This is a genomic window from Pseudomonas sp. LBUM1670, assembly GCF_059695695.1.
Genome location: NZ_CP166783.1, coordinates 666,545 through 1,127,917 on the forward strand (window position 1 = coordinate 666,545; position 461,373 = coordinate 1,127,917).

The following is a 461,373-nucleotide window of genomic DNA, read 5'->3' on the forward strand; positions in this document are numbered from 1 at the left end:
ACTTCGCGGCCACAAGGCCTGTACCGGGTGAGGTCGACCGGTTTGATCTCAGAACCATTCTGGATACCGACGACCGCGGAAATTATGTCCATCCCCAGGGCTATACCTGCGTTGCGAATGTCCATAGCCATCCACCGGCACACGATAAAGTCCGCGAAGCCAATCCGCGCATGGATGAATTCACTGTCCTGCTTTTCATCAATTTCTTCTCCGATCTGGATGTCATCGCCGATGTTTCGGAACGTACGTTTTTTAGCAGCGCCTATCTCTCCGGGCCGGACGGGTTACTGTTGAAGTATTCGCCCAGCGGTTCGAAGGAAGAGTTCAGCTATTACCTCTGGCTTGTCGCGGGGGCACCGCCTGGCAATCCTGTCGGTGTCTATGGCGTGGCGAATATCATCCGAAAGGTTGCATCGATCGGCGAGCTGAAAGTCATTGTGTCCAATGCGGACTGGAGCGGCTCCGTCGGCAAGGTGCCGTCGGACTGGCAGCCAGGCAAACCCTTTTCCAAGGGGGTGGTTACAGCGTTGCCATTGATGACGCGCATTTGCGCCAGCGCCGAACGGGCCGTGCTTGCGGCCTTGAAAACCGCAAGCGCACAGACTTCGGGGCTGGTGCTGAAAAGCAGCGTGGCCAAGGACTATGTAGCGACACAGGCGCGCCCCGCCGGGGTGGCATCGTGGGATCCAGTCTCTTTTTTTCCGCGAGGTGACGACGGCAAGCTGAAATGGCCCGACGGCTATGAGCTGGAAGGATTCTATTACGCCTCCCGACCTGATCCTGCCAATTTCCCTCGACATCAGCACTGGCTTTACGAGAACTTCTTTACACCGGATGAAATGGCGCTCGCTGTTGCATGCCATGCCAGGAGCAAACCGCTGCTCACCGCCGGCAGACCCTTGTCGTTGTACATGCAGGCCATGGATTCCGCGATGTTGAAGTACAGCTTCAGCGGCTCTCAGCTTGAAGCGGCCCTGAGCGTCACACACCCTGACGGAACAATTGACGCCGGAGGCCTTCAGTCCAGAGTGCAGGCCGGGCTGGTTCGACCCCGTGAGTTCGTTTCGGCGGTGTTGCTGGCCGGCCGGCTTGACGTCGTGCGGGGAAGCGCGTTGTGGAAGCGGCTCGGGGCCGTCGGGCTCGACTGGATACCCTACGCCGACTTTTCATGGCCGATGTTGAGTCCGGCATTTTTATCGGCCGATGATGCGGCGCGTTATGTTCATGCAAACATCGACAGCCGGCGCGACCGGCAATATGCAGGCTACATTTTTCAGCGTGCCGACAAGCGTTTCATCGCCACCGAACCGCGGGAGGGTGGGATTGATTCGATCAGTCGCGGGTTGTTTTTTCCCTACGACAACGCAGGGCGTTCCGTTTTCCCCGACGAACACGTTTTGCAGGGGCATTATGTTTCTCACGAAGAGCTTTCGCGGCTTGATCCCCTGAAAGTGGACAGGGTGAAGTGGTCTCATCAGGAAGCTGCTCTGAGCATGCAAACGTTCAGTGTCGAAGAGATGAGGCAGGTTTTGCTTGATGAGATCCCGCTGTTCCTGTCAGGTGCTCGAAACAGTCTTGTCAGGTTTGAACCTCTTGAAACGCCCGCTGCGCGTCACCTAGAAAGTCGTCTGGGTACCCACAAACACGCCGGTCCGCTGGCGGTCGCGCTGGATACGGGAACCACTCGACCCGGGGACTTCATCAGGGAGCAAGCAGCGGCTGGTCGATTGACCGTTTTGGTGCACAATGAATTGTGGGGCGCGCGCGGGCAGGTATCGGCTTCATGGAGCGTCCCCTCTGAACCGTCGAAATGGATACGCCCGGAGCAAGCGGCGCTCGGGGCGATTTATTCCTCGGCAGATGAAGCCGCACAGGATCGATTTTCCCGTGACGCGCGCCTGAATGATGAAGAACAAGCGTGGTTCGGTTTCATCCTCAAACACCAGGACCGGGAAGAGTATGTCTCGACCGAGCTGGTTCCGGTCGACAGCGAGCGGAACACGGTGTTCCAGCAGCAAAGTGTGTTCGGTGTTTCCAGAACACCTCCGTGGTATCTGCTCCCTGAAGGTTTCATCCGGCATGCCTTCTTCTATTCGCGCCAGCGCGTGAAGCTTGCGTCGCCGGAGGCTGGATCCTGGCTTGAGCAATACTTCATCATGCCTGACGACCTTCACATCGCGATTCGTTACTCCCGGCGTCGGCCGGTCATGGAACCGCATGAGCCCATACCTCTTTACATTTCTACCCGGGACGGAGCACTGCTCAAATACGTCAATCGCGGGGGGAGCACACTGTTTGACGACGGCACACCCCACATGGGGCTGGAGGACATCAAGAACAATCTGGCCAGCGGAAAGTTGCTGCCTGCGGATTTCGTCAAGGTGGTTGCCAACAGTGGTGAGCTGAGCGTGATGCGAACGAGCTTGTGCTGGGACAGGGCATGGCCCGTCGATCTGAAGTGGCGCCCCTATATGAACCTGGAGCGTCGCTGGCTGAGCCCGGCCTTTTACGATCCGGACGATGCGGTGATACACGCCCGTTCCCGGTTGCCCGTTGATGCGAAAAAACGCTTTGGTGGGGTGGTTTTGACGCGTGCGGATGGCCTGTACGTGGCCACCGATCCGATCGAAGTTTCGCGGGAAGATTTCAATATCAATGAGATCTATCCCGATGAAAGCGTGATCACCGGACTGTTCCCTGCCGGGTGTCGGGTTGCCGGACGCTATCGGTCGAGGGTGGTGAAAGAACTGCCGCTGGTGTTATCTGAAATCGAGAAGCAGATATACCTCAACATGTTGTCGGTCGATACCGTGTACACGGCGTTTACTCGTCCGTCTGCAACGGCACTCGATGAATACCTGTTCGGACCTGACGGTTCGGTGATTCGCTACCGAACGGGGCTTTTGAGCCGTCTGCATGCCGCGAAAACGCTGATTGATTTTGGCAGTTTGCCGCCGGATCTTGATGGTAAAAAAATCAAACAGAAAATATACGACGGTGCATTGAAACCCAGTGTGTGGGTCGATTTTTTGAGCAAGGCAGATTACCTGCAGGTCGTCACAGGCAGTCGGTTGTGGGGCGCGCGCGGCCCGTTGACCGGGTGGGAGCCTTATCCTGCGATTCTGCCTTCCGTATCGGACTACACCAAGGCAGTCACCGCTCCAGCCTGCAGCCCGGTTTTCGTTCAGGACGACGCCGTTGCGCGCCATGTTCATGACGCCTCAGGCAGCCGAGTGGCCCTGACATTCGGTTTCATTTTGTGGGCTGACCGAGACGGCGTTTTCTTTGCCAGTATGCCGATAGAAGCCCAGCGCTCACAGATGGCGCTTGATCGTGTATTTCTCGACGGAGCGCTACCTGCCCGGTGCGCCCTGCATGCCCTGTATTTCAGCGCGCAACGCGCGCCGGAAGGTGAGCTGGACGATGACTCCCGACAGTTTTTCTTCTCGCCGATCGACGTTCATCAGATGTGCGCAGCGGCTGACACTCCGCAGGGGTACAGGCCGATTTACTTCTCCTGTGCCGATGGTGCGCTGTTGCGGTTCGACATGGCCGCCTTTGAACCCGGAGAATTTTACGATGAGTATGGTCAGGCAGAGATCAGGCCAAACCTGTTCGCCTCATTGGAACAGGCCACTGGTGATGAGCGCGACCTTTTGCAAGGCACGATCAATTTGTCGGACTACATCCATCGCATGGCAAAGGCCGGAAAACTTGAAGTCATAGTGACCAGCGATTATTGGTCACGTCACGGAGTGGTTGGCGAGGACTGGCAGCCACGCATGCCGGATGCCTCCAGTGACGAATACTGGGCAGCCAGGCCAGTGCCGGCACTGGGGCCGGTCTTTGATCATGCCGACGATGCTGCCCGTTACGCACAACAGCGAGCGGGTAGCGGCATCGACAGACTTGATGCCGGTTATGAGGGCGCGATACTGGCCGGGGTGACTTCTCGTCGTTTCGTCCCGCTCGAACCGGTGGCGTTTTCCGCTTATGGAGAAAACCCCTTCACCCGGATATTCCGCACCGCGAAGGAGCCTTCCACGACCTGGCGCAACCCATCGCCACGATACCCTGACGGCTACACGCTCGTGGCCAGTCACCAGTTCTATTTATCAGGCAATACGACATTTGCGCCTGACACCGAGGAGGTCTATGCAAATTTTGCAGCACCGAGCCTGGTTTACGCGCATACCCATGACCTCAGGGACAAAGGGTTCCAGATCAAGGACTACTACTATTCAAGTCCTCACGGCGTATTGCTCAGATATACCCCCGGCTACACACGCGCCGAAAAAGACCTGCTGTTGACGAAGCCAGTGGATTTTACAGGCGGGAAGTGGATCGAGCGTCTTTCCCCGGCAACGTTTATCTCCCGTCTGGTGGACCTTGGTGACTTCAGAGTGCTGGTAGCCGGGCATTACTGGAGACAAACCGGTCGCATGGGCACAAAGTGGCGCGAGCGCCGGAAGCAGTCATCCAGCCTTGGAATGACCTGGAGTCGAGACGAACTGTGATGATCAGGAGCGCGGAGGCGTGGTTGTCGGCGACGTAATCGGGCAGACGCCAATCATCTTTTGCGCATCAGGCCAATGAAAAAAAGCCCACCGATGGCCGCGGTGGTAATGCCGATGGGCAAGTCTTCCGGGGCAATCATGGTTCGAGCTGCGACGTCGACCCACACCAGAAAAAAGCTGCCGATCAGCACGCACACCGGCAACAGCCGACGATGCTCGGCGCCAACCAGGCGCCGGGCAATGTGCGGGACCATCAGCCCGACAAAGCCGATCGAGCCGCTGATCGACACAAGCACCCCGGTCATCAGCGAAGCGATCACGAATACCCGCAGTCGAACCGCCTGGGCATTGAGCCCTAGGGTAACCGCGGTCTGTTCACCCGCCATCAACGCATTTAACGGTCGCGCCATGCCCAGCAACAAAACCAGCCCGAGCAATACGCTGACGGCCGGCACCGCCAGCAATTCCCAGCGCGCCAGCCCGAGGCCGCCAAGCATCCAGAACATCACCGTCGAACTCGCACGGTGATCGCCGAGAAACAGCAACAGATTAGCGATCGCCATCATCACGAAGGACACCGCCACACCGCACAACAGCAGCCGGTCACTGTCCAGCCGACCATGACGGTTGGCGATCATCAGCACGATCAGCATGCTCAGTAGCGCGCCGATAAACGCCGCGATGGGCAAGGTCAGCAGGCCGACGATTTCGCCGACATGCAGCACCACGATCACTGCGCCAAGCGTCGCGCCGGACGTCACACCGAGCAAATGCGGATCGGCCAACGGATTGCGCGTCACCGCCTGCAGCACTGCGCCGATCAACGCCAGGCCAGTGCCCACCAATGCACCGAGCAACATGCGCGGCACGCGGATCAACCACACGATATGTTCCTGTCCGGCCGTCCAGCTCACGTCGCCGAAACCGAACGCCTTGTGCAGCAGAATCTTCCACACCACGTCCACCGGCACCCGCGCCGGGCCGAAGCCCAGCGACACCACGCACGACACCAGCAACAGCGCGCCGAGGACCGTTAGCAACAAGGCGTAGCGACGATCCATCATTCGCCGTGGAAACCTTTGGCCAGGGTTTCAACCGCCAGCACGTTGTCGATGCCCGGCGTGGCCTGCACATACGGGATCACAATGAAGCGCTGGTTCTTGATCGCGTCCACCGATTGCAACGCCTTGTTGTTCAGCAGGAATTGCTCCTTCTGCTCAGCGGTGACCTCGCCGTAATCGACGATCACAATCACCTGCGGATTGCGCTCGACGACGTTTTCCCAATTCACGCGGGTCCAGCTCGCGTCGACGTCATCCAGAATATTGCGCCCGCCCGCCGCATCGATCAGCGCTTGCGGCATGCCGAGGCGACCGGAGGTCATGGCGCGGTCTTCGCCGCTGTCATAGAGGAACACGCGCGGTTTGTCGGCGGGCGGATCCTTGCGCACCTCGGCGACTTGCGCCTGCATCTGCGCGATCAAGGCGTTAGCACGATCCTGCACGTCGAAGATTTTGCCGAGGTTGCGCAAGTCGTTGTAAGTGTCTTCCAGGCTGGCCGCCGGGCGCTTCATCACGAAGGCGCAAGACTCGGTCAGCTCGTAGACGTTGATGCCCAGCGGTTGCAGCGTCTGCGGCGTGAGATCACCGCCGACGCGCATGCCGTAGTCCCAACCGGCGAAGAAGAAATCGACGTTGGCATTGAGCAGGGTTTCCACCGACGGGTACTTGGCCGCCAGCTCCGGCAAGCCATCAAGGATGCTGTGCATTTCGGGCGTGACCGACTTCCACCCGGTGACGCCGCTGTAGCCGGCCATGCTCGGTTTGAGGCCGAGGGCGAGCATCATCCGGGTCATGTTGATGTCGTGACTGACCGCGTGTTTCGGGGCTTGCTTGAACGTCACTTCGCGGTTGCAGCTCTGGATCTTCAGCGGATGTTTCGTGGACTCGGCAAACGCTTGGGCACTGCCCAGCGACAGAGCGACGCACAGCAGGGAACGCAACGTCATGGTTGGGTTATCCAGGTGATTCGTGGGTAGCCGTGCAGGGGGTGTTCGTCGATCAGCGCTTCGACGCCGAATACATCGCGCAGCAGTGGGGCGGTGAGGACTTCTTTGGGGATGCCGCTGGCAACGATGCGGCCGTGATTGATCACGTACAGCCGGTCGCAGAAAGCGGCGGCGAGATTGAGGTCGTGGATGCTCGCCAGCGTGCCGATCTTCAGGCGCTTGACCAGCTTCAGTAACTCAAGCTGATAGCGTGGGTCGAGGTGGTTTGTGGGCTCGTCGAGGATCAGCACTTGCGGTTGCTGGGCCAGGGCGCGGGCGAGAATCCCCCGTTGTTTTTCACCGCCGGAGAGGGTGGCGAAAGCGTGGTCTTCGAAACCTTTGAGGCCGACGGATTCCAGTGCTTGAGTCGCGAGGTTCCGGTCTTCGAGGGTGTCGCCGTCGAACAGGCCTTTGTGCGGTGTACGGCCCATGGCGACCACTTCGTCAACCGTCAGGCCGAAGGCGTCGGGGAATTCCTGCAACACCACGGCGATGCGTTGCGCGCACCAGCGTGAGGATTGGTTCCAGACGTTGTGGCGGTCGAGCCTGACCTCACCACTCTCCGGTTTGCTGAAGCGATAAGCACAGCGCAGCAGGCTGGTCTTGCCGCTGCCGTTGGGGCCGATCAACCCGACAAACTCACCGGCGGCCACGTGCAGGGAGGCGTCACGCAGCTGGAACTGGTGATGACAGTGGCCGTGACCCAGGGGTGTCCAGGCGAGGTGGGTGAGGTTCAGCGAGGTCATGCATTTACTCGAAGATTTGCGGTGATGCTGATGACGCTTTCGCGAGCAAGTCGAATCGTCGCACCGCCGCTCCCACATTGGAATGCGATCAAATGTGGGAGCGGGCTTGCTCGCGAAGGGGGCGACACGGTTTAAAACTGATAATCAGCGGTGACAAAGGCCCTTGAATCAAAAGGTGTAATCCACCATGACACTTCCAAAGAAAACCCGCAGCCATGGCTGCGGGTCAGGCGGTGCATTTGCATTATGCAGCAACACTGAAAATGACCGTGCGACAAGCGCCAGAAGTCTACACATCCCTCTAAAACGCGCATCTCAGCTGTTTCATGATGAAGATGAGGCCGATTCAGTTTCTCGGGTGAATCGTGAAAACAGTACTCGATCCAGCAACCAGACCACCACCAGCGAAGCGCCCACCAACGGAAACGCCACAGCCAGCAAAAGCATGATCGCCACTCCGGTTTTCCATGTCGGCAGATCATGGCGCAGCGGTGGAACACCGAACTTGCCTTGCGGGCGGCGCTTCCACCAGATCACCACGCCGCTGACGGCGCTGAGCAGAATCATCAGGCAGATCAGCAGCACGATGATCTGGTTGAGCACGCCGAACATCTTGCCTTCGTGGAGCATCACGCCGATTTCCGTGGCGCGGGCGACGGTGCCGTATTGCTCGAAGCGCACATCGGCGAGGACGTTTGCGGTGTACTGATCGACATGCAGGGTGGCGTCGTTGCGCGGGTCGTCGGCGAACACAGCGATGGTGAATACGCCGGTGGCCGTGGTCGGGAACGTGATGCTGTAACCCGGCTCGACCTTGCGCTGTTCGGCGATGTTCTGCACGTCTTGCAGGCTGATGGTCGGTGCGGCAGGGCCGGCTTGCGGGGCGCCGTGGGTCATGTGTTCGGCGTGGTCACCGGACATCGGCATCGGCGTGTTTTCCATCGCCCATGGCACGGTCTGGCGCGTGGCGGTGTTGAGGCTGCGGGCCTCGACGTCGGACTTGGGCACGTTGTCCCACATCGCGGCCGGAAACACGTTCCACACTTGCGCATATTTCTGGCCCCAGAACCCGGTCCAGGTCATGCCGCTGAGCAGCATCACCAGCAGCAGCGCGGCGCCCCAGAATCCGGTGACGGCATGCAGGTCGCGCCACAGCGCGCGACCGCGATAGCTCAGGCGCGGCCAAAGAATTCCCGCTGCCTGACCGCGTGGCCACCAGAGGAAAACTCCCGATACCACCAGCACCACACCCCAACCAGCGGCGAGTTCGACCAGTCGATCACCGACCGTGCCGATCATCAGTTCGCCGTGAATCGCGCGCGCAACGGCTTGCAGATTCTTCTTGGCGTTTTGCTCGCCGAGGATGTCGCCGTGATACGGATCGACGAAAACATTCAACTCATTGCCGGCATTGAGCACGACAAACTGCGCGCTGCGTTCGGCGTTGATCGGCGGCAGGTACTGCTTGATCGTTGCTTGTGGGTAAGCATCTTTAACCCGCTTGAGCAGGTCGTCGGCCGGGACGCTGTGGTGACCGGCCGGGACGTTCATCAGGCTACCGTACATCAACGGATCGAGTTGCGGCTTGAACAGGTAAATGACGCCGGTCAGGGCCAGCATCACCATGAATGGCGCGACGAACAGACCGGCATAAAAATGCCAGCGCCAGGCCAGGTTGTAGAAGTTCACTTTAGGCTGTTTCATCGGTTGTGCTCCGCTTGGCTTGGGTCTTTTTAGTTGTTGATAGGCGGGTTCTTGTAGGAGCGAGCTTGCTCGCCAAGAACTCGAAGACACCGCGTTCATCCAGAAAGGTCGCGTCATCGTTCACGACCATCGCGAGCTCGCTCCTACAGGGCGAATCTCTTAAAAGCTCATATCCACCTTGGTCCAGAGCGTTCGCCCCGGTTCTTTAATGGCCTGCGGGTCATTGGCCGGATAGCCAAAACCGGCGTTGCCGGCCAGGTTCAAATGCTCGGCGTAAGCCTTGCCGAACAGGTTGTCCACACCGCTGCTGACCTTCCAGTGCTTGTTGATCCGGTACGCGCCGTTGAGCGAGAACACACCAAACCCCGAGGTCTTGTCGAAGTCCTTGCCGACCACGTTGCCCTTGTTCCGGTCGATACGGTTTTGCGCCGCGACCACTCTCCACAGTGCGCCGGCGCTCCAGTTGTCTTCGCTGTAGGTCAGGCCGAAACGCGCATCCAGCGGCGGCATTTGCGGCAAAGCGTTGCCGTCGCTGCTGTTCTTGCCCCAGGCGTAGGCCAGGGTCGCATCGGTCTTCCAGTTCGACGTCAGCTTGTAAGCCGCCCCGAGTTCACCGCCCATGATCCGCGCGTCGATGTTCTCGGCTTGCGAGGTCATGCCCATCATTCCGGGCGTGTAGTTGAACAGGATGTAATCGCGCACCTGCCCGACGTAACCCGAGGCCCAGGCTTCGAGGTCTTCGGTCTTGTATTGCAGGCCGAAGTCGAGCTGGGTGGTTTTCTCGGGCTTGATCGAATCGAAGGCGTTCACCGAACCGACAGGCCCCGAGTTGGGCGAAAACAGCTCCCAGTAATCCGGGAACCGCTGGGTGTGACCGAGACCGGCGTACAGCGTGGTCGGGCTGTCGGCCAGATCATGCTCGTAACGGATGAAGCCGCTCGGCAGGGTGTCGGCGCGGGTGTCGTCGCCAGTCGGGTTGGGTCGGGTCATCATTCCGGAGCCGGTGGTCTGGCGGAAATCCCTGGCCGAAGCGCGGTCCAGTCGCGCGCCGGTAATCAGTCGATCACGGTCAGCGGCGTACCAGGTCAGTTCGCTGAACACGCCGTAATTGTGGAAGTCGGCATCCTTGTCGCGCGGCATATCCTTATAGGTGTCGATGCCCATGGCGCTGCGCTTGCGGTGTTCGTTGGTCTGCGCGTCGATGCCACTGATCAACTGCACATCGGCCCAGCGCCAGGTGCCTTTGATCCGCGCGCCGAGGGTTCGGCGATCGACACTGGAGGCCATCGGGCCGGCCATCATCCCGGTGCCGGACGGTGTGCGCAGGGTGTAGTTGTCCATCACGTGGTCGGCGTAGTTGTAGTAGATCTGCGCTTCAACCTTGTCCAGCACGTCGCCGATACTGGATTTCTCGAAACGCAGGCCCAGGCTTTCGCGCTTGAACTGCGCACCGTCCATACCGCGTCCGGCGTAACGGGCTTCGCCATCGCCCTTGCCGGCGGTGAGTTCCAGAAACGTGTCGGCGTCCGGGGTCAAGCCAACGGCGACATCACCGTTCCACTTGTCGTAGCGCGAGGCCACGGTGTCGTTGTTGCCATCCCGGTAGTCGTCGGAATGCGCGGTGTTGCCGATCACTCGCACGTAACCCAACGGACCGCCGGCGGCAGCATCCACCACTTTGTCGAAGCGGCCGTTGGAGCCTGCCAATACGCTGGCGTTCACCCGTGTGCCGAGTTCGCCGAAGCTTTCCGGCTCACGGTCGAACAGGATGGTGCCGGCCGATGCGCCCGGTCCCCACAATACGGTTTGCGGGCCTTTGATGACGGTGAGTTTGTCGTAGGTTTCCGGGGAGATGTAGGAGGTCGGTGCGTCCATCCGGCCTGGGCAGGCGCCGAGCATCTGGCCGCCGTTGCTGAGGATGTTCAGCCGTGAGCCGAACATGCCGCGCAGCACCGGGTCACCGTTGGTGCCGCCATTGCGTACCAGGGCGAAGCCGGGAATGGTCTTCAGGTAATCGCCGCCGTCACTGGCCGGCACCGGTTGGCGCGGGTCCTTGGGGTTGGTGACGATGGTCAGCGGCGAGCTCGGCGCGATGGCGGTAATCACCGTCGGGCTCAGTTCCTCATTGTGGCCGGCGTGCTCGTCGGCCAGCACTATCGGGGTCAGCAGTGCGCCGCAAATAACGGCAGTAGCGTGCCTGAAACGAACGCGCGTTTCGTTCAGGGCAAAAGAAGCCTGGGCAGCGCTCAAGCGTGTGTCAGCAGAAAACCTGGACATGACAATTTCCATCGAACAGTCGTAAACGACACGGGCGGCAGCCTGCGCAATCCCTTGTGGGAGCGGGCTTGCTCGCGAAAGCGGTGTGCCAGACGACATTAATGCTGAATGACACTCTCTCTTCGCGAGCAAGCCCGCTCCCACAGGTTGCCTTGGCTGTCTTCAGGACCGTGTGAGATCGGGTTAGGTGTTTACGCGACGATGGGCGGTGCGCGGGTGCGGGCGCCGGGGAAGAAGGTTTGCCGGGCGTGGCCCAGGCGTGTGGCAGATGTGGTGAAGGTGGTAGCTGTTGGCGTATCGAATGCAATGAAGGACTGGCCACCCGTCAGCGCCGGGCAATTGAACAGCAGGCTGCAATAGCCGCACTTTTCCCAGATGGCGTGATGAGGCGTCTTGGGTGGGCAGTGCTCGGCAGCGGCTTGCACGTCGTGGGCGCCGTGCTCCATGGCCGGCATGTCCATGGGCATGTCCATCGACATGCTCATGGATACTTGCATCAGAGCGGAGGCGCGCTGATCCATCGGCATCGACTGAGAAATCAGCGGACCGATGAAGATCATAAACATGGCGAACAGGCTGATCCAACTGCCGCGGGTCAGGCTCAAGGGCTGACGGCGGGAGGCGGGTGACCTGCTGCTAAACGGGCGCATGGGCGTATTCAGCTCTGGCGATTACGGGTTGTGCGCGTGCGCTTGCAGGCCGTTCGGTGCCATTTTCTGCACCGCGACTTCGACGGTCACGTCACCGGATTTCTCGAAGTGCAGCGTCAGCGGGAAACGCCTGCCATCGCTCAGCAGGCTGCGGTCTTTCAGTTCCAGCAGCATGACGTGGTAGGCCATCGGTGCAAAAGTGACGTCGCCACCGGCCGGGACTTCGACGGTGGGCACCTGCTGCATTTTCATCAAATCGTTCTGCATCACGTGCTCATGCAATTGGGCAATGCCTGCAATCGGCGAGTCGACGCTGAGCAGTTTGTCAGCCGTCTTGCCGTTGTTTTGAATCACAAAGTAAGCCGCAACGGTCGGCGCATTCGGTGGCAATTCTTGCGACCACGGATGAGCGATTTCCAGTGCGCCAGCTTTGTACTCATGGGCATTGGCAAAGCAGGCAGGCAGCAGCAACGCAGCCAGAACGATGAGTTTGTTCAACATGGCAGTTCTCCGGAACAATTCAAGACGCAGGTCAATTGCGAGAAAGAATCACACCAGAGGGGAAGCGCGGGGGTTGAGGCTCGGCCATTGCTGGCGTGGAGTGGGCGTGTCGAGAGTGGCGGCGGGCAGGCTTCGATTGGCATCGAAACGCGCGAAGTACAACTGCGGCACATGCCCGGGCAACGCCACCAGAGGCGCTGAACCGGAGCAGCACCAGCAATGCTGCATGTTGGAATGATCGTCGTTCTGCGGGGCTTTCTGCTCAAGTGTCCCCAGGGAAATCGCCACCATCTTCGTGCCAGTGGACGAACAGAAACTGCCCCACAACACCTGCTCGGCCGGCGATTTCGCCGTCTGCGCCATCGCTCCGGTCATCGGCATGGCGAGCATGTTGAACAGCACTGCGAAGCAGGCGATCCAGGCAATTGCGAGCCGTTGTCGGGACATGGGACAGATCCGGTTGGGTGGGCGTTCAGGCGCGGCTATTTAGCCTGATCAGTGCCGATAAGTAAAAACGCGGCGTGCGGTTTGGTGTCGCAGCGTATTTCAAATGAGTGTAGCGGTTTCAATTCAAAATGCCGGGAGGAGTTGTGGCTGGCCTACAACCTGTGGCGAGGGAGCTTGCTCCCGTTGGACTGCGCAGCAGGCCTTTTTTTGGGGCTGCTTCGCAGCTCAGCGGGAGCAAGCTCCCTCGCCACAAATACTTACGCGTCCGTCAGATTGCAATCCGTCAGTGCGGCCAGGACTTCACCCACATCCCCAAACTCCCGATCCACCCCCGGCAACACCGGCCTTTTCAACACCAGCACCGGCACCCCCCGCTCCCGCGCCACTTCCAGTTTCGGCTGGGTGGCGGTACTGCCGCTGTTTTTGCTGATCAGCACATCAAATTGCCGGCGTTCAAACAGCTCACGTTCATCGTCGATCAGAAACGGCCCGCGTGCACCAATCACTTCGCAGCGTTCATTACTCGGATAAACGTCCAGTGCGCGCAACGTCCAGAATTGCTCCGGCGGAATTTCATGCAGATGTTGCAAGGGCTCACGTCCGAGGGTGAACAGCGGTCGACGGAAGGGTTGCAGAGCGTCGATCAACTCGGCCCAGTCGCTGACGTCGCGCCAGTCATCCCCGGCCTGTGGTTGCCAGGCCGGACGCCTGAGTGCCCAGCAGGGAATGCCGGCCAGCTGCGCGGCAGTCGCGGCGTTCTGGCTGATTTGCGCCGCATAGGGATGAGTCGCATCCAGCAGCAGATCGACCCCTTCATCGCAGATGAACTGCGCCAGACCTTCAGCACCGCCATAGCCGCCGACGCGAACCTGGCAATTTAGATCGGTCGGTACACGACCGACGCCGGCCAGGCTGTAAATATGTTCCGGTCCCAGCGTACGGGCGATCGCCAGTGCTTCCGTCACGCCGCCGAGCAGCAAGATGCGCTTCATTGAAACTCTCCCGCATGGCCGACGATCCCGCCCTGGCGATCGATGGCAAACACTTCAACCTGAACCTGCGCCGGCACCACACTGCGCGCAAACGCCAGCGCGTGCCCGCACACCGCATCGCCGAGTGCGATGCCGGCCGCGCTCGCCATCGCCAGCGCTTGCTGACTGGTATTGGCTTCGCGAATCGCTTGCTGCAACGCTTCATCCGCGCCGACCGCTGCGGCCCATTCGGCCAGTTGCGGCAGGTCGATGCTCGAATGCCGACTGTGCAGATCCATGTGCCCGGCCGCCAGTTTGCTGATCTTGCCGAAGCCGCCGCACAGGGTGAGTTTATCCACAGGCACTTTGCGCAGATGTTTGAGTACGGCGCCGACGAAGTCGCCCATCTCGATCAGGGCGATTTCCGGCAAGTCGTAGACCCGGCGCATGGTGTCTTCGCTGGCGTTGCCGGTACACGCGGCGATGTGCAGGTATCCATTGGTTTTCGCCACATCGATGCCCTGATGGATCGAGGCGATGTAAGCCGCGCAGGAAAACGGCCGGACGATGCCGCTGGTGCCGAGTATCGATAAACCACCGAGAATGCCCAGCCGTGGGTTCATGGTTTTCAACGCCAGCGCCTCGCCGCCTTCGACGTTTACCGTGACCTCGAAACCGCCGTGATAGCCGAGTTCCTCAGCGAGCAAGTTCAAGTGGTCGGAGATCATCTTGCGCGGTACCGGGTTGATTGCCGGTTCGCCAACACCCAACACCAGCCCTGGCCGGGTGACCGTGCCCACGCCACGGCCGGCACTGAAACGAATGCCCGGTTCGGCGTTCAATCGCACGTGGGAAAACAGCAGCGCGCCGTGAGTCACGTCCGGGTCGTCGCCGGCATCTTTGATGGTGCCGGCTTCGGCGCCGTCTTCCAGAAGTCGACAGAACTCCAGACGCATCTGCACGTGCTTGCCTTTGGGCAGGACGATGTCCACGGCGTCCGCGCGCTCGCCGCCGAGTAGCAAGCGAGCGGCGGCGAGGCTGGTCGCGGTGGCGCAACTGCCCGTCGTGAGACCGCTGCGCAGCGGTGCGGGTTGTTCGGCGGTTTCGTCACGCATCGAAAGGTTTGACCACGTCCAGCAAGGTAATCGGCAGCGCCTGGCGCCAGGTGTCGAAGTCGCCCAGCGGCTGCGCCTGGGCGATGTGAACGCGCGTCAGCTCGCCACCGTGCTGCTCTCGCAAGGCCATCAGGGTCATTTCACTTTGCAGTGTGACGGCATTGGCGATCAGGCGACCACCGGGTTTCAGCTGAGCCCAGCAGGTGTCCAGCACACCCTCGCGAGTAACGCCGCCACCAATGAAAATCGCATCCGGGCGCTCAAGTCCGGCGAGGGCTTGCGGCGCCTTGCCGCGTATCAGTTGCAGACCGGGTACGCCAAGCGCGTCGCGGTTTTGCTCGATCAACAGTTGCCGTCCTTCATCGGCTTCGATGGCCAGTGCCCGGCAACTCGGGTGGGCACGCATCCATTCGATGCCGATCGAGCCGCTGCCGGCGCCGACATCCCACAACAATTCACCGGGGACCGGGGCCAATCGAGCGAGGGTGATTGCGCGTACATCGCGTTTGGTCAGTTGGCCGTCGTGCTTGAACGCCGAATCCGGGAGGCCGGCCAGTCCCGACAGACGTGGCGCATTGGGTTCAGCGATGCATTCGATGGCGACCAGATTCAGATCGGCGATAAGTGGATCGGCCCAGTCGCTGGCGACGCCGTCGATGCGCCGTTCGGCTTCACCGCCCACATGTTCCAGCACGGTAAGGCGACTCGACCCGAACCCGCGCTCGCGCAACAACGCAGCAATCGCCGCAGGGCTTTGACCGTCGTTGCTGAGCACCAGCAGGCGAACGCCGCTGAACAACTGCGCGTTGAGCGCTGAAATAGGTCGGGCGACGACCGACAGCGTGACGACGTCCTGCAATGGCCAGCCCAATCGCGCGGCGGCAAGCGAGCAGGAGGAGGGCGCCGGCAGGATCAGCATTTCTTCGCTGGGCAGTTGCCGGGCGAGGCTGGCACCGACGCCGAAGAACATCGGGTCGCCGCTGGCCAGTACGCAGACTGGTTCACCGCGCAGGGCCAGCAACGCATCGAGTGAGAATGGACTCGGCCACAATCGGCGTTCGCCACGGATACAGGCCGGGAGAAGATCCAATTGCCGTTGGCTACCGAAGATCTTCGAAGCGGCCAGCAACGCATGCCGGGCATTCTTGCCCAGACCTTTGAAGCCATCCTCACCAATGCCTGTCACGGTCAGCCAGCGTGCCATGTGTGTGCTCTGTTCATCTGTATAAAGCGGCACATGATACGCGTCGGAGTGAATGCGAGTAATAGAATGTTTTAAGTTGGCTGTTCCGGGCGGTGGATGGTGGTTTCGAAGTTGTATAGTCTGAACTTTCTTACTTGACTTGTTTAATGGTTTAAAAGGAATTAACTATGGATTTGAAAAAAGCGGGATACCTGGACTTGACGGCCTATTCCGAAGCGTTCGAACGTGACTTTTCGGCAAAGAAGACAAACTCTGTTCAGAGCGTTGCAACGTTGGATTCGCCAGGGGCTGCCGGATCGTTGTTGGGAGGTAATCTGATCAGCACCGCAAAGGGCGTATCTCGTCAGGACAAACGAGACGTCAACGCCAGCGTACGGTATGCGCAGTGGCATGCGAGTCAGGAGCGCGATCGTCAAACAGATCCCCAGGGCTGGTTTTCCCTGTTTGCCATCACGCTTTTTAGTATGGGCTGGGAATACGAAGATGAAAGAGTTGTCGAGAAATATTACAGGAACTTCTCCGGCCAACTAAGTCAGGCTTATTTGAATGCGATATCTGCTGTGAACAGTCCCATGGCGAAAGTTACCAGAGATATGTTTAATGCGTTATCGGCTAATACATCAGCCCTTTGGTCATTGTCCAAAGGAAGCCTGCGTGGCAAGGAGTTTGCGATTGCACCCGCTCAATATGACAGTCAGGGGCGATTGTCATTGGGTTTGAATGATTACTCGTTGTGGGCGCGAGTCCAGCGCGAAGAGTTTCTCTTTTGGGACTGGAACGAGGGCAACGTAACGCTCACGCATCGCGCCGTGCCATTCACTCTGAACAGAGCGAGGTTTGATGAGGTCCGTCCAACGTTAAATGACCGACTCGACATTATCGCTGACGCCATATTCGAGTTTTATTCGGAACGTCTGTGAGGGAGGCCGCATGATTGATTGAGGGAGGAAGCGTTTGCGACACGCGGTCTTAGGATGCCGTACAGCAAAGCAGGCATAATACCGCTCGCTTCCATCCGGAGGCGCTTCCACTTTTGATCGGTCATCCCTTTGAACAAACACCCTGTGCCCCTCGCTTTACGCCCCTCGGCTTGTCCCGGGCTGCTGCGTATCGTCCAGGCCAGGGATGGGGGAATCTGCCGAATAAAACTCGCAGGTGGCGTTGTAAGTGCTGCGCAAGCCTATGCCATTGCCGACGGCGCGCAGCGTTACGGCAGTTCAGTGATCGAGGCGACTAACCGGGCCAACCTGCAGATTCGTGGCATCGAACATGAGCAGGCCGCGCTGATTGAAAACCTGCTCGCCGCCGGCCTCGGTCCTTCGAATGCGGCGGGCGACGATGTACGCAATCTGATGCTGAGCCCAAGCGCAGGAATCGATCGACAGATGCTGCTCGACACCCGCGACCTGGCCCAGCAGATCCTCGCGACCCTGCAAGAGCACGAACCCTTCCACAACCTCAGCGCCAAATTCGCCGTGCAGCTTGATGGGGGTGAAGGGGTGGCGATGCTCGAACACCCCCATGATCTGTGGTTGTCCGCTGTCGAACGAGAGGGCGAACGGCGGTTGGCTTTCGGTTTGGCGGGGTGTCCCACCGACGGGCCGGCAGGTTCCGTTCCGCTGGAAGATGGCCACGCGCTGGTGGTCGCTGTGCTTGAGTTGTTCCTGGAACTGGCGGAGCCCGATCAAACGCGAATGCGCCATTTGCTGAGCGAAATGACGGCCTCCGGGTTCCTTGCCCGGTTGGCCGAGCGTGTGCCATTCGAGTCCATTGCAGCCCGACAGCGTTCATTGACTTCAAACGTGCTGCACATTGGCGCCCATCCGCAGGCGCAAGCCGGGTATGTCTACATTGGCGCCGTGCCGCCGCTGGGACGGCTCGATTGCACCATGCTCCGGGGCGTCGCTCGATTGGCGCAGGAATTCGGCGATGCGACGCTGCGGTTCACCCCGTGGCAAAGCCTGCTGTTGCCGAACATTCGCCACGGCAATGCGGATGAAGTCATCCGGCGCCTGGATCGGTTGGGCCTGTTGTGCGACGCCGATCAGCCCTTGTCACGGTTGATCGCCTGCACCGGTTCCAGTGGCTGCGGCAAAGGCCTCGCCGACACCAAGGGCGACGCTCTGCAACTGGCCGCGCTGCTGCAGCGTCATGGTCAGGTACTGAACGTGCATCTGTCCGGCTGCTCGCGTTCCTGCGCCGCCGCGCATATCGCGCCAGTCACTTTGTTGGCGATCAGCCCCGGTCATTACGACCTCTATTTTCGCGAAGCGGGGCAGCCGGGTTTCGGCGCCCTGCACGCACGCAACCTTACTATTGAAGCGGTCGCAGCCTTGCTCGACGCCCGCTCACGGAGCCCCCTTGATGCTTGATTACATTCGCGACGGTCAGGAGATCTATCGCAACTCCTTCGCGATCATTCGCGCCGAGGCCAACCTCGAGCGAATCCCTGCCGATCTGGAAAAACTCGCGGTCCGCGTGATTCACGCCTGCGGCATGGTCGATGCGATTGACGGTCTGCAGTTCTCCGATGGCGCGGGCAAGGCTGGCCGCGATGCGCTGGCCGCCGGTGCGCCGATTCTGTGCGATGCGCGGATGGTGTCCGAAGGCGTGACCCGCGCGCGTCTGCCGGCGAACAATCAGGTCATCTGCACGCTGCGTGATGAGAATGTTCCCGAGTTGGCCCGTGAGCTGGGCAATACCCGTTCCGCTGCCGCGCTGGAACTGTGGCGCCCGCATCTGGAAGGAAGCGTCGTCGTGATCGGCAATGCGCCGACCGCCTTGTTTTATCTGCTGGAAATGCTCGACGCGGGCGCACCGAAACCGGCGCTGATTCTCGGCTTCCCGGTGGGCTTCGTCGGCGCCGCCGAATCCAAGGCCGCACTCGCGGCGGACAGCCGTGGCGTGCCGTTTGTCATCATGCAAGGCAGGCTGGGCGGTAGCGCCATGGCCGCCGCCGCCGTCAATGCCCTCGCCACGGAGATCGAATGATGCAGCAACCTGGACGTTTGATCGGCGTCGGCGTCGGCCCCGGTGATCCTGAACTGATTACCGTCAAGGCCCTGCGCCTGCTGCGCGAATCGCCGGTGGTGGCGTACTTCGTCGCCAAAGGGAAAAAGGGCAATGCCTTTGGCATTATCGAAGCGCATTTGCAGGACGCACAAACCTTGCTGCCGCTGGTGTATCCGGTGACCACCGAAGCGTTGCCGGCGCCGCTGTCCTATGAACAGGTGATCAGTGATTTCTACGATGCGGCCGGCGAAGAGCTCGCTGCGCATCTCGATGCCGGACGTGACGTGGCGGTGATCTGTGAAGGTGATCCGTTTTTCTACGGCTCCTACATGTACTTGCACGATCGTCTCGCCGAACGCTATGAGGCCGAAGTCGTGCCCGGTGTCTGCTCGATGCTCGGCGGCGCTTCGGTACTCGGTGCGCCGCTGGTGTACCGCAATCAGAGCTTGTCGGTGTTGTCTGGCGTGCTGCCTCACGACGATCTCAAGCGCCGGTTGGCCGACGCCGATGCGGCGGTGATCATGAAGCTGGGGCGTAACTTCCCCAAGGTCCGTCAGGTGCTCGAAGAGCTCGGTCTGGCGGAGCGCGCGCTTTACGTCGAACGCGCGACTATGGCCAATCAGAAGATCGTGCCGCTGGATCAGGTTGAGCCGATGTCCTCGCCGTACTTCTCGCTGATCATCGTTCCGGGTGAAAGGTGGCAAGGCTGATGACTCGTCCAGCTCCCGCGATTGTCATTCTCGGTAATGGCAGCCTCGCGACCGCGCGCAAGATTCAGCAGGTGTACCCCGGTGCATTGATCCATGGGTTGGCCGAACGGGTTGAAGGCGCGGACCGCATCTATCACGAATTCGGCGCAACCCTGCGCGAACTTTATCAGCAGGACACGCCGATCATTGCCCTGTGCGCGGCCGGTATCGTGATCCGGACCCTAGCGCCATTGCTGCTGGAAAAAGGCGCCGAGCCGCCGGTGCTGGCGGTGGCCGAAGATGGTAGCGCAGTGGTTCCGCTGCTGGGCGGTCTGGGTGGCGTGAACGTGCTGGCGCGGGAGATTGCCACTGCGCTGGAGGTGGCCGCGGCGATCACTACCAGTGGTGAACTGCGCTTCGGTACTTGCCTGCTCAACCCGCCAAATGGCTACGCACTCGGCGATCTGGAACTGGGCAAGCGTTTCGTTTCCGATTTGCTGGCCGGTGAAACGGTGCGCATTGAAGGTTCGGCGCCGTGGTTGGCACACGCGCAGTTACCGGAAAACCCGCAAGCGCGACTGGCCGTCCATGTCGGGCATGCCGAGCGTACGCCGGCGGTCAATGAGCTGCTGATCTATCCGCGCAACGTGTTGGTGGCGGTCAGTGCCAGCGTGACGAACTTGCCGCTGTCGATTCGTGACGCGTTGCATCAGGCAAAAATCGCTGTGCAATCAGTGGCGTTACTGTTGGCTGCCGACAGCGAAATGGCTAACCCGACGTTGCGTGAAGCGGCACTTGAGTTGGGCGTGCCGTTGCGCTTTGTCAACGATGCGGGTGCGCTCAGCGAACTGGCGCGCAATGCCGCCGGCCAGCCCGTTTCGATCTTTGGCGATGACGCCATTGCCATCGCGGTTGCGGAACAGCCTTTGGACACCATGTCGATTGGCCGTCCTCGTGGCCGTCTGGCGGTGATTGGTCTGGGCCCCGGCGCTGCCGAACTGATGGTGCCGGCGGTGAAGGCTGAACTGGCACGCGCCAACGATGTGCTCGGCTACGAAACCTATGTGCGCATGGCCGGCCCGTTCCGCGCCGATCAAGTGATGCATTGCACCGACAACCGCGAAGAGATGCAGCGCGCGCGTCACGCTTTCGAGCTGGCGGCGCAAGGGCGTTCGGTGGTAGTGGTTTCGTCGGGCGATCCGGGCGTTTTCGCCATGGCCGCTGCAGTGCTGGAAGCGCTCCACGAATCCACCGATGCTGCCTGGCACAACGTTGATCTGGAAATTTTGCCGGGTGTTTCTGCGTCCCTGGCGACGGCCGCTCAGGCCGGTGCGCCGTTGGGGCATGACTTTTGTGTGTTGTCACTGTCGGACAACCTCAAGCCTTGGGACATTATCGAGAAGCGCCTCGATCTTGCGTCACAGGCCGATCTTGCTCTGGCGTTCTACAACCCGATCTCGCGCTCCCGTCCCTGGCAGCTCGGCCGAGCGCTGGAAATCGTCGCTCGACACCGTACGTCTCAAACGCCAGTCGTTTTGGGGCGCGACATCGGCCGCCCAGGTCAGACGTTGCGAGTGACAACCCTCGGACAGTTGACCCCGGACCAGGTGGATATGCGCACCATGGTTCTGGTGGGATCGTCCACGACCTGCGTGTTTTCGCGGGCAGGTGGTGGTGATTGGGTATACACCCCACGCTGGTACGGAGAAAAACCCTCCTCCTGAGGATTTGCTCTTTGTTAAAAAGCCATGGCAGTCGAGTGAACCCTCGAGTTGCCGTGGCTTTTTTCATTCTGGTCGGTAAAAAAGCGCGTTGGAGGATGTAGGTTAACTCCTGTCTGAGTAGCGAAACGTTACTTGTGGATGAACCTGGTGAGTGGGATTGTTTACTTTTTTGTATAGGTTTAGTTTCCACTTTATTGGCGAGAGTTGCTGAAGTGTGCGTATTCATTTGGGTTTAAGTTGGTCGTCTTCTATTTGTTTTGTTGTGTGTTTTTGTAGTGGGGTTGTTGTTTGTTAGTGTGAGTTTCTTTTTTGGTTTTTTAAGGGTGTTGAAAGACTTTGTTTGGTGCGATAGGTTTTAGTGAGTGATCCGGTTCGGGTCGCTTTATATTTAAATTAAATGGATGTTTATATGACTAAAGTGAATGAAGTTGAGTTGAGTGCCTATTTCGATCAGTGCCTTGAAGAGTGCCAGGCTAAACTAAACCTGAACGGTCCAAAGATTCGGGCAAAACGTTCGGCCGCTCCGCTAGCGGAGTTACCGATTGATAAGGATGAATTGAACGCCGCGATCATGGGCAGCGGTATCGTTGGCTTTCTGGAGGGGATGACGCGCCGTAACAAGCGCATCGTAAAAAATACATACGCTTACGCCGATATTGCTTCAAGGATTTTGTTTCCAGGTAAAACAGAGAAAGTCGCCCGCTACGAATGCTTCAAAAAACTGATGTTCGCCATGGGCTGGACCGAGTATCACAGTGCCTTTACTCACTACCAGTCCTCTACCTCCAAGTTGACGATGGATAATGTAGCGCTGGATATTGTGTACTCTGCTGTCGGTGGCGTGGCGGGTCCCGCTGGGAGTGCGTTGAAAGTTGTTGCGGAAAAAACCATTGAGGCGCTAAAGAAACAACCCGATGCGGTAAAACTGTTCGAGCGTCATGCAATTGAAGCCAGTGGCGCAAATTTTGGTATTTCCGTTTGCAAGCAAGATGATGAAGCTGAAGTCACGATGGCAGTAGGTACGATGCGCTACGACACATCGGCCAACAATACAAAAGTTATTTTTGTCGAATGGAACAGTTCTGATGTCGAGATCTATCGCGGTAAAGCACACTTTACTATTCACGAAGAGGACTTGAGGCAGGAGGAGAAGTGCATCAAGTTCCTCGACGACCTCAGAGAAGCTATCTTTATGGAGTTTTCGCCGGTTTAAATCATTTTGATTGCCAGAGGCTTCACGCCTCTGGCTTTTAGTCGTGTCTGCCGCTACGGCACCAGATACCCTTTCACCCCAGTGAAAATGATCTGTGCCGCCAGTGCACACACAAACAACCCCATCAACCGGCTGACAATCTGCAAACCCTGGTCACCGAGAATGCGTTCGATGCGGTTCGACAGATAAAGCACTACACCCACCGTGAAACTGGCCAGGGCGATGCTGAGGATGGCGGTGAGTTTGTCGTCCCAGTGCGGCTGGCTCACACCCATCACCAGCAACGCGCCGATGGTGCCGGGGCCGACGGTCAGGGGGATGGTCAGCGGCACGATGGTGACGTCCTGCTGCACGTTGTCAGTCTGGACCGCTGATCTGCCTTGGGCCATGCCCAGCGCCGAGATGAACAGCACGCTGCCGGCGCCGATGCGGAACGCGTCCACCGTGATGCCGAACACGTTGAAAATGACCCGCCCGAACAGGTACAGCAGGACGCTGGACACCAGCGTGGCAGTCGCCACTTTCCACGCCAGACGACGTTGTTCCTTGCGTGAATAACCGCGGGTCAGGCTGATGAAGCAGGACAACACGAAGAACGGGCTGTAGAGCACCAGCATCTTCAGGTAAACGCTGAACAACACATGGAGCATGGTGCAAGCTCACTGGAGAGGGAAGTCGTGGGGGAGTCTATCAGGCGTCGCCGGGTCTGTCGGTCAGGACGTTTGAGCTGTCGCCCGGTTCTGCTGATCGCGCTGGGCTACCCAATGCTCGATCAGTTCGCGCAACTGCGACAGCTCGACCGGTTTGGCCATGTGCCCGTCCATGCCGGCCTGACGCGCACGCTCTTTATGTTCGGCGAGGATATGCGCGGTCAACGCCACGACAGGGGTGCGAATCCGCTGGTTGCCGACTTCCCAGGCACGCAATTGCTGGGTGGCCGAGAAACCGTCGAGGATCGGCATTTCGCAATCCATCAAAACCAGGTCGTAATGCTGAGCTTTCATTGCCTGCAAGGCCTCTTCTCCATTGCTGGCGGTGTCCGGTTGCAGGTTGAGTTTGCCCAGCATGCCGCGAATGACCTTGGTCGAAATGCTGTTGTCTTCGGCGACCAGAATGCGGAAATCGCTGGGCACCTTGACCGGCAGGGTCGGGCCCGTGGGCAGGTGCGGAAAAACGGCGAGGCCCTTGTTGCGCTGGTTCAGTTCATCCGCCAGCGTGGTCTTGAGGGTGTAGCCGGCCACCGGTTTGGCGAGGATGCGCTTGATCCCGGAATTGCGCGCGATGATCTTGCTCGGCGCATTGCTGATGCCGGTGAGCATGACCAGCAGAATGTCGTGGTTAAGGCTTGGGTCTTCCTTGATCTTGGCCGCCAGTTGCATGCCGGTCATGCCGGGCATGTTCTGGTCCAGCAGGACCACGTCGAAGTAATCGCGCAGGTGCGCCTTGGTACGCAGCAGTGCCAACGCTTCCTTGCCGGACGGGACGGCACTGACATTCAGCCCCCAGGCGCTGCACTGTTGCACCAGCACTTTGCGGCAGGTGTCGTTGTCGTCCACCACCAGCACCCGTGCACCTTGCAGCGGGCCATCGAGGTCGGAGGTCGGGTGTTCGAGGCGGTCAGGGTCCAGAGGCAAGGTCAGCCACAAGGTGCTGCCCTGGTTGGCGCCGCTCTTGACGCCGAATTCGCCTTGCATCAAACGAATCAGCTGGCGGGCAATCACCAACCCGAGGTTGCCGCCCAGCCGGGTCGCCGAGAGGAAGTTTTTGCTGTGCAGTTCGGCGTGCATCAGCGCGTCGCGTTCTTCGGCGTCCATTGGCTCGCCGCTGTCCTGCACGGCGATGCGCAGGCGCGGTTTGGCGCTGCGCTCATCGAGGGCGACGACGATCAGGATCTCGCCTTCGTCGGTTTTCTTCAGGGCGTTTTCCAGCAGGCTCAGCAGGGTCTGGCGCAGGCGTGTCGGGTCGCCGCTGATGACCCGCGGCACTTGCGGCTGGATAAAGCTGATCAGTTCGACGTTCTGCTGTTCGGCCTTGGCGCGGAAGATACTCAGGCAATCTTCGATCAGCGCATTGAGATCGAACTGCACGTCGTCCAGTTCGATCTGCCCGGACTCGAGTTTGGAGATGTCGAGAATCTCGTTGATCAGGGTCAGCAGTTCGTTACCGGCACTGTGGATGGTTTGCACGTAGTCGCGCTGCTTGACCGACAGCGGCGTGCCCAGCAGCAGCTCGGTCATGCCCAGTACGCCATTCATCGGGGTGCGGATTTCGTGGCTGATCTTCGCCAGGAATTCGGCCTTGGCGTTGATCTCGGCGTTGCTGGCGGCGAGGTCGCGGCTGACACTGAAACGGTCTTCGGTGATGCTGCGCTGGCGTTCACTGAGCGCAATACTCATCAACAGGCCGCTGATGCAGACGAACACCAGGAGGGCGATGATCAGGTCTTGCGGTTCAATCAGCGTCAGCCCCAGCAGGGCTGGCAGGATGATCAGCGCGCCGACGTTGAACACCACCATGGATGCCACGAACAGCCGCGCCGGGCGATAGCCTTTTTGCCAGTGCCAGGCGCTGATGAACAACATCGTCAGACCGGCCAGGGCGACCAGCGTATAGGTGATGATGTTCAGCGGCAGCGTATTGACGAACAGCAGCAACAGGCCGCAGACGGTGATGAGCAGGATTTCGCCGAGCAGCAGTTTGTTCAGCGGATGCGGGCCGAGCGGGGCGAAGAAGCGGTAGGCAAACATCAGCCCGCACGGTGCGGTCAGCAGCAAGGCGAGGTAGGCGCCCGGTGTTTGCACCGCGTGCCAGTCCGGTAACCACGGTCCCGCGAGGTTCAGCAGCAGCGCCAGGCTGAACATCAACAACGCTTCACAACCCGCCAGCCACAGGCTGCTGCGCGACCGGGTGTAGGCGTATCGAATCAGGTTATGCAGGACCAGCATGCCGATGCAGCCGAACAGCAGGCCGTAAATCAACGTCTGAGTCTGATTGGCCGCGGTCATGATTGCTGATTGCAGGGTGACGTAAGGCCGCAACTGGTGTTCGGAAACCAGGCGCAGGTAAACATCGAGGGGGTTGTCGCTTTGCGGCAACGGCAACATGAAGTCGCTGTTGGGTAGTGGCCGTTCACTCTGAGGCTGTTCGGTGCCGGTGTTCAACTGATCGATCAGCTTGTCGCCGTCCAGCACATACAGATTGAGGTGCGACAGGTCGGGTGCAAACACCCGCAGTAACTGCTCGTGCTTGCCAGGAGCCAGCCTGAAGCGCAGCCAGAGCGCACCGCCGGGCTCGGCCGCGGTGAGGCGATCGAGTTCGGTGGGGCTGAATTGGTTGGTGTAGCGAGCGGAGCGGATGTCGCTCAGTTGCAGGTCGCCCTGTTCGTCGAGCAATACCGCCCAACCACTGCCTTGCGCGGCCTGGGCCGGGAGCATGCAGAGCAAAGTCAGCAACGTGACAGTGAATCCTATGGCAATCCTGAGCCAGCGCACGGCGAAATCCCTTCGTAGGTTGATGCCAGAATATAACTATGCGCGGCGCTGGAATAGTCCGGCAAGGGCCTGAAACCCAAGCCCTGCCGAATGGATCGCTTATTCCTGATTTTCGCCACGCTCGCGGGCAATGGCGCGGTAGCCAATGTCCTTGCGATAGAAACAGCCTTCCCAGTCAATCTTCGCCGCCAGCTTGTAAGCCTGCTGCTGAGCAGCATCGACGCTGGCGCCCATGGCGGTGGCGCAGAGCACCCGACCACCGGCCGTCACCACTTGACCGTCCTTGAGCGCAGTACCGGCGTGGAAGACTTTGCCTTCCAGCGCGGCGGCTGCATCCAGACCGTTGATGGCCACGCCTTTAGCGTAGTCGCCAGGGTAACCACCTGCCGCCAGCACGATGCCGACGCTCGGACGTGGATCCCATTGCGCTTCGACCTTGTCCAGCGCTTGCGCCAGGGCGGCTTCGACCAGCAACACCAGGCTCGACTGCAAACGCAGCATAACCGGTTGGGTCTCAGGGTCGCCGAAACGGCAGTTGAATTCGATGACTTTTGGGTTACCAGCCTTGTCGATCATCAAGCCAGCATAGAGGAAACCGGTGTAAACGTTGCCTTCCTCGGCCATGCCGCGCACGGTTGGCCAGATCACCAGGTCCATGACGCGCTTGTGCACTTCGCTGGTGACCACTGGCGCAGGGGAGTAAGCACCCATGCCACCGGTGTTCGGACCGGTGTCGCCGTCGCCGACGCGTTTGTGGTCCTGGCTGGTGGCCATCGGCAGTACATTCTTGCCGTCGACCATGACGATGAAGCTGGCTTCTTCGCCGTCCAGGAACTCTTCGATGACCACGCGCGAACCGGCGTCGCCGAAGGCGTTGCCTGCTAGCATGTCGCGCACGGCGTCTTCGGCTTCGGCCAGTGTCATGGCAACGATCACGCCTTTACCGGCGGCCAGGCCATCGGCCTTGATCACGATGGGTGCGCCTTTTTCACGCAGATAAGCCAGCGCTGGCTCGATCTCGGTGAAGTTCTGGTAGTCGGCGGTCGGAATCTTGTGACGTGCCAGGAAATCCTTGGTGAACGCTTTCGAACCTTCCAGCTGGGCAGCGCCCGCGGTCGGGCCGAAGCAGTCCAGGCCACGGGAGCGGAACAGATCAACGACGCCAGCCACCAGTGGCACTTCCGGGCCGACGATGGTTAGGGAAACGTTCTTCTCGGCGAAGTCGGCCAGCTGTTCGAGGGCCAGCACGTCGATAGCGACGTTCTCGCACTTGGCTTCAATGGCGGTGCCGGCATTGCCCGGTGCCACGAAAACCTTCTGTACGCGCGGATCCTGAGCCACTTTCCAGGCCAGGGCGTGTTCACGGCCACCGCTGCCAATGATCAAAACATTCATTTCAAAAACCTCGGATGACGCTAATTCTTGATAGCACCGCTGGGGTGCTTTTTTGTGGGAGCGGGCTTGCTCGCGAAGGCGGTGTGTCAGTCAGCACTACTGCCGCTGAAAGATTGCATTCGCGAGCAAGCCCGCTCCCACAGTTGATCGAGTTAATCAGTGACGGAAGTGGCGCATGCCGGTGAAGACCATGGCGATACCGGCTTCATCAGCCGCAGCAATCACTTCGTTGTCACGCATCGAGCCACCTGGCTGGATCACTGCGGTGATGCCGACCTTGGCCGCGTTGTCGATGCCGTCGCGGAACGGGAAGAATGCGTCCGATGCCATGACCGCACCCTGCACCTGCAAACCGGCATGTTCAGCCTTGATCGCAGCGATACGGGCCGAGTTCACGCGGCTCATCTGGCCAGCGCCGACACCGATGGTCTGGCGGTTCTTGGCGTAGACGATGGCGTTGGACTTGACGTACTTGGCGACTTTCCAGGCGAAGATCAGGTCGTGGATTTCCTGTTCGGTCGGTGCACGCTTGGTCACGACTTTCAGGTCATCGGCGCCGATCATGCCGATATCACGGCTCTGCACCAGCAAACCGCCGTTGACGCGTTTGTAGTCCCAGGCAGCGGCGCGATCAGCCGACCACTCGCCGCAGGCCAGCAGACGCACGTTGGCTTTTGCCGCGACGATGGCGCGGGCTTCTTCGCTGACGCTTGGGGCGATGATCACTTCGACGAACTGACGCTCGACGATGGCCTTGGCGGTTTCAGCATCCAACTCGCGGTTGAACGCGATGATGCCGCCGAATGCCGATTCAGTGTCGGTAGCGTAGGCCAGTTCGTAAGCCTGACGGATGCCGCCTTCGGCGTCCGGGCTCACAGCAACGCCGCACGGGTTGGCGTGCTTGACGATCACGCAGGCCGGCTTGACGAAGCTCTTCACGCATTCCAGCGCGGCGTCGGTGTCGGCCACGTTGTTGTACGACAGCTCTTTGCCTTGCAGTTGGGTCGCGGTGGCGATGCCGACTTCGGCAGGCTTGGCTTCAACGTAGAACGCCGCGCTCTGGTGCGGGTTCTCGCCGTAGCGCATCTCCTGAGCCTTGATGAACTGGCTGTTGAAGGTGCGCGGGAATTCGCTGCGACCTTCGGTGCTGAGGGTGTCAGCGGCCTGGTTCACGGTGCCCATGTAGTTGGCGATCATGCCGTCGTAGGCGGCGGTGTGTTCGAACGCCTTGAGCATCAGGTCGAAACGCTGAGCGTAGGTCAGGCCACCGGCCTTGAGGCCTTCAAGAACACTGGCGTAGTCGCTGGCATTCACGACGATGGCCACGTCTTTGTGGTTTTTGGCGGCGGAACGGACCATGGTCGGGCCGCCGATGTCGATGTTCTCGATGGCGGTCGGCAGGTCGCAGCCGGGCTTGTTGATGGTGGCTTCGAACGGGTACAGGTTGACCGCCACCAGATCGATCGGCTTGATGCCGTGCTCGTTCATGATGGCGTCGTCGATACCGCGACGACCGAGGATCCCGCCGTGGATTTTCGGGTGCAGGGTTTTCACCCGACCGTCCATCATTTCTGCGAAACCGGTGTAATCCGCGACTTCCACTGCGGCAACACCGTTGTCCTGCAGCAACTTGAACGTTCCGCCGGTGGAGAGGATCTCGACGCCCAGGGCTTCAAGCTCTTTGGCGAATTCGAGGATCCCGGTCTTGTCGGAAACGCTGATCAAGGCGCGGCGGATCGGCAGGCGGGTAGTCTGGTCGGTCATTTCAATTTCCATCAAAAGCAAAGGAGTCAGCAAAAAAGGCGACCGTTTTTACGCGGGCGCCTTTCTGGTTTGATTGAATGCTTACAGCAAATCGTACTGCTTGAGTTTTTTGCGCAGGGTGCCTCGGTTCAATCCGAGCAGCTCGCTGGCCTTGGTCTGGTTGCCCTTGACGTAGTTCATCACGCACTCGAGCAGGGGCGCCTCGACTTCGGAGAGCACCAGGTTGTACACATCCGTGACGGCAGCGCCCTCAAGGTGGGCGAAATAATTGTGCAGCGCCTTCTCGACACTCCCGCGAAGGGTCTGACCTTCTTCGCTCGGCGTGTTGAGGTGCTGTTTCAAATTCACGTTGTCGCTCACGGGTGTTGTTCCACTCACTAAAGTCTCGGTCATCATCGTCATGCGGCCACCCCTTCTCCGTCCCCTGTCAGGCTCTTATAACGTTCTGCGAAGAAGCCCTGAACGTTGGCGCATTGTGCTTCCGTATCTTCCAAACGATTGAAGTGGGCGCGAAACTCCCTGGCGCCCGGCAAGGTTGCGAGATACCAGCCCACATGCTTTCGAGCGATCCGGACACCCATGACGTCTCCATAGAAGACGTGCAGTGCAGCCAGATGCTCTAGCAGAATGCGTTCCACCTCGATCAGTTCCAGCGCCGGGAGTTTCTCGCCGGTACGCAGGAAATGGTCGATCTCGCGAAAAATCCATGGCCGCCCCTGGGCAGCCCGTCCAACCAACAGTCCATCGGCACCGGTCGCGTCGAGCACGTAGCGGGCCTTCTCCGGCGAATCGATGTCGCCATTGGCGAAGACCGGCATCGACACCGCCCGCTTGATCGCGGCAATGGTGTCGTACTCGGCTTCACCGGTGTACAGGTCGGCACGGGTGCGGCCATGGACCGCCAACGCCGTAATGCCCGCCTGCTCGGCGATCTTCGCCACCGTCAGACCGTTCTTGTTGTCCCGGTCCCAGCCGGTACGGATCTTCAGGGTGACCGGCACATCAACCGCAGCCACCACGGCCTGCAGGATCTCGGTCACCAATGCTTCATCCTTCAACAGCGCGGAACCGGCAGCCTTGTTGCAGACCTTCTTCGCCGGACAGCCCATGTTGATATCAATAATCTGTGCGCCCAGTTCGACGTTGGCCCGGGCCGCATCCGCCAGCATCTGCGCATCACCACCGGCAATCTGCACCGAGCGTGGCTCGGGATCGCCTTCGTGGATCATGCGCATGCGCGATTTGCGGGTGTTCCACAAACTCATGTCGCTGGTGACCATTTCCGAAACTACAAGTCCTGCGCCCAGTCGCTTGCACAGCTGACGAAAGGGTTGGTCGGTGACACCCGCCATAGGGGCGAGAATCAAGCCGTTGTGCAATGTGTATGGACCGATGCGTACCGCCGACATAGGACTTTCCAGTTGTGGGGCCGGATCATGAGAGTTCGAAAAAGGGTTGGCATGATACCCGCTCTCGATGACTGGATAAAGGCTGAATTGAACAAAATCTGAACAGTTATTCTGTTATCGCCAGCAGTTCGGTATGAGCGGTCGCTGTCAGAAATGTGCCGTCAAACGCGTAACACTGAACCGTTTCACTCGGGTGAGTGGAAGCTCAGGCTGTAGTTCACGGCTTTGGCGCCTGGGTCGAGAATATCCAGGGCGATATGGATCGGCGTTTGCGGCGGCATTTCCGCCATGCCTTCGAGATCGCCGTTGAGGTACTCGCCGGGCTTGAAGCGACGGCTGGCGATCAGGTGACCGTTGAGGTCGGCAAAGCGCAACTCCAGCAGCGGGAACGGCTGGGAGAACGGCGCACGGTTGTAGATGATCGCGTCGACCACCAGCGCGCCATTGAAATCCGGATGGCTGCGCACCACCAGGTTGCTGCTCTTGATTTTCGCGATGTCGACTTTGGACGGCACGGTGCAGCCGATTTGCGGGCACAACTGCTGGAACCAAGGACGGTACTGATCCTGGCGCGCCAGCTCATCGAAGTGATAGGCGACGTACTGGCCGACGAGAGCGGCGGCACCGAGCAGAATCAGCAGCAACCAGAGAAACCGTCGACCCCAGGGTGATCGGCGTTTCTGCCAATCGAGTTGCAGCGGGTCGTCGGTCAGGTCCTGCAGCACCTCGGCGCGCACTGCCGGTTCGCTGCGTTCGCGACGTTTGCGCAGGGGTTCGATTGAAGGCAGATCATCGTCGAGTTCGTCAGTGGCGTCGGTCGCCGACAGGCGTTCGTGATGAAGCGGGGCGTCGAGCGGGTCGTTGAGGCGCAGCTGTGCCGGCTCTTCGTCGTCCAGCCCTGTTGGTTCCAGGGACAGCGAAGGTTCGGTGCGCGCGAGTATGCCCGTCTCGATCATCGGTTCTGGTGTGACAGGGGGGGCGGTCTTCTGCGCGCGATCGGCGGCCGATTCGCTGAAGAGACTGTCGGACCATGGCTCTTCATTGTGCTCGGCGGTATCGCGGCGGGCGCTCAGGCTGTCTTCGCGGTGCCGGCCGAATTCCGTGGTCGGCTGGATTTCCCGCTGTTCGAGACGGGCGAGTTCCTCGTCCAGGTCGAGGCTGTCCAGATCCAGTTCGGCGGCGGTCCACTGCTTTTGGCTGATCGCCCGTGGTTCCGGTTCCGGTTCCGGCGACGCGACGCTGGCCGGGACAACCGGCGTGACCGCTTCCTTGCCTGCCTGCTCAAGCAACTGCTTGGCGGCGTTGAACACTTGCAGGCACGAGCCGCAACGAACCACCCCACGGGCCACGCTCAACTGAGCATGGCTGACGCGGAAACTGGTTTGGCAATGCGGGCACTGAGTGACGAAGCTGTCGGTCATGCGGCGATCCGGATTATGCAGGCGCTCATTCTAGCGCCGACGGCCAGTGATGCGCACCCAGCCATCGCGATTGGCGATCGGGTCCAGATCGAAGTCCTGGGCGTAGGCTTTGGCAACCTCGTCGCCTTGTTCGGCAAGGATGCCCGACAGTGCCAGGCGGCCACCCGGCTTGACCAGGCTGGACAGCTGCGGCGCCAGGGACACCAGCGGGCCGGCGAGGATGTTGGCCACCAGCACGTCGGCCTGAACCTGCGGCAGGTCTTCCGGCAGATACAGCGGGAAGAGCTCTTCGGCGATGTTGTTGCGCCCGGCGTTGTCACGCGAGGCTTCCAGCGCCTGCACGTCGATGTCGGTGCCGACGGCTTCCTTGGCGCCCAGCAGCAGGGCGGCAATCGCCAGAATCCCCGAGCCGCAACCGAAATCCAGTACGTTGCAGTCTTTCAGGTCCTGACCGTCGAGCCATTCCAGGCATAGCGCGGTGGTCGGGTGCGTGCCGGTGCCGAATGCGAGGCCCGGATCGAGCAGCAGATTAACGGCGTCCGGTTCAGGCGCGGCGTGCCAGCTGGGCACGATCCACAGGCGCTGGCCGAAACGCATTGGCTGGAAGCCGTCCATCCAGCTGCGCTCCCAGTCCTGGTCTTCGATGACTTCGCTGTGATGCTCGGGCAGCGGGCTGCCGGTCAGCAACTCCAGGTGCGCCAGTACGCTGGCAGCTTCGGTGCCACCTTCGAACAGGGCCAGCAGGTGCGTATGCGACCACAGCGGGGTGGTGTTGAGTTCCGGCTCGAAGATCGGCTGATCTTCAGCGTCCATGAAGGTCACCGACACGGCGCCTACTTCAAGGAAAGCGTCTTCGTAGGTTTCGGCTTGTTCTGGGCTGATGGCGAGACGGACTTGCAGCCAAGGCATGGCGGGCACCTTTGAAAAATATTGATTGCAGCCTAGCGGGCTGCGAGAAGCGCGCAAGTTTACGCGAGCGCGGAGGTTTTGTGGGAGTCCACTGTACTTGTGGGAGCGGGCTTGCTCGCGAAGGCGGTGTGTCAGTCATATCAGTGTTGGATGGGGCACCGCTTTCGCGAGCAAGCCCGCTCCCACAAAGAGGCCTGACAGTGTCGGTTGAAATCTCCAGAAACAACAAAGCCGCTCGAAAGCGGCTTTGTTGATCCGGATTACAGACTAGTGCTTGTCGCCAGCCAGCTTGTGTTCCAGGTAGTGGATGTTGATTCCACCTTTGCAGAAGCCTTCATCGCGGACCAGATCGCGGTGCAGCGGGATGTTGGTCTTGATCCCGTCGACAACGATTTCGTCCAGCGCATTGCGCATGCGCGCCAAGGCTTCGTCACGGGTTGCGCCGTAGGTGATCAGCTTGCCGATCAACGAATCGTAGTTCGGCGGAACGGCATAACCGCTGTACAGGTGCGAATCGACGCGAACGCCGTTGCCGCCTGGAGCGTGGAAATGCTTGACCGTGCCTGGGCTTGGCATGAAGGTTTTCGGGTCTTCGGCGTTGATCCGGCATTCCAGCGCGTGACCGCGGATGACCACGTCATCCTGGGTGTACGACAGCTTGTTGCCGGCGGCGATGCTGAGCATCTCCTTGACGATGTCGATGCCGGTGACCATTTCCGAAACCGGGTGCTCGACCTGTACGCGGGTGTTCATTTCGATGAAATAGAACGCGCCGTTCTCGTACAGGAACTCGAAAGTACCCGCTCCACGGTAGTTGATGTCGATGCACGCCTTGACGCAGCGAGCGAGGACTTCAGCACGCGCTTTCTCGTCGATGCCCGGTGCCGGCGCTTCTTCAAGAACCTTCTGGTGGCGGCGTTGCAGCGAGCAATCGCGGTCGCCCAGATGGATGGCGTGGCCCTGACCGTCGGAAAGTACCTGGACTTCCACGTGACGTGGGTTGGTCAGGAATTTTTCCAGATAGACCATCGGGTTGCCGAACGCCGCGCCTGCTTCGGTGCGGGTCAGTTTGGCGAAGGAGATCAGGTCTTCTTCTTTATGCACAACGCGCATGCCGCGACCACCGCCGCCGCCAGCGGCTTTGATGATCACCGGGTAACCGACTTCGCGACCGATGCGCAGCGCGGTTTCTTCGTCTTCCGGCAGCGGGCCGTCGGACCCCGGAACGGTTGGAACACCGGCAGCGATCATGGCGTGCTTGGCCGAAACCTTGTCGCCCATCAGGCGAATGGTGTCGGCTTTCGGGCCAATGAAGGCGAAGCCGGAGTTCTCGACCTGTTCAGCGAAATCAGCGTTTTCCGCAAGGAAACCGTAGCCTGGGTGAATGGCGGTAGCGCCGGTCACTTCAGCCGCGGCGATGATTGCCGGGATGTGCAGGTAAGAGTGGGCGGCCGAGGCCGGACCGATGCAGACGGATTCGTCTGCCAGGCCCAGGTGCATCAGCTCTTTGTCGGCCTTGGAGTAAACGGCGACGGTCTTGATGCCCATCTCTTTGCAGGCACGCAGAATCCGCAGTGCGATCTCACCGCGGTTGGCGATCAGAACTTTTTCCAACTTCGCAGTCATCAAAGTTTCTCCTCGGTTCAAACGATGGTGAACAGCGGTTGGTCGTACTCAACCGGCTGGCCGTCTTCGACGAGGATGGATTCGATCACACCGCTGGTTTCAGCTTCGATGTGGTTCATCATCTTCATGGCTTCGACGATGCACAGGGTGTCGCCTTTCTTCACGGTCTGACCGACTTCAACGAAGGACGGCGAGCTTGGCGAAGACTTGCGATAGAAGGTGCCGACCATAGGCGAACGGGCAACGGTACCGTTCAGGACAGGCGCGGCCGGAGCAGCTGGCGCTGCAGCGGCAACCGGGGCAGCAGCAACAGGCGCTGGAGCCGGAGCGTGCATTGGAGCCGGTGCGTAGTACTGCTGAGCCGGGGTCTTGCTATGGCGGCTGATGCGTACGGACTCTTCGCCTTCCTTGATCTCGAGCTCGTCGATGCCGGACTCTTCCAGCAATTCGATCAGTTTCTTAACTTTACGGATATCCATGAATCATCAACTCCCAAGGGTCGGTCAGGGGCGTTACGCTTGTTGTTCAAGCTGTTGCCGGTCTTTCAAGCTGTTCTAGGGCGGCCTCCAGGGCCAGTCGATAACCGCTGGCGCCAAGGCCGCAGATCACTCCCACCGCAACATCGGAGAAGTAAGAGTGATGGCGGAAAGGTTCGCGTTTGTGCACGTTAGACAAATGCACTTCGATGAATGGGATGCTCACCGCCAGCAGCGCGTCACGTAATGCGACACTTGTGTGCGTAAAAGCTGCCGGGTTGATCAGAATGAAGTCCACACCTTCGCCGCGGGCAGCGTGGATGCGGTCGATCAATTCGTACTCGGCGTTGCTTTGCAGGTGCAGCAAATGATGGCCGGCTTCACGAGCGCGGCGTTCCAGGTCCTGGTTGATCTGCGCCAGTGTCGTAGCGCCGTAGGTGCCCGGTTCACGAGTGCCGAGCATGTTCAGGTTGGGGCCGTGCAGAACCAATAGCGTCGCCATCTGCTGTTCCTTGTTATCCGTGTGCATTTGTCAGAACCCGGCGACTATGCCGCAAAGCCTTTGTGACTGTCCAGTTCTATGCAATAGCCAGCACGATGGCCGATGTTTGCGCGAAATATGTGACCGGCTGATTAAATCCGGTCATTTGCATTCGATACACGTTCGGCGAAGTCCGTGGCGCTGATCTCGCCGATCACTCGCACATCGGCGCGTTCGACGCCGTCCTTGCCGAAAAACATCAGTGCCGGAGGGCCGAACAGTTTGTAACGGTCGAGCAGCGCTCGTTGTTCGGCGTTGCTGGCGGTGATGTCGAAGCGGACCAGACGATAGCCCTGCAGTTTTTCGATCACTTTGGCGTCGTTGAGCACTTCGCGTTCGATGACTTTGCAACTGATGCACCAGTCGGCGTACCAGTCGAGCAGCAGGGGAGTGCCGGAGGATTTGGCTTCACTGAGAACGCGATCCAGCTCGGCGGGGGTGGTGATGGTTTGCCAGCCGCTGCTGTTTTGCGGTTGCGCGTTACCACTAACGATGCGCGGCTGGCCGATAGGATTGAACGGATCGGTCTGGCCGCTGAAAGCGCCATACCAACAGGCCAGCGCATAGAACAGCAGGAACATTCCGAGCAACTGGCCCACACGTTTTCGCGGAGGTTTGTAGACGAACTCCAGCGCGCCCATGAACAAACCGACGCCACCGGCCAGCAAGCCGATCAGCAGCAAGGTGATCTGCCCCGGCAAAACCCGACTGAGCAGACCGATCGCCAGCCCCAGCAACAAAACTCCAATCGCGTTTTTCACGTAGACCAGCCACGGCCCGCTTTTCGGCAGCCAGGCTGCGCCGCCGGTGGCCACCAACAACAGCGGGGCGCCCATGCCGAGGCCGAGCATGAACAGCTTCAGCCCGCCGCCCAGCGCATCGCCGCTGGCGCTGATGTATAGCAATGCTCCCGCCAGCGGTGCCGAGACGCAAGGCGAAACCAACAGGCTGGAAACCACGCCCAGCACCGCCGCGCCCCACAACGAGCCGCCTTCGGTGCGACCCGCGATGCGGTCCAGTCGGCTGCTGATCGCCTGCGGCAGCTTGAGTTCGAAGACGCCGAACATCGCCAGGGCAAACACCGCAAAAAACATCGCGAACGGCACCAGCACCCAGGCCGATTGAAGCCGCGCCTGAAGATTGAGCTGCGCGCCGAACATCCCCATCAGCGCGCCGAGCAGGGCGAAACACACGGCCATTGGCAGCACATAAGCGAGAGACAGATTGAAGCCGCGCAAGCCACCGACCTGGCCGCGCAAGACCACGCCGGACAGGATCGGCAACATGGGCAGCACGCAAGGGGTGAACGTCAGGCCCAGGCCCGCGAGGAAGAACAGCGCCAGCTCCCGCCAGCTCCAACCTGTGGTTGTGCCGCTGCTGCCATCGATACTCAGGCGTTCGGTTTCAGGCGGATAGCACAGGCCTTTGTCGGCGCAGCCCTGATAGGTCACGGCCAGCGTGAAGGCGCGTTGATCGGTGCGCGGTAGCTCGACATCGAGAATGCCGTGGTAAACCTCGACATCGCCAAAGTATTCATCGTGCTTTTGTTCACCCTTGGGCAATTGCGCCGTGCCGAGCGCCACATCGGCCGGATCGGCGCGAAACTGAAAGCGATGGCGGTAGAGGTAGTAACCCTCGGTGGCGACAAAGCGCAGCTTGATTGATTGTGGTGTGCTTTCTACCAGACTGAGCTGAAAGGCTTCGCGCACCGGCAGGAAGTCTGCGCTGTTGTTGATCGAGCCCAGCGTGGCGCTTGGCCGACTCTCCAGCAAACCGGTGGCGCTGGCCGGCAGGGCGAGGACTAAAAGCAGCAGGCAAAGCAAACGGCGCATGACAATCTCGCGTATCGAAGGTGAGGGCATGATAGCGGACGGCGGTCGGGTGTGCAGGGCGGTAGGTTTTGTGGTGATTGTCCTGGCGCCTTCGCGAGCAAGCCCGCTCCCACAGGGGGTACGCATTCCTATGTGGGAGCGGGCTTGCTCGCGAAGGCGGTTTCTCAGACGCGAAAGGCTTGAACGGCTGTATGCAGTCGTCCACCCAACACCAACAAATGCTCCCCCTGCTCACGCCCCTCACCAATACGCAGCAAGTTATCCCCACCCAACTGGTGAATCCTCTCGCTGTGATCACGGATCTCGCTCACAGCGCCGCTCTGCTGAGCAGTGACATCGGCGATGCGCACGGCGGTGTCGGAAATGGTCTGGATCGCCCCGACGATTTTATCCAGCGCGCCGTCAGCGGCCTGGGCCTGATTGGCGGTCGCTTCAGCATGCTCAACCTGCGCGCGCATACCTTGCACCGATTGCTGTGCCGCCGTTTGCAATCCGGCAATCAAGGTCTGAATTTCGGCCGTGGCGCCCGCTGTGCGTTGCGCCAGTGAGCGAACCTCTTCGGCCACGACGGCAAAACCGCGACCCATTTCCCCGGCGCGGGCCGCTTCAATAGCCGCGTTCAGCGCCAGCAGGTTGGTTTGGTCGGCAATCGAGCGAATCACCGTCAACACGCCGCCGATGGTGGCCGATTCCGAGGCCAGGTGTTCGATCATCTGTGCATTGCCTTGCACTTCGTCGACCAGTGCGTGCAGCCCGGTGAGGCTCAAACCGATGACTTTCTGCCCATGCTCCACCGCCAGTCCGGCATGGCGACTGGCGTCGGCGGCCTGGCTGGCGTCACCGGCAACTTGTTGAATGGTCGCTTCCAGTTCACCGAGAGAATCACGGATGAGCGCCGTGTCACCCGCCTGATGCTCGGCGCCGCTGTGCAGGTCATTGCTCAATTCGGCCAGGGTGCGACTGCTGCCGGCAACCTGTTCGGCGTTGAGGCGGATGGTTCCGACCAGATCGACGAGATAGGCGCGCAAGCGATTGAGCGAGGCTTGAATGTCATGCAGCTCGCGATTGGTTTTGCCCAATTCAATGTCCCGGCTGAAGTCCCCTTCGGCCCAGGTTGAAAGAGCCGGCGCGAGGTTGGTCAGTGTTCGGGCGAGGCGTCGTTGCAGGGTGTCGATGAGCAACGCGATCAGCAGGATAAGGCCGATCATCACACCTTGCATCAGCCGCACTTCGCTCTGGATTTGCCCGTGCTGCGCGCGAACCACCGGTTCCAGCCCGGCGATGGCCTGTTGCACCGCAGCGATTTTCAGGTGAGTCGCGGTGCTGAGATCGGCACGTTTCTGGATCTGCCCGCGGGTGCGCGCAAGCTCCGCGGGATAACGGGTCAGCAGGCTGTTGAGTTCGCGTTTGAGCCCCACGCCAGCATCCTCGGCCACGGTTTTTTCGGTGTTCTCCAGGCCCATCATCGCGGCGAAATCGTCGGTGCCCGATTCACTTTGACTCGTCACACCGAGTAGCGGCAGGGCATTCAGAAGTTCAGCTTGAGCGCGGATGTGGGTGACTTCACGTTCAACATCCGCCGCCAGTTCACTGCGACCGCTGCTGACCAGTTTGTCCCGGGCCAGTGACAGTTTGCCCAAGTGTTGGGATGCGGTGAGTAAAGGCGTCAGATAAGTCGCGTTACTGCTGGCGTACTGACTGAGCTGATCGAGACTGGCACCGAGCTCGCGTTCGGCCTGCAACAACAGTGCTTGCGGGTCGCCCGCGAGTTTGCCGGCGGCCAGCAGGTCGGTTTTGCTGAACTCATCCAGGTTCGAAAGGCTGGGGCGCAAGGTGTCGGCCAATACCGGCGGCAATTCACCGAGGTCCTTCTGCAACGCATCAATGGCCTGGCTGGCGCTGCTCAGGCGCAAAGCGTCACCGCTGGCGAGATAATCCTCAACGTTGCGCGCCACTTCATTTTGAAATTGCTGAGACAGCCCCAGGTAGCGCTCCATCAGCAAATACGGGCGTTCCAGGGCTTTTTGCGACCACCAGAGCGTGGCGCCGAGGGCCACGCACACGGCGACTAAAAGGAGGGTGTTGAGATTGGTCAACAGCTTCAGGCGCATCGCGGACTACCAACGAAGGGTACGCACCTGAAGTTATTGCGTTTCCGTTACAAAATTATGACCGACTGGGTTGATTCCGATGAAAAGGTGGCACTTTGCTGTGATGCCCGAGCCGCCTGTACGCGGTTGCGCCCGGCGTGCTTGGCGCGATACAGCGCCTCGTCAGCCTGGCTGGCCATCATCAGGCTGTCGGAGTTTTCGCGCAGCTCGACCACCCCGGCGCTGAAGGTGCACGAGAGATCCTGAGGCTGGGCGGGGTAATGAATTTCCGCAAAGCGCTTACGGATTTCATCGAGGACGTTGTAGGCCGCTTCAATATCGGTGTCGGGCATGACAATGGCGAACTCTTCGCCACCGTAACGGCCAATGAAGTCAGTCTTGCGCAGGCGTTGCTTGAGAAACAGCGCCAGGCTCTTGATCACGCGGTCGCCCATTGGGTGGCCGTGACTGTCATTGACCCGCTTGAAGTGGTCAATGTCGAGCATCGCAAAGCTCAGCGGCTTGCTCTCGCGGCGGGCGCGAAACGAGCAATCTTCGAGCAATTGCAGAATGTGCGTGTGGTTGTACAGCCCGGTGAGGCTGTCGCGGACCATCCGTGCCTTGAGGTTGCGCGCGCGCGCCGCGCGGTTGCGCACGGTGGTGATCAGGTGGCGCGGCTTGATCGGTTTGGTCAGGAAGTCGTCGCCGCCCTCGCTCATGGCGTCGAGCTGCTTGTCCAGATCGTCTTCGGCGGACAGGTAAATGATCGGCACGCTGACGTAGCGGTCGTTGTGGCGAATCACCTTGGCCAGTTCAGTACCGGTGCAGGTCGGCATGTACATGTCGAGGATGATCAGGTCGGGCTGGAAGTCCGCCAGTTCAGCCATGGCCTGGATCGGCTCGATCAAGGTCCGCGTGACGATCCCGGCGCTGTTGAGCAGGCGCTCGGTGTGCAAGGCCTGGGCGCGGGAGTCGTCGATGATCAGCACTTTATAAGGTTCGTATTGCGCAACGCAGGTCAGGACTTCGATTTTCTCCATCAGGCTCGAGGCTTCGAGAGTGCCGGTGAGAAACTCCTGACCGCCGGCGCGCACCGCTGCGAGGCGGGTGGGGGTGTCGGTTTCGAGCAGGCTGAAAAACAGCAGCGGCAACGGTTCATCCAGACCGATCTGGGCTTCGGCGGCCAGCTTCAGGCCAATGCCGGGACCGCTGAAGTCCACGTCCATGACGATCGCGGCGGGCAAGCGTTCGACCATCGACGAGCGAAATGCCATCACGCTGTCGAGGGACTGGGCGCTGAGCCCGAAGAATTCCAGCTGCTTGGTCAGGCGCTCGGCACGATCGTGATCCTGCAGCATCACGTAGATCGGCTTGCGCAGCGGCGGCAGGAAAGTCTGTTCGAGTTGATCGCCATGCCGCAGGCCGGTGCGCGACAGGCGCTGCATCAGGCGATTGAGATCAGTGATCAGGCCGCTGCTCAGGCGTCCGCGATTGGCATCAACGGCTTCCAGCGATTGGCCGATGTGGCGCGCGAGCTGGATGTGTTCCGGTTGTTCGAAACGCTCGGCGAAACGCAGCAGGCGCAGGTTGGCCTCGCTCAGTTCCGATAAATCGGTGGCGGACCACTCGCTGTGTTGCAGGCGTTGCCAGATCTCAAGAATTTGACGTGCCTGATGAATTACCCGCTGGGCAAAGTGGTGCTTGAGGCGCTCACGGCTGGGGTCTTCTGGCTCGGTCATATCCTGACTACTAGTTAGGGTGCATGCTGAGATCGACTAATGGCTCTATGCTAGCACCTCTTTTCGATTGTATGAGTGTCGTATGTCAATAATCTGCACAGTAGTCCAATTCAGTTTGTGACTGATTGGTCTGTAAATGTGGTCTGTGGTTTGAAGTGCCCGTGGCATGGGCGTTTCAGGTCTTTTCCGGTCTGTTTTTCGGAAGTATCCGCAGCCTCGGCGAGCCTTGCCTGTCAGGGATTTCTGATTTTTCGCCTGCTCGATTCGGGCGGTGATTTTGGCTGATAGGGTTCAGGGATTCCCCTAAAAGCCATCCGCCAATCATGACCCAGTGTTTCAAAGAACAACCCTGCGATGAGCAACGCCTGAACCACAACAGCACCCCCGTGGCTGACTGTGAATGCGAAGAGGTGGAGCTTTATGGCAGCAGGACGCTTGTTACCGAGGTGCCGATTCTTACTTGCGCATGCCTGTGGCGGCATTACCAGCGCGAGGCGGAAGAAATCGTTGCTCCCGGCGGAGTTCTGATCGCTGATCCGGTGGAGCGCAATCGTGCGATCAATGCCGCGTACGCCCGGCTGTGGCTGCATGACCCCAGGTTTCAATGGGCTGGCTTGGCTGCATTTGCTTCCAAGCAGGTCGGTTGCGGGTTGCTCCACGCGGCGGACAGCATCGAACTGATCCGAGAAGAGCATGAATCGCGGCAGCGTATGCGTGACAGCCGTCAAGAGCACGGTTTGCTGACGCCGGACAGGATGGTCGAGCAGGCGGAAGAGTTGCGTGACTATAAGGAAGCGGATGCGCGCAATCCGGTGCCCTCTTTGGATTTTCGTTCAGCGGGTGAGGATTTGTCGCTGGTGCAGCAACAGTTCCGGCATGTGCACGACATGATGGCGCTGGGGAATACCACGCTGTTTCTGGATGTTTTTCCGTTGCATGAGTTTTATGCGAAGCGTGGGTTGAGGGAGTTGAAGAAGTGTTTGAGAGAGCGGACGCGGATTCATGGGCATCCGAAGTTTCCGGTGCTTTGGCCGGTAGGGAAGGAAAAGCTCGAATTCGGGCAGGTTTACACCGAAATTTTGCTGGGCTTTGAGGCGATAGAGGACGGAGACATCGCCGCAAGTGTTGAGCATTTGGCGCGGCATGAGCAGAACAATATCCTCCAGCCGACGATTTACCAGGACCGTCAATTGGTGGCTTTGCTGCGAGCCAACCACGCATCCTACGTCACGGGGTTTCCTTCCGGCGTTGCCCAGGCGATTGAGTTGACGCTTACCAGCCAATGTCAACGCGTCGAGGATGGGCGCACCATCGATTTTGGCGACAACCCATTGGCGGACTTGTCCGACATCAAGCAGCGAATGGCATTCGTGCTTCAGGCCGCCGCACGTTTTGATCAGATGCTCGGTGACCACAACCGTTATGCGTTAGAACGGTCGATCAATGAAATCGCATTGAGCGGTCTCGGGCTATGACTCTGCGACCACGATCGTTCGGCTGGCGCTGCTGTGCCTGCCCTCTACTTCTAGTTGCCTTGATATGGGCTGCCATACATCAGTTGAGGCAACCGTTGTGGGATGAGCCTGAAATCGTTCTGGAAATAGGCGGGACGTATGAAGATCTGCACAGAAATTCTTCAGCCCCCTTTAGTCCGCAGATACGCGGACATATCTGGTCCGGTATCCCCATGACCGATGCGAGATTGCGATTCGTCGACCCGCAATTCGGGTTCACCACTCCCGCCGCGCGCTTTTTTAGTGTCGGATTTGACGACAACGTCATTTTCAGCCTCCGCATGTCTCCGCAGATAGAGCCGCTCCTGATCGATGATGCCCTCAAGGTAGTTCTCGATCTGCAAGACCAATGGCGCGCCAAAGGTTGGGTAGCCAAGGGCGTACGAGATGATCCTACGATTGCCGATACCCCTGAATGGCGAGAATGGCTACGCAAAGGAATTCTTTCCGGGCGGTCCTTTTGGCAGGCAAGCGATAAGTATCAGGCCATGCTGATATTGGGGCGCTTCGAGGATTACCGAAACCCCACCGAAGAGCGCTACCTCATCACCCTTGCGCTCGCCAAACCCTGGGTGCCCTTCGACGAAATCGAAGACATGTACGACGAGCCCAGTCACTTCCCCGCCCCACAACCCAAATAAAAAAGGAGACCCACCATGCCAACTCCCGCCTTCATGACCCTCCGCGGCGAACGACAAGGCCTGATCAGCGAAGGTGCATTCACCGAGGCGTCGGTGGGTAACACTTATCAAAAGGGACGTGAGGACCAGATCATGATCCAGGCCCTGAGCCACGGCATTTTCGTGCCGAAAGGGTCGGGAAGCGGGCGTCGAATGCACAAACCCTTGATCATCACCAAGACTATCGACAAGGCGTCGCCGCTGATCAATAACGCTTTGTGTTCGGGAGAATTGCTCACCCAGTGCCGCGTAGAGTGGTATCGGACCTCGGCTCAGGGGATCCAGGAGCATTTCTACACGATGGAGCTGGAAGATGCGCTGATCGTCGGTTCTGAAGTGCTTATGCCGCATTGCCAGGATCCCGACACTGCCCACGTCACTCAACTGGAGAAGGTCCACTTCAGTTATCGCCGAATTAATTGGCGGCATGAAATCAGCCGAACCTTGGGCTCCGATGAGTGGAACACCGAGGTGCAGGGATGAGGTTGGTCAATGAAGTCCTTTTGTCCGATTGGGAGCGCCAACACACCTTTTCCAGCGAGCAAGCGTTGGATCTGGTGCGCCAGGCATTGCTTGACCGGCAACCCATTGAAGGCCTGGACCAGTTGCGCGCAGGCCTGCTGATCGATATCGACAGCGAGGTGCTTGATCCGATTGAACGGCGAGAGTGGAGGTTAGTCAGGCCTGAAGCCGACTACGCTGACTGGACAATGCCGGATCGTACCTTTGATCCAAAAGTAATGGAGCTGATGCAAAATCCGCCCGTCCAGCCCACAAGATCGCCAAGAGTCTTCCGGCTCGTAGACAGCGTAACGGGTGAGCCTCTGGCGCAGCGCCATTACCTCGCGACCATGGATGGAGACACTTCACCGCGCAGAACCGACGGAGAGGGCATCGCTCATCTGTTTACATCAACCGGGGTGCAGCGGATTTCAATGAAGGTCATAGGCGTTTAACTCGGGTATGGCCACTTGAGCTCATAGACAACCGGTTGTCACATCCACAGACGCTAATTTTCCGGATAACCCCGACGGCGGGTGCCGGGCAAAGGCACGTTGTTGTATGGTTGTGGTCGAACCGATGAACTCAAGTGATTGAAAGGATATCGCCATGCTGGACTGGAAGAACCGCGCGGGCAGCGCGCCTGAACGTGCCGCTGAACCGAAATCGGCCACCCGCAGTTACATCGGCGGCCTGTTGTTCAGCCGGGCGCTGGCCACGTTGATCGGCCTCTACCTGATTGTGGCCATTGCGCTTGGCTGGTACTGGAGCCAGGAGCCGGCGCTGTTCCCGGTTCAACAGAATGCCCAGATGGCGGCCGAGAAAGAAGGCAAGCAGATGGTCATCGGCTACACCACGGTGGAAACCCTCAAGACCGTTGCCAACACCTTGCTGACCAAACCGGGCGGCTATATTTCCAACGATCGTTTCCCGCCGGGCCTGTGGATGGATAACACGCCGAGCTGGGAATACGGTGTGCTGGTCCAGGTCCGCGACTTGACGCGTGCGCTGCGCAAAGACTTCGCCCGTTCGCAATCGCAATCGGCCGAAGACTCCGATCTGGCCAAGGCCGAACCGCGTTTCAACTTCGACAACAAGAGCTGGGTGTTGCCGTCCAGTGAGTCCGAGTATCAGGAAGGCCTCAATTCCCTGAGCCGCTATCAGGCGCGCCTGTCCGACCCTTCGCAGAAAAATGCACTGTTTTATGCCCGCGCCGACAACCTGAACAACTGGCTGGGCGATGTGGGCACCCGTTTGGGATCGCTGTCGCAACGTCTGTCGGCCAGCGTTGGCCGGGTCAAACTGAACACTGCGCTGAAAACCGAAGTGGTCGCGCCGGGTCAGGTGCCACAGGTTGACGAAGAAATCGTCGAAACCCCGTGGATGCAGATCGACAACGTGTTCTACGAGGCTCGCGGTCAGGCCTGGGCGCTGTCCCACCTGCTGCGCGCCATCGAGGTCGACTTCGCCGATGTGCTGGCGAAGAAGAACGCGACGGTCAGCGTGCGCCAGATCATTCGTGAGCTGGAAGCCTCGCAAGAGCCGGTCTGGAGCCCGATGATCCTCAACGGCAGCGGCTTCGGCGTGCTGGCCAACCACTCGCTGGTCATGGCCAACTACATCTCCCGCGCCAACGCCGCAGTGATCGATCTGCGTCAACTGCTCAATCAGGGCTAAGTCATGGTCGATAGCGCCAAAGAGGCCGCCCATCGTGCGGCCTCGGATGCAGAACAGATCGCCTGGGTCGACGAGCAGGACAACCTGCTCGGCGCACTGGTCCGCTCCGACCTGCGCGAGCGCGGGCTGATCGGGCGCGGCACGTACATCATGCTGTTCAATTCCGCCGGTGAACTCTGCGTGCATCGGCGCACCTTGAGCAAGGCGATTTATCCCGGATACTGGGACGTGGCGGCAGGGGGCATGGTGCTGGCCACCGAAACCTACGCCGAATCGGCAGCCCGTGAGCTGGAAGAAGAGCTCGGTGTGAGTGGTGTGGAACTGACCGCCCATGACCATTTTTTCTTCGAAGACACTGGCAATCGGCTCTGGTGTTCGGCGTTTTCGGCGGTGTGGGACGGTCCGCTGATCCTGCAACCGGAGGAAGTGCTGGAAGCGCGCTTTATTCCCGTCGATCAGGTCATGCAGGAAATCCAGCAAAAGCCTTATTGCCCGGACTCTCTGGCTGCATTGAAGCGCTATCTGAGAGCGCTTGGCGAGGACGTCGCAAAAGAGGCATAAATTGGCGCCGATTGGCTCTTAGCAATCGGCGTTTTTGCCGTTACACTGCGCGACCTTTTCAAACTGAACCGGTATTGCTTTCTGTAGGAGCGAGCTTGCTCGCGATGGACGTTAACGATAACGCGTGCGTTCAGAATGAATGCGTCGTCCTTGCGTTCTTCGCGAGCAAGCTCGCTCCTACAGGGTTGTACCGTTTCAGTAGCGCTGCCCCTGCCTGAGTGGGGCTTCGCGGTCGATGGCACCTGCCCAGGTTGCCGCGACCAGTCTTTGTCCTCCCAAGAGGATTGCCGGTGGCCAAAAAAGCCGCATCCTTCGCCGCCCTTGGTGGCCTGGTATTTTCCACCGACGCAGGTCGTCATTGCCCGGATTGCAGTAAACCGGTGGACGCCTGCATCTGCAAACAGACCGTTATCCCGGCCGGCGACGGCATCGCTCGCGTGCGTCGCGAAAGCAAGGGCCGTGGCGGCAAGACGGTGACCACCATCACCGGCGTGCCGTTGGCTGAAGACGCGCTCAAGGACCTGGCCACGACGTTGAAGAAACGCTGTGGCACCGGTGGGGCGTTGAAAGACGGAATCATTGAAATCCAGGGCGATCATGTCGAGCTACTGTTGGCCGAACTGATCAAACTCGGTTTCAAGGCAAAGAAGTCCGGCGGCTAGCAGCCTCTGTGAAAACCACCCCCGGCTTGACCGGCCCTGATTCAACCCGGGTCAGGCGTCGCCTACATGGTTTTCACAGAGCCTGTTCTGACCGGTTTCTAAACTCACTGCGGTCAGCGAGGTCTATCCCCTCGTTGACGAACCGTCATTTTCATCCTTTAGACTGCGCCGGCCTGAACCCAGGCGACGCTCTATGACTTCTTTATAGGGGACTTCAATGTCCGTACGACGCACACGCAAAGACGATGGCAGCCAATGGACAGTTGCGGACAGCCGCAGTGTTTACGGGATTCGCCATTGGGGGGCCGGGTATTTCGCGATCAATGACGCCGGTCGCGTCGAAGTTCGCCCGAACGGCCCGACCAGTTCGCCTATCGACCTGTTCGAACAAGTCGACCAGCTGCGCAAAAGCGGCCTGTCCTTGCCGCTGCTGGTGCGTTTCCCGGACATTCTGCAAGACCGCGTGCGTCAGCTGACCGGCGCGTTCGACGCCAACATCGAGCGCCTGGAATACCAGAGCAAATACACCGCGCTGTACCCGATCAAAGTGAACCAGCAAGAAGCGGTGATCGAAAACATCATCGCCACCCAGGACGTGTCCATCGGTCTGGAAGCCGGTTCCAAGCCTGAGCTGCTGGCGGTACTGGCGCTGGCGCCGAAGGGCGGCACCATCGTCTGCAACGGTTACAAGGACCGCGAGTTCATCCGACTAGCGCTGATGGGCCAGAAGCTCGGCCACAACGTGTTCATCGTGATCGAGAAAGAATCCGAAGTGGAGCTGGTGATCGAAGAAGCCGCCTCGTTGAAGGTCAAGCCTCAGGTCGGCCTGCGAGTGCGCCTGTCGTCCCTGGCGTCGAGCAAGTGGGCGGACACCGGCGGCGAGAAATCCAAGTTCGGTCTGTCGGCGGCGCAACTGCTGTCGGTGGTCGAGCGTTTCCGCGCGGCGGGCCTGGACCAGGGCATTCGCCTGCTGCACTTCCACATGGGTTCGCAGATCGCCAACCTGGCGGACTACCAGCACGGCTTCAAGGAAGCGATTCGTTACTACGGCGAACTGCGCAACCTCGGCCTGCCGGTGGACCACATCGACGTGGGTGGCGGTCTGGGCGTCGACTACGACGGCACGCACTCGCGTAACGCCAGCTCGATCAACTACGACATGGACGATTACGCCGGTGTCGTGGTCGGGATGCTCAAGGAGTTCTGCGACGCGCAGAGCCTGCCGCACCCGAACATTTTCTCCGAAAGCGGCCGCTCCCTGACCGCGCACCATGCCATGCTGGTGGTGCAAGTCACCGACGTCGAAAAACACAACGACGACGTGCCGCAGATCGATAACAAGGAAACGCTGCCGGAAACCGTGCAGTGGCTGGTTGACCTGCTCGGCCCGACCGACATCGAAATGGTCACCGAAACCTACTGGCGCGCCACGCACTACATGAGCGACGTGGCCACCCAGTACGCCGACGGCAAGCTGACCCTGGCCGAAAAAGCCCTGGCCGAGCAATGCTACTTCGCCGTGTGCCGTCGCCTGCACAACTCGTTGAAGGCGCGTCAGCGTTCCCACCGTCAGGTGCTCGACGAACTCAACGACAAGCTGGCCGACAAATACATCTGCAACTTCTCGGTGTTCCAGAGCCTGCCGGACACCTGGGCCATCGGCCAGGTCCTGCCGATCCTCCCGTTGCACCGTCTCGACGAAGAACCGCTGCGTCGCGCCGTATTGCAGGATCTGACCTGCGACTCCGACGGCAAGATCAAGCAATACGTCGACGAGCAGAGCATCGAAACCAGCCTGCCGGTGCACGCACTGAACGAAGGTGAAGACTACTTGCTGGGCATCTTCCTGGTCGGTGCCTACCAGGAAATTCTCGGCGACATGCACAACCTGTTCGGTGACACCGACTCGGTGAACATCTACCAGAATGCCGACGGCAGTGTGTACCACGCGGGTATCGAAACCCACGACACCATCGAAGACATGCTGCGTTACGTGCATTTGTCGCCGGAAGAGCTGATGACCCACTACCGCGACAAGTGCGCCAGTGCGCGCATCACCGCCGCCGAACGCACCCAGTTCCTCGACGCATTGCGTCTGGGCCTGACCCGTTCGTCTTACCTGTCTTCTTGAGGTAAGTCGCCGCTCTCATCAGGTTGTCTGAAAATGTTCCGCGGGCTGCGGAAATTTCAGATGACCTGGTGCGGCGGTTCTCTATTTCCCCGCGAAATTGCCCACATTCCCGGCTATCAAAGCCATATGGTCTTCTTTTCACGTAGGCCATTTCCTAAGTTGTACTTCGGCACTCTACTCAGCCATGGGTCTCGGCGAGAATCCCTGACCGCCCCTCCTGTAGAGAATCGCCGATGTTCGATCCAGTCAACGAGCCTTCATTTCGTCTGGACGTAGCCGGTCTGCCCGACCCTTTCGAAGTCCTGGCCTTTACCGGTAGAGAAGCGATCAGCGAGCCCTTTGTGTTCGACGTGGACCTGCTGATCGATGACCCGACGCTCGACCTTGCAAGCTTGCTGTACCGTCCGGCCGTTTTGCATTTCGGGCCTGAGGGCAGTGCTTTTCACGGCCAACTGCATGAACTGGTCCAGCGTGACCATGGCCCGTGCGTCAGGCTTTGCCATGTGCGTTTTGGGCCCAGGCTGGCTTGCCTTTCCCAGCGATTCAGTCAGCGAATTTTCAGCGACGTCTCGGTGCCCGAGATCCTCCGCCAGGTGCTCAGGGAACACGGCATCGTGGGCGAGGATCGACGCTTCGAACTGAGTGGTGATTATCCGCCCCGTGATTTCTGCACGCAGTATCGAGAATCGGATTTGCAGTTTCTCCAGCGCCTGTGCGCGCAGGAATGCCTGCATTATCACTTCGAGCACAACGCGCACGGGCACTGCGTGGTGTTTGGTGATCGCCGCGGCCATTTCCGTCTCGGCGCGAGCGCGCAATTTCAGGTCGATAACGGGCAACCGGCGGTGCGGCAGTTTCAGCTCCTGGCGGGGCAGCGTACTGCGCCAAGTGCCGAAGGTCGTACAGACCTGCCGACGTTGCGCAGTGGTCAGTTGATGCCCTTGTCTGGTCACCCGGTCACCGACTGGAATCATTTGTGGCTGCTGACCCATGTCGAACATCAGGGCAGCCAGGATCCACTGGCACCTTACAGTAACCAGATCCGCGCGATTCATTGGGAGGCACCCCTCGTCCTGCCCCCTTGTGCGGTGAAACCGCGGATGCTCAGCCTGCAACGAGCGTGGGTGGTCGATGTCGATGAACCTCGACCGGATCCTTCCCGGCCGGTGGCCGTGCAGTTCGACTGGCTCTATCAGGGCGAAGGCGCGACCCCCAGTCATTGTTGGCTACCGCTGGCCGCTGAGCTGGAAGATCCGGGCGTCTCGTCGCTGAGCGAGGGCACCGAGGTGGTGGTGAGCTTCATCGAGGGCGATCCGGATCAGCCGTTGATCTGCGGGTTTCTGCCCACGCCGTCGACGGTCGAAGAGACGGAGGTTCCCGGCCCGACAGAAAACAGCTTGCCCGAGGCAGGGTTGCTGGAACTCCTGCGCTCGGGCGAGCCATTGGTGCTGTTGTGTCTGTTGCCCGGCGGCGGCAGTTTCAGCCATTGCCCACAGGCGCTGTGCACCTGTCGGGCGGTGACGGGGTTTGGCCAGAGCGGTGCGGCATGATCGGCGCGACCCCGCAATGGCTGTTGCTGGATGTACCGAGCTCGCCTCAGGCGAGGGCATTGCTGCAACAGGCATCCGCGCAGGCCCGATGGTTCTGGTTGTTCGAGGACACGGAATTGCATGCGTTACGCAAACACGGTCCGGCCCTGATCGACCTTCGGACCTGCCCGGCGCTGGCCGAGTCGTGCTACAGCCAAACGCAGGTCTGGCGTGGTCTGCTGGTGGTCAGCGAGGCGTCGTCGTCGCAGTTGCTGGAGCATTTGCGACGCATGCTCACTGTCACCTTCGGGCTGCATCACCGGGCCTTGTTGAGTTATTACAACCCCAACACGGCCAGTTACTTTTTTGATGCCTGCGATGCCCGGGAACTGAGTCGCTGGCTGGGCCCCATCAGCCAGTTGCACTGGTTCGGCGGGACCTGGGCCGACCGCGCGATCGGCAGTCAGGGTTGGCAGCAGTTGCTCAACCCGGGGCTCGCCGTCAGCCCGTTGGCGGTCGAAGAAAGCCTCAGCCCTCGTCAGCGGGAAACCCTGCAAACTTGCCTGCTGGAGCAGCATGCCTGGCACTGGAGCCAATCCACCGGAACCGATTACCAGCGTTTGTGGGCTCATGTGCAGGAAGGTCTGGCACTGGGTTTCAGCGAGCGGCCGGTACTCGATGGCTGGTTATGGCTACGCTTGCAGTACCCCCACGCTTCGCTGGTGCCGCCGTTGTCCGGGCTGACCCAGCAGGAGCGCCTCGATAGCCTGCGCAATAGGTGGCAGAAAGATCAACCCTGAACATGAGGTTCTGCATCGATGGCGAGCACTCTCCGGCGACTGTTCAGCCTGGCAATCGGCGGGTGTTTGTTGCTCGCGCTGACGGCGTGCTCGCCGCTGAAATTGCTGAATGCCCTGACTCCCGACGGGAGTTTCGACAAGACCGAGGGCATCGCCTACGGTGCTGATCCGCGGCAAAAACTCGATGTGTATGTGCCGCGTCATCCCATGGCAAACGCGCCCGTGGTGGTGTTTTTCTATGGCGGCAGTTGGAACAGCGGTTCCCGCAGCGATTACGGGTTTGTCGGTGAGGCCCTGGCGTCTCGGGGGATTGTCGCGGTGCTGGCGGACTATCGGTTGTATCCGCAGGTGCGTTATCCACTGTTTCTGGAGGATGGCGCACAAGCGGTCGCCTGGACACACGAACACATTCGGCAGTTTTCCGGGAATCCGCAGCGATTGTTCTTGATGGGTCACAGTTCCGGGGCCTACAACGCGGCGATGCTGGCGCTGGACCCCGGTTTGCTCGGCGCCGTGGGCCTGTCGCCGCACAACCTGAGCGGCTGGATCGGTCTGGCCGGGCCGTATGATTTTTTGCCGATCGAAAATCCGGACGTGCGTCCGGTGTTTTTCTGGCCGGATTCACCGCCGCAGTCGCAGCCGATCAACCACGTCAGTCGCGGTGCGCCGCCGGCCTTGTTGATGGCGGCGACGGACGATGATCTGGTCAACCCGACCCGCAACACCGGCGGGCTGGCACGCAAGCTGCGCGAGGCGGGTGTGCCGGTGCAGGACCTGTACTTTACGCGCCCCGGCCACGCCACGTTGGTGGCAACGCTGTCACGACCGATGCGCGGTCTGGCGCCGGTGCTGCAGCAGATTACGGCGTTCGTAAAGGCGACGCCGGGTCAGTGAACCCGACCGCTGAACCAGTCGTCGTTGTTGCGCAAAAACCACGCAATAGCCCCGAGTGTCAGACTGCGCAGCACCATGAACAACAGAAACGTTATCCACAGCCCGTGGTTGCCCATACCTTGCAGCGCCCATCCAAATGGCAAGAGCAGCAGTACCGTCAGCAGCATACCGTTGCGCATTTCCCGGGCGCGGGTCGCGCCGATGAACAGCCCGTCGAGCAGGTAGCTCCAGACCGCGATCAACGGCAGAGCGGCGAGGTAGGGCAGGTAGATGAACGCGGTATCGCGCACACTCTGAATGTCGGTTTGCATCTCGATGAACAAGTGCCCGGCGAACAGGAACAGCACGGCAAACCCCACGCTCGCCAACAACGACCATCCGCAGGCGACGACCAATGAGCGGCGCAGGGCGTCCCGGTCACGAGCGCCAATTGCATGCCCGCAAAGCGCTTCCACGGCGTGGGCCAGGCCATCGAGCGCATGGGCGGTCAGCAGCAACCCGTTGAGCAGCAAGGCGTTGGCGGCGACGGTAGCATCACCCAGACGCGCGCCTTGCACCGTAATCAGAAAAAACACCGATTGCAGCAGCAGGCTGCGGATGAAGATGTCGCGGTTGACTGCCAGTAACGGTCGCCAACTCTGCCACAGCGCCAACGCGGCCCAGGCAATGTGGCCGGGGTAGGCGCGCAAGGCTTTGCGGGTCATCAGCAGGCCGATCAGCGCGCCGGTCCATTCGGCGATCACTGAGGCCCGGGCCGCGCCGACCACGCCCCACTCCAGACCGAGGACAAACCACAGGTTCAGCGCAATGTTGACCAGATTGGTGCTCAGCAAAATCGCCAGTGGCGCCCGGGCGTTTTGAGTACCGAGGAACCAGCCGACCAGCGCATAACTGGCCAGCGCAGCCGGCAGGCCGAACAGGCGCGTGTGAAAGAATTCGCGGGTCAGTTGATCCAGTTCTGCCGAGGGTTGCATGAAGTGCAGCGCGACGCCGCTCAACGGGATGCCCAGCGCGCCCAACGCAATGGCCAGCCCCATGGCCAGCAACAGCCCCTGCAACAGAATCTGCCGCAATGCCGCGCCATCTCCGCGTCCGGCGGCCTGGGCGGCAAAGCCGGTGGAGCCCATGCGCAGAAAGCCCATGGCCCAGGCGAGAAAGGTATACAGGCTGGCCCCGACCGCGACGGCGCCCAGTTGATGGGCGTGAGGCAAGTGGCCGATGACCGTACTGTCGACCAGCGCCACCAGCGGCACGGAAATGTTCGAGAGGATCATGGGCGCGGCCAGCGCCCAGACCCGGCGATGGGTCGGGCGGTCGCGCCAGTCGGCAATCAGGTTGGACATGCAGGCTCCTTGGGGAGCGGGCATTGTAGCGATACATGCGAATCCGCTGCGATTCATTGTGGGAGCGGGCTTGCTCGCGAAGGCGGCGGGTCAGTAACACTGGTATCGACTGACACGCCGCCTTCGCGAGCAAGCCCGCTCCCACAGGGGATTGGTGGTGTTAATGGATTATCCAGCTAAGCAACCACAACCCCAGCAGCAACCAGATGATCCCCATGATGATCGACGCATTCATGAACGCCCGGATCGCCGACCACAACAGCATCAGTCCCAGGATCAACGCGATGATGCTGATGATCGACGTGTCCATGCCCAGGGCGCGGGACAACCCTTCGACAAAATTGCTGCCGGCGTGGCTCAACAGATTGAACAGGCCGCTGAGAGCGTCGACGATAAAGCGGATGACCGAACCGAGCGCCTGGCCGAGCCATTCGAAAAAACTTTCTACCTGCATGTCGTTAACGTCCTGATGTAAGTGGTTGAGCCTTGGGCCAGTAATCGCAGCGCCGAGTTCCCTGTAGGAGCGAGCTTGCTCGCGAAAAACGTCCAGACAATGCGGGCATCCAGACAGCCCGCGTTATCGTTGACGTCCATCGCCAGCAAGCCGGCTCCTACAGGAGCCGGGCGGTGGTACATCCTACATAAAATGGCGCCTGTTACACCGCCATCGCGAGCAAGCTTGATCCGGCAGGGGGTAATCCCGCTTGCCATCCCCGGTCATCCCCCCGAAGCTATACGCCTTGAGGAGAGCCCGATGAACCTTGTAGAACTGACCGAACGCCTGCACGCCATCCGTGACCGCAATGACTGGCGGCAATTTCACAGCCCGAAAAACCTGGCCATGGCCGCGAGCGTGGAAATGTCCGAACTGGTGGAGATTTTCCAGTGGTTGAGCGAAGACCAGTCACGCCAGTTGCCGGCGGACAAACTGGCCCATGCCGGGCAGGAAGTCGGCGACATCGTGCTCTATCTACTGATGCTGTGCAGCGAGTTGGGGCTGGACATGAATGAAGTGGTGCGCAGCAAACTCGCGGACAGTGAACGGAGGTTCAGCTGATGAGCGACCGTCATTTCGATCAACTGGCGACCCGTTTCGCCGAAAAGATCTACGGGGGCGCCAAAGGAGCGATCCGCCTGGCAGTGCTTCAGGCCGACCTCGCCGAAACCCTGCCGGACCGCCCGCTGCGTGTACTCGACATCGGCGCCGGCCTGGGCCACATGTCGTTGTGGCTGGCCCAGCGCGGGCATGACGTGACGCTGGCCGAGCCCGCCGAACCGATGCTGGAAGGCGCTCGCCAGCGTTTTGCCGATGCTGGCCAGACGGCCACTTTTATTCAGGCCCCGTGGCAGGACCTGCTTGGCCAGCTCACCGAGCCCTACGATCTGGTGCTGTGCCACGCGGTGCTGGAATGGCTGGCGGAACCCCATGCGATCCTGCCGGTGCTGCATCAATTGACCAAACAGGACGGCTGGTTGTCCCTGGCTTTCTACAACCGCGATGCGCTGATCTACCGCAACCTGCTCAAGGGCCACTTCCGCAAAATGCGCAAGAACGACATGGCCGGCGAAAAGCAGAGCCTGACCCCGCAGCAGCCGCTTGATCCGCGTGAACTGGCAGCGCAACTTGAAGGCCTGTGGCAGGTCGAAACCCAGAGCGGGGTGCGTGTTTTTCACGACTACATGCCGGTGGAATTCCAGGCCCGCGCCGAACTGGTGGACTTGCTGGAAATGGAGCTGGCCCACCGGCGTCACCCAAGCTTTGCCGGACTTGGGCGCTACTTGCACTGGATCTGTCGGCCGGTCTGATCGGAGCGCGAAATGAAAAGTCGTTCAGGGTTGCTGGTGATCTGTCTGGGGTTGGCCGCCTGCCAGGGCACCAATCCGTACGTGGCAAGTTCCAAACCCTTGCCGCCGGCACCGCCCGAGGCGGCCAACACCTTTGATCGCAGCGCCTACCCGGCGGCGCCGCGTGACTACGGTCGCTACCGCAGCTGGGCCTGGCTCAACGGGCGTCTGCCTCCGGGGTCGGCCTGGGCGGATTCGGCGCAAGTCGCCGAGGCCGTGAGCAATGCCCTCGATCAGCGCGGCTTGCGGCCGCTGCATGACAATCGCCCGGCGGACCTGTTCGTCACTGCCAATCTGCATCTGGAAACCCGCTTGCGTCAGGTTCAGGACGACTATGGTTATTACGGCGGCGGTTATGGCGGGTACAACCATTACGGTAGCGGATATGGCATGTACAACACGGTGCCGATCGTCCGGACTTATTCGGAACAGGTTGTGGTGGTGCGGGTAGAGATGTTCGATGCTCAAAGCGGCCAACCCGTCTGGAGTTCGAGCGCCGAAACCAGCAACAAGGGCAGCCAAAGTGCACGAGCCGATGCGATTCGGGAGGCTGTGGAAAAGGCCATGGCGGCGTATCCTCCCAGTTAGCTTCTGCTATCAGGAAGCGCTCCGCAGGTTCATGTCTTCAACCGGAGAATCATCATGTTCCGCCGTCTCGCTTTACTGGCAGTGGCCGCGCTCCTGACAGCCTGCGCCGCCAACCAGGTCAATCATGACTTCGACGCCAGTCGCGACTTCGCCGCCTATCGCAGCTGGAGCTGGAAAGACCCCGCCCTGCAATATCGCCCCGATGACCCGCGGATCAAGAGCGACCTGACCGAACAGCGCATCCGCCAATCGGTGGCCGATCAGCTGGATCAGCGTGGCCTGCGCCCGGCCGCTGCGGGCAAAAAGGGCGATGTGAGCGTGCAAACCTACCTGATCGTCGAAGACCGTCAGCAACAAGTGACCACCCACTATGGCGGTGGTTGGGGTAACCCGTGGAATGGCTACTGGGGCGGGCCGATGTACAACGAAACCCGCAACATCAGCTACAAAGTGGCGACCATCCAGATCGACATGCTCGACGGCGAGGACGGCAAACTGGTGTGGCGCGGCAGTGACGAACAAATCCTCAGCCGCACACCGAACCCGTCGGATCGCAGCACGGCGATACGCGAAACGGTCGGGCGCATCCTCGCCAATTACCCACCCAGATAAACACCGTTGACTCTGTAGGAGCCGAGCTTGCTCGCGATGGTCGTCAACGATAACGCTGGCTGCCTGACACTCCGCAGCGCTCTCGGGTTCATCGCGAGCAAGCTCGGCTCCTACAGGGTTAGGGTTGGACAGAAAGGCAAAGCCTATCCGGTGATCTGATCGTCCACGACAATCGGCAACTCGATACAGAACCGTGCGCCCTCGGCCGAGTTGCTCGCTCGCAGTGTTCCACCCATGTTCTCGACGATGCCATAGCTCACCGACAACCCCAGCCCGGTGCCCACGCCCACCGGTTTGGTGGTGAAAAACGGTTCAAAGATCCGCTCCAGCAACCGCGGATCAATACCGCCTCCGTTGTCCTCGACCCACAGTCGCACTGAATGTTCGTCACGCTCGACCTGCACCGAAATCCATGGCTTGAAATCCCCATCCGCTTCCAGCTTGCTCAGCAGTGCGTCCCGGGCGTTGACCATCAGGTTGATCAGCACCTGTTCCAACTGATCGACATAACCGCGCACCTGCACCTCGAAACCGCTCTCGCTGACCCTGAGCTCGACACCTTTGTCCCGCAAGCCGTCGGCCAGCAGCGACAGCGTGCCCTCGATGGCGTCAATCGGATTGAACGGATGTTGCTCGACCTCCGAGCGGCGGCCGAACACCCGCATGTGATCCACCACCCGCGCTGCACGCTGGATCTGGGCATCGATGCGGTTGAGTGTGTCGGTCAGGTAGTCGATCTGCACATCACCGTTGCTCAGGCGCTTGAGCACACTGACGATGGCCATGTGCATCACGTTCAGCGGCTGATTGATTTCATGGGCCAGGCCCGTGGCCATTTCGCCGAGTGTGGCCATTTTCGCGCTCTGGGCCAGTTGCTGCTGAGAGCGGCGGACTTCGGTGTTGTCGCGTCCCACGGCCTGAATCTCGATCAAGCGGCCTTGCTCATCAAACACTCCACGATCCGACCAGACCCACCACGCGTGCTCCCGTCCCGGCAGTTGCAGGTTGATCTGCGCCGTGCTGACCGGAAATTCCAGGCTCAGTTGGCTGATCCGCTGGAGAAAGGATTCGCGCTGCTCGTGCGACATCCAGCTACCCAGATTCACCCCCGGCAGGTGCTCGGGCTTGCACTCCAGATACGTCGCCAGCGCTCGGTTGCCGAAAGTGAGGGTCAGGTCCGGGCGATAACGGCAGATCATCGCCGGGGAGTCCTCGACCAGAATTCGATAGCGTTCTTCGCTTCGCCTGACCTGTTCGGCGGCCAGAGTCGCTTCGGTCACGTCCAGCCACAGACCAACGGCTTCGACCGGCAGGCCAAGCTCGTCGTGCAGAAGCCTGGCCTCGTCAAGCAGCCAGCGGTAATCGCCGCGACTGTCGCGCAGCCGATAGCGCACACGCACCGAGCCTTCGCGGAGCAGTTGCCGGGTGCGCTCGAAATAGCGGTCGCGGTCCTCGGGGTGAACCCGTGTCGCCAGTGCTTCCGCGGTGCAATCGGCAAGGGTCAAGCCCAGCAGCGGCAACAGGCTGTCGCTGAAGAAAGTCGGCAGCAGCGCGCCTCCGACATAGCGCTGCACGTAGATCACCGCCGGTGAGCTGGCGATCAGGTTGTTCAGTCGCGCATGGGCCGCCTCGGCGTTCTGTTGCTGGTTTTTGATGTCGCTGATGTCGAGCATGAAGCCCACCAACCGCCGGTCTTTGCCTGCGCCCTTGGCTTGGCCTTGCAGGCGATACCAGGTCGGCGTGTCGGGGTGATGCAGGCGCACGCAGAGCAATAAAGGTATGCCGTCATCCTGCAAGTCTTGCAGGCGATTGCGCAGCTTTTCGCGATCGGCGGGATGGATCTGCTCAAGCCAGTTGTGCAGGGGCATGCGTGTGCGGGTCAGGTTCAGGGTGCTGGCCAGCGACGACGCCAACTGCACCTCGGCACTGTCGCTGAAGACTTCCCACCATCCGGTGCCGAGCAGGGCTTGCAGCGATTCCAGGCGCTCCAGTTGCAAATGGTGCTGATGCTCACGCAAGCGCTCCAGCAGCGGCCCGGCGAGCGCCGCGGCGAGCTGCAACCAATCGCGCTCACCGACGTCGGGTGCACGTTTCTGCACGGGGTAAAATCCAAAGAGCAACCACGCGACCACGCCTTGAGCATCGTGGTAAGGCACCGCGAACCCTTCGGCATTTCCGAAGATGCTGTGCAGGCGCGGGTGCGCGCCGAGGGTCAAGTGCTGCGGGGCGGAGCCGTTCAAACTGTCGAGCGCGGTGCCCAGGTGTTGACCGTTTTGCCACAGTCGGGGTGCATCGAAGGCCGCGTAATGTTGGTGGATCTGCCAGCCGTCTTCCTGTTCATCCAGCAACGCCACGGCCATGCACGGAATTTGAAAACGCTGCGCCAGATGTTGCAGTTGTTCCCCCAGTACGTCGGTCAGGCGCGCCAGGCTGCACAGGCGCAACTGGTCGCCGATCTGTGTCGCGAGCAACTGGCAGAGTTCGCGGCTGCGCGCTTGCCGGCGGTCGTACAACAAGTCGCCGATGTCCAGCAACTGCAACAGCCAGGTATCGCCCAATGGCTGCACCCAGCCGCGCAGGTGCAGGGGTTGCCCGCTAAGGCTGTAAAAGTCCAGATCCAGACTTTGTCCTTGCCAGTCAGTCGGCGTGCCTTCGACGGTGAGGGCGCTGTGAGGCATCAGGAAATCGAGTAGCAGCGGCGCCTGTGCGGCGGGTGTCTGCTGGGCCAGGCGGTGGCGTAGTGGGCCGGCCAGATGAGTCACCCGGCCTTCGGCGTCCAGACGCATCTGCAAACCGACGCCTGGTATGCTTCGGGCGCTGGGAGTTTCCAGTGGCGGTGTTGGATGGCGGTTGAGCAGACGCCCGAACAGCTTGTCCCCGGAACTCAAAATGGCAGACCCGAACGGGCGGTGAGGGTCGCCCGCGATTTGGGGACCTCCAATATCCAGCCCACGCAAGTGGCGCGGGCGTCGGTGACGACATGGGAATTCAGTGCGGCGGGAATCCAGGCCAGATACCGGCTCCGCTCCTTGGTGACCATGGCATTTTTTCGCTTGCGGGGGAGGTTTGTTTTCATGAGTGCGTCTACCCTGACTATCACTGTGTAATGTCAGCATAGAATCATTCAGCCAAAACGGACGTTTTTTACCGGCGGCAGAGCTTTGTCTTGCTGATCTGGCGGATGCCGAACGCTCAGACAACCGGTCGCCAATGCCCGACCATATGCTCCAGATCCCCGGCACCCAGCTGAAAATCCCCACTGGAACCCGCCGCACTGGCGAGCAACGTCACCTCGCCGGGCAACCGCACCGGTTTTCGAAATTGCACGGCAATCTCGACGTTGGCGGTCGGTAAATGATCGCTTAGCGCCGCGAGTGTCCGCGCCTTGTTCCACAACCCATGGGCAATGGCGGTCGGGAAGCCGAAGAGTCTGGCGCTCACCGCACTCAGGTGAATCGGGTTGTAGTCCCCGGACACTTTGGCGTATTGCCGGCCAATGTCCGCCGGTGCTTTCCAGCGGGTGACTTCGGTCAGCGGCAATGTCGAGGTCAGCACTTCCTCGACCGGTTCGCCTTCGAGTTTGACCCCGCGACAGAGCATCTGGCTTTCTGCTTCCCACAACGGCCCCAACTGATCGTCGAGCGTCGTCACCAGATCGAAAGTCGCACCCTTGGCGTGCGGTTGCAGGTTCTGCACCTGCACGCTGACCCGCACGCGATTCACGCCGCCCATGGGCCTGAAGACGCGAATGCGGTTGCTCAGGTGAATCAACCCCAGCAGTGGAAACGGAAAATCCTTGGCCGTGAGCAATTGCATCTGCAACGCAAACGCCAGGATGTGTGGATAAGTCGGCGGCAACAAACCGTTGTCGGTAAACCCGCAGACATCGCGGTAGGCTGCCAAACGTTTTGGATCGACATCGACCCAGCAACGCAAACCCGAATCGGGCAGCGTGGTGCCGGTGATCTTGCGGCGCGTCGCGGCCTGCACATACAACCCTGGCAGGCTCGGTTCGCGGTTGAGTGTGTGCCAATCGGTGATCATCACTAAGCCCCCAAAACACTTTGTCCACAGACCCGCAGCGCTTGCCCGGTGAACGCACCGGTGCCGGGTTGTGCCAGCCAGGCCACCGCTTCGGCGACGTCCTGCGGCAAGCCGCCCTGACCCAGCGAACTCATGCGCCGGCCCGCTTCACGCAAACCGAACGGAAGGTGCGCGGTCATTTGCGTCTCGATGAACCCCGGCGCCACCGCGTTGATGCTGATGCCGCGCTCATTGAGCAGTGGCGCCCAGGCCTGGGCGAGGCCGATCAATCCGGCCTTGCTCGCCGCGTAGTTGGTTTGCCCGCGATTGCCGGCGATGCCGCTGATGGACGCCAGCAGAATCACCCGGCCATTATCCTGCAAGGTGCCGCTGTCGAGCAGTGCCTTGGTCAGCACTTGTGGCGCATTGAGATTGACCGCGAGCACTGCATCCCAGAATTCCGGGGTCATGTTGGCCAGGGTTTTATCCCGCGTGATGCCGGCGTTGTGCACCACGATGTCGACCCCGTCAGGCAGCTGTTCGACCAACTGCGTGGCGGCGTCTTCCGCGCAAATATCCAGGGTAATGCTGCGCCCGCCAAGGCGTGCGGCAAGGGCGTCAAGATCGGTTTTGGCCGGTGGCACATCGAGCAGAATTACCTCGGCACCGTCCCGGGCCAGGGTTTCGGCGATTGATGCGCCGATGCCGCGCGCCGCGCCGGTGATCAGCGCCTTGCGCCCCGACAGCGGGCGCGTCCAGTCCGTCACCGGCGTGTCGCAGGCGTTCAAGCGGATCACTTGCCCGGACACGAACGCACTTTTTGGCGAGAGGAAAAACCGCAGCGGGCCTTCCAGTTGATCCTCGGCGCCTTCGCCGACCTGGATCAATTGCAAGGTGCCGCCGCTGCGCAGTTCCTTGGCCAGCGAACGGCTGAAACCTTCGATGGCGCGTTGGGCGCTGGCAGCGAACGGATCGCTCAAGGTCTGCGGCGCGCGCCCGAGAATCACCAGGTGCGCACAGTGATCGAGGTTTTTTATCAGTGGCTGAAAGAACTCGCGCAGCTGCTTGAGCTGATCGGTTTGCACCAGGTCGCTGGCGTCGAACACCACCGCTTTGAGTTTCGGGCCGTGGCCGGGAATCCATGCCGTGGCCATGGAGGGGGCGGTGCCGTAGCTGTAAATCGCATCGGTCAGGCGATTGGCGAAGGCACCGACTTTTTCCGCCAGCGGTCCGCCGCCGATCAGCAGCGCGCCTTCGACCGGACGCAGCCGGCCCGCTTGCCAGCGTTCCAGCCGCACCGGCGTCGGCAGACCCAGGGCCCCGACCAGACGATGGCCGAGGGACGAATTGGCGAAGTCGATATAGCGGTCAGACATGGAACGCGCTCCAGCAGCTGGGGTTCAAAGTGTGGACCATGAATGGCAATCAGTCGTTCGATTCACGAGAGAAGGCCTACGCTTGAACATTGCGGATTGGTTGAAGCTTGGGTTTAGCAGAACTTGTAGGCGAATGCAGAACCTGTGGGAGCGGGCTTGCTCGCGAAGAGGCTGGCACATTCGACATCATTGTTGACTGGCACTCCGCTTTCGCGAGCAAGCCCGCTCCCACAGTAGACCGCGTTCTAATTTGGATTTTTTATCAGGAGCTTTTCATGACCCAGCTGCGCCGCGTCGCGATCATCGGCGGTAACCGGATTCCCTTCGCCCGCTCCAACGGACCGTACTCCACCGCGAGTAACCAGGCGATGCTCACCGCAGCGCTTGAAGGCCTGATCGAGCGTTTCAACCTGCACGGTTTGCGCATGGGCGAAGTGGCGGCGGGTGCGGTGCTCAAGCATTCCCGGGACTTCAACCTGACCCGCGAATGCGTGCTCGGCTCGCGGCTCTCGCCGACCACCCCGGCGTATGACATTCAGCAGGCCTGCGGCACCGGCCTGGAAGCGGCGTTGCAGGTGGCGAACAAAATCGCCCTGGGCCAAATTGAGTGCGGCATCGCTGGTGGCGTCGACACCACGTCCGACGCGCCGATCGGCATCAACGAAGGCCTGCGCAAAATTCTATTGGAGGCCAATCGCGCCAAGACCACCGCCGATAAACTGAAAACGTTTCTGCAACTGCGACCGGGTCATCTCGTCCCGGAATTTCCTCGCAACGGCGAGCCACGCACCGGCCTGTCGATGGGTGAACATTGCGAATTGATGGCGCAGACGTGGAACATTCCGCGCGCGGAGCAGGATCAATTGGCGCTGGAGAGTCATCAAAAAATGGCGGCGTCGTATTCCGAAGGCTGGCACAACGACCTGATGACGCCATTCCTCGGCCTGACCCGCGACAACAACCTGCGTCCGGACCTGACCCTGGAAAAACTCGCCTCGCTCAAACCCGCCTTCGAGAAAAGCGCCAAAGGCACCCTGACCGCCGGCAACTCGACACCGCTCACCGACGGTGCGTCGCTGGTGCTGCTGGGCAGTGAAGAATGGGCGAAGGAACGCGGCCTGCCGATCCTTGCGTATTTGCGCGATGGCGAAGCGGCGGCGGTGGATTTCGTCAACGGTGCCGAAGGGCTGTTGATGGCGCCGGTGTATGCAGTGCCGCGTTTGCTAGCGCGCAATGGCCTGACCTTGCAGGATTTCGATTACTACGAAATCCACGAAGCGTTCGCCGCGCAAGTGCTCTGCACCTTGAAGGCCTGGGAAGATCCGGAGTACTGCAAAACCCGCCTCGGTCTCGACGCGCCACTGGGCTCCATCGACCGCAGCCGGCTCAACGTCAAAGGCAGTTCACTGGCGGCGGGGCATCCGTTTGCGGCTACTGGCGGGCGCATTGTGGCCAGTTTGGCCAAGCTGCTCGACGCGGCAGGCAGGGGCAGGGGCCTGATCTCGATTTGTGCGGCGGGCGGGCAAGGCGTCACCGCAATAGTCGAGCGTTAAATCGGAACCTGTGGGAGCGGGCTTGCTCGCGAAGGCGGTGGGTCAATCGATACATTAGTTGCCTGGCATTCCGCCTTCGCGAGCAAGCCCGCTCCCACAGGGGATCAGCGGTGTTGAATAGATGAGTGACTTGCCCTAACGTCGGCCTCATAAATGCCACCTCGCGACACAAGGCCTGTCAATGCCGACTAACGGACAACAATCCCTCGAACGGACAATCCCGGCCCTGACCGTGCTGCCGCGTCCGCTCTATGCGCGTGCCGAAAGCCTGAACGCCGGTTCGTGGACGCCGTCTCACCGTCATGACTGGGTGCAGTTTTCCTACGCCATCAGCGGCGTTCTCGGCGTGCACACCGCCGAAGGCAGTTTCTTTGCGCCACCGCAGTGGGGGATCTGGATTCCGGCGGATTTCGAGCATCAGGTCGTAACCTCAATGCGCGCCGAGATGCGCAGCCTTTACGTGCGTCGCGAGGATTGCCAATGGGCGGACGGACGTTGCCGGGTGTTGGAAGTGACGCCGCTGGCCCGGGAGTTGATCAAGAGTTTTTGTGCGCTGCCGGTGGAATATCCACAGGGCGACAGCCCGGAAGCACGGCTGGTGAATGTGTTGCTGGACCAGTTGGCGAATCTGCCCGAAGTTGGTTTCTCGCTGCCGTTGCCGCGTCATGAACGCTTGCTGGGCCTGTGCAACGAGCTGATCGAAAACCCGGAACGCAACGTGACCTTGCAGGAATGGGCGCAGCGATTGGGCTCGTCGGAGAAGACCCTGATGCGCCTGTTCCAGCGTGAAACCGGGTTGAGTTTCCGCGGCTGGCGGCAGCGGATGCGACTGCTGTCGTCGTTGAGTTTGCTGGAGGAGGGGGACAGCGTGACGAATGCCGCGTTGTCTTGTGGATATGACTCGACGTCGGCGTTTATTGCGGCGTTCAAAGGGTTGTTCGGGTTTACGCCGGGAGAATTGTTCCGGCAGTAACACCGCAGATCAAATGTGGGAGCGGGCTTGCTCGCGAAGGCGGTATGCCAGTCGACATCTTCGTTGACTGACACGCCGCCTTCGCGAGCAAGCCCGCTCCCACACTCGATTTGCAGCGTGCTTGAGGATCAGGTTCTGAACCGACGAACCAACCCGTCCAGCTCATTCGACAACCCTGACAGGCTCTGGGAATCCAGCCGCGCCGAGTTCGCCAGTTCCGCCACCAACTGCGCATCGCCATGGATCTGGCTGATGTGCCGGTTGATGTCTTCCGCCACTTGATGCTGTTGTTCCGCCGCCGTGGCGATCTGGGTGTTCATGTCGCGGATCACGTCCACCGATTCACGAATCTGCCCGAAGCTGCTGCGCGCCTCACCGATGCGGGTCACCGACTGCTGGGACACTTCCAGGCTCGCATGCATCTGCTGCGTCACCTGGCTGGTGCGCTTGGCGAGGTTGCCGAGCAGACCGTCGATTTCCGCCGTGGAATCGGCCGTGCGTTTGGCCAGCGCCCGCACTTCGTCCGCCACCACCGCAAAACCGCGACCTTGTTCACCGGCCCGCGCAGCCTCGATGGCCGCGTTCAGCGCCAGCAGGTTGGTCTGTTCGGCGATGGAACGGATGGTCCCCAGAATCGATTGAATGTCATTGCTGTCGCGTTCCAGCTGTTGCATCGACTGCGCTGACTGTTCGATTTCCTGGCTCAGGCGATCGACACTGGTCACCGCCGCGTCAATCTGCTGCTGACCCTCACGTGCCTGGCGCTGGCCACTGTCGGCCGATTCGGCGGCCTGGCTGCACGAACGCGCGACTTCGTTGGCGGTGGCTACCATTTCATGGAACGCGGTGGAGACCATGTCCACGGCTTCACGCTGACGGCCGGCCGCTTCAGCCATGTCGCTGGAGACCTGGGTCGAGCTCTTGGAGGTGGCGTGGATTTTGGTCGCGGCTCCACCAATGCTTTGAATCAGGTTGCGAATCGCCGTCAGGAACTGGTTGAACCAGTTGGCCAGTTGCGCGGTTTCATCGCTGCCACGGATCTGCAGATTTTTGGTCAGGTCGCCTTCACCCTGGGCGATGCTTTCCAGACCGCTGGCCACGCTGCGGATCGGTCGCACGATGACGCTGGCGAAACTGGCGCCGACCACGGCGAAGAGCACGGCCAGTACGGCGGCGATGATCGCGATCAGCCAGGTCAGTTGCGTGGCCGAGCTCATCACGTCGCTCTGTTTGATCAGACCGATAAAGGTCCAGCCCAACTGCTCCGACGGCCAGACGTTGGCCATGTAGCGTTCGCCGTTGAGTTCGACTTCGACCACACCTTTGCCGGCCTTGGCCAGCTGCGCATAACCCTCGCCGAGGCTGCTCAGGGCCTTGAAGTTGTGCTCCGGTTGCTTCGGATCGACCAGCACGGTGCCGGTGTTTTCCAGCAACATCAGGTAGCCGGTTTCGCCCAGCTTGATCTGTTTGACGAGTTCGGTGAGCTGTTTGAGCGACACGTCGATACTGACCACGCCACCATTGGTGCCCAACTTGTTGTCGATGGTGCGCACGGTACTGACGTAGGTCGTGTCATCCTGGGCCCAATAGTAAGCCTCGGTGCGGAACGGCTTGCCGGGCTTGGCCTGGGCGGCCTTGTACCAAGGGCGCTGGCGCGGATCGTAGTTGTTCAGCTTCGCATCGTCCGGCCATGAAACATAACCGCCCGCCGCAGTGCCGAGGATGGCGTAGGCGTAGGACGGATGGCTGTTGCCCAGATCCTGCAGGAGGGTGAAGACTTTTTTGTCCGCGTCACCCTGAGGAATGCTTTCCGCGTTGGCGCTCATGTAGGTCTTGAGGCTGTCGTCGGAGTTTTTGATCAGCGGCTGGTTCGCCAGGTAGTTGACGTTCTGGCTGATGCCGTCAAAGAACAGCTGCATGGCATTGCTGACCTGACGAATCTCGCGGCCACTGCCGTCGACGAATTCGTCCTTGGCATCACTGCGCAAGTTCAGCACAACGAGGGTGGCAACCAGCACCACGGGGAGGCAGGCGATAATTGCAAACGCCCACGTCAACTTTTGTTTGATGTTCATCCGCGCTCCAGATTTTCTTGTAGGCCCACGCAGTGCAGATGACTCGCGGAATTATTGGCAGCCGTAAATGGATTTGTTGAACCCGATCCCTTGGGTGCGCCATCGTCTTCTGTCGGAACGATCGTCGGACAATTCACTTTGCTACTGATGAATTCGGCCGCTGGCGAAGGAAATTGAGGGTTGTTGAAAAAAATCCTGCGAACGGGAGGGGCCGGTATGTCGGATTCTGTCGCAAATCCCCTCGCATCCTGCTCCAACAAGCGCTGCCGGCTCGGCTATGATCCTTGGCGGTCGATGAACGTCGACGGTTTTGCCGGGTTTTTTCGGCACATTGTGTGCATCCACAACGTTCATAGGTCGGCAACCCCTCCCCGGAACGAGTGGATTGCCGTATAACGAATGACTTTCGCGTGTTTGGTAATAAAGGACCCACAATAAAAGCTGATGAAGACTCCAAAACGCATTGAACCCCTGATCGAGGACGGTCTGGTCGACGAGGTGCTGCGCCCACTCATGAGTGGTAAAGAAGCAGCTGTTTATGTGGTGCGCTGCGGTAACCAGTTACGTTGCGCGAAGGTCTACAAGGAGGCGAATAAACGCAGTTTCCGTCAGGCGGCCGAGTATCAGGAAGGCCGCAAGGTGCGCAACAGCCGTCAGGCCCGTGCGATGGCCAAAGGCTCCAAGTTCGGCAAGAAAGAAACCGAAGACGCCTGGCAGAACGCCGAAGTGGCGGCGTTGTTCCGTCTGGCCGGCGCAGGTGTTCGGGTCCCTCAGCCTTACGACTTCCTTGAAGGCGTGCTGTTGATGGAACTGGTGGCCGACGAGTACGGCGATGCCGCGCCGCGTCTGAACGACGTGGTGCTGGAGCCGGACCAAGCGCGCGAATATCACGCGTTCCTGATTTCGCAGATCGTGCTGATGTTGTGTACCGGTCTGGTGCACGGTGACCTGTCCGAGTTCAACGTACTGTTGACCCCGACCGGCCCGGTCATCATCGACTTGCCGCAAGCAGTGGACGCGGCGGGCAACAACCACGCGTTCAGCATGCTGGAGCGGGACGTGGGCAACATGGCGTCCTACTTCGGACGGTTTGCCCCGGAGCTGAAAAAGACCAGGTACGCCAAGGAAATGTGGGCGTTGTACGAAGCCGGCACCTTGCACCCGGCCAGTGTCTTGACCGGCGAGTTCGACGAACCGGAAGAGTTGGCCGACGTCGGTGGGATCATGCGCGAAATCGAGGCCGCACGCCTCGATGAAGAGCGCAAGCAAGCGATCCGCGCGGCAGATGACGCGCCTCCGAGCAAAACCGAAGAACCGCCTCCACCCTGGATGCAGTGATCGGCTAACGAAAAACCCGGCTTCGGCCGGGTTTTTTGTGGATCTTTCTCGGTCTCCAAACACTGGAGATCCAATGTGGGAGCGGGCTTGCTCGCGAAGAGGCCCTCACCTTCAACATCAATGCCGCCTGACACACCGCTTTCGCGAGCAAGCCCGCTCCCACATTTGCTCTGCGTCTTCACAAGAATTGAGCTGACCACCGATTACTGTGGGAGCGGGCTTGCTCGCGAAGAGACCCTCACCTTCAACATCAATGTCGCCTGACACACCGCTTTCGCGAGCAAGCCCGCTCCCACATTTGCTCTGCGTCTTTACAAGAATTGAGCTGACCACCGATTACTGTGGGAGCGGGCTTGCTCGCGAAGAGGCCCTCACCTTCAACATCAATGTCGCCTGACACACCGCTTTCGCGAGCAAGCCCGCTCCCACATTTGCTCTGCGTCTTCACAAGAATTGAGTTCACCACCGATTACTGTGGGAGCGGGCTTGCTCGCGAAGAGACCCTCACCTTCAACATCAATGTCGCCTGACACACCGCTTTCGCGAGCAAGCCCGCTCCCACATACTGCGGCACTCGTTGCACCCCACACTCAAGGACTGAATGTGAACACCTCCACCCGCAACGCCCAACTGATCATTGCCGCCCGTCTGATCTCGGACTTTGGCGCGTTTCTCAACATGGTTGCCCTGGCCACCTACGTCTACCTGCTCAGCAACAGCGCCATGAGTGTCGGCATCTTCCTCGCCAGCCGTGTGGGCGGTGGGATTTTTGCCAGCCTTATCGGCACGACGTTTTATCGCCGCTGGGCCGGGCGTCTGCCGCTGATTGCCTTCGACCTGCTGCGCGCTGGATTGCTGGGCCTGCTGCTGGTGTTGCCGGTTACCCAACAAGCATTGCTTTTACCGGTCATCGCTTTCGGCCTGGGCTTCGGCAACTCAATGTTCGCCATCGGCCTCAACAGTCAGCTGCCGCACTTGATTGAGGGCGATCAATTGCTCAAGACCAACGCCTGGATCACCTCGGCATCGTCCGCAGCAATGGTCGGCGGAAGTCTGGTGGCCGGGTTGTTGGTGGCAGCGTTTGGCTTTGAAACGGTCTTCGCGCTGAACGTGGTCACCTACCTGCTGGCCGCGTTGTTCATTCTGCCGCTGCGGTTTGCCGGACCGACACCCAGCGCCGAGTCCGATCATGAACGAGGTGAATGGTCAGCCCTGCGCCAGGGGCTGCGCACGACGCCGGTGGTGGCGGCGATGCTCGCGATCACGATGGCCGATACCTTGGGCAGCGCCGCACACAACGTGGGTTTGCCGATCATCTCAAAACTGCTGACACCGGAATCAGCCAGCACCACGCTGGGCTTGGCGCTGGCGGTATGGGCCTGCGGAAAACTCATTGGCGCGCGGATCGCCAGCCGCCTGAAAGGCTCGGACAACGTGAACCTGGAGCGGCGGTTTTTCTTCGGTGTCCTGCTGATGTCCTGCGGCTTCATCCTGATGTTCCAGCAACAGACCCTCTACGGTTTGCTGCTGTTCTCACTGCCGGCAGGGCTGGGCGACGGCTTCTCTGAAGTCGGCCTGATGTCGCGCCTGCAACGGGAACCGGACAATCTGCGCCTGCCGATTTTCAGCTTCCTGACCTTGCTGCAAATGACCGGGTTCGGCATCGGCATGCTGATCGCCGCGCCGTTCTATTCATGGTGGACGCCCGGCGCGGTAGTCCTGTTGTTCCACGGCATTCCCCTCACCACATTGCTGGTGGTGAAGGGACTCGCGATCAGGGGCGAGCGGGGTCGGCGCAGCAACCCGACTCAAGATTTTTGAGGATCGGGCAATCCGGACGGTGATCGCCGTGGCAGTGCTCGACCAGGTCCTGCAGCGTGTCGCGCAACTGGCCGAGTTCGAGGATTTTCTGGTTGAGCTCGTCGATGTGCTGACGAGCCAGCGCCTTCACATCGGCACTGGCGCGCTGACGGTCCTGCCAGAGTGTCAGCAGTTTGCCGACCTCCTCCAGTGAAAACCCCAAGTCCCGCGAACGCTTGATAAACGCCAGCGTGTGCAAGTCGTCATCGCCGTATACCCGGTAACCGCTGTCGGTGCGATGGGCCGGCCTGAGCAAACCGATGGTCTCGTAATAACGGATCATCTTCGCGCTCAGGCCACTTTGCCGGGCTGCTTGGCCGATGTTCATCGGTTGTCCTCCAGATCCTTGGGTTTCCAGGTTTTCAACAGTAGCGCATTGCTCACCACGCTGACGCTCGACAACGCCATGGCCGCGCCGGCCAGCACCGGGTTGAGGAAACCGAACGCGGCCAACGGAATGCCGATCAGGTTATAGACGAAGGCCCAGGACAGGTTCTGACGAATTTTCGTGTAGGTCTTGCGGCTGATCTCCAGCGCCGCCGGCACCAGTCGAGGATCGCCGCGCATCAGGGTGATGCCGGCCGCGTGCATAGCGACGTCGGTGCCGCCGCCCATGGCGATGCCGATGTCCGCGGCGGCGAGGGCCGGGGCGTCGTTGATGCCGTCGCCGACCATCGCCACCACGCCGGTTTTCTTCAGTTCGGCGACGGTGGCGGCTTTGTCGGCCGGCAGCACTTCGGCGTGAACATCTTTGATCCCGAGCGCCTCGGCGACCACTTTGGCACTGCCGCGATTGTCGCCGGTGAGCAGATGGCTGCTGATGCTGCGGGCGCTGAGTTGTTGCACCGCTTGCAGCGCGCCGGGTTTGAGGGTGTCACCGAAGGCGAACAGGCCCAGAACGGTCGGTTGCGGACGTTGCTCGATCAACCAGGACAGGGTCCGGCCTTCGGTTTCCCACGCAGTTGACGAGTCAGCCAAAGGACCGGCGCTTAATCCGCTTTCTTCCAACAAGCGCCGATTGCCCAACGCCAACCGCCGACCCTCGAGCGTGCCCGCGATGCCACGCCCCGTCAGCGATTGACTGTCGCTGACATCCGCCACGGTCAACCCGCGTTCGGCGCACGCATCAAGAACCGCCTTGGCCAGTGGGTGTTCACTGCCACGTTGCAGGGCACCGGCCAATTGCAGAAGAGTGGCTTCGTCTCCGTCGATGGCACTCAGATGGGCGATGCGCGGCGCACCCGAAGTCAGCGTGCCGGTTTTGTCGAAGACCACGGCGCTGACTTCATGGGCGCGTTCCAGTGCCTCGGCGTCCTTGATCAGAATGCCGTAGCGCGCCGCCACACCGGTGCCGGCCATGATCGCTGTTGGCGTTGCGAGCCCGAGAGCGCATGGGCAAGCGATCACCAATACCGCGACGGCGTTGATCAGCGCCGTTTCCATCGGCGCGCCGTACAGCCACCAACCGATCAGGGTCGCCAATGCAATCAGCAGAACCGTCGGCACAAATACCTGGCTGACTTTATCCACCAGTTTCTGGATCGGCGCTTTTGCGGCTTGCGCGTCTTCCACCAGACGGATGATCCGCGCCAACACCGTTTCCGCGCCCAAGGCCTGGGTGCGAACCAGCAACCGGCCTTCACCATTGATTGCGCCGCCGGTGACCTTGTCGCCGGGCTGTTTCGGCACGGGCAGGCTCTCGCCACTGATCAGCGCTTCGTCGGCGTGGCTCTGGCCTTCGACCACTTCGCCGTCCACCGGAAAGCGTTCGCCGGGTTTGACCAGCACCCGATCATTGAGGCGCAAGGCGCTGATGGCGACGTCCTGTTCACGGCCGTCGATCACTTGAATCGCCCGCTCCGGACGCAACGCTTCGAGGGCGCGGATAGCGCTGGCGGTCTGGCGTTTGGCGCGGCTTTCGAGGTATTTGCCCAGCAGCACCAACGCAATCACGACCGCAGAAGCTTCGAAATACAGATGAGGCATGCGCCCGGCAGCGGTGGCCCATTCGTAGAGGCTCAAGCCATAACCGGCGCTGGTGCCGAGGGCGACCAACAGGTCCATGTTGCCGGCGCCGGCGCGCACTGCTTTCCATGCGGCCACATAAAAACGGGCACCGAAGATGAATTGTACCGGCGTGGCCAACGCGAATTGCACCCACGCCGGGAGCATCCAGTGCACGCCGAACGGTTGCAGGAGCATAGGCAACACCAGCGGCAAGGCGAGGGTGATCGCCATGATCAATACCCAGCGTTCACGGTGCAGACGCTGTTGTTGAGTGTCGGTTTGTGGGTGCTCGATTTTCCAGACACTGGCGTTGTAGCCCGCCTTGGTCACTGCGCCGATCAGGGTTTGCGGATCGATCTGCCCGAGCAGTTCGAGGTGGGCACGTTCGTTGGCCAGGTTGACGCTGACGCTCTTGACCCCCGGCACTTTGGCCAGCGCCCGCTCGACCCGACCGACGCAGGACGCGCAGGTCATGCCGTCGATGCTCAATTCCAGACTCTGCTGCGGCACGCTGTAACCGGCTTGCTGCACCGCATCCATCAACGCCGGCAGGCTGTCGCTGGGCGCCTGAACCCTAGCCTGCTCGGTGGCCAGGTTGACGCTGACGGCGGAGGCACCGATGACTTTGCTCAAGGCACGCTCGACGCGCCCGGCGCAACTGGCGCAGGTCATGCCGGCAATCGGCAGATCGAAAGTGGTGGATTCGGACATCGGTCACGCTCCCTGTAGAAGATGCCTACAGGATCAACCTTGCCATGCTGGCAAGGTCAAGCGCCAATCTTCAATTCCCAAAGCGCAAAAATGTGGGAGCGGGCTTGCTCGCGAAAGCGGTCTGCCAGTCGACATAATCGTTGCCTGACACACCGCCTTCGCGAGCAAGCCCGCTCCCACACTGGATTTTTATCAGTATTCGAGGGAAGCAGGCTTCAGATACATCCCTTCCTGCGTCATCGCGATCCGGAACTTCAACACATCCCCGGCCTTGAGCGTGATGGTCTGCGACCCCGGCGCCAGCATCCCCGGATTGCAGCCCGGCGCCTGGCCCGGCAGCAGTTTCAGGCGCAGGGAAACATTGCCCGGCGGCAGGTTGAATGAGGTGCTTTGCTCCTGAAACAGCCGCGCCGACAGTTGATCCTGGAGGTACACGCCGATTTCGCAGTTGGTCGACACTTCCAGGCGCTCGCGGGAAATGATCAGCACGCCGTAATCCTCCCCGGCAGCATTGACCGAGGGCAGGGCGGCGAAAAGGCTGAGGAAGCCAAACAGGCTGAGAGCTGACCAGCGCATGGCTGAATCTCCTGAGGTCGAGTCATTAATGCACGCAGCTTGGCCGAGCGCGACGCCGATTGCCAGCCCGGCAGATCACTTCAGAACTTGACCTTGCCATGGTGGCAAGCTCGAGACTGCTCCCAATCTCACTAAAGGAGTCATTCCATGCAAGTGTTCAATGTTCAAGGCATGTCCTGCGGCCACTGCGTCAAAGCCATCACTCAAGCCCTGCAAGCGAAGGATCCCGCGGCCAGCGTGCGGGTTGATCTGGCGGCAAGGGAAGTCGGCGTAGAGAGTGCGTTGACGGTGGATCAAGTGATCGCAGTAATCAGCGAAGAAGGCTACGAAGTGAAAGTCGCCTGAAGGCGACACGCAAATCCCTGTGGGAGCGGGCTTGCTCGCGAAAGCGGTGTGTCATTCAGCAATGATGTCGACTGATACTCCGCTTTCGCGAGCAAGCCCGCTCCCACATTTGCACTGCATTCATCTTGGGTTTTTAATAGTTAGCGAGCTATCGGAATGTTCAAGGCGTCCCTGCGCGGCTAGACTGTGGAGCCGCCGACCTCAGTCCCACTGGATACCCGATGAACTTTCGTACCATTTTGATTCTTGGCGCCCTCAGCGCTTTTGGCCCGCTGGCGATCGATTTCTATCTGCCGGCGTTCCCGGCCATGGCGCTGGCATTCGGCACCGATGAACAACACGTTCAGCTGACACTGGCGACGTATTTCCTGGGTTTGTCCATTGGTCAGCTGATGTACGGCCCAGTGGCGGATCGGTTTGGCCGGCGCGTTCCGGTGCTGACAGGCGTCGGTCTGTTCACCGCCGCTTCTTTGGCGTGCGCCTATGCGCCGAACCTTGAATGGCTGCTCGGCGCGCGTTTTGTCCAGGCGCTGGGCGGTTGCGCGGGGATGGTGATTGCGCGGGCGATCGTCAGTGACAAATGCGATGCGGTGGGTTCGGCCAAAGTCTTTTCCCAGCTGATGCTGGTCATGGGCCTGGCACCGATTCTCGCGCCGATGCTCGGTGGGTTGCTGGTCAACACCACGGGCTGGCAGTCGATCTTCCTGGTGCTGACCGGTTTCAGTGCATTGGCGGGGTTGGCCGTGGCGCTCGGATTGCCGGAAAGCATGCCCGCTCACGTGCCACGTCAACCGCTGTCGGGTGCGTTGCGTCAGTACGGTCGCCTGCTGTCGGACCCTGTGTACCTCGGCCACGCCCTCACCGGTGGCATCGCCATCGCCGGGATGTTTGCCTACATCGCCGGTTCGCCATTCGTTTTCATCAAGCTCTACGGCGTACCGGCCGAGCATTTCGGCTGGTTGTTCGGCACCAATGCCGCGGGTTTCATTCTGGTGGCGCAGGTCAACGCGCGGCTGCTGGCCAAGCGTGGCCCCGCGTTTTTACTGGCGCGTACCGTGTGGATTTACCTGGCGGCCGGTCTGACGCTGCTGGCCGTCAGTTCGCTGCACACCGAGCAGTTGTGGCCGCTGCTGATTCCGCTGTTTATCTGCATCGCCAGCCTCGGTTGCATCCTCCCCAACGCTTCGGCCTGTGCCATGAGCGGGCAGGGCACCCGCGCCGGGAGTGCGTCGGCGATGCTCGGGTGCCTGCAATTCAGCGTCGCCGCCGGGGCTGCGTCGCTGGTGGGTATTTTGTACGACGGCAGCGCCGTGCCGATGGCCATGGTCATCAGCCTGTGCGCAATTCTGGTGGTGAGCGTGGCGATGCTCACCCGGCGTTTGCAAAATGCCCGGGCGTTGGTACAAGCCCAGGTGTGAGGAAGGTCTCAGCCGGCAGCGCGTTGCTGCTGGGCGGGAATCTGATGAGGGGCGAGCAATCGTGCTTCAAGGGTCCGGGTGAAAGCGCGAGCTTCGGCTTCGCTACGGAACGTCACCGCGTGTTGGTCCAGCCGGACCTGCCACTGGGATTTTGCCAATTCTTTTATCAGGATCTTCATTGCTGACCTCCTCGGTTAAAAGATTGCATCGCAGAGTTCTGGATTGTAGACCTGAATACGATCGTAATTATGACAACGGTCAACCTTCGGACTGACGGTGTCGTCCCTTTGGACGACACTTGTATCAATGTATTTCAGAAACCTTCCAGCACAATCTTGCCCTTGGACTTGCCGCTCTCCAGCAACTCATGCGCACGACGCAAATTCGCCGCATTGATGGTTCCGAAATGCTCGCCCACCGTGGTTTTCAGTGTTCCGGCGTCGACCAGCCCGGCCACGCGGTTGAGCAATTTATGTTGCTCGATCATGTCCGCCGTTTCGAACAGCGAGCGGGTGTACATGAACTCCCAGTGCAGCGACAGGCTCTTGCGTTTGAGCTTGGTCACGTCCAGCGCTTTCGGATCATCGATCAGCGCGAGTTTGCCTTGTGGCGCCAAGGCCTCGACCAATTGATCGAGGTGCTGATCGGTCTGGGTCAGACTGGCGACGTGGGTCACCTGCGCGACGCCTGCGCGTTTCATTTCTTCGCTCAGCGGCTGGCTGTGATCGATCACCAGGTCGGCGCCCAGCTCACGCACCCAGCTCTGGGTTTGCGCACGGGAAGCGGTGCCGATGACTTTCAGTCCGGTGAGCTGCCTGGCCAGTTGCGTCAGGATTGAACCGACACCGCCGGCCGCACCGACGATCAGCAGGCTCTGGCCTTCATCGGTGTTGCCTTCGCGCACTTGCAGGCGTTCGAAAAGCAATTCCCACGCGGTAATGGCGGTCAGGGGCAGCGCGGCCGCTTCGGCAAAACCGAGGGTTTTCGGCATATGGCCGACGATCCGCTCGTCCACCACGTGCAGCTCGCTGTTGCCGCCGGCGCGGGCAATGGAACCGGCATAGAACACCTTGTCGCCGGTCTTGAACAACGTCACTTCGCTGCCGACGGCCTTGACCACACCGGCTACGTCCCAGCCCAGCACTTTTGCCGCGCCGCCTTCCGGCTGGACGTTCTGGCGGACTTTGGTGTCGACCGGGTTGACCGAGATGGCTTTGACTTCCACCAGCAGATCACGCGGGCCGGCGACCGGCTCTGGCAGCTCGATGTCTTGCAGGGATTTCTCGTCGCTGATCGGCAACGAGGCGTAGTAGGCAATGGCTTTCATGAGGGCTTTCCGAACAGTAATAGAAGAAGGGATCAAGCCACGGGGCGCAGGCGCTTCAGATCGAAGTGCTCGAGAAAGTCGCCGGCCTTCGCACGAAAGTTCTGGATGTGCGCGCTGGCGTCATGGGCTTGCAGCGCTTCGTCGCTGCTCCATTGTTCAATCATGTAGAAGGCCAGCGGATTGGCGAGGTCCTGATGCAGGTCGTATTGACCGCACCCGACTTCGGCGCGGGTCGGCTCCAGCAGTGCGCGCAAGTGTTGTTCGAGCGCGTCCTGTTGGCCGGCTTTGGCGATCAGGGTGGCAATGGCGGTAAAAGGCTGGGACATGGTCGACTCCGGAAGCGGGTTGATTTCGTGCGACAGATGATTGGCTATTTCTCTGCAAGATAAAACCCGCTAAAAGAGCAGTCTCTTTCAATATTTTTTTGATAATAGAGGCTGAAAATGCTGCGTTTCGATGACTTGCAGTTGTTCGTCCGGGCGGCGGACCTGGGCAGTCTGTCAGCGGCGGCGCGGGGAATGGACATGTCGGCGGCGGTGGCCAGTGCGGCGTTGAAGCGCATCGAGCAGCAACTCGGCGCCCGGTTACTCGCCCGTTCCACGCGCAGCTTGCGCCTGACCGCCGAGGGCGAAGGGTTTCTTGAGTACGCCCGGGCCGCGCTGAGCAACCTCGACGAGGGCCGTCGTTTGTTGGCCAGCGGTCAGGACCAGGTCAGCGGGGTGTTGCAGCTGTCGGCACCATCGGATTTCGGTCGCAACCTGCTGCTGCCCTGGCTGGACGAGTTCCAGCGTGAACACCCGAAACTCACGGTGCGCTTGCTGCTGGGCGACCGCATCGCCGACCTGTTCCGCCAACCGGTCGACATTGCCCTGCGCTACGGTGAGCCGGAAGACTCGAGCCTGGTGGCGCTGCCCATCGCCCCGCACAATCGCCGCGTGCTGTGTGCCGCCCCGAGCTACCTGGCCCGGCATGGCGAGCCGAGGCAACTGGAGCAATTGGCGCTGCACAATTGCCTGCTGTTCATGCTCGGCAGTCGGGTTCACGATCACTGGAGTTTTCACGACGGCAAACGCGAAGTCAGCCTGACCGTCAGCGGTGATCGCTTCAGTGACGATGCCGATGTGGTGCGTTTGTGGGCCGTGGCGGGTGCCGGGATCGCCTACAAGTCCTGGCTCGATGTCGCCGCCGATGTGTTGGCCGGTCGCCTGAAAGTGCTGATGCCGGAGCTGCTCTGTGAGCGTGCACCGCTGAATTTGCTGTGCGCCCATCGCGCACAATTGAGTAAGCCAGTGAACCTTTTGCGGGAAATGCTTGCCAGCCGATGTACTGCATTAGGCAGTCAATTTCCCGGGTTGGCGGGTGTCGATCATTAGTCGCAGGCAAATAGCGAAATTTCCCTCAGGATCAATCACCACCAATGGTTTCCGGGGGGCAGGAACCGACGGACAACGCGCTTATACTAGCGCTCGCCTCATGTACGCACCGTCGCTCTCGCCATGGCGAGTCCGCGTTCGAGTCGGTCAGGTTCCACCGTCAATCGCCGGCCTTTGCAAGGTCATCAAAGCAATGGCTTGTGTGAGTGGATGGCTTTGCCCGGGTTATGGCGGTTTCCACGTCTTGGCCGACGACACATTACTGGTCAAGATGTCTCCGAGCAGTAGACGAAACGATTCAACAGGGAGTGAATACATGGAACATGCACCTTGCATCAGCCAGATCGCCACGTTGCTGGCTGACCCAAAGCGCAGCGCAATGATGTGGGCCTTGATGGACGGCGCTGCGCGGCAGACCGAAGAGCTGGCATTGCTGGCCCGCCTGTCGCCGTCTTCGGCCAGCGCACACCTGGGGCGTTTGTCCGCCGGAGGTCTGTTGAAAGTCGAAACCCGCGGCCGCAAGCGATTCTTCCGGCTGGCCGCCCCCGAAGTCGGGGCCGCGATAGAAGCGCTGGCCAGTGCGACGATCGCCAGCACACCTCGGGACATTCCCGATATTTTCAAACGCACCCCTGCCATCCCCAAACGTCAGGCCGCGCCCTCGTCTTTGTTGCGCGCCCGGCTCTGCGACGACCATTTAGGCGGCACGTTGGCCGCCGATCTTTACCAGCGCTTGCTGGATGCGGGCTGGATCGAACAGTTCGATCATCGGGTGTCGATCACGCACAAGGGCGCCACGCAACTGGCGACACGCGGCGTTTTCGTCCAGGCGCTGGCGCAGAGCACCAGCCGAGCCGCCTGTGCCTGTCCCGACTGGAGCGAAAGACGTCCGCACATGGGCGGTTCACTGGGCGCGGCGTTGCTGCAATTGTTCATGCAGTCCGGCTGGCTGAGCTTGCCGAACGATTCGCGAGCCTTGCACGTCACCGAGACGGGGCAGCGTGAAATCCACCGGTTCGCCAAGGAGACCGAGCTGGAAATGGCGTTGTAGACAAATCGTAGGGAGATGGATAGCACTGTCCAATGTGGGAGCCAATGTGGGAGCGGGCTTGCTCGCGAAGGCGGAGTGTCAGTCGACATCAATATTGACTGAAACAACGCCTTCGCGAGCAAGCCCGCTCCCACAGTGTTATTGCGGTGTGGCTTAGGGTTTTACCAACCTGGCATCCAGGCTGTTCTGCGCCAGACGTCTGGCCTGATCCTGGGTCATGCCCAGATCGGTGTGCAGCGCGTGGAAGTTCTCGGTCACATACCCGCCGAAGTACGCCGGGTCATCCGAGTTCACGGTGACTTTCACGCCGCGTTCAAGCATGTCGAGAATGTTGTGCTGGGACATGTGATCGAACACGCAGAGCTTGGTGTTCGACAACGGGCACACAGTCAACGGGATCTGCTCGTCAATGATCCGCTGCATCAGACGCTCGTCTTCGATGGCGCGCACGCCATGGTCGATACGCTGGATTTTCAGCAGGTCGAGGGCTTCCCAGATGTACTCCGGCGGGCCTTCTTCACCGGCGTGGGCAACGGTCAGGAAACCTTCGTGACGGGCACGATCAAACACACGCTGGAACTTGCTCGGCGGGTGACCCATTTCCGAGCTGTCCAGGCCGACGGCCACAAACGCATCGCGGAACGGTAGCGCCTGGTCGAGGGTCTTCTGCGCTTCGTCTTCGCTCAAGTGACGCAGGAAACTCAGGATCAAACCGCTGGTGATGCCCAGTTGCTGCTCGCCATCCTTCAACGCGGCGGCGATGCCGTTAAGCACCACTTCGAACGGGATGCCACGGTCGGTGTGGGTCTGCGGGTCGAAGAACGGTTCGGTGTGAATCACGTTCTGCGCCTTGCAACGCAACAGGTACGCCCAGGTCAGGTCGTAGAAATCCTGGGAGGTGCGCAGCACATCGGCGCCCTGGTAATACAGGTCGAGAAACTCTTGCAGGTTGTTGAAGGCGTACGCCTTGCGCAGGGTTTCGACATCGCTCCACGGCAGGGCGATCCTGTTGCGTTCGGCCAGGGCGAACAGCAGCTCGGGTTCCAGCGAGCCCTCGAGGTGCAGGTGCAGTTCTGCCTTGGGCAGGGCGTTCAGCCAATCGTACATTGTTGAAATCTCATCAGGTGCAATGACGGCATTCTACAGATGCTCGCTGCAACAATTGGTAAAACCTGACCAAGCGGTTCATCAAATCTCTTCCTGCTCCCGCCGATAAGCATACGTATCGGCAAAGCGCGAAAGCAGGAACTCGGCGCAGGTAGTGGCCGGGTATTTCGCCGGATGCATTTCATTCTGACAACCAGGCAGGCATTCGATGTGCGTGTCGGGATGCGGCTCGGCGAAGAACGGCATCGAGTATCGATCGACGCCCAGCGGGCTGATCACCCGGTGCGGCGTCGACCGGTAACGGTCGTTGCTCCAGCGCGCCATCATGTCGCCGAGGTTGACCACGAACGTGCCTTCGATCGGCCGTGCTTCGATCCATTCGCCTTGCACGTTGCGTACTTGCAAACCACCCGCGGAGTCTTGATACAACAACGTGATGCAGCCGTAATCGGTATGCGCGCCGGCACCTTGTTGATCTTCGGAACTGGCGGTATGGCGCGGCGGGTAGTGGATCATTCGCAGCACGCTGACCGGGTCTTTGAAGCGCTCGTCGAAGAAGTCGCGTTCGATGTTCAGCGCCATTGTCATCGCGCGCAACAGGGTTTGGGCCAGCGCCTGCATGTCGATGTAATGCTGCTCCATCAACGCTTCCCAGCCGGGCATCGACGGATGACGGTTGGGGCCACGCAACGGTTTTTCCGCGAGCACTTCAGGGTGTTCGGCCGGCAGGTGCAGGCCCATGTCGAAGGTTTCTTTCAGGTCGCTGGGTTTGCTCGGGTCGAGTTGTTCGGTGGCGATGGCGCCGTAGCCGCGATGGTGTCGGGTTTGGGTGATGTCGATCTTGAGTTTTTCAGCGGTGGGCAGGGCGAAGAAACGTTGGGCGTGGTCGAGCACGGCGTCGATGCGCTCGACGGAAACCGGATGGCCCTTGATATAGAAAAAGCCCCACTCGCGGCAGGCGTGGTCGATTTGCGTAGCGACTGATTGCCAGGCGGTTTGGTCGTCGGTGTACAGCGGGGCAATGTCGATGATGGGGAGTTGATTCATGCGCAATCCTCAAGAACGCTGAAGATCAAAATGTGGGAGCGGGCTTGCTCGCGAATGCGGTGTGTCATTCAATGATGATGTCGACTGAAACACCGCTTTCGCGAGCAAGCCCGCTCCCACAGGTTTGTGTGTTTGGCTTGGGAATTACTTCGGTATCTCGGCCTTCATGCCTTCAACGTAGTAATTCATCGAGGCCAATTCCGCGTTGCTTGCCGTCACACCTGCCGGAATTTTCTCGACGCCGGCCTGATCCTTGATCGGTCCGGTGAACGGATGCAGCGCACCGCTCTTGATGTCTGCAATGATCTGCTCGGCCTCGGCTTTCACCGGCGCGGGCACCAGATCGCTGATCGGCAGTTCAACCGTGCCTTCCTTCAAGCCACCCCAGTAATCCTGCGACTTCCACGTGTTGTCGAGCACACTTTGGGTCGCCTGAATGTAGTGCGGTCCCCAATCGTTGACGATTGAAGTCAGCACCGCTTTCGGCCCGAAGTGCGCCATGTCCGAAGCGTAGCCGACGGCGTACACACCGCGACGCTCGGCAGCCTGAATCGGCGCCGGGCTGTCGGTGTGCTGGAACACCACGTCCACCCCTTGGTCGATCAACGCGTTGGCGGCGTCGGCTTCCTTGCCCGGATCGAACCAGGAGTTGACCCACACCACTTTGATCTCGGTACCGGGGTTGTACTTGTTCAGAGCCAGTTGAATGGCGTTGATGTCGCGGATCACTTCAGGGATCGGGAAGGACGCGACGTAGCCGACCTTCTTGGTTTTGGTCATTTTCGCCGCGAGGAAACCGCCGACGTAGCGACCTTCGTAGGTGCGAGCCAGGTAAGTGCCAAGGTTCTTGTCCTGCTTGTAGCCGGTGGCGTGTTCGAAGGTCACTTTGGGAAATTGCTTCGCAACTTTCAGGGTCGGGTTCATGTAGCCGAAGGACGTGGTGTAGATCAGGTCGTACTTGTCCTTGGCCATGTTGCGGATCACCCGCTCGGCGTCAGCGCCTTCGGCGACGTTCTCCACGTAGTTGGTAGTGATCTGGTCGCCGAGTTTTTCGGCCAGCGCTTTGCGTCCCTGTTCATGCTGATACGTCCAGCCGTGGTCACCGATCGGACCGATGTAGACGAAGCCGACTTTCAGCGGGTCGGCGGCACTGGCGGTCAGGCTGGCGCTCAGACCGACGGCCACGGCGACGGCGCACAGCAGCTTCTTCAACGGACGTTTATGCATGAATTACAACTCCATTTTGTTTTGAGGTTGGAGGAGGTAATGCAAATTACTGACCAACAGGACAACAAATAGCCCGAAACCGTGTAACGGCCTTCGCGAGCAAGCCCGCTCCCACATGACCTGCGCAAATCCTGTGGGAGCGGGCTTGCTCGCGAAGAGGCCCGTAAGACCGATAAAAGTGCATGGCCTTGCCAGGCTGCATGTCACTGGTGCGCTAAGGTGTAACGAAACGTTAGCGCCGCCCCGCAGTCAGTTAGCTCATCACACTGACTCCGCTTCATTCGGCACAAAGGCCCGCAATGCTCACATTTCTCAGGCAAGAAAAGTTTCTGCTGCTGGCCCTGATCGCCGCCTTCATCGCTTACCCGATGGAACACTGGATGCTGCACAGCGGCCAGCCCACAGCCCTGACCGCCGGCCTCGTGCTGATCGCCTTCATCGTCGCCGCCTCCATGCGCGTCGCCCATCACGCCGAACTGCTGGCGGAAAAAGTCGGCGACCCTTACGGCACGATGATCCTGACCCTGGCGGCGGTGCTGGTGGAAGTGGTGATCCTGGCGATCATGATGAGCAACGAAGCGTCGCCGACGCTGGTGCGCGACACGATTTACTCGGCGGTGATGCTCGACATCAACGGCATCCTCGGCCTCGCCGCGTTGATCGGCGGGATCAAGCACGGTGAACAGTCCTACAACGATGACTCGGCGCGCAGCTACAGCGTGATGATCCTCACCGCCATGGGCGTTTCCATGGTAGTGCCGGAGTTCATTCCCGAGACGAACTGGAAAATGTATTCCGCGTTCACCATTGGCGCGATGGTCGTGCTTTACGCCCTGTTCCTGCGCATGCAGGTCGGGCCGCACAGTTATTTTTTCAGCTACAGCTACCCGGAAAAACGCCGCAAAAAAGTCCCGGAAGAAGAGCCTGAACCGATCAACCTCGCGTTGAGTATCGGCACGCTGGTGTTTGGTGTGGTGGTGATCGGCGCATTGGCCGAGGTGATGTCCAAGACCCTCGACCTGGGCCTGAAAGGGACGGGCGCACCGCCGGTGATCACGGCGATTCTGGTGGCGGCGATTTCTGCGGCGCCGGAGATTCTGACGGCCTTGCGCGCGGCGCTGGCCAACCGCATGCAGTCGGTGGTCAACATCGCCATGGGCGCCTCGTTGTCGACGGTGATCCTGACGGTGCCGGTGATGGAAGCGATGGCGCTCTACACCGGTCAACCGTTTCAGATGGCGATGACACCGGTGCAGACGGTGATGATCTTCCTCACCCTGATTGTCAGCGCGATCAACCTCAACGATGGCGAAACCAATGCCATTGAAGGCATGACGCACTTTGTGTTGTTTGCGACGTTCATCATGTTGTCGGTGCTCGGACTCTAATCCCACACAAAACCAATGTGGAAACGGAGTCAATGTGGGAGCGGGCTTGCTCGCGAATGCGGTGTATCAGTCAAAGTTGATTTCGACTGACACACCGCATTCGCGAGCAAGCCCGCTCCCACATTAGATCGCGATCGACTTAGGTGCCGGCGATCAACTGCCGAGCCGCCTGGCTGTGGTCGGCGATCAGACCTTTGAGATCCAGGCCCTCAACCTGTCCGTCAACCACCCGCCACTTCCCGCCGACCATCACCCGATCCGCCCGGTCCGCGCCGCACAACAGCAACGCCGACACCGGATCATGACTGCCGGAGAAGCGCAGCTCATCCAGCTTGAACAGCGCCAGATCTGCCTGTTTGCCGACCGCCAGCTCACCAATGTCAGTACGCCCCAGCAAACTCGCCGAGCCCTTGGTCGCCCAGCCCAGCACCAGTTCTGGTGTGATCTTCTCGGCGCCATAACGCAGCCGCTGAATGTAAAGCGCCTGACGGGTTTCGAGCATCATGTTCGATGCATCGTTGGACGCTGAACCGTCCACACCCAGCCCCAGCAACGCGCCGGCGGCGGTCAGGTCGAGTGTCGGGCAAATGCCAGAGGCCAGGCGCATGTTCGAGCTCGGGCAATGGCAAATGCCGGTGCCCGCCGCACCGAGGCGGGCGATTTCGTCCGGGTTGAAGTGGATGCCATGCGCCAGCCAGGTGCGCGGACCGAGCCAGCCGACGCTGTCCAGGTAATCGACGGTGCGCAGGCCAAAGCGTTGCAGGCAGAAGTCTTCTTCGTCGAGGGTTTCCGCCAGGTGCGTATGCAGGCGCACATCGAGTTTGTTCGCCAGTTCGGCGCTGGCGGACATGATTTCAGGGGTGACCGAGAAGGGCGAGCACGGCGCCAGGGCGATCTGGATGTGCGCGCCATCGCCGCGCTCGTGGTATTCGGCGATCAGGCGCCGACTGTCGTCGAGAATCACTTCGCCTTCCTGCACGGTCTGCTGCGGTGGCAGGCCGCCGTCCTTTTCGCCGAGGCTCATGGAGCCGCGGGTCAGCATGGCGCGCATACCCAGTTCGCGTACGCTCTCCACTTGCACGTCGATCGCATTTTCCAGACCTTCAGGAAACAGGTAATGGTGATCGGCCGCCGTGGTGCAGCCAGACAGCAGCAACTCCGCCAGCGCGACTTTCGTGGCGAGGGCGAGTTTTTCAGGAGTGAGTCGCGCCCATACCGGGTACAAGGTTTTCAGCCACGGAAACAGCGGCTGATTGACCACCGGCGCCCAGGCGCGGGTCAGGGTTTGATAGAAGTGGTGATGGGTGTTGATCAGCCCCGGCAGGATCACATGCTCGCGGGCATCGAAGACTTGCCCACAGGGCACGGACGGTTGCTGGCCGGCGGCAAGCACTTCGACGATCAGACCGTCTTGCACCACCAGGCCGCCACGGGCATCGAGGCCATTGGCAGCGAAGATCGCGAGGGGATTTTTTAACCAGGTACGGGTCGCAGGCATGTTGGCCGGCTCCTCTGAAAGTTGGGTTCAGGTTAGCCAGCTCAGTGATTACCCTGTCTGCTGATCCAGGGTCGCCGCGGGGGCGAGGTGCGGAGTTTCAAACAAAACTGCGTTGCGGGCAAGCCCGGCCCGACCAGGAGACGCAAATCCCGATGTGAAATGAAACCCTGTGGGAGCGGGCTTGCTCGCGAAGGCGGTGTGTCAGTCGAAATCAACTTTGACCGATACACCGCCTTCGCGAGCAAGCCCGCTCCCACATTCGATCTGCGGTGTTACCAGGGAATGGTTTCACCTTTGTAATTCACAAAATGATGCCCGCCATTGCCAGTGTAGGCATTCACCTGATGAACCAGCCCACGCGTACTGGTTTCCACATCGATATCAGCGCCTTCGCCGCCCATGTCGGTTTTCACCCAGCCCGGATGCAGCGATAACACGGTCAGTTTCTGATCGCCCAATTGCGTCACGAAGCTGTTGGTCATCGAGTTCAATGCAGCCTTGCTCGCCTTGTACAACGCCAGCTCCGGCGCGTCCGGCATGGTCACGCTGCCCAACACCGAACTCATGAACGCCAGCACGCCGCTGTCCGGGCGAATCTGCCCGACAAAACGCTGCGCCAGGTTGATCGGCGCCACGGCATTGGTGAAAAACAACTGACCGACTTCGGCCAGCGTCGCGCCGCCCGGCGTTTGAACGTCAGGCCCTTTCACACCGGCATTCACGAACAACAGATCAAACACTTCCCCCTTGAGTTGCTGACTCAACGCGATGACGGCCTGCTGATCGTCCATGTCGAGTTTTTCGATCCGCACGTTGCCCAGCGCCCGCAAGGCGTCGGCATTCTGTGGGTTGCGCACCGTGGCGGTGACTTGCCAGCCATCGGTCAGCAGGGTTTTCACCAGGCCGAGGCCCAGGCCCCGGGAGGCGCCGATGACGAGTGCGGTTTTTGCCTTGGACATGAGTGGCTTCCTTGATAAATGAGGATCACGGAGTTAAGGGACAACGTTGCCCGAGCCGTTGTTGCAACTCATGTCGCAGCGCGCCAAGTTCATCCATTCGGGTTTCGATCAGTTTGAGTTTGTCTTGCAGCAGTTGCGTGACGGCGCTGTCCGGGTCGGGCGACTGCCACAACGCGGCGACGCTGTTGCCGATTTCGCCAAGGGTAAAGCCCAGCCGTTGAGCGGTCTTGATGTACAACACCAGTTGCACCACGTCCGGCGGATAATCGCGATAACCGTTGGCGCTGCGTTGCGCGGCGATCAATCCGCGTTGCTCATAGAAGCGCAGCGTGTCACGGCTGACAGCGCTGGCCTGGGCTAATTCACCGATACGCATCCTGACGTCTCGAGAGGGGCTTGACCCTGGAGCATACTCCAGGCTTTAGCCTTGTTGCTCCCTGAATTTATGGAGCAAGGCCGATGTGGACTTCAATGCAGTATCGCCGGTTGGTGCGCGGCAGCGCCTGGTATGACTTGATCGTGACGGCAGCGTTTGTCACGCCGTGGACTTTTGCGGCGTTGCACGGTGTTTTGATGAGTGTGAGCCGGGTGTTCGACTTGCCCGGAGAATTGCCGGCGTTCGAGCCGATGCACATGCTGATGGCGAATCTGCTGGGGTCGATCGTGTGCGTGTGGGCCGTGCTGCGGATTCGTGATCCGCAGCAGGTTTATGGCCGTTATGACGCGGTGGGCAGGTTTCTGTTTTCTGCCTGGCAGTTGTATGCCTTGCTGCATGGCGCCAGTTCGCTGTTGGTGATTTTCCTGATCTTTGAATTGGCGTGGGGCGTGGTTCAGGTGTTGCCGGTTCGCCAGCCTTCGCGAGCAAGCCCGCTCCCACAGGGATCGAATTGACCCCGGGATTGTCGGCCGACACAAAACCCTGTGGGAGCGGGCTTGCTCGCGAAGAGCCCGCCCGGCTACCGCTAATGCCCGCCCTGCCACGGCTGCCCCAACGACACCGGCGCATACAACCGAGTGCGCAGCGCATCCCGCGACAACATCACCAACACCACAATCGTCGCGACATACGGCAGCATCGCCAACAGGCTCGACGGAATCGCCAGCCCCAGCCCCTGCGCCACCAGGTGCAGGATGCTGGCGAGCCCGAACAGATAAGCCCCAAGCAGCAATCGCCAAACCCGCCAACTCGCAAACACCACCAGCGCCAGGGCAATCCAGCCACGCCCGGCGCTCATGTTCTCTGCCCACATCGGCGTATAGGCCAGCGACAGATACGCCCCGGCCAATCCCGCCATCGCCCCGCCAAACAACACCGCCAGCGTACGCACGCCCAACACCGGCAATCCCATCGCACTGGCGGCATCCGGGTTTTCCCCGACTGCCTGGATGATCAAACCGATGCGACTTTTCACAATCACCCACGCCACCAGCGCAAACAACGTGAACGACAGATACACCAGCAGATCCTGCGCAAACAGCATCCGCCCGATCAGCGGAATGTCACTCATGTAAGGAATCGCCACCGGCTCAAATCCCGCCAGCGGTTTACCGACCCACGCCGCGCCGACAAACGTCGACAGGCCCACGCCGAAGATCGTCAGCGCCAACCCGGTGGCCACTTGGTTGGCGTTGAACACCAGCGCTACCAACGCAAACAACGACGACAGCAACATACCGGCGAGCATCGCCAGCAGCACGCCGAGCCACAGGTTGCCGCTGTTCAGTGCGACGATAAAGCCGATCACCGCGCCAAACAGCATCATGCCTTCCTGGCCGAGATTGAGGACGCCGCTTTTCTCGCAGATCAGTTCGCCCAGCGCCACCAACAGCAACGGCGTGCCGCAACGAACCATGGCGTAGAAAATATTACTCAGCAGATCGATATCCATCACAGTGCTCCAGCGTGTACGGCGGTGACTGGCGCACGGCGGGCCCAGTGCAGGTTCAAGCGCGGTCGATAAAGAATCAGCACATCACAGGCCAGCAGGAAAAACAGCATCATGCCCTGGAACAATTGCGTGATCGCTTGCGGCAGATTCATGCTCATCTGCGCACTTTCGCCGCCGATGTACAGCAGCGCCATCAACAGGCTGGAAAACAGAATTCCGATGGGATTGAGTCGCCCGAGAAACGCCACGGTGATCGCGGCATAACCGTATCCCGGCGAGACTTGCGGCACCAGTTGGCCAATCGGCCCGGTGACTTCACACACGCCGGCCAGCCCGGCCAAGCCACCGCTGATCAGCAGCGCCAGCCAGATCAGCCGCTTCTCGCGAAAACCAACGAAGCCCGCGGCACGCTTGTCCAGCCCGAGCACTTTGATCTGGAAGCCGACAAAACTTTTCTGCAACAACACCCACACGGCGACCAACGCCAGCAACGCGAAATACACCCCGACATGAACCCGACCGTCTTCCATCAACAACGGTAAACGGCTTGCATCGCCGAACATCGCCGACTCCGGGAAGTTAAACCCGGCCGGATCTTTCAACGGCCCATGCACGCAGAACAGCAACAGGTTCAGGGCGATGTAATTGAGCATGATGCTGGTGAGGATTTCGTTGGCATTGAAGCGTGTGCGCAACCATGCTGTCAGCCCGGCCCATGCCGCGCCCGCGAACGTACCGACGAACAGGATCAACACCAGCGCCCAGCGACTTTGCAGGTCGATGATGTTCACCGCCAATGCACTGCCGGCGAGCGCGCCGAGCAGCAGTTGTCCTTCGGCGCCGATGTTCCAGATTCGTGCCTGATACGCCACGGCCAGACCCAGTGCGCAGAGCAGAATCGGCAGCGCCTTGACCAGCAATTCGGAGACGCCATAGAGGTCGCTGACCGGTGCGATCAGCAACGTATGCAACGTCAACAACGGGTCGTGGCCCAGCGCGATAAACAGCAGCGAGCCGCAGCCCAATGTCAGGATCGCCGCCAGCAACGGCGAGCACCACAACATCAGGCGCGATTGCTGGCCGCGGGGTTCGAGAGAAAGCAGCATGTGAAACTCCGTTAAACCGTTGCGTTTGCGAGTGATTGAGGGGCGTCGAACTGGCCAGCCATCCAGCCGCCGACATCGATCAGACGCGTGTCGACGGTGGCCCTGAGCGGCGACAATCGACCGCTGCACAAGGCGCCGAGCCGGTCGCTGATCTGGAACAGTTCATCGAGGTCTTCGGAGATCACCAGAATCGCCGCGCCGGCATCGCGCAAGGCAATCAACGCGCGGTGAATGGTCGCGGCGGCGCCGACATCCACGCCCCAGGTCGGGTGCGCGGCTACCAGCAGTTTTGGTTGCTGGAGGATTTCCCGGCCAAGGATGAATTTCTGCAAATTGCCGCCGGACAGGCTGCGGGCCGGTGTTTGCGCGTCGGGTGTCTTGACGCCGAAGCGGCGGATGATTTCATCGGCCAGCGCTGCGACCTTGCCGCGCTGGATCAGCCCGTTGCTGACCAGCCCTTGTTCAAAGGCTGTGAGCAGGGCGTTGTCCGCCAGGCTCAATTCCGGCACCGCGCCGTGGCCCAGACGCTCGGCGGGCACGAACGCCAGACCGAGTTTACGGCGCGCATCCGGCCTTAAATGGGCGACTGCTTGCCCGCCGAAACGGATCGTCTTGCCGTCATCACGAAGCAGGCGTTCTTCGCCGCTGAGCAACGCCAGCAACTCATCCTGCCCATTGCCTGCGACCCCCGCGATGCCGACGATTTCGCCGCTGCGCACTTCGAGATCGACGTCTTTCAGCGAGCAACCGAACGGGTCCGGGTTATGCCACGACAATCCGCTCACGTTCAAAAATGCATCACCGCCCAACACCTTCGGGTAATCGGCCATCAGCCCGGCTGTTTCACCGACCATCAATGTCGCCAGTTGCTGATCAGAGCACTCGGCGGGCACACAATGCCCGGCCACCCGACCACCGCGCAGCACCGTGGCGCTATGGCACAAGGCGCGAACTTCACCGAGCTTGTGGCTGATAAACAGAATGCTGCAACCCTCGGCTGCCAGTCGGCGCAGGGTGATGAACAATTCGTCGGCCTCCTGCGGCGTCAGCACCGACGTCGGTTCATCAAGAATCAACAGGCGGATGTCCTGCATCAGGCAGCGAATGATTTCGACCCGCTGGCGTTCGCCAATCGACAGGCTGTGGACAAGTCGCTCCGGCTCCAGCGCCATGCCGTAGCGCCGGGACACCTCACGGATTTTTGGCTCAAGCTGTTTCGGCGTACCGGCGGCCGCGCCCATCGCCAACGCAATGTTCTGCGCCACGCTGAGGGTTTCGAACAGCGAGAAGTGCTGGAACACCATGCCGATCCCCAAGCCGCGAGCCTGAGCCGGATTGCGCATGTTGACGCGCTGACCTTGCCAGATCATCTCGCCGGAATCGGCCTGGGTCACGCCGTAGATGATCTTCATCAACGTACTTTTTCCCGCACCGTTTTCGCCGAGCAGCGCATGAATTTCACCCGGTGCAATGCTCAGGTCGATGGCATCGTTGGCCAGACAACCTGGGTAGCGCTTGCTGATTCTGCACAGTTGCAAACGGGGTGTTTGATCGGGGATCGGCACGGGGGTGGGCATGACAGACTCGGGTCGGTTGAAGTTATGCCTGTGGATAAAGCAAGTTCCTGGCCATTGAGTCAGGAAAAATGAAAAACCAAGGCGGCCAAGGCGTTCAGGACGCTGCCTCGCCACATTTCGACGGCCAGTCAGGCACCACTTGAGGGCGAAGCCGTTGATCAGGCTCCGCTTTCGCTCATCAAGGTTTGGTCAAAAAACGAACAACCCATGGCAAGCCATGCCGGGCATGGGGCCGCGACAGCCATGAACGGGTTATCCACAGATTGCTCCACAGTATTTGTGCGCAAGCGCAAAGCTCGGGCATAAGCACTGGGCGGCTTTCTTCTAAAGGTGATAAACAACGCTAACTGATTGTTTTTACGTTGATTTCGTGTTTGTGATGGCAGATTGGGCGAAAAATGAGCAATGCCCGCAAAGCCGCATGACAGAAGGGTTACAGCGGTATGTGCTCAGGTTATCCACAGCCGGGTGCACAGTAGATGTGGGCAACTGTCAGGAGCGTAAGAGATGTCGATGCACTAAAAGATCGCAGCCTTCGGCAGCTCCTACACTGGATCGCGTTTTCACTGTAGGGGCTGCCGAAGGCTGCGATCTTTTGATCTTCAACGTTGCAACAGAATGCGCCCGCGACTCAAATCCGCGAGCTGCGTTTGCAGGGTCTCGATCTGCGCTTCGCCCATCGCCAATTGCAGCTCTACACCGTTGGCCGTGAACGTTTCTTCTACAACCAGTCCGCCAAGCTCCGCCACCCGAAGTTTCACCAGCGTCAGTTCAGCAAACCCGCAGGCGCAACTCACAGGCACTCGGCTGATCAGCTCAATCTTCGGCGCCGCTTGCAGGCACTTGTTGGCGCCGCCGCCATACGCCCGGGCGAGGCCACCGGTACCGAGTTGAATGCCGCCATACCAACGGATCACCAGCACGGCGACCTGATCGCAATCCTGCGCATCGATCGCCGCCAGTATCGGTCGGCCAGCCGTGCCGCCGGGCTCGCCATCATCAGTGCTGCGGTATTGAGCGCCGAGCTTCCATGCCCAGCAATTGTGCGTGGCATTCAAATCACTGTGTTGTTCGATAAACGCCTGGGCTTCAGCAGGGCTGCTGATCGGCGCGGCGAAAGTGATGAAGCGGCTTTTGCGAATTTCTTCGCGGAATTCGCAAAAGCCGCTGAGGGTAAAAGGCATAAGTGTCTTATATAGCTGTAGTGAGGCCGCAGCCTTTGAGAATGATGCGGATCAGGTTGTTGCCGGCGTCTTCCATGTCTTGCCTGGTCAACTTGGTGCGGCCGCTGACCCGGCAAATCTGCGTGGCGAAATCCGCGTAATGCTGGGTGCTGCCCCACAACAGGAAGATCAGGTTGACCGGGTCGACCGGGTCCATTTTGCCAGCGTCGATCCACGCCTGGAACACCGCCGCTCGGCCCTGGAACCAGGCGCGGTAATCCTGGTTGAAATACTCGGTCAGGCATTCGCCGCCGCTGATGACTTCCATCGCGAAAATCCGCGAGGCTTGCGGTTGGCGACGGGAGAACTCCATCTTGGCGCGGATGTATCGCGTCAGCGCTTCGGCCGGATCATCCTCGGCAGTCAGCGTGTTGAAGGTGCTGTCCCACAACTGAAGGATGTTGCTCAGCACCGCCACGTACAACCCCAGTTTGTTGGTGAAGTAGTAATGCAGGTTCGCCTTGGGCAACCCGGCATTGAGGGCGATGGTGTTCATGCTGGTGCCTTTGAACCCGTGTCGGGCGAACTCGTCTTCGGCGGCTTTGATGATGGTCTCTTCGTTCTTCTGACGAATGCGGCTGGCAGGTTTGCCGCCGTGAGCGGGGACTTCAAAGGTCATAGGCACTTCCGGACAAGTGAGTGGGTGCAACCAGTGCGTTGATAGCGCACCCACAGTTTCCAGACAAGTCCCGACACGATAAAACCTGAACACAGTCTCTGTGGGAGCGGGCTTGCTCGCGAAGGCGGTGTGTCAGCCGCATGAATATCGACTGACACACCGCCTTCGCGAGCAAGTCGAATCGTCGCACCGCCGCTCCCACAATTTTTATCGCGTTGCGGCCAGGCTCTCAAGGAAGCTTTCCAGCACCAAATGCGGGCGACGTCCCTTGCGTGTGACCGATGCAAGGCTGAGGTCATAAAAGCGCGCTTTTGGTTTCAGCGCGCGCAAGCGACCTTGTTGAACCCAGAGGCTGGCGTAGTGATCGGGCAGGTAGCCGATATAGCGTCCGGTAAGAATCAGGAATGCCATGCCTTCACGGTCCGACGCGCTGGCGGTGCAATTGAGTGCCTGGTAATGCGCCTGGATTTCGGCCGGCAAACGGAAGGTCGGGGCGATGGCGTCCTGGCTGTTGAGGCGTTCATCGTCCAGTTGCTTGTCGTCGACGTAGAACAAGGGATGACCGACCGCGCAATACAGCAGCGAACGTTCGCTGTAGAGCGGCTGATATTCCAACCCCGACAGCGCGCTCGCCTGCGGCACCACGCCGACATGCAAGCGGCCGTCGAGCACGCCTTGTTCGACTTCATTGGGCGCGATCATGCGGATCTGGATCTGCACGTCCGGCCCACGCTCCTTCAATTGCGCCAGGGCATGGGTGATGCGCATGTGGGGCAGGGTGACGAGGTTGTCGGTCAGGCCGATGGTCAATTCGCCGCGCAGATGTTGGTGCAGACCGTTGACTTCGGTGCGGAAGCTTTCCAGCGCACTTAATAACTGCAATGCCGACTGGTAAACCTCGCGACCTTCCTCGGTCAGGGAAAACCCGGCGCGACCGCGTTGGCACAGGCGCAAACCGAGACGCTGTTCCAGATCGCTCATCTGCTGGCTGATCGCCGAGCGCCCGATGCCGAGCACCGATTCGGCTGCGGAGAAGCCGCCGCATTCCACCACGCTGCGGAAAATCCTCAGCAGGCGAATATCAAAGTCGCTGACTTGTGCCAGCGGATCGGGGCGACGGCTGCTCATAGTTTAGTAACGACCTGACTGAAGGTTAGAAAAGTTGGATTTCACCGACTTTATCCCCGTGGCAATTTAGCTGCAAGAACGCTTTTCATCTCCACGCCGCTTATTGCCCTGCGAGGTTTTGCCCATGAACTTGCCTGAAAACGCCCCGAATTCCCTGGCCAGCCAGCTCAAGCTCGATGCTCACTGGATGCCCTACACCGCCAACCGAAATTTCCAGCGCGACCCGCGACTGATCGTGGCGGCTGAAGGCAGTTGGCTGACGGACGACAAGGGCCGCAAGGTCTACGATTCGCTCTCCGGTCTGTGGACCTGTGGCGCCGGGCACACTCGCAAGGAAATCCAGGAAGCGGTCGCCAAGCAGTTGGGCACCCTCGATTACTCACCGGGCTTCCAGTATGGCCACCCGTTGTCGTTCCAACTGGCGGAGAAAATCACTGACCTGACGCCGGGCAATCTGAATCATGTGTTCTTCACCGACTCGGGTTCCGAGTGTGCGGATACCGCGGTGAAGATGGTTCGCGCTTACTGGCGTCTGAAAGGCCAGGCAACCAAGACCAAAATGATCGGTCGTGCCCGTGGCTACCACGGTGTGAACATTGCCGGCACCAGCCTCGGCGGCGTGAACGGCAACCGCAAAATCTTCGGTCAGGCGATGATGGACGTCGATCACCTGCCGCACACCTTGCTGGCGAGCAATGCCTATTCCCGTGGCATGCCGAAAGAGGGTGGTATCGCCCTGGCGGATGAACTGCTCAAGCTGATCGAGTTGCATGACGCTTCGAACATCGCCGCTGTATTCGTCGAGCCAATGGCCGGTTCCGCTGGCGTGCTGGTTCCGCCTGAGGGTTACCTCAAGCGTCTGCGCGAGATCTGCGATCAGCACAACATCCTGCTGGTGTTCGACGAAGTGATCACCGGTTTCGGCCGTACCGGCTCGATGTTCGGCGCCGACAGCTTTGGCGTGACCCCGGACCTGATGTGCATCGCCAAGCAAGTCACCAACGGTGCGATCCCGATGGGCGCGGTGATTGCCAGCTCCGAGATCTACCAGACTTTCATGAACCAGGCGACGCCGGAGTACGCCGTGGAGTTCCCGCACGGCTACACCTACTCCGCGCACCCGGTGGCTTGCGCCGCGGGCCTGGCAGCGCTCGACCTGCTGCAAAAGGAAAACCTGGTGCAGAGCGTGGCCGAAGTCGCGCCGCATTTCGAAAATGCGCTGCACGGCCTGAAGGGCTCGAAAAACATTATCGACATTCGTAACTACGGTCTGGCCGGCGCGATCCAGATTGCCCCGCGTGACGGCGACGCCATTGTGCGTCCGTTCGAAGCGGGCATGGCGCTGTGGAAAGCCGGGTTCTACGTGCGTTTCGGCGGCGACACCCTGCAGTTCGGCCCAACCTTCAACAGCAAGCCGCAAGACCTTGATCGTCTGTTCGACGCGGTCGGCGAAGTGCTGAACAAAATCGACTGATTTTCCCTTCTATATAGAGGCGCCCTTTACAGGGCGTCTGTGGACAACTTTTCAGGAGCCCCGCATGAGCCTTATCCCGCATTTGATCAACGGCGAACTGGTGACCGAAGTCGGTCGCACTGCCGATGTGTTCAACCCGTCTACCGGTCAGGCCATCCACAAGCTGCCATTGGCCAGCCGCGAAACCATTCAGAAAGCCATCGATTCGGCGAAGGCTGCGTTCCCGGCCTGGCGTAACACACCACCGGCCAAGCGCGCTCAGGTGATGTTCCGCTTCAAGCAACTGCTGGAACAGAACGAAGCACGCATCGCCCAACTGATCAGCGAAGAGCACGGCAAGACGCTGGAAGATGCTGCCGGTGAACTGAAGCGCGGGATCGAGAACGTTGAGTTCGCTTGTGCCGCGCCGGAAATCCTCAAAGGTGAATACAGCCGTAACGTCGGCCCGAACATTGATGCCTGGTCGGACTTCCAGCCGTTGGGCGTGGTTGCCGGGATCACCCCGTTCAACTTCCCGGCGATGGTGCCGCTGTGGATGTATCCGCTGGCAATCGTCTGCGGCAACTGCTTCATCCTTAAACCGTCCGAGCGTGATCCAAGCTCGACGCTGCTGATTGCTCAGCTGTTGCTCGAAGCTGGTCTGCCAAAAGGCGTACTGAGCGTGGTGCATGGCGACAAGGCAGCGGTGGATGCGCTGATCGAAGCCCCGGAAGTCAAAGCGTTGAGCTTTGTCGGTTCGACGCCGATTGCCGAATACATTTACGCCGAAGGCACCAAGCGCGGCAAACGCGTTCAGGCACTGGGTGGGGCGAAGAACCATGCAGTGCTGATGCCGGATGCAGATCTGGATAACGCCGTCAGCGCACTGATGGGCGCGGCTTACGGTTCTTGCGGCGAGCGTTGCATGGCGATCTCGGTGGCCGTGTGTGTTGGCGACCAGGTGGCGGATGCACTGGTGGCCAAGCTGGTGCCGCAGATCAAGGCGCTGAAAATCGGTGCGGGTACTTCTTGTGGGTTGGACATGGGGCCGCTGGTGTCCGGTCAGGCTCGCGACAAAGTCAGTGGCTATATAGAAGACGGCGTTTCTGCCGGTGCTTCTTTGGTGGTTGATGGTCGTGGTCTGAGCGTCGCCGGTCATGAGGAAGGGTTCTTCCTGGGTGGCTGCCTGTTCGATAATGTCACGCCGGAAATGCGCATCTATAAAGAAGAGATCTTTGGGCCAGTGCTGTGCGTCGTTCGGGTCAACAGTCTGGAAGAGGCGATGCAACTGATCAACGATCACGAATATGGCAACGGTACCTGCATCTTTACCCGTGACGGGGAAGCGGCGCGGTTGTTCTGTGATGAGATCGAAGTCGGCATGGTCGGCGTCAATGTGCCGTTGCCGGTACCGGTGGCTTATCACAGCTTTGGCGGCTGGAAGCGTTCGCTGTTCGGCGATCTGCATGCGTATGGCCCGGACGGCGTGCGCTTCTATACCCGTCGCAAGGCCATTACCCAGCGTTGGCCACAGCGTGCGAGCCATGAAGCGTCGCAATTTGCGTTCCCTAGCTTGTAAGTAGAAGGGAAGAAAGCCGAGCCCCTTGGGGCTCGGACTTCGTGTTTCCGGGATTTTCTGACCTATATGACAGAAATGTGAAAATAGTGGTTGACGGCAGATTCTGGAAGTCTATAATTCGCCCCACTTCCGGCGCAGTCGAAACGGAAAACTCCTTGGTAAACAAAGAGTTACGCAGTTTTCGGCAGCGAGTTGCTTCAGATCATCGAAGCCCAGAAGGAGTTGGTAAGGCAGTGTGTTTTCGCCTTATTGACGGTTCGATCGTCTCGGTCGAAAGCGGAGAAAAAGAGGTGTTGACAGCAGCGAGTAACGCTGTAGAATTCGCCTCCCGCTAACGAGAGATCGGAAGCGCAAGTGGTTGAAGTTGCAAAGGAAACTTTGAAAACTTCGGAAAATAACCGCTTGACAGATACAGAGGGCGCTGTAGAATGCGCGCCTCGGTTGAGACGAAAGATCTTAACCAACCGCTCTTTAACAACTGAATCAAGCAATTCGTGTGGGTGCTTGTGGAGTCAGACTGATAGTCAACAAGATTATCAGCATCACAAGTTACTCCGCGAGAAATCAAAGATGTAACCAACGATTGCTGAGCCAAGTTTAGGGTTTCTTAAAAACCCAAAGATGTTTGAACTGAAGAGTTTGATCATGGCTCAGATTGAACGCTGGCGGCAGGCCTAACACATGCAAGTCGAGCGGTAGAGAGAAGCTTGCTTCTCTTGAGAGCGGCGGACGGGTGAGTAATGCCTAGGAATCTGCCTGGTAGTGGGGGATAACGCTCGGAAACGGACGCTAATACCGCATACGTCCTACGGGAGAAAGCAGGGGACCTTCGGGCCTTGCGCTATCAGATGAGCCTAGGTCGGATTAGCTAGTTGGTGAGGTAATGGCTCACCAAGGCGACGATCCGTAACTGGTCTGAGAGGATGATCAGTCACACTGGAACTGAGACACGGTCCAGACTCCTACGGGAGGCAGCAGTGGGGAATATTGGACAATGGGCGAAAGCCTGATCCAGCCATGCCGCGTGTGTGAAGAAGGTCTTCGGATTGTAAAGCACTTTAAGTTGGGAGGAAGGGCAGTAAATTAATACTTTGCTGTTTTGACGTTACCGACAGAATAAGCACCGGCTAACTCTGTGCCAGCAGCCGCGGTAATACAGAGGGTGCAAGCGTTAATCGGAATTACTGGGCGTAAAGCGCGCGTAGGTGGTTTGTTAAGTTGGATGTGAAAGCCCCGGGCTCAACCTGGGAACTGCATTCAAAACTGACAAGCTAGAGTATGGTAGAGGGTGGTGGAATTTCCTGTGTAGCGGTGAAATGCGTAGATATAGGAAGGAACACCAGTGGCGAAGGCGACCACCTGGACTGATACTGACACTGAGGTGCGAAAGCGTGGGGAGCAAACAGGATTAGATACCCTGGTAGTCCACGCCGTAAACGATGTCAACTAGCCGTTGGGAGCCTTGAGCTCTTAGTGGCGCAGCTAACGCATTAAGTTGACCGCCTGGGGAGTACGGCCGCAAGGTTAAAACTCAAATGAATTGACGGGGGCCCGCACAAGCGGTGGAGCATGTGGTTTAATTCGAAGCAACGCGAAGAACCTTACCAGGCCTTGACATCCAATGAACTTTCCAGAGATGGATTGGTGCCTTCGGGAACATTGAGACAGGTGCTGCATGGCTGTCGTCAGCTCGTGTCGTGAGATGTTGGGTTAAGTCCCGTAACGAGCGCAACCCTTGTCCTTAGTTACCAGCACGTAATGGTGGGCACTCTAAGGAGACTGCCGGTGACAAACCGGAGGAAGGTGGGGATGACGTCAAGTCATCATGGCCCTTACGGCCTGGGCTACACACGTGCTACAATGGTCGGTACAGAGGGTTGCCAAGCCGCGAGGTGGAGCTAATCCCACAAAACCGATCGTAGTCCGGATCGCAGTCTGCAACTCGACTGCGTGAAGTCGGAATCGCTAGTAATCGCGAATCAGAATGTCGCGGTGAATACGTTCCCGGGCCTTGTACACACCGCCCGTCACACCATGGGAGTGGGTTGCACCAGAAGTAGCTAGTCTAACCTTCGGGAGGACGGTTACCACGGTGTGATTCATGACTGGGGTGAAGTCGTAACAAGGTAGCCGTAGGGGAACCTGCGGCTGGATCACCTCCTTAATCGACGACATCAGCTGCTCCATAAGTTCCCACACGAATTGCTTGATTCATTGAAGAAGACGATAAGAAGCAGCCCGAAATTGGGTCTGTAGCTCAGTTGGTTAGAGCGCACCCCTGATAAGGGTGAGGTCGGCAGTTCGAATCTGCCCAGACCCACCAATTTTTGTGTGGGAACCTGTAGCAATACGGGGCCATAGCTCAGCTGGGAGAGCGCCTGCCTTGCACGCAGGAGGTCAACGGTTCGATCCCGTTTGGCTCCACCACTACTGCTTCTGTTTGTTGAAAGCTTAGAAATGAGCATTCCATGGTGATCATGGTGAATGTTGATTTCTAGTCTTTGGCTAGATCGTTCTTTAAAAATTTGGGTATGTGATAGAAAGATAGACTGAACGTTACTTTCACTGGTAACGGATCAGGCTAAGGTAAAATTTGTGAGTTTAATCGCGAATTTTCGGCGAATGTCGTCTTCACAGTATAACCAGATTGCTTGGGGTTATATGGTCAAGTGAAGAAGCGCATACGGTGGATGCCTTGGCAGTCAGAGGCGATGAAAGACGTGGTAGCCTGCGAAAAGCTTCGGGGAGTCGGCAAACAGACTGTGATCCGGAGATGTCTGAATGGGGGAACCCACCTAACATAAGTTAGGTATCTTAAGCTGAATACATAGGCTTAAGAAGCGAACCAGGGGAACTGAAACATCTAAGTACCCTGAGGAAAAGAAATCAACCGAGATTCCCTTAGTAGTGGCGAGCGAACGGGGACTAGCCCTTAAGTGGCTTTGAGATTAGCGGAACGCTCTGGAAAGTGCGGCCATAGTGGGTGATAGCCCTGTACGCGAAAATCTCTTGGTCATGAAATCGAGTAGGACGGAGCACGAGAAACTTTGTCTGAATATGGGGGGACCATCCTCCAAGGCTAAATACTACTGACTGACCGATAGTGAACTAGTACCGTGAGGGAAAGGCGAAAAGAACCCCGGAGAGGGGAGTGAAATAGATCCTGAAACCGTATGCGTACAAGCAGTGGGAGCCCACTTTGTTGGGTGACTGCGTACCTTTTGTATAATGGGTCAGCGACTTATTTTCAGTGGCGAGCTTAACCGAATAGGGGAGGCGTAGCGAAAGCGAGTCTTAATAGGGCGTCTAGTCGCTGGGAATAGACCCGAAACCGGGCGATCTATCCATGGGCAGGTTGAAGGTTGGGTAACACTAACTGGAGGACCGAACCGACTACCGTTGAAAAGTTAGCGGATGACCTGTGGATCGGAGTGAAAGGCTAATCAAGCTCGGAGATAGCTGGTTCTCCTCGAAAGCTATTTAGGTAGCGCCTCATGTATCACTGTAGGGGGTAGAGCACTGTTTCGGCTAGGGGGTCATCCCGACTTACCAAACCGATGCAAACTCCGAATACCTACAAGTGCCGAGCATGGGAGACACACGGCGGGTGCTAACGTCCGTCGTGAAAAGGGAAACAACCCAGACCGTCAGCTAAGGTCCCAAAGTTATGGTTAAGTGGGAAACGATGTGGGAAGGCTTAGACAGCTAGGAGGTTGGCTTAGAAGCAGCCACCCTTTAAAGAAAGCGTAATAGCTCACTAGTCGAGTCGGCCTGCGCGGAAGATGTAACGGGGCTCAAACCATACACCGAAGCTACGGGTATCACTTAGGTGATGCGGTAGAGGAGCGTTCTGTAAGCCTGTGAAGGTGAGTTGAGAAGCTTGCTGGAGGTATCAGAAGTGCGAATGCTGACATGAGTAACGACAATGGGTGTGAAAAACACCCACGCCGAAAGACCAAGGTTTCCTGCGCAACGTTAATCGACGCAGGGTTAGTCGGTCCCTAAGGCGAGGCTGAAAAGCGTAGTCGATGGAAAACAGGTTAATATTCCTGTACTTCTGGTTATTGCGATGGAGGGACGGAGAAGGCTAGGCCAGCTTGGCGTTGGTTGTCCAAGTTTAAGGTGGTAGGCTGGAATCTTAGGTAAATCCGGGATTCCAAGGCCGAGAGCTGATGACGAGTGTTCTTTTAGAACACGAAGTGGTTGATGCCATGCTTCCAAGAAAAGCTTCTAAGCTTCAGGTAACCAGGAACCGTACCCCAAACCGACACAGGTGGTTGGGTAGAGAATACCAAGGCGCTTGAGAGAACTCGGGTGAAGGAACTAGGCAAAATGGCACCGTAACTTCGGGAGAAGGTGCGCCGGTGAGGGTGAAGGACTTGCTCCGTAAGCCCATGCCGGTCGAAGATACCAGGCCGCTGCGACTGTTTATTAAAAACACAGCACTCTGCAAACACGAAAGTGGACGTATAGGGTGTGACGCCTGCCCGGTGCCGGAAGGTTAATTGATGGGGTTAGCTAACGCGAAGCTCTTGATCGAAGCCCCGGTAAACGGCGGCCGTAACTATAACGGTCCTAAGGTAGCGAAATTCCTTGTCGGGTAAGTTCCGACCTGCACGAATGGCGTAACGATGGCGGCGCTGTCTCCACCCGAGACTCAGTGAAATTGAAATCGCTGTGAAGATGCAGTGTATCCGCGGCTAGACGGAAAGACCCCGTGAACCTTTACTATAGCTTTGCACTGGACTTTGAATTTGCTTGTGTAGGATAGGTGGGAGGCTTTGAAGCGTGGACGCCAGTTCGCGTGGAGCCAACCTTGAAATACCACCCTGGCAACTTTGAGGTTCTAACTCAGGTCCGTTATCCGGATCGAGGACAGTGTATGGTGGGTAGTTTGACTGGGGCGGTCTCCTCCTAAAGAGTAACGGAGGAGTACGAAGGTGCGCTCAGACCGGTCGGAAATCGGTCGTAGAGTATAAAGGCAAAAGCGCGCTTGACTGCGAGACAGACACGTCGAGCAGGTACGAAAGTAGGTCTTAGTGATCCGGTGGTTCTGTATGGAAGGGCCATCGCTCAACGGATAAAAGGTACTCCGGGGATAACAGGCTGATACCGCCCAAGAGTTCATATCGACGGCGGTGTTTGGCACCTCGATGTCGGCTCATCACATCCTGGGGCTGAAGCCGGTCCCAAGGGTATGGCTGTTCGCCATTTAAAGTGGTACGCGAGCTGGGTTTAGAACGTCGTGAGACAGTTCGGTCCCTATCTGCCGTGGACGTTTGAGATTTGAGAGGGGCTGCTCCTAGTACGAGAGGACCGGAGTGGACGAACCTCTGGTGTTCCGGTTGTCACGCCAGTGGCATTGCCGGGTAGCTATGTTCGGAATAGATAACCGCTGAAAGCATCTAAGCGGGAAACTAGCCTCAAGATGAGATCTCACTGGGACCTTGAGTCCCCTGAAGGGCCGTCGAAGACTACGACGTTGATAGGTTGGGTGTGTAAGCGCTGTGAGGCGTTGAGCTAACCAATACTAATTGCCCGTGAGGCTTGACCATATAACACCCAAGCAATTTGACTACTCGAGAGAGCATCAGATTGCGGTGTGTGAAGACGCAATGAACCGAAAGTTCGAGAGCAACACACAAATCTATTGCATACCCAATTTGCTGAAGCGTCGAAAGACGGTTCGGTACCCGAATTTCTTGACGACCATAGAGCATTGGAACCACCTGATCCCATCCCGAACTCAGCAGTGAAACGATGCATCGCCGATGGTAGTGTGGGGTTTCCCCATGTGAGAGTAGGTCATCGTCAAGATTAAATTCCGAAACCCCTATCTGCGTATGCAGGTAGGGGTTTTGTTTTGTCCGCAGGAAAGTTCGTACAGCAACACCGGACGGCTTCCGGCTGTCACAGTCTCCCGACAATGCTAAGGTTCGGCCCTAGCTTTTGTATTTTTCCAAGGAAGCCTTTATGCCGGACGCGACGTCCCTCAGTGCTGGTTTTATGGTGGTCCACGGCAACCGCCTGGACGAGTTGCGCAACCTGGTGGTCGGCTGGATGCGGCGCTATCCGCTGGCACCCTTGGAAAATGAAATCGCTTTGGTACAGAGCAATGGCATCGCCCAGTGGTTGAAACTGGCACTGGCTGAGGATCCGAAAGAGGATGACATGGGCGGCTGCGGTATCGCCGCAGCGATCGATGTGCAGTTACCGGGCAGCTTCATGTGGCAGCTCTATCGCAGAGTCCTTGGACGAGATGAGATCCCGGTCAAATCCCTGCTCGATAAAGCCCCGCTGACCTGGCGCCTCATGCGCCTGCTTCCGCAGTTGATCGATCAGCCACACTTCGAGCCTCTGCAACGTTTCCTTACCCATGACACCGATTTGCGCAAACGCTATCAATTGGCCGAGCGACTGGCTGACCTGTTTGACCAATATCAGGTGTACCGAGCCGACTGGCTCGAAGACTGGGCAGAAGGTCGTCATCAATTACGCAACGGTCGGGGTGAAGCGAAAGCCCTGACCCCGGCCAACTGCTGGCAGGCAGAATTGTGGCGTGCACTGTTGCTGGATGTCGGTGAACAAGGCATGGCGCAAAGCCGTGCCGGCGTCCATCAACGATTTATCGAGCGTATCAATAGCCTCGACATTGCGCCTGATGGGCTTCCTTCACGAGTGATCGTTTTCGGTATTTCTTCACTTCCCGCTCAGGCTCTGGAAGCGCTTGCCGGGCTGGCCCGTTTCAGTCAGGTTTTACTGTGCGTTCATAACCCATGTCGCCACCATTGGGCGGACATCGTCGCCGATAAAGACCTGCTACGGCATCAATACAAACGTCAGGCTCGCAAGAGCGGTATGCCGGTTGTTCTGGATCCGCAAACCCTGCATCAGCATGCACATCCCCTGTTGGCTGCGTGGGGCAAGCAGGGGCGGGACTACATCAACCTGCTCGATAGCTACGACGATCCCAACAGTTATCGTTCGGCGTTTCGTGACGGGCGAATCGACCTGTTCAGTGACAGCCAGCCACTGAACATGCTCAATCAATTGCAGGACGACATTCTTGAATTACGTCCTCTGAATGAAACGCGTGAGCGCTGGTCGGCAGTTGATCTGAAAGCGGATCAATCAATCCGTTTTCACATCGCCCATAGCGCCCAGCGCGAGGTGGAGATCCTTCACGATCAGTTGCTCGCCCGCTTCAGTGCAAATCCCGATTTAAGGCCTCGCGACGTCATCGTGATGGTCCCGGATATCGACAGCTACGCGCCGCATATTCGTGCGGTATTTGGGCAGCTCGAGCGCAATGACCCGCGCTTCATTCCCTTCACGCTCGCGGACCAGGGGCAACGTGGCCGTGATCCGCTGCTGATCGCTGTCGAACATCTGCTCAAACTGCCCGACAGCCGATTCCCTGTCAGTGAGATCCTCGACCTGCTGGATGTTCCGGCCCTGCGCGCTCGCTTTGGTGTGGAGGAGCGAGACCTGCCCACCCTGCATCGCTGGATCGAAGGCGCCGGCATCCGTTGGGGCATGAACGCCGGGCAACGAGCGGGTTTGGGCTTGCCTCAGGAACTGGAACAAAACAGTTGGCGTTTCGGACTGCGACGGATGTTGCTCGGCTATGTCGTAGGAAGCGGCAGTGCCTGCGAAGGCATCGAGCCCTACGATGAGATCGGTGGTCTCGATGCCGCACTCATCGGTCCTCTGGTTGCGCTGCTGGACGCGCTGGAGATTGCCCATCAGGAACTCTCTCAACCGGCGCCGCCCAAGCAATGGGGTATGCGGTTGCAGGCGCTGGTGCAGTTGTTTTTCCAGGCCAGTAATGAACATGACGACTACCTGCTGGCCCAGCTTGAAGAGTTGCGAGAAACCTGGCTTGAGACCTGTGAGTCCGTCGGTTTGCACGACCAACTACCGTTGACTGTCGTTCGCGAAGCCTGGCTCGCCGGCCTCGATCAAGGTCGCTTGTCCCAGCGCTTTCTCGCCGGCGCAGTTAATTTCTGCACATTGATGCCGATGCGCGCGATCCCCTTCAAACTGGTCTGTCTGCTCGGCATGAATGACGGCGATTACCCGCGCGCGCAACCGCCCTTGGACTTCGACCTCATGGGCAGCGATTACCGACCGGGTGACCGCTCGCGCCGCGAAGATGACCGCTATCTGCTGTTGGAAGCGCTGCTGTCGGCATGTGACCAGCTCTATATCAGTTGGGTCGGTCGTAGCATTCGTGACAACAGCGAGCGCCCCGCATCCGTATTGATCGGCCAGTTGCGTGACCATCTGGCCAGCGGCTGGCGATTGCACAATGCCGATGAAGATCTGCTTGAGGCCATGACTCAGGAGCATCCGTTGCAACCGTTCAGCGCCCGTTATTTCCATGAAGGCGATGAATTGTTCAGCTTCGCCAACGAATGGCAGGTGCTTCATCAAGCTGTTGAGCCAGCAACCGATAACAACATCCTGGACCCTTACGTTCAGGAAGAGCCGCTGAGCCTCGGTCAGTTGCAGGATTTCCTGCGCAATCCTGTGCGACATTTCTTCAGTCAGCGGCTGAAGGTGTTCTTCGAAGCCGCTGAAGTGCCGCTGGCCGATGAGGAACCTTTTGTGCTCGATGCACTGCAACGCTATAGCCTCAGCGACAGTTTGCTCGGCGCCGCGTTGGGACAGCTTGAACACGCGGATGAGGTATTGGAAGCACAGGCCAAACGCCTGCAAAACAGCGGGCTACTGCCCATGGCCGGTTTCGGCGAATGCCTGCAACGAGAGTTGATCGAACCGTTACCGGATCTGCTGCAACGCTATCAACAGCTTCTGGCGTTATGGCCCACGCCACTCACCAGCGCTCTGCCGGTCAACCTCGAGCTTCAAGGCCTGCGTCTGGAAGGATGGCTCAGCAGTCTGCACCAACGTTCAGACGGTGGTTTGCTGTCGATCACCACGATTCCAAACAGCATCGGCTCGATCAAGTCTCGCAAATGGCATCGCCTCACTCGGCCATGGGTCAATCATCTGGTTGCCTGCGCCAGTGGCATGGCGATGACCACTGCGTTGGTGGCCAGTGACGACAGTCTGTTACTGGGTCCGATTGAAAAAGATACCGCATCCCGAATCCTGGGCGACCTGTTGATGGCCTGGCAATCGGGCATGCGCCAGCCTCTGCCCATCGCAGTGAAAACAGCGTTTGCCTGGCTCGCTCAGACAGATCCGGCCAAAGCCGATGCCGCTGCGCGCAAAGCCTACGAAGGCGACGGCATCACCACGGATGGCGAGCGCCGGGAGAGTCCCGCACTTGCCCGGCAGTTCACCGACTACGACGCACTGGTGGCCGACGAAACCTTCCCCGATTGGTGCAACGCTTTGTACAAACCGATGCTTGAAGCGCCGTGGCGCTCATTGACCAGCGAGGAGGCGCGCTCATGACCGCGAAAACACCGCTGGCCCTGGCATTCCCGCTACGCGGCAGTCAACTGATCGAAGCCAGTGCCGGGACCGGGAAGACCTTCACTATTTCCGCGCTGTATCTGCGCCTGGTCCTCGGCCACGGTGGCGAATCGAGCGGATTCGGGCGTGAATTGTTACCGCCACAAATCCTCGTCGTGACCTTCACTGACGCTGCGACCAAAGAGCTGCGCGAACGCATTCGAACGCGCCTGGCAGAAGCTGCGCGGTTTTTCCGCGACGAAACACCGCCGCCGGATGCCCTGATCGCGGAGTTGCGTGATCAGTACCTTCCGGAGCAGTGGCCCGGATGCGCGAACCGTCTGGACATCGCCGCTCAGTGGATGGACGAAGCGGCTGTCTCGACCATCCACAGTTGGTGTCAGCGGATGTTGCGCGAACACGCATTCGACAGTGGCAGCCTCTTTACCCAGACCCTGGAAACCGATCACAGCGATTTGCTCGGCGAAGTCCTGCGCGATTACTGGCGATTGTTCTGCTACCCGATGCAAGGCGATGCGCTGAGCTGGGTGCGCGGTAATTGGGGCGGTCCGGCGGCCCTGTTGCCACGAGTCCGTGGATTGTTCGCCAGTGAACGCAACAGCGTTGAAGGCAAAGAACCTGCCGAGCTGATCGTCGAATGCCTGCAAGAGCGACGGGCAGCCTTGATCGAGCTCAAAATGCCCTGGCGTCAGTGGGCAGACGAGTTGCTTGCCATCTGTCACGAGGGTGTTGCGAGCAAAAGCGTCGATGGGCGCAAGATGCAGGCGCGCTACTTTGAGCCCTGGTTCGAAAAGTTAAAGGCCTGGGCCGAAGACGAATTGCTTGAGCAGTTGGATATTGGCACCGGCTTCACCCGCCTGACCCCCGATGGCATGGCTGAAGCGTGGAAAAAAGGCGAAGTCCCCAACCATCCGGGACTGGACGCCATGCCCGGCCTCAAGGTCAGTCTCGATGGATTGCCGACTCCCGATGCCGCCGTTCTGCAACACGCCGCTCAGTGGGTGGGGGCACGGTTCGAGGCAGAAAAACGTCGTCGCGCGGAAATGGGTTTCGATGACATGTTGTTGCGCCTCGATGCCGCGTTGCAATCCGAAGGTGGCGAACGCCTGGCGACCTTGATCCGCGAACAGTTTCCGGTGGCGTTGATCGACGAGTTCCAGGACACCGACCCGGTGCAGTACCGGATCTTCGAAAGCATCTATCGCATCGAAGACAACAACCCTGAATGCGGCCTGTTCCTGATCGGCGATCCAAAGCAGGCGATCTATGCCTTCCGTGGTGCCGATATCTATACCTACCTGCGCGCCCGCCAAGCCACCGCTGGCCGACTGCATACACTGGGCACCAACTTCCGTTCCAGCCATGGCATGGTCGGTGCGGTAAACCATGTATTTGCGCGCGCCGAATCGCGCGAGGCCGGGCGGGGCGCGTTCCTGTTTCGCGAAAAAAATGGCGAAAATCCCGTGCCGTTTCTGCCGGTCGCCTCTCAGGGACGCAAAGAAGTTCTGAGTATCGAAGGGCAGGTTGTGCCTGCGCTGAACATCTGGCACCTGTCCGCCGATCAACCGTTATCCGGTGCGGTTTACCGACAGCAACTGGCCGCCGCGTGCGCCAGTGAAATCACCGCGTTGCTTAACGGTGGGCAGCAAGGCAAGGCGGGTTTAATCCAGAACGGCAAGGACTTCAGGGGCCTGTTGCCGGCGGATATCGCGATTCTGGTGCGCGACGGCAAGGAAGCTCAGGCCGTACGCGCCGAACTCTCCGCCCGTGGTGTGCGCAGCGTTTATCTGTCGGACAAGGACTCGGTGTTCGCCGCCCAGGAAGCTCACGATCTGCTGACCTGGCTCAAGGCCTGCGCCGAGCCGGATGTCGAGCGACCGTTGCGGGCAGCATTAGCGAGCATCACCTTGAACCTGTCGCTGGCAGAACTTGAGCGCTTGAATCAGGACGAGTTGGCCTGGGAAGCGAGGGTCATGCAGTTCCGAGGTTATCGCGAACTCTGGCGCAAGCAAGGCGTGCTGCCCATGCTGCGACGCTTGCTGCATGACTTCCAGCTGCCTCAGGCATTGATTGCGCGCAACGACGGCGAGCGGGTGCTGACCAACCTGCTGCACCTGTCCGAGCTGCTGCAACAGGCGGCCGCTGAACTTGATGGTGAGCAAGCATTGATCCGGCATTTGTCCGAACATCTGGCGCTGTCCGGTCAGGCGGGTGAGGAACAGATCCTGCGTCTAGAGAGTGACGAGCAACTGGTCAAGGTCGTGACCATTCACAAGTCCAAGGGGCTTGAGTATCCCTTGGTGTTTCTGCCGTTCGTTTGTTCGGCGAAACCGGTGGACGGCAGTCGTTTGCCGCTGCATTACCACGACGAAACCGGCAACGCTCAGGTGACCCTGAAGCCAACGCCCGAGTTGATCGCGCTGGCGGATGATGAACGGCTGGCCGAGGACCTGCGTTTACTTTATGTGGCGCTGACCCGGGCCCAACACGCCTGCTGGCTCGGCGTCACTGACCTCAAGCGCGGTAATAACAACAGCTCGGTGTTGCACCTTTCTGCGTTGGGTTATCTGTTGGGCGGCGGTGCTCCATTAGCGGAGTCGCAAGGTTTGAAGCGCTGGCTGGAAGACCTGCAGCAGGATTGTCCCGCGCTGAATTACAGCGAGATGCCTGAAAAAACCGACGAGCATTACCATCCACCGCAGAACGATGCGACATTGCTCGCTCCGTTGATCCCCACGCGCAAGGCCAGCGAAAACTGGTGGATTGCCTCCTATAGTGCCCTGCGCATCGGCGACAACCTGAGCGTGGGCAGTGATGAAGCACCGGAAAACCCGCAGGCGCAAAAGCTGTTCGACGACGAGCGCCTCGACCCCGAAGCGCCGCGCGAAGTGGTCGCCGGCGGTGCCGATATCCATCGATTTCCTCGCGGTCCTAATCCCGGCACCTTTCTCCACGGTTTGCTTGAGTGGGCCGGTGACGAAGGTTTTGCCGCCACGCCGCAAGCCGTGGAAGACGCGATTGCCCGTCGCTGCAATCGCCGTGGCTGGGAAGGCTGGATCACCACGCTGAGCGATTGGCTGCAGCATCTGCTCAAGTCCCCGCTGCACATCGGCGCCGGACAGACGCCCGTGATCTTCGGGCAACTGAAACAATACCGTGTCGAGATGGAGTTCTGGTTCGCCAGCCATAAGGTCGATGTGCTTAAGCTCGATGAACTGGTCCGCCAATACACCCACAACGGCGTTGCCCGTGTCGCGGCCGAACCGGTGCTGCTCAATGGCATGTTCAAGGGCTTCATCGACCTGACGTTCGAGCACGATGGTCGCTATTACGTCGCCGATTACAAATCCAACTGGCTGGGCGTCGATGACATGGCCTACACCGAGCAGGCCATGGAACAGTCAATTCTGGACAATCGTTACGACCTGCAATACGTGCTGTACCTGTTGGCCCTGCATCGTCAGCTCAAGGCGCGGCTTGCCGATTACGATTACGACCGGCATGTCGGGGGGGCGTTGTATCTGTTCCTGCGCGGTACGCGAGCGTCCAGTCAGGGCGTGTATTTTGCCCGTCCGCCAAGAGCGCTGATTGAGCGTCTGGACCGGCTATTCCAGGGCAAACCGGAACCCAAGGCTGAACCGGTCTGGGAACAGGGAGTATTGCTATGAGCCGCACCTTCGCCGATTTGTTGCCCACCCCGTTGGCAGACGAAAGCCTGGCGAGTCTGGCGCCGTTGAGTCGTGCCGATGATTTGCTGCTGTTGCTCACGCGCTGGGTCGAGCGCGGCTGGTTGCGAGCGCTGGACAAAGCCTTCGTTGCCTTTTTGCACGAGCTTGCTCCCGACGATGATCCACTGGTTCTGCTGGCGGCAGCCTTGACCAGCCATCAACTGGGTCACGGTCACGTCTGCCTGGATCTGTTCGAGACGCTCAAGGAACCGGACTTCGCCCTGTCGTTGCCCCCGGAAGGCGATCTGCAAAGTGGCGCGATGCTGCTGCCTTCGCAATTGCTTGAGACGCTGGACGGCGCCCACTGGTGCAAAGTCCTGGCCTCCAGCAGTCTGGTTGCATTGGCGGTCGATAGCAGCGAAACGGCGCAGCAAAGGCCGTTGGTGTTATCGGGAAAACGCCTGTACCTGCGCCGTTATTGGGCGTACGAGCGACGTATCGATAACGCGCTGCGCCTGCGTCTGGCGGAACACGAATCCACACCGAATGACTTGCCCCAACGCCTCACTGGTCTGTTCGGTTCGGCCAGGCCCGGCGAGGTGATCGACTGGCAGAAGCTCGCATGTGCCTTGGCAACCCGTAGCGCGTTCAGCATCGTCACCGGCGGTCCCGGGACCGGCAAGACCACCACGGTCGTGCGCTTGCTGGCGTTGTTGCAGGCGCCGGCGGTGGAGGCTGGCAAACCGCTGCGCATCCGCCTCGCCGCTCCCACCGGTAAAGCGGCCGCACGGCTGACGGAGTCCATCAGCCAGCAAGTCCGGACACTTGAAGTCGCTGAGGCCGTGCGAGAAAAAATTCCGTCAGACGTCACCACCGTGCACCGTCTGCTCGGCAGCCGTCCCGGTACTCGACACTTTCGGCACCACGCCGGTAATCGCTTGCCGCTGGATGTCCTGGTGGTCGACGAAGCCTCGATGATCGACCTGGAGATGATGGCCAATCTGCTCGACGCGATGCCGACCCATGCCCGACTAGTGCTGCTCGGTGACAAGGATCAACTGGCATCGGTGGAAGCCGGCGCCGTGCTGGGCGATTTGTGCCGCGACGCCGAGGCGGGTTGGTACAGCCCGCAGACGCGCCAGTGGCTGGAAACGGTCAGTGGTGAAAGCCTCGATACCAGCGGTTTGCAGGAAGACACCCACGGCACTCATCCGCTGGCCCAGCAGGTTGTGATGCTGCGGCACTCGCGCCGGTTCGGCGAAGGCAGCGGCATTGGCCAACTGGCTCGCTGGGTCAACCAGCAACAACCGGAAGAAGCTCGCAAGTTATTGGCGGCTCGAAGCCACGACGATGTGTTTTCCCTGCCTCTCAAGGGTGAGCACGACAGGGCGCTGGAACGCTTGTTGCTCGAAGGCCATGGCGACGGGCCGCAAGGGTATCGGCATTACCTGACACTGCTGCGCCAGTTGCGGCCACCACTCGACAGCACACTCGATGATCCGCGCTGGACCGATTGGGCACGCGACGTGCTGCAAGCCTTCGATTCCTTCCAGTTACTGTGCGCCGTGCGCAAGGGACCATGGGGAGTGGAAGGCCTGAATCAGCGAGTGACCGATGCGCTGCTCAAGGCTCGACTGATCGACAGCAATCAGCAGTGGTACGAAGGTCGGCCGGTGCTGATGACCCGCAACGACTATGGACTGGGCTTGATGAACGGCGACATCGGCATTGCGCTCAGGCTGCCGGAGCGCGAGGGTCCCGAGGCTGGGCGCCACGTGCTGCGCGTGGCCTTCCCGCGTAACGACGGTCAGGGCGGTGTGCGCTTTGTCCTGCCGAGCAGGCTGAATGATGTCGAAACGGTGTACGCCATGACCGTGCACAAGTCCCAGGGCTCCGAGTTCGCCCACACGGCGCTGATTTTGCCGGACGCCCTGAACCCGGTTCTGACCAAAGAGCTGATCTACACCGGCATTACCCGCGCCAAGCACTGGTTCACTTTGATCGAACCTCGTACCGGCGTGTTTGAAGAGGCGGCGCGACGCAAGGTCAAACGCTTGAGCGGGTTGATGCTGGAGTTGGAAGAGGCTGTGCCATCGCGGGATTAAAGGGAGCAGCGACGGGACGGAAACTGTCCGAAGTGCCCTCTTGCGCGGCCTCGCGGGCGTTTCGGCGCTATGCTATCGTTGCGGCATCATCCTGTTACGATCGACGAGAATCCCTGCATGAAGGTGGCTGTCCGGACGACAGAGCGCATTGTTGTCTGCAAGCGGATCATGCTGGCAGGCATTCTCTGTTTGCTCAGTGGCCTCGTTTTCGCGCAAGCGCAAACGCCACCCGGCATGGCCGATCAACGCGCCAAAACCGTCACGCAGGTTGTACTCGGCATACTCAGTTATGCCCGCTGGCCTGTTGAACCGGCAGAACTGCGACTGTGCATAGTGGGCCCCACCGAATACACCGACGATCTGGTCAAAGGCACAACCCAGGCCACCGGCCGTCCTGTTACCGTGCGCCGGTTGCTGGCCGACAACCCATCCATTGTCGGTGAGTGCGACGCGGTGTACATCGGCAAACTGACCAGCGAAGAACGCAGCCGACTATTTGCTTCGCTGGCGGGGCGTCCGGTGCTGAGCATCAGCGAAAGCGACGACCAATGCACCGTCGGCAGCCTGTTCTGCCTGCGGGTCAGCGATGAGCAGGTGTCCTTTGAGGTCAACCTCGATTCCGTTGCCCGCAGCGGCGTGAAAATTCACCCCAGCGTACTGCAACTGTCCCGCCGCAAGCCGGCGGCACCATGAAGGTATTCAAACCGGATAGCCGTCCGACCTTGCGTTTGGTCATCGGACGCGGTCATTTGATCGTCGCGTTGGTGGGCGTGGCCATGGCCAGTGTCTCGCTGACGCTGCTCGGCGTGCTGGCTTTGCGGGTCTATGCCGACCACAACCTGCACCTGATTGCACGCTCCATCAACTACACCGTGGAAGCAGCGGTGGTGTTCAACGACAAGGCGGCCGCCACCGAAGCGCTGGCATTGATTGCGTCCACCGAAGAAGTGGCCGATGCCCAGGTGCTGGACGAGCAAGGCAAGTTGTTGGCGCGTTGGCAGCGGCTGGAAACCGGATTGTTCTCGGACCTCGAAATGCAGATGGCCAAGGCGATTCTGGAAAAACCGATCAGCATGCCGATTGTCCATGAGGGCCAGGAAATCGGCAGCATCCAGCTCATTGGTCACGGTGGCAGCCTGATGCGGTTTTTGCTCAGTGGCCTGGTGGGTATCGTTCTGTGCACCGCTGTCAGTGCCTGGGTGGCCATATATCTCGCGCGCCGACAACTTCGCGGGATCACCGGCCCCCTGCGCAGACTGGCCTCCGTGGCTCACGCCGCACGCAGCGAGCGGACGTTCGATCGGCGAGTGCCACCGGCGGCGATTGCCGAGCTCGACAATCTGGGCAACGACTTCAATGCCCTGCTCGATGAACTCGAAACCTGGCAGACCCACCTGCGAAACGAAAACGAAATCCTGGCTCACAAGGCCAGCCATGACAGCCTCACCGGCTTGCCGAACCGAGCGTTTTTCGAAGGCCGGTTGATCCGTTCACTGCGCAACGCCAACAAGCTCAACGAACGCGTGGCAGTGCTGTTTCTCGACAGTGACCGGTTCAAGGACATCAACGATAACTTCGGTCACGCCGCCGGCGATGCGGTGCTGGTGGCAGTGGCCAATCGGGTTCGCGCGCAGTTGCGCGATGAAGATCTGGTGGCGCGTCTGGGGGGCGACGAATTTGCCATCCTGCTGACACCGTTGCACAAGACCGAAGACGCCGAGCGGATCGCCGAAAAAATCCTGGCGAGCATGGAAATGCCGATCCCGTTGCCGGGGACTTGCCAGGTGTTGACTTCTCTCAGTATCGGCATTGCCGTGTACCCCGATCATGGGGTGACACCGGGGACGCTGCTCAACGCGGCCGATGCGGCGATGTACCAAGCCAAGCGCTTCGCCAGAGGGGCACAGCACACGTCAGGGTCGGAGCACCCTGTCGCCGATGTTCAAACCAGGAGCTAATGTCCGTGTTCTCACTCCCCCTGCGATTTTTCACGATCACCCTGTTCATGGCGGTGCTGGCATTAACCGGTTGCCAGACGGCGCCGCAAAAAGGCCTGACCCCGGCGCAGGTCGCCGTGCTCAAACAACAAGGTTTCGAGTTGACCGACGAGGGCTGGGCATTTGGCCTGTCCGGCAAAGTGTTGTTTGGCAGTGACGTTGAAAGTCTGAATCCACAGAGCACCGAGATCGTCGAGCGCATTGGCAAGGCGTTGCTGGGCGTCGGGATCGAGCGGGTGCGGGTTGATGGTCACACCGACGCGTCGGGCAAAGAACCGTATAACGGACAGCTGTCCCTGCGCCGTGCGAAAAGCGTCGGCAATGTGCTGAGCGCGGTTGGCATGCAAGAACAAAACATCCAGCTACGCGGCCTCGGCAGCAGTCAGCCCGTTACCTCCAACGACACCGCAGCCGGCCGAACCGAGAACCTCCGGGTGTCGATTGTGGTCAGCGCCGGTTAATCGGCGAACACCATGTCCCGCCGCCACCCATCTACAACCCCTGATTTTGCGCAGTCACCGTGGGGGATGACAGCCCTTCGGTGTGGGCGGGCCATTGCTACAGCAAAACATCTCTATCATTCAACGCAATTTCTATCACCTGCTCTGGCGATAGTCTCTGCGAATAATTCACATCGTTGAAGTATTCGTCTGGCCAAAAAATCAAATCGGATACGCGTTCATTGGGTATGTTGATTGCCAGCATATTCAACCAAAAATCGATGTCATGCTCAGCCCCATCACACTCCATTACCCTTCGGGCCAACTCTATTAGCTCACGTTTCGTTATATCTTCCACGCGCCTTTCATACGGTGTTGCTAAGATCTTGCGAACCCACGTGTCATGGTCTTGGCCTCCATAAATGCCCTGAAAGTCAATGAACTCAAGCTCAGTCATGGCTTCTTGATTGAACGCGGCCAACTGCTCCCGAGTTTGTTCGGGATGTCCGCAATCAATTTCTTCAGCAAATTTCGTCAGCCGAGTGACTATAGATTCGTCTATTACGGGCGGCATTAAAACAGGGCGAAGGTCCATATGTTTTCTCTTAGTCCATTCGTTGATGTTTGAACCCCGGCAAGCCTTGAGCAGCACGCCATTCCTTTACAGTCTGCGTTACGCCCTCAGGGGAGTTATCTGCTCCCGGCTCTGGGTAGTAGATCAGGTCTGACCCTAATGGGTGCTCGCTTACCTTCTCGAAGTGCAACAAAAGCAAGTCTGCACGAACATCGTTTTCGGCTTCTTCGTCTTCCTGGGCGAGTTCTTCCAGTAGTTCGATAAACTCAGTCTCGGTGTACTCTGAGAAGCTGTTTTTCAGCAGTGTGTCTGTCATGTTTGGGCTACTCGTTTCGGTGAAGATCGATGTGGTTTTTAGGTGTGTTTATTCGCAGGTTATCCACGTCGTACACGCCACCGCCTTCTGACACCATCAAAGTTGCTCATCTCTCGCGGCGCGGGTATGGGTTTTTGGGTTATTTATCCGTCACATGTTCCGAATGTCCTGGTCAGCTTTAAGCACGAACTCAATTCCAATACCCACTTCCTTTAGTGTCTGTGCAACGCGGTCAACGAATAACTCCGCTTGTTCTGGCAGTTCGTACAGACCGTTAATGCGGATGATGGGCAGCTTGCCTTTGGATGGCGGGTAGCTCTCCAGTATCTCGCCGCTTTCGATGAAGGCAATGTAGGTATTGATTTTCTCTTGCAGCAATAGCAGATGTTCACCCTGCTGGGCCTTGTCGCCCCATTTGAGATGGTCAGTGATAACCAGAATTACGTTTTTAGATTCCCACTCTGGTACTGCGATAATATCGACGACTTTCGTTTCTACGATGGACATGTCAGCTCCTCAGAGCGTTGGATCAGGTCGAAGGATTTCGACTCTGGTGGCGGGAATCTTGGTGCCTCCGGGGAACCCGGGTTTACCTTTACCCACGACCGTTGCACCAGTTTGCTCAATTTCGGGGAAGGCTGCTTTCTGATTTTTGGTCAGTGGTGCGGTTTCAGAAGACTTGCATTCAACACATGAAATATTCCCGCCAGCGTCACGCCCTATCATATCAACGCGCGTCCGAACACCACTGTCAGTCTTAACCGTGACCTCGCGGACGGCTTCGGGTCTGGTCTCGCTGTATTCGCCGTAAGACTTGTCTTCGAATGCCTTGCCCTGCTTCTTGTTGTTCTCCAACTGCGTACTGAGCACAATGTAGATCGGCTGAATACCCGAGTCAGGAAACCAGATAATTGCATCTTGGAACTCTGGAGGATGCGCGGGATTCGCCAGCAATGTTTCTGATTGTGCTGTCGGCGGATACACCCACACAGACGATAGTTTCGGGGCACTTTCCAGTGCAGGAATACCCAATACACCATCAGGGCTTGCCGCTGGCGTCCAAGTGAGGCCAATTCCGTTACCAACGTCAGCAACGTATTTCTCACCGTCTATCTCGCCTCTTATAACCGGGACGTTTTCCCATTCCGATTTGCCGCCCGTGTAGAAGCCGTAAGCGTTAACGGAGCCATCTGGTAAAGTCTTCACGTTGACGCGTACACGGGTGCGTCCAGTCTTAAGCGTTGCGTATTGGTCGTTCTTGTAGAAGGCGCTGTCAGGCGAAATACTTGTATTCGGTATGAGCATTCCTACCGTGCCCATCAGAAAGCCAGCACCAACAACGCTTGATCCTTCCAGCAGACCCAGTGACAACGATCCGCCAAGACGTTGAGCAATCGCACTGCCAGTAGCAGACCCGCCCACCAGTTGCAGTGGGGTGCCTTTGGTAATCGCTGCCCCTGTTCCAAGCACTGCCCACAGTCCGTAATCCGCCAGTTTCTCGACAGGCACAAAACCGGATGGGCTGCTGTGATTGATTATGCCGTCAGGGAGGTTACTGCTCTTGGCAAAGACGCATCCGGGTAGGCTGACTTCTTCCCGCTTCTTGATAGCGCCCCTACGTGCGTCAGCTTCCCGCTCGTTCCGTTCGTTCGCCGCCACTGTTCGGTCCCAAGCCGCCTGTGCTGCCTCTGTCGCCTCGGCATGCAACCTATTGCTATCTTGCCCATTTACCCCCAGATAACTTGGGAAAAGGTTTTCAACCGGCATAACACCCCCTGTAAAAACTGACTCGATCCCTGTTTGGCCATTTAAGTGCGACAGGACGCTATCCCATGCTGGTTTGGCATGTCTGTAGGACGGTCTGTAGGACAGTTCTCAAATGCCATGCTGAATGTTCATTTGTTGGGGGCTAACATTTGCCCATTCAGTGGCGGTGTCGGTCTGAAAGTAGGTGTTACAAGTGGGGTATCAAGCACTGGTACAAACTATTGGTAAAGGCCTGCTGACCTCGTTAGAGTTCCGCTATCTGATTCCTTGAAGAACAGTCAGTCGGCAAACAGCATGTCCCGACGTTCACCCATCAACAGACCCTGATTCTGCTCAGTGACCGCACGGATGTAATCCCACAACAGGGTGATCCGCTTGAGCTTCCTCAGGTCCTCCCGGCAGTACATCCAGAACTGCCGCGTAATGTTGATCTCTTCCGGCAACACCGGCAGCAAACGCGGATCCTGCGCGGCGAGGAAGCACGGCAGAATCGCCAGCGACCGGCCTTGCTGCGCTGCCACGAATTGCGCGATCACGCTGGTGCTGCGTAGATTGGCACTGGCGCCGGGCAGCACGTTTGCCAGGTACAACAGCTCCGAACTGAATGCCAGGTCGTCGACATAACTGATGAATGAATGCTTGCCCAGGTCTGCCGGGCGGCGGATCGGTGGGTGTTTGTCCAGATAGTCCTGGGTCGCGTATAGCTGCAATTTGTAGTCGCAGAGTTTGCAGCAGACGTACGGGCCATGCTCCGGACGCTCGAGCGCAATGACGATGTCCGCCTCGCGCTTGGACAGGCTGATGAAGTGCGGCAGTGGCAGGATGTCCACCGAGATCGCCGGGTAGGCATCGACGAAATGGCTCAGTTGCGGGGTGATGAAAAAGCTGCCGAATCCTTCCGTGCAGCCCATGCGTACGTGCCCGGACAGCGCCACGCCGGAACCTGAAACCTGCTCGCAGGCCATGTGCAGCGTGCTTTCGATCGATTCGGCGTAACCGAGCAATCGCTGACCTTCGGCGGTCAGGACGAAACCGCTGGTCCGGGATTTCTCGAACAGCAATGTGCCCAGTGCCGCTTCCAGCGAACTGATGCGTCGCGACACGGTGGTGTAATCCACTGCCAGGCGCTTGGCGGCGGTGCTGGCCTTGCGGGTGCGGGCGACTTCGAGGAAAAACTTGAGGTCATCCCAGTTCAGCGAACCTAAGGATGTGATGTTTTTTTGCATGATGGACCGGCTTTTATGTGCGTTCTTATTAGAAGTTTGCACATCTATACTCCAAAAACAGTCCGACAACCAATTCGCGACACACGCCTCATCTCAAGGCGACTTTCTCGCCTTGGCTCCCCAGATAGCTCTCTAAATAAGAACAATGTCCCGGAGACCAACATGAACGCATCGCTCACGCCAAACGAAACCACTGTGCAAAAGGTCAAGCTGTTGATCGACGGCGAGTGGGTCGAGTCCCAGTCCACCGAATGGCACGACATCGTCAACCCGGCGACCCAGCAAGTGCTGGCCAAGGTTCCGTTCGCCACGGCGCAGGAAGTCGACGCCGCGATCAGCGCCGCCCATCGCGCCTTCCAGACCTGGAAGCTGACCCCGATCGGCGCGCGCATGCGCATCATGCTCAAGCTCCAGGCGTTGATCCGCGAACACTCCAAACGCATCGCCGTGGTGCTCAGCAACGAGCAGGGCAAAACCATTGCCGACGCTGAAGGCGATATTTTCCGTGGCCTGGAAGTGGTCGAACACGCGTGCTCCATCGGCAGCCTGCAAATGGGCGAATTCGCCGAGAACGTCGCGGGCGGCGTCGATACCTACACCCTGCGTCAGCCGATCGGCGTCTGCGCCGGTATCACCCCGTTCAACTTCCCGGCGATGATTCCGCTGTGGATGTTCCCGATGGCCATCGCCTGCGGCAACACCTTCGTGCTCAAGCCGTCCGAACAGGACCCGATGTCGACCATGCTGCTGGTGGAACTGGCGATCGAGGCCGGCGTTCCGGCGGGCGTGCTCAACGTGGTTCATGGCGGCAAGGACGTGGTGGACGCGCTCTGCACTCATAAAGACATCAAGGCTGTTTCCTTCGTCGGTTCGACCGCCGTCGGCACTCACGTCTACGACCTGGCCGGCAAACACGGCAAGCGCGTGCAATCGATGATGGGCGCGAAAAACCACGCCGTGGTGCTGCCGGATGCCAATCGCGAACAGGCGCTGAATGCGCTGGTCGGCGCCGGTTTCGGTGCAGCTGGTCAGCGTTGCATGGCGACGTCCGTGGTGGTGTTGGTGGGCGCGGCCAAGCAATGGCTGCCTGACCTGAAAGCGCTGGCGCAGAAACTCAAGGTCAATGCCGGCAGCGAGCCGGGCACTGATGTGGGTCCAGTGATTTCGAAACGTGCCAAGGCGCGAATTCTCGACCTGATCGAAAGCGGCATCAAGGAAGGCGCCAAGCTTGAACTGGATGGTCGCGACATCACCGTTCCTGGCTACGAGAAGGGCAACTTTGTCGGCCCGACCCTGTTCTCCGGCGTGACCCCCGAGATGCAGATCTACACCCAGGAAATCTTCGGCCCGGTGCTGGTGGTGCTGGAAGTGAATACGCTCGACGAGGCCATCGCACTGGTCAACGCCAACCCGTTCGGCAACGGCACGGGCTTGTTCACCCAGAGCGGTGCGGCGGCGCGTAAATTCCAGACGGAAATCGATGTCGGCCAGGTCGGTATCAACATCCCGATTCCGGTGCCGGTCCCGTTCTTCAGCTTCACCGGTTCGCGCGGTTCCAAACTCGGCGACCTCGGCCCGTATGGCAAGCAAGTGGTGCAGTTCTACACTCAGACCAAGACCGTCACCAGTCGCTGGTTTGACGATGACAGCGTCAACGACGGTGTGAACACCACCATCCACTTGCGTTAAGGAGCCGGACATGAAAATCGCTTTTATCGGTCTCGGCAACATGGGCGCGCCGATGGCGCGCAACCTGATCAAGGCCGGCCATTCGCTGCGGCTGGTCGACCTGAACAAAACCGTTCTGGCCGAGCTGGAGCAACTGGGCGGCAGCATCAGCGCGACGGCCCGTGAAGCGGCTCAAGGCGCAGAACTGGTGATCACCATGCTGCCCGCCGCGGTGCACGTGCGCAGCGTGTGGCTGGGTGAAGACGGCGTGCTGGCGGGGATCGCCAAAGGCGTGCCGGCCGTGGATTGCAGCACCATCGATCCGCAAACCGCGCGCGATGTGGCAGTTGCGGCAGCCAGGCAAGGCGTGGCCATGGCGGATGCGCCGGTGTCGGGTGGCACTGGTGGCGCAGCGGCCGGGACGCTGACCTTCATGGTCGGCGCCACGCCGGAATTGTTCGCCACCCTGCAACCGGTGCTGGCGCAGATGGGCCGCAACATCGTCCATTGTGGTGAAGTCGGCACCGGGCAAATCGCCAAGATCTGCAACAACCTGCTGTTGGCGATCTCCATGGTCGGCGTCAGCGAAGCCATGGCGCTCGGTGATGCTCTGGGGATCGACACCACCGTGCTGGCCGGCATCATCAACAGTTCCACCGGTCGTTGCTGGAGCTCGGAGATGTACAACCCGTGGCCGGGCATCGTCGAAACGGCGCCGGCCTCGCGCGGTTATACCGGCGGTTTCGGTGCCGAACTGATGCTCAAGGATCTGGGGCTGGCCACGGAGGCGGCACGTCAGGCGCACCAACCGGTGGTGCTCGGCGCGGTAGCCCAGCAGTTGTATCAGGCGATGAGTCAGCGTGGGGAAGGTGGCAAGGACTTCTCTGCGATCATCAACAGCTATCGAAAACCGCAATAACAACCTGTTTCAACCTGTGGGAGCGGGCTTGCTCGCGAAGAGGGAGTGTCAGTCAACATCAATGCTGACTGACACTCCCTCTTCGCGAGCAAGCCCGCTCCCACAGGTATCGCACGTACCTTTCGACATTTACCGGGAAATCACGTCGGGTGATTTCCCGGTTTTTTTGCATCAGGCAAGCACGAAATATTTGCGCACGGTTTCAACTACTTCCCACGTGCCTTTCATCCCCGGCTCGATGACGAAAATATCACCGGCACGCAGATGGATCGGCTCCTTTCCTTCCGGGGTGATGATGCAGTAGCCCTCGCGGAAATCGCAGTATTCCCACTTCACGTATTCCACATACCATTTGCCCGGTGTGCAGATCCAGGTGCCCATGATCTTGCTGCCGTCTTCGCTGGTGTAGGCGTTGAGGTTGACGGTGTGCGGATCGCCTTCGAGTTTTTCCCATTTGCAGGCGTCGAGGACCGGCAGTGGGTGAGTGTCGCGAAGAACGGTAATCGGTGCGGACATGATGACTCCGGGGGTGAGGGAGAACTGAAGTCGCACCCTATAGGGCTTGGTACGGCATCAGTTGTCTGTGCTCGACATCGGGGTGTCCAGAAACGCTCGATAATTTTGCGCACCCCATAAAAAACGCCCCGGCATTCATGGAATGCCGGGGCGTTTTTTTTATTGAGTGGTTACTCAGCCACTGGCAGGTTTCGATGCCTGGCCATGCGCAACCGGTAGCAACCGTAGATCACCAACACCCACACCGGCATGGCATACACCGAGGCACGCACCGGCGGAATCATCCAGATGACGCAGATGATCACGGCCATGAACGCCAGGCACAGGTAATTGGTGTACGGCGACCAGAATGCCTTGAAACCGGGCACGATGCCGCGCTGAACCATGGCCTTGCGAAACTTCAGATGTGTCAGGCTGATCAGCGCCCAGTTGATCATCAGCGAAGCGACCACCAGGGCGAACAGCAACTCAAGGGCTTCTTGCGGAGCGACGTAGTTGACCAGCACCGCCAGCATCGTGACCAACGCCGAGACGCCCAGCGCCAGTAACGGGACGCCTTGTTTGTTCAGCTTCATCAACACCTTGGGTGCATCGCCTTGTTCGGCCAGGCCGAAGAGCATGCGGCTGTTGCAGTAGACGCCGCTGTTGTAGACCGAGAGCGCGGCGGTGAGCACCACGAAGTTAAGGATCTGCGCGGCGGTGTCGCTGCCGATCAAGGCGAAAATCTGCACGAACGGACTGCCGCTGTAGGTATCGCCCGAGGCACCCAGGGTCTGCAGCAGTTGATCCCAGGGATACAGCGACAGCAACACGGTGAGCGCGCCAACGTAGAAAATCAGCACCCGGTAAACCACCTGATTGATGGCCTTGGGAATGACCTTTCTCGGCTCGCTGGCTTCAGCCGCAGTGATGCCGACCAGTTCCAGACCGCCGAAGGAAAACAGGATGAACGCCATCGCCATCAGCAGACCGCTGTAGCCGTTGGGGAAGAAACCGCCGTGACTCCACAGGTTACTCACCGATGCTTGCGGCCCACCGGTGCCGCTGAACAGCATGTAGCAGCCCAGAAGGATCATGCCGATGATGGCCACGACCTTGATGATCGCGAACCAGAATTCCATCTCGCCGAAGACTTTGACGTTCAGCGTATTGATCAGGTTGACCAGCACGAAGAACACCGCCGCGCTGACCCAGGTCGGCACCTCCGGCCACCAGAACTGCACGTACTTGCCGACAGCCGTCAGCTCGACCATGCCCACCAGCACATACAGCACCCAGTAGTTCCAGCCGGACAGGAAACCGGCAAAACCGCCCCAGTAGTTGTGCGCGAAGTGGCTGAAAGAGCCGGCCACCGGTTCTTCGACAATCATCTCACCGAGTTGGCGCATGATCAGGAAGGCGATGAGCCCGGCAATCGCGTAGCCGAGGATCATCGACGGTCCAGCGGACTTGAGCACTCCGGCGGAGCCCAGGAACAGCCCCGTACCAATGGCTCCGCCCAATGCGATCAGTTGAATGTGCCGATTTTTCAACCCCCGCTTGAGCGTTGCCTGTTGCAAGATTTCATCCGCCATCTGATTCCCTTTTGGTTGTTGTGGTCAGGCCTGATTTGAAAGCGCAGATATTACTCTGCGCGGCCTTCGTCATACAGGTGCCTGTTGGGCCAAACACTGGTTTCAAGGGCTCCCGGTCCGGTTTGTAGCGCGCAACGCGTCGAGCAGGGCTCTGGCATAACCGGGCAGGCCAGTGAATGAGCGGGCGCACAGCAACAATTTGCGCTGTGCCCAGTCTTCCTTCAGGGCGAAGCTCTTGAACGGTTGATCGACGGCCCGGCGCTGGATCGCTGCCAGCGGCACAATCGCCAGCCCGGCGCCGCGAGCGACCATGCGCATCACCCCGTCGAAACCTTCCGCTCGGATGCGGATTTGCAGGCGCCTCCCCGCGTGCAGCGCCTGTTCTTCGAGGTACACCGCCAGTGCGCTATTGGCGCTCAGGCCGACGTAATCGTGATGCAGGGTGTCGCTGAAGGCCGGTGTCGCGCCGTTCGCCAGGGGATGGTCGGGCGGTACGATCAGCACCAGCGGATCATCGCGAAAGGGCAGGGTTTCGAGGGCGTGGGTGTCCACGGCGTCGGAGACGATACCGAGGTCTGCAGCGCCCTGACGCAGAGCGTGAGTGATACGGGCGCTGGGCAACTCCTGCAGATCAATGTCGAGGTTGGGATGACGGCACAGGAAGTCCGCCAGCACTTCCGGCAGGTGCTCGGTGATCGCTGTGGTGTTGCATAACAAGCGCACCTGACCTTTGACGCCTTTGGCATATTCGGCCAGGTCCTGCTGCATGCGTTCGGCATGTTGCAGCAAGAGTCTGGCGTGTTGCGCCAGGGCTTTTCCGGCAGGCGTGGGGGTGACGCCGCGCCGACCGCGTTCGAGAAAATCAATGCCCAGAGATGATTCCATCGCGCGGATTCGCGCGCTCGCTGCCGCCAGGGATAAATGGCTGCGAGCGGCGCCGGCGGTGATGTTGCCGGTGTCGAGGATGTTCAGGTAGAGGCGCAGGTCGGTCAGGTCGAAGTGCATTAGAACGGCCTTCTGGTATGCGTTGTCTGGTCGGACGCCTTCGCGAGCAAGCCCGCTCCCACATTTGGAATGCATTCCACTGTGTGAGCGGGCTTGCTCGCGAAGGCGTCAGTTGATCAACAAATTCCTATGCCTCCACCAAAACAAGAGGCAACCTCAGTATATGGCAGATTTTCACCCAGCCATTCCGGGCTCAGGATAAGCCCATGAATACGCTCGCCACGTTCTACCAAAACCTCGGCTTGACCCTTTCCCTGATGGTCATCGCCACCTTCCTGCTGGCCGGGATGATCAAAGGTGTCATCGGCCTCGGCCTGCCCACCATCGCCATGGGCTTGCTCGGTCTGGCTATGGCGCCGTCGCAGGCTGCGGCGTTGCTGATCATTCCCGCGACCCTGACCAACGTTTGGCAACTGGCATTCGGCGGGCATTTGCAGGGGCTGGTCAAACGGCTGTGGCCGATGCTGCTGGCGATCTTCATCGGCACCGGCGCCGGCACGTTGTGGATCGGCATGGCCGGCGGTCATTGGGTGGTGCGGGGATTGGGCGCGGCGTTGCTGCTCTACGCGCTGAGCGGGTTGTTCCTGCCGACCTTGTGCGTCAATCGTGTCACCGAACGCTGGCTTGGGCCGCTGTGCGGCGTGTTGACCGGCGTCATCACCTCGGCCAACGGCGTCTTCGTGATTCCGGCGGTGCCGTACCTGCAAGCACTGGGTTTGAGCAAGGATGAACTGGTGCAGGCGCTGGGCCTGTCCTTCACCGTGTCGACCCTCGCACTCGCCGCCGGCCTGTTGTGGCGCGGGGCGCTGGGCGGGGGCGAGTTGAGCGCGTCATTGCTGGCGCTGATCCCGGCGGTGCTCGGCATGTTGCTCGGGCAATGGCTGCGTCAGCGGATCAGCGCCGTGCTGTTCAAGCGCGTGTTCTTCATCGGCCTCGGTGTACTCGGCAGCCATTTGCTGATCAGCGGGTAGCGGACGACGGGCTGAGCATGTCGATCGCGCGAATCTCGAAATCCCGTTCCAGGTATTCCTCGCGCTGCTCGAGAAACTGCTGCATGTGCGGCAGGTTCGAGTGCACGTCGAGGTGCGCCTGGGATTGCCAGATCTCGAAGAAGATAAACAGCGTCGGGTCCTGTTTGTCGCGCAGCATGTGGTACTCGATGCAGCCGGGTTCGGCGCGGCTCGCTTCCACATAGCCGCGGAAGAACGCTTCGAAGGCGTCGGATTTTTCCGGGCGGGTCTTGGCGTGCAGGATGAAGCCTTGCATTTCACTCATCAAAAGTCTCCTCAAGTTCAGAATCGGCGCCAGTGTATGGCAACAATCGCCTGTCGATTCGTGCGTATGGGTCAAATGAATTTTGCGAATTCAGGGCTTATTCCGCGCGAGGCCGGTCGCTAACCTGCCGCCATCCAATTTTTGAACCTTTCGAGATTTCTCATGAAAAAAGTCCTGTTGCTCAATGGCGGCAAAAAGTTTGCGCACTCCGATGGCCGCTACAACACCACCCTGCATGAAGCCGCGTTGAGCGTGCTGGATCGCGGCGGTCTTGACGTGAAAGCCACCTTCATCGACGAGGGTTACGACGTCGTCGAAGAAGTCGCCAAATTTCTCTGGGCCGACGTGATCATTTATCAGATGCCCGGCTGGTGGATGGGCGCGCCGTGGACCGTGAAGAAGTACATCGACGAAGTCTTCACCGAAGGCCACGGCAGCCTCTATGCCAGCGACGGTCGCACCCGTTCCGACGCCTCGCAAAAGTACGGCAGCGGTGGTCTGGTGCAGGGCAAGCAATACATGCTGTCGCTGACCTGGAACGCACCGCAGCAAGCCTTCGACGACCCGACCGACTTCTTCGAAGCCAGGGGCGTGGACGCGGTGTACTTCCCGTTCCACAAGGCCAACGAGTTTCTCGGCATGACCGGATTGCCGACGTTCCTGTGCGTTGACGTGATGAAGCGCCCGAACATCGAAGCCGATGTGGCGCGTTATGAACAGCACCTGACCGAGGTGTTTGGCCTCAAGGCTTGAGGCTCGGCTACTATCGAAAGCCTGAATCTGTGATAAGGAGCTTTTGTGGCGAGGGGATTTATCCCCGTTGGACTGCGTAGCAGTCCCATTTTTTGGGGCCGCTTCGCAGCCCAACGGGGATAAATCCCCTCACCACATGAGGTTTCCTCTGTACAGCGAAATTGCGCAGGACTTTCGATAAGGAACACACGTGAAAGCCAGATCCGATGAGTTGCAGATTTTCGTCTGCGTGATTGAGTGCGGGTCGATTTCGGCGGCGGCCGAGCAGGTCGGGCAGACGCCTTCGGCGGTGAGTCGCACGTTGTCGCGGCTGGAAGCCAAGCTCGATACCACGCTGATCAACCGCACCACGCGACGCATGGACCTGACCGAGGAGGGCAAGTATTTCTTCGAGCACGCCAAGCTGATTCTCGATCAGATGGACGAGCTCGAAGAGCGCCTGTCCTCACGCCAGCAAACCCCGTCCGGGCGCTTGCGGATCAACGCCGCTTCACCGTTCATGCTGCACGCCATCGTCCCGTACATCGACGAGTTCCGCCGGCTCTACCCGGACATTCAGCTGGAACTCAACAGCAACGACCTGATTATCGACCTGCTCGAACAGAGCACCGACATCGCCATCCGCATCGGCACGCTGGCCGACTCGACCCTGCACGCCCGTTCGCTGGGTTGCAGCCCGCTGCATATCGTCGCCAGCCCGGCTTACCTTGAGCAATACGGCACACCGACGGTGGTCGAGGAGCTGAGCGGGCACGCGCTGCTGGGCTTTACCCATAACGAGGGCCTCAACCAATGGCCGTTGCGTTATGTGCATGGGGATCGCTGGCCGATTCAGGCGTCGATCAGCGCGTCCAGCGGCGAGACGATCAGGCACCTGGCGCTGGAAGGTCAGGGCATTGCCAGCCTGTCGCATTTCATGACCATCGAAGACATTCGCGCCGGGCGCTTGAAGGTGCTGCTGGCGGATTTCAACAGCGGCTATCGCCAGCCGATCAACGCGGTGTACTACCGCAACTCGCAACTGGCCCTGCGGATTCAGTGCTTTCTGGACTTCATCCAGGGCAAGTTGGCGGTTTACGCGAACTCGGATTTCAAGGGCTGATTCGTGATCCCTGCGCAAGAGTGAATTGGGTCAACGGGGATTTTTCGTCAGTGACGACTGCTTGATACTCGTTGCATCACTTATTCACGCAGGGAGTTTCTCCATGAACGTATTCGTTACCGGTGCCGCCGGTTTTATCGGCGGCTCAATCGCTACCGGCCTGGTTCGCGCTGGCCACACGGTCACCGGCCTGGTGCGCAGCACCGAACAAGCCAATGAATTGAGCGCTTTGGGCATCACCCCGGTCATCGGAACTCTTGACGACAGCGCACTACTGGCCGAACAGGCCCGCACTGCCGACGCCGTGATCAACGCCGCCAGCAGCGACCATCGCGGTGCGGTGGAAGCCTTGCTCAATGCCTTGCGCGGTTCCGACAAAGTGTTCCTGCACACCAGCGGTTCGAGCATCGTCGGCGATGCGTCGGGCGGCAAGTCCAGTGACGTCCTCTATGACGAAGACAGTCTGCCTGAGCCGACGGTCGACAAGGCTGCGCGTGTAGCCATCGACAACCTGATCCTCGCCGCGGCGAAAGACGGGGTGAACTCGGCCGTGATCTGCAACACCCTGATCTACGGCCACAGCCTGGGCGTCAAGCGTGACAGCGTGCAATTGCCGCGCTTGCTGAAACAGGCGCGCAAAAGTGGCGTGGTGCGTCATGTCGGCACCGGCCAGAACATCTGGTCCAACGTGCACATCGAAGACGTGGTGTCCCTGTACCTGCTGGCGCTGAGCAAAAACGTACCGGGGACGTTCTACTTCGTTGAAAGTGGTGAGGCGTCGTTCATTGAGATGACCACGGCGATTGCCCAGGCGTTGAATTTGGGGGAGCCACAAGACTGGCCGCTGAAAGACGCCGAAGTCGAGTGGGGTTATGAAATGGCCAACTATGGTTTGGGCTCCAACAGCCGGGTGCGTGGCAAACATGCGCGTGAGTTGTTGGGGTGGGTGCCGAAGCGGACTTCAGTGGTTGAGTGGATTCGGGACGAGATGGTTTGAGTTCGCTTTAGACCGTGTCGCGCCTTTCGCGAGCAAGCCCGCTCCCACATTTTGATCTTCATAGGGCACAGATTTTGTGTACGACGAAGATCCACTGTGGGAGCGGGCTTGCTCGCGAAGGCATTTTCAGCCGCCCGACAACTGGCCCGGTTGCCCTCAATTCCGTAACATCCGCTCCCCTCTTCCCCTGCTGTGTCCGGTCCCCCATGAAAGCAAAACGTCTGCGCGCCGATGTCCTGGCCGGACTCACCACCTCATTCGCCCTGCTTCCCGAATGCATCGCCTTCGCGCTGGTCGCCCACCTCAATCCATTGATGGGGCTTTACGGCGCATTCATCATTTGCACCCTGACCGCGCTGTTCGGCGGACGGCCGGGGATGATCTCCGGTGCGGCCGGTTCGATGGCGGTGGTCATCGTCGCGCTGGTGGTGCAGCACGGTGTGCAGTATTTGCTCGCGACGGTGTTGCTGGGTGGCCTGATCATGCTGGCGTTCGGGCTGCTGAAACTGGGCAAGCTAGTGCGGATGGTGCCGCATCCGGTGATGCTCGGCTTCGTCAACGGCCTGGCGATCATCATTGCGTTGGCGCAACTCGAACACTTCAAGAGCGGTGACGCCTGGCTCAGCGGCACGCCGTTGTATCTGATGACGGGGCTGGTGGCGCTGACGATGGCAATTGTCTATCTGTTGCCGCGACTGACCCGTGCCGTGCCTCCGGCATTGGTGGCGATTCTGGGCGTAGGACTGGCGGTGTATCTGCTCGGCCTGCCGACTCGCACGCTGGGCGACATGGCGCACATCGCCGGTGGCTTGCCGACGTTGGCGTGGCCGGACATTCCCTGGACGCTGGACACCCTGCGCGTCATCGCTCCTTACGCGATATTGATGGCGCTGGTTGGCCTGTTGGAAACCCTGCTGACCCTGAACCTGAGCGACGAAATCACCGAGAGCCGTGGCTTCCCGGATCGCGAGTGCGTGGCGCTGGGCGCGGCCAACATGGTGTCCGGTATGTTTGGCGGCATGGGCGGCTGCGCGATGATCGGCCAGACCGTGATCAACCTCAGTTCCGGTGGTCGCGGCCGGCTGTCCGGCGTGGTGGCCGGCGTACTGATTCTGCTGTTCATCCTGTTTTTATCACCGTTGATCGAGCGCATCCCGTTGGCTGCACTGGTCGGGGTGATGTTCGTGGTGTCGCAGCAAACTTTCGCCTGGGCTTCGCTGCGGGTTGTGAACAAGGTGCCGCTGAACGACGTGCTGGTGATCGTCGCGGTGACGGTCATTACCGTGTTCACCGATCTGGCCACCGCCGTGCTGTGCGGGATCATCATTGCCGCGCTCAACTTCGCCTGGCAGCAGGCCCGTGAACTGTATGCCGACAGTCACCTCGAGGCGGACGGCAGCAAGCTTTACCTCCTGCATGGCACGCTGTTCTTCGCCTCGACTACGCCGTTTCTCAACCAGTTCGATCCCGCCAATGACCCGTCTGTGGTGACGATTGATTGTCGTCACCTGAGCTTCGTCGACTACTCGGCCATCGCCGCGCTCAAGACCCTGCGCGAGCGCTACGCCAAGGCCGGCAAGCATCTGCGCGTGCTGCACTTGTCCGAACGCTGCAAGAAACTGCTCAAGCGCGCCCGCGTGAATCACGACTGATGCCTGGCCAATTCTGAAGACAATCAAGAACGCCTGCGGCGGATCAAACTCGCCCTCGACGATTACCGGGGCGGCGACGATCACTTGCCGCTGGGAGACTGACATGATGTACGACACGCTGATTCGCAACGCCCTGATCATCGACGGCAGCAACGCCCCCGGTTATCGCGCCGACGTGGCGATTCTGGATGGCCGTATCGAGCGCATCGGCGACTTGCACGACGCCACCGCCACCGAAGAAATAGACGCCGCTGGCCGAGTGCTGGCGCCGGGTTTCATCGACGTGCACACCCACGACGACACCGTGGTGATCCGCCAGCCACAGATGCTGCCCAAGCTAAGTCAGGGCGTGACCACCGTCATTGTGGGCAACTGCGGGATCAGCGCTTCGCCGGTGAGTCTGAAAGGTGATCCGCCGGACCCGATGAACCTGCTCGGCACCTCGGCGGCCTTTGTTTATCCGACATTCAGCGACTATCGCGCGGCGGTCGAAGCGGCGCCCACCACGTTGAATGTTGCCGCACTGGTGGGTCACACCGCGTTGCGCAGCAATCATCTCGACGACCTGTTTCGCACGGCCACACCGGATGAAATCAGCGCGATGCGCGAGCAATTGCGCGAGAGCCTTGAAGCCGGCGCCTTGGGTTTATCCACAGGCCTGGCGTACGCCAGCGCCTTCTCGGCCTCCACCGATGAAGTGATGCAGCTCACCGAAGAACTGACCGCGTACGGCGCGGTGTACACCACCCATTTGCGCAGCGAATTCGAGCCGGTGCTGGAAGCCATGGACGAGGCGTTCCAGATTGGCCGCCACGCGAAATCACCGGTGATCATTTCCCACCTCAAATGTGCCGGCGCCGGTAACTGGGGGCGGAGTCCGCAACTGTTGGCTTCGCTTGAAGAGGCCGCGAAAACCCACCCGGTGGGCTGCGATTGTTATCCCTACGCGGCGAGCTCTTCGACCCTGGACCTCAAGCAAGTCACCGACGCCCATCGCATCACCATTACCTGGTCCACGCCACATCCTGAGCTGGGTGGACGTGACCTGATGGACATCGCCGCCCAATGGAACGTTTCGCTGCTGGATGCCGCCCGCCGGCTACAACCGGCCGGCGCGGTGTACTACGGCATGGATGAGAACGACGTACGAAGCATCCTCGCGCACCCGCTGTCGATGATCGGCTCTGACGGCTTGCCCGAAGACCCGTTTCCGCATCCGCGCTTGTGGGGCGCATTCCCACGAGTGCTAGGACATTTCAGTCGCGACGTCGGGCTGTTTCCGCTGCACACGGCGGTACACAAAATGACCGGGTTGTCCGCGGCGCGATTCGGTTTGAAGGACCGGGGCGAAATCCGTGAAGGGCATTGGGCGGACCTGGTGTTGTTCGATCCGGTGACCATTCGCGATGTTGCGGACTTCAATGATCCTCAACGGGCGGCGGAAGGTATCGACGGGGTGTGGGTCAACGGTGTGTTGAGTTACAGCGATGGGCAGGCGAACGGGAAAAGGGAAGGGCGGTTTCTGGCGCGGGAAGGGGATTTGCGCGCAGGTTTTCATTGATCGTAAAGATCGTAGCCTGCGGCAGCTCCTACGTTGAAATGCGTACCCGTAGGAGCTGCCGCAGGCTGCGATCTTTTGAACTGCTTCACATGATGGCACATTGCAATTAAAGAAAGCCGCCAGCAGGCCGAAGCGCTGACACTAGCCCAGCTACACTCTGGGCCTTTCCAGTCTGGGAGCAACTTCATGAGCTTCGGAAAAACCACTCCGATCCTGCGGATTTTCGACGAAAACAAGGCCGTGGAGTTCTACGTCGACTTCCTGGGTTTCAAGATCGACTGGCAGCATCGTTTCGAGCCGGATTTGCCGCTGTACTTGCAGGTCTCTCGCGGCGAATGCGTGCTGCATTTGTCTGAACATCACGGCGACAGCACACCGGGTTCGGCGCTGCGTATCGAGACGGATGAGCTGGAGGCGTTTCAGCAGCAACTGCTGGCGAAGGAATACACGTTTTCGCACCCACAGATTCAGGCAATGCCGTGGGGCAGCCAGGACATGACGATTGCAGACCCGTTCGGGAATCGGTTGGTGTTTACCAATGCAATTAGTGTTTGAGAATGGGTTAACACCCAATCTTTCCGTTGTTTGTTAGATAGCTTTCGCGAGCAAGCCCGCTCCCACATTAAACCGCGTCCGTTCGGGCGACTCGGTCAAATGTGGGAGCGGGCTTGCTCGCGAAGGGGACCTTTCATTCACCGCAAAGTGAGTGTCAAACCCTGAAGTGGCTCACCATGGCCTGCAACTGATTACCCAACCGCGCCAGTTCAACACTGGATTTAGCGGTCTCGTCGCTGGCCGCTGCGGTCTGTTCGGAGACGTCGCGCACGTTGATGATGCTGCGGCTGATTTCTTCGGCCACGGCGCTTTGCTGTTCGGCAGCGGCGGCGATCTGCTGGTTCATCGACTGGATGTTGGACACCGTGCGCGTGATGTTTTCCAGTGACACACCGGCCTTGCGGGTCAGGGCGACGCTGCTGTCGGTGAGGACACGGCTGTTGTTCATTACCGCCGACACTTGTTGCGTGCCGTTTTGCAGAGCGGCCACCAGGCCTTCGATTTCCTCGGTGGATTTCTGTGTGCGCTGGGCCAGGCCACGGACCTCGTCGGCCACCACCGCAAAACCGCGACCGGCTTCACCGGCACGGGCCGCTTCAATCGCGGCGTTGAGCGCCAGCAGGTTGGTCTGTTCGGCGACGGCCTTGATCACGTCCATGACGCTGCCGATCTTGTCGCTTTCCTGTTGCAGCACGCTCATGGCTTCAGTGGAACGCACCACTTCGCTGGCCAGACGTTCGATCTGGGCGATGGCTTCGTTGACCACTTTGTCGCCCTCGCGGGCTTCGCCGTCGGCGGCGGCTGCGGCTTGCGAGGCTTCTTCGGCGTTGCGCGCGACTTCCTGAACGGTGGCGGTCATTTCGTGCATGGCGGTGGCCACTTGATCGGTCTCGATCTTCTGGCTGTTCACGCCGGCGCTGGTTTGCCCGGTCACCGCCGATAGCTCTTCGGCAGCGCTGGCGATCTGAGTGACGCCGTCGCGGATGCCGCTGATCAAGTCGCGCAGGGTCACGCCCATGCGCGCGATGCCTTGCTGCAACACACCGAGTTCATCACGGCGGGTCACCTTGACGTCCTGGGCCAGGTCGCCGCTGGCGATGCGCTCGACCACGGCCAACGTGTCACGCAGCGGGCCGGTGATCTGACGGGTAATGATCACGGCGGCAATGATGCCCACCAGCAGTGCCAGCAAGGTGCTGATCAGTTGCAGGGTGCGGGCTTTTGCGCTTTCGGCGTCGCGGCGGTCAAGCTGGATTTGATACAGCTGCTCGCTGAGGGTCACGATGGCGGCGCCCTGATCCGTCATTTCCTTGCGTGCCTGCACTCCATCGCTGCTCGCGGTTTTATAGGCCTGCAAAGCGCTGCGGTAATTGCTCAACGCCGTTTCCAGCTGACGCAGGGCGTCCAGCTGAGTGTCGGCGAAATGCACATTCAGTTGTTTCAGGCTGGCGATGGCGGCGTCCAGTTGGCCGACGGCTTTCTGCTCGGTCTCGACGTTGGTGGTCGCGGTGTAGCCGCGCACTTCGTAGCGGGCCAGCAGAAACGCTTCCTTGGCGGCTGTGATGGCCTGGAATTGTTCGAAGCGCTGGTCGCTCAATGGCATTTGCTGCACCTGGGTACTGATAGCGTCGATCAGCGTATTGGCGGTTTCCGCGTTCGCAATCATGGCATCGCGGGCGCTGTTACCCGTGCGGTAAGCACTGCGCATTTTGTTCAGGGACGCCTTGTAGGCCTCGATGACCGCGCCTTGCTCTTTGAGCAGCTTGAGGTTTTCCGGACTCTTGAATTTCACCAGCAACGCTTGCTGCTGGGCGGAGAACGCTTCAAGGGTGGTCTGCACATTTTGCGCGGCGGTTTCGTCGCCGTTGGTCAGCATGTATTGCAGGCGAACCACGCGCAGCTTGGTCAGGCCGGCATTGAGCTGAGTGATGTCGCTCATCCAGTTGCTGCGGTCAATCAAGCTGCCAAGGCTTGTCCAGCCGGTCAGGGCGAGGACGCAGGTCAGTGCCAGGACCAGGCCAAATCCCAGGCCCAGTTTCATGTTCACGCTGATGTTGCCGAACCAGCTATTCATCCAATTCCTCCAGGAACGTTGCGCTTTTAGTCGTCGGTTGGCTGGAAGATTGTTTTTTTTGGTAGCCAAGGTGTGTAACAGGGCTGTATCGGCAGCAAACACGAGAGCTGAAAGGATTTTGTCAGAGCGCGGGTGTTTTGTAGGAGCGAGCTTACTCGCGATGGAGGTTAACGATAACGCGTGTTGTCTGAATAAACGCGGCGCGCTTGAGTCCTTCGCGAGCAAGCTCGCTCCTACATCGGCGTCCGCCTTAAGCTTTTTTTCACATCGGTTTCACCACTCGCCGACGCCAGGCTCTCTACCCTCGCAGCATCGAATCAAGTGATGCATGCCGGTGAGGCGGTTTGATGTGGAACTGAGACTGAGTCTGTTCGGGATAACGCGCTCGATTGATCTGAGCCGTTTTGCCCGCTATCGAAATACCGCGGTGGTGCTGGCCACGGCGCTGCTGGTGATTCCGCTGACGGTCTGGCTGTTGCGGCCTGCAGCCGTTCCAGACCTGGCCCACGGCAATGTCGCCGGCGCCCAGGCGTTGCTGACCGGCTGGGTCAAGGGCGACATGATTGTGCTGGTGCGTCATGTCGAGCGCTGCGATCACTCCAGGGCCGCGTGCCTGAGTGGCAATGATGGCATTACCGATCGCGCTCGCAGCGTCGCGGTGAGTGTCGGTGCGCAGTTCGAACAGCTGGGGCTGGACAAGGCCGACATCTACAACAGCCCGATGATCCGTACCGCGCAGACTGCCAGCTATATGTTCAACAAGGTTGGCGTCGATGAAGACTGGTTGATCAGCTGCAAGGGCACGATGCTGCGCGATGCCCTGGCGCACAAAGTAGCAGGTCGCAATCTGATCCTGGTGACTCACAGCGAATGCATGGCGCAGATTGAAAAAGACCTCAAGTTACCGACTGCCACCCTCGGTTATGGGGCGTCTTTGTTTATCTCCGCCGCAACACCACAGGCGCCGCAAATGCTCGGTTTCATCGAAGCTTCCGACTGGCGCACGGTGACCACCCAATGAGTAAGTCCATGCGCTTTTACTGCTTCAACTTCGGCATTCCGCTGGTCTGCGCAGCCGTGGTTTTCCTGCTGTTCGACATGACCAGCATCGACATCGCATTCAGCAATCTGTTTTTTGATCCGGTGACCCGCACCTTTCCGCTCGATCAGGTGCATTTCTTTGAAAAAATCACTCACAAGTGGGCACGCATCATTCCGAACTGGACCGCTGAAATCGCTCTGATCGGCGCGATGCTGTCGTTTGTCTGGCCGCTCATCAACCCGCAGAAGCGACCGCGTCTCAGCCGTTTTCTGGAGCAGAGCAAAGTCGCTGCGGTGCTGCGGTTTGCCAACGACCATCGGCGGGATTTTCTGTTTGTGGTGTTCGCGTTTGCCATCTGCACCGGCGTGATTCATTTCCTCAAGTCGCACACCAGCGTGTATTGCCCGATTGAAACGACCCTCTACGGCGGGAAAATTGCCCACATGGAGTGGTACAGCAATTTCCAGCTGTTCAAGGAGGCCGGCGATGGCCGCTGCTGGCCGGGCGGGCATGCGTCGGGCGGGTTCACCATGCTTGCGCTGTACTTTGTTGCGCGCCGTTATCGCTGGCGCTATTCGAAAGCGCTGATGTACGGCTCGCTGCTGCTCGGTTTCGTCTACGGCACGACGCGGGTTCTGCAAGGCTGGCACTACATGTCCCACACTTTCTGGGCCGGGATCTTCGTGTGGCTGGCGTGTTTGCTGACTGCGCTGGCGTTTTACGGGCGAGCGCGCCTGGACCTGCCGGTGCTGCAAAAACACAAAGAGCCGGTAGTTTTAGTACAGTCGACCAGCCTTTCCTGAAAACAAAAAAAAAGCCCGCGGGAGGGCGGGCAAACTGTAGTTTCTTGAATGAGCGAGGGCAATGTACCGGTTGGCGAGGCGCATTGGGGTGAAGAAAAATTCATGTGGCTGAAACTTACTGCCCCCAAACGATCACTTCGCCATAGGGCGACTGCAAGTCCCGCTCCGGGATTTCCCAGATGATCAGCTTGGGCGGAGTCTGCTTGAATGCCGGGTTGTTGAAGTAGCCGTTGGCGCCACCGGAGAACTCGCCTCCATCCTTGGCGAAATTGCCGATCGGCGCACCCAACGCCTGTTGCAGGAACCCGGCGAAGTTGGAGTTGCGCGAGAACGAGGTACCGATCAACGCCACGTTCGGCAGGTTGTCATCGCCAAGCAGGTCATCGAGGTTATCGCCGCCGCTTGGCGTTTCGGTCACTTTTTCGCTGATCTGGGTCGCAGCCACGGTTTCCGGGGACGGTTGCAGCGTCACAGGCAGCCACTCAAGACCGGCGAGCCTGACCAGGTCGCCCGGACGGCGTGCGGGATCTTGCACCTTCGCCTCGAAGTCTTTGTGCGGCGTAGCGCTGATGCCCATGCTTTGCACCTGCGTGGCCACGGCTTTGGCGGCTGCTGCGGCGCCTGTTTCGCTCCAGTGGGTGTCGGTGCGCAAATACGCGTCGGCGCCCAACGGTTGCAGGGTCGGCGCCAGATCCACAGCGACGACACCGACCTTCTTCAGCCCCTCGACCCACGCCACGGCGCGGTCCTGCAGAGCCACCGGGCGACGCAGGTCGCACAGTTGCGCCTGGGCGATGCGGCTCTTGTCCGGCACCACCGCCACCAGCAACTTGATGCCGCGTTTGGCCAGGCGTTGCTGAATATCGCGCACCACGCCGGCCTTGGTGTCGGCATTTGCGAGGGCGTGGCGATTGATGCGTATCTCATCGGTCAGGAACAACCAGCCAGGACACCCCGAGCGCACACGCGGGCCGGTATCGTGCAGCACCAACCAGCTTGCGCCGCGCTCCAGATCAGCCGCCTGCGAAGGTACTGTCGCCTGTGACAGCTGCTTGGCAATCTTGTGAGTGATATCGCCCTCCAGTGCAGCCTGACGGGTAAGGTTTTGCGGCAGAAACTCGACTTTGCCGCTCGCCAGCAGCCAGACGCAGGAGGCGAAACCCAGCGCCAGAAAAGCCACGAACACCACGCCCGATAATTGGCTGATGCGGGCGGTACGTTCACAGAGTTGAGTCGGTGCGAGAGCCGAAGAAGTCATGGGCGCGGTCATCAGAACTGAAAGTACAGAAAGGGTACGGCTTCACGGCTCGCGATCAACGCAAACGAAAGCAACCCCGCCACCGGCCACAGGGCCGTCATCGGGACGAACAAGGCGTGGCGGGCGAACCACTGCTCGAAACGGCTTTGCAGCAACGGCGCAAGGATGCACGCCACGCCCAGCAACGCTGCCAGGCCATGGACCGGACGTAACGTCACCGCCAGCGCATCGCCCAACGCAAAGTCATGCAGACCGAACTGTCCGGCATACATCGTCATCGCCGAATGGAAATCCGGCGCGCGGAACAGCGTCCAGGCGAGGAATACAAACAACAACGTCAGTGTGTGCGAGAGCAACGGCGGAATACTTGGCAGACTAGAGCGGGACCAGAGGCGATCAACGCACAATGCGACCCCGTGAGCCGAACCCCACAACAGGTAATTCCAGCTGTCGCCGCCGTGCCACAAACCGGCAATGGCCATCGTCAGGAACAGATTGCGGTAAGTCTTCCAGGCCCCATTGCGATTGCCACCCAACGCTATGTAGAGGTAATCGCGCAACCAACTGGACAGCGACAAATGCCAGCGGCGCCAGAAATCCTGAATGCTGCTGGCCAGGTACGGCCGGTTGAAGTTTTCCGGGAAGTGAAAGCCCAGCATCAGGCCCAGGCCGATGGCCATGGCGCTGTAGCCGGCGAAGTCGAAAAACAGTTGCAGCGAGTAGGCCAGGCAGCCAATCCAGGCGTCGACGAAGGAAGGGTTTTCCAGGTGGAACGCGACGTCCACCAGCGGCGACAGGGTATCGGCCACCAGCACTTTCATGCACATGCCGATCATGAACCGACGCGCACCCAGGGAAAAATTCTGCCAACTGAAATACCGCTGCGTCAGCTCCCGGCGCACCCAGTCATAACGAATGATCGGGCCGGCAATGGAGTGGCCGAACATCGAAATGTACGTGGCGAAATTGATGAAGCTGCGCTCCACCGGCACGGTATGCCGATGCACATCTACCAGATAGGAAATCGCCTGCAGCACGATGAACGACAGCCCCGCCGGCAGCGCCACTCGTTGCCATTCCAGCGGCATCGCCCCGTAGTAAGTGATCAGCTCACTCCACGTCCCGGCCAGGATGTTGGCGTATTTGTACCAGCACAGCACGGCCGTGTTGAACACGATCAACACGGCCAACAGTCGCACTCGCCCACGGGAGCCGTCCGGCGCACGGTCCACCAGCAAGCCGCCGACCCACGCCACAATCGTCAGCACGATATGCAGCGTCAGGAACAACGGACTCAGCCATCCGTAGAACAGCCAGCTGCCGAGCAACAGGATGACATTGCGCCAGGCCGGTCGGCCCAATGCGTAGACCAGCAGAAACGCTGGCAAAAACAATGTCAGGAACTCTAATGAGGCGAAGACCATGGTGGCGGCGAGATCCGATCAGTGGGACAACGAGTCCGTGGCATTTAACAGGCGCGGTCCCGCTGCCGATGGCACCAGCATGACGCTGTAGCGCTCACCCGCTTTGAGTTCCCCCAGATCCAGCGGCGCACCGACGTTGGCGTTGGCGCACACCAGTTGCACCGACAGGCTCACCGGGTTGATCGAGCGACGTTGCAAGCTGTCGACCGGCACCGCTTTGAACAGGTCGGCGGTACGCCCGGCAGGACGCAGACTTGCGTCGGCGCACGAAGCGTCGACGTTGAAGAACGCCAGCGACGCTTTCAGGCCGTTGAAGTCGTCCGGTTGCTCGCGCACGGCGATTTGCTTGATGCCCGTGCCGTCCGGCAACACCACAACGGTCGCGAATTCACCGGGCTCGACTTTCAAGTCCATGGCCAGTTTTTGCGCACCGCTGACCAGGCTGCCCTTGATCGGACTGCTGGCCTGCACCGGGAAGAACAGCGACACCGGTGCTGACACGTCAAGACGCAGCGGTGGCTGGCCGGCCTGAGCGATCACGTCCAGCGGCGCGGTGCCGGCGTTGACGAAGCGGATGAACGCCGAGTCTTCGGCAGGGCCGGTGGGGTACAACGCCACTTCGGCGCTGGCCAGCGTACTGATCGACAACACCGAGAGGGCTGCGAGCGCCGCGAACAGTTTGATCATTTCTTGGCTTCCTTGACGGCCGGGGTTTCGAGCAGGGCCTTGCTGATGTCGGCGCTCCAGGTCTTGTAGCCCGGCGCGGTCAAATGCTGACCATCAACCGTGGCCCATTGGCCTGGCTTGGAAAACTGCAACGAGTCGATGTAGCTGCACGGCGCCACGTTGGCGGCGAGGAACTTGGAGGTCATCTCGACCCGGGCAAAGGTCTTGCCGTACTTGCCGCCTTCAGTGCCCCAGTTCGGGCCGACCCACGCGCAACGGGTGCCGTTAGCCGAAATTTCCTTGGTCAGCGCGGTGGTCTGCTGCCACAGCCAGGCTTTCGGGAACGCCGGTTTGGTGTAGCTGGCCATGGTGTCGCCCATGACAATCAACACCAGGTCCGGTTTGTCGGTGGCCAGCAACTGGCTGATCGGCAACGTCGCGGCTTTGCCGCCCAGCACCACGGTTTTTTCCGTGCCACGGCGCTCGGCGCCACCGCAGGTGCCCGGCGTGGCTTTGAGCCAGTCACCGGCGTTGGCGCCGCAAATACCCAAGGTATGCACGGTCGCGCCTTGGGCAACCAGGCTTTCATGCAGGGAGGAAATCAGGTAGTCAGGCGTCGCCAGGTGGCTGTCGCCAATCATCAAAATGGTCATGCCTGCCAGAATCGATACTGCCACGGTGCAAACTCCTGCTGCTTAATTCGAATAAGGGGAACGGTAAGGGCTGACCGGCATCGCCATGCGACCGGTGAAGTCTTCAAACATGTACCGCAGGTACAAACCGCCGGTGAACTGCTTGTAGTCCTGGGCGTTGTCCAGGCCGAAGCTGCCGCCCAGGAAGACGTTGTCGCCGAAGCGGTACTCGGCGGCCGCGTTCAGGTTGTAGCCGATGCCTGTCTTGTTCTGCCCAGAATACTGAGTTGGCACGATGATCCCGGCCGTGGCGTACTGCTGCGAAACCTGATTCAGCACGCTCTGCATGTCGTTGTCGTTCGGGAAGTACGGCGTAGCATCCTGCTCGATGTGCTGCACGCCGACCGAGCCCTTGATCGAATAACTCAAGCGATCGGTGCGTTGCGACCAGCCGATCGGCACGCCGATGGAAAAGAAGTTTTGCGGGCTGAAGTAACCGCCGTTGCCATAGGTGAAGTTGCCCTGGTTCTTGTCGTAGCTGATGCCGGTGAGGCTCAGGCCGGCGGTCAGCTGACGGCTGTCGTCATTGAGCAAGTACCAGTAGACCCCGGTGCCGGCCTCGGCACGGCTGTTGGATTCGACATGGTTGCCCACCAGTTTGTGAAGGCCGCCGTAGCCATAGACGCCGTAATCGCCATTGTCATAACTCAGCTGCAAACGCCCGCCGTTGGCGGTGACGCCACCCCATTCCAAGCCACTGCGAGCGTCTCGCGCACCGGCGAAAGACACCAGGCTGTCGGTCACCGGGCGCCGCGACAGGCTCAGGCCGTAGCGGAAATCGCTGCCTTCGGTGAACGAGCGATCAATGCTGATACCGCCGACCACGGTGCTGTAGAGGAAACCCATCGGGCTGGCGCCCACATCGGTTTTCAGCCCCAGCGACGGGTTCTCGTAAGCCACGGCCAGGCCGACACCCGTGTCCTTTTGGCGCCCGACCGGGCCGCTGATCTGGTTACGCAGAAAATCGATCTGGGCCGGGTCCGTGTTGCTCGCCAATTGGGCTTGCAACGCGGCCATCTGCTGCTCATTGAAACCACCGAAGCGCGACTTGGCAGGATCACTGATGCCACCGGCGTTCAGCGACACCGGCGTAACGCGCAGCGCCAGACGGTCATCGCCCAGCGGCACACTGATTTCCAGCGGCGTTTCGACGTCGGTGATTTTGCTCAGGCCCGCCTCGCTGTCATTGCTGCGGATGGTCACGCCTTGGGTGACACGCGGGCTGCGCTCCTGATCAATCTGGTCCAGCGCACTTTGCATCGCCTGACGGGCTTCTGCCTGCGGGTCTGTCGGCTTGGCCTGGGCTGAACGGCGAGTGTCATCGAAGCCCGCGCGCGCGGGTTGCGCAGCATAAGCGCCAGCGCTGCCATTCATTGCCAGGGTATTCGATATGGCCGGCTCGGCCTCATCCGCAGCCTGCGCAACTTGCACCTGCGCGGGTGCCGGAATTTGCGACAGCGTGGCCTCGGCCAGCCGCGATTGACTGCGTTGGCCGGCCTTGCCCACAAACGGGTTGGCGGCCACGGTCCCGGCAAACGGATTAACGTCTTCCTTGCTCGGCGCTTGCAGTGCCAGGGCGCGCGCATACAGTTGCGCCGCCTTGGCGTTCTTGCCTTGGGCGCGATACAGACTGGCGGCGGTGGCCAGTATCGGCGCATCGTTCGGCGCCAGCTCCAGCGCCTTGTCCATGGCTTTTTCGGCGCCGCGATAATCACCGGACTGATTCAAGGCCTGGGCCATGCCGATCTGCAACTGCGGATCATTCGGCGCCTGGTCGAGCAGCGGTTGATACAGCTCGATGGCTTTTTTGGCGTTGTTGTTGGCCAGGTACATGCGTGCCAGCGCGCCAACCGCCAAGGGGGCATTCGGGCGCTGAGCCAGGGCGGGCGCGAGCGTATCGTAGGCCGCCACGAGGTCGCCCTTTTCCCGCAACAGATCGGCCTGACGCACGGTGTAGAGGTACAACAGTTGGTCATAATTGCGCTGATCCGCCGCCGCCAATGGCTGGCTCTGCAACTCGTGCAGGAGCTGATTGACCTGCACGTCGTCACCGGCTTTCAGCAGCACGCCGGCGTACGCCAGGCGCAGCGACGCTGACGGTGTGCTGCTTTGCGCCATGGCGTTGCGCAGCATCGACAACGCGTGTTCGGTATCACCGGCATCGACGTAAGCCGAAGCCAGCATGCCCAGCGATTCGGGTTTGCCGTTGGCGACCAGTTCGGCACGGCGCAGCAAGGTGATGGCTTGGTTGCGGTCACCCTGTTTGGCCAGGGTTGAAGCCTGACTGGCCAGGGATTGCACTTGAACCTCGCTGGCCAGTTGTTGCATCGCCGTACTGCGCTGGCTCACCGGGATACGCTCCAGTGTGCTTTGCGCGGTCGACCATTCACCCAACTGGCTCGACAGCAACGCGCTGACGTACAACGCATCAACGCGCTGCGGATCGGCTTTCAACAGCTGCGCCATGGTCTGCCGGGCTTTGTCCGGGGCCTTCGCTTGCACGTACAGGCGCGCCAGGTCATAGCGCGTCCAGACATTCTGCGGGTCGTTACGCACGGCTTCCTGTTGCGCGGTAATCGCGCCGTTGAGGTCGCCGCTGCGCTCGGCATTTTTCGCCTGGCCGACCGCGACGGCGGCACGCAATGGCCGCAAATCACCAAGGCGTTGCTGCTGGGCCGGGTTCAGCCCTTCGATCATTCGTAACCCTTGGCTGGCCTGACCGTTTTGCGCCAGCACGGTGATCAGCCCGAGCAGGGCCGCAGGGTTGTCATTGTCCAGGGTCAGCGCCTGACGATAGCTCGCCTCGGCGTTGTCCAACTGGTTCTGCTCCGCTTGCACGCCGCCCAGCGCGACATAGCCTTCGACTTGTCGCGGTTTACTGGCGATGGCCTGTTGCAACAAGCTGCGCGCCCGCACCAGATCGTGATCGGATTTGGCCTTGTCGGCCTGACCCAGCAGATCCCAGTAGCGATTGCTCTCCAGCGCCGCTTGCCAGCGCGGGTTGCCGCCACGGCCTGCGGCACGCTTGAGCAATTCATTGGCGTCGCTCAAGCGGCCCTGACGCTGACGAACGATCCCCAGGCCGCCCAACGCGTCGGCGTCCTGCGCTTGTTCTTTGAGTCGCGCCAGAAAGGCTTGCTCGGCGACATTCAGCTGGTTGTCCTGAAGCGCCTTGAAACCGCGGGCCAGATTCGGATTCTGCTGAGCAGCCACGGCGGCCGTGCCACGACTGTTCATTTGCGTGCGAATCTCGGCGTCATCCGGATTGGCCTTGAGGTACTCCTCGAACAACGGGATCGCCGCCGCGCGTGGCGAACCCAGCCACACCAGCCCTTCGCGCCAACTCTCGGTGGCCTCACCGCCCAGTTCGGGCAGGGTCGACAGCTGACCCAAGCGGCGAATACCGTCGGTTCGGGTGGCCTCGTTACGCAGCAGCAGTTTGGCCAACACCAGTTTGACCTTGGCGTCGTCCGGGCTCTGTTGCAGCAAACGCTCCAGCCCCTGGCGCGACTCAGTCCAGCCGCCGGCCGTGTAACCCAGGTAGTTGTAGAACTCCAGGCCAAGCTCCCCTTGAGGTGACTTGCCCGCGAAGATCTGCCGATAGATCGGCATGGCCTTGTCCAGCTCGCCCGCCGTCGCCAGCAGGCGCGCCTGCTCCAGCTGATCGAGGTTGTTGCCGCCCTGCAAGGCGATCGCTTGTTCCAGCAACAACGTTTGCGACTCGCCGGGATGGGACTGCTTGAGCTGGTCCAGGTAGCGATTGGCGCCAGCAGGACGGTTGGCCTTGAGTTCCAGCAAGCCCAGACCGTAAATCGCATCGGCTTGCTGCGGATCGATCAGCAGCAGTTTTTTCCAGGCTTCGGTGGCCCGGGCCTGGTCACCTTGTGCCTGCCAGTATTGCCCCTGTTGCAGCAGCGCTTTGCCGGCGTCATTGAGCGCGGCAAAGCTGCTGCTGTGAATCAGGGCGGCGAATACCCCGAAGGCTATGGCGTGACGGCGCGCTGGCATTGTTTCTCCCACATCGGTTGCAACTTCCCGTGATCGAGGAAGTGGTAGCGGTTGTCCATGTAGCCCAGCGAAAACAGGCTCAGTACAAAAAAGTAATAGGGTGGCTGCTTTGCCTGGACCGCTTCGGGGGTCAGGGTCTGGGCCATCAGTTGCTGCACGCGCAAGGCGTGTTGCTGTTGCAGCGACGCATTGCCCAGCGCTTTGAAATACGGCAGCAGCGCGGCGGAAAAACCGAACGGTCCGGCACCGCTGCGCTGACCGCTGAGCACGTGGACTTTCTCCGGCGGCACACCGTCGGCGAGCGTGGCGGCGAGCATGCCACCCAAGCTACCGAGCAACGGTTTGCGCAGCGGGTCCTTGACCGGCATCACGCCCGCCCACAGGTACGTGCGGATCGCATCGTAACTGCCCAACTCACCCTTGACCGGGTCGACGATGAACTCGCCCTTGCCCGGCCCGGTGCGGCGATAGCTGACCCAATCGGCAACGAAGCCTTTGTAGCTGACGGCCTTGATCAGGGTCGCGGTGTTCGTGGCGATTTCCGCCCACGGTCCGTGGCGATCGATATCAGCGAATCGGCGCAGCACCGGGATCGGCAGGTAGCTGGGGTTGAGTTGCCACAACTCGGGTTTGTCGAGATCGGGTTTGATAAAACCGACTTTGCCCGGCATCAGCATTTTGCCCAGCCCCGGCAGGTCCTCGACCTCCTGGGTGGCGACGTTGTGCAGGATCTGGCGCGCTGTCTGGGTGTAGGCGTCGCTCTGCCAAAGTCTCCCGGCTTCGAGCAGCGCGTAGGCGAACCAGAGATCGGCGTCAGACGCCGAATTGCTGTCCAGCAGGCGCCAGTTGCCTTGCTCGTCCAGGCCCCAGAACCAACCCGGCAGATTGTTCTTGATATCGCCCTGGGCGAGGTTGTCCTGACTCCAGCGCCACAGCTTGTCGAAGGTGACGCGGTCATTCGCCACCAGGGCGAAGAACATGGCGTATGACTGACCTTCAGACGAGCTGTGACGTTGCGGCGTGCTGGCGTCCAGCACACGCCCATCGGGTTGCACAAAGTGCTCGACGAACGTCTGCCACAGCGGCCAGGTCGATGCCTCGCAACGTTGCGCCTGAGCGGTGGCGGGCAGCAGCCATGCCAGCAGCAGCGTCGACAGCGCGATCACGGCGGCGCGGTACGGGCGTTTATGGGCGAAGGCCGGCACGCTCATCACACGTCAAGACGTCGTTTGGCGCGGGCACGCAGCGACACGTACGCCAGACCACTGAGCAGCACGATCGCCAGCCCGGTCAGCGCAAACATCCAGCCCACATGCCGCGACAACATCCATTGCACGTACTTGAACGGTCCGAGATCGCCGACGTAGTACTGCTCGTCCGCCACCAGCGCTTCGATGGATTTGCCGCGAACCACCACCAGGCTGCCCTGGATCGACTGGGTGTACTCCTCGCCACCGATCAAGGCCTTGGTCGCTTCGGTGAGGCCTTCCGGCCGGTCACTGGCAATCACCACGACACTGCGACCGCTCTTTAGCGGCGACTCGAAACCGGTCAGGTACGTACTGCGCTGCCCGCCGGAAAACGCCATGGCCAGCCGCGCCTTGCGCTGGTTGGCATCCGGGTCGGGGCTGAACCAATCCCGCACGCGCATGGGCAAGTCGGACAGTTCGAAACGTTGCTGGCCGTCATTCCCGGCCGCCGGCAGACGATCGGCCCATTGGGTCAACAGCGGCTGGTTGGCACCGGACGCAAACACCAGCAGATCCTTGTCGGCAGCCGTCGCGATGTGTGCCGCTTGCGTTACTCGTACACCGGTGGCCGGGTAACCGGTGGACTGGCCAAACCGTCCGAGCACCGTGAGGTAGGCATCCAGGTCGGTTGCCCCGGCGTTGTCCGGCAGCACCACGGCGGTTTGCGACAAGTCGGCCAGGCGGGTGAACGGGAAACCTGCATCCTTGAATACGCCGAGGTTCGGCATGGCCATGAAGTGGTCATAGCCGCGCAGATCGAGGGTCGATTCCGGGTCCACGCTGCCGCGCATGTTGTCGATGATGATGTCGCCGCACTCGCCCTGTTTGATGTAATCGAACATGTAGCGCAGTTGCAGACGCGATTGCAGGGCGACCGAGTTCAACGGCAGGCGCACGCGCACCTCGCGGGCCAGGCTGTCGTTGGTCTTCAGTGCGCTGAGCACACCGCTGTCGAGTTTGTCCTGGGACGGCAGGTTGCGAGACTGAACCAGCCCGTCGTTGAAGCTGACAATGAACGACGAGTTGGAGGATTTCTCCTGGGGGGTGTAGCGGTATTTGAGGTCCAGCGGTGCGCCTTCGTCGCGCCAAGTAAACAGGTCCGGCGGAAAATTCAGCGGCACGGTGATCTCGCCCGGGTTGTAGCCGGCGACATTCAATTGCTTGGCCGCAATCAACTCACCCAGCTTGACCGGACGATCGGTGGGCAACCAGTTCGGTGCGTCGTACGGTTTGCGTGGCTGCACGTTGTCGAGATGGTCGATCACCACGCGGCTCCCCGACAACGCCTGACTGCCCAACACCAACGCAGTCGCGGCACGCTTGAGCTCGGCCCCGTCGCGACCGGTGATCACCAGCAATTTGCCGTTCGCATCATTGGGGTTGCTCATTAGCGTCAGGGTCGGCCCTGTCGCCGCCGGCAGCGTCAAACCACCGAGTTGCAGCGCGTCAGGACCGCTAAGCAGCACCACGGCATTGCCGCTCGCCGGCAACTGGTTGAAGCGCGAGGAAAACACCGCGCCGCGATAGCTGGCCTGCGCGCCGAACCACGACGACAGTGCGCCAGCGGCTTCCAGGGTGCTGTTGTCGGGCGCGGCGGCAAACACGAACGGCAAGCTCAGCTGACGCGCATCCCGACGGTCGAAAAACGGCAGCGGCAGGATCGCCAGATCGTCCGGCAAGGTCAGTGGCGACACTTGAATGTCGAGCTGACTGTTGTTGCTGATCCTGGCCCACAGGCTGGAGTGCTGCGGGTCTTCGCAACTCATCGTGTAGTGGCCGACGAACTGCAGACTCAAACGGTTGAACTCGGTGATCAGGTGAGCGGGAATTTCCACCACCTGTTTTTGCGTCACCCCGGCGTTTTCCTTGGGCAACGGCAGGCTGGCAGCCACCTCATCGTTGACCATCACGTTGATCTGCGAAAGGTCGGCCAACAGCGCTGGGGAATAGGTGTATTGCAACGTCAGGTGCGCGCCGGTCACGATCGCATCGGCGCGCACATCGAAATTGACGCTGTCGCTGGACTCGACGCCGTGCAGGGTCATCGGATAGTTCCGGCCCAACTGTTTGAGCGTCAGGCTGTAGTTTCCGGCACCTGCCGTGGCACTGGTCGCCGGCACCGTTTCGGCGAACGCCGTAGCACCACTTCCCAACGCCAGCAAGGTGCAGGTCGCACGAGCCAGAACACGGCGAGCGCCGCGCAGGTTACCGACAGCGAAAGACTTCGAGTTCATCACTTGTCCAGAACGTTTTCTAAGAGGGGTGGGGGTGGACGACGGTTGCGCAGCCATGCCTGCGCTTCCAGGACCGTGGCCTTGAAGAGTTCGTAGATGCCACGCAGGCCAATGGCGCTGACGTCGCGCAATGCCACCAGCGGCGTATCGACCTGACCGCTGCCCCAGGTCGACGCCCAGGTGTCGGCGCGCGAGAAGGTCAAGCGCACCAGTTCGCTTTGCTGGCGCAGCGTCAACTGATCGAACTGCGCGCCCAAAACGGTACCGCGACTGAACACAATCACCGCCGGGAACACGCTCAGGTGTTGATTGCGGAACAGCGAGATCTGCACCCGCTCGCCCTGGGGAACCATCACCCCTTCCGGCAAACGGAAGCCCAGGCCTTTTTGCGAGAAGTCCAGGGTCACGCCTTCGATGACGCTGCCGTCGGCACGGGTCAGGCGCATCGGCAGCGCCGCCGCGACCCGTGGTTCGGAACGCATCTGTCGGGTTTCACTGGCCACCGCCACCGAGGCGCTGGTGATGATGATGTTGTAAACCGTCCATGCCAGGTTGATCAGGATCGTGGTCGCCGCATCGTCCGCGCCCTCCATCAGCTTCACCACACCGATGATCATGCCGGCGACGTTCAAACTCAGCAGGATGATGTACGGGCGCGCGAGCTTCCATTCGAAGTACTTTTTGTCGATGATCCCGCCCTTGTCGGTCACGTTGAAGCCGCCGAACTTGGGATTGACCAGCGCCATCAGCACCGGGCCCATGATGTACCAGGCCAGTACCGTCTCGTAGACCTCGTTCCAGAAGGAATGGCGGAATCGCCCCTGAATGCTGGAGTTGGTCAGACTGGCGTGGAGGATGTGCGGCAGCACGTAAGCGGTAATCATCAAGGCCGAGGCGTGGTAGATCCGCGCGTCGAAAATCAGAAAGGCAAGCGGCGCGGTGAGGAACGCCAGACGCGGCAAGCCATAGAAAAAGTGCAGCATCGCGTTCACGTAGCACAGGCGCTGGCCCAGGCTGAGGCCTTTGCCGAACAGCGGGTTATCGGTGCGGAAAATCTGCGCCATGCCCCGTGCCCAGCGAATCCGCTGACTGATGTGGCGCGACAGGCTTTCAGTCGCCAGGCCGGCCGCCTGAGGAATGGCCAGGTACGCGGTGTTGTAGCCGGCACGGTTGAGTTTGAGCGCGGTGTGGGCGTCTTCAGTCACAGTCTCGACGGCCACGCCACCGACTTCCAGCAACGGTTCACGGCGGATGACGGCACAGGAACCGCAGAAGAACGTCGCGTTCCACAGGTCGTTGCCGTCCTGTACGAGACCGTAGAAAAGCTCGCCTTCGTTCGGCACGGAACGGAAGGTATCGAGGTTTTTTTCGAACGGGTCAGGCGAGAAAAAGAAGTGCGGCGTTTGCAGCATCGCCAGCTTCGGGTCTTTGAGGAACCAGCCGATACTCACCTGCAGGAACGAGCGCGTCGGCACGTGGTCGGCGTCGAAAATCGCCACGAACTCGCCACTGGTGACCTTCAGCGCTTCGTTGAGGTTGCCTGCCTTGGCGTGGCGGTTGTTGTCGCGCACGATGTAGTTCACGCCGATCTGCTCACAGAACTCGCGGAAGTCATCGCGGCGCCCGTCATCGAGGACATGCACGCGCAGTTTGTCGCGAGGCCAGTCGATGGCCTGAGCGGCGAAGATTGTGACTTTGACGATATCCAGCGTTTCGTTGTACGACGGGATGAACACATCGACCGTCGGCCATTCACTGGGCGGGCCACTCATCAATATCGGTTTGCGGCGCAGCGGCCAGGCGGTCTGGATGTAACCGAACACCAGAACGATCATCGCGTACAGCTCGGCCATGACCAGGCCGTAGCCAAACATCATGTCCAGCCAGCCTTCGAAACCGAGGGTGGACGTCAGCCGCCAGTACAGGTAGCGCAGGGACGCGGTCAGTGACAAACCGATCAGCACCATCACCGTCAGGCGCCCCGGAATCTTGCGCAGCACCAACGCGGTGGTGAAGCAACCCGCCGCAAAGATGCACTGCGAATACAGATCGAACGGCACCGTGATGATAAAAACAGCCAGCAACGTGCACATCAGCGTGACGCCGAAGATCAAGGCACGACGCAATGCCTTGGGCAGGCTCTCCACGCGACAGGACAACGTCTGGGCCCAACGCTGTGAACGGGTCAGGGTTTCGGTATCGGGAGCAGAGGCGGTAATCACAAGGCGTACGACTCCGCGATATCCATCGATTTCAACTTCGCCTTCAGCGCGTCACTCAATACCCGCATGTCTCGGCAACCCTGGGACGAGCCCGGCTCCAGTAACGGGTTTCGACCGTATGCCAGCGCCTCACCAACGGTGTGATCCAGCGCCACTGCACCCAGCAGATCGTTACCGAGACGGCGCTTGAGCACTTCCTGCATGTCCCGGCAAAACCCACGGGAAGCGTCGAACTGGTTGAGCACGAAGTTGCACTGCGGTGCCTGCCCTCGGGCCTTGCGTTCGCCCAACAAGCGCTCCATCGTATCCAGCGTCAAGAAGCACGCGGCGTCGGCGGTAATCACCACAAGCACCTGATCAGCCACCGTCAAGACCTGGTCCAGATAGACTGTGCGACCGGGCGGGGTGTCGAGAATCACCACATCGTTCTCGCCCAGATCCATGTTCGCCAGTTGTCGCGCCAGCCAGTAACGATCGTTCTCCAGATAGCGCTCCAGCGCCCGACGCTCATCTTCAGTGACGGCACCATAAGGCAGCAGCGACGAGCCAGCAGGCCCGGCCAACAGCAGTGATTGCCAGTTTTTGCCCTGAAGGCTGGCGTTGCCCATACCCGCCACATCCGGCTCGACGCCAAGATGATGCTGCAAGACGTTTTGCGGATCGAGGTCGATGGCCAGCGTCTGACCTTGCTCAAATCGCAACACCGTGGTCAGGGCCGATGCCAGGGTGCTTTTACCGACGCCGCCCTTAGCCGATACCAGTGCGATTACACGCGCTTTGGTTTTGGTCGGAACACCATTGGGCAGCACCTGACGCAGCGCCTCTTCGTTGCGCGCCTGCGCTTCGGCCTGGCGTGCGTGCGCGACCTCGGCCAGTAAATGACGAAGCGGCGAGGAGATTTGCGGGGTTTTGACGGGCGGCAGTTCGGCCTCGTCATTGATCGTGCGTTCGACGGGGGCGGTTCCGGTCAACTGAATAGCGGCCGCCGGGGAGTCGACCACTACCGACACCGGCGTAGTCGGCACCAGCGCCAACGGCTTTTCTTTGTAGTCAAAATGGCTATCAAACTCAAGATAGCTGTCCGCACTTGCCCCGAACCTGTTGAAAAGGTTCGATATATCGTCTGTACGATTCATAAGACTGCTCGAGGCGCTGGAGTAGGAAACACAAAGCTCGCAACGGTCAGTCGAGGTGAGCCACTAAAATAATATCGTCAATATTTTGAATTGCACAAGTGTAATATTTTATTGCGATCAGAATTATTTTTTTAATCGCCATTTTTTTGACTTGCGCTGTTTTTTAACCGCCCAATCTGTGCCTGCTCCGAGTGGAGTAATAGCTTGACCCGGACGGCGCACGATTATCTACATAAGCGTAAAACGCTGCACATTTTTTCGCCAAATGGCAGGCTCACTTAGTTGACGACATTGTCACGCCAACGACAAAGGACGGAGCAATAAGCGGACCATCTGAGCAGTGAATAAACCCACGCCCATCCGAAGTTTGTGTATATATCTTTTAAATCAATTAGTTAGTTCTCGTAAATATGATTTTCGGCGACTGACTAATCGGTAATCGACCGTGCAAACTCGGTTTGAAAACAGGCAACACCTCCTGAATGCTCCATTGGCTATGCTGCTGACAGAGCGATGCGGGTCACTCATGAGGGAGCTCAATTTTCCAGGAGCATCGCAATTCAGATGGCCAACTCATGCGCATGGAAAACCTGGAGTACGACACGTTCATGTCGTCATCGCGTTAACGGTTCTTTGCTTCACGAGCGAGTTGCAGTTGGGCTGTCGGCGGAAGGGGCGGTAAACAGATGTTCGGCGGCAAAGTCCACGAATACGCGGATTTTCGGTGAAAGATGGCGACTGGACAGCCACAACGCCCAGAACTGCCCTTGATCACCGCTGTGCCCGTCGAGCACCGTTTCCAGGCGCCCTTGGGCGATAGCTTCGCGGGCCAGGAAGTCCGGGACAAATGCGATACCGTGCCCCTCCACTACGGCCATCAGCATGGCTTCCATATTGTTCAGCGTCAGGGCGGTCGGCAGGCGCAACGGCGTGGTCGGGGAGGCCGACGACATACTCCAGTCCATTATTTTACCCGTCGTGACGAATCGGTAACGCAAGCACTCGTGGTGCTCAAGGTCATTGATGGTGACGGGTCGCCCCTTGCGCTGCAGATAGTCAGGCGAAGCGCACAGGACAAACTTGAAAGGCCCCAGCTTGCGCGCCATCAGCTTGGAGTCGGCCTGCCCACCGCTGCGAATCACACGTCAAAACCTTCATCAATCACATCCACCAACTGGTCGTTGAAGTCCAGTTCGAGCTCAATCTCCGGATAGGCTTTACGGAACCGCGCCATATGGGGCAAGAGAAAGCGATAACCGATGGTGGGCAAGCTGACGCGTAACTTTCCACGGGGTTCCTGTGTGGCATGGGAAAGCATGGCCCGGGCATCTTCAAGGTCGTCGAGGATCCTTCGGCAACGTTCGTAGAACAACTGGCCTTCCGCCGTCAGGCTGACTCTGCGGGTGCTGCGGTGCAATAACCGCACATTCAGCGAAGCCTCGAGTTTGGCGACGTTTTTGCCCACGGCCGAGGCAGAGATTCCCAACGCCCTGGCGGCGCTGATGAAGCTGAGCGCCTCGGCCGTTTTCACGAATGAGATCACCCCGCTAAGACTGTCCATACGTCGATTACATCCTTTTAGTTCGCTATAAGTGGAATAAAAGCCCGTTTATCTTCGATTGTATCCTTACTAGAGTACGAACGATCGCGCACCCAGGCCTGGACAGCACGGATACTTCTTAAACCTGCAGGGAATGCCTTGATGAACTCAGCTACCGATCCGCTGCCGGCCCATGGCCAGTACTCCATCTTGGCTGCCATTTGCCTGGCAGCCTTGGTATTACCCATGAGTTTTACCGGCGGGGCGGTGGCGACGCCGTTCATTGGTCAATCCTTTGATGCCCAGCCCACGGAACTGGCCTGGATCACTAATGCCTTCATGCTCAGTTTCGGCAGCCTGCTGATGGCCGCCGGCACCCTCGCTGATATCTACGGACGCAAGCGCCTGTTCATGTGCGGCATGGCGTTGTTTGCGGTGGTGTCGACCCTGTTGGCGGTGGTCCCCGATATTGTCTGGCTGGACTTGTTGCGTGGGGTGCAGGGCATTGCCGCGGCGGCGGCCCTGGCCAGCGGTTCGGCGGCACTGGCGCAGGAGTTTGATGGGCATGCCAGAACGCGTGCTTTCAGCCTTCTGGGCACCACCTTCGGAGTTGGCCTGGCCTTCGGTCCGTTGTTGTCCGGGTTGCTGGTCGAGTACATGGGCTGGCGCTCGATTTTTATTTGCACCGCCCTGATCGCCATCCTTTCCTTGATATTTGCCCTGCCGAAAATGCGCGAAAGCCGCAACCCGCAAGCACAGCGTCTGGATGCGCCAGGCGTGTTGACGTTTTCCGGCCTGCTGATCACGTTCACCACGGCGGTGATCCTGGCACCTGAGCAAGGCTGGGGGGCGCCCGTCATCCCTGCGCTGCTTGGCGCGTCGGCGGGCTTTTTGCTGCTGTTTATCATTGTTGAAAATCGAGCGAAACATCCGATGCTGGAACTGGGGCTGTTTCTGTTTCCGCGCTTTGTCGGTGTACAGATCCTGCCGATCGGCACCTGCTATTGCTACATCGTCTTGATCGTATTGCTGCCGTTTCGGTTTATCGGCGTGGAAGGTGCCAGCGCCTTTGAAGCGGGGTTGGTGATGTTGGCACTCTCCGCCCCGATGCTGATTGTCCCGATCATGGCCGCGTCACTGACTCGCTGGATTTCGGCGGGCGTACTCTGCGCAATCGGCTTCTTGATCGCAGCGGCCGGGCTCTACTGGCTGAGTGTGATCCCGGTCGGCGCGCACGCACAGATCATCGCGGCCATGCTGGTGACCGGTATCGGTACGGGCCTGCCTTGGGGCTTGATGGATGGTTTGTCGATCAGCGTGATTCCCAAGGAGCGGGCGGGGATGGCCGCTGGCATTTTCAACACGACGCGGGTGGCCAGCGAAGGTGTCGCCCTGGCAATCACTGTTGCGGTGCTGACGGCCCTGGTCGCACATCATCTGAGCATCAGTGCTCCGGTCAAACTGTCAGCCGTTGACTATTCAACTATCGCGCAACGTCTGGTGATGGGAGATATCCAGCACGCGAGCACCGACGCCAGCCAAATTCCGCTGACGATACTGCGCTTGGCCTATACCGCGGGGTTCAACACCTTGTTGCAACTGCTGGCGATGTTCACGCTGTTCACTGCCGCCGTGGTCTTTCTGTTCCTGGGCCGACAAAGCGAAGTCCGCGACGGCGCCGAATCCGCCTGTTTACTGGATTTCAGGCACAAAAAAAGACGTCCGTGGACGTCTTTAGATGTTTGATTGGTGGAGCCGGGGGGATTTGAACCCCCGTCCGCCAGTACTCCGCTGTCGGTACTACATGCGTAGCCGTGTCTATTAAGTTAACCCTCAGCGACCCGACGGGCAGGGTGCTTTGGGCGAGTTGTGTAAGTTTTAGCCGCTTCGTCCACAACGTACTGCACGGCGATTCTGTTCTATATGACAATCACTTCGAGTTTACAGACATCCTCTAGTGATTGCTGGACCCGAAGGTACCAGAAGCTCAGGGTCTAAGGCTGCTTACGCAGCGATAGCGAATTCCTGGCCGTAGTTTTCGTCATTGGCAACTATAAGTAGTTGCAACAGTGGATTTACGAGTTCTGTTACCAACTCGGCATGCACCTAAAGTTTCGCAACCGGCGTCGAATCCTAAACGGCCCCGAGCCTGTTGCTCTGTGAATCAAAGTGAGCAACAAGCCTGCGCAGTGTACGCCAACGCGGCTCAGAAGGCCAACCGAAGGTTGGCCACCACAGATTATGGGTTGGGTTCGTTGCGTTGTTTGTCAGCAAGTGCCGATGCCTGGGTGGCCTCGGTGACGCATTTTTTGTCGTCCCCGGAAGCTTGGGACGCTTCGGCGCTGGACATCAGTCTTTTGATCTCCATTGCGGTGTTGCTGGCGCTCGCCGGCAGTGAATTCACTTTGCTTTTGAGCTCTTGCAGCTTGCTCGTACAAAGGTTGTTGTCCGCAGAAAATACGGGGGAGGCCAACATGGCAGCAGAGATGAACAGACCAGCGAGTGCGGTACGTTTCATGGATATCTCCTTGAACTGATGGTTTCGGTGCTGCCGTATGAGCGGGCGCTCGGCCGAGGTCGGAAAATAAGCCACGAGTGAATGGGCCTACTTAAAAGACTGCGATATTGCGCAAGAATTCGTTTGCTGCAGAAGAGTCTATGAAAATGACCCCACCCCAGATGCAACAAAACCCGCGAATTGGCGGGTTTTGTTTTGCCTCGTATCAGGTGGCGCCGGGGGAGCCAGAAGGCCAACCCGAAGGCTGGCATTGTGTGGGGCTATTGTTTGCCGCCGTCACTTGTTTTCTGAATGGCCTGAATAGTTTTGGTGGTCTCGGCGACGCAATCATTAGTCCCTTCCTTGGTGCCTTTTGCATGATCGGCTTTGGCTTTCTCGACGCTGTCCATTACCTGTTCAGTCATTTCCGGAGGAATCTGTGTCTTGGCATTTTCGATGGTTTTCAAGTTGACCGCACAGAGGTCTTCAGCGGCAAACGAAGGGGACGCCATCAGCGAGACAGTAACGAACAGACCTAACAGTACAGAACGTTTCATGTGTATCTCCTTGAACTGAGGGCGCAGGCTTCGCTGGCCGTCAGGACGGGCTGCCATTTGGGGGAAGCCCCGCATTTATGGGGCTTGATCAGTGGACTACGGCAGCGCATCAGGGTTCTATTTTTCTTGCATATCCCTCGCCCGAGTCACTCGATCCACCAGATAGACCAGCCCGTGGTAGTCAATTCCACCGTGTTGCGTCAGACCGATCTCACAGGTGCGGCTGGTCGAAATCCCCTCGCTGCACTGGTGCACCGAATCCTTGAGCGTGCGCAGCGAATGAGCGTTCAGCTCCGGCGTGGTAAAGCCCTTGTCGCCGGCAAACCCGCAGCAGTGAATGCCTTCGGGAATGACCACGTTTTTGCTGCATTTACGCGCCAGATCGATCAGCGCCTGACTTTCCCCGAGGTGCTGAGTGCTGCAGGTGACGTGTACCGCGATGGGCGCTTCCTGTGGCGTGAATTCGAGACGTTCCATCAAATGCGTACGGATGAAACGCACCGGATCGTACAGGTCCAGTCGAACATCACCCAGGTCCTGAATCAGGCGCAGAGTGCAGGGGCTGGTGTCGCAGTAAATCGGATCGAGCCCGCCACGGCTGGCGTGCAGCAACGCGCCAATCAGTTCCTGGCGTTTGTGTTCGGCCTGTTCGGCGTAGCCCTTGGAGGCGAACGGCTGACCGCAGCAGAGACTGTCCTGATTGTCCGGAAAGACTACCTGGTAACCGGCTTTTTCCAGCAAGCCACGGGTTTTGTCGTACAGCGACATTTGCTCTTTGTCACCGGCTGCGGGACCCATCACCCGCGAAACGCAGGCCGCCAGGTACACCACTCGCGGACGCGCATCCGTCACGGTCGGGCTGAAGCGAATGGCCTTTTCCGGCTGCGGCATGGCGTTGGTCCATTGAGGAACCTGACCTTTGGATAGCTTCGTCAGCGTCGCCGAAAGTTTCGCCAGACGCGGCGCTCCCAGCAGCATCCGCGCACCGTTGGCCACGTGTAGGGTGAAACGTGCACCTTGCAGTGCGGTGGCGAAATTGCCTTCAAGCCAGTTGGCAGTTTTCGTATGCGTCGCCTTACGGCTGCGGAGCTTTTTCACCAGCTCGCCTGTGTTGATTCCTACAGGGCAACGTTGGGCGCACAAACCGGTGGCGGCGCAGGTGTCGATGCCCTGATATTCGTAAGCGGCTTCCAGTTCGGTGGTGTCGACGTCTGCACGTTTCTTCGCCTGAATGTCGCGCCAGATCACGATGCGCTGGCGCGGGCTCAGGGTCAGGTCTTTCGACGGGCAGACCGGTTCACAAAAACCGCACTCGATGCACTTATCCACAATCTCGTCGGCGGCCGGCAGCGGTTTCAGATTCTTCAAGTGGATCTGCGGATCATCGCTGAGTACCACGTCGGGATTGAGAATGCCGTTGGGGTCGAGCAGGCGTTTGAGCTGCCACATCAACTGGTAGGCATCGCTGCCCCATTCCAGTTCGACGAAGGGCGCCATGTTGCGGCCGGTGCCGTGCTCGGCCTTCAACGAGCCGCCGAACTCCACGGCGACCAATTGCGCGACGTCGTCCATGAACGCCTGATAGCGTGCGACTTCTTCCGGGTTGTTGAAACCTTGGGTGAAGACAAAGTGCAGATTGCCTTCCAGTGCGTGTCCGAAAAGAATCGCTTCGTCGTAGTGATGTTTGTCGAACAGCTCGATCAGACGGTTTACGCCGATGGCCAGTTGTTCCACCGGGAAGGTCACGTCTTCGATGATTACCGTGGTGCCGGTTTTACGCACCGCGCCGACGGCGGGGAAGGTGTCCTTGCGAATGGCCCAGAGGCGTGCGTTTTCGACCGGATCTTCGGTGAAGTCGACTTGTTTCTCCACCGGGAATGAGGCCAGCGACGCCATGATTTGCGCCAGTTGCTCCTGCAGCAAAGTGGACGACGCGGCGCGGGATTCGATCAGCAGGGCGCAGGCATTGTTCGACAGATGCTGTACGAAAGCCGGCATGCCGGGCTTGTCCTGCACCGAACGGAGACTGCGGCGGTCCAGCAGTTCCACGGCCGACACCGGTTGGCTTTTCAGCACGGTGACGGCGTTGCAGCAGGTTTCCACATCCGGGAACACGATCAGCGCCGACGCCTTGTTCGGGTGGTCGATCACGGTGTCGTAGGTCACTGCGCTGATGAACCCGAGCGTGCCTTCGGAACCCACCAGCAAGTGGCTCAAGATATCCACAGGCTCATCGAAATCCACCAGGGCGTTGAGTGACAGGCCGGTGGTATTTTTCAGACGATATTTGTGGCGGATTTTTGCGGCTAATTCGGAATTGGCGCGGGTCTTGCGGCCCAGTGTCGCCAGACGTTCAAGCAGTGCTGCGTGGCTCTCACGAAACGCCGCGACACTCGCCGCATCTTCGGTATCGAGGCGGCTGCCGTCGGCGAGCACCAGGCGAATACCGGCCAGCGTGTGATAGGTGTTTTGCGCCGTGCCGCAGCACATGCCGCTGGCATTGTTGGCGACAATGCCACCGATTTTGCAGGCGTTGATCGAGGCCGGGTCCGGACCGATCTTGCGCCCGAACGGTGCCAGCCAGGCGTTGGCCTGTGCGCCGATCACGCCCGGTTGCAGGCGGATTTGCGTGCCCTGACCGCGGATCTCGCGACCGTTCCAGTTATCCCCAAGCACGATCAGCACCGAATCGCTGATGGCCTGGCCGGACAGGCTGGTGCCGGCGGCGCGGAAGGTCACCGGGACTTGATCCCGTTGCGCCAGTCCGAGCAGCGCCACCACTTCATCTTCGGATTCGACGCGGATCACCAGTTTCGGAATCAGCCGGTAGAAACTGGCGTCGGTGCCGAAGGCCAATGTCGACAGTGGATCGTCGAAACGTCGCTCTTGGGGGATCAGTTTCTGTGCATCTCGCAGGAAAGCCGCCGGTAGAGTCATTGGTCCTCCAGAATCAAAACCACCAGGTCTTTTGGACCGTGAGCGCCGTAGGCCAGGACTTGCTCGATGTCAGCGGTCTTCGACGGGCCGGAGATCAGCAGCGTGTTGGTCGGCATGCCTTGCGCCCAGTTGAATTCCTGCTGCACCTGATAGAAGTTGTCGCGTATTTCACTGGCCTTGAGCAAGGCAAAATGCACCGGCGGCACCAGGCTCATCAAACGCGGTTCTTCCCGCGTCGGCCAGAGAATCAGACTACCTGTGGCAGCGATTGCTCCGAAGGTTCCGGTCAGACTGGCGGGTGTGTCGTTGAACAGCTCGGCTTTCCATTCTTCAACCGGACGGTCGTAGGACTTAAGCGTGGGCAGGCCAGAATTTTTCTCCCAGTGCTGAGCGATACGTTGACCATGAGGCGTAGTCGGTGCGATCAACAAGCTTGGCAATTGGCGATCGCGCAGCAATTGCGCCAGCAGTCCTGGCCAACTGTCGCCTGATGTCAGATGGATTTCCGTGTGCACCGCTTCCATCAGTTTACGCAGTTGCGGAATGCGTTGCTCAGGCGCGTAGGTGTACGGCGCTGTCACCAGTTCGACGTCGAATTCGTCAGGCACGGGCGTGGTGCCCGTCAGACTTTTCCGCAACTTGGCGAGGATATTTTGCTTGGCGCTCATCAGCGGTCTCCCTGTTTGGCCAGATGTTCACGGGCCATGTCATGCAGTGAGCGGGCAGCGGGTTTCGGGGCGCTGTGGTTTTGCGTCCATGGACCGACGTTGCTCGGTGCGAGGGCGCGCAGTCGCGTCGCGAAGTAGCCAAATAGACGATACAGCGTCGGCGAGCTGTTGAGCCTGGCCCAGGCGTTCCAGATAAAGCGTTCCTTGCGCGAGTACTTGCTGCCCTGGCCGCGCATGACTTGATGCGGGCTGTCCGGGGCTTTGACGTTCTCTTCCCGTAGGCGACGCAACAATGCAGGTATAGGAATTTTTACCGGGCAGACTTCACCGCAGGCACCGCACAACGATGATGCGCTCGGATGGTCCGGGACTTTTGCCAGGCCGACCATGTGCGGGGTGATGATTTTTCCGATAGGCCCGGGGTAAACCTCCCCATAGGCGTGACCGCCGATTCGGGTGTAGACCGGGCAATGATTCATACAGGCGCCGCAGCGGATGCAGTTCAGAGTCTGGCGCAATTCGCTGTCGGCAAAGGCTTGGCTGCGACCGTTGTCCAGCAGCACCAGATGCACTTCCTGAGGACCGTCGAGTTCGTGCGCCTTGCGCGGGCCGGAGATCATGTTGACGTAGGTGGTGATCGGCTGGCCAAGGGCCGAACGGGTCAGCAGCGACAACAGCGGCACCACGTCACGCAGGTTTTCCACGACTTTTTCGATGCCGGTGACAGCAATGTGCACCGGTGGCACCGTGGTGGTCATGCGGCCGTTGCCTTCGTTCTCCACCAGCAGCAGGGTGCCGGTTTCGGCCACGGCGAAGTTGACGCCGGAGACGCCGATGTCTGCTTCGAAGAATTTCTGCCGCAAGACTTTGCGACCGATCTGAATGAGTTGGTCAACGTCCTTGGTGTACTCCACGCCAAGTTTGTCGTGAAACAAGGACGCGACCTGACCGGCATTCTTGTGGATCGCCGGCATAATAATGTGTGAAGGCTTCTCGTGGTCGAGCTGGACGATGTACTCGCCCATGTCCGATTCCAGACATTCAATGCCCTGTTCAGCGAGGAAGTGATTCATCTCCATCTCTTCGCTGACCATCGATTTGCCCTTGATCACTTGCCGCCCCTCGTGAGCGCGGATGATCGAGAGGACGATGCCATTGGCTTCGTCCACCGTTTCCGCCCAGTGCACTGTCACACCGTTGCGGGTCAGGTTCTGTTCAAGTTGCTCGAGCAGGTCGGGCAACTTCGATAACGCACGGGCGCGGACAGCATTACCCAGCACTCGCAAATGTTCTCTTTCGTGGGCATCGCTGAAGGACGTTGCCCGTTTTGTCATCAGTGAATCCATCGCAGTGCGAAAGTTGTTTCGCAGTTGCTTGTCACCCAACGCCTTATGAGCACGGGTGCGGAAATCTTCTTCTACGGCAACCGTAGGAATAATCACGGGAGCGTTCATTGAACACCTCCGGTTCGCTGCCAAAGGAAACTGGCCAGGTGTTGGCCGCGCAACGCTTCCTTCTGTTTCTCCAGCGAGCCATTGATGTTCATCAGGCAACCGCAGTCGGCACTGAGTACCTGGTGCGCGCCGGATTCCTTCAACGACCGGGTCTTGTCAGCCACCATCGCGCCGGAAATGTCTGGCATACGGACGCTGAAAGTCCCACCAAAGCCACAGCATTCGCTTTCGTGGCTGTGGTCCACTCGCTCCACGTTGCCCAGCTGCGCCAACAACTCGCGGCCGTGCAGGTGGGTGTTCATCTCGCGACGTGCCGAGCACGAAGTGTGCAACGCCACTTTGACCGGTTTGCCGCTGTCCTTGAACTGCACCTTGCAGACGAACAACAGAAACTCGGCCAACTCATAAGTCCGGGCTGCCAGCGCCTGAACCTGTTTGAGTGTTTCCGGCTCGTCCTTGAACAAGTCGGCGTAGTGTTCGCGCAACATGCCGGCACACGATCCCGACGGCACCACCACCGGATAATCCCCAGCGAACAGCGCCAGTTGCGAGCGTGCCACGGTCCGGGCCTGGTCGGTGTAACCGGAGGTGTAGGCCGGTTGTCCGCAGCAGCTTTGCCCCTGCGGGTACTCGACACGAATGCCTTCGCGTTCCAGCAGGTGAATCGCGTCCATCCCGGCTTCCGGGTAGAACAAGTCCACCACGCAGGTTCCGAACAAGTAGACCCGTGACGGTTTTTCGCTGGGATATTGCCGAGGCTCGGGCAGTGGCGGAGCGACGCGGGTCGCGTTTGGCACGGCGTTGTAAAAAAGCTCGCTCATCAGGCGTGTCTCTCGGCCGGTTATCCGTCCGCTGAGGCTGCTGAAATATAGAGAGTGATTCTTTCAGCAGCCTTACAGACCGGGTTGTGGATAGCTGACGCCGGAATCGTAGTCCGGCGTCGGTTTTTGCTGTTTGTCTTGTAGTACTCAGTGCACCAGCATGCCGGTGAACCAGTAGGCCTGAGCCAGGGTGATCAAGCCGACGATCGTTGCAAAGAACAGGCTGTGCTTGAGGGTGAAGCGGAACAGATCCGATTCCTTGCCCACCAGACCGGTCGCGGCGCAGGCCACAGCGATCGATTGTGGCGAGATCATCTTGCCGGTCACGCCGCCGCTGGTGTTCGCTGCGACCAGCAAGGTGTCGTTGACGCCGATCTGGTGCGCGGTGGTCGCTTGCAACGAACTGAACAGCGCGTTGGACGAGGTATCGGAACCGGTCAGAAACACGCCCAGCCAGCCGAGGAACGGCGAGAAGAACGGGAATGCCGCGCCGGTGCCTGCCAGTACCAGGGCCATGGTCGACGACATGCCCGAGTAGTTGGTGACGAAGGCAAACGCCAGCACCATGCCGATGGACAGAATCGGCCAGCGCAGCTCGTAGAAGGTCTCTCTCAAAGTGGTCAGACCAGTTTTAATATTGATCTTCAGCACCAGCATCGAGATCAGCGCGGAGAAGAAAATCGCCGTGCCGGTCGCGGAAATCGGGTCGAGTTTGAATACGGCCGGGATCGCCGTCGGAGCCGTCACGATCGGGGCGACCTTGATCACCATCTGGTCCAGGTGCGGAATGGCGAAGTTGAACACCCAGCTGTACATCGAACCGCCAGCGGCAAACATCGCCTTGAACGGTTTCAGGGTCCAGATAGTGACCAGCACGGTGAGGATCAGGAACGGCGACCAGGCTTTGAAAATTTCACCGAGGCTGTAAGGCGAGGCCACGGTTGTGCGCGGCTGGCCGAAACCGCCGGCGCTGGCAGTCACAACGGAGGCCGAGACCGCGCCAACGATGTGTTGGCCAGCAGCGCGTTTCGGCTGCCAGACTTTCAGGAACAGCGTCAGGGAGATCAGGCTGGCCAGGGCCGAGGTGATGTCCGGCAGTTCCGGGCCGATGAAGTTCGAGGTGAAGTACTGGGTGACGGCAAAGCTCAAACCGGCCACCAGCGCTGCTGGCCAGGTTTCCCGCACACCGCGCAGGCCGTCCATCATGAACACCAGCCAGAACGGCACGAACAGCGACAGCAGCGGCAGTTGGCGGCCGGTCATGGCGCCGATCTTGAACGCATCGATACCGGTCACTTGCCCGGCCACGATGATCGGAATTCCCAGTGCGCCGAACGCCACCGGCGCGGTGTTGGCGATCAGGCACAGGCCTGCGGCATACAGCGGATTGAAGCCCAGTCCTACAAGGAGTGCGGCGGTAATCGCTACCGGTGCGCCGAAACCGGCTGCACCTTCAAGGAAGGCGCCGAAGCAGAAGCCGATCAGCAACACCTGCAAGCGCTGGTCGTCGGTGATCGACAGGACGGAGCTGCGGATCACTTCGAACTGACCACTCTTGACCGTCAGTTTGTAGAGGAACACGGCGGCCACGATGATCCACGCAATCGGCCACAGGCCGTAAGCGAAGCCATGCCCGGCGGCGGCGAATGCCATGTCGACCGGCATCTGAAAGGCGAAGATGGCGACCGCAATGGACAAGGCCAGCGTGATGCTGCAGGCCACGTGCCCTTTGAGCCGGAACACGGCCAACGCCAGAAAGAAAAACACGATGGGAATTACGGCCGCGAGCGCGGAAAGGCCGAGGCTGCCGAGCGGGGTATAGAGCTGTTGCCAGGTTTGCATATGGGGTGGCCCCTAATTGTTGTTGGTCAGGCACTGTTCAGCGTTCTTGGATAATTGGTAATACCAATTTACAATCGCTGTTCGCTAGGGTAAAAGCCTTGTAGGCGGTGTGTCAATTTGCCGCCCTAAAACTTTTGTCGAACAAGCGCTGTGGCGTTGGCCTGATCTGCTTCAGCAAATGCTGTCTGGTAGGTGCCCGCGCGGCGCTGATGCGCCAGAATAGAGAGCCCGGCGAACCGTCGGGATCGTGGAGATTTGAGTTATGGGGTTTGATCAAATTCGTCAGCGCCGTTTGTCTGACGATATTGTCGAGCAGCTTGAGGGGATGATCCTCGAGGGCACGCTGAAGGCGGGTGAGCGCTTGCCGGCAGAGCGCGCGCTGGCCGAGCAGTTCGGCGTGTCACGCCCTTCGTTGCGCGAAGCGATTCAGAAACTGGCGGCCAAGGGCTTGCTGGTCAGTCGCCAGGGCGGCGGAAATTACGTGGTGGAATCACTGGGCACGACCTTCAGTGATCCGCTGCTTCATCTGCTGGAAAGCAACCCCGAGGCCCAGCGTGATCTGCTGGAGTTTCGCCACACCCTGGAAGCGTCCTGCGCCTATTACGCGGCACTGCGTGCCACGGATGTCGATCGTGAGCGACTGACCGCTGCCTTTGATGAATTGCAGGATTGCTACACGCGTCACGATGAAGTGAGCCGGGCGGAAGAGGGCGCGGCGGATGCGAAATTTCACCTGGCAATCGCCGAAGCCAGTCACAACGCGGTGTTGCTGCACACCATTCGCGGGCTGTTCGATCTGCTCAAGCGCAACGTGGTGACCAACATCGGTGGTATGTACAAACAGCGCACTGAAACCCGCGACATGCTGATCACACAGCACCGGGAGTTGTACGTGGCGATTATCGAAGGAAGGGCGGAGCAGGCGCGGGAAGTCTCCAGTCGACACATTTTGTATGTGCAGGAAGTGCTGGAAGAGGTGCGTCAGGAAGTGCAGCGCATGGCCCGGGCTGAGCGGCGCAAGGGGATGTAATCAGTTAGTTTTGTATCGTTTGTGCGATTGCCTTCGCGAGCAAGCCCGCTCCCACAGGGGTCTCGGTTTGCCGCAAAAATATCGGCATCCACGGACCTTGTGGGAGCGGGCTTGCTCGCGAAAGCGGTCTCAAGGCGAAAGATTAGTCTTCCTTGCCCTTGTTGCGCACCGCACGCTGCAACTCGCGACCGGCGTCGCGTTCGCGTTCGGTATCTCGCTTGTCGTATTCCTTCTTGCCCTTGCCCAGCGCGATCTCGCACTTGACCATGTGCTTGCTCCAGTACCAGGACAGGCACACGCAGGCATAACCCTTTTGCTGCACGGCAGCGGCCAGCTTTTCCAGCTCGCGGCGGTTGAGCAGCAATTTTCGGGTGCGCGTCGGATCAGCGATGACGTGGGTGCTGGCGGTCGTCAGGGGCGTAATGTGGCTGCCAAGCAGCCAGGCTTCGCCATCCTTGAGCAGTACATAGCTGTCAACCAGCTGTAGCTTGCTTGCCCGCAGACTTTTTACTTCCCAGCCGGCCAGGACCAGACCAGCCTCGAACCGATGTTCGATGAAGTAATCGTGTCGCGCCTTTTTATTTTGCGCGATGGTCCCTGTTGGGTGTTTCTTCTGTTTAGCCATAGGGGCGGCATTATAGGGAGTTGCAAGCGAGTCGGCTACGGTGACGCAGCGTGCTTGAGCAGGTTGATTGAATCCCGGACAATGCGCCCTCTTTTTTCAATGCTTGGACGTGGTAACGATGTCGACAGACAAGGTTTCTGTCCACGGCAGTTGGGCTAGCCGCTGGGTCTTCATACTTGCCGCGACCGGTTCGGCCGTGGGCCTGGGTAGCATCTGGAAGTTCCCGTACATGGTCGGGGTCTACGGCGGCGGTGCGTTTGTGTTGATGTTCCTGGCCTGTATCGCACTGATCGGCGTGCCGGTCATGCTGGCGGAAACGCTGATCGGCCGGCGCGCCCGGCAAAGTCCGGCCAACGCGTTGAAGGTGCTGGCGCTGGAGGCGGGGCATTCGGGGAAGTGGTCCTGGGGCGCGTTCGCCGGGATGATCACGGCGCTGCTGATCCTGTCCTTCTATAGTGTTGTCGGCGGCTGGTCGCTGGATTACATCATCGACATGGGGCGCGGCGATTTCCAGGGTGTAACGCCTGAGCAAGTCGGCGCGTACTTTGGCAAGGTGATCGCCGATCCATGGCGCCTGACACTTTGGCACACGATTTTTATGCTGCTGTCCGCCATTGTGATCGCCAAAGGCGTCGTCGCCGGGCTCGAACGCAGCCTGCGCATCATGATGCCGTTGCTCTTCGTGATGATTCTGGTGCTGCTGGGCTACAGCATGACCACCGGCCATTTCATGGAGGGCGTGCATTTCATGTTCGACTTCCACCTGGAAAAAGTCCTCGACGGCTTGCTGCCAGCTATGGGGCATGCGTTCTTCTCCCTGAGCGTGGGCGTGGGTTCGATCATGATCTACGGCGCTTACATGCCGAAGGACTCGTCGATTTCCGGCACCGTCGTCGGTGTCGCGTTGCTCGATACCTTTGTTTCACTCGTGGCCGGCCTGGCATTGTTTCCAATAGTGTTTGCTGCCGGCCTGAATCCGAGCGAAGGCCCCGGCCTGATGTTCGTCAGCCTGCCATTTGCCTTTGGTAACGTAGCGTTCGGCCAGTTGATGGGCGTGGTGTTTTTCGTGCTGGTAGCGATTGCGGCCTGGAGTTCGGCGATTTCGTTGCTGGAGCCGATGGTGGCTTACCTGGTTGAACGTACTAAAGTCAGTCGCGCCTGGGTGACGTTCTGGTTGGCGTTCACTTGCTGGTTCGTTGGTCTGGGCACGGTGTTTTCCTTCAATATCTGGAGGGAAGCCAAATTTTTCGTGAACGAAGGCGGAATGTTCCATCTCTATCAATGGGGTGCGGCCAGCGGCCTGGATTTCTTCGGTGTAATCGACTTCTTCACTTCGCGGATCATGCTGCCACTCGGTGGTTTGTGTTTCGTGGTGTTTGCAGGCTGGGTAATGGGGCGTGAAGCGGTGCGCGATGAGTTGTCGATCCGCAGCCCCATGCTGTTCAATCTGTCCCTGTTTTTGATGCGCTATGTGGCGCCCATCGGCATTCTTGTAGTGTTTGCCGCCCAGCTATGGAACTGACGCTGACATGACGACACACATTCAACGTTCGGCACTGCTGCCGTATCCGGCGCAAGCGCTGTATGACCTGGTCAATGACGTGGCGCGTTACCCGGAGTTTTTGCCGTGGTGCTCGTCGGCCGAAGTCCTGGAAAGCTCTCCCGAGCAAATGCGCGCGAGCGTCGGTGTGGCCAAGGGGGGGCTTAGTCAGCATTTCGTGACGCGCAACACGCTGGTTCCGGGGCAATCGATCGAGATGAACCTCGAGGAAGGCCCGTTCACTCAGTTGCATGGCATCTGGGTGTTCAAGGCGTTGACCGACAAGGCCTGCAAGATCAGCCTGGACCTTTCGTTCGATTACGCCGGGCCGATTGTTCGCGCGACCCTGGGGCCTCTATTCAATCAGGCGGCCAATACGCTGATGGATGCGTTCTGCCAGCGCGCCAAGCAGATGCATGGGTGAGGCCGTGATCGAGGTTGAGGTGGTGTATGCCGCCGTGGATCGTCAGGTGCTTCTCTGTGAAACGGTGCCCGCAGGTACGACAGTGCGGATGGCTTTGCTGAAGTCGAGGGTGGCCGAGGCGTTTCCGGAGCTGGATCTGGCAAATTGTCCCGTAGGGATATTCGGCAAGGTGGTCGCGGATCCGGACGCTCGTCAGGTTCAGGCGGGGGATCGCATCGAGATTTATCGGCCGCTGCTGGCTGATCCGAAAGAGGTTCGCCGGCTTCGCGCCGCCAAGGCTGCCGAGGCCAAAGCGCGGAATCAGTGATGTGCCAAACGCCAGACAATAAAAAACCCGGACATGCCGGGTTTTTTATTGCGTCGCAAATTATTGCGGCGAGGTTTCCAGCGGTTCTGGCGTCGGGACCGGAACGGTTTCTACACCGTCGACGTCCTTCTGGATCTGATCCAGCAACGAACCTGGCTTCACCGGTTTTTCCGGCTTCGGCTTCTCGGCGTTTTCAGCAGGTGCGGTCACGTTAGTGCCACTGTCCTTGCCGAGAATGGCTTCGTCCCGGCTCACGCCTGGCATGAAATCACCAGAGAGGCTGACAAGTTGGTCATTTGGGTTGAAGATAACGCTAATGCGTTCCTGTTGGCGTTCACCGCCACCCGGTTGCAGGCTGTACAGATAATCCCAGCGATCGGCATGGAACGTGTCGGTCAACAGGGGGTTGCCCATGATAAACCGTACTTGCTTACGGGTCATTCCCGGGCGTAACTGGTTTATCATGTCCTGCGTGACGACATTGCCCTGCTGGATGTCGATTTTGTAAACCCCGGGGAATGAACAACCGGCGAGTGCGAGCAGTCCCACAAAGGTGAAACTGGTTAGCAAGAGCTTGGTGTTTTGCATCGGTGGGCGACTTCCACTATCTTGGCTGGGACAACGTAAACGCCGATCATACCCGCATTAAGAGAAGCTGCGAAGCAGCATCGCGAGAAAGCTGACCATGGTTGAAAATAGCGAACTACGCAAAGCCGGCCTCAAAGTGACCCTTCCGCGGGTCAAGATTCTGCAAATGCTCGATTCCGCCCAGCAACGCCACATGAGTGCCGAGGATGTTTACAAGGCGCTGATGGAGGCTGGTGAGGACGTCGGTCTGGCCACGGTTTACCGTGTACTGACCCAGTTCGAGGCAGCTGGCCTTGTGGTGCGGCACAACTTCGACGGAGGCCATGCGGTCTTCGAGCTGGACGACGGCAAGCATCACGACCATATGGTCAACGTCGAGACCAGTGAAGTGATCGAATTCTTCGACGAAGAAATCGAGCGTCTGCAGAAAGCCATTGTCGACAAATATGGCTTTGAGATGGTTGATCACAACCTTGTACTGTACGTGCGCAAGAAAAAGTAAGCATGTCGCGCGAACTTCAGGTTCGCGAAACGAGCGAAGGCGACCTCAGGGTCGCCTTCGTGCTTTCTGCCGTTACTAAATTTTTGCGGTAACGACCATTTTTTTCGCGTGAGCCAGGGATTCCTTGGTCAGGTCGATGCCGCCCAGCATCCGCGCGACTTCTTCGACACGATCATTCTTGCTCAGCTTGGACACGGCCGTGCGGGTCGCATCCTCGCCACGGACCTTGTGTACAAATAAATGCTGATGACCCTGCGCCGCCACTTGCGGCAAGTGAGTCACTGTCAGCACCTGTCCGCGTTCACCGAGGCGACGCAGCAGCTGGCCGACAATCTCTGCAGTCGGTCCGCCGATACCCACGTCCACTTCGTCGAATACCAGTGTCGGAACGCGTGAAGTCTGCGCGGTGATCACCTGAATCGCGAGGCTGATCCGTGACAGCTCACCACCCGAGGCTACTTTGGCCAGGGCTTTCAAGGGTTGGCCCGGGTTGGCGCTCACCAGCAACTCGACTTGTTCCAGCCCGTTGGGAAGTAATTCATCGCTGCCATTGGGGCGCAATTCGATGGTGAAACGACCGCCGGGCATACCCAATCGCTGGATTTCCTGCTCCACGGCGCTGGCCAGACTAGTGGACGCCTGATGGCGCAGATCGCTCAGTTCCCGAGCCTTCTCCTGGTAATGGCGGGCATAAGAGGCCAGCTCATCACTCAGTCGCTCAATGGATTCATCATTGGCATTCAAGGTTTCGATTTCATCCAGCAAGCGCTGCTGCATCTCGGCCACCTCGGTGGGCTGGATGCGGTGCTTGCGCGCCATGGTGTAGATCGCATCGAGGCGTTCTTCGAGGTATTGAAGGCGCGCCGGGTCGGCGTCGAAGTTGTCGAGAAAGCGATTCAGCTCGCCCACAGCTTCTTCTACCTGGATTTGTGCACTGGTCAGCAAACTGCTGGCTTCCCCCAGCGCTCCGATCGAGTTGTTTACGCTCGACAGGCGATTGAGGCTGGCGGTCAGGGCATTCAGGACATTGCCGGAATCACTTTCGCTGCATTGCTCGACCACTTGCCGGCAGATGCCCAGCAGGGTTTCGGCGTTGGTCAGGTTCTTGTGTTCCTGTTCCAGCTGTTCCAGTTCGTTTTCACCGAGGCCGAGGTTTTCCAGTTCTTCGAGCTGATAGCTGAGCAATTGATGGCGAGCGCGTTGTTCATCGCCGGAATTGGAGAGGCGTTCCAGCTCCTGACGGGTCTGGCGCCAGCGTTGGGCGGCTAATTGCACCTGGCGTGCAAGGTCGGTGGCGCCGGCATATTCGTCGAGCAAGCGGCGGTGAGTGTCAGTTTTGAGCAGTGACTGATGCTCATGCTGGCTGTGGATATCGATCAGCAGTTCGCCCAGGGCCTTGAGGTCACCGAGCGGGCAGGGCGTGCCGTTGATATAGCCGCGCGATCGTCCTTCGGCGGTGATCACCCGGCGAAGGATGCACGGGCCATCGCTTTCGAGGTCGCGTTCGGCCAGCCAGGCGCTGGCTTCCGGAATGTCGATCAGGTCGAAGGTGGCCAGGATGTCGGCTTTGTCGGCACCGGGACGGACTACGCCACTGTCGGCGCGATCGCCGAGGGTCAGGCCGAGGGCGTCGAGCATGATCGACTTGCCGGCGCCGGTTTCCCCCGTGATCACGCTCATCCCGCGATCGAGTTCGAGATCGAGATGTTCGACGATGGCGTAGTTGTGTACGGACAGGTGAACCAGCATAAAGGCCGCTCCCAGGCTTTAGGTCTGGTTATTTATACAGTGTTTTATTTGTGCCTGACAATGCCCTCGCTTAGCTCGATTTGCTTGATCCGACGAAATCGTTAGCGCGTCGAGGAATGACAATGCAGCTGTTTTTTGTAGGGTTAATCATAACAAGCCCCTTGAAGCTGATTTTTGCGGCCCCATATACCGGGACAGAAGCGCGAGTTGAGCTCGCGGACGAAATTGAAAGGAGAAATCTATGGCTGACGAACAGACAGTGGATACGCAAAATCTAGACGCCGATCAGGCTGCCCAGGATTCGGGTAATGACCTGGCGGCTCGTGTACAAGTGCTCGAAGAGCAACTGGCTGGCGCCCAGGATCAGGCCTTGCGTGTAGCGGCTGATCTGCAGAACGTCCGCCGTCGCGCCGAGCAGGATGTAGAAAAAGCGCACAAATTCGCCCTGGAAAAATTCGCTGGCGATTTGCTGCCGATCATCGACAGCCTGGAGCGTGGTCTGGAGTTGTCCAATCCGGACGACGAAAGCATCCGTCCAATGCGCGAAGGCATCGAGCTGACCCTGAAAATGTTCCAGGACACCCTGAAGCGTTATCAGCTGGAAGCAATCGATCCGCATGGCGAACCGTTCAACGCCGTTCAACATCAGGCAATGGCCATGCAGGAAAGCGCCGACGTCGAGCCGAACAGCGTGCTCAAGGTGTTCCAGAAGGGTTATCAGCTCAATGGTCGCCTGCTGCGCCCGGCCATGGTCGTGGTCAGCAAGGCTCCTGCGCCAGTTTCGCCTTCTATTGACGAGCAGGCTTGAAATTAGCCGCAAGACCCCCATTTAGAAGTCAAGCGTTTAAGTGCTACCGCAGTTAGCCACCACTGCTGCGGCAACCAAATCCAAAGTTTCGGGAGAGTGAACATGGGCAAAATTATCGGTATCGACCTGGGGACTACCAACTCCTGCGTCTCCGTACTTGAAAACGGCGTAGCCAAAGTAATCGAAAACGCCGAAGGCGCGCGTACCACGCCGTCGATCATCGCTTACGCCAACGATGGCGAAATCCTGGTTGGCCAGTCGGCCAAGCGTCAGGCTGTGACCAATCCGCACAACACCCTGTATGCGGTGAAGCGTCTGATCGGTCGTAAGTTCGACGAAGAAGTCGTACAGAAAGACATCAAGATGGTCCCTTACAAAATCGCCAAGGCTGACAACGGCGACGCGTGGGTAGAAGTGAACGGCCAGAAAATGTCGCCGCCACAAATCTCGGCTGAAATTCTGAAGAAAATGAAGAAGACCGCCGAAGACTACCTCGGCGAGCCAGTGACCGAAGCGGTGATCACCGTTCCGGCCTACTTCAACGACAGCCAGCGTCAGGCGACCAAAGACGCCGGCCGCATCGCGGGTCTGGACGTTAAACGCATCATCAACGAACCAACCGCAGCCGCTCTGGCTTACGGTATGGACAAAGCGAAAGGCGATCATACCGTGATCGTTTACGACCTGGGCGGCGGTACTTTCGACGTTTCCGTGATCGAAATCGCTGAAGTCGATGGCGAGCACCAGTTCGAAGTATTGGCCACCAACGGTGACACGTTCCTGGGCGGTGAAGACTTCGACATTCGTCTGATCGACTACCTCGTCGACGAATTCAAGAAAGAAAGCGGCATGAACCTCAAAGGTGACCCGCTGGCCATGCAGCGCCTGAAAGAAGCCGCTGAAAAAGCCAAGATCGAACTGTCTTCGAGCATGTCGACCGACGTGAACCTGCCGTACATCACTGCAGACGCCACCGGTCCTAAGCACTTGAACGTGAAAATTTCCCGCGCCAAGCTGGAAGCACTGGTTGAAGACCTGGTTCAGCGCACCATCGAACCTTGCCGCATCGCTCTGAAAGACTCCGGCATCGACGTTGGCGCCATCAACGACGTGATCCTGGTCGGCGGCCAGACCCGTATGCCACTGGTTCAGAAGCTGGTGACCGAGTTCTTCGGTAAAGAAGCACGTAAAGACGTGAACCCGGACGAAGCTGTTGCCATGGGTGCTGCTATCCAGGGCGCCGTATTGGCCGGTGACGTGAAAGACGTTCTGCTGCTCGACGTCAGCCCGCTGACCCTGGGTATCGAAACCATGGGGGGCGTGATGACTGCGCTGATCGAGAAAAACACCACGATTCCTACCAAGAAATCGCAAGTGTTCTCGACTGCCGACGACAACCAGGGCGCCGTGACCATTCACGTGCTGCAAGGCGAGCGTAAGCAAGCCGCTCAGAACAAGTCGTTGGGCAAGTTCGACCTGGCCGAGATTCCACCAGCGCCACGCGGTGTGCCACAAATTGAAGTGACCTTCGACATCGATGCCAACGGCATCCTGCACGTAGGCGCCAAAGACAAGGCCACCGGCAAGGCTCAGTCGATCGTTATCAAGGCTAACTCCGGTTTGTCTGATGAAGAGATCGAGAAAATGATTCGCGATGCTGAAGCGAACTCCGAGGAAGACCGCAAGTTCGAAGAGCTGGCGACTGCCCGCAACCAGGGCGATGCACTGGTTCACTCGACTCGCAAAATGGTCGCGGAAGCTGGCGATAAAGTGACTGCTGAAGAGAAGACTGCAATCGAAGCCGCTGTTGTTGCTCTGGAAGCCGCTGTTAAAGGCGACGACAAAGCTGCAATCGAAGCCAAAGTTGAAGAGCTGTCGAAAGTCTCCGCTCCAGTGGCGCAGAAGATGTACGCCGAACAGGCCCAGCCTGCTGAAGGCGCGGCACCGCACGACGAAAAAGCTGAAAAGGCTGATGACGTTGTCGATGCCGAGTTCGAAGAAGTCAAAGACCACAAGTAAGTTGTTGGTCGCCCGGTTGACTGCCTTGAGGCGGTGACTGGTAGGATGTCGCCGCGCGGGAGCCTGCTCCCGCGTTGGCGTGTCTGGAGTACACGAATTTTTACAGCATGCGACAGCGCTCGTGTGTGGGCGGTATGGCCGGGAATGCTCCTGCTTTTCGAGCCGAAAGTACTGCAATGAATCAAAGACCAGGATCGTTGAATTGACGTGAGTTGGGTCCGGGCCTGTATTGGGGCTCAACGAGTTTGCCGAGGCTCAGGAGAGGTTTGGCGAACGTCCTTAAGAGTGCAAAGACTTATGGCAAAGCGTGACTATTACGAAGTATTGGGTGTTGAGCGTGGCACAAGCGAAGCGGACCTGAAAAAGGCCTACCGTCGCCTGGCGATGAAGCACCACCCGGACCGTAACCCCGATGACAAAGCGTCGGAAGAGATGTTCAAGGAGGCCAACGAGGCCTACGAAGTGCTGTCCGATTCCAGCAAGCGAGCGGCGTACGACCAGTATGGTCATGCCGGCGTCGATCCAAGCATGGGTGGCGGCGGTGCCGGGTTTGGCGGTCAGAACTTCTCCGACATCTTTGGTGATGTCTTCAGTGACTTCTTCGGTGGCGGTCGCGGCGGTGCTCGTGGCGGCGCCCAGCGCGGCAGTGACCTGCGTTACACCCTGGAACTGAATCTGGAAGAAGCGGTGCGCGGCACGACCGTGAATATCCGCGTTCCGACCCTGGTCAACTGCAAGCCATGCGATGGCTCGGGTGCCAAGAAAGGCTCCTCGCCGATCACCTGCACGACGTGTGGCGGTATCGGTCAGGTCCGCATGCAGCAAGGTTTCTTCTCGGTGCAGCAGACCTGCCCGCGCTGCCATGGCCAGGGCAAGATTATTTCCGATCCGTGCACCTCCTGTAACGGTGACGGTCGCGTTGAAGAATACAAAACCCTGTCCGTGAAAGTGCCGGCCGGTGTCGACACCGGTGACCGCATTCGTCTGTCCGGCGAAGGCGAGGCGGGTGCTCAGGGTGGGCCTACTGGCGACCTGTACGTGGTGATCAATGTGCGCGAGCACGCGATCTTCCAGCGCGACGGCAAGCACCTGTTCTGCGAAGTGCCGATCAGCTTCGTCGATGCGGCGCTGGGTGGTGAGCTGGAGATTCCGACCCTTGATGGTCGGGTCAAACTGAAAATCCCTGAAGGGACTCAGACCGGCAAACAATTCCGTGTGCGCGGCAAAGGCGTTGCGCCCGTGCGTGGTGGCGGTGCCGGTGACTTGATGTGTCGTGTGGCAGTGGAAACCCCGGTCAACCTGGGTCGCCGTCAGCGCGAATTGCTGGAAGAATTCCGTAGCTCGCTGGCGGACGACAACAGCCATTCGCCGAAAACCACCGGTTGGTTCGAAGGCGTGAAGCGCTTCTTCGGCGATCTGTAAGGAGTGAGCATGCGACGTATAGCTGTGATGGGTGCTGCTGGCCGCATGGGCAAAATCCTGGTTGAAGCAGTGCAGCAACGCGCACCGCTGACCGGTCTGACAGCAGCCATCGTGCGCCCCGGTAGCACGCTGGTCGGCGTGGATGCCGGTGAGCTGGCCTCCTTGGGGCGTATCGGCGTGCCGCTGTCCAGTCATGTGGAAGCGGTGGCTGAAGAATTCGATGTGTTGATCGACTTCACGTTGCCGGAAGTCATGCTGAAAAACCTGGCGTTCTGCCGTAAGGCAGGCAAGGCCATGGTGATCGGCACGACAGGGCTGGATGCTGCGCAGAAGCAGTTGCTGGTCGAGGCGGGCAAGGACATTCCTATCGTGTTCGCGGCCAATTTCAGTGTCGGTGTCAACCTGTCGCTGAAGCTGCTCGACATGGCTGCTCGTGTGTTGGGCGATGATGCGGATATCGAAATCATCGAGGCTCATCACCGACACAAGATCGATGCGCCTTCGGGCACTGCCCTGCGGATGGGTGAAGTGATTGCCAGCGCGCTGGATCGTGATCTGCAGAAGGTCGCGGTCTACGGGCGTGAAGGTCATACTGGTGCGCGTGAGCGAGAAACGATCGGTTTTGCCACCGTGCGCGGCGGCGATGTAGTCGGTGATCACACGGTGTTGTTTGCCTGTGAGGGCGAGCGCCTGGAGATCACGCATAAAGCGTCCAGTCGCATGACTTTCGCCAAGGGCGCGGTGCGTGCGGCGTTGTGGCTGGACGGTCGCGAGCCTGGCCTCTACGACATGCAAGACGTGCTCGACCTGCGTTAAGATGCAGCCGAAACCGGGTTCCATTCCAACGATGGGATCCGGTTTTATTACGCCAAGCGACGTCCTGTCGCATTCTCCAGCCTTTAGGGCTCATTGGCGGTAGACCAAAAATGCCTTTTTCTGTAAGCTACAGCTTTAGTGTGTTCACTAAAAGCGCGCAGAATAATTCAGTGAATGAGCGGGGTGACGTGTCCATACGTCACTCCGCTTTTTTACACCTGCGATCGCCCTTTCAGGCTTTATTTACGGGAGGTCTTCTTGACTAAGCCAGCCATACTCGCCCTTGCTGATGGCAGCATTTTTCGCGGCGAAGCCATTGGAGCCGACGGTCAAACCGTTGGTGAGGTGGTGTTTAACACCGCAATGACCGGCTATCAGGAAATCCTTACCGATCCTTCCTACGCCCAACAGATCGTTACCCTGACTTACCCGCACATCGGCAACACCGGCACCACGCCGGAAGACGCCGAGTCCGACCGCGTCTGGTCCGCTGGCCTGGTCATCCGTGACCTGCCACTGGTTGCGAGCAACTGGCGTAACACGATGTCCCTGTCCGACTACCTGAAAGCCAACAACGTTGTGGCCATCGCCGGTATCGACACCCGCCGCCTCACGCGCATCCTGCGTGAAAAAGGCGCACAGAACGGCTGCATCATGGCCGGTGACAACATTTCCGAAGAAGCGGCCATCGCCGCTGCTCAAGGTTTCCCTGGCCTCAAAGGCATGGACCTGGCGAAAGTCGTCAGCACCAAAGAAACCTACGAATGGCGCTCGACTGTCTGGGATCTGAAAACCGACAGCCACGCGACCCTCTCAGCCTCCGAGCTGCCGTACCACGTGGTTGCCTACGACTACGGCGTCAAGCTGAACATCCTGCGCATGCTGGTCGAGCGCGGTTGCCGCGTGACCGTGGTGCCGGCTCAAACGCCTGCTGCTGACGTGCTGGCGATGAAGCCGGACGGCGTGTTCCTGTCCAACGGCCCTGGCGACCCGGAGCCTTGCGACTACGCGATCCAGGCGATCAAGGATGTGCTGGAAACCGAGATTCCGGTATTCGGCATCTGCCTCGGTCACCAGCTGCTGGCTCTGGCCTCCGGCGCCAAGACCCTGAAAATGGGTCACGGCCACCACGGTGCCAACCACCCGGTCCAGGATCTGGACAGCGGTGTGGTGATGATCACCAGCCAGAACCACGGTTTTGCGGTAGACGAAGCGACCCTGCCAGCCAACGTTCGGGCGATTCACAAATCGCTGTTCGACGGCACCCTGCAAGGCATCGAGCGTACCGACAAGAGCGCCTTCAGCTTCCAGGGTCACCCTGAAGCCAGCCCCGGCCCGAACGACGTAGCACCACTGTTCGATCGCTTCATCAACGAAATGGCCAAGCGACGCTGATCGCTCGCCTTGATGCAGCAAAGCTTGAGGGTGGTCCCGACACCGGCGGCCCCCTCAAGGCTTCATAGATTGAACAAGACGGCTTGCCGACTGACCTGCGGATTTGAGTGACAAACCCATGCCAAAACGTACAGACATTAAAAGCATCCTGATTCTCGGCGCTGGCCCGATCGTTATCGGCCAGGCCTGCGAATTCGACTACTCCGGCGCCCAGGCCTGCAAAGCCCTGCGCGAAGAGGGTTACCGCGTCATCCTGGTGAACTCCAACCCGGCGACCATCATGACCGACCCGGCCATGGCCGACGCCACCTACATCGAACCGATCAAGTGGCAGACCGTTGCCAAGATCATCGAGAAAGAACGTCCGGACGCGCTGCTGCCAACCATGGGTGGCCAGACCGCTCTGAACTGCGCACTGGACCTGGAGCGCGAAGGCGTTCTGGAGAAGTTCGGCGTAGAGATGATCGGTGCCAACGCTGACACCATCGACAAGGCTGAAGACCGTTCGCGCTTCGACAAGGCGATGAAGTCCATCGGTCTGGACTGCCCGCGTTCGGGTATCGCCCACAGCATGGAAGAGGCCAACGCCGTTCTTGAGCGCCTGGGCTTCCCGTGCATCATCCGTCCGTCCTTCACCATGGGCGGCACTGGCGGCGGTATTGCTTACAACCGTGAAGAGTTCGAAGAAATCTGCGCCCGTGGTCTGGACCTGTCGCCGACCAAAGAGCTGCTGATCGACGAATCCCTGATCGGCTGGAAAGAATACGAAATGGAGGTTGTCCGCGATAAGAAGGACAACTGCATCATCGTCTGCTCCATCGAAAACTTTGACCCGATGGGCGTGCACACCGGTGACTCGATCACCGTTGCTCCGGCACAGACCCTGACCGACAAGGAATACCAGATCCTGCGTAACGCCTCCCTGGCGGTATTGCGCGAAATCGGTGTGGAAACCGGCGGTTCCAACGTCCAGTTCGGCATCTGCCCGGACACGGGCCGCATGGTCGTCATCGAGATGAACCCGCGGGTTTCCCGTTCCTCGGCCCTGGCGTCGAAAGCCACCGGTTTCCCGATTGCCAAGGTCGCGGCCAAACTGGCGGTGGGTTACACCCTCGACGAGCTGTCGAACGACATCACCGGCGGCAAGACTCCGGCGTCCTTCGAACCGTCGATCGACTACGTCGTCACCAAGCTGCCACGCTTCGCCTTCGAGAAATTCCCTAAAGCCGACGCACGCCTGACCACTCAAATGAAGTCGGTCGGTGAAGTCATGGCCATCGGCCGGACCTTCCAGGAATCCCTGCAGAAAGCTTTGCGCGGCCTGGAAGTGGGCGTTTGCGGTCTGGACGAGAAGGTCGACCTGAGCAACCCGGAAAGCATGAGCGTGCTCAAGCGCGAACTGACCGTGCCGGGCGCCGAGCGTATCTGGTACGTGGCTGACGCTTTCCGCGCCGGCCTGTCGGTCGAAGACATCTTCGGCATGAACATGATCGACCCGTGGTTCCTGGTGCAGATCGAAGATCTGATCAAGGAAGAAGAGAAGGTCAAGACCCTGGGTCTGGCCAGCATCGACCGCGACGTGATGTTCCGCCTCAAGCGCAAAGGCTTCTCCGACATGCGTCTGGCCAAACTGCTGGGCGTGACCGAGAAGGCCCTGCGTCGCCACCGTCACAAGCTCGAGGTTTACCCGGTCTACAAGCGCGTTGACACCTGCGCGGCCGAGTTCGCCACCGACACCGCTTACCTCTACTCGACGTACGAGGAAGAGTGCGAAGCCGCACCGTCGGGTCGCGACAAGATCATGATCCTCGGCGGCGGTCCAAACCGTATCGGCCAGGGCATCGAGTTCGACTACTGCTGCGTACACGCGGCACTGGCGCTGCGCGAAGACGGTTACGAGACCATCATGGTCAACTGCAACCCGGAAACCGTTTCCACCGATTACGACACCTCCGATCGCCTGTACTTCGAACCAGTCACCCTGGAAGACGTGCTGGAAATCGTCCGCGTCGAGAAGCCGAAAGGCGTGATCGTCCAGTACGGCGGCCAGACTCCACTGAAACTGGCTCGCGCTCTGGAAGAAGCTGGCGTACCGATCATCGGCACCAGCCCTGACGCCATCGACCGTGCCGAAGACCGTGAGCGTTTCCAGCAGATGGTTGAGCGTCTGAACCTGCGTCAGCCGCCAAACGCCACCGTGCGCAGCGAAGACGAAGCGATTCGTGCTGCCGCCAAGATCGGTTACCCGCTGGTGGTGCGTCCGTCCTACGTACTGGGCGGCCGCGCGATGGAAATCGTTTACGAAGAAGAAGAGCTCAAGCGTTACCTGCGTGACGCGGTGAAAGTGTCGAACGACAGCCCGGTGCTGCTCGACCACTTCCTCAACTGCGCCATCGAAATGGACGTGGATGCGGTCTGCGACGGCACCGACGTGGTGATCGGCGCGATCATGCAGCACATCGAGCAGGCCGGCGTTCACTCCGGTGACTCCGCGTGCTCCCTGCCGCCGTACTCGCTGCCTGCCCACATCCAGGACGAGATGCGCGAACAGGTCAAGAAAATGGCCCTGGAACTGGGCGTGGTCGGCCTGATGAACGTTCAGTTGGCGCTGCAAGGCGAAGACATCTACGTCATCGAAGTCAACCCGCGCGCTTCCCGTACCGTACCGTTCGTGTCCAAGTGCATCGGTGTTTCCCTGGCAATGATCGCGGCTCGCGTCATGGCCGGTAAAACCCTGAAAGAAATCGGCTTCACCAAAGAAATCATTCCGAACTTCTACAGCGTGAAAGAGGCGGTCTTCCCGTTCGCCAAATTCCCCGGCGTGGACCCGATCCTCGGCCCAGAGATGAAGTCCACCGGTGAAGTGATGGGCGTGGGCGACACCTTCGGCGAAGCGTTCGCCAAGGCTCAAATGGGCGCCAGCGAAGTGCTGCCGACCGGCGGTACCGCGTTCATCAGCGTGCGTGACGACGACAAGCCGCTGGTTGCAGGCGTGGCCCGTGATCTGATCAACTTGGGTTTCGAAGTGGTTGCCACTGCCGGTACTGCCAAGCTGATCGAAGCCGCAGGCCTGAAAGTGCGTCGTGTGAACAAGGTGACTGAGGGTCGTCCTCACGTGGTCGACATGATCAAGAATGACGAAGTCACCCTGATCATCAACACCACTGAAGGTCGCCAGTCGATCGCTGACTCGTACTCCATTCGTCGTAATGCCTTGCAGCACAAGATCTACTGCACCACCACTATTGCTGCTGGCGAAGCCATCTGCGAAGCGCTGAAGTTCGGTCCCGAGAAGACTGTACGCCGCTTGCAGGATCTACACGCAGGATTGAAGGCATGATCAAGTACCCAATGACCGTCCAGGGCGCGAAAGCCCTGGAAGAAGAACACGCTCACCTGACCAAGGTCGTCCGTCCGAAGCTCAGCCAGGATATCGGCACGGCCCGCGAGTTGGGTGACTTGAAGGAAAACGCCGAATACCACGCTGCTCGCGAGCAGCAAGGTATGGTCGAGGCGCGGATTCGTGACATCGAAGGCCGGATTCAGAATCAGGTCATCATCGACGTCACGACCATTCCTCACACCGGCAAAGTGATTTTCGGCACCACCGTTGAAATCGCCAACGTCGAGACGGATGAGCGCGTCACTTACCACATCGTGGGTGAGGATGAGGCTGACTTCAAACTCGGCAAGATTTCGGTAGGTTCGCCATTGGCCCGCGCCTTGATTGCCAAGGAAGAGGGTGATGTGGTCGCCGTGAAGACGCCAGGTGGCGTTATCGAGTACGAGATTGTCGAAGTCCGCCATATCTGAAAGAAGGCGCCCGCTGCGTGCGGGCGCCATGCTTTGGCAGCTGACTCAGATGTTGTGGGTTGGCGGCCTGTGGCTGTTGCACATCGGTCTGCTGCCGGTGCTGGGCCAAATTGGCCTGGCGCCGCTGCTGATCGACGAAATTGCAGGCGAGCTAAACTCGCTGATGGTGGGTTTCGCCTCGGCGTGTGTAGTTTTTCAGGCTTTGGTGCTGGTTCAGGCCGAGGGCCTTGCCAGTCTATGGCGCGATATTCGCGGGCAACTGCTGATGATGGCGTTGTATGCGTGCGCGATGTTTTTCGCGGTGCGTACCGGCTGGCCGGATGCAGTGCGTTGGCAGGTGTTCAGCTATCTTGTTCTGGGCTTTTCCGGGTTGGTGCTGGTTTTGCAGCCGGTGCCGGGATGGAGCGGCAGGGTGCGCGAAGCACACCCTTGACCCTTGCCATCACTTGAAGCGATGGACGTTCGACAGCTGCTTGTTGACGCTGAAGTTCTTGCGGTAAATCAGTGCCATCTTGCCGATGACCTGAACCAGATCCGCTTTGCCGACCTTGCAGAGTTCTGCAATGGACGCCAGGCGCGATTCGCGATCGAGGATGTTGAGCTTGATCTTGATCAGCTCGTGATCCGCCAAAGCGCGTTCAAGTTCGGCTAACACACCTTCAGTCAAACCGTTGTCTGCCACGATCAAAACCGGTTTCAGATGGTGGCCAATGGATTTGTACTGTTTCTTCTGCTCTTGAGTGAGCGGCATAATCTGACCCTTTCGTCTGTATTCTGTAAAATGGCGGCCATTTTACCCGAGGGTTCGTGGATCCGCCCAATTAATCACGACCCTTAACATCGAGGTGCCCAATGGCGCGTTCCAAGACAAGCCTTGGTTGGCTGAAAAGACATGTCAATGATCCCTATGTGAAGCAGGCGCAGAAGGATGGTTACCGCTCGCGTGCGAGTTACAAGCTTCTGGAGGTCCAGGAGAAATACAAGCTGATCCGTCCGGGTATGAGTGTTGTCGACCTGGGTGCGGCGCCCGGCGGCTGGTCGCAGGTCACTAGTCGGCTGATCGGTGGTCAGGGGCGTCTGATCGCCTCGGACATCCTGGAAATGGACAGCATTCCGGACGTGACTTTCATCCAGGGTGACTTCACCCAGGACGAAGTGCTCGCTCAGATCCTTGAAGCCGTGGGTAATTCGCAGGTGGACCTTGTGATTTCCGATATGGCCCCCAATATGAGTGGTACGCCTGAGGTGGACATGCCAAAAGCCATGTTTCTATGTGAGCTGGCTCTTGATCTGGCGGCTCGGATACTCAAGCCGGGTGGTAATTTCGTGATCAAGGTGTTTCAGGGCGAAGGGTTTGATGCTTACGTGAAGGACGCTCGTCAGAAATTCGACAAGGTCCAGATGATCAAGCCGGACTCTTCCCGTGGCAGTTCCCGCGAGCAATACATGCTGGCTTGGGGCTACCGCGGCCGTAGTGAGTAAATCGAGGCTTTTTTGCGGGTCGATAGGATTTTCGTATTTCGCCCTGTGGGAAATAGCGAATATTGTGTAGAAAGTGTTTCACAAAGGGTTACAGACGGCGCCTGCCAGAGCCGTACGTAATGTAGTAAGTTAGGCCGGTGAATATCATGCGAAGCGCGCGCCATTAGCGGAGCTTGCTTCAGAGGGTAGTTAATTGAACGATATGGCAAAGAATCTGATCCTGTGGTTGATCATCGCGGCTGTCCTGGTGACAGTGATGAACAACTTCTCCAGCCCTAACGAGCCGCAGACCCTCAACTATTCCGACTTCATCCAGCAGGTCAAGGATGGCAAGGTCGAGCGCGTAGCCGTTGATGGCTATGTGATTACCGGTAAGCGCAACGATGGCGACAGCTTCAAGACCATCCGTCCCGCTATCCAGGACAACGGTCTGATCGGCGACCTCGTGGACAACCACGTGGTAGTCGAAGGCAAGCAGCCTGAGCAGCAAAGCATCTGGACTCAGCTCCTGGTCGCGAGCTTCCCGATCCTGGTGATCATCGCCGTCTTCATGTTTTTCATGCGGCAGATGCAGGGCGGTGCCGGAGGCAAGGGCGGGCCGATGAGTTTCGGCAAGAGCAAGGCGCGCCTGCTGTCCGAAGATCAGGTGAAAACCACCCTGGCTGACGTTGCCGGTTGCGACGAAGCCAAGGAAGAAGTCGGCGAACTGGTCGAGTTCCTCCGTGATCCGGGCAAGTTCCAGCGCCTGGGCGGTCGAATTCCTCGCGGCGTGCTGATGGTCGGTCCTCCGGGTACCGGTAAAACCTTGCTGGCCAAGGCGATTGCCGGCGAAGCCAAGGTGCCGTTCTTCACCATTTCCGGTTCCGATTTCGTCGAAATGTTCGTCGGCGTTGGTGCCAGCCGTGTTCGCGATATGTTCGAACAGGCCAAGAAGCACGCGCCATGCATCATCTTCATCGATGAAATCGACGCCGTCGGTCGCCACCGTGGCGCCGGTATGGGCGGCGGTCACGACGAGCGCGAACAGACCCTCAACCAGTTGCTGGTAGAGATGGACGGCTTCGAAATGAATGACGGCATCATCGTCATCGCCGCAACCAACCGGCCAGACGTGCTGGACCCTGCGTTGCTGCGTCCAGGCCGTTTCGACCGTCAGGTCGTGGTCGGTCTGCCGGATATCCGTGGTCGTGAGCAAATTCTCAAGGTCCACATGCGCAAAGTGCCGATGGGCGACGATGTCGCTCCTGCGGTCATCGCACGTGGTACACCTGGCTTCTCCGGTGCCGACCTTGCCAACCTGGTGAACGAAGCATCGTTGTTCGCTGCCCGTACCGGCAAGCGCATCGTCGAAATGAAAGAGTTCGAGCTGGCCAAAGACAAGATCATGATGGGCGCCGAGCGCAAATCCATGGTCATGTCCGAGAAAGAGAAGCAGAACACCGCTTACCACGAAGCAGGTCACGCCATTGTCGGTCGCGTCGTGCCTGAGCATGATCCGGTCTACAAGGTGTCGATCATCCCGCGTGGTCGTGCACTGGGTGTGACCATGTTCCTGCCGGAAGAAGATCGCTACAGCCTGTCCAAGCGCGCACTGATCAGCCAGATCTGCTCGCTGTACGGTGGCCGTATCGCTGAAGAAATGACCCTTGGCTTCGACGGTGTGACCACCGGTGCGTCCAACGACATCATGCGTGCCAGTCAGATTGCACGGAACATGGTGACCAAGTGGGGCCTGTCGGAAAAGCTCGGTCCGTTGATGTACGCCGAAGAAGAGGGTGAAGTGTTCCTCGGTCGCGGCGGCGGTGGTCAGAGTGCAAGCTTCTCCGGCGAGACAGCCAAGCTGATCGACTCCGAAGTACGCAGCATCATTGACCAGTGCTACGGCACGGCCAAGCAGATCCTCACGGATAACCGTGACAAGCTCGACGCCATGGCTGATGCCCTGATGAAGTATGAAACGATCGATGCCGATCAGATCGACGACATCATGGCGGGTCGTACGCCTCGCGAACCTCGTGACTGGTCGGGTGGCACCGGTACTTCCGGAACACCTCCGGCAGTGCAGGATCCGCGTCCGGAAACACCGATCGGCGGTCCTGCTGCTGACGTTTAAGGTTTGAAATGACTTCTGTTCAGTCCTCGACCCGGTTGCCTTGCGGCAACCGGGTTCTTGATTTGGCCCAGACGCATGTCATGGGCATTCTCAATGTCACTCCCGATTCCTTCTCCGACGGCGGCCAATACAGTCAGCTCGATGCGGCCTTGCGCCACGCCGAAGCCATGGTGCTGGCTGGCGCGACGCTGATTGATGTTGGCGGCGAATCGACACGGCCTGGTGCCAGGGCGGTTTCACCCCTCGAAGAGCTGGAACGCGTAGCGCCGATCGTTGAGCGCATCAATCGCGAGCTGGATGTGATTATCTCGGTCGATACCTCTACGCCAGCCGTCATGCGCGAAACCGCGCGGCTGGGAGCAGGTTTGATCAATGACGTCCGCGCGTTGCGCCGTGAAGGCGCGTTGGACGCAGCGGCAGACACCGGTTTGCCGGTCTGTCTGATGCATATGCTCGGCGAGCCGGGCGACATGCAGGACAATCCGCATTATCAGGACGTGACCAAAGAGGTGGGCGAGTTTCTCGCCGGGCGCATGGCGCAGTGTGCATTGGCCGGAATTCCGGCTGAGCGGATCATCCTGGATCCGGGTTTCGGCTTCGCCAAAACCTTGCAGCACAACCTGAGTTTGTTCAAACATATGGAAGCCCTGCATATCTTCGGGCGGCCCCTGTTGGTTGGGGTTTCGCGAAAGAGCATGATAGGTCAGGCGTTGAATCGCCCGGTCGGAGAGCGACTGCATGGCGGTTTGGCACTCGCGGCGCTGGCTTCATTCAAGGGTGCGCGTATATTGCGCGTCCATGATGTGGCCGAAACCGTCGATGTGGTGCGAATGATCGCCGCTGTGGAATCAGCCGAATAAGAATGATGGAGTACTTATGACTAAAAAATACTTTGGCACCGACGGGATTCGTGGTCGGGTCGGCGAATATCCGATTACTCCTGAATTCATGCTCAAGCTCGGTTGGGCTGCGGGCATGGCGTTCCGCAAAATGGGCGCCTGCAAGGTGCTGGTGGGCAAGGACACCCGGATATCCGGGTACATGTTCGAATCGGCGCTCGAGGCCGGGCTGACTTCGGCGGGTGCCGACGTGATGCTCCTGGGTCCGATGCCGACCCCGGCCATCGCTTATCTGACGCGTACGTTCCATGCCGAAGCCGGGATCGTGATCAGTGCCTCGCACAATCCTCACGACGATAACGGCATCAAGTTTTTCTCCGGAAAGGGCACCAAGCTGCCGGATGAAGTCGAGCATATGATCGAAGAATTGCTCGACACCCCGATGACCGTGGTTGAGTCGAGCAAGATCGGCAAGGTCTCGCGAATCAACGACGCCTCGGGCCGTTACATTGAATTCTGTAAGAGCAGCGTGCCGACCGGCACCAGCTTTTCGGGCCTGAAGATCGTGATCGATTGCGCTCATGGCGCGGTCTACAAAGTGGCGCCTAGCGTATTCCGTGAACTGGGTGCCGAAGTCGTTGTGCTTTCCGCGCAGCCTAACGGGCTGAACATCAATGACAATTGCGGTTCCACCCATATGGGGCAGCTGCAGGCTGCCGTGCTGGCCGAGCACGCCGATCTGGGCATTGCCTTCGACGGTGATGGCGATCGGGTTCTGATGGTCGATCACACGGGCGCCGTCGTCGATGGTGACGAGCTTTTGTTCATCATTGCTCGCGACCTGCATGAGCGTGACCTGTTGAAGGGCGGTGTGGTCGGGACATTGATGAGCAACCTGGGGCTGGAACTGGCCCTGGCGGATCTGTCGATTCCGTTTGTGCGTGCCAATGTCGGTGACCGTTATGTGATCGCGGATCTGCTGGAGCGCAACTGGCTCGTAGGTGGTGAAAACTCAGGGCATATCGTCTGCTTCAATCACACCACGACGGGTGACGCAATTATTGCTGCACTGCAGGTGCTGATGGCGCTGAAGCGTCGCTCCGAGGGTCTGGCTCAATCCCGTCAAGCATTGCGTAAATGCCCTCAGGTGCTGATCAACGTACGTTTCGGCGGTGGCGCGAGCCCGCTGGATCATCCGTCGGTCAAAGAGGCCAGTGAGCGCGTGACCAAAGCCATGGCGGGTCGTGGACGCGTGCTGTTGCGCAAGTCCGGCACAGAGCCGTTGGTGCGCGTCATGGTCGAAGGCGAGGACGAAATACAGGTTCGCGGCTACGCCGAAGAGCTGGCAAAACTGGTTACTGAAGTTTCTGCCTGAATTCGGCTTGCCAGCCATGATTGTGTTGGGTAACATCTGCGCCCACTTTGACCGACGAGGTACAGCATGCGTCGCCCTATGGTAGCTGGTAACTGGAAGATGCACGGTACCCGCGCCAGCGTCGCTGAGCTGATCAACGGCTTAAGTAATTTGGCCTTGCCGAGCGATGTTGATGTCGCGGTATTCCCGCCTTGCCTGCATATCAATCAAGTGATTGATGGCCTGAAAGGAAAGTCGATTTCGGTCGGCGCGCAGAACTCTGCGGTGGAATCCGGGCAAGGTGCATTGACCGGTGAGGTTGCGCCGAGTCAGTTGGTGGATGCAGGTTGTTCCCTGGTACTTGTCGGGCATTCCGAGCGCCGCCAGATAATGGGCGAGCAGGACGGTATGCTGATTCGCAAGTTCGCAGCGGCGCAGGCATCTGGCTTGATTCCGGTGTTGTGCATAGGGGAAACCCTTGAGCAGCGTGAGGCCGGAAAAACTCTTGAGGTTGTCGGGCGTCAGCTTGGCAGTATCATTGAGGAGCTGGGTGTTGGTGTCTTTGCAAAGGCAGTAATCGCTTACGAGCCGGTCTGGGCCATTGGCACCGGGCTGACTGCTTCGCCGCAACAGGCGCAGGATGTGCACGCAGCCATTCGCGCTCAGTTGGCGGCAGAGAATTCTGAGGTCGCACAAGGTGTGCGGCTTCTATACGGCGGCAGCGTGAAGGCGGCCAATGCGGTCGAACTGTTCGGCATGCCGGATATCGATGGGGGGCTCATTGGTGGAGCTTCCCTGAATGCAGATGAGTTCGGTGCGATTTGTCGCGCCGCGGGAAACTGAAAAAATGCTGGAAACAGTCGTAGTCGTTTTTCATCTGCTGGGTGCATTGGGCGTAGTTGCTCTGGTATTGCTGCAGCAGGGTAAAGGTGCGGATGCTGGCGCGTCTTTCGGAGCAGGTGCTTCAAATACTGTGTTCGGAAGCCAAGGTTCCTCTACCTTTCTTAGTAAGTTTACTGCTATACTTGCCGCCGGTTTCTTCATAACCAGCTTGGGGTTAGGTTACTTTGCTAAAGAGAAGGCTCACCAGCTGACTCAAGTAGGCTTGCCAAACCCGGCAGTGTTGGAAGTTCCAAAGCAACAACCGGCTTCTGATGATGTCCCGGTGCTTCAAGAGCAAAAGTCGGCTACCCCAGCGACTGACGTACCTCCAGCTCAAGAGCAAAAGTAAGAAGGGTTTCAAACGTAGTATTGCCGAGGTGGTGGAATTGGTAGACACGCAACCTTGAGGTGGTTGTGCCCATAGGGTGTAGGGGTTCGAGTCCCCTTCTCGGTACCAATTATCAGGAGAGCCCGCTGTTGCGGGCTTTCTTGTAGGTGGAAGGTTACATTGACCCTGTCAAGGATCGGTCGTATACTTCCGCCCCAGCTTTGTCGCGGGGTGGAGCAGTCTGGTAGCTCGTCGGGCTCATAACCCGAAGGTCGTCGGTTCAAATCCGGCCCCCGCAACCAGTTTAAGGAGCCCCTTTTAAGGGGCTTTTTGTTAGCTGGACACTTTCTACGCCGCTGTTCGACGGCGTTTCAAGGATGGGCGTTTCGCCCATTTTTTTATTTTGCATAGCATGCACATACATGCACGAGGGGGTTCAGGTGTCGAGCAAGCTAGAAGAGTTGCAGGCCTTGTTGGCCCCGGTGGTCGTGGCCCTAGGCTATGAATGCTGGGGTATTGAGTTCTCGGCTCAAGGTCGCCACTCAATGTTGCGCGTTTATATTGATAAAGAAGGCGGCGTACTGGTGGACGATTGCGCGATCGTCAGCCGTCAGATCAGCGGTGTCCTGGATGTTGAAGATCCAATCGCCGTTGAATACACCCTTGAAGTTTCCTCGCCTGGCATGGAACGCCCACTGTTCACTATTGAGCAGTTTGCAAAATTTGCCGGTGAACAAGTGAAGATCAGGTTGCGCTCGCCTTTTGAAGGACGACGCAACTTTCAGGGCCTTCTGCGCGGTGTAGAAGAGCAGGACATCGTGGTGCAGGTTGAAGACCATGAATTCCTGTTGCCGATCGATATGATCGACAAGGCCAACATTATTCCCAGTTTTGACTGAGACGCGGATCCCGCGGATCCAATGGCTTGCGAAAGGCGAGGCGTACGATGAGCAAAGAAGTACTGCTGGTTGTTGAGTCGGTATCCAATGAAAAGGGCGTACCGGCAAACGTAATTTTTGAAGCGCTGGAGCTGGCTCTGGCCACCGCTACCAAAAAGCGGTTTGAGGACGAAGTCGATCTGCGTGTGGAAATCAATCGCCACACGGGTGCTTACGAGACATTCCGTCGCTGGACGGTTGTCGAAGAAGCAGACCTGGACGATCCGGCCATCGAAACCTGGCCGAGCAAGGTTGCCGAAACGCATCCTGGCGCCAAGGTTGGCGATGTAGTCGAAGAAAAAATCGAATCCATCGAGTTCGGCCGTATCGCGGCACAGACTGCCAAGCAAGTCATTGTGCAGAAAGTTCGCGAAGCCGAGCGTGCTCAAGTCGTTGATGCCTATCGCGAGCGCCTGGGGGAAATCATCTCCGGCACCGTGAAGAAAGTGACCCGCGACAACGTGATCGTCGACCTGGGCAACAACGCTGAAGCGTTGCTGGCTCGTGAAGACATCATCTCTCGCGAAACCTTCCGGGTTGGCGTGCGCCTGCGTGCGCTGCTCAAGGAAATCCGCACCGAGAACCGCGGCCCGCAGCTGATCCTGTCGCGTACTGCGCCGGAAATGCTGATCGAATTGTTTCGCATCGAAGTGCCGGAAATCGCTGAAGGCCTGATCGAAGTAATGGCTGCCTCCCGTGACCCGGGTTCGCGCGCCAAGATCGCGGTCCGCTCCAAAGACAAACGCATCGACCCGCAAGGCGCTTGCATCGGTATGCGCGGTTCGCGCGTCCAGGCAGTGTCGGGTGAGTTGGGCGGTGAGCGTGTGGACATCGTCCTGTGGGACGACAACCCGGCTCAGTTCGTAATCAATGCCATGTCCCCGGCTGAGGTTGCGGCAATTATCGTTGACGAAGATGCCCATGCAATGGACATCGCCGTTGGCGCAGACAATCTGGCTCAGGCCATCGGTCGCGGTGGTCAGAACGTGCGTCTGGCTAGCCAATTGACTGGCTGGACCCTGAACGTGATGACCGAATCGGACATCCAGGCTAAGCAGCAAGCAGAAACCGGCGACATCCTGCGCAACTTCATCGACGAGCTGGAAGTCGACGAAGATCTGGCACAGGTGCTGGTAGATGAAGGCTTCACCAGCCTGGAAGAGATTGCCTACGTACCGTTGGAAGAAATGCTCAACATCGACGGCTTTGACGAAGAAACCGTCAACGAGCTTCGCGCTCGTGCCAAGGATCGTTTGTTGACCAAAGCCATCGCTACTGAGGAAAAGCTGGCAGACGCCCATCCGGCCGAAGACCTGCTCTCGCTTGAGGGTATGGACAAGGATTTGGCGATGGAACTGGCGGTGCGCGGCGTAATTACCCGCGAAGACCTGGCCGAGCAGTCTATTGACGACCTGCTCGACATCGACGGCATTGACGATGATCGTGCCGGCAAGTTGATCATGGCCGCCCGAGCCCACTGGTTCGAGTAATTAGGCGCGGCCTGAGGAGAGAAGTGCATGACGCAAGTCACGGTGAAACAACTGGCCGATGAGGTCAAAACACCGGTAGAGCGCCTGTTGCAGCAGATGCGTGAGGCAGGTCTGCCGCACACCGCCGCCGAAGAACATGTGACTGACAGTGAGAAGCAATCTTTGCTGACTCACTTGAAAAGCAGCCACAAGGCGAAAGTGGAAGAACCACGCAAGATCACACTGCAGCGTAAAACCACCAGCACCCTGCGTGTTGCTGGCAGCAAAAGCATCAGTGTTGAAGTCCGTAAGAAGAAAGTTTTCGTACAGCGCAGCCCGGAAGAAATCGAAGCCGAGCGCAAACGCGAACTGGACGAACGTCGCGCAGTAGAAAATGCTGCTCGTCAGAAGGCTGAAGAAGAAGCCAAGCGTCGCTCCGAAGAAGATGCGCGTCGCCAGCCTGCTGCTGCGCAAACCGCTTCCAACGACGCTGTTGCAGCGCCGGTTGCCGTTGCCGAGCCAGTGCGTGAAAGCGCGCCGGTTGTTGCAGCTGCGCCTGCTCCGTCTGCTGACGTTCGCAACAAGCAGAACGAACAGCGCCGTCCGGACAAACCACGTGCCGACGATAACAATCGTCGCAGCGGTGGTGGCGACGGCGAGCGTAAAAACGCTCCGCATCGTGCCTCGGTCAAAGAGAAAGCGCCTGCTCCACGCGTTGCTCCACGTACTACCGACGAAGAAAGCGATGGTTTCCGTCGTGGTGGTCGCGGCAAGGCCAAGCTAAAGAAACGCAACGCCCACGGTTTCCAGAGCCCAACCGGCCCTGTCGTGCGTGATGTGCAGATTGGCGAGACCATCACTGTTGGCGATCTCGCCAATCAGATGTCGGTCAAGGCTGCTGAAATCATCAAGTTCATGTTCAAACTGGGTACCCCAGCGACCATCAACCAGGTGCTTGATCAGGAAACTGCTCAGCTGGTAGCCGAAGAACTGGGCCACAAAGTGACCCTGGTCAGCGACACCGCCCTGGAAGATTCCCTGGCCGAGTCCCTGAAGTTTGAAGGTGAGACGTTCTCCCGTGCACCGGTTGTGACCGTAATGGGCCACGTTGACCACGGTAAAACCTCGCTGCTCGACTACATCCGTCGTGCCAAGGTAGCTGCAGGCGAAGCCGGCGGTATCACCCAGCACATCGGCGCGTACCACGTTGAAACCGAACGCGGCATGGTTACCTTCCTCGACACCCCGGGTCACGCCGCGTTTACCGCAATGCGTGCCCGTGGTGCCAAGGCGACCGACATTGTGATCCTGGTGGTTGCAGCGGACGACGGCGTGATGCCGCAGACCATTGAAGCCGTTCAGCACGCCAAGGCTGCCGGTGTTCCACTGGTTGTTGCCGTGAACAAAATCGACAAGCCGGGCGCTGATCTCGATCGCATCCGTAGCGAACTGTCGGTTCACGGCGTGACTTCGGAAGAGTGGGGCGGCGACACCCCGTTCGTATCGGTTTCGGCGAAAGTCGGTACTGGCGTGGACGAGTTGCTCGAAGCTGTTCTGCTGCAAGCCGAAGTGCTTGAATTGAAAGCGACTCCATCGGCTCCAGGTCGTGGCGTTGTGGTTGAATCGCGTCTCGACAAAGGTCGTGGCCCGGTTGCTACCGTTCTGGTTCAAGACGGTACCCTGCGCCAAGGCGACATGGTGCTGGTCGGTTCGAACTATGGCCGTGTACGTGCCATGCTCGACGAGAATGGCAAGCCAATCAAGGAAGCCGGTCCTTCCATCCCTGTCGAGATCCTCGGCCTGGACGGTACCCCGGACGCTGGCGATGAGATGAGCGTGCTGTCGGACGAGAAAAAAGCCCGTGAAGTGGCTCTGTTCCGTCAAGGCAAGTTCCGCGAAGTCAAGCTGGCCCGTGCTCACGCCGGCAAGCTGGAAAACATCTTCGAAAACATGGGCCAGGCAGAGAAGAAGACGCTCAACATCGTCCTCAAATCCGACGTCCGTGGTTCGCTGGAAGCGTTGAACGGTGCCTTGAACGGCCTGGGTAACGACGAAGTGCAAGTGCGTGTTGTCGGTGGCGGTGTCGGTGGTATCACCGAGTCCGACGCCAACCTGGCACTGGCCTCCAACGCTGTACTGTTCGGCTTCAACGTGCGTGCCGATGCCGGCGCTCGCAAGATCGTCGAGCAGGAAGGTCTGGATATGCGTTACTACAACGTGATCTACGACATCATCGAAGACGTCAAGAAAGCCCTCACCGGTATGCTGGGCAGCGATGTTCGCGAGAACATCCTGGGTACCGCTGAAGTCCGTGACGTGTTCCGTTCGCCGAAGTTTGGCGCGATCGCCGGTTGCATGGTTATCGAAGGTGTTGTTCACCGTAACCGTCCAATCCGTGTACTGCGTGAAGACATCGTTATCTTCGAAGGCGAGCTGGAATCCCTGCGCCGCTTCAAGGATGACGCTTCCGAAGTACGTGCCGGCATGGAATGCGGTATCGGCGTGAAGAGCTACAACGACGTCAAAGTCGGTGACAAGATCGAAGTCTTCGAGAAGGTTCAGGTTGCTCGCAGCCTCTAACTCGCGCACTTCAAGGGCCACGTCGAGCCGCCGCATGCAGATGCGCGGCCCAGCGTCAGGACTCTAAACGCAACGCCCGGTCTGGCTTTTGTCAGGCCGGGCGTTTGCCGCTTTCAGACCCCTCGGGTTTCACCGTGGGGCAGTAACAGGTAACAAGACATGGCAAAAGAATACAGCCGTACCCAACGTATCGGCGATCAGATGCAGCGTGAGCTGGCACAGCTGATCCGTCGTGAAGTCAAAGACCCGCGCGTCGGCCTGGTCACCATTACCGCTGTTGAAGTCAGCCGTGACGTCGGTCACGCCAAGATCTTCATCACCGTGATGGGCCAGGACAGCGCTGAAGACATCGCACAAAGCATCAAGGTGCTCAACTCCGCCGCCGGCTTCCTGCGTATGCAGCTGGCTCGCGAAATGAAGTTGCGCAGCGTTCCGCAGTTGCACTTCCACTACGACGAAAGCGTCGTGCGTGGCGCGCACCTGTCGGCACTGATCGAGCGTGCGGTGGCTGAAGACAATCAGCACCCGGTTGCGGCCGAAGCCGAAGACACCAAGGAGTAATCGGTGGCTCAGGTCAAACGTATCCGTCGTAACGTCAGCGGCATCATCCTGCTCGACAAACCGCTGGGGTTCACCTCCAACGCGGCGCTGCAGAAGGTTCGCTGGTTGCTGAATGCCGAGAAGGCCGGGCACACCGGCAGTCTCGATCCGCTGGCCACTGGCGTGTTGCCGTTGTGCTTCGGTGAGGCCACCAAGTTCTCGCAATACTTGCTCGATTCCGACAAGGCTTACGAGACACTGGCGCAACTGGGCAAAACCACCACCACGGCGGATGCCGAGGGCGAAGTTTTGCAGGAACGCCCGGTGACCGTTGGTCGCGCCGATGTCGAAGCGGTACTGCCGAAATTTCGTGGGCAAATCAGCCAGATACCGCCGATGTACTCGGCACTCAAGCGTGATGGCCAGCCGCTGTACAAGCTGGCGCGTGCAGGCGAAGTAGTGGAGCGCGAACCGCGTTCTGTTACTATTGCGCGCTTGGAATTGCTGGCCTTCGAAGGTGATACTGCGCGGCTTGCGGTGGACTGCACCAAAGGCACCTATATCCGCACCCTGGTGGAGGATATCGGTGAAGAGCTCGGTTGTGGCGCTTACGTTGCTGAATTGCGACGTACCCAGGCCGGGCCTTTCACGCTGGCGCAGACGGTCACGCTCGAAGAGCTCGAAGCGGTACATGCCGAAGGCGGCAACGAAGCGGTCGACCGCTTCCTGATGCCATCGGACAGCGGCCTGCTGGATTGGCCACTGTTGCAGTTCTCGGAGCACAGCTCGTTCTACTGGCTTAACGGCCAACCGGTACGAGCCCCGGATGCACCGAAGTTCGGCATGGTACGGGTACAGGATCACAACGGTCGCTTCATCGGTATCGGTGAAGTGAGCGAAGACGGGCGCATCGCGCCGCGTCGACTGATTCGGTCAGAATGACCGGACGAGGGTGGCTGTTAACAGGCACGGTCACTACTCATTTTTAGATACAGGGATTTGTCCCTGGCCTGTTGAAGCTGTTTTTCTGAAACAGTTTCCTGATAAAAGGATTGCCTCATGGCTCTCGACGTTCAAGAAAAAGCTCAAATCGTTGCTGACTACCAGCAAGCTGTTGGTGACACTGGTTCGCCAGAAGTGCAAGTTGCACTGCTGACCCACAACATCAACAAACTGCAAGGTCACTTCAAGGCCAACGGTAAAGATCACCACTCCCGTCGTGGTCTGATCCGCATGGTAAACCAGCGCCGTAAGCTGCTGGACTACCTGAAAGGCAAGGATCTGGGCCGTTACCAGGCTCTGATCGGTCGCCTGGGTCTGCGTCGCTAATAAGCGATTGCGCTAGAGGTTGGTTGTCTGTCGTACGTCAGTGGGTTTCCCGCTGGCGTATGGCAGGCTCCCAGCCTCAAGTTTTATCTGGATACACGTTTTACCCTGGACAGGCGTTGGGCCGATTCCCGACATTGCCCAAGAATTTCGCAAGAAGACAAGTTCCCCAAGAGCCACAAAAGAAGGTAGGACACCGTGAACCCGGTAATCAAAAAATTCCAGTTCGGTCAGTCGACCGTTACCCTCGAGACTGGCCGTATCGCCCGTCAGGCCTCCGGCGCAGTATTGGTCACCGTTGACGACGACGTCAGCGTATTGGTGACCGTAGTCGGTGCCAAGCAAGCCGATCCAGGCAAGGGCTTTTTCCCTCTGTCCGTTCACTACCAGGAAAAGACTTACGCTGCCGGTAAGATCCCTGGCGGTTTCTTCAAGCGCGAAGGCCGTCCTTCCGAGAAAGAAACCCTGACTTCCCGACTGATCGACCGTCCGATCCGTCCGCTGTTCCCTGAAGGCTTCATGAACGAAGTGCAGGTTGTCTGCACCGTCGTTTCCACCAGCAAGAAGACCGATCCGGACATCGCTGCGATGATCGGTACTTCGGCTGCCCTGGCCATCTCCGGTATTCCTTTCGATGGCCCGATCGGCGTTGCCCGCGTTGCGTTCCACGAAAGCACCGGTTACCTGCTGAACCCGACTTACGAGCAACAGAAAGCATCGAGCCTGGACATGGTCGTTGCCGGTACGTCGGAAGCCGTGCTGATGGTTGAATCGGAAGCCAAAGAGCTGACCGAAGACCAGATGCTGGGCGCGGTACTGTTTGCTCACGACGAGTTCCAGGTTGTGATCAACGCGGTTAAAGAACTGGCTGCCGAAGCTGCCAAGCCGACCTGGACCTGGACTCCACAACCAGAAGCCACCGCTCTGCTGGGCGCTATCCGTGCCGAATTCGGCGAAGCGATCTCCCAGGCTTACACCATCACCATCAAGGCCGACCGTTACGCTCGCCTGGGTGAGTTGAAGGATCAGGTTGTTGCCAAGCTCTCCGGTGAAGAAGGCCAGCCTTCTTCCAGCGAAGTCAAAGCGGCCTTCGGCGAAATCGAATACCGCACCGTTCGCGAAAACATCGTAAACGGCAAGCCACGTATTGACGGCCGCGACACCAAGACCGTTCGTCCTTTGAACATCGAAGTCGGCGTTCTGCCAAAGACCCACGGTTCGGCACTGTTCACCCGTGGCGAAACCCAGGCGCTGGTCGTTGCAACACTGGGCACCGCCCGTGACGCGCAACTGCTGGACACCCTGGAAGGCGAGAAAAAAGACCCGTTCATGCTGCACTACAACTTCCCTCCATTCTCGGTAGGCGAATGTGGTCGCATGGGTGGCGCTGGTCGTCGCGAAATCGGTCACGGTCGTCTGGCCCGTCGTTCGATCGCCGCCATGCTGCCTGCCGCCGACGTGTTCCCGTACACCATCCGTGTAGTTTCGGAAATCACCGAATCCAACGGTTCGAGCTCCATGGCTTCCGTTTGCGGCGCTTCCCTGGCCCTGATGGACGCTGGTGTACCGATGAAGGCACCGGTTGCCGGTATCGCCATGGGTCTGGTTAAAGAAGGCGAGAAGTTCGCCATCCTGACCGACATCCTGGGTGACGAAGACCACCTCGGCGACATGGACTTCAAAGTAGCCGGTACCGCCAAAGGTGTTACCGCGCTGCAGATGGACATCAAGATCAAAGGCATCACCGAAGAGATCATGGAAATCGCTCTGGGCCAAGCCCTGGAAGCGCGCCTGAACATCCTCGGTCAGATGAACCAGATCATTGGCCAGTCGCGTACCGAATTGTCGGAAAACGCTCCGACCATGATCGCGATGAAAATCGACACCGACAAAATCCGTGATGTCATCGGTAAAGGCGGCGCGACCATTCGTGCGATCTGTGAAGAGACCAAGGCTTCGATCGACATCGAAGACGACGGCTCGATCAAGATCTTCGGCGAAACCAAGGAAGCGGCTGAAGCAGCACGTCAGCGCGTTCTGGGCATTACCGCAGAAGCTGAAATCGGCAAGATCTACGTTGGTAAGGTTGAGCGCATCGTCGACTTCGGCGCATTCGTCAACATCCTGCCGGGCAAGGACGGTCTCGTTCACATCTCAATGCTGAGCGATGCTCGCGTTGAGAAAGTGACCGACATCCTGAAAGAAGGCCAGGAAGTGGAAGTGCTGGTACTGGACGTGGACAACCGCGGCCGTATCAAGCTGTCCATCAAAGACGTAGCAGCAGCCAAGGCTTCGGGCGTTTAAGTACCCCCACGCCTGACCGCTTCAACGTTTTGAAAAATGCCCCGCAGTGAAAACTGCGGGGCTTTTTTTTGTCTGCAAAAATGGGCGACGATTTGTGAATTTGCCCGTCCCCCATCCCGGTGCTAGGTTTAGCTCACCGCCCGTGTAGCTCAGCCGGTAGAGCAGCGCACTCGTAACGCGAAGGTCGCAGGTTCGATTCCTGTCTCGGGCACCATTCCCCCTCTGTTATTTCATCTTTCTGCTCAGATCCTCACGGTACGTTTGAGCTGATCGATTGCACGATCCTGATCGCTGACTTCACGCTTGTGATGAATTCCTTGTGACGCGCCTGGATGGCACATCGCTATGATTTTTCCTTTTTGAGGGTTGGGTGCTGAGGGAATATTTTCAGAAAACCCTATCAACAGTTTTTTTGTAGATTTGATGTAAAGGTCCATATAAATCGTCTTCCAAACGTCCTATATTCGGACCTTGCACGAGCTCCACCCTGCAGTTTTCAATTGATCCACGAATGGTTCTGAAGGCCAGACAAATCGGGCTTCACACGGTTTTTCTGCGTCAGAGAGATCCTTGATGATCCACATCCATCTTCCATTCCCCCGATCAGCGAGAACGACATGACCGTTAAAGAATTGACCCAGGAAGCCAGGCACGAAGAAGCGCTGAAGAAGTACGTGCTTGAGTCGCCGCAATTAGCTGAAGAGATCAAGGACCTGCCGGCCGACGATCAGAAAGACCAGATCCAGTGGGCGTTCGAGGATGAGGCGGAAGCCCAGGGCTTGCAGCCGTGGGAACTGACGCTCAAGTACACCTCGAGCCCGGAAGAATTCGAGGCCGCGCGCCTGGTGCTGCACAAGGAGGCGGCCGAGGTATTGGGCGTCGAGTGGGAAGAGTACTGCGAGATGAACAATCTGGTGGTCTGACAAAATCAACGGCGCAACACCTGTGGGAGCGGGCTTGCTCGCGAAAGCGGTGTGTCAACCGACTAAATTGTCGTCTGACACACCGCTTTCGCGAGCAAGCCCGCTCCCACATTTCTGAATCAGAGGCTTAAACGCATCGACAGATCGACAGCCTTCACATCCTTGGTCATCGCGCCAATCGAAATGTAATCCACCCCGGTTTCTGCGATCGGCAACAGCGTGCTTTCGTTGATACCGCCGCTAGCCTCCAGTTTTGCCTTGCCGCCGTTCAGACGCACGGCTTCGCGCATGTCATCCAGGCTCAACTCGTCGAGCATGATGATATCGGCACCGGCTGCCAGGGCTTCCTTCAGCTCTGTCAGGCTTTCCACTTCGATCTCCACCGGTTTGCCCGGGGCAATCCTGTGCGCGGCGTTGATCGCTTCAGGGATGCCACCGCAGGCGGCGATGTGGTTTTCCTTGATCAGGAAGGCGTCGTACAAGCCGATGCGGTGGTTGTGGCAGCCGCCGCAGGTCACGGCATACTTTTGCGCCAGACGCAGACCCGGCAGGGTTTTACGGGTATCGAGCAGCTTCACCTGGGTCTCGGCAACGAAATCCGCCAGGTATTGCGCGCGCGTGGCCACGCCGGACAGCAATTGCAGGAAATTCAGTGCGCAGCGTTCGCCTGTCAGCAGCGAGCGCGCAGGGCCTTCGAGGTGGAACAGTGCCTGATTGGGCTGCACCCGTTCGCCATCGCGAACTTGCCAATGCACAGCCACTCGCGGGTCCAGTTGTCGGAACGCCGCATCGACCCAGGCGGTGCCGGCGATGACGGCGGCGTCGCGCGTGATGATGGTGGCTTTGGCCAGGCGTTCGGCCGGGATCAGTTGCGCGGTGATGTCGCCGCTGCCGATGTCTTCGAGCAACGCACGGCGCACGTTGGCTTCGATTTCGGCGGTCAAATCGGCGAGACGTAGATTCGGCATAACGGACTCCACAAACAAAGTGGCCCGATTATAGGGCCATGGCGCGGGGCAACCCAAGGCGTGAGAGAATTTCCAATCGCTCTGAAACCTGCATTTGGTCGATTCACTCGAGTATTTGGCGTTAAGCGGCGGTCAATCTGAAACGTCTATTTCAATAAGATGCACAGAGCCCGCTGGCACACGAGACATCTTTTGCAAGATAATACGCCTTGCATTTGACGTCATAGCTTTGACGCAACTTTGCATCCCCGATTATTGAATGACAGCGGATGGGCAGTGTCCACCGTTGAGCGCGGTTGTGAGGCCGGCGCTACGATCTACCGAAGCATTACCGTTTAAGGAGGCCAGGATGCACAACGACGGGAATGTAGTGCCTTTGCACAAGGCGGCTACCGATCTGGCGACCCCTTCGCCGCTCGCCCGTGTGCCTGTGATTCTGCTTCAGGTTCGCGACAAGGCCGCGCTACAGCTCAGGCAGGGTTTGCAGGAACTGTTCGATAACGCCGACGACACGCTGTTCGAAATGGCTGACCGCGCCCAAAACGATGTCGAGCAGAACATCTTCTTCGAAGCCATGCGCGACTTGCGCCTCAAGCGTAAAAGTATCGAGCGGGTTTTTCTCGAACAGTTCCTTGAAGCGTTTGTCGGGCTCGCCCGCAATGACTCTGCCCAGTCTGCCTTGCCCCGGACACCGGTCTTCGACGCTTCGGCAGCGCACTCCGGCGATGACCTGGAGCGCAGCGTGGCGGTGGAGGCCATGGTCAATAAGGTGCTGAGCCGCGACGGTTTCGGTCTCGATCAACTGACCGCCCGACTCAGCATGTTGCTGGGCAAGAAGCTGGTGGCTCAGCACAACCCACTGGGCCCGACGATGCTGTGTGAATACTTCATGCAGGCCGGGCGTAATCTGGGGGTGGAGATCAAGGTCAAGCTGATCATCCTGAAGCTCTTCGAGCGCTATGTGCTCAGCGACACCGACCAGCTCTACACCGAAGCCAATCAGTTGCTGATCGCCACCGGCATATTGCCCGACCTCAAGCCCGCGCCGGCGCGGCGTGCGACCGATCGCGCGGAGGCCAGTGTCAATGCCGAGCCCGCCGCAGTCGGTATCCACGCCGGTAGCACGCCGATCGACGACGGCGTGCAGGAAGTTTTCGCGGCGCTGCAGGAGCTGCTGTTCCACGTACGCGGCAGTGTTGCGCCAACGCTGGAGGTCAGTGCCACGGCGCAGCCGATTTCCACCCGCGACCTGCTGCGCCTGCTCTCGCATTTGCAGCAATACGTACCGACGCCAGCCGCCCAGGACGATTTCGACCTGCGCAACCAGCTTGAACAATTGCTGACCCGGGTCAGCGTCAAAAGCGGCAAGTCGCGCGTGGTCGGCGTGGCCGATGAAGACGTCATCAACCTGATCGCCATGCTGTTCGAATGCATCCTCGATGACCGCAACCTGCCGGACTCTCTCAAGGCGCTGATCGGCCGCTTGCAGATCCCGATGCTCAAAGTGGCTGTGCTCGACAAGAGTTTCTTCAGTCGCAGCAGTCATCCGGCCCGCCGTCTGCTCAACGAAATCGCCGCTGCGGCCATGGGTTGGGGTGAATGCGATGACCATCAGCGCGACAGTCTGTACCTGCGTATCGAGCAAGTCGTTCAGCGTTTGTTGAGCGATTTTGTCGATGATCCAGCCATTTTTTCCGAGCTGTTGGCGGATTTTCTTGCGTTTACCAGCGACGAGCGTCGTCGCAGCGAGCTGCTGGAACAACGCACTCGCGACGCTGAAGAAGGACGCGCCAAAACCGAAATGGCTCGTCAGCGCGTCGAACAGGCGCTGAACCAGGTGCTGTTGGGCAAGGTTCTGCCGCAGCGGGTGGTGGCGTTTGTCCAGGAGGCCTGGAGCCAGGTGCTGCTGCTGACCTGCCTCAAGCATGGCGATCAGTCTGACGAATGGCATGCCGATGTGCAAACCATGGAACAACTGGTCTGGAGCGTGCAGCGTCATGACGAACCTGACGCGAGCCTGCGCCTGTTGGCGCTGGTGCCAGGGTTGCTCAAATCCTTGCGTGACGGGTTGAGCAGCGCGGCGTTCGATCCGTTCGCCACCGGGGAGTTTTTCAGTGAACTGGAAAGCCTGCACGTTCAATTGTTCGAACGCCCGGATCAAACTCCTGCAACGAGCCGCGAGGCCGATGCGCCGGTGATGGTGCAAGTGCAAGATGAAATCGTTCTGCGCACCGCCGACGAAGGGGCGGTGGCGTCGACCTCGGTACACTTACCGACGGATGATGCGGGCCTGATTCAGGTCGATCAACTGCACGTGGGCTGCTGGGTCGAGTTTCAGGAGGATGAGGATCACAACCTGCGCTGCAAACTGGCTGCGATCATCGAGGCCACGGGCAGCTACATTTTCGTCGATCGCACCGGGATGAAAGTGCTGGAGCGCAGCCGTACCGGCCTGGCCCTGGATTTTTGCCGTGGCGCGGTGCGAACCCTGGACGACACCTTGCTGTTCGACCGGGCTCTGGAATCGGTGATCGGCAACCTGCGGCGTCTCAATCGCGGCAAGTGATCGCGCGCCGAGGGGCTATCGCGGCATACTGGGCGCCCACACAGTCGACGTTGAAGGAACCTGTATGCAGTTGGACCCCGCGAGCGGTTGGTGCCAGGGCGTGAATGTCTGCCCTTCACCCAACTTCAATGCGCGCCCCACGGGCGAAATTTCCCTGCTGGTGATCCACAACATCAGTCTGCCGCCGGCGCAGTTCGCCACCGGCAAGGTGCAGGAATTTTTCCAGAACCGGCTGGATGTCACAGAGCATCCCTACTTTGAAGGGATCGCTGACCTGCGGGTGTCCGCGCATTTTCTGATTGAGCGTGACGGCACCGTCACTCAGTTTGTCTCCTGTCTAGAGCGTGCCTGGCATGCTGGGGTGTCATGTTTCGATGGCCGGGAAACCTGTAACGATTTTTCCGTGGGCATCGAGCTCGAAGGCACGGATGATCTACCGTTTACCGACGCTCAATATGATGCGTTGACGGCCCTGACCTTACAGCTGCAAAGCACCTTCACGGCCATCACCGCACAGCGCATCTGCGGGCATAGCGATATCGCACCGGGGCGCAAGACCGATCCGGGGCCGGCGTTCGACTGGGCACGTTATCGCACCGCCTTGGCGCGCCGCCCTGGCTAAAGAGGAAAAAGAATGAGTTTTCTGGTGTTGCTGTTGGCGGTGTGGATCGAGAAATTCTCGGCCCTGCGCCATCGGGTTCAACGTGACGGCGGCTGGGTGCGCGAGCTGCACAAGCTGGAAGTCAGCCCGCGCCTGGTCAGTCGTCCGTGGTTGATATTGGTGATTCTGGTATTGCTGCCGGTGGCGCTGCTGGGTTTGCTGCTGGTGGTGCTGGAACCGGTCGCTTACGGGCTGTTGGCGTTGCCGGTGCATTTGCTGGTGGTCATCTACAGCCTGGGTCGCGGCGATTTGCTGGCCGGTCTCGGGCCGTTTCGCGATGCCTGGCGCCGGGAAGACCTGCAAGCCGCCGCTCACGTGGCAAAACGCGACCTGGATATTTGCGCCGACAGCGGCGAGCAACTGCTGGAGCGGGTTGAAGGGCATCTGCTCTGGGAGGCCTACCAGAGCTTTTTTGCGGTGATTTTCTGGTACTTCCTGTTGGGCCCGGTGGCGGCGCTGAGCTATCGACTGCTGGCACTTGCCGAAGAACATGGGCAGAACCTGGCGGTCGTCGAGCGCGCCACACAACTGCGCCATGCGTTCGATTGGGTGCCGGTGCGTCTGCTGGCGGCCAGCTTCGCGTTGGTCGGCAACTTTGTCGCGGTCAGCCGGGTGATGCTGCACGAACTGCTGAACTGGAACATCAGCGCCGCACGGTTGATCGAGAAAGTCGGGCTGGTGGCCGGTGAAATTCCTGCACCGGTGGTCGGACCGGACGGCATCAACAGTCTCGACCGGATCTGGGAATTGCTGCTGCGAGCGGCGGTGCTCTGGTACGCCGGTTTTGCGCTGTGGACCGTATTGCCATAATCCTACGTCTGAAGTGAACTCATTGTGGCGAGGGAGCTTGCTCCCGCTAGGTGCGAAGCGCCCCCGGCATCAGTTCAGACAGACCTGGTTGTCCAGGTTTGCGACTGCTTCGCAGTCGAACGGGAGCAAGCTCCCTCGCCACAAGGGATATCACTTGTCTGAAAGGACACCCTCTGCCTGAAGAGCAGTTCCCCGCCATTTACCTTAAGTTACAAACCCTCCCGCCGATTTAAGCTATACAGAGATTGCACTGAGTAGTGGCTATCTGCTGCCTTTCTGTGCCTGCCAATAAAAATAAGAATGCAAAGGGAGACTTCCAGTGAAGAGCTTGCTCTATCCCGCCGTTGCGCTAATGAATCGCCTGAGCTTCGGCATGAAGTTCAGCCTGATCAGCGTTCTGTTCCTGGTGCCGATGCTGGTGACCAACTTTTACCTGGTGCGCGATTCCTATCGTGAATTCCAGGGCACTCAGGTTGAACTGCAGAGCCTCGACTTGCTGGGCAGCAGTCTGGCCCTGCGACGCGATCTGGAAACCCTGAACAACCTGGTGCAGATCAACGTCACCCTTGGCCAGTCCGGCAAGGCTGGCAATGTCGAATCCAAGATCAGTGCTCTGGAACAAAGCGTGCTGGCCCGCCTGCAAGGGCTGGTGGCGATGACCACCGATCCGGAACTAATCACGGTTTTCGATGGCAAACGCGATGAAATGATCAGCGCGTTCAAGGCCCAGCAAACGGAAAACTCCCTGCAAAGCAAAAGTGCGCTGATCGGCAAGTTGCTCGGCAACGCACAGATTTTCAGCCAGATCATCGCCAGTCAGGCAGGCTTGAGCCGCGACAACCAGAGCGACATGCGTCAGCTCACTGAACTCATTACCAATGTCACGCCACCCGTCACCCAGATATTGGGCGATGGCCGCGCGATGGGCTCCTATTCGCTGGGGCAAGGGTTCCTCAATTCGTCGTCGAGCACCCGTTTCGATGAGTTGCTGGTGCAGATCGAAAAGCTGCAGGCCGAGTACGGTCTGAAGTTGCAGGACACGCTGGGCTCAAGCAAAGCGGCGCGTGAAACCCTGAGCGCCCAGGCCGAGAGCAGTAAGGCGACGCTGAAAAAAGCCAGTGAACTGTTCGAAGAGCAAGTGGTGATGGCTGACACCCTCGATGCGCCTTGGCAGGCCTTCTACGATCAGGTCACCGGCCTGATGGACCAGACTTACCAACTCAACGAAGCCACCCTGAAATTCCTCGATACCCAGTTGCAACAACGACTGACTCAGAACCGCACGCACATGGTTCTGCAGGCCGTTGCGTTGTCGGTGGTGTTTGTGCTGATTTTTTATCTCTATGGCGGCTTCTACGCCTCGACCCGCACCACCCTCAAGCGTCTTGGCGCGATGATGGATAAGGTGGCAGCCGGCGACATGACCGTGACCTTCAACGCCAACAGCCGTGATGAACTGGGCGAGTTGGGCGAGGTGTTCAACGGCACCGTGAAGAAAATCCATGACCTGATCGAGCGTGTCGGCCACACCGTCGGTGAAGTCGAGCGCCAGGCCGGTCAGGTCCAGAATGTATCGGCCCAAAGTAACCAGGCCGTCGCGGGGCAGCGCACGCAGATCGAACAGGTCGCCACGGCCATGAATCAGATGTCGGCCACGTCACTGGAAGTGGCCCGCAGTGCGGCGGCGGCGGTCAGCAGCGCCCACAGCGTCAACGACGAGACCATCAGCGGGCGCGGTCTGGTGGAATCGCAACAGGGCAGCATTGCCGCACTGGCCAGCGAGATCGATCAATCGGTGCTGGTGATCAATCAACTGGCCAGCGACAGCCAGTCCATCAGCCGCGTGCTGGAAGTGATCAAAAGCATCGCTGAGCAGACCAACCTGCTGGCGCTCAACGCGGCCATCGAGGCGGCGAGGGCGGGCGAGCAGGGTCGAGGCTTCGCGGTGGTGGCGGACGAGGTCCGGACACTGGCCAAACGCACCCAGCAATCCACCGAAGAAATCGAACAGATGATCGCCAAACTGCACAGCGGTGTCGGTGCGGCGGTGAAGGCCATGGGCTCCAGCCATCAGATGGCCAACGGCACGGTGGGGCAGTCGGAAAAGGTCCAGCAAGCGCTGGAGAATATCCTCGGCGCAGTCGGCATGATCGTCGACCAGAACCAGCAAATCGCCGCCGCAGTGGAACAACAGACTGCCGTGGCGCACGACATCGACCAGAACATCGTCGAGATCAACCGTGCCGGCGAGCGCACCGCTGAAGGTGCGCACCAGACCGAGGACGCCAGCCGGGCGTTGTCGGCTCAGGTGGTTGAGCTCAAACAGTTGATCAGTGCGTTCCGGGTCTAGAGAACCCACAGAAAACCAATGTGGGAGCGGGCTTGCTCGCGAAGAATTACTAACATTCAACATTTATGTCGACTGTTATACCGCTTTCGCGAGCAAGCCCGCTCCCACAGGAGTTGTGTGCATTAACTGATTTACCAGTCGAACACTTCACACGCATTGGCCGTGCTGACAGCCGCCAGCCGTTCAGGACTGATCGCCATGATTCCCGCCAGCGCCTCGCAGATCGCCGGCAAATGCGCCGGGCTGTTGCGTTGACCGGGAAACATGGCGGGCGCCATGTCCGGTGAGTCGGTTTCCAGCACCACCGATTCCAGCGGCAATTCAGCCAGCACGCGGTGCATGCGCAACGCCTGCGGCCAGGTCGCCGCGCCACCAAGGCCCAGTTTGAAACCGAGCTTGATGTACTCACGGGCCTCTTCCTGGCTGCCGGCGAAGGCGTGAATGATGCCCGCACGTTTCAACTTGAAGCGCTTGAGCGTAGCAATCACCGCCGCGTGGCTGCGCCGCACGTGAATCAGCGCCGGCAGATTGAAGTCCGCTGCCAGTTGCAGTTGCGCGTCGAACAGCGCCTGCTGGCGTTCGCGGTCGAGGGTTTCGATGAAGTAATCCAGGCCTATTTCGCCCACCGCACATAGTTGGCGATGACCGGCTAAACGGGTCAGCCAGTCACCCAGTTCGTGCAAGTCTTCAGGGCGATGCTCATCCAGATACACCGGGTGCAAACCGAACGCCGCGTGCAGATCGGGATCGCTCAGCACCAAATCCCAGACGCGCTGCCAATTGGCCTGATAAACCCCCAGCACCACCATCCGCCTCACGCCGAGGGCGCGGCTCTCGGCGAGCAGCGCCTGACGATCCTCGTCGAAGTCCGGAAAATCCAGATGAGTGTGGCTGTCGATCAGCTCCACGGTTCAGTCCTGGCGAATACGCTGCTTGAAGGTCCGCGCGATGGCTTGCACACCCGGCTGGTAATCGGATTGCTCGATGGCGGCCAGGGCCAGTTGCAGCGCTTTGTCGGCGATCAGCTGGTGCTGCTGGGCCATGGCGTTGACCGGCAGCGGCAGGAAGTCCAGCAACTGCGTGTCACCGAACGTGCCGAGGCGCAGCGGACGGGTTTTCAACGGGAAGTCGTGCAAGGCGTCGAACACGCCCTGAAGCAACACGTAGGACGTGGTTACCAGCGCATCCGGCAAATGACCCAGGCGCTGGAGCATTTCTTCCATCATCTGCTTGCCGCACTCGCGGCTGAACGATTCGCCGTGTTCAATCAGGATTTCTCCTTTGAACCCGGCCAATGCTTCCTTGAACCCGGCCGCCCGCTCCTGGCTGATGCTCAGTTCGGGACGTGCGCCAATCAGGGCAATTTGCTTGGGTAACGGATCGAGCAGGCTGCGCGTCAGTTGCAGACTGGCTTCGCGATCATCGCTGATCACCGAGCAGAAATGCTCAGGCTCCATGACCCGGTCGATGGCGATGATCGGGATGCCCTTGGCTTGCAACTGACGGTAACTGTCGTCACCGGCGGGCAGGCAACTGGCGACGATCAAGGCGTCGCAACGCCGGGCGCGGAACAGTTTCAGCAATTGACGCTCGCTGTCTGGCGCGTCGTCGGAGCTGGCGATCAGCAACTGATAACCACGGGCTCGGGCACCTTGCTCCAGCAGTTTGGCGATACGTGCGTAACTGGGGTTTTCCAGATCCGGCAGAATGAAGCCCAGGGTGCGGGTGTGCCGACTGCGCAGCCCGGCCGCTTGGGGATTGGGCGTGAAACCATGTTCTTCAACAACCGCGCGCACGCGCTCGACGGTGGCGCTGCTGATGCGCTGCTGTTCGGCCTTGCCATTGATGACATAACTGGCGGTGGTCACGGACACACCGGCCAGCTGGGCGATATCACTGAGTTTCAACGCGGGTTTTCCTTGTTTGTCGGCCGACATTTTCGCCAATGCTACCCGATTCAGGCAGGCGACCCTGTCTCAACGTATCCGACAGTTGGACTTCAAGGATGGGACATTATCGAGTAACGTGCCAATCAGTCTAGATTAAACGATTCAGCAGGCGTATTTTCTACGTTTCAGGTGCATTTGGCCGGTTCTGCCGTGAAACCGCCAAAAGTGATGATTAAGCGCTTAAGCTGACTTCATTCAAAACAATACCTGGCACCTCAAGGTGCCAAAAAGGAGAAAGCATGCTCGAGCTCACGATAGAGCAGATTTCCATGGGGCAATCGGCTGTGGATAAGTCCGCAGCGCTGCACCTGCTGGCACAACATCTGGTCGCCGATGGCCTGGTGGCCGACGGTTATCTCGCCGGTCTGCAAGCGCGCGAAGTCCAGGGCTCGACCTTTCTCGGTCAAGGTATTGCCATCCCCCACGGTACACCGGAAACCCGCGATCAGGTGTTTTCCACCGGCGTGCGGCTGATGCAGTTTCCCGAAGGCGTGGATTGGGGCGACGGTCAGATCGTCTACCTGGCGATTGGTATTGCGGCCAAATCCGACGAACACCTGCGACTCCTGCAATTGCTGACCCGCGCCCTCGGCGAGACCGATCTGGGCCAGGCCCTGCGTCGTGCCGGTTCCGCCGAAGCCTTGTTGAAACTGCTGCAAGGCGCGCCGCAGGAACTGGCGCTGGATGCACAGATGATCGGCCTGGGTGTGTCGGCCGATGACTTCGAAGAACTGGTCTGGCGCGGTGCCCGTTTACTGCGTCAGGCAGATTGTGTGAGCAATGGTTTCTCCGCGGTGTTGCAACAGGTCGAAGCGCTGCCACTGGGCGATGGCTTGTGGTGGTTGCACAGCGAACAAACGGTCAAGCGCCCGGGCCTGGCTTTTGTCACCCCGGATAAACCGATGCGTTATCTCGGTCAACCGCTCAGTGGCCTGTTCTGTCTGGCCAGCCTCGGCGAAGCGCATCAAGCCTTGCTTGAGCGCCTGTGTGCGTTGCTGATCGAAGGCCGTGGCCATGAACTGGGCCGCGCCACCAGCAGCCGCAAAGTGCTCGAAGTGCTCGGCGGTGAATTGCCGGCGGACTGGCCGAGCGCACGCATTGCGTTGGCCAATGCCCACGGTTTGCATGCGCGCCCGGCGAAAATCCTCGCGCAACTGGCGAAAAGTTTTGAAGGCGAGATTCGTGTGCGCATTGTTGATGGCCAGGACAGCGCTGTGTCGGTGAAGAGCTTGAGCAAGTTGCTCAGCCTCGGCGCCCGTCGTGGTCAGGTGCTGGAATTCATCGCCGAACCGAGCATTGCTGCCGACGCCTTGCCAGCCTTGCTGGCCGCGATCGAAGAAGGACTCGGTGAAGAAATCGAGCCATTGCCGGCCGTGAGCCAACAGCGCGAAGTGATTGCCGATGTGGCCGAAGTGTTGCTCGCGCCAGCGTCCGGCAGTCTGGTCCAGGCTATCGCCGCCGCGCCGGGGATTGCCATCGGCCCGGCGCATATTCAGGTGCTGCAAACCATCGACTACCCATTGCGCGGTGAGTCCGCCGCCATCGAGCGCGAGCGTCTGAAGCAAGCGCTGGCGGACGTGCGTCGCGACATCGAAGGGCTGATCGAACGCAGCAAATCCAAAGCCATTCGCGAAATCTTCATCACCCACCAGGAAATGCTCGACGACCCGGAACTGACCGATGAAGTCGAGACTCGCCTCAAGCAAGGCGAAAGCGCTGAAGCGGCGTGGATGGCGGTGATCGAAGCGGCGGCGAAACAACAGGAATCCCTGCAGGATGCCTTGCTCGCTGAGCGCGCGGCAGATTTGCGCGATATCGGCAGACGAGTGCTGGCGCAACTGAGCGGCGTCGAAACCCTGAGTGAACCTGATCAACCTTACATTCTGGTGATGGACGAAGTCGGTCCGTCCGACGTGGCGCGTCTCGATCCAACCCGCGTCGCCGGCATCCTCACCGCCCGTGGCGGCGCTACCGCGCACAGCGCCATCGTCGCCCGCGCGCTCGGTATTCCGGCGTTGGTCGGCGCAGGTGCGGCGGTGTTGCTGCTGGCACCGGGCACGCCGTTGTTGCTCGATGGCCAGCGCGGTCGCCTGCATGTAGATGCCGATGCAGCGACCTTGCAGCGCGCCACCGAAGAGCGCGACACCCGCGAGCAACGCTTGAAAGCGGCCGCCGAACAACGTCATCAACCGGCGCTGACCACCGACGGTCACGCGGTGGAAGTGTTCGCCAACATCGGCGAAAGCGCGGGCGTCACCAGTGCGGTGGAGCAGGGCGCCGAAGGCATTGGCCTGCTGCGCACCGAACTGATTTTCATGGCCCACTCGCAGGCGCCGGACGAAGCGACTCAGGAAGTCGAATACCGCCGCGTGCTCGATGGCCTCGCCGGTCGGCCACTGGTGGTGCGCACCCTCGACGTCGGCGGTGACAAGCCGCTGCCGTATTGGCCGATCGCCAAAGAAGAAAACCCGTTCCTCGGCGTGCGCGGCATTCGCCTGACCTTGCAGCGTCCGCAGATCATGGAAGCGCAGTTGCGCGCCTTGCTGCGTGCCGCTGATAACCGTCCGCTGCGCATCATGTTCCCGATGGTCGGCAGCGTTGATGAGTGGCGTCAGGCGCGGGACATGACCGAACGGCTGCGTCTGGAAATCCCGGTTGCAGACCTGCAACTGGGGATCATGATAGAGGTGCCGTCGGCTGCGTTACTCGCGCCGGTGTTGGCCAAAGAGGTCGACTTCTTCAGCGTCGGCACCAACGACCTCACGCAATACACCCTGGCCATCGACCGTGGTCACCCGACCTTGTCGGCTCAGGCCGACGGCTTGCACCCGGCGGTGCTGCAACTGATCGACATCACCGTGCGCGCGGCCCATGCCCATGGCAAATGGGTCGGCGTGTGCGGCGAACTGGCGGCCGATCCATTGGCGGTGCCGGTGCTGGTCGGCCTCGGTGTGGATGAGTTGAGCGTGTCGGGACGCAGCATTGCCGAGGTCAAGGCGCGCATCCGCGAACTCAGCCTGACCCAGACTCAAACCCTTGCCCAACAGGCGCTGGCCGTGGGCAGCGCGAATGAAGTGCGCGCATTAGTGGAGGCCCTGTAATGGCCCGGATTCTCACCTTGACCCTCAACCCGGCGCTGGATTTGACCGTGCAATTGCCGCGCCTTGAACCCGGTCAGGTCAATCGCAGCGACGAGATGCACACCCACGCCGCCGGTAAAGGCGTGAACGTGGCGCAGGTGCTGGCGGACCTCGGGCATCAGCTCACCGTCAGCGGTTTTCTCGGCGAAGACAATCTTCAAGCGTTCGAAACCCTGTTTGCCAAACGCGGTTTTGTCGACGCGTTTATCCGCGTCCCCGGCGAAACCCGCAGCAATATCAAACTGGCGGAACGCGACGGACGCATCACCGACATCAACGGCCCCGGGCCAATGGTCAGTGAGGCGGCGCAGCAGGCGTTGCTGGATCGACTGGATCAGATTGCGCCGGGGCATGACGCGGCAGTGGTGGCCGGCAGCTTGCCGCCGGGCATCAGTCCTGAGTGGTTGCAGGCGTTGGTTCAGCGCTTGAAAAACCTCGGGTTGAACGTCGCGCTGGACACCAGTGGCGAAGCGTTGCGAGCGGCGCTCAAGGCCGGTCCGTGGCTGATCAAACCGAACACCGAAGAACTGGCCGACGTGCTCGGCTGCGAGGTGATTTCGGTCGCGGCTCAAGCCGAAGCGGCAAGCCGTTTGCACGCGCAAGGCATCGAACACGTGGTGATTTCCCACGGCGCCGACGGGGTGAACTGGTTCAGTGTCGGCGCGGCGATGCATGCCACGCCGCCCAAGGTCAGCGTCGCCAGTACGGTGGGCGCAGGGGATTCGTTACTGGCCGGCATGCTTCACGGTCTGCTCAGCGCCGACACGCCGGAACAGACCCTGCGCACCGCCACGGCGATTGCCGCGATGGCGGTGACCCAGATCGGTTTCGGAATCGGCGATGCGGCGCAGTTGGCGCGGCTCGAACAGGGTGTGCGCGTGCGTCCCCTGACAGAACAATAAGAGGGTTTGTCATGAAGTTAGCCATTGTTACGGCTTGTCCGAACGGCATGGTCACCAGTGTGCTGTGCGCCCGTTTGCTCGATGCCGCAGCGCAGCGGCAGGGCTGGAGCACCAGCGTCGAAGTGATTGACGCGGCGCACCCGGAACTTCAGTTGTCGGAGGCCACGATCGAGGCCGCCGAGTGGGTGTTGCTGGTGACCAGCGCGCCGGTGGACATGTCACGATTCGTCGGCAAACGCGTGTTCCAAAGCACCCCGGCGCAAGCGCTGCAAGATGTCGAAGCGGTGTTGCGGCGCGGTGCCGAAGAAGCTCAGGTTTACGTCGCACCCGAAGCCGTGGCCGAGCCAGTGGCCCTCGTTAAAAACGCCCCGCGCCTGGTCGCGATTACCGCGTGCCCGACCGGCGTTGCTCATACCTTCATGGCCGCTGAGGCTTTGCAGCAAGCGGCGAAACGTTTGGGTTATGACTTGCAAATCGAAACCCAGGGTTCGGTCGGCGCGCGCAATCCTTTGAGTGCGGCCGCGATTGCCGATGCCGATGTGGTGCTGCTGGCGTGCGACATCGAAGTCGCCACCGAGCGTTTTGCCGGCAAGAAAATCTACCGTTGCGGCACCGGCATCGCGTTGAAGCAAGCCGAAGCGACGCTGAACAAAGCACTGGCCGAAGGCAAACAGGAAAGCGCTGCGACCGGTGCCAAAGGCCCGGCCAAACAAGAGAAGACCGGCGTCTACAAACACCTGCTGACTGGCGTGTCGTTCATGCTGCCGATGGTGGTGGCGGGCGGTCTGATGATCGCGTTGTCGTTCGTCTTCGGCATCACCGCGTTCAAGGAGGAAGGCACGCTTGCTGCGGCGCTGATGCAGATCGGCGGCGAGACTGCGTTCAAGTTGATGGTGCCACTGCTGGCGGGTTACATCGCCTACTCGATCGCCGACCGCCCGGGCCTTGCGCCGGGGATGATCGGTGGTCTGCTGGCGAGCACGTTGGGCGCCGGTTTCATCGGCGGGATCATTGCCGGTTTCATCGCCGGTTACGCGGCGCAGGCAATCAATCGGTATGCGCGTTTGCCACAAAGCCTCGAAGCGCTGAAACCCATCCTGATCATCCCGTTGCTGGCGAGTTTGTTCACGGGGCTGGTGATGATCTACGTGGTCGGCAAACCAGTGGCCGGGATGCTCGCCGGGCTCACGCATTTCCTCGACAGCATGGGTACCACCAACGCGATTTTGCTAGGGGTGTTGTTGGGCGGCATGATGTGCGTCGACCTTGGCGGGCCGATCAACAAGGCGGCCTATGCGTTTTCGGTGGGGCTGCTGGCCTCGCAGAGTTATGCACCGATGGCGGCGACGATGGCGGCCGGCATGGTGCCGCCGATTGGCTTGGGCATTGCGACGTTCATTGCGCGTCGCAAATTTGCTCAAACTGAACGCGAGGCCGGGAAAGCGGCGTTGGTGCTGGGGTTGTGCTTCATCTCCGAAGGCGCGATTCCGTTTGCCGCCAAGGACCCGCTGCGGGTGATTCCGGCGAGCATCGCCGGCGGTGCGCTGGCCGGGGCGCTGTCGATGTATTTCGGCTGCAAGCTGATGGCGCCGCACGGTGGATTGTTTGTGTTGGCGATCCCGAATGCGATCAACCATGCACTGCTTTATTTGCTGGCGATTGTGGCCGGGAGTTTGCTGACGGCCGTGGTTTATGCGGTGGTCAAGCGACCTGAGGTTGTCGAATTGGCAATAGAACCCGTTAGCGCCTGACACCTAACCAATGTGGGAGCGGGCTTGCTCGCGAAAGCGGTCTTTCAGTCACCAATGCTGCTGAATGTGGAACCGCATTCGCGAGCAAGCCCGCTCCCACAGGGTATCTCCAGCGGACATAAAGTCTGTGTTCGACACTGATCCCTTGTAGGAGCGAGCCTGCTCGCGAAGACGTCAGTGGCCACACCGCTAAATCGTGGCTTTGTACTCGTTCTCCCGCTGCAACGCCCGCGCCTGAACCACGTTCAGCACCGTACAGCCCTCACGCATGAGCAGATGCACGGCGCGGGTGATGTGCGTCAGGTCGCAGTCGGAAGTGTTTTTTAGATTGAGGCTGGTCAGTGTATCCGCCAAATCGCGAACCACGGTGAAGCGGTGCATGGCGCAGGCGGTGAGTTCGCTGAGTTCTTTGTGGGTGTTGACGAAGAGCACCGGTGTTTCGGCGTCGTAGGTGTCGATCGGGAGGTAACGCGGCATGACTTGGAACATAGGTGTAACTCCAAATAGAGCTACCACCGTTCGCGGCCAAGCGAAAAAGGTGGCAGCTGTGTGCGGGTTGGCCGACCGGCACACCCAACCCCGGCACACCCTAAGGTGTCCCGCGCACAGCTGCCATAACACGACATCCAGACATGAAAATGTCTAAACAATGACGCTGATGCGTTTGGTGTGGTCGACCGGCCAAGGTCGTTCGCGGTGTTTTTCGCGAGCACGAACTATGGAGTCGATACCGAAACGCGGCAACAAGATACGTTGTAGGAAACGTCTTGAAAAGTTGTGTGCCTCACCATGATCATTTCCACACGTGTGGGAGAACGACGCGAACCCTGTAGGAGCCGAGCTTGCTCGCGAAGGCGGTGTAGCTGTCGGCATCGTTGGTGAATGTAAAACCGTCTTCGCGAGCAAGCCCGCTCCCACAGTGGGATTTGTAGTGTTGGTGGATTTTGTGTCATGCCCGGTTCATGCAGGCATGTTTTAGTTTTCCTCTTTCAGGGAGAACACCATGAGCGAATTCGACCTCGGTCGCCGTCGTGTCATGCAAGCGGTCGGCGCCGGGCTGTTGTTGCCCGGCCTCGCGCCGGCGGTGATCGCTTCGGTCAAGGATCGGCCGCAACTCACCGATGGTGTGCAGTCCGGCGACGTGCTGGGTGACCGGGCGATGGTCTGGAGCCGCAGCGATCGTCCGGCGCGGATGGTGGTGGAGTGGGACACCCGCAGTGTGTTCGGCAACCCGCGCCGATTCGTCTCGCCACTGGCCGACGCCCGCACCGACTTCACCGCGCGCGTGGAGCTCACCGGGCTGCCCGCCGATCAGGCGATTTTCTATCGCGTGCACTTCGAAGATGCCCAGAGCGGCGTCGCCAGCGAACCCTGGTTCGGTCACTTGCGCAGCGTGCCGCAGACCCGGCGCGACATCCGTTTCGTCTGGAGCGGCGACACCGCCGGCCAGGGTTTCGGCATCAACCCGGACATCGGCGGTATGCGCATCTACGAAGCCATGCGTTTACGTCTGCCGGACTTCTTTATCCACAGCGGCGACTCCATCTACGCGGACGGCCCGATACCGGCGCAGCTTATTACTGAGAGTGGCCGCGTGTGGCGCAACATCACCAGCGAAGCCAAGAGCAAAGTTGCCGAAACCCTCGACGACTATCGTGGCAATTACCGCTACAACCTGATGGACGAAAACGTCCGTCGCTTCAACGCCGAAGTGCCGCAGATCTGGCAGTGGGATGACCATGAAGTGGTGAACAACTGGTCGCCCGGCAAGCAACTGGATGAACGCTACAAGAGCAAGGATATCCTCAGCCTGGTGGGGCGCGGGCGTCAGGCCTGGCTCGAATATGCACCGATGCGTCCGCAGACCGCCGATGGTGGCGGGCGGATTTATCGCAAGATTGGTTACGGGCCGATGCTCGATGTGTTTGTGCTCGACATGCGCAGTTATCGCGAAGCCAATGACAGCAATCTGGGTGCCGCAAAACCCTTTCTCGGGCGTGAGCAACTCGACTGGCTCAAGCGTGAATTGAAAGGCTCAAAGGCCCAGTGGAAAGTCATCGCCGCCGACATGCCGATCGGCCTCGGCGTGCCCGACGGTGAAGTCAGCCCCGGCGTGGCGCGCTGGGACGCGGTGGCCAATGGTGATCCGGGACCGGCTCAGGGGCGTGAGCTGGAAATCGCTGAATTGCTCGGTTTTCTGCGGGCGCAGCAAGTGCGCAATTTCGTGTTCCTGACGGCGGATGTGCATTACTGCGCGGCCCATCATTACCACCCGGATCGTGCGGCGTTTCAGGACTTCGAACCGTTCTGGGAGTTTGTTGCCGGGCCGTTGAATGCGGGGAGTTTCGGACCTGATCCGTTGGATAAAACCTTTGGGCCGGAGGTGGTGTTCGAGAAGGCACCGCCGGCGCAGAACATGTCGCCGTTTGCCGGGTTTCAGTTTTTTGGCGAGGTGAATATTGAGGGGCAGACGGGGGAGATGAGTGTGGTGTTGCGGGATCTGGATGGGGTCAGCGTGTTTGAACAGAAGTTGCAGCCTGTAGAAGGTTAACGAACGACACCTGGCCCATGTGGGAGCGGGCTTGCTCGCGAAGGCGGTCTATCAGCCAATAAATATGGCGACTGTTAATCCGCTTTCGCGAGCAAGCCCGCTCCCACAGGGACGGTGGGGTGTCAGTAGACGTCGCGGCGGTAGCGGCCTTGCTCGATCAGGCGGTCGACCTCTTCGATTCCGAGCACTTCGTTGAGAACGTGGTCGACTCCTGACGCCATCCCCTGCAAGCTGCCGCAGATGTAAATCACGGCACCGTCGGCCAGCCATTGCTTGAGCAAATTTGCCGATTCACGCAGGCGATCCTGCACGTAGATCTTCTCGGCCTGATCTCGCGAGAAGGCCAGGTCCAGACGCTCGATATCCCCCGAAATCAGCCACTCTTCCAGCTCGGCGCGGCACAGGTAGTCGTGCTCGCGATTGCGCTCGCCGAACAGCAGCCAATGACGTTGCTGCCCATCGGCGATCCGCGCCTTGAGCAAACTGCGCAGCCCGGCCAGGCCGGTGCCGTTGCCCAGCAGGATCATCGGCACCGGTTCGACCGGCAGATGGAAACCGCTGTTGCGTCTTACGCGCAAGCTGATGGTGCTGCCCACCGGCGCGTGTTCGGTCAGCCATCCGGAACCGATGCCCAGACTGCCGTCGGGATGCAGTTCCTGACGCACGATCAGTTCCAGTACGCCGTCGGCGGCTATCGAGGCGATGGAGTATTCGCGCATGGCCAACGGCACCAGCGCGTCCACCAGCGCTTGCGCATGCAGGCCGACCAGATGGGCGCGGTTCTCGGGCAGTTGTCGACTGGCGAGGGCTTGCTCCAAGGGTTGTGTCAGGCCATCAAGCGTTACCGCCGCGCGGCCGTCGATGCCCAGACCATCGAGGAAATGCTCGATGACCCACGAACCATTGCGCGGCAACACTTCCACCAGATCACCGGCCAGCCAGCTGCTGGTCGTCGGGGCGATAAGGCCGAGCAAGTAAACCGGCGAACCGCTGCTGTCCGGGTTCATCAATTCGCGGCGGGCGAGTGTCCAGTTGTCGTAGCTCGGTGCTTGCCAAGTGTCGACGGGCGCTTGTCCGGTCAGCAGACCGAGTTGTTGCTGCCAGTGACGCAAGGCATAAGGATCACCGCAATCGACTTCCACGGGTGCGAACAGGTGCTTGCCGCCGTGCTCGCCGAGCCAGGTGTGCAAGCGACGGGCGAAACCGCAGAAGTGCTGATACTGGCGATCTCCGAGTCCGAGCACCGCGTAATTCAGGCTCTCCAGGCTCAACGCGCGGCCCAGCACCTTGCGTTCGAAACCGCGGGCGCTGTCCGGCGCTTCGCCGTCGCCGAAGGTACTGACCACGAACAGCGCGTTGCTGGAATCACGCAAATCCTGTTCGCTGACATTCGCCAGCGGCTGAACCTTCACCGGCAGGCCGGCAGCCTGCAATTGCCCCGCGGTCTGCCACGCCAGTTGTTCGGCAAACCCGCTCTGGCTGGCGAAACCGATCAGCCACGCCGGTGTGCCGCTGCCCGGTTGTGCGAAACCTTTGCGGGCGTCCTTGATCTGCTTTTTCTTGCGTCGACGATCCAGGTACAGCAACCAGCCGGTGATGAAAAACAGCGGCATGGTCAGCGCGCTGATTGTCAGGATGATCCGTCCGACAATCCCGAAGTAACTGCCGACGTGCAGCGCGTAGATGCTCGTCAGCAGTTGCGCCTTGAGGCTCTTGTCGCTGTAACGGTCATGGCGTTTGACGATGCCGGTGGCCGGCTCGAGGGTGATCTGGTTCAGCGCGCGGTCGTGTGGCGAGGAGTTCAACAGGTAGAACACGGTCGCCGGTTGCCCGGCCACTGGCGGCATGCGGATGTTGTAAGCACTCAGTGCCGGACCGGCAGCGCTGTAGATGCTGCTCCACATCGCGGCGTAATCGGCGGTCGGTGCCGGGCCCTCAGGCGCAGGACCACGATTGCGAACGCGCTCGTTCTGCGGCGCATCGGAAAGCAGTTGGGTCAGGCCCTTGTTGTACCACTCGTAAGACCAGGACAACCCGGTCAGTGCCGCCAAAAGGTAAAACACCAGGCACCAGGTGCCGGCCACCGAGTGCAAATCCCAATTAAAGCTGCGGCCCTTTTTCATCCAGTCGAGGGTCAGCCAGGCGCGCCAGCTTGTCCACTGGCGCGGCCAGCGCAGGTACAGACCGGACAGGCAGAAAAACACCAGGATCAGCGTGCAGGCGCCGGTGATTTGCCGACCGGTATCGCCCATCGCGAGGAAACGGTGCAGTTGCAGCATCAGGCCGAAGAAATCCTGGCCGGTGGCGTCGCCCAAGAACTCGGCGGTGTACGGATCGAAGTAGCGCATCTCCCCGCGACGCTCGCCCGGTGGCGGCGTGAAGTTCACCCGCGCGGCGTTGCCGCTGTCGGTATCGACCCAGAGCATCGAGACTTTCTTGCCCGAGGCGCCTTCGATTTTTTCCACCAGTTCGGCGGGCGGCAGCACGCCGGAGACCTGCTTCTCGACCTGCAACACAGAAGGGTTGAGCGCGCGCAGGATTTCATCCTGAAACGACACCGTCGCCCCGGTGATGCCCATCAGGGCCAGGACCAGCCCGGCACTGATGCCGAAAAACCAGTGCAACTGGAACAGGGTTTTCTTCAACACGTCGCTCGCCTTGTTCGTTCGAAAATTGTCATCACGGCGCGCATTATGCCGTGGGCTGTCGAGAAGCATTCTTTTTTACGCACAAAAGCCCCGTTCATATGGATGAACGGGGCCTTGCGCGTCCCTGTAGGAGCGAGCTTGCTCGCGAAGGTCGTCAACGATGACGCGACCAACCTGACACCCCGCGTCGCTCTCGAGTTTTTCGCGAGCAAGCTCGCTCCTACAGTGGTCGGGCGATCAGAAGTGGAAGTTGGCGCTCAGCAGGGCGGTACGACCCGGCGCCACGTGGGCGTAGTGGTTCTGCAGTATCTGGTCGAAGTAACGCTTGTCGGTCAGGTTCTGTACGTTGAGTTGCAGGTCGACGTTTTTGGTCAGGCGGTAGCTGGCCATCGCGTCGTAACGCCAGTAGGACGGAATCTCCACCGAGTTGGCGATGTTGCCGAACTGCGAATCGACGAAGGTGGCACCGGCGCCGATGGTCAACTTGTCCGGTACCAGGTCGTAGGTCGACCAGAACGTGAAGTTGTTCTGCGGGGTGCTCGGCATGTGGTTGCCTTCATCGGCGGCGAGGGTGGTTTTGACCACTTCGCTTTCCATGTATGTGTAGCCGCCGAAGACCCTCCAGTTACGGGTCAGCTTGCCGCTGTAGCTCAGCTCCAGACCGTTGACGGTTTGCTCGCCGTCCAGCACTTGCGTGGTGCTGCCATCCGGATCGTCGATACGGGCGTTGGTTTTTTCGGTGCGGAACAGTGCAGCGGTCAGCGACAGGTCATCACCGAAGAAGTCCCACTTGGTGCCGATCTCGTAGTTGCGGTTCTTTTCCGGGTCCAGATTGCTGTTGTTCGCCGCCAGTTCCAGGCTACCGTTACCACTGCTTTCACCCGCCGGGTTGCTGGAGGTCGAGTAGGCCGCGTAGATACTGCCGTTTGGCAACGGGTTGTAGACCACGCCGATCTGGTAGTTCACCAGGTCGCTGGTGTTCTCGCGATCAAAGCTCCCCGCCGGTGTGGTACGGCCAGCGTTAGCGTAGCCGCTGGATTTGACCTGGTAGTTGTCGTAACGCAGGCCCAGGTTCAGCGACCATTGTTCGTTGAACTTCAAGGTGTCGAACACATAAGCGGCGGCGGTTTTCGTATCGGTATCGGTGAAAGCATTGCTGTCGGTGATCCTGCCGTTCCAGTTATCCCCAGGCGTCGGATTGTACAGGCTGGTGCAGTCGCCGGAGCGGAAGAGGGCAGGGTTGCACGTCGTGCCGCTGGCGGCCGACGTCAGGATGTACGGGCGGTTGTGGGTGTCTTGATAAGAGAACTCAAGACCGGTCACCAGGCTGTGTTCAATGGTGCCAGTGTCGAATTTGGCGCTCAGGTCGGTCTGGTTGATCCAGCCGCTGGACGTCGAATTACGGGTCTTGGCGCCACGGTACACACTGCCCTGGGCGACGTTGCCCTTGCTGTCGTCCGGGTTGGTGACGATGTAGTCCAGGGTCGAACGGGACATGCGGAAGCTGTTGGACACGGTCAGGGCATCATTCAGATCGTGCTCGATCTTGATGGTGCCGCTGTCATTGGTGGTTTCGCGATAGTCGCGATGGGTCAGGCCGTAGAAATTGTCGCGGTCGACATGCGCCGGTTTGTCGACGTTGTACTTGCTGCGGGCCGGGTTCAGGGTCAGCGGAATGCCGTAGTCCGGCATGTCGTCGGTTTCGACGTGGTAGTAGCCGACGCTCAGGCGGGTATCGGTGCCCAGACCGAAAGCGAACGTTGGCGCCACACCCCAGCGGCTGACGTCCACGGTGTCACGGCCGGCGACATTGGCTTCGTGTTTCATCAGGTTCAGACGGAAGGCCGAGGTGTCGGTCATCTGCTGGTTCAGGTCAAGTGTGGTGCGCTTGGTCTGATCCGAACCCCAGGTGAAGCCGCCATTGTAGAAACTGCCCAGTTTGGCGGTCTTGCTCACCAGGTTCAGGCTGCCACCGGTAGAGCCTGCGCCGGTAAAGGCCGAGCCCGGGCCTTTGCTGACTTCGATCGATTCAACGTTGAAGATTTCGCGGCTCTGGGACGCCGGGTCGCGCATGCCGTCGACGAAGGTGTCGCTTTCAGCGTTGAAGCCACGAATGATCGGACGGTCGCCCGCCGGGTTACCGCCTTCGCCAGCACCGAAGGTGATGCCCGGCGTCGTGCGCAAGGCGTCGACGAGACTGGTAGCGCCCGTGTCGCGGATCACCTGCTGCGGAATCACGGTGACGCTTTTCGGGGTTTCGCGCAGCGGTGCGGTGTATTTCTTGTTGGCTGAGGTATCGGTCTTGTAGGAGGTATCGTCCTGGGCTTCGCCGGTGATAGCGGTAGCGCCCAGGGAAATCACGTTGCCCGGTGCTTTTTCGTCGGTTTTTTCAGCCGCGAAAACCATGTGGCCCGCGGAGCTGGCAGTGATCGCCACGCCAATTGCAGAAGCGAGTAAACGCGGTGAACTGGCCGGTAATTGTAGTTGTTGGCGTGACATGTGAATTCCCCTCCCCAAGGATTTGAGGCCGCGGAATATAGGGTAGATGCATCTACGTATCAATTGCGAAACGTTACTATTCGCACTGAATTTACATTCTTTACAATTTATCCTTACGGTTTTTGGTCTTTCGTTCGTCACGGGGTTTTACAGGGTCAATAAGAATCAATACCATTAACGCCCCTTTGCCTTCAGGTGTTTCCCCATGCTGCTGCACATCCCCGGCGTGTTCGCTAAAGAAGAAGTGCAGCGCATCCGCGAGGCTCTGGAGCAGGCGGATTGGGCGGACGGAAAAATAACCGCCGGTTACCAGTCGGCCAAGGCCAAGCACAATCTGCAACTGCCGGAAGGTCATCCGCTGGCCCAGGAAGTCGGTGCGGCGATGCTGGAGCGGTTGTGGAAAAATCCGCTGTTCATGTCCGCGGCGTTACCGCACAAGGTTTTTCCGCCGTTGCTGAACTGTTACACGGCGGGTGGCAGTTTCGACTTTCATATCGACAACGCCGTGCGTCAGCCCAAAGGCAGCATCGAGCGCGTGCGCACGGACCTGTCGGCGACGCTGTTCTTCAGCGAGCCTGAGGAGTACGACGGCGGTGAACTGGAAATCCAGGACACCTTCGGCACCCAGCGCGTGAAGTTGCCCGCCGGCGACATGGTCCTGTATCCCGGCACCAGCCTGCACAAGGTCAATGCCGTCACCCGTGGCACTCGCTATGCCTCATTCTTCTGGACCCAAAGCCTGGTCCGCGAAGACAGCCAGCGCGCGCTGCTGTTCGAGATGGACGGGGCGATCCAGCAGCTGACGCAGGACATGCCGGATCACCCATCGCTGATCCGCCTGACCGGCACTTATCACAACCTGCTGCGGCGTTGGGTCGAGGTATGAGTTTTCAACTACGCCGCGAAGAAGTGCTCGACGGCGATCAGCTCAAAGCCATGCTCAGTGAAAGTCCCGCTCGCGCGGCTCAGGCGATTCTGATCGCTGCCCGCGAAGGCGTGCTCGATGCTCAGGCATTGCTTGGGCAGATTCTGCTGGATGGGCAAGGCATTGAACTGGATCAAAAACTGGCGGTGCGCTGGTTCCAGATAGCCGCGCAACGCGGGCACTTGATGGCGCGCAACATGCTCGGCCGTTGTCATGAACATGGCTGGGGCTGCGAGGCCGACGCTTCAGTCGCTGCGGGGCATTATCGAGTCGCCGCCGAAGCCGGACTGGATTGGGCGATGTACAACTACGCCAATCTGCTGGCGACCGGACGCGGCGTGATCGAGGCTCAGTCTCAAGCGCTGAAGCTTTATCGCCGCGCGGCAGAACTGGGCCATGCAAAGTCGATGAATCTGTTGGGACGTTATCTGGAAGAGGGGCGGGTTTGTCCGGCAGATCCGCAAGCTGCTCGTGATTGGTATCGACGTTCGGCAACTGGCGGGGATTTTCGTGGGCAGTTCAGTTATGCCGCGGTGCTTGCGGATGAGGGAAACGTCGAGGAAGCGCTACACTGGCTGCGCAAGGCGCTGGCCGGTGGCAATCTGAATTTCCTGCGGGTGGCGAGTCAGACGTTGTTGAACGCAACCCAGCCGCAAGTTCGCGCCCTGGCAACCGATTATGCCCAGCGGTCTGCCGAACTCGAGCTGAAACTCACGCCTCTGTAGGAGCTAGCTTGCTAGCGATGGATTAAAGAACGCCGCGTTCCGTCAGCATGCAGGCGTTATCGTTAACGACCATCGCAGGCAAGCCAGCTCCTACAGGGAGCGGCGTTTTTCAGACACAAAAAAGCCCATGACACGTCATGGGCTTTTTGATTTCTACCTGCAGCGTTTTACACGTAGAACGATTTCAGCGGCGGGAAGCCATTGAATTCAACCGCGCTGTAACTGGTGGTGTAAGCACCGGTCGACAACCAGTACAAACGATCACCAATCGCTAGGTTCAGCGGCAGGCCGTACTTGTAGTTCTCGTACATGATGTCGGCGCTGTCGCAGGTCGGGCCGGCGATGACCACTTCTTCCACTTCGCCTTTCTTCTCGGTCCAGATCGGGAACTTGATGGCTTCGTCCATGGTTTCGATCAGGCCGGAGAACTTGCCCACATCCGTGTACACCCAGCGCTCGACGGCGGTACGGGATTTACGCGCCACCAGTACCACTTCGCTGACCAGGATGCCGGCGTTGGCGATCAACGAACGGCCCGGCTCCAGGATGATTTCCGGCAGGTCGTCGCCGAAGTCTTCCTTGAGGAAACGGATGATTTCTTCAGCGTAGGTTTCCAGGCTGTTGGTGCGGGTGATGTAGTTGGCCGGGAAGCCGCCACCCATGTTGATCAGCTTCAGGTGGATGCCGTCTTCTTCTTTCAGGCGTTCGAAGATCACTTTGACCTTGGCGATCGCCGCGTCCCAGACGCTGATGTCGCGCTGTTGCGAGCCGACGTGGAACGAGATGCCGTAAGGCACCAGGCCCAGATCGCGAGCGAGGATCAGCAGGTCCATGGCCATGTCGGTCTGGCAGCCGAATTTGCGCGACAACGGCCAGTCAGCGGTGGTCGAGCCTTCGGTGAGGATACGCACGTAGACTTTCGAACCCGGTGCGGCCTTGGCGATGTTGCGCAGGTCGGCTTCGGAGTCGGTGGCATACAGACGCACGCCCTTCTCGTAGAAGTAGCGAATGTCCTTGGATTTCTTGATGGTGTTGCCGTAGCTGATGCGATCCGGGCCGACGCCCTGGTTCATCACTTTGTCGAGCTCGTAGATCGACGCGATGTCGAAGTTCGAGCCTTTCTCTTTGAGCAGGTCGATGATTTCGACGGCCGGGTTGGCCTTGACCGCGTAGTAGACCTTGGCGAATTCGAAACCGGCGCGCAGGTCGTCATAGGCCTGGCTGATCATCGCGGTGTCGATCACCACGAACGGGGTTTCTTGTTTGTCGGCGAAGGCCTTCATTTTCTGGAAGGTATCGCGCGCGAAATAGTCTTCGACGTTGATCGACATACTTGGGAGCTCCTACTGGCAAACGTTAGTAATCAATGGGTGCAAATGAACGTCCTCCGTATCCCCACTTTGGTTCGCCTACTTCCCAAGGCATGTCGCCGAAAGCAAAAAGGCCACGGGAGGCGGTGCTTCCCTTGGCCTTGCTGTCTCGTCGTCAGTACTTGAGCCGGATGGATCGTTTCCAGCATGGACGTTCGGCGCGAACTTTAGGGCGTGAGGGGCTTGAGATCAACAAAAAATGTCGCGTTTTTGCACGCTTCCGTCGTGCGGTCCCTGACAGTTACTGATGTAACCGACCTGCATGACAGTGTGATGTTCCCCGGATGGGCATTTTTTGAAGGGAGCTGCATTGCCTTTGTGGCGAGGGAGCTTGCTCCCGCTGGGCTGCGAAGCGGCCCCAAAATCTGGCAATGCGGTTCTACAGAAACACCGCATCGGCTGACTTGCGACTGCTTCGCAGCCGAGCGGGAGCAAGCTCCCTCGCCACAGGGGGCGGTCAGGCCAGTGCCGTCTCCGCAGGAGAAACAATACTGGTCTTGCCCCCACGAGACTTGCCGGAACTCAAATACTCGGCAATCGACTCCTGAGTCACCTCCCCGAGGAACACCCGCTCGGCATCCATCACCGGCAACCACGAGCGATTGAACTCGTACATCCGCGACAACAGAATGCGTAAATGCTCGTCGTACGCCGCCGTGGCGTTGAACTCACGCAAGTACTGTGCGCAAGTCCCGGTCTGACGGTGCAGGTCGCGACGTCGTACATAACCCATCGCTTTGTTCGCACCATCAGTGACGACGACATAACGACGGTCCAGTTCGTCCATCAATTCCAGCGCCTCGGCTACCGGCGTTTCCGGGCTGACCGACGGTGCGTTGTCCGCCGCGTCTTCGGCCTTCACCAGTAACAGACGCTTAAGCGTGCTGTCCTGGCCGACGAAGTTGCTGACAAAGTCATCCGCCGGGTGCGCGAGCAGCGTATCCGGGTGATCGATCTGCAACAGCTTGCCGGCGCGGAAGATTGCAATTTTGTCGCCCAGCTTGATCGCCTCGTCGATGTCATGGCTGACCATGATCACGGTCTTGTTCAGCGCGCGTTGCATCTCGAAGAACTCGTTCTGAATCATCTCGCGGTTGATCGGGTCGACCGCGCCGAACGGTTCATCCATCAGCAACAGCGGCGCATCCGCCGCCAGTGCGCGAATCACCCCGATCCGCTGCTGCTGGCCACCGGACAATTCACGCGGATAGCGAGTCAGGTACTGCTTGGGCTCAAGCTTGATCATGCTCATCAACTCGCGAGCGCGGTCGTGGCATTTCTGTTTGTCCCAGCCCAGCAGGCGCGGAACGATGGTGATGTTTTCTTCGATGGTCATGTTCGGGAACAGACCAATCTGTTGAATCACATAACCGATGTTGCGACGCAGGGTCACGGCGTCGAGGTCGGTGGTGTCTTCGCCGTTGATCAGGATCTTGCCCGAGGTCGGTTTGATCAGGCGGTTGATCATCTTCAGCGTGGTGCTTTTGCCGCAGCCCGATGGCCCGAGGAACACGCAGATTTCGCCTTCGTTGACGGTTAGGCTGACCGAGTCCACGGCTTTCACGTCTTTGCCGTTGCTTTGGAAGGTCTTGCTGAGGTTTTGAAGTTCGATCATTTCAGGAGTCCTTTTGGAGTCAGCGTGCGTTGCAGCCATTGCAGAAGCAGGTCGGCGAAGATGGCCAGGAGACTGACCAGCACGGCGCCGACGATCAGCATCGACATGTCGCTGCGGCTGATGGAAGCGAGAATGAGGACACCGAGGCCACCGGCGCCGATGGTCGCGGCGATGGTCATGACACCAATGTTCATGACCACGGCGGTGCGCACGCCGGCGAGGATCACCGGCACGGCGATCGGCAGTTCGACCATGCGCAGGCGCTGGCCGAAGGTCATGCCGATGCCGCGTGCCGCTTCGCGAATGCCCGGTTCAACGCCAGTCAGGGCGAGGTAGGTGTTACGCATGATCGGTAGCAGCGAGTACAGAAACACCGCCGTAATCGCCGGCATCGGACCCAGGCCCTGACCGAACTTGGAGTAGAACGGCAGCAGCAGGCCGAACAGGGCAATCGACGGCACGGTCAGCAGCACCGTGGCGCTGGCTTGCAAGGGGCCGGCAAGCGTCGGGAAACGCGTCATCAGAATGCCCAGCGGCACGCCGACCAGAATCGCCAGGGTCACGGCGATGCCGACCAGAGTGATGTGCTGCCAAGTCAGGTGCAGCACCAGCGGCCAGTCGAGATGGGAAAAGGCGTTCAGAAATTCCATGGCTTTTCCTCCTTAGTTGATTGGATGCTGGCGCAGGAAATCGGCGGCAACGGATGAAGGGCTTTCGTGATCGACATCAACCCGCGCGTTGAGCTGGCGCATGGTTTCGTCATCGAACAGTTCGGCCAGCGGTTTGATCTCTTGCGCCAGTTTCGGATGGGCATCGAGGTAAACCTGACGCACCACCGGCGCGGCGGTGTAGTCCGGGAAGTAATGCTTGTCGTCTTCAAGCAGTTTCAGTTTGAAGGCGTTCAAGCGACCGTCGGTGGTGTAGACCAGACCGGCGAACACCTGGCCATTGCGCAGGGCGGTGTAGACCAGTCCCGCGTCCATCTGGCGGATGTTTTTGCGGGTCAGGTTCATGCCGTAGAGATCGACCATGCCGTCCAGACCGTCGGAACGGTTGGCGAACTCGGTGTCCAGCGCGACGAGGTGATGGGTCTTCGCCTCAGCCTGCATCACCATGTTCAGTTCGCTGATGGTGTTGATCTGCGGGTAGGCCTTCGCGGTTTTTTCCGGCAGGGCCAGGGCGTAGGTGTTGCTGAATTTCGACGGGGTCAGCCAGATCAGGCCTTTTTTCGCGTCGAGTTCTTTCACCTTGGCGTAGGACTGAGCGCTGTCGAGTTTTTCGGTGACATGGTTGTAGGCCACCAGCGACACGCCGGTGTATTCCCACATCAGGTCCAGTTGGCCACTTTCGTGAGCGCTGCGAGCGAGGTTGCTGCCCAGACCGCCGGTCACTTGAGTGTCGTAACCCTTGGTGCGCAGGTATTGGGAGGTGATTTCCGCGAGCAGGGTTTGCTCGGTGAACACCCGGGCGCCGATGCGGATGACCGGTTTTTCAGCGGCTTGGGCCAATCCTGCGAACAGCAGGGCGCAGCCTAGTAAAAAGCCGAAGCTCTTTGGAAAGTAAGTCTTCATGAGTATTCCTTTGCAGGCTTAAGACGGGCGCAAGCCGCGTTCGAGCCAGAGGCGGCTGGCGAGTGTCACCAGGCCGTCGAGCAGCAAGGCCAGCAGGGCGGTGCAGGCCGCTCCGAGCAGCAGTTGCGGCTGATTGTTCAGGGCGATGCCGGGAAAAATCAGGCTGCCCAGGCTGTTGGCGCCAATCAGGAACGCCAGCGGTGCCGTCCCGACGTTGATCGCCAGCGCCACACGCACGCCACCGATGATGATCGGCACCGCGTTCGGCAGTTCGACCCGCCACAGCACCTGAGTCGGCGTCATGCCGATGCCGACGGCCGCTTCCTTCAGCGAACCCTGAACATTTTTCAGGCCTTCATAGGTGTTGCGCACGATCGGCAACAGCGAGGCGAGGAACAGGGCGAAGATCGCAGGGCCGCTGCCAATGCCCAGAATCCCCAGAGCGATGGCCAGTACGGCGAGAGGCGGCACGGTGTTGCCGATGTTGAAGATCTGCATGAAGCGTTCGGCGCGTCCAACCATGGTCGGGCGGCTGAGGAAGATGCCGGCGGGTAAGCCCACAACGAGGGCGGCCAGCATGGAAGCGAGGACGAGCATCAGATGAGCTTGCAGGTAAAACAACAAATCGTCGCGGTAATGTTCGATCGTGTTGATGCCGATCCAGTGGACCAGCAGGGCCAGAAGGGCGACGACAACCGCACCTCCTGTCAGCCCTTTGCCATAGCGAATAGCCACAGGCGGACTCCTTTTTTCTTTGTCGGCGAACGCAGTCCCGCTTGGCATGCCATTCCTGGCTGCCGGGATTATCAACGTTCGCGAGAAGCAGCTCTTAATGCCGAACGCGTTTCCCTGTAGGAGCGAGCTTGCTCGCGAAGAACGTGCAGGCAACGCGTACATTCAGGTACCAAGCGTTATCGTTGACGTCCATCGCGAGCAAGCTCGCTCCTACAGGGGGAGTACGTGCGGCTTATCGAGCCATAAGCGCAGCCTCGTCAGGCTAACTTGCTGATTTTTCAGCCCCTGGTACGAGTGCTGTAACAGGGGAGTGGACGTCTGCACCTTTTAAAAGGTTCCATAATTAACAGCGATAGCCACCGTAGGAGCTGCCGAAGGCTGCGATCTTTTGATCTTGATCTTCAACGGTTTTGAAAAAATCAAGATCAAAAGATCGCAGCCTTCGGCAGCTCCTACAGTGTGATCAGTCGCTTGGCGACCACTACGGACGGTGGTCCGTAGGTTACTTTTTAAGCTATACTCGCCGCCCTTTTTTGAATCACCGCCAGGCGATTTCCCATGACCAAACAGGCCGCCGAAGTCGCGAAACGCCGCACTTTCGCCATTATTTCCCACCCCGATGCCGGTAAAACCACCATCACCGAGAAGCTCCTGCTGATGGGCAAGGCGATTGCGGTTGCCGGCACGGTGAAGTCTCGCAAGTCCGACCGCCATGCCACTTCCGACTGGATGGAAATGGAAAAGCAGCGGGGTATTTCGATTACCACGTCGGTCATGCAGTTTCCGTATCGCGAGCACATGATCAACCTGCTCGACACCCCGGGCCACGAAGACTTCTCCGAAGATACCTACCGCACCCTGACCGCGGTGGACTCGGCGTTGATGGTCCTCGACGGCGGTAAGGGTGTAGAGCCTCGGACCATCGCCCTGATGGACGTTTGCCGTCTGCGCGACACGCCGATCGTCAGCTTCATCAACAAACTCGACCGTGACATCCGCGACCCGATCGAACTGCTCGACGAAATCGAAGCGGTCCTGAAGATCAAGGCCGCGCCGATCACCTGGCCGATTGGTTGCTACCGCGACTTCAAGGGCGTTTATCACCTCGCCGACGACTACATCATCGTGTACACCGCCGGTCACGGCCACGAGCGCACCGATGTGAAAATCATCGAGAAGCTCGACTCCGATGAAGCGCGCGCGCATTTGGGCGACGAGTACGATCGCTTCGTGGATCAGCTGGAACTGGTGCAGGGCGCCTGCCACGAATTCAATCAGCAGGAATTCCTCGACGGCCAACTGACGCCGGTGTTCTTCGGTACGGCGCTGGGCAACTTCGGTGTCGATCACGTGCTCGATGCTGTGGTCAACTGGGCGCCGAAACCGCTGGCCCGTGTCGCCAACGAGCGCACCGTGGAACCGGTCGAAGAAAAATTCAGCGGCTTTGTGTTCAAGATCCAGGCGAACATGGACCCGAAACACCGCGACCGTATCGCCTTCATGCGTATCTGCTCCGGCAAATACGATAAGGGCATGAAGATGCGCCACGTGCGCACCGGCAAGGACGTGCGGATCGGCGATGCCCTGACGTTCTTCTCCTCCGAGCGTGAGCAACTGGAAGAAGCGTTTGCCGGCGACATCATCGGCCTGCACAACCACGGCACCATCCAGATCGGCGACACCTTCACCGAAGGCGAAGTCCTGGGCTTCACCGGTATCCCGCACTTCGCCCCGGAACTGTTCCGTCGTGTGCGTCTGCGTGACCCGCTGAAATCCAAGCAACTGCGTCAAGGCTTGCAGCAATTGGCGGAAGAGGGCGCCACCCAGGTGTTTTTCCCTGAGCGCAGCAACGACATCATCCTCGGCGCCGTCGGCGTGCTGCAGTTCGATGTGGTCGCCAGCCGCTTGAAAGAGGAATACAAGGTCGAGTGCTCCTACGAGCCGATCACCGTGTATTCCGCGCGCTGGATCGATTGCGACGATAAGAAGAAGTTTGAAGAGTTCCGGGTCAAGGCCGTGGAAAACCTTGCGGTCGACGGCGGTGGTCACCTGACCTACCTGGCCCCGACCCGCGTCAACCTGGCGCTGATGGAAGAGCGCTGGCCGGACGTGAGATTCCGTGCGACGCGTGAGCATCATTAAGCGCTGAGCTGCAAAGCAAAAACCCCGGTCGTGAAAGCACCGGGGTTTTTATTGCCCGTCACAAATCCCTTGTGGGAGCGGGCTTGCTCGAGAAAGCGGTGGACCAGTCGACTCAATGTTGAATGAATCACCGCTTTCGCGAGCAAGCCCGCTCCCACAGGGGATCACCATTGTTAGTGGGTTCGGAGCTAACGCTTATTCCAAACCAATCTCCCCGCTCATTGCATTTCCCGCGCATCGTTAGGGTCCTATTTGGAGAACCCGGCCAATCGGAACTGGATTTCAATCAGTGCCGTCAGTCCCAGACGTTTCACCTGCAAAAGGATGGAATCAGCCATGAGCATTTTTCAACGCATTGTGTTGTTGCTGAAGGTTTTGGTAGTGCTGTCCGTTGGCATGTCCGCCGCATGGGCGGAATGCCCGGATCATGGTGAGCAGGCTTCGAGCGGGCCGGTGACACACACCGCGCTGATGATCGCCAAGTCTGCATCCGAGCCAGGCGACCAGGGCCAGGGCGGCAGCGCGGATGATGACGACTCGACCACTGATGAGCCGGACACTGATGAAGATGAAAGGGCCTAGCTAAATAGCAGGCAAAAGAAAACCCCTTCTCCCCGACTGATGCGCAGCCAGGGCAGAAGAGGTTTTTGAACAGGACGCCTATCCCTGTGGGAGCGGGCTTGCTCGCGAATGCGGTGTGTCAGTCAGTATTACCGTCACTGACACACCGCTTTCGCGAGCAAGCCCGCTCCCACATTGTTACGCCGCGCCGTCGAGGAATTGCTCGGCGTAGTGGCAAGCCACCTGGCGGTTGTCGAGCAGGCGCAAGGCCGGCTCTTCCGTGCTGCAGCGTTCGGTCGCGTATGGGCAACGCTTGTGGAAAGCGCAGCCCGATGGCGGGTTCAACGGGTTGGGCAACTCGCCGACGATCTTGATTTTCGGCTTGTTCGGGTCCGGGTGAATGGTCGGGGTGGCCGACAGCAACGCCTGGGTGTACGGGTGAAGCGGGCGCTCGTAGATGTCGTTCTTCGGGCCCATTTCCACCGGGCGACCGAGGTACATCACCATCACGTCATCGGCAACGTGCTGCACCACCGCGAGGTTGTGGGAGATGAACACGTAGGCCGTGTTGAACTCTTGCTGCAAATCCATGAACAGGTTCAGCACCTGCGCCTGGATCGACACGTCCAGCGCCGAGGTCGGCTCATCCGCCACCAGCACTTTAGGCTGCAGCATCATCGCGCGAGCGAGGGCGATCCGCTGGCGCTGACCGCCGGAGAACATGTGCGGATAACGCTGATAATGCTCAGGGCGCAAACCCACCTGCTTCATCATCGCCTGCACTTTCTCGCGACGTTCCGAGGCGCTCAGGTTGGTGTTGATCAACAGCGGTTCGGCCAGTTGATCACCGACTTTCTGCCGCGGGTTCAACGAGGCGTACGGGCTCTGGAACACCATCTGCACGTCTTTACGCAGTTGCTTGCGTTGAGCCTTGTCAGCACCGGCAACTTCCTGCCCGGCGATTTTCAAGGAACCGGAGGACGGTTCTTCGATCAGCGTCAGGGCACGGGCCAAAGTGGATTTGCCGCAACCGGATTCGCCTACAACGGCGAGGGTCTTGCCGGCTTCCAGCTCGAACGACACACCGTTCAGCGCGCGAACGGTCGCATGGCCCTTGAACAGGCCACGGGACACTTCGTAGTGACGGGTGAGGTCGCGGGCGGTAAGTACGACGGCCATTACGCCACCTCCTGGTTCAGCGGGTAGAAGCAGCGGGCGAGGCTGTTGCTTTTCGGGTCGAGGGCCGGACGTTGCGCGCGGCAGTTGTCCTGCACATACGGGCAGCGCGGCGACAGCAGGCAGCCTTGCGGACGGTCATAACGACCGGGAACGATGCCCGGCAGCGTGGCCAGGCGCGTGGCGCCGAGGCTGTGTTCCGGAATCGCCTTGAGTAGCGCTTCGCTGTACGGGTGCGCCGGAATGTCGAACAGTTGTGGCACCTGACCGACTTCGACCGCCTGGCCGGCGTACATCACGCACACACGCTGGGCGGTTTCAGCCACGACCGCGAGGTCGTGAGTGATCAGCACCAGGCCCATGTTCTGCTCTTTCTGCAACGCCAGCAGCAGGTCCATGATCTGCGCCTGAATTGTCACGTCCAGTGCGGTGGTCGGTTCGTCGGCGATCAGCAGTTTCGGCTCGCCGGCAATTGCCATGGCGATCGCAACACGTTGGCTCATGCCGCCGGACAGTTGATGCGGGTAGGCGTCCATACGGCTGGCGGCGCCCGGGATTTCAACTTTTTCCAGCAGTTCGATGGCGCGGGCGCGAGCTTGCTTGCCGGACATCTTCAGGTGCAGACGCAGCACTTCTTCGATCTGGAAACCGACGGTGTAGCTCGGGTTCAGCGCGGTCATCGGGTCCTGGAAGACCATGGCCAGGTCTTTGCCGACGATTTGCCGACGCTGACGGTTGCTGAGCTTGAGCATGTTCTTGCCGTCGAAATTCAGGGCGTCGGCGGTGACGATCCCCGGATGTTCGATCAGGCCCATCAGCGCCATCATGGTCACGGATTTACCGGAACCCGACTCGCCAACGATGGCCAGTACTTCGCCCTTGTCCACGGAGATGTCGAGCCCGTCGACCACCGGAACGGCGTTCTTGTCGCCGAAGCGAACGTTGAGATTCTTGATTTCTAACAGTGACATTTGAATCTCCTCAGGCGGCGTTCTTGAGTTTCGGGTCCAGCGCATCGCGCAGGCCGTCGCCCATCAAGTTGATTGCCAGCACGCTGAGCAAAATGGTCAAACCAGGCAGACTTACCACCCACCAGGCGCGTTCGATGTAGTCGCGAGCCGAAGCCAGCATGGTGCCCCACTCAGGCGTCGGCGGTTGTACGCCAAGGCCGAGGAAGCCCAGTGCCGCGGCATCGAGAATGGCCGAGGAGAAGCTCAGGGTCGCCTGAACGATCAGCGGCGCCATGCAGTTCGGCAGCACGGTGATGAACATCAGGCGCGGCAGGGTGGCACCGGCCAGGCGCGCGGCGGTCACGTAGTCGCGGTTCAGCTCGCCCATCACCGCAGCGCGGGTCAGACGAACATAGGACGGCAGGGACACCACGGCGATCGCGATCACGGTGTTGATCAGGCCAGGGCCGAGGATGGCGACAATCGCCACGGCCAGCAGCAGGGACGGCAGGGCCAGCATGATGTCCATCAGACGCATGATGGTCGGGCCGAGCAAGCGCGGGAAGAAGCCGGCGAACAGACCCAGCAGGATGCCCGGGATCAGCGACATGACGACGGACGAGAGGCCGATCATCAAGGACAGGCGCGAACCATTGATCAGGCGCGACAGCAGGTCGCGGCCCAGTTCATCGGTGCCGAGCAGGAACTGGATCTGCCCACCTTCCAGCCAGGCCGGCGGGGTCAGCAGGAAGTCGCGGTATTGCTCGCTCGGGTTGTGCGGGGCAACCCACGGCGCGAAGATCGCGCAGAAAATCACCAGCAGCATGAACATCAGGCCGGCAACGGCACCTTTGTTGCGGGAGAACGCGTGCCAGAATTCTTTGTACGGGGACGGGTAAAGCAGGCTTTGATCGACTGCTACCGCTGGAATTGGAGTGGTCATGGTCATGATGATCTCAGCGCTGATGACGGATGCGTGGGTTGGCAAAGCCGTAGAGGATGTCCACCACGAAGTTGACCACAATCACCAGGCAGGCGATTAACAGGATGCCGTTCTGCACCACGGGATAGTCCCGGGCGCCAATGGCTTCGATCAGCCATTTGCCGATGCCGGGCCACGAGAAGATGGTTTCGGTCAGAACCGCACCGGCCAGCAATGTGCCGACTTGCAGGCCGACCACGGTCAGTACCGGAATCAGCGCGTTGCGCAGGCCGTGAACGAACACCACGCGCGACGGCGACAGGCCTTTGGCGCGGGCGGTACGGATGTAGTCCTCACGCAGCACTTCGAGCATCGACGAACGGGTCATCCGCGCAATAACAGCCAGCGGGATGGTGCCGAGCACGATGGCCGGCAGGATCAGGTGGTGCAGCGCATCGAAGAACGCACCGACGTCATCGGCCAGCAGCGTGTCGATGAGCATGAAGCCGGTGCGCGGCTCGATGTCATAGAGCAGGTCGATCCGCCCGGACACCGGGGTCCAGCCCAGGGACACTGAGAAGAACATGATCAGGATCAGGCCCCACCAGAAGATCGGCATCGAATATCCCGCCAGGGAGATGCCCATCACCCCATGGTCGAACAGGGATCCTCGCTTGAGTGCCGCGATCACCCCGGCCAGGAGGCCCAGGATGCCGGCGAACAACAGGGCGGCCATGGACAGTTCCAGGGTCGCGGGGAATAGAGAGGTGAATTCGGTCCAGACGCTTTCACGGGTACGCAGGGATTCACCCAGATCGCCGTGAGCCAGTTTGCCAATGTAATCCAGGTATTGGGCATACAGCGGTTTGTTCAGACCTAGGCGTTCCATTGCCTGAGCATGCATTTCGGGGTCGACTCGTCGTTCGCCCATCATTACTTCCACGGGGTCGCCTGGGATCATGCGAATCAACGCGAAAGTCAGCAAGGTGATGCCGAAGAACGTGGGGATCAGTAACCCCAATCGGCGGGCAATAAAACTAAACATCTTTTGGTGTACCTCATCAGCCGGTTAGGCGTGCCTGGTGTCCCTGGAGTCAGGGACACCGGGAGTTTTCTTATCTACTTCACCTGTGTGGTGGCGAAGTTATTAGTGGTGAGCGGGCTAATGTGATAGCCCTCTACGTTGTTGCGCATTGCGGTGAACATTCTAGTGTGTGCCATGCTGATCCATGGCTGGTCCTGATTAAAAATAACCTGGGCCTGTTCGTATAGCGCTGCCCGCTCGGCCGGATCGGTTTTTTCACGGGCCTGGTCGATCAGCGCCTGGAACTTGTCATTGCACCAGCGTGCATAGTTTTCGCCGTTCTTCGCGGCTTCGCAACTGAGCATAGGCGTCAGGAAGTTATCCGGGTCGCCGTTATCGCCCGCCCATCCGGCGGAAACCATATCGTGCTCGCCGTTTTTCGCGCGTTTGAGCATTTCGCCCCATTCCATCACGCGGATGTCGATCTTGATCCCGACCTTGGCCAGGTCAGCCTGCATCATCTGCGCGCCGAGCATCGGGTTCGGGTTGGTCGGACCGCCACCGTTGCGGGTGAACAGGGTGAAAGTGGTGCCTTCCGGTACACCGGCTTCCTTGAGCAGGGCGCGGGCCTTGTCCAAATCACGGGCCGGATTTTTCAGGCTGTGATTGTAACCCAGCAGCGTGTCCGGGAACGGGTTGACCGCTACGGTTGCATTGCCTTTGCCAAACAGCGCGTTGACATAAGCTTCTTTATCGAAGGCGATGTCGATGGCTTTGCGCACCCGCACGTCACTCATGTACTTGTGCGTGGTGTTCATGGCGATGTACGAAACGGTCATTGCGTTCAGTTCATCGACGCTCAGTTTGGCGTCTTTCTTGATGCTCGGGATGTCATCCGGCTTCGGATACAGCGCCACCTGGCACTCGTTGGCCTTGAGCTTTTGCAGGCGCACGTTGTTGTCGGTGGCGATGGCCAGGATCAGCGAATCTGCTGGTGGCTTGCCACGGAAGTACTCCGGGTTGGCCTTGAAGCGAACCTGGGCGTCCTTGGCGTAACGCTGGAAAATGAACGGGCCGGTGCCGACCGGTTTGCTGTTCAGGTCGCCGGTCTTGTTCGCCTTGAGCAGTTGATCGGCGTACTCGGCGGAGTAGATCGAAGAGAACGCCATGGCGATGTCGGCCAGGAACGGTGCTTCGCGGCGGGTCAGGGTGAAGGTGACTGTGTTGTCGTCGATCTTCTCGACGCTTTTCAGCAGGTCCTTGAAGCCCATGCTTTCAAAGTACGGGAAGCCCACGCTCGACAGTGTGTGCCACGGGTGTTTCGGGTCCAGTTGGCGCTGGAAGCTCCAGACCACGTCGTCGGCGTTCATGTCGCGGGTCGGCTTGAAGTATTCGGTGGTGTGAAACTTGACGCCTTTGCGCAGGTGGAACGTGTAGGTCAGGCCGTCCTCGCTGATGTCCCAGGACTCGGCCAGCGCCGGAATCACGTCCGTGGTGCCGGGCTTGAAGTCCGCCAGGCGGTTGAAGATGGTTTCGGCCACTGCATCGGCTGTGACTGCAGTCGTGTACTGAACCATGTCGAAGCCTTCGGGGCTGGCTTCGGTACAAACCACCAGGGGTTTGGCCGAGACGCCAACGGCAACACTCAGCAACGCGGCAGCGATGGCCGCACGTAGGGGAAGCATTTTCATCAAGAACCCTCTGCAATCGGTTGAACAGGAAAAAACCGAACGGCCGACTCGTCATGAGTCAGCCGTCGGCTGGCGCTTTTTACAAAATTTTGAACGGGATGGTGGTCACGAGACGGAACTCGTTGATGCTGCCGTCAGCCTGGTTATCGCTGGCGCGGTGGGTGGTGTAGGAAGCGCGAACTGTGGTGGCCTTGAGCGGACCGCTCTGCACGGCGTACGAAGAACCGATGCCGTATTCATAGTGGTTCTCGCCGTCCATCTTGCGCACGTCGTAGGCGGTGCCGGTGTAGTGCGTACCGTCGATGCCCCAGCCGCGAGCCTGGTAGATGTTGAACTTCAGGCCTGGCACGCCGTATTCAGCCATGTTCAGGCCGTAGGCGACCTGGAAGGACTTCTCGTTCGGGCCGTTGAAGTCCGACAGCAGGGAGTTGGCCAGGTAGATGCCGTTGGTTTCATGCAGGTAGTCGAAGTACTCGTTACCGTTCACTTCCTGATAAGAGAAAGTCAGGCTGTGGGCTTGGTGAGTCAGGCCCAACGACAGCGAGTAGGCGTCGTTGTCGATCTCACCCATCAACTTTTTGCCTTCGTCGACGGTTTTGTAGTAGTTCAGGCCGGTGGTCAGGCTCAGGATCGAGCTGTCGCCCAGTTCGTGAGAGGCGCCGAAGTAGTACTGGTTCCAGAAGTCTTCGACGTTGGTCGCGTACAGGCTGGTTTTCAGGCTTTTCAGCGGCTGATAGTTCAGACCTGCGGTGTGTACGTGGTCGGTTTCAGCGCCGTTGTTAGTGTACTCAGAGCTGAATTTCGACAGGCTCTGCTCGGTACGAGGCGATACGCGGTCGAAGGTGCCGAGGTCGAACGACAGGTTGTCGAACTCTTCGCTGTGAATGGCCACACCTTCAAAGCTCGAAGGCAGCGGACGGTTGCCGATGACGTCGACGATCGGGCTGCTGAAGTTCATGCGGCCGGCGGTCAGCGTGGTGTTGGAAACGCGGGCCTTGACGTTGGCCAGGCCCAATTTGCTCCACTGATCCACAGCGTCGCCGTTGGTGTGAGCCAGGGTACGGTTGCCACCGCCCTTGATGTCTTCGCGGCTACGATCCAGTGCAGTGGCGTTGTAAGCAGCGACTTCGGTGCTGAAACCCACGGTGCCTTGGGTGAAACCCGAGGTGTAATTCAGGATGGTGCCTTGAACCCAGTTGATACGGCGCGTGCCGGTCAGGGTTTCGCCGTGGCGCTCGTATGAGTAGGTTTTGCCTCGCTTTTTAACTTCGTTGGCGTACCAGTTACGGGTGGTGCCCGACAGGCTCTGGCCATCAATGAAACCCTTGGCTTCCGACTGTGCATTGGTGCTTGCCAGTTGGGTCGGAACGAAGTCCTGGCTTTGGGATTCTGCGTAGGCCGTGGCGGTGACGCTGCTGATGGCCAGGGCCAATAACGCGGTGCTGCTCAGTTTCATGGGGTGAAGCTCCTTTCTTTCTTTTTTAATGCCGGTCTTTTTTGGTGATCCGACTATTTGGTTTCTAACTCAAACAGGGCATCGCAAACGTTTGCTGTTGGCCGGATAGGCGAATTAAGGCAACACGCTTGCGTGAGGGCGGAATCCGCCCCCAGCGTTTGGCTAATCGGTTATTGGTCGATACTGACGCCCGAGAACACGTTGCGGCCGAATGGACTCACTTTGAATCCTTCGACTTTGGCGCTTAACGGCTGATTGACCGTCGAGTGGGCGACAGGCGTGATCGGCACTTGTTGCTTGAGCAACTGCTGAGCCTGTTTGTAGAGCACGGTGCGCTGGTCACGATCGGTGACGACCTTGGCCTGCTTGATCAGCTTGTCGTAAGCCGGATCACACCATTGGGAATAGTTGTTGCCGCCAATGGCGTCGCAGCTGTAAAGCGTGCCGAGCCAGTTGTCCGGGTCCCCGTTGTCACCGGTCCAGCCAATCAGGCTGACGTCGTGCTCGCCATTCTTGGTGCGCTTGATGTACTCGCCCCATTCGTAGCTGACGATCTTCACTTTGAGACCGATTTTCGCCCAGTCCGCCTGGAGCATCTCGGCCATCAACTTGGCGTTCGGGTTGTAAGGGCGCTGAACCGGCATCGCCCACAAGGTGATTTCGGTGCCTTCCTTCACGCCGGCAGCCTTGAGCAGTTCCTTGGCCTTTTCCGGGTTGTAGGCTGCGTCCTTGATAGTTTCGTCGTAGGACCATTGGGTTGGCGGCATGGCGTTTTGAGCCAACTGCCCGGCACCCTGGTAAACGGCATTGAGAATGCCTTGCTTGTTCACCGCCATGTCCAGCGCCTGGCGCACTTCGAGCTGGTCGAACGGCTTGTGGCGCACGTTGTAAGCGATGTAGCCGAGGTTGAAACCGGGCTTTTCGATGAGCTTGAGTTTGGCGTCGTTCTTCAGTGCCTCAACATCGGCAGGGCGCGGGTGCAGGGTGATCTGGCACTCGTTGGCCTTGAGCTTCTGCACCCGCACCGACGCATCGGTGTTGATGGCGAAAATCAGGTTGTCGAGCTTGACCCGGCTCGGGTCCCAGTACTGCTTGTTGCCGCTGTAACGGATGTTGGAATCTTTCTGGTAGCTCTTGAACACGAACGGCCCGGTGCCGATCGGCTTCTGGTTGATGTCGCTCGGCTTGCCTTCGGCGAGCAGCTTGTCGGCGTATTCGGCGGACAGGATGGCGGCGAAGCTCATGGCGATGTTCTGGATGAACGCGGCGTCCACGCTGTTGAGCGTCATGACCACGGTCAGCGGCCCGGTCTTTTCGACCTTGGCGATATTCTTGTTCAGGCTCATCCCGTTGAAGTACGGGAATTCGGTTGGATAAGCCTTACGGAAAGGTTGCTGCGGATCGAGCATGCGATTGAACGTGAACAGCACGTCGTCGGCGTTGAAATCGCGGGTCGGCGTGAAGTACTTGGTCGTGTGAAATTTCACCCCTTCGCGCAGGTGAAAGGTGTACGTGAGGCCGTCCTCGGAAATATCCCAGCTCGTTGCCAGACCTGGTATGACGTTGGTGGCGCCTTTTTCGAACTCTGCCAGTCGGTTGTACAGCGGCTCGGCGGCGTCGTTATCGGTCGCGGTCGTGTACTGCGCGGTGTCGAAGCCAGCCGGGCTGCCTTCGGAGCAGAACACCAGGCTGTTATTGGCGGCCTGGCTAATGGAAGTGGCGGCCAGCAGGCCGGTGCCCAGCAATGCGGATAAAACCAAGGTGTGGCGCATGACGCTCCCTTTTCTCTTTCGCTAAGTGTTTTCAATGCGCCGCCGTCCCGTCCGGGGACGTGGAGGCATCACTGATCTCAAACCATGAAGTGCAGCAATAACCGAGAACCCACGAATGCACTGGTCAGATCCCGACGGTATGAGCGGCGGGTCTGGCAGTAAATGCGAAAAGTCCTAAAGACTCGTAGGAAAGGTCAACGCGTCCGATACCGCTGCTGTAGTACTCGGCGGAAATGGATGTAGGTTGTTTCCTACTTTCTCGGCAGATAAAACAACGGCGACGTCAAGGACGTCGCCGTTGCCAAATCTTATTTGCTGACGCTGACGCCGTAGAAGGAGTTCAAGCCGAACGGGCTGATCTTGAAATCCTGCACTTCGTTGCGCATGGGTTGGAACACCGTCGAGTGAGCGATAGGTGTCATTGGAACGGCGTCTTTGAGGACGTGTTGTGCCTGCTTGTACAGTTCAGTGCGCTTGCCCTGATCGGTCGTGCGCTTGGCTTCTTTCACGATGCCGTCAAACTTCTTGTCGCACCACTTGGAGAAGTTGTTGCCCTGCAGCGAGTCGCAACCGAACAGTACGTTCAGCCAGTTGTCCGGGTCACCGTTGTCGCCGCTCCAGCCAATCAGCATCGCGCCGTTTTCACCGCCTTTGGAGCGCTTGATGTACTCGCCCCACTCGTAGGTCACGATCTTGGCTTTGATGCCGATCTTGGCCCAGTCGGACTGCAGCATTTCTGCCATCAGCTTGGCGTTCGGGTTGTAAGGACGCTGCACCGGCATTGCCCACAGGTTGATCTCGGTGCCTTCCTTGACGCCGGCTTCCTTGAGCAGCTCCTTGGCTTTCTCAGGGTTGTACGGCGCATCTACGATGGTGGTGTCGTAAGACCACTGGGTCGGCGGCATGGCGTTGACGGCCTTTTGACCTGCACCCTGGTAAACCGAGTCGATGATCTGTTGCTTGTTGACGGCCATGTCCAGTGCCTGACGCACTTTCAATTGAGCCATCGGGTTCGGCTGATCGCTGCCCTTGATCTTGTCCATCACGTTGTAGGCGATGTAACCCAGGTTGAAACCAGCCTGGTCAGGCACCTTCAGGGTCTTGTCTTCTTTCAGCGCCTTCAGGTCGGCCGGACGTGGGAACAGAGTGATCTGGCACTCGCCCTTCTTCAGCTTCTGGATACGCACCGACGGGTCGGTGGTGATGGCGAAAATCAGGTTGTCGATCTTGACGTCTTCAGGCTTCCAGTAGTCCTTGTTCCCGGTGTAGCGGATGTTGGAGTCTTTCTGGTAGCTCTTGAACACGAACGGACCAGTGCCGACCGGCTTCTGGTTGATGTCGGCGGCTTTGCCTTCTTTCAGCAGTTGAGCGGCGTACTCGGCGGACTGCACCGATGCGAAGCTCATGGCCATGTTCTGGATGAACGCAGCGTCAACTTCTTTGAGGGTAAACTTGACGGTCTTGTCGTCGACTTTGTCGATCTTGGCGATGTTGGTGTCCATCGCCATGTCGGTGAAGTACGGGAATTCGGTCGGGTACGCCTTACGGAACGGGTCATCCTTGTTAATCATGCGATTAAAGGTGAACAGCACGTCGTCGGCGTTGAACTCGCGAGTCGGCTTGAAGTACGGGGTGGTGTGGAACTTGACGCCTTCACGCAGGTGGAAGGTGTAAGTCAGGCCATCATCGGAGATGTCCCACTTGGTCGCCAGACCAGGAATCACGGCGGTGCCGCCGCGCTCGAACTGGGTCAGGCGGTTGAACATGGTTTCTGCAGAGGCGTCGAAGTCGGTTCCGGTGGTGTATTGACCAGGATCAAAACCGGCCGGGCTCCCTTCGGAGCAAAACACCAGGTTAGTCGCCGCTTGGGCGAAAGGTGCGGCAGCTAACAAGCTGGCGCCGACTAAAAACGGAATGACCGCGTGTTTGAGCATGTTGGCCTCATGATTTGTTGTCATTTTTGGAATTAGAGGACGACCTCGTGAGCCGTGCCTGCGGATACTTATGCAGGGGCCATACCCATTGCAAGATCCTGAATGGTTACAAGCCTTAAACAGTGGCACGTACGTACCTTAATGTCGCATTTTTATAAATTGACGCGCATTTGACCGTTTGCGCAGGTTTTTTTGGGTGCAAGCCCTGCACTGGTGGGGGGCGAGCGCGGCGTCTGATGCACCCCGTTGGGGCGTGGTGTTACTTATTTATACCCACTTTGTACTAGGGGTGGGGCCGAGCGGAGTGATCTTGGAGCCGGTGATGTCCTTGCGCAGTGGCTGGAATACCTTCGGGTGTGATAGGTACTTGTTGCTTAAGGATTTGTGTCTGTTGGTACAGATTGACCCACTGGTGTTTGTCAGTGGACACCTTGGCGGCCTGGTAGCCGGCCAGGTTCTTGCTGTGGGTGTACATATCCGTTCCTGCGGTAACGGCTGCTATTGGTTTCGCCTTTACGGCGAGTCACTTGGAAGAGCCCCAAGTAACCAAGGGCTTTTGCCCCTTTCGTTCGGTGCCTCGCTAGTGCTCGGCATGCCCTCGCTCCGGTCCTGCTCCGTGGGCCCGCCGCGATCGGCCATCCATGGCCGTGCGCGGCTAACCCGGCATCCATGCCGGGTTACCCACTACGCAGAACCTCCACTCGGCCTCTCGAGGGGGCGGTGCATCCAGATCAAAAGCTGCAGGCGAGCTAACGCTCGGCCTGATGAGTGGTGAAAAGCAACAGCCGTACCCCGATCCACTGTGGGAGCGAGCCTGCTCGCGAAGGCGGCCTGACAGCCGACCAGATTTTCGCTGATGCCCCCGGATCCTGTAGGAGCTGGCTTGCCTGCGATGGCGGCCTGACAGCCAACCAGGTTTTCGCTGATGCCCCCGGACCCTGTGGGAGCTGGCTTGCCTGCGAAGGCGGCCTGACAGCCGACCTGATTTCTGCTGATGCCCCCGATCCTGTAGGAGCTGGCTTGCCTGCGAAGGCGGCCTGACAGCCGACCTGATTTCTGCTGATGCCCCCGGATCCTGTAGGAGCTGGCGTGCCTGCGATGGCGGCCTGACAGCCAACCAGGTTTTCGCTGATGCCCCCGGACCCTGTGGGAGCTGGCTTGCCTGCGAAGGCGGCCTGACAGCCGACCTGATTTCCGCTGATGCCCCCGATCCTGTAGGAGCTGGCTTGCCTGCGATGACGGCCTGACAGCCGACCCATCTCTCTCAGATGTCCGCTGGCCCTCTGTGGGAGCGAGACCGGCTTGCCGGCGAAAGCTGCGGTGCGATCACCGCAAATGAGACTGTCTTGCCTCTGACTTTTGCCAGGCAATAAAAAACGGCGATCACTTCGGTGATCGCCGTTTTTGTGTACAGGGTTATCGAATCAAGGCATCAACACTTCAATCGCCCCATCCGCCGTCATGCTGACCTGGCTGGTGCCGGCCTCGACTTCGGGCGTCACCGGCGCGGCATCCATGCTCGCCGCTTTCATCATCATCGGCCCGCGCATGTACGGTTGTGGGTATCCGTTGCTGTTGAGGTTCAGGTTAACGATTTTGTAACCCTTGCCGCCCAGCGCATCGGTGGCCAGTTGCGCGCGGGCTTTGAAGGCCGTTACAGCATCTTTCAATAATGCGTCTTCGCTGGCCTTGCGGGTTGGCGTGGCGATGGCGAAGTCCATGCCGCCCATTTTCAGGTCGGTGAGCAGTTCGCCGGTCAGCTTCGACAGCGCGGCGAAGTCGGAGCTTTCCAGGCGCAGTTCGGCACGTTCACGCCAGCCGGTGATTTTCTGGCCCTTGGTGTCGTAGATCGGGTAGCTGTTGCGGCTGCCCTGGCGCAGGGTGATGTCTTTGACTTGTTTGGCCTGGGCCAGCGCCTTGTTCATGGTGGTGCTGACGTCCGCGGCGAGTTTGGCCGGGTCGGTGTTTTGTTCTTCGGTGTAGAGGGTCACGATCATCAGGTCGCGGGCTACTTCCTGACTGACTTCGGCGCGCAGGGAAATCTGGTTGTAATGCAGCTCGTCGGCGGCCAGGGCCGGCAGGCTGGCGACGGTGCCAACGCTGAGGGCGAGAAGGGCGGCGCTGCGGCGGAAAGTGTGCATGAAAACTCCTTGGACGATGCGCAGGGGTTGGGTCCGAGCCTGCGTGAAACCATCAGACTCTAGCTTTGATGATCCGGTTCGCACAGTTACAACTTCTATACAGATGGATTGACGGTGGCCCTGTGGCGAGGGGATTTATCCCCGTTGGGTGGCGAAGCCGCCCCAAAATCAGCAACCCAATACTGCCAGATACATTTCAGAGAAAGGTTTACGACGGCTTCGCCGCCGAACGGGGATAAATCCCCTCGCCACAAAAAACTCCAACCCATTCACCACTGTGGTCGTTTGCCGCACTTTCGCCTCTGACGGCGTGGCTTGGTTATACTCCGTGCGATCCGCCTGGAGCGCTCATCAGGAGAGCTCATGCTCGCCCCCGTTCAAATCACTTCTGCAACTCGCCAGAATCTCTGGCGGCTGACGTTTATCCGCACCTTGGTGCTGGCCGCACAGGCCGGTTCCGTGGGCCTGGCTTACTGGCTCGACTTGCTGCCGCTGCCCTGGTTTCAACTGGCTGCGACCCTCGGTTGTTCGATGTTGCTGTGCGCGTTCACGGCGATTCGCCTGCGCACCTCATGGCCCGTCACCGAACTCGAATACGCCGTGCAACTGGCCTGCGACCTGTTTATCCACAGTGCGTTGCTGTATTTCTCCGGCGGCTCGACCAACCCTTTCGTCTCTTATTACCTGGTGCCGCTGACCATCGCCGCCGTGACGCTGCCATGGCGTTATTCGGTGATCCTGTCGGGCATCGCGCTGACGATGTACACCTTGCTGCTGGCGCGTTTCTATCCGCTGCAAACCTTCCCGATTGCCCGGGAAAACCTGCAGGTCTACGGGATGTGGCTGAGTTTCGCCCTGGCCGCGGCGGTGATTACGTTCTTCGCGGCGCGCATGGCCGAAGAGCTGCGCCGTCAGGAAGAGCTGCGCGCCATCCGTCGCGAAGAAGGTCTGCGCGATCAGCAATTGCTGGCCGTCGCGACCCAGGCCGCCGGCGCCGCCCATGAATTGGGCACGCCGCTGGCGACCATGAGCGTGTTGCTCAAGGAAATGCGTCAGGACCATCACGACCCGATGTTGCAGGACGACCTGAGCGTGCTGCAGGATCAGGTCAAACTCTGCAAAGAAACCCTGCAGCAGCTTGTTCGGGCGGCGGAAGCCAATCGCCGTTTAGCGGTCGAGATGCAGGATGTCACCGACTGGCTCGACGAAGCGCTGAACCGCTGGCACCTGATGCGGCCGGAAGCCAGCTACCGCTTCCAGCGTCTGGGCCAGGGCACCGTGCCGCGCATGGCGCCGCCGCCGGACCTGACCCAGGCGCTGCTGAATTTGCTGAACAACGCCGCTGATGCGTGCCCCGAAGGGCTGCAAGTGACGCTGGACTGGAATGCCGAGGATTTGACCATCAGCATTCGCGACCACGGCGCCGGTGTGCCGCTGGCCATTGCCGAACAGATTGGCAAACCGTTTTTTACCACCAAGGGCAAAGGTTTCGGCCTGGGCCTGTTTTTGAGCAAGGCCAGCGTGACACGCGCCGGCGGCTCAGTGAAACTCTACAGTCATGAGGAAGGCGGTACGCTCACCGAGCTGCGCCTGCCCCGTGTCGCACGAGGAGACGAACATGAGTGACGAGATCCAAGTCGAAGGCGAAGAACTGCCGCATTTGCTGCTGGTAGATGACGACGCCACGTTCACCCGCGTGATGGCGCGCGCCATGTCCCGCCGCGGTTTTCGCGTCAGCACCGCCGGTTCCGCCGAAGAAGGCCTGACCATCGCCCAGGCCGACATCCCGGATTACGCCGCGCTGGACCTGAAAATGGACGGCGATTCGGGCCTGGTGTTGTTGCCGAAACTGCTTGAGCTCGACCCGGACATGCGCGTGGTGATCCTCACCGGTTATTCCAGCATTGCCACCGCCGTCGAGGCGATCAAGCGCGGTGCCTGCAACTACCTGTGCAAACCGGCGGATGCCGATGACGTCCTCGCTGCGCTGCTCTCCGAGCACGCCGACCTCGACACCCTGGTGCCGGAAAACCCGATGTCGGTGGACCGCCTGCAGTGGGAACACATCCAGCGCGTGCTGACCGAACACGAAGGCAACATCTCCGCCACTGCCCGTGCCCTGGGCATGCACCGCCGCACGCTGCAGCGCAAACTGCAGAAACGCCCCGTTCGTCGCTGAACCTGCGCTGAACGAATGCCGGCCACGCCTCGCGACAAACCGAACCGATCATCTATGATCGGTTCGTGCCTGTACTTTTCTTTATCGAGCCTTATCCATGAATCAGAACGCTGAATATTCCGCGGTCAACGATGCTGTGCGCGGGCAGTTTTTTCGCAAGGTATGGGCGATGATCACGCCTTATTGGCGCAGCGAGGAGAAGGTCAAGGCCTGGACGCTGCTGATTGCGGTGATTGCGTTATCGTTGATCAGCGTGGGGATCTCGGTGTGGTTCAACACCTGGTACAAGGATTTTTACAACGCTCTGCAGCAAAAGGACGAAGCGGCGTTCTGGCGGCTGATTCTGTATTTCTGCGGGATTGCGGCGGTGGCGATTATCGGTGCCGTGTACCGGCTCTATCTGACCCAGATGCTGACCATTCGTTGGCGTGCCTGGCTCACGGAAAAGCATTTCGCCCGCTGGCTTGGCAACAAGAATTACTACCAGCTGGAGCAGGGCGGTTACACCGATAACCCGGACCAACGGATTTCAGAAGACCTCAACAATTTCACCTCCAATACCCTGGAATTGGGCATTGGTTTACTTCGCAACGTTGTCAGCCTGGTGTCGTTCTCGATCATTTTGTGGGGCGTGTCGGGCAGTCTCGAAGTGTACGGTTTTACCATTCCCGGCTATATGTTCTGGTGTGTGCTGGTCTATGCCGTGATCGGTAGCTGGCTGACGCATCTGATCGGTCGCCGTTTGATCGGCCTGAACAACCAGCAACAACGTTTCGAAGCCGACCTGCGTTTCTCGATGGTGCGGATTCGCGAAAATGCCGAGAGCATTGCGCTGTACAACGGCGAGCCCAATGAAAACCGTCGCTTGAGCAACCGCTTCGGGCTGGTCTGGCACAACTTCTGGGACATCATGAAGGTGTCCAAGCGCCTGACGTTCTTCACAGCAGGTTACACCCAGGCCGCCATCATCTTTCCGTTCATGGTCGCCGCTCCACGTTATTTCGCTGGCAAGATCGAACTCGGTGAGCTGATGCAAATCAGTTCGGCGTTTGGCAATGTGCAGGAGAGCTTCAGCTGGTTTATCAGTGCGTACCAGAACCTCGCGGCGTGGCGCGCCACCTGTGATCGTTTGCTGAGTTTCCGTCAGGCCATGACCGACAACGAAGAGCGTGCGCCAGCCATCGACGTACAGAATCAGGGTAATGCGTTGAAGGTGCACAACCTTGGCCTTGATCTGGCGGACGGTCGGCATTTGCTGACCAATGCCGACATGACCGTGGAGGAGGGCGAGCGCGTGATGCTCAGCGGCCGTTCCGGCAGCGGCAAGTCCACGCTGCTACGGGCGATGGGGCATCTGTGGCCGGCGGGTCATGGCAGCATTCGTCTGCCGGCCGCGCGTTATCTGTTCCTGCCGCAAAAGCCTTACCTGCCGATTGGCACGTTGCGCGACGCGCTGAGTTATCCACAGCCTGGCGAGACCTATTCGCACGAGCGTTACGTTCACGTGCTGGAAACCTGTCGATTGCCGCACCTGGTTTCGCGCCTGGATGAAGCGAATCACTGGCAACGCATGCTCTCGCCGGGTGAACAGCAACGCTTGGCCTTTGCCCGTGCGTTGCTTTATGCGCCGCAATGGCTGTACATGGACGAAGCGACCTCGGCGATGGACGAGGAGGATGAGGCGTCGCTGTATCAGGCGTTGATCGATGAAATACCGGGGTTGAGCATCGTCAGCGTCGGGCATCGCAGCAGCCTGAAGCGCTTCCACCCACGGCATGTGCGCATCGACAACGGGCATTTAGTAGACCAGACCGTAACCGCCTGAACACGCAAATACCCCTGTGGGAGCGGGCTTGCTCGCGAAAGCGGTGTGTCATTCAGCATTGATGTTGGCTGATCCACCGCCTTCGCGAGCAAGCCCGCTCCCACAGGGATAGTGTTCGCTGACGGTGATCGTACAACCGCCTTGCGCTATGATGCGGTTTCAGCCGAATTTTTCGAGACAGACGTTCACCATGGAAAACCCGATCGACGCACCACGCCTCCCTCGCAAGCGCCGCAGCCTCGCACAGGAACTGGTGACGGTGCTGTCCGAGCAGATCCGCGACGGTCATCTCAAGCGCGGCGACAAATTGCCCACCGAGTCGGCGATCATGGATGCCCATGGCGTCAGCCGCACCGTGGTGCGCGAGGCGATTTCCCGTTTGCAGGCGGCCGGCCAAGTGGAAACCCGCCACGGCATCGGCACCTTCGTGCTCGATACCCCGAGCCCGAGCGGTTTCCGTATCGACCCGGCCACCGTGGTGACCTTGCGTGACGTGCTGGCGATTCTGGAATTGCGCATTAGCCTCGAAGTGGAATCCGCCGGCCTCGCCGCACAACGCCGCAGCCCTGAACAGTTGGCGTTGATGCGCGCCGCGCTGGACGCCTTGAACGAAAGCGCGGCCCACGCCAGCGATGCCGTGGCCTCGGACTTCCAGTTCCACCTGCAAATCGCGCTGTCGACCGGCAACCGCTATTTCACCGACATCATGACCCACCTGGGCACCAGCATCATTCCGCGTACGCGCCTCAACTCGGCGCGCCTGGCCCATGATGACCAGCAGCACTACATGAGCCGTCTGAGCCGTGAGCACGAAGAAATCTACGATGCGATTGCCCGGCAGGATTCCGATGCGGCGCGGGCGGCGATGCGTCTACACCTGACTAATAGCCGTGAACGGTTGCGTCATGCCCATGAAGAGGCTGAAGCGCAGCGCGGCTAAGCGCCTCTCATAGATCGTTCCCACGTTCTGCGTAGGAATGCCTCCTGTAACGCTCTGCGTCACGCTTTGGGACGCGGAGCGTCCCGGGCTGCAAACCACACGCGGAGCGTGGGAACGATCAAGTTAGTGACGCTTCTCAGGATTCGATAAGGAACAACAACGGTTCCGAGCAGGGCTCCAGGCTCGACTCATCCGCAAACTTGTAACGCAATTCGGTTGTTCTACCTGCGTACTTTTCCAGGTCCGCTTTCGGGATCTTCAGTTCGATCCCTGTCCGTTTCGCCATGTCTTCAATGGCGTCGTCCCAAAACCCGGTGGGTTCCTCGGCACCGCGCCAGTCAGGCTCTTCCGGGTCTAGCCCAAGAATCGGATACACATCCCAGTTCGGCGGAATATCGTTGGGCTCCGGCACCCGGACGATCAAACAATCCCGGAGGTTAGACAGCGAAATAACCGCCGTCTGGCCGAGGGCGCTGGATGGAAACTGAGGAAGTATCGGTGAGGAAAAATTCATCTGGGTGCGCTCCGTGCGAAGTCCGCCACGATCCATTCGCGGCAATGGCAGAACTCTAGGTGATGAATTCATGGTGTGCCGGTCGCGACTTTTTCCGGGTATTTCCGTCCAGGGCTCAGACCGGGCGAAAGGGCTGCAGTGTGCGGAATTCCTTGATAGGCGGTTCATTTGACTCGAGTCACGCACGACGGTCTTTGATACCCATTTCAGCCACGGCGATGAAATGCAGTTGACGGTTGTTATTTAAGTTGTACGATGACCTACGACTTCGGCGCAGGCTGAACGATTTCCTCACACACAAACGTGCTACCCAGGGTGTTCGAATAATGAATCCACAAGAACTGAAGTCCATCCTCTCTTCCGGTCTGCTGTCTTTCCCGGTTACCGATTTCAATGCTCAGGGCGATTTCCATCGTGCGGGCTACATCAAACGTCTCGAATGGTTGGCCCCATACGGCGCCTCGGCTCTCTTCGCCGCAGGCGGCACCGGTGAGTTTTTCTCTCTGGCGGCCAGCGAATATTCGGAAATCATCAAGACGGCCGTCGATACCTGCGAAACCAGCGTACCGATTCTGGCCGGTGTGGGCGGTTCGACCCGTCAGGCGATCGAGTACGCACAGGAAGCCGAACGTCTGGGCGCCAAAGGTCTGTTGCTGCTGCCGCACTACTTGACCGAAGCCAGCCAGGACGGCGTTGCCGCCCACGTTGAAGCCGTGTGCAAATCGGTGAAGATTGGCGTGGTGGTTTACAACCGTAACGTTTGCCGCCTGACCGCTCCGTTGCTGGAACGTCTGGCCGAGCGCTGCCCGAACCTGATCGGTTACAAGGATGGCCTGGGTGATATCGAACTGATGGTGTCGATCCGCCGCCGCCTCGGCGATCGCTTCAGCTACCTGGGCGGTTTGCCGACCGCCGAAGTCTACGCAGCGGCCTACAAGGCACTGGGCGTGCCGGTTTACTCCTCGGCGGTGTTCAACTTCATCCCGAAAACCGCGATGGATTTCTACCACGCCATCGCCCGCGAAGATCACGCCACTGTCGGCAAGATCATCGACGACTTCTTCCTGCCGTATCTGGACATCCGTAACCGCAAGTCCGGTTACGCAGTGAGCATCGTCAAGGCCGGGGCAAAAATTGCCGGCTATGACGCAGGTCCTGTGCGCGCGCCGCTGACCGACCTGACCGGCGAAGAGTACGAAATGCTCGCCGCGCTGATCGACAAGCAAGGTGCGCAGTAACACACCCGATTAAACAAGGCCGCTGAGCAATCAGCGGCTTTTTGCGTGAGGAGATTGCCGTGGCAAATGCAAAGCGTTTTGATAACTACATCAACGGTGAATGGGTGGCCGGCAGTGATTACTGCGCCAATATCAACCCGTCCGAACTGACCGATACCATCGGTGAATATGCCAAGGCCGATCTGGCCCAGGTCCATGCCGCCATCGACGCCGCGCGCGCTGCGTTTCCGGCCTGGTCGACTTCGGGTATTCAGGCTCGCCACGATTCACTGGATAAAGTCGGCAGCGAAATCCTCGCCCGCCGCGAAGAGCTCGGCACCTTGCTGGCCCGGGAAGAGGGCAAGACCTTGCCTGAAGCCATCGGCGAAGTGACCCGCGCCGGTAACATTTTCAAGTTCTTCGCCGGTGAAACCCTGCGTCTGTCCGGCGACTACCTGCCGTCGGTGCGTCCGGGTGTGAACGTCGAAGTCACTCGAGAAGCGCTGGGTGTGGTCGGTCTGATCACTCCATGGAACTTCCCGATCGCGATCCCGGCGTGGAAAATCGCCCCGGCCCTGGCCTACGGCAACTGCGTCGTGTTGAAACCGGCGGATCTGGTACCGGGTTGCGCCTGGGCGCTGGCGGAAATCATCTCCCGCGCAGGCTTCCCGGCCGGCGTGTTCAACCTGGTGATGGGCAGCGGTCGCGTGGTGGGCGATGCGCTGGTGCAGAGTCCGAAAGTCGATGGCATCAGCTTCACCGGCTCCGTCGGTGTCGGTCGTCAGATCGCCGTCAGCTGCGTTTCGCGCCAGGCCAAGGTTCAGCTGGAAATGGGCGGCAAGAACCCGCAGATCATTCTTGATGACGCCGACCTCAAGCAAGCGGTCGAACTGTCGGTACAGAGCGCGTTCTACTCCACCGGCCAGCGTTGCACCGCCTCCAGCCGTTTCATCGTCACCGCCGGGATTCACGACAAGTTCGTCGACGCCATGGCCGAGCGCATGAAGTCGATCAAGGTCGGCCACGCGCTTAAAACCGGCACCGACATTGGTCCGGTGGTTTCCCAGGCGCAGCTTGAACAGGATATGAAATACATCGACATCGGCCAGTCCGAAGGTGCGCGTCTGGTCAGCGGCGGTGGTCTGGTGACCTGCGACACCGAAGGCTACTACCTCGCGCCGACGCTGTTTGCCGACAGCGAAGCCGCAATGCGCATCAGCCGCGAAGAGATCTTTGGCCCGGTGGCCAACATCGTTCGCGTGGCGGATTACGACGCGGCACTGGCCATGGCCAACGACACCGAATTCGGTCTGTCGGCGGGCATCGCCACCACGTCGCTGAAGTACGCCAACCACTTCAAACGCCACTCCCAGGCCGGGATGGTGATGGTCAACCTGCCGACGGCGGGCGTGGATTACCACGTTCCATTCGGTGGGCGTAAAGGCTCATCCTATGGTTCCCGCGAGCAAGGTCGCTACGCGCAAGAGTTCTACACCGTGGTGAAAACCAGCTACATCGGTTCGTAAACGCAATACCCCTGTAGGAGCGAGCTCGCTCGCGATGGTCTTGAGGACGCGGCGTTCAGCCGGATGCCCCGCGTCATCGTTGACGACCATCGCGAGCAAGCTCGCTCCTACAGGGAACAACTCAAGATTCACCCGCGCATAAAAATAATCAGTGGGAGTACATCTACATGCAAGCGACCAAGCCGACCCACGTCCGCTATTTGATTTTGCTCATGCTGTTTCTGGTGACCACGATCAACTACGCCGACCGGGCCACTATCGCCATTGCGGGCTCCAGCCTGCAAAAAGACCTCGGCATCGACGCGGTTACGCTCGGCTACATCTTCTCTGCATTCGGTTGGGCCTACGTGGCCGGGCAAATTCCCGGTGGCTGGCTGCTGGACCGTTTCGGCTCGAAAAAAATCTACGCGCTGAGCATTTTCACCTGGTCACTGTTCACCGTGCTGCAGGGCTATGTCGGCGAGTTCGGTATGTCCACGGCGGTGGTGGCGCTGTTCATGCTGCGCTTCCTGGTGGGCCTGGCCGAGGCGCCATCCTTCCCCGGTAACGCACGCATTGTGGCGGCCTGGTTCCCGACCGCTGAACGCGGCACCGCTTCGGCGATCTTCAACTCGGCGCAATACTTCGCCACCGTATTGTTCGCGCCGTTGATGGGCTGGATCGTCTACAGCTTCGGCTGGCAGCACGTGTTCATCGTCATGGGCGTGATCGGCATCATCTTCTCGGGCATCTGGCTCAAAGTTATCCACAGTCCGCGCCAGCATCCGATGATCAACGACGCCGAGTTCAAGCACATCGCCGACAACGGCGGCATGGTCGACATGGACCAGGACAAAGGCAAGGGCAAAAAGGTCGACGGGCCGAAGTGGGACTACATCCGCCAGCTGCTGACCAACCGCATGATGCTCGGCGTGTACCTCGGCCAGTACTGCATCAACGGCATCACCTACTTCTTCCTGACCTGGTTCCCGGTGTACCTGGTGCAAGAGCGCGGCATGACCATCCTGAAGGCCGGTTTCATCGCCTCGTTGCCGGCGATCTGCGGCTTCATCGGTGGTGTGCTCGGCGGGGTGATTTCCGATTATCTGCTGCGCAAGGGCCATTCCCTGACCTTCGCCCGCAAGGCGCCAATCATCGCCGGACTGTTGGTTTCCAGCAGCATCGTGGCTTGCAACTATGTCGATGTTGAATGGATGGTCGTCGGCTTCATGGCGTTGGCTTTCTTCGGCAAAGGCGTGGGTGCGCTGGGTTGGGCGGTGGTGTCCGATACGTCGCCGAAACAGATCGCCGGTCTCAGCGGTGGCTTGTTCAACACCTTTGGCAACATCGCTTCGATCACCACTCCAATCGTGATTGGCTACATCATCAGCTCCACCGGTTCGTTCAAGTGGGCGCTGGTGTTTGTCGGCTGCAACGCACTGGTTGCAGTGTTCAGCTACCTGGTGATCGTGGGCCCGATCAAGCGTGTGGTGCTCAAGGAGCCGCCGGTCAGCGGCCCTGAAACGAACAACACATTGTCTCAAGCGCATTCCTGAGGAGCGGCGTCATGCAGTTGATTGAACATTCCGACTCGCCGCGCTACATCCGCCTCCACGAGCGGGACAACGTCGTCATCGTGGTCAATGATCAGGGCGTGCCGGCCGGCACCGAATTTCCGGACGGCCTGGTCACCGTGGATTTCGTGCCGCAGAGCCACAAGGTCACTCTCGAGGATATTCCCGAGGGCGGCCAGGTGATTCGTTACGGCCAGGTCATTGGCTACGCGTTGCAGCCGATTCCGCGCGGCAGCTGGGTCAAGGAAGATCAACTGCGCATGCCCACCGCGCCACCGCTGGACAGCTTGCCGCTGTCCACCGAAGTGCCAGCCGCGCAGGCACCGCTGGAAGGTTTCACATTCGAGGGTTATCGCAACGCCGACGGCACCGTCGGCACGCGCAACATTCTCGGGATTACCACCACGGTTCAGTGCGTCACCGGCGTTCTGGATCATGCGGTCAAGCGCATCAAGGATGAGTTGCTGCCGCTTTATCCGAACGTCGATGACGTGGTCGCGCTGACCCACAGTTACGGCTGCGGCGTGGCGATTACCGCCACCGACGCGTACATCCCGATCCGTACCGTGCGCAACCTGGCGCGCAACCCGAATTTGGGTGGCGAGGCATTGGTGATCAGTTTGGGCTGCGAGAAATTGCAGGCCGGGCAGGTGATGCACGAGAACGACAGCTCGGTGGATTTGCGTGATCCGTGGCTGTATCGCTTGCAGGATTCGAGTCACGGTTTCACCGAGATGATCGAGCAGATCATGGCGCTGGCCGAAACCCGTTTGAAGAAGCTCGATCAACGTCGCCGGGAAACCGTGCCGGCGTCCGAGCTGATCCTCGGCATGCAGTGCGGCGGCAGTGATGCGTTCTCCGGGATCACGGCAAACCCGGCGCTGGGTTACGCCTCGGACCTGTTGCTACGTGCGGGCGCGACGGTGATGTTTTCCGAAGTCACCGAAGTGCGTGACGCGATTTACCTGCTGACGTCCCGCGCGGAAACCGAGGAAGTCGCTCAGGAGCTGGTGCGGGAAATGGACTGGTACGACCGTTACCTGGCAAAGGGCGAAGCGGACCGCAGCGCCAACACCACGCCGGGCAACAAGAAGGGCGGGTTGTCGAACATTGTCGAGAAGTCGTTGGGCTCGATCGTCAAATCCGGCAGCAGCGCGATCAACGGAGTGCTGGGCCCCGGCGAACGCTTCAAGCGCAAAGGACTGATTTTCTGCGCGACCCCGGCCAGTGATTTTGTCTGCGGGACGTTGCAACTGGCGGCGGGGATGAACCTGCATGTGTTCACCACCGGGCGCGGTACGCCGTATGGTTTGGCGATGGCGCCGGTGGTGAAGGTGTCGACCCGGACTGAACTGGCGCAGCGCTGGCCGGACCTGATCGACATCGATGCCGGGCGGATTGCGACCGGGCGGGCGTCGATCGAGGATCTTGGGTGGGAGTTGTTTCACTACTACCTGGATGTGGCCAGCGGCAAGAAGCAGACGTGGGCCGAGAGGCACAAGCTGCATAACGACATTACCCTGTTTAACCCTGCGCCGATCACCTAAGACCGAGTCGCCTGCATCGCGAGCAAGCCCGCTCCCACAGTGATCTTCGGTGTTCACATAATTTGTGCAACAAAGTAGATCCCCTGTGGGAGCGGGCTTGCTCGCGAAGGCGATCTGCCAGACGCCGAAGTCTTCAGTGGCTTATCATTAGCCCCCTAACGACGCCCACCCAAGGTAACTCCCGGCATGCTGGCAATCTTCCTCGAAACCCTGAACATCACCGCGCCGGTGTTTGCCATGCTGTTTCTGGGGGTGCTGCTCAAGCGCATCGACTGGATCAACGACAACTTCATCCACACCGCGTCGGCCCTGGTGTTCAACGTCACCATGCCGGCGTTGCTGTTTCTGGGCATCCTGCATGCCGACCTGCACGCCGCGCTGCAACCGGCGCTGCTGATCTATTTCTCGATTGCGACGCTGATGTGTTTTGCCATCGCCTGGGGCTGGGCGATCTGGAAGTGTCCGCGTGAGGACCGGGGGATCTACACCCAAGGCGCCTTTCGCGGCAACAACGGCGTCATCGGCCTCGCACTGGCGGCGAGCATGTACGGCGATTACGGGATTTCCCTCGGAGCGATTCTCGCGGCGCTGGTGATCCTGTTTTACAACACGCTCTCGACCATTGTGCTGGCGGTGTACAGCCCGGTGATCAAGTCCGATCCGTGGAGCATCTGCAAAAGCGTGATGATTAACCCGTTGATCATCAGCGTGTTTGCGGCGGCGCCATTTGCGTATTTCAAGATTGGTTTGCCGGGCTGGCTGGAGACGTCCGGTCAGTACCTGGCGCAAACCACGTTGCCGTTGGCGTTGATCTGCATCGGCGGCACGCTGTCGCTGGCGGCGATGCGCAAGAGCGGCTCGATGGCGCTGAGTTCAAGTCTGGTGAAGATGATCGGTTTGCCGGTGCTGGCGACGCTTGGCGCGTGGCTCTGGGGCTTTCGCGGGGCGGAGTTGGGAATTCTGTTCCTGTACTTCGGTAGCCCGACTGCGGCGGCGAGTTTTGTCATGGCACGGGCGGCCAACGGCAATCATGAACTGGCGGCGGCGATCATTGTGATCACCACGTTGATGGCGGCGGTGACCACCAATATCGGGATCTTTTTGTTGCAGTGGGGTGGGTGGATTTAGTTTCAGAATTTGCGGTGATTTCCAGGGCCTCTTCGCGAGCAAGCCCGCTCCCACATTCGACCGTGTACTGCCAGAAGGAATGCGATCAAATGTGGGAGCGGGCTTGCTCGCGAAGACGGCCGGACAGTCACCACAAATGCCGGTTAATTACTCGGGCTTCTGATAGTTGTCGATCACTTCCTGCGCCGCCCGAAACGCATCGATCGCCGCCGGCACACCGGCATACACAGCGCAATGCAGCAGCGCCTCACGAATCTCTTCCACCGTGCAGCCGTTGTTCAGCGCACCGCGCACGTGACCTTTCAATTCCTGCGGGCACTTCAGCGCGGTCAGCGCGGCGAGGGTGATCAGGCTGCGGGTCTTCAGCGGCAGACCTTCGCGATTCCACACGCCGCCCCAGGCGTGTTCATTGACGAAATCCTGCAACGGCTGGGTGAACTCGGTGGCATTGCCCAACGCGCGGTCGACGAAGGCGTCGCCCATCACTTGGCGGCGGACTTCAACGCCGGGCTTTTTAGGGTCGGTCATGGCAATTCCCTCTTGTGGTGTTGGCGACGCCAGGCGCGCAGCGACGTGAACAGCAGAAACGCCACCAGCGCCGGCAGGACGAAAAACAGCATCAGGTGTTCAAGCTTGCCGGCCAGTGGCATGCCGGTGGTGAACGACACCACGTGCAGACCGTAAGCCAGGTACAAACCCAAAAACAGCAGACCTTCGGCGCGGGTCACCCGGTAACCGGAATAGAACACCGGCAGGCACAGCGCCGCGACGCCGAGCATCACCGGCAAGTCGAAAGCCAGCGCATTGGGCGAGACCGACAACGGCGACGGCGCAATCAGCGCAGTGACGCCCAGCACGCCCAAAAGGTTGAGCAGGTTGCTACCGATCACGTTGCCCACGGCGATCTCGCGCTGACCGCGCAACGCTGCGATCAACGATGTGGCCAGCTCCGGCAGGGACGTGCTGACGGCGACGATGGTCAGGCCGATGATCCGTTCCGACAGCCCCAGGTCAGTGGCGACCGATACCGCGGCGACCAACAGCAAGTGCCCTGCGTACACCAGCATCGCGAGGCCGACGACGATCATCAGCAGGCTGGTGAGCCACGGAGCTTCAGGGCCTTCGTGGGAGGTCGATTGCGGACGGACCGAGTGCCGCGACTGTCGCAGCAACAAGCCCAGATACAGCGCCAACGCCGTCAGCAGCATCACGCCATCGACCCGGGTCAGTTCTTTATTCCACGCCAGCACGAACACCAGCAGGCTGGCACCGATCATCAACGGAATGTCGAGGCGCACCAGTTCCCGCGAAACCCGCAGCGGGATGATCAGCGCCGAGAGGCCCAGCGTGACGAGGATGTTGAAGATGCTACTGCCAATCACGCTGCCGACGGCGATGTCGGCGTTCTGTGCCAGCGTGGCTTGCAGGCTGACCGCCATCTGCGGCGCGCTGCTGCCGAGGGCGACGATGGTCAGGCCGATGATCAGTGGTCGCACATGCAGTCGCGCGGCCAGGCGCACGGCGGCGCGCACCATCAGCTCGGCGCCGGCGATCAGTAAAACCAGGCCGCTGAGCAGTTCAATCAGGCTGAGCAGGGGAATGTCGGTGAGTCCGAAAATGGTTGGGGCTCCGTCAGTCAGTCGAGGGCTTGCACGCGAACCCGTGCGGTGCCGCTTTTGAGCATGCCCAGTTGCTCGGCGGCTTCATGAGACAAGTCAATCAGGCGCCCGCGAGTGTGCGGCCCGCGATCGTTGATACGCACCACGCAGGACTTGTCGTTCTTCAGATTAGTGATCTTCACCCGCGTACCAAAGGGTAGTTGGCGGTGGGCGGCGGTCAGGGAATTCTTGTTGAAACGTTCACCGCTGGCGGTGCGTTTGCCCTGGTGTTTGGCACCGTAGTAGGACGCCACGCCTGTCTGGTCGTAGCCGTGTGGATCGACAACATCGGTGCTGGCGCAACCGGCCAGCAGCGAGAGCAGGGCGCAGACGCCAAGTAGACGCTTCATTCAAAAGTTTCCACATACAAATGTGGGAGCGGGCTTGCTCGCGAAAGCGGTCTGCCAGTAGACACTTACATCGACTGACACGACGCTTTCGCGAGCAAGCCCGCTCCCACAGGGATTTGAGCCAGGCGTAATATCTGGCTCCATTCCGATCAGCCTTCGAGCTTGCTTTTCAGCAGTTCGTTGACCTGTTGCGGGTTGGCCTTGCCTTTGGAGGCTTTCATGGCCTGGCCGACGAAGAAGCCGAACATCTTGCCGCGTTTGGCTTCGTCTGCCGCGCGGTATTGTTCGACCTGCTCGGCGTTGGCCGCGAGCATTTCGTCCAGCACTGCCGAGATCGCGCCGCTGTCGGTCACTTGCTTCAGACCGCGCTTGTCGATGATCTCGTCCGCACTACCTTCGCCATTGGCCATCGCTTCAAACACCACCTTGGCGATCTTGCCGGAGATGGTGTTGTCCTTGATGCGCAGCAGCATGCCGCCCAGTTGCTCGGCCGAAACCGGCGACTGCTCGATATCCAGGCCCTGTTTGTTCAACAGGCTGCCCAGTTCAACCATCACCCAGTTGGCCGCCAGCTTCGCGTCGCCGCTGATGCTCACGACTTTCTCGAAGTAATCGGCTTGCTCGCGGCTGGTGGCCAGGACGCTGGCGTCGTAGACCGACAGACCGAACTGCTCCTGGAAACGCTCGCGTTTCTGCGGTGGCAATTCCGGCAGTGTTGCGCGCACGTCGTCGAGGAACGAGTCCTCGATGACCACCGGCAGCAGGTCCGGATCGGGGAAGTAACGGTAGTCGTTGGCTTCCTCTTTGCTGCGCATCGGACGGGTTTCGTCCTTGTTCGGATCGTACAGGCGGGTCTGCTGGATCACCTTGCCGCCGTCTTCGATCAGTTCGATCTGACGCTGCACTTCGCTGTTGATCGCCTTCTCGATGAAGCGGAACGAGTTGACGTTCTTGATCTCGCAGCGGGTGCCATATTCAACCTGGCCCTTCGGACGGATCGACACGTTGCAGTCGCAACGCAGCGAACCTTCGGCCATGTTGCCGTCGCAGATGCCCAGGTAACGCACCAGCGCGTGGATCGTCTTGACGTAGGCCACGGCTTCCTTGGCGCTGCGCATGTCCGGCTCGGAAACGATTTCCAGCAGCGGCGTGCCGGCACGGTTCAGGTCGATGCCGGTGGCGCCGTTGAACTCTTCGTGCAGGCTTTTACCGGCGTCTTCTTCCAGGTGCGCACGGGTCACGCCGACACGTTTGATCGTGCCGTCGTCCAGCGCGATGTCCAGGTGGCCCTTGCCGACGATCGGCAATTCCATCTGGCTGATCTGGTAGCCCTTCGGCAGGTCCGGGTAGAAATAGTTTTTACGGGCGAACACGTTGTGCTGGCCGATCTCGGCATCGATAGCCAGACCGAACATCACCGCCATGCGCACCGCTTCCTGGTTCAGTACCGGCAGTACACCGGGCATGCCGAGGTCAACCAGGCTGGCCTGGGTGTTCGGCTCGGAACCGAAAGTGGTGGAACTACCGGAAAAGATTTTCGACCGGGTGGTGAGCTGGGTATGAATCTCCAGCCCGATCACGACTTCCCATTGCATGTGTTTCTCCTCAGAAGCCGGTTGGGGTGCGGGTGTGCCAGTCAGTGTTCAGCTGATACTGGTGCGCAACGTTGAGCAAGCGGCCTTCCTGGAAATACGGGGCGAGCAATTGCACGCCGACCGGCAGACCGTCGACAAAACCGGCTGGCATGGACAAGCCCGGCAGACCGGCGAGGTTGGCGGTGATGGTGTAGACGTCTTCCAGGTACGCAGCGACCGGGTCGCTGTTCTTGGCGCCGAGCTTCCAGGCCGGGTTCGGCGTGGTTGGGCCGAGGATGATGTCGACCTCGTTGAAGGCGGTCATGAAGTCGTTCTTGATCAAGCGACGAATCTTCTGCGCCTTCAGGTAGTAGGCGTCGTAGTAACCGGCCGACAGCGCGTAGGCACCGACCATGATCCGGCGCTGCACTTCCGGGCCGAAACCTTCGCCACGGGAGCGCTTGTACAGGTCTTCCAGGTTTTTCGGGTCTTCGCAGCGATGGCCGAAACGCACGCCGTCGAAACGCGACAGGTTGGAAGAGGCTTCTGCCGGGGCGATCACGTAGTACGCAGGGATCGCGTGCTGCATGTTCGGCAGGCTGATTTCCTTGATCACGGCGCCGAGCTTTTTCAACTCTTCGACACTGGCCATGACCAGGTCGGCGATACGCGGGTCCAGGCCGGCGCTGAAGTATTCCTTCGGCACGCCGATGCGCAGGCCTTGCAGCGAACCGTTGAGGCTGGCGCTGTAATCAGGCACGGGCTCGTCGATGCTGGTGGAGTCCTGCGGGTCGAAACCGGCCATGCCTTGCAGCAGGATCGCGCAGTCTTCAGCGGTGCGGGCCAATGGGCCGCCCTGATCGAGGCTGGAGGCGTAAGCGATCATGCCCCAGCGCGAAACGCGACCGTACGTCGGTTTCAGGCCGGTGAGGTTGGTCAGGGCCGCGGGCTGACGGATCGAACCGCCCGTGTCCGTGCCGGTCGCCGCCGGCAACAGGCGCGCCGCGACTGCCGCAGCCGAACCACCGGACGAACCGCCCGGAACGTGTTCCAGGTTCCACGGGTTTTTCACCGCGCCGTAGTAGCTCGACTCGTTGGCCGAGCCCATGGCAAATTCGTCCATGTTGGTCTTGCCCAGCGTCACAGCGCCGGCAGCCGCCAGTTTGGCAACCACGGTGGCGTCGTACGGTGCTTTGAAATTGTCGAGCATCTTCGAGCCGCAGCTGGTGCGGATGCCCTGGGTGCAGAACAGGTCTTTGTGGGCGATCGGCGCGCCGAGCAGGGCGCCGCTCTCACCATTGGCCCGGCGTGCGTCAGCGGCTTTCGCCTGCTGGAGCGCCAGCTCTTCGGTGAGGCTGATGAAGCTGTTGAGCTGAGGATCAAGCTGGGCGATACGCGCCAGCAGGGTTTTGGTCAGCTCTTCGGAAGAAAACTTTTTATCGGCGAGTCCGCGGGCGATCTCGGCCAGAGTCAATTGATGCATTGCAGGCTCTTTCCCTTTAGTCGATGACTTTCGGAACCAGGTACAGGCCGTTTTCGACCGCTGGTGCGATGGACTGGTAGGCCTCGCGATGATTGGTCTCGGTCACGACGTCTGCACGCAGGCGCTGGCTGGCTTCCAGTGGGTGGGCGAGCGGCTCGATACCGTCGGTATTGACCGCCTGCATTTCGTCGACCAGTCCCAGAATGCTGTTCAGGGCCGAAGTGATGTGTGGAAGATCGGCATCATTGAGGCCCAGACAGGCCAGATGAGCGATTTTTTCCACGTCGGAGCGTTCAAGCGTCATGGGATTCTCCAGTGGAAGGAAAACAGAACGGAGGCTATCCGTGTGTTAGATTGTCGGAACACTACCGCATTTCTACGGTCATAAGGCCGCGATTGTGGGGGTTGGTGCACAGAAAAGCGGCCAATTTAACATATTGGCGCCTTGCCCAAAATCCCTGTCGTTGTTAGAGTTTGCCGCACTTTTTTACCCACGCGTTGCCTAGGGTCCCTTTCCCATGTTCAAGAAACTGCGTGGCATGTTTTCCAGCGATCTCTCCATTGACCTGGGCACTGCCAACACCCTTATTTACGTGCGCGAGCGCGGAATCGTCCTGAATGAGCCATCGGTTGTGGCTATTCGGACACACGGTAACCAGAAAAGTGTCGTTGCTGTCGGCACCGAGGCCAAGCGCATGCTCGGCCGTACGCCGGGCAACATCGCGGCCATTCGTCCGATGAAGGACGGCGTCATTGCCGACTTCAGCGTCTGCGAAAAGATGCTGCAATACTTCATCAACAAGGTTCACGAAAACAGCTTCCTGCAGCCGAGCCCTCGTGTGCTGATCTGCGTTCCCTGCAAATCCACTCAGGTTGAGCGTCGCGCCATCCGTGAATCGGCCCTTGGTGCCGGCGCACGTGAAGTGTTCCTGATCGAAGAGCCAATGGCCGCTGCGATCGGTGCCGGCCTGCCGGTTGAAGAAGCCCGCGGTTCGATGGTCGTCGATATCGGTGGTGGTACCACTGAAATCGCGCTGATCTCCCTGAATGGTGTGGTTTACGCCGAATCCGTACGGGTTGGCGGCGACCGCTTCGACGAAGCGATCATCACCTACGTGCGTCGCAACTACGGCAGCCTGATCGGCGAATCCACCGCCGAGCGCATCAAGCAGGAAATCGGTACGGCCTACCCGGGCGGCGAAATTCGTGAAGTCGACGTTCGTGGCCGTAACCTGGCCGAAGGCGTTCCACGCGCATTCACCCTGAACTCCAATGAAGTGCTGGAAGCTCTGCAAGAGTCCCTGGCCACCATCGTTCAGGCGGTGAAAAGTGCACTGGAGCAATCGCCTCCGGAGCTGGCTTCCGATATCGCCGAGCGTGGTCTGGTACTGACCGGTGGTGGCGCCTTGCTGCGCGACCTCGACAAGTTGCTGGCCCAGGAAACAGGTCTGCCGGTGATCGTTGCCGAAGACCCGCTGACCTGCGTTGCTCGCGGCGGTGGCCGTGCATTGGAAATGATGGATAAACACACCATGGATCTGCTTTCCAGCGAGTAAGTCGCCGGATCGCTTCTATGCTGTTGAGCGCGCAGGCGGCACTTTGCAGTGCTGCCTGTTGGCGTTTATCTTCTGTCATTCGTATCCAGGCCGGTCTGCCGTATGAATAAAGAAAACAATTGCCTGGGAGGAGCGGCTTATTAAACCGCTTTTCACCAAAGGGCCTTCACTGGGCGTGCGCTTGTTGGTGCTGGCCGTGCTATCGGTCGCGCTGATGGTGGTCGATGCCCGCTTCACACTGCTCAAGCCAGTGCGTAGCCAGATGTCGCTGGTGCTGATGCAGTCTTACTGGGTCACCGACCTGCCGCAGCGGCTATGGCAAGGTGTGGCCAGCCAGTTTGGCAGCCGTACCGAGCTGGTCGCCGAAAACGAAAAACTCAAGACCGAAAACCTGCTGTTGCAGGGTCGCATGCAAAAGCTTGCTGCCCTCACCGAGCAGAACGTTCGGTTGCGCGAGTTGCTGAATTCCTCCGCGCTGGTCAACGAGAAGGTCGAAGTGGCCGAGTTGATCGGCATGGACCCCAACCCCTTCACCCATCGCATCATCATCAATAAAGGTGAGCGCGACGGTGTGGTCCTTGGTCAGCCGGTGCTCGATGCCCGCGGCCTGATGGGTCAGGTGGTCGAGTTGATGCCGTACACCTCCCGTGTGCTGCTGCTGACCGACACCACCCACAGCATTCCGGTGCAGGTGAACCGTAACGGTCTGCGAGCGATTGCCAGCGGCACCGGCAACCCGGAGCGCCTGGAGCTGCGTCACGTTGCCGACACAGCGGATATCAAGGAAGGCGATCTGCTGGTCAGCTCCGGCCTTGGTCAGCGGTTCCCGGCGGGTTACCCGGTGGCGACGGTCAGGGAAGTGATTCACGATTCCGGCCAGCCGTTCGCCATCGTTCGCGCCGTGCCGACCGCGGCATTGAACCGCAGTCGTTACTTGCTGCTGGTGTTCAGCGACACCCGTACGCCGGAAGAGCGCGCCAATGATGCCGCCCAGGCCCAGGAAAACCTGGACGCACAGGGCGGCGGGCCAATCATTCCCGCGACCGTGCCGAAGCCTGCTGCCGTGATTGCCCCGGCTGCCGCTGCTGTCCCCATCGTTCCCGTCGTCGCGCCTGCGGCTGCAACTCCGGCCCAGCCTGCTACCACAACCCCGGCCAAACCCGCCGCCGCACATCCCGCCGCCGCCAAGCCGCCCGCGACGACTCCGGCCGCCAAGCCACCGGCGACGCAACCCGCTGTCGTGAAGCCTGCAGCCAAACCGCCTGTCTCCGCGCCGGTCACCCCAGGGGGAAGAGAATAATGGTCGGTACTACCGCCTCCCGAAACGGCTGGATGATCTGGCTGACATTCGCCATCGGCATGCTGCTCAGCGTTTCGCCGCTGCCGCAATTCATGGAAATCCTCCGTCCGCTATGGCTCGCCTTGCTGCTGGCGTTCTGGGCGCTGGCCCTGCCGCAGAAAGTAGGCATGGTCACCGCGTGGTGCCTGGGCCTGGCCGAAGATGTGCTCTACGGCACGTTGCTGGGCCAGAACGCATTGATCCTGACGCTCATCACTTTCCTGGTGCTGTCGCTGCAACAGCGGCTGCGGATGTTCCCTATGTGGCAACAGAGCCTGGTGATCCTGGTGATCTTCGGCCTCGCGCAGCTCGTTCAACTCTGGCTCAGCGCCCTGACCGGCAACCGTCAGCCAACGCTGGCGCTGGTCTTGCCGGCACTCGTCAGCGCGTTGCTCTGGCCTTGGATCAGCTTCGGTTTGCGCGGTCTGCGTCGACGCTACAAAATCAATTAAATCGGTCAGGCATTTGCCCATAACCTCGACAAGGGAGATGTCTTGATGAAACAGCTCTATCTGGCCTCAGGCTCGCCGCGTCGGCGTGAACTGCTCACGCAGATCGGCGTGCCGTTCTCCGCCATCAGCGCGGACATCGATGAAACCCCTTTGAATCATGAATCGCCGTCGGCCTATGTCGAGCGCCTCGCGCGCGGCAAGGCTGAAGCCGGGCGCGGCGTGGTCGTGTCCGACGCAGCATTCTGCGTGCTGGGCGCCGATACCGCGGTGGTGCTCAACGGGAAAATTCTTGGCAAACCGGTGGACGAAGCCGATGCGTGCGCCATGCTTATGAGGCTGGCCGGTCAAGAGCACGAAGTGCTGACCGCCATTGCCGTGCTTGATGGTGAGCGCTGCGAGTCGCGGGTTGTGCGCAGCCTGGTGCGTTTTCGCCCCATCGATCTCAATGAAGCGGCGGCCTACTGGGCCAGCGGCGAACCTCGGGACAAGGCCGGTGGCTATGGCATTCAAGGACTGGGCGCGGTGTTTGTCGCCGGGCTCGATGGCAGCTACTCGGCGGTGGTCGGACTGCCGCTGTGCGAAACCGCTGAGCTGCTCGGCCATTTCGGCATACCCTGTTGGCAAACCCTTAACGCGCGCTGAGCGTCGTACTGACAAGATGCGGCCATTATCGTGAACATGCCTGAACGAGACCCTGCCATGAGTGAAGAGATCCTGATCAACATCACGCCGATGGAATCGCGCGTGGCGGTGGTTGAAAACGGTGTCCTGCAAGAGGTCCACGTCGAGCGCACGCAAAAGCGCGGGATCGTCGGCAACATCTACAAGGGCAAAGTCGTGCGGGTATTGCCGGGCATGCAGGCGGCCTTCGTCGACATCGGTCTTGATCGCGCCGCGTTCATTCATGCCTCGGAAATTTCCCTGCGCGAAGGCCCTGCGGTCGAAAGCATCAGCGCGCTGGTTCACGAAGGCCAGAGCCTGGTAGTGCAAGTCACCAAGGACCCGATCGGTTCCAAGGGCGCACGCCTGACCACACAACTGTCGATCCCTTCGCGTTATCTGGTGTACATGCCGCGCACCTCGCATGTCGGTATTTCCCTGAAGATCGAAGACGAAGCCGAGCGCGAACGCCTCAAGCAAGTGGTTACCGATTGCGTGGCCAAAGAAGGCATCAAGGAGGCTGGCGGCTTCATCCTGCGTACCGCCGCCGAAGGTGCCGGGGCCGATGAAATCCTCATGGACATCCGCTACCTGCGCCGTCTCTGGGATCAGATCAACGAACAGATCAAAACCATCGGCGCCCCGAGCGTGATCTACGAAGACCTCGGCCTGGCCCTGCGCACCTTGCGCGATCTGGTGAGCCCGAAGATCGAGAAGATTCGCATCGACTCCCGGGAAACCTTCCAGAAAACCACGCAGTTCGTCGCCGAACTGATGCCGGAAATCGCCGATCGTCTGGAGCATTACCCGGGCGAGCGGCCGATTTTCGACCTTTACGGCGTCGAAGATGAAATCCAGAAAGCGCTCGAACGCAAAGTGCCGCTGAAGTCCGGCGGTTACCTGGTGGTGGACCCGGCTGAAGCCATGAGCACCATCGACGTCAACACCGGGGCGTTCGTCGGTCATCGCAACCTTGAAGAAACCATCTTCAAGACCAACCTCGAAGCCGCGACCGCCATCGCTCGCCAGCTGCGCCTGCGCAATCTGGGCGGGATCATCATCATCGACTTCATCGACATGGAAGATGAAGAGCACCAGCGTCAGGTGCTGCGTACGCTTGAGAAACAACTGGAGCGCGATCACGCCAAGACCAATATCATCGGCATCACCGAGTTGGGCCTGGTGCAGATGACCCGCAAGCGCACCCGCGAAAGCCTCGAACAAGTGTTGTGCGAACCGTGCACCAGCTGCCAGGGTCGCGGCAAGCTCAAGACGCCGGAAACCGTTTGCTACGAAATCTTCCGCGAAATTCTCCGCGAGGCTCGCGCCTATCAGGCGGAGGGCTATCGTGTATTGGCGAACCAGAAAGTCGTCGACCGCCTGCTGGATGAGGAGTCCGGCAACGTCGCCGAGCTTGAAGGTTTTATCGGACGCACCATTCGGTTCCAGGTGGAAACCATGTATTCCCAGGAACAATACGACGTGGTGCTGCTCTGAATCGCTGTGCTTCACCCTCACTAGAACGGCTGGCCTCAGCTTTTTGCAGTATTTTTGCCATGGGAGCCAACTGACATGGACCGTCTGACACGCATTTTGGCCGCACTGACCCGCTGGGGTCTGGGCCTGTGCGCGTTGGCTTTGGTGCTGATGGCGCTTTACGTCAGTCTCGGCCGTGAGCTGACGCCGCTGGTGGCCGAGTATCGGGCCGAAGTCGAAGTCAAAGCCGGCGCTGCTCTGGGCATGCCGCTGCACATCGGTGAACTGGAAGGTAACTGGCACGGCTTCGCGCCGATTCTGCTGGCTCACGATGTGATGGTCGGCGAGGGCGCCAACGCGCTGCGTCTGGATCAGGTACGTGCGGTGCCGGATCTGTGGGCAAGCCTGCTGGCTCGTGAAGTGCGCATCGCTCACCTTGAACTCAACGGTTTGAAGATCATCCTCAAGGAAGGCGAGGACGGTCATTGGGCGCTGGAAGGCTTGCCGGTGCAGCAGGATCAGCCGCTGGATCCGGAACAACTGCTCAATCGCATGCAGATGGTCCAGCAGTTATCGGTGCTCGACAGCCAGGTGACCTTGCAGCCGCTGGATCACCCGCCGCTCACCTTGACCTACGTTGGCCTGAATCTGAAAACCGGCGTCACCCGTCAGCGACTCGACGCGCGGCTGACCCTGCCCGACGGTCAGCCGGTAGCAATGAGCCTGCGGATACGCATTCGCGCCAGCCAGTGGAAGGATGGGGAGGCCGACGCCTACGTGAGCCTGCCGCAAAGCGACTGGGCGAAATGGCTACCCGAACGCCTGACCCGACAATGGAATTTTTCCGAGATCAAGGCCGGTGGCGAACTTTGGATCAACTGGAGCAAAGGGGCGCTGCAAAGCGCCGCGATTCGCTTGAATGCGCCGCAGCTCAAAGGCGCCTACGCCGAGCGCAAGCCGATCCAGATCAACAACCTGGCGCTCAACAGCTATTTCCAGCGCAGTGCCGAAGGCTTTCTGGTGACGGTGGACTCGCTGTCCATGAACTTCGGCGAAACCCGCTGGGAATCGCGCCTGCAACTCAAACAAAGCCTGGCCACTGACAAGACCGAAGAACTCTGGCATCTGCAAGCCGACCGCCTCGACCTCACCCCGCTCACGCCGCTGCTGAATGCGCTGGGACCATTGCCCGAAGGCCTTGCCACCGCCGTCGAGCAGCTCAAGGTGACGGGTGGTTTGCGTAACGTTCTGATGGACTTCCGTCCCAACGCCGCCGACGACAGCAAGGTCAGTTTTGCCGCCAACCTCGACCGGGTTGGCTTTGATGCCTATCACGGCGCCCCCGCAGCGCGGAACGTCAGCGGCAGCATCAGCGGTGACCTTGGCCATGGCGAACTGCGCATGGACAGCAAGGATTTTGTCCTGCACCTCGACCCGATTTTCGCCAAGCCATGGCAATACATTCAGGCCAACGCCCGGCTGACCTGGAAGCTCGATAAAGAAGGCTTCACCCTGATCGCGCCGTACCTGAAGGTGCTGGGCGAGGAGGGCAAGATTGCCGGGGATTTCCTGATTCGCCTGCACTTCGACCACACCCAGGAAGACTACATGGACCTGCGGGTCGGCATGGTCGAGGGCGACGGCAAATACACCGCCAAGTACCTGCCGGCAGTGCTCAGCCCGGCGCTGGACGAATGGCTGCGTACGGCCATTCTCAAAGGCGCGGTAGATCAGGGATTCTTCCAGTATCAGGGCTCGCTGAATCATGGTGCCGCCGACACTGCTCGCAGCATCAGCCTGTTCTTCAAGGTTCACGATGCCGAACTGGCCTTCCAGCCAGGTTGGCCGCATGTCAGCAAGGTCTCGGGGGATGTATTTGTCGAGGACAGCGGTGTGCGGATTCTGGCCAGCAAAGGCCAGTTGCTCGACACTCAGGTGCGTGACATTTACGTCAACATTCCCCATGTTCCGGCCGGACAAAGCAGCCACCTGTTCCTCGACGGCGCGTTCGCTGGCGGGCTTGGCGATGGCTTGAAAATCCTCCAGGAAGCGCCGATCGGCACCGCCGCCACCTTCGCCGGATGGGAAGGCGAGGGTGATTTGCAGGGCAAGCTGAAACTCGATATTCCGCTGGTCAAAGGCGAACAGCCGAAGATCCTCGTCGACTTCAAGACCGCCAAGGCGCGCTTGAAACTCGCCGAACCCGCCCTTGAGCTGACCCAGCTGAAGGGCGATTTCCGCTTCGACAGCACCAAGGGGTTGAGCGGGCAGAACATCACCGCTCGCGCCTTTGACAAACCGGTCACGGCGCAGATTTTCGCCGATGGCAGCCCGGGCAACATCAAGACCCGTGTCAACGCCTCGGGCCAGGTCGAGGTGAAAAAACTCACCGACTGGCTGAGCGTGACCCAGCCGTTGCCGGTGTCCGGCCTGATCCCTTATCAGTTGCAACTGAACCTGGATGGCCCCGACAGCCAGTTGATGGTCAATTCGAACCTCCAAGGCGTGGCGGTGGATTTGCCGGCGCCGTTCGGCATGGCTGCCGACGTCGGGCGCGACACGACGTTCCGCATGACCCTGCAAGGACCGGAGCGACGTTACTGGGTCAAGTACGGCGAGCTGGCGGACTTCACGTTTGCAGCACCGCCCGGCAATTTTGCCGACGGTCGCGGCGAATTGTTCCTCGGTGGCGGCGACGCCGTGTTGCCCGGTGCCAAAGGCCTGCGGGTGCGCGGCGTGTTGTCGGAGCTGGATGTCGGCCCGTGGAAAGACCTGGTGGACAAGTATGCCGGCCAGGACCCGGGCGGCAGCGCCAAGCAGTTGCTCAGCAGCGCGGACTTCAAGGTCGGCAAGCTCAGCGGTATCGGTACCACCCTCGATCAGGCGTCGGTGCGGGTGAACCGCAAGCCAACGGCGTGGGCGGTGCAACTCGACAGTCAGCAGGTCAAGGGCACCGCCGCTATTCCTAATGCGAAAGCCGCGCCGATCGCGATCAATCTGCAATACGTGCGTCTGCCGGCGCCGGACCCGACGGTCCTGGCCGATGAAAACTCGCCGGATCCGTTGGCTACCGTGGATTCGACCAAAATCCCGGCGCTGGATATCACCATCAATCAACTGTTCCAGGGGCAGGATCTGGTCGGGGGCTGGTCGCTGAAAGTGCGTCCGACCGCCAAGGGCATTACGCTCAATACGCTGGATCTGGGCCTCAAAGGCATTCTGTTGCAGGGCAACGGCGGCTGGGAAGGTGCGCCCGGTGCATCCACCAGTTGGTTCAAGGGGCGAGTCAGTGGCAAGAACCTTGCGGATGTGCTGAAAGGCTGGGGCTTTGCGCCGAGTGTCACCAGTGAAGAATTTCATATGGATGTCGATGGTCGCTGGCCCGGCTCTCCGGCGTGGATGGCCACCAAGCGTTTCTCCGGCACCCTCGATGCGTCGCTGAATAAAGGCCAGTTCATTGAAGTCGAGGGCGGCGCCCAGGCGTTGCGCGTATTTGGCCTGCTCAACTTCAACTCCATCGGCCGGCGCTTGCGTCTGGACTTCTCCGACCTGTTTGGCAAAGGCCTGAGTTATGACCGGGTCAAAGGCGTGCTGGTTGCGACCAACGGGGTTTACGTGACCCGCGAGCCGATTGTGATGACCGGTCCTTCGAGCAATGTGGAACTTGATGGCACATTGGATCTGGTGGGTGATCAGGTCGATGCGAAACTGCTGGTGACTTTGCCGGTGACCAACAACCTGCCGATTGCCGCGTTGATCGTCGGCGCACCGGCCATCGGTGGCGCGTTGTTTCTGATCGACAAGCTGATCGGTGACCGCGTGGCGCGTTTCGCCAGCGTGAAGTACACCGTCAAAGGCCCGTGGAAAGAGCCGAAAATCACCTTCGACAAACCTTTTTGACGCGAGCCGATGGAGTAGCATGGCCGTAGCGACATTCCCCTGTAGGAGCGAGCTTGCTCGCGATGGACGTCAACGATAACGCGTACATTCTGGATAAACGCGTCGTCATCAAGTCCATCGCGAGCAAGCTCGCTCCTACAAGATATGTGTTGATTTCAATTAGGGATAAAGCCATGTCTTTCGCGGTGATTCAAATGGTCAGCCAGAGCGATGTGCTGGCCAATCTGGCCCAGGCCCGTCGGCTGCTCGAGCAAAGCGCGGCCGGTGGCGCGAAGCTGGCTGTGCTGCCGGAAAATTTCGCTGCCATGGGCCGCCGTGACATCGCTGACATCGGCCGCGCCGAGGCATTGGGCGAAGGTCCGATCCTGCCCTGGTTGAAACAGACCGCCCGCGACCTCAAGTTATGGATAGTGGCCGGTACATTGCCGTTGCCGCCGGTGGATCAACCGACGGCCAAAGTGCATGCCTGCTCGTTGCTGGTCAACGATCAGGGCGAAACGGTGGCGCGCTACGACAAGCTGCACCTGTTTGACGTGGACGTGGCGGACAATCGCGGGCGTTATCGTGAATCCGATGACTATGCTTATGGCAGTGGCGTGGTGGTCGCGGACACGCCCGTCGGTCGAGTCGGCCTGACAGTGTGTTACGACCTGCGCTTCCCTGAGCTTTACAGTGAATTGCGCGCTGCCGGCGCGGAGTTGATTACCGCACCGTCGGCCTTTACCGCGGTGACCGGCGCGGCGCATTGGGATGTGCTGATTCGTGCGCGGGCCATCGAGACTCAGTGTTATGTGCTCGCGGCTGCCCAGGGTGGAACGCATCCGGGGCCGCGAGAAACCTTCGGCCATGCCGCGATCATCGACCCGTGGGGACGAGTGCTGGCGCAACAGGATCAAGGCGAGGCCGTGCTGCTGGCCGAACGCGATAGCAGCGAACAGGCGTCCATCCGGACGCGGATGCCGGTGTCCAGTCACCGGCGCTTTTTCTCGCAGGGCGCCCGGCGACCTGCCTCAGAACGATGAATTTAAGGCGTAAAGCATATGAGCGAGTTGTTGTCCTCTGTCAGTGAACACCTCCTGGCCCCTGGCGGCGTCACCATCGAGAGCCTGCAAGGTGTGCTCGGCGATCTGGCCGGCCCGGGCATCGATGCCGCCGACCTGTATTTCCAGGGGCAGATTTCCGAGTCCTGGGCACTGGAAGACGGGATCGTCAAGGAAGGCAGCTTCAACCTCGACCAGGGCGTTGGCGTGCGGGCGCAATCGGGTGAGAAAACCGGTTTTGCCTACAGCAATGCGATCACCCTGGAAGCCTTGGGCGCGGCGGCGCGTGCCGCTCGTTCGATCTCCCGCGCCGGGCAGAACGGCACGGTGCAGGCGTTCACCACTCAGGATGTCGCCCAGTTGTACGGGCCGGATAACCCATTGGAAGTGTTGACCCGCGCCGAGAAAGTCGAGCTGCTCAAGCGTATCGACGTCGCCACTCGGGCCCTCGATCCGCGTATCCAGCAAGTGACCGTGAGCATGGCCGGTGTCTGGGAACGCATTCTTGTGGCTTCGACCGACGGCAGCCTGGCGGCGGATGTGCGGCCGCTGGTCCGCTTCAATGTCAGCGTGATCGTTGAGCAGAACGGTCGCCGCGAGCGCGGCGGTCATGGTGGCGGCGGTCGCACCGATTACCGTTTTTTCCTCGCCGAAGACCGCGCCATGAGCTACGCCCGTGAGGCGCTGCGTCAGGCGCTGGTCAACCTTGAAGCCATTCCGGCGCCGGCCGGTACGTTGCCGGTGGTGTTGGGGTCGGGCTGGTCCGGTGTGCTGTTGCACGAAGCGGTCGGTCACGGTCTGGAAGGCGATTTCAACCGTAAGGGCAGCTCCGCTTATAGCGGCCGTATGGGCGAGATGGTTGCGTCCAAGCTCTGCACCATCGTCGATGACGGCACGCTGGCCGGTCGCCGTGGCTCGTTGAGCGTCGATGACGAAGGCACGCCGACCGAGTGCACCACGCTGATCGAAAACGGCGTACTCAAAGGCTACATGCAGGACAAGCTCAATGCGCGCCTGATGGGCGTGGCCCGCACCGGTAACGGTCGCCGCGAATCCTACGCGCACCTGCCGATGCCGCGCATGACCAATACCTACATGCTGGCGGGCGAAAGCGATCCGGCGGAAATCATTGCGTCGGTGAAACGCGGCATCTACTGCGCCAACCTTGGCGGCGGTCAGGTGGATATCACCAGTGGCAAGTTCGTGTTCTCCACCAGCGAGGCGTACCTGATCGAAGACGGCAAGATTACGGCGCCGGTCAAAGGCGCGACATTGATCGGCAACGGGCCGGAGGCGATGAGCAAGGTGTCGATGGTCGGTAATGACCTGGCGCTGGACAGCGGCGTGGGCACGTGCGGCAAGGATGGGCAGTCGGTGCCGGTGGGTGTCGGCCAGCCAACGCTGAAAATCGATGCGATCACTGTGGGTGGCACAGGATCTTGATGGATGGAGCTTCGGGTGAGTTGCGAGGCAACTCACCCGATACGAGGTTTAACGCAGACCGCGTTGAGTCTCGTCCAGCTCACGGATGTACTTGAAGATTTTACGGCTCGATGCCGGTGGCTTGTTGGTCGCCAGTTCGTGCTGGGCCTGACGGATCAGGGAGCGCAATTGCTGACGATCAGCCTCCGGGTAGTCGAGTACGAACTTCTCCAGGACTGCATCGTCGCCCGCGATCAAGCGATCGCGCCAGCGTTCCAGGCCATGGAAACGTTCGTTGTACTGCCGGGTGGAGGCATCGAGTTGATCGAGCAAAGTCAGAATGGCGTCAGTGTCCTGATCGCGCATCAGTTTGCCGATGAACATAAGGTGCCGTTTACGCGCGATATTCGCGGTGTGCTTGGGCGCATCGCCCAGAGCCCGGCGCAGAGCGTCGGTCAAAGGCAGTTTTGCCAGCAAGTCAGGCTTGAGCGTTGTAAGGCGTTCGCCGAGGTCAACCAGAGCATGCAGCTCGCGTTTAACCTGGGATTTGCTTTTTTCTCCCGTATCGAGGGAGTCGTCGTAAGAATCAACCATGGTGGCCGTCCGCAAAGAAACGCCGCCATGATAACCAGTCGGGGGCCGCTTGTCCGGCCCGGTCGCTCGAAGGCCTTTACCGAAAGCAGAATTTGAGTGGAGAACAGCATGAGTGCAGTTGAAAGCGTCGGCCCACAAGCGTTGCCGGCACTGCAAGAACAAGTCGAGCAGATCATCGCTGAAGCCAAGCGTCAGGGGGCCAGTGCCTGTGAAGTGGCGGTGTCCCTGGAGCAGGGCCTGTCCACATCGGTGCGTCAGCGCGAAGTCGAAACCGTCGAATTCAACCGCGATCAGGGTTTCGGCATCACTCTGTACGTTGGCCAGCGCAAGGGCTCGGCCAGCACCTCGGCCAGCGGCCCTGAAGCGATTCGTGAAACTGTCGCTGCGGCACTGGCCATCGCTAAACACACCTCCGAAGACGAAGCCGCAGGCCTGGCCGATGCTGCGCTGATGGCCAAGGATCTGCAGGATTTCGACCTGTTCCACGAATGGGACATCACGCCGGAGCAAGCTATCGAGATGGCCTTGAGCTGTGAGGCGGCCGCGTTTGCCACCGACAGCCGGATCAAGAACGCCGATGGCACAACACTCAGCACCCACCAGGGCTGCCGCGTTTACGGCAACAGCCACGGTTTTATTGGCGGTTACTCCTCGACTCGTCACAGCTTGAGCTGCGTGATGATCGCCGAGGCCGACGGCCAGATGCAGCGCGATTACTGGTACGACGTGAACCGGCAGGGCAATTTGCTGACTGATCCGGTGACCATTGGCCAGCGTGCCGCGCAGCGTGCAGCGAGCCGTCTGGGCGCACGTCCGGTGCCGACCTGTGAAGTGCCGGTATTGTTTTCCGCTGAACTGGCCGGTGGCTTGTTCGGCAGTTTCCTTTCGGCGATTTCCGGCGGCAGTCTGTATCGCAAATCGTCGTTCCTGGAAGGCACCCTTGGGCAGAAGTTGTTCCCGGAATGGTTGACCATCGATGAGCGTCCGCACTTGATGCGTGCCATGGGCAGTTCGGCGTTCGATGGTGATGGCCTCGCGACCTACGCCAAACCGTTCGTCGAAAAAGGCGAATTGGTCTCGTACATTCTTGGCACGTACTCCGGCCGTAAACTCGGCATGCCGAGCACCGCCAATGCCGGCGGCGTGCACAACTTGTTCGTTACCCATGGCGAGGAAGATCAAGCCGCTTTGCTGCGCCGCATGGGCCGGGGCTTGCTGGTCACCGAGCTGATGGGCCAGGGCCTGAACATGGTCACCGGCGATTACTCTCGCGGTGCGGCGGGTTATTGGGTCGAGAACGGCGAGATTCAGTTCGCGGTCCAGGAAGTCACCATCGCCGGCAACATGCGCGACATGTTCAAGCAGATCGTTGCGGTGGGTAATGACCTGGAATTGCGCAGCAACATTCGCACCGGCTCGGTGTTGATCGAGCGGATGACGGTGGCGGGTAGCTAAACCCCGGCCGTTACACAAAAAGGCGCGCCACCCATTGGGTGGCGCGCCTTTTTTTATGCGCGTTGCACAGAGCCAATGTGGGAGCGGGCTTGCTCGCGAAGGCGGCGTGTCAGTCAACGGAGATGTTGAATGTGATGGCCTCTTCGCGAGCAAGTCCGCTCCCACAGGAGGTGGGTGTGCACTTTATGGGGGGGGTTGGTACTCATTACCATGATCGGGTTTTGTTTGATGATGGTGATGGATACGGCGTTGGCCTGAAAAAAGATCGCAGCCTTTATTCGCCTTCGTCGAAGAAGTTGTTGATCAACGCCACCAGCGCGTCCATCGCTTCCTGTTCCTGCTCGCCTTCCGTACTCAGATGGATCTTGGTGCCCTTGCCGGCCGCGAGCATCATCATGGCCATGATGCTTTTACCGTCGACCATGGACTGAGGCGTGCGCCCGGCTCTGATCTGGCAGGGGAACTGACCGGCCACACCGACGAATTTTGCGGAAGCGCGGGCATGCAGGCCCAGCTTGTTGATGATTTCGATTTCCAGAGCAGGCATCGCGATGTGAATCCTTTAGCTGAGGTCGCGGTGGCGGACCTGGACGTTCTTCAGTGATTTTTGCAGGATCTGGCCCAGACGTTCGGTCAGGTAGACGGAGCGGTGATGCCCGCCGGTGCAGCCAATGGCAATGGTGACATAAGCACGGTTGCTGGCGGCAAAGCGGGGCAGCCATTTGAGCAGGTACGTGGAAATGTCCTGGAACATCTCTTCGACGTCCGGCTGGGCCGCCAGGTACTCGGCAACCGGTTGATCAAGCCCGGACTGATCGCGTAGCTCCGGCTTCCAATAGGGGTTCGGCAGGCAACGCACGTCGAACACCAGATCGGCGTCCACCGGCATGCCCCGCTTGAATCCGAAAGACTCCACCAGAAACGCGGTGCCCGGTTCCGGCTGGTTCAGCAGACGCAGCTTGATGGTATCGCGCAACTGATACAGGTTCAGATTGGTGGTGTTGACCTTGAGATCGGCGAGGTCGGCAATCGGCCCGAGCAGGTTGGTTTCGTCGTTGATCGCCTCGGCCAGCGAGCGATTGGCGCTGCTCAGCGGATGACGACGGCGGGTTTCCGAAAAACGCTTGAGCAAGGTTTCTTCATCGGCATCCAGGTACAGGACATCGCACTGGATATGCCGGCTGCGCACTTCTGCAAGCAGTTCCGGAAAACGGGTCAGGTGACTCGGCAAGTTGCGCGCGTCGATGGAGACGGCAACCAGCGGCTGCGCCAGCTCAGTGTGAATCAACGCACGTTCGGCCAGTTCCGGCAGCAACCCGGCGGGCAGGTTGTCGATGCAGTAATAGCCGTTGTCCTCGAGAACATCGAGCGCGGTACTTTTACCTGAGCCGGAACGGCCACTGACGATGATCAAGCGCATGATTAATGCCCGTTTTGCTCGTCCAGGACAACCTGATACAAGGCTTCATTGCTCGGGGCGCTACGCAGGCGATCACGGACTTCCTTGCGATCAAGCATGCTGGCGATCTGGCGGAGTAATTCAAGGTGCGCATCGGTAGCGGCTTCCGGGACCAGCAGAACGAAGAGCAGGTCAACCGGGGCACCGTCGATGGCGTCAAAATCGATGGGGGCATCCAGGTGCATCAAGGCACTGATGGGCGAGGTGCAACCTTTCAGCCGGCAGTGGGGGATAGCGATGCCGTTACCAAAACCGGTCGAGCCGAGTTTTTCACGGGCAATCAAAGCCTCGAAGACATCTTGCATCTCCAGAGCCGGCACTTCGCGGGCGATCAGATTGGCAATTTGCTCGAGGGCTTTCTTTTTGCTGCCGCCCGGCACGTTCACGAGGGAACGGCCGGGGGTCAGGATGCTTTCAAGTCGGATCATGGGTTGGGAGTGTTAACGACCGGTCGCGCCCTGGAGGAGGCTTTGGGTCTTTTCCTTATGCTTTTTGAGTTGTTTATCCAGCTTGTCGGTCAGCGCGTCGATCGCCGCGTACATATCGGTATGTTCCGCGTTTGCGACCACTTCATTGCCGGGAATATGCAGCGTGGCTTCGATTTTCTGCTTCAGCTTTTCGACCGTCATCGTGACCTGCACGTTGGTGATCTTGTCGAAATGCCTCTCCAATCGTTCGAGTTTTTCGCCGATGTAGGTGCGAAGAGGTTCGGTCACTTCCAGTTGGTGTCCACTGATGTTGACTTGCATACAGCTTCTCCTTCGTTGCCAGTGCATAAAGCGGTAGATCAGATGATCTACCACTGGAACGCTGTGGCGTGGCTCTACATCAACCGTTTGCGTTCGCTCGAAGGCGCGATCCCGAGGGATTCGCGGTACTTGGCGACGGTGCGGCGAGCCACCTGAATGCCTTGTGCCTCCAGTAAACCAGCGATCTTGCTGTCACTCAACGGCTTTTTCTGATTTTCCGCGGCAACCAGTTTTTTGATGATCGCGCGGATCGCCGTAGACGAGCATTCGCCGCCTTCGGAGGTGCTGACGTGGCTGGAGAAAAAGTATTTCAACTCATATATGCCGCGAGGGGTATGCATGAATTTTTGCGTGGTTACCCGGGAAATCGTTGATTCGTGCATGCCCACCGCTTCGGCGATGTCATGCAGGACCAGGGGTTTCATGGCTTCGTCGCCGTACTCCAGAAAACCGCGCTGATGCTCGACGATCTGGGTGGCAACTTTCATCAGGGTTTCGTTACGGCTTTGCAGGCTCTTGATGAACCAGCGGGCTTCTTGCAACTGATTGCGCATGAAGGTGTTGTCGGCGCTGGTGTCGGCGCGGCGCACGAAACCGGCATATTGGGCGTTGACCCGCAGCCGCGGTACCGATTCCTGATTCAGCTCTACCAGCCAGCGCTCGTTATCCTTGCGCACGATCACGTCGGGAACGACGTATTCGGCTTCACTGGACTCGATCTGCGAGCCCGGACGTGGGTTGAGGGTTTGTACCAGTTCAATGACCTGGCGCAGTTCATCTTCCTTGAGCTTCATCCGGCGCATCAGCTGGCTGTAGTCGCGGCTGCCGAGCAAGTCGATGTAATCGGTGACCAGGCGTTTGGCCTCGGCCAGCCAAGGTGTCTTGGCAGGGAGCTGACGCAATTGCAGCAGCAGGCATTCACCCAGGTTGCGGGCGCCGATGCCGGCCGGTTCGAATTGCTGGATGCGATGGAGGACGGCTTCGATCTCGTCCAGTTCGATGTCGAGTTCCGGATCGAAGGCTTCGAGGATTTCCTCAAGGGTTTCGTCCAGGTAGCCCTGATTGTTGATGCAGTCGATCAGGGTCACGGCGATCAGGCGATCGGTGTCGGACATCGGCGCCAGGTTCAGTTGCCACAACAGATGGCTTTGCAGGCTTTCGCCGGCCGATGTGCGGGTGGTGAAATCCCACTCGTCGTCATCGTTGCTCGGCAAGCTGCTGGCGCTGGTCTGGTAGACGTCTTCCCATGCGGTGTCGACGGGCAGTTCGTTGGGAATGCGCTCGTTCCAGTCGCCCTCATCGAGGTTGTCCACCGTCGGGGCGGTTTCCTGGTAGGAGGGTTCAGACACATCGGCATTGGGTTGCTGTTCGGCTTTGTCGGCCAAGGGGTCGGCGTTATCGAAGTCGTCGCCTTCTTCCTGGCGTTCGAGCATCGGATTGGACTCCAGGGCTTCCTGGATTTCCTGTTGCAGGTCCAGGGTCGACAATTGGAGCAGGCGGATGGCCTGTTGCAGCTGCGGTGTCATCGTCAGCTGCTGGCCCATTCTCAAGACTAGCGATGGTTTCATGGCAGGGGCTTAACACCTTATTCGCCGGCGCACGTGCGCCATCCACTACAGGGCGCCGGAGCGCCAAACATAAGCAAATTATATGCCTGAAACCACAACGTTTGCCTAGAGCGCCGTAACAATAAAAAACTGTTGATTTTTTATCGAGACTAGCACTCGGGCGACTTGCCAGACACCTCAGCGCTTACAGGCGGAACTCATGGCCCAGATAGACTTCTTTCACGAGGTCGTTGGCCAGGATGGTGGCCGAGTCACCTTCGGCGATCAGTTGACCATCGTTGACGATGTAGGCGGTTTCGCAGATATCCAGGGTTTCACGGACGTTGTGGTCAGTGATCAGCACGCCAATGCCCTTGGCTTTGAGGTGGTAGATGATCTGCTTGATGTCGCCCACCGAAATCGGGTCCACGCCGGCGAAAGGTTCGTCGAGGAGGATAAATTTCGGGTTGGTCGCCAGTGCCCGGGCGATTTCCACGCGGCGGCGTTCACCGCCGGACAGGCTCATGCCGAGGTTGTCGCGGATGTGGCTGATGTGGAATTCCTGCAGCAGGCTTTCCAGCTCTTTGCGACGATCGGCCTTGTCGAGTTCCTTGCGGGTCTCGAGGATCGCCATGATGTTGTCGGCGACCGAGAGTTTGCGAAAGATCGACGCTTCTTGCGGAAGATAGCCGATACCGGCCTTCGCACGACCGTGCATCGGCTGGTGGCTGACGTCCAGATCATCGATCAGGACGCGGCCCTGATCGGCCTGGACCAGGCCGACGATCATGTAGAAGCAGGTGGTCTTGCCGGCGCCGTTAGGACCAAGCAGGCCGACGATCTGACCGCTGTCGATGGACAAGCTGACGTCGCGCACGACCTGACGGCTCTTGTAGCTCTTGGCCAGATGCTGAGCTTTCAGAGTTGCCATTACTGGGCCTTTTGCTCGTCGGTTTTCTTTTTCGGCTGGATCACCATGTCGATGCGCGGACGCGACTCGGTAACCTTGGAGCCCGTTGCGCGACCGGCGCTGGCGAGCTTTTTGTTGGTGTCGTAGACGATCTTCTCGCCTTGGGTGACGTTACCGTCCTTATCGACAACTTTGGCGCGATCGATCAGCACGACGCGGTCTTGCGACGCGTGGTACTGGATGGTGACGCCCCAGCCCTGAACCGGCTTGGTGTCGCCCGCCGTTTGCAGTTGTTCGAAATAGGCGAGATTGCCCACCGAAGTCACCACGTCGATATCGCCGGTTTGAGTGCGGGTCATGGTCACAGTATTGCCGGTGACCTTCATCGAACCCTGGGTGATGATCACGTCACCTTTATAAGTGGCAATGCCATTCTTGTCGTCCAGTTGGGCGTCGTCGGCCTGGATGCGGATAGGCTGCTGTTGATCGTCCGGCAGAGCCCAGGCGCTCACGCTTCCCAGTGCTGCGCCCAGACCGAGCAAAATAGGGAGAGTTTTAACGAGCCTCATACTGTCCTCTTACGTTCGATAGCAGGTGTATCCTGCTTTCTTTCAAATACGCTTTCATTCCCTTGCCAGTCGATACACCGCCAGCGCCGTCGATTCTAACGGGTTGCTCGGTCTGCGCATATTGCTGTTGCGGGAACACGGTCATGCGGGTGGTGGTAATCAGGGTCTTGCGGTTTTTCTCGTCGAAACGGGTGATGCGCACCGAGTCGATCAGTTCGACCTGGGTGCCGTCCGGGTTGACTTCGCCGTGTTCGCTCTGAACGTGCCAGGGAAACTCGGTGCCGCGGAACAGATTCAGGTCCGGATTGGTCAGCAGCGTCACTTCGGTCGCTTTCAGGTGTTCGACCTTGTCGGACGTCATTTCGTACTGCAGCTTGCCGTCCGGCAGGTACTGAACGCTGTGGGCGTTGAGTGCGTAATAGTCGATCGCGTTTTCATCGACCTTTGCCACCGGCTGGTCGAGGAAGCGTTCCGGGCTGATGTTCCAGTAGCCGACCGCAGCAAAAATCGCTGTAATGCAGCCGAACATCAGGATGTTGCGAAATTTCTTGCTCAGCATAGTTGGCTCACAGGTACGCAGCGTTGGCCGCATCGAGGCGGCCCTGGGCGCGCAGGATCAATTCGCAGAATTCGCGGGCGGCACCCTCGCCACCACGGGCCTGGGTGATGCCATGGGCGTGTTCACGCACGAAGCTGGCGGCATTGGCCACTGCCATGCCCAGGCCGACGCGGCGGATCACCGGCAGGTCTGGCAGGTCGTCACCGAGGTAGGCGACTTGTTCGTAGCTTAGGTTGAGTTGGGCGAGCAGTTCGTCCAGCACCACCAGTTTATCTTCGCGACCCTGATACAGGTGGGGAATGCCGAGGTTCTTCGCCCGTCGTTCGACCACCGGGGTCTTGCGGCCGCTGATGATAGCGGTCTGTACGCCGGCCGCCATCAACATCTTGATGCCTTGGCCGTCGAGCGTGCTGAAGGTCTTGAATTCGCTGCCGTCTTCAAGGAAGTACAGGCGCCCGTCGGTCAGGACGCCGTCGACGTCGAATACCGCCAGTTTGATCTGTTTGCCGCGTTGCAGCAGGTCCGTGCTCATTACATTACTCCTGCGCGCAGCAAATCGTGCATGTTCAAGGCGCCGACCGGACGGTCTTCGCTGTCGACCACGACCAGCGCGTTGATTTTATGGTCTTCCATGATTTTAAGGGCCTCGGCGGCGAGCATTTCGGCGCGAGCGGTCTTGCCGTGGGCGGTCATGACCTGGTCGATCGTGGCGCTGTGAATATCGATGCTGCGATCCAGGGTGCGGCGCAAATCGCCGTCGGTGAAGATCCCGGCGAGTTTGCCATCGGCTTCCAGAATAACGGTCATGCCCAGGCCCTTGCGGGTCATCTCCATCAGCGCGTCCTTGAGCAGTGTCCCGCGCTGGACTTGCGGCAGCTCCTGCCCGGCGTGCATGACGTTTTCCACTTTCAACAGCAGGCGTCGGCCCAGCGCGCCACCGGGGTGGGAAAAAGCGAAGTCTTCAGCGGTAAAGCCGCGGGCTTCGAGCAACGCAACGGCCAAGGCATCGCCCATGACCAGGGCGGCGGTGGTCGACGATGTCGGTGCCAGGTTCAGCGGGCAGGCTTCGTGTTCGACATGCACGTTGAGATTGACCTCGGCAGCCTTGGCCAGCGGTGAGTCGGGGTTGCCGGTCACGCTGATCAATTTGATGCCCAGACGTTTGATCAACGGCAGCAGGGTGACGATTTCATTGGTGGAACCGGAGTTCGACAAGGCCAGGATGATGTCGTCGCGGGTAATCATGCCCATGTCGCCGTGGCTGGCTTCGGCCGGGTGCACGAAGAAAGCCGTGGTGCCGGTGCTGGCCAGGGTGGCGGCAATCTTGTTGCCGATATGCCCCGATTTGCCCATGCCGACCACGACCACGCGGCCTTTGCTGGCCAGAATCATCTCGCAAGCGCGTACGAAATCTGCGTCGATATGGGGCAGCAAGCCTTGTACGGCTTCCAGTTCGAGGCGGATGGTGCGTTGTGCTGATTGAATCAGGTCGCTGGATTGGCTCATGTCAGAAATCGTATAGCCTGATGAAAAGGCGGCGATTATAGCGGTAATGATCAAAACCCTCACGCAAGTTCGTCGCGCTTTGAAATTCCCTGTTACCGAATCCCTCTAAATTAAGCCTTTTGCCGCTCAAGTTGCTGAACATGGCCCGGCTTGGCCCTTGGGCGCTTGGCCTTTGCAATGGTATAGTTCGCCGCCAGTTCGGCCTGCCCGGGAGGTATGTGCTTTCGTCAGAGAGAAACGCGTCCGAGTGAGAGGCTGCATCGCAAGGAGTTTAGATGAGTGCCGATAACGCCTACGCGGTCGAGCTGAAGGGACTGACCTTCAAGCGCGGTGCGCGCAGCATTTTCAATAACGTCGATATCCGTATTCCGCGCGGCAAGGTCACCGGTATCATGGGGCCTTCCGGGTGTGGCAAGACCACACTGTTGCGTTTGATGGGCGCCCAATTGCGTCCGACCAAGGGTGAAGTCTGGGTCAACGGTCAGAACCTGCCGAAACTGTCGCGCAGTGATTTGTTCGATGCGCGTAAACACATGGGTGTGCTGTTTCAGAGCGGCGCACTGTTTACCGATCTCGACGTGTTCGAGAACGTCGCCTTTCCGCTACGCGTTCATACCGAGCTTCCGGAAGAAATGATCCGGGACATTGTGCTGCTCAAATTACAGGCCGTGGGCCTGCGTGGCGCCATCGACCTGATGCCTGACGAGCTGTCCGGCGGCATGAAGCGCCGTGTCGCGCTGGCCCGGGCGATTGCCCTCGATCCGCAGATCCTCATGTATGACGAACCCTTCGTCGGTCAGGATCCGATCGCCATGGGCGTATTGGTGCGCCTGATCCGCCTGCTCAACGATGCCCTCGGTATCACCAGCATCGTGGTCTCCCACGACCTGGCCGAGACCGCGAGCATTGCTGACTACATTTATGTGGTCGGCGAAGGCCAGGTGCTGGGGCAGGGCACGCCCGAGGAACTGATGAACTCGCAAGAGCCACGGATTCGCCAATTCATGACCGGCGAACCCGACGGCCCGGTCGCATACCACTTTCCAGCGACGGATTACCGCGCAGATCTTCTGGGGAAGCGTTGATGCGCAAGATTTCACTCATGGAACGCGTGCGCCGGTTCGGCCATGCCGGCATCGACGTGCTGGCGGTGTTCGGCCGTTCGACGATATTCCTGTTTCATGCCTTGCTCGGTCGAGGCGGCATCGGCGGCGGTTTCGGCCTGCTGATCAAGCAACTGCATTCGGTGGGCGTGATGTCCCTGGTGATCATTGTGGTCTCCGGGGTGTTCATCGGCATGGTGCTGGCGCTGCAAGGGTTCAACATCCTCTCCAGCTACGGTTCGGAGCAGGCGGTCGGGCAGATGGTTGCCCTGACCTTGCTTCGCGAACTGGGCCCCGTGGTCACGGCATTGCTGTTCGCCGGACGCGCCGGTTCAGCCCTGACGGCTGAAATCGGCAATATGAAGTCCACCGAGCAGCTGTCCAGTCTGGAAATGATTGGTGTCGACCCGCTCAAGTACATCATTGCCCCGCGCCTGTGGGCCGGCTTCATTTCCCTGCCGGTGCTGGCGATGATTTTCAGCGTGGTGGGTATCTGGGGCGGTTCGTGGGTGGCCGTCGACTGGCTGGGTGTCTATGAAGGTTCCTACTGGTCCAACATGCAGAACAGCGTGACGTTCACTGAGGATGTGCTCAACGGCATCATCAAAAGCATCGTCTTCGCCTTTGTCGTGACCTGGATCGCCGTATTCCAAGGCTATGACTGCGAGCCCACATCCGAGGGGATCAGTCGTGCCACTACCAAGACCGTGGTGTATGCCTCGTTGGCTGTACTCGGCCTGGACTTTATTCTGACTGCCTTGATGTTTGGAGATTTCTGATGCAAAACCGCACCCTGGAAATCGGTGTCGGCCTTTTCTTGCTGGCTGGCATCCTGGCTTTGCTGTTGCTGGCGTTGCGGGTGAGTGGCCTGTCCCCGAGCGCAACCACCGATACTTATAAACTTTATGCCTATTTCGACAATATCGCCGGTTTGACGGTCAGAGCTAAAGTGACCATGGCCGGTGTGACCATCGGCAAGGTCACGGCGATCGATCTGGACCGCGACAGTTTCACCGGTCGGGTAACGATGCAACTGGAAAAGCGCGTAGATAACCTGCCGACTGACTCCACTGCATCTATTCTGACGGCGGGCCTGTTGGGCGAGAAATACATCGGTCTCAGCGTGGGCGGCGAAGAAGGCCTGCTCAAGGATGGTGGAACCATCCACGACACCCAGTCGTCGCTGGTGCTCGAGGACCTGATCGGTAAATTCCTGCTCAATACCGTTAGCAAAGACGCCAAATGAGGAGCTTTTGAATGATCTCTACCTTGCGACGTGGCCTGTTGGTTTTACTCGCGGCCCTGCCGTTGATGGCTAACGCCGTGGCGGCGCCTTCCGCGCACGAGCTGGTACAGGACACCACTACCCGGCTGTTGGCGGACCTGTCAGCCAACAAAGAGAAGTACAAACAGGATCCACAGGACTTTTACAAGGCGCTGAACGACATCGTCGGCCCTGTGGTGGATGCCGAGGGCATTTCCAAAAGCATCATGACGGTCAAATATTCGCGCAAGGCCACGCCTGCGCAAATGAAGACCTTTGAAGAAAACTTCAAAAAGGGCCTGTTCCAGTTCTATGGCAACGCATTGCTTGAGTACAACAATCAGGGCATCGTCGTCGATCCTGCCAAGGATGAGTCGGGAGACCGCACAAGCGTTGGTATGACGGTCAAGGGCAGCAATGGCGCGATCTATCCTGTGTCCTACACGCTCGACAAGATCAATGGCGAGTGGAAGCTGCGCAACGTGATCATCAATGGCATCAACATTGGCAAGCTGTTCCGTGATCAGTTCGCTGATGCGATGCAGCGCAATGGCAACGATCTGGACAAGACTATCAATGGTTGGGCCGGTGAAGTCGCCAAAGCCAAGGAAGCCAGCGAGAAGCAAACCCCCGAGAAGCAAGCCCAATGAGTGTATCGGCCATTCGCATGAATGAATCCGGAGAGCTGATGCTTAGCGGGATGCTGGACTACCGCACCGGTCCTGGCCTGCGCAAGCAGGGCCAGGCGCTGATCAAGGCCAGCAAGGCCGCCGCACTGGTGGTGGATTGTTCGGCAGTGTTGAAGTCCAGCAGTGTCGGCTTGTCGCTGCTGCTGTGTTTCATGCGTGATGCCGAGGAGGCCGGCAAGCCGCTGAGCATCCGTGCAATGCCCGAAGACATGCGTGAAATTGCTCAGGTCAGCGAATTGACCGAGCTGTTGGCGCATCCCTAACCGCATCGATAAGGAAGCCCCCCGTCAGAGTCCTGCTTCGCGGGGTTCGCAGGCGCGGGGCTTTTTTGTATGATGTCCGACCCGCGCGCAAAGGGCGCCGATTGAGGTTGAGCATGCAGGCCGTAGAAGTGAAGAGCTTCCTTGAAGGAAAGCTGCCAGACACAAAGGTGGAAGTTGAAGGCGAAGGCTGCAACTTTCAGCTGAACGTGATTAGCGATGAACTGGCGGCGTTGAGCCCGGTGAAGCGTCAGCAGCAGGTCTATGCCCATTTGAACCCATGGATCACCGATGGCAGCATCCATGCGGTCACTATGAAATTTTTCAGCAGCGCGGCCTGGGCCGAGCGCACCTGAGCCCAAGGGCGTCGAGATTCTTATGGATAAATTGATTATTACCGGTGGCGCTCGTCTTGATGGCGAGATCCGCATTTCCGGGGCAAAGAACTCTGCCCTGCCGATCCTGGCTGCAACCTTGCTGTGCGATGGCCCGGTTACCGTTGCCAACCTGCCGCACCTGCATGACATCACCACCATGATCGAGCTGTTCGGTCGCATGGGCATCGAGCCGGTGATCGACGAGAAACTCAGCGTCGAAATCGACCCGCGCACCATCAAGACTCTGATCGCTCCGTACGAACTGGTGAAAACCATGCGTGCGTCGATCCTGGTGCTGGGCCCGATGGTTGCCCGTTTCGGTGAAGCCGAAGTCGCACTGCCTGGCGGTTGCGCCATCGGTTCGCGTCCGGTGGACCTGCACATCCGTGGTCTTGAAGCCATGGGCGCGGTCATCGACGTCGAAGGCGGCTACATCAAGGCCAAGGCCCCTGAAGGCGGCCTGCGCGGCGCGCACTTCTTCTTCGACACCGTCAGCGTGACCGGTACCGAAAACATCATGATGGCAGCCGCTCTGGCCAAGGGCCGCAGCGTTCTGGCCAACGCCGCACGCGAGCCTGAAGTGGTGGACCTGGCGAACTTCCTGATCGCCATGGGTGCCAAGATCACTGGCGCCGGCACCGACACCATCACCATCGATGGCGTCGAGCGTCTGCACACCACCACTTACAAAGTGATGCCTGACCGTATCGAAACCGGCACCTACCTGGTTGCCGCCGCCGTGACCGGCGGTCGCGTGAAGGTCAAGGACACCGATCCGACCATCCTCGAAGCCGTCCTGGAAAAACTCCGTGAGTCGGGTGCCGAAATCACCTGCGGCGAAGACTGGATCGAGCTGAACATGCACGGCAAGCGGCCAAAAGCCGTCAACGTGCGGACCGCTCCGTACCCGGCGTTCCCGACCGACATGCAGGCGCAGTTCATCTCCCTCAACGCCATTGCCGAAGGCACCGGTGCCGTGATCGAGACGATCTTCGAAAACCGCTTCATGCACGTTTACGAATTGCACCGCATGGGCGCCAAGATCCAGGTCGAAGGCAACACCGCCATCGTCACCGGCACCGAGAAGCTGAAAGGCGCGCCAGTCATGGCCACCGACCTTCGTGCTTCGGCCAGCCTGGTGATCTCGGCGCTGATCGCTGAAGGCGATACCCTGATCGACCGCATCTACCACATCGACCGTGGTTACGAGTGCATCGAAGAGAAACTGCAGATGCTCGGCGCCAAGATCCGCCGCGTACCGGGCTAGTTTTTTGCTGCATGGGCATAAGGATGTGCCCGTTGAATTCGTTTCAAGTCGAGGGTGCTTCACCCTCGATGTGTGCCCGGCGCCAATTGTGACCGGGCACGTACCTTGATAAGGACTGACGTTTCCCATGTTGACCATCGCACTGTCCAAGGGCCGCATCCTTGACGACACCCTGCCGCTTCTGGCTGAAGCGGGCATCGTGCCGACCGAGAATCCGGACAAGAGCCGCAAGCTGATCATCCCCACGACCCAGGCCGATGTACGCCTGCTGATCGTGCGTGCCACCGACGTGCCGACTTACGTCGAGCATGGTGCTGCTGACCTGGGCGTCGCCGGTAAAGATGTGCTGATGGAGTACGGTGGCCAGGGCCTGTACGAGCCTCTGGACCTGCGAATTGCCCTCTGCAAGCTGATGACCGCTGGCCGTGTCGGCGACGTCGAGCCCAAGGGCCGTCTGCGCGTGGCAACCAAGTTCGTCAACATTGCCAAGCGTTATTACGCCGAACAGGGTCGCCAGGTCGACATCATCAAGCTCTACGGCTCGATGGAACTGGCACCGCTGATCGGTCTGGCGGACAAGATCATCGACGTGGTCGACACCGGCAATACACTGCGCGCCAATGGCCTGGAACCCCAGGATTTCATTGCCGACATCAGCTCCCGGCTGATCGTCAACAAAGCTTCGATGAAAATGCAGCACGCCCGTATCCAGGCGTTGATCGACACCCTGCGCAAGGCAGTGGAGTCTCGACACCGCGGCTGATTCACCTGCGCGACCTTGAGTCGCGCCGTCTATCCGCCTCATAGCCAGAATTCTCAGGTGCCCAAGCGGATCGAATGTTAGCTTCGGGCGCCTGAGTTTTTGCCAATCCTATGAGGCTCTCGCTATGACCGCACCGACTGCAATTCGCCGACTCAACGCTGCTGACCCGGATTTCGCACATCATCTGGATCATCTGCTGAGCTGGGAAAGCGTGTCTGACGACTCGGTCAATCAGCGGGTGCTGGACATCATCAAAGCCGTACGTGAACGCGGCGATGCGGCGCTGGTGGAATTCACCCGGCAGTTCGACGGTCTGGACGTCGCCTCGATGGCCGACCTGATCCTGCCGCGCGAACGCCTGGAACTGGCCCTGACCCGGATCACCGTGCCTCAGCGTGAAGCGCTGGAAAAAGCCGCGGCCCGCGTGCGCAGCTACCACGAAAAGCAAAAACAGGATTCCTGGAGCTACACCGAAGCCGACGGCACCGTGCTGGGCCAGAAGGTCACGCCGCTGGATCGCGCCGGTCTGTACGTCCCGGGCGGCAAGGCGTCGTACCCGTCGTCGGTGTTGATGAACGCGATTCCGGCCAAGGTGGCCGGTGTGACCGAAGTGGTCATGGTGGTGCCGACCCCGCGTGGTGAAATCAACGAGCTGGTGCTGGCCGCCGCCTGCATCGCCGGCGTTGACCGCGTCTTCACCATCGGTGGCGCACAAGCCGTTGCCGCACTGGCTTACGGCACCGAGAGCGTGCCGAAGGTCGACAAGGTGGTCGGTCCGGGCAACATCTATGTCGCCACCGCCAAGCGCCACGTATTTGGCCAGGTCGGTATCGACATGATCGCCGGTCCGTCCGAGATCCTCGTGGTGTGTGACGGCAAGACCGACCCGGACTGGATCGCCATGGACCTGTTCTCCCAGGCCGAGCACGACGAAGACGCCCAGGCGATTCTGGTCAGCCCGGACGCCGAGTTCCTCGATCAGGTCGCCGCGAGTATCGCCAAACTGCTGCCGACCATGGAGCGGGCCGAGATCATCGAAACATCGATCAATGGCCGTGGTGCGCTGATCAAGGTGCGCGACATGGACCAGGCCATCGAAGTGGCCAACCGCATTGCGCCGGAGCACCTGGAGTTGTCGGTCGCTGATCCGCAAGCCTGGTTGCCGCAGATCCGCCACGCGGGCGCGATCTTCATGGGCCGTCACACCTCCGAAGCCCTGGGCGATTACTGCGCCGGCCCGAACCACGTGCTGCCGACCTCCGGCACCGCACGCTTCTCGTCGCCGCTGGGCGTATACGACTTCCAGAAACGCTCGTCGATCATCTTCTGCTCCGAGCAGGGGGCGTCCGATCTGGGCAAGACCGCTTCCGTGCTGGCTCGCGGCGAGTCGCTGACCGCCCACGCCCGCAGCGCCGAATACCGCATCGTTGACGAGCTCTCTATTGAAGGGCAGGGGAACTGAAATGAGTAAATTCTGGAGCCCGTTCGTCAAGAATCTGGTGCCTTACGTGCCGGGCGAGCAGCCGAAACTGGCGAAACTGGTGAAGCTCAACACCAACGAAAATCCTTACGGTCCATCGCCCAAAGCCTTGGCCGCGATGCAGACCGAACTGAATGACAACCTGCGTCTGTACCCGGACCCGAACAGCGATCTGCTGAAAAACGCAGTCGCCAGGTACTACGGTGTACAAAGCAATCAGGTGTTCCTCGGCAACGGTTCTGATGAAGTACTGGCGCACATTTTTCACGGTTTGCTGCAGCACGATAAACCGCTGCTGTTCCCGGACATCAGCTACAGCTTCTACCCGGTTTACTGTGGGTTGTATGGCATCACGTTCGACGCGGTGCCGCTGGACGAACAGTTCCAGATCAACCCGGCGGACTACGCCAAGCCAAACGGCGGGATCATTTTCCCCAACCCGAACGCGCCGACCGGTTGCCTGCTGGCGCTGGACGCGATTGAACAAATCCTCAAGGCCAGCCCGGATTCAGTGGTCGTGGTGGACGAGGCGTACATCGACTTTGGTGGCGAAACAGCGATCATGTTGGTGGACCGTTATCCGAACCTGCTGGTGACTCAGACCTTGTCCAAATCCCGTTCGTTGGCCGGCCTGCGAGTTGGCCTGGCGGTGGGGCATCCGGATTTGATCGAAGCGCTGGAGCGGATCAAGAACAGCTTCAACTCTTACCCGCTGGATCGCATGGCGAATGTCGGCGCTGCGGCTGCGTTCGAGGATCGTGAGTATTTCGACAAGACGTGTCGTCTGGTGATCGAAAACCGTGAATGGGTGATCTCGCAGTTGCAGTCCAAAGGCTTTGACGTGCTGCCGTCGGCGGCGAACTTTATCTTTGCGCGTCATCCAAAGCACGACGCGGCGGGGCTGGCGGCGAAGTTGCGCGAGCAAGGCGTGATCGTTCGGCACTTCAAGCAAGAGCGGATCGCGCAGTTCCTGCGGATCTCCATCGGCACACCGGAGCAGAATCAGGCACTGATCGACGGTCTGGGCGATCTCTAATCCGTCTTCGCGAGCAAGCCCGCTCCCACACTGGATTTGTGAACGACACAGATCCAATGTGGGAGCGGGCTTGCTCGCGAATGAAGCACCACCGGCTTCAAGCCTTAATCGTGATGCGGCTCGCCGAGGAATGTCAGCGAACTGAACAGGCCGCGACTGCTCACATCCGGGCTGTCCTTCACCGGGATTTCCACCTTCGCCGCAATCACATTCAACCCTTCATTGCGCACCAGCACCTGGGCGCGGCCATCCTTGTCGGTTTCGGTGCTCAAGGTATTCGGCGCGCTGCGATAGTCGCCCACCAACTTCACGCCCGCCGCCGGTTTGCCATCCAGTAGCACCCGAACCGGCAGCGACTTGCCGGGCCCGACGGTCAGGGGATCAACCTCCGGCAGAATCAGCAATTTGATCTGGTCGAGTTTCGGCAACTTCGCTCCCGGCTGGTAAATCGCCAGGCTGTATTTGAAGGTCTCGGTCGACTCGATCGCTCCCGGCACCTTGCTGCGTCCTTCGTTGATCCATTTTTTATCGGCGGTCTGCGACCACATGCCATTATCCAGTGCGACTGCCAGTGCCGCGGGTGGTTTGAGTGGCTGCAGGCGCGCATGGTCGGCCAGGCGTTGCACGGTAACCGGGATCATCTTGCCCTCGGCGTCATAGGCCCAGGCGCCGCTGATTTTCTGCGCCTTGAAGGCATCGTCCTCAGCGCCATCACCATAGATGACTTCGATGTTGCCGCGACGTTGTTCGGTCCACAGGCCATGGGCCGAGACGTGAGTCGCGAACATCGCGCCGAGCAGCCCCAGCAGAACCAGTGATTTAGCTTGTTGCATGGTGATTTTTCCTTTTACAGGTTGAGTGTCAGGCTGACAGTGAAATTGCGCGGCTCACCGGGATTGACCCAGTAATTGCTGTAGGAGCGCTCGTAGAATTTTTCGTCGAACAGGTTGTTCAGATTCAGGCCCACGGTGACGTTGTCGCTGGCCTTGTAATGGGCCAGCAGGTCGACGGTGTGGTAGGCCGGCTGTTCGAAATCGCTGCCGGCTTCACCCGAGCGATCGCCGACATAAGTGAACGCGGCGCCGAGGTCCGAACCGCGTAGTTGGCCATCCTGAAATTCATAAACGCCCAGCAGACTGCCACTGCGTTTGGCCACGCCAAGGATGCGGCTGCCGGCTGGAATGACCTTGTCGCCCTCGGTGACTTCGGCGTCGATGTAGAATCATGCTGATCGATTGCGGGATGTCGCGAAGGGCAGTGTCGGTTTTAGTCGCGCTCGAGGAGCGGATCGCGCGATATCCCTTGACCGGGCCGGTGGGGGATTCGTAGTCGGAGGTTACGCTGATGGCGTCCAGTTCAACGTTTCTGGATTCTTCGGCGAAGACCGGATCCCCTCGCAGACCGAGGGCCAGGCCTGTGAGGGAAGCCATTGTTCGAGACGGCATGTTATGCGTTCCAAGCGTTATTTGAAACAATATAACATGCTTGATGAGAATGTATGCTTTTAACGATTTTAGCGTTTTGGAACTGTCGAGCACGCAAAAGATCGCAGCCGTCGGCAGTTCCTGCGGGCTTACTCCTCTTCTTTCTCTTTGACTGGCGCAGGCGGCGGACGCAAACCGATTTCCGCGGTCAGCTTCAACTCCTTGCCGTTGCGCATCACCTGAATCGTGACTTTGTCGGTGGGCTTGATTCGCGCGACCTGGTTCATAGAGCGGCGGCCATCGCCCGCCGGCTCGCCGTCGATGGTGAGGATCACATCGCCCAACTGCAGACCCGCCTTCTGCGCCGGGCCGTCACGGAAAATCCCCGCGACCACAATGCCCGGACGTCCCGACAAGCCAAACGATTCCGCCAGTTCCTGGGACAGCGGCTGCACTTCAATTCCGAGCCAGCCACGAATCACCTGGCCGTGTTCAATGATCGACTTCATCACTTCCATCGCCAGTTTCACCGGGATCGCGAAACCGATGCCTTGCGAGCCGCCTGACTTGGAGAAGATCGCAGTGTTGATGCCGGTCAGGTTGCCGTTGGCGTCTACCAGTGCACCGCCGGAGTTGCCGGGGTTGATCGCGGCGTCGGTCTGGATGAAATCTTCGTAGTTGTTCAGGCCCAGCTGGTTCCGGCCGGTGGCGCTGATGATGCCCATGGTCACGGTCTGGCCGACGCCAAACGGGTTGCCGATGGCCAGGGCCACGTCGCCGATGCGGATGTTGTCGGAACGGCCGACGGTGATCGACGGCAGCTTTTTCAAATCGATCTTCAGGACCGCGAGGTCGGTTTCCGGGTCGCTGCCTATCACGCGTGCCAGGGTTTCACGACCGTCCTTCAACGCGACCACAATCTGGTCGGCGCCGCTGGTCACGTGGTTGTTGGTCAGCAGATAGCCTTCCGGGCTCATGATCACGCCGGAGCCGAGACTCGATTCCATGCGCTTCTGCTTGGGCGAGTTGTCGCCGAAGAAACGACGGAACTGCGGGTCTTCGAACAGCGGATGGTTCGGCTTGTTGATGACTTTGGTGGTGTACAGGTTCACCACCGACGGCGCGGCGGTGGTGACCGCGTCGGCATACGACACCGGGCCTTGCTGCATCGTGGTGGTTTGCGGGGCTTGCTGCAGGTTGACGTCGAGGCTAGGGAGCCCGACCCACTGCGGGTAACGCTGGATGATCAATAAAGCGATAAGCACGCCGGCCAACAGCGGCCAGCCGGAAAAACGCAGCGCTTTGAGCATTAAGCACGTCCTGGAAGGTTGCAGGCGGTATGAGACCGCCCATAATGTCGCGCATTATACGAGGCCGCGCGCGCCTCTGAACGGGATATTTAGGAGTCTTTTATGGCCGTCGCCCTGAGCACCCTGGTCGAAGAAGCCGACCGTTATCTGAACAGTGCAAGGATTGCCGATTATTGCCCCAACGGATTACAGGTCGAAGGTCGACCGCAGGTGATGCGCATCGTCAGCGGCGTCACCGCCAGTCAGGCATTGCTGGACGCTGCGGTCGAAGCCCAGGCGGATCTGGTGCTGGTGCATCACGGTTATTTCTGGAAGGGCGAGAACCCGTGCATCACCGGCATGAAGCAGCGTAGGTTGAAAACCCTGCTCAAGCACGACATCAGCCTGCTGTCCTACCATTTGCCGCTGGATCTGCATCCGGACGTCGGCAACAACGTGCAGCTCGCGCGCCAGCTGGACATCACCGTCGAAGGCCCGCTCGATCCGGATAACCTTAAAATTGTCGGTCTGGTGGGCTCTCTGAACGATCCGATGACACCGCGTGATTTCGCCCGCCGCGTGCAGGAAGTCATGGGCCGCGAGCCGTTGCTGATCGAAGGCAGCGAGATGATCCGCCGTGTTGGCTGGTGCACCGGTGGCGGCCAGGGTTACATCGATCAGGCCGTACTGGCCGGGGTCGATCTGTACCTCAGCGGTGAAGCGTCCGAACAGACCTTCCACAGCGCCCGGGAAAACGACATCAGCTTCATCGCTGCCGGTCATCACGCCACGGAGCGCTACGGTGTACAGGCGTTGGGGGATTACCTGGCGCGGCGGTTTGCGCTGGAGCACATCTTCATCGATTGCCCGAATCCGATCTGATGACGAGGGTCTTTGGGACACCCTCATCAAATGTGGGAGCGGGCTTGCTCGCGAAAGCGGTGTTTCAATCGACATCAATGTTGAATGTGAGTCAGCATTCGCGAGCGAGCCCGCTCCCACAGTGGTCCGTGTGACCCGAACGGGCAGGTATATTCATATACCCTTTCGATCTAGCCTGCGTCCTGATTAGAAGAGGTCGCTGTGCTAGGATTCCCCGCTCGAACACGGCCCGCTGGCCGTCCATAAGATCGTTTTCGTGAGTAGCCATGGTCGACAAACTGACGCATCTGAAACAGCTGGAGGCCGAAAGCATCCACATCATCCGCGAGGTCGCCGCCGAGTTCGATAACCCGGTGATGCTGTACTCCGTCGGTAAAGACTCCGCCGTGATGCTGCACCTTGCGCGCAAGGCATTCTTCCCGGGCAAACTGCCGTTCCCGGTGATGCACGTCGACACCCGGTGGAAGTTCAAGGAAATGTACGCGTTCCGCGACCGCATGGTCGAAGAGCTCGGCCTTGACCTGCTGGTGCACGTGAACCCCGATGGCGTCGCGCAGGGCATCAACCCGCTGACTCACGGTAGTGCCAAACACACTGACATCATGAAAACCGAAGGCCTCAAACAGGCCCTCGACAAGTATGGTTTCGACGCCGCATTCGGTGGTGCCCGCCGCGACGAAGAGAAGTCCCGTGCCAAAGAGCGCGTGTATTCCTTCCGCGACACCAAGCACCGCTGGGACCCGAAAAACCAGCGTCCAGAGCTGTGGAACGTCTACAACGGCAACGTCAACAAGGGCGAATCGATCCGCGTTTTCCCGTTGTCGAACTGGACCGAACTGGACATCTGGCAGTACATCTACCTCGAAGGCATCCCGATCGTGCCGCTGTATTTCGCCGCCGAGCGCGACGTCATCGAGATGAATGGCACCTGGATCATGATCGACGACGAACGCCTGCTCAATCACCTGAGCGATGAAGACAAGGCGCGCATCGTCAAGAAGAAAGTCCGTTTCCGCACACTGGGTGACTACCCGTTGACCGGTGCGGTCGAGTCCGAGGCCACCAGCCTGACCGACATCATTCAGGAAATGCTCCTGACGCGAACTTCCGAACGCCAGGGCCGGGTCATCGATCACGATGGCGCAGGCTCGATGGAAGAAAAGAAACGTCAGGGTTATTTCTAAGGGGTTGTCATGTCGCACGCATCTGATTTGATCAGCGAGGACATCCTCGCCTACCTGGGCCAGCACGAACGCAAGGAAATGCTGCGCTTTCTGACCTGTGGCAACGTCGACGACGGCAAGAGCACCCTGATCGGGCGCCTGCTGCACGACTCCAAGATGATCTACGAAGATCACCTGGAAGCCATTACCCGCGACTCGAAAAAAGTCGGCACCACTGGCGAAGACATCGACCTGGCGTTGCTGGTCGACGGCCTGCAGGCCGAGCGTGAGCAGGGCATCACCATCGATGTCGCCTACCGCTATTTCTCCACCGCCAAGCGCAAATTCATCATCGCCGACACCCCCGGCCATGAGCAGTACACCCGCAACATGGCCACCGGTGCATCCACCTGTGACCTGGCGATCATCCTGGTCGACGCCCGCTACGGCGTGCAGACCCAGACCCGTCGCCACAGCTTCATCGCTTCGTTGCTCGGCATCAAACACATCGTGGTCGCCATCAACAAGATGGATCTCAACGGTTTCGACGAAACCGTGTTCGAGTCGATCAAGGCCGATTACCTGAAGTTCGCCGAAGGCATCGCGTTCAAGCCGACCACCATGGCCTTCGTGCCGATGTCGGCGCTGAAGGGCGACAACGTGGTGAACAAGTCCGAACGCTCGCCGTGGTACACCGGCCAGTCGTTGATGGAAATTCTCGAAACCGTCGAGATCGCCAGCGACCGCAACTACACCGACCTGCGTTTCCCGGTGCAGTACGTCAATCGTCCGAACCTGAACTTCCGTGGTTTCGCCGGCACCCTGGCCAGCGGCGTCGTGCACAAGGGCGATGAAGTCGTTGTGCTGCCGTCGGGCAAGAGCAGCCGCGTGAAATCCATCGTTACCTTCGAAGGTGAACTGGAGCATGCCGGTCCTGGTCAAGCGGTGACGCTGACCATGGAAGATGAGATTGACATCTCTCGCGGCGACTTGCTGGTGCACGCCGACAATCAGCCGCAGGTGACTGACGCTTTCGACGCCATGCTGGTGTGGATGGCCGAAGAGCCGATGCTGCCGGGCAAGAAATACGACATCAAGCGCGCCACGAGCTACGTGCCGGGTTCGATCACCAGCATCGTCAACCGTGTTGACGTGAACACCCTGGAGGAAGGTCCGGCCAGCGCGTTGCAGTTGAACGAGATCGGTCGGGTCAAGATCAGCCTCGACGCCACGATCGCGCTGGACGGTTACGCGAGCAACCGCACCACCGGTTCGTTTATTGTCATCGATCGTTTGACCAACGGCACCGTCGCTGCCGGCATGATCATCGCTCAACCGTTGAGCCATGGCAGCAGCACGCACCACGGCAAACTGGCGCACGTTGCCACCGAAGAACGCGCTCAGCGCTTTGGCCAGCAACCGGCCACTGTGTTGTTCAGCGGCTTGTCGGGCGCGGGCAAAAGTACCCTGGCTTATGCGGTTGAACGCAAGCTGTTCGACCTGGGCCGTGCAGTGTTTGTGCTCGATGGCCAGAACCTGCGTCACGACCTGAACAAAGGTCTGCCACAGGATCGCGCCGGGCGTACCGAGAACTGGCGTCGTGCGGCGCACGTTGCGCGTCAGTTCAACGAAGCCGGTTTGCTGACGCTGGCCGCCTTTGTTGCGCCAAGTGCCGAAGGTCGTGAACAGGCCAGGGAACTCATCGGCAAGGAGCGTCTGCTGACGGTCTACGTCCAGGCCTCGCCGACGGTCTGTGCCGAGCGTGATCCGCAAGGCCTGTACGCGGCGGCCGAGGATAATATCCCGGGCGATTCCTTCCCGTATGACGTGCCGCTGGACGCCGACCTCGTGGTCGATACCCAGTCGCTGTCGCTGGAGGAAAGCGTCAAGCAAGTGCTGGATCTGCTGCGCAAGCGTGGCGCGATCTAAGCGTTAGCCGTTAATAAAAAACCCGCCGATGAGTGATCATCGGCGGGTTTTTTTGTGTCTTGCGGAATTCAAATGTGGGAGCGGGCTTGCTTGCGAAAGCGGTGTAACAGTCGACATCAACGTTGAATTTCAGCCCGTATTCGCGAGCAAGCCCGCTCCCACAGTGGATCAGTGTTTGTCTGGGTATTCGCGATGCATCTGCTCCAGCAGCGCATCCTTGTCTTCCCACAACTGATTGATCCACCCCTGAAACTGCAATCGATACTCCCCATCCTGGTCGTAATTCTTGCCGATAAACTGCGGTGGAATCTTCAGCTCCTGAAAATGCACCACCACGTCTTTCACATTCCCGCACAACAGATCCCAATACCCCGGACGCCCGCCCGGATAGTGAATCGTCACGTGGAGGATCGACTCCAACTGTTCACCCATCGCATCCAGCACAAACGCAATGCCGCCGGCCTTGGGTTTGAGCAAATACTTGAACGGTGATTTCTGCTGGGCATGCTTGCCTTCGGTGAAGCGCGTGCCTTCAACGAAATTGAAAATCCCCACCGGGTTATTGCGAAACTTCGCGCAGGTCTTGCGGGTGGTTTCCAGGTCTTTGCCTTTCTTCTCCGGGTGCTTTTGCAGGTAAGCCTTGGAGTAGCGCTTCATGAACGGAAAGCCCAGCGTCCACCACGCCAGACCAATCACAGGCACCCAGATCAGCTCTTGCTTGAGAAAAAACTTCAGCGGCTGGATGCGACGGTTGAGCACGTACTGCAACACCATGATGTCGACCCAGCTCTGATGGTTGCTGGTGATCAGGTACGAGTGCTGATAGTCCAGCCCTTCAAGACCGCTGAGGTGCCAGCGGGTGCGGCAGACCAGATTCATCCAGGCCTTGTTGTTGCTGATCCAGGCCTCATGGGTATGGCTCATCAGCCAGCGCGTGAAGCGCTGGGTGAGGGCGAAGGGCAACACCTTGAAAATCGCCACGCAGAACAGAAACGAGCAAAGCAGAATCGTATTCAGTGCCAGCAACAACGATGCAATCACGCCGCGTACGGCGGCAGGCAGGAAATCCAGCATTTAAAGGTCCAAAGGTCGGTTGGCAGCTTGAATCGCGGTCAACGCGATGGTGTAGACGATGTCATCGACTTGCGCGCCCCGCGGCAGGTCGTTCACCGGCTTGCGCAGGCCTTGCAGCATTGGCCCGAGGCTGACGCAGTCGGCACTGCGCTGCACGGCCTTGTGCGTGGTGTTGCCGGTATTCAGGTCGGGGAACACGAACACCGTGGCGCGACCGGCCACTTGACTGTTCGGCGCCAGTTGCCGGGCGACGGTTTCGTTGGCGGCGGCGTCGTACTGCAGCGGGCCGTCGATCAACAGCGCGTTCTGTTGTTCGTGGGCGAGCAACGTCGCTTCGCGTACCTTCTCGACTTCTTCACCGCTGGCCGATTCGCCACTGGAGTAGCTGATCATCGCCACGCGCGGCGTAATGCCGAACGCTGCTGCCGAGTCGGCGCTTTGCAGGGCGATCTCGGCCAGTTCGCTGGCGCTCGGATGCGGGTTCATCACGCAGTCGCCGTAGACCAGCACTTCTTCGGGAAACAGCATGAAGAATACCGACGACACCAAGGTGCAGCCCGGCGCCGTTTTAATCAGCTGCAGGGCCGGGCGGATGGTGTTGGCGGTGGAGTGAATGACGCCGGACACGAGGCCGTCGACTTCATCCAGCGCCAGCATCATCGTGCCGATCACCACGGTGTCTTCCAGTTGTTGCTCGGCCATCGGCGCGTTGAGGCTTTTGGTCTTGCGCAGCGCAACCATCGGTTCGACGTAGCGTTGACGAATCAGGTCCGGGTCGAGAATCTCCAGTCCTGGCGGCAGCTCGATGTCGTGCGCACGAGCGACGGCTTCGACGTCTTCCGGCTTCGCCAGCAACACGCAGCGGGCAATGCCGCGCGCCTGACAGATCGCCGCCGCTTGCACGGTCAGCGGCTCGCTGCCTTCGGGCAGCACGATGCGTTTGTTGGCGGCCTGGGCGCGCTGGATCAATTGATAACGGAACACCGCTGGCGACAGGCGCATTTCCCGTGGCGTGCCGCAGCGCTGGTGCAGCCAGTTGGCATCGAGGTGGCTGGCGACGAAGTCGGTAATGATCTCCGCACGCTCGCGGTCGTCGATCGGGATTTCCTTGTTCAGGCCGTTCAACTGGTTGGCGGTGTCATAGGAACCGGTGCTCACCGACAACACCGGCAAACCGGCCTGCAACGCGCCGCGGCACAGATCCATGATGCGCGGGTCGGGCAGGGTGTCGCTGGTCAGCAGCAGGCCGGCCAGCGGAACGCCGTTCATGGCCGCGAGGCTGACGGCGAGGATGATGTCGTCGCGGTCGCCGGGCGTCACCACCAGCACGCCGGGCTTGAGCAGCTCCACGGTGTTGCGCATGGTGCGGGCGCAGATGATGATTTTGGTCATGCGCCGGGTTTCGTAGTCGCCGGCATTGAGGATTTGCGCGCCCATCAGATCAGCCACGTCGCGGGTGCGTGGCGCGTTCAGTTCCGGCTGGAACGGGATGCACCCGAGCAGGCGGAAATCACCGCTGCGCAGCAAGGGCGAATGCTCCTTCAGGCGCGAGGCGAAGGCGTCCATGCTTTCGTCGGTCTTGACCTTGTTGAGGATCACGCCGAGGACTTTCGGGTCTTTCGGACCGCCAAACAATTGCGCCTGCAATTCCACGCGACCGGAGAGTTCGGTCAGCACTTCGTTTTCCGGCGCCGAGACCAGAATCACATCGGCGTCGAGACTCTTGGCGAGGTGCAGATTGACCCGCGCGGCATAACTGGCGCTGCGGGTCGGGACCATGCCTTCGACGATCAGCACGTCCTTGCCTATGGCCGCTTGCTGATAGAGCGTGATGATTTCTTCGAGCAGTTCATCGAGCTGACCGTCGCCGAGCATGCGTTCGACATGCGCCAGGCCCAGCGGCTGCGGCGGTTTCAAACCGTGAGTGCGCGCCACCAGCTCGGTGGAGCGCTCAGGCCCGGTGTCACCCGGATGGGGCTGGGCGATCGGTTTGAAAAAACCGACTTTGAGGCCGGCCCGCTCGAGGGTGCGCACCAGCCCGAGACTGATGGAGGTCAGACCCACACCAAAATCGGTGGGCGCGATAAAAAAAGTTTGCATGCGGATTCTCTGGAGGTGCATGGCAATGGTGACAACCTATAACTGGTCGTCTACCGAAATTCAGTCGCCAAGGTTATCGCTAACCGAGCCTTGTGCGCACCAACCACATTCAAAGGGCTGACCTATTTTTTCATTACGCAGCAGTGGGTCCATAACCCAGGCGCGCGATTGCCACGGCGGCTGGTGCCGCAGGTGTTGCGTGTGGCCACAGGACAGCTCGGCCACCCAATGCCCGTCCTCGTCCTGATGGAAACCGGTGACCGTCGAGCCTTTCGCCGCGATCCGTCTGTCCGGGTTGTGTTCGCTTTCGGACGATTGCTTCGCTAAACTTGGCCTTTCTAAATTCTTATGCAAAAGGTCTCGCCCCATGCTGATCGCCGCCAATAAGGCTGTCTCCATCGACTATACCCTGACCAACGACGCTGGTGAGGTCATCGACAGTTCCGCCGGCGGCGCGCCGCTGGTCTACCTGCAAGGTGCAGGCAACATCATCCCGGGTCTGGAAAAGGCTCTGGAAGGCAAAGCAGTCGGCGACGAGCTGACCGTAGCCGTTGAACCTGAAGACGCTTACGGCGAGTACGCTGCCGAACTGGTCAGCACCCTGAGCCGCAGCATGTTCGAAGGCGTCGACGAACTGGAAGTGGGCATGCAGTTCCACGCTTCCGCTCCGGACGGCCAGATGCAGATCGTCACCATTCGCGATCTGGACGGCGACGATGTCACCGTCGACGGCAACCACCCGTTGGCCGGTCAGCGCCTGAATTTCCAAGTCAAGATCATCGACATCCGTGATGCCAGCCAGGAAGAAATCGCTCATGGTCACGTCCATGGCGAAGGTGGTCATCACCACTGATTTTCTGCGCTAAGCTCAGAGAACTGGAGAGGCGCCCGAGGGCGCCTTTTTAGTCTGCGGCTGTCCTTGGTGGCATCGCCAAGAGGCTGTTTCGAGTAGAACACGGGAATTTGGAGTTCGTCATGAGTGCTTTTCACGACCTTAAATTGACAGCCCTTGATGGTCAGGAACTTCCGCTGGCGCCCTTCAAGGGGAACGTCGTGCTGGTGGTCAACGTTGCCTCCAAATGTGGCTTGACCCCACAGTACGCGGCGCTGGAAAACCTCCACCAACAATACAAAGGCAAAGGCTTCAGCGTGCTGGGCCTGCCGTGCAACCAGTTTGCCGGGCAGGAGCCGGGCACCGAGAAAGAGATCCAGGAGTTCTGCAGTCTCAACTATGGCGTGACCTTTCCGTTGTCCAGCAAGCTGGAAGTCAACGGTCATGAACGGCACCAGCTGTACCGTTTGCTGGCAGGCGAGGGTGCGGAATTTCCGGGTGACATTACCTGGAACTTCGAGAAATTCCTGCTGGGTAAGGATGGTCGCGTACTGGCGCGGTTCTCGCCGCGTACGGCGCCGGATGATCCTTCTGTCATCCAGGCGATTGAAAAAGCGCTGAGCTGATATTCCGCAATCAAGATCAAAAGATCGCAGCCTTCGGCAGCTCCTACAGGTGTTCACATTCCTGCGTAGGAGCTGCCGGAGGCTGCGATCTTTTTGCTTCTGCGTTTTGACTCTTAATCACCCAGATCAATAGTGCTGTCCATCGCTCGACACTGCGCATATTATCGGCGTCATAAAATTCCATCCCGTCGATATCGTTTTCGTGGAGCGCCCCATGCCTGTCAAAGCCCTGTTCAAACCGTTCCACCTCGGCACCCTTGAACTGCCGACCCGTGTCGTCATGGCCCCGATGACCCGCTCCTTCTCGCCGGGTGGCGTACCCAATTCCAAAGTGATCGAGTACTACCGTCGCCGTGCCGCCGCCGGAGTTGGCTTGATCATCACCGAGGGCACCACCGTTGGACACATCGCCTCCAACGGTTATCCGAATGTTCCGCATTTCTACGGTGAAACCGCATTGGCCGGCTGGAAGAAAGTCGTCGACGCGGTGCACGCCGAAGGCGGCAAGATCGTTCCGCAACTGTGGCATGTCGGCAGCGTGCGTCGCATCGGCACCGAGCCGGACGCGAGCGTGCCGGGTTACGGCCCGTCGGAAAAATTGAAGGAGGGTCAGGTCGTGGTTCACGGCATGACCAAACAAGACATCCAGGACGTGATCGCCGCGTTCGCTCAAGCCGCCAAAGACGCGCAAAGCATCGGCATGGACGGCGTGGAAATCCACGGTGCTCATGGTTATCTCGTGGACCAGTTCTTCTGGGAAGGCAGCAACCAGCGCACCGACGAATATGGCGGCAGCCTGGCCAACCGTTCGCGCTTCGCCATCGAGCTGATTCAGGCGGTGCGTGCGGCGGTCGGTGAAGGTTTCCCGATCATCTTCCGTTTCTCCCAGTGGAAGCAGCAGGATTACACCGCGCGTCTGGTGCAAACCCCGGAGGCGCTGGGGGAATTCCTCAAGCCGTTGTCCGACGCCGGCGTGGACATTTTCCACTGCTCGACGCGCCGTTTCTGGGAGCCGGAGTTCGACGGTTCCGAGCTGAACCTGGCCGGCTGGACACGCAAACTGACCGGCAAGCCGACCATCACCGTGGGCAGCGTCGGCCTGGATGGCGAGTTCCTGCAGTTCATGGTCAACACCGACAAGATCGCGCAGCCGGCCAGCCTGGAAAAACTGCTGGAGCGTTTGAACAATGATGAGTTTGATCTGGTGGCAGTGGGTCGTGCGCTGCTGGTGGATCCGGACTGGGCGCAGAAAGTGCGGGATGGTCGTGAGGAAGAGATCCTGCCGTTCAGCCGTGAGGCGTTGATGACCTTGGTTTAAGCCGCGTCTGGTCGGGCCTCTTCGCGGGCAAGCCTCGCTCCTACAGTATTGAGTCGTACTGCTCGACATACATCCTGTAGGAGCGAGGCTTGCCCGCGAAGCTTTTCAAGGCAGCAACGCCACATCAGGCAAAACCTGTTCCTGCGAACAAGCCCCCCGCAACTGCCCCTCAAACTGCTCGATAATCGCCGCCCACCCCTGACGACTCGCATGCTGACGCGCATTGAGCCTTATGCAACGCAAGGTTTCGCGCTCTTCCAGCAACCACGCCGCGGCATCACTGAAGGCCTCTTCATCCCCCGGCATCGCCAGCACGCCGTTGTAGCCGTGGCGGATATGCTGCGCTGCCGCCGCCTGATCGTAAGCCACCACGCCCAGCCCCGAGGCGAGCGCCTCAAGCACCACATTGCCGAAGGTTTCGGTCATGCTCGGAAACAGAAACACATCTCCGGATGCATAGTGGCTGGCCAAGGCTTCGCCGCGTTGTGAACCGCAGAAAATCGCCTCGGGCAGTTCTTGCTCCAGCGACGCTCGTTGCGGGCCGTCGCCAACGATGATCAGTTTTATTTTTCGCTGTGGATAAGTCGCTGTCAGCGTGTCGAAGCAGCGCTTGAGCAAGCCAAGGTTTTTCTCCGGCGCCAGGCGACCTACGTGAATCAGCGCAATGTCCTTCTCCGCCAGGCCCCATTGCTCGCGCAACGATGACAGGCGTTTGATCGGGTGAAACAACTGACTGTCGACCCCTCGGGACAGTAACGCCAGGCGTTCGAATTGCCGGCGCTCCAGCTCCAGGCGCTGGCTGACGCTCGGCACCAGGGTCAGGGTCGAGCGATTGTGAAACCAGCGCAGGTAGTGGGTCAGCAGGCGCGTGAGCAAGCCGAGCCCGTACTGGTTGGAGTACTGCTGGAAATTGGTGTGAAAGCCACTGACCACCGAAATCCCCAGACGCCGTGCTGCGCGCAACGCGGACAAGCCCAGCGGTCCTTCCGTGGCAATGTAAAGCACGTCCGGGCGCTGACGCTTCCAGCGCCGCAGCAGCTTGTGCATCGACGCCTGACCCCATTGCAATCCCGGATACCCCGGCAGCGGCCAGCCCCGGCACAGCAGCAACTCATCGTCGCTGCCCAGCTGCTGATCGCAACCTTGCCGTGGCCGCACCAGTTCCACCTGATGCCCGCGCGCGCGCAAACCGTCGCACAAGCGGCCAAGGGTATTGGCCACGCCGTTGATTTCGGGAGGGAAGGTTTCGGTGATCAGAGTGATATGCAGAGCTGTCGTCATGACCTCAGTGTCGGCTGAGGCCATGTCGTCAGTGTGTCGTTTTGATGATGGATTTGTGACAGGCTCAGCGTTGCGTCACCAGACTCTCTGCGCCGCGCTCCCGCACCCAAAACAACGTCGCCCCCGCCACAGCCGCCGGCATCATCAGAATGTTGACCACCGGAATAAGCAACACCAGATAAACACTCCCGCCGAAACTCATGCTCTGCCAGCGCTTCTCGCGCAGCCAGGCGAGCATCTCGTTCCAGCCGAGTTTGTGGTTGTCCGCCGGGTAGTCGATGTACTGGAAAGTGAGCATACATCGTCCTAAAGCCACGTCTTTCACTGCCCTTTCCCAAGGGAGTGAGCGGGAAATGTATCAGCAAGATGGATGTTCTGAAAAGATGCCACGCGGCTTTCCTAACGCTGGGAATCAGGAATCGTTGCAGCCCACATCGCTGATCAGGGTGAAACAGGTTGGTCGAGAACAAACGGGTGAGCACTGATTTGTTACAGCCATCAGGCGAGTGGGTAAACCAGCAAGCAATCCAAGCCGCTCTGGCGGATTCCTACGACCGTAGTTGAGGAGTTTGCAATGCATCGAAAGTCCGTCTGACCACCAGTGGGCTCACCACCCATCGCAGACAGATTGAACGCCGTCGTCCAGCTTTATACTGTACGTAAATACAGTATCTTGTGCGTATGATGGATGACGATCTGATTGATGATTCGGGCTTTGACCTTGGGTTGCCCACCCGCGTAGAGATGCTTAAGCACCAGTGTGATTTGCTTTGCTCTGAGCTGGAGACAACAAGGCGGGATTTGCGAAGGGCCCACAAAACCATCGCGGGGATGATCGTCATGTACCGGGAAAGCTCGACTGAACTGGCAACGTTGAAGGTTGAACACGAACGGCTGAAGTGGACGCTGAGCGACCTATACCGGAAGGAGTCGGAGCGTGAAACGGCGAAGATGGTGTACATGTACGGCGACTATTCCAATCGTAAGTCGTAGACCCAGCATGCCGAAGGTGAAAGACTGGTCTACCAAACTAGAGGGTGGATAACCCGGCCATGGAAGTGAATTTTCGGCTTCAGCCAATCGACGGCGAAATCGTTATTGTCCAGGACGATGACCTCTTGCGTGATCTGATGCGAGAAATCTTGGAGGATGTTGGCGCTCAGTGTGTTGCGTTCGACACTGCTGATGACGCTCTGATCCACCTGCTCCAATCTAGTACGCAGTGTGCCCTGATCATTGCTGACCATGGGCTGCCGGGGCAGGTTCAGGGTGCTGAGCTAGCTGTGCTTGTCCGTGACAGATGGCCCAACATACCAATAGTCATAACAAGCGGCTGGACCAACACCTTTATCGGACTGCCCAAATCTACTAACTTCCTTCCAAAACCGTGGACACTTGAAGGTCTGGTCATGGCTGTTGCTGATTTGCTTCAACCGGGCGTGCCCGCGTCCAAGATTTCAACACCGCCCCGCATTAGCGACTGAGAGTCAGGCTGGGTTTAACATGCACCTCTATAAGCGACGGAGGTTCGGCGGTGGCTAGGACTGCCGTAGTCGCATAATCACACCTGTGATCGCTTGAGCATTCGTATCCAGCGTTTCCATGGCTGCCAGTGCGTTAGCGGCGACACTCCCCACACCATTCTCTGAGAGCCACTTAGTGACCTCTTCAATTGCCGCACATATGGCGTGCTGGTTGTGTAAGAGCAGCGTCAGTGCGTCCGCCGTTGCGACGTTGGCTTCTGTGCTATCCGGCATGGCTATCATCCTTGAGTGATGGTGCGAGAAGCTTAGGTCAACTGGCCGCTGGCTGGGGCCATTTTCCCAATCCGCTGACACCTGGGTAATTGCACTGACTTGACCACCCATTTGCATCTGACTTGACCCGCACACTTAGCCACCATGACCGGCATGTGAACGGCCAAAAGCAGTCTGTCGACAACAACAATTCTGCCTGATTATTTGCGGATATCAGGTTCAAGGCGTGCCCCTGAATAACTGATGCCTTCCAGTGATGCTTTCGTTGTTGCACGTTAAATACCAAAATTTTTCACGAACGAAAGCACTTTTCCCACTTCAATTGCAGCCAAGCCGAAAAAGCCATAGTAGAGCCTTCGCTAGCTATGGCTGCGTGTCGCCTGATGACCTGCACAGTATCCAGGGTGCAGACAATGCCAAGTCGAACCAGTCTTCTGAATCAGCACTTCGTCAGTGTTACTGCCAATGCGATTTATCGCGGTTCAAGTAGCCAATTGCTGCATTGCGCACCGGCGTTCTAGGCAATTTGACGAGCTCGGCTCTCCCAGAACGGCTTGCGCAGTTCCGTCTTCAACACTTTCCCGACACTGGATAATGGCAACGAGTCCCGGAACTCGACACTACGCGGAACTTTGTAACCGGCAATGGATTCGCGGCAGTGGGCGATAACTTCTTGCTCGGAGATACGTGCGCCAGGGTTGCAAACGATCACTGCGTGCACCGTCTCGCCCCATTTATCGCTGGGAATACCGATTACTGCAACCTGGCTAACAGCCGGAAGCCTGACGATGGCGTTTTCGACCTCGGCGGTATAAATGTTCTCCCCGCCACTCACAATCATGTCCTTAAGCCGATCGCAGATAAATACGAAGCCATCTTCGTCCATGTAGCCACCATCGCCGGTGTGCATCCAGCCGTTACGCAACGCTTCGGCAGTGGCTTGTCCGTTGTTCCAGTAACCGAGCATGACACTCGGCCCGCGTACGATGATTTCCCCAACGGACCCACGCGGCACCTCCCGGTCTTCGGCATCAACGATACGGATTTCGACGCAGTTGACCGGCAATCCCGCCGAGTACATCTTGCCGCTGCGCTGATGCTCCTCGCAGTGATACTCGGCGTCGAGGATGCATGCGAAGGGCGACAGTTCGGTCATGCCGTAGCCCTGGATGAAGTCGGCTGCCAAAAAGGACTGACGGGCTTGATCGAGCAGTGCCGGCGAGATGGCCGAAGCGCCATAAGTGATCTTCCTTAGCGCGCTCAGATCAAGTTTGGCTGCCGCAGGATTGACTTCGCGCCAATCGAGGAGCATCTGCAGCATGGTTGGCGCCAGCCTGGTATTGCTGATCCGTTCCATGCCGATGCATTCAAGTACCTCCTGCGGCCTGAAGGTCGGTAACACCACATGCGTACCTCCGCTAATGAACAAAGAGATCATTGCCGACAGATCGGCTATATGGAACATCGGCATGGCGTGTAGGAAGATAGTCTGAGGTCCGATCCCGGTCTGGTTGAAAGTGGCCAGGGCTGATAGAACGAGATTGTTATGACTGAGCATGACCCCCTTGGGAAAGCCGGTGGTTCCACCGGTGTAAAAAATACCCAATAGAGAATCACCACCACGAAGGGCATCTTCGACCGGCTCATACTGGGTGATCAGCATTTCGTAGTTGAGCATGCCCGGTGGAGTTTCCCCCTCACCGGCATAAATCATCACACGCAGGGTTTTCGCAGCAGCGCTGATTTTTCCTGCCAGATCCATGAAGCTGTCATCGACGATCAGTACACAGGTTTCAGAATCGTCCAATGAATAGACGATCTCCGCAGCGCTCCAACGGATGTTCACCGGGTTGAGCACGGCATCGGCCCAAGGGACCGCCAGATAGTATTCAATGTACCGCTGCGAGTTCAGCGAAAGCATAGCCACCCGCTCGCCGCTGTTCACGCCCAGGCCTTTTAACGCGCCGGCCAGTCGGGCGACTCGATCGCCCAACTGGGCAAAACTCAGGCTACGACCCTGGTAACGAATGGCCGGTATTTCGGGACGCTGTTGCATATGGCGATGCAACCCTTGGGTCAAGTACATCGAAATCTCCCGCCTTATTTTTTAAAGAGTTGCAGGTTTCTTAACTGAAGGTTTGATCAAAACGTCTTGCTGGCACTGACCACTACAGTCGCCGTGCACACATCGGTGTAACCGTAGTAACTCGCGCACTCGCTCTTGGAAAGATCCGTGTCGACGTAGCTAAGGCCCCAGTTGACCCCAAATGCGCTGCGGGTCAGCTTGGCTTCCCATTCGTGATAATCACCTCGAGCCTTGCCACTGTTTGACAAAAACACATCATCCTTGAAGTCGAAACGGCCATAGCGGACTTCCAGACCGACCTGATCCACAATCTCATGGCTGTACCCCAAGTAGGTGTAGAGCGTGTCCTGGTCTTTCCCTACAAAGTTCTTCAAGTCGTTGGAGTAATAACTGCCGAACTTGAAGCCGTAGGCTTTGAGGATGGCGTAGACCTCACTCATGTTGAACTGTGCTTCCTTGGCATAGGTGTACTTGAGATACCCCACATCAAGGCTGACATCGTCATTGAATGGAATGAAAAAGCCTGCGTAGTAATCTTGTTCAAGCCGCGTTTTCAGGTTCATTCCAAAGTCGACGTTTGAGGTCCAGACACCCGCGTAAGCACCGCTACTGTGTATCAAGGTGGCTTCCAACTGCGCAGCGGGGTCGCCAAGTGTCATGGATAATCCGCGGCTGCGGTAATCGCTGACCACCTGCGGCTTGAGCTCCAGTTGCAGGTCGTCAGTCAGCGGCACAGCCCAGGCAGCAAAAGGCATAAGCGTGCAGCAGACAGCGGTCGTAAGGGCAAGGCGATGCATAGGTCGAATCCTGTTTATTATTATTGGCAGGCAAGACTTCGTTCTTCCCGTGCCCCGAAGGGCACAGGTCAGGCATACGTTGGGAGGTTATGGGTGGCTGTAGACTTCGCGCCCGGAAAAGTAGGTCTTGAGCACTTGGGTGTCAGCCAATTGCTCATCGGGCACGCTGAACACATCGCGGTCGAGGATGATCAGGTCAGCCTGTTTGCCCGCGGCGAGAGAGCCAATCTCCTTATCTAGACCGATCGCACGGGCGGCGTTGCGGGTGTAGGCGTAGAACATCGTTTCACGATCGATATCCTCATCCTTGTTGAGCACTCCCTTGGGGCCTTTGCGGCTGATGGCCTGACCTATGGCTTTCCACGGGTTGGGGGTACTGATAGGCCAGTCGCTGGCACCGGCAATGGTTGCGCCATTTTTCAGCAACGAGCGCGCCGGATACATGAACTGAAACTGCATGGCACTGATGTAGGGTTTGAGTAAATCAATGCTCAATTCGTCGGCAGAGGCCCAGTACAGCTGCATGGAAGCAATGACGTTCAGCGGCTTGAAGCGGGTGAATTCCTTGGGATTGACCATTTGTAAATGGGTGATCGAATGAGTCACACCGCTCTGCCTGTCGTGGCGTGCCTGCTCAATCCCGTTGAGCGATTCGCGGACCGCCCGGTCGCCAATGGCATGCACATGAACCAGCCAGCCACGGGCATCGGCGGCGCTGACCAGCTCTCCGAAATGCGCGGGATCGATCAGCAACTCGCCTCCCTTTTTTGAGTTCTTGTAGGGAGTCAGTAACGAGGCGGTTTGCGCAGGAAATTCGGCGACGCCATCAGCGAAGATCTTGATGCCCGGCAGACTGAGATTGTCGACGCCACTAAACTGTTTCCTGACCTGATCCAGCACCTCCAAATCCGCAGGTTTACTCTTCGGATTGGCAACCATCAGCGCAGCCACCCGCAACTCCAACTCACCTTTTTCCGACAGTGTTTTGTAGACAGGTAAAACCCCCAACGTCTGTGCTGTAGGCTTGAAGTCGAATACCGAATCGCCAGGCATGGTATTTGCTGCCGGGTCCATCAGGGCCGTAATGCCCAGGCTGTGATTGAGGTCGCGTGCAGCCCGGCCCGCAGCCATCAACTGGTCGAAGGAAGGAGAAGGAAGCTGAGACATCACCGCAGACAATCCGGCATCTGCGACGAATCCATTGGGAGTGCTGTCCTCATGGTGGCCGATGGTCGCCACGGCTTCGCCCTTGAGCGACTTGACCCGCTCGGCATCGATACCTGCTCGCTTGAGCATCGCCTTGTTGGCCCAACCGGTGTGGTAATCCCAGCCGATAAACGCAATAGGGGTTTCAGCCCATTCACCGTGATTGAAGTGTTTCTCAAATTGAGCCACTTCACTCCAGTAGGTAGAGGGAAAACCACTAATACTGAGTATGTCGCCGTGTCGCGCCTTGCCATCATCTCGCCACGCGCGCAAACGCTGCTCCAGTTCGTCGAAGGGCAGCATTTGTCCTTCAAGGTCGGCCGCCTTGAGTTTCATCCCGCCACCGATGGCATGGCTGTGGCTGTCAATGAACCCAGGCATGACAACCTTACCCTTCAAATCCACCACTTGGGTCATGGCATCTTTGAGCGAAAGAATCTCGACATCACTGCCGACCTTCAGGATACGGCCATCGGCTACCGCGACCGCTTGTTGCAGCGGCTGACCTGGCTCGGCCGTGAACACCTTTGCGTTGTACAAGAGCAAGTCGACAGCCGCCATGCTTTCCATTGATGCAAAAGCGACAGCAATTGCCAGTGTCGTCCCGAGAACCTTCTTCATTGCCTGAACGCCTTTTTTTATTAGAGTGTTCGGGAGACTATCCAAAGGAGGCAATGTTAAGAATACCTAAACCCCGAAAGACATACTTTCCAGAAAGGTAAAAATGAATGGACCAGCTCGGCGCTATCACTATGTTCGTCGCCACGGCAGATCAGGGCAGTTTTACGCGCGCGGCCTCATACCTGGGCAAAACCACGTCGGCTCTGACCCGGGCGGTAACCCACCTTGAGACGGAATTGGGCACACGTCTTTTTGAGCGCTCTACCCGCCGAATTGCCCTAACCGAGGCCGGACAGATCTATTTGGCAAGCGCTCGACAGGTGCTGATTCAGCTACAGCAAGCTCGGGAAGATCTTGCGCAACTCCAGCAGGAGATGTGTGGCACCTTGCGAGTGGCGGCGCCACCGTCCTACGCTCCAGCGTTTCTGAATGCGGTGTGCTGTCGCTTTCTTGATAGATACCCCCAGATGCGTCTTGAGGTAATCCTCACCGAAGAGTTCGTGGACCTGCTTGAGGGCAGCTACGATCTTGCTGTGCGTGACGGACCTGTGGGGCCGGATCTGATTGCCCGACCACTGACCGTCAACCGTATCCGACTTTGCGCTAGCCCACGCTATCTAGAGCGCAAGCCTCTAGAAGTCCTACCGCAAACGTTCGATCAACATGACTGGTTGATCTATCGACACCCTGCACTGAACCCGCATTACTGGTGGTTTACCCATGAAGGCGAGCGCCGGCGAATAATTCAGCCCGTCCCACGCCTGTCTAGCGATAACTATGATCTTCTGTTTAATGCGCTGCTGGATGGGCAGGGATTGCAATTTTGTCCACAGTGGAGTGCAGCTCCCTATCTGCGGCGTGGCGAACTTGTGCAACTTCTCCCCGATACAGACCCGGACCCGGAGCAATTCGGTTCTACAGTCCATGTAATCTATCCGGCACACAGACGCCACACACGCAAACTCCTGGCTTTTATTGAATGTCTTGGTAACTACCTAGAAGAAGAGGCGCTGCATTAAAGGGGCAGCGCGGTACTGAACAAACGTGCTTATGGAGAAGGATTTTTATGCCGGCCATCAGTGGATAGTCCCCCTAAATGACCGGCTGTTATGGGTCGTTCTCTGCCGGTCGTAGGCCACACTTTGAAATCTGCTGATACCCAAACTTTTCAAAATCGGCACCTACCCTGGATCGAATATCGCCCTTGAATCCGTGACGAAATATCAACGAGGTATCTGGCAGAACGGCAGATTTCCCGCACAGGGTGGGTCGAGGTTAAGAGCCATTCCCGTACCACCTCGCTGTCAGCGGCTACAAATTCAAAATATCACTGGCATGAAGTAGCCGCCCGTAGGCGGGTGATGTCACGCTGATGGGGCTCACAGAGCCAGCTCCCTCTTGATGCGGTACACGGTTGCAATACCCACGTCGGCAATCTTGGCGACTTCTTCCACGGTGTTGCCGTTCCGCTTAAGCAAGCCAGCTACCTTGTCCCACTTTGCTTGATTACGCCCCTTGCCCGCTGGCTTCCACTCAGGTTCAGCGGCACGCTTGTTCTCCAGACCTTCCCGAATTCGCTGTACCCGTTTCTCCTGATCCAGTCGGGCCATGGTTGCCATCAGGTCCAGCAACATGCTGTTGATTACTTCCATGATTTGTCCGGTGATGCCCTTGTCCTCAACCATCATATGGCTGGTGGGCAGATCGGCCACAACCAGGCGAAGCCCCTTGGCCTTAATGGTTGCCTTGAGAATGTCCCAGTCGGCTTGTGAGAGGCGACTCAGGCGGTCTACAGACTCCACCAGCAGCACTTCACCTTTTTCGGCAGTGTCCAACAGGCGCATCAGTTCAGGTCGATTGAGTTTTGTGCCGCTGATGTTCTCGGCGTACACACCAGTGATATTCAAACCCTTGTCAGCAGCGAATGATTCCAGTGCGACTTTTGCACGGTGGGCATCCTGATCCTTGGTTGATGCACGCAGGTAAAGATGAGTATTCATGACCTACTATCCTTTGCTCTAAAATTCGATAGGTCAATGATAATAGAATCGTATAGCTATCTGCAATAGATATCTGATAGTGGTTTTGAGGGTGTTGCCGGACTACCAGACTTGTCTACTTCTCTAATAGTGATCTGGGGTGCGGCTACTGGGAGCTGTGGCCCAAAGCTGGGCTGCTGCTGGGGTGTCTTGGAAAGGTGTCGCAATGCGAGAGCTTGAATCACTGGGCCGGAACCCCGGCTGGGTGGAATCCTGAAAATGTGCGTTTTCCCACATTTAATGCGGGGATTCCCGCATTTAGCTGCACCCGATGGAAAGTTGCACGGAAAGAGAGGCTGGCTTAGGCCTGTAGTGGCATATGGCCCATAATCAGGAGTCTTGGCTGGGGAGAAGGCTGGGATTGTGACCAGAATGGTGGATATGGTCACGAATGGGATTAGTTATTGCATTAGCTATTTGAGGGAGGCCTGTAGGGGAACATGTACTCAGAACTGAGTGTATCTTTCACGCCCGGCGGGGAATGCCTGTAGAGTGTTTGGAGTTGCAGAGTTATATGTGACGTACCGTCACGCGATAATTAACTTATGCCGCTCGGCATGGTTAACATCAAGATCAAGAGCAGGGTGGTGGCTGCAACCACTATCCACCCTACTGAATAGAATTGTTAACTTGCCTCACGGCATAACATTTAATTAGTGGGGCAGGGGCAGACAAGCCCCACACGCTTTTGATCTGAGCCGTGCAGGTATATGGTGACTGACAGTCACGGATAACTTACTTCTAAGTCTGTAACCGCCATCATTTCTACCTGTGCCTTAGGGCACGACTGACAACTGTTCAAGTTCCAAGGGAGGGAAGGGGGGAGCCCCCTCCCGCTTTTGCTTTGAATTGTGCAAGGGAAACTGGTGACTATAGTCACAACTAACACTTCAACACTAATTAATCGTGGCGGATACGCCACAGCATAAGAACCTCTACAGTATTATGCACAGTTAAAGGCAAGATCAAAAGCGGGGAGGGGCTTATTGCCACTTCTCTCCCCTTTACTATATAGAGTTATAATTCGTGCCTAAGGCACAGATAGTAATTCTGTAGCGTAGACGCTACAAGTTATCTATATAAGATATTATACCTCATACAGTAACGTGTCCGGCTTTCGCCATACACTTAGTATGGAGGGCGCGAATTTCAATTCCCGGACAGATGAGAATGGTTGTCGTCAGACAAACCTGTCTTCCACTTCTTTCAGCCAGCCTTGAGAGTCAACGAAGTCTAGGAACGGATTTATGCCTTTCGGCTCAGGGTAGTATTCCGGTTTCTCATCCTGCCAGTCACCTTCATCAACGGGCATGAGTGCGTCTGGTGTTCCCTCAAGCAAGTCAGTCAGGACAAGTGAACGCTCCAGCAATAAGGCCAACGGTTCTTTCCCACCATAGCCTTTTACTGCCATTTTCAGTAGGTGGCGCTCCACGGCGTACAGTTGCTTGCGTTGGGCCAGGTCAGCCTCTTCACTATCCTCTCGCCAGCGTGTGGCGTGGAGTTCCATATACTGGTGCGTGTGGGCTTTAATCCTGAGCATCAGGTCGGCAGCAGCAGTTTCCAGAAACTCACGCCCCTCAGTTGGCGCTTCCTCATCCACCCAGTCCATCACGAACAGGACGTTGCAATCTTCCTCTGCTGCCCGGAGTCTCACCTTTTGTTTAACCCGCTTGATGGTGCTCTGATCGTAATTGCTGACGTAGTTACCTGTAGTGGTGTCCCACTCCGACCGGTATTCCTCATGCATGATGTTGCGTAACTCGTAATCGCGAATGCCGTACTGCGTTTTAGCCAGCGAAAACACGCGCTCTACTGTTTTGGTGAATGGCGCTTGAATCTTTGTGACGACCTTCTTCGCCTTGGGGGGCTTAGTAATTCCTTTGGTTAAGTCTTTGACTTTACGCTCTGGTACTCCGGTTGCATCATGAATGTTTTTGATTGACATGCCGCCTTTTCGAAGCTCGATGACGGTTTCTTCTACCGGAGTTAAATCGGTATTGCGTGTTGCGATAGTGCTAAGTTCCATTGTACTTCTCTTCGTTAATTAAATTGGTTTCATAGATAAGCCCTCAATTGGTCGCCGGTTGTTGATTTCCGGAAACGCATAAACCCATATCGCAGACGACAGTAATTCGCTCTGCTCAGAGGCCTAATGGCTTGAACAAGTAAAGTAATAGTCTGGTATGGGAAGTTGCTGTATCCAGCCTTAAAGGGTGCACAGGCTGGTGAAGTCTCGGTTTATACAGGGGAAGTTGGTTAGCGTCAATCGTGAAGGCATCACTATCCAACGTAACTGTGCTGCCCGATGGCTGTTTGCAGTACTCGCAGTTCTACTGTCAGCTCGAGGGCCCTTGGGGCGTAGTTGGCACTTTGAAGGGCTTGGGCACCTCAGTACACGCCAGCGGTCGCCGCACTAATTGTGGTCCTGGAGAGGGTCAGACAGGGTGTCTACTGCACGACGTGCAAGCACGTATGCCTTGGAGGGGCGGCCCCCCGGTTGATGGCAAAACCTTTTCCTCAAAAGTGAGGGAAAGTGCCTTGGCCATCTTCTTGATGTCGCGCCTTACGTTGTCGTGCTCCTTCCCTATCAGGTTGTGGATCTCTACGCAGATCATGGTCAACGCCCCGCCTAGGGGCAACAGCGTTTTGCCCACTCGTCGTTCCGACTCTTATCAGCGGTCCAACAGGGCAGCGGCGAACTCTGAAGAGAGCTGGACTACAACGATGATCGAGTCACGCTTACCCTGCTCACCTTGGAAAACGTACTGACTCACAGCCTGACCGTTAGCATTTTTAACATCCCCCATTGGGGGATGTTAAATTACTGATTGATCGGCCACCCCCATTAGTTACCAAGCGGTCATAAGTACGGATCACATTCAGGTGGTACTCGGGGCTAATCCACATCGCGTAGGCGTAGATCAATTCCTTGACGGCGAATGTGCCGCCATGTCGGCCCCGCTTAGCGGTAATTCCGGGAATTCCCGGTTTTAAAACCGCGTCTACCAACTCCTGTGTTGAAGGCTGCCGCAGCCAGTCAGAAGGCTGGTGTCGCCTCTCCCCTCCACTTGCACTGGACATCGTTAAGGCAATACCGGCCCTCGCTGTCTTTGCGAGCGGTGATATCGTCGATTACGACTTCTTGTGTCTGGTAGTCGGACAAACTTACAACTTGATCTGAGAAATGGCCTCTGCCATCGCCTTGAGTAGGCTGCGGCTTCCATAGATGCTGAAGGTAACCGCGCCATCCTCGTGTCCAGCGATACGTTTGATCAATGAGTCCTGTACCCCGGCATCTCGCAGGTCATCAATGAGCGTGTGGCGGAAACTGTGGAACGTCTTCTTCGGGTCGGTGATGCCCAGCTTCGTCTTGTATCGACCGAACCACTTCGACGGGGCATGGCCCAGCTTCCCCGCACGCTCTGCATATCCCAGTCGACGAGCAGCACAAAGCCCGCCAGTCTCTCTAGCCGCTGGGCAGCAGACCTGCCGCTTTCGCAAGACTAGGTAGTTTCTGTATCTCCAAGGCCATTCGTGAGAGCGGGTTGATGCCGTAACTGTCCCCGATGTGCCCTGAAGCATGCCCTGTGATCCAGTCGCTAACTTCTTTGGGGATGCCATGCTCCCTGGCCAGAGTTTTGAAACTGTGTCGGAACGCGTGAAGGGGATGGCGCCCTGGTAGATAGACTCCGCAGAGCTGAGTGATCGGACGCCAGAATTTGGAGACGATTCCTGCAAAACCATCGGAGACTTTGACTAACTGGGGGAAAACCCTCGTCCCAGGCTCGCGTCCTTTTACGAGCGTCAACAAGCCAAGGGCGATCAGGTCTGGATGGACAGGAATTTCCCTGCGGCTGCTGTCTGTCTTTACGGACTTGTCGGGGCGGTCGTCAATGACGCGAATGAACCAGGAGTGCCCTTCGTGCTGGTGAATGTCTTCAACATACAGCTGGGCCAGTTCTTCGCGACGGCCACCAGTGTAAGCGGCTATCAACGGTATCCAGAACACTGCGTTACCCGGACGGCCCTCGGCAGTTCGAAGCTGCTGAAACTCTGCATGACTGAATAGTGTGACCAGTTCGCTCCAGCTATACCCTCGGTTATCGTCCAGGCGGCGTTTCGGTTTACCTGATCCTATACGCTTGTGAATCCGTGACGTACTGACGGGATTTGTTTCAATCAAGCCAGAGTCCACCGAAAACGTGAGCACCGATGACAACCTTGCCAAGAGCAGTCGCGTAGAAGAGACCGCAAGCGGTTTAACGCCGGGATCCGATGGCTGGATCAGGGTGGTAGCGAACTTGTGGATATCAGAAGGCTGGATTGCCGCAATGGGCATGTCGCCCATGCCATTGATGTACCGATTGACGGCACGGCTGTAGTCGACTGCGTGACGCCGCGATACGTATTCAGACCTACCCGACATGGAGATGGACTGAACGTAACTCGCAAGAGCTGCTGACAGCAATATGCAGGGTTCTGACTGTACTGGCAGTAAAGGAGTAGTTACGGCCGTCGTGACTCCTTCAGGCTTAAGGTGGCTGATGTAGATCCCTTGACGGGCATCATTGAACAATCGCTCGGAGTCCGCATACGCAACGGCAAATGCCGCCTTCGCTTCGCGGTGGTTTCGAGTGTTCAGCGAACGGCGTATTTCAGTCTTGCCGATGATGTGCCTTAGATCATCCGGCACCCTGCGTCGGAGGTAGTAGATGCCCGAGTTGGGGTGCCGGAATGGTTGCGCGATTAGAGCCATGTGTACCAGCCATGTGTATCAGTGGGCTGGGAAAGGGCTGTTCAAGCGTGATCAGCAAACGCGTTTTTTCATTCAGTTGTGACAGGCTCAGCGTTGCGTCACCAGACTCTCTGCGCCGCGCTCCCGCACCCAAAACAACGTCGCCCCCGCCACCGCCGCCGGCATCATCAGAATGTTGACCACCGGAATCAGCAACACCAGATAAACACTCCCGCCGAAACTCATGCTCTGCCAGCGCTTCTCGCGCAGCCAGGCGAGCATCTCGTTCCAGCCGAGTTTGTGGTTGTCCGCCGGGTAGTCGATGTACTGGATCGCCATCATCCACACCCCGAACAGCAGCCACAGCGGTGCGGCGATGATGTTCACCACGGGGATGAACGAAAGGATGAACAGCCCGATCGCCCGTGGCAGGAAGTAGCCGAGTTTGCGCATTTCCCGAGCCAGGGTGCGCGGGATCATGGCGATCAGTTCGCCCCAGCTGAAGGCCGGGAAGTCGTCGGTGCCGCGCACCACCACTTCGACCTTCTCCGCGAGAAAACCGTTGAACGGCGCTGCGATGACATTGGCGAGCATGGTGAAGGTGAAGAACACCATCAGCACCACCAGCACCACGAAAATCGGCCAGAGTACGTAGCTGAGAAAACTCAGCCAGTCGGGCAGGGACGGCATCAGCGTATCGACCCACAGACTGAATTGATGGCCGGCCAAATAGATCAATCCGACGAACAGCACCAGATTGATTGCCAGCGGCAACAACACGAACAAACGCAGGCTGGGGCTCAGGACCAGCTTGAGGCCTTCGCGCAGGTATTGCGGGCCGGACAGAACAGGGGCGGGCATATCGTGCTCCGAGCAGAGGGGAAACGCGCCGACCTTACCGGCTTTGCCTTACAGGCGAAAGCTCGGTCGCAGCATCGACATCAACTGTAACAAAGGCGCCTATATATAAGCTGTAACAGGATAGAGACCGCCTATGAGCTGGATTGTTAAACCGTATTTCCTTAATCTTCGCCCCCTCGATACGCTGCACCCATTCTTTTTACAGGACTGTCGAGTTCAAGCCTTCCCCAAGTGCTTTCAACGGTCCTTTTTTATTCCCGCCGGTAAGCCGGCGTTCCGCGCCAGGTGTTTCGGGCCGGTCAACAGGAGCAGGTCATGTCTGAAGTCCGTCATTCGCGAGTGATTATTCTCGGTTCCGGCCCTGCCGGTTACAGCGCCGCGGTCTATGCCGCCCGTGCCAACCTCAAGCCACTGCTGATCACCGGCATGCAAGCCGGCGGTCAACTGACCACCACCACCGAAGTCGATAACTGGCCGGGCGATGTCCACGGCCTGACCGGCCCGGCGTTGATGGAGCGCATGAAAGAGCACGCCGAGCGCTTTGAAACCGAGATCGTTTTCGATCACATCAATGCCGTGGACTTCGCTGCCAAGCCTTACACCCTGACCGGCGACAGTGCGACCTACACCTGCGACGCCCTAATCATCGCCACCGGCGCCAGCGCGCGTTACCTCGGTCTGCCGTCGGAAGAAGCGTTCATGGGCAAAGGCGTTTCGGCCTGCGCCACCTGCGACGGTTTCTTCTATCGCAACAAGCCAGTGGCCGTGGTCGGTGGCGGCAACACCGCTGTCGAAGAAGCGCTGTACCTGGCCAACATCGCCAGCACGGTGACCCTGATCCACCGTCGCGAAACCTTCCGCGCCGAGAAGATCCTGATCGACAAGCTCAATGCCCGCGTGGCCGAAGGCAAGATCATCCTGAAACTGAATTCGAACCTGGACGAAGTCCTGGGCGATAACATGGGCGTGACCGGTGCCCGTCTGAAGAACAACGACGGCAGCTTCGACGAGCTGAAAGTCGACGGCGTGTTCATCGCCATCGGCCACACCCCGAACACCTCGTTGTTCGAAGGTCAGTTGACGTTGAAAGACGGCTATCTGGTGGTGCACGGCGGTCGTGAAGGCAATGCGACTGCGACCAACGTCGAGGGTATCTTCGCGGCCGGTGACGTGGCTGACCACGTTTACCGTCAAGCGATCACCTCCGCCGGCGCTGGCTGCATGGCGGCACTGGACACCGAGCGATACCTCGACGGTCTGCAGAACGCTTCGTTCTGATTCTGTTGAAATGAAAAAACCGGCTTCGGCCGGTTTTTTTGTGCCCACGATTCCACCGCCAATACAGCTCTAGTGTGGGAGCGGGCTTGCTCGCGAAGAGGGCGTGTCAGTCGACATTAATGTGCCTGATACACCGCCTTCGCGAGCAAGCCCGCTCCCACATGGGTCTAGACCGATTATCAGACAAGCTTCGCCAAGCACGCTTCCAGAATATCCAGCCCTTCCACGATTCCACGGTCAATACAGCTCTAGTGTGGGAGCGGGCTTGCTCGCGAAGAGGGCGTGTCAGTCGACATTAATGTGCCTGATACACCGCCTTCGCGAGCAAGCCCGCTCCCACATGGGTCTAGACCGATTATCAGACAAGCTTCGCCAAGCACGCTTCCAGAATATCCAGCCCTTCCACGATTCCACGGTCAATACAGCTCTAGTGTGGGAGCGGGCTTGCTCGCGAAGAGGGCGTGTCAGTCGACATTAATGTGCCTGATACACCGCCTTCGCGAGCAAGCCCGCTCCCACATGGGTCTAGACCGATTATCAGACAAGCTTCGCCAAGCACGCTTCCAGAATATCCAGCCCTTCCACGATTCCACGGTCAATACAGCTCTAGTGTGGGAGCGGGCTTGCTCGCGAAGAGGGCGTGTCAGTCGACATTAATGTGCCTGATACATCGCCTTCGCGAGCAAGCCCGCTCCCACATGGGTCTAGACCGATTATCAGACAAGCTTCGCCAGGCACGCTTCCAGAATATCCAGCCCTTCCACGATTCCACGGTCAATACAGCTCTAGTGTGGGAGCGGGCTTGCTCGCGAAGAGGGTGTGTCAGTCGACATTAATGTGCCTGATACACCGCCTTCGCGAGCAAGCCCGCTCCCACATGGGTCTAGACCGATTATCAGACAAGCTTCGCCAGGCACGCTTCAAGAATATCCAGCCCTTCCTCCAGCACCGCTGCCTCGGTGGTCAACGGTGCTAACAGTCGAATGATGTGGCGCGATTTGCCACTGGGCATCAGCAGCAACCCGGCTTCTCGGGCCAGGGCCAGCAGTTGCGTCAACTGGGCAGGGGCGGGAGATCCGTCGGCGTTGGCCAGTTCGATGCCGCGCATGGCGCCGACGCCGGTCAGGCGTCCGAGAAAGGGGGAAATCCTGTTGGCGCGCCAGGCTTCGTAACGGCTGACGATCGCTTCTTCCTGCTGCGTGCCCCAGGCATGCAGGTTGGCGTCGGTCATTTCGTCGAGCGTCGCCAACGCGGCAGCGCAAGCAATGGGATTGCCCGAGTAAGTGCCGCCGAGTCCGCCCTTGGGCAAGGTGTCGAGCAGCGCTTTGCGCCCGACCACCGCACCCAACGGCACACCGCCTGCGATGCTTTTGCCGAGCAGGATCAGGTCCGGCTCGATGCCCAGGCGTGAAAACGCAAAGCGCTGGCCGGTGCGGCCGAAACCGGACTGGATTTCATCGGCGATCAACAGGATGTTTTTTTCATCGCAGAAGCGTCGCAACGCCTGAGCGAACTCGACGTCCATGGCCAGGAAACCGGCTTCACCCTGCACCGGCTCGACGATAAAATACGCCACGTCTTCGACATCGATTTCGACACTGAACAGTCGATCCATGGCCTTCAGCGCTTCGGCGCAGGTCACGCCGTTGTCTTTGCTGGGAAAGGGCAGGTGATACACCGGCCCGGGCAGTACACCGACTTTCTGTTTGTAGGGCGCGACTTTGCCGTTCAGGTTGAGGGTGGCGAGTGTGCGTCCGTGAAAGGCGCCGTCGAAGGCGATGACGGCCGTGCGACCGGTCGCGCCCCGGACGATCTTCAAAGCGTTTTCCGCCGCTTCCGCGCCGCTGTTGGTGAGCATGCCGCTGACCGGGTAATCCACCGGAATAAACCCGGCCAGGCGATCCATGAAGTCGAGGTAAGGCATGTGCGGAGCCGCGTTGAACGCGTAGTGTGTCAGCCGGGTGGCTTGATCGCGAATGGCCTCGACGATGCGCGGATGGCAATGGCCGAGGTTCAGCACGCCGATGCCGCCGACAAAGTCGATGTAGCGCTTGCCATCGATGTCCCAGACCTCGGCATTTTTGCCGTGGCTGAGCGTGACGGGATGAACGATGTTGATCGACCGGCTGATGGTTTCGCTGCTCATGGATGACCGACTCTGAAGAAGGAATGCTTCTTTTATCTAAGCCGCGAGCAGTGGTGTCCGGCAAACGAAATAAAGTTGCCGGGTCAATCTTAAAAGTCGGGAAGTGCGGTTGCACAGCTGAATGTAGGAGCGAGCTTGCTCGCGAAAAACCCGAGACCGCCACGGGGTTTCAGCCTAAGCGCGTCATCGTTCACGACCTTCGCGAGCAAGCTCGCTCCTACAAAAAAACGTTCAGCGCCGGGTGAGAGGGGGCTGGATGAGTTTCACCCCGGCCAGACCATGGGCGATTAGTGCACGGATATTGCCGTGATCGCTGCCTTCAGGCGTAGCCACGACGGAACGGTAATGCTCGCCAAACGCGAACAGTGCTTCTTCATCGCTCAGACCTTCCAGCAGCGCCAGACCCAAGGTTTTGCAGGAACCTTCGTTCTGCCCGGCGGCGTTTTCCACACCACCGTTGTTGAAAGCCTGGGGCTGGTAGTCGTAACCCGCGGCGATGAACGCCAGGGTGTCGGCAAAAACGTGTTCGCCGCTCTTGAGGCTGGCGCGCAGGGTGTTCAAATCACTCATTGGGTTTTCCTTTGGCGAACGCCGCTTGTTGTTCGGCGCTGGCTTCTTGCTGGTATTGGGCTTTCCACTCGGCGTACGGCATGCCGTAGACCACTTCGCGGGCGTCATCGAGGCTGACCTCGATCTGGCGTTCGTCTGCCGCGGCCTTGTACCACTTGGACAGGCAATTGCGGCAGAAACCCGAGAGGTTCATCAGGTCGATGTTCTGCACATCCTTGCGGCTGTCCAGATGCGCGACCAACCGGCGGAAGGCGGCGGCTTCAAGTTCGAGGCGTTGTTGGTCAGTCATGATGGGCTCTGTGCTTTCAAGTCGTGCGCGAGATGATAAAAGCCTGACGCACGATGCGCCAGACGCGGTCAGCGGCTCGCGGCCAAGGTGATCGACACCGACTCGGCGAAACGCAGGGCATGGGGTTTGTCGACTTCGACCTCGGCGTACAGCACCGACGCGTTGGTCATGACCAGATCAAGAATTTCCTGGGTCAGGCGCTCAAGCAGGGCGAAGCGATTGCCCTCCACGTGAGCAATGATCGCCTTGGTGATGGTCCGGTAATTCAGCGCGTGATCGATGTCGTTGTCACGCACCGCTTCCTGAGCGGCGTACAGAATGGTCAGGTTGATCAGCACATCCTGCTTGTTGAGGATTTCATCCTCGTTGATCCCGATGAACGTCCGCAGGCACAGGTCCTTGACCCGGATACGTGCCATTCCTGGTTGAAGTTGTGGCATTGCTACTTGCTCCGTCCAATCAATTGCAGAAACTCCTGGCGGGTGTTGCTCGACTCGCGGAAGGCGCCGAGCATCACCGAGGTGTTCATGGTCGAATTCTGTTTCTCGACGCCGCGCATCATCATGCACATGTGTCGGGCTTCGATGACCACCGCGACACCCGCGGCACCGGTCACCTGTTGCACGGCGTCGGCGATTTGCCGGGTGAGATTTTCCTGGATTTGCAGGCGACGGGCGAACATGTCCACCAACCGCGCAATCTTCGACAGGCCCAGCACTTTACCCGTTGGAATATAAGCCACATGCGCCTTGCCGATGAAGGGCAACAGGTGATGTTCACACAGCGAGTACAGCTCGATGTTGTCGACAATGATCATTTCATCGTTGTCGGAGGCGAACAACGCGCCGTTGACGATTTCTTCGACACTCTGTTCATAACCGTGACACAGGTACTGCATGGCTTTGGCCGCGCGCACCGGCGTATCGAGCAGACCTTCGCGGTCGGGATTTTCACCGAGGCCGATGAGGACCTCGCGATAGCTCTGGGACAGGGATAACGTCATGGAACATCCTCGCGGGCCAATCTATTTGAGGTGCCGTCCGCCGTTGACGGTCAGGGTCGTGCCGGTGACATAAGGGTTGTCGAGCAAATAGCGCAGGCTCTGGTAGATCACTTCGCTGCCGGGTTCGATGCCCAGCGCTGACTTGGCCAGGACCTTGGCGCGGTAGGCCGCATCGTCGTCGGGATTAAACAGTAGCAGGGCCGGAGCGATGCCGTTGACCTTGATGTCCGGTGCGAACTTCGCGGCAAAGGACAGGGTGAGACTGTCGAGCCCGGCTTTGCTGGCGCAGTAGCCGATGTGCTTGCTGCTGCCCTTGCGGGTGACATCATCGCTGATGTGCACGATGTCGGCCGGGCTCGAGCGTTGCAGCAAATCGGCGCAATGCAGGTTGATCAGGTAGGGCGCCAGCATGTGCACGCTGAACAGGCGGGTGAAGGCAGCGGCGTCGGTGTCCGGCGTTTCGGTCAACCATTCGGAGGCGTTGTGGATGATCGCGCGCAGGCTGTCGGTGTGGTTTTTCAGTTCGCTGATGAAGGCGAAAATTCCGGCTTCGGTGGAAAGATCTGCGAATACCGCCGTCGCGCCCAGGTCACGCAACGCCTGTACGCCGGGGCGTTCAGTGCGATAGCTGAAGATCACGGCATGGCCGTCTTCGAGCAGACGCTGCGCGCAGTGCAGGCCGACACGCTGGCCGGCACCGGTAATGAGGATTGGGGCGGATGAAGAAGTCATGAACGGCTCGCGTCGCGGTAAGAGCAAAACTATACCAGCGACGGGAGCGGTCTACCTATTGGTGCGGCAATCACTGTGGGAGCGAGCCTGTGTGGCGAGGGGATTTATCCCCGTTCGGCTGCGAAGCAGTCGTAAACCATTGTGTGCGGGGTACCTGATGCACCGCAATTTTCGACTTCGGGGCCGCTTCGCAGCCCAACGGGGATAAATCCCCTCGCCACACAGGCTCGCTCCCACAGGGGGGGTATCAGTGGTTTTGAGGTGAGGGCTCGGCGGGCAATGGACGTGCAGGTGTGCTTTGCAGCCAGCCGGCCAGCACCCGGGTCGACAGCGGGATAAAGACGTAAACCATCAACGGCGTCAGGCACAGCGTGCTGATCAACACCCGAGGCAGCAGGCTCATTTCGCCGAGCAACGGCCCCAGCACAAAGTTGAACAGCAACGACACCGGAAAGAACGCCAGCCAGATCGCCACGGCCTGTTTCCAGCGTGGCGGACGTTGCCCGGCAGCGCCGAACCAGCCTTCGATACCGCTCACGCGATGTTCCGTCTTATGCGCAAACAGGTCGCTGCCGCGTGCAAGCCAGGCAGTACGCGAGGCGGAATGCTCCCAGGCGTGCATGGTCTGCTCGTTGGCGAAACGGAAAATAATCTGGAATTCGTCGTCGTCGGGCGGCGGGGCAAGCACGCCTGAGCCGAGATAACCCTGGAAGTCGGTGGCCAGTTGTTCGCCTTCGCGCAACCAGGCCATCAGGTCCTGATAACGCCCATCGGTGACGCGGCGCGCAACCATCAGCGTGACGGGTGAGGTAGACATTTTGTATCTCCGTATGACAATCGCGAACCTCCGGGTAGGAGGTTCGCCAGGCGCAGCGCCGGGGTGGTGGGCTGCGTCTCGGAACAAGCAAGGATTATTCCGGATTCTACAGGTTATGCCCCTGACAATCGTCGTTCATCTATGTCTTGAATGATGACGGGGCAAGAGAGTTAGAATGGGATCCAATTTTTACACGGTCGTTGAATGCCCAATGCCTGTCTTGACTGACGATGTCACTGCTACTCCGAAGGCTGTTCCGCTTGACCGGGAAGAGCTGTTTCCGATTCGCGAGGTGTCTCGGCTGACAGGTGTCAACCCGGTCACGCTACGGGCTTGGGAGCGCCGTTATGGTTTGATCCAGCCTACGCGCACCGAAAGCGGGCATCGGTTGTATGCGATGGCCGATATCGAGCGGGTCCACAGCATCCTTGGCTGGATCGACCGCGGCGTCGCTGTCAGCAAGGTTGGCAAGATCCTGGCCCGGACCGCGCCGCTTCAGGCGCTGTCACACCTCATCCCCAATGAACTGGTGCAAGCTGACTACGCGCAGTGGCAGGAACAGGTCAAAGCGGCCGTCAGCGCGTTTGATGAGGTCCAGCTGGAGCAGGTCTATGGACAGATCTTTTCCAGTTACCCCCTGGCGGTGGCGTTCCAGGACATTCTGATTCCGCTCTGGCAGCAATTGCTGCAACGCCATGAGGGGTTCGGTCAGGCAAGCGAGTGGCTTTTTCTGGATGGCTTTCTGCGTTCTCGCGTGTTGCAGCGGCTGCTGCTGGTGCGTGTCATGCAGCCGCGACGCTTGATTGTCGGTGCCCTTAACGATCAATGTCGCGAGCTTGAAGTGCTGCTCACGGCGCTGTATCTGAGCAGTGCCGATTCGGCTATTCAATTGCTGGCGATCGGTCAGCCCTTCGACGAATTGACCCTGGTTTGCGAAAGAGTCAAACCACAGGCGTTGGTGCTGGTGTCCAATCATGCACCCGCCCCTGATCTACCGCGGCGTTTGAACCGGCTGGCCATGAGCCTGGATTGCCAGTTGATGCTGGCCGGTGATGCGTCCGATCTGGCGCAAGATAGCCTGAGCGGATCGTCCATTGGCTGTTTGGGTAATGAGGGAATGGTGATTCGTCAGCGTCTGAAACAGTTCCTGGCGGGAAGCCTGGATACCTGAATCAGAGGTGCAGGGCGGGATGCGTCAGCCGGTGCTGCTGAAGGATGTACTGGCGCAGGCGCTCGGTTTCGTCGGTGTCGCTCTGACTTAACTGATACGCGTAGAAACCGTTGTCGGTTTCCTTCTCGAAGGTGCCGCGCATTGCGATCCGTTCATAGCCTGAAGGGCTGAACCACAAGGCGAAATGTTTGGGCGGTTTGGTCTTGTTGCGAACTTCCAGCAGGACGCCTTTGAACGACACCTCGTGCACCCACATCGTACCAGGCTGGCCACTGGCATTTTCCAGGGCGACCGGCTCTTCGAGTACCAGGCGCCATGGCCGGACCATCGGCCCGTCTTCATAGATGCTGGGGACGCCGAGGCGTAAATGCAGCGCATGAAACTCGTCTTCCACCAGATGCAGCGGGAAGGTCATTTGCTGATTTTCGAAATTGGCCTGGATGGTGACTTGCTCATGTGCGGCAAGGCGCGTGAGCAGGTCACGGATTTGCGAACCACCATTGACGAGCAGGCTCGACGTCGCATCCCGTACATTGAGTTGCGGGTTGTGTTGCATGGTCTGGATGAAATCCAGCTCATCCTGGGTCAGGAGTGCGTCGCGTTGCATGATCTGCTCGAAAGAAATAGTTACAAAACCATCCGGTGATTGTAGTTAATGACATTCAATTCTTGATTTGGTTTTCGCCGTTCGTCGCTTTTAACGCGGCAAGCTCTTTTTGAAGCCCGGCCACTTGCGCCTCAAGCTGTGTTACCCGCTGCTGCGCCTTGACCTGAACAGTCACATCTTTTTGTACGCCGACAAAATAGGTCTGACCGTCGCTGGGGTTTTTCACCGTCGAAAGCGAGAGCTCATTCCAGAATGGGGTGCCGTCCTTGCGGTAATTACGCAGGACTTCCCGGCAGGAACCGCCGCTGGCCAACGCCTCGCGAATCAACGGCAGTGCCTCCTGATCGCGGTCTCCCGACTGCAGAAAGCGGCAATCCTGGTAGAGGGTTTCTTCGCTGGTGTAACCGGTCAGGCGTTCGAACGCCGGGTTGACGTAAATCAGAATGTTGTCTTGCTCGCCTTCCTTTTCGGCGATCACGATGCCGTCGTTGGACGCGTTAATCACCATTTGCAGCAGCTGCGCGTTGATCATTGAAGAATCCCTTCCTGATTGATTGGCGTTTGCATTCTAAAAGAACAATGATGTCTGTGCTGTTAATATCCCGGTCTTTTAAGCTTCAGGATCAGATTGATGAAAGTCGCCCTCCTTTCCGGCTCGGTGTACGGCACGGCTGAAGAAGTTGCCCGCCACGCTGCGAACATTTTGAAAACTGCGGGATTCGATATCATTCACAACCCGCGTGCGAGCCTCGCCGATGTTCAGGCCTTCGGCCCCGAAGCCTTTCTGGCAGTGACCTCGACCACCGGCATGGGTGAACTGCCGGATAACCTGCAGCCATTGTATTTTTCCATTCGCGATCAATTGCCGGCGGCCTGGCGTGGTTTGCCGGGCGCCGTGATCGGCCTGGGCGATGCGAGCTACGGCGACACGTTCTGCGGCGGCGGCGAGCTGATGCGTGAGCTGTTCGGCGAACTGGGCATCCGCGAGGTGCTGCCGATGCTGCGCCTGGACGCCAGCGAAAGCGTCACGCCGGAAACCGATGCCGAGCCCTGGCTGGCGGAACTGGTCACGGCCCTGCGGGGCTGTTGAACAGGGGCGCTGCGCCCTTGTTGGCGTCGGTACTTTGACATGGATCCAAGCTTGGTTGCGCACTGACTCGCTAAGCCATCAAGCTGGCTGCCAATGCAACTACATGAACCTCGAGGGCTGACTAGACTCGGTAGTCATTGGAAACACTCCATAATAAAAAGCGAGGTCCTTGACGTGAGCGTAGCCCCCCTTCAATCGCCCCACAGTGTCAAAGACCAGGTCAGCGCCGCCGAGTGGCAGACCCGTGTCGATCTGGCGGCCTGTTATCGCCTGGTCGCCCTGCATGGCTGGGATGATCTGATTTTCACCCACATTTCCGCCAAGGTGCCCGGCACCGAAGACTTCCTGATCAACCCGTTCGGGCTGATGTTTCATGAGATCACGGCGTCGAGTCTGGTGAAGGTCGATCAGGCCGGCAACAAGCTGATGGACAGCCCTTACGAGATCAACCCGGCGGGGTACACCATCCACAGCGCCGTGCATGAAGTGCGTCACGATGTGGTTTGCGTGCTGCATACCCACACGGCCTCGGGCGTTGCGGTGTCGGCGCAGAAGCAAGGCATTCTGCCGATCAGCCAGCAGTCATTGTTCGTCCTGTCCAGTTTGGCCTACCACGCCTACGAAGGCGTTGCGCTGAACCATGAAGAGAAGGCGCGGCTGCAAGCCGACCTCGGTGAAAATAATTTCCTGATGCTGCACAACCACGGTCTGCTGACCTGTGGCGGCACCATCGCCGACACGTTCCTGATGATGTTCACCTTCCAGCGTACCTGCGACATCCAGGTGATGGCGCAGAACGGTGGCGCGGAACTGATCGCCATCGAACCGCAGGTTCTGGCGGGCGCCAAGGCGATGATCGCCGGCGTCACCAAAAGCGCTCAAGGGATGGGTGGCGCGCTGGCCTGGCCAGCGTTGCTGCGCAAACTCGATCAACAAGACGCGGGATATAAACTCTGATGCCTCTTGCCGAGATCCCCCTGTGTGTCTGGCGCAAACGCGGCCAGACGTTCGTATTCCGAGGCCAGACCATTCGTTACTGGACGGCGGGGCAGGGTGAGCCGCTGCTGCTGATCCATGGCTTTCCGACGGCGAGTTGGGACTGGCATTACCTGTGGCAACCTCTGGCCCAGCGCTATCGGTTGATCGCCTGCGACATGCTCGGCTTCGGTGATTCCGCCAAACCGCTGGACCACGAGTACAGCCTGCTGGAGCAAGCCGATCTGCAACAGGCATTGCTGGCGCATTTGAATGTTGAACAACCGGTGCACGTACTGGCCCACGATTATGGCGACAGCGTGGCTCAGGAACTGCTGGCCCGGCATTACGAGTCGAGCATTCATCTGGCCAGTTGCGTGTTCCTCAATGGCGGCCTGTTTCCGGAAACCCATCGCCCGCTACTGATGCAAAAACTGTTGCTCAGCCCGCTGGGCTGGATGATCGGCCGGGCCTTTTCCCGGGCTGCGCTGGTGAAGAGTTTCCGGCAGATTTTCGGGCCACAGAGCCGTCCTACCGAGAGTGAGATGGATGACTTCTGGAGCCTGGTGGACAGCAATCACGGGCCGCGGATCCTGCACAAACTGATTGCCTACATTCCCGAGCGACGCGCCCAGCGCGAACGTTGGGTCAGCGCGATGCAGCGCGGTGATGTGCCGTTGCGGGTGATCGATGGCGCGGCCGATCCGATCTCCGGTGCGCACATGGTCGAGCGCTATAGGAAGTTGATGCCTAAACCGGATACGGTGCTGCTGCCCGGCATTGGCCACTACCCGCAGACGGAAGCGCCAGCGCTGGTGCTTAAACATTATCTGGCGTTTCGCGACCGGCTGATTTTGCCGCCGCGCAAGGCGGCCTGTTCCTGATTATCCCCCAGCCTTATCGAGCACCATTCAGCTTCACCGCTATTCATTGTGACCCGCAACGCCTTGCCTGAGACTCGGACTCATTGTCCCTTGGCCTGGAGTTCCCCCAATGAATGAGCCTGTGCGCTTTGAAGATAAAGTCGTGATCGTCACGGGGGCCGGTGGCGGCCTCGGGCGCGCCCATGCGCTGTTGTTCGCGAAACAGGGCGCCAGGGTGCTGGTCAACGATCTCGGCGGCTCGGCTCAAGGCGAAGGCGCCAACGCTTCTGCAGCCGACCGTGTCGTGGCTGAAATCCGCGAGGCCGGCGGCACTGCCGAGGCCAACCATGACTCCGTCACCGATGGCGACAAACTGGTGCAACACGCTCTCGACGCCTTCGGCCGTGTCGACGTGGTGGTCAACAACGCCGGGATCCTGCGGGACAAGACCTTCCACAAAATGGACGACGCCGATTGGGACCTGGTTTACCGCGTCCACGTCGAAGGCGCCTACAAAGTCACCCGCGCCGCCTGGCCGCACCTGCGCGAGCAAAACTATGGTCGTGTGATCTTCACGGCGTCGACCTCGGGCATTTACGGCAACTTTGGCCAGTCCAACTACGGCATGGCCAAACTCGGTCTCTATGGCCTGACCCGCACGCTGGCCATCGAAGGCCGCAAAAACAACATCCTGGTCAACGCCATCGCCCCCACCGGCGGCACCCGCATGACCGAAGGCCTGATCCCGCCGCAAGTCTTCGAACAACTCAAACCGGAACTGGTCAGCCCGCTGGTGGTGTACCTCGCCAGCGAAAACTGCCAGGAAACTTCCGGGCTGTTTGAAGTCGGTGGCGGCTGGATGGGCAAGGTGCGCTGGGAGCGTAGTCTGGGCGCAGGGTTCGATCCGCGAGTCGGGTTTTCACCGGAAGATGTCGCGGCGCAGTGGCAGCAGATCTGCGATTTCGAAGGGGCAGCGCATCCGAAGGACAACATTGAAGCGCTGAAGGAAATGATGGCGAATTTGCAGAAATACGCCCTCTGATTCCATCGCTTTCGGCAGGCTCGCCTTATTCCAGTCAGTTAAGAGAATTTGTAGGAGCGAGCTTGCTCGCGATGGACTCCAGGACGACGCGTGTATCCAGAAAATACGCGTTATCGTTGGCGTCCATCGCGAGCAAGCTCGCTCCTACAAGCGTCAGTTTTCGCTTAACTGATCGGCATTAGGGCTCGCCTGAGACCTGCCATCCCTCAAAAAACCATCGCCCATAAAAAAGGCCGCTGCAAACGCAGCGGCCAAAGTAAGACGTTGGATCAGGAGCTACAAATCAACGTCAGTGAGCACGGGGCGATGAGTCGAAAATCTTCGAATCATTCAAATCGGGTGACGATGGGATGAACAACTCACATCCTGTCGCTTTGCGCTTTCCGGCCATTCGCCTTGAAAGCACGAGCAGATTAACTGCTTGAACCGGAGGGAAACATAGCGATTCGTGACATGAACTATTGCAGGATGAGTAACAGTCCCGCGCTACAGAAAATTCGTCAGCGGCTTCCAAGGCTTTCAGTCGTGGTCAGAGTTTGTCGTCCGATTCAACATCGCGTAACGGCGCTTGTTTAAACGACCTCCGTTTTACTTCCTGAAAACTACACGATCTTGCGTCGTTGCCTACGGCGACGCCAGAATCCGCCGGCTTGTGCGTCTTGCACCTCGACTCTATCGTTTACGTGTCGCTGACCATTCAGCGGTCGGGTCTGGAAACCCCGAATTGGAAATGGCGCAAAAGCGCCCCTCATAACGTATGCTTGCGCGCTTTTAAAGTGTGCACTCCGTGTTATGGCGGCTGTGCGCGGGAGACCTTCGGGTCTACCGGGTTGCCGTTTCCCCGGGTTTCCAGCCTGCGTACAGCTGCCACCCCTTCGTCTGGAAACGAGCGGGAGCAGTTCGAATCACGAAACGGAGTTTCACCATGAAAAAGATCACACCCGATCCGCCAGACACCGATCCCGCATCCCCGCACGAACCCGATTTAAACCCAGTCAACGAGGCAGCCGAGCCGCTCCTCCTGTTTCACGTCCCTTCGATTGCTGACATCAAAGCCACCCCTCGCACCATGAGCACACTGTTTACCGTGGACCCGGAAGCCACCACCGAAACCCTTGTGGTTTATCTGGTAGAAACGCTGGCCTCGATCGATGTGATGGTCCATGACTTGGTGGATCATTTGGACGGCAGTTCGCGCAATGCCCTGCTGGGCATTTCCAACAGCATCATGCTGGCGGAGATCACGGCGAATCGAGTGCTGGATCAGATCGATCCGCCTTAGAAGTCAGGGCAATTATTTGTGTTAGTCGTCAGGGCCGCTATCCTGCGTGCCGTACAAAAAGGAGACGACGCGTTCCATGGTTGGTTTGAGCGCGTCATTAACAAGGAGAATGGATTATGTTTCTGCGCCTTATTCGAAGGGTCGATCGCGAACGGTCAGGCATCGGTTTTAACAAAATTGAATCGCCTTTTTTTGCCAAGTCAAAGATTCAGGATGCCCTCGTGCGACCCTGGAACACCCTCAGCGGATTGGATGATTTTATGGTGCTCACGGTCTTACCCGTGGGCATCTGTCTCACAATGAACAGCGTCGACTGCTTGCTTCTGTGGAAAATGGAGATTGGCTGCTGGTCTCCCATCAACCTTTCAGCCCTTTGAGCGAAGACACATTCGGAAAGTATTCGCGAATCACTGGTAAGGGATGGACGGCGGGTTCGCCAGGTTCAGGCGCTGAAAAAAACAGACCTGCGTTGCCTGAAGCCGAGCCTGTCGCAAGACCCCAACCGCAAGAACCCGGCTTCTACGTTGTACCCAAAAGCACGACCCGTGAGCAGCTTGAGGCTGTGCTATTTACCTCCCGCAACCCTGCGGTGATCGGTAAGTTTGAGTCACTGAACCCTAACTTGAGCGACGTCAAAGCCGGTTCGATGATTGTGCTCAGTGATCCCAACAATACGCAGTGCACACGCGAAGAAGCGTTGCTGATGGAAGCGGCCGCCAAGACGAATAATGCACTCAAACCGCTGAGCGCGGATGAGGCTGACTTTATGGCGCGGCACCGGGACGAAATTGAAACCTTTCTGGCTCAAGGTTCGACCGCTATCGGTATGGGTGAAGCGATGTTTGCCAAGAGTCTGGAGGATGTGAAAACCACACTGCGGGATATTGAAGCTCTGCACCAACGAGCGTTCCAAAAAGACGGTCATTTGCGTTCGCCGGAGTTTTTCGCAGAGCGTAAAACCCTGCTTGCGCAGCTGAACACTCGCCTGACCACCTTGACTCGAAAAGGCATCGGTTTCCCGGATCATCCGAACTTGAAGAGCGCGCTGGGGATTTCCAGTCGCAGCTTGGTTCATCGATGGACGAAGGCCGGTGCCGCGGAGCAGATCCCGGGTTATGCGACGCACATTGAGGGTGTGGCGAAGGCGGCTAAAGTCGTTAAGTACGGCGGCTGGATTGGAACAGCACTTGGAGGTGGGGCTTCTTATTTGAAGGTTCAAGAGGTGTGTACGGCCGGTAATGCCGAGGCGTGTGAGCGAATCAAATTTACGGAGACAGGTGGGTTTGCAGGTGGAGTCGTTGGCGGTGCGCTCGCCGGTATGGCACTTACCGGCTCGACGGTCGGAGCATTGTGCATTGGACTGGGCGTGCCCACCGGTGGAATGGCAACACTGGCCTGTGGCGTCGTGGTGGTGGCGGTGGGATCTTTTGCTGGTGGCGGTCTTGGGGGAATGACAGGCGAAATGACCGGTGAAATGATTTACGAGGTGACGCAATGAATACTGCTGAGCTCGTTGTCGGTGGCCTCTGCGGCCTGGTTATAGTTGGCGGATACATTTGGATTGGGGTCGCGTTGCACTTGGCTTATACAAAGATAGACGTACTGCTCGATCATCTGAAAAATTGTTCCGCCATCATGAGTCGAGCACCACTCCGGTTTGGTGGCCCTTGGGGACACTTGTTATTGATCGGCGGTATTTCTGGCATCGTTACATTCCCTGGCTTTTATCTCAAAAGGGGGGAGTTAAGCTCCGACGACTTACGCAACTTGCCTGAACCTTTGAAACGAAAGCTCATCGCGTTGCAGTACTCCGTCATTGGGTTGTTGCTTGCAATGGCATTGTTCGTAGTCATAGGAAAATCCGGGGTACTCAAGTAGCTCCTCTGCGACCTGTTCTAAGTGCGCGAAGGCCAGATCATGTCTGGCTTTTTGCGTTTTTGAACATCATGCCTCCGACTGATAAACCCCCATCCACTCCATCCATACCTCGCGCAAACCAACACCTGCAAGCCCCTTCATCCTTTAGAGGTACACCGCAAATACCTCCTTCGTGCGCTTATCGCCCCCGACCTGCGGCAGTAGGGTGTGGCCTTCTGTCACTCACCGGGGAAGACGCATGACAAAAACAACAATGCGCGCCATCTTCACACCGCAGGCGCTGGCCGCTGCGGTGGCCTTGGGTTGCTGTGCCCAGGCGCAGGCCGTTTCATTCAGCATTGGCGAAATCGAAGGGACTTTCGATTCTTCGTTATCCGTCGGCGCGAGCTGGGGCATGCGCGATGCCGATAAATCGCTGGTGGGCATCGTCAACGGCGGGACCGGCCAGGCATCGACCGGTGACGACGGGCGCCTGAATTTCAAGAAGGGCGAGACCTTCTCCAAGATCTTCAAGGGCATTCACGACCTCGAGTTGAAGTACGGCGACACCGGGGTGTTCGTGCGTGGCAAGTATTGGTACGACTTCGAATTGAAGGACGAAGACCGCGAGTTCAAGCCGATCAGCGATCACAACCGCAAAGAGGGTTCCAAGTCTTCCGGTGCGCAGATCCTCGATGCCTTCGTCTATCACAACTACTCCATCGCCGATCTGCCGGGCACTGTGCGCGCCGGCAAACAGGTGGTGAGTTGGGGCGAAAGTACCTTCATCGGCAACTCGATCAACAGCATCAACCCGGTCGACGTTTCAGCCTTCCGCCGTCCTGGCGCGGAGATCAAGGAAGGCCTGATTCCGGTAACATGCTGTTCGCCTCTCAGGGCCTGACCGACAAGCTCACCGTGGAAGGCTTCTATCAACTGGAGTGGGACCAGACCGTTCTCGACAACTGCGGCACCTTCTTCGGCGGTGACGTGGCGGCGGACGGATGCACCACGGGATACACAGTCGCCAGCCCGGCGATCGCGCCGTTGCAACCGATCGCTGCGGCGTTTGGCCAGGGCTTTCAGGTCGGCCGTGAAGGTGTGATTGTTCCCCGGGGTGGCGACCGCGATGCCCGCGACTCCGGGCAATGGGGCACGGCACTGCGCTGGCTGGGCGACGACACCGAGTACGGTCTGTACTTCATGAACTACCACAGCCGCACGCCGAACGTCGGCACCACCACCGCCGGGCCGGGTACGCTGGCACGGATCCCTGGCATCGTCGCCACGGCCAACGCGATTGCACCCGGCACCGGGTCGGCGCTGGCCCAGAGTGTGATGCTCGGTCGCGGCCAGTATTACCTCGAATACCCGGAAGACATCCGCCTCTACGGCGCGAGCTTCTCCACCACCTTGCCCACCGGCACCGCATGGACCGGCGAGATCAGCTATCGCCCCAACGCCCCTGTGCAGGTCAACAGCACCGACCTGACCCTGGCCTTGCTCAACCCGATCGCGGGCGGCGCGGCTTCGCCGATTGCCACTCGGCCCGGCGCCGATAACAAAGGCTATCGCCGCAAGGAAGTGACACAGGTCCAGAGCACGCTGACGCACTTCATCGATCAGGTCGCAGGGGCCGATCGACTGACCCTGGTGGGTGAGGCGGCGGTGGTCCACGTCGGTGGTCTGGAAGCCCGAAGCAAGCTGCGTTATGGCCGTGACTCGGTGTATGGCGCATACGGTTTCCGCGGCGACAGGGACGGTTTCGTGACCTCAACCTCCTGGGGTTACCGCGCCCGCGCCATCCTTGATTACAACAACGTCATCGCCGGGATCAACTTCAAACCCAACCTGTCGTGGTCCCACGACGTCGCCGGTTACGGCCCCAACGGGCTGTTCAACGAAGGCGCCAAGGCGATCAGCGTCGGCGTCGATGCGGACTATCGCAACACCTACACCGCAAGCTTGAGTTACACCGATTTCTTCGGTGGTGACTACAACACCCTGGAAGATCGCGACTTCCTGGCGTTGAGCTTTGGCGTGAACTTCTGATCTGGCTGAGAAGGATGAATTCAATGCGCAAGATGATTCTGCAATGCGGCGTTCTGGCCCTGAGTCTGTTGGCCGCCGATGTGATGGCCGCGGTATCGGCGGAAGAAGCGAACAAACTCGGCACCAGCCTGACGCCGTTGGGCGCGGAGAAGGCCGGCAACGCCGACGGCTCGATTCCGGCCTGGACCGGCGGCCTGCCGAAAAACGCCGGCGCGGTAGACAGCAAAGGTTTCCTGGCCGACCCGTTCGCCAATGAAAAACCGCTGTTCACCATCACCGCGGCGACGCTCGACAAATACAAGGACAAGCTTTCCGACGGTCAGATCGCGATGTTCAAGCGCTACCCGGAGACCTACAAGATCCCGGTCTACCCGACTCACCGCACGGTGGCCTTGCCACCGGACATCTACGAGTCGGCCAAACGCAGCGCGCTGAACGTGACGCCCATCAACGATGGCAATGGCCTGGCCAATTTCACCGGCAATCGCTACTACGCTTTTCCGATTCCAAAGAACGGCGTCGAGGTGATCTGGAACCACGTCACCCGTTATCACGGCGGCAATTTGCGTCGCACCATCACCCAGGCCACGCCGCAGTCCAATGGCGATTTCACGGTGATCCGCTTCAAGGATGAGGTCGCGGTGCCTTCGCTGCTGGGTGATTTGAAGCCGGGCAGTGACGAGAACGTTCTCAGCTATTTCAAACAGGAAGTGACGGCGCCGGCGCGGCTGGCGGGCAACGTGCTGCTGGTTCACGAGACCCTCGACCAGGTCAAGGAAGCGCGCAAGGCGTGGATCTACAACGCCGGCCAGCGTCGCGTGCGGCGTGCACCGCAAGTCGCCTATGACGGCGTCGGCACGTCGTCCGACGGGCTGCGTACCACCGACAACTTCGACATGTTTTCCGGCGCTCCGGACCGCTACGACTGGAAGTTGATCGGCAAGAAGGAAATGTACATCCCTTATAACAGCTACAAGCTCGACTCGCCGGACCTCAAGTACACCGATGTGATCAAGGCCGGGCACATCAATCAGGACCTGACCCGCTACGAGTTGCACCGGGTCTGGGAGATCGTCGCCACGGTCAAGCCCAACGAGCGGCACGTGTATGCCAAGCGTCACATGTACATCGACGAGGACACTTGGCAAGTGGCGCTGGCCGATCACTACGACGGTCGCGGTCAGCTGTGGCGTGTGGCCGAAGGTCACGCCCAGTTCTACTACGATCACCAGGTTCCGGCCTACACGGTCGAGGCGCTGTATGACCTGATTGCCGGCCGCTACATCGCACTGGGGATGAAGAACGAAGAGAGGCGCAGCTTCGAATTCAACATCGACGCAAAAGCGGGGGATTACACGCCGGCAGCGCTGCGGAGTACAGGGGTTAGGTAATCGTCCTACAGGCTCTTACACACAAAGGTGACCCTTCGGTCACCTTTTTTATAGGTGCAAATCAGTACGCTGAATACTTCTTCAACAAGCTGTGTGGAGAGGACTAGGGTGGCGCCACAATTATAAAAAGGCGCACCACTATGACCGCCATGACCCCGTGTCTGGACCGTCCTGGACTCCTGCCCCGCTTGTCTTCCCATCACCTGTCACGCGACCGGTTGATCGAGCCGTTACTGGCCTCGACAGCACGCGTGAAACTGCTCTGTGCGCCGGCCGGCAGTGGCAAGAGTGCGCTGCTCATCGAATGCCTGTTGCGGGCACCCGAACAGTGTCACGTCTGTTGGCTGCCGCTGGTCGGTGCGTCGTTGAGTGCCGACGAATTTCGCCAGCGGCTGGCTCACGCGCTGGGATCGGATTCAGCGGACGAATCCGGATTGCTGGCGTATCTGACGCAATTGCAAACGCCGACCTGGCTCTGCCTCGATGACTATTGCCGCACGCCCAACCCGGAGCTGGATCTTTTGCTCGACCGGCTATTGGCGATCAGCAGCCCGATGGTCACCTGGTGGCTGAGTGGGCGCCGCCGCCCGCCCTGTAATTGGCCACGCCTGTTGCTGGCAGATGAACTGTACGACTGCGAGCGCGCCACGCTGGCCTTCACGGAAACTGAAATCGCCCGACTGTTGCACCACCTGGAACCGGAGCAGGCCGCCAAACGAGCCGGCCGGATCATCGAGCTGAGTGGCGGCTGGTGCGCGGGCGTGCGGATTGCGCTGCTGCAAAAATGCGATTGGTCGCGTAACGAGCAACTGCACGGTCGACCCGACACGCTGCACGATTACCTTGAGCACGAACTGTTCAGCATTCTGACCCCGGAGCTCACGGAAGCCTGGCGGGTGCTCGCCCATCTGCCGCGTTTCAATGCCCGGCTGTGCGACCATTTGTTCGGTGCGGGAGAGGGCGCCCAGTGCCTGAATACGTTGCAGGCCTTGGGTTGCTTTATCGAGCCTTGGCAAGACTCGGCAGACTGGCTGCAGATTTTCGCGCCCCTCACACAGTTGATGCGCGAAGAACAATGGCCGGAGGGACGCTCCTGGCATCGTCGCGCCTGTCAGTGGTTCGCCGCCGAACTGGACTGGAAAGCCGCCTTTGAACAGGCCTTGCTGGCGGAAGAATTCGAAGTCGCGGTCAGCCTGTTGCAGCATTTCAGTTTCGAGCAGTTGTTCGAGGAGCAGACGGTGGTGCTGTTGTTGCGTCTGCATGAGCGGCAAGGCGAGGAACTGATGCTGGGCTCGCCGCAACTGGTGGGGCTGATCACCGCGGCATTGCTGTTCGCCGGGCGATTCGAGCAGGCGGGGGAATGCATCGAGCATTTATCGCGCTTCATGCCTCAGCCGTCGGCGCTCCAGCAACGGCAGCTGATCGCACGCTGGCAAGCCTTGCAGGGTTGGCTCTTGCATTTGCAGGGGCGCATGGAACCTTCGCGGGCGCATTTGCTGGAGGCGCTCGGCGAACTCGGTCCGGAACTGTGGAGCGCCCGCCTGATGTGCCTGTCCGGCCTGACCCAGCAAGCGCTGCTGCGGGGCGAGCTTGACGTGGCCCACGCCCTCAACCGTGAGGCGTTGTGCCTGGCGCGTGCGCAAGGTTCGCTGGTGTTTGAAGGGCTGCTGGAACTCGACCATGCGCAATTGCTCGAGCAACGGGGCGCATCCGGCAGGGCCGAGCACTTGCTGGCGAACATGCACGATTTGCTCGCCAAACGGCAACCGCTGGCCGAGCCGTTACTCGGGCGGATCGCCTTGCGTCGTGGGCGTCTGAGCCTGTCTCAGGGGCGAGAGGCGCAGGCGGCCGAGTACTTCGAGAGCGGACTGCAGATGTGCCTGCGCAGCCAGGACAAGCGCGTGCTTTACGGTTTTCTCGGTCTCGCGCAGTTGGCCGCCAATCGCCTGGACTATGCCCAGGCCTTTGTCCTTCTGCGTGACGCCGAACGGTTGATGCAGCAACGACGGATTCCCGACACCGTTTACCGGAGCGTCTTGCTGCACATCAGCTGTCATTTCTGGCTGCAACAGGGACGCCCTGAACTGGCCCACGAAGCCTTGACGCGAGTGCTGCGGCACTATCACGGCTCCCATGCACGTCAGGCTCCGCCAGCCACGCTGGAACTGATCCCCTGCCTCGAATATCTGCTGGTACTGACCGACGTTTATCGGGGGCAAGCGCAACCCCTGTGGACCGGCTTCAGTGCCAGTTACAGTGGGCACGGCAGAGGGGGATGGCAGGGCTGCAAGCGCAATTGCACCTGGCACTGGCCGAAGTCGCCTGGTTGACGGGTGACACGCCTTTGGCGCGCCAGTCGCTACAGGAAGGATTCATCCTGATCGAGCGCTGCAACCTGCAACAGATCCTGCGCGATCTTCAGTTGCGCCAGCCTCTACTGTCGGACGCTCTCGGACGCGCCGAGTCGGGTCACGCTCCCGAGCCGATGGCGTCGCTGCAGAACAGTTTGAGTCAGCGTGAAATAGAAGTCCTTGAACTAGTGGCTCTGGGCAATTCCAATCAACAAATTGCCGATCAGTTGTTCATATCGTTACATACCGTAAAAACCCATGCGCGGCGAATTAACGGGAAGTTGGGAGTGGAGCGTAGAACACAAGCAGTGGCCAAGGCGAAAGTGTTGGGATTGGTTATTTAAGGCATGTGTGATCGTTTACGAATGCACACACGTTACGGGTTGTACTTCGAATGCCGAGCTGTTTATAAGTTGTGCTTCGACCCGCTCATCGGATATTTATTTATGAGTGTGTATTGGTCGGCGTATCAATTATTGAAAGGAAGCAGTTATGGATATTGGTTTGCTCGAAGACGTGAGTCAAAAGCTGGGCAAGATTTTCAAGGATTTGGGCTACACGATCGATGTGGATAAAACTTATCTGACTTCGGTAGTGGTCAATGATCAGGGTAAGCAGGTCGTGGACTACTCCGAGAGTTTGAGTTGGGCGGTCATGGAAAAAGTCCAGGCGGATGAATTACCGGAATTCAGTGATGAATACGCGGGCGTGTTTTCCGAGCAGTGGACATTTGAGCCTGACTATAGAGTTGTCGGATTGGATGTAGAGCAGGTCAAGGTATTTGGGTGCGAAGTGGTCGAGTCCTATCGCCGCAAGTAATCGCTGAATTATCCGTCCGGCAAGGCTGCCAGGGTTGGCGGCGTTGCCGGATTTTTTGTTCTGAACTGTGCAAAAGGAAGCGCGCAATGAATAGTGATGTTGTAAAAAACAAGGTTCAGCAAGAACCTCTGCGGCCCTCAAGGCGGTCAGTAATACCCACCTGGTTGGAACGGGCCACCGAAGAGGATCGCGAGTATTACCTGGATACGGAACAGGCATTGGCGAAAAATGAACAAGCGCTGGATGAACTGCTGAAAGAAGTCAGATCTCTCCGTGAATTCGCAAATTATTATGCCCGGGAGATCGTCAGGATCCCCAGCGGCAAAGTTGTCGATCCAGAACAGATCTTCGTCAGTGCCCGGCATACTTTTTTTGTCGGACAGCAAAAGATCATTCAAAGCAATCGCCTGACCCTTCCCGAGTTCATGATCAACGGTACATACGACGCGGCCTCTGTTCCACTGGAAATCACCCTCGAAGGCGACACACTTCCACCCGAATTCACCGAGGAAGACTTGTTGGACTTGATGCGCGCCGACGTCAGTATGCGTTCGTTGTATTCGGAAAAGTTTGAAAAGAAATACGCCAGCGAAGAAGTGCTTCACGCCCTGCAAGCCCGATTGGACAGTCGCATAGACTTGAGTTCGTTCAGTGCGAGATTGCAGGGGCACATCAATGATCAAAGTCTGAAAATCGTTGAACTGGCGACTGACCAGGCTGAAGGTTACTCCTTGGGAGCGTTATCGTTTGACGGCTGGAATAAACCTTTCCAGGGGATCATCGTTTATTGCGGGCCGCAAGGCGAAGCCGGTCCTTGCGTGCTCTATGCGCCCGAGGGACCTGGGGGGCGAACGTGGTACGAGTTCCCGTCCTTCAGGCAATTGAACGCGCATATGGTTGATTGGGTGGGAGCGCCAGAGGGGCGCAGCTACCTGAGCCGTCAATCTCATGCCAGTGAGCGAAAAGACGTTGAAGCGTACATGCGGCGGGTATTGGAGTTGCCGAGTCGGTGGTACGGCATCAGCCACCATCCTTGGATCTCGGCAGGATCGGGTGCATTACGTCTTGGTGTTTTGCTGACTGTCGATTGGCAGAGGGAGGAACTGGAGGCGTTAACCCCTGCGGGTTATCGATCCGCGTCGTCCTACAATCAAAAGTATTTCGCTCGATTGAACACCGAACTCAAAGCGCTGACCTGGCTTGCCAATCACGAAACAAGGCTGATCAGCTACGAGAAGTTTGCCTTTGATCTGATAAAAAAGAGGGCGGATGATCTGTTGGCAGATAACGGCGAGCCCATGTCCATCGATCCCGACCTGATTATGGTGCAACTGGATCCCGCACAATCGATGACGTTGACCCAACTCATTATCACAGAGCATCACATCATTGATGATGGCCGGCCGGGGCATATTCCTGATGGTTATCCGCTAGTCCGATTGTTACCAGGTCATCCTCCGATTTCCGACCTGCTGAGAAAATACATCCCCGGTTGGTCGAGGACGCTGCGCCCGGGCGAAAAATATATCGATATGCTGCATTCGGACTATCTGGATCAAGACTCACCCGGTTACGACTTCAAGCGCGATGTGTATGTCGATCTACAGCTACAGGAGATGCATCGGGGAGCGTTGGCGGAGTTGTTCAACGGTGTTCTGGAGACCGATCACTACCATCGTCTCGCGCAGGTTATTCGTGACCTGCGCGAACCCGAGGAGCCCAGTGACCTAATTGTTGTCGACTACCCTGATTCTCCCAAGCGCGATGGTGTTTACCAGTTTCATCTGGAGCGTCGCAGGATCCAGGGCGTGTATGTCTTTCGCACGATGGACAACGGCGTCGCCCAGGATGTGTTGTATACCCCGCATGCGCCGGATGATCGGTGGTTCCGACCGTTGGCCGAGTTTGCGAAGTCGGTTAAAAGAGGCGGCCTTGGCGATTACTACTGCAAACGTGCAAAGCTCACCGATCAAACGCTGGTCAGAAATTACCTCGACAGGGTCACAAACAGCAGTGCCGATCTTGAGGCTCCGTCGTTACAGGTCAATAGCCGGGTTTTCAACTTCTCGAATTGCTACAGAAACATGGTCGGTCAGGCCATCGATGACGTGGATGCCAAGACCTCCAGTCTCATCGAAGTATTGGCAAAAATCACATGGGACGCGGCGGTTGCGGCCGTTTCAGTCATAGGCTGTGTGTTTCCGCCGATTGGTCTCGGATTGAGTGCCGTTCTCGTGGCCAAGGGCGTATTTGAGGGTGCGTTGGCCTACCGCGACGGTGACAACGAAAAAGCCCTTTCCAGTTACCTGGATTGCATGTTGGAACTGGCCACAATGCGCATCGGCAAGTTGGGATTCTCGCAGGCGCAGAAGTTGATTGCGAAGCAGTTGGGCGACGTCAATACCTGCATGAGCGTGGTCTCGGCATGCACGGGTACCACAGCAGATCTGACGGTCATTAAAGAACTGATCAAGGAAGCCATCGCCGAGCCTGATTCCAGCGAGCGGACGCTGCTGGCATAAACCCGGCTAAACGGTTACGGCGGGCGGTTCATAGCCCATACGCCAACTCACGGCCCGCGTCGCCGCCAGCAAACGCTGCGCCGCCGGGCCGTTTTCGTCGGCGTGGAACAGCGACGTCGGGCCAACGATAGTCATGACCGCAGCCACATTGCCGACGGCATTGAAAACCGGCGCCGACAACGCATCGACGCCCGGCATCAACAAACCGTGCACATGGTGCAGACCGCGACTGCGGATCTGTTCGCACAACGCGCCATAAGCCTGATCGTCTGCCAGCGCATGGGTATTAGCGTTGTGCAGTTCCTGCTCACGCAAGTCCACGGTTTCTCGCTTCGGCAAATAGGCGCCGAACACCAACCCGGTCGACGAGCTGAGCAGCGGCAACACCGAGCCCAATTGCGTCACCACCGTCACCGCGCGCACCGCGGGTTCGATATGCACCACGGTCGCGCCCTGATTGCCCCACACCGCCAAAAAGCACGTTTCGTTCAATTCATCGCGCAACTCGGCCAGGGGCAGGGCGGCAACTTTGAGCACGTCCATACTGTTGAGTGCGGCCAACCCCACACGCAAGGCTTCGCGACCGAGGCCGTAGTGGTTAGTGGCGGTGTTCTGTTCGGCAAAGCCGCTGGCAATCAAGGCCTGCAAATAACGGTGAACCTTGCTCGCCGGCATCTGCACGTGCTCGGCCAGCCGTGACAAAGACGTCGATGGCGACAACTCGGCCAGCGCCTTGAGGATGTCGGTGCCGACCTCGGCCGAGCGGACTTTCTGTTTGTCGTTGTTGCGCGGCGTTTCCATGGAGGCGGTCTGATCCGGGACGAATGGGCGTCTTTATAGCTTGACGGTCAATACCAATCAAATTACGTTGTGCGTAATTGAATTACGACAAAAATAACCCAGGCGTGCCAGGACCTCTGAAACAGAGTGACAGGCCATCGCCTACTCCCTGTTCAGGAGGCTCCATGAACCTCGATTCAACGGCGCCAGCGCTGGCTTATCAGTCCGGCTTCGGCAACGAATTCAGCAGCGAGGCGTTGCCCGGTGCACTGCCCGTCGGCCAGAACTCCCCGCAAAAAGCTCCGTACGGTCTCTACACAGAACTGTTCTCCGGCACCGCGTTTACCATGGCCCGCAGCGAAGCGCGGCGTACCTGGATGTACCGGATTCAGCCGTCGGCGAATCACCCGGCGTTCGTCAAACTGGACCGGCAACTGGCCGGCGGCCCATTGGGTGAAGTCACCCCCAATCGCTTGCGCTGGAACCCGTTGGATATTCCCACTGAGCCCACCGATTTCATCGACGGACTGGTGAGCATGGCGGCCAATTCGGCGGCGGAAAAACCGGCCGGGATCAGTATCTACAGCTACCGCACCAACCGCTCCATGGAGCGCGTGTTCTTCAACGCCGACGGCGAGCTGTTGCTGGTTCCAGAACAGGGACGGCTGCGCATCGCCACCGAACTGGGCGTGCTGGAACTTGAGCCGCTGGAAATCGCCGTGCTGCCGCGCGGTCTGAAATTCCGCGTCGAATTGCTCGACCCGCAAGCGCGCGGCTACATTGCGGAAAACCACGGTGCGCCATTGCGCCTGCCGGATCTCGGGCCAATCGGCAGCAACGGCCTGGCCAATCCGCGAGACTTCCTGAGCCCGGTCGCCCATTACGAAAACCTCAAGCAGCCGACCACCCTGGTGCAGAAATTCCTTGGTCAACTGTGGGGCTGCGAGCTCGATCATTCGCCGCTCAATGTGGTCGCCTGGCACGGCAATAATGTGCCGTACAAATATGACCTGCGCCGTTTCAACACCATCGGCACGGTCAGTTTCGACCACCCGGATCCGTCGATTTTCACTGTCCTGACCTCGCCGACCAGCGTCCATGGTCTGGCCAATCTGGACTTCGTGATCTTCCCGCCACGCTGGATGGTGGCCGAGAAAACCTTCCGGCCACCGTGGTTTCACCGCAACCTGATGAACGAATTCATGGGCCTGATCAAGGGCGAATACGACGCCAAGGCCGAAGGCTTCGTGCCCGGTGGCGCGTCGTTGCACAGCTGCATGAGCGCCCACGGCCCGGACGGCGAAACCTGCACCAAAGCGATCAACACCGAACTCGCCCCGGCGAAAATCGACAACACCATGGCCTTCATGTTCGAGACCAGCCAGGTGCTGCGCCCGAGCCGTTTCGCCCTCGATTGCCCGCAACTGCAAACCAACTACGACGCCTGCTGGGCGACACTGCCCGCCACTTTCGACCCGACCCGGAGATAACCCATGACTCAGACTTCCATCACTCGTAGCTGGGTTGCCTCCGCCAACGGCCATGCGGATTTCCCGCTGCAAAACCTGCCGCTGGGCGTGTTCAGCGTGAAGGGTTCTGCTCCGCGCAGCGGTGTGGCGATTGGCGACCATATCTTTGATCTGGAAGCAGCGCTGGAGGCCGGCCTGTTTGACGGTGCCGCAAAAACGGCGGTCGAAGCCACCCGTGGCGGTCAGCTCAATGCATTTTTCGAACTGGGCCGTGAGGCTCGCGTCGCCCTGCGTGAACGCTTGATCGAACTGTTCAAGGAAGGCAGCACCCTGCACGGCAAGATCGAAGCCCAAGGCGCGAAACTGCTACCACTGGCGACCAATTGCGAGATGCACCTGCCAGCGAAAATCAACGATTACACCGACTTCTACGTCGGCATCGAGCACGCGCAAAACGTCGGCAAACTGTTCCGTCCCGACAACCCGTTGCTGCCGAACTACAAGTACGTGCCCATCGGTTACCACGGCCGCGCGTCGACCATTCGCCCATCCGGCACCGACGTTCGCCGTCCGAAAGGTCAGACCCTGCCGGCCGGTCAGACCGAGCCGACCTTTGGCCCGTGTGCACGTCTGGATTACGAGCTGGAGCTGGGTATCTGGATTGGCCAGGGCAACGAGATGGGCGACTCGATCGCCATCGGTGATGCTGCGGATCACATCGCCGGTTTCTGCCTGCTCAATGACTGGTCGGCACGGGATATCCAGGCTTGGGAATACCAGCCACTGGGGCCGTTCCTGTCGAAGAGTTTCATCACCAGCATCTCGCCATGGGTCGTGACGGCCGAAGCGCTGGAGCCGTTCCGTCGTGCGCAACCGGCGCGTCCTGAAGGCGATCCGCAGCCGCTGCCGTACCTGTCCGACAAACGCGATCAGGCCGCTGGCGCGCTCGACATCGAATTGGAAGTGCTGCTGCTCACAGAGGCCATGCGCGAGCAGAACCTGCCGGCCCATCGCCTGACCCTGAGCAACACGCAACACATGTACTGGACCGTGGCGCAACTGGTTGCGCATCACAGCGTCAACGGCTGCCAGTTGCAGGCCGGTGACCTGTTCGGTTCGGGCACCTTGTCGGGGCCGGAAAACGGTCAGTTCGGCAGCCTGCTGGAAATCACCGAGGGCGGTAAGAAGCCGATCGAGCTGGCGTCGGGCGAGGTGCGTAAATTCCTTGAGGACGGCGACGAAATCATTCTGCGTGCCCGTTGCAGCCGCGAGGGTTTTGCCTCCATCGGTTTCGGCGAGTGCCGCGGCAAAGTGTTGCCGGCGCGTTAAGAGGAACGGGTCATGGAACTCTATACCTACTACCGCTCGACCTCGTCTTACCGGGTGCGCATCGCGTTGGCATTGAAGGGGCTGAATTACCAGGCGCTGCCGGTCAACCTGATCGCACCGCCCGGTGGTGAGCATCGCCAGCCAGCGTATCTGGGCATCAACCCGCAAGGTCGGGTGCCGGCCTTGCGCACTGATGAAGGTGAATTGCTGATCCAGTCACCGGCGATCATCGAGTACCTGGAGGAACGTTATCCACAGGTGCCGCTGTTGTCCAAAGACCTCGCCGCTCGCGCGCATGAACGGGGCGTGGCGGCGGTGATTGGCTGCGATGTCCATCCGCTGCACAACGTCAGCGTGCTCAACCGGCTGCGGCAGTCGGGCCACGATGAAACGCAGGTGGTCGAGTGGATCGGGCACTGGATCGGTCAGGGCCTGGCGACGGTCGAGCAGTTGATTGGCGATGCAGGTTACTGCTTTGGTAATGAACCGGGATTGGCGGATGTGTATCTGATTCCGCAGCTGTACGCGGCTGAGCGATTCAATATTGCGCTTGAGGCGTACCCACGGATTCGTCGGGTTGCGGCGCTCGCCGCGACACACCCGGCGTTCATAAAAGCGCACCCGGCGAATCAGCCAGACACCCCTTGACGCCTCACACTGACTCAATGTGGGAGCGGGCTTGCTCGCGAATGCGGCTTGTCAGTCGACATTTATGCTGCTGACACACCGCTTTCGCGAGCAAGCCCGCTCCCACAAGGTTTTGCTATCAGTGGACGATCGAGTTGGGCGGGAGGTGGCCTAATCGCTCAGTCAAACGAATCCGCTGGATCGGGTCGTCGCTGAGCAGCAGCGCATGCTCCAGATCGAAACGCTCGGCGTTCGGGCAGTCCAGCCGCTGGTAGAGGCTGGCCCGGGCCAGGTAATCGGAGGCGCTCGCGTTGCCGAGCTCCAGCACACGCTCGGCGTCGATCAGAGCGCCGATGTAATCATCGTGGGAAAGGTGCAACTGACGCAGGTTGCGCGACAGTCGCTGCAGCATCTGCACCGGTTCGGCAGTCAGCAGATGCTCGGCGCTGAGCTTCATGTTCGGGCCGTACTGGCGTTGCAGCAGTTCACGGCAATCGTTGGGGTACAACCGGCGTCCACCGCAAGGGTCGAGCAAATGATCGGCCCCCGGAACCCGCAGCAGGAAATGCCCGGGGAAGTTGACCCCGACCATAGGGATTTCCAGGCCTCTGGCCAGTTCCAGCGCAATCAGCCCCAGTGCCAGCGGTTGTCCGCGCCGGCGTTCCAGCACTTTGTCGAGCAAGGCCGCTTGCGGGCGCAAGGGGGTAAAGTCGTCCTGAGCGAAACCCAGGTCATTCAGGCGTCGCAACAGCGGTTGGGCCAGTTCGCTCACCGGCAGCATCGGCAGGCCGTAACTGACGCGTTGTTGCAGGTCCTTGAAACGGGTCAGAACCGCCGCTGGATTCACTTCCTTGTCATGCTCGGCGGACATCCACAGCGCCGCCTCGAACAGCGCGGGCGGTGATCGTTGCAGACAGTCGAAGAAGCGTTGGCGGGGCGTCATCAAAATCTCCTGCGAATGCCTCGTTTTAGCCTCGTCTGCGGCGTTCGTCCAGTGGCACGCCAGGTTATGCCCGAAACCGCTGATTAGCGGCGATGCTTATTCCGGTGCGCTTCTGCAATTTTTGGGCGCGAGCCTATACTGGCGACTACAAGAAGTGATTCGGGAGCCCCTACGATGTTCGCTCTCATGCAAAGCACTCGCCTTGAATCGCTGCATCTGAGCGTCGACTCGGTCACCGGGTTGAAGGCGGTCATTGCCATTCATAACAGCCGTCTGGGGCCTGCCCTGGGAGGTTGTCGTTACCTTGCCTATCCCGACGACGAGTCCGCGATCGAGGATGCCATTCGCCTCGCCCAAGGCATGAGTTACAAAGCGGCGCTCGCCGGTCTGTCGCAGGGCGGCGGTGTGGCGGTGATTGTTCGACCGGTCCATGTGGAAAACCGCGCGGCACTGTTCGAAGCGTTCGGCCGCTGCATCAATCAGCTCGACGGCCGCTACATCACTGCCATCGACAGCGGCACCTCGGTGGCGGATATGGATTGCATCGCCCAACAGACCCAACATGTCACCAGCACCACCTCGGCGGGCGACCCGGCGCCTCACGCGGCGATGGGCGTGTTCACCGGCATTCGTGCCACCGCCATGGCCCGTCTGGGCAGCGATAACCTCGAAGGCTTGCGTGTGGCCATTCAAGGCCTGGGCAACGTCGGTTATGCCTTGGCCGAGCAGCTGCACGCCGCCGGTGCCGAACTGCTGGTCAGCGACATCGATCACGGCAAGGTGCAACTGGCCATGGAGCAACTCGGCGCTCACCCTATCGCCAACGAAGCATTGCTCAGCACGCCTTGCGACATTCTCGCGCCGTGCGGCCTCGGCGGCGTGCTCAACAGCAATACCGTCTCGCAACTGCGATGCTCGGCGGTGGCCGGTTCGGCGAATAACCAGCTGACTCATCTGGATGTCGCGGATCAACTGGAACGGCGAGGCATTCTTTACGCGCCGGATTATGTGATCAATGCCGGCGGGCTGATCTACGTCTCGCTCAAACACCGCGGCGAAGAGCTGACGACCATCACCGCGCATCTGTCGAAAATCAGCTCGAGGCTGACCGAAGTCTTCGCCCATGCCCAGGCGGAGAAACGTTCCCCGGCGCGAGTGGCGGACGAGTTGGCGGAGAAAGTGTTGTACCGCTGAAATCAGAGACAAGATCTTTTGATTTTCGGACATGAAAAAGGCCCTGAGTCATTCGACTCAGGGCCTATTCAATTGGGGTGTTGCTTACTTCGGCGTCTTGGCGGCTTTGGCTGGCTTGGTCGGCTCAGCAGCTTCAGCTACTTCAACGGGTTCGGCCTTTTCAACCACTTCAGCCGGCGCATTCAGCAGTTCGGACAACGCATCCGGCTGACTCTTGAACGCCTTGGCGAACACATCGCGGTTCTTCGCCATGTAGATCCCGGCTTCTTCCACTTGCTGCTCGGTCAGGGACGGAACGGCTTTTTGCAACACTTCAGCCAGCAATTCGGCCAGTTCGAGCATTTTGTCATGACGGTCAGCTTCGGCTTTATCCATGAACAAGCGCTCCAGATCTCGGCTGCTGCGGTATACCACTTCGACGGCCATTCACCACCTCACATGCCTTCACGATAGTTGTCTGTTTCGACCACTGTATTTATATACAGCGAAAAGGATAAGCGAATCCCTGCGCTTTGGGTAGTGGCTTTTTAATGTAGACCGAATTCAGGGTTTGTCAGGTAGACCGCGTCGCTCCATTCGCGAGCAAGCCCGCTCCCACAAGGGATCTCCGGCGTTCACAACACCAGTGTGGGAGCGGGCTTGCTCGCGAAGGCGCCTGTCCAAACACCACAAAAGTGTCCAATAGCTGCCCATCGCCATCTCACCCGACAGCCTCTGGCCTTTTTTCTGCATGCAGAACAACCGTCACGTCCAACCCGCATCATCCGCTCGACCGAGCTAAGGAAGAATCATCGTGAAAATCAACTGGGCCGAGAACCTGCGGCAGAACGTGCACCAACTGGCCGAATCCCTGGGCAATCTGTTCGTCGAGACCTTCCACTACCTGGCGCTGTTCGCCATTGGTGCGGTGACCGCGTGGGCGGCGGTGATGGAATTTCTGGGGATGATCGAAGAGGGGCACATCAAGATCGACGACATCTTGCTGCTGTTCATCTATCTCGAACTGGGCGCGATGGTCGGGATTTATTTCAAGACCAACCACATGCCGGTGCGCTTTCTGATCTACGTGGCGATCACCGCGCTGACGCGGCTGCTGATCTCCAACGTCTCGCACCACAACCCGCCCGATCTCGGCATCATTTACCTGTGCGGCGGAATTCTGCTGCTGGCGTTTGCGATTCTGGTGGTGCGTTACGCCTCGTCGCAATTCCCTTCGGTGAAGATCGAACACCCGCAACGCAAGATCGGTGCGGGTTCCGGTGAGCATCCCGAAGTGGAGAAGGGCGAGCTTTAAAGCCGCATGGCGGGCCGTGTCTGGCCTTTGGTTGGCGGCGGCGGCAGGTTGCGGTTGTCACCGTCGGTCATGGCTTCGAGGATGGACATGGCGCACTGGCCCTGTTCGATGGCAATGCCGAACTGGATGCTTTGCACCAGACGTTTGAGGCGCTTGGGGTCATTGCGTTGTTCAGCGCTGATCATCCGTTTGGCCACGACCCGGCCACTGTTGGACAGGGTCAGCATGATGCTGCCGTCCAGACCCTGAATGCTCAGGTTGATCTGGTAATCCGGTGCAAAGGCATCGGTAATGAGCTGAAAGGGGTTGTCCATGATGCGTCACCGCCTGATTGAACGTGCAGTAATTGACCGGTCATGATCGGGTTGGTTCGCGACACCAGACCATCGGCATGTCGCTCGCCGAGGTTTTAAAAAGTCCTTTTGACCTCGAGAAAGATGTAGCAAGGGGCATGCCGGAAAATTGTCGAGCATTGATCGCCCCCTGTAGGAGCGAGCTTGCTCGCGATGGTCGTCAACGATTACGCGTGTTTACCGGGTAAACGCGGCGCTCTGAAGTCCATCGCGAGCAAGCTCGCTCATACAAAAGACCTTGCCCGTTTCAGGGCATGAACGAGTAGATGATCGCAGACAGTGCAACAAGACCGATCAGGACCACGAACACGTTCGACGCCTGGCCCGAATACTGGCGCAAGGCCGGTACGCGGCGAATGGCGTACATCGGCATCAGGAACAACAGGCACGCGATGATTGGCCCGCCGAGGGTTTCGATCATGCCGAGGATGCTCGGGTTGAAGGTCGCCACGGCCCAGCAACTGAGGATCATGAACAGCGCAGTGATGCGGTTCAGCCAGCTCGACGACATCACCCGGCCACGGCCACGCAGACTTTTCACGATCAAGCCCTGAAAGCCTTCGCTGGCGCCGATGTAATGGCCGAGGAAGGATTTGGTGATCGCCACCAGCGCAATCAACGGCGCGGCATAAGCGATGACCGGGGTCGGGAAGTGGTTGGCGAGGTACGACAGGATCGAGATGTTCTGCGCCTTCGCCGCTGCGAGATCAGCCGGGGACAATGCCAGCACGCAGCTGAAACAGAAGAACATCACCGTCACCACCATCATCCCGTGGGCGATGGCGAGAATGCCGCTGCTCTTGCGCTCGGCCTGCTGACCGTAACGCTGCTTTTGATCGACAGCGAAGGCGGAGATGATCGGCGAATGGTTGAACGAGAACACCATTACCGGAATCGCCAGCCACAGCGTTTTGAAGAACAGTGGCATCGGCATGCCTTCGCTGGCGGTGGCGAAAAATGCGCCGTTCCAGTTCGGGATCAGGCTGACACCGAGCAGCAGCAACGCCGCGACGAACGGGTAAACCAGCACGCTCATGCATTTGACGATGACGCCCTGGCCACAACGGACAATCGCCATCAGGCCGAGGATCAGCCCCAGCGACAGCACCGCCCGAGGTGGCGGGGCGATGTGCAACTGATGCTCCATGAAACTGCTCAGCGTGTTGGTCAGCGCCACGCTGTACACCAGCAGGATCGGGAAGATCGCGAAGAAATACAGCAGCGTGATCAGCTTGCCCGCGCCGATGCCGAAGTGCTCTTCCACCACTTCGGTGATGTCCCCGGAGCGCCCGGACAGCACGAAACGGGTCAGGCCACGGTGGGCGAAGAAAGTCATCGGGAACGCCAGCACTGCCAGGATCAGCAGCGGCCAGAAGCCACCCACGCCGGCATTGATCGGCAGGAACAGCGTGCCGGCGCCAATCGCGGTGCCATAGAGGCCCAGCATCCAGGTGGTGTCGTGTTTGCTCCAGCCCTTGTGGGTTATTTCTTTATTGCGTGTCAGATCTACAGCGGGATTTTCGGCAGCAGGTGTACGTACATCGGTCATCGTTTTTGGCCTCGTTATTATTCTTGCTCGGGCTCACGGGTGACGGGCGGTAAGGGAATGCTCCTCAGCACTCCACCCAGCTGACAGCCAGGCCGCCCCGTGAAGTCTCTTTGTATTTGTCATGCATGTCGGCGCCGGTGTCGCGCATGGTGCGGATCACCCGGTCCAGGGAAATGAAGTGTTTGCCGTCGCCGCGCAGGGCCATTTGCGTGGCGTTGATCGCCTTCACGGCGGCAATCGCATTGCGCTCGATGCACGGCACTTGCACCAGGCCACCGACCGGGTCGCAGGTCAGGCCGAGGTTGTGTTCCAGGCCGATTTCCGCAGCGTTTTCCAGTTGCTCGGGCGTGGCACCCAGCACGTCGGCCAGACCGGCGGCGGCCATGGCGCACGCCGAACCGACTTCGCCCTGACAGCCGACTTCAGCGCCGGAGATCGAGGCGTTTTTCTTACAGAGAATGCCTACAGCCGCCGCGCCCAAAAAGAACGCGACCACGTCATCGTCCGACGCGTCCGGGTTGAATTTCATGTAGTAGTGCAGGACGGCGGGAATGATCCCGGCCGCGCCGTTGGTAGGCGCGGTGACCATCCGTCCACCGGCGGCGTTTTCTTCGTTCACGGCGAGGGCGAACAGGTTCACCCATTCCATCGCCGATAACGTGGAAGTGATGACATTCGGCTTGCCGATTTCCAACAGGCTGCGATGCAATTTCGCCGCACGGCGCGGAACATTCAGACCGCCGGGCAGGATGCCTTCGTGGCGCAAGCCTTGCTCGACGCACTCGCGCATCACCGACCAGATGTGCAAAAGGCCCTGACGGATTTCGGCTTCGCTGCGCCAGGCCAGCTCATTGGCCATCATCAATTCGGAAACCCGCAGGCCGTTCTGGTTGCAGAGCTTGAGCAATTCGGCGGCGCTGGAGAAATCGTACGGCAGCAGGACGTCGCTGGTCGGCGCGATGCCGGATTCGGCTTCGGCCGCTTCGATGATGAAACCGCCGCCGATCGAGTAGTACGTTTGCTCCAACAGCTCACCGGTTTCGCCGAAGGCTGTCAGAGACATGGCGTTGGGGTGGTAGGGCAGGCTCTCGTCGAGCAGCAGCAAATCGCGGTTCCAGTCGAAGGCGATGGTGGTTTGGCCGGCCAGATTCAGTTCGCCGGTCTTTAGTAATGTGTTGATGCGGCTGTCGATGCAGGTCGGATCGATGCTGTCCGGCCATTCGCCCATCAGGCCCATGACACACGCACGGTCGGTGGCGTGGCCGACGCCGGTGGCTGAGAGGGAGCCGTATAGGCGAACTTCTACCCGACGGACGGCGGACAGCAAATTCTGCTCAATCAGTGCCTCGGCGAAGGTCGCGGCGGCGCGCATCGGGCCGACGGTGTGGGAACTGGACGGACCGATGCCGACTTTGAAAAGATCAAAAACACTGATAGCCATGCTAAAGCCTGTACAAGCAATGGAAGAGAAATCGCTGCCATTTTTGTAGGACAAGCGCAATGTCGGCGATACTGCCTACCTCGGTCCTACGTGACCAACGAAACTTCCTAAGAAAGCCTTTAGCAGGACTAAACAATGAGTCGCCAATTGCATGCCCAGACTTACGTCTGGCTGCACGTGTTTTCCTGTGCCGCGCGGCACTTGTCGTTCACCCGGTGCGCCGAAGAGCTGCACATCACGCCGGGTGCGGTCAGTCAGCAAATCCGTCAACTGGAAGAACGGCTGGGTTTTCGACTGTTCCACCGGCGTGCCCGTGGTGTGGAATTGAGCGCAGAAGGCCAGCGACTGGCCATCACGGTCAACGAGGCTTACGGCAGCATCGACGCAGAATTGCGACGACTGGATGCAGGAATGATCAGCGGAATCTTGCGGCTGCGCTCGATACCGTCGTTCCTGAGCAAATGGTTGACCCCGCGTCTGCCGCGCTTGCAGCAGCGTTTTCCGGACATTCAATTGCGCCTCGTGGCCGAGGACAGCAGCGTGCCGTTACACGAGGGCGACTTCGACCTGGCCATTGATCTGAATGACGGCAGTTACCCCAGCTTGTTATCCACAACCTTGCTCGACGAGCAGATCTTCCCGGTTTGCGCGCCGAGCCTGTTGCGCGGGCGGCCGCCGTTGCACGGCCCGGCAGACCTGTCGCACTTTCCGCTGTTGCACGACATCACTGCCTGGCGCGGCAGTTATGAGTACGCGGAATGGGAGTTCTATCTCAACGCCATTGGCTTCGAAGGCGCGGATCTGCGGCGTGGGCACACGTTCAATCGCAACCACCTGACCATCGAAGCGGCGATTGCCGGAATGGGCGTGGCGATTGCGCGGCGCACCTTACTGAACGATGAGCTGGAGCGGGGGACGTTGATCGTGCCGTTTGGTCTGGCGGTGCCGAATCACAAACGTTACGTGCTGCTCTATGCGCCGGGGGCGCTGAGCCATCCGGGCGTGCGCGCGGTGCATGACTGGCTGGTGGAAGAGGCGGGGATTTTTCGAAGCCTGCACCCGCTGGCGGAGCGGCAGATGTGAGTAATTATGACAAAGAAGCGAGGCGACCCAACTCCCGACCTTAACAGCGCATTTGCTCCTTGTCCGGCTTTTTTTGCGAATGAAAATTTATCTTTTTTCAGGGGTTGAATTGTTCGGCGCGCAGACCGATTGTGTAAGTAAGAGGTCACGGTGACGACGCCCAAGGGCTAGCCGAAGGGCCTCTCGCGAGCTAGCTGAAATAAGGGATGAACTATGCAAATCCAAGTCAACAGCGATAACCATATTCAAAGCAGCATCCGACTGGAGGAGTGGGTACGTACTACCATTGAGAGCACGCTCGAACGTTATGAAGAGGACCTGACCCGCGTCGAGGTTCACCTGCGGGACGAGAACGGCGACAAGCCTGGTCCCCATGATTTGCGCTGCCAGCTGGAAGCGCGGCCAAAAGGCCACCAGCCGATTTCTGTCACCCATAAGGCCGAGAACCTGGAACTGGCGATCGACGGTGCGGCTGAAAAACTCGAACACGCGCTGGAACATCTGTTTGGCAAACTGCGGGGCAAACCACGTGCCGCGGTGGTGCCGTTCGAAAGAGTAGCGGCCGATGCGCTGCTGGAAGACGAGTTTCTCGAGAACGAACAGGCAGCACTGAACGGCTGACACCCGATTCACTTTTTATCTTTCCACCACTGAAAACGGGCCTGCTTATGCAGGCCCGTTCTTGTTTCAGGGTTTGGTTGATTCTGCAGGTTGATGAATACCTGTGGCGAGGGAGCTTGCTCCCGCTGGGCTGCGAAGCAGTCCCAAAACCTGCCTCCGAGTTCTATCAGGCAAACCGTGTCAGTCGGTCTGCGACTGCTGCGCAGCCGAACGGGAGCGAGCTCCCTCGCCACAATGAAGTCCTGCCCCAGAGACATCGTCAGTCTCAAACGCGCTGATCCGAACTGTTTTGCGTATGAGAATATTTATCATTAATATTGCGACCTTGTTGGCCCCCTGACTTTCTCGCGGCCTCACCCGTTTCAAGGTCGAAACATGAAAGTACTCCCCGTTTCCTATCGGTTGGCCGTCACGTCGCGAGTGCTGGCCGCGGTGCTGGGCGGCTACATTGTCGCGGCGCTCGCCAGTGTCAGCCTGAGTCTTTGGTTGCCCATGGCCCGCGCCGACGCTGTGGTGACCGGGATGATGACGTCGTTTCTCGCCTACCTGTGCGCGGTACTCTGGTGCTTTGCCTGCCGCAGTGCATGGCAAGCCTGGCTCGGGCTGATCGTGCCGAGCCTGTTGCTGGCGGCGGTGTCGGGACTGGCGTACTGGATGGGCCACTCATGAAAGAGGGCTTTCGTCAGGCGATGGCCTGGCTGCACACCTGGGCCGGGTTGACGTTCGGCTGGTTGCTGTTCGCGATTTTCCTGACCGGCACGCTCGCCTACTTCAAGGATGAGATCAGCCACTGGATGCAGCCGGAAATTCCTGCCCGTTCGGTGACCTCCGAAGCCAGCCTGACGCTCGCGCAGAACTATCTTCAGCAACACGCCGCCGGTGCCTCGCGCTGGCTCATCGACTTGCCCGATGCCCGCGAACCCGGCCTGTCGGTACGCTGGCAGCAAACCCCGGCCAAGCGTGGCGAACGCGGCCAGTTCACGGAAAAACGCCTCGACCCGCAAACCGGCGCCGAAGTGCAGGGCCGCGAAACCACGGGCGGCGAGTTCTTCTACCGCTTCCACTTTCAGCTGCAAATGCCTTATCCGTGGGGGCGCTGGTTGTCGACCATCGCCGCCATGGTGATGTTCGTCACGCTGATCAGCGGGATCATTACCCACAAGAAAATCTTCAAGGACTTCTTCACCTTCCGCCCGCGCAAGGGCCAGCGTTCCTGGCTCGACGGGCATAACGCGGTGGGTGTGCTGGTGCTGCCGTTTCACCTGATGATCACCTACAGCAGCCTGGTGATTTTCATGTCTATGGTGATGCCGGCGAGCATCCTGGCCTCGTACAACGGTGATGTCCGGGCGTTTTACGATGAGGTGTTTACGGCGTCCTCTACGCCGGAGCTTGCGGGCCAGCCGGCTCAGTTGGCGCCGCTGGCACCGCTGCTGGAGCGGGCGCGCGAGCAGTGGTCGGGCGGGCGCGTCGGGCGGCTGACAGTGAACAATCCGGGCGATGCGAATGCCTCGGTCGTGCTCGTGCGTGACGGCGCCGACCGCGTGGTCCACGACTTCGGCAGCGCCGTGAGCTTCAATGGCGTCACCGGGCAGCTGCTCGGCACGACGCCGGAGCAATCACTGCCGAGGGCGATTGCCGGCAGTTTCTACGGCTTGCACATGGGACATTTCGCCGATCCGGTGTTGCGTTGGTTGTACTTCATCTGTGGTTTGGCCGGCACGGCGATGATCGGCACCGGGCTGGTGATCTGGCTCGGCAAGCGTCAGCTCAAGCATGCGAAAAGCGCCGTGATGCCGTTCGAGTTGCGGCTGGTGGAAGTGCTGAACATCGCCAGCATGTCCGGGCTGATGGTCGCGGTGGCCGCGTTCTTCTGGGCCAATCGCGTGTTGCCGGTGGACACGGCCGGACGTGCGGATTGGGAAGTGAACAGCTTCTTTATCGTCTGGGGCTTGGGTGTGTTGCATGCCATGCTCCGCCGGGGCCGTGCTGCGTGGGTTGAGCAACTGGCGCTGGCGGCGCTGCTGTTTGGCGCGGTGCCGGTGTTGAACGCCCTGACCACGCCGTATCACTTGGGAATCACGCTGGCGCAGGGCGATTGGGCGATGGCCGGTTTCGATTTGACGTGTCTGGGCAGCGGTCTGTTTTTCGCCTGGGCCGCGTGGAAAATGCAGCGCTCGGGACAGGCTGAGATTGTCACCCGGCAGCGTGCACAGCCGATCACCCTTGAGCAAGAGGCGAACTGAATGTTGCTGGCCCTGTTGCTTTGTTACGGCGGTTTCACCGCGCTCTGTTTATCGATGGACCGGCATCACGCCGAGCTGTTGGGCCGCAAGCCGTCGGCCCGTCGGCGCCAACTGATGACACTCGGTGGTTGGCTGTTGCTGGCCTTGTCCATTTCGGCGGCGGTGTCTTCGACCGGTTGGGGGCTTGGGTTGGTGGAGTGGTTTGCGGTGCTGATGCTCAGTGCATTGCTGCTGGTGCTGTTGATGCCCTATCGACCGCGCCTGGCGTTGTCGCTGGCCGGTATAAGCCTGCTCGTCAGCCCCGTTGCCGCGTTTGCGCAGTATTGATCTGACGATCACCAGTCCTCCTGATTCCCACGACGAAGAACCTCACGGAGCGCGTGCGCATTTCCTGCAGGTGTTCTTGTCCCAGCGGCTCGCTGTCGGCGGTCTACGACTTCGGCACTGTCGTTGGGGGCGATCAGTTGCGGGTCGGTGCGGGTGCGCGGTATGTCGGTGAGCGGGCGGGTAACGCGGTGAATGATTTCGACCTGCCGAGCTACACCGTGGCCGATGCATTCGCCACCTACGACACCAAGGTCGAAGGGCAGAAGGTCAAGTTTCAGCTCAACGTGAAAAACCTGTTGGACCGCACCTACTACACGTCAGCGGCGAGCCGGTTCTTTGTGTCGATGGGGGATTCGCAGCAGATCTCCTTGTCCAGCACCTTAGAGTTCTGATCAGAGACCGCATTATCGTTCTTCGCGAGCAAGCCCGCTCCCACAGTGACCGCGTTCTCTCATGAAAATGCGATCAACTGTGGGAGCGGGCTTGCTCGCGAAGGCGTCTGCACAGACGCCGAAAATCTCCGGACTAGCGCAAAAACGCCTGCCGATATTCGCCAGGCGTCCCACCCAGAATCTGCCGAAACCGATTGGTGAAATGACTCGCACTGGCAAACCCGCACGCCAATGCAATCTCCCCTAACGGCTGTGATGTCGCGCGCAGTAATTCCCGCGCCCGGCTCAGCCGCCGCGCCAACACATACTGATGCGGCGGCAAACCAAAGCTCTCTCTGAACATCCGCGCAAAGTGATATTCCGACAACGCACACAACCCCGCCAATTGCCCCAGGCTGATGGCTTCGGCCAACTGACTGTCGATGAATTCGACCAATTGCCGTCGCTGGTGCGCCGCCAATCCACCCTTGAGCTGCAAGCCCTCGCGCCTCCCGACCTGGCCGAGCAGCACGTGGCTGAGCATTTCATGGGCCAGGCTGCTGGTCAGCAGACGTTCGCCGGGTTCATCCCAATTGAGCGTGAGCATCTGGCGAAAGCGCCGGGCCTGCTGCGGGTCGTTGAGAAAGGTTCCTTCGTGCAACTGCAGCTCGCGAGGTTCGCGGTCCAGCAGCGTGACGCAACCGAGGGCGAATTGTTCGGGGCTGAAATACAGATGGGCCAGGCGAATGTCACCGTTGATCACCCAGCCTGACTGATGGTCGGCGGGCAAAATACACAGCTTGTCCGGGCCGCCCTTGGTGCCGGGCTGGTCGCGGCGAAAGGTGCCGGTGCCGCCCGCGATGTAGCAGGACAAGGTGTGATGGCTCGGTGCTTCGTAGTCCTGGGCGTCGTGATGGTTGCTCCACAAGGCTGCAGCCATGCCGTCACCGAGCTCGGCGCTGTGCTCGAGGCGAGCATTGGGCGAGCGGTTGAGGGCTTGAAAGACTTGCAGGGTTTCCAGTGCGGGCATGATCGCTTCTCTCCAACGCCTTGCATCCTACTCCGTAGACGTTGGCCTGCCAGCCCGTCGACCGACAAAAGCGCAAGTTTATGCAAGTGCGTGCGCGTTTGGCGCAGCACACTTGATCCTTAATCAGGCAATGCCCTGTGGCGAGGAGCTTGCTCCCGCTTGAGTGCGCAGCACTCACAAAACGGGCAAAACTGGCCGGAATTTTGGGGCCGCTTCGCAGCCCAGCGCGAGCAAGCTCGCTCGCCACAGAAGCCAAGAGCATTGCCACATCCCGGAGCTGTAGCCATGAACCTTTCGCTGTACTTGCTGACCGTGCTGATCTGGGGCACCACCTGGATTGCCTTGAAATGGCAACTGGGCGTGGTGGCCATTCCGGTGTCGATCGTTTATCGCTTCGGCCTCGCTGCGCTGGTGTTGTTCGTGCTGCTGTTGCTCAGCCGCAAGCTGCAAGTGATGAACCGTCGCGGGCACCTGATCTGCCTGGCGCAGGGGCTGTGCCTGTTTTGCATCAACTTCATGTGCTTCCTGACCGCCAGCCAGTGGATCCCCAGTGGCCTGGTGGCCGTGGTGTTTTCCACCGCCACGCTGTGGAACGCCCTGAACGCGCGGGTGTTCTTCGGCCAGAAGATCGCCCGCAACGTCCTGTTGGGCGGTGCGCTCGGCTTGCTAGGGCTGGGCCTGCTGTTCTGGCCAGAACTGGCCGGCCACACCGCCAGCCCGGAAACCTTGCTCGGCTTGGGCCTGGCGTTGCTCGGAACGCTGTGTTTCTCGGCGGGCAACATGTTGTCGAGCCTGCAGCAGAAGGCCGGTCTCAAGCCGCTGACCACCAATGCCTGGGGCATGGCCTACGGCGCGGCGATGCTGTCGGCGTGGTGCCTGGTCAAAGGCATTCCGTTCGACATGGAATGGAATGCGCGTTACATCGGCTCGTTGCTGTACCTGGTCATTCCGGGCTCGGTGATCGGTTTCACTGCCTACCTGACATTGGTCGGGCGCATGGGCCCTGAGCGTGCAGCCTATTGCACAGTGTTGTTCCCGGTGGTGGCGCTCAATGTGTCGGCGTTTGCCGAAGGTTATCAATGGACCGCACCGGCGCTGGCCGGGCTGGTGTTGGTGATGCTGGGCAACGTGCTGGTGTTTCGTAAACCCAAGGCGCCGATGGTGCAGGGAAACGGCAAGCTGGCTTGAAGACCTTTCGGATCGAGTGCGTGTGCACTTAGCGCTCGATCCGGAGGGTCAGATAGATCAATAACGGCATGATGAAGTCGACAATATGTCGGGCCCAGTCTTTATAATTCCAGTGTTGCGATTCATCCATGTTGAACCACTCTACGCCGATAACTTGAAAGCAGACGTAATAGATGAAAATAGCGATCATTAAACCAATAAGTGCGAACTTCTTCGCCTCATGAAATTTCTTGGCGCTGGTGTTTATATTTTTGTACAAATGGTATGTCCCCACCATGGAAAAAACAGTGAAGAGCACCTCGAGCGTAATGATTAACCAGTAAATCCTGTGATGGGCCATGGGCGAGGTGATGGCGCGATAGTTATATCTTGCGCCCTCGCGAGTCGTGTCCATGCTGAGGATGTGGGCGATGTATTCGTAGTTGGTTGGGTAGTCGGTGAAGTTGCTATACAAAATCAAAATACCCAAAAAGCTTATAAATAGCATCAGAGTGGCTTTGCTGATTTTTATAGTTTGATTGATTGTCAGGTGGTTCAAGGTAGTTCTCCAAATCTGCTTTCCGTTTATGTTCGGATAAGTAAGGAGAGTCTATAACTTAGTGGGTTTATTGAGTGCTGGACTCAATTGCAAAGTGTGTATTGGTCGCTGTTTTGTTTAGGGGATTATAGGGGGCGTTATTGTAGGAGCGAGCTTGCTCGCGATGGATGTGAGGGCGACGCGTTAATCCAGAAATTACGCGTTTTCGTGAACGTCCATCGCGAGCAAGCTCGCTCCTACAGGGGAAATCAGCCTTTCCAGACTTGCGGGTTCACCAGATCCTGCGGTCGCTCACCGAGCAAGGCACTACGCAGGTTAGCCAAGGCTCGGTTGGCCATCGCTTCACGGGTTTCGTGGGTTGCCGAGCCGATGTGCGGCAAGGTCACTGCGTTTTTCAGTTGGTACAGCGGCGATTCGGCCAGCGGTTCTTTCTCGTAGACATCCAGCCCGGCGCCACGGATCCGGTTGTTTTGCAGCGCCTCGATCAGTGCCGGTTCGTCCACCACCGGGCCGCGGGCGATGTTGATCAGAATCGCGCTCGGCTTCATCAGCGCCAGTTCGCGGTGGCTGATCAGGTGTTTGGTCTTTTCACTGAGCGGCACCACCAGGCAGACGAAATCGGCCTCGGCCAACAGCTCATCCAGGCTGCGGAACTGCGCACCGAGCTCTTGTTCCAGCGCGGTTTTGCGGCTGTTGCCACTGTAGATAACCGGCATGTTGAAGCCGAGCCGACCACGACGGGCGATGGCCGCGCCAATGTTGCCCATGCCGACGATGCCCAGGGTTTTGCCGTAGACATCAGTGCCGAACAGCGGGGCGCCAACGGTCGCTTGCCATTGGCCGGCCTTGGTCCAGGCGTCCAGCTCGGCAACGCGGCGGGCGCTGCTCATCAGCAGGGCGAAGGCCAGGTCGGCGGTGCTTTCGGTGAGGACATCCGGTGTGTTGGTCAGCATGATCCCGCGTTCGTTGAAATAGGCGACGTCGTAGTTGTCATAGCCGACCGACACGCTGGACACCACTTCCAGTTTGCTCGCGTTCTCAAGTTGCGCCCGGCCGAGCTTGCGACCCACGCCGATCAGGCCATGGGCGTGGGGCAGGGCTTCGTTGAATTGGGCGTTGATGTCGCCGTTTTTCGGGTTGGGCACGATGACGTCGAAGTCCTGCTTGAGGCGTTCGATCATTTCAGGCGTGATGCGACTGAAGGCGAGGACGGTCTTTTTCATGGGAGGAGGGCTCGTCGGGCGTGGAGAATGCCAAGCACGCTAACATTCTTCCCGGACCTTGTGTAGGAGCGAGCTTGCTCGCGAAAAACCCGAGATCGCCGTTGGGTGTCAGGCTTGCCGCGTTATCGTTCACGACCATCGCGAGCAAGCTCGCTCCTACAATAAACAGGGCTCAATTCGCCAGTCGAGCCCCAGCCAGACTCCCGCTCAACTCATACGCCGCCAGTTCCGCCTGATGCGCCGCCAGAATCTCCGGCAACGATCCGCGCAAATACTCGACCCAGGTCTTGATCTTCGCATCCAGGTACTGCCGCGACGGGTAGATCGCGTACAGGTTCAGTTCCTGCGACCGGTAGTTCGGCATCACCCGCACCAGCGAGCCGTTACGCAACCCTTCAATCGCCGCATACACCGGCAGCACGCCGACGCCCATGCCGCTGGTGATCGCGGTCTTCATCGCGTCGGCGGAGTTCACCAGAAACGGCGAGCTATTAATGGTGACCATTTCCTGGCCTTCAGGCCCGTCGAAAGTCCACTTTTCCAGTGGAATCACCGGGCTCACCAGGCGCAGGCATGCATGGTTCAGCAAATCGCTGGGCTTGTGCGCGCAGCCGTTGGCTTTCACATACGCCGGCGAGGCGCAGACGATGCTGTAGGTGATGCCCAGACGCTGGGACACAAAACCCGAATCCGGCAATTCGCTGGCGAGGACGATCGACACGTCGTAGCCCTCGTCGAGCAGGTCCGGCACGCGGTTGGCCATGGTCAGGTCGAAGGTCACGTCGGGGTGAGTCTTGCGATAGCGGGCAATGGCGTCGATCACGAAGTGCTGACCGATGCCGGTCATGGTGTGCACCTTGAGCTGTCCGGCCGGGCGCGCGTGGGCGTCACTGGCTTCGGCCTCGGCTTCTTCGACGTAGGCCAGGATCTGCTCGCAGCGCAACAGGTAGCGCTTGCCGGCCTCGGTCAGGGCGATGCGACGCGTGGTGCGGTTGAGCAGGCGGGTTTGCAGGTGGGCTTCCAGGTTGGAAACCGCGCGCGAGACGTTGGCCGTCGTGGTGTCGAGTTGCACGGCGGCGGCGGTGAAGCTGCCGGCCTCGGCCACGTAACTGAAGGCGCGCATGTTTTGCAAAGTGTCCATGGGGTGCTCTCGGGTGCGATGGCAAATTGTGACACGAAGTTTCAGAGTCTGAGACCCCGACCAAGGGATTATCGCGTTAACGGTAACAAAGATTCACAGGAATCCCGGCTTATCGCGATCTAACCCCACCTCTAGAATTACGCAGTCCCTTGTAGGAGCGAGGCTTGCCCGCGAAGACGGCCTGTCAGGCGACTTCAATGGTGGCTGACAGGCCGTCTTCGCGGGCAAGCCTCGCTCCTACAGATTTCCCCCTCCTCAGGAATTTTCAGCAGTGCCGCGTCGCATCAGCAGAGCGCTTCAGACGCTCAGTGTTTTGGCTTTAACCCTGGCAATCAGCGGCTGCATCGGAACCGCAGGTATTGCCCCGCAGGGCAAGGCGCTGGAGGCCAATGCACTGGCCACCGACGAAGCCATTCAGAGCGCCGCGCAGGACGCTCACTGGCCCACCGCGCAATGGTGGCAAGCCTACGGCGACCCGCAACTGAACCGCTGGATCGACCTTGCGCTGCAAGGCAGCCCGACCATGGCCATGGCGGCCGCGCGGGTGCGTCAGGCCAGATCCATGGCCGGCATTGCCGAGTCCGCCGAGTCGCTGCAGATCAACGGCGAATCCACCCTCAAGCGCCACAACTGGCCCACCGATCAGTTCTACGGGCCGGGTGAACTGGCCAACTCGACGACCTGGGACAACAACGCCGCGCTGGGCTTCAGCTACGCCCTCGACCTCTGGGGCCGCGAAAGCAATGCCACCGAGCGCGCCGTCGACATGGCGCACATGAGCGCTGCCGAAGCGCGCCTGGCCCAGCTCGAATTGCAGAACAACATCGTGCGCGCTTACATCGAACTCTCGCTGCATTACGCGCAACGGGACATCGTCGCCGCGACCCTGAAACAGCAACAGCAAATACTCGACCTCGCACAGAAGCGACTCAACGGCGGCATCGGCACCCATTTCGAAGTCAGCCAGGCCGAAACGCCGCTGCCGGAAACCCACCGCCAGCTCGATGCGCTGGACGAGGAAATCGCCCTGAGCCGCAATCAACTCGCGGCGCTCGCCGGTAAAGGTCCGGGCGACGGCGCGCAGTTGCAGCGGCCGACGCTGGCATTGGGCACGGCGCTGAAATTGCCGTCGTCGCTACCGGCGCAGTTGCTCGGCCAGCGCCCGGACGTGGTCGCCAGTCGCTGGCAAGTGGCGGCTCAGGCGCGGGGCATTGATGTGGCTCACGCCGGTTTCTACCCCAATGTCGATCTGGTCGGCAGCCTCGGCTACATGGCCACTGGCGGCGGGGTGCTGGAGTTTTTGACCGGCAAGAAACTCAATTACAGCGTCGGCCCGGCGATCTCGCTGCCGATTTTCGACGGCGGCCGTTTGCGCTCCGGGTTGGGGGAAGCATCGGCCGGTTATGACATTGCCGTGGCGAAGTACAACCAGACGCTGGTCAATGCGCTGAAGAACATCTCCGACCAGTTGATCCGCCGCGAGTCCATGGACAAGCAGCAAACCTTCGCCGTCGAGTCCGTCGCCACCGCGCAGAAAACCTACGACATCGCGATGATCGCCTATCAGCGCGGGCTCACCGATTACCTCAACGTGCTCAACGCCCAGACCCTGCTGTTCAAGCAGCAGCAAGTCCAGCAGCAGGTTCAGGCCGCCCGCCTCAGTGCTCACGCCGAACTGGTGACGGCGCTCGGTGGTGGACTTGGCGCGGGCAACGATGTGCCGGAAGACGGCCGGACAGCTGCACCGAAAATCCCGGCCCTGCTTGAGAGCCTCTCGAATTGAACACCAAACCTGTGGGAGCGGCGGTGCGGCGATCCGACTTGCTCGCGAATGCGGTTTGTCAGGCGACATCAATGCTGACTGACACACCGCTTTCGCGAGCAAGCCCGCTCCCACAGGTACCGCACCCGGCCTTGATTTCATTGAGCACGATCTGATGACTCCCTCGCCCGCACCTCTGCGCTGGCTGTATTCCCTTGAATGGCGCCGGGGTTTCTTTGACTGGGCACGCAGCGACGGCGTGACCTGGGTCTACATTTTCAAGGTGTTGTTCGCCGCGTTCCTGACCCTGTGGCTGGCGATGCGTCTGGAATTGCCGCAACCGCGCACGGCGATGATCACCGTGTTCATCGTCATGCAGCCGCAAAGTGGCCAGGTGTTCGCCAAGAGTTTCTACCGTTTTCTCGGCACGTTGACCGGGTCGGCGGTGATGGTCGCGCTGATTGCCTTGTTCGCGCAAAACACCGAACTGTTCCTCGGTTCGCTGGCGATCTGGGTCGGCATCTGTTCGGCAGGTGCAGCGCGTTATCGCAACTTCCGTGCGTATGGTTTTGTACTGGCCGGCTATACGGCGGCGATGGTCGGGCTACCCGCTTTGGCGCATCCGGACGGCGCCTTCATGGCGGCGGTCTGGCGCGTGCTGGAAATCTCCCTGGGGATTCTCTGCGCCACTGTGGTCAGTGCCGCGATCCTGCCGCAAACCGCCAGCGCGGCGATGCGCAACGCCTTGTATCAGCGCTTTGGCGTATTCGCGTTGTTCGTCACCGATGGCTTGCGCGGTCGCAGCAAACAGGACACGTTCGAAGCGAGCAATGTGCGCTTCATCGCCGAGGCGGTCGGCCTGGAAGGGCTGCGCAGCGTCACCGTGTTCGAAGACCCGCACATGCGTCGGCGCAACGGTCGGCTCAGTCGTCTGAACAGCGAATTCATGGGCATCACCACGCGCTTCAACGCCTTGCACCAGTTGCTTGAGCGCTTGCGCAGCAGCGGCGCCGATCACGTGGTCGCGGCAATCAAGCCGGGCTTGCAGGACCTCGCGGAAGTGCTCGACGGCTTCAGTGGCCGCGCGTTGACCAGCCCTGACGCTGCTCGCCTGGTGACCGCGTTGAGCGCCTACAAGGACGGGCTGCCGGCAAAGGTTCGCAGCCTGCGGGCGACCTTTCAGGAGAGCAATCCGAGCGACGCGGAACAGCTCGATTTCCACACCGCGTACGAACTGCTCTATCGCTTCGTCGACGACCTGCACGGTTACGCACAGACCCACGCGTCGCTGGCCGATCACCGTCATGAACGGGAGCAATGGGACGAGCCGTTTACCCCGCAAACCAACTGGATGGCGTCCGCCGCTTCAGGTATTCGCGCGGCGTTTATTCTGGTGGTGTTGGGCAGTTATTGGGTGGCAACGGCGTGGCCGAGCGGGGCGACGATGACGTTGATTGCCGCTGCGACGGTAGGACTTTCAGCGGCGACCCCGAACCCGAAGCGCATGGCGTTTCAGATGGCCTGCGGGACGTTTCTCGGCGCGCTGATCGGCTTCGTCGAGATGTTTTTCATCTTCCCGTGGATCGACGGTTTCCCTTTGCTGTGCGTGATGCTCGCGCCGGTGATCGTGCTCGGTTCGTTCCTGACATCGCGACCGCAATACGCCGGCATTGGCCTCGGCCTGCTGATCTTTTTCAGCACCGGTTCGGTGCCGGACAACCTCACCCTGTACAACCCCTACACCTTCATCAATGACTACATCGCCATGGTGCTCGGCATGCTGGTGTGCGCGGCGGCGGGGGCGATCATCCTGCCGCCCAACAGTCGCTGGTTGTGGCGTCGGCTGGAGCAGGATCTGCGCGGGCAGGTCGTGTACGCCATCAGCGGCAAACTCAAAGGATTGGCCTCGAGTTTCGAAAGTCGCACACGGGACCTGCTGCATCAGGCTTACGGTCTCGCGGCCGGCCAACCCCAGGTGCAACGGGACTTGCTGCGCTGGATGTTCGTGGTGCTGGAAGTCGGCCACGCGATCATCGAGTTGCGCAAGGAGCAGGCGATTCTTCCGGTGCACCCGGCGTACGCCGAATCGCAGCCATGGCGCCAGGCAATCCGCGTGATGGGCCGTTCGCTGGTGCGGCTGTTTCTGCAACCGAGCCAGAGCAACCTGGAGCGCGGGCTGGTCGCGGTGGACCATGCGATCAGCCGCGTGCAAGCCACCGACGAACCCTTCGCCCCGCATTTCGACACCTCGGCATTGCGTCGGGTGAAGAGCTACCTGCACTTCATCCGCACCTCGTTGCTCGACCCGCAATCACCGCTCGCCGCTTACGTGAACACTCCGCCTCAAGGACTTGCCCATGCCTCGTGAAATCGCCTTCCACGGCGTGTACATGCCGACCATGACGCTGATGTTTTTCATCGCCGCGGCACTGGCCTGGGCGCTGGACCGGTTTCTGTCCGGGTTCGACCTGTACCGCTTCTTCTGGCACCCGGCGCTGCTGCGCCTGAGTCTGTTCACCTGTCTGTTCGGCGCCCTGGCGCTGACTCTCTACCACTGACTCTCTATCACTGAAGAAGGCCCTGATGAAAAAGCTTTTCAGCCTGCTCGCCACCCTGCTGGTGCTGGCCCTCGCGCTATGGATCGGCCGAACCCTGTGGGTGCATTACATGGACACGCCATGGACCCGCGACGGCCGGGTGCGCGCCGACATCATCAACGTCGCCGCCGACGTCACCGGGGAAGTGGTGGACGTGCCGGTGCGCGATAACCAGTTGGTGAAGAAGGGCGATTTGCTGATGCGCATCGACCCCGAGCACTACCGCATCGCGGTCAAACAGGCTCAGTCGCTGGTGGCTTCACGCAAGTCGACGTGGGAGATGCGCAAGGGCAACGCCCATCGCCGCGCCGACATGGATGCGCTGGTGATCTCCAGGGAAAACCGCGACGACGCGAGCAATATCGCGGACTCGGCCCTCGCCGATTACCAGCATGCGCAAGCGCAACTGGAAGCGGCCGAACTGAACCTCAAACGCACGGAAGTCCGCGCGGCGGTTGACGGTTACGTGACCAACCTCAACGTTCATCGCGGCGACTACGCGCGTATCGGCGAAGCGAAAATGGCCGTGGTCGACATGAACTCGTTCTGGGTCTATGGCTTCTTCGAAGAAACCAAGCTGCCGCACGTGCGGGTCGGTGACAAGGCCGACATGCAACTGATGAGTGGCGAGGTATTGAAGGGGCACGTGGAGAGTATTTCTCGCGGGATATACGACCGTGACAATCCGGAAAGTCGTGAATTGATCGCCGATGTGAACCCGACCTTCAACTGGGTGCGCCTGGCACAGCGCGTGCCGGTGCGGATTCACATTGATGAAGTGCCGGAGGGGGTGCTGTTGGCGGCGGGGATTACGTGCACGGTAGTGGTTAACTGACTGTTGGACCGAGTCGCCTGCATTCGCGAGCAAGCCCGCTCCCACAGTTGACCGAGTTCTTCCTGGAGAAATGCGATCAAATGTGGGAGCGGGCTTGCTCGCGAAGGACGCGACTCGGTCTCACGCCTTGCAGAAAGTCTCATGCAAATGCCGCCAAATCACCTTGCCATCTGCCTGTTTCTCGAACACCACGGTCGAGCGCCGATCCGAGTGCAGGCCGGTGGCATCGGTTTGTTGCTCGCGGTAACTCACGGTTGCACCGCCGTCATGTAGCGCGAGGCCACGCAACTCGCCAAGCTCAATCCGGAACCCGAGTTTCTTGCCGCCCGCCAGCATGAACAACTCGCTCAACGCCGCAAAATCCAGCACCCGGCCCAACGGCGAGACCATGGAAAACTGCGGCGAAAAACGTGCCAGCAGGTGTTCAAGTTCGGTGGCGTCCCGTTCTTCGGCCAGCCATTGCTCGATGGCGATGTGGGCCTGGATCACTTCGTCGAAGTAGTCGGTGTAGTCGGTCATGTTTCTATTCCTGAAATTCTGCGGCGCCTGGACTGACGTCTTCGCGAGCAAGCCCGCTCCCACAGAGAGCGCCGCGCAACCTGTGGGAGCGGCGGTGCGACGATTCGACTTGCTCGCGAAGGCGTCAACTCGGTCTCAGAGCTGCCCGCGCAACCCGAACCGCCTCTTCAACCCCGACTCCAGCAACCCCTTGGGCACCAACCCGGCCAACAACGGCATCGCCCGGCTGCCGTTGCCCAAACGAATCAGTCGCGGCGGTTTGTTCTGCTGCACAGCCTTGAGCAAACTGGCGGCCAATTCACTGGCCGGGGTCGGATTGCCCTGGGATGCGTTGGCCCGTGCCCGAATACCTTCACGCAACGGAAACCACGGTGACTGTTCGCTGATCAATTGCTCGGCCTCAGCCCCGGCATTCTTGGCAAAACTGGTGTCGATGGCACCCGGCTGAACTTCCATGACCCGCACACCGAACGGCGCCAGTTCCATGCGCAACGCATCGCTCAAGGCGTGTACTGCCGCTTTCGACGCGCAATACGCGCCGGCAAACGGTGTGACCAACACCCCGGACACACTGCCGATATTCACCACCAGCCCTTTGGCCCGGCGCAGCACCGGAAACAGCGCACGCGTCACGCCGACAATGGCAAACACATTGGTCTCGAACTGCCGCTGCAAGGCTGGCACACCGCCGTCGAGCAACGGCCCCATCGCGCCGTAACCGGCGTTGTTGATCAGCACGTCGAGACCGCCATGCTGTTGATTGATCTGCTCGCTCAACTGTTCGAGCGCCGCGCCATCGTTGACGTCCAGTTGCACGGCGTGGAAACCGGCCACCGTCAGAACCGCCAAGTCTTCAGCCTTGCGGGCGCTGGCCCAGACTTCGTAACCGGCCGCTTTGAAGGTGTCGGCCAGGGCGCGGCCAATGCCGCTGGAACAACCGGTAATCAATGCAATGGGCATGGCGCGTTCCTTGTGCAGATGAGAGAACAGTGATTAGTCAGAGAAACTACCCTGTAATCGCTCGGCGCGAAACTCCAGAGTTTGCGGGCGATAACCGGGACGCAGCGGCGGCATGGGCAAGCAATCTTCCCAATTCGCCCCGGCCTGCAATTCGCCGGGGCCGCGATAACGCGGCGCGGTGTATTGATTGTCGGCCAGATTGACCGTATCGCCCGGTGCGTACGCGGCGATGCGCCAACGCAATTCGGTCAGCGGCACATCGTTGCCGTTGTTCATTGTCAGTTGCAACGGGCGATCCGCCGGGCAGTGCTCCGGCGCATAGGTGATGCGCAACTCAAGACGCGCCAGTTGCTTGACCTCGCGGTTGTCCATCCAGATCACCCAAGTGGCCACCAGGCCCAAGCCAATGGCGGCGGCGACCGAGACGGGCAGCGCCTTGGACGGGTAACGCAGCAGCAGGATCAGCCAGGTGATGACCAGCAGGACGCCGATGAACATGACGCGAAACCTCGGGAGGGGATGCGAGCATCCTACCTAAGCGCAGGTGTGATTGGCGATGGGCTTGATGGTTGTGGTGGATATGATGGCCTCTTCGCGAGCAAGCCCGCTCCCACAGTTGACCGCGATCCCATATGACATCTCGGTCAAATGTGGGAGCGGGCTTGCTCGCGAAGAGGCCAGTCGAGGCAACACAAAACACTCAGACAAAAAAAAGCCCCCGCCCAACCCGCTGCGGATAGGGAACGCAGCGGCTCGGACGGGGGCTTTTCGTTTTACTGAACGCTTACTGCGCGATGGTTTTCACCGACACGCCACGCTCGATCGGCGTAGTCCGACCATAGATATCTTCAAACCGCTCGATATCGTCCTCACCCAGGTAGCTGCCCGATTGCACTTCGATGATCTCGAGTGGAATCTTGCCCGGGTTACGCAAACGGTGAACCGAAGCGATCGGAATATAGGTCGACTGGTTTTCACACAGCAGGAACACGTTTTCGTCGCAGGTCACTTCGGCGGTGCCGCTGACCACGATCCAGTGTTCGGCGCGGTGGTGGTGCATTTGCAGCGACAGGCACGCGCCCGGTTTCACCGAGATGTGCTTGACCTGGAAACGGCCGCCCATGTCCACCGAGTCGTACGAGCCCCACGGACGATAGACTTCGCAGTGGTTCTGGGTTTCGCTGCGGCCCTGTTCGTTGAGGGTGTTGACCATCTGTTTCACGCCTTGGACCGAGTCCTTGTGGGCGATCATCATGGCGTCCTTGGTTTCGACAACCACGATGTTTTCCAGGCCGATTACCGACACCAGTTTGCCGTTGCCGTGGATCATGCAGTTTTTGCTGTCCTGAATGACCACGTCGCCTTTGGTGACGTTACCGTTGACGTCTTTGTCATTCACTTCCCACAGCGACGCCCAGCAACCGACATCGCTCCAGCCAGCAGTCAGCGGTACGACGCAGGCGCGCTGGGTTTTTTCCATGACGGAATAGTCGATGGAATTGTCCGGGCAGCAGGCGAAGGTGGCTTCGTCGATGGTGACGGTGTCGGCGTCCTGTGCGCTGCGTTCAAGGGTCAGCAGGCAGGTGTCGTAGATGTCCGGATCGTGCTTTTTCAGCTCTTCGAGGAAGCGGCTGGCGCGGAACAGGAACATGCCGCTGTTCCAGAAGTAACCGCCGGACTGGACGAATTCGGTGGCGCGTTTCACGTCCGGTTTTTCGACGAAGTGCGAGACACGGCTGACGCCTTCAGGCAGCAGCGAGTCGTTGGTCGATTTGATGTAGCCGTAGCCGGTTTCCGGTTTGGTGGCCGGCACGCCGAACAGCACCATTTCGCCGTTTTCGGCGGCAACGGTGGCCAGGGCCAGGGCGCGTTGCAGGGCTTTCTGGTCTTCCAGTACGTGATCGGCCGGCAGCACCAGCATCAACTCGTCGCGACCTTCATTGATCAGCATCATCGCGGTCAGGGCCACGGCCGGCGCAGTGTTGCGGCCGAACGGTTCCATCAGGATGCGCTGGGTTTCCAGTTTACGGCTGGCCAGTTGCTCGTTGACGATGAACCGGTGGTCTTTGTTGCAGACCACGATCGGGCTGTCCATGCCGTCGAACACCAGGCGTTCCAGGGTTTGCTGGAACAGCGTGTGTTCGCCGGTCAGGGCGAGGAACTGTTTAGGGAACTGCTTACGCGAAAGCGGCCAAAGACGTGAGCCGCTACCACCTGACAAGATCACCGGAATCATGTTGTTACTCCTTGAAAATCGAATGGGTCAGAGCTACTGCGTTCTGTCGTTTCACTCTTGTTCTTATTCCGTGTCCCAACTGACACCTCGGTCCAGGGTGGGAGCGGGCTTGCTCGCGAACGCGGTGTATCAGTCGACATCATTGGCGGATGTCAGACCGCTTTCGCGAGCAAGCCCGCTCCCACAGGGGACGGGGTCAATCAGGAAAATTGATTAGCGCGTCGAAACCGGGCGTTTTACCCAGACTGGCGACAGGCTGCTGCCGTTACCGGTGACGTACAGCACCGCCGCTTCACCGCGTTCCAGGGCAACCGGCTTCACGTCGCCGACTTTGGTGGCGCCGTCATACAAGGCCAGGCTGACTTTGACCGGGTTGATTTCACGCTCGCCACGGCCCTTGGCGGCCACGGACGGGACCACTTCGGTCTTGCCGTCGGCGGTTTTCAGGGTCAGGGCCTTGTCGCTCAGGTTCTGTACGCGAACCAGGGATTTCTGCTTGTTCTTGAATGGCGGCTCTTCGATCAGTTGCGGCGCGCCGCTGGCGTTGTTGACCAGGGTGTAATAGTGGTCACCGGCCAGTTTCACCGGCAGGGTCTGGCTGCCGACTTTGGCGCTGTAGTCGCCGCCCGGCATGAAGCTGAAGTCAGTGCTGGACAGCGGCGCGACTTCGGCCAGGTTGGTGCTGCCGACGGTGGCGCTGACTTCAGCGTTACCGGCGTTGTAGACCCGTACGAAGCTCGAACCTTTCGGTGCGGTCGGACCGTAGAGCGCGGAATCGCCAGCGGCGAAAGCGTTCATGGAAAGGACGCTGAAGGTCGCGGCCAAAGCAAAGGTCTTGGCGAGACGGCGAGGAGTAGTAGTGAAAGTCATGGTGTACCTCTCTTTCAGTTTTGCGCCCGGTCGGGCGTCTCGGATTTAGTGTTTGCGGCTACGTTTTGTTGGCGAGCACCGGCTTCTTTGAGCGCTGCGACCCACTGCGGGTCGGCGTCGCCTATTTCGTTGTTCACAGGCAGATAACGTTCAGGAAACTCCCAGATCAGCACCTGTGGCGGGCTGTTCTTGAAAGCGTCGCTTTTCAGGTAGCTGAGCATCGGCAGAATCGGGCCGTGGCCGTCTTCGGCGTAATTGACCACGTCGCTTTGCAGCGCTTGTTTCAGCGCACCGACGAAGTTCCAGTTAGGGTTGGCGCTGTAGCTGGTGCCGATCAGGGCCACCGGCACTTCAGTGTTGGCGAACAGCGCGTCATCACCGCCAGCCTGATCGTCGGCTACCACGGTGTTGCGCTTCTGCAACGGCTCGGTCGCTGGCATCAGGTTTTCGAACAGCGGATCGAGCGGCAGGAACAGGCGCAGGTCACCCTTGTGGGTCACTTTCTCTGCCGGCTCGGTGACGAAGCGCTGTGGCTCGCCGCTGAGCGGGGTTTTTTCGGCGATGGTTTTGGCCAGGGTCTCGGCGGCGATTTGCGCGCCTTCCGGGGTCCAGTGGGTGTCGGTGCGCAGGAACACTTGCTGACCGTTCAGCTTGCCCTTTTGCAGCGGGACGAGCAGGTCGGGCGCGAGGATCTTGTTGGCCGCCACACGGGCGTGGAAGTCTTCATAGAGGTTGGTGTGAATACTCGAAGGCTTCACGTCGCCCAGGTGTTCCGGGTACAGGCGAGTCTTGGCCGGCACGATCGCCATCACCAGTTTCACGCCTTTCTCTTTCAGTTCCTGGCGCACGCCTTCAACCAGCGCGTAGTTGCCTTGCAGGTTCAGCTCTTCGTTGACGATCGGGTTGAATTCCTCATCGCTGTACAACCACTGGTCGCGACCGAGCACGACGCCCGGACGACCTTCGTTGAACAGTTTGAAATCCAGCGCGGCCCAGAGGTTGGTGCCCAGGCGCTTGATCGGGAACTCGTCGTCGTAGTGCGTTTCGACAGCCTTGGTCCAGCGGCCGTTGAGCACCGTCGCGTCGGCGTTGGTGCTGAAGCCGAGGAAACTGCGCGTCGACCACAGGCCCAGGACCAGCAGGGTCACCAGGAACAGGGCGATGTAGAAGATGCGTAATGAGCGGGTCATGGTCAGATCCCTCAGAACTGGAAGTAAAGGAACGGCGAGAAGCTTTGCGCCGAGAGTTTGAAAATCGAAGCGATGAACAGCACCAGTACCAGCGTGCGCATCACGTAACGGGACCAGTCTGCCGTCCAGTAAGCCGGTTGCACGGTGGCTTCAACGCCGACGGTGTAACCCGGTTCGTGGATGCTGGCCGGGTTCTCGCCCGGTACGGCTTTGATCATTCCCGGTGTCGCAGCGGCAGGGCCATCGGCCTCGACGTTGACGGCAGGCTTGGTCTTTTCCGGTGGCAAGTTGCTGTAGAAATCACGGATGCCGAAGAACGCCAGGGTCATGTAAGCCACCACCAGAGTCGCCACTTGCAGACCGGTGAGGCTGGCCTCGTTGAGTTCCGACAGCGACCATTCGCCAAAGCTGAACATCGCGCCGTACATACGGCCGGCGACGTGTAGGTTTTCCGCGCGGAAAATCACCCAGCCCATCACCACCAGCAGGAACGTCAGCGCCCAGCGGATCGGGTTGATGCTGCGTGGCGAGGTGTTCAGGCCCAAGGCTTTTTCAATCGCCAACCACATGCCGTGCCACGCGCCCCACACGATGTAAGTGATGTTCGCGCCGTGCCACAAACCACCGAGCAGCATGGTCAGGAACAGGTTGCGATAGGTCATCAACGTGCCTTTGCGGTTACCGCCCAGCGTGATGTACAGGTAGTCACGCAGCCAGGTGGACAGGCTGATGTGCCAGCGACGCCAGAACTCGGTGATCGACTGGCTGATGTACGGCTGCTTGAAGTTTTCCATGAAGCGGAAACCCATCATCAGGCCCAGGCCGATGGCCATGTCGCTGTAACCGGAGAAGTCGAAATACAACTGCGCGGTGTACGCCAGGGCACCGAGCCAGGCATCGCCCGTGGTCGGGTTCTGCAAGGCGAAGCAATGGTCGGCGACCACCGCGAGGGTGTCGGCGATGAAGACCTTCTTGATGAAGCCCTGCATGAACCGCGTGGCACCTTCGGAGAACTTGTCGAGGGTGTGGGTGCGGTTGTTGAACTGGTCGGCGAGGTCGCGGAAACGCAACACCGGGCCGGCAATCAAGTGCGGGAAGATCGCCACGAACGCCGCAAAGTCGATCAGGTTGCGGGTCGCCGGGGTGTCACCACGGTAGACGTCGATGATGTAGCTGATGGACTCGAAGATGTAGAACGAGATCCCGATCGGCAACAGCACGTGGGTCAGGATGAACGGCGACAGACCGACCGAGGTCATCATCGCGTTGATGCTGTCCACGCCGAAGTTGGCGTACTTGAAGTAGCCGAGAATGCACAGGTCGACAGCCACGCCGAGCAGCAGCCAGCGCTGGGCCGGTTTGGTCCTGACGCCTGCGGCACCGACTTTGAGGCCGATCCAGTAGTTCCACAGCGTAACGGCGGCGAACAGCGCGAGGAAGTCCACGCGCCACCAGGCATAGAACACATAGCTGGCGATCAGCAGCAGCAGGTTGCGATAGCGTATTCCGCTCAAGTAGTACATGCCGAGAAAGATCGGCAGGAACAAAAACAGGAACACGTTGGATGAAAATACCATCCCGGTCTCTCCATGTTTAACCAACAGTCAAGGGCCGCAGCCCCCCCAAACCCCCCGTGAAATTTGGGAGGCAACACATCTTCAGTGTGGGAGCGGGCTTGCTCGCGAAAGCGGTGTTTCAGTCGACATCATTGGTGAATGTCAGACCGCATTCGCGAGCAAGCCCGCTCCCACAGGGAACTACGTTTGTTCTAGGAACCTTTGCCTTTCTCGTTGGCCGGGTCGTAGACCTTGGTCAGGTCACCCCCGAGGCGGAAGGTCTTGAACGGCTGCATCTCGTGCTTTTTCTCAAGCACATCCGGCGAGCAGGTGTAGAGCGTGCAGAACGGTTCGAGCCAAGCGAATTTCGAGTCGACCTTGAGGTCGGTCATGTCCTGTTCCTTGCCGTTCTTCTTCTCGAATTCGTCCGGGTCTTCAACCCCGGCCAGCACTCGATCACCCAGGCGTTTCAGCGCGCCGTTGTTTTCCTGACGCAAGTCCACACCGTTGACCTGAGCGAAACTGGCGATCATCGCCAGCGGCGGCAGGGCGTAGTTGTGGTAGGCGAGGGCGCGTTGCTGGCGCTTCAGTTCGTTCGGCAGGAAACCCTGGGCGTCGACCTGATTGGCGCCGACCTTGTATTCCTTCACGGCCCAGTCGAACAGGTCGCGGCGATTGGTGGCGACGGACGTTGCCATCACCGACCACGCTGCCCAGTACGAGTGGTTGTTGGTTTGTTCCAGCGGCAGGTTGTCCCAGTCGCTGACCACCTGATCGGCCATCTTGCTGAACCAGGCCTCGATCAACTGCGACTCTTGCTGATGGTTCGCCAACGGATGCGAGTCGGAAAACTTCAGGCGAATGTACGACGACGCCATGCTGCCCAACGCCCATTTGCGCATGGACTTGCCGGTGTGGTTGAAGTCCTTGGACATCAACGCATCGGCCTTGGCCCAGGCAGTCAACCAGTTCAGCGTGCATTCGAGCTGTTCCGGACGACCGTCACGCATGAACTGCATCACGCGCTTGCTGGTGCCGCGCTCAATCTTGGTGATGTCGGCGGTGCTGTCGCGGAAGGCCTTTTCCGACTGCTCGTTCAACGTCGAACGGGCCTTGTCCGAGCCTTCGTACTTGCTGCGAAATTGCAGCGAGCCAGTGTACGGCGTCGGCATCGCGTCACAGCCGTCGCTCTTGTCGCCGGTTTTGACTTTTTCGATCGGCGCAAAGTAACCCTGTGGCGGGCGCAGTGGCGCGGCGGCCTGGGTGGCGCCGGCGAACATCGCCAGCGTCAGCAGGGAGGGCGCGAGTAACTTTTTCAAAGTTCGGGTTTGCATAATTGCCTCATTGCCCGGCTTGAGCAGTGTTCAGCCCAGCGCCCGGGAATACGTTGCGTTTGCAGATTTTCGCTTCGACTTTCTGTGGCGCGGAACCTGCTTCAGGGCCCTGGACTTCGACGGCCAGCAGATTCTGCGAGGCCCAGTCTTCGTCCGTGCGCAACTCAAAGGCGAAACGCCCGTCGGTATCGGAGGTTTCCGGTTTATCGATTTTGATGTCCTCGTGGCGACCGTTCATGTACCAGAGGGTGGCTTGCAGGGTTTTCACCGATGGATCGGCGAAACGGATGTCGACCTGGTGACTGCTGTTTTGCAGGTTCAGGTTCTTGCTGTTGACCATCAATTCGTTCTTGCCCGGTTTCAACGTGGCACTGCCGCTCATCTGTGCATCCTTTCCTTCACAACCGTTGTCCAGCAACGCCATCATCTGGCGGTAGATGGTTTCCTGGTCGAGGCGGTAGAGCGGCGAGAATTCCCAGATCAGAATCTTCGGCGGCTTGGTCTGGAACTCTTCGCTGCCCAGGTACTGCAGCATCGAACCTTCCAGGCCACCGCCGGGGAACGCCACGTTGAGGATGTCGGCGCCGATGGCCTCTTCGAGGAAACCGGCGAAGTTGTAGTTCTTGCCACTGTGGCTGGTGCCGACCAGGGTGATCTCCGGATTGCCGGAGTCACTGAACAGATCGCCATCCGCCGCTTCGCCTTTTGGCTCGGTGGTGAACTGATCCATGTACTGGATCGCATAGCTGGTGCCACAGAGTTGACCGGCCATATTGTGTAACGTTCCGGTCTTGCCCATGCGACCCGACTTGTGGCTCTCGAATTCGCGCTTCGGAATGCCGGCAAACTCAGGCAGTTGCTTGATTTTCTCGCCGACGATTTTCGCCGTGCGCTGGGCGCCATATGGTGTCCAGTGCTGGTCGCCGCGGAAGTAGAAGTCGTGGGCGGGCAGGGTGTCGGGCAGCGATTCGTTGGTCAGCGGCGACAGGTCCGGCACCACGTAACCCATGGCGGCGAAGCGCCCGAGCATGGTCTTGTAGTTCTTCAGCGCCTTGTCGAAATCGAACTTGGCCTTCTCTTCCGGATTGAGTTTGTTGCGGTTCACCAGGCCACGAGTGGGTTGATAAACAACAACGAGCTCCACGCCTTTGCTCTTGAACGCATCGTGCAATTCTTTCATGCGTTTGTAGCCGGCGGGCGTGGTGTCGAATTCGGTGCGCAAGTCTTCCTGCGTACGGAACAGCCACTCGCCCTGAGCCTGCACCAGCGTGGTGAAGTTCTGCTGATAACGCGTGGTGTAGTTCTTCGCGTCGTGGGCTTCGGGGCACAGGTTGCAGCACGGCTCTGCGCTGAATTTCGGTGCCTGGGCTTCGTCTGCACGAGCGCCCGCGCTGGCCGCGAGAATGCCGGCGGTCAGGGCCGACAGGCTGAGTAATTTGATCAAGTGTGGGTGCATAAAATTATCCTCAGTCCCGCATTTCGGTCTGGCGTTCGACAGGGTCGATCAGCACGGCTTTCTGCTGGCGCACCAGCAGGTCGAGAATTTCATCCTGACGCTCGCCGAGAATCCCGTTGAAGCTGATGCCGCTGGATTTGGTCGGGGCGAGCATGGACACGCGATACAGCTCGACGCTCAGCGGCGAGTCGATGGACAGCGGTCCGCTGCCGTTGCTGGCCAATTCACCGCCAACGATGATCAGCGACACCTGGGCGTCGAACGGGTCGAGCTTGATGTCGCGGTCGGTGTCGCTCAGGTCCTTGATGTGGCCGTAGACGCCGGTCAGGCCGTTGGCCAAGGACAGGTTTTCGTAGAGGCGGATGTTCACGCTGTTACGAATACGAATGCCGTGGCGACGGTTGCTGATCACCTTGTTGGCGTACAGCAGGTTGTCGGCACTCTCGTAAAGCGTGATGCCGTCGGTGTGGTTCTTGTAGATCTCGTTGTAGGCGATCAGGTTGTTCACGCTGTTACGGTCGATCACCATGCCCGACAACTTGTTGTCGTAGCTGCGGTTGTTGAAGATGAAGCTGTCGTTGACCTCACGGGAAATAATGATCCCGTGCTTCTTCTTGGTCCCGTGAACGGTGTTGTCGGCGATGATCAGACCGTGCGAGCGGTCATGCGGGTCGATGCCGTAGACGATGTTGTCTTTGTAGGTGTTGCCCTTGACCACGAAGTCGCGGGTTTCGTAGCAGTAGAAGCCGTACCACATGTCCGAGAACTCGGAGCCGACGATCCAGCCGCTCGGTTCAGGACGCTTGAGCACCTTGGCCATGTTCGGCGTGTACTGGGAAATACTCACACCGTACGACTTACTGTTGGCGTAGCCGAAACTGGCGATCTTGCTGTTGGCGATGTAGGTCTCGGTGCCGCCCCAGGACAGCAGGAACGGACGGAATTCCTTCGGCGAGTTGAACGTCGCCGGGCCGTTGTCCTTCTCGCGCCAGCCGGTGATTTTGGTATCACGCACAAACAGCTGACCGTCGTTGACCAGGAACGAACCGGCCTCTTGGGACAGGCGCAATTCCTGGGTCTGCTTGTCGATTTCGAGGATGCCTTTCTCACCGACCACAATCGGCAATTTCGCCAGGAACACGCCCGGCGAGGTCTCGCTGAAGTACTGCTTGGGCAGCTTCTTCGCCAGGTCCTTGAGGTTCATGTAGCCGTCGTCGATGAAGATCGCCTGCGGGATGCCGTGCTGACGCACCACCCATTCGGCCATCTTGTTGTCACCGCCGATGAAGTCCTTCAGCGCGTTTTCCTGCATCATCCGGCGCACGCTGATCTTGCCGGCCTTGGTGCGCACGATTTTCGCGGCGATGGCTTCGGCGGTGTAGCCGGAGGTGTCCGGCAGTGTTGGTTTTTTCAGCTCCAGCGGCGCGGTGGGTGCGCTGCTGACGGTGTAGGTCTTGGCCTGCTGCAATTCCTTGGCCGTGGTCACCGGCTTGACCGGCTCCACATTGGCAAAGGCGGCCGAGCTGGCCAGCAGCATCGCGCCGGCCAGCAAGGTCAGTGAGCCTCTCTTCGGACTGTTCATGTCAGGAACTCCCTTAGCGGTTCGCATCAGAAGCGCCAGATCACGTCGACAAACGCGCGGTGCATGTACGAATCAACTTCTTTGCCATAGGCATCGCCCGGCTTGAACACACCGCCACGCAAGCGCACGAGGGCCGACGGTTCGTCGATCGACTGGCTCAACGCAGCAGGCAACAGGCCTTGCTTGAAGTACTTGGTGACGACAAGGTCCATTTCCTGACCGAGGTCGTTGCTACCCTCTTTGAGCGGTAACGAGGTGCTCGCGCCACTGCCATCGGTATCGTTATCGACGGCGTTGATGCCGTTACTGGCGACCGACTTGTTGCTGTCGACGCGCCAGAACTTGTGGTAGATCACACTGGCGTCGTATTCGTCGTTGAGCATCCACGAACCGAACAATGTCGCGGACTGCATGTTGTTCATTTCGCCACGGAACGCTTCGCCGAAACGGTGCACCCGCGAGCGCGTACCGGTGTAGTTCGAGCGGTTGCTTTCCAGGCCGTTCTGTTCGTAGTCGGCACTGGCGCGGGCATAGGCCGCACCGACTTGCCACTGCGGATCGAGGCGCAGGCGCACACCGATATCGGTGGCCCAGCCGTTGAGGTCTTCACCGCGCTTGGCGTCGGTCGGGCGGGTGCCGTCGGCTTCCAGCTCATTCACCGTGTCGGTGTCGCCGCTCATGCCGGTGACGCTGCCCCAGTAATTGACGGTGTTGGTGTTGCGATAGTTGTACGCATCGCTGTCGGCGGTGAGGCCGAGCCAACTGATGTCGCCGTTCTGTTTCTTGTCCAGTGAGTCGCCGGCCACGCCCGGTTCCGGGTAGTCGAGCTTGCCGTCATCGTGGGTGTGATGACCGCGAATGCCGGCCCAGTTGCCGGGTGTCCACTGATAGGCCACATCGCCGTAGACGTGCAGGCGATCCTTGTCCTTCGGTGCCAGTTCTTTCAGGTCGGTGCGGTATTCGCTGAAGCGTTCAGCGACACCGACGTTGGCGCGCAACAGGGTGGTGTCGAAGGTCCAGTTCAGGGCTTCGATGTTGGTGTCGCGCCATTGGCCGTCGTCGTTGCGCAGGCGTTGGCGACCGAGCTTCAACTGCTCGCCCGGATAGGGCGTGAAGCCGCTGTAGCCGACCCAGAATTCGCGCATGGCCAGGTAGTTTTTCTTGGTCTTGCGATCACCGTTGTCGGTGGTCTGGGTGCCGTCGCTGTCGGACTGCTGCAAGGTGTCGGTTTCGATGATGTCGGTCGACGTTACAGCTTGACCCATGGCGTAGGCGCTCCACGCGCCGCTTTCGCCATAGACCCATGGACGCAAGTCGAGGCCGACGCCGTTGACGTCGCCGCCACTGGCGGTGCCGAGGTCACGGTCGTCTTCGGACTGGCCGGTGACTTTCACGTCCAGACCGAAATTCTTGGTTTCGGTCTCTGCCGCCAGGGTTGGGCAAGACCAGATCAGCGCGCAGGTCAGGCCAATACCGGCCTGGACGAATGGATTCAACTTCATAGGGATTCCTCGCCGTCTTCTTCTTGCAGGGCATGCAGTTCCAGCGTGTTCTGGCTCAAGGCACCCCGAACGGCCTGTTCTTGTTTCAACAGGCGTTGGGCCTCGGCGAGCTGGGCAGGCGGCAGTTGGGCTTCGAGTGTCTGCGCAAGCTCGGTGGCTTGCGGGGTGTTCTGGGCCTTGGCCAACTGGCTGAACACGTAAGCGTTAAGCGGATTTGGCTTGGTGCCCTTGCCTTGGGAAAACAGCTGGGCGATGGCGAAGTCGGCGCTGTTCTGGCCGTTGCGCGCAGCGGTCAGCAAGTGATCCAGTGCTTTCTGCGAATAGACTTTGCCCAGGTAACCACGGCGGTAAATCTGGCCGAGGTAGTAATCGGCAGCGACTTCTTTGCCGACGGCTTTCTGGAAATGTTCTTCGGCGACTTTCGCGTCGGCCGGCACCCATTTGCCATCGTAGTAGAGCTTGCCGAGCAACAGTTCGGCGCGCGGCTGGTCAGCGGCGCGGCCGTTGTCCAGGTACTTCATCATCTTGTCGACGTCGCCGAGTTCCGGGAAGTCATAGAGCAATTGCGCCAGGCTGACCCAGGAAGCGGGGTAGGCGGGGGCGATGTCTTCGAGCAGCGACTGAGCGGTTTTTTCGTCGGTCTTGCCCAGGGTCGCATCGCCCAATACGCGGGCAACGCTGTCAACGCGCTGAGCGGAAACGGTGCCGCGGGTATGCGCCGCTTGCATCTGCTTGATCAGCTCGGCCTGTTGTTCCGGTTTGCCTTGTTTCTGGTAAACCGTGGCCAGTTCGACGTAGCAGATGTCGGTGGTGTTCAACGCGGCTTTGCAGATGGTTTCGACTTCGGCCAGGTGCTGGTCGTAAGTGCCCTGGGTGCGATACAGCAGCACTTGGGCCAGGCCCGCTTCCGGTTTGCCTTCGGCACGCCATTGGCTGATCTGCTGTTGCGCGTTGACGTTCGGGAAACTGTGGGGGTATTGCAGGTACAGCATCGCCAGCGGGATCAGCGTGTTGCCTTCGCCATTGGCCGAGGCTTTTTTCAACAGGCCTTCGGCTTCGTGGTGTTCCGCTTCGGTGGCGCCGGGTTTGGCCACCAGCAGGCGACCCAGACGAGCCTGAGCTCGCGGCGAGACGTCGGCCGCGGCGCGGTAAGTCGCCTCGGCCTGCTTGACTTGCGCCGGGTCGCGGCTGTCGACCTGGATATCGGCGAGACCTACTTGAGCCTCGCTGTAGCCCAGGTCGGCCAGTTGCTTGTAGTTCTGCTGCGCCAGCGTGGTGTCGCCGCGCTTGAGGGCTTCATTGGCCAGACGCTGGTCGGGCAGGCCGGCGCAACCGGCCAGGCTCACGGCCAAAGCCAGCGAACAGAACGCGTAACCCATGTGGGAGCGGGCTTGCTCGCGAAGAAGGCTCTGCGGTACATCAGGCAGACCGCGTTGTTCCCTTCGCGAGCAAGCCCGCTCCCACAGGGTTTGCGGTGTTTTCAAGAGACTGATAATGGTCACAGGCATGTCCTCGATTTAAAGACCGGAAGCCATGGCTTTATCGATCAGCCAGTTCAGGTTCGGGCCACGGTCGCTGTTTACTTCAACCGGGCGGCCGGAGAATTTGCTGTCCAGTGGCTCGTCAGGCTGGATCAGCACGCGAATGTCGGACGACAGGTCGGCGCTTTTCAGGCTGGTGCTGCTGACGATCTTGCCGGTGCGGGTTTTGTCTTCGCCGGCAATCTGGAAGCTGACGTTGGTGCCTGGACGCACGTCGCCGAACTGGCGATAGGAGAAGCGCGCTTCGACGTTGGCTTCGCTGTTGCGCGGCACCAGTTGGAAGATCACGTCGCCCTTGCTGGCGTACTGACCGTCGGCGACCAGTTGCTGGGCCACGGTGCAATCGCACGGCGAGGTCAGGGTGCCGGTCATTTGCTTGCCGAACAGTTCTTCAACCTTGGCCGGTTGCAGTTGATCTTCGTCAAGATGGCCCTTGAGCACGTCGAGCATGCTGGTGCTGAAAGTCGCCAGCGGTGCGCCTTTGGCAGCAATACCGTCAGCCTTGATCAGGCTTTGCACGGTGCCGTCACGCGGCATGGTGATGCTCATGCCCGGCACGCTGACCAGACCGGCCTGCGCGTGGCTGACGAAGTACATGCCGTACACCGATTTGAAAATGAAACCGAACGCCGCCAGACCGACGATGAAAATCGCCAGGCTGAAGGTCACTGCACGCAGGCGACCGAACGCGGTCATGCCGTGGCCGCCATCCTTGACCTTGCGCGCCTTGGTGAAGTTGTCGCGCTGCAGGGTCGCCAGCACTTCACCCATGCTGACGATGTCGCCGGCCAGGTGAGAGGTGATCAGATGGCGCAGGGTCGAGATGTCTTGTGGTTCCAGGTTCTGGAACTGGCAACCGGCACGACCGGTCTGGCGGTCGACGGAGCGCACTTGCAGTTCCACGTCCATGGCCAGGCCGAGGTTATCGATGACGAACTGCAGGCGAGCCTTGTACACGTCGCCGATCTTCAGTGGCAGTTGACCGGCGTTGAAGGCCAGGCCGCCAGCGGAGAGGTCGATCACTCGAGCTTCCATCGGGGTCCGGTCCGGACCGAAGAAGCGCAGCTTGGCCGGAATTTTCACTCGGGCGTGTTGGCGCTGGGCTTCGGATTCATGCACTACGTTGGCGTTGACGGAGGTATTCATAGGGGCGATTTCCTGGTTAATTCAATAAGGGGGCGGTCAGACCATCATCAGCAGCACGGCGACAAAAATGCTGCCGGCGGAGAAGGTCATGGTCCGAGACGACCAAGTGTTGAACCAACGTTGAAAGCTGGCGAGATCACGGGTCAGTTTGGTGTCCTGGCGAGTCCAGGACTGTTGGTCGAGGCGGAAGAACACGTAGATCTTCACCAGCGCACCGACGATCTGGTTGTAATAGAGAATCGCCGGGTAGGCCGGGCCGATCCGGTGACCGGAGCAGGACAACAGCAGGGTCAGGATCAGACGGGTGAGGCCGATCCACAGCAGATAAACCAGGATGAACGCGGTGCCGTACTTGAAGGACGCGATGATCGCGACCGTCAGGCCCAGCAAGGACGTCCACATCGACACGCGCTGATCGAACAGCACCACAGACGTGAACAGCCCGAGGCGTTTCATCCCCAGGCCCAGGGCGCGGGAGTTCTGGCGCAGGTTGTTGCCGTACCAGCGGAACATCAGTTTGCGGCTGGCCTTGATGAAGCTTTTTTCCGGCGGGTGTTCCACGGTGTGGATCGCGGCGTCCGGCACGTAGAACGTGTCGTAGCCCAGGCGCATCAGGCTGAACCAGCTCGACTTGTCGTCACCGGTCAGGAACTTGAAGCGGCCCAGGCGCCAGTGTTGCAGCGAGTCGCTTTCCACGTCGGCGATGAAGTCCGGGTCGGTGACCACGGTCGCGCGGAACACCGACATCCGGCCGGTCATGGTCAGTACGCGTTTGGACAAAGCCATCGAGCACATGTTGATGTGGCGCTGGGCGAAGCGCAGTTTGTGCCACTCGCTCATGATGTAGCCGCCGCGCACTTCGCAGAATTCGTTGGTGGTCAGGCCGCCGACATTGCCGAACAGCTGGAACCACGGCACGGTCTTGAGCACGACGCCTTCAGCGAGCACGGTGTCGCCATCGATCACGGCAACCACTGCACGGTCGTCCGGCAGGTGGCGGGAGATGGCGCGGAAACCGTAGGCCAGGCCATCACGCTTGCCGGTGCCGGGAATGCGCACGAAGTCGAGCTTGACCCGCTCCGGTGGATTCATCTTGGCCCAAAGGCTTTTCACCAGCTTCTCATCGGACATTTCGACGATCGAGCAGACCATGGTGGTCGGCAGGCCGCAGTCGATCGCTTCGCGAATCACCGAGGCGTAGACCTGGGCAGTGGTCAGCGCGTCGATACGAAAACTGGTGACCATCAAAAACACATGGGACGGGTCTGCCGCTTTACCCAGCTTGCGCACTTTGCGCCGCAGGTGCGGGTAGACCACGTACAGAAACAGCATGCCGCGCAGAAAGTGCGTGGCACCCATCGAGTAACGCCAGATACCGACGATACCGATCAGAAAAATGAAGTCCTTCGACTCGGAGTCGAATGTGGACACAGGCAGCGCCATGGCGATGCCCATCAAAATACTTAAGTAAAACAGCCAACCGGCGGCCTGAAGTAGGCCGTGCTTTAGCCTGTGCATAATCTGCATCCGTCTCGATCTCGGGCGAGGCCCGAATGGGTTAAGGCAGGCGTAGAAACTGTAGGAGCGAGGCTTGCCCGCGAAGGCTGCCTGCCTGACACACCGGGGCGCTTGGTTCGCCGGCAAGCCTGGCTCCTACAGAGGCTGTGTTACCAGCAGATGCCTTCAGTCCGGCCACTGACGCTGGTGGCTTGAGACATGAAGCCGACCAGGTCGATCACTTGCTTGCCGTGCGGAGCGTTCTGCGCCAGAGCGCGGAATTTCTCGTCACGGTTGCCGAGGATGATCACGTCGGAGTTGTTGATCACGTCGTCGAAGTCGGAATTGAGCAAGGACGAGACGTGAGGGATCTTCGACTCGATGTAATCCTTGTTCGCACCGTGAACGCGGGCGTATTCGACGTTGGCGTCGTAGATGCTCAGGTCGTAGCCTTTGCCGATCAGCATTTCTGCCAGATCAACCAGTGGGCTTTCGCGCAAGTCATCGGTCCCGGCCTTGAAGCTCAGACCCAGCAGGGCGACTTTGCGTTTGTCATGGCTGGAAACGATGTCGAAGGCGTTCTGCACCTGGGATTCGTTACTGCGCATCAACGAGTTCAGCAGCGGTGCTTCGACGTCCAGCGAACCGGCGCGGTAGGTCAGGGCACGCACGTCTTTCGGCAGGCAGGAGCCGCCGAAGGCGAAGCCTGGGCGCATGTAGTACTGGGACAGGTTGAGGGTCTTGTCCTGGCAGACGACTTCCATCACTTCACGACCATCGACGCCGCACGCCTTGGCGATGTTGCCGATCTCGTTGGCGAAGGTCACCTTGGTGGCGTGCCACACGTTGCAGGTGTACTTGATCATCTCGGCAACGGCGATGTCCTTGCGGATGATCGGCGCGTCGAGCTCTTCGTACAGCGATTGCAGAACGTCGCCGGACGCCTTGTCGAACTCGCCGATGACGGTCATCGGTGGCAGATCGTAGTCGGCGATCGCGGTGCTTTCACGCAGGAACTCAGGGTTCACCGCCACACCGAAATCAACGCCGGCTTTCTTGCCGGAGCAATCTTCGAGAATCGGGATGACAACGTTTGCGACCGTGCCCGGCAGAACGGTGCTGCGGACTACGATGGTGTGGCGGGTGGTCTTGTCACGCAGGACAAAACCGATCTCGCGGCATACCGCTTCGATGTAGTTCAGTTCCAGGTCGCCATTCTTCTTGCTCGGCGTGCCGACGCAGATCATCGACACGTCGGTGTCACGAATCGCCTCGGCGAAGTTGGTCGTACCGCGCAGACGGCCGGTTTCAATACCCTTGGCCAGCAGTTCGCCCAGACCCGGTTCAACGATCGGTGATTTACCGGCGTTGATCATATCGATCTTGTCTTTGGCGACATCGACGCCAACGACGTCATGGCCCCGTGCAGACAGGCAACCGGCACATACTGCACCGACGTAACCCAAACCAAATATGCTGATGCGCATCGCATTTACCTCTGTATTTATCAAGCCATTACATGGCCGGAGTTAATGGTGTTCAGCGGTCATAGTGCACTCGGAAGTTTTGGCGACAGGCGCCGCAATGCCGTGTGCAGGCATACTAAGTTCCGAGTGTCCAAATAAGTACACTCAAGATGTGCGCAACTAGGCCTTGTTATTATGATGTGCCCTGTTATGCAGCCGAGTCCTCTGGTAAGAGGTCCTTCGTGCAAAGGTCTTGCGCGCTCAATGCCAGGCCAGAGGCCCGTAGATCAAGCGGTTGGGTGCTCAGGCGAGCACGTTTATAGGGGCGCAGCCTTGGCCGTGTAGGGGATAGTAGTGATGCCTTATCTCCTGTCCTTCATGTGTTGCCCAAATCAGGGATTATCTAGCCGAAGTTAATGTGACAACTTCGCTACGTGAATCTCTTCTTTGCGTAAGTTATCTCGTACATGTTCAGAGATAATCGCTACCGGTGGTATGAGCTACGCATTTGGACATAGTTCCAGTCCACCCATCGCGAATTCTGAAATTTCTTGAAATATTGAGAAAGATGGCACTGCTTTCAAATTGATGGCACTTGCCGTCTCACCCTTGTTACACGGGGCGATAAACAAGCAAGATAGTTTTTTGCCACTACCGATAAAAAATTTCAGTGCCACTACTGAAAAAAATGATCGAAGTCGAGTGAAACTAACGTTAGAAAAATGACTGTTTGGTTTTTGGCGCCAAGAGATTGGCGATCCGGGCGGGAAATTGTTGGACGATCAGGCGTGGCGCACGACGTGTTTTTTGCTGTCGTGCGCCGATCCGGTGCGTTACTCGGGGGCGTGATCGCGAAGAAACACCAGATTGTCCGGTTTAGACTGCTCGGCGCTGTATCGATAGCCCTGGACGTCGAACTGCTTGAGGGCTGCCGGGTCGTTGATGCGTTCTTCGATGACGAAGCGGCTCATCATGCCCCGGGCTTTTTTTGCGTAGAAACTGATGATCTTGTACTGGCCGTTTTTCAGGTCCTTGAACTCGGTATTGATGATGCGGGCATTCAAGGCCGTGCGTTTGACCGCCGAGAAATACTCGTTGGACGCCAGGTTCAGCAGCACGTCATCACCTTGATCGGCCAGGGCTTCGTTCAACCATTCGCTGATCCGCGTGCCCCAGAAGGCATACAAGTCCTTGCCCCGGGCGTTGGGCAATCTGGTGCCCATTTCCAGTCGATACGGCTGCATCAGGTCCAGTGGACGCAGCAAGCCATAAAGGCCGGACAACATGCGCAGATGCTGTTGGGCGTAATCGAAATCGGCTTCGCTGAAGGTTTGTGCGTTGAGGCCGGTATAAACGTCGCCCTTGAACGCCAGCAGTGCCTGTTTAGCGTTTTCGGGTGTGAACGCCGGGGTCCAGCTACCGAAACGCGCGGCGTTGAGCCCGCCGATCTTGTCGGAGACGTGCATCAGCTCACTGATCTGCGCCGGCGTCAGGTCGCGCAACTGCAGGATCAGCTCCTGGGAATGGTCAAGGTACTGCGGCTGGGTGAAGCGCTGGGTCGCCGGCGGTGTTTCGTAATCGAGGGTCTTGGCGGGGGAAATCACCATCAGCATGAAGTCGTCTCCTTTAATCGTGGGGCGATTCTAGGGGGTTGTCCTTGTTGACTCCAGCTATCACGTCCATAGGTGATGATCGGTGGCCATACACATAACCTGTGGGAGCGGGCTTGCTCGCGAAAGCGGTGTATCAGTCCCTAAGATGCTGACTCGCACACCGCATTCGCGAGCAAGCCCGCTCCCACAGGAGATCGTGGCGCTAGTGCGGGATCAGCTATAGTGCCGCGCGGGTTTTTATGGAGACATCCCATTGCGTATCGTTTTTCTTTTTTCGGCCTGGCTGTTGAGTTTCGGTGCCATGGCGGCGCCGGGCGATGTGGCGACGCTCGATCGCAGCACCTGGCCTGAGCCACTTAGCAACCCGACGCTGTTCGATGTCGCCTCGCGCGCAGAGATTCTGATGTTCGCTCGCGTGCTGCAGGCGAGCGAATCGCTGGACGAGGCGAGCCTGGCCCAGCGCCTGGGCCTGCGCACGATCAATCTGGACTCGGTCAACCACCTGCGCCAGCGCCTGTGGCAGCGCCTGTTGACCAACTACAGCTTCGCGCAGCAAAGCTGTGATCAGGATGCCTCTTTCTGTTTCCTGGTCGAAGACATGGACACCCTGCGCCAGCAAGCCGCCAAGTTTCAGGTCAGCGACGACAGCTACTACATCAAGTGGGCCGAACCGAGCCGGCTGTTCCATGCGCAGTACCTCGACGAGCAGTTGCGCAAGGCTGCGCTGTTTCCGCAAACCAGCAGCGAAGTCGATCGTTTTGGCGACTACGAGCGCAACGGCGAGCAGATGCATGACCGACTGTTCCTGTTGACCTTCGACAGCGCCGCCAATGCCGCGCCGGACAACACGGCGTGGGTCACCGAGTACCTGCGCAAAGCGAACATGACAGGCACGTTCTTCGTCCTCGGCAAGGATATTCAGGCGCGTCTGAGCGAGCGTTCGGTGGCGAGTCTGCAGGCGACTTACTCGGCGCAGTGCATTGGCGTGCAAGGCTGGGAGTTCCGTTCCCACAGCCACTGGCAGGACTGGCAGGATTCGGTGCGGCGCAGCGCCGAATTGGTCAAAAGCAAATTGCCGGAGAACTACGTGCCGCTGTTCCGTCCGCCCGATGGCCAGCGCCGTTCGGACGCGGAAGGCTTCTTCAGGTCCCAGGGCTTGCAGGTGGGGCTGTGGGACATCGATGCCCAGGACGGCGCCGGCAAGCTCAAGGCCAACCAGAGCGCGCAGCGTGTGTTGACCCTGATGCTGTTGTGGCGGCACGGGGTGATCAACTTCAACATTAAACAGGATGGCGTGAAAACGGCGATGCCCTGGCTTGTCACGCAGACGGCACCCAGCGGGATCGGTTGGGAAGATTGTCAGGACGCGTTTCGCTGAAAACGGCGAAAGCCCGTAAACATTGGGGAAGGGGCGAATTTGCAACAGATTTCGGTGCAGGCGGACTTCCGACTTTAACGGGGTGATGGCAATCCGCCAAGTGTTATTGGTCACTCTGAAAAATAAACTTCAAAAAAGCGTCAAAGTACTTTTTTCTGTCACGGGTTTTGGAGTATTACGAAGACAGACCGCCGAAACCTGCAACACAGGTGGCGTCTCCCAAGACCCAGCTGGATGCAGTTCACTTGAGTCACGCGGTTTCAACTGCGGGGTGAACTCGGTAGTCACTTCGAGGCGCAGCACCGCCAAGGTATTGCGTCGAATGGCTCCCACAAAGGTGACCGAGTATGGATGATCACGGACGTAGTTCTTCCTCCAACCAGCCAATCCTATATGTACTCGATACCAACGTATTGATTCACGATCCAAACGCCCTGCTTAACTTCGAAGAACACCACGTCGCGATCCCGATGACCGTGCTTGAGGAGCTGGACAAGCTCAAGAGCGGGCATCACAGCGTGGCTGCGGAATGCCGTCAGGCGATTCGCCTGATCGACAAGACCCTGGGCGATGCCAGCCCTGAAGACGTTGAACTGGGTGTACCGATCCAGCGTGGCAAAAGTGGGCCAAAGGGTTTGCTGTCAATTCTGATGAGCAAACGTGCCGAACCGAACCTCATTCTTCCCGAACACCTGAACGACAACATCATCATCAACCAGTTGATCGACCTGCACGCGCGCGAACCCAAGCTGCCCGTGGTGCTGGTCACCAAAGACATCAACATGCGCCTCAAGGCCCGTGCCTGCGGAATCGCGGCCGAGGACTACAGCACTGACCAACTGGTTGACGACGTTTCGCTGCTGCCTAACGGCTACCACAACATGGCCGGGTCCTTCTGGGACCTCGTCAGGAATGTCGAAACCCGCCAGGATCATGGCCGCACCTGGCACCAGGTGAAGATGATCGACAATCTGCCGGCGGTGCACATCAACGAGTTCATCATCGACGAACAGGGTTTTGTCGGCTGGATCAAGGAAATCGACGAAGACAAGCTGCTGATTCTCGACCTGCATCAGGAACCCCTGTTGCACCAGGAAGCCTGGGGCCTGAAGCCGCGTGACATCTATCAGAGCCTGGCGCTGTACGCGTTGCTGGACCCGGATATTCACCTGGTCAACCTGACCGGTGCGGCCGGTTCGGGTAAAACCATCCTGGCATTGGCGGCGGCGATCGAGCAGACCATGGTCAGCAAACGCTATCGCCGGATCATCGCGACGCGTAGCGTTCAGGGCCTGGACCAGGAAATCGGTTTCCTGCCCGGCACCGAAGCGGAAAAAATGGAGCCTTGGCTGGGCGCCATCACCGACAACCTCGAAGCCTTGCACATGGATGACGAAAACACCCATGGCAGCGTCGATTACATCCTCAGCAAAGTGCCGTTGCAGTTCAAATCCCTCAACTACATCCGGGGCCGCAGCTTCCAGCAGAGCCTGATCCTGATCGATGAATGCCAGAACCTCACGCCGCACCAGATGAAAACCATCATCACCCGTGCCGGCGCCGGTTCCAAAGTGGTGTGCCTGGGCAACCTGGCGCAGATCGACACCCCTTACCTGTCCGCGACCAGCTCCGGGCTGACCTACCTGACTGAACGCTTCAAGGATTTCCCGAACGGTGTCCATATCACCCTGCAAGGGGTGCCACGTTCGATACTGGCCGAATACGCCGAATCGCACTTGTAACTGCCTCACAAGAACCGGGTGGCCTAAAAACCGCCCGGTTTTTTATGCCTGTCACAAATCCACTGTGGGAGCGGGCTTGCTCGCGAATACGGTGTGTCAGTCGCCATAGATTGAGACTGACACACCGTATTCGCGAGCAAGCCCGCTCCCACAGGGTATATGGGGTGTTCGATAATCCCGCGTGCGAAAAATTGACCCGCAGGTTTACAATCGAGGCTCTTGATCAGGAGTAACCCTGTGCTGACTCATCTCGATTCCCAAGGTCGCGCCAACATGGTCGACGTCACCGAAAAAGCCGTGACGTTCCGTGAGGCGACGGCCCAGGCGCTGGTGCGCATGCTGCCCGAAACCCTGCAGATGATCGTCAGCGGCGGCCATCCCAAGGGTGATGTATTCGCCGTGGCGCGCATCGCCGGCATTCAGGCCGCGAAGAAAACCAGCGATCTGATTCCCCTGTGCCATCCGCTGATGCTCACCGGCGTCAAAGTCGAGCTCAGCGCTGAAGGTGACGACACCGTGCGCATCGTTGCACGCTGCAAGCTGTCCGGGCAGACCGGCGTCGAAATGGAAGCGCTGACCGCCGCGAGCGTCGCGGCGCTGACCATCTATGACATGTGCAAGGCCGTGGATCGCGGCATGACCATTGAAAGCGTGCGCCTGCTGGAGAAGCTCGGCGGCAAGAGCGGCCATTTCCAGGCGGATCAGCCATGAACGTCACCGTGAAGTTTTTCGCCCGTTATAGAGAAGCACTGGGCGTCGACTCGGTGAAGGTTGAAGGCGACTTCGCCACGGTCGATGACGTTCGCGCACTGCTGGCCAAGCGCGACGGCGCCGATGTGTTGAGCGAGCAGAACCTGATGTGCGCCCGCAACGAAGACCTTTGCCAGCTCGACGAACCGGTGAGCGACGGTGATGAAGTGGCGTTCTTTCCGACCGTGACTGGGGGCTGAGCCATGGCGATTCGTGTGCAGGCCACGGCGTTCGATCCGGGCGCTGAAGTCAACGCCATGCATGCCGCCAATGTCGGTGTCGGCGCGGTGGTGAGTTTTGTCGGCTACGTGCGCGATTTCAATGACGGGCTCGAGGTGGCGGGGATGTTTCTTGAGCACTATCCGGGCATGACCGAAAAGGCCCTCGGCAAGATTGCCGTGGAGGCCGAGCAGCGCTGGCCGTTGCTCAAGCTGGAAGTGCTGCATCGCATCGGCGCCCTGGAACCGGGCGAGCCCATCGTCTTCGTCGGTGCCGCCAGCGCTCACCGCCAGGCAGCGTTCGACGCCTGTGCCTTCGTCATGGATTACCTGAAAACCCGTGCGCCGTTCTGGAAGAAAGAAAACACCAGTGACGGGGCGCGTTGGGTTGAGGGGCGTGACAGTGATCATGCGGCGGCGGATCGCTGGAAGCAGTAGTTTCTGCGGCGTTTTCAAATATGCCTTCGCGAGCAAGCCCGCTCCCACAGTAGATCTCCGTGAACACAAATTTTGTGTTCTGCAAAAATCCCCCTGTGGGAGCGGGCTTGCTCGCGAAGAGGCCATCAGCCACACCAAAAATCCTAATGCCCCACCACCCGACCACCGGCCGGCACATCTCCATTCCCCCCAATTGACGACCAATACATAAAAGTCCAGTATGGAATTATAAGTACAAAAAAGGCGTTCCCCGTTTCTGCTCTTCATCTGTCTTGCCAAACCAACAACAACCCGCGAGAGAACGAACATGAAGAAATTCCCCCTCATCACCGGTCTGGCCCTGAGCCTGTTGGCGTGCAGCACTCTGTTTGCCGCCGAGAAAACCCTGCGCATCGGCATCGAGGCGGCTTACCCGCCCTTCGCGTCCAAAACCGACAAAGGCGAAATCGTCGGCTTCGACTTCGACATCGGCAATGCCCTGTGCGCGCAGATGCAGGTCAAGTGCGTCTGGGTCGAAGGCGAGTTTGATGGTCTGATTCCTTCCCTGAAAGTGAAGAAAATCGACATGGCGCTGTCGTCCATGACCATCAACGAAGACCGCAAGAAGTCGGTGGATTTCACCCACAAGTATTACTTCACTTCGTCGCGTCTGGTGATGAAGGACGGTGCCGTCGTCGATGACCAGTACGCCAGTCTCAAAGGCAAGAACGTCGGCGTGCAACGTGCGACCACCACCGACCGTTTCGCCACCGAGGTGTTTGAACCCAAGGGCGTCAACGTCAAGCGCTACGGCAACAACGAAGAGATCTACATGGACCTGGCGGCCGGTCGCCTCGATGCCATTTTTGCCGACACCATTCCGTTGAGCGACTTCCTGGCGATGCCGCGTGGCAAGGGTTACGCCTTTGTCGGCCCGGAGCTCAAGGACCCGAAATACGTGGGCGAGGGCGCCGGGATTGCGGTGCGCAAGGGCAACACCGAGCTGGTCAGCCAATTGAACACGGCGATCGACGGCATTCGCGCCAGTGGCGAATACCAGAAGATTTCGGACAAGTATTTCAAGTCCGATATCTACGGCGACTGATCGGACCTCTTCGCGAGCAAGTCGGATCGCCGCACCGCCGCTCCCACAGTTGAAATGCATTCCAATGTGGGAGCGGGCTTGCTCGCGAAGCTTTTGGCTTATTCAAATGCAGGAAAGTGTTGAAAGTTAATCCCTTCTTAACCGCCTTATCGTTTATTCCCCGACATCTATTCCATACGCCCCCGGGCTCTCCAAGGTCCGGGCCAGCGTGTAGACTTCCGGTCAAACGATATCTAGAAGGGAAACGCAATGAGCGAGGAAACGATGCGGTTGGGCCGTGAGCGGCGCTACCTGGTGTTGCTGGGCATCATCTGCCTGGCACTGATCGGTGGCGCGCTGTACATGCAAATCGTGCTGGGCGAGGCGCCGTGCCCGCTGTGCATCCTGCAACGCTATGCCTTGCTGCTGATCGCGATCTTCGCGTTCATCGGCGCGGCGATGAGCTCCCGCCGCAGCATTACGGTGTTCGAAACCCTGGTGGTGATCTGCGCCCTGGCGGGCGTCGGGGTGGCCGGGCATCACGTCTATACCCAGTTCTACCCGGCGGTCAGCTGCGGCATCGATGTGCTGCAACCGATTGTCGACGGCCTGCCGTTGGCGAAGATCTTCCCGCTGGGTTTCCAGGTTGACGGTTTCTGCTCCACGCCGTACCCGCCGATCCTCGGTCTGTCCCTTGCGCAATGGGCATTGATCGCTTTTGTACTGGTGGTGGTGCTGGTGCCGTTGCTCATTTCGCGTAACCGCAAAGCGCTGCGCTGAGGGCATTCGCCACAACGCTGCATGACCCATGAAAACGCCCCGGTCTTCGTTGAGAGGGCCGGGGCGTTTTGCATTTCAGGCCCAGGTTAAAAGATCGTGATGTGTGGCAACGAGAGGTGTGGCGCATGTGCGACATGTTGTCACAGCGCGAGTGTCGCGAGGCATTTCAGTACGTCGGATTGGTGCATGACTACGCAAGAAAATTGGTCATTTGCGACGGCGCTCGCCTTCTGTTCAGCAATCCCGGACCAGGCAGTTCTAACAGGGCCTGGCAAATTGCCAGAGCCCTTGTCGCATGGGGGTTTGGGCAGGATCGAGGGAAGGGGCGGCTCCTTCGATACTGTCTGAATTGCGTGTGGTAGACCTACTATTTCTGGTGTTTTTGTTGAGAATCAATTTCGATAACATGGCGCACTTTTGCAAAAAGCGTCAAGGATTGTTGCTGGAATGGATAAAAATTATTTCGGGATGAGACATGGTTTATGAATCGTTACATATCTACAATCGCCCGCATTGAATTCCCGACACTGCTCACCCTGACACAGGTGCATGAGCAGCAACAGGGTGTCTAGAGGCCTGGTGGCTTCATGTGACGCCCAGATGTCGGTGCCTTCCAACTATCCGCACCAAATGGAATTGGTCTGTAACAAGGCCTTTGACCACGAATTCGAATAAGAACTCACCGCTGGCCCAGGATTTGTCGAACAGCGTCTGACGCGCGACGGGCAGCCCTTATTCAATCCAAGAAAATGCCAACCCTTGGCAGGGTGAAGTGTTGGCGATCAAAACCCAACTGCATTGCGCAAGCTGCTTTAGAGGTCGTGAGATGAGTAAAAACAGGTACCCCAGGCTACTAGGCTTATTGCCGCTGATCGGCACGTTGTTGCTGTCAGGCTGCAACATGACCTTGCTCGATCCCAAGGGCCAGGTTGGCCTGGACGAGCGAAACCTGATCATCACCGCAACGCTGCTGATGCTGTTGGTCGTGGTTCCGGTCATCGTCATGACGTTCCTGTTCGCCTGGAAATACCGCGCGTCCAACACTGACGCCGTCTACACGCCGAAATGGTCGCACTCCACCAAGATCGAAATCGCGGTGTGGGCTGTTCCAGTGCTGATCATCATCGCTCTGGGTTACGTCACCTACAAATCGACCCACGCCCTGGATCCATACAAGCCGCTGGAATCCGACGTCAAGCCGATCACCATCGAAGTGGTCGCGCTGGACTGGAAGTGGCTGTTCATCTACCCGGAACAAGGCATTGCCACGGTCAACAAGATCGTGTTCCCGGCGCACACCCCGATCAACTTCAAGATCACTTCCGACGCCGTGATGAACTCGTTCTTCATCCCTGCTCTGGGCGGCCAGATCTACGCGATGGCGGGCATGCAGACCAAGCTGCACCTGATCGCCAACCAGAACGCTGAAATGGACGGTATCTCCGCCAACTACAGCGGCGCGGGTTTCACCGGCATGAAGTTCAAAGCTATCGCCACCTCTCAGGAAGATTTCGACGCCTGGGTCAGCGAAGTCAAAAAGGCACCTAAACAGCTTGAAAAAGCTGAATACGAAGCCCTTTCCAAGCAAAGCCAGAACAACCCAGTCGAGCTCTACTCCTCGGTCACGCCGAACCTGTTCCAGATCATCGTCGACAAGTACGAAGGCATGAAACCGGGCAAGCCGATGCACCACGAGAAGAAAGAGAAAGAAGTGGCCCACATGGAAGGGATGGACATGAGTTCGCATTCAGCTGCCGGGGCAGAGGAGTAAACGATGTTTGGTAAATTAAGTTGGGAAGCGGTCCCGTTCCACGAACCGATCGTGATGATTACCATCGCCATGATCGCGCTCGGTGGTCTGGCGCTGTTCGCTGCAATCACCTATTTCAAGAAGTGGACCTACCTGTGGTCCGAGTGGCTGACTTCGGTCGACCACAAGAAAATCGGCGTGATGTACATCATCGTTGCCATGGTCATGCTGCTGCGCGGTTTTGCCGACGCCATCATGATGCGTACCCAGCTGGCCATGGCCACCGAGGGTTCGCCTGGCTATCTGCCACCTGAACACTATGACCAGATCTTCACCGCTCACGGTGTGATCATGATCATCTTCATGGCGATGCCATTCTTCACCGGCCTGATGAACCTTGCAGTGCCGCTGCAGATCGGCGCGCGTGACGTTGCCTACCCGTTCCTGAACTCCCTGAGCTTCTGGCTGCTGGTATCCGGCGTAGTGCTGATCAACCTGTCCCTGGGCGTCGGCGAATTCGCCAAGACCGGCTGGGTTGCCTATCCACCGCTGTCGGGTCTGCAATACAGCCCTGGCGTGGGGATGGACTACTACATCTGGGCGCTACAGCTATCCGGGTTGGGTACGACGCTGACGGGGGTCAACTTCCTCGCCACCGTGCTGAAAATGCGTACCCCTGGCATGAAGCTGATGGACATGCCGATCTTCACCTGGACCTGCACCTGGGCCAACGTCCTGATCGTGGCGTCGTTCCCGATCCTGACCGCTACCCTGGCACTGCTGACGCTTGACCGTTACATGGATTTCCACATTTTCACCAATGAACTTGGTGGCAATCCAATGATGTACGTCAACCTGTTCTGGGCCTGGGGTCACCCCGAGGTTTACATCCTGATTCTGCCGGCGTTCGGGATCTTCTCCGAAGTCATCTCGACCTTCTCCGGCAAGCGTCTGTTCGGCCACCACTCGATGATCTACGCCTCGGGCGCGATCTCGATCCTGGGCTTCATGGTCTGGCTGCACCACTTCTTCACCATGGGTTCGGGTGCCAGCGTCAACGCCTTCTTCGGTCTGGCGACGATGCTGATTTCGATCCCGACGGGGGTGAAGCTATTCAACTGGCTGTTCACCATCTACCAGGGCCGTCTGCGTTTCACCAGCCATGTTCTCTGGACCCTGGGCTTCATGGTGACCTTCGCCATCGGCGGCATGACCGGCGTACTGCTGGCCATTCCGGGTGCTGACTTCGTTCTGCACAACAGCCTGTTCGTGATCGCGCACTTCCACAACGTGATCATCGGCGGCGCGGTATTCGGTTACATCGCAGGCTTCGCCTTCTACTTCCCGAAAGCGTTCGGCTTCAAGCTGCACGAAGGTTGGGGCAAGGCAGCGTTCTGGTTCTGGATCACCGGCTTCTTCGTCGCGTTCATGCCGCTCTATGTACTGGGCTTCATGGGCATGACCCGTCGTCTGAACGCCACCACCAACCCTGAGTGGGTGCCGTACCTGTACGTGGCCCTGTTCGGTGCGGTGATGATTGCAGTCGGTATCGCCTGCCAGTTGATTCAGCTGTACGTCAGCGTGCGTGACCGCAACAAGCCGGAAAACATGTGCGAACACGGCGACCCGTGGAATGCACACACGCTGGAATGGTCGACCTCGTCGCCACCACCGTTCTACAACTTTGCCGTACTGCCAAAAGCAGAAAGCATCGACCCGTTCACCGAAGCCAAGGAAAACGGCACCGCGTACCAGGCTCCGGCCAAGTACGAGCCGATCCACATGCCAAACAACACCGCGACCGGTGTGGTCATGGGTGCTCTGTTGACCGTGTTCGGTTTCGCGATGATCTGGCACATCTGGTGGTTGGCTGCATTCGGCCTGATCGGCACCGTGGTGTACTTCGTGATCCACGCTGCACGTGATGATCAAGGCTATATGGTGCCGGTCGACGTGATCGAGCGCATCGAAGCCGAGCAGCACAAGCGTCTGGTAGCGGCCGGGAAAGTTCCAGCCACCGCCACCCGTGTTGAAACCTCGTTGGAACAGGCTTAAACCATGTCGAACTTAGTGACCAATGCTGGACACACCCATGTCGATGGACATGGGCACGATGACCATCACCACGACTCGGGCGAGATGACCGTATTCGGTTTCTGGCTCTACCTGATGACCGACTGCATTCTGTTTGCGTCGATCTTCGCGGCGTACGCGGTACTGGTTAACAACGTAGCGGGTGGCCCGTCGGGCCACGACATCTTCGAACTGCCATACGTACTGGGCGAAACCGCTCTGCTGCTGTTCAGTTCGATCACCTACGGCTTCGCCATGCTGGCGTTCTTCCGGGGTAACAAGAAGCAGGTCCTGGGCTGGCTGGCCATGACCTTCCTGTTCGGCGCCGGCTTCATCGGCATGGAGATCAACGAGTTCCACGTGCTGATCTCCGAGGGCTTCGGCCCTAGCCGCAGCGGCTTCCTGTCCGGGTTCTTCACCCTGGTCGGCACCCACGGTCTGCACGTGACCAGCGGTCTGATCTGGATGGCGATCATGATGTACCAGGTGCAGAAAAACGGCCTGACGGCGACCAACAAGACCCGTCTGAGCTGCCTGAGCCTGTTCTGGCACTTCCTGGACGTGGTGTGGATCTGCGTATTCACCGTTGTTTATCTGATGGGGACTATGTAAATGGCTAACGCACACTCCCACGACGACGCCAACCACGGCAGCGTCAAGTCCTACGTCATTGGCTTCGTCCTGTCGGTCATCCTGACCCTGATCCCGTTCGGTCTGGTGATGTACCCGTCGCTGCCGAAAGCCCTGACCCTGTGGATCGTACTGGCCTTCGCAGTCATCCAGGTGCTGGTGCACCTGGTGTACTTCCTTCACCTGGACCGTTCGGCCGCGCAGCGTAACAACGTAATTGCGTTTGTATTCGCCGCGATCGTGATTGTCCTGCTGGTCGGCCTGTCGCTGTGGATCATGTTCAGCATCCACACCAACATGATGGCGCACTGAGGTAAATCCGGATGTCCTTGAAGCACTTTATCCAAATCACCAAACCGGGGATCATTTTCGGTAACGTGCTTTCAGTGGCAGGCGGATTTTTCCTGGCCTCGAAAGGGCATGTCGATCTGGCCATATTCCTGGCCGCCATGATCGGCACGTCCCTGGTGGTGGCTTCCGGTTGCGTGTTCAACAACTGCATCGACCGCGACATCGACATCAAGATGGAACGCACCAAGAACCGGGCGCTGGTCCAGGGCTTTGTCTCCCTGAAACTGGCCCTGGCCTTCGCGACCGTCCTGGGTGTCGCCGGCGTTGCGTTGTTGTACAAGGTGGCTAACCCGTTGGCTGCATTGTTCGCGGTGATCGGTTTCGTCATCTACGTCGGCTTCTACAGCCTGTACCTCAAGCGCAAGTCGGTTCACGGCACGCTGGTGGGCAGTCTGTCGGGCGCGATGCCGCCGGTGATCGGTTACGTCGCTGTGACGAACAGCTTCGACATGGCCGCGCTGACGCTGCTGGTGATGTTCAGCCTGTGGCAGATGCCGCATTCCTACGCCATCGCGATCTTCCGCTTCAACGATTACCTGGCCGCATCGATTCCGGTGCTGCCGGTGAAGCGCGGGATTCAAGTGGCGAAGAAGCACATCCTGATCTACATCCTGGCCTTCCTCGTGGCGACCTTGATGCTGACCTTCAGCGGCTACGCCGGCATGAGCTACCTCGCCGTCGCCGCGGCCATGGGCATGTACTGGCTGTACATGGCCTGGACCGGCTACAAGGCAGTGGATGACACGGTCTGGGCACGCAAGCTGTTCGTGTTCTCGATCTTCACCATTACCGCGTTGAGCGTGATGATGTCCCTGGACTTCAAAGTGCCGACCGAGCTGTTGCTGACGTACGCGCCTTAAGCGTCGGATGCTGTAAAGAAAAACCCCGCCCTTTGAGAGAAGGAGCGGGGTTTTTTATTGGGTGTTTTCTGGTGGACCGAGTTGCCGCCTTCGCGAGCAAGCCCGCTCCCACAATTGGATCAGCGTTGACGCAGCTTTTGTACTCGACGTTGAACCCCTGTGGGAGCGGGCTTGCTCGCGAAGGCGGTGTGTCAGGCAACATGGCTGTTGGCTGATATGGCCTCTTCGCGAGCAAGTCGAATCGTCGCACCGCCGCTCCCACAGGGGCGGTGGAAGTTATTTACTTTGTGTGTCGAGCAACCGGAAGAACCGGTCGCGCACCTGGGTGTTGTCGCTGTGCGCCACGTTGAAACGCAGGAAGTGACTGGCATCCGGCGCTTTGCTGAGCAAGGTGCCAGGTGCCAGCACCAGGTCGATATCCAGACCATTCCTCGCTAGCGTTTCGGCATGCAACCCTTCGGGCAGTCGCGTCCAGAGAAACAACCCCTCATGCGGCAGCGATGAAACCGAGCAACCGGCCTCTATCAGCCAACTGGTCACTCGACTGCTCGACTCATACAGCCGATCCACCGTGCGCCGGGTATGTTTGGCATAGCTGCCATCGCTGAGCATCGTGCAGATAATCTGCTCCGCCAGTTCCGAGGTCATGCCACCGCAGGCCATTTTCAGGGTGACCATCCGGGCGGCCAGTTGCGGTGAAAGCACTGCAAAGCTAACCCGGCTATTGGCCGTCAGGGTCTTGGAGAAACCGGAGACGTAACTGACATTGTCCAGCCCGCCCGCTGCCAGGCGCGGCGTGTTTCGCTGTTGCAAGTCGCAATACAAATCGTCTTCGACGATGTGGAAACCATAGCGGTGGCTCAACTCCAGCAACCGGTAAACCTGCGCCGGGGAGAACGAGTGCCCGGTCGGGTTGTGCAGGGTGTTGTTGGTCATGTAGAGCACGGGCCGATGGGCAATCAGCAATCGCTCGAAGGTCTCTAGGTCCATGCCATCAGCCCCACGGGGGATGGTGATGACCCGGGCACCATGCAAGGCCAGGTTGGTGTGCATGGTGAAGTAACACGGATCGTCGAGCAGTACCGTATCGCCGGGTTTGACCAGCAGGCGCATCAGCATGTCGATGGCCTGCACGGTGTTGGCCGTGGTGACGATCTGGTCCACCGGCACTTCGATGCCGATGGCCGACAGTTTGACCCGCAACGCCTCGCGCAGCGGCAGGTAGCCGGCCGCGACGCCGTATTCGCCCATGCGCAGGGAGGTGGCGCGAAGGGTGCCGCGCACGGCTTTGAGCAATTCTTCCGCCGGCAGCCACGAAGAAGGCAGAAAACCGGCGCCGGGGCGCAGCGAGCCATTGTCCTGCAGGACCGCGCGGCGGACCACGCTCAGTGTGTCTTGAGGTTGCAGGTCCGGGCCGGCATCGGTCTTGAGCGTGGTGCTGGAACGGTGCACGTAATGCCCCGAACCCTGGCGTGAAACCACCAAGCCCTTGGCCCGCAAGCGGTCCAGCGCATCCACCACCGTGGATTTGCCCACGTTCATCAACTCGGAGAGTTCGCGAATCGGTGGCAGCCGGGAGCCATGAGGCAGCCCGCCCTGGCTGATCGCCACCGACAATTGATCGACGATCTGCTGGACCAGCGGTACACCCGGCTGGAACTCGATGGCGGCGATCACTGCACGCTGAACCTGCATTTTACTGGTCTCTCCGGCAGTAAAGTTCGTTTGATTCTATACGAACTTGCTCTGATGAAAACAAGCGACTCTCTCTACCATCACCTTACAGACTTTCCTGTTGTTCGCGCTGGGCGCCTGAACAATCGCCGGTTCCAGAGGTGTTGCATGAGTGTTCAAACAACGATCGCCGTCGCCAAACCGGTGATCAACATTCGCCTGTTCACGATCCGGATCATCACCGCCGTGTCGCTGTTTGCCGTGCTGGGCAAGGCCAACGTCTGGCTCGACACCGCCACCAACAGCGTCCTCGCCCTCGGTTATCGGGCCTTGCTGTTGCTGCTGCCGCTGACGTTGCTGGTGCTGGGCCGTCGGTCTCTGAGCGTTACGCTGCTGTGTGCCGCCCTCGGGTTGGTGTTGCTGGCGGTCACCAGCAACCAGGGCATGGTGATGTTCGCCGCCGCGTTATTCGCCTACGGCATCGCGATTGCCGGTTACCTGATCAAGAGCGAAGCCGCCCAGACCAAAGAGGGGGCGGCCTACAACCGCGTCGCCATGAACATGGGCAGTCTGGTGGCGGGGCTGATTCTGCTGTCACCGCTGCTGACTCCAACCCTGTTTTTCCTCGGCGCCGCGGGTTTCGTTCTGCTGTGCCTGCCCATTGCCATGGGCGCGACGTTCACCACCCAACCGGTGGTTGCAAGCCCGGTGACCCATGACGGCAGCGGCTGGCGCAACAAACTGCCGTGGGTGATCGCCGGCGTCATCATGGGCATCAAGTTGTTTGGTGTGTTCTCGATTCTGCCCCAGGCGATCCTGCTCAAGACCGGTGAATTGCCGGCCTGGTATGGCTTGATGCTGATCCTCAACAGCGCCGTGGTGGTGTTCGCCCAGGTGCCGGTGATGAAACTGATAGAGCGCACCGGGCGCTTCAAAGTGGTCGCTGTCATCGGGATCATCATCGGCGGCTTCGCCGTGCTCTCGTCGCCGGATGCGTTCCACGTCGAAACCCTCGCCGGCGCGTTGATCTGGGTCGCGCTGCTGTCCATCGCCGAGTGTGCGTTCAGCTACCTCGATTACTTCTCGGTCAAACAAAACAACATGTTCGTCAAGGAAGTGTCCCTGGGCGTCGGCGCCGGGCTGACGGTGCTGATCATGCGGGTCATGCCACCGCCCTACAGCGCCCTGGTACTGGCTGCCATCGGTGCGGGCGGCATCCTCGCCTGGTACTGGCTCAACCGTAGATCCAACGCGTCACTGCACGACTGAGTCACCGCGTTTGCATTTTTTACTCCACAGGTCGGAGGCTTCATGAATACGACGTCATGCGTAGTAGTGGTCGGGTACAACGGCAATCGGGTTCACGATATCCAGAAGCTGCGCGACCTCTGCAAGAATCTCTATAACGCAAGGCTGATCCTGGTGGTCGAGCAGATTCAAGCCGATGACGATCAGGTGGCGGATCACGTCTGCACGGCCTCAATGGCGCCGCTGGACATCGCCGATTCCGTCGACCTGCTGGTCGGTTGCCTCAGTGCCGATCGCTGGAAGCTGATAGGCGTCCTGCCTTTTTCCGACCGTGGTGTGTTGCTGGGGGCCGCGCTGGCCACGCATTTCGGCCTGCCCGGCATTACCCCTGGCGAGGCGCGTGCGGGGCTGGATAAACAGATTTTTCGCAAGCTGGAAGCGGCCGCCGGCACAGCACCCGAGGATTACCGTCCGGTGTTTTCCGCACGCATCGAAAGCCTCGGCGAACTGCGTCAGCGAGTGGTCGAACTGGGCGGCAAAGCCTTCATCAAACCGGCCTGCGAAGGTGCGAGCAGAGGTTGTCGGGTCATCCATCATCCGTCCGAATGCGACGAGGCCTGGCAGGCGCTCAAGCCGTATCGCGAAGGCGGCATCGTCCTCGAAGAGTTGATTCAGAACGCCCGGGAATACAGCTGGGATTACGTCGCGGGCAGCACCTGGGTCACCGAGAAAACCACCACCGAAGGTGCCTATCGCGCGGAAATCCAGCAGGTGGTGCCGGCCCCCTTGGCGGCTGACGTACAGGCGCGCCTGGCGGCTGCCGGTCGGCATATGTCCGGACTGGTTTCGCTGGAAAACGGTGCCTATCACAACGAGATCTTCCTGCGCCGCGACGGCCTGACCTCGGCGGTGGAAACCAATATGCGCCCCAGTGGCATGCACATCTGGGACCTGGCACGTCTGGCGTTTGTCGATTTCGATCCGTGGGAACGCTGGGTCAGGTGGGCGGTGGAAGGCAAAGTCGAGCATCACGATCCCGTTGCCCGTGGTTATTGCGGCATTCGCCTGCTGCGGGCGCCGGCCGGCGGTCTTTTGCGCTACGTGCCGGACATCGAATCCCTGGCCCGGGAGCTGAACATCGAGCTGGTCGAGGCGGTGTACGCCAAGCGCCTCAGTGATTCAGTCACCGCACTGGTGAAAGACAACACGTCGTTTATCGGTCACATCGTATTGTTCAGCGAAGACTACGGACAGCTCAGCGACAACCTGCTGCGCCTGGCAGAGGCCATCGAGTCACGCGTCGAAGTGACCTGTCTGGCAGCGCCGGCGAGAGTCGCGGGCTGAGCCTTCGGGATCAATGTTTCAAGCATTATTGGTTAAGAGGGTTGGGTCAATGATTGAAAAAAAAATGTCGTGTGACGAACGCTTCATCGCCCTGGCGAAAGAACTCGACTATGACATCTACGGCGAGAACACGGCTGGCGGGCATTACGCCCCGCTGATACGGCATCAGGACGAACTCTACCTCAGCGGTCTGGTACCGCGCATGAGCGGCAAGATGCAGTACCCCGGCCGGGTGGGGCTGGAGCTCAGCCTGACGGACGCTCAAGCCGCCGCCAGCATCAGCGCCATGCGCGGCCTGGCCTTGATCGTTGACGCCATTGGCTCGCTGGACAAAATAAAGTCGCTGATACGCATCACGGTTTACGTGAAATCCACGGCAGACTTTGTTGACCTCAGTGAAGTCGCCAACGGCGCATCGGATGTTTTCAGTCATGTGTTGGGCGATGCGGGGAAACATACCCGAACCACTGTCGGCGTCTATCAGTTACCGAAAAATGCCGCCGTAGAAGTTGACATGATTGTGGCGCTGCGGCCCTCGGTGTTGTGAGTGTTAGTGGGCCGGCTTTACAGTAATAGATTGTTCGCCTAGTGTCTGGTCACTTAAGTCGATAATAAGTCGGTGTTTGTGGATGAATAACATTCAAGGTGAGTTTTTTTCATATAAGGACTTTCGCCAGAGTTTGAACCCGCCGCCGCTCAGTGCACGGGTGTGGAAGGGTGGTGAACTGACTGACATGCGTCAGAGCCTCGAGGCCAGCGAGGTCGATATTGTCGCGCTGGCTCACGGCAACAGCACCGAAGGCTGCAAGTTGACGCCGGGGATGGCGGTGTCCATGCAATGGTTGAAACCGGGCACGACGCTGAATGGCCATGCGCATTCGTGGTGGCACCTGTTCATCATTCAGTCCGGCAGCGGCACGTTGACCCTGGGCGATGCCGATGCAGTGAGCATCAGCCCCGGCGACGTGATGCTGGTGCCGGCCTGGACCCGGCACGGCTTCGTCAACACCAGCGCCACTGAACCGCTGGCCATGCTGAACATGAGCAACCTGCCCCAAATGGCGCAGCTCTCCACTGCGGCAGACGCCACGGTCTGACACGCTCAACCTTCCCCTCTTTTTGCCCACCAGGGAGTCCGCATTCGCAGACTCCCTTTTTCATTTCTGCTACCCCTCCTGGCCAGGTGTGTTTTGAACTTCTGTATCCGTAGAAACAGATAATTTCTGTATCTGTTCAGCGCTTAATCAACTAACTACGATCGGCTCCAATGCAATGGATTATTGTGGTTAGTGCAAGGGAGCGTTCTATGGAAAGTACGAAGCTGAAACTCTATGTTGGCGCAGATTTTGTCAGTGCTTTTGCGATGTCGGCATGTGTGGCGTTGAAGGAAAAGCAACTTTCATTTGAACTTGTCATGTTGGACTTGAAAGCGCGCGAGAACTATCTGGAAAGTTATCGTGATGTATCGTTGACCTGCAAAATCCCCACGCTGGTTCACGATGGTTTTGCACTGTCGGAATCTTCGGCCATTGCCGAATATCTGGAAGAGATAGCGCCGGGGCATCCAAAACTGTTCCCGCTGGACCTCAAGCAGCGCGCCCGCGCTCGTCAACTCCAGGCCTGGTTGCGCAGTGATCTGCTGGTCATTCGCAAAGAGCGCCCGGCGGACCTCATTTACTTCGGCAAGAAAGACACCCCGTTGTCGGACGAAGCCCAGGCAGCTGTCGGAAGACTGTTCTTTGTCGCCGACCGGTTGCTGGAGGAGGGCGCCGATCACCTGTTCGGTGACTGGAGCATCGCCGACACGGACCTGGCAATCATGCTCAACCGACTGGTTGCCAATGGCGATCAGGTTCCTGCGCGGCTCGCGGCGTATGTGCGCCGGCAATGGGATCGCGACAGCGTCCGGGCCTGGATGGATATAGAGCGCGCAGCGCCGGCCCATCAGTAAAAAAAAACGCCAGGCAATCACCAGGAGCGCTGCCATGCAGGGACTGTCGGAGCAGGAAAGATACAAACCCTATAACTCACGCACCATCCGCGACACGCCGTACTGGCAAAAACTGACGCCAGCGTTGCAGGAAGCCATGACCATCGTCGCCCGGGTCATGCCGTTTCGCACCAATGAATATGTCCTGGGCACATTGATCGACTGGAACAACATTCCGGATGATCCGATTTTTCGCATGACCTTTCCTCACAAGGACATGCTGTTGCCGGACGAGTACGCGTCGCTTAAACAGTTGATCGAGCGCGATGACGCCGTCGCCATCAAGCGCCGGATCGAGGCGATCTGGCTGCGCATGAACCCCCATCCGGCCGGGCAGCTGACGCACAACAGCGCCACCCTGGACGGAAAAATCCTGCCGGGCATACAGCACAAGTACCGCGAGACCGTGCTGTTTTTCCCCGGTGCCGGTCAGACATGTCACGCGTACTGCACGTTCTGTTTCCGCTGGGCGCAGTTCATCGGCGAGGAAGAACTCAAGTTCAACGCGCGTGAGTCCCAGGAGCTGGTGAATTACCTGCGGGTGCACACCGAGGTGACCGACGTGCTGATCACCGGTGGCGATCCGATGATCATGAACACCCGCTCACTGGCGGGGTACATCGAGCCGCTGCTGGAACTGCCTCACCTCAAAAGCATCCGCATCGGCACCAAGTCCGTGGCGTATTGGCCGCAACGGTTTGTCAGCGACAAGGACGCGCCGGAGCTGCTGGATCTGTTTAAACGGATCGTCGCGGCGGGGAAGCACCTGTCGGTCATGGGCCACTACAACCACCCGGTGGAGATCCGCCAGGACATCGCCCGTCAGGCCGTTGAGCGCATTCGCTCCACCGGCGCGACCTTGCGCATGCAGGCGCCGGTGATCCGCCACATCAACGAAAATTCCGCCGATTGGGCGGCACTCTGGACCGAAGGTGTGCGGCTGGGAGCGGTGCCTTATTACATGTTTGTCGAGCGCGATACCGGGCCTAGCCATTACTTCGCGATGCCGCTGGCGCGGGCGTTCGGGATTTTTCAGGCGGCTTACCGAACGGTGTCCGGGTTGGCGCGCACGGTGCGCGGGCCGTCCATGAGCACGTTTTACGGGAAGGTGTTGATCAACGGCATCGAGACCGTGGCCGGGGAAAAAGTCTTCGTGTTGCAGTTTCTTCAGGCGCGCGATCCGCAGTGGGTGTTGCGCACGTTCTATGCGCGATTCGATCCGCAAGCAACCTGGTTCGATGAGTTGCGACCGGCGTTTGGTGAGCGCTCGTTTTTCTTTCAGCCGGAGCCTGTTGCAGCGCCCGAATTGATACCGGTCCTGCTCGAAACGGCGTAGGACGATTCATCAGGAGATAGGGACATGAGCAGTATTCCGTTTGATCAGCGAGAAGGTTTTATCTGGCTCGACGGCGAGTTCGTCGAGTGGTCCCAGGCGCGACTGCATGTGCTGAGCCATGGTCTGCATTACGCAAGTACGGTGTATGAAGGGGAGCGCGTCTACAACGGCAAAATCTTCAAACTGCGCGAACACAGCGAGCGGCTGTATCGCTCGGCACAGTTGATGGATTTCGCGATTCCCTATGAGCTGGCCGAACTGGAAACGGCCAGCCATGAACTGCTGCAACGCAACAACGTGGTCGACGGTTATCTGCGGCCGGTGGCGTGGCGCGGCAGTGAAATGATTTCCACCTCGGCCCGCTTCAACCGCGTGCACGTAGCGATCGCCTGCTGGCAATGGCCGAGTTACTTCGACCCGGCGGGGCACATGGGCGGTATTCGCTTGAAGACCGCGCAGTGGCGTCGTCCGCCGCCGAGCAGCAGCCCGTTCGAAGCCAAGGCGTCCGGTCATTATCAGATCGCCACGCTCAGCAAGCACGATGCGGAAAACAGTGGTTATCACGATGCGCTGATGCTCGACTGGCGGGGCCACGTCGCCGAAGCCACCAGCGCCAACGTGTTCTTCGTCAAAGACCGGACGCTGCACACGCCGCTGCCCGATTGCTTCCTCAATGGCATCACCCGCCAGACCGTTATCGAATTGGCCGGGGCGCTGGATTACCAGGTGGTCGAGCGCACGATTCTTCCTACGGAGCTTGGCGACTTCGATGAGTGTTTTCTGACGGGCACCGCTGCCGAAATCACCCCCGTACAGAGCATCGACGAGCAGCGCTATCGACCGGGCGGCGCCTGCCGCGACTTTATTGCCGCTTACACCTCAACCGTTAACGCCTGATAAACCGCCAGGAACACCACCATGTCAGATCAAGGGATTGTTGCGTCTACACCTTACGTTTCACTGGGCCACCGCCAAGAAGAATTGTCGTCCCGTGGCTGGACGGTGCTGACACCGGACGAATTTGCCGACGATGTCGTAGGCACGCTGCATGACTTCGGTCCGGTCATTCCGCAATTCAACGGACAGACTGCGTTCGCCATTACCCGCAAGCCGGGGTATGAAGCGTTGCCGTACTCCCAGAGCATGAACGGCATCGGCCCGCACACCGAAGCGCCGGTCTACGGACCGCCGCCGCGCTATCTGGCGCTGCATTGTCATCATCAGGCCACGTGTGGTGGCGGGCATACCGGGCTGGTGGACGGGTATAAGTTCCTGGCGTTCCTCGAACGCGCCGAACCCGAATTGCGCGAATGGATCGACGACACCCCCGTAGAGTTCGTGGCCACCGCCAAACCCGGAGAAGCCGCGCAACGCAGGGTCAAGGAATACATCCTGACGCCTACAGAGGACGGGGATATTTTCCGCTTCAGTTACAACCAGTTTCACTACGGCGATGTGAATCCTTCCGAGGACGATCTGCAGCAATCGAAGGTGGCGAACAGTTCATCGCCGCTGGCCAGGTTTGCGATGCTCGGCGAGGAATATTTCATCCAGCACAACACGCCGGTGCTGATTCCCGACGGCTGCATGCTGATTTGGGACAACTGGCGAATGATCCACGCCCGCAGTCGATACACTGACCCGGCGCGAAACCTGACCCGCTACTGGCTGGCCTGATTCATCCGTCGCCCACTATTCCATCGGCGTACCCCTCGGCGGGTACGCGTCCTACAGGTATCGCGTCATGCAAACAGCAATCGAGATCGCCAAGGTCGATCATCAACTGGTCGTGCGGCTCAATCAGGCCTGGACCAAAAGGGCCACGGTGTGCGCGCCGGACAAGGCCTCGGTCAGCGAAGCGTTCGATCCGGCACGCCCGGATTATCCGGAGTGCATGGTGCCGTTTTTTCATCACCCGAAATTCCAGGCCCTCAGCGACGAGCTCAAAAGCACCGTGGTGACTTGGGGCTGGATTGGCTACAACCTGCGTACGGTCACGGCCGAAGAGCACGTGGTGAACCCGGCGCTGAGCGTCATCGCCAATCAGTACCTGGGCAAAAACGACTGGCATTTTCGCGAGGCGATGCAGCAGACGTTGATCGACGAGCACTACCACACGCTCATGCACCTTCGCGCCATCGAGCGAACCAAAGAGGAACGCGCGCTCGATCAGGATCTGGAGCTGCCGCCGTCGGTCACCTATCTGCGCCTTGTTGCGCTGCGCGAAGCGTTGCCCGAGCAGTGGCAGCGCGACCTGGCGGCGATCACCTTTGCGGTGGTGGCCGAGATCAGCGTCAACGCTTACCTGGATCTGCTGGCCGACGATCAGACCATTCAACCGCAAAACCGCCGCGTGGCAGAACTGCATAACCGCGACGAATACGCCCACAGCAAGATTCTCGCTGAGGTGGCGAAGGTCATGTACGCCAACATGCAGCCGACCCAACGGGCATTTTTCGCACAGACGTTGTCGGTGGCGCTGAGTGCCTTTGTCGCTCAGGACTACTCGATGTGGGAGGCGATTCTGACGCAGCTCGGCGTCGAGGATGCTGCACTGATCATTGCCGACACCCGGGAGAGCAACAAGAACGCCACGATCATGCGTGACTACAGCGGCCTGCATCGTCTGGCGCAGGATCTGGGGATTACCGACGAGATCGATTTCGACTTCCGTCCGACGCTCAAAGCGGCGGCTGTGGCCTGATTCAGGAGGTGAAAATGTCCGTTCCTGTGTACGAAGTATTCGCCATCCGTGTCGGCGCCAATGCCCAGCGCACCGCCCGGGAGAACTTTCTTTACGACGCCTGCTGCGGTGATCCCAATGCGTCGATGCCGTTGGATTACTACTTCTGGGTCATTCGCAACGAGCAGCAGGTGATCGTGGTCGACACCTGTTTTCAACCGGCCACGGCGGATCGGCGCAACCGTCAGATGTATCGCCTACCGGAAGAATCCCTGCGTCAACTGGACATTGATCCGGCGCAGGTCGACAACCTGGTCCTCACGCATCTTCATTGGGATCACGCTGGTAACCTGGGGTTGTTTCCGAAGGCCACGGTGCATTTGCAGGAAGCGGAGCTGCGCTTCTGCACCGGTCCGAAAATGGCCCACCGCACGGTGAACAAAACCTACGAGGTCGAAGATGTGATGTCGGCGCTGCCACCGCTGTTCGAAGGCCGGTTGCGCTTGCATACCGGCACAGTCGAAGTGATTCCCGGCGTGACTCTGCATCCGGTGGGCGGTCATACGCCGGGTAGCCAGGTGGTGCGGGTGAACACGGGGCGAGGGTGGATTGTTCTGGCGTCTGATGCGGCGCATTTGTGGGCGAACATTCGCCAGCGCAGTCCGTTTCCGATCCTGGATGATCTGGCGCAGACGCTTGAAGCGTTTATCGAAATCGATCGTTTGGCCGACAGCGAAGACCACATTATTCCCGGTCATGACCCATTGATTGCCGAGCGTTTTCCGCACTGGAATGACGACCCGCATATCATCTGCCTTCACCAAAATCCGGCCTGAACGCATTCCCTGTAGGAGCAGCCGGTCGACGCTCGATTGCTCGCGATGGTCGTCAACGATAATGCGTGCTGTCTGAATGACCGCGTTTATCCGGACGTTTTTCGCGAGCAAGCTCGCTCCTACAGGAAGAGGTCAGCCCTGGTTTTTGAGGAGTTGGCCCAGAGTGGCCAGCGCCTCATCTATCTTCGGCGAACGCGGCGCCCCACAACCTATCCGCACAAAGTGATCGAAGCGCTGGGTATTGGAAAAGATATCCCCAGGCGAAATCTGAATGCCTACCTTCAACGCCTCATGGAAAAGCGCCATGGACGAATAGTGTCGAGGCAGTTCCACCCACAGCAATGTGCCGCCCCGAGGGTCGGTCACGCAGGTCCCCGGTGGGAAATAGCGCGTGATCGCGGCACGCATCTGTTGGCGTTGTTGCGTCAGCGTTTTCCTTAAACGACGCAGGTAACGCTCGTAGGAGGGTGTTTTCATGAACGCACCTACCGCCAGTTGCGACAACGCCTCACAGCCGCGGGTCTGAGTGTGTTTGAGCATTTCCACGCGCTCGTGCCATCTCCCCGCGCTGATCCAGCCCAGGCGCATGCCCGGTGCCAGGGTTTTGTTCAGCGAGGCGCAATAGATCACGTTGTCGCTGCGGTCCCAGTGTTTGAGCGTGGACAACGGCTGCTCGGTATCCACCAGGTCACCATAGGTGTCATCTTCGATCAGCACGGTGCCGTGCTCGGCGCACAGCTGCACCAGCCGCGCCTTGTTGGCGTCGGGCATGATGCTGCCCAGCGGGTTTTGCAGGTTGGGAATGACGATCAGTGCCTGAATCCGTTCGGGGCTTTGCAACAGTTGTTCCAGTGCCAACAGATTGATTCCCGAGTGGGCCGTCGCCGGGACTTCGAGCACGCGCAGGTTCAGGCTCTCGAGAATTTGCAGCAAGCCGTAGAAGGTCGGCGACTCCACGGCCACCGTGTCGCCGGGTCGGGTGACCGCACGCAAGGCCAGATTGATCGCTTCAGTCGCGCCGTTGGTGATCACAATCTTCTCGGCAGTCAAATTGGCTTTAGCGGTCAGCGCCCGTCGCGCCAGGATGTTGCGCAGTGAGAGGTTGCCGCAGGTCGAGCCTTGAGCACCCAGCAAATGCTGATCCTGACGCAGCGCCTTGATCATATGCTCCTGCAAAATCTTCAACGGATAGAGCTCCGGCGCACAGTAGGCGCTGGCGAAATTGACCTTGATCGTCGCACGCTGGCTGGCCTTGAGCACCGATGACACTTGCTCGTGAATGCCGTGGTAGGTGCCGGTGTCGAGGAGCGGGGGAGCGGTCGCGACAGGTTTGGGCAAGGTGTCCGGCTGGCGAATGTAGTTGCCGGAGCGCGGGCGGGCTTCCAGGACGCCGCAGTCCTCAAGCTCCCGGCAAACCTGCACGGCGGTCGACAGGCTGACGGCGTGTTTTTCCATCATCAGCCGAATGGAGGGAAAGCGTTCGCCGGTTTTCAATGTGCCACTGCGGATCGCGTCGAGGTAGTGGTTGGCTAACTGACGGTACAAAGGCGTCGTGTGCATGATGACCTCAGCAATCGCACCACTGAAGTCTTGGGCTGGAAAGTGAGTTGACGTTCCCCGCAGGCGGACCCGTGGTGCTCAAGGGTGAAGGGACGTGTTTTCTGGCGTCGATACTGAGAGAGTAATCGGGCTTTTCAGGAATCGCGGGCAATAAAAAGCCCCGCTTTAGGGCGGGGCTCAATGCTGTGCATTCAAGTGTGCAAGTGAGGTATTTGTGGCGAGGGAGCTTGTCGGATCGCCGCACCGTCCCGCTTGAGTGCGTAGCACTCACAAAAATCGACAATTGCAGTCAGATTCTTGGGGCCGCTACGCAGCCCAAAGCGATCAAGCTCGCTCGCCACAATGGTGCGTGTTACTGCGCGGCGATGCTGTAGCCATCGAACGCGGTTTGCTGCTGAAGCGCGGTGATGATGTTTTTGCGGTTGACCGCTTGTTCGGTCCCGGCGCTGTCCAGGAACGTCTCGCTTTCCAACTCGGCTTCGTCGCCTTCGCCGACGAAAGTGAAGCCCAGAAATTCCAGTGCTTCACGGTCAACGTTCAGTCGCGAGCGCGGTGTGCGCAGCGGCAGGGTGACGCTCACGCCATCCTTGCTGATGTTAAACACTTCGACTTCTTTCTTGGCGCGGACCGTTTTGCTCTTGCCACTGGCCGGGTTGCTGATGGCCTGATGCGTCTGGTTCAGCACTTTCAGCGCCAAACCGTAGACGATTTCCTGAAACGCCGGATCGTCCTTGAAGCTGGAGAGAATCCGGCCGATCGAAAATTTGCTGCTCAAGTCTTCGAGCGCCGCGATGTCGGCGGCTTCGGCGTCCTTGAGCTGCTTGAGTTCGCCCATCAGTTCGTAGGCTTTGTCGTCGTCGAAGCTATCGTGAGCCTGGCGAATCGCGGCGCGCAACTCGCGGATCTGATCGCTTTCACGGGTGGACTGGAAAGCGTCCAGGACCATCTCGCTGATGGTCTTGGCCTGGGCTACACGCTGTGAAAGATTGATGGAGTTTTCGTATTCCGCTTTGGATGACAAGGTGACTACGGATTCAGCGGTGTTGGAATCGGACATTGAAATTTCACTACTTCTTTAAACTGGGGTTGAGGCGAGAAAGCGCTGGGCCTTTTCAGGGCGCCTAATCTATTGGACCGAGGCGGCGTTGTCACGGGTGAACAGGCGAGCGGACGAAAGAACTGCCTCCATTCCCTGTAGGAGCGAGCTTGCTTGCGATGGTCGTCAACGATGACGCGGCAAGCCTGACACCCCGCAGCGCTCTTGGGTTTATCGCGAGCAAGCTTGCTCCTACAGAGTGGCGGTCTCGAGGGAATGGAACATCTGATAAAACCTGATCGAGCGTCCGCAGAACAAACCGCTCGCAAAGCCTGATGCACACGCCTTGAGCAACACCATCGGCAGCGCGGCCGAGTGCTCGGGATCAACCTCGGCCTGATAGCCAAAGTAATAGTTAACAGCAAAAAACAGCAGGTAGAGCACCAGGGTTTTTGCGGTGCCCGGCACGATCAGCGCGGTTTGCGATTGATCCAGTTCGATACCCTTGCGGGAAAAAATCAACAGTGCGACGCCGCTACCCGCGATCACCGCAGCCAGCCAGCAACCTATAGAAAGTGAGGGATTGAGCGTCAGATCCAGCGAATACAGCGACCAGCCCAACAAAATCGGCGGTGTGATCAGCAATGAAGTTTTGCTTTCGTGGCTCGGAGAAAGGGCTTTGATGCCGTAGTAACAGAGCAGCAAAAATATGGCGTAAACCCACAGTGGGATGTTTTGCAGGGTGTTGAGCATCGAACAGCGTCCTTGCCGAAAAAAGATGTCGGGATCATAGCCGCTGCGGCAACTATTTCCCCGGCGAATTCAGATTCATCGACCGCACAGCCCATTGCTCTGCCGTTTGCTGATCGACCGGTAACGTGAAGCGAAAGGTCGCACCGCGTCCAGGCACATCGATCAGCTGGATATCGCGCCCGTGCAATTGCAGGATCCGATGGACGATTCGCAGCCCCAGTCCGCCGTCGCGCCGTGCACCGCCAATGTTGAACGGACGCAGAAACAATCCTTCGCGCAGTTCAGCTGCGATGCCGGGGCCGGAGTCGCTGACGGTGACTTCGATAAACGGTCCTTGTGGGCGCAAGCTCAGTTCGATGTCCCCACCTGGAGGGGTATGACGCAGGGCGTTGTCGAAAAGGTTGGTGAGGACCCGTTCGATCAACCCCAGGTCGGCACAGGCCGCCGCCACGTTGGGGGCGAAGCTGGCCTTCAGTTCGACCTGGCGCGCCTCGGCGGTGAGTTCGAATTTCTGGAAGATGTCCTGCACCAGATCGGTCAGGGAGAAGCGCTCCAGCACGGGCTGCACGAAACCGTGTTCCAGGCGCACCAGTTCCAGCAACGATTGCGCCAGACCGCCGACCTTGCGGCTTTGATCCAGAGCGATGCCCAGGTAGCGGCGACGGTCGGCGGGGGACAGTGTGGCGTCCTTGAGCGACAGGGTTTCCAGATAACCGTGCAACGACGCCAAAGGCGTACGCAGGTCGTGGGAAATGTTCGCCACCAGTTCGCGGCGCTCCTGATCCTGACGGGTTAGCGAGCGCCACTGTTCGCTGAGGCGCGCCTGCATCTGCCGGAAGGTGGCGTCGAGTATGGCGATTTCGTCGTGGCTGGCGGTTTTTTCCACCGGGGCTGAGGCCGCTGGCGTCACCGGTACACCGTCAATGTCGAAGTGGCTGACGGTTTCGGTCAGCCGTCGCAAGGGGCGGGTGATCAAGGCAAAGGCGGTGAGACCGGCAATCAGGCAGAGCAATGCGACCAATCCGATAGACAGCAGGGCCGTGTTGAGGGCTGCACTGGTGGCGCCCCGTTCCGCCAGGCGATCGTGGTCTTCGCCGAGCAACACCACGTAAAGATAACCCGCGGGCTTGCCGTCGACCTTCAGCGGCGCGGCGCTGAACACTTTGCGCGCATCTACGCTGCGCGGGTCGTCGCCGAGAATCGGCAGGGCATCCCCCTTGAGCAGGCGCTGGATGGGCGCAAGGTCGACCCGTTCCCGGTGAATCCGGCCTTCGGGCGCCGCGCTGCCGACAATCTTGCCCTCGGTGTCGAGCAGATACACCTCGACACTGGGATTGACCAGCATCAGCTTGCTGAACAGGTCACGCACGGCATCGGGCATCAGGCCCTGGGTGTCCATCAGCACCGTGTCGCGAGCGATATGTTGAGCCAGATCCCGCGACAGTCCTTGCACCACTTCCTGTTCATGCATCTGGTTGGAACGCACCTGCATCCATGCCGAAGTGCCGCAGCACACCAGCAACAGCACGGCGAAGACCAGAGAAAGTCGTTGCGTCAGGGTCAGCCTCATGGCTGTTCCTCCCGGTGCGCGAATTTGTAGCCACGGCCCCACACCGTGAGGATGCGCGCCGGTTGTGCCGGATCGGCCTCGATCTTTGCCCGCAGGCGGTTGATGTGGGTATTGACCGTGTGCTCGTAGCCTTCATGGCTGTAACCCCACACGGCATTGAGCAGGTCCATGCGCGAGAACACCTTGCCGGGTTGGCGGGCGAAGAAATACAGCAGATCGAATTCACGTGGCGTGAGGTCGAGGCGCCGACCGTCGAGGGACACCTCGCGGGTGATCGGATCGATGGAAAGTCCGTCGGTGATCAGGCTGCCGGCATCCATTTTCAGGTTGCGCGCCATGGCGTCGACCCGTCGCAGCAGCGCCTTGACCCGGGCGACCAGCTCAAGCATGGAAAAGGGTTTGGCCAGGTAATCATCGGCGCCGAGTTCCAGCCCCAGTATCCGGTGGACTTCGCTGGAGCGCGCACTGGTAATGATGATCGGTGTGTAGCGGGCCATGGCGCGGGCGCGGCGGCAAATTTCCAGGCCGTCGACACCCGGCAGCATCAGGTCGAGGATCAGTGCGTCCCAGCTTCCTTGCTGCAGCAATCGCATGCCTTCATCGCCATCGGCACAGTGCACCACCTCGAACTGCTCATCGCGCAGATGCAGGCAGATAAGGTCGGCGATATGCAGGTCGTCCTCGACCACGAGGACGCGTTTGGTCGGTTCCATCAAGCTCAATCCTTCGGCGCAATGAGCGCATTGTGCGGGTTTTCCAGGGCCAGAGTTATCACGAATTATTTAACTTTCCGTGAGGATTCGGCGATCAACCCAAGCCTAGGCTGTGTTCCATGAAAGGCACTTTGGATTTTGGAGACGGCCATGTTTTCACGGCGACAATTTCTTGTAGCGAGCGGCGGGCTGGGGGTTGCAGCCCTGGCGATCGGTGTATTGCCAAAATTTGCCGCCAGTTCTGCACTGGTCAGTGAAGCCAGCGCGGCGGAGGTTTTCGAGGTGACGCACACTGACGGCGAATGGCATGCCCTGCTCAGTGACGAGCAGTACGAAATCCTGCGCGAGGAGGGCACCGAACGGGCTTACAGCAGTGCGCTGAACAACGAGCACCGTGACGGAACATTTGCCTGTGCCGGTTGCGATCTGCCGCTGTTCTCCTCCGCCACCAAGTTCGACAGCCGCACCGGTTGGCCGAGCTTCTGGGCGCCGCTGGACAAGGCCGTGGCGACCCGCCAGGACCGATCCTTCGGCGTGCTGCGCGAAGAGGTTCACTGTCGGCGTTGCGGCGGTCATCTGGGGCATGTCTTCGATGACGGGCCCAAGCCCACCGGCCTGCGTTATTGCATGAACGGTCTGGCGATGACCTTCAAGCCACAGGCGGCTTAACCCTCTCTTTCACTTCATGCAGGTCGACGCTATGTGGCTTCTGGTCCTCGTTTTGAGCATTCGTCCCCGAAACCAGTCTGGTTCCCGACAAGTCGACGACCTACAACCCTCCGTCGCAACTGAACCTGAATGACTGGAGCCTGGGTGGTCAATGGACTGTCGGTTCGGAGCGGGCCACATCCAGTGCGCCAACCCGGCGGCATCACGGACCGAACCTCCAGCATCGAGTTTCTCGATCCGGGTGTCTCTGCGTATGCCTTTACGTTCGGTTGATAGCCCCTTTATTTCTCAGGAGTCAGCCTCATGAAAACCCTGTTCACCTGGCGCCGCACCCTGTTGGGGCTGGCTGCCGCAGGCATCATCGGTCAATGCTCGGCGTTCTCTTTCGGTGCTGCCGAAGAAGCGGTCATCATTCCCCCTCCGGTCCTCGACGAAACCACCCAGGCCCCCAGTGAAACTGCGGTCTTCGCCGGCGGTTGTTTCTGGGGTGTGCAAGGGGTGTTTCAGCATGTCAAAGGTGTGAAGAAAGCGGTCTCCGGATATGCCGGCGGTGCCGCCAACACCGCACGATACGAACGAGTCAGCGACGGCGATACCGGTCACGCAGAATCTGTCGAGGTCACCTTCGACCCCGCTCAAGTCAGCTACGGCACCTTGTTGCAGATCTACTTTTCCGTCGCTCACAACCCGACCGAACTCAATCGTCAGGGACCTGACCGTGGCACTCAGTACCGGTCGGCAATTTTTCCTGCAAACAGCGAGCAGCAGCGTGTCGCTCAGGCCTACATTGCCCAGCTCGATGCTGCCAAATCGTTCAACAAACCGATCGTCACCACACTGGAAACCTACAACGGTTTCTACCCGGCGGAAGAGGAACATCAGGACTTTCTGACCGAACATCCGACTTATCCGTACATCGTGATCAACGATTTGCCCAAAGTGGCGCAGTTGAAAAAGTTATATCCGGAGCGGTATCAGGAGAAACCGGTATTGGTGAAGGCGGGGATGTGAGAGGCGGGGCGAGCACAACGTTCACCCCGAAATCACATTCTGCCCGCTAGTGCTTGCCCCACATCCCCATGGCGAAATCGACGAAACTGCGCAATTTCGGCAAGCGGTAGCGATCCTGAGCGTACATCAGGCTCATCGGCCGGTTAGGCGGCAGGTAATCCGGCATCACGGCCACCAGTTTCCCGTCCTTGAGGTCTTGTTCCACCAATGCGTCGGGCAACAGCACGATGCCCATGCCGGTGCGTGCCGCCTGGTGCAAACCTGCGGAGCTGTTGATCAGCATGGGTCCACTGACCGCCACAGCCACCTCGCCTTCGGCCCCGGTCAGGCGCCATTCCTTTTCCACCGAGTGCCAGTCATCGCCGGCCGGGTAGGCAAAGGACAGGCAGTCGTGGTGTCGCAGGTCATCAGGTTTTTCCGGGTTGCCTCGGCGCGTCAGGTAGCTCGGTGATGCGCACATGGTCAGCGTGTAATCCACGAGTGGACGGGCGATCAGGTTTGTCTGCTCCATGTTGCCCAGCCGAAACGCCACGTCGAAGCCGTTTTCAAGCAGGTCCGGGCGCCGATTGGTGAGGACTACGTCCAGTTTGACTCGCGGGCACAGCAGGGAAAATTCACTCAGCGCGGGCGCGAGTTTTTCGGTGCCGAACGTCAGCGGTGCGGTGATGCGCAGGGTGCCGCTCGGTTCGTCGAGGGCTTGCTCGGCCAGGCGCTCGGAATCGGCCACCAGCCCCAGTACTTCGAGGCAACGTTGGTAGTACGCGGTACCAAATTCCGTCAACCGCTGGCGCCGCGTTGTACGGTTGAGCAAGCGCACACCCAGGCGTTGCTCCAGTGCCCGCAGGTGATTGCCCACCATGGTGGTAGACATTTCGCACTGATAAGCGGCGGCGGTCATGCTGCCGGATTCCACCACTCTTACGTAAACGGTCATTGCCTGGAACAGGTCCATTATCAAGCTCAGTTTTAAAATGATTGAAGTGTTGCAGCGTTTATCCAGTTCAGGTGGCTAACCATACTGCAAAAACACCGACTATTGATGGAGCTTGATGTCATGACCGCCACCTGCCTGATGAGCACTTACCAACCACTGGCCTTAAGTTTCACTAAAGGCCTGGGCACGCGCCTGTGGGATCAAGCGGGTCGCGAATACCTGGACGCGGTGGCGGGCGTGGCGGTGACCAACGTTGGGCACTCTCACCCTAAAATTGTCTCCGCGATCAGCGAACAGGCGGGGCTGTTGCTGCACACCTCGAACCTTTACAGCATCGATTGGCAGCAGCGGCTGGCGCAGAAACTGACCCGGTTGGCGGGCATGGAGCGGGCGTTCTTCAACAACTCCGGTGCCGAAGCCAACGAGACCGCGCTGAAACTGGCGAGGCTGCATGGCTGGCGCAAAGGCATCGAGCAACCCTTGGTGGTCGTCATGGAAAATGCCTTCCATGGCCGGACGCTCGGTACGTTATCCGCCAGCGATGGCCCGGCCGTACGCCTGGGTTTCAATGAACTGCCGGGGGATTTCGTCAAAGTGCCGTTTGGCGATCTCAAGGCGCTGGACAAGGTGCAACAGGCCCACGGCCCGCGCATTGTGGCAATCCTGATGGAACCGATTCAGGGTGAAAGCGGTGTGCAACTGGCCCCGCCGGGTTACCTCAAAGCCGTGCGTGAACTGTGCAACCGGCGCGGATGGCTGCTGATGCTCGACGAAATCCAGACCGGCATCGGTCGCACCGGCCGGTGGTTTGCGTTCCAGCACGAAGGCATTGTTCCGGACGTCATGACATTGGCCAAAGGCCTCGGTAACGGGGTCCCCATCGGTGCCTGCCTGGCCCGGGGCAAAGCCGCCGACCTCTTCACCCCCGGCAGCCATGGCAGCACCTTCGGCGGTAATCCATTGGCATGTCGCGTGGGTTGCACTGTGCTGGACATCATCGAAGAACAGGGCTTGCTGGAAAATGCCAAGGTGCAGGGCGAACGCTTGCTCGACAGATTGCGCATAGAGCTGGCCGATGACCCGAACGTCCTGGCAATTCGCGGCCAGGGTCTGATGATCGGCATCGAACTCAAGCAACCGATTCGCGACCTGACATTGATCGCCGCCCGGGACCACGGTTTGTTGATCAACGTGACACGGGGCAAGACCATCCGGTTGTTGCCGCCGCTGACGATTGATGAGCGGGAGGTGGAGATGATTGTCAGAGGCGTTGGTCGGGCGGTGAGCACAGACTGACATCTCCTGGATACCCATGTAGGAGCTGCCGACGGCTGCGATCTTTTGATCTTGATTTTCTGCAGGGTCGGAATCGCTGAAGATCAAAAGATCGCAGCCTTCGGCAGCTCCTACCGAATAGGTGTCTCCTTCAGTGTCATTAACATGGCATCCGTATCCGCGAATGCCGTAATCTCGTTTCGATTCATCAGTTTGATTTTTGAACCGACGAAACCTTCGAATAGCTGCTGATGCGCGGGAAACCCACTCGAGTCTTCGCGAGCACGATAACTGCCGGCACACGCCAGCAACGCCATCAACAACGCGTCACCATCCGGTTTTTGTTCTCGCTGGCGAATATTGGCGACGCACTCTTCATCTTCAACAGACAGCCAGATCAACGCAGTGGCCCTGTGGACAAGTTCGCTGACGATCCAGCTGTAAACGCCCTCGATCACCCAGCGTTCTTCATCTGCTGCGATCCGCGCCATGCCCAATGCTTCGGCGCGTGGACGGGCGATGCTGTGTTCGTCGGACAACCAGTAAAGAGTATCCAGATCAACCCAAGGCACTTGCAGTTGTCCAGCCAACTGCTCGGCCAGCCAGCTCTTGCCCGACCCGGAGTTGCCGATAATCAGTGTCCGAGCGAGATTCATATCCAGTGGCCTGCGTTAACGCACTGTACGAGTAAGCGACATCGTTCAACTGTGGGAGCGGGCTTGCTCGCGAATGCGGTGTGTCAGTAAACGTTTATGTCGACTGACGCACCGCATTCGCGAGCAAGCCCGCTCCCACAGGTTTTGGGGATGACCCGCCATACCGGGTCGCACTTTCAGTCCTCGCCCTCAGGCGCCACCATCCGCGTCTTCGGCGAACCATCCGAGTTGTGTTGAAAAATATCCTGTGGCTGTCCTTTCTCATTAAAGAACACCTGCCCGATCCCCGCCGAATTCCACAACCGTTCACCCGCCTCGGCATGCTCCGGGACGTGCGGCACGATGCGCATCCGCCGGCGCTTGGTCAGCCAGTTCAGCGGCGAGCGCGGGGAATAGAGCCAGCGATTGAGCCGGTCGAACCATTCAAGCAGCGTCGGTGGAAATTCGTTCTTGATGCCGCTGCTGGTGATCTGCCAAATCCTCGGGCCGGCCTTGCGGTGTCGGATCAACACTTCATAGACGAAGGAATAATGCACATCGCCCGACAGCACCACGTAGTTCCCCGGTGTACGCGAGTGTCGGAAAATGTTCAGGATCACCTGCGCTGCGCCGCGATGGGCCATCCAGTTTTCGGCGTCCACCAGCAGTGGGTAACCGAACCAGCTGAACACCCGTTGTACGGTTTCTATCAGCTTGACGCCGAACACCGGTGCCGGCGAAACGATGATCGCCGAAGGGTGATCGAGCAATTCCTGTTGCAGCTCGCTCAGGGCTTCCCAATCCAGAAGACCCGAGGGCTGCTTGAGCGTCATCTCACTGCGCCAGCGCCGGGTGCGGGTGTCGAGCACCACCATCGCCGGGGTGGTCGGCAGTACGTAATGCCAGTGTTGAAACTTCAGCAGCTCATCGATCAAGGCGTCCTGTACGGGGCTGTCGAGATAGCCATCGTCCCCGGTCGCGCTGAAACCGTCAGTCTTCTCCAGCAACGCGCCAAATGCATCCGGATTGTTGCCCCAGCCCTGACACAACATATAAGCGATCAGCGCGTTGCCGATGATGCGCTTGGAGAACGGATGGCTGTAGGCCGTTTCCTCCCATTGCGCGGAAAGATTCCAGTCATCGGTAATATCGTGGTCATCGAAAATCATCAGGCACGGCAGATGCGCGAAGGCTCGGGCAACACCGCCAAGGCCAGCCTTGAAATCATCGATGCGCGTCTGCTCAAGCGCATAACGCTCGCGGCGTTCGGGAATCAGTTTCGGCGGTTTGGGTGCGATCAACGTCCAGGGTGTCGGCGACCACACCAGCAGGTACATCGCCATCACTTCAGCGAACGTCACCAGATGATTGTCGGCACTGCTGCTGGTGAAAATCGGCTTACGCGCACCGCCGAAAAATCGCTCGCGCAGGGTTTCGTTGCTCTGCAGCGCCGGTAACAAATCCGCACGATGGTAGTAGCTGGCCGCATGCTCATAGAGCTTGGCGCTGTCGCTGACCACGGCGCCTTCGAGGTGTTCGCCGAACAGGCCCAACCGCGCGATCAAGGCATGAATGGCCCGCAACGTCGGCCCGGCGACATCGTCGGCGTACACCTGATCGCCGCTCATCATCAGCAGCGCCGGACGTTCCGTTGCGTCATGCTCTGACGCCAGCAAGCGATCGACGCAGAGCAAACCGTCGGCGGCAGGGTGGTGAGGTTTTCGGCAGGAGCCATGCAGCAGTTGATCGATCCGCGAGCGCAAAACAAAATTCGCAGATCGCGCCGTACCGTACAGTAGATGCGGCGCCCATTCGGCGATGCCCGTCATCGCGTCATCAATCAGCAGGTCGTACTCGATCAGCGTGTCGCAGGGCAGGGCGGTGTCCAGCGGTACATCGATCAAATGGATAAAGGCGTGAGTCCCGACCGGGATGATTGTGCATTGCCCGGCATCGAGGCGAATGTCGCCAACACCTTGCAGGCGCAGCGTTAGCGACAAAACCCGGGTGCCCACTAGCCAGAGCACCAGGCGCGTGGACTCAAGGCGCCGTAGCATCGGGCCGACGAGGACCGGTGGCAATGACATTTGTTGGTCAGGCAATGGCAACGATACAGACATCCGGGGTCAAGGCTCTTAGCGCACAGGGTGGTGATGATAACGCAGGTGGTTGCGGTTGCCTGTTAAGCATTGTGCGCCGTTTTTTGTGGGAATCAGGTCTGATCCAGGCAGAATCAGAGGGTGAAGCAAGATTTATAAAAGAGCGAAAATTGACAGATGAATACTATGCGGTGTTATAGGGTTTAAATTAGTCGCTTGTATAGCTTGTGATGATTTGTCTTTTTCGGTGATGAATAAGATATTCGTGCGCGTATAGTTTTTCTCTGGAAGGTTAGTAGTGAAAGTATCGAGTAATCCGGCTTCTTCATGTTCTATAAATACTGATCATAAAACTGCCCGTGCGGGCGATCTAAACAAATTAGTGGACAGTCTAATCAAGGTAAATCAAAGCGTTTCCAAAATGATCGTTAATCTTAACGATTCGGGACTATCGAAGATGCAGAGAACTGTGCTTGCTGAACAGTCAAAACCGTTGCTTGCCAGGATGGCAGATGATTTGGCAGTGATCGATCGTCATAAAGCCCATTCGCCACAGGGCTCTAATCTCTATAACGACTTTAGAGAGCGGCAGTTGGATTCATTAGCGACGAAGGTAGAGGCGGACTACGGTGAACTAAAAAATCTTAGTGATAATTATAAAAAAAATGGCGTGGAATTTGCTCCTGGTACTAAAGAGGAGGACGGCGGACGGTCGTGGGATGAGAAAGCCAGGGAGTGGAAATAACGAGTTTATATAAGCTACTTGGTGATTGCTTCCGCCGTCACCAGGTTGTTCGCAATAACCGGGCGGCAAGCTGACGCTGAAATCGCTTAACGCAGGCACAGTACTGACCGGCGATCAGATCCAGCTTCGCCCCTGACAGTTTGTGCGCTCAATAATCCAGAAACGGATCAGTCCATGCTCATTGACCGCGATCATGATCCGCATCCCTCGAGCCAGCGGCACGGTTACAGTGATATATCCATGCAACCCGCGGGCGCTCAACAGAAGAGAGTACTCATGAACAGGATCATCCTGCCAGCACTGGCCATTCTCATCGCTGTGCAATCCCCGGCCTACGCCATCAACGACAAATACCGCAAACAACTTGAGCAATCCGGTTGCACCCAATTGAGCGAGATTCAGGGCTGCGATATCCACAAGACCAAAGCGGAAAATGCCAAGGCCGGGTTCACCAACCCTGCGGGGGACAGCTCAGACGCTCAAACGCCTTACGCCGGGCAGTGGGTGGCCAAGAGCGATGCCGGTGCGACCGTTGCCACGATTCGAATCGATGCCAAGGAACAGGTCTGGGTCAATGGCAAACGGGTGAACGCCAAGCGCGCCGATGGCTCGCTGCAATTTCGGCAGGGCAAGATTACTTTCACGATTCAGGGTGATCGGCGGCTGATGGGGGAGGATTACTGGACCGACAGCGATGCGGGAACCAAGGGGCCGATTCAGATTGAATAGCCTGAGGGAAGAATCAAATATCAGCTAACACACACAAATCCCCTGTGGGAGCGGGCTTGCTCGCGAAAGCGGTGTGTCAGTCAATGATGATGGGGACTGGTATATCGCATTCGCGAGCAAGCCCGCTCCCACAGTTTTACAGTCAGCAGGCCAATCGTAAGAGGTCGGGTAAGCCTAAGCCTCCCAACCCGCCCCACTGACCGCCGCCTGCGCCAGCGGGTGCAAGTCCGCCCCCTGATGCTCTGTCTGCCAGGCCAGCAACTCCTTGCGCATGCTGGGCGCCCAATACATCTGCAGATGATTGCGCACACCGAGCACGGCTTGTTGCTGGTCCGGTTCGTTGGCGAAGTACAGGGCGATCTGGTTGGCCATTTTGATCAGGTTGGCAGTGCTCATCGGCGTACCTCCGCTTTAGCGCCACGGGCGTGACGGCGATCTTTGAGCAAACGGTCCTGTTCGTCGCTGAAGGCCTGGTAGCGTTTTTGCCACTCGGAAGGGTGGTAGACGCGGCTGACTTCCACGGCGGTGACCTTGTACTCCGGACAGTTGGTGGCCCAGTCGGAGTTGTCGGTGGTGATGACGTTGGTCCCCGATTCAGGGAAATGGAAGGTGGTGTACACCACGCCCGGGGCGACTCGTTCGGTGACCCGCGCACGCAGCACGGTCTGCCCGGCGCGGCTGCCGATGCCGACCCAGTCACCTTCGTTGATGCCACGGCTTTCGGCGTCGGTCGGATGGATTTCCAGCCGGTCTTCATCGTGCCAGGCGACGTTCTCGGTACGCCGAGTCTGGGCGCCGACGTTGTACTGGCTGAGGATACGCCCGGTGGTCAGCAGCAGCGGATAGCGATTGTTGACCTTCTCCTCGGTGGGCACGTAGCCGGTGAGCATGAAACGCCCCTTGCCGCGCACGAATTGCTCGATGTGCATGGTCGGCGTGCCGTCCGGTGCAGCGGCGTTGCAGGGCCATTGCAGGCTGCCGTGGCTGTCCAGTGCGGCATAGCTGACGTTGGTGAAGGTCGGCGTCAGGCTGGCGATCTCATCCATGATCTCCGAGGGGTGTTTGTAGTTCATCGGGTAGCCTAGGGCGTTGGCCAGGGCCACGGTGCCTTCCCAGTCTGCCTTGCCGCCCAGCGGCTCCATGACCTTGCGTACCCGCGAGATGCGCCGCTCGGCGTTGGTGAAGGTGCCGTCTTTTTCCAGGAACGAGCTGCCCGGTAGAAACACGTGGGCGAACTTGGCGGTTTCGTTGAGGAAAATGTCCTGCACCACTACGCATTCCATGGCCGACAGCGCCGCGGTGACGTGCTGGGTATTCGGATCGCTCTGGGCGATGTCTTCTCCCTGGCAATACAAACCTTTGAAAGTGCCGCCCAGCGCTGCCTCGAACATGTTGGGAATGCGCAGGCCCGGATCAGGCTGCAGCGTGACGTTCCACGCCTGTTCGAACTGCGCCCGCACCACCTCGTTGGAGATGTGCCGGTAGCCGGGCAGCTCGTGGGGAAAGGAACCCATGTCGCAGGAGCCCTGAACGTTGTTCTGCCCCCGCAGCGGGTTCACGCCCACGCCTTCGCGACCGATGTTGCCGGTGGCCATGGCCAGGTTGGCGATGCCCATGACCGCGGTGCTGCCCTGACTGTGCTCGGTGACACCGAGACCGTAGTAGATCGCCGCGTTGCCGCCGGTAGCGTACAGACGCGCGGCGGCACGGATGTCGGCAGGTTCTACGCCGCAGAGGGGGCCGATGACTTCCGGCGAGTTTTCCGCACGGCTGACGAGCTCGCTCCAGCGGGTGAAATCACTGCCCTCGCAACGGGCGTCGATAAAGGCCTGATTGAGCAAACCTTCGGTGACGATCACATGGGCCAATGCGTTAAGCATCGCGACGTTGGTGCCCGGACGCAGGGCCAAATGCAGTTCGGCGCGGGCATGCACCGAGTCCACCAGATCAATGCGCCGTGGGTCGATGACGATCAGCCGCGCGCCTTCACGCAGGCGGCGTTTGAGTTGCGAGGCGAACACCGGGTGGGCGTCGCTGGGGTTGGCGCCCATCACCAGGATCACGTCGGCCTGCATCACCGAATCGAAACTCTGGGTGCCGGCGGACTCGCCAAGGGTTTGTTTCAGGCCATAGCCGGTCGGCGAGTGGCAGACCCGCGCACAGGTGTCGACGTTGTTGTTGCCGAACGCGGCGCGCACCAGTTTTTGCACCAGATAGGTTTCTTCGTTGGTGCAGCGGCTGGAGGTGATGCCACCGATGGAATCGCGTCCGTATTTTTGCTGCAACCGACGGAATTCGCTGGCGGCGTAGGTCACCGCTTCATCCCAGCTAACTTCCTGCCAAGGGTCGTTGATGTGCTGGCGGATCATCGGTTTGGTGATGCGATCCGGGTGGGTGGCGTAGCCCCAGGCAAAGCGCCCTTTGACGCAAGAGTGGCCGTGATTGGCCTGACCGTTTTTGTCCGGAACCATGCGCACCAGCTTGTCGCCTTTCATCTCGGCGCGGAACGAACAGCCCACGCCGCAGTAGGCACAGGTGGTGATCACGCTGCGTTCGGGTTGGCCCAGTTCGACCACGCTTTTTTCCATCAGTGTCGCGGTGGGGCAGGCTTGCACACAGGCGCCGCAGGACACGCATTCCGAGTCGAGGAAATTCTCGCCACCGGCCGCCGCGACCCGGGATTCAAAACCGCGCCCGGTGATGGTCAGGGCAAAGGTGCCCTGGGTTTCTTCGCAAGCGCGCACGCAGCGGTTGCAGACGATGCACTTGCTCGGGTCGTAATCGAAGTAGGGGTTGGAGGTGTCCTTCTCGTCGGCCAGATGGTTGTCGCCTTCATAGCCGTAACGCACTTCCCGCAGACCGACTTGACCGGCCACGGTTTGCAGTTCGCAGTTGCCGTTGGCCGAACAGGTCAGGCAATCCAGCGGGTGATCGGAGATGTACAGCTCCATGACGTTACGGCGCAGGGTCGCGAGTTTCGGCGTCTGGGTGTGCACGCTCATGCCTTCGCTGACCGGCGTGGTGCAGGACGCCGGGTAGCCGCGCATGCCGTCGATCTCCACCAGGCACAGGCGGCAGGAACCGAAGGCTTCCAGGCTGTCGGTGGCACAGAGTTTGGGAATGGTGGTGCCCAGCAGCGCGGCGGCGCGCATCACCGAAGTCCCTTCGGGCACGCTGATGCTGCGGCCGTCGATGTTCAGGGTGATCTGTACCTGGCTGTCGCGGGCCGGAGTGCCAAGATCGATATCGGTGTTCGGGTCGAAGAGAGTGATCATTGCTCGGCCTCCGAGGCTTGCAGACCGAAGTCGGCGGGGAAGTGCTTGAGGGCGCTGGTGACCGGAAAGGAGACCATGCCGCCCAACGCGCAGAGCGAACCGTATTGTAGGGTGTCGCACAGGTCCTTGAGGATGATCACCTGCTCATCGCGACCACTCTGGTCCGGCGCGGCCAGCAAGCGGTCGATCACCTCCACGCCCCGGGTCGAGCCGATGCGGCAAGGGGTGCATTTGCCACAGGATTCCTCGGCACAGAACTGCATGGCGAAGCGGGCCATGTGGGCCATGTCCAGACTGTCGTCAGCCACCACCACACCGCCGTGACCGAGCATCGCGCCGATGGCGGCGAACGCCTCGTAATCCAGCGGTGTGTCGAATTGCGACGGCGGCACCCAGGCGCCGAGCGGGCCGCCAACCTGGGCGGCCTTCAGCGGCCGGCCACTGGCGGTACCGCCTCCGTAGTCTTCCACCAGTTCCCGCAGCGTCAGGCCAAAGGCCCGTTCCACTAGGCCGCCGTGACGAATATTGCCCGCCAGTTGGAAGGGCATCGTACCCAGTGAGCGGCCCATGCCGTAATCGCGATAGAACTGCGCACCTTTGGCCAGAATCAGTGGCACCGAGGCCAAGGTCAGCACGTTGTGCACCAGCGTCGGTAGACCAAACAGCCCCTTCAACGCAGGGATCGGCGGCTTGGCGCGGACAATCCCGCGTTTGCCTTCGAGCGAGTCCAGTAGCGCGGTTTCTTCACCGCAGATGTAAGCGCCGGCACCGACACGCACTTCCATATCGAAGGCCTGGCCGCTGCCGCCGACATTGGCGCCGAGGTAACCGTTGGACCGGGCGATGTCCAGCGCGCCGTTCAGCGTGGCGACGGCCTGTGGATATTCCGAGCGCACGTAGATGTAGCCATAGGTGGCGCCGACGGTGATGCCGGCAATCGCCATGCCTTCGATCAGCAGGAAGGGGTCGCCTTCCATCAACATACGGTCGGCGAAGGTGCCGGAGTCGCCTTCGTCGGCGTTGCACACGATGTATTTCTGCGCCGCCGGGGTGGCGCGCACCGTGCGCCATTTGATTCCGGCGGGGAAGGCTGCGCCGCCACGGCCACGTAGGCCCGAGTCGAACACCGCCGTAGCGGTCTGCTCGCCGCCAATGGTGACAGCCCTGTTTAAACCCTCGAACCCGCCGTGGGCCCGGTAATCGTCCAGCGATAGCGGCCGGGTAATACCGGCGCGGGCAAACAGCAGGCGTTGTTGAGACTTGAGATAAGGCAACTCTTCCACCAGACCCAAGGCCAGCGGATGAGTGGACGGCTCGCCTTTCAACGCATCAAGCACGGACGGCACATCGGCAGCGGTCAGCGGGCCGAAACCGATCCGGCCTTGCGGCGTGTCCACTTCCAGCAACGGTTCCAGCCAATACAGGCCACGAGAACTGGTGCGTTGCAGGTCCACATTTGAGAGGCCCAACGCCACCTCATCAGCACCCACGGCACGGGCCAGCGAATCCGCGGGCAAATAGAAGCACGGCATCATGCGTCCTCCCGGCAAGCATCGAGCAGCGCATCCAGACGCTCGGCGCTAAGCCGCGCATGCACCTGACCATCCAGCTCCAGAGCCGGCGAACAGGCACAAGCGCCAAGGCAATACACCGGACGCAAACTGATGCTGCCGTCGGCGCTACTGCCGTGATCGTCCAGTTGCAGACGTTCGCGCAACTGCGCCGCAAGCTGCTCGGCGCCACGACTCTTGCACGACTCCGCCCGGCACAAACGAAGAATGTGTCGGGCCGGCGGCGCGGTGCGGAAGTCATGGTAAAAACTGATCACCCCGCGAATCTCGGCCTGACTCTGATTGAGGGCGTGGGCAATCTCGGGGATGGCGGCTTCGGGGATGTAACCGATGCCCGCCTGAATCTCATGAAGAATGGGCAACAGCGCACCGGGGGAGCGTTTGTGGCGCTCCAGCAGACTGATGACCATAGGCAGGTGCAACATCTCATCAGGCATACAGCAATCCTCACGGTCACGGACAAACCTGGCGGTCGTCGGTTGTCCGAAAGTGTCGGCTGCGGCACTCACACCACGTCACGGAATCGTGGCAATTTCAGGCCGTTGGCCAGGGCGCCCTGAGCGGGCATCTTGTTGTGCCCGGCACGGTCTTCGCCGCACCTCATTAAGGGCATTAAGGCAGCTTGCCATGCTGCCTTTGATTCACCTGCACAAAAGCGACGTGTTCGGTTCTGCCTACGACTATCCATTAAGTCTAGATGAGCGTGGCGCGGGGTGTTCACTCACTGGCTGCAATGCCCTTCGGGCTTGTCGATGGGTGATGTATATCAGGCGCTGCAGGTAAGAAACAGCATCAGATCGGGGGGTAATTTTACGGCGCAGAGCTGTTCGATTGCGCGGATTTGGTCTGTTGTGAGCTGGTAGTCATAGATGCAATCATCGTCCTTCACCCAGCCCATGATTGGCTTGAGGTCCGCGACGGATACCGGGATTTCCATTTCATAGGAAGCGAAATCCTCGCCTTCGGGAACTCCCATAATCACGTGCTTCATGGCTCTGCCTTCCTTTACGTGCCGCTAAGTTTTTTCGAATTCCAGTTTCGCGGTCGAACTCTTGGCATCTGCCCCAAGCTGAGCTGATCCCCGACAATTCGAAGCCGTCTCAAATCCCTGTCAACACGCGAAACCTGTGGGAGCGGGCTTGCCCGCGAAAGCGCCAGACCAGCCACCACAAAAACCCTGAACTGAACCACCCCTCCTGTAGGAGCGAGCCTGCTCGCGAAAATCGCAACCCAACCACCATTCCCGCAGAATGGCCGCAACCTTCGCGAGCAAGCTCGCTCCTACAACTGCTTTACATAGCTTCAAACGCCAGACAGAGTCCGGCCCTTTGCGCGCTACCCCTCAGCCATCCCCTCCGCCCGCTTATTCGCCAACTCATTATCCCGATCCCGCGTCAGCACCTTCGCCACATCATCCACCACCGCCTTACTCATCGCCGTCAAATAATGCGCGGCCCAGGCGTGGTAGTCCGTGTCCTTGGCGTAAGCCGCATCCTTGGTCAGCGCCTTGGCGAGAAACAGGAAATCAGAAGCCATGGCCAACGCATCGCCGAGAGGCACGTTGCGGGTGACATGGAACAGCGCTTGATCGCCGCAGTAGATGGCGGGGGTCAGGCCGATGGTTGTGAGTTCGGGTTAGACATTTGAGCTAGGTCTTTTGTGGTTCAGGTACGAATGTAGTCATCCCTCCGAGGCTTCTAGGTAGTCTGGATTGGCTTCTGGCTAGGCCGAGCAATGCTGCGGACATCTTCGGCCAGATAGTTATCGCGGGCACGACTTCGGGTCCGATATTTCGGCGAACGGTCTGGGTCAGTTTCGGCGTTGTAGATCCAGCCGGACTCCAGCAGGAAATGATTGATTCGCTGGGTGTTGACTCCGTTCAGGGTGCGACTGAACTGCACGGGCGTGAGCCCCGGCTGGAACGTCGGCTCTGGGGTTTCAAGCCTCAACTTGAGGTACTTGTTTTCCAGCACGAGCCTAGCGTTCTGTTCGTCCAGGTCGGCAGCTAGGCGCAATGCGTCCGCACGAGTCTGTGGGATGGCGAAAGCGGCCCGCTGCGCCAATAGCAGTTCCTGTTCGGTCATGTGGTCAAACACCGCGGCCTGTAGGTCGTAGCTGTACGACATGGCCATGAGGCAGGACTCCCGCTTGGGGAATCGGTAGCACTTTTGTCGGCGGTTCATTGAGTCGATATAGGTATGGGAAAACTTCCCGGCATCTTTTTTCAGAACTCTGGGCACTTTTTTGAGGAAGTCGCTGTGCACCAACGTGGGCGCACCTTCGACGCGGCGGCTGTTGATGAAGTCGACTAGCTCCAGACTGATCATGGTGACGGCATCGCCGCCATTGAACGGGACGCTGGTCATTTGGCAGCCCTCGAGTATTTTTCCGGCAGGTCTGTCCATGCAGGATCCGGAATCGATTTCTCAAAATTTGGGCAAGCCTTCGGTGTCACCGCCATTGGGCAGCGTTGCAAAGTCGTCATGATTAAGCCCTTTTCTTATTGGCGTTGTGCCGACAGGAAATTGCTGGCCCTGCGATCAGGGTTTGGACAGCGCGCCCAGGCCTCTTGAACCACCATTTGCCTGATGATCCGTTGACCGGGAGATGGCGAGCATCCGGGTGTTCATCCAGTACCCTTGTGATGTGATTTTACTCATGGCAGCAAACCATTTTTTTGGACCATAGCGGTCCGTGTAGTTTGCGTGTTCCTCCAAATGTCTGAACGTCAGCGGAATCACGCCGCGCTGCTCATCGGCAAGGAACTGCGCATATCCATGAGGGCCGAAAAAATTCGGAATATCAGTGTCTTCGACAGCGATCCCTCTCATGTTTTCGATTTCACGATAAAATGCGGCGCCGTATTCTTTATGGAGGGTGTCAGTCTCGTCTTTGCTGATTTTTAGAGCGTTGATCAGAAAGTTCCGTTGAGTAAGTTGTCGGAACCACTCCACTGCGCCAAATTGGCTAACAGATGAGTAGTTTTTGAGATCAAACCACTCCGGCAACTCTTCAATGCTTGTAAATTTGGCCATTTTTACGCGTCCCTTATTACTCCCATTATGAATGGATCAGCCGACCATACGGATGGGACGTCCGCTTTTCACCGCGAGAGCGAGGCCAGCCAAAGCTGTCATGCCTTGCGCTTGATGCTCACCACGTTTAAGCCAGCACAAAGTGCATCTATCGAATCAGCCCAGGCTTGCATCATTTGCCGGCGCTGCTCGAGATAGTGGGCGTGGTTGTAGGTGTCGCGTATCTCATCTTGGTCGCCATGGGCCAGTTGGCGCTCGATCCAGTCCCGATTGAATCCGCGGCTGTTTAGCTCGGTACTGAGCAGATGGCGAAATCCGTGGCCGGTCTGCCGACCTTCATAGCCAATCTGGTGCAGTGCCTTGTTAACGGTGTTTTCGGACTGAGGGCGTTCCCGGTTGTTCCGACCCGGGAATGCGATGGGGTAACTTCCGGTGATCTCCTTGAGCTCCAGCAGACTGACCACCGCCTGACGAGGGAGTGGAACGACATGCGGTCGACGGGCCTTCATTCGGGCCGCCGGTATCGTCCAGGTGGCTGACTCCAAATCGATCTCGCTCCAAGGTGCGTGACGAAGTTCTCCGGGGCGTACGCCCGTCAATAGAAGTAAGCGCACCGCGATGCGGGTCGTTACATCGCATTTGGCAGCATCGAGCTTGCCCAGAAGAATGGGGATTTCCGAGAGGGGAACGTGTGGGTGATTTTTGGTTCGCGGCGCGATTGCTGCGACCACATCCAAGTCGGTGGCAGGGTTCGACTCCACTGACCCCTTGGCGAGACCGTAGCGAAAAATCTGACTTAACCACTGGCGAATTTTTCCAGCGACGTTGAGCGCACCGCGCTTCTCGACCTTGCGCACCAAGGCAACCAGTTCTGGCCTTGTGACTTCTTGCACCGGGCGCTGGCCGATAACGGGGAGAATGTCAGCCTCCATATATTGCAGCGCCTTGGCTGCTGTGGAGGGGGCCCAGCGTGGTGAGTTGTAGGCGTACCACTCGCGTGCCAACTCCTCGAAAGTGTGAGCGAGGGTGGATTGGGCGGTTTTTTCAGCTTGCTTGTGAGCGGAGGGATCTATGCCGTTGACCAGTAGGCGACGGGCATCTTCGCGGCGCTCCCTGGCTTTGGCGAGGGTGACGGTGGGATAAGCGCCTAACCCCATCATTTTGGCTTTGCCGCCGAAGCGATATCGGAATCGCCATAGTTTTGAACCGCTAGGTGTTACTTCGAGGCATAGCCCCGCCGCATCTGCCATGCGGTAAAGCTTTTCGCGCGGTTTCGCTGTTCGAGCGGCTGTATCGGTGAGTGCCACGGCAATCCCCTCAGCGCTAGCGCTGGCGGGAGTGAGTACCCGTCGATGTGTGAGTAGATTTCTAGACCAAACTCATCTACTCACGAATCTACTCACATAACGTTGGGCTTACAAGGGAGTCCACGGGAATCGCAGGCACAAAAAAACCGGCGTAAGCGCCGGTTTATCTGCTTTCCAGGGTCTGGTAGGGACCGCTGGATATATGTACATGGTGCCCCGAGGGAGACTCGAACTCCCACTCCTTTCGAAAACGGATTTTGAATCCGCCGCGTCTACCAATTCCGCCATCAGGGCTCAATGGCGGCGAAGTATAGAGATGAGATAACCGTCGGTCAATCAGGTACATGGAGAATTTTCACTATTTCCGCTAGACTTCCCGGCCCTGCTAGACGAACCCCATCATGCGCGTTGCTGACTTTACTTTCGAACTCCCTGATTCGCTGATTGCTCGCCACCCTTTGGCCGAGCGTCGCAACAGTCGCCTGTTGACCCTTGATGGGGTCAGCGGCGCCCTGGCACACCGTCAATTCACTGATTTGCTTGAGCATTTGCGCCCAGGCGATTTGATGGTGTTCAACAATACCCGGGTGATTCCGGCGCGGCTGTTTGGCCAGAAGGCTTCCGGCGGCAAGCTGGAAATCCTGGTGGAGCGGGTGCTCGACAGTCATCGCGTGCTGGCCCATGTGCGGTCCAGCAAGTCGCCGAAGCCGGGTTCGAAGATCCTGATCGACGGCGGTGGCGAGGCCGAGATGCTGGCGCGTCACGATGCGCTGTTCGAGCTGGGGTTTGCCGAAGAGGTGTTGCCGCTGCTCGACCGCGTCGGGCACATGCCGTTGCCTCCTTATATAGACCGCCCGGATGAAGGCGCGGACCGTGAGCGTTATCAGACGGTGTACGCCGAGCGCCTGGGCGCGGTGGCGGCGCCGACGGCGGGGCTGCATTTCGATCAGCCGTTGCTGGAGGCGATTGCCGCCAAGGGCGTCGAAACGGCGTTCGTGACCCTGCACGTCGGCGCGGGCACGTTCCAGCCGGTGCGGGTCGAGAAGATCGAAGACCATCACATGCACAGCGAATGGCTGGAAGTCGGCCAGGACGTGGTCGATGCCGTCGCCGCTTGCCGCGCACGCGGTGGGCGCGTGGTGGCCGTGGGGACCACCAGCGTGCGTTCGCTGGAAAGTGCCGCGCGCGATGGCGTGCTCAAGCCGTTCAGTGGCGACACCGACATTTTTATCTACCCGGGCCGACCGTTTCATGTGGTCGATGCCCTGGTCACCAACTTTCATTTGCCCGAATCCACGCTGTTGATGCTGGTTTCGGCGTTCGCCGGTTATCCCGAAGCCATGGCCGCTTATAAAGCTGCCGTCGAGCATCAATACCGCTTTTTCAGCTACGGTGATGCGATGTTTATCACCCGTAATCCCGCGCCACGTGGCCCTGAGGACAAAGAATGAGTCGCCAAAGTCGTATGTCGTTTGAGTTGCTTGCTACTGACGGCAAGGCTCGTCGCGGTCGTTTGACCTTCCCGCGCGGTACTGTCGAGACCCCGGCCTTCATGCCGGTCGGTACTTACGGCACCGTGAAAGGCATGCTGCCGCGGGACATCAACGCGACCGGCGCGGAAATCATCCTGGGTAACACCTTCCACTTGTGGCTGCGTCCTGGCACCGAAGTGATCAAGAAGCACGGCGACCTGCACGATTTCATGCAGTGGAAAGGCCCGATTCTTACAGACTCCGGCGGTTTTCAGGTGTTCAGCCTGGGCGCGATGCGCAAGATCAAGGAGGAGGGCGTGACCTTCGCCTCTCCTGTTGACGGCGCGAAAGTGTTCATGGGGCCGGAAGAGTCGATGCAGGTCCAGCGTGATCTGGGCTCGGACATCGTGATGATTTTCGACGAATGCACGCCGTACCCGGCTGATGAAGACGTCGCGCGCATCTCCATGGAGCTGTCGTTGCGTTGGGCCAAGCGTTCGAAAGAGGCCCATGGCGACAACACGGCGGCGCTGTTCGGTATCGTTCAGGGCGGCATGCACCAGGATTTGCGCATGCGTTCGCTGGAAGGCCTCGACAAGATCGGTTTCGATGGCCTGGCCATTGGCGGTCTGTCGGTGGGCGAGCCGAAGCACGAGATGATCAAGGTGCTGGATTACCTGCCGGGCCAGATGCCGGCTGACAAACCTCGTTACCTTATGGGCGTTGGCAAACCGGAAGATCTGGTTGAGGGTGTGCGCCGCGGTGTGGACATGTTCGATTGCGTGATGCCAACCCGTAATGCCCGCAATGGGCATCTGTTCATTGATACCGGCGTGCTGAAGATCCGTAACGCGTTCCATCGCCATGATGATTCGCCGCTCGATCCGACCTGCGATTGCTATACCTGCCAGAACTTCTCCCGCGCTTATCTGCATCACCTGGACAAGTGCGGCGAAATGCTGGGAAGCATGCTCAATACCATCCATAACTTGCGTCATTATCAAGTGCTTATGGCTGGTTTGCGCGAGGCTATTCAACAGGGTACATTGGCCGCCTTTGTCGATGCCTTCTACGCCAAACGCGGGCTTCCCGTTCCGCCTTTGGACTGAGTTTTCTGACCCCAAGATTCAACATTTGCAACTGGAGTGCTAAATGAGCTTTTTTATCTCGAATGCCATGGCTGACGCTGCTGCACCTGCTGCAGGCCCAATGGGTGGCGGTTTTGAGTGGATTTTCCTGGTCGGTTTCCTGGTCATCTTCTACCTGATGATCTGGCGTCCACAGGCCAAGCGCGCCAAAGAGCAGAAGAACCTGCTGAGCAGCCTGCAGAAAGGCGACGAAGTTGTGACCACCGGCGGCATCGCCGGCAAGATCACTAAAGTGGCTGATGATTTCGTGGTTCTGGAAGTTTCCGACACCGTCGAAATGAAGTTCCAGAAAGGCGCCATTGCCGCCACGCTGCCAAAAGGCACGCTGAAAGCGATCTAAGTTTCAACTTCTACTCAATCGACGGGGCGCGCAAGGCGCCCCGCGTCATAAGCGGGCGGCGTGATGCTGAACAAATACCCTCTGTGGAAATACATTCTGATCCTGGCGGTGCTGGCGGTCGGTCTGATTTATTCCGCTCCCAATCTATATCCTGATGACCCGGCCATTCAGGTCAGCGGTGCAAGCACTGCGCTGCAAGTCAATCAGGCTGATCTGGATCGTGTGAGCGCTGCGCTCAAGGAATCCGGGATCAACGTCAAGGCAGCCACGCTGGCAGCCAACGGCAAAGGCGGTCTGATTCGTCTGACCAAGGCTGAAGACCAGCTGCCGGCCAAAGACGTCGTGCGCAAGGCATTGGGTGATGACTACGTCGTTGCACTGAACCTGGCGCAAACCACCCCGCAATGGCTGCGCAGCCTCGCCGCGCACCCGATGAAGCTGGGTCTGGACTTGTCCGGTGGTGTGCACTTCCTGCTCGAAGTGGACATGGACAAAGCCATCGACGCACGCTTGAAAGTGTACGAAGGCGATGTGAAGAGCCTGTTGCGTAAAGAGAAACTGCGCTATCGCAGCCTGCCGCAACTGGGCGGTGCCATTCAGCTGGGTTTCAGTGATGAAGCTTCCCGCGAACAGGCCCGTGTACTGATCCGCAAGAACTTCAACGATTTCGACATTGTTCCGGCCGACCTCAATGGTCAGGCGGTGCTGCGTCTGGCGATGACCCCGGCCAAGCTGGCGGAAATCCGCGAATACTCCATCAAGCAGAACTTGACCACGGTACGTAACCGCGTCAACGAGCTGGGTGTTGCCGAACCGATCGTTCAGCGTCAGGGCGCCAACCGCATCGTGGTTGAGCTGCCGGGCGTGCAGGACACCGCAGAAGCCAAGCGTATCCTCGGCAAGACGGCTAACCTTGAGTTCCGTCTGGCTGCAGAGCCGGGCGCGTCGAAAGCCACTTCCGAGACTTTCGAGTTCCGTGAAGGCAATCGTCCTCCAGCACAGATCGAGCGTGGCCTGATCATCACCGGTGACCAGGTCACTGACGCCAAGGCTGGCTTCGGCGAGCACGGCACGCCGGAAGTGAACATCCGTCTGGATGGCCACGGTGGCGAGCTGATGAGTCGTGCGACTCGCAGCAACGTCGGTCGCAGCATGGCGGTGATCTTCATCGAGCAACGTCCGGTCACCACTTACACCAAGCAAGTGATTAACGGCGTCGAGAAAGACGTACCGGTTCAAACGTTTAAAGAAGAGAAGAAGATCATCAGCCTGGCGACCATTCAGTCGCCGCTGGGTGCTCAATTCCGCATCACTGGCCTGAATGGTCAGGGCGAGTCGTCCGAACTGGCGCTGTTGCTGCGTGCCGGTGGTCTGGCGGCACCGATGTACTTCGCTGAAGAGCGCACCATCGGCCCGAGCCTGGGTGCCGACAACATCGTCAAAGGTATCGATGCATCGCTGTGGGGCATGCTGTTTGTCTCGCTGTTCATCATCGCCATCTACCGCTTCTTCGGCATCATCGCCACCGTCGCTCTGGCCGTGAACATGGTGCTGCTGCTGGCCCTGATGTCGCTGCTGGGTGCAACGCTGACCCTGCCGGGTATCGCCGGTATCGTGTTGACCATGGGTATGGCGGTCGACGCCAACGTACTGATCTTCTCCCGGATTCGTGAAGAGATCGCGGCGGGCATGACCGTACAACGGGCAATCAACGAAGGCTTCGGCCGGGCATTTACTGCGATTCTCGACGCCAACCTGACAACACTGTTGGTCGGCGGGATTCTCTTTGCGATGGGCACCGGCCCGGTCAAAGGTTTCGCAGTGACCATGTCCCTCGGGATCTTTACCTCGATGTTCACGGCCATCATGGTGACCCGCGCGATGGTCAACCTGATCTTCGGCGGTCGTGACTTCAAGAAGTTGTGGATTTAAGGGGCTGCCATGTTACGTACAATCAACTTCATGGGCGTTCGCAACGTTGCGTTCGGCGTCACATTGTTCCTTACTGCGCTGGCCTTGTTCAGCGTCGCCACCAAGGGCATGAACTGGGGCCTGGACTTCACCGGCGGTACGCTCATCGAGCTGACCTACGAGCGTCCGGCCGATGTCACCAAGGTGCGTGAGCAACTGGCCACTTCGGGTTATCACGAGGCCATCGTGCAGAGCTTCGGTGCAACCACCGATTTGCTGGTGCGTATGCCGGGTGAAGACCCGCAGCTGGGCCATCAAGTGGCAGACGCGCTGCTGAAGGTCGGCGGCGACAACCCTGCGTCGGTCAAGCGCGTTGAGTTCGTCGGCCCGCAGGTCGGTGAAGAGCTGCGAGACCAGGGCGGCCTCGGCATGCTGATGGCGCTGGGCGGCATTCTGATCTACCTGGCTTTCCGCTTTCAGTGGAAGTTTGCGGTCGGTGCGATCGTTTCGCTGATCCACGACGTGATCGTGACCATCGGTATCCTGTCGTTCTTCCAGATCACCTTCGACCTGACGGTATTGGCGGCGGTGCTGGCGATCATTGGTTACTCGCTCAACGACACCATCGTGGTATTCGACCGGGTTCGTGAGAACTTCCGTGTGCTGCGCAAGGCCAGCCTGATCGAGAACATCAACATCTCGACCACGCAAACCCTGCTGCGGACCATGGCGACGTCGATCTCCACGCTGTTGGCGATTGCGGCACTGTTGTTCTTCGGCGGCGACAACCTGTTCGGCTTCTCCATCGCCCTGTTTATCGGTGTACTGGCGGGTACTTACTCGTCGATCTACATCGCCAACGTGGTTTTGATCTGGCTGAACCTGAGCACCGAGGATCTGATTCCTCCTGTGGCTACTGACAAGGAAGTCGACGACCGTCCATAACGGCCCTCGCTTTTCCAGCTGTCAGCCCAAAAAGGCGCGAGTTGAACTCGCGCCTTTTTTTGTGCTCCAAGGCTGGGAGAAGCGCGGACATGTTCCGCGGGTGATGGTCAGGAGGTTCATGTGAACAAGTCGTTGCTGGTTGGTGCGGTATTGGGTGCTGTCGGTGTGACTGCCGGGGGTGCTGTTGCCACCTACAGCCTGGTTAAAAGCGGCCCTGAGTATGCGCAAGTGCTAGCCGTTGAACCGGTCAAGACACAAATCAAGACGCCACGTGAAGTGTGCAAGGATGTCGCAGTGACCCGGCAGGCGCCGGTGAAAGATCAACACCAGATTGCCGGTACGGTGGTGGGTGCGCTGGCAGGTGGTCTGCTGGGTAACCAGATCGGCGGCGGCACCGGCAAGAAAATTGCCACGGTTGCGGGCGCGGTCGGTGGTGGTTATGCCGGCAACAAGGTTCAGGAAGGCATGCAGGAGCGTGACACCTACACCACGACTCAAACTCGCTGTAACACAGTGAATGACATCAGCGACAAGGTTGTGGGTTACGACGTTCGTTATTCGCTGGATGGCAAGGAAGGCAAGGTGCGGATGGATCGCGATCCGGGCAACCAGATTCCGGTGGATAAGGAAGGCAAGTTGATCCTGTCGCAGAATGAGCCGGCTAAGTAAGTAGCTCAGGTTTGAAAAGAAGCACCCTTCGGGGTGCTTTTTTTGTACCCGGGATTCATGTCTCGCCACTGTTCCATTGTGGGAGCGGGCTTGCTCGCGAAAGCGGTGTATCAGTCGCCAGCTCTATCGACTGGCACGGCCTCTTCGCGAGCAAGCCCGCTCCCACATTGGTTTTGTGGTGTTCTTGAGGCGAATCCCGGGCATAAAAAAGCACCCCGAAGGGTGCTTTTTTTTCTGTCGCTGGAAGCTTAGCGTTTCAGCGAGGCCGGCAGGTGCGGCTGGATCGCCGTCAGGACTGCCTTGAAGCACTTGGTGTTACCGGCAACGATGTGGCCTTTCTCAAGGAAATCGTGACCGCCAGTGAAGTCGCTCACCAAACCGCCTGCTTCCTGAATCAGCAGGGCGCCTGCGGCCATGTCCCACTCGGACAGGCCCGACTCCCAGAATGCATCGAAACGGCCAGCCGCTACGTAGGCCAGGTCCAGGCTCGCCGAGCCAGCGCGGCGGATGCCGGCAGTCTGGCCAACCAGGGCGCGGAACATGCCCAGGTAGTTGTCGAGGTTGTCCATCTGGTCATCACGGAACGGGAAGCCGGTACCCAGCAGGGCGCCGTCCAGGCTGGTGCGACCGCTGACGCGCAGGCGACGACCGTTCAGTTGAGCGCCGCGACCACGGCTGGCGGTGAATTCTTCCTGGCGAACCGGGTCCAGAACAACAGCGTGTTCCAGGCGACCGCGGTATTTGCAGGCGATGCTGACAGCGAAGTGAGGAATGCCGCGCAGGAAGTTGGTGGTGCCGTCCAGCGGATCGATGATCCACAGGTATTCTTCGCCTTCGATCCCGGTGCCGGCGTGCATGCCGGTTTCTTCACCCATGATCGAGTGGTTCGGGTAGGCCTTGCGCAGCGCGTCGATGATTTTCTGTTCAGCGGCGCGATCCACCTCGGATACGTAATCCTTGGCGTCTTTTTCGTCGACCTTGATGGTATCCAGGCGCTCGATGGAGCGGAAGATCAATTCACTGGCGCTGCGGGCGGCGCGCAGCGCGATATTCAGCATGGGCTGCATGGATGTGTCACCTAAGGTTGTTAAAGAAAGCCGGGCATTCTATCAGAACTTTTCTACAGGTGAAGGTCGGTGTTCGCTTTCATAGCTTAACGGTGTGTCCCGCCTCAGAAATACGTTCACTTTTTGACGAGTGGTCAATGTTGTCAGGCAAGGCGCCGTGCCGACTCATAGCTCGCTATGGGGGGAAGGGGCCACGCAGCATGCCGGCATTGAACACCGTCAAAAGTGAACAGTTATTTTTGAGGCGGGACACCCTGATGAACTGTAAGATTCGGCTCCCGATTATTGTGTTCGAGAACGCCTCCCGTGCTGCAAAACATTCGTGTCGTCCTGGTCAATACCAGCCACCCCGGCAATATCGGCGGGGCTGCGCGTGCCATGAAGAACATGGGCCTGTCGCGGCTGGTGCTGGTCGAACCTCGGTTGTTCCCGCACCACGAAGCCGATGCCCGTGCCTCCGGTGCCGGGTACATCCTTGAAAACGCGCAAGTCGTTGCCACTTTGGAAGATGCCTTGGTCGGCTGCAATCTGGTGCTCGGCACCAGCGCCCGCGATCGTCGCATTCCCTGGCCGCTGCTCGATCCCCGCGAATGCGGGACGAAAGTGGTCGAGGAAGCCGGGCAGGGCGCCGAGATTGCCTTGGTCTTTGGTCGTGAAGATTCCGGCCTGACCAATGAAGAGCTGCAGCGATGTCATTATCACGTGCACATCCCGTCAGACCCTGAGTTCAGTTCGCTGAACCTTGGGGCGGCGGTGCAGGTGTTGAGCTATGAAGTGCGCATGTCCTGGCTGGCGGCCCAAGGTCAGCCGAGCAAGGTCGAGAAGGAAGAAGTGGCATCGGTCAAAAGCGCTGAGCTAGCGACCATGGATGAGCTGGAGCGATTCTATGAGCACCTGGAACAAACCCTGGTGGCCATCGAATTCCTCGATCCGGAAAAACCACGGCACTTGATGGCGCGCCTGCGTCGGTTGTACGGACGAAGCTCGGTCAGCCGGGCGGAAATGAATATATTGCGTGGCATCCTCACGGAAACCCAGAAAGCGGCCCGTGGTGAGCTTCTAAAGCGGAAGGATTAATGATGTTCGAGCGTTTGCGTGAAGATATTCAGAGTGTTTTCCATCGTGACCCGGCGGCGCGTAACGCTTTTGAAGTCCTGACGTGCTACCCGGGCATGCACGCCATCTGGATCCATCGGCTGTCGGCGGCCTTGTGGCGCGCCGAGTTGAAATGGCTGGCGCGGCTGGTGTCGAACTTCGGTCGCTGGTTGACCGGGATCGAGATTCATCCGGGGGCCAAGGTGGGTCGGCGCTTCTTTATTGATCATGGCATGGGCATTGTCATCGGTGAAACTGCCGAGATTGGCAATGACGTCACCTTGTATCAGGGCGTGACTCTCGGCGGCACCAGCTGGAATAAAGGCAAGCGTCATCCGACGCTGGAAGATGGCGTTGTGGTTGGCGCCGGTGCCAAGGTGCTCGGCCCGTTCACGGTTGGCGCGGGTGCCAAGGTCGGTTCCAACGCGGTTGTGACCAAGGCTGTTCCGGCGGGTGCGACGGTTGTCGGGATTCCCGGGCGTATCATCGTCAAATCCGATGAAGAGCAGGACGCCAAGCGCAAGGCCATGGCCGAGAAGATTGGCTTTGATGCCTATGGTGTCGGCGAAGATATGCCCGACCCGGTCGCTCGCGCCATCAATCAGTTGCTCGACCATTTGCAGGCAGTTGATGGCCGTCTGGAAGGGATGTGCGGAGCGCTGAAGGATCTGGGCAGTAATTACTGTGCGAAAGATCTGCCTGAGCTGCGTGAAGAAGACTTCGCCTGTGTGAAGGATAAGGATCAGAGTCAGGCCGGCTAGGCCGAGTTGACCCCTTTGCGAGCAAGCCCGCTCCCACATTGGAATGCGGTCAACTGTGGGAGCGGGCTTGCTCGCGAAGAACGATAACGCGCAATTGCTGGCTGTAACCGCCCAGCCTTTGCTATGATGCGGCCGCTCTTTTGCGGGTAAACCTGACTAAAGTACTAGGTCTTATAGTTGACTTAAATACTCGGGAATTGCATACTCGCCCCATTCCGAACTCCGTGGTAATTGTCCATGCGACTGACTACAAAAGGCCGATACGCCGTGACCGCCATGCTCGATCTGGCGTTGCACGCGCAACACGGGCCGGTGTCCCTGGCCGATATCTCCGAGCGCCAAGGCATCTCCCTGTCCTACCTCGAACAGCTTTTCGCCAAATTGCGCCGCAGCAATCTGGTCTCCAGCGTCCGTGGTCCGGGCGGCGGCTACCAGCTGTCCCGCGACATGCAGGGCATCCAGGTCGCCCAGGTGATCGATGCGGTCAATGAATCGGTCGATGCCACCAAGTGCCAGGGCCAAGGCGATTGCCATCAAGGCGACACCTGCCTGACTCACCACTTGTGGTGCGACCTGAGCCTGCAGATTCACGAATTTCTGAGCGGTATCAGCTTGGCTGATCTTGTCACTCGCCGTGAGGTACAAGAAGTAGCCCAGCGTCAGGACCAGCGTCGTTGCAACAGCAAGACGCCACACCTGGACAAGATTGAAGCGTCCGCCGTCGAATGACAGCCAAAGAGCTAGCGGTACGTCAGCCTGCCCGATTTAGGAGATAGTCCATGAAATTGCCGATTTACCTTGATTACTCTGCGACCACCCCGGTTGATCCGCGTGTTGCGCAAAAAATGAGTGAATGCCTGCTGGTCGACGGAAACTTCGGTAACCCGGCGTCCCGTTCCCACGTGTTTGGCTGGAAAGCTGAAGAATCCGTCGAAAACGCTCGCCGTCAGGTCGCTGACCTGGTCAACGCCGACCCGCGTGAAATCGTCTGGACCTCCGGCGCCACCGAATCCGACAACCTGGCAATCAAGGGCGCGGCGCATTTCTATGCGACCAAAGGCAAGCACCTGATCACCACCAAGATTGAGCACAAGGCTGTCCTCGACACCATGCGCCAACTGGAGCGTGAAGGCTTCGAAGTGACCTACCTCGAGCCTCGCACCGATGGTCTGGTTACGCCTGAAATGATCGAAGCGGCACTGCGCGACGACACCATCCTGGTTTCGGTCATGCACGTGAACAACGAAATCGGCACCATCAACGACATCGCCGCCATCGGCGAACTGACCCGCGCCAGGGGCATTCTGTTCCACGTCGACGCTGCTCAGTCCACCGGCAAGGTCGAGATCGACCTGCAGAAGCTGAAAGTCGACATGATGTCGTTCTCCGCCCACAAAACCTACGGTCCTAAAGGCATCGGCGCACTGTACGTGAGCCGCAAGCCGCGCGTTCGCATCGAAGCGACCATGCACGGCGGCGGTCACGAGCGCGGCATGCGTTCCGGCACCCTGGCGACCCACCAGATCGTCGGCATGGGCGAAGCCTTCCGCGTAGCCAAGGAAGACATGGCTGCCGAGAACGTGCGCATCAAAGCCCTGAGCGACCGTTTCTTCAAACAGGTCGAAGACCTGGAAGAGCTGTACGTCAACGGCAGCCTGACCGCCCGCGTTCCGCACAACCTGAACCTGAGCTTCAACTACGTTGAAGGCGAGTCGCTGATCATGGCGCTCAAGGATCTGGCGGTTTCGTCCGGCTCGGCTTGCACCTCGGCTTCGCTGGAGCCTTCGTACGTACTGCGCGCCTTGGGCCGCAACGACGAACTGGCACACAGCTCGATCCGCTTCACCTTCGGTCGTTTCACCACCGAAGAAGAAATCGACTACGCCGCGCAGAAAGTCCGCGAGGCCGTTACCAAGCTGCGCGCTCTGTCGCCGCTGTGGGACATGTACAAAGACGGTGTCGACATTTCGAAAATCGAGTGGGCGGCACACTGATTTCAAGTCGCCGAGAACCGGCCCTGTGAACCAAGGCTTGCAGGGCTTTAAGAGCGACTCTCTGATGAGTGAGGATTAAGAATCATGGCTTACAGCGAAAAGGTCATCGACCACTACGAAAACCCGCGTAACGTCGGCAAGATGGACGCCGAAGACCCGGATGTCGGCACCGGCATGGTCGGCGCCCCGGCGTGCGGCGACGTGATGCGTCTGCAAATCAAGGTCAACGAGCAAGGCATCATCGAAGACGCCAAGTTCAAGACCTACGGTTGCGGTTCGGCCATCGCCTCCAGCTCTTTGGCGACCGAGTGGATGAAAGGCAAGACTCTGGATGAAGCAGAGACCATCAAAAACACTCAACTGGCCGAAGAACTGGCCCTGCCGCCAGTAAAAATTCACTGCTCCGTACTTGCTGAAGACGCTATCAAAGCGGCCGTTCGCGACTACAAGCAGAAGAAAGGCTTGATCTGATTTTCAAGATTTTGCGACGAGTAAGGAGTCACCGATGGCTATCAGCATGACAGAAGCGGCTGCTCGACACGTGCGACGCTCCCTCGACGGGCGCGGCAAAGGTGAAGGGATTCGTTTGGGTGTTCGCACCACGGGCTGTTCCGGCCTTGCCTACGTGCTGGAGTTTGTCGACGAGGTGGTTGCAGAGGATCAGGTGTTCGAAAGTCACGGCGAGAAAGTGATCATCGACCCGAAAAGCCTGGCCTACCTGGACGGCACCGAGCTCGACTTCGTCAAGGAAGGGTTGAACGAAGGCTTCAAGTTCAACAACCCCAACGTACGCGGTGAATGTGGCTGCGGCGAAAGCTTCAACATCTGAGGCTTCTCGTGGGTACTCCTTGTCATTACGCTTTATTTGAGCTGCAACCGAGTTTCAATCTGGACCTCGACCAGCTGGCTACGCGCTATCGCGAGTTGGCGCGCAGTGTTCATCCGGACCGTTTTGCGGACGCTTCCGAGCGTGAGCAACGGCTGGCGCTAGAGCAATCCGCGAGCCTCAACGAGGCCTACCAGACGCTCAAAAGTCCCCCGAAGCGCGCGCGATACCTGCTCGCTCTGAATGGTGGCGAGCTGCCGCTGGAGGTCACGGTGCATGATCCGGCGTTTCTTCTGCAGCAGATGGAGCTGCGTGAGGAGCTCGAAGACCTGCAAGACAGTGCCGACATGGCCGGTATTGCAGCGTTCAAGCGCCGCCTGAAAACTGCTCAGGATGAACTGAACCAGAGCTTCGCAGCCTGTTGGAATGATGCAGCGCAACGTGAACAGGCCGAACGCCTGATGCGGCGCATGCAGTTCCTCGACAAGCTCACCTACGAAGTGCGCCAGTTAGAAGAGCGCCTCGACGATTAACCCAGTGCCGCTCCGGTCGCACGCCTGATATACAGATAAGTCCTGATCACGATGGCCCTACTGCAGATCGCCGAACCCGGCCAAAGTCCTCAACCGCACCAGCGTCGTCTGGCTGTGGGGATCGACTTGGGCACTACCAATTCGCTGGTCGCTGCATTGCGCAGTGGTCTTTCCGAGCCTCTGGCCGACGCTGACGGGCAGGTCATCCTGCCGTCCGCCGTGCGCTACCACGCCGATCGCGTCGAAGTCGGCGAATCGGCCAAGCTGGCTGCCGCTACCGATCCTCTGAACACCGTGCTGTCGGTCAAGCGCTTGATGGGTCGTGGTCTGTCCGACGTCAAGCAATTGGGCGAGCAACTGCCGTACCGCTTTGTCGGCGGCGAGTCGCACATGCCGTTCATCGATACGATCCAGGGTCCGAAAAGCCCGGTCGAAGTCTCTGCCGATATCCTGAAAGTGCTGCGTCAGCGCGCTGAAGCGACCTTGGGCGGCGAACTGGTCGGCGCGGTGATCACCGTTCCGGCCTATTTCGACGACGCTCAGCGTCAAGCCACCAAGGACGCGGCCAAACTGGCCGGCCTGAACGTGCTGCGGTTACTCAATGAGCCGACCGCCGCTGCCGTGGCTTACGGTCTGGATCAACACGCTGAAGGCCTGGTCGCGATATATGACCTGGGTGGCGGTACTTTTGATATTTCGATTCTGCGCCTGACCGGCGGTGTGTTTGAAGTGCTGGCCACCGGCGGCGACAGCGCCTTGGGCGGTGACGACTTCGACCATGCGATTGCCGGCTGGATCATCGAGAGCGCCGGTTTGTCCGCCGATCTCGATCCGGGTGCGCAACGTCATCTGCTGCAAACCGCCTGCGCGGCCAAGGAAGCGCTGACCAATGCTGCTTCCGTTGAAGTTGCTTATGGCGACTGGAAGGCCGACCTGACTCGCGAAGCCTTCAATGCGCTGATTGAGCCGATGGTTGCTCGCAGCCTGAAAGCCTGCCGTCGCGCGGTGCGTGATTCCGGTATCGAGCTGGAAGAAGTGCACGCCGTGGTCATGGTTGGCGGTTCGACTCGTGTGCCTCGCGTTCGCGAAGCGGTCGCTGAAGCCTTTGGTCGTCAGCCGTTGACCGAAATCGACCCGGATCAAGTGGTGGCCATTGGTGCCGCGATCCAGGCTGATACGCTGGCCGGCAACAAGCGCGATGGCGGCGAATTGCTGCTGCTCGACGTGATTCCTTTGTCCCTGGGGCTGGAAACCATGGGCGGCCTGATGGAGAAGGTAATTCCGCGCAACACCACCATCCCCGTCGCTCGCGCCCAGGACTTCACCACGTACAAAGATGGCCAGTCGGCGATGGCGATCCATGTGTTGCAGGGCGAGCGTGAGCTGATCAGCGACTGCCGCTCCCTGGCACGCTTCGAATTGCGCGGCATTCCGGCGATGGTGGCGGGTGCGGCGAAAATTCGCGTGACCTTCCAGGTCGATGCCGACGGTCTGCTCAGCGTGTCGGCCCGTGAATTGGGTTCGGGCGTTGAAGCCAGCATTCAGGTCAAGCCGTCCTACGGTCTGACCGACGGCGAAATCGCCAAGATGCTCAAGGATTCGTTCCAGCACGCTAACGACGACAAGGTCGCCCGTGTACTGCGTGAGCAGCAGGTCGATGCCCAGCGCCTGATTGAAGCGGTGCAGGCCGCCCTTGAAGCCGACGGCGAGCGTCTGCTCGACGCCGAAGAGCGCATGGTGATCGAGCTGCAGATGCAGGAACTGACCGAACTGATGAAAGGTACCGATGGTTATGCCATCGAGCAGCAGACCAAACGTCTGTCGCACGTGACCGATGCCTTTGCTGCCCGCCGCCTGGACTCGACGGTGAAAGCCGCGCTGGCGGGGCGCAACCTGAATGAAATCGAGGATAACTGATGCCGCAGGTCATTTTTCTGCCACACGAGAAGTTTTGCCCGGAAGGCATGGTTGTGGAGGCCGAGACCGGTACGTCCATACTCGAGCTGGCCCATGAGCACCATATCGAGATGGAAAGCGCCTGTGGTGGCGTCTGCGCCTGCACCACCTGCCACTGCATCATTCGCGAAGGTTTTGACTCGCTGGAAGAAGCGGACGAGCTGGAAGAAGACTTTCTTGATCGGGCCTGGGGTCTGGAAGCTCAATCGCGTCTAGGCTGTCAGGCGATCGTCGGTACTGAAGACCTGACTGTCGAGATTCCGAAATACTCGCTCAACCATGCCGCCGAAGCGCCGCACTGATTCAAGGAACTGTCATGAGTCTCAAGTGGACTGATGTGCTGGAAATCGCAATCCAGCTGGCTGAAAGCAAGCCCGATGTTGACCCAATGTCGGTCAACTTCGTCGATCTGCGCAAGTGGGTGATGGAATTGCCCGAGTTCGACGACAAGCCTGAACATTGTGGCGAAAAGATCCTGGAGGCCATTCAGGCCCACTGGATCGAAGAACGCGACTGAGCCACGCTGCAGGTTAGGCAATACCCAAGAACCCGCGTATAATTCGCGGGTTTAATTTTTCACAAATTACCGTTTCTGGAGTTACACCATGGCTGTTCAACGTACTTTCTCCATCATCAAGCCTGACGCTGTTGCAAAAAACGTCATCGGCGAGATCACCACTCGTTTCGAAAAAGCAGGCCTGCGCGTTGTAGCTTCGAAACTGAAGCAACTGTCCAAAGCCGAAGCTGAAGGCTTCTACGCTGAGCACAGCGCTCGTGGTTTCTTCGGCGACCTGGTTGCTTTCATGATCTCCGGTCCTGTAGTTGTTCAGGTTCTGGAAGGCGAAAACGCTATCGCTCTGAACCGTGAGCTGATGGGCGCTACCAACCCTAAAGAAGCTGCTGCCGGCACCATCCGTGCTGACTTCGCTGATTCCATCGACGCCAACGCTGTACACGGTTCGGACTCCGAAGCCGCTGCTGCTCGCGAAATCTCGTACTTCTTCGCTGCTACTGAAGTAACCACTCGCTAAGCATTGGCTTAAGAGTGAAGGTGAATCCATGACTACATCGACTGTAAAAACCAACCTGCTGGGTCTGACTCAACAGGAAATGGAGAAATTCTTCGACTCAATCGGGGAGAAGCGTTTCCGTGCCGGTCAGGTAATGAAATGGATTCACCACCTTGGCGTCGATGATTTCGACGCCATGACGAACGTCAGCAAGGCCCTGCGCGACAAGCTCAAGGCCATTGCTGAAGTTCGCGGTCCTGAAGTGGTCAGCGAGGACATTTCCACCGACGGCACCCGTAAGTGGGTGGTGCGCGTGGCGTCCGGCAGCTGCGTCGAGACCGTGTACATTCCTCAGGGCAAACGCGGCACTTTGTGCGTTTCGTCCCAGGCAGGCTGTGCCCTGGATTGCAGTTTCTGCTCCACCGGCAAGCAAGGTTTCAACAGCAACCTCACCGCCGCCGAAGTCATCGGCCAGGTGTGGATTGCCAATAAATCGTTCGGCAGCATCCCGGCGACCGCCGACCGTGCCATCACCAACGTGGTGATGATGGGCATGGGCGAGCCGCTGCTGAACTTCGACAACGTCGTCGCGGCCATGCATTTGATGATGGACGACCTGGGCTACGGCATTTCCAAGCGCCGTGTGACCCTGTCGACCTCCGGCGTGGTACCGATGATCGATGAGCTGTCCAAGCACATCGACGTCTCCCTGGCGTTGTCGCTGCACGCACCGAATGACGCATTGCGTAACCAATTGGTGCCGATCAACAAGAAATATCCGCTTAAGATGCTGCTCGAGTCGTGCCAGCGCTACATGTCGTCCCTGGGCGAAAAACGCGTGCTGACCATCGAGTACACGTTGCTCAAGGACATCAACGACAAAGTTGAACATGCCGTCGAGATGATCGAGTTGCTCAAGAACGTCCCGTGCAAGATCAACCTGATTCCGTTCAACCCGTTCCCGCATTCCGGTTACGAGCGCCCGAGCAACAACGCGATTCGTCGTTTCCAGGATCAGCTTCACCATGCCGGCTTCAATGTCACCGTACGCACCACCCGCGGTGAAGACATTGATGCCGCGTGTGGCCAATTGGTAGGGCAGGTGCTGGATCGCACCCGTCGCAGCGAACGTTATATTGCCGTGCGCGAGTTGAGCGCCGACAGCGATATGGCGCAAAACGCCGCGAAATAATTCAAGAGAGGATCTCTATGTCCCTGCGCTTCGCGCTGCTTGTGCTGTTGGCCAGTCTTTGTACTGGCTGCGTTCTGTCGGGCGATTTCAACCCGATGAAGACCAGTAAGGGCCGCGATGAAGCGCGTGTTGCTTATGTGCAACTGGGTTTGGGCTACTTGCAGCAGGGCATGACCGAGCGTGCCAAGGTTCCGTTGAAAAAGGCGTTGGAGCTGGACAGCTCGGACCCCGACGCCAACGCCGCATTGGGTCTGGTGTTTCAGGCGGAAATGGAGCCGGAACTGGCGGACGAGCACTTTCGCAAGGCGCTGTCTTCCCGGTCCAACGATGCGCGTATCCTGAACAACTACGGCAGTTTTCTTTTCGAGCAAAAACGTTACAAAGAGGCTTACGAGCGCTTCGAACAAGCCGCCGCCGATACCCTGTATCCTGAGCGTTCGCGAGTGTTTGAGAATCTGGGCATGACGGCTTCCAAGCTTGGCCAGCGTGATCTGGCCCGGCAGCAACTGGAAAAAGCCCTGCGTTTGAACCGACAACAGCCGCGTGCATTGCTGGAAATGGCTGAGTTGTCTTACGAAGACAGGCATTATGTGCCCGCGCGTGACTATTACGACCGTTTTAGCCTGCTCACCGAGCAAAATGCACGTAGTCTATTGCTCGGTGTTCGGCTGGCAAAAGTGTTCGAAGATCGCGACAAGGCCGCCAGTTTTGGCCTGCAACTAAAACGACTCTATCCCGGTACGCCGGAATATCAGCAATACCTGTCGGAGCAATGATGAAAGCGGCGCATCCCGAAGTTGTAGCAGCGAATCGCGTTAACCCCGGTCAGACTTTGCGCCAGGCTCGCGAAAGCAATGGCTGGTCGCTGGCCGAAGTGGCCCTCAAGCTCAACCTCACCGTCAATTCCCTGAGCAATCTGGAAGCTGGCGCATTCGACAAACTGCCTGGGCATACTTTTGCCCGCGGTTATATTCGCGCGTACGCCAAATTGCTCGGCATGGACCAGACCGTTCTGGTTCAGCAGTTCGACCAATCAACCGGCACCGATTCCCAGGGCAGCAACGTCCACAGCCTGGGTCGTATCGAAGAGCCGGTTCGGGTTTCCCACACTATTCTGCGAATCGTCAGCCTGTTGCTGCTGATCGCGGTGATCGGCGGTGGTTTTGTCTGGTGGCAGGATCAGACCTCCATGCGCACCAAGGACCTGACCAGCCTGAGCCCGGAACACGTTGAAGTCGAAGGCGCCGACGGCACCACTCAGATCCATCCGCTGGACGAGCCGGAAGACCAGGCTGTCGCGGAAGGTCAGGCTGAAGGCTCGACCGTTCTCGCATTGCCGCAAGCCGAGACTTCGCCTGAAGAGCCGGCTGAAGCTGAAGCCACTGCACCTGCTGCCGCTCCGACTGCACCGGTTGTCCCAGCGCCTGCAGCACCGACGCACAGTACCGCGCCGGTTGTCGCCACTCCGGCCCCGACTGCTCCAGTGGTATCGACCCCGCCTGCAACCGCTTCGGTCACGCCGACCATTCCCGCTCCAGCAGCGCCTGCTTCGGCGGCTCCGGCTGCCGGCCAGGGTCGCGTTCAACTGCAATTCACCGCCGATTGCTGGACGCAAGTCACCGACGGCACCGGCAAAGTGCTGCTGAGTGGTCTCAAGCGTAAAGGCGAAAACGTAACCGTCAGCGGCAAGCCGCCGTTTTCCGTGCGTCTGGGCGTCGCCCGTGGCGCGCAGGTCAGCTACAACGGGCAGGTGGTTGATGTCGCTCCGTTCACCAGTGGCGAGACTGCTCGCCTGAAGTTGGGTCAATAAGTCATGCACGGCGAATCTCCAATCAAGCGTCGCGAATCCCGGAAGATCTGGGTCGGTAACGTGCCCGTTGGCGGCGATGCGCCCATCGCTGTGCAGAGCATGACCAACAGCGACACCAATGACGTCGCCGCCACCGTGGCCCAGATCAATCGTCTGGAAGCCGCTGGCGTCGATATCGTGCGCATTTCCGTGCCAGACATGGACGCCGCCGAAGCCTTCGGCAAAATCAAAAAACTGGTGAAAGTGCCCTTGGTGGCCGACATTCACTTCGATTACAAGATCGCACTGCGCGTAGCCGAACTGGGTGTTGATTGCCTGCGCATCAACCCGGGCAACATCGGTCGCGAAGACCGCGTGCGTGCGGTGGTCGATGCCGCCCGCGATCGCGGGATTCCGATCCGCATCGGCGTCAACGCCGGTTCCCTGGAAAAAGACCTGCAAAAGAAATACGGCGAGCCGACCCCGGCCGCGCTGGTCGAATCTGCCCTGCGACACGTCGAGCACCTTGAACGCCTGAACTTCCAGGACTTCAAGGTCAGCGTGAAAGCCTCCGACGTATTCATGGCCGTCGCCGCTTACCGCTTGCTGGCCAAGGAAATCGTCCAGCCGCTGCACCTGGGGATCACCGAAGCCGGTGGTTTGCGTTCAGGCACAGTGAAATCCGCCGTGGGCCTCGGTATGCTGCTCGCCGAAGGGATTGGCGATACTATTCGCATCTCGTTGGCGGCCGACCCGGTCGAGGAAGTGAAAGTCGGCTACGACATTCTCAAATCCCTGCACCTGCGTTCCCGTGGCATCAACTTCATCGCCTGCCCGAGCTGCTCGCGGCAGAACTTCGATGTGGTCAAAACCATGAACGAACTGGAAGGGCGCCTCGAAGACCTGCTGGTCCCGCTGGATGTCGCGGTCATCGGTTGCGTGGTCAACGGGCCGGGCGAAGCCAAGGAAGCCCATATCGGCTTGACCGGCGGCACGCCAAACCTGATTTACATCGACGGCAAGCCGTCGCAGAAACTGACGAATGACAATCTGGTGGATGAGCTCGAACGCTTGATCCGCCAGAAAGCGGCCGAAAAGGTCGAAGCCGACGCAGCTGTAATCGCTCGCGGCTGATCGAACGAATTTAAGGATTTTAAGTGAGCAAGTCTCTGCAAGCCATTCGTGGCATGAACGACATCCTGCCCGAACAGACTCCCCTGTGGCGTCATTTCGAGGGCACCGTTTCGCGTCTGCTGGATAACTACGGTTACAAGCAGATCCGCATGCCGATCGTCGAGTTCACCGAGCTGTTCAAGCGCTCGATCGGTGAAGTGACCGACATCGTCGAAAAAGAGATGTACACCTTCGAAGACCGTAACGGTGATTCGCTGACCCTGCGCCCTGAAGGCACGGCGGCCTGCGTGCGTGCGGTGCTTGAACACGGCATCACCGGTGGTGGCCAAGTGCAGAAACTCTGGTACATCGGCCCGATGTTCCGCCACGAGCGTCCGCAGAAAGGTCGTTATCGCCAGTTCCACCAGATCGGTGTGGAGGTGTTCAACCTCGACGGTCCGGACATCGACGCCGAGCTGATCGTGCTGACCTGGCGCCTGTGGGGCGAGCTGGGTATCCGTGATGCGGTCAAGCTCGAGCTCAACAGCCTGGGCACCAGCGAATCCCGTGGTCGTTATCGCGAAGCGCTGGTCGAGTTCCTGTCCGCTCACCTGGACAAGCTCGACGAAGACAGCCAGCGTCGTCTGAAGACCAACCCGCTGCGGGTTCTGGACACCAAGAATGCCGACACTCAAGCGATCCTGGTCGACGCGCCGAAAATGGCCGACTACCTCGACGACGAATCCCGCGTGCACTTCGAGGGCCTCAAGGCTCGCCTGGACGCCGCCGGTATTCCTTATGTGATCAACCCGAAGCTGGTGCGCGGGCTGGATTACTACAGCAAGACCGTTTTCGAATGGGTCACCGACAAGTTGGGCGCTCAAGGCACCGTGTGTGCCGGCGGCCGTTACGACGGTCTGGTGGAGCAGATGGGCGGCAAGCCGACCCCGGGCGTTGGTTTCGCCATGGGCATCGAGCGTCTGGTGCTGCTGCTGGAAACCCTGGAGCAGATCCCGCAAGAGATCTCCCGCCAGGTCGACGTCTATCTGTGCGCCTTCGGCGAGGCTGCCGAGCTGACTGCCCTGACGTTGAGCGAGAAGGTTCGCGATCAATTGCCCAACCTGCGCCTGCAGATCAATGCCGGCGCCGGCAGCTTCAAAAGCCAGTTCAAGAAGGCCGACAAGAGCGGTGCGCTGTACGCGCTGATCCTCGGTGACGACGAAATGGCCCAGCAAGTGGTAGGTTTCAAACCCCTGCGTGGCCAGGGCGAACAACAAAGCATTGCCTGGGATGCGCTTGCTGCACACCTGGCCACCTGCGTCGTGCAGGGTTGAAGCTGTCAAACAGCCGATTTAGCGATTAAGGAGTATTGGGGTGTCGAGTACCGAAGACGAACAGCTGGCGGATTTTAAGGACTGGTGGTCACGCAACGGCAAGCCTCTGGTCACTGGCGGCCTGTTGGCGCTGGTCATCGTGTTCGGCTGGCAGGCCTTTCACAAGTATCAGAACAATCAGGCGCAAGGCGCTTCGATTCTCTATCAGCAATTGCTCGAAACCACGCTCACGCCAAACGGCAAGCCTGATGCGGCCCGTGTTTCGGACCTGGCCGGCAAGCTCAACAGCGAGTTCGGCGGCACCGCCTACGCGCAGTACGGCAGCCTGTTCGTGGCGAAAGTCGCGGTCGACAGCGGCAAGCTGGACGACGCTGCCACCGAGCTGAAGGCCATCGTTGCCAAACCGGCCAATTCGGCACTGGGCGAAATCGCCCGTCAGCGCCTGGCACAGGTACTGGCCGCTCAGAACAAGGCCGATGAAGCCCTGAAGTTGCTCGAAGGCGATGCCGATAAAGCCTTCCTGGCCACTCGCGAAGAACTCAAAGGCGACCTACTGGTGCAGTTGGGTCGTACCGACGAAGCGAACGCTGCGTATCAAAAAGCCAAGGCGGCACTGTCGGATGAAGCGGCAGTCGGTGGCCTACAAATCAAGCTGGACGATCTGGCCAAAGGGGATGCGTGACGTGATCCGTTGGAAACATGCAGCATTGCTGGCTCTGGCCGTATTGGCCGCGGGTTGCAGCAGCAACAGCAAAAAAGAATTGCCGCCTGCCGAACTGGTCGACTTCAAAGAAGAAGTGGTCCTGCAAAAGCAGTGGAGTCGTTCGATCGGTGACGGTCAGGGCGAAACCTACAACATGCTGGTTCCGGCGATCGATGGCGATACCATTTATGCCGCCGACGTCACTGGCGTGGTGATGGCGATGGATCGCAGCAATGGCGACGTCAAATGGAAGAAAGATCTTGAACTGCCTGTTTCCGGCGCCGTTGGCGTAGGTTACGGCCTGCTCGTGATCGGTACGACCAAGGGCGAAATCGTTGCGATGGACGCCACCAACGGTGAAGAGAAATGGCGCGCTCGCGTGTCCAGCGAAGTTCTCGCGCCGCCGGCCAACAACGGCGACGTGGTTGTCGTTCAGACTCAGGACGACCGTCTGATCGGTCTGGATGCCGCCACCGGCAACCAGCGCTGGTTGTATGACAGCACGCCTGCGGTCCTGACCCTGCGTGGCACCAGTGCACCGATCGTGACCAACCGCCTTGCGGTGGCTGGCCTGTCGACCGGTAAAGTGGTCGCTCTCGATATCTCCAACGGCGTGCCGGTGTGGGAACAACGGGTAGCGATCCCACAAGGTCGTTCGGAACTGGAGCGCGTTGTCGATATCGACGGTGGCTTGCTGCTGTCCGGCGGTACGCTGTACGTCGCCAGCTACCAGGGTCGCGTTGCGGCACTGGACCTGGAAAGCGGTCGTCAGCTCTGGCAGCGTGATGCTTCCAGCTATGCCGGCGTGGCTCAGGGCTTCGGCACTGTTTACGTGAGCCTGTCTTCGGGCACTGTTGAAGGCGTCGACGAGCGTTCCACCACAGCGTTGTGGAGCAACGATTCGCTGGCTCGCCGTCAACTGTCGGCTCCGGAAGTGTTCTCCAGCTATGTTGCAGTCGGTGACATGGAAGGCTATGTGCACCTGCTGAGCCAGGTGGACGGTCGTTTCGTCGGCCGCGAGCGCATCGACAGCGACGGCCTGCGTGCCCGTCCGCTGGTGATGGGTGACACGATTTATCTGTATGGCAACAGCGGCAAACTGGAAGCCCTGACCATCAAGTAACGACTATGCTTGGGTTAACCCCCAAGCGGCTTCACTTGTAGGAGCGAGCTTGCTCGCGATGGACGTCAACGATTACGTTTGCTGTCTGAATGAACGCGGTGTCGTTGCGTTTTTCGCGAGCAAGCTCGCTCCTACAGTGATTGCCCCGAGCACCAGCCGCTGCCTCGCAGCGGCTTTTGTATTTTCTGAAATAACGAAGTGGAGAGCCGCATGGTTCCCGTAATCGCCCTGGTGGGCCGACCGAACGTCGGCAAGTCCACCTTGTTCAACCGCCTGACCAGGACTCGCGACGCCATCGTCGGCGACTTGTCCGGTCTGACCCGTGATCGCCAATACGGTGAGGCCAAGTGGCAAGGGCGTTCCTACATTCTGGTCGACACCGGCGGTATCTCCGGTGACGAGCACGGTATGGACGAAAAAATGGCCGAGCAGTCGCTGCTGGCCATTGAAGAAGCCGATGTCGTTCTGTTCCTGGTAGATGCCAAGGCCGGTTTCACCGCCGCCGACCAGATGATCGCCGAGCATTTGCGCAAACGTAACAAGCGTTCTTACGTGGTAGCCAACAAGGTCGACAACATCGACCCTGAAATGGCCCGCGCCGAATTCGCCCCGTTGGGCATGGGCCACGCGATCCCGATCGCCGGCGCTCATGGTCGTGGCATCACCCAGATGCTGGAAATCGCCCTGAGCGACTTCCCGAAAGACGAAGAAGAGCTGGAAGAAGGCGAGGAAGAGGACGTTGCCGAAGGCGAGGAAGCCAAGCGCATTCCTGGTCCAAGCGAAAAAGACGGGATCAAGATCGCCATCATCGGCCGCCCGAACGTCGGCAAGTCGACCCTGGTCAACCGTATGCTCGGTGAAGACCGGGTAATCGTGTATGACCAACCTGGCACTACCCGCGACAGTATCTACATCCCGTTCGAGCGTAACGACGAGAAGTACACGCTGATCGACACCGCCGGTGTGCGCAAGCGCGGCAAGATCCACGAAGAAGTCGAAAAATTCTCCGTGGTCAAAACCCTGCAGGCGATCAAAGACGCCAACGTCGTGATCTTCGTGATGGACGCCCGCGAAGGTGTGGTCGACCACGACCTCAACCTGCTGGGCTTTGCCATTGAGTCGGGTCGTGCTCTGGTTATCGCGATCAACAAGTGGGACGGCATGACGCCGAGCGAGCGTGACTTCGTGAAGGTCGAGCTGCAACGTCGACTGTTCTTCGTTGACTACGCCGACATCCACTTCATCTCGGCCCTGCACGGCACTGGCGTGGGCAACCTTTACGCCTCCGTCCAGAACTCGTTCAAGTCCGCGGTCACCCGCTGGCCGACCAACCGCCTGACCCAGATTCTGGAAGATGCGGTCGGTGAGCACGCGCCGCCGATGGTCAACAACCGCCGGATCAAGCTGCGTTACGCTCACTTGGGTGGCGCTAACCCGCCGATCATCGTGATTCACGGTAACCAGATCGAGAAGGTGCCGAAGTCGTACGTTCGTTACCTGGAAAATACTTACCGTCGTGTTCTGAAGCTGGTCGGTACACCGATCCGCATCGAGTTCAAGGGCGGCGAGAACCCGTACGAAGGCAACAAGACCTCGCTCACCGACCGTCAGGTCAACAAGAAGCGTCGCATGATGTCGCACCACAAAAAGGCCGACAAGAAGCGCCGCGACAAGCGCTGATTGCAGGTTCACGCGACCTCTGTGGGAGCGGGCTTGCTCGCGAATGCTATCTGTCAGCCAGCATATCTGCCGACTGCCAGGCCGCCTTCGCGAGCAAGCCCGCTCCCACAAGGGATAAGTCGAGAAGAAGGGTGCCATTGGCGCCCTTTTTTTATGGGCGCCGTTTGGGCTATCCTCGGGCTCTCCCGCGCCGCCGTTAGAGCCGGGTGTAGAGCAGGGAATCACCGATGATCACCAGTAAGCTGCCGAATGTCGGCACCACTATCTTCACGCAGATGTCTCAGCTCGCGGCGCAAACCGGGGCGATCAACCTGTCCCAGGGTTTTCCCGATTTCGATGCCCCGCAGGCCCTGTGCGATGCGGTCGGCCGGCATATTGCCAATGGCCATAACCAGTATTCGCCGATGACCGGCCTGCCGGCACTGCGTCAGCAAGTTTCGGCGAAGATCGCTCGCAGTTACGGCGTGAATGTCGATGCCGACAACGAAGTGACCATCACCCCCGGCGCCACCCAGGCGATCTTCTGCGCGATTCAGGCAGTTATCCACAGCGGCGACGAAGTGATCGTTTTCGATCCGTGCTACGACAGTTACGAGCCGTCGGTTGAACTGGCCGGTGGCCGTTGCGTGCATGTGCAGCTTGGGTTGAATGATTTCTCTATCGACTTCCAGAAACTGGCTCAGGCCATTACGCCGCGCACGCGGATGATTGTGCTGAACTCACCGCACAACCCGAGTGGCGCACTGATCAGTCGTGCCGAGCTGGATCAGTTGGCGGATCTGATTCGTGATCGCGACATCTACCTCGTCAGCGACGAAGTCTACGAACACCTGGTGTTCGACGGTGTGCCTCACGTCAGCGTGCTGAATCACGAAGAGCTGTATCAGCGCGCCTTCGTGGTCAGCTCGTTCGGCAAGACCTATCACGTGACTGGCTGGAAAACCGGCTATGTGGTCGCGCCACCTGCTCTCACGGCGGAACTGCGCAAGGTTCACCAGTACGTCAGTTTCTGCGGCGTGACTCCGCTGCAATTTGCCTTGGCCGATTTCATGGCTGAGCACCCGGAACATGTCGAAGAACTGCCGGCTTTTTATCAGGCCAAGCGCGATCTGTTCTGCGACTTGCTGACGCCATCGCGTTTCAGTTTCACCCGCGTCACCGGCACCTATTTCCAGTTGGTCGATTACTCGCAGATCCGCCCCGACCTCAACGACGTCGAGATGGCGTTGTGGATGACCCGCGAACACGGCGTGGCGAGCATCCCGATCTCGGTGTTCTACCAGACGCCGCCCGAAGGCCAGCGCCTGGTGCGTCTGTGCTTTGCCAAGCGGGAGGAGACCCTGCGTGAAGCAGCGGCAAAACTATGCGTGATCTGAGTGCACTGCCCAATCTGAACATTGCGCTGATCCAGACGACCCTGGCCTGGCACGACCGCCAGGCCAATCTGGAGCATTTCCAGCAGCTGCTGGAACAGGCTCGCGGCGCTGACCTGATCATCCTGCCGGAGATGTTCACCACCGGTTTCTCCATGGAGTCCGAGACGCTCGCCGAGCCGGAAAACGGTCCCACCAGCAAATGGCTGCGTGCCCAGGCAGCGCAACTCGATGCCGTGATCACCGGCAGCGTCATCGTTCAGGCCGCCGACGGCAGTCATCGCAATCGCTTGTTGTGGGCGCGACCGGACGGTGAAGTCTGGCACTACGACAAGCGTCACCTGTTCCGCATGGCGGGCGAGCACAATCACTACACACCGGGCGAGCGCCAGGTGCAGTTCGAACTCAAGGGCTGGCGCGTGCGGCCGCTGATTTGCTATGACTTGCGTTTCCCGGTGTGGAGCCGCGACGCCCAGGACACCGACCTGTTGTTGTACACCGCCAACTGGCCGGGCGCACGGCGTCAGCACTGGAACCGTTTGCTGCCAGC

At 59.3% G+C, this 461,373-nt stretch carries 397 protein-coding genes, 6 tRNA genes, 3 rRNA genes, 1 other RNA gene and 18 pseudogenes (2 of these 425 only partly in view); 225 read left to right on the top strand and 200 right to left on the bottom strand.

Going from position 1 to position 461,373, the window contains the following annotated elements; genetic code table 11:
* Positions 1-4,517: the 3' portion of a DUF4329 domain-containing protein gene (locus tag ACA073_RS03030; protein WP_497401536.1), read on the top strand. Its footprint begins 178 nt before the window's first position; only the last 4,517 of its 4,695 coding nucleotides appear in the window; its start codon lies beyond the left edge, outside the window; it ends in the stop codon at positions 4,515-4,517.
* A 53-nt stretch (positions 4,518-4,570) separates the two neighbouring features.
* Here the strand turns inward: ACA073_RS03030 and ACA073_RS03035 are convergent, their stop codons facing one another.
* The 11 genes from ACA073_RS03035 to cbiE form a co-directional block, all read right to left on the bottom strand.
* Complete coding sequence (locus ACA073_RS03035) at positions 4,571-5,581, bottom strand: FecCD family ABC transporter permease (protein WP_497401538.1); 1,011 nt, start codon at positions 5,579-5,581, stop codon at positions 4,571-4,573.
* Positions 5,578-6,525 (bottom strand): ABC transporter substrate-binding protein, encoded by a 948-nt coding sequence (locus tag ACA073_RS03040; RefSeq protein ID WP_497401540.1) that lies wholly within the window; start codon positions 6,523-6,525, stop codon positions 5,578-5,580. Before ACA073_RS03040 ends, ACA073_RS03035 begins: the two co-directional genes overlap by 4 nt.
* Positions 6,522-7,310, bottom strand: a complete 789-nt coding sequence (locus tag ACA073_RS03045) for an ABC transporter ATP-binding protein (protein WP_497401542.1) — start codon at positions 7,308-7,310, stop codon at positions 6,522-6,524. Before ACA073_RS03045 ends, ACA073_RS03040 begins: the two co-directional genes overlap by 4 nt.
* 324 nt (positions 7,311-7,634) lie before the next feature.
* Positions 7,635-9,014, bottom strand: coding sequence for a PepSY-associated TM helix domain-containing protein (locus ACA073_RS03050; protein WP_497401544.1), 1,380 nt, complete (start codon positions 9,012-9,014; stop codon positions 7,635-7,637).
* A gap of 159 nt (positions 9,015-9,173) precedes the next feature.
* On the bottom strand, positions 9,174-11,291 hold the full coding sequence (locus ACA073_RS03055; protein WP_497401546.1) for a TonB-dependent copper receptor: 2,118 nt from the start codon (positions 11,289-11,291) through the stop codon (positions 9,174-9,176).
* A 191-nt stretch (positions 11,292-11,482) separates the two neighbouring features.
* The gene (locus tag ACA073_RS03060) at positions 11,483-11,941 is read right to left on the bottom strand and encodes a DUF2946 domain-containing protein (protein ID WP_497401548.1); all 459 of its coding nucleotides are present in this window, start codon (positions 11,939-11,941) and stop codon (positions 11,483-11,485) included.
* A 21-nt stretch (positions 11,942-11,962) separates the two neighbouring features.
* Complete coding sequence (locus tag ACA073_RS03065) at positions 11,963-12,442, bottom strand: copper chaperone PCu(A)C (protein WP_497401550.1); 480 nt, start codon at positions 12,440-12,442, stop codon at positions 11,963-11,965.
* Between the two features lie 48 nt (positions 12,443-12,490).
* Positions 12,491-12,889: a DUF2946 domain-containing protein gene (locus ACA073_RS03070; protein WP_497401552.1), complete on the bottom strand. Its 399-nt coding sequence runs from the start codon at positions 12,887-12,889 to the stop codon at positions 12,491-12,493.
* Positions 12,890-13,146: 257 nt separating this feature from the next.
* Positions 13,147-13,881 (bottom strand): cobalt-precorrin-6A reductase, encoded by a 735-nt coding sequence (locus tag ACA073_RS03075; RefSeq protein WP_497401554.1) that lies wholly within the window; start codon positions 13,879-13,881, stop codon positions 13,147-13,149.
* Positions 13,878-14,975 carry a cobalt-precorrin-5B (C(1))-methyltransferase gene (locus ACA073_RS03080; protein WP_497401556.1) on the bottom strand — a complete coding sequence of 366 codons (1,098 nt, stop codon included), beginning with the start codon at positions 14,973-14,975 and terminating at the stop codon, positions 13,878-13,880. Before ACA073_RS03080 ends, ACA073_RS03075 begins: the two co-directional genes overlap by 4 nt.
* On the bottom strand, positions 14,968-16,179 hold the full coding sequence (cbiE, locus tag ACA073_RS03085) for a precorrin-6y C5,15-methyltransferase (decarboxylating) subunit CbiE (RefSeq protein WP_497401558.1): 1,212 nt from the start codon (positions 16,177-16,179) through the stop codon (positions 14,968-14,970). The genes ACA073_RS03080 and cbiE overlap by 8 nt, the downstream gene beginning before the upstream one ends.
* Positions 16,180-16,346: 167 nt before the next feature.
* On the opposite strand from cbiE, the gene ACA073_RS03090 reads away from it, so the two are divergent.
* The 6 genes from ACA073_RS03090 (at position 16,347) to ACA073_RS03115 (ending at position 22,817) form a co-directional block, all read left to right on the top strand.
* Entirely contained in the window at positions 16,347-17,099 is a 753-nt protein-coding gene (locus tag ACA073_RS03090; protein WP_497401560.1) for a hypothetical protein, read from the top strand.
* 144 nt (positions 17,100-17,243) lie between these two features.
* Positions 17,244-18,551 carry a precorrin-3B synthase gene (gene cobG, locus ACA073_RS03095; protein WP_497401562.1) on the top strand — a complete coding sequence of 436 codons (1,308 nt, stop codon included), beginning with the start codon at positions 17,244-17,246 and terminating at the stop codon, positions 18,549-18,551.
* Complete coding sequence (locus ACA073_RS03100; RefSeq protein ID WP_497401564.1) at positions 18,544-19,170, top strand: precorrin-8X methylmutase; 627 nt, start codon at positions 18,544-18,546, stop codon at positions 19,168-19,170. The genes cobG and ACA073_RS03100 overlap by 8 nt, the downstream gene beginning before the upstream one ends.
* Complete coding sequence (locus ACA073_RS03105; protein WP_497403969.1) at positions 19,170-19,901, top strand: precorrin-2 C(20)-methyltransferase; 732 nt, start codon at positions 19,170-19,172, stop codon at positions 19,899-19,901. Before ACA073_RS03100 ends, ACA073_RS03105 begins: the two co-directional genes overlap by 1 nt.
* Positions 19,901-21,604, top strand: coding sequence for a precorrin-3B C(17)-methyltransferase (gene cobJ / locus ACA073_RS03110; RefSeq protein ID WP_497401566.1), 1,704 nt, complete (start codon positions 19,901-19,903; stop codon positions 21,602-21,604). The genes ACA073_RS03105 and cobJ overlap by 1 nt, the downstream gene beginning before the upstream one ends.
* Before the next feature lie 409 nt (positions 21,605-22,013).
* Complete coding sequence (locus tag ACA073_RS03115; RefSeq protein ID WP_497401568.1) at positions 22,014-22,817, top strand: hypothetical protein; 804 nt, start codon at positions 22,014-22,016, stop codon at positions 22,815-22,817.
* Between the two features lie 53 nt (positions 22,818-22,870).
* On the opposite strand, the gene ACA073_RS03120 is transcribed toward ACA073_RS03115, so the two are convergent.
* From ACA073_RS03120 to gcbA, 14 genes are all read right to left on the bottom strand, one after another.
* Positions 22,871-23,467: a MarC family protein gene (locus tag ACA073_RS03120; protein ID WP_497401570.1), complete on the bottom strand. Its 597-nt coding sequence runs from the start codon at positions 23,465-23,467 to the stop codon at positions 22,871-22,873.
* Between the two features lie 63 nt (positions 23,468-23,530).
* A complete protein-coding gene (locus ACA073_RS03125; RefSeq protein ID WP_497401572.1) occupies positions 23,531-26,308 on the bottom strand; it encodes a hybrid sensor histidine kinase/response regulator in 2,778 nt (925 codons plus the stop codon).
* Positions 26,309-26,407: 99 nt separating this feature from the next.
* Positions 26,408-27,703, bottom strand: coding sequence for a phosphoribosylamine--glycine ligase (purD, locus tag ACA073_RS03130; protein WP_084319205.1), 1,296 nt, complete (start codon positions 27,701-27,703; stop codon positions 26,408-26,410).
* Between the two features lie 156 nt (positions 27,704-27,859).
* Positions 27,860-29,467 carry a bifunctional phosphoribosylaminoimidazolecarboxamide formyltransferase/IMP cyclohydrolase gene (gene purH, locus ACA073_RS03135; protein WP_497401574.1) on the bottom strand — a complete coding sequence of 536 codons (1,608 nt, stop codon included), beginning with the start codon at positions 29,465-29,467 and terminating at the stop codon, positions 27,860-27,862.
* An 81-nt stretch (positions 29,468-29,548) separates the two neighbouring features.
* The gene (gene fis, locus ACA073_RS03140) at positions 29,549-29,869 is read right to left on the bottom strand and encodes a DNA-binding transcriptional regulator Fis (RefSeq protein ID WP_007907419.1); all 321 of its coding nucleotides are present in this window, start codon (positions 29,867-29,869) and stop codon (positions 29,549-29,551) included.
* Positions 29,866-30,876: a tRNA dihydrouridine synthase DusB gene (dusB, locus tag ACA073_RS03145; protein ID WP_497401576.1), complete on the bottom strand. Its 1,011-nt coding sequence runs from the start codon at positions 30,874-30,876 to the stop codon at positions 29,866-29,868. Before dusB ends, fis begins: the two co-directional genes overlap by 4 nt.
* Before the next feature lie 185 nt (positions 30,877-31,061).
* A complete protein-coding gene (locus ACA073_RS03150; protein ID WP_497401578.1) occupies positions 31,062-32,297 on the bottom strand; it encodes a DUF3426 domain-containing protein in 1,236 nt (411 codons plus the stop codon).
* 30 nt (positions 32,298-32,327) lie between these two features.
* Positions 32,328-33,206, bottom strand: coding sequence for a 50S ribosomal protein L11 methyltransferase (prmA, locus tag ACA073_RS03155; RefSeq protein WP_497401580.1), 879 nt, complete (start codon positions 33,204-33,206; stop codon positions 32,328-32,330).
* A gap of 267 nt (positions 33,207-33,473) precedes the next feature.
* Positions 33,474-34,832, bottom strand: coding sequence for an acetyl-CoA carboxylase biotin carboxylase subunit (gene accC / locus ACA073_RS03160; RefSeq protein WP_497401582.1), 1,359 nt, complete (start codon positions 34,830-34,832; stop codon positions 33,474-33,476).
* 17 nt (positions 34,833-34,849) lie between these two features.
* Positions 34,850-35,311, bottom strand: a complete 462-nt coding sequence (gene accB, locus ACA073_RS03165; RefSeq protein WP_054044024.1) for an acetyl-CoA carboxylase biotin carboxyl carrier protein — start codon at positions 35,309-35,311, stop codon at positions 34,850-34,852.
* 46 nt (positions 35,312-35,357) lie between these two features.
* A complete protein-coding gene (gene aroQ, locus ACA073_RS03170; protein ID WP_497403971.1) occupies positions 35,358-35,810 on the bottom strand; it encodes a type II 3-dehydroquinate dehydratase in 453 nt (150 codons plus the stop codon).
* Between the two features lie 131 nt (positions 35,811-35,941).
* The gene (locus ACA073_RS03175) at positions 35,942-37,681 is read right to left on the bottom strand and encodes a protein-disulfide reductase DsbD (RefSeq protein WP_497401583.1); all 1,740 of its coding nucleotides are present in this window, start codon (positions 37,679-37,681) and stop codon (positions 35,942-35,944) included.
* 164 nt (positions 37,682-37,845) lie between these two features.
* Entirely contained in the window at positions 37,846-39,792 is a 1,947-nt protein-coding gene (locus ACA073_RS03180) for a methyl-accepting chemotaxis protein (protein WP_497401584.1), read from the bottom strand.
* Between the two features lie 47 nt (positions 39,793-39,839).
* Positions 39,840-41,510, bottom strand: coding sequence for a diguanylate cyclase GcbA (gcbA, locus tag ACA073_RS03185; protein ID WP_497401586.1), 1,671 nt, complete (start codon positions 41,508-41,510; stop codon positions 39,840-39,842).
* A 323-nt stretch (positions 41,511-41,833) separates the two neighbouring features.
* Here gcbA and ACA073_RS03190 point away from each other — a divergent pair, with 323 nt between their 5' ends.
* From ACA073_RS03190 to ACA073_RS03240, 11 genes are all read left to right on the top strand, one after another.
* Entirely contained in the window at positions 41,834-42,985 is a 1,152-nt protein-coding gene (locus tag ACA073_RS03190) for a DUF2515 family protein (RefSeq protein ID WP_497401587.1), read from the top strand.
* Positions 42,982-43,665: a hypothetical protein gene (locus ACA073_RS03195; protein ID WP_497401588.1), complete on the top strand. Its 684-nt coding sequence runs from the start codon at positions 42,982-42,984 to the stop codon at positions 43,663-43,665. Before ACA073_RS03190 ends, ACA073_RS03195 begins: the two co-directional genes overlap by 4 nt.
* A gap of 15 nt (positions 43,666-43,680) precedes the next feature.
* A complete protein-coding gene (locus ACA073_RS03200; RefSeq protein WP_497401590.1) occupies positions 43,681-44,187 on the top strand; it encodes an Hcp family type VI secretion system effector in 507 nt (168 codons plus the stop codon).
* Complete coding sequence (locus tag ACA073_RS03205; RefSeq protein ID WP_497401592.1) at positions 44,184-44,660, top strand: hypothetical protein; 477 nt, start codon at positions 44,184-44,186, stop codon at positions 44,658-44,660. Before ACA073_RS03200 ends, ACA073_RS03205 begins: the two co-directional genes overlap by 4 nt.
* A gap of 154 nt (positions 44,661-44,814) precedes the next feature.
* Positions 44,815-45,882, top strand: coding sequence for a DUF2333 family protein (locus tag ACA073_RS03210; protein WP_497401594.1), 1,068 nt, complete (start codon positions 44,815-44,817; stop codon positions 45,880-45,882).
* 3 nt (positions 45,883-45,885) lie between these two features.
* Positions 45,886-46,443, top strand: coding sequence for an NUDIX hydrolase (locus ACA073_RS03215; RefSeq protein WP_497401596.1), 558 nt, complete (start codon positions 45,886-45,888; stop codon positions 46,441-46,443).
* 290 nt (positions 46,444-46,733) lie between these two features.
* The gene (locus ACA073_RS03220) at positions 46,734-47,105 is read left to right on the top strand and encodes a translation initiation factor Sui1 (RefSeq protein WP_090176030.1); all 372 of its coding nucleotides are present in this window, start codon (positions 46,734-46,736) and stop codon (positions 47,103-47,105) included.
* Positions 47,106-47,322: 217 nt separating this feature from the next.
* Entirely contained in the window at positions 47,323-49,236 is a 1,914-nt protein-coding gene (gene speA, locus ACA073_RS03225) for an arginine decarboxylase (RefSeq protein WP_497401598.1), read from the top strand.
* 233 nt (positions 49,237-49,469) lie between these two features.
* Entirely contained in the window at positions 49,470-50,786 is a 1,317-nt protein-coding gene (locus ACA073_RS03230; protein WP_497401600.1) for a type VI secretion system Vgr family protein, read from the top strand.
* On the top strand, positions 50,783-51,565 hold the full coding sequence (locus ACA073_RS03235; protein ID WP_497401602.1) for a DUF4123 domain-containing protein: 783 nt from the start codon (positions 50,783-50,785) through the stop codon (positions 51,563-51,565). The genes ACA073_RS03230 and ACA073_RS03235 overlap by 4 nt, the downstream gene beginning before the upstream one ends.
* 18 nt (positions 51,566-51,583) lie before the next feature.
* On the top strand, positions 51,584-52,459 hold the full coding sequence (locus ACA073_RS03240; protein ID WP_497401604.1) for an alpha/beta hydrolase: 876 nt from the start codon (positions 51,584-51,586) through the stop codon (positions 52,457-52,459).
* On the opposite strand, the gene ACA073_RS03245 is transcribed toward ACA073_RS03240, so the two are convergent.
* Positions 52,453-53,802 carry an MATE family efflux transporter gene (locus ACA073_RS03245; protein ID WP_497401606.1) on the bottom strand — a complete coding sequence of 450 codons (1,350 nt, stop codon included), beginning with the start codon at positions 53,800-53,802 and terminating at the stop codon, positions 52,453-52,455. The genes ACA073_RS03240 and ACA073_RS03245 overlap by 7 nt on opposite strands.
* 160 nt (positions 53,803-53,962) lie before the next feature.
* A complete protein-coding gene (locus ACA073_RS03250) occupies positions 53,963-54,256 on the bottom strand; it encodes a hypothetical protein (protein WP_214380491.1) in 294 nt (97 codons plus the stop codon).
* A gap of 300 nt (positions 54,257-54,556) precedes the next feature.
* On the opposite strand from ACA073_RS03250, the gene ACA073_RS03255 reads away from it, so the two are divergent.
* Genes ACA073_RS03255 through ACA073_RS03270 form a run of 4 tightly spaced genes read left to right on the top strand, consistent with a single transcriptional unit; the run spans position 54,557 to position 56,847 of the window.
* Complete coding sequence (locus tag ACA073_RS03255; RefSeq protein WP_497401608.1) at positions 54,557-54,859, top strand: nucleotide pyrophosphohydrolase; 303 nt, start codon at positions 54,557-54,559, stop codon at positions 54,857-54,859.
* Positions 54,859-55,608, top strand: coding sequence for a methyltransferase domain-containing protein (locus ACA073_RS03260; protein WP_017336359.1), 750 nt, complete (start codon positions 54,859-54,861; stop codon positions 55,606-55,608). The genes ACA073_RS03255 and ACA073_RS03260 overlap by 1 nt, the downstream gene beginning before the upstream one ends.
* Positions 55,609-55,620: 12 nt before the next feature.
* The gene (locus ACA073_RS03265) at positions 55,621-56,235 is read left to right on the top strand and encodes a DUF4136 domain-containing protein (RefSeq protein ID WP_497401610.1); all 615 of its coding nucleotides are present in this window, start codon (positions 55,621-55,623) and stop codon (positions 56,233-56,235) included.
* A 54-nt stretch (positions 56,236-56,289) separates the two neighbouring features.
* Positions 56,290-56,847, top strand: coding sequence for a DUF4136 domain-containing protein (locus tag ACA073_RS03270; RefSeq protein WP_497401611.1), 558 nt, complete (start codon positions 56,290-56,292; stop codon positions 56,845-56,847).
* A gap of 143 nt (positions 56,848-56,990) precedes the next feature.
* On the opposite strand, the gene ACA073_RS03275 is transcribed toward ACA073_RS03270, so the two are convergent.
* From ACA073_RS03275 to ACA073_RS03290, 4 genes are all read right to left on the bottom strand, one after another.
* Positions 56,991-59,735, bottom strand: coding sequence for a PAS domain-containing sensor histidine kinase (locus ACA073_RS03275; RefSeq protein ID WP_497401613.1), 2,745 nt, complete (start codon positions 59,733-59,735; stop codon positions 56,991-56,993).
* Positions 59,732-59,923, bottom strand: a complete 192-nt coding sequence (locus ACA073_RS03280; protein ID WP_497401615.1) for a hypothetical protein — start codon at positions 59,921-59,923, stop codon at positions 59,732-59,734. Before ACA073_RS03280 ends, ACA073_RS03275 begins: the two co-directional genes overlap by 4 nt.
* Before the next feature lie 116 nt (positions 59,924-60,039).
* Positions 60,040-60,891, bottom strand: a complete 852-nt coding sequence (locus tag ACA073_RS03285) for a MaoC family dehydratase (protein WP_497401617.1) — start codon at positions 60,889-60,891, stop codon at positions 60,040-60,042.
* A 2-nt stretch (positions 60,892-60,893) separates the two neighbouring features.
* The gene (locus ACA073_RS03290; protein ID WP_497401619.1) at positions 60,894-62,246 is read right to left on the bottom strand and encodes a 3-oxoacyl-ACP reductase; all 1,353 of its coding nucleotides are present in this window, start codon (positions 62,244-62,246) and stop codon (positions 60,894-60,896) included.
* A 275-nt stretch (positions 62,247-62,521) separates the two neighbouring features.
* Here ACA073_RS03290 and ACA073_RS03295 point away from each other — a divergent pair, with 275 nt between their 5' ends.
* A complete protein-coding gene (locus tag ACA073_RS03295; protein ID WP_497401621.1) occupies positions 62,522-63,799 on the top strand; it encodes an acetyl-CoA C-acetyltransferase in 1,278 nt (425 codons plus the stop codon).
* Between the two features lie 181 nt (positions 63,800-63,980).
* A complete protein-coding gene (locus ACA073_RS03300; protein ID WP_497401623.1) occupies positions 63,981-64,772 on the top strand; it encodes an AraC family transcriptional regulator in 792 nt (263 codons plus the stop codon).
* A gap of 128 nt (positions 64,773-64,900) precedes the next feature.
* Here ACA073_RS03300 and ACA073_RS03305 read toward each other — a convergent pair whose 3' ends face one another.
* The gene (locus ACA073_RS03305) at positions 64,901-65,668 is read right to left on the bottom strand and encodes a methyl-accepting chemotaxis protein (RefSeq protein ID WP_497403972.1); all 768 of its coding nucleotides are present in this window, start codon (positions 65,666-65,668) and stop codon (positions 64,901-64,903) included.
* A 90-nt stretch (positions 65,669-65,758) separates the two neighbouring features.
* A pseudogene (locus tag ACA073_RS03310) lies at positions 65,759-66,847 on the bottom strand (cache domain-containing protein); the annotation flags it as partial.
* A 444-nt stretch (positions 66,848-67,291) separates the two neighbouring features.
* Between ACA073_RS03310 and ACA073_RS03315 the strand changes: the two are divergent.
* On the top strand, positions 67,292-68,185 hold the full coding sequence (locus ACA073_RS03315; protein WP_461952003.1) for a PA4780 family RIO1-like protein kinase: 894 nt from the start codon (positions 67,292-67,294) through the stop codon (positions 68,183-68,185).
* 603 nt (positions 68,186-68,788) lie between these two features.
* Positions 68,789-70,006: an MFS transporter gene (locus ACA073_RS03320; protein ID WP_497401625.1), complete on the top strand. Its 1,218-nt coding sequence runs from the start codon at positions 68,789-68,791 to the stop codon at positions 70,004-70,006.
* Here ACA073_RS03320 and cueR read toward each other — a convergent pair.
* From cueR to ACA073_RS03335, 3 genes are all read right to left on the bottom strand, one after another.
* The gene (gene cueR / locus ACA073_RS03325; RefSeq protein ID WP_497401627.1) at positions 69,960-70,373 is read right to left on the bottom strand and encodes a Cu(I)-responsive transcriptional regulator; all 414 of its coding nucleotides are present in this window, start codon (positions 70,371-70,373) and stop codon (positions 69,960-69,962) included. The genes ACA073_RS03320 and cueR overlap by 47 nt on opposite strands.
* Positions 70,370-72,763: a heavy metal translocating P-type ATPase gene (locus ACA073_RS03330; RefSeq protein ID WP_497401628.1), complete on the bottom strand. Its 2,394-nt coding sequence runs from the start codon at positions 72,761-72,763 to the stop codon at positions 70,370-70,372. The genes cueR and ACA073_RS03330 overlap by 4 nt, the downstream gene beginning before the upstream one ends.
* Before the next feature lie 192 nt (positions 72,764-72,955).
* Complete coding sequence (locus ACA073_RS03335; protein ID WP_497401629.1) at positions 72,956-73,339, bottom strand: hypothetical protein; 384 nt, start codon at positions 73,337-73,339, stop codon at positions 72,956-72,958.
* Positions 73,340-73,486: 147 nt separating this feature from the next.
* On the opposite strand from ACA073_RS03335, the gene ACA073_RS03340 reads away from it, so the two are divergent.
* A complete protein-coding gene (locus tag ACA073_RS03340; protein ID WP_497401631.1) occupies positions 73,487-73,684 on the top strand; it encodes a cation transporter in 198 nt (65 codons plus the stop codon).
* A 221-nt stretch (positions 73,685-73,905) separates the two neighbouring features.
* Positions 73,906-75,102, top strand: coding sequence for a multidrug effflux MFS transporter (locus ACA073_RS03345; RefSeq protein ID WP_497401632.1), 1,197 nt, complete (start codon positions 73,906-73,908; stop codon positions 75,100-75,102).
* 8 nt (positions 75,103-75,110) lie between these two features.
* Here the strand turns inward: ACA073_RS03345 and ACA073_RS03350 are convergent, their stop codons facing one another.
* The 3 genes from ACA073_RS03350 to ACA073_RS03360 all read right to left on the bottom strand — a co-directional run bounded on the left by ACA073_RS03350 (position 75,111) and on the right by ACA073_RS03360 (position 76,755).
* A complete protein-coding gene (locus tag ACA073_RS03350) occupies positions 75,111-75,281 on the bottom strand; it encodes a hypothetical protein (protein WP_191623755.1) in 171 nt (56 codons plus the stop codon).
* Between the two features lie 134 nt (positions 75,282-75,415).
* Positions 75,416-76,429 carry a zinc-binding alcohol dehydrogenase family protein gene (locus ACA073_RS03355; protein ID WP_497401634.1) on the bottom strand — a complete coding sequence of 338 codons (1,014 nt, stop codon included), beginning with the start codon at positions 76,427-76,429 and terminating at the stop codon, positions 75,416-75,418.
* A 32-nt stretch (positions 76,430-76,461) separates the two neighbouring features.
* Positions 76,462-76,755: a putative quinol monooxygenase gene (locus ACA073_RS03360; RefSeq protein WP_497401635.1), complete on the bottom strand. Its 294-nt coding sequence runs from the start codon at positions 76,753-76,755 to the stop codon at positions 76,462-76,464.
* Positions 76,756-76,872: 117 nt separating this feature from the next.
* Here ACA073_RS03360 and vimR point away from each other — a divergent pair, with 117 nt between their 5' ends.
* Together vimR and ACA073_RS03370 are read left to right on the top strand one after the other, a co-directional pair.
* Complete coding sequence (gene vimR / locus ACA073_RS03365; RefSeq protein WP_497401637.1) at positions 76,873-77,802, top strand: transcription regulator VimR; 930 nt, start codon at positions 76,873-76,875, stop codon at positions 77,800-77,802.
* A 316-nt stretch (positions 77,803-78,118) separates the two neighbouring features.
* Positions 78,119-78,853 carry an ArsR/SmtB family transcription factor gene (locus ACA073_RS03370; RefSeq protein WP_497401638.1) on the top strand — a complete coding sequence of 245 codons (735 nt, stop codon included), beginning with the start codon at positions 78,119-78,121 and terminating at the stop codon, positions 78,851-78,853.
* Between the two features lie 153 nt (positions 78,854-79,006).
* Here ACA073_RS03370 and ACA073_RS03375 read toward each other — a convergent pair whose 3' ends face one another.
* The 4 genes and pseudogenes from ACA073_RS03375 to ACA073_RS03390 all read right to left on the bottom strand — a co-directional run bounded on the left by ACA073_RS03375 (position 79,007) and on the right by ACA073_RS03390 (position 82,234).
* A complete protein-coding gene (locus tag ACA073_RS03375; protein ID WP_497401640.1) occupies positions 79,007-79,960 on the bottom strand; it encodes an adenosine deaminase in 954 nt (317 codons plus the stop codon).
* Positions 79,961-80,041: 81 nt separating this feature from the next.
* Positions 80,042-81,007 carry an isopenicillin N synthase family dioxygenase gene (locus ACA073_RS03380; protein ID WP_497401642.1) on the bottom strand — a complete coding sequence of 322 codons (966 nt, stop codon included), beginning with the start codon at positions 81,005-81,007 and terminating at the stop codon, positions 80,042-80,044.
* Positions 81,008-81,040: 33 nt separating this feature from the next.
* Positions 81,041-81,127, bottom strand: a pseudogene (locus ACA073_RS03385) (metal ABC transporter ATP-binding protein); the annotation flags it as partial.
* Between the two features lie 24 nt (positions 81,128-81,151).
* Entirely contained in the window at positions 81,152-82,234 is a 1,083-nt protein-coding gene (locus tag ACA073_RS03390) for a BMP family ABC transporter substrate-binding protein (RefSeq protein WP_497401644.1), read from the bottom strand.
* 299 nt (positions 82,235-82,533) lie between these two features.
* On the opposite strand from ACA073_RS03390, the gene ACA073_RS03395 reads away from it, so the two are divergent.
* On the top strand, positions 82,534-83,622 hold the full coding sequence (locus ACA073_RS03395; RefSeq protein WP_497401646.1) for a calcium:cation antiporter: 1,089 nt from the start codon (positions 82,534-82,536) through the stop codon (positions 83,620-83,622).
* A gap of 139 nt (positions 83,623-83,761) precedes the next feature.
* On the opposite strand, the gene ACA073_RS03400 is transcribed toward ACA073_RS03395, so the two are convergent.
* The 3 genes from ACA073_RS03400 to ACA073_RS03410 all read right to left on the bottom strand — a co-directional run bounded on the left by ACA073_RS03400 (position 83,762) and on the right by ACA073_RS03410 (position 86,455).
* Positions 83,762-85,120, bottom strand: coding sequence for an 8-oxoguanine deaminase (locus ACA073_RS03400; protein WP_497401648.1), 1,359 nt, complete (start codon positions 85,118-85,120; stop codon positions 83,762-83,764).
* A gap of 272 nt (positions 85,121-85,392) precedes the next feature.
* A complete protein-coding gene (locus ACA073_RS03405; RefSeq protein ID WP_497401650.1) occupies positions 85,393-86,079 on the bottom strand; it encodes an SDR family oxidoreductase in 687 nt (228 codons plus the stop codon).
* 25 nt (positions 86,080-86,104) lie between these two features.
* Positions 86,105-86,455, bottom strand: coding sequence for a MerR family transcriptional regulator (locus ACA073_RS03410; protein WP_497401652.1), 351 nt, complete (start codon positions 86,453-86,455; stop codon positions 86,105-86,107).
* An 83-nt stretch (positions 86,456-86,538) separates the two neighbouring features.
* On the opposite strand from ACA073_RS03410, the gene ACA073_RS03415 reads away from it, so the two are divergent.
* Complete coding sequence (locus ACA073_RS03415; RefSeq protein ID WP_497401654.1) at positions 86,539-86,970, top strand: hypothetical protein; 432 nt, start codon at positions 86,539-86,541, stop codon at positions 86,968-86,970.
* Between the two features lie 71 nt (positions 86,971-87,041).
* Here ACA073_RS03415 and ACA073_RS03420 read toward each other — a convergent pair whose 3' ends face one another.
* The 6 genes from ACA073_RS03420 to ACA073_RS03445 form a co-directional block, all read right to left on the bottom strand.
* Positions 87,042-87,968: an ABC transporter permease gene (locus tag ACA073_RS03420; RefSeq protein WP_497401656.1), complete on the bottom strand. Its 927-nt coding sequence runs from the start codon at positions 87,966-87,968 to the stop codon at positions 87,042-87,044.
* On the bottom strand, positions 87,968-89,074 hold the full coding sequence (locus ACA073_RS03425) for an ABC transporter permease (RefSeq protein ID WP_497401658.1): 1,107 nt from the start codon (positions 89,072-89,074) through the stop codon (positions 87,968-87,970). The genes ACA073_RS03420 and ACA073_RS03425 overlap by 1 nt, the downstream gene beginning before the upstream one ends.
* Positions 89,075-89,085: 11 nt before the next feature.
* Positions 89,086-90,651 (bottom strand): ABC transporter ATP-binding protein, encoded by a 1,566-nt coding sequence (locus ACA073_RS03430; RefSeq protein WP_497401660.1) that lies wholly within the window; start codon positions 90,649-90,651, stop codon positions 89,086-89,088.
* A 602-nt stretch (positions 90,652-91,253) separates the two neighbouring features.
* Positions 91,254-91,835, bottom strand: a complete 582-nt coding sequence (locus ACA073_RS03435) for an IMPACT family protein (protein WP_497401662.1) — start codon at positions 91,833-91,835, stop codon at positions 91,254-91,256.
* A 7-nt stretch (positions 91,836-91,842) separates the two neighbouring features.
* Positions 91,843-92,493, bottom strand: coding sequence for a TetR/AcrR family transcriptional regulator (locus ACA073_RS03440; protein ID WP_497401663.1), 651 nt, complete (start codon positions 92,491-92,493; stop codon positions 91,843-91,845).
* A gap of 207 nt (positions 92,494-92,700) precedes the next feature.
* A complete protein-coding gene (locus ACA073_RS03445) occupies positions 92,701-93,621 on the bottom strand; it encodes a LysR family transcriptional regulator (protein ID WP_008006295.1) in 921 nt (306 codons plus the stop codon).
* Between the two features lie 124 nt (positions 93,622-93,745).
* On the opposite strand from ACA073_RS03445, the gene aptA reads away from it, so the two are divergent.
* The 13 genes from aptA (at position 93,746) to yfiB (ending at position 114,331) form a co-directional block, all read left to right on the top strand.
* A complete protein-coding gene (gene aptA / locus ACA073_RS03450) occupies positions 93,746-95,095 on the top strand; it encodes an omega-aminotransferase AptA (RefSeq protein WP_497401665.1) in 1,350 nt (449 codons plus the stop codon).
* A gap of 64 nt (positions 95,096-95,159) precedes the next feature.
* Entirely contained in the window at positions 95,160-96,653 is a 1,494-nt protein-coding gene (locus tag ACA073_RS03455) for a CoA-acylating methylmalonate-semialdehyde dehydrogenase (RefSeq protein WP_497401667.1), read from the top strand.
* Positions 96,654-97,280: 627 nt separating this feature from the next.
* Positions 97,281-98,817: ribosomal RNA gene (locus tag ACA073_RS03460) — 16S ribosomal RNA — on the top strand.
* A gap of 82 nt (positions 98,818-98,899) precedes the next feature.
* Positions 98,900-98,976: transfer RNA gene (locus tag ACA073_RS03465), tRNA-Ile, on the top strand.
* A gap of 28 nt (positions 98,977-99,004) precedes the next feature.
* Positions 99,005-99,080, top strand: a tRNA-Ala gene (locus ACA073_RS03470).
* A 236-nt stretch (positions 99,081-99,316) separates the two neighbouring features.
* Positions 99,317-102,208, top strand: a 23S ribosomal RNA gene (locus ACA073_RS03475).
* Between the two features lie 146 nt (positions 102,209-102,354).
* Positions 102,355-102,470: ribosomal RNA gene (gene rrf / locus ACA073_RS03480) — 5S ribosomal RNA — on the top strand.
* The 16S, 23S and 5S rRNA genes sit together here with 2 tRNA genes alongside, the layout of an rRNA operon.
* A 156-nt stretch (positions 102,471-102,626) precedes the next feature.
* Positions 102,627-106,079: an exodeoxyribonuclease V subunit gamma gene (recC, locus tag ACA073_RS03485; protein WP_497401669.1), complete on the top strand. Its 3,453-nt coding sequence runs from the start codon at positions 102,627-102,629 to the stop codon at positions 106,077-106,079.
* On the top strand, positions 106,076-109,768 hold the full coding sequence (gene recB, locus ACA073_RS03490) for an exodeoxyribonuclease V subunit beta (RefSeq protein WP_497401670.1): 3,693 nt from the start codon (positions 106,076-106,078) through the stop codon (positions 109,766-109,768). The genes recC and recB overlap by 4 nt, the downstream gene beginning before the upstream one ends.
* Entirely contained in the window at positions 109,765-111,873 is a 2,109-nt protein-coding gene (gene recD, locus ACA073_RS03495) for an exodeoxyribonuclease V subunit alpha (protein WP_497401671.1), read from the top strand. Before recB ends, recD begins: the two co-directional genes overlap by 4 nt.
* A 117-nt stretch (positions 111,874-111,990) precedes the next feature.
* Positions 111,991-112,566: a regulatory sequestration protein YfiR gene (gene yfiR, locus ACA073_RS03500; RefSeq protein ID WP_497401673.1), complete on the top strand. Its 576-nt coding sequence runs from the start codon at positions 111,991-111,993 to the stop codon at positions 112,564-112,566.
* Complete coding sequence (gene dgcN / locus ACA073_RS03505; protein WP_497401675.1) at positions 112,563-113,831, top strand: diguanylate cyclase DgcN/YfiN; 1,269 nt, start codon at positions 112,563-112,565, stop codon at positions 113,829-113,831. Before yfiR ends, dgcN begins: the two co-directional genes overlap by 4 nt.
* Positions 113,831-114,331: an outer membrane lipoprotein YfiB gene (gene yfiB / locus ACA073_RS03510; protein WP_497401677.1), complete on the top strand. Its 501-nt coding sequence runs from the start codon at positions 113,831-113,833 to the stop codon at positions 114,329-114,331. The genes dgcN and yfiB overlap by 1 nt, the downstream gene beginning before the upstream one ends.
* Positions 114,332-114,428: 97 nt before the next feature.
* Here yfiB and ACA073_RS03515 read toward each other — a convergent pair whose 3' ends face one another.
* The 6 genes from ACA073_RS03515 to ACA073_RS03540 form a co-directional block, all read right to left on the bottom strand.
* On the bottom strand, positions 114,429-114,905 hold the full coding sequence (locus ACA073_RS03515) for a bacteriocin immunity protein (protein ID WP_497401679.1): 477 nt from the start codon (positions 114,903-114,905) through the stop codon (positions 114,429-114,431).
* 10 nt (positions 114,906-114,915) lie between these two features.
* Positions 114,916-115,200, bottom strand: coding sequence for a bacteriocin immunity protein (locus ACA073_RS03520; protein WP_497401681.1), 285 nt, complete (start codon positions 115,198-115,200; stop codon positions 114,916-114,918).
* Between the two features lie 7 nt (positions 115,201-115,207).
* The gene (locus ACA073_RS03525) at positions 115,208-115,297 is read right to left on the bottom strand and encodes a pyocin-S2/colicin E7-DNase domain-containing protein (RefSeq protein WP_497403974.1); all 90 of its coding nucleotides are present in this window, start codon (positions 115,295-115,297) and stop codon (positions 115,208-115,210) included.
* A 53-nt stretch (positions 115,298-115,350) separates the two neighbouring features.
* Positions 115,351-115,707 (bottom strand): DUF6572 domain-containing protein, encoded by a 357-nt coding sequence (locus ACA073_RS03530; RefSeq protein WP_497401682.1) that lies wholly within the window; start codon positions 115,705-115,707, stop codon positions 115,351-115,353.
* 9 nt (positions 115,708-115,716) lie between these two features.
* Positions 115,717-116,967 carry an S-type pyocin domain-containing protein gene (locus ACA073_RS03535; RefSeq protein WP_497401683.1) on the bottom strand — a complete coding sequence of 417 codons (1,251 nt, stop codon included), beginning with the start codon at positions 116,965-116,967 and terminating at the stop codon, positions 115,717-115,719.
* Positions 116,968-117,245: 278 nt separating this feature from the next.
* Positions 117,246-118,193, bottom strand: a complete 948-nt coding sequence (locus ACA073_RS03540) for a LysR family transcriptional regulator (protein ID WP_461981602.1) — start codon at positions 118,191-118,193, stop codon at positions 117,246-117,248.
* A 162-nt stretch (positions 118,194-118,355) separates the two neighbouring features.
* Between ACA073_RS03540 and ACA073_RS03545 the strand changes: the two genes are divergently transcribed.
* Together ACA073_RS03545 and mmsB are read left to right on the top strand one after the other, a co-directional pair.
* Positions 118,356-119,882, top strand: a complete 1,527-nt coding sequence (locus ACA073_RS03545) for a CoA-acylating methylmalonate-semialdehyde dehydrogenase (RefSeq protein WP_497401684.1) — start codon at positions 118,356-118,358, stop codon at positions 119,880-119,882.
* A 10-nt stretch (positions 119,883-119,892) separates the two neighbouring features.
* On the top strand, positions 119,893-120,780 hold the full coding sequence (gene mmsB / locus ACA073_RS03550) for a 3-hydroxyisobutyrate dehydrogenase (RefSeq protein WP_497401685.1): 888 nt from the start codon (positions 119,893-119,895) through the stop codon (positions 120,778-120,780).
* A 171-nt stretch (positions 120,781-120,951) separates the two neighbouring features.
* Here the strand turns inward: mmsB and ACA073_RS03555 are convergent, their stop codons facing one another.
* The 3 genes from ACA073_RS03555 to ACA073_RS03565 form a co-directional block, all read right to left on the bottom strand.
* Complete coding sequence (locus tag ACA073_RS03555; protein WP_497401686.1) at positions 120,952-121,296, bottom strand: cupin domain-containing protein; 345 nt, start codon at positions 121,294-121,296, stop codon at positions 120,952-120,954.
* Positions 121,297-121,466: 170 nt separating this feature from the next.
* A complete protein-coding gene (locus ACA073_RS03560) occupies positions 121,467-122,870 on the bottom strand; it encodes an amino acid permease (RefSeq protein ID WP_497401687.1) in 1,404 nt (467 codons plus the stop codon).
* Positions 122,871-122,972: 102 nt separating this feature from the next.
* Complete coding sequence (locus ACA073_RS03565; protein ID WP_497401688.1) at positions 122,973-123,875, bottom strand: LysR substrate-binding domain-containing protein; 903 nt, start codon at positions 123,873-123,875, stop codon at positions 122,973-122,975.
* Between the two features lie 206 nt (positions 123,876-124,081).
* Here ACA073_RS03565 and ACA073_RS03570 point away from each other — a divergent pair, with 206 nt between their 5' ends.
* On the top strand, positions 124,082-124,846 hold the full coding sequence (locus tag ACA073_RS03570) for a sulfite exporter TauE/SafE family protein (RefSeq protein WP_497401689.1): 765 nt from the start codon (positions 124,082-124,084) through the stop codon (positions 124,844-124,846).
* Here the strand turns inward: ACA073_RS03570 and ACA073_RS03575 are convergent.
* A complete protein-coding gene (locus tag ACA073_RS03575) occupies positions 124,836-125,150 on the bottom strand; it encodes a putative quinol monooxygenase (RefSeq protein WP_497401690.1) in 315 nt (104 codons plus the stop codon). The two genes, ACA073_RS03570 and ACA073_RS03575, sit on opposite strands and share 11 nt — an antisense overlap.
* A 162-nt stretch (positions 125,151-125,312) precedes the next feature.
* On the opposite strand from ACA073_RS03575, the gene mdaB reads away from it, so the two are divergent.
* The 7 genes and pseudogenes from mdaB (at position 125,313) to ACA073_RS03610 (ending at position 131,770) form a co-directional block, all read left to right on the top strand.
* Positions 125,313-125,903, top strand: a complete 591-nt coding sequence (mdaB, locus tag ACA073_RS03580; RefSeq protein ID WP_497401692.1) for an NADPH:quinone oxidoreductase MdaB — start codon at positions 125,313-125,315, stop codon at positions 125,901-125,903.
* Between the two features lie 190 nt (positions 125,904-126,093).
* A complete protein-coding gene (locus ACA073_RS03585) occupies positions 126,094-127,005 on the top strand; it encodes a LysR family transcriptional regulator (protein WP_497401694.1) in 912 nt (303 codons plus the stop codon).
* A 103-nt stretch (positions 127,006-127,108) separates the two neighbouring features.
* The gene (locus ACA073_RS03590; protein WP_497401696.1) at positions 127,109-128,002 is read left to right on the top strand and encodes an NAD-dependent epimerase/dehydratase family protein; all 894 of its coding nucleotides are present in this window, start codon (positions 127,109-127,111) and stop codon (positions 128,000-128,002) included.
* A 206-nt stretch (positions 128,003-128,208) separates the two neighbouring features.
* Entirely contained in the window at positions 128,209-129,654 is a 1,446-nt protein-coding gene (locus tag ACA073_RS03595) for a SulP family inorganic anion transporter (RefSeq protein ID WP_497401698.1), read from the top strand.
* 3 nt (positions 129,655-129,657) lie between these two features.
* A pseudogene (locus ACA073_RS03600) lies at positions 129,658-129,756 on the top strand (MurR/RpiR family transcriptional regulator); the annotation flags it as partial.
* A 1-nt stretch (position 129,757) separates the two neighbouring features.
* Positions 129,758-131,215, top strand: coding sequence for an N-acyl-D-amino-acid deacylase family protein (locus ACA073_RS03605; RefSeq protein ID WP_497401699.1), 1,458 nt, complete (start codon positions 129,758-129,760; stop codon positions 131,213-131,215).
* 186 nt (positions 131,216-131,401) lie between these two features.
* Complete coding sequence (locus ACA073_RS03610) at positions 131,402-131,770, top strand: glyoxalase superfamily protein (RefSeq protein ID WP_497401701.1); 369 nt, start codon at positions 131,402-131,404, stop codon at positions 131,768-131,770.
* A 154-nt stretch (positions 131,771-131,924) separates the two neighbouring features.
* Here ACA073_RS03610 and ACA073_RS03615 read toward each other — a convergent pair whose 3' ends face one another.
* Positions 131,925-132,788: a methyl-accepting chemotaxis protein gene (locus ACA073_RS03615; RefSeq protein WP_497403976.1), complete on the bottom strand. Its 864-nt coding sequence runs from the start codon at positions 132,786-132,788 to the stop codon at positions 131,925-131,927.
* Positions 132,789-132,830: 42 nt separating this feature from the next.
* Positions 132,831-133,844, bottom strand: a pseudogene (locus tag ACA073_RS03620) (methyl-accepting chemotaxis protein); the annotation flags it as partial.
* Between the two features lie 349 nt (positions 133,845-134,193).
* On the opposite strand from ACA073_RS03620, the gene pmrG reads away from it, so the two are divergent.
* Together pmrG and ACA073_RS03630 are read left to right on the top strand one after the other, a co-directional pair.
* Complete coding sequence (pmrG, locus tag ACA073_RS03625; RefSeq protein WP_497401702.1) at positions 134,194-134,865, top strand: lipopolysaccharide core heptose(II)-phosphate phosphatase PmrG; 672 nt, start codon at positions 134,194-134,196, stop codon at positions 134,863-134,865.
* 8 nt (positions 134,866-134,873) lie between these two features.
* Positions 134,874-135,689: a phosphatase PAP2 family protein gene (locus ACA073_RS03630; protein WP_497401704.1), complete on the top strand. Its 816-nt coding sequence runs from the start codon at positions 134,874-134,876 to the stop codon at positions 135,687-135,689.
* A 115-nt stretch (positions 135,690-135,804) separates the two neighbouring features.
* Here the strand turns inward: ACA073_RS03630 and ACA073_RS03635 are convergent, their stop codons facing one another.
* The 10 genes and pseudogenes from ACA073_RS03635 to ACA073_RS03680 all read right to left on the bottom strand — a co-directional run bounded on the left by ACA073_RS03635 (position 135,805) and on the right by ACA073_RS03680 (position 152,140).
* On the bottom strand, positions 135,805-136,947 hold the full coding sequence (locus tag ACA073_RS03635) for an alginate O-acetyltransferase AlgX-related protein (RefSeq protein WP_497401705.1): 1,143 nt from the start codon (positions 136,945-136,947) through the stop codon (positions 135,805-135,807).
* Positions 136,948-136,958: 11 nt separating this feature from the next.
* Entirely contained in the window at positions 136,959-138,371 is a 1,413-nt protein-coding gene (locus ACA073_RS03640) for an MBOAT family O-acyltransferase (protein ID WP_497401706.1), read from the bottom strand.
* Positions 138,372-138,389: 18 nt separating this feature from the next.
* Entirely contained in the window at positions 138,390-139,058 is a 669-nt protein-coding gene (locus ACA073_RS03645) for an alginate O-acetyltransferase AlgF (RefSeq protein ID WP_497401708.1), read from the bottom strand.
* Positions 139,055-139,678 (bottom strand): SGNH/GDSL hydrolase family protein, encoded by a 624-nt coding sequence (locus tag ACA073_RS03650; protein WP_497403978.1) that lies wholly within the window; start codon positions 139,676-139,678, stop codon positions 139,055-139,057. Before ACA073_RS03650 ends, ACA073_RS03645 begins: the two co-directional genes overlap by 4 nt.
* Positions 139,679-139,732: 54 nt before the next feature.
* Positions 139,733-143,737 (bottom strand): cellulose biosynthesis protein BcsC, encoded by a 4,005-nt coding sequence (locus tag ACA073_RS03655; protein ID WP_497401709.1) that lies wholly within the window; start codon positions 143,735-143,737, stop codon positions 139,733-139,735.
* Positions 143,713-144,948 (bottom strand): cellulose synthase complex periplasmic endoglucanase BcsZ, encoded by a 1,236-nt coding sequence (bcsZ, locus tag ACA073_RS03660; RefSeq protein ID WP_497401711.1) that lies wholly within the window; start codon positions 144,946-144,948, stop codon positions 143,713-143,715. Before bcsZ ends, ACA073_RS03655 begins: the two co-directional genes overlap by 25 nt.
* Complete coding sequence (gene bcsB / locus ACA073_RS03665; RefSeq protein ID WP_497401713.1) at positions 144,948-147,221, bottom strand: cellulose biosynthesis cyclic di-GMP-binding regulatory protein BcsB; 2,274 nt, start codon at positions 147,219-147,221, stop codon at positions 144,948-144,950. Before bcsB ends, bcsZ begins: the two co-directional genes overlap by 1 nt.
* A complete protein-coding gene (gene bcsA, locus ACA073_RS03670; RefSeq protein WP_497401715.1) occupies positions 147,221-149,443 on the bottom strand; it encodes a UDP-forming cellulose synthase catalytic subunit in 2,223 nt (740 codons plus the stop codon). The genes bcsB and bcsA overlap by 1 nt, the downstream gene beginning before the upstream one ends.
* Positions 149,440-150,579, bottom strand: coding sequence for a cellulose biosynthesis protein BcsQ (bcsQ, locus tag ACA073_RS03675; RefSeq protein WP_497401717.1), 1,140 nt, complete (start codon positions 150,577-150,579; stop codon positions 149,440-149,442). Before bcsQ ends, bcsA begins: the two co-directional genes overlap by 4 nt.
* 638 nt (positions 150,580-151,217) lie before the next feature.
* Positions 151,218-152,140, bottom strand: a pseudogene (locus ACA073_RS03680) (LysR family transcriptional regulator).
* Between the two features lie 141 nt (positions 152,141-152,281).
* On the opposite strand from ACA073_RS03680, the gene ACA073_RS03685 reads away from it, so the two are divergent.
* Positions 152,282-153,865 carry an MFS transporter gene (locus ACA073_RS03685; RefSeq protein ID WP_497401719.1) on the top strand — a complete coding sequence of 528 codons (1,584 nt, stop codon included), beginning with the start codon at positions 152,282-152,284 and terminating at the stop codon, positions 153,863-153,865.
* 1 nt (position 153,866) lies between these two features.
* Here ACA073_RS03685 and ssrA read toward each other — a convergent pair.
* The 8 genes from ssrA to ACA073_RS03725 all read right to left on the bottom strand — a co-directional run bounded on the left by ssrA (position 153,867) and on the right by ACA073_RS03725 (position 162,895).
* Positions 153,867-154,264: a transfer-messenger RNA gene (gene ssrA, locus ACA073_RS03690) on the bottom strand.
* A 94-nt stretch (positions 154,265-154,358) separates the two neighbouring features.
* Positions 154,359-154,637, bottom strand: coding sequence for a PA2433 domain-containing protein (locus tag ACA073_RS03695; RefSeq protein ID WP_497401721.1), 279 nt, complete (start codon positions 154,635-154,637; stop codon positions 154,359-154,361).
* A gap of 260 nt (positions 154,638-154,897) precedes the next feature.
* Entirely contained in the window at positions 154,898-155,173 is a 276-nt protein-coding gene (locus ACA073_RS03700; protein ID WP_497401723.1) for a PA2433 domain-containing protein, read from the bottom strand.
* A 117-nt stretch (positions 155,174-155,290) separates the two neighbouring features.
* Positions 155,291-158,110 (bottom strand): FAD-binding and (Fe-S)-binding domain-containing protein, encoded by a 2,820-nt coding sequence (locus ACA073_RS03705; protein ID WP_497401725.1) that lies wholly within the window; start codon positions 158,108-158,110, stop codon positions 155,291-155,293.
* Positions 158,107-158,778: a LutC/YkgG family protein gene (locus tag ACA073_RS03710; RefSeq protein WP_497401727.1), complete on the bottom strand. Its 672-nt coding sequence runs from the start codon at positions 158,776-158,778 to the stop codon at positions 158,107-158,109. The genes ACA073_RS03705 and ACA073_RS03710 overlap by 4 nt, the downstream gene beginning before the upstream one ends.
* Complete coding sequence (locus ACA073_RS03715) at positions 158,778-160,232, bottom strand: LutB/LldF family L-lactate oxidation iron-sulfur protein (RefSeq protein ID WP_497401729.1); 1,455 nt, start codon at positions 160,230-160,232, stop codon at positions 158,778-158,780. Before ACA073_RS03715 ends, ACA073_RS03710 begins: the two co-directional genes overlap by 1 nt.
* On the bottom strand, positions 160,229-161,053 hold the full coding sequence (locus ACA073_RS03720; RefSeq protein ID WP_497401730.1) for a (Fe-S)-binding protein: 825 nt from the start codon (positions 161,051-161,053) through the stop codon (positions 160,229-160,231). Before ACA073_RS03720 ends, ACA073_RS03715 begins: the two co-directional genes overlap by 4 nt.
* 147 nt (positions 161,054-161,200) lie before the next feature.
* Entirely contained in the window at positions 161,201-162,895 is a 1,695-nt protein-coding gene (locus tag ACA073_RS03725) for a lactate permease LctP family transporter (RefSeq protein ID WP_497401732.1), read from the bottom strand.
* A gap of 262 nt (positions 162,896-163,157) precedes the next feature.
* Here ACA073_RS03725 and ACA073_RS03730 point away from each other — a divergent pair, with 262 nt between their 5' ends.
* On the top strand, positions 163,158-163,925 hold the full coding sequence (locus ACA073_RS03730) for a GntR family transcriptional regulator (RefSeq protein ID WP_497401734.1): 768 nt from the start codon (positions 163,158-163,160) through the stop codon (positions 163,923-163,925).
* 142 nt (positions 163,926-164,067) lie between these two features.
* Here the strand turns inward: ACA073_RS03730 and smpB are convergent, their stop codons facing one another.
* Positions 164,068-164,550 carry an SsrA-binding protein SmpB gene (gene smpB / locus ACA073_RS03735; protein ID WP_018929470.1) on the bottom strand — a complete coding sequence of 161 codons (483 nt, stop codon included), beginning with the start codon at positions 164,548-164,550 and terminating at the stop codon, positions 164,068-164,070.
* Between the two features lie 118 nt (positions 164,551-164,668).
* On the opposite strand from smpB, the gene ACA073_RS03740 reads away from it, so the two are divergent.
* From ACA073_RS03740 to ACA073_RS03750, 3 genes are read left to right on the top strand one after another with little or no spacing between them, the layout of a single operon-like run.
* Positions 164,669-166,072, top strand: coding sequence for a sodium-dependent transporter (locus tag ACA073_RS03740; protein WP_497401736.1), 1,404 nt, complete (start codon positions 164,669-164,671; stop codon positions 166,070-166,072).
* 7 nt (positions 166,073-166,079) lie between these two features.
* Positions 166,080-166,514 carry a type II toxin-antitoxin system RatA family toxin gene (locus ACA073_RS03745; RefSeq protein ID WP_497401738.1) on the top strand — a complete coding sequence of 145 codons (435 nt, stop codon included), beginning with the start codon at positions 166,080-166,082 and terminating at the stop codon, positions 166,512-166,514.
* Complete coding sequence (locus tag ACA073_RS03750; protein WP_497401739.1) at positions 166,507-166,821, top strand: RnfH family protein; 315 nt, start codon at positions 166,507-166,509, stop codon at positions 166,819-166,821. The genes ACA073_RS03745 and ACA073_RS03750 overlap by 8 nt, the downstream gene beginning before the upstream one ends.
* A gap of 60 nt (positions 166,822-166,881) precedes the next feature.
* On the opposite strand, the gene ACA073_RS03755 is transcribed toward ACA073_RS03750, so the two are convergent.
* Positions 166,882-167,409, bottom strand: a complete 528-nt coding sequence (locus ACA073_RS03755; RefSeq protein ID WP_214380581.1) for an outer membrane protein assembly factor BamE — start codon at positions 167,407-167,409, stop codon at positions 166,882-166,884.
* Positions 167,410-167,506: 97 nt separating this feature from the next.
* Here ACA073_RS03755 and fur point away from each other — a divergent pair, with 97 nt between their 5' ends.
* Positions 167,507-167,911, top strand: coding sequence for a ferric iron uptake transcriptional regulator (gene fur, locus ACA073_RS03760; RefSeq protein WP_461951940.1), 405 nt, complete (start codon positions 167,507-167,509; stop codon positions 167,909-167,911).
* A gap of 75 nt (positions 167,912-167,986) precedes the next feature.
* Here the strand turns inward: fur and recN are convergent, their stop codons facing one another.
* Positions 167,987-169,660, bottom strand: coding sequence for a DNA repair protein RecN (recN, locus tag ACA073_RS03765; protein ID WP_497401742.1), 1,674 nt, complete (start codon positions 169,658-169,660; stop codon positions 167,987-167,989).
* A gap of 241 nt (positions 169,661-169,901) precedes the next feature.
* Here recN and grpE point away from each other — a divergent pair, with 241 nt between their 5' ends.
* The 8 genes from grpE to ACA073_RS03805 all read left to right on the top strand — a co-directional run bounded on the left by grpE (position 169,902) and on the right by ACA073_RS03805 (position 180,366).
* Positions 169,902-170,468, top strand: a complete 567-nt coding sequence (gene grpE / locus ACA073_RS03770) for a nucleotide exchange factor GrpE (protein ID WP_497401744.1) — start codon at positions 169,902-169,904, stop codon at positions 170,466-170,468.
* A gap of 102 nt (positions 170,469-170,570) precedes the next feature.
* Positions 170,571-172,487 (top strand): molecular chaperone DnaK, encoded by a 1,917-nt coding sequence (gene dnaK, locus ACA073_RS03775; protein WP_497401746.1) that lies wholly within the window; start codon positions 170,571-170,573, stop codon positions 172,485-172,487.
* A 297-nt stretch (positions 172,488-172,784) separates the two neighbouring features.
* Entirely contained in the window at positions 172,785-173,909 is a 1,125-nt protein-coding gene (gene dnaJ, locus ACA073_RS03780; RefSeq protein WP_497401748.1) for a molecular chaperone DnaJ, read from the top strand.
* 9 nt (positions 173,910-173,918) lie between these two features.
* Complete coding sequence (gene dapB, locus ACA073_RS03785) at positions 173,919-174,725, top strand: 4-hydroxy-tetrahydrodipicolinate reductase (protein WP_497401750.1); 807 nt, start codon at positions 173,919-173,921, stop codon at positions 174,723-174,725.
* Between the two features lie 258 nt (positions 174,726-174,983).
* Positions 174,984-176,120, top strand: a complete 1,137-nt coding sequence (carA, locus tag ACA073_RS03790) for a glutamine-hydrolyzing carbamoyl-phosphate synthase small subunit (RefSeq protein ID WP_497401752.1) — start codon at positions 174,984-174,986, stop codon at positions 176,118-176,120.
* Positions 176,121-176,238: 118 nt separating this feature from the next.
* The gene (gene carB, locus ACA073_RS03795; RefSeq protein WP_497401754.1) at positions 176,239-179,460 is read left to right on the top strand and encodes a carbamoyl-phosphate synthase large subunit; all 3,222 of its coding nucleotides are present in this window, start codon (positions 176,239-176,241) and stop codon (positions 179,458-179,460) included.
* On the top strand, positions 179,457-179,933 hold the full coding sequence (gene greA, locus ACA073_RS03800) for a transcription elongation factor GreA (protein ID WP_150633542.1): 477 nt from the start codon (positions 179,457-179,459) through the stop codon (positions 179,931-179,933). Before carB ends, greA begins: the two co-directional genes overlap by 4 nt.
* A gap of 28 nt (positions 179,934-179,961) precedes the next feature.
* Positions 179,962-180,366: an MFS transporter gene (locus tag ACA073_RS03805; protein ID WP_497401756.1), complete on the top strand. Its 405-nt coding sequence runs from the start codon at positions 179,962-179,964 to the stop codon at positions 180,364-180,366.
* 9 nt (positions 180,367-180,375) lie between these two features.
* On the opposite strand, the gene ACA073_RS03810 is transcribed toward ACA073_RS03805, so the two are convergent.
* A complete protein-coding gene (locus ACA073_RS03810) occupies positions 180,376-180,684 on the bottom strand; it encodes a YhbY family RNA-binding protein (protein ID WP_007942889.1) in 309 nt (102 codons plus the stop codon).
* Between the two features lie 101 nt (positions 180,685-180,785).
* Here ACA073_RS03810 and rlmE point away from each other — a divergent pair, with 101 nt between their 5' ends.
* The 16 genes from rlmE to ACA073_RS03890 all read left to right on the top strand — a co-directional run bounded on the left by rlmE (position 180,786) and on the right by ACA073_RS03890 (position 196,302).
* Positions 180,786-181,415, top strand: a complete 630-nt coding sequence (gene rlmE, locus ACA073_RS03815; protein WP_007900501.1) for a 23S rRNA (uridine(2552)-2'-O)-methyltransferase RlmE — start codon at positions 180,786-180,788, stop codon at positions 181,413-181,415.
* Between the two features lie 202 nt (positions 181,416-181,617).
* Entirely contained in the window at positions 181,618-183,528 is a 1,911-nt protein-coding gene (gene ftsH / locus ACA073_RS03820; RefSeq protein ID WP_017336469.1) for an ATP-dependent zinc metalloprotease FtsH, read from the top strand.
* An 8-nt stretch (positions 183,529-183,536) separates the two neighbouring features.
* A complete protein-coding gene (gene folP, locus ACA073_RS03825; protein WP_497401759.1) occupies positions 183,537-184,388 on the top strand; it encodes a dihydropteroate synthase in 852 nt (283 codons plus the stop codon).
* A 16-nt stretch (positions 184,389-184,404) separates the two neighbouring features.
* Positions 184,405-185,742 carry a phosphoglucosamine mutase gene (gene glmM / locus ACA073_RS03830; protein WP_497401761.1) on the top strand — a complete coding sequence of 446 codons (1,338 nt, stop codon included), beginning with the start codon at positions 184,405-184,407 and terminating at the stop codon, positions 185,740-185,742.
* Between the two features lie 66 nt (positions 185,743-185,808).
* Entirely contained in the window at positions 185,809-186,564 is a 756-nt protein-coding gene (gene tpiA / locus ACA073_RS03835) for a triose-phosphate isomerase (RefSeq protein ID WP_497401763.1), read from the top strand.
* A 4-nt stretch (positions 186,565-186,568) separates the two neighbouring features.
* Positions 186,569-186,952: a preprotein translocase subunit SecG gene (gene secG, locus ACA073_RS03840; protein WP_017336473.1), complete on the top strand. Its 384-nt coding sequence runs from the start codon at positions 186,569-186,571 to the stop codon at positions 186,950-186,952.
* Positions 186,953-186,974: 22 nt separating this feature from the next.
* Positions 186,975-187,060, top strand: a tRNA-Leu gene (locus ACA073_RS03845).
* Positions 187,061-187,156: 96 nt separating this feature from the next.
* Positions 187,157-187,233, top strand: a tRNA-Met gene (locus tag ACA073_RS03850).
* A gap of 138 nt (positions 187,234-187,371) precedes the next feature.
* The gene (rimP, locus tag ACA073_RS03855; RefSeq protein ID WP_497401765.1) at positions 187,372-187,830 is read left to right on the top strand and encodes a ribosome maturation factor RimP; all 459 of its coding nucleotides are present in this window, start codon (positions 187,372-187,374) and stop codon (positions 187,828-187,830) included.
* Positions 187,831-187,877: 47 nt separating this feature from the next.
* On the top strand, positions 187,878-189,359 hold the full coding sequence (nusA, locus tag ACA073_RS03860) for a transcription termination factor NusA (RefSeq protein ID WP_007900474.1): 1,482 nt from the start codon (positions 187,878-187,880) through the stop codon (positions 189,357-189,359).
* A gap of 27 nt (positions 189,360-189,386) precedes the next feature.
* A complete protein-coding gene (gene infB, locus ACA073_RS03865) occupies positions 189,387-191,918 on the top strand; it encodes a translation initiation factor IF-2 (protein WP_497401767.1) in 2,532 nt (843 codons plus the stop codon).
* Positions 191,919-192,077: 159 nt separating this feature from the next.
* Positions 192,078-192,479 (top strand): 30S ribosome-binding factor RbfA, encoded by a 402-nt coding sequence (gene rbfA / locus ACA073_RS03870; RefSeq protein ID WP_034148332.1) that lies wholly within the window; start codon positions 192,078-192,080, stop codon positions 192,477-192,479.
* Positions 192,480-192,482: 3 nt separating this feature from the next.
* Positions 192,483-193,400 (top strand): tRNA pseudouridine(55) synthase TruB, encoded by a 918-nt coding sequence (gene truB, locus ACA073_RS03875; RefSeq protein WP_497401769.1) that lies wholly within the window; start codon positions 192,483-192,485, stop codon positions 193,398-193,400.
* A gap of 117 nt (positions 193,401-193,517) precedes the next feature.
* On the top strand, positions 193,518-193,787 hold the full coding sequence (gene rpsO, locus ACA073_RS03880) for a 30S ribosomal protein S15 (RefSeq protein WP_003176135.1): 270 nt from the start codon (positions 193,518-193,520) through the stop codon (positions 193,785-193,787).
* Positions 193,788-193,982: 195 nt separating this feature from the next.
* Positions 193,983-196,088, top strand: a complete 2,106-nt coding sequence (pnp, locus tag ACA073_RS03885; protein WP_497401771.1) for a polyribonucleotide nucleotidyltransferase — start codon at positions 193,983-193,985, stop codon at positions 196,086-196,088.
* Positions 196,089-196,226: 138 nt separating this feature from the next.
* Positions 196,227-196,302 (top strand) — tRNA-Thr (locus ACA073_RS03890).
* 28 nt (positions 196,303-196,330) lie between these two features.
* Here ACA073_RS03890 and ACA073_RS03895 read toward each other — a convergent pair.
* A complete protein-coding gene (locus ACA073_RS03895) occupies positions 196,331-196,525 on the bottom strand; it encodes a hypothetical protein (protein ID WP_497401773.1) in 195 nt (64 codons plus the stop codon).
* Positions 196,526-196,705: 180 nt separating this feature from the next.
* Between ACA073_RS03895 and ACA073_RS03900 the strand changes: the two genes are divergently transcribed.
* The gene (locus ACA073_RS03900) at positions 196,706-197,011 is read left to right on the top strand and encodes a DUF6388 family protein (protein ID WP_280162907.1); all 306 of its coding nucleotides are present in this window, start codon (positions 196,706-196,708) and stop codon (positions 197,009-197,011) included.
* Positions 197,012-197,130: 119 nt separating this feature from the next.
* On the opposite strand, the gene nadC is transcribed toward ACA073_RS03900, so the two are convergent.
* A complete protein-coding gene (gene nadC / locus ACA073_RS03905) occupies positions 197,131-197,979 on the bottom strand; it encodes a carboxylating nicotinate-nucleotide diphosphorylase (protein WP_497401775.1) in 849 nt (282 codons plus the stop codon).
* Between the two features lie 349 nt (positions 197,980-198,328).
* Here nadC and ACA073_RS03910 point away from each other — a divergent pair, with 349 nt between their 5' ends.
* The 4 genes from ACA073_RS03910 (at position 198,329) to ACA073_RS03925 (ending at position 204,366) form a co-directional block, all read left to right on the top strand.
* A complete protein-coding gene (locus ACA073_RS03910) occupies positions 198,329-200,545 on the top strand; it encodes a DUF1631 domain-containing protein (protein ID WP_497401777.1) in 2,217 nt (738 codons plus the stop codon).
* Positions 200,546-200,609: 64 nt separating this feature from the next.
* Positions 200,610-201,167, top strand: a complete 558-nt coding sequence (gene ampD / locus ACA073_RS03915) for a 1,6-anhydro-N-acetylmuramyl-L-alanine amidase AmpD (RefSeq protein WP_461951920.1) — start codon at positions 200,610-200,612, stop codon at positions 201,165-201,167.
* Positions 201,168-201,179: 12 nt separating this feature from the next.
* Positions 201,180-202,016 carry a regulatory signaling modulator protein AmpE gene (gene ampE / locus ACA073_RS03920; protein ID WP_497401780.1) on the top strand — a complete coding sequence of 279 codons (837 nt, stop codon included), beginning with the start codon at positions 201,180-201,182 and terminating at the stop codon, positions 202,014-202,016.
* 319 nt (positions 202,017-202,335) lie between these two features.
* Positions 202,336-204,366 (top strand): methyl-accepting chemotaxis protein, encoded by a 2,031-nt coding sequence (locus ACA073_RS03925; RefSeq protein WP_497401782.1) that lies wholly within the window; start codon positions 202,336-202,338, stop codon positions 204,364-204,366.
* A 131-nt stretch (positions 204,367-204,497) separates the two neighbouring features.
* Here ACA073_RS03925 and ACA073_RS03930 read toward each other — a convergent pair whose 3' ends face one another.
* On the bottom strand, positions 204,498-205,274 hold the full coding sequence (locus tag ACA073_RS03930; protein ID WP_497401784.1) for a TatD family hydrolase: 777 nt from the start codon (positions 205,272-205,274) through the stop codon (positions 204,498-204,500).
* 3 nt (positions 205,275-205,277) lie between these two features.
* Positions 205,278-206,273, bottom strand: coding sequence for a catabolite repressor/activator (gene cra / locus ACA073_RS03935; protein WP_497401786.1), 996 nt, complete (start codon positions 206,271-206,273; stop codon positions 205,278-205,280).
* Between the two features lie 281 nt (positions 206,274-206,554).
* Between cra and ptsP the strand changes: the two genes are divergently transcribed.
* The 3 genes from ptsP to ACA073_RS03950 are packed head-to-tail and all read left to right on the top strand — an operon-like array spanning position 206,555 to position 212,108.
* A complete protein-coding gene (gene ptsP, locus ACA073_RS03940; RefSeq protein WP_497401788.1) occupies positions 206,555-209,416 on the top strand; it encodes a phosphoenolpyruvate--protein phosphotransferase in 2,862 nt (953 codons plus the stop codon).
* Positions 209,416-210,357: a 1-phosphofructokinase gene (pfkB, locus tag ACA073_RS03945; RefSeq protein ID WP_497401790.1), complete on the top strand. Its 942-nt coding sequence runs from the start codon at positions 209,416-209,418 to the stop codon at positions 210,355-210,357. The genes ptsP and pfkB overlap by 1 nt, the downstream gene beginning before the upstream one ends.
* An 11-nt stretch (positions 210,358-210,368) precedes the next feature.
* A complete protein-coding gene (locus ACA073_RS03950) occupies positions 210,369-212,108 on the top strand; it encodes a PTS fructose-like transporter subunit IIB (protein ID WP_497401792.1) in 1,740 nt (579 codons plus the stop codon).
* Between the two features lie 189 nt (positions 212,109-212,297).
* On the opposite strand, the gene ACA073_RS03955 is transcribed toward ACA073_RS03950, so the two are convergent.
* Entirely contained in the window at positions 212,298-212,597 is a 300-nt protein-coding gene (locus ACA073_RS03955) for a hypothetical protein (protein ID WP_497401794.1), read from the bottom strand.
* A gap of 514 nt (positions 212,598-213,111) precedes the next feature.
* Between ACA073_RS03955 and ACA073_RS03960 the strand changes: the two genes are divergently transcribed.
* A complete protein-coding gene (locus ACA073_RS03960; protein WP_497401796.1) occupies positions 213,112-214,659 on the top strand; it encodes an alkaline phosphatase D family protein in 1,548 nt (515 codons plus the stop codon).
* A gap of 122 nt (positions 214,660-214,781) precedes the next feature.
* Here ACA073_RS03960 and ACA073_RS03965 read toward each other — a convergent pair whose 3' ends face one another.
* Complete coding sequence (locus ACA073_RS03965; protein WP_497401798.1) at positions 214,782-217,307, bottom strand: PepSY domain-containing protein; 2,526 nt, start codon at positions 217,305-217,307, stop codon at positions 214,782-214,784.
* Positions 217,308-217,544: 237 nt separating this feature from the next.
* On the bottom strand, positions 217,545-219,806 hold the full coding sequence (locus ACA073_RS03970; protein ID WP_497401800.1) for a TonB-dependent receptor: 2,262 nt from the start codon (positions 219,804-219,806) through the stop codon (positions 217,545-217,547).
* Between the two features lie 205 nt (positions 219,807-220,011).
* Between ACA073_RS03970 and ACA073_RS03975 the strand changes: the two genes are divergently transcribed.
* Positions 220,012-220,692, top strand: coding sequence for a Fe2+-dependent dioxygenase (locus tag ACA073_RS03975; protein WP_497401802.1), 681 nt, complete (start codon positions 220,012-220,014; stop codon positions 220,690-220,692).
* Positions 220,689-221,456, top strand: a complete 768-nt coding sequence (locus ACA073_RS03980) for a tetratricopeptide repeat protein (RefSeq protein ID WP_497401804.1) — start codon at positions 220,689-220,691, stop codon at positions 221,454-221,456. The genes ACA073_RS03975 and ACA073_RS03980 overlap by 4 nt, the downstream gene beginning before the upstream one ends.
* A 167-nt stretch (positions 221,457-221,623) precedes the next feature.
* Here the strand turns inward: ACA073_RS03980 and ACA073_RS03985 are convergent, their stop codons facing one another.
* The 5 genes from ACA073_RS03985 to ACA073_RS04005 form a co-directional block, all read right to left on the bottom strand.
* Positions 221,624-222,787: a type III PLP-dependent enzyme gene (locus tag ACA073_RS03985; protein ID WP_008024420.1), complete on the bottom strand. Its 1,164-nt coding sequence runs from the start codon at positions 222,785-222,787 to the stop codon at positions 221,624-221,626.
* A gap of 496 nt (positions 222,788-223,283) precedes the next feature.
* A complete protein-coding gene (locus tag ACA073_RS03990) occupies positions 223,284-224,441 on the bottom strand; it encodes an osmoprotectant ABC transporter ATP-binding protein OsmV (protein ID WP_497401806.1) in 1,158 nt (385 codons plus the stop codon).
* Positions 224,438-225,091 carry an ABC transporter permease gene (locus tag ACA073_RS03995; protein ID WP_007942812.1) on the bottom strand — a complete coding sequence of 218 codons (654 nt, stop codon included), beginning with the start codon at positions 225,089-225,091 and terminating at the stop codon, positions 224,438-224,440. The genes ACA073_RS03990 and ACA073_RS03995 overlap by 4 nt, the downstream gene beginning before the upstream one ends.
* 12 nt (positions 225,092-225,103) lie before the next feature.
* Positions 225,104-226,012 carry a glycine betaine ABC transporter substrate-binding protein gene (locus ACA073_RS04000; protein ID WP_497401808.1) on the bottom strand — a complete coding sequence of 303 codons (909 nt, stop codon included), beginning with the start codon at positions 226,010-226,012 and terminating at the stop codon, positions 225,104-225,106.
* 18 nt (positions 226,013-226,030) lie between these two features.
* Entirely contained in the window at positions 226,031-226,747 is a 717-nt protein-coding gene (locus ACA073_RS04005) for an ABC transporter permease (protein WP_497401810.1), read from the bottom strand.
* Between the two features lie 558 nt (positions 226,748-227,305).
* Here ACA073_RS04005 and ACA073_RS04010 point away from each other — a divergent pair.
* Together ACA073_RS04010 and ACA073_RS04015 are read left to right on the top strand one after the other, a co-directional pair.
* Entirely contained in the window at positions 227,306-228,889 is a 1,584-nt protein-coding gene (locus tag ACA073_RS04010) for a peptide chain release factor 3 (protein WP_497401812.1), read from the top strand.
* Between the two features lie 336 nt (positions 228,890-229,225).
* Positions 229,226-229,471: a hypothetical protein gene (locus ACA073_RS04015; protein ID WP_497401814.1), complete on the top strand. Its 246-nt coding sequence runs from the start codon at positions 229,226-229,228 to the stop codon at positions 229,469-229,471.
* Between the two features lie 177 nt (positions 229,472-229,648).
* Here ACA073_RS04015 and ACA073_RS04020 read toward each other — a convergent pair whose 3' ends face one another.
* The 10 genes and pseudogenes from ACA073_RS04020 to ACA073_RS04065 all read right to left on the bottom strand — a co-directional run bounded on the left by ACA073_RS04020 (position 229,649) and on the right by ACA073_RS04065 (position 242,516).
* A complete protein-coding gene (locus ACA073_RS04020) occupies positions 229,649-230,629 on the bottom strand; it encodes a peptide ABC transporter ATP-binding protein (RefSeq protein WP_497401816.1) in 981 nt (326 codons plus the stop codon).
* Positions 230,629-231,597, bottom strand: coding sequence for an ABC transporter ATP-binding protein (locus ACA073_RS04025; protein WP_084318076.1), 969 nt, complete (start codon positions 231,595-231,597; stop codon positions 230,629-230,631). Before ACA073_RS04025 ends, ACA073_RS04020 begins: the two co-directional genes overlap by 1 nt.
* Before the next feature lie 10 nt (positions 231,598-231,607).
* Positions 231,608-232,519, bottom strand: coding sequence for an ABC transporter permease subunit (locus ACA073_RS04030; protein WP_497403980.1), 912 nt, complete (start codon positions 232,517-232,519; stop codon positions 231,608-231,610).
* Between the two features lie 13 nt (positions 232,520-232,532).
* The gene (locus ACA073_RS04035) at positions 232,533-233,543 is read right to left on the bottom strand and encodes an ABC transporter permease subunit (RefSeq protein WP_007942802.1); all 1,011 of its coding nucleotides are present in this window, start codon (positions 233,541-233,543) and stop codon (positions 232,533-232,535) included.
* Between the two features lie 74 nt (positions 233,544-233,617).
* Complete coding sequence (locus ACA073_RS04040; protein ID WP_497401819.1) at positions 233,618-235,213, bottom strand: ABC transporter substrate-binding protein; 1,596 nt, start codon at positions 235,211-235,213, stop codon at positions 233,618-233,620.
* Positions 235,214-235,292: 79 nt separating this feature from the next.
* Positions 235,293-236,669 carry an OprD family porin gene (locus tag ACA073_RS04045; protein ID WP_497401821.1) on the bottom strand — a complete coding sequence of 459 codons (1,377 nt, stop codon included), beginning with the start codon at positions 236,667-236,669 and terminating at the stop codon, positions 235,293-235,295.
* Positions 236,670-236,839: 170 nt separating this feature from the next.
* On the bottom strand, positions 236,840-238,441 hold the full coding sequence (locus ACA073_RS04050) for an ABC transporter substrate-binding protein (RefSeq protein WP_497401823.1): 1,602 nt from the start codon (positions 238,439-238,441) through the stop codon (positions 236,840-236,842).
* A 308-nt stretch (positions 238,442-238,749) separates the two neighbouring features.
* Positions 238,750-240,375 carry an ABC transporter substrate-binding protein gene (locus ACA073_RS04055; protein ID WP_497401825.1) on the bottom strand — a complete coding sequence of 542 codons (1,626 nt, stop codon included), beginning with the start codon at positions 240,373-240,375 and terminating at the stop codon, positions 238,750-238,752.
* Between the two features lie 259 nt (positions 240,376-240,634).
* A pseudogene (locus ACA073_RS04060) lies at positions 240,635-240,817 on the bottom strand (ABC transporter substrate-binding protein); the annotation flags it as partial.
* 982 nt (positions 240,818-241,799) lie between these two features.
* Positions 241,800-242,516 (bottom strand): SIMPL domain-containing protein, encoded by a 717-nt coding sequence (locus ACA073_RS04065; RefSeq protein WP_157715218.1) that lies wholly within the window; start codon positions 242,514-242,516, stop codon positions 241,800-241,802.
* Positions 242,517-242,879: 363 nt separating this feature from the next.
* Here ACA073_RS04065 and ACA073_RS04070 point away from each other — a divergent pair, with 363 nt between their 5' ends.
* From ACA073_RS04070 to ACA073_RS04085, 4 genes are all read left to right on the top strand, one after another.
* Positions 242,880-244,142 carry an ATP-binding protein gene (locus tag ACA073_RS04070; protein ID WP_095129467.1) on the top strand — a complete coding sequence of 421 codons (1,263 nt, stop codon included), beginning with the start codon at positions 242,880-242,882 and terminating at the stop codon, positions 244,140-244,142.
* Positions 244,135-244,695 carry a response regulator transcription factor gene (locus ACA073_RS04075; RefSeq protein ID WP_497401827.1) on the top strand — a complete coding sequence of 187 codons (561 nt, stop codon included), beginning with the start codon at positions 244,135-244,137 and terminating at the stop codon, positions 244,693-244,695. Before ACA073_RS04070 ends, ACA073_RS04075 begins: the two co-directional genes overlap by 8 nt.
* Positions 244,696-244,792: 97 nt before the next feature.
* Positions 244,793-246,520, top strand: coding sequence for an ABC transporter ATP-binding protein/permease (locus tag ACA073_RS04080; RefSeq protein WP_497401829.1), 1,728 nt, complete (start codon positions 244,793-244,795; stop codon positions 246,518-246,520).
* A 190-nt stretch (positions 246,521-246,710) separates the two neighbouring features.
* Positions 246,711-247,460 carry a FadR/GntR family transcriptional regulator gene (locus ACA073_RS04085; protein ID WP_031318393.1) on the top strand — a complete coding sequence of 250 codons (750 nt, stop codon included), beginning with the start codon at positions 246,711-246,713 and terminating at the stop codon, positions 247,458-247,460.
* 136 nt (positions 247,461-247,596) lie between these two features.
* On the opposite strand, the gene ACA073_RS04090 is transcribed toward ACA073_RS04085, so the two are convergent.
* Complete coding sequence (locus ACA073_RS04090; RefSeq protein WP_497401831.1) at positions 247,597-247,974, bottom strand: hypothetical protein; 378 nt, start codon at positions 247,972-247,974, stop codon at positions 247,597-247,599.
* A gap of 326 nt (positions 247,975-248,300) precedes the next feature.
* On the opposite strand from ACA073_RS04090, the gene kdgD reads away from it, so the two are divergent.
* The 5 genes from kdgD to ACA073_RS04115 all read left to right on the top strand — a co-directional run bounded on the left by kdgD (position 248,301) and on the right by ACA073_RS04115 (position 254,945).
* The gene (gene kdgD, locus ACA073_RS04095; protein WP_092273349.1) at positions 248,301-249,212 is read left to right on the top strand and encodes a 5-dehydro-4-deoxyglucarate dehydratase; all 912 of its coding nucleotides are present in this window, start codon (positions 248,301-248,303) and stop codon (positions 249,210-249,212) included.
* Between the two features lie 59 nt (positions 249,213-249,271).
* The gene (locus tag ACA073_RS04100; RefSeq protein WP_497401833.1) at positions 249,272-250,717 is read left to right on the top strand and encodes an aldehyde dehydrogenase family protein; all 1,446 of its coding nucleotides are present in this window, start codon (positions 249,272-249,274) and stop codon (positions 250,715-250,717) included.
* A 167-nt stretch (positions 250,718-250,884) separates the two neighbouring features.
* Entirely contained in the window at positions 250,885-252,252 is a 1,368-nt protein-coding gene (locus ACA073_RS04105) for an MFS transporter (protein ID WP_497401835.1), read from the top strand.
* 11 nt (positions 252,253-252,263) lie between these two features.
* The gene (garD, locus tag ACA073_RS04110; RefSeq protein ID WP_497401837.1) at positions 252,264-253,817 is read left to right on the top strand and encodes a galactarate dehydratase; all 1,554 of its coding nucleotides are present in this window, start codon (positions 252,264-252,266) and stop codon (positions 253,815-253,817) included.
* Between the two features lie 186 nt (positions 253,818-254,003).
* Positions 254,004-254,945 (top strand): AEC family transporter, encoded by a 942-nt coding sequence (locus ACA073_RS04115; RefSeq protein WP_497401839.1) that lies wholly within the window; start codon positions 254,004-254,006, stop codon positions 254,943-254,945.
* A gap of 147 nt (positions 254,946-255,092) precedes the next feature.
* Here ACA073_RS04115 and ACA073_RS04120 read toward each other — a convergent pair whose 3' ends face one another.
* The 6 genes from ACA073_RS04120 to gatC all read right to left on the bottom strand — a co-directional run bounded on the left by ACA073_RS04120 (position 255,093) and on the right by gatC (position 260,314).
* Positions 255,093-255,473, bottom strand: a complete 381-nt coding sequence (locus ACA073_RS04120; RefSeq protein ID WP_497401841.1) for a carboxymuconolactone decarboxylase family protein — start codon at positions 255,471-255,473, stop codon at positions 255,093-255,095.
* Positions 255,470-256,531 (bottom strand): calcium/sodium antiporter, encoded by a 1,062-nt coding sequence (locus ACA073_RS04125; protein ID WP_497403982.1) that lies wholly within the window; start codon positions 256,529-256,531, stop codon positions 255,470-255,472. Before ACA073_RS04125 ends, ACA073_RS04120 begins: the two co-directional genes overlap by 4 nt.
* A gap of 50 nt (positions 256,532-256,581) precedes the next feature.
* The gene (locus ACA073_RS04130; protein ID WP_497401843.1) at positions 256,582-256,953 is read right to left on the bottom strand and encodes a septal ring lytic transglycosylase RlpA family protein; all 372 of its coding nucleotides are present in this window, start codon (positions 256,951-256,953) and stop codon (positions 256,582-256,584) included.
* A gap of 149 nt (positions 256,954-257,102) precedes the next feature.
* Complete coding sequence (gatB, locus tag ACA073_RS04135) at positions 257,103-258,548, bottom strand: Asp-tRNA(Asn)/Glu-tRNA(Gln) amidotransferase subunit GatB (protein WP_497401845.1); 1,446 nt, start codon at positions 258,546-258,548, stop codon at positions 257,103-257,105.
* Positions 258,549-258,558: 10 nt separating this feature from the next.
* Complete coding sequence (gene gatA, locus ACA073_RS04140) at positions 258,559-260,010, bottom strand: Asp-tRNA(Asn)/Glu-tRNA(Gln) amidotransferase subunit GatA (protein ID WP_461951882.1); 1,452 nt, start codon at positions 260,008-260,010, stop codon at positions 258,559-258,561.
* Positions 260,011-260,026: 16 nt separating this feature from the next.
* Positions 260,027-260,314 (bottom strand): Asp-tRNA(Asn)/Glu-tRNA(Gln) amidotransferase subunit GatC, encoded by a 288-nt coding sequence (gene gatC / locus ACA073_RS04145; protein WP_008026876.1) that lies wholly within the window; start codon positions 260,312-260,314, stop codon positions 260,027-260,029.
* A 214-nt stretch (positions 260,315-260,528) separates the two neighbouring features.
* Here gatC and mreB point away from each other — a divergent pair, with 214 nt between their 5' ends.
* The 8 genes from mreB to tldD all read left to right on the top strand — a co-directional run bounded on the left by mreB (position 260,529) and on the right by tldD (position 271,876).
* On the top strand, positions 260,529-261,566 hold the full coding sequence (gene mreB / locus ACA073_RS04150) for a rod shape-determining protein MreB (protein WP_015093487.1): 1,038 nt from the start codon (positions 260,529-260,531) through the stop codon (positions 261,564-261,566).
* A 139-nt stretch (positions 261,567-261,705) separates the two neighbouring features.
* Complete coding sequence (gene mreC / locus ACA073_RS04155) at positions 261,706-262,866, top strand: rod shape-determining protein MreC (RefSeq protein ID WP_497403984.1); 1,161 nt, start codon at positions 261,706-261,708, stop codon at positions 262,864-262,866.
* A complete protein-coding gene (gene mreD, locus ACA073_RS04160; RefSeq protein ID WP_497401848.1) occupies positions 262,866-263,357 on the top strand; it encodes a rod shape-determining protein MreD in 492 nt (163 codons plus the stop codon). The genes mreC and mreD overlap by 1 nt, the downstream gene beginning before the upstream one ends.
* Positions 263,358-263,402: 45 nt before the next feature.
* Positions 263,403-263,999 (top strand): Maf family protein, encoded by a 597-nt coding sequence (locus tag ACA073_RS04165; RefSeq protein WP_497401850.1) that lies wholly within the window; start codon positions 263,403-263,405, stop codon positions 263,997-263,999.
* Between the two features lie 57 nt (positions 264,000-264,056).
* Entirely contained in the window at positions 264,057-265,514 is a 1,458-nt protein-coding gene (gene rng, locus ACA073_RS04170; protein ID WP_497401852.1) for a ribonuclease G, read from the top strand.
* A 75-nt stretch (positions 265,515-265,589) separates the two neighbouring features.
* Positions 265,590-269,393: a YhdP family protein gene (locus tag ACA073_RS04175; protein ID WP_497401854.1), complete on the top strand. Its 3,804-nt coding sequence runs from the start codon at positions 265,590-265,592 to the stop codon at positions 269,391-269,393.
* A gap of 173 nt (positions 269,394-269,566) precedes the next feature.
* Positions 269,567-270,415: a carbon-nitrogen hydrolase family protein gene (locus tag ACA073_RS04180; RefSeq protein ID WP_497401856.1), complete on the top strand. Its 849-nt coding sequence runs from the start codon at positions 269,567-269,569 to the stop codon at positions 270,413-270,415.
* A gap of 18 nt (positions 270,416-270,433) precedes the next feature.
* The gene (gene tldD, locus ACA073_RS04185; protein WP_497401858.1) at positions 270,434-271,876 is read left to right on the top strand and encodes a metalloprotease TldD; all 1,443 of its coding nucleotides are present in this window, start codon (positions 270,434-270,436) and stop codon (positions 271,874-271,876) included.
* 48 nt (positions 271,877-271,924) lie between these two features.
* Here tldD and yjgA read toward each other — a convergent pair whose 3' ends face one another.
* Positions 271,925-272,449 (bottom strand): ribosome biogenesis factor YjgA, encoded by a 525-nt coding sequence (yjgA, locus tag ACA073_RS04190; protein ID WP_008026892.1) that lies wholly within the window; start codon positions 272,447-272,449, stop codon positions 271,925-271,927.
* Between the two features lie 108 nt (positions 272,450-272,557).
* On the opposite strand from yjgA, the gene pmbA reads away from it, so the two are divergent.
* Positions 272,558-273,904, top strand: a complete 1,347-nt coding sequence (pmbA, locus tag ACA073_RS04195) for a metalloprotease PmbA (RefSeq protein WP_497401860.1) — start codon at positions 272,558-272,560, stop codon at positions 273,902-273,904.
* 274 nt (positions 273,905-274,178) lie between these two features.
* Here the strand turns inward: pmbA and ACA073_RS04200 are convergent, their stop codons facing one another.
* The 10 genes from ACA073_RS04200 to ACA073_RS04245 all read right to left on the bottom strand — a co-directional run bounded on the left by ACA073_RS04200 (position 274,179) and on the right by ACA073_RS04245 (position 281,203).
* On the bottom strand, positions 274,179-274,451 hold the full coding sequence (locus ACA073_RS04200; RefSeq protein WP_019691890.1) for an HPr family phosphocarrier protein: 273 nt from the start codon (positions 274,449-274,451) through the stop codon (positions 274,179-274,181).
* A gap of 15 nt (positions 274,452-274,466) precedes the next feature.
* Positions 274,467-275,324 carry an RNase adapter RapZ gene (gene rapZ, locus ACA073_RS04205; protein WP_497401862.1) on the bottom strand — a complete coding sequence of 286 codons (858 nt, stop codon included), beginning with the start codon at positions 275,322-275,324 and terminating at the stop codon, positions 274,467-274,469.
* Positions 275,325-275,326: 2 nt separating this feature from the next.
* A complete protein-coding gene (ptsN, locus tag ACA073_RS04210; RefSeq protein WP_497401863.1) occupies positions 275,327-275,791 on the bottom strand; it encodes a PTS IIA-like nitrogen regulatory protein PtsN in 465 nt (154 codons plus the stop codon).
* Positions 275,792-275,803: 12 nt separating this feature from the next.
* Positions 275,804-276,112: a ribosome hibernation-promoting factor, HPF/YfiA family gene (hpf, locus tag ACA073_RS04215; RefSeq protein WP_007941242.1), complete on the bottom strand. Its 309-nt coding sequence runs from the start codon at positions 276,110-276,112 to the stop codon at positions 275,804-275,806.
* A gap of 74 nt (positions 276,113-276,186) precedes the next feature.
* Complete coding sequence (locus ACA073_RS04220) at positions 276,187-277,680, bottom strand: RNA polymerase factor sigma-54 (protein WP_497401864.1); 1,494 nt, start codon at positions 277,678-277,680, stop codon at positions 276,187-276,189.
* A 184-nt stretch (positions 277,681-277,864) separates the two neighbouring features.
* A complete protein-coding gene (lptB, locus tag ACA073_RS04225) occupies positions 277,865-278,590 on the bottom strand; it encodes an LPS export ABC transporter ATP-binding protein (protein WP_017336541.1) in 726 nt (241 codons plus the stop codon).
* On the bottom strand, positions 278,590-279,138 hold the full coding sequence (gene lptA / locus ACA073_RS04230; protein ID WP_497401865.1) for a lipopolysaccharide transport periplasmic protein LptA: 549 nt from the start codon (positions 279,136-279,138) through the stop codon (positions 278,590-278,592). Before lptA ends, lptB begins: the two co-directional genes overlap by 1 nt.
* A complete protein-coding gene (gene lptC, locus ACA073_RS04235; protein WP_497401866.1) occupies positions 279,125-279,697 on the bottom strand; it encodes an LPS export ABC transporter periplasmic protein LptC in 573 nt (190 codons plus the stop codon). Before lptC ends, lptA begins: the two co-directional genes overlap by 14 nt.
* 7 nt (positions 279,698-279,704) lie before the next feature.
* Positions 279,705-280,229, bottom strand: a complete 525-nt coding sequence (locus ACA073_RS04240; protein WP_461957246.1) for a KdsC family phosphatase — start codon at positions 280,227-280,229, stop codon at positions 279,705-279,707.
* A complete protein-coding gene (locus ACA073_RS04245) occupies positions 280,229-281,203 on the bottom strand; it encodes a KpsF/GutQ family sugar-phosphate isomerase (protein ID WP_150633259.1) in 975 nt (324 codons plus the stop codon). Before ACA073_RS04245 ends, ACA073_RS04240 begins: the two co-directional genes overlap by 1 nt.
* Before the next feature lie 275 nt (positions 281,204-281,478).
* Here ACA073_RS04245 and ACA073_RS04250 point away from each other — a divergent pair, with 275 nt between their 5' ends.
* The 10 genes from ACA073_RS04250 (at position 281,479) to hisC (ending at position 289,442) form a co-directional block, all read left to right on the top strand.
* Positions 281,479-282,288 carry an ATP-binding cassette domain-containing protein gene (locus ACA073_RS04250; protein WP_028623782.1) on the top strand — a complete coding sequence of 270 codons (810 nt, stop codon included), beginning with the start codon at positions 281,479-281,481 and terminating at the stop codon, positions 282,286-282,288.
* Positions 282,288-283,085, top strand: coding sequence for a lipid asymmetry maintenance ABC transporter permease subunit MlaE (gene mlaE / locus ACA073_RS04255; RefSeq protein WP_461951866.1), 798 nt, complete (start codon positions 282,288-282,290; stop codon positions 283,083-283,085). The genes ACA073_RS04250 and mlaE overlap by 1 nt, the downstream gene beginning before the upstream one ends.
* Entirely contained in the window at positions 283,085-283,552 is a 468-nt protein-coding gene (gene mlaD / locus ACA073_RS04260) for an outer membrane lipid asymmetry maintenance protein MlaD (RefSeq protein ID WP_046045861.1), read from the top strand. Before mlaE ends, mlaD begins: the two co-directional genes overlap by 1 nt.
* Before the next feature lie 11 nt (positions 283,553-283,563).
* On the top strand, positions 283,564-284,220 hold the full coding sequence (locus ACA073_RS04265) for an MlaC/ttg2D family ABC transporter substrate-binding protein (protein ID WP_497401867.1): 657 nt from the start codon (positions 283,564-283,566) through the stop codon (positions 284,218-284,220).
* Positions 284,217-284,522 (top strand): STAS domain-containing protein, encoded by a 306-nt coding sequence (locus tag ACA073_RS04270; protein ID WP_497401869.1) that lies wholly within the window; start codon positions 284,217-284,219, stop codon positions 284,520-284,522. Before ACA073_RS04265 ends, ACA073_RS04270 begins: the two co-directional genes overlap by 4 nt.
* Before the next feature lie 113 nt (positions 284,523-284,635).
* A complete protein-coding gene (locus ACA073_RS04275; RefSeq protein ID WP_497401871.1) occupies positions 284,636-284,875 on the top strand; it encodes a BolA family protein in 240 nt (79 codons plus the stop codon).
* A 22-nt stretch (positions 284,876-284,897) separates the two neighbouring features.
* A complete protein-coding gene (murA, locus tag ACA073_RS04280; RefSeq protein WP_017336551.1) occupies positions 284,898-286,163 on the top strand; it encodes a UDP-N-acetylglucosamine 1-carboxyvinyltransferase in 1,266 nt (421 codons plus the stop codon).
* A gap of 127 nt (positions 286,164-286,290) precedes the next feature.
* Positions 286,291-286,926, top strand: a complete 636-nt coding sequence (hisG, locus tag ACA073_RS04285) for an ATP phosphoribosyltransferase (RefSeq protein ID WP_253436407.1) — start codon at positions 286,291-286,293, stop codon at positions 286,924-286,926.
* A gap of 124 nt (positions 286,927-287,050) precedes the next feature.
* Positions 287,051-288,388: a histidinol dehydrogenase gene (hisD, locus tag ACA073_RS04290; RefSeq protein ID WP_497401873.1), complete on the top strand. Its 1,338-nt coding sequence runs from the start codon at positions 287,051-287,053 to the stop codon at positions 288,386-288,388.
* Between the two features lies 1 nt (position 288,389).
* Positions 288,390-289,442, top strand: a complete 1,053-nt coding sequence (gene hisC, locus ACA073_RS04295) for a histidinol-phosphate transaminase (protein WP_497401875.1) — start codon at positions 288,390-288,392, stop codon at positions 289,440-289,442.
* A 104-nt stretch (positions 289,443-289,546) separates the two neighbouring features.
* Here hisC and ACA073_RS04300 read toward each other — a convergent pair whose 3' ends face one another.
* The 4 genes and pseudogenes from ACA073_RS04300 to algW all read right to left on the bottom strand — a co-directional run bounded on the left by ACA073_RS04300 (position 289,547) and on the right by algW (position 292,176).
* Positions 289,547-290,275, bottom strand: a complete 729-nt coding sequence (locus ACA073_RS04300; RefSeq protein ID WP_497401876.1) for a DUF4198 domain-containing protein — start codon at positions 290,273-290,275, stop codon at positions 289,547-289,549.
* 14 nt (positions 290,276-290,289) lie between these two features.
* A pseudogene (locus tag ACA073_RS04305) lies at positions 290,290-290,661 on the bottom strand (TonB-dependent receptor domain-containing protein); the annotation flags it as partial.
* 1 nt (position 290,662) lies between these two features.
* Positions 290,663-290,887 (bottom strand): annotated as a pseudogene (locus ACA073_RS04310) (TonB-dependent siderophore receptor); the annotation flags it as partial.
* A gap of 128 nt (positions 290,888-291,015) precedes the next feature.
* Positions 291,016-292,176, bottom strand: a complete 1,161-nt coding sequence (algW, locus tag ACA073_RS04315; RefSeq protein WP_497401878.1) for a Do family serine endopeptidase AlgW — start codon at positions 292,174-292,176, stop codon at positions 291,016-291,018.
* Between the two features lie 102 nt (positions 292,177-292,278).
* On the opposite strand from algW, the gene ACA073_RS04320 reads away from it, so the two are divergent.
* The 3 genes from ACA073_RS04320 (at position 292,279) to cysN (ending at position 296,129) form a co-directional block, all read left to right on the top strand.
* On the top strand, positions 292,279-293,037 hold the full coding sequence (locus ACA073_RS04320; protein ID WP_497401880.1) for a Nif3-like dinuclear metal center hexameric protein: 759 nt from the start codon (positions 292,279-292,281) through the stop codon (positions 293,035-293,037).
* Between the two features lie 266 nt (positions 293,038-293,303).
* A complete protein-coding gene (gene cysD, locus ACA073_RS04325; protein WP_010463281.1) occupies positions 293,304-294,221 on the top strand; it encodes a sulfate adenylyltransferase subunit CysD in 918 nt (305 codons plus the stop codon).
* Positions 294,222-294,230: 9 nt separating this feature from the next.
* A complete protein-coding gene (gene cysN, locus ACA073_RS04330) occupies positions 294,231-296,129 on the top strand; it encodes a sulfate adenylyltransferase subunit CysN (protein ID WP_497401881.1) in 1,899 nt (632 codons plus the stop codon).
* Between the two features lie 168 nt (positions 296,130-296,297).
* Here cysN and yihG read toward each other — a convergent pair whose 3' ends face one another.
* The 3 genes from yihG to ACA073_RS04345 are packed head-to-tail and all read right to left on the bottom strand — an operon-like array spanning position 296,298 to position 299,702.
* On the bottom strand, positions 296,298-297,203 hold the full coding sequence (gene yihG, locus ACA073_RS04335; RefSeq protein WP_497401883.1) for a 1-acylglycerol-3-phosphate O-acyltransferase, YihG family: 906 nt from the start codon (positions 297,201-297,203) through the stop codon (positions 296,298-296,300).
* Positions 297,204-299,303 (bottom strand): phosphate acetyltransferase, encoded by a 2,100-nt coding sequence (pta, locus tag ACA073_RS04340; RefSeq protein ID WP_497401885.1) that lies wholly within the window; start codon positions 299,301-299,303, stop codon positions 297,204-297,206.
* Between the two features lie 60 nt (positions 299,304-299,363).
* Positions 299,364-299,702 (bottom strand): DUF3565 domain-containing protein, encoded by a 339-nt coding sequence (locus tag ACA073_RS04345; RefSeq protein ID WP_497401887.1) that lies wholly within the window; start codon positions 299,700-299,702, stop codon positions 299,364-299,366.
* Here ACA073_RS04345 and ACA073_RS04350 point away from each other — a divergent pair.
* The 3 genes from ACA073_RS04350 to ACA073_RS04360 all read left to right on the top strand — a co-directional run bounded on the left by ACA073_RS04350 (position 299,671) and on the right by ACA073_RS04360 (position 302,079).
* On the top strand, positions 299,671-300,156 hold the full coding sequence (locus tag ACA073_RS04350) for an FKBP-type peptidyl-prolyl cis-trans isomerase (protein WP_007901600.1): 486 nt from the start codon (positions 299,671-299,673) through the stop codon (positions 300,154-300,156). The genes ACA073_RS04345 and ACA073_RS04350 overlap by 32 nt on opposite strands.
* 122 nt (positions 300,157-300,278) lie before the next feature.
* On the top strand, positions 300,279-300,761 hold the full coding sequence (locus tag ACA073_RS04355; protein ID WP_497401889.1) for a glutathione peroxidase: 483 nt from the start codon (positions 300,279-300,281) through the stop codon (positions 300,759-300,761).
* Between the two features lie 214 nt (positions 300,762-300,975).
* Positions 300,976-302,079, top strand: a complete 1,104-nt coding sequence (locus tag ACA073_RS04360) for an NADH:flavin oxidoreductase (protein WP_497401891.1) — start codon at positions 300,976-300,978, stop codon at positions 302,077-302,079.
* 105 nt (positions 302,080-302,184) lie between these two features.
* On the opposite strand, the gene ACA073_RS04365 is transcribed toward ACA073_RS04360, so the two are convergent.
* Both ACA073_RS04365 and ACA073_RS04370 read right to left on the bottom strand, forming a co-directional pair.
* Positions 302,185-303,384: a glycosyltransferase family 4 protein gene (locus ACA073_RS04365; protein WP_497401893.1), complete on the bottom strand. Its 1,200-nt coding sequence runs from the start codon at positions 303,382-303,384 to the stop codon at positions 302,185-302,187.
* 40 nt (positions 303,385-303,424) lie between these two features.
* Positions 303,425-303,652, bottom strand: a pseudogene (locus ACA073_RS04370) (EI24 domain-containing protein); the annotation flags it as partial.
* A gap of 392 nt (positions 303,653-304,044) precedes the next feature.
* On the opposite strand from ACA073_RS04370, the gene ACA073_RS04375 reads away from it, so the two are divergent.
* Positions 304,045-304,353: a hypothetical protein gene (locus ACA073_RS04375; protein WP_497401894.1), complete on the top strand. Its 309-nt coding sequence runs from the start codon at positions 304,045-304,047 to the stop codon at positions 304,351-304,353.
* Between the two features lie 59 nt (positions 304,354-304,412).
* Positions 304,413-304,844, top strand: coding sequence for a response regulator (locus ACA073_RS04380; protein ID WP_497401895.1), 432 nt, complete (start codon positions 304,413-304,415; stop codon positions 304,842-304,844).
* A gap of 54 nt (positions 304,845-304,898) precedes the next feature.
* Here the strand turns inward: ACA073_RS04380 and ACA073_RS04385 are convergent, their stop codons facing one another.
* The 4 genes from ACA073_RS04385 to ACA073_RS04400 form a co-directional block, all read right to left on the bottom strand.
* Positions 304,899-305,117 (bottom strand): hypothetical protein, encoded by a 219-nt coding sequence (locus tag ACA073_RS04385; protein WP_497401896.1) that lies wholly within the window; start codon positions 305,115-305,117, stop codon positions 304,899-304,901.
* Between the two features lie 517 nt (positions 305,118-305,634).
* Positions 305,635-307,203: a long-chain-fatty-acid--CoA ligase gene (locus ACA073_RS04390; protein WP_497401898.1), complete on the bottom strand. Its 1,569-nt coding sequence runs from the start codon at positions 307,201-307,203 to the stop codon at positions 305,635-305,637.
* A gap of 56 nt (positions 307,204-307,259) precedes the next feature.
* On the bottom strand, positions 307,260-308,000 hold the full coding sequence (locus tag ACA073_RS04395) for a TorF family putative porin (RefSeq protein WP_497401899.1): 741 nt from the start codon (positions 307,998-308,000) through the stop codon (positions 307,260-307,262).
* A gap of 87 nt (positions 308,001-308,087) precedes the next feature.
* A complete protein-coding gene (locus tag ACA073_RS04400; protein ID WP_497401900.1) occupies positions 308,088-309,827 on the bottom strand; it encodes an amidohydrolase in 1,740 nt (579 codons plus the stop codon).
* A gap of 107 nt (positions 309,828-309,934) precedes the next feature.
* On the opposite strand from ACA073_RS04400, the gene ACA073_RS04405 reads away from it, so the two are divergent.
* The gene (locus ACA073_RS04405) at positions 309,935-310,846 is read left to right on the top strand and encodes a LysR family transcriptional regulator (RefSeq protein WP_497401901.1); all 912 of its coding nucleotides are present in this window, start codon (positions 309,935-309,937) and stop codon (positions 310,844-310,846) included.
* 360 nt (positions 310,847-311,206) lie between these two features.
* On the opposite strand, the gene ACA073_RS04410 is transcribed toward ACA073_RS04405, so the two are convergent.
* The 6 genes and pseudogenes from ACA073_RS04410 to cysZ form a co-directional block, all read right to left on the bottom strand.
* Positions 311,207-311,827 (bottom strand): recombinase family protein, encoded by a 621-nt coding sequence (locus ACA073_RS04410; RefSeq protein ID WP_497401903.1) that lies wholly within the window; start codon positions 311,825-311,827, stop codon positions 311,207-311,209.
* A gap of 1,219 nt (positions 311,828-313,046) precedes the next feature.
* A complete protein-coding gene (locus ACA073_RS04415; RefSeq protein WP_497401905.1) occupies positions 313,047-313,892 on the bottom strand; it encodes a hypothetical protein in 846 nt (281 codons plus the stop codon).
* Between the two features lie 767 nt (positions 313,893-314,659).
* On the bottom strand, positions 314,660-314,947 hold the full coding sequence (locus ACA073_RS04420; RefSeq protein ID WP_497401907.1) for a KilA-N domain-containing protein: 288 nt from the start codon (positions 314,945-314,947) through the stop codon (positions 314,660-314,662).
* 84 nt (positions 314,948-315,031) lie between these two features.
* Positions 315,032-315,280, bottom strand: a pseudogene (locus ACA073_RS04425) (tyrosine-type recombinase/integrase); the annotation flags it as partial.
* A 52-nt stretch (positions 315,281-315,332) separates the two neighbouring features.
* Positions 315,333-316,622 carry a DUF6538 domain-containing protein gene (locus tag ACA073_RS04430; protein WP_497401909.1) on the bottom strand — a complete coding sequence of 430 codons (1,290 nt, stop codon included), beginning with the start codon at positions 316,620-316,622 and terminating at the stop codon, positions 315,333-315,335.
* A gap of 87 nt (positions 316,623-316,709) precedes the next feature.
* The gene (cysZ, locus tag ACA073_RS04435) at positions 316,710-317,462 is read right to left on the bottom strand and encodes a sulfate transporter CysZ (protein WP_497401911.1); all 753 of its coding nucleotides are present in this window, start codon (positions 317,460-317,462) and stop codon (positions 316,710-316,712) included.
* A gap of 315 nt (positions 317,463-317,777) precedes the next feature.
* On the opposite strand from cysZ, the gene trxB reads away from it, so the two are divergent.
* Positions 317,778-318,740 carry a thioredoxin-disulfide reductase gene (trxB, locus tag ACA073_RS04440; RefSeq protein WP_084318134.1) on the top strand — a complete coding sequence of 321 codons (963 nt, stop codon included), beginning with the start codon at positions 317,778-317,780 and terminating at the stop codon, positions 318,738-318,740.
* A gap of 895 nt (positions 318,741-319,635) precedes the next feature.
* Here the strand turns inward: trxB and ACA073_RS04445 are convergent.
* The 7 genes from ACA073_RS04445 to ACA073_RS04475 form a co-directional block, all read right to left on the bottom strand.
* The gene (locus ACA073_RS04445) at positions 319,636-320,886 is read right to left on the bottom strand and encodes a 2-aminoadipate transaminase (protein WP_497401913.1); all 1,251 of its coding nucleotides are present in this window, start codon (positions 320,884-320,886) and stop codon (positions 319,636-319,638) included.
* Between the two features lie 231 nt (positions 320,887-321,117).
* Entirely contained in the window at positions 321,118-321,456 is a 339-nt protein-coding gene (locus ACA073_RS04450; protein WP_497401915.1) for a HopJ type III effector protein, read from the bottom strand.
* Complete coding sequence (locus ACA073_RS04455; RefSeq protein ID WP_008026968.1) at positions 321,449-321,745, bottom strand: DUF1244 domain-containing protein; 297 nt, start codon at positions 321,743-321,745, stop codon at positions 321,449-321,451. Before ACA073_RS04455 ends, ACA073_RS04450 begins: the two co-directional genes overlap by 8 nt.
* A 68-nt stretch (positions 321,746-321,813) precedes the next feature.
* Positions 321,814-322,185, bottom strand: coding sequence for a dihydroneopterin triphosphate 2'-epimerase (folX, locus tag ACA073_RS04460; protein WP_461951846.1), 372 nt, complete (start codon positions 322,183-322,185; stop codon positions 321,814-321,816).
* Between the two features lie 2 nt (positions 322,186-322,187).
* A complete protein-coding gene (folE, locus tag ACA073_RS04465; RefSeq protein WP_497401917.1) occupies positions 322,188-322,748 on the bottom strand; it encodes a GTP cyclohydrolase I FolE in 561 nt (186 codons plus the stop codon).
* 21 nt (positions 322,749-322,769) lie between these two features.
* The gene (folM, locus tag ACA073_RS04470) at positions 322,770-323,480 is read right to left on the bottom strand and encodes a dihydromonapterin reductase (RefSeq protein ID WP_497401919.1); all 711 of its coding nucleotides are present in this window, start codon (positions 323,478-323,480) and stop codon (positions 322,770-322,772) included.
* A 247-nt stretch (positions 323,481-323,727) separates the two neighbouring features.
* Positions 323,728-324,297 carry an antibiotic biosynthesis monooxygenase gene (locus ACA073_RS04475; protein ID WP_497401921.1) on the bottom strand — a complete coding sequence of 190 codons (570 nt, stop codon included), beginning with the start codon at positions 324,295-324,297 and terminating at the stop codon, positions 323,728-323,730.
* A gap of 211 nt (positions 324,298-324,508) precedes the next feature.
* On the opposite strand from ACA073_RS04475, the gene ACA073_RS04480 reads away from it, so the two are divergent.
* Positions 324,509-325,468: a MerR family transcriptional regulator gene (locus ACA073_RS04480; protein WP_497401923.1), complete on the top strand. Its 960-nt coding sequence runs from the start codon at positions 324,509-324,511 to the stop codon at positions 325,466-325,468.
* A 1-nt stretch (position 325,469) separates the two neighbouring features.
* Here ACA073_RS04480 and ACA073_RS04485 read toward each other — a convergent pair whose 3' ends face one another.
* Positions 325,470-326,075 (bottom strand): hypothetical protein, encoded by a 606-nt coding sequence (locus ACA073_RS04485; protein WP_497401925.1) that lies wholly within the window; start codon positions 326,073-326,075, stop codon positions 325,470-325,472.
* A 55-nt stretch (positions 326,076-326,130) separates the two neighbouring features.
* Positions 326,131-326,607: a PAS domain-containing protein gene (locus ACA073_RS04490; RefSeq protein ID WP_497401927.1), complete on the bottom strand. Its 477-nt coding sequence runs from the start codon at positions 326,605-326,607 to the stop codon at positions 326,131-326,133.
* 99 nt (positions 326,608-326,706) lie between these two features.
* Here ACA073_RS04490 and ACA073_RS04495 point away from each other — a divergent pair, with 99 nt between their 5' ends.
* The 12 genes and pseudogenes from ACA073_RS04495 to ACA073_RS04550 all read left to right on the top strand — a co-directional run bounded on the left by ACA073_RS04495 (position 326,707) and on the right by ACA073_RS04550 (position 342,319).
* Positions 326,707-327,165: a flavodoxin gene (locus tag ACA073_RS04495; protein WP_497401929.1), complete on the top strand. Its 459-nt coding sequence runs from the start codon at positions 326,707-326,709 to the stop codon at positions 327,163-327,165.
* Between the two features lie 174 nt (positions 327,166-327,339).
* Positions 327,340-328,122, top strand: coding sequence for a class II aldolase/adducin family protein (locus ACA073_RS04500; RefSeq protein ID WP_497401931.1), 783 nt, complete (start codon positions 327,340-327,342; stop codon positions 328,120-328,122).
* Positions 328,122-329,024, top strand: coding sequence for an alpha/beta fold hydrolase (locus ACA073_RS04505; protein ID WP_497401933.1), 903 nt, complete (start codon positions 328,122-328,124; stop codon positions 329,022-329,024). The genes ACA073_RS04500 and ACA073_RS04505 overlap by 1 nt, the downstream gene beginning before the upstream one ends.
* A gap of 109 nt (positions 329,025-329,133) precedes the next feature.
* A complete protein-coding gene (locus ACA073_RS04510; protein ID WP_497401935.1) occupies positions 329,134-330,045 on the top strand; it encodes an SDR family oxidoreductase in 912 nt (303 codons plus the stop codon).
* A gap of 925 nt (positions 330,046-330,970) precedes the next feature.
* Positions 330,971-331,327: a DUF6124 family protein gene (locus ACA073_RS04515; protein ID WP_497401937.1), complete on the top strand. Its 357-nt coding sequence runs from the start codon at positions 330,971-330,973 to the stop codon at positions 331,325-331,327.
* A 116-nt stretch (positions 331,328-331,443) separates the two neighbouring features.
* Positions 331,444-332,825 (top strand): annotated as a pseudogene (locus ACA073_RS04520) (hypothetical protein).
* On the top strand, positions 332,822-333,205 hold the full coding sequence (locus ACA073_RS04525; protein WP_497401938.1) for a hypothetical protein: 384 nt from the start codon (positions 332,822-332,824) through the stop codon (positions 333,203-333,205). The pseudogene ACA073_RS04520 and the gene ACA073_RS04525 overlap by 4 nt, the downstream one beginning before the upstream one ends.
* A gap of 238 nt (positions 333,206-333,443) precedes the next feature.
* Positions 333,444-335,236, top strand: a pseudogene (locus ACA073_RS04530) (DUF1302 domain-containing protein).
* Positions 335,237-335,259: 23 nt separating this feature from the next.
* Positions 335,260-336,627, top strand: a complete 1,368-nt coding sequence (locus ACA073_RS04535) for a DUF1329 domain-containing protein (protein WP_497401939.1) — start codon at positions 335,260-335,262, stop codon at positions 336,625-336,627.
* A 140-nt stretch (positions 336,628-336,767) separates the two neighbouring features.
* Positions 336,768-339,322, top strand: a pseudogene (locus tag ACA073_RS04540) (LuxR C-terminal-related transcriptional regulator).
* Positions 339,323-339,470: 148 nt separating this feature from the next.
* Entirely contained in the window at positions 339,471-339,797 is a 327-nt protein-coding gene (locus tag ACA073_RS04545) for a hypothetical protein (protein ID WP_497401940.1), read from the top strand.
* Positions 339,798-339,883: 86 nt separating this feature from the next.
* Entirely contained in the window at positions 339,884-342,319 is a 2,436-nt protein-coding gene (locus tag ACA073_RS04550; protein WP_497401942.1) for a dermonecrotic toxin domain-containing protein, read from the top strand.
* Positions 342,320-342,325: 6 nt separating this feature from the next.
* On the opposite strand, the gene ACA073_RS04555 is transcribed toward ACA073_RS04550, so the two are convergent.
* Complete coding sequence (locus tag ACA073_RS04555; protein ID WP_497401943.1) at positions 342,326-343,120, bottom strand: IclR family transcriptional regulator; 795 nt, start codon at positions 343,118-343,120, stop codon at positions 342,326-342,328.
* 164 nt (positions 343,121-343,284) lie between these two features.
* Between ACA073_RS04555 and hmgA the strand changes: the two genes are divergently transcribed.
* Genes hmgA through maiA form a run of 3 tightly spaced genes read left to right on the top strand, consistent with a single transcriptional unit; the run spans position 343,285 to position 346,545 of the window.
* Positions 343,285-344,589 carry a homogentisate 1,2-dioxygenase gene (hmgA, locus tag ACA073_RS04560; protein ID WP_497401945.1) on the top strand — a complete coding sequence of 435 codons (1,305 nt, stop codon included), beginning with the start codon at positions 343,285-343,287 and terminating at the stop codon, positions 344,587-344,589.
* 3 nt (positions 344,590-344,592) lie between these two features.
* Positions 344,593-345,897, top strand: a complete 1,305-nt coding sequence (gene fahA / locus ACA073_RS04565; RefSeq protein ID WP_497401947.1) for a fumarylacetoacetase — start codon at positions 344,593-344,595, stop codon at positions 345,895-345,897.
* A gap of 12 nt (positions 345,898-345,909) precedes the next feature.
* Positions 345,910-346,545 carry a maleylacetoacetate isomerase gene (maiA, locus tag ACA073_RS04570; RefSeq protein ID WP_497401948.1) on the top strand — a complete coding sequence of 212 codons (636 nt, stop codon included), beginning with the start codon at positions 345,910-345,912 and terminating at the stop codon, positions 346,543-346,545.
* Between the two features lie 118 nt (positions 346,546-346,663).
* On the opposite strand, the gene ACA073_RS04575 is transcribed toward maiA, so the two are convergent.
* Positions 346,664-347,467: a SirB1 family protein gene (locus tag ACA073_RS04575; protein ID WP_497401950.1), complete on the bottom strand. Its 804-nt coding sequence runs from the start codon at positions 347,465-347,467 to the stop codon at positions 346,664-346,666.
* Positions 347,468-347,641: 174 nt separating this feature from the next.
* On the opposite strand from ACA073_RS04575, the gene ACA073_RS04580 reads away from it, so the two are divergent.
* Positions 347,642-348,661, top strand: a complete 1,020-nt coding sequence (locus ACA073_RS04580) for a Glu/Leu/Phe/Val dehydrogenase family protein (protein WP_497401951.1) — start codon at positions 347,642-347,644, stop codon at positions 348,659-348,661.
* A 171-nt stretch (positions 348,662-348,832) separates the two neighbouring features.
* On the opposite strand, the pseudogene ACA073_RS04585 reads toward ACA073_RS04580, so the two are convergent.
* A pseudogene (locus ACA073_RS04585) lies at positions 348,833-349,087 on the bottom strand (YebG family protein); the annotation flags it as partial.
* Positions 349,088-349,454: 367 nt separating this feature from the next.
* Between ACA073_RS04585 and ACA073_RS04590 the strand changes: the two are divergent.
* Positions 349,455-349,955 (top strand): phosphate-starvation-inducible protein PsiE, encoded by a 501-nt coding sequence (locus tag ACA073_RS04590; RefSeq protein ID WP_461951826.1) that lies wholly within the window; start codon positions 349,455-349,457, stop codon positions 349,953-349,955.
* On the opposite strand, the gene ACA073_RS04595 is transcribed toward ACA073_RS04590, so the two are convergent.
* The 3 genes from ACA073_RS04595 to ACA073_RS04605 form a co-directional block, all read right to left on the bottom strand.
* Complete coding sequence (locus ACA073_RS04595; RefSeq protein WP_497401953.1) at positions 349,952-350,269, bottom strand: DUF3509 domain-containing protein; 318 nt, start codon at positions 350,267-350,269, stop codon at positions 349,952-349,954. The genes ACA073_RS04590 and ACA073_RS04595 overlap by 4 nt on opposite strands.
* Before the next feature lie 286 nt (positions 350,270-350,555).
* Positions 350,556-351,857 (bottom strand): HAAAP family serine/threonine permease, encoded by a 1,302-nt coding sequence (locus tag ACA073_RS04600; RefSeq protein WP_497401955.1) that lies wholly within the window; start codon positions 351,855-351,857, stop codon positions 350,556-350,558.
* 64 nt (positions 351,858-351,921) lie between these two features.
* Complete coding sequence (locus tag ACA073_RS04605) at positions 351,922-353,298, bottom strand: L-serine ammonia-lyase (RefSeq protein WP_497401957.1); 1,377 nt, start codon at positions 353,296-353,298, stop codon at positions 351,922-351,924.
* Between the two features lie 135 nt (positions 353,299-353,433).
* Between ACA073_RS04605 and ACA073_RS04610 the strand changes: the two genes are divergently transcribed.
* The 7 genes and pseudogenes from ACA073_RS04610 to ACA073_RS04640 form a co-directional block, all read left to right on the top strand.
* Positions 353,434-354,381, top strand: coding sequence for a LysR substrate-binding domain-containing protein (locus ACA073_RS04610; protein ID WP_497401959.1), 948 nt, complete (start codon positions 353,434-353,436; stop codon positions 354,379-354,381).
* A 213-nt stretch (positions 354,382-354,594) separates the two neighbouring features.
* Complete coding sequence (locus ACA073_RS04615) at positions 354,595-355,002, top strand: HPF/RaiA family ribosome-associated protein (RefSeq protein ID WP_461951824.1); 408 nt, start codon at positions 354,595-354,597, stop codon at positions 355,000-355,002.
* 375 nt (positions 355,003-355,377) lie between these two features.
* Positions 355,378-355,671 carry a DUF3649 domain-containing protein gene (locus tag ACA073_RS04620; RefSeq protein ID WP_497401961.1) on the top strand — a complete coding sequence of 98 codons (294 nt, stop codon included), beginning with the start codon at positions 355,378-355,380 and terminating at the stop codon, positions 355,669-355,671.
* Entirely contained in the window at positions 355,668-357,248 is a 1,581-nt protein-coding gene (locus tag ACA073_RS04625; protein ID WP_497401962.1) for a PepSY-associated TM helix domain-containing protein, read from the top strand. Before ACA073_RS04620 ends, ACA073_RS04625 begins: the two co-directional genes overlap by 4 nt.
* Positions 357,249-357,575, top strand: a complete 327-nt coding sequence (locus tag ACA073_RS04630) for a DUF3325 domain-containing protein (RefSeq protein ID WP_497401964.1) — start codon at positions 357,249-357,251, stop codon at positions 357,573-357,575. It begins immediately after the preceding gene.
* Position 357,576: 1 nt separating this feature from the next.
* Positions 357,577-357,699: pseudogene (locus ACA073_RS04635) on the top strand (RNA polymerase sigma factor); the annotation flags it as partial.
* A pseudogene (locus ACA073_RS04640) lies at positions 357,659-357,967 on the top strand (TonB-dependent receptor domain-containing protein); the annotation flags it as partial. The pseudogenes ACA073_RS04635 and ACA073_RS04640, both read left to right, overlap by 41 nt.
* 133 nt (positions 357,968-358,100) lie before the next feature.
* On the opposite strand, the gene ACA073_RS04645 reads toward ACA073_RS04640, so the two are convergent.
* Entirely contained in the window at positions 358,101-358,976 is an 876-nt protein-coding gene (locus ACA073_RS04645) for a helix-turn-helix domain-containing protein (protein WP_497401966.1), read from the bottom strand.
* A gap of 285 nt (positions 358,977-359,261) precedes the next feature.
* Between ACA073_RS04645 and ACA073_RS04650 the strand changes: the two genes are divergently transcribed.
* A complete protein-coding gene (locus tag ACA073_RS04650) occupies positions 359,262-360,164 on the top strand; it encodes a DMT family transporter (protein WP_497401968.1) in 903 nt (300 codons plus the stop codon).
* 28 nt (positions 360,165-360,192) lie between these two features.
* On the opposite strand, the gene ACA073_RS04655 is transcribed toward ACA073_RS04650, so the two are convergent.
* From ACA073_RS04655 to ACA073_RS04665, 3 genes are all read right to left on the bottom strand, one after another.
* Positions 360,193-360,702: a DUF2165 family protein gene (locus tag ACA073_RS04655; RefSeq protein WP_497401970.1), complete on the bottom strand. Its 510-nt coding sequence runs from the start codon at positions 360,700-360,702 to the stop codon at positions 360,193-360,195.
* A gap of 248 nt (positions 360,703-360,950) precedes the next feature.
* Positions 360,951-361,925, bottom strand: a complete 975-nt coding sequence (locus tag ACA073_RS04660; RefSeq protein ID WP_497401972.1) for a 2-hydroxyacid dehydrogenase — start codon at positions 361,923-361,925, stop codon at positions 360,951-360,953.
* Positions 361,926-362,097: 172 nt separating this feature from the next.
* A complete protein-coding gene (locus ACA073_RS04665) occupies positions 362,098-363,066 on the bottom strand; it encodes a LysR family transcriptional regulator (protein ID WP_497401974.1) in 969 nt (322 codons plus the stop codon).
* 271 nt (positions 363,067-363,337) lie between these two features.
* Here ACA073_RS04665 and ACA073_RS04670 point away from each other — a divergent pair, with 271 nt between their 5' ends.
* The 4 genes from ACA073_RS04670 to ACA073_RS04685 all read left to right on the top strand — a co-directional run bounded on the left by ACA073_RS04670 (position 363,338) and on the right by ACA073_RS04685 (position 368,260).
* Positions 363,338-364,849 carry an efflux transporter outer membrane subunit gene (locus ACA073_RS04670; protein WP_497401976.1) on the top strand — a complete coding sequence of 504 codons (1,512 nt, stop codon included), beginning with the start codon at positions 363,338-363,340 and terminating at the stop codon, positions 364,847-364,849.
* A gap of 154 nt (positions 364,850-365,003) precedes the next feature.
* Positions 365,004-367,196, top strand: coding sequence for an FUSC family protein (locus tag ACA073_RS04675; protein ID WP_497401977.1), 2,193 nt, complete (start codon positions 365,004-365,006; stop codon positions 367,194-367,196).
* On the top strand, positions 367,186-367,386 hold the full coding sequence (locus tag ACA073_RS04680) for a DUF1656 domain-containing protein (RefSeq protein ID WP_497401978.1): 201 nt from the start codon (positions 367,186-367,188) through the stop codon (positions 367,384-367,386). Before ACA073_RS04675 ends, ACA073_RS04680 begins: the two co-directional genes overlap by 11 nt.
* Positions 367,387-367,411: 25 nt before the next feature.
* Positions 367,412-368,260: an efflux RND transporter periplasmic adaptor subunit gene (locus ACA073_RS04685; protein ID WP_497401979.1), complete on the top strand. Its 849-nt coding sequence runs from the start codon at positions 367,412-367,414 to the stop codon at positions 368,258-368,260.
* Between the two features lie 120 nt (positions 368,261-368,380).
* On the opposite strand, the gene ACA073_RS04690 is transcribed toward ACA073_RS04685, so the two are convergent.
* From ACA073_RS04690 to yaaA, 16 genes are all read right to left on the bottom strand, one after another.
* On the bottom strand, positions 368,381-368,779 hold the full coding sequence (locus ACA073_RS04690) for a DUF4440 domain-containing protein (RefSeq protein ID WP_497401981.1): 399 nt from the start codon (positions 368,777-368,779) through the stop codon (positions 368,381-368,383).
* A 135-nt stretch (positions 368,780-368,914) separates the two neighbouring features.
* Positions 368,915-369,739, bottom strand: a complete 825-nt coding sequence (locus ACA073_RS04695; protein ID WP_497401982.1) for an SDR family oxidoreductase — start codon at positions 369,737-369,739, stop codon at positions 368,915-368,917.
* 33 nt (positions 369,740-369,772) lie between these two features.
* Positions 369,773-370,237 (bottom strand): multidrug transporter, encoded by a 465-nt coding sequence (locus tag ACA073_RS04700; RefSeq protein WP_497401983.1) that lies wholly within the window; start codon positions 370,235-370,237, stop codon positions 369,773-369,775.
* A 286-nt stretch (positions 370,238-370,523) separates the two neighbouring features.
* Positions 370,524-371,975, bottom strand: a complete 1,452-nt coding sequence (locus tag ACA073_RS04705; protein ID WP_497401985.1) for a mannose-1-phosphate guanylyltransferase/mannose-6-phosphate isomerase — start codon at positions 371,973-371,975, stop codon at positions 370,524-370,526.
* Between the two features lie 213 nt (positions 371,976-372,188).
* Positions 372,189-372,845, bottom strand: a complete 657-nt coding sequence (locus ACA073_RS04710) for an alginate O-acetyltransferase AlgF (RefSeq protein ID WP_497401986.1) — start codon at positions 372,843-372,845, stop codon at positions 372,189-372,191.
* A 14-nt stretch (positions 372,846-372,859) separates the two neighbouring features.
* A complete protein-coding gene (locus ACA073_RS04715) occupies positions 372,860-374,035 on the bottom strand; it encodes an alginate O-acetyltransferase (RefSeq protein ID WP_497401987.1) in 1,176 nt (391 codons plus the stop codon).
* Between the two features lie 11 nt (positions 374,036-374,046).
* Positions 374,047-375,612, bottom strand: a complete 1,566-nt coding sequence (locus ACA073_RS04720) for an MBOAT family O-acyltransferase (protein ID WP_497401988.1) — start codon at positions 375,610-375,612, stop codon at positions 374,047-374,049.
* 191 nt (positions 375,613-375,803) lie between these two features.
* Entirely contained in the window at positions 375,804-376,925 is a 1,122-nt protein-coding gene (locus ACA073_RS04725) for a mannuronate-specific alginate lyase (protein ID WP_497401990.1), read from the bottom strand.
* A 7-nt stretch (positions 376,926-376,932) separates the two neighbouring features.
* A complete protein-coding gene (locus tag ACA073_RS04730; protein WP_497401991.1) occupies positions 376,933-378,381 on the bottom strand; it encodes an alginate O-acetyltransferase in 1,449 nt (482 codons plus the stop codon).
* Between the two features lie 10 nt (positions 378,382-378,391).
* Positions 378,392-379,963: a mannuronan 5-epimerase AlgG gene (gene algG, locus ACA073_RS04735; protein ID WP_497401992.1), complete on the bottom strand. Its 1,572-nt coding sequence runs from the start codon at positions 379,961-379,963 to the stop codon at positions 378,392-378,394.
* A gap of 26 nt (positions 379,964-379,989) precedes the next feature.
* Positions 379,990-381,465: an alginate export family protein gene (locus ACA073_RS04740; RefSeq protein ID WP_497401993.1), complete on the bottom strand. Its 1,476-nt coding sequence runs from the start codon at positions 381,463-381,465 to the stop codon at positions 379,990-379,992.
* Entirely contained in the window at positions 381,462-382,967 is a 1,506-nt protein-coding gene (gene algK, locus ACA073_RS04745) for an alginate biosynthesis TPR repeat lipoprotein AlgK (protein WP_497401995.1), read from the bottom strand. Before algK ends, ACA073_RS04740 begins: the two co-directional genes overlap by 4 nt.
* A 15-nt stretch (positions 382,968-382,982) precedes the next feature.
* Positions 382,983-384,152: a PilZ domain-containing protein gene (locus ACA073_RS04750; protein WP_497401996.1), complete on the bottom strand. Its 1,170-nt coding sequence runs from the start codon at positions 384,150-384,152 to the stop codon at positions 382,983-382,985.
* Between the two features lie 36 nt (positions 384,153-384,188).
* Entirely contained in the window at positions 384,189-385,670 is a 1,482-nt protein-coding gene (gene alg8 / locus ACA073_RS04755) for a mannuronan synthase (protein ID WP_497401998.1), read from the bottom strand.
* Positions 385,671-385,819: 149 nt separating this feature from the next.
* On the bottom strand, positions 385,820-387,136 hold the full coding sequence (locus ACA073_RS04760) for a nucleotide sugar dehydrogenase (protein WP_497401999.1): 1,317 nt from the start codon (positions 387,134-387,136) through the stop codon (positions 385,820-385,822).
* 812 nt (positions 387,137-387,948) lie between these two features.
* Positions 387,949-388,728, bottom strand: a complete 780-nt coding sequence (gene yaaA / locus ACA073_RS04765; RefSeq protein ID WP_497402001.1) for a peroxide stress protein YaaA — start codon at positions 388,726-388,728, stop codon at positions 387,949-387,951.
* Positions 388,729-388,981: 253 nt separating this feature from the next.
* On the opposite strand from yaaA, the gene ACA073_RS04770 reads away from it, so the two are divergent.
* From ACA073_RS04770 to cyoE, 12 genes are all read left to right on the top strand, one after another.
* Positions 388,982-390,106 (top strand): polysaccharide deacetylase family protein, encoded by a 1,125-nt coding sequence (locus tag ACA073_RS04770; RefSeq protein WP_497402003.1) that lies wholly within the window; start codon positions 388,982-388,984, stop codon positions 390,104-390,106.
* A gap of 347 nt (positions 390,107-390,453) precedes the next feature.
* On the top strand, positions 390,454-391,848 hold the full coding sequence (locus ACA073_RS04775) for a PhoH family protein (RefSeq protein ID WP_497402005.1): 1,395 nt from the start codon (positions 390,454-390,456) through the stop codon (positions 391,846-391,848).
* Between the two features lie 237 nt (positions 391,849-392,085).
* Positions 392,086-392,559: a cyclic pyranopterin monophosphate synthase MoaC gene (moaC, locus tag ACA073_RS04780; protein ID WP_059406245.1), complete on the top strand. Its 474-nt coding sequence runs from the start codon at positions 392,086-392,088 to the stop codon at positions 392,557-392,559.
* Entirely contained in the window at positions 392,556-392,798 is a 243-nt protein-coding gene (gene moaD, locus ACA073_RS04785) for a molybdopterin converting factor subunit 1 (protein ID WP_214380762.1), read from the top strand. Before moaC ends, moaD begins: the two co-directional genes overlap by 4 nt.
* A gap of 3 nt (positions 392,799-392,801) precedes the next feature.
* Positions 392,802-393,254, top strand: coding sequence for a molybdopterin synthase catalytic subunit MoaE (moaE, locus tag ACA073_RS04790; RefSeq protein ID WP_461951791.1), 453 nt, complete (start codon positions 392,802-392,804; stop codon positions 393,252-393,254).
* 307 nt (positions 393,255-393,561) lie between these two features.
* Positions 393,562-394,338, top strand: a complete 777-nt coding sequence (locus ACA073_RS04795) for an ABC transporter substrate-binding protein (RefSeq protein WP_497402006.1) — start codon at positions 393,562-393,564, stop codon at positions 394,336-394,338.
* Positions 394,339-394,587: 249 nt separating this feature from the next.
* Positions 394,588-395,097 (top strand): disulfide bond formation protein B, encoded by a 510-nt coding sequence (locus tag ACA073_RS04800; RefSeq protein WP_461951789.1) that lies wholly within the window; start codon positions 394,588-394,590, stop codon positions 395,095-395,097.
* An 826-nt stretch (positions 395,098-395,923) separates the two neighbouring features.
* A complete protein-coding gene (gene cyoA / locus ACA073_RS04805; protein ID WP_497402008.1) occupies positions 395,924-396,868 on the top strand; it encodes a ubiquinol oxidase subunit II in 945 nt (314 codons plus the stop codon).
* A 3-nt stretch (positions 396,869-396,871) separates the two neighbouring features.
* Positions 396,872-398,902: a cytochrome o ubiquinol oxidase subunit I gene (gene cyoB / locus ACA073_RS04810; protein ID WP_497402010.1), complete on the top strand. Its 2,031-nt coding sequence runs from the start codon at positions 396,872-396,874 to the stop codon at positions 398,900-398,902.
* A gap of 3 nt (positions 398,903-398,905) precedes the next feature.
* Entirely contained in the window at positions 398,906-399,532 is a 627-nt protein-coding gene (locus ACA073_RS04815; RefSeq protein WP_497402012.1) for a cytochrome o ubiquinol oxidase subunit III, read from the top strand.
* Positions 399,533-399,862, top strand: coding sequence for a cytochrome o ubiquinol oxidase subunit IV (gene cyoD / locus ACA073_RS04820; RefSeq protein ID WP_497402014.1), 330 nt, complete (start codon positions 399,533-399,535; stop codon positions 399,860-399,862).
* Between the two features lie 11 nt (positions 399,863-399,873).
* Complete coding sequence (gene cyoE / locus ACA073_RS04825; RefSeq protein ID WP_497402016.1) at positions 399,874-400,761, top strand: heme o synthase; 888 nt, start codon at positions 399,874-399,876, stop codon at positions 400,759-400,761.
* Between the two features lie 276 nt (positions 400,762-401,037).
* On the opposite strand, the gene ACA073_RS04830 is transcribed toward cyoE, so the two are convergent.
* Positions 401,038-402,456, bottom strand: a complete 1,419-nt coding sequence (locus ACA073_RS04830; RefSeq protein WP_497402018.1) for an aminotransferase-like domain-containing protein — start codon at positions 402,454-402,456, stop codon at positions 401,038-401,040.
* Between the two features lie 147 nt (positions 402,457-402,603).
* Between ACA073_RS04830 and ACA073_RS04835 the strand changes: the two genes are divergently transcribed.
* The 10 genes from ACA073_RS04835 to ACA073_RS04880 all read left to right on the top strand — a co-directional run bounded on the left by ACA073_RS04835 (position 402,604) and on the right by ACA073_RS04880 (position 411,872).
* Positions 402,604-403,704, top strand: coding sequence for an MFS transporter (locus tag ACA073_RS04835; RefSeq protein WP_497402020.1), 1,101 nt, complete (start codon positions 402,604-402,606; stop codon positions 403,702-403,704).
* 42 nt (positions 403,705-403,746) lie between these two features.
* Positions 403,747-405,027 carry an ATP-grasp domain-containing protein gene (locus ACA073_RS04840; protein WP_497402022.1) on the top strand — a complete coding sequence of 427 codons (1,281 nt, stop codon included), beginning with the start codon at positions 403,747-403,749 and terminating at the stop codon, positions 405,025-405,027.
* Positions 405,028-405,076: 49 nt separating this feature from the next.
* Complete coding sequence (locus ACA073_RS04845; protein ID WP_497402024.1) at positions 405,077-405,574, top strand: RidA family protein; 498 nt, start codon at positions 405,077-405,079, stop codon at positions 405,572-405,574.
* Between the two features lie 82 nt (positions 405,575-405,656).
* Positions 405,657-406,124: a cupin domain-containing protein gene (locus ACA073_RS04850; RefSeq protein WP_497402026.1), complete on the top strand. Its 468-nt coding sequence runs from the start codon at positions 405,657-405,659 to the stop codon at positions 406,122-406,124.
* A gap of 209 nt (positions 406,125-406,333) precedes the next feature.
* The gene (gene yfcF, locus ACA073_RS04855) at positions 406,334-406,978 is read left to right on the top strand and encodes a glutathione transferase (RefSeq protein WP_497402028.1); all 645 of its coding nucleotides are present in this window, start codon (positions 406,334-406,336) and stop codon (positions 406,976-406,978) included.
* Positions 406,979-407,012: 34 nt separating this feature from the next.
* A complete protein-coding gene (locus ACA073_RS04860; RefSeq protein ID WP_497402030.1) occupies positions 407,013-408,353 on the top strand; it encodes a KamA family radical SAM protein in 1,341 nt (446 codons plus the stop codon).
* Positions 408,354-408,377: 24 nt separating this feature from the next.
* Positions 408,378-409,250, top strand: a complete 873-nt coding sequence (locus tag ACA073_RS04865; protein WP_497402031.1) for a branched-chain amino acid aminotransferase — start codon at positions 408,378-408,380, stop codon at positions 409,248-409,250.
* 21 nt (positions 409,251-409,271) lie between these two features.
* Positions 409,272-410,030 (top strand): TauD/TfdA family dioxygenase, encoded by a 759-nt coding sequence (locus ACA073_RS04870; RefSeq protein ID WP_497402033.1) that lies wholly within the window; start codon positions 409,272-409,274, stop codon positions 410,028-410,030.
* Positions 410,031-410,097: 67 nt separating this feature from the next.
* Positions 410,098-411,057 (top strand): diiron oxygenase, encoded by a 960-nt coding sequence (locus tag ACA073_RS04875; RefSeq protein WP_497402035.1) that lies wholly within the window; start codon positions 410,098-410,100, stop codon positions 411,055-411,057.
* Positions 411,058-411,071: 14 nt separating this feature from the next.
* Positions 411,072-411,872, top strand: a complete 801-nt coding sequence (locus ACA073_RS04880) for an N-acyl homoserine lactonase family protein (protein WP_497402037.1) — start codon at positions 411,072-411,074, stop codon at positions 411,870-411,872.
* A 132-nt stretch (positions 411,873-412,004) separates the two neighbouring features.
* Here ACA073_RS04880 and ACA073_RS04885 read toward each other — a convergent pair whose 3' ends face one another.
* On the bottom strand, positions 412,005-413,432 hold the full coding sequence (locus ACA073_RS04885; RefSeq protein ID WP_497402039.1) for an aminotransferase-like domain-containing protein: 1,428 nt from the start codon (positions 413,430-413,432) through the stop codon (positions 412,005-412,007).
* A gap of 352 nt (positions 413,433-413,784) precedes the next feature.
* Positions 413,785-414,489, bottom strand: a complete 705-nt coding sequence (locus ACA073_RS04890; protein WP_497402041.1) for a hypothetical protein — start codon at positions 414,487-414,489, stop codon at positions 413,785-413,787.
* Between the two features lie 158 nt (positions 414,490-414,647).
* On the opposite strand from ACA073_RS04890, the pseudogene ACA073_RS04895 reads away from it, so the two are divergent.
* A pseudogene (locus ACA073_RS04895) lies at positions 414,648-414,725 on the top strand (YqgE/AlgH family protein); the annotation flags it as partial.
* On the opposite strand, the gene ACA073_RS04900 reads toward ACA073_RS04895, so the two are convergent.
* Genes ACA073_RS04900 through ACA073_RS04910 form a run of 3 tightly spaced genes read right to left on the bottom strand, consistent with a single transcriptional unit; the run spans position 414,721 to position 417,504 of the window.
* Positions 414,721-415,221: a hypothetical protein gene (locus tag ACA073_RS04900; RefSeq protein WP_497402043.1), complete on the bottom strand. Its 501-nt coding sequence runs from the start codon at positions 415,219-415,221 to the stop codon at positions 414,721-414,723. The pseudogene ACA073_RS04895 and the gene ACA073_RS04900 sit on opposite strands and share 5 nt — an antisense overlap.
* Positions 415,222-415,273: 52 nt before the next feature.
* Positions 415,274-416,791: a sensor histidine kinase gene (locus tag ACA073_RS04905; protein WP_497402045.1), complete on the bottom strand. Its 1,518-nt coding sequence runs from the start codon at positions 416,789-416,791 to the stop codon at positions 415,274-415,276.
* Complete coding sequence (locus tag ACA073_RS04910) at positions 416,788-417,504, bottom strand: response regulator transcription factor (RefSeq protein WP_497402047.1); 717 nt, start codon at positions 417,502-417,504, stop codon at positions 416,788-416,790. The genes ACA073_RS04905 and ACA073_RS04910 overlap by 4 nt, the downstream gene beginning before the upstream one ends.
* Positions 417,505-417,654: 150 nt before the next feature.
* Between ACA073_RS04910 and msrB the strand changes: the two genes are divergently transcribed.
* From msrB to msrA, 3 genes and pseudogenes are all read left to right on the top strand, one after another.
* Entirely contained in the window at positions 417,655-418,173 is a 519-nt protein-coding gene (msrB, locus tag ACA073_RS04915; protein WP_497402049.1) for a peptide-methionine (R)-S-oxide reductase MsrB, read from the top strand.
* Between the two features lie 59 nt (positions 418,174-418,232).
* A pseudogene (locus ACA073_RS04920) lies at positions 418,233-418,446 on the top strand (cytochrome c biogenesis protein DipZ); the annotation flags it as partial.
* 30 nt (positions 418,447-418,476) lie between these two features.
* Positions 418,477-419,184 carry a peptide-methionine (S)-S-oxide reductase MsrA gene (gene msrA / locus ACA073_RS04925; RefSeq protein WP_497402050.1) on the top strand — a complete coding sequence of 236 codons (708 nt, stop codon included), beginning with the start codon at positions 418,477-418,479 and terminating at the stop codon, positions 419,182-419,184.
* 46 nt (positions 419,185-419,230) lie between these two features.
* On the opposite strand, the gene ACA073_RS04930 is transcribed toward msrA, so the two are convergent.
* The gene (locus ACA073_RS04930; RefSeq protein ID WP_497402052.1) at positions 419,231-420,136 is read right to left on the bottom strand and encodes a LysR family transcriptional regulator; all 906 of its coding nucleotides are present in this window, start codon (positions 420,134-420,136) and stop codon (positions 419,231-419,233) included.
* A 102-nt stretch (positions 420,137-420,238) separates the two neighbouring features.
* Between ACA073_RS04930 and ACA073_RS04935 the strand changes: the two genes are divergently transcribed.
* Positions 420,239-421,414 carry an aspartate aminotransferase family protein gene (locus ACA073_RS04935; RefSeq protein ID WP_497402054.1) on the top strand — a complete coding sequence of 392 codons (1,176 nt, stop codon included), beginning with the start codon at positions 420,239-420,241 and terminating at the stop codon, positions 421,412-421,414.
* Positions 421,415-421,524: 110 nt separating this feature from the next.
* On the opposite strand, the gene ACA073_RS04940 is transcribed toward ACA073_RS04935, so the two are convergent.
* Positions 421,525-422,049, bottom strand: coding sequence for a P-loop NTPase family protein (locus tag ACA073_RS04940; RefSeq protein WP_497402055.1), 525 nt, complete (start codon positions 422,047-422,049; stop codon positions 421,525-421,527).
* A 176-nt stretch (positions 422,050-422,225) separates the two neighbouring features.
* Positions 422,226-424,148 (bottom strand): alkaline phosphatase D family protein, encoded by a 1,923-nt coding sequence (locus ACA073_RS04945; protein ID WP_497402057.1) that lies wholly within the window; start codon positions 424,146-424,148, stop codon positions 422,226-422,228.
* Here ACA073_RS04945 and ACA073_RS04950 point away from each other — a divergent pair.
* From ACA073_RS04950 to ACA073_RS04960, 3 genes are all read left to right on the top strand, one after another.
* Positions 424,109-424,327 carry a hypothetical protein gene (locus tag ACA073_RS04950; RefSeq protein WP_497404248.1) on the top strand — a complete coding sequence of 73 codons (219 nt, stop codon included), beginning with the start codon at positions 424,109-424,111 and terminating at the stop codon, positions 424,325-424,327. The two genes, ACA073_RS04945 and ACA073_RS04950, sit on opposite strands and share 40 nt — an antisense overlap.
* A gap of 98 nt (positions 424,328-424,425) precedes the next feature.
* Positions 424,426-424,872, top strand: a complete 447-nt coding sequence (locus ACA073_RS04955) for a hypothetical protein (RefSeq protein WP_497402059.1) — start codon at positions 424,426-424,428, stop codon at positions 424,870-424,872.
* Positions 424,873-425,148: 276 nt separating this feature from the next.
* A complete protein-coding gene (locus tag ACA073_RS04960; protein ID WP_497402061.1) occupies positions 425,149-425,601 on the top strand; it encodes a hypothetical protein in 453 nt (150 codons plus the stop codon).
* A gap of 174 nt (positions 425,602-425,775) precedes the next feature.
* Here the strand turns inward: ACA073_RS04960 and ACA073_RS04965 are convergent, their stop codons facing one another.
* The 10 genes from ACA073_RS04965 to ACA073_RS05010 form a co-directional block, all read right to left on the bottom strand.
* Positions 425,776-425,997 (bottom strand): formate dehydrogenase subunit delta, encoded by a 222-nt coding sequence (locus ACA073_RS04965; RefSeq protein ID WP_461951759.1) that lies wholly within the window; start codon positions 425,995-425,997, stop codon positions 425,776-425,778.
* The gene (gene fdhF, locus ACA073_RS04970) at positions 425,994-428,876 is read right to left on the bottom strand and encodes a formate dehydrogenase subunit alpha (RefSeq protein ID WP_497402063.1); all 2,883 of its coding nucleotides are present in this window, start codon (positions 428,874-428,876) and stop codon (positions 425,994-425,996) included. Before fdhF ends, ACA073_RS04965 begins: the two co-directional genes overlap by 4 nt.
* The gene (locus ACA073_RS04975) at positions 428,873-430,411 is read right to left on the bottom strand and encodes a formate dehydrogenase beta subunit (RefSeq protein WP_497402065.1); all 1,539 of its coding nucleotides are present in this window, start codon (positions 430,409-430,411) and stop codon (positions 428,873-428,875) included. The genes fdhF and ACA073_RS04975 overlap by 4 nt, the downstream gene beginning before the upstream one ends.
* A complete protein-coding gene (locus ACA073_RS04980; protein WP_497402066.1) occupies positions 430,408-430,884 on the bottom strand; it encodes a formate dehydrogenase subunit gamma in 477 nt (158 codons plus the stop codon). Before ACA073_RS04980 ends, ACA073_RS04975 begins: the two co-directional genes overlap by 4 nt.
* A 329-nt stretch (positions 430,885-431,213) precedes the next feature.
* Positions 431,214-431,438, bottom strand: a complete 225-nt coding sequence (locus tag ACA073_RS04985) for a DUF7683 domain-containing protein (RefSeq protein ID WP_497402067.1) — start codon at positions 431,436-431,438, stop codon at positions 431,214-431,216.
* Positions 431,439-431,782: 344 nt separating this feature from the next.
* Entirely contained in the window at positions 431,783-432,067 is a 285-nt protein-coding gene (locus tag ACA073_RS04990; protein WP_497403985.1) for a DUF3077 domain-containing protein, read from the bottom strand.
* Positions 432,068-432,144: 77 nt separating this feature from the next.
* Positions 432,145-432,852, bottom strand: a complete 708-nt coding sequence (locus ACA073_RS04995; protein ID WP_497402069.1) for a hypothetical protein — start codon at positions 432,850-432,852, stop codon at positions 432,145-432,147.
* Between the two features lie 135 nt (positions 432,853-432,987).
* Positions 432,988-433,482 carry a DUF6387 family protein gene (locus tag ACA073_RS05000; protein ID WP_497402071.1) on the bottom strand — a complete coding sequence of 165 codons (495 nt, stop codon included), beginning with the start codon at positions 433,480-433,482 and terminating at the stop codon, positions 432,988-432,990.
* A 98-nt stretch (positions 433,483-433,580) separates the two neighbouring features.
* Positions 433,581-434,789 carry a tyrosine-type recombinase/integrase gene (locus ACA073_RS05005; protein ID WP_497402073.1) on the bottom strand — a complete coding sequence of 403 codons (1,209 nt, stop codon included), beginning with the start codon at positions 434,787-434,789 and terminating at the stop codon, positions 433,581-433,583.
* 209 nt (positions 434,790-434,998) lie between these two features.
* A tRNA-Leu gene (locus ACA073_RS05010) sits at positions 434,999-435,083 on the bottom strand.
* A gap of 107 nt (positions 435,084-435,190) precedes the next feature.
* Here ACA073_RS05010 and queA point away from each other — a divergent pair.
* From queA to ACA073_RS05040, 6 genes are all read left to right on the top strand, one after another.
* Complete coding sequence (queA, locus tag ACA073_RS05015) at positions 435,191-436,240, top strand: tRNA preQ1(34) S-adenosylmethionine ribosyltransferase-isomerase QueA (RefSeq protein WP_497402075.1); 1,050 nt, start codon at positions 435,191-435,193, stop codon at positions 436,238-436,240.
* Between the two features lie 14 nt (positions 436,241-436,254).
* The gene (gene tgt / locus ACA073_RS05020) at positions 436,255-437,370 is read left to right on the top strand and encodes a tRNA guanosine(34) transglycosylase Tgt (protein ID WP_497403987.1); all 1,116 of its coding nucleotides are present in this window, start codon (positions 436,255-436,257) and stop codon (positions 437,368-437,370) included.
* Between the two features lie 43 nt (positions 437,371-437,413).
* Positions 437,414-437,749, top strand: a complete 336-nt coding sequence (yajC, locus tag ACA073_RS05025) for a preprotein translocase subunit YajC (protein WP_007982729.1) — start codon at positions 437,414-437,416, stop codon at positions 437,747-437,749.
* 63 nt (positions 437,750-437,812) lie between these two features.
* Complete coding sequence (gene secD / locus ACA073_RS05030; RefSeq protein WP_497402077.1) at positions 437,813-439,681, top strand: protein translocase subunit SecD; 1,869 nt, start codon at positions 437,813-437,815, stop codon at positions 439,679-439,681.
* Positions 439,682-439,690: 9 nt separating this feature from the next.
* On the top strand, positions 439,691-440,605 hold the full coding sequence (gene secF, locus ACA073_RS05035) for a protein translocase subunit SecF (RefSeq protein ID WP_497402079.1): 915 nt from the start codon (positions 439,691-439,693) through the stop codon (positions 440,603-440,605).
* 120 nt (positions 440,606-440,725) lie between these two features.
* A complete protein-coding gene (locus ACA073_RS05040; protein WP_497402081.1) occupies positions 440,726-441,274 on the top strand; it encodes a glycine zipper 2TM domain-containing protein in 549 nt (182 codons plus the stop codon).
* 248 nt (positions 441,275-441,522) lie between these two features.
* Here ACA073_RS05040 and suhB read toward each other — a convergent pair whose 3' ends face one another.
* The gene (suhB, locus tag ACA073_RS05045) at positions 441,523-442,341 is read right to left on the bottom strand and encodes a type III secretion system regulator SuhB (RefSeq protein WP_008014726.1); all 819 of its coding nucleotides are present in this window, start codon (positions 442,339-442,341) and stop codon (positions 441,523-441,525) included.
* 306 nt (positions 442,342-442,647) lie between these two features.
* Here suhB and trmJ point away from each other — a divergent pair, with 306 nt between their 5' ends.
* From trmJ to ACA073_RS05150, 21 genes are all read left to right on the top strand, one after another.
* Positions 442,648-443,418, top strand: a complete 771-nt coding sequence (trmJ, locus tag ACA073_RS05050; RefSeq protein ID WP_497402083.1) for a tRNA (cytosine(32)/uridine(32)-2'-O)-methyltransferase TrmJ — start codon at positions 442,648-442,650, stop codon at positions 443,416-443,418.
* Between the two features lie 2 nt (positions 443,419-443,420).
* Entirely contained in the window at positions 443,421-444,197 is a 777-nt protein-coding gene (cysE, locus tag ACA073_RS05055) for a serine O-acetyltransferase (protein ID WP_253440411.1), read from the top strand.
* A gap of 237 nt (positions 444,198-444,434) precedes the next feature.
* Positions 444,435-444,926, top strand: coding sequence for a Fe-S cluster assembly transcriptional regulator IscR (gene iscR, locus ACA073_RS05060; protein WP_497402085.1), 492 nt, complete (start codon positions 444,435-444,437; stop codon positions 444,924-444,926).
* A 50-nt stretch (positions 444,927-444,976) separates the two neighbouring features.
* On the top strand, positions 444,977-446,191 hold the full coding sequence (locus tag ACA073_RS05065) for an IscS subfamily cysteine desulfurase (protein ID WP_461951735.1): 1,215 nt from the start codon (positions 444,977-444,979) through the stop codon (positions 446,189-446,191).
* Between the two features lie 84 nt (positions 446,192-446,275).
* The gene (gene iscU / locus ACA073_RS05070; protein ID WP_003443374.1) at positions 446,276-446,662 is read left to right on the top strand and encodes a Fe-S cluster assembly scaffold IscU; all 387 of its coding nucleotides are present in this window, start codon (positions 446,276-446,278) and stop codon (positions 446,660-446,662) included.
* Between the two features lie 34 nt (positions 446,663-446,696).
* Positions 446,697-447,020 carry an iron-sulfur cluster assembly protein IscA gene (gene iscA, locus ACA073_RS05075; RefSeq protein WP_003227904.1) on the top strand — a complete coding sequence of 108 codons (324 nt, stop codon included), beginning with the start codon at positions 446,697-446,699 and terminating at the stop codon, positions 447,018-447,020.
* A gap of 8 nt (positions 447,021-447,028) precedes the next feature.
* Complete coding sequence (gene hscB, locus ACA073_RS05080) at positions 447,029-447,550, top strand: co-chaperone HscB (RefSeq protein ID WP_461954291.1); 522 nt, start codon at positions 447,029-447,031, stop codon at positions 447,548-447,550.
* 51 nt (positions 447,551-447,601) lie between these two features.
* The gene (gene hscA / locus ACA073_RS05085) at positions 447,602-449,467 is read left to right on the top strand and encodes a Fe-S protein assembly chaperone HscA (RefSeq protein ID WP_497402088.1); all 1,866 of its coding nucleotides are present in this window, start codon (positions 447,602-447,604) and stop codon (positions 449,465-449,467) included.
* Positions 449,467-449,808 (top strand): ISC system 2Fe-2S type ferredoxin, encoded by a 342-nt coding sequence (fdx, locus tag ACA073_RS05090; RefSeq protein WP_461951733.1) that lies wholly within the window; start codon positions 449,467-449,469, stop codon positions 449,806-449,808. The genes hscA and fdx overlap by 1 nt, the downstream gene beginning before the upstream one ends.
* A gap of 14 nt (positions 449,809-449,822) precedes the next feature.
* Positions 449,823-450,023 (top strand): Fe-S cluster assembly protein IscX, encoded by a 201-nt coding sequence (iscX, locus tag ACA073_RS05095; protein WP_017123703.1) that lies wholly within the window; start codon positions 449,823-449,825, stop codon positions 450,021-450,023.
* A gap of 88 nt (positions 450,024-450,111) precedes the next feature.
* On the top strand, positions 450,112-450,537 hold the full coding sequence (gene ndk, locus ACA073_RS05100) for a nucleoside-diphosphate kinase (protein WP_007916882.1): 426 nt from the start codon (positions 450,112-450,114) through the stop codon (positions 450,535-450,537).
* 28 nt (positions 450,538-450,565) lie between these two features.
* A complete protein-coding gene (gene rlmN, locus ACA073_RS05105) occupies positions 450,566-451,708 on the top strand; it encodes a dual-specificity RNA methyltransferase RlmN (RefSeq protein ID WP_461951731.1) in 1,143 nt (380 codons plus the stop codon).
* 17 nt (positions 451,709-451,725) lie between these two features.
* Positions 451,726-452,484 carry a type IV pilus biogenesis/stability protein PilW gene (gene pilW / locus ACA073_RS05110; protein ID WP_084320782.1) on the top strand — a complete coding sequence of 253 codons (759 nt, stop codon included), beginning with the start codon at positions 451,726-451,728 and terminating at the stop codon, positions 452,482-452,484.
* The gene (locus tag ACA073_RS05115; RefSeq protein ID WP_497402091.1) at positions 452,484-453,518 is read left to right on the top strand and encodes a RodZ domain-containing protein; all 1,035 of its coding nucleotides are present in this window, start codon (positions 452,484-452,486) and stop codon (positions 453,516-453,518) included. Before pilW ends, ACA073_RS05115 begins: the two co-directional genes overlap by 1 nt.
* A 3-nt stretch (positions 453,519-453,521) precedes the next feature.
* Complete coding sequence (gene ispG / locus ACA073_RS05120) at positions 453,522-454,631, top strand: flavodoxin-dependent (E)-4-hydroxy-3-methylbut-2-enyl-diphosphate synthase (RefSeq protein ID WP_008147751.1); 1,110 nt, start codon at positions 453,522-453,524, stop codon at positions 454,629-454,631.
* Positions 454,632-454,654: 23 nt separating this feature from the next.
* Positions 454,655-455,944 (top strand): histidine--tRNA ligase, encoded by a 1,290-nt coding sequence (gene hisS / locus ACA073_RS05125; protein ID WP_497402093.1) that lies wholly within the window; start codon positions 454,655-454,657, stop codon positions 455,942-455,944.
* A gap of 40 nt (positions 455,945-455,984) precedes the next feature.
* Complete coding sequence (locus tag ACA073_RS05130) at positions 455,985-456,626, top strand: tetratricopeptide repeat protein (RefSeq protein WP_497402095.1); 642 nt, start codon at positions 455,985-455,987, stop codon at positions 456,624-456,626.
* Positions 456,619-457,770 carry an outer membrane protein assembly factor BamB gene (gene bamB, locus ACA073_RS05135; protein WP_497402097.1) on the top strand — a complete coding sequence of 384 codons (1,152 nt, stop codon included), beginning with the start codon at positions 456,619-456,621 and terminating at the stop codon, positions 457,768-457,770. Before ACA073_RS05130 ends, bamB begins: the two co-directional genes overlap by 8 nt.
* 210 nt (positions 457,771-457,980) lie before the next feature.
* The gene (gene der / locus ACA073_RS05140) at positions 457,981-459,450 is read left to right on the top strand and encodes a ribosome biogenesis GTPase Der (RefSeq protein WP_461951726.1); all 1,470 of its coding nucleotides are present in this window, start codon (positions 457,981-457,983) and stop codon (positions 459,448-459,450) included.
* A 227-nt stretch (positions 459,451-459,677) separates the two neighbouring features.
* A complete protein-coding gene (locus ACA073_RS05145) occupies positions 459,678-460,826 on the top strand; it encodes a pyridoxal phosphate-dependent aminotransferase (RefSeq protein WP_497402099.1) in 1,149 nt (382 codons plus the stop codon).
* Positions 460,814-461,373: the 5' portion of an amidohydrolase gene (locus ACA073_RS05150; RefSeq protein WP_497402100.1), read on the top strand. 232 nt of this gene lie beyond the right edge of the window; only the first 560 of its 792 coding nucleotides appear in the window; it begins with the start codon at positions 460,814-460,816; the stop codon falls past the right edge of the window. Before ACA073_RS05145 ends, ACA073_RS05150 begins: the two co-directional genes overlap by 13 nt.

Bases quoted from the DNA above. Each gene is read 5' to 3' on its own strand.
- ACA073_RS03035 (WP_497401538.1), bottom strand. From the start codon at position 5,581: ATGATGGATCGTCGCTACGCCTTGTTGCTAACGGTCCTCGGCGCGCTG.
- ACA073_RS03040 (WP_497401540.1), bottom strand. From the start codon at position 6,525: ATGACGTTGCGTTCCCTGCTGTGCGTCGCTCTGTCGCTGGGCAGTGCC.
- ACA073_RS03045 (WP_497401542.1), bottom strand. From the start codon at position 7,310: ATGACCTCGCTGAACCTCACCCACCTCGCCTGGACACCCCTGGGTCAC.
- ACA073_RS03050 (WP_497401544.1), bottom strand. From the start codon at position 9,014: ATGAAACAGCCTAAAGTGAACTTCTACAACCTGGCCTGGCGCTGGCAT.
- ACA073_RS03055 (WP_497401546.1), bottom strand. From the start codon at position 11,291: ATGTCCAGGTTTTCTGCTGACACACGCTTGAGCGCTGCCCAGGCTTCT.
- ACA073_RS03060 (WP_497401548.1), bottom strand. From the start codon at position 11,941: ATGCGCCCGTTTAGCAGCAGGTCACCCGCCTCCCGCCGTCAGCCCTTG.
- ACA073_RS03065 (WP_497401550.1), bottom strand. From the start codon at position 12,442: ATGTTGAACAAACTCATCGTTCTGGCTGCGTTGCTGCTGCCTGCCTGC.
- ACA073_RS03070 (WP_497401552.1), bottom strand. From the start codon at position 12,889: ATGTCCCGACAACGGCTCGCAATTGCCTGGATCGCCTGCTTCGCAGTG.
- ACA073_RS03075 (WP_497401554.1), bottom strand. From the start codon at position 13,881: ATGAAGCGCATCTTGCTGCTCGGCGGCGTGACGGAAGCACTGGCGATC.
- ACA073_RS03080 (WP_497401556.1), bottom strand. From the start codon at position 14,975: ATGCGTGACGAAACCGCCGAACAACCCGCACCGCTGCGCAGCGGTCTC.
- cbiE (WP_497401558.1), bottom strand. From the start codon at position 16,179: ATGGCACGCTGGCTGACCGTGACAGGCATTGGTGAGGATGGCTTCAAA.
- ACA073_RS03090 (WP_497401560.1), top strand. From the start codon at position 16,347: ATGGATTTGAAAAAAGCGGGATACCTGGACTTGACGGCCTATTCCGAA.
- ACA073_RS03100 (WP_497401564.1), top strand. From the start codon at position 18,544: ATGCTTGATTACATTCGCGACGGTCAGGAGATCTATCGCAACTCCTTC.
- ACA073_RS03105 (WP_497403969.1), top strand. From the start codon at position 19,170: ATGCAGCAACCTGGACGTTTGATCGGCGTCGGCGTCGGCCCCGGTGAT.
- cobJ (WP_497401566.1), top strand. From the start codon at position 19,901: ATGACTCGTCCAGCTCCCGCGATTGTCATTCTCGGTAATGGCAGCCTC.
- ACA073_RS03115 (WP_497401568.1), top strand. From the start codon at position 22,014: ATGACTAAAGTGAATGAAGTTGAGTTGAGTGCCTATTTCGATCAGTGC.
- ACA073_RS03120 (WP_497401570.1), bottom strand. From the start codon at position 23,467: ATGCTCCATGTGTTGTTCAGCGTTTACCTGAAGATGCTGGTGCTCTAC.
- purD (WP_084319205.1), bottom strand. From the start codon at position 27,703: ATGAATGTTTTGATCATTGGCAGCGGTGGCCGTGAACACGCCCTGGCC.
- purH (WP_497401574.1), bottom strand. From the start codon at position 29,467: ATGACCGACCAGACTACCCGCCTGCCGATCCGCCGCGCCTTGATCAGC.
- fis (WP_007907419.1), bottom strand. From the start codon at position 29,869: ATGACGATGATGACCGAGACTTTAGTGAGTGGAACAACACCCGTGAGC.
- dusB (WP_497401576.1), bottom strand. From the start codon at position 30,876: ATGTCGGCGGTACGCATCGGTCCATACACATTGCACAACGGCTTGATT.
- ACA073_RS03150 (WP_497401578.1), bottom strand. From the start codon at position 32,297: ATGACCGACAGCTTCGTCACTCAGTGCCCGCATTGCCAAACCAGTTTC.
- prmA (WP_497401580.1), bottom strand. From the start codon at position 33,206: ATGCCTTGGCTGCAAGTCCGTCTCGCCATCAGCCCAGAACAAGCCGAA.
- accC (WP_497401582.1), bottom strand. From the start codon at position 34,832: ATGACTGCGAAGTTGGAAAAAGTTCTGATCGCCAACCGCGGTGAGATC.
- accB (WP_054044024.1), bottom strand. From the start codon at position 35,311: ATGGATATCCGTAAAGTTAAGAAACTGATCGAATTGCTGGAAGAGTCC.
- aroQ (WP_497403971.1), bottom strand. From the start codon at position 35,810: ATGGCGACGCTATTGGTTCTGCACGGCCCCAACCTGAACATGCTCGGC.
- ACA073_RS03175 (WP_497401583.1), bottom strand. From the start codon at position 37,681: ATGCGCCGTTTGCTTTGCCTGCTGCTTTTAGTCCTCGCCCTGCCGGCC.
- ACA073_RS03180 (WP_497401584.1), bottom strand. From the start codon at position 39,792: ATGCGCCTGAAGCTGTTGACCAATCTCAACACCCTCCTTTTAGTCGCC.
- gcbA (WP_497401586.1), bottom strand. From the start codon at position 41,510: ATGACCGAGCCAGAAGACCCCAGCCGTGAGCGCCTCAAGCACCACTTT.
- ACA073_RS03190 (WP_497401587.1), top strand. From the start codon at position 41,834: ATGACCCAGTGTTTCAAAGAACAACCCTGCGATGAGCAACGCCTGAAC.
- ACA073_RS03195 (WP_497401588.1), top strand. From the start codon at position 42,982: ATGACTCTGCGACCACGATCGTTCGGCTGGCGCTGCTGTGCCTGCCCT.
- ACA073_RS03200 (WP_497401590.1), top strand. From the start codon at position 43,681: ATGCCAACTCCCGCCTTCATGACCCTCCGCGGCGAACGACAAGGCCTG.
- ACA073_RS03205 (WP_497401592.1), top strand. From the start codon at position 44,184: ATGAGGTTGGTCAATGAAGTCCTTTTGTCCGATTGGGAGCGCCAACAC.
- ACA073_RS03210 (WP_497401594.1), top strand. From the start codon at position 44,815: ATGCTGGACTGGAAGAACCGCGCGGGCAGCGCGCCTGAACGTGCCGCT.
- ACA073_RS03215 (WP_497401596.1), top strand. From the start codon at position 45,886: ATGGTCGATAGCGCCAAAGAGGCCGCCCATCGTGCGGCCTCGGATGCA.
- speA (WP_497401598.1), top strand. From the start codon at position 47,323: ATGTCCGTACGACGCACACGCAAAGACGATGGCAGCCAATGGACAGTT.
- ACA073_RS03230 (WP_497401600.1), top strand. From the start codon at position 49,470: ATGTTCGATCCAGTCAACGAGCCTTCATTTCGTCTGGACGTAGCCGGT.
- ACA073_RS03235 (WP_497401602.1), top strand. From the start codon at position 50,783: ATGATCGGCGCGACCCCGCAATGGCTGTTGCTGGATGTACCGAGCTCG.
- ACA073_RS03240 (WP_497401604.1), top strand. From the start codon at position 51,584: ATGGCGAGCACTCTCCGGCGACTGTTCAGCCTGGCAATCGGCGGGTGT.
- ACA073_RS03245 (WP_497401606.1), bottom strand. From the start codon at position 53,802: ATGTCCAACCTGATTGCCGACTGGCGCGACCGCCCGACCCATCGCCGG.
- ACA073_RS03250 (WP_214380491.1), bottom strand. From the start codon at position 54,256: ATGCAGGTAGAAAGTTTTTTCGAATGGCTCGGCCAGGCGCTCGGTTCG.
- ACA073_RS03255 (WP_497401608.1), top strand. From the start codon at position 54,557: ATGAACCTTGTAGAACTGACCGAACGCCTGCACGCCATCCGTGACCGC.
- ACA073_RS03260 (WP_017336359.1), top strand. From the start codon at position 54,859: ATGAGCGACCGTCATTTCGATCAACTGGCGACCCGTTTCGCCGAAAAG.
- ACA073_RS03265 (WP_497401610.1), top strand. From the start codon at position 55,621: ATGAAAAGTCGTTCAGGGTTGCTGGTGATCTGTCTGGGGTTGGCCGCC.
- ACA073_RS03270 (WP_497401611.1), top strand. From the start codon at position 56,290: ATGTTCCGCCGTCTCGCTTTACTGGCAGTGGCCGCGCTCCTGACAGCC.
- ACA073_RS03280 (WP_497401615.1), bottom strand. From the start codon at position 59,923: ATGAAAACAAACCTCCCCCGCAAGCGAAAAAATGCCATGGTCACCAAG.
- ACA073_RS03285 (WP_497401617.1), bottom strand. From the start codon at position 60,891: ATGATCACCGATTGGCACACACTCAACCGCGAACCGAGCCTGCCAGGG.
- ACA073_RS03290 (WP_497401619.1), bottom strand. From the start codon at position 62,246: ATGTCTGACCGCTATATCGACTTCGCCAATTCGTCCCTCGGCCATCGT.
- ACA073_RS03295 (WP_497401621.1), top strand. From the start codon at position 62,522: ATGACCCAGCTGCGCCGCGTCGCGATCATCGGCGGTAACCGGATTCCC.
- ACA073_RS03300 (WP_497401623.1), top strand. From the start codon at position 63,981: ATGCCGACTAACGGACAACAATCCCTCGAACGGACAATCCCGGCCCTG.
- ACA073_RS03305 (WP_497403972.1), bottom strand. From the start codon at position 65,668: ATGGCTGAAGCGGCCGGCCGTCAGCGTGAAGCCGTGGACATGGTCTCC.
- ACA073_RS03315 (WP_461952003.1), top strand. From the start codon at position 67,292: ATGAAGACTCCAAAACGCATTGAACCCCTGATCGAGGACGGTCTGGTC.
- cueR (WP_497401627.1), bottom strand. From the start codon at position 70,373: ATGAACATCGGCCAAGCAGCCCGGCAAAGTGGCCTGAGCGCGAAGATG.
- ACA073_RS03330 (WP_497401628.1), bottom strand. From the start codon at position 72,763: ATGTCCGAATCCACCACTTTCGATCTGCCGATTGCCGGCATGACCTGC.
- ACA073_RS03335 (WP_497401629.1), bottom strand. From the start codon at position 73,339: ATGCGCTGGTCAGCTCTCAGCCTGTTTGGCTTCCTCAGCCTTTTCGCC.
- ACA073_RS03340 (WP_497401631.1), top strand. From the start codon at position 73,487: ATGCAAGTGTTCAATGTTCAAGGCATGTCCTGCGGCCACTGCGTCAAA.
- ACA073_RS03345 (WP_497401632.1), top strand. From the start codon at position 73,906: ATGAACTTTCGTACCATTTTGATTCTTGGCGCCCTCAGCGCTTTTGGC.
- ACA073_RS03350 (WP_191623755.1), bottom strand. From the start codon at position 75,281: ATGAAGATCCTGATAAAAGAATTGGCAAAATCCCAGTGGCAGGTCCGG.
- ACA073_RS03355 (WP_497401634.1), bottom strand. From the start codon at position 76,429: ATGAAAGCCATTGCCTACTACGCCTCGTTGCCGATCAGCGACGAGAAA.
- ACA073_RS03360 (WP_497401635.1), bottom strand. From the start codon at position 76,755: ATGTCCCAGCCTTTTACCGCCATTGCCACCCTGATCGCCAAAGCCGGC.
- vimR (WP_497401637.1), top strand. From the start codon at position 76,873: ATGCTGCGTTTCGATGACTTGCAGTTGTTCGTCCGGGCGGCGGACCTG.
- ACA073_RS03370 (WP_497401638.1), top strand. From the start codon at position 78,119: ATGGAACATGCACCTTGCATCAGCCAGATCGCCACGTTGCTGGCTGAC.
- ACA073_RS03375 (WP_497401640.1), bottom strand. From the start codon at position 79,960: ATGTACGATTGGCTGAACGCCCTGCCCAAGGCAGAACTGCACCTGCAC.
- ACA073_RS03380 (WP_497401642.1), bottom strand. From the start codon at position 81,007: ATGAATCAACTCCCCATCATCGACATTGCCCCGCTGTACACCGACGAC.
- ACA073_RS03390 (WP_497401644.1), bottom strand. From the start codon at position 82,234: ATGCATAAACGTCCGTTGAAGAAGCTGCTGTGCGCCGTCGCCGTGGCC.
- ACA073_RS03395 (WP_497401646.1), top strand. From the start codon at position 82,534: ATGCTCACATTTCTCAGGCAAGAAAAGTTTCTGCTGCTGGCCCTGATC.
- ACA073_RS03400 (WP_497401648.1), bottom strand. From the start codon at position 85,120: ATGCCTGCGACCCGTACCTGGTTAAAAAATCCCCTCGCGATCTTCGCT.
- ACA073_RS03405 (WP_497401650.1), bottom strand. From the start codon at position 86,079: ATGTCCAAGGCAAAAACCGCACTCGTCATCGGCGCCTCCCGGGGCCTG.
- ACA073_RS03410 (WP_497401652.1), bottom strand. From the start codon at position 86,455: ATGCGTATCGGTGAATTAGCCCAGGCCAGCGCTGTCAGCCGTGACACG.
- ACA073_RS03415 (WP_497401654.1), top strand. From the start codon at position 86,539: ATGTGGACTTCAATGCAGTATCGCCGGTTGGTGCGCGGCAGCGCCTGG.
- ACA073_RS03420 (WP_497401656.1), bottom strand. From the start codon at position 87,968: ATGGATATCGATCTGCTGAGTAATATTTTCTACGCCATGGTTCGTTGC.
- ACA073_RS03425 (WP_497401658.1), bottom strand. From the start codon at position 89,074: ATGCTGCTTTCTCTCGAACCCCGCGGCCAGCAATCGCGCCTGATGTTG.
- ACA073_RS03430 (WP_497401660.1), bottom strand. From the start codon at position 90,651: ATGCCCACCCCCGTGCCGATCCCCGATCAAACACCCCGTTTGCAACTG.
- ACA073_RS03435 (WP_497401662.1), bottom strand. From the start codon at position 91,835: ATGCCTTTTACCCTCAGCGGCTTTTGCGAATTCCGCGAAGAAATTCGC.
- ACA073_RS03440 (WP_497401663.1), bottom strand. From the start codon at position 92,493: ATGACCTTTGAAGTCCCCGCTCACGGCGGCAAACCTGCCAGCCGCATT.
- ACA073_RS03445 (WP_008006295.1), bottom strand. From the start codon at position 93,621: ATGAGCAGCCGTCGCCCCGATCCGCTGGCACAAGTCAGCGACTTTGAT.
- aptA (WP_497401665.1), top strand. From the start codon at position 93,746: ATGAACTTGCCTGAAAACGCCCCGAATTCCCTGGCCAGCCAGCTCAAG.
- ACA073_RS03455 (WP_497401667.1), top strand. From the start codon at position 95,160: ATGAGCCTTATCCCGCATTTGATCAACGGCGAACTGGTGACCGAAGTC.
- recC (WP_497401669.1), top strand. From the start codon at position 102,627: ATGCCGGACGCGACGTCCCTCAGTGCTGGTTTTATGGTGGTCCACGGC.
- recB (WP_497401670.1), top strand. From the start codon at position 106,076: ATGACCGCGAAAACACCGCTGGCCCTGGCATTCCCGCTACGCGGCAGT.
- recD (WP_497401671.1), top strand. From the start codon at position 109,765: ATGAGCCGCACCTTCGCCGATTTGTTGCCCACCCCGTTGGCAGACGAA.
- yfiR (WP_497401673.1), top strand. From the start codon at position 111,991: ATGAAGGTGGCTGTCCGGACGACAGAGCGCATTGTTGTCTGCAAGCGG.
- dgcN (WP_497401675.1), top strand. From the start codon at position 112,563: ATGAAGGTATTCAAACCGGATAGCCGTCCGACCTTGCGTTTGGTCATC.
- yfiB (WP_497401677.1), top strand. From the start codon at position 113,831: ATGTCCGTGTTCTCACTCCCCCTGCGATTTTTCACGATCACCCTGTTC.
- ACA073_RS03515 (WP_497401679.1), bottom strand. From the start codon at position 114,905: ATGGACCTTCGCCCTGTTTTAATGCCGCCCGTAATAGACGAATCTATA.
- ACA073_RS03520 (WP_497401681.1), bottom strand. From the start codon at position 115,200: ATGACAGACACACTGCTGAAAAACAGCTTCTCAGAGTACACCGAGACT.
- ACA073_RS03525 (WP_497403974.1), bottom strand. From the start codon at position 115,297: ATGGTGTCAGAAGGCGGTGGCGTGTACGACGTGGATAACCTGCGAATA.
- ACA073_RS03530 (WP_497401682.1), bottom strand. From the start codon at position 115,707: ATGTCCATCGTAGAAACGAAAGTCGTCGATATTATCGCAGTACCAGAG.
- ACA073_RS03535 (WP_497401683.1), bottom strand. From the start codon at position 116,967: ATGCCGGTTGAAAACCTTTTCCCAAGTTATCTGGGGGTAAATGGGCAA.
- ACA073_RS03540 (WP_461981602.1), bottom strand. From the start codon at position 118,193: ATGCAAAAAAACATCACATCCTTAGGTTCGCTGAACTGGGATGACCTC.
- ACA073_RS03545 (WP_497401684.1), top strand. From the start codon at position 118,356: ATGAACGCATCGCTCACGCCAAACGAAACCACTGTGCAAAAGGTCAAG.
- mmsB (WP_497401685.1), top strand. From the start codon at position 119,893: ATGAAAATCGCTTTTATCGGTCTCGGCAACATGGGCGCGCCGATGGCG.
- ACA073_RS03555 (WP_497401686.1), bottom strand. From the start codon at position 121,296: ATGTCCGCACCGATTACCGTTCTTCGCGACACTCACCCACTGCCGGTC.
- ACA073_RS03560 (WP_497401687.1), bottom strand. From the start codon at position 122,870: ATGGCGGATGAAATCTTGCAACAGGCAACGCTCAAGCGGGGGTTGAAA.
- ACA073_RS03565 (WP_497401688.1), bottom strand. From the start codon at position 123,875: ATGCACTTCGACCTGACCGACCTGCGCCTCTACCTGAACATCCTCGAC.
- ACA073_RS03570 (WP_497401689.1), top strand. From the start codon at position 124,082: ATGAATACGCTCGCCACGTTCTACCAAAACCTCGGCTTGACCCTTTCC.
- ACA073_RS03575 (WP_497401690.1), bottom strand. From the start codon at position 125,150: ATGAGTGAAATGCAAGGCTTCATCCTGCACGCCAAGACCCGCCCGGAA.
- mdaB (WP_497401692.1), top strand. From the start codon at position 125,313: ATGAAAAAAGTCCTGTTGCTCAATGGCGGCAAAAAGTTTGCGCACTCC.
- ACA073_RS03590 (WP_497401696.1), top strand. From the start codon at position 127,109: ATGAACGTATTCGTTACCGGTGCCGCCGGTTTTATCGGCGGCTCAATC.
- ACA073_RS03595 (WP_497401698.1), top strand. From the start codon at position 128,209: ATGAAAGCAAAACGTCTGCGCGCCGATGTCCTGGCCGGACTCACCACC.
- ACA073_RS03605 (WP_497401699.1), top strand. From the start codon at position 129,758: ATGATGTACGACACGCTGATTCGCAACGCCCTGATCATCGACGGCAGC.
- ACA073_RS03610 (WP_497401701.1), top strand. From the start codon at position 131,402: ATGAGCTTCGGAAAAACCACTCCGATCCTGCGGATTTTCGACGAAAAC.
- ACA073_RS03615 (WP_497403976.1), bottom strand. From the start codon at position 132,788: ATGGGCGTGACCCTGCGCGACTTGATCAGCGGCATCCGCGACGGCGTC.
- ACA073_RS03630 (WP_497401704.1), top strand. From the start codon at position 134,874: ATGCGCTTTTACTGCTTCAACTTCGGCATTCCGCTGGTCTGCGCAGCC.
- ACA073_RS03635 (WP_497401705.1), bottom strand. From the start codon at position 136,947: ATGACTTCTTCGGCTCTCGCACCGACTCAACTCTGTGAACGTACCGCC.
- ACA073_RS03640 (WP_497401706.1), bottom strand. From the start codon at position 138,371: ATGGTCTTCGCCTCATTAGAGTTCCTGACATTGTTTTTGCCAGCGTTT.
- ACA073_RS03645 (WP_497401708.1), bottom strand. From the start codon at position 139,058: ATGATCAAACTGTTCGCGGCGCTCGCAGCCCTCTCGGTGTTGTCGATC.
- ACA073_RS03650 (WP_497403978.1), bottom strand. From the start codon at position 139,678: ATGATTGGCGACAGCCACCTGGCGACGCCTGACTACCTGATTTCCTCC.
- ACA073_RS03655 (WP_497401709.1), bottom strand. From the start codon at position 143,737: ATGCCAGCGCGCCGTCACGCCATAGCCTTCGGGGTATTCGCCGCCCTG.
- bcsZ (WP_497401711.1), bottom strand. From the start codon at position 144,948: ATGAGCGTGCCGGCCTTCGCCCATAAACGCCCGTACCGCGCCGCCGTG.
- bcsB (WP_497401713.1), bottom strand. From the start codon at position 147,221: ATGAACTCGAAGTCTTTCGCTGTCGGTAACCTGCGCGGCGCTCGCCGT.
- bcsQ (WP_497401717.1), bottom strand. From the start codon at position 150,579: ATGAATCGTACAGACGATATATCGAACCTTTTCAACAGGTTCGGGGCA.
- ACA073_RS03685 (WP_497401719.1), top strand. From the start codon at position 152,282: ATGAACTCAGCTACCGATCCGCTGCCGGCCCATGGCCAGTACTCCATC.
- ACA073_RS03695 (WP_497401721.1), bottom strand. From the start codon at position 154,637: ATGAAACGTACCGCACTCGCTGGTCTGTTCATCTCTGCTGCCATGTTG.
- ACA073_RS03700 (WP_497401723.1), bottom strand. From the start codon at position 155,173: ATGAAACGTTCTGTACTGTTAGGTCTGTTCGTTACTGTCTCGCTGATG.
- ACA073_RS03705 (WP_497401725.1), bottom strand. From the start codon at position 158,110: ATGACTCTACCGGCGGCTTTCCTGCGAGATGCACAGAAACTGATCCCC.
- ACA073_RS03710 (WP_497401727.1), bottom strand. From the start codon at position 158,778: ATGAGCGCCAAGCAAAATATCCTCGCCAAGTTGCGGAAAAGTCTGACG.
- ACA073_RS03715 (WP_497401729.1), bottom strand. From the start codon at position 160,232: ATGAACGCTCCCGTGATTATTCCTACGGTTGCCGTAGAAGAAGATTTC.
- ACA073_RS03720 (WP_497401730.1), bottom strand. From the start codon at position 161,053: ATGAGCGAGCTTTTTTACAACGCCGTGCCAAACGCGACCCGCGTCGCT.
- ACA073_RS03725 (WP_497401732.1), bottom strand. From the start codon at position 162,895: ATGCAAACCTGGCAACAGCTCTATACCCCGCTCGGCAGCCTCGGCCTT.
- ACA073_RS03730 (WP_497401734.1), top strand. From the start codon at position 163,158: ATGGGGTTTGATCAAATTCGTCAGCGCCGTTTGTCTGACGATATTGTC.
- smpB (WP_018929470.1), bottom strand. From the start codon at position 164,550: ATGGCTAAACAGAAGAAACACCCAACAGGGACCATCGCGCAAAATAAA.
- ACA073_RS03740 (WP_497401736.1), top strand. From the start codon at position 164,669: ATGTCGACAGACAAGGTTTCTGTCCACGGCAGTTGGGCTAGCCGCTGG.
- ACA073_RS03745 (WP_497401738.1), top strand. From the start codon at position 166,080: ATGACGACACACATTCAACGTTCGGCACTGCTGCCGTATCCGGCGCAA.
- ACA073_RS03750 (WP_497401739.1), top strand. From the start codon at position 166,507: ATGGGTGAGGCCGTGATCGAGGTTGAGGTGGTGTATGCCGCCGTGGAT.
- ACA073_RS03755 (WP_214380581.1), bottom strand. From the start codon at position 167,409: ATGCAAAACACCAAGCTCTTGCTAACCAGTTTCACCTTTGTGGGACTG.
- fur (WP_461951940.1), top strand. From the start codon at position 167,507: ATGGTTGAAAATAGCGAACTACGCAAAGCCGGCCTCAAAGTGACCCTT.
- recN (WP_497401742.1), bottom strand. From the start codon at position 169,660: ATGCTGGTTCACCTGTCCGTACACAACTACGCCATCGTCGAACATCTC.
- grpE (WP_497401744.1), top strand. From the start codon at position 169,902: ATGGCTGACGAACAGACAGTGGATACGCAAAATCTAGACGCCGATCAG.
- dnaK (WP_497401746.1), top strand. From the start codon at position 170,571: ATGGGCAAAATTATCGGTATCGACCTGGGGACTACCAACTCCTGCGTC.
- dnaJ (WP_497401748.1), top strand. From the start codon at position 172,785: ATGGCAAAGCGTGACTATTACGAAGTATTGGGTGTTGAGCGTGGCACA.
- dapB (WP_497401750.1), top strand. From the start codon at position 173,919: ATGCGACGTATAGCTGTGATGGGTGCTGCTGGCCGCATGGGCAAAATC.
- carB (WP_497401754.1), top strand. From the start codon at position 176,239: ATGCCAAAACGTACAGACATTAAAAGCATCCTGATTCTCGGCGCTGGC.
- greA (WP_150633542.1), top strand. From the start codon at position 179,457: ATGATCAAGTACCCAATGACCGTCCAGGGCGCGAAAGCCCTGGAAGAA.
- ACA073_RS03805 (WP_497401756.1), top strand. From the start codon at position 179,962: ATGCTTTGGCAGCTGACTCAGATGTTGTGGGTTGGCGGCCTGTGGCTG.
- ACA073_RS03810 (WP_007942889.1), bottom strand. From the start codon at position 180,684: ATGCCGCTCACTCAAGAGCAGAAGAAACAGTACAAATCCATTGGCCAC.
- rlmE (WP_007900501.1), top strand. From the start codon at position 180,786: ATGGCGCGTTCCAAGACAAGCCTTGGTTGGCTGAAAAGACATGTCAAT.
- ftsH (WP_017336469.1), top strand. From the start codon at position 181,618: ATGGCAAAGAATCTGATCCTGTGGTTGATCATCGCGGCTGTCCTGGTG.
- folP (WP_497401759.1), top strand. From the start codon at position 183,537: ATGACTTCTGTTCAGTCCTCGACCCGGTTGCCTTGCGGCAACCGGGTT.
- glmM (WP_497401761.1), top strand. From the start codon at position 184,405: ATGACTAAAAAATACTTTGGCACCGACGGGATTCGTGGTCGGGTCGGC.
- tpiA (WP_497401763.1), top strand. From the start codon at position 185,809: ATGCGTCGCCCTATGGTAGCTGGTAACTGGAAGATGCACGGTACCCGC.
- secG (WP_017336473.1), top strand. From the start codon at position 186,569: ATGCTGGAAACAGTCGTAGTCGTTTTTCATCTGCTGGGTGCATTGGGC.
- nusA (WP_007900474.1), top strand. From the start codon at position 187,878: ATGAGCAAAGAAGTACTGCTGGTTGTTGAGTCGGTATCCAATGAAAAG.
- infB (WP_497401767.1), top strand. From the start codon at position 189,387: ATGACGCAAGTCACGGTGAAACAACTGGCCGATGAGGTCAAAACACCG.
- rbfA (WP_034148332.1), top strand. From the start codon at position 192,078: ATGGCAAAAGAATACAGCCGTACCCAACGTATCGGCGATCAGATGCAG.
- rpsO (WP_003176135.1), top strand. From the start codon at position 193,518: ATGGCTCTCGACGTTCAAGAAAAAGCTCAAATCGTTGCTGACTACCAG.
- ACA073_RS03895 (WP_497401773.1), bottom strand. From the start codon at position 196,525: ATGGACCTTTACATCAAATCTACAAAAAAACTGTTGATAGGGTTTTCT.
- ACA073_RS03900 (WP_280162907.1), top strand. From the start codon at position 196,706: ATGACCGTTAAAGAATTGACCCAGGAAGCCAGGCACGAAGAAGCGCTG.
- nadC (WP_497401775.1), bottom strand. From the start codon at position 197,979: ATGCCGAATCTACGTCTCGCCGATTTGACCGCCGAAATCGAAGCCAAC.
- ACA073_RS03910 (WP_497401777.1), top strand. From the start codon at position 198,329: ATGCACAACGACGGGAATGTAGTGCCTTTGCACAAGGCGGCTACCGAT.
- ampD (WP_461951920.1), top strand. From the start codon at position 200,610: ATGCAGTTGGACCCCGCGAGCGGTTGGTGCCAGGGCGTGAATGTCTGC.
- ampE (WP_497401780.1), top strand. From the start codon at position 201,180: ATGAGTTTTCTGGTGTTGCTGTTGGCGGTGTGGATCGAGAAATTCTCG.
- ptsP (WP_497401788.1), top strand. From the start codon at position 206,555: ATGCTCGAGCTCACGATAGAGCAGATTTCCATGGGGCAATCGGCTGTG.
- pfkB (WP_497401790.1), top strand. From the start codon at position 209,416: ATGGCCCGGATTCTCACCTTGACCCTCAACCCGGCGCTGGATTTGACC.
- ACA073_RS03950 (WP_497401792.1), top strand. From the start codon at position 210,369: ATGAAGTTAGCCATTGTTACGGCTTGTCCGAACGGCATGGTCACCAGT.
- ACA073_RS03955 (WP_497401794.1), bottom strand. From the start codon at position 212,597: ATGTTCCAAGTCATGCCGCGTTACCTCCCGATCGACACCTACGACGCC.
- ACA073_RS03960 (WP_497401796.1), top strand. From the start codon at position 213,112: ATGAGCGAATTCGACCTCGGTCGCCGTCGTGTCATGCAAGCGGTCGGC.
- ACA073_RS03970 (WP_497401800.1), bottom strand. From the start codon at position 219,806: ATGTCACGCCAACAACTACAATTACCGGCCAGTTCACCGCGTTTACTC.
- ACA073_RS03975 (WP_497401802.1), top strand. From the start codon at position 220,012: ATGCTGCTGCACATCCCCGGCGTGTTCGCTAAAGAAGAAGTGCAGCGC.
- ACA073_RS03980 (WP_497401804.1), top strand. From the start codon at position 220,689: ATGAGTTTTCAACTACGCCGCGAAGAAGTGCTCGACGGCGATCAGCTC.
- ACA073_RS03985 (WP_008024420.1), bottom strand. From the start codon at position 222,787: ATGTCGATCAACGTCGAAGACTATTTCGCGCGCGATACCTTCCAGAAA.
- ACA073_RS03990 (WP_497401806.1), bottom strand. From the start codon at position 224,441: ATGATCGAACTTCAAAACCTCAGCAAGACCTTCCAAAGCAACGGCAAA.
- ACA073_RS03995 (WP_007942812.1), bottom strand. From the start codon at position 225,091: ATGGAATTTCTGAACGCCTTTTCCCATCTCGACTGGCCGCTGGTGCTG.
- ACA073_RS04000 (WP_497401808.1), bottom strand. From the start codon at position 226,012: ATGAAGACTTACTTTCCAAAGAGCTTCGGCTTTTTACTAGGCTGCGCC.
- ACA073_RS04010 (WP_497401812.1), top strand. From the start codon at position 227,306: ATGACCAAACAGGCCGCCGAAGTCGCGAAACGCCGCACTTTCGCCATT.
- ACA073_RS04015 (WP_497401814.1), top strand. From the start codon at position 229,226: ATGAGCATTTTTCAACGCATTGTGTTGTTGCTGAAGGTTTTGGTAGTG.
- ACA073_RS04020 (WP_497401816.1), bottom strand. From the start codon at position 230,629: ATGGCCGTCGTACTTACCGCCCGCGACCTCACCCGTCACTACGAAGTG.
- ACA073_RS04025 (WP_084318076.1), bottom strand. From the start codon at position 231,597: ATGTCACTGTTAGAAATCAAGAATCTCAACGTTCGCTTCGGCGACAAG.
- ACA073_RS04030 (WP_497403980.1), bottom strand. From the start codon at position 232,519: ATGACCACTCCAATTCCAGCGGTAGCAGTCGATCAAAGCCTGCTTTAC.
- ACA073_RS04035 (WP_007942802.1), bottom strand. From the start codon at position 233,543: ATGTTTAGTTTTATTGCCCGCCGATTGGGGTTACTGATCCCCACGTTC.
- ACA073_RS04040 (WP_497401819.1), bottom strand. From the start codon at position 235,213: ATGAAAATGCTTCCCCTACGTGCGGCCATCGCTGCCGCGTTGCTGAGT.
- ACA073_RS04045 (WP_497401821.1), bottom strand. From the start codon at position 236,669: ATGAAACTGAGCAGCACCGCGTTATTGGCCCTGGCCATCAGCAGCGTC.
- ACA073_RS04050 (WP_497401823.1), bottom strand. From the start codon at position 238,441: ATGCGCCACACCTTGGTTTTATCCGCATTGCTGGGCACCGGCCTGCTG.
- ACA073_RS04055 (WP_497401825.1), bottom strand. From the start codon at position 240,375: ATGCTCAAACACGCGGTCATTCCGTTTTTAGTCGGCGCCAGCTTGTTA.
- ACA073_RS04065 (WP_157715218.1), bottom strand. From the start codon at position 242,516: ATGCACACTTTCCGCCGCAGCGCCGCCCTTCTCGCCCTCAGCGTTGGC.
- ACA073_RS04070 (WP_095129467.1), top strand. From the start codon at position 242,880: ATGCTCGCCCCCGTTCAAATCACTTCTGCAACTCGCCAGAATCTCTGG.
- ACA073_RS04075 (WP_497401827.1), top strand. From the start codon at position 244,135: ATGAGTGACGAGATCCAAGTCGAAGGCGAAGAACTGCCGCATTTGCTG.
- ACA073_RS04080 (WP_497401829.1), top strand. From the start codon at position 244,793: ATGAATCAGAACGCTGAATATTCCGCGGTCAACGATGCTGTGCGCGGG.
- ACA073_RS04085 (WP_031318393.1), top strand. From the start codon at position 246,711: ATGGAAAACCCGATCGACGCACCACGCCTCCCTCGCAAGCGCCGCAGC.
- ACA073_RS04090 (WP_497401831.1), bottom strand. From the start codon at position 247,974: ATGAATTTTTCCTCACCGATACTTCCTCAGTTTCCATCCAGCGCCCTC.
- kdgD (WP_092273349.1), top strand. From the start codon at position 248,301: ATGAATCCACAAGAACTGAAGTCCATCCTCTCTTCCGGTCTGCTGTCT.
- ACA073_RS04105 (WP_497401835.1), top strand. From the start codon at position 250,885: ATGCAAGCGACCAAGCCGACCCACGTCCGCTATTTGATTTTGCTCATG.
- garD (WP_497401837.1), top strand. From the start codon at position 252,264: ATGCAGTTGATTGAACATTCCGACTCGCCGCGCTACATCCGCCTCCAC.
- ACA073_RS04115 (WP_497401839.1), top strand. From the start codon at position 254,004: ATGCTGGCAATCTTCCTCGAAACCCTGAACATCACCGCGCCGGTGTTT.
- ACA073_RS04120 (WP_497401841.1), bottom strand. From the start codon at position 255,473: ATGACCGACCCTAAAAAGCCCGGCGTTGAAGTCCGCCGCCAAGTGATG.
- ACA073_RS04130 (WP_497401843.1), bottom strand. From the start codon at position 256,953: ATGAAGCGTCTACTTGGCGTCTGCGCCCTGCTCTCGCTGCTGGCCGGT.
- gatB (WP_497401845.1), bottom strand. From the start codon at position 258,548: ATGCAATGGGAAGTCGTGATCGGGCTGGAGATTCATACCCAGCTCACC.
- gatA (WP_461951882.1), bottom strand. From the start codon at position 260,010: ATGCATCAATTGACTCTGGCCGAGATCGCCCGCGGACTCGCCGATAAA.
- gatC (WP_008026876.1), bottom strand. From the start codon at position 260,314: ATGACGCTTGAACGCTCCGACGTGGAAAAAATCGCTCATCTGGCCTGT.
- mreB (WP_015093487.1), top strand. From the start codon at position 260,529: ATGTTCAAGAAACTGCGTGGCATGTTTTCCAGCGATCTCTCCATTGAC.
- mreD (WP_497401848.1), top strand. From the start codon at position 262,866: ATGGTCGGTACTACCGCCTCCCGAAACGGCTGGATGATCTGGCTGACA.
- ACA073_RS04165 (WP_497401850.1), top strand. From the start codon at position 263,403: ATGAAACAGCTCTATCTGGCCTCAGGCTCGCCGCGTCGGCGTGAACTG.
- rng (WP_497401852.1), top strand. From the start codon at position 264,057: ATGAGTGAAGAGATCCTGATCAACATCACGCCGATGGAATCGCGCGTG.
- ACA073_RS04175 (WP_497401854.1), top strand. From the start codon at position 265,590: ATGGACCGTCTGACACGCATTTTGGCCGCACTGACCCGCTGGGGTCTG.
- ACA073_RS04180 (WP_497401856.1), top strand. From the start codon at position 269,567: ATGTCTTTCGCGGTGATTCAAATGGTCAGCCAGAGCGATGTGCTGGCC.
- tldD (WP_497401858.1), top strand. From the start codon at position 270,434: ATGAGCGAGTTGTTGTCCTCTGTCAGTGAACACCTCCTGGCCCCTGGC.
- yjgA (WP_008026892.1), bottom strand. From the start codon at position 272,449: ATGGTTGATTCTTACGACGACTCCCTCGATACGGGAGAAAAAAGCAAA.
- pmbA (WP_497401860.1), top strand. From the start codon at position 272,558: ATGAGTGCAGTTGAAAGCGTCGGCCCACAAGCGTTGCCGGCACTGCAA.
- ACA073_RS04200 (WP_019691890.1), bottom strand. From the start codon at position 274,451: ATGCCTGCTCTGGAAATCGAAATCATCAACAAGCTGGGCCTGCATGCC.
- rapZ (WP_497401862.1), bottom strand. From the start codon at position 275,324: ATGCGCTTGATCATCGTCAGTGGCCGTTCCGGCTCAGGTAAAAGTACC.
- ptsN (WP_497401863.1), bottom strand. From the start codon at position 275,791: ATGATCCGACTTGAAAGCATCCTGACCCCCGGCCGTTCCCTCGTGAAC.
- hpf (WP_007941242.1), bottom strand. From the start codon at position 276,112: ATGCAAGTCAACATCAGTGGACACCAACTGGAAGTGACCGAACCTCTT.
- ACA073_RS04220 (WP_497401864.1), bottom strand. From the start codon at position 277,680: ATGAAACCATCGCTAGTCTTGAGAATGGGCCAGCAGCTGACGATGACA.
- lptB (WP_017336541.1), bottom strand. From the start codon at position 278,590: ATGGCAACTCTGAAAGCTCAGCATCTGGCCAAGAGCTACAAGAGCCGT.
- lptA (WP_497401865.1), bottom strand. From the start codon at position 279,138: ATGAGGCTCGTTAAAACTCTCCCTATTTTGCTCGGTCTGGGCGCAGCA.
- lptC (WP_497401866.1), bottom strand. From the start codon at position 279,697: ATGCTGAGCAAGAAATTTCGCAACATCCTGATGTTCGGCTGCATTACA.
- ACA073_RS04240 (WP_461957246.1), bottom strand. From the start codon at position 280,229: ATGAGCACGGACCTGCTGCAACGCGGCAAACAGATCAAACTGGCGGTA.
- ACA073_RS04245 (WP_150633259.1), bottom strand. From the start codon at position 281,203: ATGAGCCAATCCAGCGACCTGATTCAATCAGCACAACGCACCATCCGC.
- ACA073_RS04250 (WP_028623782.1), top strand. From the start codon at position 281,479: ATGAGTGCCGATAACGCCTACGCGGTCGAGCTGAAGGGACTGACCTTC.
- mlaE (WP_461951866.1), top strand. From the start codon at position 282,288: ATGCGCAAGATTTCACTCATGGAACGCGTGCGCCGGTTCGGCCATGCC.
- mlaD (WP_046045861.1), top strand. From the start codon at position 283,085: ATGCAAAACCGCACCCTGGAAATCGGTGTCGGCCTTTTCTTGCTGGCT.
- ACA073_RS04265 (WP_497401867.1), top strand. From the start codon at position 283,564: ATGATCTCTACCTTGCGACGTGGCCTGTTGGTTTTACTCGCGGCCCTG.
- ACA073_RS04270 (WP_497401869.1), top strand. From the start codon at position 284,217: ATGAGTGTATCGGCCATTCGCATGAATGAATCCGGAGAGCTGATGCTT.
- ACA073_RS04275 (WP_497401871.1), top strand. From the start codon at position 284,636: ATGCAGGCCGTAGAAGTGAAGAGCTTCCTTGAAGGAAAGCTGCCAGAC.
- murA (WP_017336551.1), top strand. From the start codon at position 284,898: ATGGATAAATTGATTATTACCGGTGGCGCTCGTCTTGATGGCGAGATC.
- hisG (WP_253436407.1), top strand. From the start codon at position 286,291: ATGTTGACCATCGCACTGTCCAAGGGCCGCATCCTTGACGACACCCTG.
- hisD (WP_497401873.1), top strand. From the start codon at position 287,051: ATGACCGCACCGACTGCAATTCGCCGACTCAACGCTGCTGACCCGGAT.
- hisC (WP_497401875.1), top strand. From the start codon at position 288,390: ATGAGTAAATTCTGGAGCCCGTTCGTCAAGAATCTGGTGCCTTACGTG.
- ACA073_RS04300 (WP_497401876.1), bottom strand. From the start codon at position 290,275: ATGCAACAAGCTAAATCACTGGTTCTGCTGGGGCTGCTCGGCGCGATG.
- algW (WP_497401878.1), bottom strand. From the start codon at position 292,176: ATGCTCAAAGCGCTGCGTTTTTCCGGCTGGCCGCTGTTGGCCGGCGTG.
- ACA073_RS04320 (WP_497401880.1), top strand. From the start codon at position 292,279: ATGGCCGTCGCCCTGAGCACCCTGGTCGAAGAAGCCGACCGTTATCTG.
- cysD (WP_010463281.1), top strand. From the start codon at position 293,304: ATGGTCGACAAACTGACGCATCTGAAACAGCTGGAGGCCGAAAGCATC.
- cysN (WP_497401881.1), top strand. From the start codon at position 294,231: ATGTCGCACGCATCTGATTTGATCAGCGAGGACATCCTCGCCTACCTG.
- yihG (WP_497401883.1), bottom strand. From the start codon at position 297,203: ATGCTGGATTTCCTGCCTGCCGCCGTACGCGGCGTGATTGCATCGTTG.
- pta (WP_497401885.1), bottom strand. From the start codon at position 299,303: ATGCAAACTTTTTTTATCGCGCCCACCGATTTTGGTGTGGGTCTGACC.
- ACA073_RS04350 (WP_007901600.1), top strand. From the start codon at position 299,671: ATGCTGATCGCCGCCAATAAGGCTGTCTCCATCGACTATACCCTGACC.
- ACA073_RS04345 (WP_497401887.1), bottom strand. From the start codon at position 299,702: ATGGAGACAGCCTTATTGGCGGCGATCAGCATGGGGCGAGACCTTTTG.
- ACA073_RS04355 (WP_497401889.1), top strand. From the start codon at position 300,279: ATGAGTGCTTTTCACGACCTTAAATTGACAGCCCTTGATGGTCAGGAA.
- ACA073_RS04360 (WP_497401891.1), top strand. From the start codon at position 300,976: ATGCCTGTCAAAGCCCTGTTCAAACCGTTCCACCTCGGCACCCTTGAA.
- ACA073_RS04365 (WP_497401893.1), bottom strand. From the start codon at position 303,384: ATGGCCTCAGCCGACACTGAGGTCATGACGACAGCTCTGCATATCACT.
- ACA073_RS04375 (WP_497401894.1), top strand. From the start codon at position 304,045: ATGGATGACGATCTGATTGATGATTCGGGCTTTGACCTTGGGTTGCCC.
- ACA073_RS04380 (WP_497401895.1), top strand. From the start codon at position 304,413: ATGGAAGTGAATTTTCGGCTTCAGCCAATCGACGGCGAAATCGTTATT.
- ACA073_RS04385 (WP_497401896.1), bottom strand. From the start codon at position 305,117: ATGCCGGATAGCACAGAAGCCAACGTCGCAACGGCGGACGCACTGACG.
- ACA073_RS04390 (WP_497401898.1), bottom strand. From the start codon at position 307,203: ATGTACTTGACCCAAGGGTTGCATCGCCATATGCAACAGCGTCCCGAA.
- ACA073_RS04395 (WP_497401899.1), bottom strand. From the start codon at position 308,000: ATGCATCGCCTTGCCCTTACGACCGCTGTCTGCTGCACGCTTATGCCT.
- ACA073_RS04400 (WP_497401900.1), bottom strand. From the start codon at position 309,827: ATGAAGAAGGTTCTCGGGACGACACTGGCAATTGCTGTCGCTTTTGCA.
- ACA073_RS04405 (WP_497401901.1), top strand. From the start codon at position 309,935: ATGGACCAGCTCGGCGCTATCACTATGTTCGTCGCCACGGCAGATCAG.
- ACA073_RS04410 (WP_497401903.1), bottom strand. From the start codon at position 311,827: ATGAATACTCATCTTTACCTGCGTGCATCAACCAAGGATCAGGATGCC.
- ACA073_RS04415 (WP_497401905.1), bottom strand. From the start codon at position 313,892: ATGGAACTTAGCACTATCGCAACACGCAATACCGATTTAACTCCGGTA.
- ACA073_RS04420 (WP_497401907.1), bottom strand. From the start codon at position 314,947: ATGTCCAGTGCAAGTGGAGGGGAGAGGCGACACCAGCCTTCTGACTGG.
- ACA073_RS04430 (WP_497401909.1), bottom strand. From the start codon at position 316,622: ATGGCTCTAATCGCGCAACCATTCCGGCACCCCAACTCGGGCATCTAC.
- cysZ (WP_497401911.1), bottom strand. From the start codon at position 317,462: ATGCCCGCCCCTGTTCTGTCCGGCCCGCAATACCTGCGCGAAGGCCTC.
- trxB (WP_084318134.1), top strand. From the start codon at position 317,778: ATGTCTGAAGTCCGTCATTCGCGAGTGATTATTCTCGGTTCCGGCCCT.
- ACA073_RS04445 (WP_497401913.1), bottom strand. From the start codon at position 320,886: ATGAGCAGCGAAACCATCAGCCGGTCGATCAACATCGTTCATCCCGTC.
- ACA073_RS04450 (WP_497401915.1), bottom strand. From the start codon at position 321,456: ATGAGTGATTTGAACACCCTGCGCGCCAGCCTCAAGAGCGGCGAACAC.
- ACA073_RS04455 (WP_008026968.1), bottom strand. From the start codon at position 321,745: ATGACTGACCAACAACGCCTCGAACTTGAAGCCGCCGCCTTCCGCCGG.
- folX (WP_461951846.1), bottom strand. From the start codon at position 322,185: ATGCCACAACTTCAACCAGGAATGGCACGTATCCGGGTCAAGGACCTG.
- folE (WP_497401917.1), bottom strand. From the start codon at position 322,748: ATGACGTTATCCCTGTCCCAGAGCTATCGCGAGGTCCTCATCGGCCTC.
- folM (WP_497401919.1), bottom strand. From the start codon at position 323,480: ATGACTTCTTCATCCGCCCCAATCCTCATTACCGGTGCCGGCCAGCGT.
- ACA073_RS04475 (WP_497401921.1), bottom strand. From the start codon at position 324,297: ATGTCTACCTCACCCGTCACGCTGATGGTTGCGCGCCGCGTCACCGAT.
- ACA073_RS04480 (WP_497401923.1), top strand. From the start codon at position 324,509: ATGCCTGTCTTGACTGACGATGTCACTGCTACTCCGAAGGCTGTTCCG.
- ACA073_RS04485 (WP_497401925.1), bottom strand. From the start codon at position 326,075: ATGCAACGCGACGCACTCCTGACCCAGGATGAGCTGGATTTCATCCAG.
- ACA073_RS04490 (WP_497401927.1), bottom strand. From the start codon at position 326,607: ATGATCAACGCGCAGCTGCTGCAAATGGTGATTAACGCGTCCAACGAC.
- ACA073_RS04495 (WP_497401929.1), top strand. From the start codon at position 326,707: ATGAAAGTCGCCCTCCTTTCCGGCTCGGTGTACGGCACGGCTGAAGAA.
- ACA073_RS04505 (WP_497401933.1), top strand. From the start codon at position 328,122: ATGCCTCTTGCCGAGATCCCCCTGTGTGTCTGGCGCAAACGCGGCCAG.
- ACA073_RS04510 (WP_497401935.1), top strand. From the start codon at position 329,134: ATGAATGAGCCTGTGCGCTTTGAAGATAAAGTCGTGATCGTCACGGGG.
- ACA073_RS04515 (WP_497401937.1), top strand. From the start codon at position 330,971: ATGAAAAAGATCACACCCGATCCGCCAGACACCGATCCCGCATCCCCG.
- ACA073_RS04525 (WP_497401938.1), top strand. From the start codon at position 332,822: ATGAATACTGCTGAGCTCGTTGTCGGTGGCCTCTGCGGCCTGGTTATA.
- ACA073_RS04535 (WP_497401939.1), top strand. From the start codon at position 335,260: ATGCGCAAGATGATTCTGCAATGCGGCGTTCTGGCCCTGAGTCTGTTG.
- ACA073_RS04545 (WP_497401940.1), top strand. From the start codon at position 339,471: ATGGATATTGGTTTGCTCGAAGACGTGAGTCAAAAGCTGGGCAAGATT.
- ACA073_RS04550 (WP_497401942.1), top strand. From the start codon at position 339,884: ATGAATAGTGATGTTGTAAAAAACAAGGTTCAGCAAGAACCTCTGCGG.
- ACA073_RS04555 (WP_497401943.1), bottom strand. From the start codon at position 343,120: ATGGAAACGCCGCGCAACAACGACAAACAGAAAGTCCGCTCGGCCGAG.
- hmgA (WP_497401945.1), top strand. From the start codon at position 343,285: ATGAACCTCGATTCAACGGCGCCAGCGCTGGCTTATCAGTCCGGCTTC.
- fahA (WP_497401947.1), top strand. From the start codon at position 344,593: ATGACTCAGACTTCCATCACTCGTAGCTGGGTTGCCTCCGCCAACGGC.
- maiA (WP_497401948.1), top strand. From the start codon at position 345,910: ATGGAACTCTATACCTACTACCGCTCGACCTCGTCTTACCGGGTGCGC.
- ACA073_RS04575 (WP_497401950.1), bottom strand. From the start codon at position 347,467: ATGACGCCCCGCCAACGCTTCTTCGACTGTCTGCAACGATCACCGCCC.
- ACA073_RS04580 (WP_497401951.1), top strand. From the start codon at position 347,642: ATGTTCGCTCTCATGCAAAGCACTCGCCTTGAATCGCTGCATCTGAGC.
- ACA073_RS04595 (WP_497401953.1), bottom strand. From the start codon at position 350,269: ATGGACAACCCCTTTCAGCTCATTACCGATGCCTTTGCACCGGATTAC.
- ACA073_RS04600 (WP_497401955.1), bottom strand. From the start codon at position 351,857: ATGACCGATGTACGTACACCTGCTGCCGAAAATCCCGCTGTAGATCTG.
- ACA073_RS04605 (WP_497401957.1), bottom strand. From the start codon at position 353,298: ATGGCTATCAGTGTTTTTGATCTTTTCAAAGTCGGCATCGGTCCGTCC.
- ACA073_RS04610 (WP_497401959.1), top strand. From the start codon at position 353,434: ATGAGTCGCCAATTGCATGCCCAGACTTACGTCTGGCTGCACGTGTTT.
- ACA073_RS04615 (WP_461951824.1), top strand. From the start codon at position 354,595: ATGCAAATCCAAGTCAACAGCGATAACCATATTCAAAGCAGCATCCGA.
- ACA073_RS04620 (WP_497401961.1), top strand. From the start codon at position 355,378: ATGAAAGTACTCCCCGTTTCCTATCGGTTGGCCGTCACGTCGCGAGTG.
- ACA073_RS04625 (WP_497401962.1), top strand. From the start codon at position 355,668: ATGAAAGAGGGCTTTCGTCAGGCGATGGCCTGGCTGCACACCTGGGCC.
- ACA073_RS04630 (WP_497401964.1), top strand. From the start codon at position 357,249: ATGTTGCTGGCCCTGTTGCTTTGTTACGGCGGTTTCACCGCGCTCTGT.
- ACA073_RS04645 (WP_497401966.1), bottom strand. From the start codon at position 358,976: ATGCCCGCACTGGAAACCCTGCAAGTCTTTCAAGCCCTCAACCGCTCG.
- ACA073_RS04650 (WP_497401968.1), top strand. From the start codon at position 359,262: ATGAACCTTTCGCTGTACTTGCTGACCGTGCTGATCTGGGGCACCACC.
- ACA073_RS04660 (WP_497401972.1), bottom strand. From the start codon at position 361,925: ATGAAAAAGACCGTCCTCGCCTTCAGTCGCATCACGCCTGAAATGATC.
- ACA073_RS04665 (WP_497401974.1), bottom strand. From the start codon at position 363,066: ATGGACACTTTGCAAAACATGCGCGCCTTCAGTTACGTGGCCGAGGCC.
- ACA073_RS04675 (WP_497401977.1), top strand. From the start codon at position 365,004: ATGACTCCCTCGCCCGCACCTCTGCGCTGGCTGTATTCCCTTGAATGG.
- ACA073_RS04680 (WP_497401978.1), top strand. From the start codon at position 367,186: ATGCCTCGTGAAATCGCCTTCCACGGCGTGTACATGCCGACCATGACG.
- ACA073_RS04685 (WP_497401979.1), top strand. From the start codon at position 367,412: ATGAAAAAGCTTTTCAGCCTGCTCGCCACCCTGCTGGTGCTGGCCCTC.
- ACA073_RS04690 (WP_497401981.1), bottom strand. From the start codon at position 368,779: ATGACCGACTACACCGACTACTTCGACGAAGTGATCCAGGCCCACATC.
- ACA073_RS04695 (WP_497401982.1), bottom strand. From the start codon at position 369,739: ATGCCCATTGCATTGATTACCGGTTGTTCCAGCGGCATTGGCCGCGCC.
- ACA073_RS04700 (WP_497401983.1), bottom strand. From the start codon at position 370,237: ATGTTCATCGGCGTCCTGCTGGTCATCACCTGGCTGATCCTGCTGCTG.
- ACA073_RS04705 (WP_497401985.1), bottom strand. From the start codon at position 371,975: ATGATTCCGGTGATCTTGTCAGGTGGTAGCGGCTCACGTCTTTGGCCG.
- ACA073_RS04710 (WP_497401986.1), bottom strand. From the start codon at position 372,845: ATGACTTTCACTACTACTCCTCGCCGTCTCGCCAAGACCTTTGCTTTG.
- ACA073_RS04715 (WP_497401987.1), bottom strand. From the start codon at position 374,035: ATGACCCGCTCATTACGCATCTTCTACATCGCCCTGTTCCTGGTGACC.
- ACA073_RS04720 (WP_497401988.1), bottom strand. From the start codon at position 375,612: ATGGTATTTTCATCCAACGTGTTCCTGTTTTTGTTCCTGCCGATCTTT.
- ACA073_RS04725 (WP_497401990.1), bottom strand. From the start codon at position 376,925: ATGCAAACCCGAACTTTGAAAAAGTTACTCGCGCCCTCCCTGCTGACG.
- ACA073_RS04730 (WP_497401991.1), bottom strand. From the start codon at position 378,381: ATGCACCCACACTTGATCAAATTACTCAGCCTGTCGGCCCTGACCGCC.
- algG (WP_497401992.1), bottom strand. From the start codon at position 379,963: ATGAACAGTCCGAAGAGAGGCTCACTGACCTTGCTGGCCGGCGCGATG.
- ACA073_RS04740 (WP_497401993.1), bottom strand. From the start codon at position 381,465: ATGAAGTTGAATCCATTCGTCCAGGCCGGTATTGGCCTGACCTGCGCG.
- ACA073_RS04750 (WP_497401996.1), bottom strand. From the start codon at position 384,152: ATGAATACCTCCGTCAACGCCAACGTAGTGCATGAATCCGAAGCCCAG.
- alg8 (WP_497401998.1), bottom strand. From the start codon at position 385,670: ATGCACAGGCTAAAGCACGGCCTACTTCAGGCCGCCGGTTGGCTGTTT.
- ACA073_RS04760 (WP_497401999.1), bottom strand. From the start codon at position 387,136: ATGCGCATCAGCATATTTGGTTTGGGTTACGTCGGTGCAGTATGTGCC.
- yaaA (WP_497402001.1), bottom strand. From the start codon at position 388,728: ATGCTGATGGTGATTTCCCCCGCCAAGACCCTCGATTACGAAACACCG.
- ACA073_RS04775 (WP_497402005.1), top strand. From the start codon at position 390,454: ATGGATGATCACGGACGTAGTTCTTCCTCCAACCAGCCAATCCTATAT.
- moaD (WP_214380762.1), top strand. From the start codon at position 392,556: ATGAACGTCACCGTGAAGTTTTTCGCCCGTTATAGAGAAGCACTGGGC.
- moaE (WP_461951791.1), top strand. From the start codon at position 392,802: ATGGCGATTCGTGTGCAGGCCACGGCGTTCGATCCGGGCGCTGAAGTC.
- ACA073_RS04795 (WP_497402006.1), top strand. From the start codon at position 393,562: ATGAAGAAATTCCCCCTCATCACCGGTCTGGCCCTGAGCCTGTTGGCG.
- ACA073_RS04800 (WP_461951789.1), top strand. From the start codon at position 394,588: ATGAGCGAGGAAACGATGCGGTTGGGCCGTGAGCGGCGCTACCTGGTG.
- cyoA (WP_497402008.1), top strand. From the start codon at position 395,924: ATGAGTAAAAACAGGTACCCCAGGCTACTAGGCTTATTGCCGCTGATC.
- cyoB (WP_497402010.1), top strand. From the start codon at position 396,872: ATGTTTGGTAAATTAAGTTGGGAAGCGGTCCCGTTCCACGAACCGATC.
- ACA073_RS04815 (WP_497402012.1), top strand. From the start codon at position 398,906: ATGTCGAACTTAGTGACCAATGCTGGACACACCCATGTCGATGGACAT.
- cyoD (WP_497402014.1), top strand. From the start codon at position 399,533: ATGGCTAACGCACACTCCCACGACGACGCCAACCACGGCAGCGTCAAG.
- cyoE (WP_497402016.1), top strand. From the start codon at position 399,874: ATGTCCTTGAAGCACTTTATCCAAATCACCAAACCGGGGATCATTTTC.
- ACA073_RS04830 (WP_497402018.1), bottom strand. From the start codon at position 402,456: ATGCAGGTTCAGCGTGCAGTGATCGCCGCCATCGAGTTCCAGCCGGGT.
- ACA073_RS04835 (WP_497402020.1), top strand. From the start codon at position 402,604: ATGAGTGTTCAAACAACGATCGCCGTCGCCAAACCGGTGATCAACATT.
- ACA073_RS04840 (WP_497402022.1), top strand. From the start codon at position 403,747: ATGAATACGACGTCATGCGTAGTAGTGGTCGGGTACAACGGCAATCGG.
- ACA073_RS04845 (WP_497402024.1), top strand. From the start codon at position 405,077: ATGATTGAAAAAAAAATGTCGTGTGACGAACGCTTCATCGCCCTGGCG.
- ACA073_RS04850 (WP_497402026.1), top strand. From the start codon at position 405,657: ATGAATAACATTCAAGGTGAGTTTTTTTCATATAAGGACTTTCGCCAG.
- yfcF (WP_497402028.1), top strand. From the start codon at position 406,334: ATGGAAAGTACGAAGCTGAAACTCTATGTTGGCGCAGATTTTGTCAGT.
- ACA073_RS04860 (WP_497402030.1), top strand. From the start codon at position 407,013: ATGCAGGGACTGTCGGAGCAGGAAAGATACAAACCCTATAACTCACGC.
- ACA073_RS04865 (WP_497402031.1), top strand. From the start codon at position 408,378: ATGAGCAGTATTCCGTTTGATCAGCGAGAAGGTTTTATCTGGCTCGAC.
- ACA073_RS04870 (WP_497402033.1), top strand. From the start codon at position 409,272: ATGTCAGATCAAGGGATTGTTGCGTCTACACCTTACGTTTCACTGGGC.
- ACA073_RS04875 (WP_497402035.1), top strand. From the start codon at position 410,098: ATGCAAACAGCAATCGAGATCGCCAAGGTCGATCATCAACTGGTCGTG.
- ACA073_RS04880 (WP_497402037.1), top strand. From the start codon at position 411,072: ATGTCCGTTCCTGTGTACGAAGTATTCGCCATCCGTGTCGGCGCCAAT.
- ACA073_RS04885 (WP_497402039.1), bottom strand. From the start codon at position 413,432: ATGCACACGACGCCTTTGTACCGTCAGTTAGCCAACCACTACCTCGAC.
- ACA073_RS04890 (WP_497402041.1), bottom strand. From the start codon at position 414,489: ATGTCCGATTCCAACACCGCTGAATCCGTAGTCACCTTGTCATCCAAA.
- ACA073_RS04900 (WP_497402043.1), bottom strand. From the start codon at position 415,221: ATGCTCAACACCCTGCAAAACATCCCACTGTGGGTTTACGCCATATTT.
- ACA073_RS04905 (WP_497402045.1), bottom strand. From the start codon at position 416,791: ATGAGGCTGACCCTGACGCAACGACTTTCTCTGGTCTTCGCCGTGCTG.
- ACA073_RS04910 (WP_497402047.1), bottom strand. From the start codon at position 417,504: ATGGAACCGACCAAACGCGTCCTCGTGGTCGAGGACGACCTGCATATC.
- msrB (WP_497402049.1), top strand. From the start codon at position 417,655: ATGTTTTCACGGCGACAATTTCTTGTAGCGAGCGGCGGGCTGGGGGTT.
- msrA (WP_497402050.1), top strand. From the start codon at position 418,477: ATGAAAACCCTGTTCACCTGGCGCCGCACCCTGTTGGGGCTGGCTGCC.
- ACA073_RS04930 (WP_497402052.1), bottom strand. From the start codon at position 420,136: ATGGACCTGTTCCAGGCAATGACCGTTTACGTAAGAGTGGTGGAATCC.
- ACA073_RS04935 (WP_497402054.1), top strand. From the start codon at position 420,239: ATGACCGCCACCTGCCTGATGAGCACTTACCAACCACTGGCCTTAAGT.
- ACA073_RS04940 (WP_497402055.1), bottom strand. From the start codon at position 422,049: ATGAATCTCGCTCGGACACTGATTATCGGCAACTCCGGGTCGGGCAAG.
- ACA073_RS04950 (WP_497404248.1), top strand. From the start codon at position 424,109: ATGACATTTGTTGGTCAGGCAATGGCAACGATACAGACATCCGGGGTC.
- ACA073_RS04945 (WP_497402057.1), bottom strand. From the start codon at position 424,148: ATGTCTGTATCGTTGCCATTGCCTGACCAACAAATGTCATTGCCACCG.
- ACA073_RS04960 (WP_497402061.1), top strand. From the start codon at position 425,149: ATGAACAGGATCATCCTGCCAGCACTGGCCATTCTCATCGCTGTGCAA.
- ACA073_RS04965 (WP_461951759.1), bottom strand. From the start codon at position 425,997: ATGAGCACTGCCAACCTGATCAAAATGGCCAACCAGATCGCCCTGTAC.
- fdhF (WP_497402063.1), bottom strand. From the start codon at position 428,876: ATGATCACTCTCTTCGACCCGAACACCGATATCGATCTTGGCACTCCG.
- ACA073_RS04975 (WP_497402065.1), bottom strand. From the start codon at position 430,411: ATGATGCCGTGCTTCTATTTGCCCGCGGATTCGCTGGCCCGTGCCGTG.
- ACA073_RS04980 (WP_497402066.1), bottom strand. From the start codon at position 430,884: ATGCCTGATGAGATGTTGCACCTGCCTATGGTCATCAGTCTGCTGGAG.
- ACA073_RS04985 (WP_497402067.1), bottom strand. From the start codon at position 431,438: ATGAAGCACGTGATTATGGGAGTTCCCGAAGGCGAGGATTTCGCTTCC.
- ACA073_RS04995 (WP_497402069.1), bottom strand. From the start codon at position 432,852: ATGGACAGACCTGCCGGAAAAATACTCGAGGGCTGCCAAATGACCAGC.
- ACA073_RS05000 (WP_497402071.1), bottom strand. From the start codon at position 433,482: ATGGCCAAATTTACAAGCATTGAAGAGTTGCCGGAGTGGTTTGATCTC.
- queA (WP_497402075.1), top strand. From the start codon at position 435,191: ATGCGCGTTGCTGACTTTACTTTCGAACTCCCTGATTCGCTGATTGCT.
- tgt (WP_497403987.1), top strand. From the start codon at position 436,255: ATGTCGTTTGAGTTGCTTGCTACTGACGGCAAGGCTCGTCGCGGTCGT.
- yajC (WP_007982729.1), top strand. From the start codon at position 437,414: ATGAGCTTTTTTATCTCGAATGCCATGGCTGACGCTGCTGCACCTGCT.
- secD (WP_497402077.1), top strand. From the start codon at position 437,813: ATGCTGAACAAATACCCTCTGTGGAAATACATTCTGATCCTGGCGGTG.
- secF (WP_497402079.1), top strand. From the start codon at position 439,691: ATGTTACGTACAATCAACTTCATGGGCGTTCGCAACGTTGCGTTCGGC.
- suhB (WP_008014726.1), bottom strand. From the start codon at position 442,341: ATGCAGCCCATGCTGAATATCGCGCTGCGCGCCGCCCGCAGCGCCAGT.
- cysE (WP_253440411.1), top strand. From the start codon at position 443,421: ATGTTCGAGCGTTTGCGTGAAGATATTCAGAGTGTTTTCCATCGTGAC.
- iscR (WP_497402085.1), top strand. From the start codon at position 444,435: ATGCGACTGACTACAAAAGGCCGATACGCCGTGACCGCCATGCTCGAT.
- ACA073_RS05065 (WP_461951735.1), top strand. From the start codon at position 444,977: ATGAAATTGCCGATTTACCTTGATTACTCTGCGACCACCCCGGTTGAT.
- iscU (WP_003443374.1), top strand. From the start codon at position 446,276: ATGGCTTACAGCGAAAAGGTCATCGACCACTACGAAAACCCGCGTAAC.
- iscA (WP_003227904.1), top strand. From the start codon at position 446,697: ATGGCTATCAGCATGACAGAAGCGGCTGCTCGACACGTGCGACGCTCC.
- hscA (WP_497402088.1), top strand. From the start codon at position 447,602: ATGGCCCTACTGCAGATCGCCGAACCCGGCCAAAGTCCTCAACCGCAC.
- fdx (WP_461951733.1), top strand. From the start codon at position 449,467: ATGCCGCAGGTCATTTTTCTGCCACACGAGAAGTTTTGCCCGGAAGGC.
- iscX (WP_017123703.1), top strand. From the start codon at position 449,823: ATGAGTCTCAAGTGGACTGATGTGCTGGAAATCGCAATCCAGCTGGCT.
- ndk (WP_007916882.1), top strand. From the start codon at position 450,112: ATGGCTGTTCAACGTACTTTCTCCATCATCAAGCCTGACGCTGTTGCA.
- rlmN (WP_461951731.1), top strand. From the start codon at position 450,566: ATGACTACATCGACTGTAAAAACCAACCTGCTGGGTCTGACTCAACAG.
- pilW (WP_084320782.1), top strand. From the start codon at position 451,726: ATGTCCCTGCGCTTCGCGCTGCTTGTGCTGTTGGCCAGTCTTTGTACT.
- ACA073_RS05115 (WP_497402091.1), top strand. From the start codon at position 452,484: ATGAAAGCGGCGCATCCCGAAGTTGTAGCAGCGAATCGCGTTAACCCC.
- ispG (WP_008147751.1), top strand. From the start codon at position 453,522: ATGCACGGCGAATCTCCAATCAAGCGTCGCGAATCCCGGAAGATCTGG.
- bamB (WP_497402097.1), top strand. From the start codon at position 456,619: ATGCGTGACGTGATCCGTTGGAAACATGCAGCATTGCTGGCTCTGGCC.
- der (WP_461951726.1), top strand. From the start codon at position 457,981: ATGGTTCCCGTAATCGCCCTGGTGGGCCGACCGAACGTCGGCAAGTCC.
- ACA073_RS05145 (WP_497402099.1), top strand. From the start codon at position 459,678: ATGATCACCAGTAAGCTGCCGAATGTCGGCACCACTATCTTCACGCAG.